The sequence below is a fragment of the Paenibacillus sp. FSL H8-0457 genome (assembly GCF_038051935.1).
Taxonomy (GTDB): Bacteria; Bacillota; Bacilli; order Paenibacillales; family Paenibacillaceae; genus Paenibacillus_AQ; species Paenibacillus_AQ lautus_A.
On the sequence record NZ_CP150293.1, the window covers coordinates 1,117,672 to 1,579,044 of the forward strand.

At 51.1% G+C, this 461,373-nt stretch carries 373 protein-coding genes, 2 pseudogenes and 2 riboswitches (2 of these 377 cut by a window edge); of the genes and pseudogenes, 285 read left to right on the plus strand and 90 right to left on the minus strand.

The window, feature by feature from the left end; translation table 11 throughout:
* The 10 genes from MHI43_RS04845 to MHI43_RS04890 all read left to right on the plus strand — a co-directional run.
* Nucleotides 1–305: the final stretch of a PIG-L family deacetylase gene (locus MHI43_RS04845; protein ID WP_009592358.1), read on the plus strand. Its footprint begins 403 nt before the window's first position; 305 of the gene's 708 nt are visible here — the last part of the coding sequence; its start codon lies beyond the left edge, outside the window; its stop codon occupies nt 303–305.
* A 516-nt stretch (nt 306–821) separates the two neighbouring features.
* Complete coding sequence (locus MHI43_RS04850; protein WP_036661925.1) at nt 822–1,436, plus strand: alpha/beta hydrolase; 615 nt, start codon at nt 822–824, stop codon at nt 1,434–1,436.
* A gap of 140 nt (nt 1,437–1,576) precedes the next feature.
* Nucleotides 1,577–2,524, plus strand: a complete 948-nt coding sequence (locus MHI43_RS04855) for a sugar ABC transporter permease (protein ID WP_036661923.1) — start codon at nt 1,577–1,579, stop codon at nt 2,522–2,524.
* Nucleotides 2,525–2,539: 15 nt separating this feature from the next.
* Entirely contained in the window at nt 2,540–3,379 is an 840-nt protein-coding gene (locus MHI43_RS04860) for a carbohydrate ABC transporter permease (protein ID WP_012819107.1), read from the plus strand.
* Between the two features lie 150 nt (nt 3,380–3,529).
* Complete coding sequence (locus MHI43_RS04865; RefSeq protein ID WP_036661921.1) at nt 3,530–4,900, plus strand: sugar ABC transporter substrate-binding protein; 1,371 nt, start codon at nt 3,530–3,532, stop codon at nt 4,898–4,900.
* 98 nt (nt 4,901–4,998) lie between these two features.
* Nucleotides 4,999–6,810 carry a histidine kinase gene (locus tag MHI43_RS04870; RefSeq protein ID WP_036661919.1) on the plus strand — a complete coding sequence of 604 codons (1,812 nt, stop codon included), beginning with the start codon at nt 4,999–5,001 and terminating at the stop codon, nt 6,808–6,810.
* Nucleotides 6,803–8,425: a helix-turn-helix domain-containing protein gene (locus tag MHI43_RS04875; protein ID WP_036661917.1), complete on the plus strand. Its 1,623-nt coding sequence runs from the start codon at nt 6,803–6,805 to the stop codon at nt 8,423–8,425. The genes MHI43_RS04870 and MHI43_RS04875 overlap by 8 nt, the downstream gene beginning before the upstream one ends.
* A 58-nt stretch (nt 8,426–8,483) precedes the next feature.
* A complete protein-coding gene (locus MHI43_RS04880) occupies nt 8,484–10,448 on the plus strand; it encodes a heparinase II/III family protein (protein WP_036661916.1) in 1,965 nt (654 codons plus the stop codon).
* Nucleotides 10,449–10,466: 18 nt separating this feature from the next.
* A complete protein-coding gene (locus MHI43_RS04885) occupies nt 10,467–11,603 on the plus strand; it encodes a glycoside hydrolase family 88 protein (protein WP_036661914.1) in 1,137 nt (378 codons plus the stop codon).
* 102 nt (nt 11,604–11,705) lie between these two features.
* Complete coding sequence (locus MHI43_RS04890; protein WP_036661912.1) at nt 11,706–13,592, plus strand: DUF2264 domain-containing protein; 1,887 nt, start codon at nt 11,706–11,708, stop codon at nt 13,590–13,592.
* 80 nt (nt 13,593–13,672) lie between these two features.
* On the opposite strand, the gene MHI43_RS04895 is transcribed toward MHI43_RS04890, so the two are convergent.
* The gene (locus MHI43_RS04895; RefSeq protein ID WP_036661911.1) at nt 13,673–14,764 is read right to left on the minus strand and encodes an NADH:flavin oxidoreductase; all 1,092 of its coding nucleotides are present in this window, start codon (nt 14,762–14,764) and stop codon (nt 13,673–13,675) included.
* A gap of 147 nt (nt 14,765–14,911) precedes the next feature.
* Here MHI43_RS04895 and MHI43_RS04900 point away from each other — a divergent pair, with 147 nt between their 5' ends.
* Both MHI43_RS04900 and ilvA read left to right on the plus strand, forming a co-directional pair.
* Nucleotides 14,912–15,814, plus strand: a complete 903-nt coding sequence (locus MHI43_RS04900; protein WP_012819115.1) for a LysR family transcriptional regulator — start codon at nt 14,912–14,914, stop codon at nt 15,812–15,814.
* Between the two features lie 147 nt (nt 15,815–15,961).
* Entirely contained in the window at nt 15,962–17,230 is a 1,269-nt protein-coding gene (gene ilvA / locus MHI43_RS04905; protein ID WP_009592278.1) for a threonine ammonia-lyase IlvA, read from the plus strand.
* Nucleotides 17,231–17,351: 121 nt separating this feature from the next.
* On the opposite strand, the gene MHI43_RS04910 is transcribed toward ilvA, so the two are convergent.
* From MHI43_RS04910 to MHI43_RS04920, 3 genes are all read right to left on the minus strand, one after another.
* Nucleotides 17,352–18,284 carry a hypothetical protein gene (locus MHI43_RS04910; protein WP_036661908.1) on the minus strand — a complete coding sequence of 311 codons (933 nt, stop codon included), beginning with the start codon at nt 18,282–18,284 and terminating at the stop codon, nt 17,352–17,354.
* 126 nt (nt 18,285–18,410) lie between these two features.
* Complete coding sequence (locus MHI43_RS04915) at nt 18,411–19,073, minus strand: DUF1129 family protein (protein ID WP_036661906.1); 663 nt, start codon at nt 19,071–19,073, stop codon at nt 18,411–18,413.
* A gap of 2 nt (nt 19,074–19,075) precedes the next feature.
* Nucleotides 19,076–19,411, minus strand: a complete 336-nt coding sequence (locus MHI43_RS04920; RefSeq protein ID WP_009592352.1) for a PadR family transcriptional regulator — start codon at nt 19,409–19,411, stop codon at nt 19,076–19,078.
* A 266-nt stretch (nt 19,412–19,677) separates the two neighbouring features.
* On the opposite strand from MHI43_RS04920, the gene MHI43_RS04925 reads away from it, so the two are divergent.
* From MHI43_RS04925 to MHI43_RS04950, 6 genes are all read left to right on the plus strand, one after another.
* Entirely contained in the window at nt 19,678–19,932 is a 255-nt protein-coding gene (locus tag MHI43_RS04925; protein ID WP_012819119.1) for a hypothetical protein, read from the plus strand.
* A 307-nt stretch (nt 19,933–20,239) separates the two neighbouring features.
* Nucleotides 20,240–21,067 (plus strand): alpha/beta fold hydrolase, encoded by an 828-nt coding sequence (locus MHI43_RS04930; RefSeq protein WP_012819120.1) that lies wholly within the window; start codon nt 20,240–20,242, stop codon nt 21,065–21,067.
* A 77-nt stretch (nt 21,068–21,144) separates the two neighbouring features.
* Nucleotides 21,145–21,921 carry a class III extradiol ring-cleavage dioxygenase gene (locus MHI43_RS04935; RefSeq protein WP_036661901.1) on the plus strand — a complete coding sequence of 259 codons (777 nt, stop codon included), beginning with the start codon at nt 21,145–21,147 and terminating at the stop codon, nt 21,919–21,921.
* Between the two features lie 276 nt (nt 21,922–22,197).
* Nucleotides 22,198–22,998 (plus strand): hypothetical protein, encoded by an 801-nt coding sequence (locus MHI43_RS04940; RefSeq protein ID WP_341283232.1) that lies wholly within the window; start codon nt 22,198–22,200, stop codon nt 22,996–22,998.
* Between the two features lie 227 nt (nt 22,999–23,225).
* A complete protein-coding gene (locus MHI43_RS04945) occupies nt 23,226–23,639 on the plus strand; it encodes a BlaI/MecI/CopY family transcriptional regulator (RefSeq protein WP_012819123.1) in 414 nt (137 codons plus the stop codon).
* Nucleotides 23,639–25,516, plus strand: a complete 1,878-nt coding sequence (locus MHI43_RS04950) for a M56 family metallopeptidase (protein WP_036661897.1) — start codon at nt 23,639–23,641, stop codon at nt 25,514–25,516. Before MHI43_RS04945 ends, MHI43_RS04950 begins: the two co-directional genes overlap by 1 nt.
* Nucleotides 25,517–26,478: 962 nt before the next feature.
* On the opposite strand, the gene MHI43_RS04955 is transcribed toward MHI43_RS04950, so the two are convergent.
* The 4 genes from MHI43_RS04955 to MHI43_RS04970 all read right to left on the minus strand — a co-directional run bounded on the left by MHI43_RS04955 (nt 26,479) and on the right by MHI43_RS04970 (nt 30,546).
* Complete coding sequence (locus tag MHI43_RS04955) at nt 26,479–27,018, minus strand: DoxX family protein (RefSeq protein ID WP_009592282.1); 540 nt, start codon at nt 27,016–27,018, stop codon at nt 26,479–26,481.
* A 1,065-nt stretch (nt 27,019–28,083) separates the two neighbouring features.
* On the minus strand, nt 28,084–28,608 hold the full coding sequence (locus tag MHI43_RS04960; protein ID WP_036661895.1) for a DoxX family protein: 525 nt from the start codon (nt 28,606–28,608) through the stop codon (nt 28,084–28,086).
* A gap of 259 nt (nt 28,609–28,867) precedes the next feature.
* Entirely contained in the window at nt 28,868–29,404 is a 537-nt protein-coding gene (locus tag MHI43_RS04965; protein WP_012819127.1) for a DoxX family protein, read from the minus strand.
* Nucleotides 29,405–29,691: 287 nt separating this feature from the next.
* Complete coding sequence (locus MHI43_RS04970; protein WP_036661893.1) at nt 29,692–30,546, minus strand: LysR family transcriptional regulator; 855 nt, start codon at nt 30,544–30,546, stop codon at nt 29,692–29,694.
* A gap of 131 nt (nt 30,547–30,677) precedes the next feature.
* Here MHI43_RS04970 and MHI43_RS04975 point away from each other — a divergent pair, with 131 nt between their 5' ends.
* The 6 genes from MHI43_RS04975 to MHI43_RS05000 all read left to right on the plus strand — a co-directional run bounded on the left by MHI43_RS04975 (nt 30,678) and on the right by MHI43_RS05000 (nt 36,632).
* On the plus strand, nt 30,678–31,667 hold the full coding sequence (locus MHI43_RS04975; protein ID WP_036661892.1) for a zinc-binding dehydrogenase: 990 nt from the start codon (nt 30,678–30,680) through the stop codon (nt 31,665–31,667).
* Nucleotides 31,668–32,065: 398 nt separating this feature from the next.
* Complete coding sequence (locus tag MHI43_RS04980; protein ID WP_036661891.1) at nt 32,066–33,145, plus strand: DUF3048 domain-containing protein; 1,080 nt, start codon at nt 32,066–32,068, stop codon at nt 33,143–33,145.
* A gap of 231 nt (nt 33,146–33,376) precedes the next feature.
* Complete coding sequence (locus MHI43_RS04985) at nt 33,377–33,991, plus strand: DUF47 domain-containing protein (protein WP_012819132.1); 615 nt, start codon at nt 33,377–33,379, stop codon at nt 33,989–33,991.
* Nucleotides 33,992–34,005: 14 nt separating this feature from the next.
* Nucleotides 34,006–34,995 carry an inorganic phosphate transporter gene (locus MHI43_RS04990; RefSeq protein ID WP_012819133.1) on the plus strand — a complete coding sequence of 330 codons (990 nt, stop codon included), beginning with the start codon at nt 34,006–34,008 and terminating at the stop codon, nt 34,993–34,995.
* 109 nt (nt 34,996–35,104) lie between these two features.
* A complete protein-coding gene (gene corA / locus MHI43_RS04995; RefSeq protein WP_036661890.1) occupies nt 35,105–36,061 on the plus strand; it encodes a magnesium/cobalt transporter CorA in 957 nt (318 codons plus the stop codon).
* 205 nt (nt 36,062–36,266) lie between these two features.
* Nucleotides 36,267–36,632, plus strand: coding sequence for a YrhK family protein (locus tag MHI43_RS05000; protein WP_036661888.1), 366 nt, complete (start codon nt 36,267–36,269; stop codon nt 36,630–36,632).
* Between the two features lie 216 nt (nt 36,633–36,848).
* On the opposite strand, the gene MHI43_RS05005 is transcribed toward MHI43_RS05000, so the two are convergent.
* Nucleotides 36,849–37,439, minus strand: coding sequence for a hypothetical protein (locus MHI43_RS05005; RefSeq protein WP_009592309.1), 591 nt, complete (start codon nt 37,437–37,439; stop codon nt 36,849–36,851).
* Between the two features lie 292 nt (nt 37,440–37,731).
* Here MHI43_RS05005 and MHI43_RS05010 point away from each other — a divergent pair, with 292 nt between their 5' ends.
* The 4 genes from MHI43_RS05010 to rlmD (MHI43_RS05025) all read left to right on the plus strand — a co-directional run bounded on the left by MHI43_RS05010 (nt 37,732) and on the right by rlmD (MHI43_RS05025) (nt 41,657).
* Nucleotides 37,732–38,022, plus strand: coding sequence for a YerC/YecD family TrpR-related protein (locus MHI43_RS05010; RefSeq protein ID WP_009592310.1), 291 nt, complete (start codon nt 37,732–37,734; stop codon nt 38,020–38,022).
* Nucleotides 38,023–38,025: 3 nt separating this feature from the next.
* Nucleotides 38,026–38,790: a CbiX/SirB N-terminal domain-containing protein gene (locus MHI43_RS05015; RefSeq protein WP_036661886.1), complete on the plus strand. Its 765-nt coding sequence runs from the start codon at nt 38,026–38,028 to the stop codon at nt 38,788–38,790.
* A gap of 18 nt (nt 38,791–38,808) precedes the next feature.
* On the plus strand, nt 38,809–39,690 hold the full coding sequence (locus tag MHI43_RS05020; protein WP_009592325.1) for a diacylglycerol kinase: 882 nt from the start codon (nt 38,809–38,811) through the stop codon (nt 39,688–39,690).
* Nucleotides 39,691–40,085: 395 nt separating this feature from the next.
* Nucleotides 40,086–41,657, plus strand: a complete 1,572-nt coding sequence (gene rlmD / locus MHI43_RS05025) for a 23S rRNA (uracil(1939)-C(5))-methyltransferase RlmD (protein WP_036661884.1) — start codon at nt 40,086–40,088, stop codon at nt 41,655–41,657.
* Between the two features lie 344 nt (nt 41,658–42,001).
* On the opposite strand, the gene MHI43_RS05030 is transcribed toward rlmD (MHI43_RS05025), so the two are convergent.
* On the minus strand, nt 42,002–42,904 hold the full coding sequence (locus MHI43_RS05030; protein WP_036661883.1) for a hypothetical protein: 903 nt from the start codon (nt 42,902–42,904) through the stop codon (nt 42,002–42,004).
* A gap of 120 nt (nt 42,905–43,024) precedes the next feature.
* Between MHI43_RS05030 and MHI43_RS05035 the strand changes: the two genes are divergently transcribed.
* The gene (locus MHI43_RS05035) at nt 43,025–43,966 is read left to right on the plus strand and encodes a zinc-binding dehydrogenase (RefSeq protein ID WP_012819141.1); all 942 of its coding nucleotides are present in this window, start codon (nt 43,025–43,027) and stop codon (nt 43,964–43,966) included.
* 457 nt (nt 43,967–44,423) lie between these two features.
* Complete coding sequence (locus MHI43_RS05040; RefSeq protein WP_012819142.1) at nt 44,424–45,440, plus strand: carbohydrate-binding protein; 1,017 nt, start codon at nt 44,424–44,426, stop codon at nt 45,438–45,440.
* 164 nt (nt 45,441–45,604) lie between these two features.
* On the opposite strand, the gene hcp is transcribed toward MHI43_RS05040, so the two are convergent.
* Nucleotides 45,605–47,248: a hydroxylamine reductase gene (gene hcp / locus MHI43_RS05045; protein ID WP_036661881.1), complete on the minus strand. Its 1,644-nt coding sequence runs from the start codon at nt 47,246–47,248 to the stop codon at nt 45,605–45,607.
* A gap of 249 nt (nt 47,249–47,497) precedes the next feature.
* Between hcp and MHI43_RS05050 the strand changes: the two genes are divergently transcribed.
* The 7 genes from MHI43_RS05050 (at nt 47,498) to MHI43_RS05080 (ending at nt 58,571) form a co-directional block, all read left to right on the plus strand.
* Nucleotides 47,498–48,520, plus strand: coding sequence for a 2-oxoacid:acceptor oxidoreductase family protein (locus tag MHI43_RS05050; RefSeq protein ID WP_036661879.1), 1,023 nt, complete (start codon nt 47,498–47,500; stop codon nt 48,518–48,520).
* A complete protein-coding gene (locus MHI43_RS05055; RefSeq protein WP_036661876.1) occupies nt 48,517–50,814 on the plus strand; it encodes a thiamine pyrophosphate-dependent enzyme in 2,298 nt (765 codons plus the stop codon). Before MHI43_RS05050 ends, MHI43_RS05055 begins: the two co-directional genes overlap by 4 nt.
* Before the next feature lie 170 nt (nt 50,815–50,984).
* Nucleotides 50,985–53,249 carry a helix-turn-helix domain-containing protein gene (locus MHI43_RS05060; protein WP_036661874.1) on the plus strand — a complete coding sequence of 755 codons (2,265 nt, stop codon included), beginning with the start codon at nt 50,985–50,987 and terminating at the stop codon, nt 53,247–53,249.
* A 224-nt stretch (nt 53,250–53,473) separates the two neighbouring features.
* Nucleotides 53,474–54,469, plus strand: coding sequence for an ABC transporter permease subunit (locus MHI43_RS05065; RefSeq protein WP_009593427.1), 996 nt, complete (start codon nt 53,474–53,476; stop codon nt 54,467–54,469).
* Between the two features lie 54 nt (nt 54,470–54,523).
* Complete coding sequence (locus MHI43_RS05070) at nt 54,524–55,423, plus strand: carbohydrate ABC transporter permease (RefSeq protein ID WP_009593409.1); 900 nt, start codon at nt 54,524–54,526, stop codon at nt 55,421–55,423.
* A 133-nt stretch (nt 55,424–55,556) separates the two neighbouring features.
* Nucleotides 55,557–57,263, plus strand: coding sequence for an ABC transporter substrate-binding protein (locus MHI43_RS05075; protein WP_036661871.1), 1,707 nt, complete (start codon nt 55,557–55,559; stop codon nt 57,261–57,263).
* A 78-nt stretch (nt 57,264–57,341) separates the two neighbouring features.
* Nucleotides 57,342–58,571, plus strand: coding sequence for an alpha-L-fucosidase (locus MHI43_RS05080; protein ID WP_036661869.1), 1,230 nt, complete (start codon nt 57,342–57,344; stop codon nt 58,569–58,571).
* A 109-nt stretch (nt 58,572–58,680) separates the two neighbouring features.
* Here MHI43_RS05080 and MHI43_RS05085 read toward each other — a convergent pair whose 3' ends face one another.
* On the minus strand, nt 58,681–58,929 hold the full coding sequence (locus tag MHI43_RS05085) for a hypothetical protein (protein WP_155989864.1): 249 nt from the start codon (nt 58,927–58,929) through the stop codon (nt 58,681–58,683).
* A gap of 104 nt (nt 58,930–59,033) precedes the next feature.
* Between MHI43_RS05085 and MHI43_RS05090 the strand changes: the two genes are divergently transcribed.
* Nucleotides 59,034–59,600, plus strand: coding sequence for a hypothetical protein (locus MHI43_RS05090; protein WP_036661864.1), 567 nt, complete (start codon nt 59,034–59,036; stop codon nt 59,598–59,600).
* Nucleotides 59,601–59,771: 171 nt separating this feature from the next.
* Here the strand turns inward: MHI43_RS05090 and MHI43_RS05095 are convergent, their stop codons facing one another.
* The 3 genes from MHI43_RS05095 to MHI43_RS05105 are packed head-to-tail and all read right to left on the minus strand — an operon-like array spanning nt 59,772 to nt 62,337.
* Nucleotides 59,772–59,957, minus strand: coding sequence for a hypothetical protein (locus MHI43_RS05095; RefSeq protein WP_036661862.1), 186 nt, complete (start codon nt 59,955–59,957; stop codon nt 59,772–59,774).
* On the minus strand, nt 59,938–61,098 hold the full coding sequence (locus MHI43_RS05100; RefSeq protein WP_036661860.1) for a hypothetical protein: 1,161 nt from the start codon (nt 61,096–61,098) through the stop codon (nt 59,938–59,940). Before MHI43_RS05100 ends, MHI43_RS05095 begins: the two co-directional genes overlap by 20 nt.
* Nucleotides 61,099–61,143: 45 nt before the next feature.
* Nucleotides 61,144–62,337 carry an MBOAT family O-acyltransferase gene (locus MHI43_RS05105; protein WP_036661858.1) on the minus strand — a complete coding sequence of 398 codons (1,194 nt, stop codon included), beginning with the start codon at nt 62,335–62,337 and terminating at the stop codon, nt 61,144–61,146.
* 541 nt (nt 62,338–62,878) lie between these two features.
* On the opposite strand from MHI43_RS05105, the gene MHI43_RS05110 reads away from it, so the two are divergent.
* Together MHI43_RS05110 and MHI43_RS05115 are read left to right on the plus strand one after the other, a co-directional pair.
* On the plus strand, nt 62,879–63,868 hold the full coding sequence (locus MHI43_RS05110; protein ID WP_036661856.1) for a tRNA-dihydrouridine synthase: 990 nt from the start codon (nt 62,879–62,881) through the stop codon (nt 63,866–63,868).
* Nucleotides 63,869–64,077: 209 nt separating this feature from the next.
* On the plus strand, nt 64,078–65,238 hold the full coding sequence (locus MHI43_RS05115; protein ID WP_036661853.1) for a cobalamin-independent methionine synthase II family protein: 1,161 nt from the start codon (nt 64,078–64,080) through the stop codon (nt 65,236–65,238).
* Between the two features lie 198 nt (nt 65,239–65,436).
* Here the strand turns inward: MHI43_RS05115 and MHI43_RS05120 are convergent, their stop codons facing one another.
* Together MHI43_RS05120 and MHI43_RS05125 are read right to left on the minus strand one after the other, a co-directional pair.
* On the minus strand, nt 65,437–66,609 hold the full coding sequence (locus MHI43_RS05120) for an MFS transporter (RefSeq protein ID WP_036661852.1): 1,173 nt from the start codon (nt 66,607–66,609) through the stop codon (nt 65,437–65,439).
* A 147-nt stretch (nt 66,610–66,756) separates the two neighbouring features.
* Nucleotides 66,757–67,044 (minus strand): annotated as a pseudogene (locus MHI43_RS05125) (nitroreductase family protein); the annotation flags it as partial.
* 190 nt (nt 67,045–67,234) lie between these two features.
* Between MHI43_RS05125 and MHI43_RS05130 the strand changes: the two are divergent.
* From MHI43_RS05130 to MHI43_RS05180, 11 genes are all read left to right on the plus strand, one after another.
* The gene (locus MHI43_RS05130) at nt 67,235–67,825 is read left to right on the plus strand and encodes a TetR/AcrR family transcriptional regulator (protein WP_012819158.1); all 591 of its coding nucleotides are present in this window, start codon (nt 67,235–67,237) and stop codon (nt 67,823–67,825) included.
* 264 nt (nt 67,826–68,089) lie between these two features.
* Nucleotides 68,090–68,899: an AAA family ATPase gene (locus MHI43_RS05135; RefSeq protein ID WP_036661848.1), complete on the plus strand. Its 810-nt coding sequence runs from the start codon at nt 68,090–68,092 to the stop codon at nt 68,897–68,899.
* 217 nt (nt 68,900–69,116) lie between these two features.
* Nucleotides 69,117–69,698, plus strand: a complete 582-nt coding sequence (locus MHI43_RS05140) for a TetR/AcrR family transcriptional regulator (RefSeq protein WP_036661847.1) — start codon at nt 69,117–69,119, stop codon at nt 69,696–69,698.
* Between the two features lie 38 nt (nt 69,699–69,736).
* Entirely contained in the window at nt 69,737–71,026 is a 1,290-nt protein-coding gene (locus tag MHI43_RS05145) for a cytosine permease (RefSeq protein ID WP_036661846.1), read from the plus strand.
* A gap of 4 nt (nt 71,027–71,030) precedes the next feature.
* On the plus strand, nt 71,031–72,146 hold the full coding sequence (locus MHI43_RS05150) for a DUF917 domain-containing protein (protein ID WP_036661845.1): 1,116 nt from the start codon (nt 71,031–71,033) through the stop codon (nt 72,144–72,146).
* Nucleotides 72,143–73,720 (plus strand): hydantoinase/oxoprolinase family protein, encoded by a 1,578-nt coding sequence (locus MHI43_RS05155; protein WP_036661843.1) that lies wholly within the window; start codon nt 72,143–72,145, stop codon nt 73,718–73,720. Before MHI43_RS05150 ends, MHI43_RS05155 begins: the two co-directional genes overlap by 4 nt.
* Nucleotides 73,721–74,207: 487 nt before the next feature.
* Nucleotides 74,208–75,386 (plus strand): DUF4317 domain-containing protein, encoded by a 1,179-nt coding sequence (locus tag MHI43_RS05160; protein ID WP_036661840.1) that lies wholly within the window; start codon nt 74,208–74,210, stop codon nt 75,384–75,386.
* A gap of 274 nt (nt 75,387–75,660) precedes the next feature.
* A complete protein-coding gene (locus MHI43_RS05165; protein ID WP_012819165.1) occupies nt 75,661–76,365 on the plus strand; it encodes an ABC transporter ATP-binding protein in 705 nt (234 codons plus the stop codon).
* Complete coding sequence (locus tag MHI43_RS05170; RefSeq protein WP_036661837.1) at nt 76,365–78,692, plus strand: FtsX-like permease family protein; 2,328 nt, start codon at nt 76,365–76,367, stop codon at nt 78,690–78,692. The genes MHI43_RS05165 and MHI43_RS05170 overlap by 1 nt, the downstream gene beginning before the upstream one ends.
* 692 nt (nt 78,693–79,384) lie before the next feature.
* Nucleotides 79,385–80,056 carry a hypothetical protein gene (locus MHI43_RS05175; protein WP_051425323.1) on the plus strand — a complete coding sequence of 224 codons (672 nt, stop codon included), beginning with the start codon at nt 79,385–79,387 and terminating at the stop codon, nt 80,054–80,056.
* A gap of 209 nt (nt 80,057–80,265) precedes the next feature.
* A complete protein-coding gene (locus MHI43_RS05180) occupies nt 80,266–81,294 on the plus strand; it encodes a Gfo/Idh/MocA family oxidoreductase (protein WP_341283233.1) in 1,029 nt (342 codons plus the stop codon).
* 658 nt (nt 81,295–81,952) lie between these two features.
* On the opposite strand, the gene MHI43_RS05185 is transcribed toward MHI43_RS05180, so the two are convergent.
* Complete coding sequence (locus MHI43_RS05185) at nt 81,953–82,489, minus strand: hypothetical protein (RefSeq protein WP_036661828.1); 537 nt, start codon at nt 82,487–82,489, stop codon at nt 81,953–81,955.
* A gap of 144 nt (nt 82,490–82,633) precedes the next feature.
* Between MHI43_RS05185 and MHI43_RS05190 the strand changes: the two genes are divergently transcribed.
* The 10 genes from MHI43_RS05190 to MHI43_RS05235 all read left to right on the plus strand — a co-directional run bounded on the left by MHI43_RS05190 (nt 82,634) and on the right by MHI43_RS05235 (nt 95,538).
* Complete coding sequence (locus MHI43_RS05190) at nt 82,634–83,485, plus strand: hypothetical protein (protein ID WP_036661825.1); 852 nt, start codon at nt 82,634–82,636, stop codon at nt 83,483–83,485.
* 29 nt (nt 83,486–83,514) lie between these two features.
* Nucleotides 83,515–83,955, plus strand: coding sequence for a hypothetical protein (locus tag MHI43_RS05195; protein WP_036661824.1), 441 nt, complete (start codon nt 83,515–83,517; stop codon nt 83,953–83,955).
* A 123-nt stretch (nt 83,956–84,078) separates the two neighbouring features.
* Nucleotides 84,079–84,831, plus strand: coding sequence for a superoxide dismutase family protein (locus MHI43_RS05200; protein ID WP_036661822.1), 753 nt, complete (start codon nt 84,079–84,081; stop codon nt 84,829–84,831).
* Between the two features lie 286 nt (nt 84,832–85,117).
* Nucleotides 85,118–86,071, plus strand: coding sequence for a sugar ABC transporter permease (locus MHI43_RS05205; RefSeq protein ID WP_012819174.1), 954 nt, complete (start codon nt 85,118–85,120; stop codon nt 86,069–86,071).
* Entirely contained in the window at nt 86,068–86,913 is an 846-nt protein-coding gene (locus MHI43_RS05210; protein ID WP_036661820.1) for a carbohydrate ABC transporter permease, read from the plus strand. Before MHI43_RS05205 ends, MHI43_RS05210 begins: the two co-directional genes overlap by 4 nt.
* A 111-nt stretch (nt 86,914–87,024) precedes the next feature.
* Complete coding sequence (locus MHI43_RS05215) at nt 87,025–88,749, plus strand: sensor histidine kinase (RefSeq protein WP_036661817.1); 1,725 nt, start codon at nt 87,025–87,027, stop codon at nt 88,747–88,749.
* A 113-nt stretch (nt 88,750–88,862) separates the two neighbouring features.
* Nucleotides 88,863–90,188 carry an extracellular solute-binding protein gene (locus tag MHI43_RS05220; protein ID WP_036661816.1) on the plus strand — a complete coding sequence of 442 codons (1,326 nt, stop codon included), beginning with the start codon at nt 88,863–88,865 and terminating at the stop codon, nt 90,186–90,188.
* A 354-nt stretch (nt 90,189–90,542) separates the two neighbouring features.
* On the plus strand, nt 90,543–92,165 hold the full coding sequence (locus MHI43_RS05225) for a response regulator transcription factor (protein WP_036661814.1): 1,623 nt from the start codon (nt 90,543–90,545) through the stop codon (nt 92,163–92,165).
* 15 nt (nt 92,166–92,180) lie between these two features.
* Nucleotides 92,181–94,262 (plus strand): alpha-glucuronidase family glycosyl hydrolase, encoded by a 2,082-nt coding sequence (locus MHI43_RS05230; protein WP_036661813.1) that lies wholly within the window; start codon nt 92,181–92,183, stop codon nt 94,260–94,262.
* A 652-nt stretch (nt 94,263–94,914) separates the two neighbouring features.
* On the plus strand, nt 94,915–95,538 hold the full coding sequence (locus tag MHI43_RS05235) for a hypothetical protein (protein ID WP_036661812.1): 624 nt from the start codon (nt 94,915–94,917) through the stop codon (nt 95,536–95,538).
* Between the two features lie 704 nt (nt 95,539–96,242).
* Here the strand turns inward: MHI43_RS05235 and MHI43_RS05240 are convergent.
* Complete coding sequence (locus MHI43_RS05240; protein WP_036661811.1) at nt 96,243–96,656, minus strand: hypothetical protein; 414 nt, start codon at nt 96,654–96,656, stop codon at nt 96,243–96,245.
* A 600-nt stretch (nt 96,657–97,256) separates the two neighbouring features.
* Between MHI43_RS05240 and MHI43_RS05245 the strand changes: the two genes are divergently transcribed.
* The 16 genes and pseudogenes from MHI43_RS05245 to MHI43_RS05320 all read left to right on the plus strand — a co-directional run bounded on the left by MHI43_RS05245 (nt 97,257) and on the right by MHI43_RS05320 (nt 126,900).
* Complete coding sequence (locus MHI43_RS05245; RefSeq protein ID WP_036661809.1) at nt 97,257–97,586, plus strand: nucleoside triphosphate pyrophosphohydrolase; 330 nt, start codon at nt 97,257–97,259, stop codon at nt 97,584–97,586.
* The gene (locus MHI43_RS05250; protein WP_036661807.1) at nt 97,567–100,014 is read left to right on the plus strand and encodes a DEAD/DEAH box helicase family protein; all 2,448 of its coding nucleotides are present in this window, start codon (nt 97,567–97,569) and stop codon (nt 100,012–100,014) included. The genes MHI43_RS05245 and MHI43_RS05250 overlap by 20 nt, the downstream gene beginning before the upstream one ends.
* Before the next feature lie 57 nt (nt 100,015–100,071).
* Nucleotides 100,072–103,224 carry a DEAD/DEAH box helicase gene (locus tag MHI43_RS05255; protein ID WP_036661806.1) on the plus strand — a complete coding sequence of 1,051 codons (3,153 nt, stop codon included), beginning with the start codon at nt 100,072–100,074 and terminating at the stop codon, nt 103,222–103,224.
* A gap of 10 nt (nt 103,225–103,234) precedes the next feature.
* On the plus strand, nt 103,235–103,636 hold the full coding sequence (gene mutT / locus MHI43_RS05260; RefSeq protein ID WP_036661805.1) for an 8-oxo-dGTP diphosphatase MutT: 402 nt from the start codon (nt 103,235–103,237) through the stop codon (nt 103,634–103,636).
* A 404-nt stretch (nt 103,637–104,040) separates the two neighbouring features.
* Nucleotides 104,041–104,514 (plus strand): hypothetical protein, encoded by a 474-nt coding sequence (locus MHI43_RS05265; protein ID WP_036661804.1) that lies wholly within the window; start codon nt 104,041–104,043, stop codon nt 104,512–104,514.
* A 146-nt stretch (nt 104,515–104,660) separates the two neighbouring features.
* Nucleotides 104,661–105,641 (plus strand): hypothetical protein, encoded by a 981-nt coding sequence (locus MHI43_RS05270; RefSeq protein ID WP_036661803.1) that lies wholly within the window; start codon nt 104,661–104,663, stop codon nt 105,639–105,641.
* A gap of 411 nt (nt 105,642–106,052) precedes the next feature.
* Entirely contained in the window at nt 106,053–109,127 is a 3,075-nt protein-coding gene (locus MHI43_RS05275) for a metallophosphoesterase (protein ID WP_036661801.1), read from the plus strand.
* A gap of 490 nt (nt 109,128–109,617) precedes the next feature.
* Nucleotides 109,618–111,330, plus strand: coding sequence for a DUF262 domain-containing protein (locus MHI43_RS05280; protein WP_036661798.1), 1,713 nt, complete (start codon nt 109,618–109,620; stop codon nt 111,328–111,330).
* A gap of 246 nt (nt 111,331–111,576) precedes the next feature.
* Complete coding sequence (locus tag MHI43_RS05285; protein WP_036661796.1) at nt 111,577–112,152, plus strand: restriction endonuclease subunit S; 576 nt, start codon at nt 111,577–111,579, stop codon at nt 112,150–112,152.
* Nucleotides 112,149–115,358, plus strand: coding sequence for an HsdR family type I site-specific deoxyribonuclease (locus MHI43_RS05290; protein ID WP_036661795.1), 3,210 nt, complete (start codon nt 112,149–112,151; stop codon nt 115,356–115,358). The genes MHI43_RS05285 and MHI43_RS05290 overlap by 4 nt, the downstream gene beginning before the upstream one ends.
* Before the next feature lie 176 nt (nt 115,359–115,534).
* Nucleotides 115,535–116,785, plus strand: a complete 1,251-nt coding sequence (locus MHI43_RS05295) for a restriction endonuclease subunit S (RefSeq protein ID WP_036661793.1) — start codon at nt 115,535–115,537, stop codon at nt 116,783–116,785.
* Nucleotides 116,786–116,800: 15 nt separating this feature from the next.
* Nucleotides 116,801–117,416: pseudogene (locus tag MHI43_RS05300) on the plus strand (Fic family protein).
* 36 nt (nt 117,417–117,452) lie between these two features.
* On the plus strand, nt 117,453–119,051 hold the full coding sequence (locus MHI43_RS05305; protein WP_036661791.1) for a type I restriction-modification system subunit M: 1,599 nt from the start codon (nt 117,453–117,455) through the stop codon (nt 119,049–119,051).
* A gap of 720 nt (nt 119,052–119,771) precedes the next feature.
* The gene (locus tag MHI43_RS05310) at nt 119,772–125,609 is read left to right on the plus strand and encodes a DUF3320 domain-containing protein (protein WP_341283234.1); all 5,838 of its coding nucleotides are present in this window, start codon (nt 119,772–119,774) and stop codon (nt 125,607–125,609) included.
* Nucleotides 125,610–125,775: 166 nt separating this feature from the next.
* A complete protein-coding gene (locus MHI43_RS05315; protein ID WP_155989862.1) occupies nt 125,776–125,946 on the plus strand; it encodes a hypothetical protein in 171 nt (56 codons plus the stop codon).
* A gap of 246 nt (nt 125,947–126,192) precedes the next feature.
* Complete coding sequence (locus tag MHI43_RS05320) at nt 126,193–126,900, plus strand: nuclease-related domain-containing protein (protein WP_036661789.1); 708 nt, start codon at nt 126,193–126,195, stop codon at nt 126,898–126,900.
* Nucleotides 126,901–127,245: 345 nt separating this feature from the next.
* Here the strand turns inward: MHI43_RS05320 and MHI43_RS05325 are convergent, their stop codons facing one another.
* Nucleotides 127,246–128,649, minus strand: coding sequence for a helix-turn-helix transcriptional regulator (locus tag MHI43_RS05325; protein WP_036661787.1), 1,404 nt, complete (start codon nt 128,647–128,649; stop codon nt 127,246–127,248).
* A 1,093-nt stretch (nt 128,650–129,742) separates the two neighbouring features.
* On the opposite strand from MHI43_RS05325, the gene MHI43_RS05330 reads away from it, so the two are divergent.
* The 6 genes from MHI43_RS05330 (at nt 129,743) to MHI43_RS05355 (ending at nt 132,833) form a co-directional block, all read left to right on the plus strand.
* Nucleotides 129,743–131,008, plus strand: a complete 1,266-nt coding sequence (locus tag MHI43_RS05330; RefSeq protein ID WP_036661784.1) for a WXG100 family type VII secretion target — start codon at nt 129,743–129,745, stop codon at nt 131,006–131,008.
* Nucleotides 131,008–131,337: a hypothetical protein gene (locus MHI43_RS05335; RefSeq protein ID WP_012819198.1), complete on the plus strand. Its 330-nt coding sequence runs from the start codon at nt 131,008–131,010 to the stop codon at nt 131,335–131,337. The genes MHI43_RS05330 and MHI43_RS05335 overlap by 1 nt, the downstream gene beginning before the upstream one ends.
* A 231-nt stretch (nt 131,338–131,568) precedes the next feature.
* Nucleotides 131,569–131,721, plus strand: a complete 153-nt coding sequence (locus MHI43_RS05340; protein ID WP_341283235.1) for a hypothetical protein — start codon at nt 131,569–131,571, stop codon at nt 131,719–131,721.
* Between the two features lie 160 nt (nt 131,722–131,881).
* The gene (locus MHI43_RS05345; protein ID WP_254778236.1) at nt 131,882–131,938 is read left to right on the plus strand and encodes a hypothetical protein; all 57 of its coding nucleotides are present in this window, start codon (nt 131,882–131,884) and stop codon (nt 131,936–131,938) included.
* A gap of 21 nt (nt 131,939–131,959) precedes the next feature.
* The gene (locus MHI43_RS05350) at nt 131,960–132,295 is read left to right on the plus strand and encodes a hypothetical protein (RefSeq protein ID WP_036661777.1); all 336 of its coding nucleotides are present in this window, start codon (nt 131,960–131,962) and stop codon (nt 132,293–132,295) included.
* 34 nt (nt 132,296–132,329) lie between these two features.
* Nucleotides 132,330–132,833 (plus strand): hypothetical protein, encoded by a 504-nt coding sequence (locus MHI43_RS05355; protein WP_036661775.1) that lies wholly within the window; start codon nt 132,330–132,332, stop codon nt 132,831–132,833.
* Between the two features lie 223 nt (nt 132,834–133,056).
* On the opposite strand, the gene MHI43_RS05360 is transcribed toward MHI43_RS05355, so the two are convergent.
* The gene (locus tag MHI43_RS05360; RefSeq protein ID WP_036661774.1) at nt 133,057–133,362 is read right to left on the minus strand and encodes a hypothetical protein; all 306 of its coding nucleotides are present in this window, start codon (nt 133,360–133,362) and stop codon (nt 133,057–133,059) included.
* Nucleotides 133,363–133,642: 280 nt separating this feature from the next.
* Between MHI43_RS05360 and MHI43_RS05365 the strand changes: the two genes are divergently transcribed.
* From MHI43_RS05365 to MHI43_RS05375, 3 genes are all read left to right on the plus strand, one after another.
* Nucleotides 133,643–133,918 carry a hypothetical protein gene (locus MHI43_RS05365; protein WP_235201729.1) on the plus strand — a complete coding sequence of 92 codons (276 nt, stop codon included), beginning with the start codon at nt 133,643–133,645 and terminating at the stop codon, nt 133,916–133,918.
* Nucleotides 133,919–134,030: 112 nt separating this feature from the next.
* Nucleotides 134,031–134,768, plus strand: a complete 738-nt coding sequence (locus MHI43_RS05370) for an SMI1/KNR4 family protein (RefSeq protein WP_036661772.1) — start codon at nt 134,031–134,033, stop codon at nt 134,766–134,768.
* Between the two features lie 432 nt (nt 134,769–135,200).
* Nucleotides 135,201–135,860 carry a hypothetical protein gene (locus MHI43_RS05375; RefSeq protein WP_036661996.1) on the plus strand — a complete coding sequence of 220 codons (660 nt, stop codon included), beginning with the start codon at nt 135,201–135,203 and terminating at the stop codon, nt 135,858–135,860.
* 86 nt (nt 135,861–135,946) lie between these two features.
* Here MHI43_RS05375 and MHI43_RS05380 read toward each other — a convergent pair whose 3' ends face one another.
* Entirely contained in the window at nt 135,947–136,816 is an 870-nt protein-coding gene (locus MHI43_RS05380; RefSeq protein ID WP_036661771.1) for an AraC family transcriptional regulator, read from the minus strand.
* Between the two features lie 244 nt (nt 136,817–137,060).
* Between MHI43_RS05380 and MHI43_RS05385 the strand changes: the two genes are divergently transcribed.
* Nucleotides 137,061–137,486: a DUF6157 family protein gene (locus MHI43_RS05385; RefSeq protein ID WP_036661769.1), complete on the plus strand. Its 426-nt coding sequence runs from the start codon at nt 137,061–137,063 to the stop codon at nt 137,484–137,486.
* A 149-nt stretch (nt 137,487–137,635) separates the two neighbouring features.
* Here the strand turns inward: MHI43_RS05385 and MHI43_RS05390 are convergent, their stop codons facing one another.
* Both MHI43_RS05390 and guaD read right to left on the minus strand, forming a co-directional pair.
* The gene (locus MHI43_RS05390; RefSeq protein WP_036661993.1) at nt 137,636–138,988 is read right to left on the minus strand and encodes a solute carrier family 23 protein; all 1,353 of its coding nucleotides are present in this window, start codon (nt 138,986–138,988) and stop codon (nt 137,636–137,638) included.
* Between the two features lie 56 nt (nt 138,989–139,044).
* Nucleotides 139,045–140,409, minus strand: a complete 1,365-nt coding sequence (guaD, locus tag MHI43_RS05395) for a guanine deaminase (RefSeq protein WP_036661767.1) — start codon at nt 140,407–140,409, stop codon at nt 139,045–139,047.
* A gap of 229 nt (nt 140,410–140,638) precedes the next feature.
* On the opposite strand from guaD, the gene MHI43_RS05400 reads away from it, so the two are divergent.
* The 12 genes from MHI43_RS05400 (at nt 140,639) to MHI43_RS05455 (ending at nt 155,016) form a co-directional block, all read left to right on the plus strand.
* Nucleotides 140,639–141,157: a DUF4241 domain-containing protein gene (locus MHI43_RS05400; protein WP_036661763.1), complete on the plus strand. Its 519-nt coding sequence runs from the start codon at nt 140,639–140,641 to the stop codon at nt 141,155–141,157.
* Between the two features lie 284 nt (nt 141,158–141,441).
* Entirely contained in the window at nt 141,442–141,633 is a 192-nt protein-coding gene (locus MHI43_RS05405; RefSeq protein WP_051425321.1) for a WXG100 family type VII secretion target, read from the plus strand.
* 34 nt (nt 141,634–141,667) lie between these two features.
* A complete protein-coding gene (locus tag MHI43_RS05410; protein ID WP_235201726.1) occupies nt 141,668–142,558 on the plus strand; it encodes a hypothetical protein in 891 nt (296 codons plus the stop codon).
* Nucleotides 142,555–143,283, plus strand: coding sequence for a hypothetical protein (locus MHI43_RS05415; protein ID WP_036661760.1), 729 nt, complete (start codon nt 142,555–142,557; stop codon nt 143,281–143,283). The genes MHI43_RS05410 and MHI43_RS05415 overlap by 4 nt, the downstream gene beginning before the upstream one ends.
* A gap of 443 nt (nt 143,284–143,726) precedes the next feature.
* A complete protein-coding gene (locus MHI43_RS05420; RefSeq protein ID WP_036661757.1) occupies nt 143,727–144,164 on the plus strand; it encodes a hypothetical protein in 438 nt (145 codons plus the stop codon).
* Nucleotides 144,165–144,674: 510 nt separating this feature from the next.
* Complete coding sequence (locus tag MHI43_RS05425) at nt 144,675–145,064, plus strand: hypothetical protein (protein ID WP_341283236.1); 390 nt, start codon at nt 144,675–144,677, stop codon at nt 145,062–145,064.
* Nucleotides 145,065–145,706: 642 nt separating this feature from the next.
* Nucleotides 145,707–149,051 (plus strand): S-layer homology domain-containing protein, encoded by a 3,345-nt coding sequence (locus MHI43_RS05430; protein ID WP_036661753.1) that lies wholly within the window; start codon nt 145,707–145,709, stop codon nt 149,049–149,051.
* A gap of 175 nt (nt 149,052–149,226) precedes the next feature.
* Complete coding sequence (locus MHI43_RS05435; protein WP_012819226.1) at nt 149,227–151,305, plus strand: ATP-binding protein; 2,079 nt, start codon at nt 149,227–149,229, stop codon at nt 151,303–151,305.
* A gap of 161 nt (nt 151,306–151,466) precedes the next feature.
* Nucleotides 151,467–152,510, plus strand: a complete 1,044-nt coding sequence (locus tag MHI43_RS05440; protein WP_012819227.1) for a WXG100 family type VII secretion target — start codon at nt 151,467–151,469, stop codon at nt 152,508–152,510.
* Nucleotides 152,511–152,918: a contact-dependent growth inhibition system immunity protein gene (locus MHI43_RS05445; RefSeq protein WP_012819228.1), complete on the plus strand. Its 408-nt coding sequence runs from the start codon at nt 152,511–152,513 to the stop codon at nt 152,916–152,918.
* Nucleotides 152,919–153,560: 642 nt separating this feature from the next.
* Nucleotides 153,561–154,418, plus strand: a complete 858-nt coding sequence (locus MHI43_RS05450) for a hypothetical protein (protein WP_036661752.1) — start codon at nt 153,561–153,563, stop codon at nt 154,416–154,418.
* A gap of 37 nt (nt 154,419–154,455) precedes the next feature.
* Nucleotides 154,456–155,016, plus strand: a complete 561-nt coding sequence (locus MHI43_RS05455) for a hypothetical protein (RefSeq protein ID WP_036661751.1) — start codon at nt 154,456–154,458, stop codon at nt 155,014–155,016.
* Nucleotides 155,017–155,107: 91 nt separating this feature from the next.
* On the opposite strand, the gene MHI43_RS05460 is transcribed toward MHI43_RS05455, so the two are convergent.
* The 5 genes from MHI43_RS05460 to MHI43_RS05480 form a co-directional block, all read right to left on the minus strand.
* Entirely contained in the window at nt 155,108–155,896 is a 789-nt protein-coding gene (locus MHI43_RS05460; RefSeq protein ID WP_036661749.1) for a response regulator, read from the minus strand.
* The gene (locus MHI43_RS05465) at nt 155,889–157,589 is read right to left on the minus strand and encodes a sensor histidine kinase (RefSeq protein WP_036661748.1); all 1,701 of its coding nucleotides are present in this window, start codon (nt 157,587–157,589) and stop codon (nt 155,889–155,891) included. Before MHI43_RS05465 ends, MHI43_RS05460 begins: the two co-directional genes overlap by 8 nt.
* Nucleotides 157,590–157,730: 141 nt before the next feature.
* Nucleotides 157,731–159,386, minus strand: coding sequence for an iron ABC transporter permease (locus tag MHI43_RS05470; RefSeq protein ID WP_009592251.1), 1,656 nt, complete (start codon nt 159,384–159,386; stop codon nt 157,731–157,733).
* Nucleotides 159,383–160,492, minus strand: a complete 1,110-nt coding sequence (locus tag MHI43_RS05475; protein ID WP_012819233.1) for an ABC transporter ATP-binding protein — start codon at nt 160,490–160,492, stop codon at nt 159,383–159,385. Before MHI43_RS05475 ends, MHI43_RS05470 begins: the two co-directional genes overlap by 4 nt.
* Nucleotides 160,493–160,514: 22 nt before the next feature.
* Nucleotides 160,515–161,537: an ABC transporter substrate-binding protein gene (locus MHI43_RS05480; protein WP_012819234.1), complete on the minus strand. Its 1,023-nt coding sequence runs from the start codon at nt 161,535–161,537 to the stop codon at nt 160,515–160,517.
* Between the two features lie 248 nt (nt 161,538–161,785).
* On the opposite strand from MHI43_RS05480, the gene MHI43_RS05485 reads away from it, so the two are divergent.
* The 5 genes from MHI43_RS05485 (at nt 161,786) to MHI43_RS05505 (ending at nt 166,917) form a co-directional block, all read left to right on the plus strand.
* Complete coding sequence (locus tag MHI43_RS05485; RefSeq protein ID WP_012819235.1) at nt 161,786–162,013, plus strand: hypothetical protein; 228 nt, start codon at nt 161,786–161,788, stop codon at nt 162,011–162,013.
* A 262-nt stretch (nt 162,014–162,275) separates the two neighbouring features.
* Nucleotides 162,276–162,650 (plus strand): BlaI/MecI/CopY family transcriptional regulator, encoded by a 375-nt coding sequence (locus tag MHI43_RS05490; protein ID WP_036661746.1) that lies wholly within the window; start codon nt 162,276–162,278, stop codon nt 162,648–162,650.
* Between the two features lie 9 nt (nt 162,651–162,659).
* The gene (locus MHI43_RS05495) at nt 162,660–164,162 is read left to right on the plus strand and encodes a M56 family metallopeptidase (RefSeq protein WP_036661745.1); all 1,503 of its coding nucleotides are present in this window, start codon (nt 162,660–162,662) and stop codon (nt 164,160–164,162) included.
* A 258-nt stretch (nt 164,163–164,420) separates the two neighbouring features.
* Nucleotides 164,421–165,296, plus strand: a complete 876-nt coding sequence (locus MHI43_RS05500; protein WP_036661743.1) for a radical SAM/SPASM domain-containing protein — start codon at nt 164,421–164,423, stop codon at nt 165,294–165,296.
* A 100-nt stretch (nt 165,297–165,396) separates the two neighbouring features.
* Nucleotides 165,397–166,917, plus strand: a complete 1,521-nt coding sequence (locus MHI43_RS05505) for a DEAD/DEAH box helicase (RefSeq protein ID WP_036661740.1) — start codon at nt 165,397–165,399, stop codon at nt 166,915–166,917.
* 183 nt (nt 166,918–167,100) lie between these two features.
* Here MHI43_RS05505 and MHI43_RS05510 read toward each other — a convergent pair.
* Together MHI43_RS05510 and MHI43_RS05515 are read right to left on the minus strand one after the other, a co-directional pair.
* A protein-coding gene (locus MHI43_RS05510) for an IS3 family transposase (RefSeq protein WP_085982516.1) occupies nt 167,101–168,245 on the minus strand; the annotation gives its coding sequence in 2 pieces (ribosomal slippage) (nt 167,101–167,972 and nt 167,972–168,245; 1,146 coding nt in all).
* Between the two features lie 146 nt (nt 168,246–168,391).
* Nucleotides 168,392–169,123 (minus strand): class I SAM-dependent methyltransferase, encoded by a 732-nt coding sequence (locus tag MHI43_RS05515; RefSeq protein ID WP_036662129.1) that lies wholly within the window; start codon nt 169,121–169,123, stop codon nt 168,392–168,394.
* Nucleotides 169,124–169,335: 212 nt separating this feature from the next.
* Between MHI43_RS05515 and MHI43_RS05520 the strand changes: the two genes are divergently transcribed.
* From MHI43_RS05520 to MHI43_RS05625, 22 genes are all read left to right on the plus strand, one after another.
* The gene (locus MHI43_RS05520; RefSeq protein ID WP_009593165.1) at nt 169,336–169,581 is read left to right on the plus strand and encodes a PepSY domain-containing protein; all 246 of its coding nucleotides are present in this window, start codon (nt 169,336–169,338) and stop codon (nt 169,579–169,581) included.
* A gap of 254 nt (nt 169,582–169,835) precedes the next feature.
* Nucleotides 169,836–170,267 carry an NUDIX domain-containing protein gene (locus MHI43_RS05525; protein ID WP_012819241.1) on the plus strand — a complete coding sequence of 144 codons (432 nt, stop codon included), beginning with the start codon at nt 169,836–169,838 and terminating at the stop codon, nt 170,265–170,267.
* A 44-nt stretch (nt 170,268–170,311) separates the two neighbouring features.
* A complete protein-coding gene (locus tag MHI43_RS05530) occupies nt 170,312–170,758 on the plus strand; it encodes an NUDIX hydrolase (RefSeq protein ID WP_036662132.1) in 447 nt (148 codons plus the stop codon).
* Between the two features lie 15 nt (nt 170,759–170,773).
* The gene (locus MHI43_RS05535) at nt 170,774–171,316 is read left to right on the plus strand and encodes a histidine phosphatase family protein (protein ID WP_036662134.1); all 543 of its coding nucleotides are present in this window, start codon (nt 170,774–170,776) and stop codon (nt 171,314–171,316) included.
* Nucleotides 171,317–171,529: 213 nt separating this feature from the next.
* Nucleotides 171,530–171,718 carry a hypothetical protein gene (locus MHI43_RS05540; protein WP_009593181.1) on the plus strand — a complete coding sequence of 63 codons (189 nt, stop codon included), beginning with the start codon at nt 171,530–171,532 and terminating at the stop codon, nt 171,716–171,718.
* Nucleotides 171,719–171,953: 235 nt separating this feature from the next.
* Complete coding sequence (locus MHI43_RS05545; protein ID WP_036662136.1) at nt 171,954–172,559, plus strand: metalloregulator ArsR/SmtB family transcription factor; 606 nt, start codon at nt 171,954–171,956, stop codon at nt 172,557–172,559.
* Nucleotides 172,559–173,485, plus strand: coding sequence for a sigma-70 family RNA polymerase sigma factor (locus MHI43_RS05550; protein ID WP_036662138.1), 927 nt, complete (start codon nt 172,559–172,561; stop codon nt 173,483–173,485). The genes MHI43_RS05545 and MHI43_RS05550 overlap by 1 nt, the downstream gene beginning before the upstream one ends.
* 82 nt (nt 173,486–173,567) lie before the next feature.
* Nucleotides 173,568–174,014, plus strand: coding sequence for a VOC family protein (locus MHI43_RS05555; RefSeq protein ID WP_036662140.1), 447 nt, complete (start codon nt 173,568–173,570; stop codon nt 174,012–174,014).
* A 236-nt stretch (nt 174,015–174,250) separates the two neighbouring features.
* A complete protein-coding gene (locus MHI43_RS05560; protein ID WP_341283237.1) occupies nt 174,251–174,496 on the plus strand; it encodes a hypothetical protein in 246 nt (81 codons plus the stop codon).
* A 66-nt stretch (nt 174,497–174,562) separates the two neighbouring features.
* On the plus strand, nt 174,563–175,351 hold the full coding sequence (locus tag MHI43_RS05565) for a prolipoprotein diacylglyceryl transferase family protein (protein WP_036662142.1): 789 nt from the start codon (nt 174,563–174,565) through the stop codon (nt 175,349–175,351).
* Between the two features lie 17 nt (nt 175,352–175,368).
* Entirely contained in the window at nt 175,369–176,784 is a 1,416-nt protein-coding gene (locus tag MHI43_RS05570) for a radical SAM protein (RefSeq protein ID WP_036662144.1), read from the plus strand.
* Between the two features lie 54 nt (nt 176,785–176,838).
* Nucleotides 176,839–177,972 (plus strand): SGNH/GDSL hydrolase family protein, encoded by a 1,134-nt coding sequence (locus tag MHI43_RS05575; protein ID WP_036662146.1) that lies wholly within the window; start codon nt 176,839–176,841, stop codon nt 177,970–177,972.
* A gap of 222 nt (nt 177,973–178,194) precedes the next feature.
* Entirely contained in the window at nt 178,195–179,253 is a 1,059-nt protein-coding gene (locus MHI43_RS05580; RefSeq protein ID WP_036662148.1) for a LacI family DNA-binding transcriptional regulator, read from the plus strand.
* A 1-nt stretch (nt 179,254) separates the two neighbouring features.
* On the plus strand, nt 179,255–181,132 hold the full coding sequence (locus tag MHI43_RS05585) for a sensor histidine kinase (protein WP_036662149.1): 1,878 nt from the start codon (nt 179,255–179,257) through the stop codon (nt 181,130–181,132).
* Complete coding sequence (locus MHI43_RS05590) at nt 181,125–182,630, plus strand: response regulator (protein WP_036662151.1); 1,506 nt, start codon at nt 181,125–181,127, stop codon at nt 182,628–182,630. Before MHI43_RS05585 ends, MHI43_RS05590 begins: the two co-directional genes overlap by 8 nt.
* 114 nt (nt 182,631–182,744) lie before the next feature.
* Complete coding sequence (locus tag MHI43_RS05595) at nt 182,745–183,629, plus strand: sugar ABC transporter permease (RefSeq protein ID WP_009593160.1); 885 nt, start codon at nt 182,745–182,747, stop codon at nt 183,627–183,629.
* On the plus strand, nt 183,626–184,456 hold the full coding sequence (locus MHI43_RS05600; protein ID WP_012819254.1) for a carbohydrate ABC transporter permease: 831 nt from the start codon (nt 183,626–183,628) through the stop codon (nt 184,454–184,456). The genes MHI43_RS05595 and MHI43_RS05600 overlap by 4 nt, the downstream gene beginning before the upstream one ends.
* A gap of 36 nt (nt 184,457–184,492) precedes the next feature.
* Nucleotides 184,493–185,449, plus strand: a complete 957-nt coding sequence (locus MHI43_RS05605) for a hypothetical protein (protein ID WP_012819255.1) — start codon at nt 184,493–184,495, stop codon at nt 185,447–185,449.
* Between the two features lie 305 nt (nt 185,450–185,754).
* Complete coding sequence (locus tag MHI43_RS05610) at nt 185,755–187,071, plus strand: extracellular solute-binding protein (protein ID WP_009593153.1); 1,317 nt, start codon at nt 185,755–185,757, stop codon at nt 187,069–187,071.
* Nucleotides 187,072–187,328: 257 nt separating this feature from the next.
* Complete coding sequence (locus MHI43_RS05615; protein WP_036662154.1) at nt 187,329–189,926, plus strand: LuxR C-terminal-related transcriptional regulator; 2,598 nt, start codon at nt 187,329–187,331, stop codon at nt 189,924–189,926.
* Between the two features lie 248 nt (nt 189,927–190,174).
* On the plus strand, nt 190,175–193,399 hold the full coding sequence (locus tag MHI43_RS05620) for an invasin domain 3-containing protein (RefSeq protein WP_036662156.1): 3,225 nt from the start codon (nt 190,175–190,177) through the stop codon (nt 193,397–193,399).
* Nucleotides 193,400–193,815: 416 nt separating this feature from the next.
* Nucleotides 193,816–194,394, plus strand: a complete 579-nt coding sequence (locus MHI43_RS05625) for an SEC-C domain-containing protein (RefSeq protein WP_036662158.1) — start codon at nt 193,816–193,818, stop codon at nt 194,392–194,394.
* A 556-nt stretch (nt 194,395–194,950) separates the two neighbouring features.
* Here the strand turns inward: MHI43_RS05625 and MHI43_RS05630 are convergent.
* Complete coding sequence (locus tag MHI43_RS05630; RefSeq protein WP_051425330.1) at nt 194,951–195,397, minus strand: hypothetical protein; 447 nt, start codon at nt 195,395–195,397, stop codon at nt 194,951–194,953.
* 323 nt (nt 195,398–195,720) lie between these two features.
* Here MHI43_RS05630 and MHI43_RS05635 point away from each other — a divergent pair, with 323 nt between their 5' ends.
* A complete protein-coding gene (locus tag MHI43_RS05635) occupies nt 195,721–195,903 on the plus strand; it encodes a hypothetical protein (protein ID WP_009593172.1) in 183 nt (60 codons plus the stop codon).
* 369 nt (nt 195,904–196,272) lie between these two features.
* Here the strand turns inward: MHI43_RS05635 and MHI43_RS05640 are convergent, their stop codons facing one another.
* From MHI43_RS05640 to MHI43_RS05650, 3 genes are read right to left on the minus strand one after another with little or no spacing between them, the layout of a single operon-like run.
* A complete protein-coding gene (locus MHI43_RS05640) occupies nt 196,273–197,145 on the minus strand; it encodes an ABC transporter ATP-binding protein (protein ID WP_036662163.1) in 873 nt (290 codons plus the stop codon).
* Between the two features lie 22 nt (nt 197,146–197,167).
* Nucleotides 197,168–198,214, minus strand: coding sequence for an iron ABC transporter permease (locus MHI43_RS05645; protein WP_012819262.1), 1,047 nt, complete (start codon nt 198,212–198,214; stop codon nt 197,168–197,170).
* Entirely contained in the window at nt 198,211–199,194 is a 984-nt protein-coding gene (locus tag MHI43_RS05650) for an iron ABC transporter permease (protein ID WP_036662166.1), read from the minus strand. The genes MHI43_RS05645 and MHI43_RS05650 overlap by 4 nt, the downstream gene beginning before the upstream one ends.
* 197 nt (nt 199,195–199,391) lie before the next feature.
* On the opposite strand from MHI43_RS05650, the gene MHI43_RS05655 reads away from it, so the two are divergent.
* The gene (locus MHI43_RS05655; RefSeq protein WP_036662168.1) at nt 199,392–200,417 is read left to right on the plus strand and encodes an iron-siderophore ABC transporter substrate-binding protein; all 1,026 of its coding nucleotides are present in this window, start codon (nt 199,392–199,394) and stop codon (nt 200,415–200,417) included.
* Nucleotides 200,418–201,486: 1,069 nt separating this feature from the next.
* On the opposite strand, the gene MHI43_RS05660 is transcribed toward MHI43_RS05655, so the two are convergent.
* The gene (locus tag MHI43_RS05660) at nt 201,487–201,987 is read right to left on the minus strand and encodes a VOC family protein (protein WP_012819265.1); all 501 of its coding nucleotides are present in this window, start codon (nt 201,985–201,987) and stop codon (nt 201,487–201,489) included.
* A 263-nt stretch (nt 201,988–202,250) separates the two neighbouring features.
* Nucleotides 202,251–202,354, plus strand: a riboswitch (TPP riboswitch).
* A 141-nt stretch (nt 202,355–202,495) separates the two neighbouring features.
* Here MHI43_RS05660 and tenA point away from each other — a divergent pair.
* The 6 genes from tenA to MHI43_RS05690 all read left to right on the plus strand — a co-directional run bounded on the left by tenA (nt 202,496) and on the right by MHI43_RS05690 (nt 210,411).
* The gene (gene tenA, locus MHI43_RS05665; RefSeq protein WP_036662170.1) at nt 202,496–203,182 is read left to right on the plus strand and encodes a thiaminase II; all 687 of its coding nucleotides are present in this window, start codon (nt 202,496–202,498) and stop codon (nt 203,180–203,182) included.
* Nucleotides 203,183–203,239: 57 nt separating this feature from the next.
* Complete coding sequence (gene thiM, locus MHI43_RS05670) at nt 203,240–204,082, plus strand: hydroxyethylthiazole kinase (protein WP_036662172.1); 843 nt, start codon at nt 203,240–203,242, stop codon at nt 204,080–204,082.
* Nucleotides 204,079–205,086, plus strand: coding sequence for a bifunctional hydroxymethylpyrimidine kinase/phosphomethylpyrimidine kinase (thiD, locus tag MHI43_RS05675; protein WP_036662175.1), 1,008 nt, complete (start codon nt 204,079–204,081; stop codon nt 205,084–205,086). The genes thiM and thiD overlap by 4 nt, the downstream gene beginning before the upstream one ends.
* Nucleotides 205,083–205,757, plus strand: coding sequence for a thiamine phosphate synthase (gene thiE, locus MHI43_RS05680; protein ID WP_036662178.1), 675 nt, complete (start codon nt 205,083–205,085; stop codon nt 205,755–205,757). The genes thiD and thiE overlap by 4 nt, the downstream gene beginning before the upstream one ends.
* A gap of 248 nt (nt 205,758–206,005) precedes the next feature.
* Nucleotides 206,006–207,958: a BglG family transcription antiterminator gene (locus MHI43_RS05685; protein ID WP_036662181.1), complete on the plus strand. Its 1,953-nt coding sequence runs from the start codon at nt 206,006–206,008 to the stop codon at nt 207,956–207,958.
* A 434-nt stretch (nt 207,959–208,392) separates the two neighbouring features.
* Nucleotides 208,393–210,411 carry a PTS fructose transporter subunit IIABC gene (locus MHI43_RS05690; protein WP_036662184.1) on the plus strand — a complete coding sequence of 673 codons (2,019 nt, stop codon included), beginning with the start codon at nt 208,393–208,395 and terminating at the stop codon, nt 210,409–210,411.
* A 131-nt stretch (nt 210,412–210,542) separates the two neighbouring features.
* On the opposite strand, the gene MHI43_RS05695 is transcribed toward MHI43_RS05690, so the two are convergent.
* Together MHI43_RS05695 and MHI43_RS05700 are read right to left on the minus strand one after the other, a co-directional pair.
* Nucleotides 210,543–211,523, minus strand: coding sequence for a BtrH N-terminal domain-containing protein (locus MHI43_RS05695; RefSeq protein ID WP_036662186.1), 981 nt, complete (start codon nt 211,521–211,523; stop codon nt 210,543–210,545).
* Nucleotides 211,507–212,079 carry a PadR family transcriptional regulator gene (locus MHI43_RS05700; protein ID WP_012819273.1) on the minus strand — a complete coding sequence of 191 codons (573 nt, stop codon included), beginning with the start codon at nt 212,077–212,079 and terminating at the stop codon, nt 211,507–211,509. Before MHI43_RS05700 ends, MHI43_RS05695 begins: the two co-directional genes overlap by 17 nt.
* A gap of 316 nt (nt 212,080–212,395) precedes the next feature.
* Between MHI43_RS05700 and msrA the strand changes: the two genes are divergently transcribed.
* The 6 genes from msrA to MHI43_RS05730 all read left to right on the plus strand — a co-directional run bounded on the left by msrA (nt 212,396) and on the right by MHI43_RS05730 (nt 217,606).
* Nucleotides 212,396–213,361, plus strand: coding sequence for a peptide-methionine (S)-S-oxide reductase MsrA (gene msrA, locus MHI43_RS05705; RefSeq protein ID WP_036662189.1), 966 nt, complete (start codon nt 212,396–212,398; stop codon nt 213,359–213,361).
* A gap of 22 nt (nt 213,362–213,383) precedes the next feature.
* Nucleotides 213,384–213,551 (plus strand): hypothetical protein, encoded by a 168-nt coding sequence (locus MHI43_RS05710; RefSeq protein ID WP_155989869.1) that lies wholly within the window; start codon nt 213,384–213,386, stop codon nt 213,549–213,551.
* A 220-nt stretch (nt 213,552–213,771) separates the two neighbouring features.
* Entirely contained in the window at nt 213,772–214,398 is a 627-nt protein-coding gene (locus tag MHI43_RS05715; protein ID WP_235201745.1) for a phosphotransferase, read from the plus strand.
* A gap of 16 nt (nt 214,399–214,414) precedes the next feature.
* Nucleotides 214,415–214,726, plus strand: a complete 312-nt coding sequence (locus MHI43_RS05720; RefSeq protein ID WP_235201747.1) for a hypothetical protein — start codon at nt 214,415–214,417, stop codon at nt 214,724–214,726.
* Nucleotides 214,727–215,032: 306 nt separating this feature from the next.
* Complete coding sequence (locus tag MHI43_RS05725) at nt 215,033–215,647, plus strand: hypothetical protein (protein WP_036662193.1); 615 nt, start codon at nt 215,033–215,035, stop codon at nt 215,645–215,647.
* A gap of 57 nt (nt 215,648–215,704) precedes the next feature.
* On the plus strand, nt 215,705–217,606 hold the full coding sequence (locus MHI43_RS05730; RefSeq protein ID WP_341283238.1) for a cyclic nucleotide-binding domain-containing protein: 1,902 nt from the start codon (nt 215,705–215,707) through the stop codon (nt 217,604–217,606).
* Nucleotides 217,607–217,668: 62 nt separating this feature from the next.
* On the opposite strand, the gene MHI43_RS05735 is transcribed toward MHI43_RS05730, so the two are convergent.
* Both MHI43_RS05735 and pyk read right to left on the minus strand, forming a co-directional pair.
* Nucleotides 217,669–218,883, minus strand: coding sequence for an L-dopachrome tautomerase-related protein (locus tag MHI43_RS05735; RefSeq protein WP_036662196.1), 1,215 nt, complete (start codon nt 218,881–218,883; stop codon nt 217,669–217,671).
* Nucleotides 218,884–219,028: 145 nt separating this feature from the next.
* Nucleotides 219,029–220,444, minus strand: a complete 1,416-nt coding sequence (gene pyk, locus MHI43_RS05740) for a pyruvate kinase (RefSeq protein ID WP_036662198.1) — start codon at nt 220,442–220,444, stop codon at nt 219,029–219,031.
* Nucleotides 220,445–220,618: 174 nt separating this feature from the next.
* On the opposite strand from pyk, the gene MHI43_RS05745 reads away from it, so the two are divergent.
* Nucleotides 220,619–221,398: an AraC family transcriptional regulator gene (locus tag MHI43_RS05745; RefSeq protein WP_036662200.1), complete on the plus strand. Its 780-nt coding sequence runs from the start codon at nt 220,619–220,621 to the stop codon at nt 221,396–221,398.
* Nucleotides 221,399–221,445: 47 nt separating this feature from the next.
* On the opposite strand, the gene MHI43_RS05750 is transcribed toward MHI43_RS05745, so the two are convergent.
* Nucleotides 221,446–222,402, minus strand: a complete 957-nt coding sequence (locus MHI43_RS05750) for an LCP family protein (protein ID WP_012819282.1) — start codon at nt 222,400–222,402, stop codon at nt 221,446–221,448.
* Nucleotides 222,403–222,586: 184 nt separating this feature from the next.
* Here MHI43_RS05750 and MHI43_RS05755 point away from each other — a divergent pair, with 184 nt between their 5' ends.
* The 3 genes from MHI43_RS05755 to MHI43_RS05765 all read left to right on the plus strand — a co-directional run bounded on the left by MHI43_RS05755 (nt 222,587) and on the right by MHI43_RS05765 (nt 223,887).
* Nucleotides 222,587–223,336 carry a MerR family transcriptional regulator gene (locus MHI43_RS05755; RefSeq protein WP_036662202.1) on the plus strand — a complete coding sequence of 250 codons (750 nt, stop codon included), beginning with the start codon at nt 222,587–222,589 and terminating at the stop codon, nt 223,334–223,336.
* 63 nt (nt 223,337–223,399) lie between these two features.
* Nucleotides 223,400–223,585 carry a hypothetical protein gene (locus tag MHI43_RS05760; protein ID WP_341283239.1) on the plus strand — a complete coding sequence of 62 codons (186 nt, stop codon included), beginning with the start codon at nt 223,400–223,402 and terminating at the stop codon, nt 223,583–223,585.
* A 92-nt stretch (nt 223,586–223,677) separates the two neighbouring features.
* Complete coding sequence (locus MHI43_RS05765; protein ID WP_012819284.1) at nt 223,678–223,887, plus strand: general stress protein; 210 nt, start codon at nt 223,678–223,680, stop codon at nt 223,885–223,887.
* Nucleotides 223,888–224,027: 140 nt separating this feature from the next.
* On the opposite strand, the gene MHI43_RS05770 is transcribed toward MHI43_RS05765, so the two are convergent.
* Nucleotides 224,028–224,366 carry a helix-turn-helix domain-containing protein gene (locus tag MHI43_RS05770; protein ID WP_009594357.1) on the minus strand — a complete coding sequence of 113 codons (339 nt, stop codon included), beginning with the start codon at nt 224,364–224,366 and terminating at the stop codon, nt 224,028–224,030.
* Between the two features lie 160 nt (nt 224,367–224,526).
* Here MHI43_RS05770 and MHI43_RS05775 point away from each other — a divergent pair, with 160 nt between their 5' ends.
* Both MHI43_RS05775 and MHI43_RS05780 read left to right on the plus strand, forming a co-directional pair.
* Nucleotides 224,527–225,465 (plus strand): aldo/keto reductase family protein, encoded by a 939-nt coding sequence (locus MHI43_RS05775; protein WP_012819285.1) that lies wholly within the window; start codon nt 224,527–224,529, stop codon nt 225,463–225,465.
* A gap of 263 nt (nt 225,466–225,728) precedes the next feature.
* Nucleotides 225,729–229,787: a tail fiber protein gene (locus MHI43_RS05780; protein WP_036662205.1), complete on the plus strand. Its 4,059-nt coding sequence runs from the start codon at nt 225,729–225,731 to the stop codon at nt 229,785–229,787.
* Between the two features lie 85 nt (nt 229,788–229,872).
* Here the strand turns inward: MHI43_RS05780 and MHI43_RS05785 are convergent, their stop codons facing one another.
* A complete protein-coding gene (locus MHI43_RS05785) occupies nt 229,873–230,847 on the minus strand; it encodes an aldo/keto reductase (protein ID WP_036662206.1) in 975 nt (324 codons plus the stop codon).
* Nucleotides 230,848–230,981: 134 nt separating this feature from the next.
* On the opposite strand from MHI43_RS05785, the gene MHI43_RS05790 reads away from it, so the two are divergent.
* From MHI43_RS05790 to MHI43_RS05815, 6 genes are all read left to right on the plus strand, one after another.
* Nucleotides 230,982–231,446: a DinB family protein gene (locus MHI43_RS05790; protein WP_012819289.1), complete on the plus strand. Its 465-nt coding sequence runs from the start codon at nt 230,982–230,984 to the stop codon at nt 231,444–231,446.
* Between the two features lie 131 nt (nt 231,447–231,577).
* Nucleotides 231,578–232,087 carry a CYTH domain-containing protein gene (locus tag MHI43_RS05795; protein WP_036662208.1) on the plus strand — a complete coding sequence of 170 codons (510 nt, stop codon included), beginning with the start codon at nt 231,578–231,580 and terminating at the stop codon, nt 232,085–232,087.
* 354 nt (nt 232,088–232,441) lie between these two features.
* Nucleotides 232,442–233,113: a PAS domain-containing protein gene (locus MHI43_RS05800; RefSeq protein ID WP_012819291.1), complete on the plus strand. Its 672-nt coding sequence runs from the start codon at nt 232,442–232,444 to the stop codon at nt 233,111–233,113.
* A 57-nt stretch (nt 233,114–233,170) separates the two neighbouring features.
* A complete protein-coding gene (locus MHI43_RS05805) occupies nt 233,171–234,343 on the plus strand; it encodes a MalY/PatB family protein (RefSeq protein ID WP_051425331.1) in 1,173 nt (390 codons plus the stop codon).
* A 148-nt stretch (nt 234,344–234,491) separates the two neighbouring features.
* On the plus strand, nt 234,492–236,006 hold the full coding sequence (gene nhaC / locus MHI43_RS05810; protein ID WP_036662210.1) for a Na+/H+ antiporter NhaC: 1,515 nt from the start codon (nt 234,492–234,494) through the stop codon (nt 236,004–236,006).
* 82 nt (nt 236,007–236,088) lie between these two features.
* Nucleotides 236,089–236,475 carry a RidA family protein gene (locus MHI43_RS05815; protein ID WP_012819294.1) on the plus strand — a complete coding sequence of 129 codons (387 nt, stop codon included), beginning with the start codon at nt 236,089–236,091 and terminating at the stop codon, nt 236,473–236,475.
* Nucleotides 236,476–236,588: 113 nt separating this feature from the next.
* On the opposite strand, the gene MHI43_RS05820 is transcribed toward MHI43_RS05815, so the two are convergent.
* Both MHI43_RS05820 and MHI43_RS05825 read right to left on the minus strand, forming a co-directional pair.
* On the minus strand, nt 236,589–237,344 hold the full coding sequence (locus MHI43_RS05820; RefSeq protein WP_036662211.1) for a YheC/YheD family protein: 756 nt from the start codon (nt 237,342–237,344) through the stop codon (nt 236,589–236,591).
* 81 nt (nt 237,345–237,425) lie between these two features.
* Complete coding sequence (locus tag MHI43_RS05825; RefSeq protein WP_012819296.1) at nt 237,426–237,818, minus strand: hypothetical protein; 393 nt, start codon at nt 237,816–237,818, stop codon at nt 237,426–237,428.
* Nucleotides 237,819–237,966: 148 nt separating this feature from the next.
* Here MHI43_RS05825 and MHI43_RS05830 point away from each other — a divergent pair, with 148 nt between their 5' ends.
* Nucleotides 237,967–238,332 (plus strand): MmcQ/YjbR family DNA-binding protein, encoded by a 366-nt coding sequence (locus MHI43_RS05830; protein WP_012819297.1) that lies wholly within the window; start codon nt 237,967–237,969, stop codon nt 238,330–238,332.
* 121 nt (nt 238,333–238,453) lie between these two features.
* Here MHI43_RS05830 and MHI43_RS05835 read toward each other — a convergent pair whose 3' ends face one another.
* On the minus strand, nt 238,454–239,728 hold the full coding sequence (locus MHI43_RS05835) for a chitinase (protein ID WP_036662212.1): 1,275 nt from the start codon (nt 239,726–239,728) through the stop codon (nt 238,454–238,456).
* A 397-nt stretch (nt 239,729–240,125) separates the two neighbouring features.
* Here MHI43_RS05835 and MHI43_RS05840 point away from each other — a divergent pair, with 397 nt between their 5' ends.
* A complete protein-coding gene (locus tag MHI43_RS05840; RefSeq protein ID WP_012819299.1) occupies nt 240,126–241,478 on the plus strand; it encodes an MATE family efflux transporter in 1,353 nt (450 codons plus the stop codon).
* Nucleotides 241,479–241,567: 89 nt separating this feature from the next.
* Here MHI43_RS05840 and MHI43_RS05845 read toward each other — a convergent pair whose 3' ends face one another.
* A complete protein-coding gene (locus tag MHI43_RS05845; RefSeq protein ID WP_341283283.1) occupies nt 241,568–244,156 on the minus strand; it encodes a LuxR C-terminal-related transcriptional regulator in 2,589 nt (862 codons plus the stop codon).
* Nucleotides 244,157–244,380: 224 nt separating this feature from the next.
* Between MHI43_RS05845 and MHI43_RS05850 the strand changes: the two genes are divergently transcribed.
* The 7 genes from MHI43_RS05850 (at nt 244,381) to MHI43_RS05880 (ending at nt 254,688) form a co-directional block, all read left to right on the plus strand.
* Nucleotides 244,381–248,223 (plus strand): S-layer homology domain-containing protein, encoded by a 3,843-nt coding sequence (locus tag MHI43_RS05850; protein ID WP_012819301.1) that lies wholly within the window; start codon nt 244,381–244,383, stop codon nt 248,221–248,223.
* Nucleotides 248,224–248,614: 391 nt separating this feature from the next.
* Complete coding sequence (locus tag MHI43_RS05855) at nt 248,615–249,652, plus strand: BMP family protein (protein WP_009594391.1); 1,038 nt, start codon at nt 248,615–248,617, stop codon at nt 249,650–249,652.
* Nucleotides 249,653–249,721: 69 nt separating this feature from the next.
* Nucleotides 249,722–251,215, plus strand: a complete 1,494-nt coding sequence (locus MHI43_RS05860) for an ABC transporter ATP-binding protein (RefSeq protein WP_036662214.1) — start codon at nt 249,722–249,724, stop codon at nt 251,213–251,215.
* The gene (locus MHI43_RS05865) at nt 251,215–252,282 is read left to right on the plus strand and encodes an ABC transporter permease (RefSeq protein WP_036662215.1); all 1,068 of its coding nucleotides are present in this window, start codon (nt 251,215–251,217) and stop codon (nt 252,280–252,282) included. The genes MHI43_RS05860 and MHI43_RS05865 overlap by 1 nt, the downstream gene beginning before the upstream one ends.
* A complete protein-coding gene (locus MHI43_RS05870; RefSeq protein WP_036662216.1) occupies nt 252,266–253,189 on the plus strand; it encodes an ABC transporter permease in 924 nt (307 codons plus the stop codon). The genes MHI43_RS05865 and MHI43_RS05870 overlap by 17 nt, the downstream gene beginning before the upstream one ends.
* 91 nt (nt 253,190–253,280) lie before the next feature.
* Entirely contained in the window at nt 253,281–253,955 is a 675-nt protein-coding gene (locus MHI43_RS05875; protein WP_012819305.1) for a sulfite oxidase-like oxidoreductase, read from the plus strand.
* Between the two features lies 1 nt (nt 253,956).
* Nucleotides 253,957–254,688 carry a nucleoside phosphorylase gene (locus MHI43_RS05880; protein WP_009594362.1) on the plus strand — a complete coding sequence of 244 codons (732 nt, stop codon included), beginning with the start codon at nt 253,957–253,959 and terminating at the stop codon, nt 254,686–254,688.
* Between the two features lie 120 nt (nt 254,689–254,808).
* On the opposite strand, the gene MHI43_RS05885 is transcribed toward MHI43_RS05880, so the two are convergent.
* Entirely contained in the window at nt 254,809–255,279 is a 471-nt protein-coding gene (locus MHI43_RS05885) for a DinB family protein (protein WP_036662217.1), read from the minus strand.
* Between the two features lie 246 nt (nt 255,280–255,525).
* On the opposite strand from MHI43_RS05885, the gene MHI43_RS05890 reads away from it, so the two are divergent.
* The 16 genes from MHI43_RS05890 (at nt 255,526) to htpG (ending at nt 276,028) form a co-directional block, all read left to right on the plus strand.
* Nucleotides 255,526–256,044, plus strand: a complete 519-nt coding sequence (locus MHI43_RS05890) for a TetR/AcrR family transcriptional regulator (protein ID WP_036662218.1) — start codon at nt 255,526–255,528, stop codon at nt 256,042–256,044.
* A gap of 122 nt (nt 256,045–256,166) precedes the next feature.
* Nucleotides 256,167–257,123 (plus strand): NAD-dependent epimerase/dehydratase family protein, encoded by a 957-nt coding sequence (locus MHI43_RS05895; protein ID WP_036662219.1) that lies wholly within the window; start codon nt 256,167–256,169, stop codon nt 257,121–257,123.
* Between the two features lie 519 nt (nt 257,124–257,642).
* The gene (locus tag MHI43_RS05900) at nt 257,643–258,110 is read left to right on the plus strand and encodes an RNA polymerase sigma factor (RefSeq protein WP_036662220.1); all 468 of its coding nucleotides are present in this window, start codon (nt 257,643–257,645) and stop codon (nt 258,108–258,110) included.
* Nucleotides 258,107–259,315, plus strand: a complete 1,209-nt coding sequence (locus tag MHI43_RS05905) for a hypothetical protein (RefSeq protein WP_036662221.1) — start codon at nt 258,107–258,109, stop codon at nt 259,313–259,315. Before MHI43_RS05900 ends, MHI43_RS05905 begins: the two co-directional genes overlap by 4 nt.
* A 20-nt stretch (nt 259,316–259,335) precedes the next feature.
* Complete coding sequence (locus MHI43_RS05910; RefSeq protein WP_009594397.1) at nt 259,336–259,533, plus strand: hypothetical protein; 198 nt, start codon at nt 259,336–259,338, stop codon at nt 259,531–259,533.
* Nucleotides 259,534–259,704: 171 nt separating this feature from the next.
* Nucleotides 259,705–260,304 (plus strand): TetR/AcrR family transcriptional regulator, encoded by a 600-nt coding sequence (locus tag MHI43_RS05915; protein WP_036662222.1) that lies wholly within the window; start codon nt 259,705–259,707, stop codon nt 260,302–260,304.
* Entirely contained in the window at nt 260,291–260,989 is a 699-nt protein-coding gene (locus MHI43_RS05920) for a DUF308 domain-containing protein (protein ID WP_235201749.1), read from the plus strand. Before MHI43_RS05915 ends, MHI43_RS05920 begins: the two co-directional genes overlap by 14 nt.
* A gap of 279 nt (nt 260,990–261,268) precedes the next feature.
* Nucleotides 261,269–262,975 (plus strand): trehalase family glycosidase, encoded by a 1,707-nt coding sequence (locus MHI43_RS05925; protein ID WP_012819314.1) that lies wholly within the window; start codon nt 261,269–261,271, stop codon nt 262,973–262,975.
* A gap of 217 nt (nt 262,976–263,192) precedes the next feature.
* Entirely contained in the window at nt 263,193–264,938 is a 1,746-nt protein-coding gene (locus MHI43_RS05930; RefSeq protein ID WP_012819315.1) for a sensor histidine kinase, read from the plus strand.
* Nucleotides 264,916–266,091 carry a response regulator gene (locus MHI43_RS05935; protein WP_049788674.1) on the plus strand — a complete coding sequence of 392 codons (1,176 nt, stop codon included), beginning with the start codon at nt 264,916–264,918 and terminating at the stop codon, nt 266,089–266,091. Before MHI43_RS05930 ends, MHI43_RS05935 begins: the two co-directional genes overlap by 23 nt.
* Before the next feature lie 141 nt (nt 266,092–266,232).
* Entirely contained in the window at nt 266,233–267,510 is a 1,278-nt protein-coding gene (locus MHI43_RS05940) for a sugar ABC transporter substrate-binding protein (RefSeq protein ID WP_036662226.1), read from the plus strand.
* Nucleotides 267,511–267,533: 23 nt separating this feature from the next.
* Nucleotides 267,534–268,547: a sugar ABC transporter permease gene (locus MHI43_RS05945; protein WP_012819318.1), complete on the plus strand. Its 1,014-nt coding sequence runs from the start codon at nt 267,534–267,536 to the stop codon at nt 268,545–268,547.
* Entirely contained in the window at nt 268,544–269,356 is an 813-nt protein-coding gene (locus MHI43_RS05950; RefSeq protein WP_012819319.1) for a carbohydrate ABC transporter permease, read from the plus strand. Before MHI43_RS05945 ends, MHI43_RS05950 begins: the two co-directional genes overlap by 4 nt.
* Nucleotides 269,357–269,503: 147 nt before the next feature.
* On the plus strand, nt 269,504–272,605 hold the full coding sequence (locus MHI43_RS05955; RefSeq protein WP_155989871.1) for a glycoside hydrolase family 2 TIM barrel-domain containing protein: 3,102 nt from the start codon (nt 269,504–269,506) through the stop codon (nt 272,603–272,605).
* Nucleotides 272,606–272,659: 54 nt separating this feature from the next.
* Nucleotides 272,660–273,901, plus strand: a complete 1,242-nt coding sequence (locus MHI43_RS05960) for an MFS transporter (RefSeq protein ID WP_036662227.1) — start codon at nt 272,660–272,662, stop codon at nt 273,899–273,901.
* A gap of 249 nt (nt 273,902–274,150) precedes the next feature.
* A complete protein-coding gene (htpG, locus tag MHI43_RS05965; protein WP_036662229.1) occupies nt 274,151–276,028 on the plus strand; it encodes a molecular chaperone HtpG in 1,878 nt (625 codons plus the stop codon).
* A gap of 119 nt (nt 276,029–276,147) precedes the next feature.
* Here htpG and MHI43_RS05970 read toward each other — a convergent pair whose 3' ends face one another.
* The 4 genes from MHI43_RS05970 to MHI43_RS05985 all read right to left on the minus strand — a co-directional run bounded on the left by MHI43_RS05970 (nt 276,148) and on the right by MHI43_RS05985 (nt 279,510).
* Complete coding sequence (locus MHI43_RS05970) at nt 276,148–276,774, minus strand: DUF3298 and DUF4163 domain-containing protein (protein ID WP_012819323.1); 627 nt, start codon at nt 276,772–276,774, stop codon at nt 276,148–276,150.
* A 239-nt stretch (nt 276,775–277,013) separates the two neighbouring features.
* A complete protein-coding gene (locus MHI43_RS05975; RefSeq protein ID WP_036662231.1) occupies nt 277,014–278,165 on the minus strand; it encodes an MFS transporter in 1,152 nt (383 codons plus the stop codon).
* A 44-nt stretch (nt 278,166–278,209) separates the two neighbouring features.
* Nucleotides 278,210–278,755, minus strand: a complete 546-nt coding sequence (locus MHI43_RS05980) for a PadR family transcriptional regulator (RefSeq protein ID WP_012819325.1) — start codon at nt 278,753–278,755, stop codon at nt 278,210–278,212.
* Nucleotides 278,756–279,126: 371 nt separating this feature from the next.
* Nucleotides 279,127–279,510, minus strand: coding sequence for a helix-turn-helix domain-containing protein (locus MHI43_RS05985; RefSeq protein ID WP_012819326.1), 384 nt, complete (start codon nt 279,508–279,510; stop codon nt 279,127–279,129).
* A gap of 248 nt (nt 279,511–279,758) precedes the next feature.
* On the opposite strand from MHI43_RS05985, the gene MHI43_RS05990 reads away from it, so the two are divergent.
* A complete protein-coding gene (locus tag MHI43_RS05990) occupies nt 279,759–280,307 on the plus strand; it encodes an NAD(P)H-dependent oxidoreductase (RefSeq protein ID WP_012819327.1) in 549 nt (182 codons plus the stop codon).
* A gap of 186 nt (nt 280,308–280,493) precedes the next feature.
* Entirely contained in the window at nt 280,494–281,021 is a 528-nt protein-coding gene (locus tag MHI43_RS05995) for a GrpB family protein (RefSeq protein ID WP_036662233.1), read from the plus strand.
* Nucleotides 281,022–281,037: 16 nt separating this feature from the next.
* On the opposite strand, the gene MHI43_RS06000 is transcribed toward MHI43_RS05995, so the two are convergent.
* Together MHI43_RS06000 and MHI43_RS06005 are read right to left on the minus strand one after the other, a co-directional pair.
* Nucleotides 281,038–282,099, minus strand: a complete 1,062-nt coding sequence (locus MHI43_RS06000) for a response regulator (RefSeq protein ID WP_012819329.1) — start codon at nt 282,097–282,099, stop codon at nt 281,038–281,040.
* The gene (locus tag MHI43_RS06005) at nt 282,077–283,945 is read right to left on the minus strand and encodes a sensor histidine kinase (protein WP_036662234.1); all 1,869 of its coding nucleotides are present in this window, start codon (nt 283,943–283,945) and stop codon (nt 282,077–282,079) included. Before MHI43_RS06005 ends, MHI43_RS06000 begins: the two co-directional genes overlap by 23 nt.
* Before the next feature lie 194 nt (nt 283,946–284,139).
* Here MHI43_RS06005 and MHI43_RS06010 point away from each other — a divergent pair, with 194 nt between their 5' ends.
* From MHI43_RS06010 to MHI43_RS06045, 8 genes are all read left to right on the plus strand, one after another.
* Entirely contained in the window at nt 284,140–285,504 is a 1,365-nt protein-coding gene (locus MHI43_RS06010) for a sugar ABC transporter substrate-binding protein (protein WP_012819331.1), read from the plus strand.
* Nucleotides 285,505–285,533: 29 nt separating this feature from the next.
* Nucleotides 285,534–286,499, plus strand: coding sequence for a sugar ABC transporter permease (locus MHI43_RS06015; RefSeq protein ID WP_012819332.1), 966 nt, complete (start codon nt 285,534–285,536; stop codon nt 286,497–286,499).
* 63 nt (nt 286,500–286,562) lie between these two features.
* A complete protein-coding gene (locus MHI43_RS06020) occupies nt 286,563–287,387 on the plus strand; it encodes a carbohydrate ABC transporter permease (RefSeq protein ID WP_009594969.1) in 825 nt (274 codons plus the stop codon).
* Nucleotides 287,388–287,442: 55 nt separating this feature from the next.
* A complete protein-coding gene (locus tag MHI43_RS06025) occupies nt 287,443–288,309 on the plus strand; it encodes a sugar phosphate isomerase/epimerase (RefSeq protein ID WP_036662236.1) in 867 nt (288 codons plus the stop codon).
* Nucleotides 288,306–289,316, plus strand: a complete 1,011-nt coding sequence (locus MHI43_RS06030; protein WP_036662237.1) for a Gfo/Idh/MocA family oxidoreductase — start codon at nt 288,306–288,308, stop codon at nt 289,314–289,316. Before MHI43_RS06025 ends, MHI43_RS06030 begins: the two co-directional genes overlap by 4 nt.
* A 54-nt stretch (nt 289,317–289,370) precedes the next feature.
* Nucleotides 289,371–290,399: a Gfo/Idh/MocA family oxidoreductase gene (locus MHI43_RS06035; protein WP_036662239.1), complete on the plus strand. Its 1,029-nt coding sequence runs from the start codon at nt 289,371–289,373 to the stop codon at nt 290,397–290,399.
* Between the two features lie 17 nt (nt 290,400–290,416).
* Nucleotides 290,417–291,208: a glucosamine-6-phosphate deaminase gene (locus MHI43_RS06040; protein ID WP_036662240.1), complete on the plus strand. Its 792-nt coding sequence runs from the start codon at nt 290,417–290,419 to the stop codon at nt 291,206–291,208.
* Complete coding sequence (locus MHI43_RS06045; RefSeq protein ID WP_036662241.1) at nt 291,201–292,364, plus strand: amidohydrolase family protein; 1,164 nt, start codon at nt 291,201–291,203, stop codon at nt 292,362–292,364. The genes MHI43_RS06040 and MHI43_RS06045 overlap by 8 nt, the downstream gene beginning before the upstream one ends.
* 130 nt (nt 292,365–292,494) lie before the next feature.
* Here MHI43_RS06045 and MHI43_RS06050 read toward each other — a convergent pair whose 3' ends face one another.
* On the minus strand, nt 292,495–293,157 hold the full coding sequence (locus tag MHI43_RS06050; protein ID WP_036662244.1) for a CatB-related O-acetyltransferase: 663 nt from the start codon (nt 293,155–293,157) through the stop codon (nt 292,495–292,497).
* A 220-nt stretch (nt 293,158–293,377) separates the two neighbouring features.
* On the minus strand, nt 293,378–294,325 hold the full coding sequence (locus tag MHI43_RS06055) for a YafY family protein (RefSeq protein ID WP_036662245.1): 948 nt from the start codon (nt 294,323–294,325) through the stop codon (nt 293,378–293,380).
* Between the two features lie 111 nt (nt 294,326–294,436).
* Here MHI43_RS06055 and MHI43_RS06060 point away from each other — a divergent pair, with 111 nt between their 5' ends.
* The 3 genes from MHI43_RS06060 to MHI43_RS06070 all read left to right on the plus strand — a co-directional run bounded on the left by MHI43_RS06060 (nt 294,437) and on the right by MHI43_RS06070 (nt 296,266).
* Nucleotides 294,437–294,925 (plus strand): DinB family protein, encoded by a 489-nt coding sequence (locus tag MHI43_RS06060; RefSeq protein ID WP_036662249.1) that lies wholly within the window; start codon nt 294,437–294,439, stop codon nt 294,923–294,925.
* Between the two features lie 37 nt (nt 294,926–294,962).
* Nucleotides 294,963–295,448, plus strand: coding sequence for a helix-hairpin-helix domain-containing protein (locus MHI43_RS06065; RefSeq protein WP_012819341.1), 486 nt, complete (start codon nt 294,963–294,965; stop codon nt 295,446–295,448).
* A gap of 146 nt (nt 295,449–295,594) precedes the next feature.
* Nucleotides 295,595–296,266, plus strand: a complete 672-nt coding sequence (locus MHI43_RS06070; RefSeq protein ID WP_012819342.1) for a DUF4097 family beta strand repeat-containing protein — start codon at nt 295,595–295,597, stop codon at nt 296,264–296,266.
* Between the two features lie 150 nt (nt 296,267–296,416).
* Here the strand turns inward: MHI43_RS06070 and MHI43_RS06075 are convergent, their stop codons facing one another.
* From MHI43_RS06075 to MHI43_RS06085, 3 genes are all read right to left on the minus strand, one after another.
* A complete protein-coding gene (locus MHI43_RS06075) occupies nt 296,417–297,868 on the minus strand; it encodes an erythromycin esterase family protein (protein ID WP_012819343.1) in 1,452 nt (483 codons plus the stop codon).
* A 128-nt stretch (nt 297,869–297,996) separates the two neighbouring features.
* Nucleotides 297,997–298,194 carry a helix-turn-helix transcriptional regulator gene (locus MHI43_RS06080; RefSeq protein WP_009594955.1) on the minus strand — a complete coding sequence of 66 codons (198 nt, stop codon included), beginning with the start codon at nt 298,192–298,194 and terminating at the stop codon, nt 297,997–297,999.
* Between the two features lie 25 nt (nt 298,195–298,219).
* A complete protein-coding gene (locus MHI43_RS06085; protein WP_012819344.1) occupies nt 298,220–298,735 on the minus strand; it encodes a DUF6773 family protein in 516 nt (171 codons plus the stop codon).
* Nucleotides 298,736–299,167: 432 nt separating this feature from the next.
* On the opposite strand from MHI43_RS06085, the gene MHI43_RS06090 reads away from it, so the two are divergent.
* Both MHI43_RS06090 and MHI43_RS06095 read left to right on the plus strand, forming a co-directional pair.
* Nucleotides 299,168–300,064 (plus strand): putative RNA methyltransferase, encoded by an 897-nt coding sequence (locus MHI43_RS06090; protein ID WP_036662260.1) that lies wholly within the window; start codon nt 299,168–299,170, stop codon nt 300,062–300,064.
* Nucleotides 300,065–300,172: 108 nt separating this feature from the next.
* Nucleotides 300,173–300,598 (plus strand): VOC family protein, encoded by a 426-nt coding sequence (locus MHI43_RS06095; RefSeq protein ID WP_036662261.1) that lies wholly within the window; start codon nt 300,173–300,175, stop codon nt 300,596–300,598.
* Nucleotides 300,599–300,683: 85 nt separating this feature from the next.
* On the opposite strand, the gene MHI43_RS06100 is transcribed toward MHI43_RS06095, so the two are convergent.
* A complete protein-coding gene (locus MHI43_RS06100) occupies nt 300,684–301,733 on the minus strand; it encodes an S-layer homology domain-containing protein (RefSeq protein WP_009594975.1) in 1,050 nt (349 codons plus the stop codon).
* Nucleotides 301,734–302,113: 380 nt separating this feature from the next.
* On the opposite strand from MHI43_RS06100, the gene MHI43_RS06105 reads away from it, so the two are divergent.
* From MHI43_RS06105 to MHI43_RS06170, 14 genes are all read left to right on the plus strand, one after another.
* Nucleotides 302,114–303,028 carry a hypothetical protein gene (locus MHI43_RS06105; protein ID WP_012819347.1) on the plus strand — a complete coding sequence of 305 codons (915 nt, stop codon included), beginning with the start codon at nt 302,114–302,116 and terminating at the stop codon, nt 303,026–303,028.
* A 223-nt stretch (nt 303,029–303,251) separates the two neighbouring features.
* Complete coding sequence (locus MHI43_RS06110; protein WP_036662263.1) at nt 303,252–304,295, plus strand: LacI family DNA-binding transcriptional regulator; 1,044 nt, start codon at nt 303,252–303,254, stop codon at nt 304,293–304,295.
* A gap of 419 nt (nt 304,296–304,714) precedes the next feature.
* Nucleotides 304,715–306,082, plus strand: a complete 1,368-nt coding sequence (locus tag MHI43_RS06115; protein ID WP_036662264.1) for an extracellular solute-binding protein — start codon at nt 304,715–304,717, stop codon at nt 306,080–306,082.
* Between the two features lie 61 nt (nt 306,083–306,143).
* Nucleotides 306,144–309,101: an extracellular solute-binding protein gene (locus MHI43_RS06120; protein WP_036662266.1), complete on the plus strand. Its 2,958-nt coding sequence runs from the start codon at nt 306,144–306,146 to the stop codon at nt 309,099–309,101.
* Nucleotides 309,102–309,113: 12 nt separating this feature from the next.
* Nucleotides 309,114–310,082, plus strand: a complete 969-nt coding sequence (locus MHI43_RS06125; RefSeq protein WP_012819350.1) for a sugar ABC transporter permease — start codon at nt 309,114–309,116, stop codon at nt 310,080–310,082.
* A 4-nt stretch (nt 310,083–310,086) separates the two neighbouring features.
* Nucleotides 310,087–310,998, plus strand: coding sequence for a carbohydrate ABC transporter permease (locus tag MHI43_RS06130; protein WP_009589726.1), 912 nt, complete (start codon nt 310,087–310,089; stop codon nt 310,996–310,998).
* A gap of 12 nt (nt 310,999–311,010) precedes the next feature.
* A complete protein-coding gene (locus tag MHI43_RS06135; RefSeq protein ID WP_036662268.1) occupies nt 311,011–312,474 on the plus strand; it encodes a gluconolactonase in 1,464 nt (487 codons plus the stop codon).
* Entirely contained in the window at nt 312,455–313,075 is a 621-nt protein-coding gene (locus tag MHI43_RS06140; RefSeq protein WP_036662270.1) for a Yip1 family protein, read from the plus strand. Before MHI43_RS06135 ends, MHI43_RS06140 begins: the two co-directional genes overlap by 20 nt.
* 14 nt (nt 313,076–313,089) lie before the next feature.
* On the plus strand, nt 313,090–315,666 hold the full coding sequence (locus MHI43_RS06145) for a DUF5696 domain-containing protein (RefSeq protein ID WP_036662273.1): 2,577 nt from the start codon (nt 313,090–313,092) through the stop codon (nt 315,664–315,666).
* Complete coding sequence (locus tag MHI43_RS06150; protein WP_036662275.1) at nt 315,663–316,562, plus strand: sugar ABC transporter permease; 900 nt, start codon at nt 315,663–315,665, stop codon at nt 316,560–316,562. The genes MHI43_RS06145 and MHI43_RS06150 overlap by 4 nt, the downstream gene beginning before the upstream one ends.
* Before the next feature lie 48 nt (nt 316,563–316,610).
* The gene (locus MHI43_RS06155; protein ID WP_036662278.1) at nt 316,611–317,606 is read left to right on the plus strand and encodes a carbohydrate ABC transporter permease; all 996 of its coding nucleotides are present in this window, start codon (nt 316,611–316,613) and stop codon (nt 317,604–317,606) included.
* A 250-nt stretch (nt 317,607–317,856) separates the two neighbouring features.
* Nucleotides 317,857–318,873: a glycosyl hydrolase gene (locus MHI43_RS06160; RefSeq protein WP_036662280.1), complete on the plus strand. Its 1,017-nt coding sequence runs from the start codon at nt 317,857–317,859 to the stop codon at nt 318,871–318,873.
* A 158-nt stretch (nt 318,874–319,031) separates the two neighbouring features.
* Nucleotides 319,032–321,590, plus strand: coding sequence for a glycoside hydrolase family 2 protein (locus MHI43_RS06165; RefSeq protein WP_036662282.1), 2,559 nt, complete (start codon nt 319,032–319,034; stop codon nt 321,588–321,590).
* A 343-nt stretch (nt 321,591–321,933) separates the two neighbouring features.
* Nucleotides 321,934–322,476, plus strand: a complete 543-nt coding sequence (locus MHI43_RS06170; protein ID WP_036662283.1) for an alpha/beta fold hydrolase — start codon at nt 321,934–321,936, stop codon at nt 322,474–322,476.
* A 376-nt stretch (nt 322,477–322,852) separates the two neighbouring features.
* Here the strand turns inward: MHI43_RS06170 and MHI43_RS06175 are convergent, their stop codons facing one another.
* From MHI43_RS06175 to MHI43_RS06185, 3 genes are all read right to left on the minus strand, one after another.
* Nucleotides 322,853–324,673, minus strand: a complete 1,821-nt coding sequence (locus MHI43_RS06175) for an ABC transporter substrate-binding protein (protein ID WP_036662285.1) — start codon at nt 324,671–324,673, stop codon at nt 322,853–322,855.
* 78 nt (nt 324,674–324,751) lie between these two features.
* The gene (locus tag MHI43_RS06180) at nt 324,752–326,260 is read right to left on the minus strand and encodes an ABC transporter permease (protein ID WP_036662289.1); all 1,509 of its coding nucleotides are present in this window, start codon (nt 326,258–326,260) and stop codon (nt 324,752–324,754) included.
* A 13-nt stretch (nt 326,261–326,273) separates the two neighbouring features.
* Nucleotides 326,274–327,716, minus strand: coding sequence for an ABC transporter permease (locus MHI43_RS06185; protein ID WP_036662292.1), 1,443 nt, complete (start codon nt 327,714–327,716; stop codon nt 326,274–326,276).
* A gap of 145 nt (nt 327,717–327,861) precedes the next feature.
* Here MHI43_RS06185 and MHI43_RS06190 point away from each other — a divergent pair, with 145 nt between their 5' ends.
* From MHI43_RS06190 to MHI43_RS06250, 13 genes are all read left to right on the plus strand, one after another.
* The gene (locus MHI43_RS06190) at nt 327,862–329,604 is read left to right on the plus strand and encodes an ABC transporter ATP-binding protein (protein ID WP_036662294.1); all 1,743 of its coding nucleotides are present in this window, start codon (nt 327,862–327,864) and stop codon (nt 329,602–329,604) included.
* Between the two features lie 211 nt (nt 329,605–329,815).
* Nucleotides 329,816–330,451 carry an SGNH/GDSL hydrolase family protein gene (locus MHI43_RS06195; RefSeq protein ID WP_009589707.1) on the plus strand — a complete coding sequence of 212 codons (636 nt, stop codon included), beginning with the start codon at nt 329,816–329,818 and terminating at the stop codon, nt 330,449–330,451.
* A gap of 320 nt (nt 330,452–330,771) precedes the next feature.
* A complete protein-coding gene (locus tag MHI43_RS06200; protein ID WP_012819362.1) occupies nt 330,772–331,893 on the plus strand; it encodes a sugar ABC transporter substrate-binding protein in 1,122 nt (373 codons plus the stop codon).
* 87 nt (nt 331,894–331,980) lie between these two features.
* Complete coding sequence (locus MHI43_RS06205; RefSeq protein WP_051425339.1) at nt 331,981–333,528, plus strand: sugar ABC transporter ATP-binding protein; 1,548 nt, start codon at nt 331,981–331,983, stop codon at nt 333,526–333,528.
* Nucleotides 333,525–334,520: an ABC transporter permease gene (locus MHI43_RS06210; RefSeq protein WP_012819364.1), complete on the plus strand. Its 996-nt coding sequence runs from the start codon at nt 333,525–333,527 to the stop codon at nt 334,518–334,520. The genes MHI43_RS06205 and MHI43_RS06210 overlap by 4 nt, the downstream gene beginning before the upstream one ends.
* Before the next feature lie 285 nt (nt 334,521–334,805).
* On the plus strand, nt 334,806–335,261 hold the full coding sequence (locus MHI43_RS06215; RefSeq protein WP_036662299.1) for a thioesterase family protein: 456 nt from the start codon (nt 334,806–334,808) through the stop codon (nt 335,259–335,261).
* A 50-nt stretch (nt 335,262–335,311) separates the two neighbouring features.
* Complete coding sequence (locus MHI43_RS06220; protein ID WP_012819366.1) at nt 335,312–336,310, plus strand: Gfo/Idh/MocA family oxidoreductase; 999 nt, start codon at nt 335,312–335,314, stop codon at nt 336,308–336,310.
* Nucleotides 336,311–336,438: 128 nt separating this feature from the next.
* Nucleotides 336,439–337,515 (plus strand): fatty acid desaturase, encoded by a 1,077-nt coding sequence (locus MHI43_RS06225; RefSeq protein WP_036662302.1) that lies wholly within the window; start codon nt 336,439–336,441, stop codon nt 337,513–337,515.
* 87 nt (nt 337,516–337,602) lie between these two features.
* Nucleotides 337,603–338,736, plus strand: coding sequence for a sensor histidine kinase (locus MHI43_RS06230; protein ID WP_012819368.1), 1,134 nt, complete (start codon nt 337,603–337,605; stop codon nt 338,734–338,736).
* Complete coding sequence (locus MHI43_RS06235) at nt 338,733–339,335, plus strand: response regulator transcription factor (protein ID WP_012819369.1); 603 nt, start codon at nt 338,733–338,735, stop codon at nt 339,333–339,335. Before MHI43_RS06230 ends, MHI43_RS06235 begins: the two co-directional genes overlap by 4 nt.
* A gap of 363 nt (nt 339,336–339,698) precedes the next feature.
* Nucleotides 339,699–340,919, plus strand: a complete 1,221-nt coding sequence (locus MHI43_RS06240) for a cation:proton antiporter (protein ID WP_009589754.1) — start codon at nt 339,699–339,701, stop codon at nt 340,917–340,919.
* An 82-nt stretch (nt 340,920–341,001) separates the two neighbouring features.
* A complete protein-coding gene (locus MHI43_RS06245) occupies nt 341,002–341,490 on the plus strand; it encodes a cation:proton antiporter regulatory subunit (protein ID WP_009589718.1) in 489 nt (162 codons plus the stop codon).
* 177 nt (nt 341,491–341,667) lie between these two features.
* Nucleotides 341,668–342,417: an SDR family oxidoreductase gene (locus tag MHI43_RS06250; protein ID WP_012819370.1), complete on the plus strand. Its 750-nt coding sequence runs from the start codon at nt 341,668–341,670 to the stop codon at nt 342,415–342,417.
* 103 nt (nt 342,418–342,520) lie between these two features.
* On the opposite strand, the gene MHI43_RS06255 is transcribed toward MHI43_RS06250, so the two are convergent.
* Nucleotides 342,521–343,267: a class I SAM-dependent methyltransferase gene (locus tag MHI43_RS06255; RefSeq protein WP_036662307.1), complete on the minus strand. Its 747-nt coding sequence runs from the start codon at nt 343,265–343,267 to the stop codon at nt 342,521–342,523.
* Between the two features lie 475 nt (nt 343,268–343,742).
* Here MHI43_RS06255 and MHI43_RS06260 point away from each other — a divergent pair, with 475 nt between their 5' ends.
* From MHI43_RS06260 to MHI43_RS06320, 13 genes are all read left to right on the plus strand, one after another.
* A complete protein-coding gene (locus MHI43_RS06260; RefSeq protein ID WP_036662310.1) occupies nt 343,743–344,927 on the plus strand; it encodes an acyltransferase in 1,185 nt (394 codons plus the stop codon).
* A gap of 153 nt (nt 344,928–345,080) precedes the next feature.
* The gene (locus tag MHI43_RS06265; protein ID WP_012819373.1) at nt 345,081–345,773 is read left to right on the plus strand and encodes a response regulator transcription factor; all 693 of its coding nucleotides are present in this window, start codon (nt 345,081–345,083) and stop codon (nt 345,771–345,773) included.
* Nucleotides 345,774–345,794: 21 nt separating this feature from the next.
* Nucleotides 345,795–347,012 (plus strand): HAMP domain-containing sensor histidine kinase, encoded by a 1,218-nt coding sequence (locus MHI43_RS06270; protein ID WP_036662313.1) that lies wholly within the window; start codon nt 345,795–345,797, stop codon nt 347,010–347,012.
* Nucleotides 347,013–347,253: 241 nt separating this feature from the next.
* A complete protein-coding gene (locus MHI43_RS06275; protein WP_036662317.1) occupies nt 347,254–347,574 on the plus strand; it encodes a hypothetical protein in 321 nt (106 codons plus the stop codon).
* 184 nt (nt 347,575–347,758) lie between these two features.
* Entirely contained in the window at nt 347,759–350,017 is a 2,259-nt protein-coding gene (locus tag MHI43_RS06280) for a PQQ-binding-like beta-propeller repeat protein (protein WP_036662320.1), read from the plus strand.
* Between the two features lie 55 nt (nt 350,018–350,072).
* Complete coding sequence (locus tag MHI43_RS06285) at nt 350,073–350,414, plus strand: hypothetical protein (RefSeq protein ID WP_012819377.1); 342 nt, start codon at nt 350,073–350,075, stop codon at nt 350,412–350,414.
* A 178-nt stretch (nt 350,415–350,592) separates the two neighbouring features.
* Nucleotides 350,593–352,551 carry a copper amine oxidase N-terminal domain-containing protein gene (locus tag MHI43_RS06290; protein WP_036662324.1) on the plus strand — a complete coding sequence of 653 codons (1,959 nt, stop codon included), beginning with the start codon at nt 350,593–350,595 and terminating at the stop codon, nt 352,549–352,551.
* Nucleotides 352,552–352,775: 224 nt separating this feature from the next.
* The gene (locus MHI43_RS06295) at nt 352,776–355,085 is read left to right on the plus strand and encodes a helix-turn-helix domain-containing protein (RefSeq protein WP_036662326.1); all 2,310 of its coding nucleotides are present in this window, start codon (nt 352,776–352,778) and stop codon (nt 355,083–355,085) included.
* 189 nt (nt 355,086–355,274) lie between these two features.
* Nucleotides 355,275–356,195 (plus strand): ABC transporter permease subunit, encoded by a 921-nt coding sequence (locus tag MHI43_RS06300; protein WP_036662329.1) that lies wholly within the window; start codon nt 355,275–355,277, stop codon nt 356,193–356,195.
* A gap of 12 nt (nt 356,196–356,207) precedes the next feature.
* Nucleotides 356,208–357,068 carry a carbohydrate ABC transporter permease gene (locus MHI43_RS06305; protein WP_036662331.1) on the plus strand — a complete coding sequence of 287 codons (861 nt, stop codon included), beginning with the start codon at nt 356,208–356,210 and terminating at the stop codon, nt 357,066–357,068.
* A 61-nt stretch (nt 357,069–357,129) separates the two neighbouring features.
* Nucleotides 357,130–358,680 carry an extracellular solute-binding protein gene (locus MHI43_RS06310; protein WP_012819382.1) on the plus strand — a complete coding sequence of 517 codons (1,551 nt, stop codon included), beginning with the start codon at nt 357,130–357,132 and terminating at the stop codon, nt 358,678–358,680.
* Between the two features lie 29 nt (nt 358,681–358,709).
* Nucleotides 358,710–359,765, plus strand: a complete 1,056-nt coding sequence (locus MHI43_RS06315; protein ID WP_036662337.1) for an amidohydrolase family protein — start codon at nt 358,710–358,712, stop codon at nt 359,763–359,765.
* A 477-nt stretch (nt 359,766–360,242) separates the two neighbouring features.
* Complete coding sequence (locus tag MHI43_RS06320) at nt 360,243–360,599, plus strand: Rieske (2Fe-2S) protein (RefSeq protein WP_036662339.1); 357 nt, start codon at nt 360,243–360,245, stop codon at nt 360,597–360,599.
* Between the two features lie 578 nt (nt 360,600–361,177).
* On the opposite strand, the gene MHI43_RS06325 is transcribed toward MHI43_RS06320, so the two are convergent.
* The 4 genes from MHI43_RS06325 to MHI43_RS06340 form a co-directional block, all read right to left on the minus strand.
* A complete protein-coding gene (locus MHI43_RS06325) occupies nt 361,178–361,726 on the minus strand; it encodes a hypothetical protein (protein WP_012819385.1) in 549 nt (182 codons plus the stop codon).
* A gap of 172 nt (nt 361,727–361,898) precedes the next feature.
* Nucleotides 361,899–362,441: a chromate transporter gene (locus tag MHI43_RS06330; protein WP_012819386.1), complete on the minus strand. Its 543-nt coding sequence runs from the start codon at nt 362,439–362,441 to the stop codon at nt 361,899–361,901.
* Entirely contained in the window at nt 362,441–363,010 is a 570-nt protein-coding gene (locus tag MHI43_RS06335) for a chromate transporter (protein WP_036662610.1), read from the minus strand. Before MHI43_RS06335 ends, MHI43_RS06330 begins: the two co-directional genes overlap by 1 nt.
* Nucleotides 363,011–363,062: 52 nt before the next feature.
* Complete coding sequence (locus tag MHI43_RS06340; protein ID WP_036662341.1) at nt 363,063–363,545, minus strand: Lrp/AsnC family transcriptional regulator; 483 nt, start codon at nt 363,543–363,545, stop codon at nt 363,063–363,065.
* Between the two features lie 501 nt (nt 363,546–364,046).
* Between MHI43_RS06340 and MHI43_RS06345 the strand changes: the two genes are divergently transcribed.
* From MHI43_RS06345 to MHI43_RS06370, 6 genes are all read left to right on the plus strand, one after another.
* Entirely contained in the window at nt 364,047–365,090 is a 1,044-nt protein-coding gene (locus tag MHI43_RS06345; protein WP_036662345.1) for a CapA family protein, read from the plus strand.
* A 473-nt stretch (nt 365,091–365,563) separates the two neighbouring features.
* Nucleotides 365,564–371,659, plus strand: a complete 6,096-nt coding sequence (locus MHI43_RS06350; RefSeq protein WP_200868612.1) for a phosphodiester glycosidase family protein — start codon at nt 365,564–365,566, stop codon at nt 371,657–371,659.
* 163 nt (nt 371,660–371,822) lie between these two features.
* Nucleotides 371,823–372,149, plus strand: coding sequence for an antibiotic biosynthesis monooxygenase (locus MHI43_RS06355; RefSeq protein ID WP_036662348.1), 327 nt, complete (start codon nt 371,823–371,825; stop codon nt 372,147–372,149).
* Between the two features lie 37 nt (nt 372,150–372,186).
* On the plus strand, nt 372,187–373,182 hold the full coding sequence (locus MHI43_RS06360; RefSeq protein WP_036662350.1) for a Gfo/Idh/MocA family oxidoreductase: 996 nt from the start codon (nt 372,187–372,189) through the stop codon (nt 373,180–373,182).
* 332 nt (nt 373,183–373,514) lie between these two features.
* A complete protein-coding gene (locus MHI43_RS06365) occupies nt 373,515–376,454 on the plus strand; it encodes a family 10 glycosylhydrolase (RefSeq protein ID WP_036662352.1) in 2,940 nt (979 codons plus the stop codon).
* A gap of 207 nt (nt 376,455–376,661) precedes the next feature.
* The gene (locus tag MHI43_RS06370; protein WP_012819394.1) at nt 376,662–377,300 is read left to right on the plus strand and encodes a TVP38/TMEM64 family protein; all 639 of its coding nucleotides are present in this window, start codon (nt 376,662–376,664) and stop codon (nt 377,298–377,300) included.
* Here MHI43_RS06370 and MHI43_RS06375 read toward each other — a convergent pair.
* Together MHI43_RS06375 and MHI43_RS06380 are read right to left on the minus strand one after the other, a co-directional pair.
* The gene (locus MHI43_RS06375; protein ID WP_012819395.1) at nt 377,295–378,974 is read right to left on the minus strand and encodes a PH domain-containing protein; all 1,680 of its coding nucleotides are present in this window, start codon (nt 378,972–378,974) and stop codon (nt 377,295–377,297) included. The genes MHI43_RS06370 and MHI43_RS06375 overlap by 6 nt on opposite strands.
* On the minus strand, nt 378,967–379,449 hold the full coding sequence (locus MHI43_RS06380; protein WP_012819396.1) for a PH domain-containing protein: 483 nt from the start codon (nt 379,447–379,449) through the stop codon (nt 378,967–378,969). Before MHI43_RS06380 ends, MHI43_RS06375 begins: the two co-directional genes overlap by 8 nt.
* Before the next feature lie 238 nt (nt 379,450–379,687).
* Here MHI43_RS06380 and MHI43_RS06385 point away from each other — a divergent pair, with 238 nt between their 5' ends.
* Together MHI43_RS06385 and MHI43_RS06390 are read left to right on the plus strand one after the other, a co-directional pair.
* Nucleotides 379,688–380,638 (plus strand): YafY family protein, encoded by a 951-nt coding sequence (locus MHI43_RS06385; protein ID WP_012819397.1) that lies wholly within the window; start codon nt 379,688–379,690, stop codon nt 380,636–380,638.
* Between the two features lie 56 nt (nt 380,639–380,694).
* Nucleotides 380,695–381,204, plus strand: coding sequence for a GyrI-like domain-containing protein (locus MHI43_RS06390; RefSeq protein WP_051425332.1), 510 nt, complete (start codon nt 380,695–380,697; stop codon nt 381,202–381,204).
* Between the two features lie 95 nt (nt 381,205–381,299).
* Here MHI43_RS06390 and MHI43_RS06395 read toward each other — a convergent pair whose 3' ends face one another.
* The 5 genes from MHI43_RS06395 to MHI43_RS06415 form a co-directional block, all read right to left on the minus strand.
* Nucleotides 381,300–381,839, minus strand: a complete 540-nt coding sequence (locus MHI43_RS06395; protein WP_036662357.1) for a GNAT family N-acetyltransferase — start codon at nt 381,837–381,839, stop codon at nt 381,300–381,302.
* A gap of 141 nt (nt 381,840–381,980) precedes the next feature.
* Nucleotides 381,981–382,805: a carbohydrate ABC transporter permease gene (locus tag MHI43_RS06400; RefSeq protein WP_036662359.1), complete on the minus strand. Its 825-nt coding sequence runs from the start codon at nt 382,803–382,805 to the stop codon at nt 381,981–381,983.
* 1 nt (nt 382,806) lies between these two features.
* A complete protein-coding gene (locus MHI43_RS06405) occupies nt 382,807–383,757 on the minus strand; it encodes a sugar ABC transporter permease (RefSeq protein WP_051425333.1) in 951 nt (316 codons plus the stop codon).
* 86 nt (nt 383,758–383,843) lie between these two features.
* Nucleotides 383,844–385,151 (minus strand): ABC transporter substrate-binding protein, encoded by a 1,308-nt coding sequence (locus tag MHI43_RS06410; protein ID WP_012819402.1) that lies wholly within the window; start codon nt 385,149–385,151, stop codon nt 383,844–383,846.
* A 204-nt stretch (nt 385,152–385,355) separates the two neighbouring features.
* Entirely contained in the window at nt 385,356–386,288 is a 933-nt protein-coding gene (locus MHI43_RS06415) for an AraC family transcriptional regulator (RefSeq protein WP_012819403.1), read from the minus strand.
* Between the two features lie 180 nt (nt 386,289–386,468).
* Between MHI43_RS06415 and MHI43_RS06420 the strand changes: the two genes are divergently transcribed.
* Nucleotides 386,469–387,662 carry an acyltransferase gene (locus tag MHI43_RS06420; RefSeq protein WP_036662614.1) on the plus strand — a complete coding sequence of 398 codons (1,194 nt, stop codon included), beginning with the start codon at nt 386,469–386,471 and terminating at the stop codon, nt 387,660–387,662.
* 129 nt (nt 387,663–387,791) lie between these two features.
* On the opposite strand, the gene MHI43_RS06425 is transcribed toward MHI43_RS06420, so the two are convergent.
* Complete coding sequence (locus tag MHI43_RS06425; RefSeq protein WP_036662361.1) at nt 387,792–390,059, minus strand: AraC family transcriptional regulator; 2,268 nt, start codon at nt 390,057–390,059, stop codon at nt 387,792–387,794.
* 363 nt (nt 390,060–390,422) lie between these two features.
* Here MHI43_RS06425 and MHI43_RS06430 point away from each other — a divergent pair, with 363 nt between their 5' ends.
* The 3 genes from MHI43_RS06430 to MHI43_RS06440 are packed head-to-tail and all read left to right on the plus strand — an operon-like array spanning nt 390,423 to nt 393,864.
* Nucleotides 390,423–391,313, plus strand: a complete 891-nt coding sequence (locus tag MHI43_RS06430; protein ID WP_254778116.1) for an ABC transporter permease subunit — start codon at nt 390,423–390,425, stop codon at nt 391,311–391,313.
* A gap of 16 nt (nt 391,314–391,329) precedes the next feature.
* Nucleotides 391,330–392,211 (plus strand): carbohydrate ABC transporter permease, encoded by an 882-nt coding sequence (locus tag MHI43_RS06435; protein ID WP_036662364.1) that lies wholly within the window; start codon nt 391,330–391,332, stop codon nt 392,209–392,211.
* 33 nt (nt 392,212–392,244) lie between these two features.
* Nucleotides 392,245–393,864 (plus strand): extracellular solute-binding protein, encoded by a 1,620-nt coding sequence (locus tag MHI43_RS06440; RefSeq protein WP_036662366.1) that lies wholly within the window; start codon nt 392,245–392,247, stop codon nt 393,862–393,864.
* Nucleotides 393,865–394,053: 189 nt separating this feature from the next.
* On the opposite strand, the gene MHI43_RS06445 is transcribed toward MHI43_RS06440, so the two are convergent.
* The 6 genes from MHI43_RS06445 to MHI43_RS06470 form a co-directional block, all read right to left on the minus strand.
* Nucleotides 394,054–394,998 carry an aldose 1-epimerase gene (locus tag MHI43_RS06445; RefSeq protein WP_268745072.1) on the minus strand — a complete coding sequence of 315 codons (945 nt, stop codon included), beginning with the start codon at nt 394,996–394,998 and terminating at the stop codon, nt 394,054–394,056.
* Nucleotides 394,999–395,041: 43 nt separating this feature from the next.
* Nucleotides 395,042–396,046: a Gfo/Idh/MocA family oxidoreductase gene (locus MHI43_RS06450; protein WP_036662374.1), complete on the minus strand. Its 1,005-nt coding sequence runs from the start codon at nt 396,044–396,046 to the stop codon at nt 395,042–395,044.
* 26 nt (nt 396,047–396,072) lie between these two features.
* Nucleotides 396,073–396,912, minus strand: a complete 840-nt coding sequence (locus MHI43_RS06455; RefSeq protein WP_081746290.1) for a carbohydrate ABC transporter permease — start codon at nt 396,910–396,912, stop codon at nt 396,073–396,075.
* Nucleotides 396,909–397,886, minus strand: coding sequence for a sugar ABC transporter permease (locus tag MHI43_RS06460; RefSeq protein WP_012819410.1), 978 nt, complete (start codon nt 397,884–397,886; stop codon nt 396,909–396,911). The genes MHI43_RS06455 and MHI43_RS06460 overlap by 4 nt, the downstream gene beginning before the upstream one ends.
* Nucleotides 397,887–397,966: 80 nt before the next feature.
* On the minus strand, nt 397,967–399,334 hold the full coding sequence (locus MHI43_RS06465; RefSeq protein ID WP_081746291.1) for a sugar ABC transporter substrate-binding protein: 1,368 nt from the start codon (nt 399,332–399,334) through the stop codon (nt 397,967–397,969).
* Nucleotides 399,335–399,691: 357 nt separating this feature from the next.
* Nucleotides 399,692–401,923 (minus strand): helix-turn-helix domain-containing protein, encoded by a 2,232-nt coding sequence (locus tag MHI43_RS06470; protein WP_012819412.1) that lies wholly within the window; start codon nt 401,921–401,923, stop codon nt 399,692–399,694.
* Between the two features lie 303 nt (nt 401,924–402,226).
* Between MHI43_RS06470 and MHI43_RS06475 the strand changes: the two genes are divergently transcribed.
* Both MHI43_RS06475 and MHI43_RS06480 read left to right on the plus strand, forming a co-directional pair.
* Nucleotides 402,227–402,436: a hypothetical protein gene (locus MHI43_RS06475; protein ID WP_036662393.1), complete on the plus strand. Its 210-nt coding sequence runs from the start codon at nt 402,227–402,229 to the stop codon at nt 402,434–402,436.
* A gap of 254 nt (nt 402,437–402,690) precedes the next feature.
* Complete coding sequence (locus MHI43_RS06480) at nt 402,691–407,781, plus strand: choice-of-anchor I family protein (protein WP_341283240.1); 5,091 nt, start codon at nt 402,691–402,693, stop codon at nt 407,779–407,781.
* A gap of 106 nt (nt 407,782–407,887) precedes the next feature.
* On the opposite strand, the gene MHI43_RS06485 is transcribed toward MHI43_RS06480, so the two are convergent.
* On the minus strand, nt 407,888–408,775 hold the full coding sequence (locus tag MHI43_RS06485) for a LysR family transcriptional regulator (protein ID WP_036662397.1): 888 nt from the start codon (nt 408,773–408,775) through the stop codon (nt 407,888–407,890).
* A 161-nt stretch (nt 408,776–408,936) separates the two neighbouring features.
* Between MHI43_RS06485 and MHI43_RS06490 the strand changes: the two genes are divergently transcribed.
* From MHI43_RS06490 to MHI43_RS06565, 16 genes are all read left to right on the plus strand, one after another.
* Nucleotides 408,937–410,535, plus strand: a complete 1,599-nt coding sequence (locus MHI43_RS06490) for an ABC transporter substrate-binding protein (protein WP_036662399.1) — start codon at nt 408,937–408,939, stop codon at nt 410,533–410,535.
* Between the two features lie 143 nt (nt 410,536–410,678).
* Nucleotides 410,679–411,629, plus strand: a complete 951-nt coding sequence (locus tag MHI43_RS06495) for an ABC transporter permease (protein WP_012819417.1) — start codon at nt 410,679–410,681, stop codon at nt 411,627–411,629.
* Between the two features lie 12 nt (nt 411,630–411,641).
* On the plus strand, nt 411,642–412,571 hold the full coding sequence (locus MHI43_RS06500) for an ABC transporter permease (protein ID WP_036662401.1): 930 nt from the start codon (nt 411,642–411,644) through the stop codon (nt 412,569–412,571).
* Nucleotides 412,568–413,596, plus strand: coding sequence for an ABC transporter ATP-binding protein (locus tag MHI43_RS06505; RefSeq protein WP_012819419.1), 1,029 nt, complete (start codon nt 412,568–412,570; stop codon nt 413,594–413,596). Before MHI43_RS06500 ends, MHI43_RS06505 begins: the two co-directional genes overlap by 4 nt.
* Nucleotides 413,565–414,572: a dipeptide ABC transporter ATP-binding protein gene (locus tag MHI43_RS06510; protein ID WP_015733817.1), complete on the plus strand. Its 1,008-nt coding sequence runs from the start codon at nt 413,565–413,567 to the stop codon at nt 414,570–414,572. Before MHI43_RS06505 ends, MHI43_RS06510 begins: the two co-directional genes overlap by 32 nt.
* A 30-nt stretch (nt 414,573–414,602) precedes the next feature.
* A complete protein-coding gene (locus MHI43_RS06515) occupies nt 414,603–415,751 on the plus strand; it encodes a M20 family metallopeptidase (protein WP_036662406.1) in 1,149 nt (382 codons plus the stop codon).
* A 17-nt stretch (nt 415,752–415,768) separates the two neighbouring features.
* Complete coding sequence (locus MHI43_RS06520) at nt 415,769–416,716, plus strand: alpha-L-glutamate ligase (protein ID WP_015733819.1); 948 nt, start codon at nt 415,769–415,771, stop codon at nt 416,714–416,716.
* 85 nt (nt 416,717–416,801) lie between these two features.
* A complete protein-coding gene (locus MHI43_RS06525; RefSeq protein ID WP_036662408.1) occupies nt 416,802–417,155 on the plus strand; it encodes a hypothetical protein in 354 nt (117 codons plus the stop codon).
* A 233-nt stretch (nt 417,156–417,388) separates the two neighbouring features.
* Nucleotides 417,389–417,555: riboswitch (FMN riboswitch) on the plus strand.
* A 142-nt stretch (nt 417,556–417,697) separates the two neighbouring features.
* On the plus strand, nt 417,698–418,669 hold the full coding sequence (locus MHI43_RS06530) for a DMT family transporter (protein WP_200868614.1): 972 nt from the start codon (nt 417,698–417,700) through the stop codon (nt 418,667–418,669).
* Between the two features lie 213 nt (nt 418,670–418,882).
* Nucleotides 418,883–419,425, plus strand: a complete 543-nt coding sequence (locus MHI43_RS06535; protein WP_036662412.1) for a sigma-70 family RNA polymerase sigma factor — start codon at nt 418,883–418,885, stop codon at nt 419,423–419,425.
* A gap of 16 nt (nt 419,426–419,441) precedes the next feature.
* Nucleotides 419,442–420,488, plus strand: coding sequence for a hypothetical protein (locus tag MHI43_RS06540; protein ID WP_341283241.1), 1,047 nt, complete (start codon nt 419,442–419,444; stop codon nt 420,486–420,488).
* 522 nt (nt 420,489–421,010) lie between these two features.
* Nucleotides 421,011–421,976, plus strand: a complete 966-nt coding sequence (locus MHI43_RS06545; RefSeq protein WP_015733824.1) for an ABC transporter permease subunit — start codon at nt 421,011–421,013, stop codon at nt 421,974–421,976.
* 13 nt (nt 421,977–421,989) lie between these two features.
* A complete protein-coding gene (locus MHI43_RS06550) occupies nt 421,990–422,862 on the plus strand; it encodes a carbohydrate ABC transporter permease (protein WP_036662416.1) in 873 nt (290 codons plus the stop codon).
* 47 nt (nt 422,863–422,909) lie between these two features.
* Complete coding sequence (locus MHI43_RS06555; RefSeq protein WP_036662417.1) at nt 422,910–424,535, plus strand: extracellular solute-binding protein; 1,626 nt, start codon at nt 422,910–422,912, stop codon at nt 424,533–424,535.
* 92 nt (nt 424,536–424,627) lie between these two features.
* The gene (locus tag MHI43_RS06560) at nt 424,628–425,428 is read left to right on the plus strand and encodes a Nif3-like dinuclear metal center hexameric protein (RefSeq protein ID WP_036662418.1); all 801 of its coding nucleotides are present in this window, start codon (nt 424,628–424,630) and stop codon (nt 425,426–425,428) included.
* A gap of 59 nt (nt 425,429–425,487) precedes the next feature.
* The gene (locus MHI43_RS06565; RefSeq protein WP_015733828.1) at nt 425,488–426,162 is read left to right on the plus strand and encodes a GntR family transcriptional regulator; all 675 of its coding nucleotides are present in this window, start codon (nt 425,488–425,490) and stop codon (nt 426,160–426,162) included.
* An 89-nt stretch (nt 426,163–426,251) separates the two neighbouring features.
* Here MHI43_RS06565 and MHI43_RS06570 read toward each other — a convergent pair whose 3' ends face one another.
* A complete protein-coding gene (locus tag MHI43_RS06570) occupies nt 426,252–427,025 on the minus strand; it encodes a sporulation protein (RefSeq protein WP_036662419.1) in 774 nt (257 codons plus the stop codon).
* 235 nt (nt 427,026–427,260) lie between these two features.
* Here MHI43_RS06570 and rlmD (MHI43_RS06575) point away from each other — a divergent pair, with 235 nt between their 5' ends.
* The 4 genes from rlmD (MHI43_RS06575) (at nt 427,261) to MHI43_RS06590 (ending at nt 430,917) form a co-directional block, all read left to right on the plus strand.
* Nucleotides 427,261–428,859: a 23S rRNA (uracil(1939)-C(5))-methyltransferase RlmD gene (rlmD, locus tag MHI43_RS06575; RefSeq protein WP_036662420.1), complete on the plus strand. Its 1,599-nt coding sequence runs from the start codon at nt 427,261–427,263 to the stop codon at nt 428,857–428,859.
* Nucleotides 428,860–429,135: 276 nt separating this feature from the next.
* Nucleotides 429,136–429,711: a 50S ribosomal protein L25 gene (locus MHI43_RS06580; RefSeq protein ID WP_036662421.1), complete on the plus strand. Its 576-nt coding sequence runs from the start codon at nt 429,136–429,138 to the stop codon at nt 429,709–429,711.
* 534 nt (nt 429,712–430,245) lie between these two features.
* Complete coding sequence (locus MHI43_RS06585; protein WP_051425334.1) at nt 430,246–430,506, plus strand: hypothetical protein; 261 nt, start codon at nt 430,246–430,248, stop codon at nt 430,504–430,506.
* Between the two features lie 24 nt (nt 430,507–430,530).
* Entirely contained in the window at nt 430,531–430,917 is a 387-nt protein-coding gene (locus MHI43_RS06590) for a DUF1801 domain-containing protein (protein ID WP_036662422.1), read from the plus strand.
* Nucleotides 430,918–430,963: 46 nt separating this feature from the next.
* On the opposite strand, the gene MHI43_RS06595 is transcribed toward MHI43_RS06590, so the two are convergent.
* Nucleotides 430,964–431,392, minus strand: a complete 429-nt coding sequence (locus tag MHI43_RS06595) for a GNAT family N-acetyltransferase (protein WP_036662423.1) — start codon at nt 431,390–431,392, stop codon at nt 430,964–430,966.
* A gap of 349 nt (nt 431,393–431,741) precedes the next feature.
* On the opposite strand from MHI43_RS06595, the gene erm reads away from it, so the two are divergent.
* From erm to MHI43_RS06625, 6 genes are all read left to right on the plus strand, one after another.
* Nucleotides 431,742–432,614 carry a 23S ribosomal RNA methyltransferase Erm gene (erm, locus tag MHI43_RS06600; protein ID WP_015733836.1) on the plus strand — a complete coding sequence of 291 codons (873 nt, stop codon included), beginning with the start codon at nt 431,742–431,744 and terminating at the stop codon, nt 432,612–432,614.
* 121 nt (nt 432,615–432,735) lie between these two features.
* Entirely contained in the window at nt 432,736–433,113 is a 378-nt protein-coding gene (locus MHI43_RS06605) for a MerR family transcriptional regulator (RefSeq protein WP_015733837.1), read from the plus strand.
* Nucleotides 433,110–433,430, plus strand: coding sequence for a thioredoxin family protein (locus MHI43_RS06610; protein WP_009595391.1), 321 nt, complete (start codon nt 433,110–433,112; stop codon nt 433,428–433,430). Before MHI43_RS06605 ends, MHI43_RS06610 begins: the two co-directional genes overlap by 4 nt.
* A 141-nt stretch (nt 433,431–433,571) precedes the next feature.
* Nucleotides 433,572–434,249, plus strand: a complete 678-nt coding sequence (locus MHI43_RS06615) for a CPBP family intramembrane glutamic endopeptidase (protein WP_036662426.1) — start codon at nt 433,572–433,574, stop codon at nt 434,247–434,249.
* A gap of 87 nt (nt 434,250–434,336) precedes the next feature.
* On the plus strand, nt 434,337–434,504 hold the full coding sequence (locus MHI43_RS06620; RefSeq protein WP_235201751.1) for a hypothetical protein: 168 nt from the start codon (nt 434,337–434,339) through the stop codon (nt 434,502–434,504).
* Between the two features lie 149 nt (nt 434,505–434,653).
* Nucleotides 434,654–436,582, plus strand: a complete 1,929-nt coding sequence (locus MHI43_RS06625) for a PAS domain S-box protein (RefSeq protein ID WP_015733839.1) — start codon at nt 434,654–434,656, stop codon at nt 436,580–436,582.
* A 57-nt stretch (nt 436,583–436,639) separates the two neighbouring features.
* Here the strand turns inward: MHI43_RS06625 and MHI43_RS06630 are convergent, their stop codons facing one another.
* From MHI43_RS06630 to MHI43_RS06645, 4 genes are all read right to left on the minus strand, one after another.
* Complete coding sequence (locus MHI43_RS06630; RefSeq protein WP_036662428.1) at nt 436,640–438,352, minus strand: cellulase family glycosylhydrolase; 1,713 nt, start codon at nt 438,350–438,352, stop codon at nt 436,640–436,642.
* A gap of 345 nt (nt 438,353–438,697) precedes the next feature.
* Nucleotides 438,698–442,177, minus strand: a complete 3,480-nt coding sequence (locus tag MHI43_RS06635) for a copper amine oxidase N-terminal domain-containing protein (protein WP_036662429.1) — start codon at nt 442,175–442,177, stop codon at nt 438,698–438,700.
* Between the two features lie 173 nt (nt 442,178–442,350).
* Entirely contained in the window at nt 442,351–443,316 is a 966-nt protein-coding gene (locus MHI43_RS06640; protein ID WP_015733842.1) for a proline dehydrogenase family protein, read from the minus strand.
* An 81-nt stretch (nt 443,317–443,397) separates the two neighbouring features.
* Nucleotides 443,398–444,216 carry an AraC family transcriptional regulator gene (locus MHI43_RS06645; RefSeq protein WP_015733843.1) on the minus strand — a complete coding sequence of 273 codons (819 nt, stop codon included), beginning with the start codon at nt 444,214–444,216 and terminating at the stop codon, nt 443,398–443,400.
* A 159-nt stretch (nt 444,217–444,375) separates the two neighbouring features.
* Here MHI43_RS06645 and MHI43_RS06650 point away from each other — a divergent pair, with 159 nt between their 5' ends.
* The 8 genes from MHI43_RS06650 (at nt 444,376) to MHI43_RS06685 (ending at nt 455,259) form a co-directional block, all read left to right on the plus strand.
* Complete coding sequence (locus tag MHI43_RS06650; RefSeq protein WP_015733844.1) at nt 444,376–444,693, plus strand: metalloregulator ArsR/SmtB family transcription factor; 318 nt, start codon at nt 444,376–444,378, stop codon at nt 444,691–444,693.
* Nucleotides 444,694–444,759: 66 nt separating this feature from the next.
* On the plus strand, nt 444,760–445,242 hold the full coding sequence (locus MHI43_RS06655) for an SRPBCC family protein (protein ID WP_015733845.1): 483 nt from the start codon (nt 444,760–444,762) through the stop codon (nt 445,240–445,242).
* Nucleotides 445,243–445,372: 130 nt separating this feature from the next.
* Nucleotides 445,373–446,380 carry a C45 family peptidase gene (locus MHI43_RS06660; RefSeq protein ID WP_015733846.1) on the plus strand — a complete coding sequence of 336 codons (1,008 nt, stop codon included), beginning with the start codon at nt 445,373–445,375 and terminating at the stop codon, nt 446,378–446,380.
* A gap of 16 nt (nt 446,381–446,396) precedes the next feature.
* A complete protein-coding gene (locus MHI43_RS06665; protein WP_235201753.1) occupies nt 446,397–446,987 on the plus strand; it encodes a hypothetical protein in 591 nt (196 codons plus the stop codon).
* Between the two features lie 371 nt (nt 446,988–447,358).
* Entirely contained in the window at nt 447,359–448,060 is a 702-nt protein-coding gene (locus tag MHI43_RS06670) for an ABC transporter ATP-binding protein (RefSeq protein WP_009591627.1), read from the plus strand.
* A gap of 13 nt (nt 448,061–448,073) precedes the next feature.
* A complete protein-coding gene (locus tag MHI43_RS06675) occupies nt 448,074–451,385 on the plus strand; it encodes an FtsX-like permease family protein (RefSeq protein WP_341283242.1) in 3,312 nt (1,103 codons plus the stop codon).
* A gap of 288 nt (nt 451,386–451,673) precedes the next feature.
* Nucleotides 451,674–453,416: an ABC transporter ATP-binding protein gene (locus MHI43_RS06680; protein WP_036662432.1), complete on the plus strand. Its 1,743-nt coding sequence runs from the start codon at nt 451,674–451,676 to the stop codon at nt 453,414–453,416.
* The gene (locus MHI43_RS06685; RefSeq protein ID WP_036662434.1) at nt 453,397–455,259 is read left to right on the plus strand and encodes an ABC transporter ATP-binding protein; all 1,863 of its coding nucleotides are present in this window, start codon (nt 453,397–453,399) and stop codon (nt 455,257–455,259) included. The genes MHI43_RS06680 and MHI43_RS06685 overlap by 20 nt, the downstream gene beginning before the upstream one ends.
* A gap of 307 nt (nt 455,260–455,566) precedes the next feature.
* Here the strand turns inward: MHI43_RS06685 and MHI43_RS06690 are convergent, their stop codons facing one another.
* Nucleotides 455,567–456,961 (minus strand): MFS transporter, encoded by a 1,395-nt coding sequence (locus MHI43_RS06690; RefSeq protein WP_036662437.1) that lies wholly within the window; start codon nt 456,959–456,961, stop codon nt 455,567–455,569.
* A 119-nt stretch (nt 456,962–457,080) separates the two neighbouring features.
* Between MHI43_RS06690 and MHI43_RS06695 the strand changes: the two genes are divergently transcribed.
* The 5 genes from MHI43_RS06695 to MHI43_RS06715 all read left to right on the plus strand — a co-directional run.
* On the plus strand, nt 457,081–457,992 hold the full coding sequence (locus tag MHI43_RS06695; RefSeq protein WP_036662439.1) for a LysR family transcriptional regulator: 912 nt from the start codon (nt 457,081–457,083) through the stop codon (nt 457,990–457,992).
* A 342-nt stretch (nt 457,993–458,334) separates the two neighbouring features.
* Nucleotides 458,335–459,111, plus strand: a complete 777-nt coding sequence (locus MHI43_RS06700; RefSeq protein WP_036662442.1) for an ABC-2 family transporter protein — start codon at nt 458,335–458,337, stop codon at nt 459,109–459,111.
* On the plus strand, nt 459,108–459,908 hold the full coding sequence (locus tag MHI43_RS06705) for an ABC-2 family transporter protein (protein WP_009591717.1): 801 nt from the start codon (nt 459,108–459,110) through the stop codon (nt 459,906–459,908). The genes MHI43_RS06700 and MHI43_RS06705 overlap by 4 nt, the downstream gene beginning before the upstream one ends.
* A gap of 15 nt (nt 459,909–459,923) precedes the next feature.
* On the plus strand, nt 459,924–460,910 hold the full coding sequence (locus MHI43_RS06710; RefSeq protein ID WP_015733855.1) for an ATP-binding cassette domain-containing protein: 987 nt from the start codon (nt 459,924–459,926) through the stop codon (nt 460,908–460,910).
* Between the two features lie 93 nt (nt 460,911–461,003).
* Nucleotides 461,004–461,373, plus strand: the 5' portion of a protein-coding gene (locus MHI43_RS06715) for a response regulator transcription factor (protein ID WP_036662445.1). It continues 305 nt past the right edge of the window; the window shows 370 of its 675 coding nt (coding positions 1–370); the start codon lies at nt 461,004–461,006; its stop codon lies off the right edge, out of view.

Here is a 461,373-nt window from a genome sequence, read left to right on the forward strand (position 1 = left end):
GCTTGAAGACGATTGAGCGCGAGCTTCCGTCCCACTATGCCCAGCATTTATACTATGCGGACAATTGGGAGGATCCGTACGATTTTCATCCCGAGGTCTTCATCGACATTCCGGACGAAGCCTATGAAACGTGGGTGAGAGCCATGAACGTGTACGCTTATGCGCGCGGGGAAACCTACGGCTTCCCGTTCATTGAATACTACAAGGCGCTCACGATCGTACGGGGAGCGCCAATGAACTTCAAGCGCGCGCAGGCCTTCGCTGTTCCGAGAGGCGCGTTGACCAAACGGTTACAATTTTTCTAAATATATGGTTTTTCATCCAATCAACTGGAATAATCGCTAACATTCTCACAAAAAAATTGTGAGAAATACCAAAACATCCACTGACATTATACCTATCTTTTGATATAATGAGTGATGTTACGGGGGAACACGTACGGAATCATATATAGAGAATACAAACAGGAGAGGAAGTCTTCCATAGTGGAGGCTTCCTCTCTTTTCGTTTCGTTCGTCAAGAATTGCGAAGAATGGGGACATAGCGTTTCCGAATGCAGCTCTGGCGGGAAGGCGAGACGGAAGGGCAGCTGTTGCATTTTTCAAAATCCATGGTATGATGTATTTAAAGAATCTTAAATTAAAGATATTTAGGCAGGTTTTAGGGCAGCCTATGATGGGGTTCCCGCCTAGTTTATGATGTGATTTTCAGGGCAGTCTTTGGTCCTATTGAGCTATTCCAGGGCATTCTAACGAACATTAATGGTGTCAAACGGATTCGAAATTGAACCATATCACCAATCGAAGGGAGACTATAAGTATATGGAACATATGCATATTTACCGCCAGGGCACCTCTCCGGAGGCACCAACCTTACTATTGCTGCACGGCACCGGGGGGAACGAGGAGGATTTGCTGCCGCTGGCCGAGATGATCTCGCCAACGTCGAATGTGCTCGGCGTCCGCGGGAACGTGCTGGAGAACGGCATGCCGAGATTTTTCCGCCGTCTGGCCGAAGGAGTGTTTGATGTAGAGGATCTCGTGAAACGCACGCACGATCTGAATGAATTTCTGAACTGGGCAGCCGCCGAGTATGATTTTGACCGCAGCCGCATCGTGGCCGTCGGGTATTCAAACGGCGCCAATATTGCCGCCAGCCTGCTGTTCCACGAAGGGGACGCGCTGCAAGGGGCCATCCTCCACCATCCGATGGTTCCGCTGCGGGATAAAACCTTGCCGGATTTGACCGGCGTTCCGGTCTTTATCGCGGCCGGCCGGCGCGATCCGATGTGCACGCCGCAGGAGAGCGAGGATCTGAACGAACTATTGAGCGGGGCAGGCGCGGACGTGAAGCTGCATTGGGAGAACGGGGGACATCAGCTCAGCCGTGCAGAGGTCGGGATGGCCGCTGCCTGGTTTAAGGAGAAGTTCCTGTAATACCGGGCATGCCAAGATCCATGATGCGTTCCCTGTCTAATCAAGTAAAAATGAAAGCGAATATGATCAAAATACCGTCAATACGTTGGCGGTATTTTTTTTATACTTAACCCATCGAATAAGAATCGAGGGGGTCCGACATGGCACAGACAATGGAGACGATGAAGAAGCCTGGCGCCCAGCCGACTCGGGAGGACAAGTCCAGGGGATCCTTGCAGCGGGGAGAGAACCTATGGGGGATCGCATTCGTAAGCCCGATGCTGATCGGCGTTATCATTTTGGTGCTGTTTCCGATATTGGCTACGCTCGTGCTGGGTTTTGCCGATTGGAATTTCGTGCAGGGCTGGGACGGCATCCAGTGGGTCGGGTTTCAGAATTTCCGCCAGCTGCTGGAGGATGACATGTTTATCAAGTCGGTACGCAACAACATCTTGTTTCTCCTGACGGTTCCGGTCTACATGATGATCTCGATGACGCTGGCCATTTTGATCGACCGGTTTGTCTATATGAAGGGCTATTTTAAAGTGGCTTACTTCATGCCCTACATATCCAACATCGTGGCAGTAGCCGTCGTATGGCAGGTACTGTTCCAGCCGTCCTACGGTCCGATCAACGAAATACTCCGGACGCTCGGGATGTCCGATCCGCCCAAGTGGATCGCGGATCCCAATTTCGCGCTGATTTCCATCATGCTGATATCGATCTGGATCTCCATCGGCTTCAATCTGATTATTTATATCGCCGGCCTGCAATCCATTCCGAAGGATCTGTACGAGGCGGCGGACATCGATGGAGCCAACGGCTGGACCAAGTTCAGGCGCATTACGCTGCCCCTGCTGTCGCCGACGTCATTTTTCCTGCTGGTAACGGGGATTATCTCCACGTTCAAGGTCTTTGATATCATTGCCGTCATGACGCAAGGGGGACCGATCGGCTCGACGACCATGATGGTGTGGTATTTGTACGATACGGCATTCGTCAACCTGAAGGTCGGTTACGCATCGTCCATTGCCGCGGTTCTGTTCGGCTTTGTCATGCTGATCACGCTGGGGCAGTGGGCCGCTCAGAAGAAGTGGGTCAACTACTAAGAGGGAGGGTGCTATATGGGGACAAGAGTCGGCGTCGACTGGCGCAAGCTTATCGTCACGATCGCGATGTTCGCGGTGAGCATTCTGTTTCTCCTTCCTTTTATCTGGATGCTGGTGACATCCTTTAAGGTGGAGCGTGACGTATTCGTATATCCGATTCAATGGATTCCGCGGGAGTGGAACGCGATTCAGAATTACAAGGAGGTATGGTTCGGGGATTATCCCTTCTATCTCTATTATTGGAACTCGATCAAGGTCAGCATACTGACCACGATCATCTCGGCCATGGTATCTGCCCTGGCAGCCTACGGCTTCTCCAAAATCCGGTTTGCCGCCGGCAATTGGCTGTTCATCATCGTGCTGGTGACCTACATGATTCCGGGCCAGGCCATCCTGATCCCGCAGTTTATTCTATACCGCAACATCGGGCTGTTCGATAACCATTTCGGGCTCATTATGCTGGGAAGCTTCAGCGTGCTCGGAACGTTCATGCTCAGGCAATTCTTCATGGGGGTGCATCAGGAATTCATCGAATCCGCCAAAATCGACGGCGCGAACCATCCGCGAATCTTCTGGTCCATTGCCCTGCCGCTGGTAAAACCCGCTGTTGCCACGTATGCGATCCTGCGGTTCATCTGGACGTGGAACGATTATCAGAATCCGCTCATCTTCCTGCGGACGGACCGGCTGTTCACGATTCCGCTGGCGATGCAGAAATTCACGTCCTTGAGCGGAGAATTCTACTCCCTGATCATGGCGGCTGCCGTGTCGGCGATATTCCCGCTGCTGATCGTTTTTATCATCGGCCAGAAGAGCGTCATCGAAGGTATTGCGCTGGGTGGGGTCAAGGGCTAAGACTCTCGGGAATGAACGGGGTAAAAATAGTTCCAACATCAGTAAAGATTGTTTTATGGTTAAGATGTAAGCGCTCTATATAATGTGGATAGTCACAGCTAGAATCGTCACGACCTTACATACCGATATCAATGGGGAGGGTTATAGACAATGATGAACAAGAAATGGTGGTCAGGCGTTCTCACGGCCGCAATGGTGATCGGCTTGCTGTCCGGCTGCGGGGGAGCGAAAGAGGATGGGGCGCAAGGTGATTCCGCGCAAGGCGGAGGCAAGACCAATCTAAGGCTGTACACGTATGGCACGGAGGAAGCCTACAATTGGAAGAAAACGATCCAAGCCTATGAAGAGGCAACGCCGGGCGTGACCATTGAGCTGGTCCAGCTCAGCGAGAAGGGGGATACGCAGGAGGCGTTCAAGAAGCTTGACCTGGAGGCGGCATCCTCGGCCCAGATGGACATTCTGATGTTCAGCGATCCGGCGGGCTATGCGCAGCGGGTGGCGCTCGGCATGGCCGAGCCGCTGGACGACTTTATCGCGAAGGACGGCTACAGCGTGGAAACCGATTATAAAGTGGATACCCGCCTCGACGGCAAGGTCTACGCGCTGCCAGGCAAGTTCAACCCTTGGTATGTGCTGCTGAACAAGGATCACCTGGAGGAAGCGGGGCTGCCGGTTCCGACGGACTGGACCTGGGACGAATATGCGGACTATGCCAAAAAATTGACCCAGGGCGAAGGAGCGTCGAAGCGCTACGGGACGTACTTCCACGGTCCGCAAGGGGGCGGATGGCTGGAATTTCTGAAGCTGATGATGGCCAATCAGCCTCAGGATACCGACTATTTGAAGGCTGACGGCTCTTCCAATCTGGATAACCCGACCTTCAGGCAGACGCTGGAGCTGCGCGTGCGGATGGAGAAGGAGGACCAATCCTCGGTGCCTTATACGGACATGATCTCCCAAAAGCTGAATTACCGGACCCAATTCTTCAATCAATCCGCGAGCATGATCACGATCGGCAGCTGGATGAACACGGAGATTGGCGGAACGGATAAAGTGCCGCTGGACTTCAATGTCGCCGTAGCCCCATTCCCGAAAAACGAGGCAGGCGATCCGACGGGACTTACGCCGGTAACCACGGATTACGTGGCGGTGGCGGCCAAGTCGAAGCATAAGGAAGAGGCCTATAAGTTTGTCCGCTGGTATACAACGGAAGGGCAGATCGTGCAGGGCAAGAACATTCCGGCCTGGCAGCAGGTGAAGACCGAGCAGGTGGAGGAGATCATCGACACCATCCTGTCGGGCACGAAGAGTCCGGATAAGGTAGACAAAAAATCGCTCGTGGACACATTGGTTGCCTCGAAGGCCTCGGCCATCGTCCCTCCGGCGCCTTATCAGGCGGAAGTGTACGAGGCGGTGAACGAGGAATACGAGAAACTGATACTGGGCAATCAGGATATTGACCAGACCATCGCGAATTCGCAGGAGCGAGTGAACAAAATTATAGAATCCAACAAAAAATGATCTGGTATAATAGACAAAAAAATCGGGACGAAACTCTTCGTCCCTTTTTTTGAATTCGCGTACATTATTCCCGTCACGCCATACCCGAGGTGGATTCTATGCCCGCACGATTGAAGAGCCTGATCCCGAGCTCCATCAGGCATAAGCTGATATTGGCTGCCGTCACCTGCATCGTGGTTCCTGCCATCGTCAGCTTGATTCTGTATAATTCGTTAACGAAGGAAGCCTTGAGGCAGCAGGCGGTATCCAACGCAAGCGATGCCCTTCAGCTGGTCCGCGGATCGGTGACGAATCTGCTCTTAAGCAAAATCAATATCGCCAACTATATCCAGATGAATTCCGGTTTGAATTCCTATTTCAAGCAGGTGGTATCCGGCAACGAAGACCCGGATCCTTATCGCAGGTTCATTGAATCCAACCGGGTGCTGGAGCATCTGGACAGCTTGACGGTCGTCGGCGAGAAAAGCTATGTCACCGTCATTCTGGAGAACGGCTCCTATTACATGAATTATTCCGTAAGCGATTACAATCCGCTCGATTACAGGCAGCGGCCTTGGTTTGGCCAGATTTCGGAGCTGCAAGGCTTGGAGTCCCTATGGACGGAGCCGGAGGCCACGATGTTCCGCTCCGACCAGATCGATCATCCGACGCAATTATCGGTGGTTCGAACGCTCCGGCTGCCGGATTCCGAAATTTACGGCTACGTGATCGTGACGTTCATGGAGGATCAGATCAGCGGGATTTTCAACTCCCTTTCGGAAGGCAACGATATGGTGCTGCTGGATGCCAAGGGAACCATCGTTTCCGGCACTCATCAGAGCCAGATCGGAACGACCTTTGCATATCACGATGACTTGGATCAAGAAAAGCCGTATTCGATCGTGCCGATGAAGGGGGAGAAGCAGCTGATGGTACACCAGGACATCCCGTTTGCCGGGTGGCGCCTGGTGCTGATGCAGCCGTACAAGGATGCGATCGTCAATATCAACTCGATTTTCAACCGCGTGTTTTGGTTCCAGATGTGCTCCTTCTTGATCTTTCTGCTGCTGCTCATTGGACTTGTCCGTGCGTTTACCAAGCCGTTAGTCAAGCTCGGTAAAGTCGCAACCGCCGTGCAGCGCGGAAATCTGGAAGTGAGGTCGCATGTTCATGGCAATGATGAGGTTGGACGGCTGGGGCATTTATTTGACGACATGCTGGACCGGTTTAAAGCCATGATCTCGGAAATATCCGAGAACCAGGCGAGAAAACGAAAAGCGGAGCTCCGAATGCTCCAAGCCCAGATCCATCCCCATTTTCTGTTCAATGTCCTGAATTCGATCCGGATGAAGGTCATGAAACGAGGCGATCCCGAAAGCGCGAAGATGATCGGCTCCCTGTCCGTGCTGCTCCGCATGACAATCAGCCGCGAAGAGGACGAGATTGCGCTACATGAAGAAATCGACCTGATCTCGCATTACGTCGCCCTGATGAACCTTCGGCAGAAGGAGGAGGTCAGGCTGGAGCTGGATATCGCGCCGGAGGCTTTCCTCTTCAAGGTGCCGCGCTTTTTTCTGCAGCCGATCGTGGAGAATGCATTAATCCATGGGCTCAACCAGCAGGCAGGGACGATTCGGATTGCAGCCGCCATGAAGGGCAGGCATCTCGTGCTGGCGGTGAAGGACGACGGCATCGGCATGGATGCTGCGATGAGGGAATCGATTGCCCGGAGAATCCAGGGCGGAACCGCCGGATCTTCGATGCAGGAGGAGGCAAGCGGAGGCAGCTTCTCCCATATCGGTCTGCAAAATGTGATGGAACGGATGAGCATGGTGTTCGGCGAGGCTTTTCAATGCCACGTCTACAGCGAGCCTGGCCAAGGAACGGTGATCGAGATGTATATACCGGAAAGAGGGAATGCGGATGTATAACGTGATGCTGGTGGACGATGATTACCCGGTCATTGAGCTGTTGTCGGAGGCCATCTCGTGGAATGAGCTGGGCTTGAATCTGATGGGAAGCTATGAGAACGGAATGAGTGCTTGGGAGGAGGCGAGATCTTCGCCCCCGGACATTCTGATTACGGATATCGGCATGCCCAAAATGAACGGGCTTGAGCTGTCCGCACGCATCAAAGAAGTGAAGGCCGATGTGCGGATCGCCATTCTGTCCTGCCACAACGAGTTCCAATATGCCCAGCAGGCCATGCGCCTGAACGTGCAGGATTATCTGCTGAAGGATACGCTCGATCCCGAGGAGCTGGCACAGCTGCTGAGGCGGTTCAAGCAGGCGATGGACGAGGAAGCCCAGAAGGGCTGGGAGCGGTCGCGGATGATCCATCTGGTGGACGAATCCAAGGAGCTGCGGAAGGAGCAGAGCCTCAAAAATTTCATACACCAGCCCCTGCTGTCCCCCGAAAAATGGCGGCATGAGCTGTCGGAGTACGGGGTGCTGAAGCCGGGTTTTCACTGCCTTCCCGTGGTCGGGCATCTGGAGGATGTCCGGGAGATCAAACACCGCTTCGCTTCCAACCAGACGCTGCATTTTGCCCTGGGCAACGTGCTGCGGGAGGTGCTGGATCAACTGAATCCGGATGCGGTGCATGTCCTATACGATGCAAAGTCTTCGCTGCTCCTGTTCGCGTATCGGCCCGGCTTGGGCAGCAACATTTACGATGAGGCCGCCGCCTGCCTGAAGGAGGTGCAGCGAACGCTCGAGCGCGTGCTGCGAATCCGCATGTCGTTCCTGATCGGCCGGGGCTGTGCCGATCCAGAAGGTTTAAAGGCAGGGCTCAATGAACTGCTGGCCAGCCGGCATCAACGATTCTATCTGGAGCCGCTTGAGATATCCAAACTGAACGGAGCGCTTGAACAGAAAAGTCTGCATGGGGATCCCGATCTCTTCGTTTATTATGACCGGGCCAGCTCGGAGCTGCGGGAATCGCTGCTCGGCAAAGAGGGCTCCGGCGCGGCGCGCGATACGGTTGATCGGTGGATCTCATGGATTCAAGGCAAGCGGTACGCACCGGAATCGGTCAAGGACTGGGTATTGAAGCTGCTGCTGGATCTGAAGCTGAGGCTTCATCTCCTGCATTCGCTGTCACCCGCCTATACGGCGGATGCGCTGCACAAAGAGATCATGGACATGGATTCCCTGAACGAGCTGAAATCCTGGCTTCACGATTATTTGGAATCAACCCTGCAGGCTATGGATCGAGGATTCGGGGGCAGCAGAAGATCGGAAGTAGCGGAGGCCTGCAAATACGTGTCTCTTCGGCTCGACCAGAGGATCACGCTGGATGACGTTGCCGGCTGCCTGCACCTGAATCCGAGCTATTTCAGCCGCATGTTCAAGAAAGAAACCGGCGTCACCTTCATCGAATACGTTACCCGGATGAAGATGGAGCGCGCCAAGGAGCTGCTGCGGCAGACAGACCGCACGGTCGGGGAAATCTGCGAAAGTCTGGCCTACGACAATGTGAGTTATTTCAGTAAGACATTCAAGGCGTATGCGGGAGTAACCCCCGTAGAGTTCCGGAACGGTTGAACGGGAGTTGAAACGGGCGTCTGAACGGGCGTCGAAATGGGGAGGAGGTTTTAGTCCGATGAACAGGATGCAGGAGCTGACAACGATTGCGAACGGGATGGCTCCCGCCGATCTGCGGATGTATTACCTAGGCGGGGACCAGAGGTCATTCTGGGAAGGCATTCAGCGAAGCGGGGATTACGAGCAGGACATATCCGAGATTCGGGAGGAAGGGGAGCGGCTGCTGTCTGTCCCGAACCCGGCGCTGACGTATGACTTATTCACCCGGTTTGCCCGGCAGGGAACGAGGCTGGATTATGAGAAGGTGTATTTCGAGCGTAGGCGCCGGCTGAATACCTTTGCCCTGCTGACACTTCTCGAGCCGGATAAGGAAGCGTACCGGATTGCTCTCCAGGAGATGATCTGGTCCATCTGCGATGAGTATACCTGGTGTTTGCCGGCGCATCTGAACGCGGAATCGCCCGGCGGCATCAAGGGGACGATTGATCTGTTCAGCGCCGAGACCGGGTTTACCCTCAGCGAAATTCGCGTGCTGCTGCGGGACTATCTGCCTTCGCTGCTGATCTCAAGAATCGAGGAGGAAGTTGAAGCGCGGTTGTTCCTCCCTTTCCTAAGCCGTGAGCACGGCTGGGAGACGGCGACACATAATTGGTCTGCCGTCTGTGCAGGTTCCATCGGCTCCGCGGCGCTGCTGCTTATGGAAAGCGGGGAATCTCTTGCGAAGGTTCTGCTGAAGACGGAGCGGTGCATGGACTATTACCTGCAGGGCTTTGGCTCCGATGGAGCCTGTCTGGAAGGGCTGGGATATTGGAATTACGGGTTCGGGTATTTCGTGTATTATGCCGATTTGCTGCGCAAGCGCACCCGAGGCGAGATGGACTGGTTCCGATCGGAGAAGGTCGGCCGCATCGCCTTGTTTCAGCAGCAGGGCTTTTTGGGAGGCAAGGCCGTCGTCAACTTCTCCGATTCGCAGCCGGAAAGCACGGTACATATCGGCTTGTCTCATTATCTGGCCGGATTGTACGAGGACTTCGAGTCTCCGCCGCAGTCTCTCCGGTCGGGTTACCGCGACGACCATTGCAGCCGCTGGGCTCCGGCTTTGCGCAACCTGATCTGGCGGAACCCCTTGCTGGCGGGAAGCGATTGGGAAGAGGCAAGTTATTATTTGCCCGATGCCCAGTGGCTGATCTCCCGCATTTCCCATGGAGGCGAGGTGTACGCGTTTGCCGCCAAGGGCGGCAGCAACGGCGAGCCGCACAATCATAATGATCTTGGGCATTTTATCCTGTACGGCGCCGGGGAAGTTTGGTGCTCGGATCTCGGCTGCGGCGAATACACGGCAGAGTATTTCGGCGAAGGACGGTATGGCTATGATTGCAACGGCTCCCAAGGCCACTCCGTGCCGATCATCGACGGCCATGTTCAGCAAGAGGGCCCGGATAGCGCCGCGGTTGTATGGGAAGCGGTGACGGGTGAAGCCGTGGATCGGCTTGCGCTTGAGCTGACCTCGGCCTACCGGGTTCCTGCGCTTCAGTCATTCACGAGGACGCTGGAGTGGAACAAGCAGGGGAACCGGCCGGAACTGACGCTGAGCGACCGGTTTACGTTCGGTTCGCCCCCGGAGAGTCTGGTGGAGCGGATCGTCACCAGGATACGGCCCGAGCTGGTACTGATCGATGGCCGGCAGGCTGTTAGGTTGCGGGCACCGGGTACTTATGAGCAAGCAGAGGCAGGAGGACCAGAAGTCGTTCAGGCCTTAGAAAAGAAGAAGGAGCCGATTGCAGCTGAAGAAGGGACCGGGGAGCAGCCTAAGGTACAGGACACAAAGCCGGATCCTGCCTTTTCCGTGGATGACAGGCCCGGCCTGCTGATCCACTATGATAACGACCTTGTGGAGCCTGAGCTGACACGCCATGTTTTCCGTGATCACTTCGGCAAGGAAGCAGCTTGGTATGCCGTGGATTTTAAAGTGAAGGCCCTTGGCTTGCATGCGAATATCGATTTCAGATTTCAATTCATATGAACAGAGGAGTGGAGAGGAATGAAAACGGAGGTCGCTTTGGATTGGTTGACGGAGGCATGGGAAAAATCGCTTGCGAAGACGCGGCGGAACGTAGCGCGGATCGGCGCGAGGTTTCCGCATGCCAGCCAGAATGGCGTCTACCAGCTGGAGCCGCCGCATTGGTGGACGGCCGGCTTCTGGCCGGGCATGCTGTGGCTTCTGTACAACGATAGCGGGGTGGCGGAGCTTAGAACAACCGCCGAGCAGTGCGAGCTCATTTTGGATGACGTACTGAACCAATATGTGCGTCTGGACCATGATCTCGGCTTCATGTGGACGCTGACCAGCATGGCTTCCTACAAGCTGACCGGCAGCGAACAGTCCAAGGTACGCGCGCTCAAGGCAGCCAACTACCTGGCTGCACGCTTCAACCTGAAGGGACAGTATATCCGAGCCTGGAATCCGTGGTCGGAAGGGGAGGATAACTCGGGCCTCGCGATCATCGATTGCGCCATGAATACGCCCCTGTTATTCCTGGCGTCGCAGATCAGCGGCGATCCCCGCTACCGGCATATGGCCGAAGCGCATATGGACACGGTGGTCCGGGACTTCGTCCGGCCGGACGGTTCCGTCTATCACATCGTACGATACGATCCGGTTACCGGTGAGCGCCTGGAAGGGATCGGCGGGCAGGGCTTTGCGCCGGAATCCGCCTGGTCCAGGGGAACGGCGTGGGCGATTTACGGCTTGACGCTTGCCTACCATCATACGGGCAAGTCGATCTACCTCGATACGGCCAAAACGGTGGCGCATTTCTTTCTGGCGAACCTGCCGGAAGACCATGTGCCGTTCTGGGATTTCCGCGCGCCGGACGATGCCCGCATCTACCGGGATTCGTCCGCCGGTGCCTGCGCCGCCAGCGGGCTGCTGCTGATGGCTGACAAGGTGGAGCCGGGACAGGCGGCCGTATACCGGACATCAGCGGTCCGGATTCTGAAATCGCTCTACTGGAATTACGGCACATGGGACAACGATGGGGAGGAAGGGCTGATACTCCATGGAACCAGCCACTATCCGGAGGGCAAGAATATCGACGTGCCCCTGATTTACGGCGACTTTTTCTTTGTGGAAGGACTGGCGCGGCTGAGAGGGAAGGGGCCGTTTTACTGGGAATAACGGAGATTGAAGCGGCGCTCTGGAAGGAAATAGTAGAAGTAAGGCAAGGAAGAGGATAAGGGAATTAGAAGAAGCATTCCGGAAATGGAGTGAGCATTTAAGATGAGCATTCAGGTTACTTGGAATTCCGAGGACGGCTTGATCCATCCGGTCGCGCGGAATCCGCTGCGAACAAGACGGGACGTGCAGGAGGCGCTCTCGCAGCTGCTGGAGCCTTTAAGCAAATGCTACAGCGAGGGCAGCGCACGCTTGATCCTAGAGCGTTCGGGCGCCGATGCCTATGCCGATATTGCGGAGATGGAGGGTTTCTCTCGCGTCTTGTGGGGGCTCGTTCCCGCCGCTGCCGGCGGCTCCCATGACGAGCTGTGGGAGCTGTGCCTGCAAGGGATACGCGCAGGGACGGATCCGGAGCATGCGGAGTACTGGGGGCAGGTTAATGACTATGATCAACGGCTGGTGGAGATGGCGGTGTTCGGATTGGCCTTTGCCCTGATTCCGGACCGCATCTGGCAGCCGCTGAGCGAGAAGGAGAAGGCCAACCTCTATCAGTGGCTCGATCAAATCAACCATCATCCTTGCTATGATTGCAATTGGCTGTTCTTCCATGTATTTGTCAACGTTGGTTTCCGCAAAGCAGGCTTACCCTACGATGCCGGACAGCTGGAGAACAATCTCCAGCGCATTGAGGAATTTTATCTGGATGCAGGCTGGTATAGCGACGGGATCGGGGGGCACTGTGATTATTACGTGCCGTATGCTTTTCATTTCTATGGCTTGATCTATGCGCAGCTGATGGGAGACGAAGATCCGGAACGCGCCGGGCGCTACAGGGAGCGGGCGGCATTGTTTGCACGCGATTTCATCCAATGGTTTGCTCCCGACGGGGCGGCCGTTCCTTACGGACGCAGCTTGACGTACCGCTTTGCGCAGTCGGCCTTCTGGTCGGCTGCGGCTTATGCCGGGCTGGACGGGTTTAGTCCGGGCCAGCTGAAAGGACTGGTCCTTAGAAATCTCAGATGGTGGTTTCAGCAGCCTATATTCGACCGGGACGGCGTGTTGACGGTGGGCTACGCTTACCCGAACCGAATCATGTCGGAGAACTATAACGCGGCTGGCTCCGTGTACTGGTCGCTGAAGACGTTCCTGATCCTGGCTTTGCCGGACGGGGATCCGTTCTGGGCGGCAGAGGAGCAGGAGCTGGCGGAGACAGGACGTATTTCGGTACAGGAGCCTGCACATCTGGTGCTTTGCCGCGAGCCGCAGACCGGCCACGTGGCTGCGTTCAATACGGGCCACCCGTCTACCAACGAGCATACGCATACTTCCGCCAAGTACGAGAAGTTCGTCTACTCTACCGCCTTTGCGTTCAGCGTGCCGAGGGCGGAATGGGGACTGGCCCAGGGAGCTTTCGATTCCATGCTTGCCCTTAGCGAAGGCGATCGGCTGTTCCGGGTCAAGCGCTTATGCGAGGAGACGCGGATTCAGGAGCATGTGCTGTACGCAAAATGGAAGCCGTGGAGAGACGTCGAGGTAAGGACCTGGATAGCGGCAGGGCTGCCATGGCATATTCGCATCCATCGGATCAGTACGGAACGAATGCTCGATGCTGCCGAGGGCGGGTTTGCTTTAGGCTTGGGATTACTGAACAGCTCCCGAACGGGAGACGGGGCAGCATCGGCTTCCGGCACCTTCGGCACGAGTGCCATCTATGGCATGCTTGGTTACGATACGGCAGAGCTCATCTATCCCCATGCCAATACCAATCTCCTGCGTCCCCGCACCGTCATTCCTACGTTGAGGGCGGCGCTCGAACCCGGAACCCATTGGCTCATCGCGGCCGTGCATGGCACCCCCAGCGCTTCCGGCACTCCCTCCATTGAGGAGCCTTCCATGGAAGACGTGAAAGAAAGGCTGGGCGTAGAGATAGGACAGCGTGAGATTAAAATTACGACGCAGACGGGGAATATCATCGTGATTCCGATGGACTAACGGGCTTGCCGTCATACGCCTTCAATATTAATTTAAACCACGAAAGCCGGGGGAATGATGACCCCCGGCTTTCGTGCGCTTCATATAAGCACCTCATCCTCCCTGATCGTGGCGATGGGCTGCAGAAATTGGTGATCAAAGGGCCGCAGCTCTGTCCCTGCCCGAGCTTTATTCACCCAATCCGGGTTGACCAAGGCGCTGGTGCCGATCGCAACGAAATGCGCATGGCCAGAAGCCAAGATTCGTTCTGCGACCGCCGGCTCGCCGAGTTTGCCGTTCGCGATGACGGGAACGCCGCCGTATGTTGCGGCAAGCTCGGCCAAGGTGGTCTCGCCCTCAGCGAAAGCGGGGGCGTAAGCTTTGTACTCCGTCGTGTGAATGTAAGATGGCGATGCCCCGCTCAATTTACCGAATATCGTTTGGGCATCCTCCACTCCCTGTGCCCACTTATGATGGAAATCGTTCACTTTGCCTTGGGAAACCCGAACGCCCACGATATAATCCGGGCCAACGGCTGCCCGAATGGCTTCCAACACCTCAACGACAATTCGAATCCGATTCTCCGTGGCCCCGCCGTATTCATCCGTTCTGCGGTTGGTGTAATCGGTTATGAATTGATCGAGCAGATAGCCGTTTGCCGCATGGATTTCAACCCCGTCGAATCCAGCAGCCTTGGCTCGGAGTGCCGCTTGCGCAAAATCTTGGATCGTTTGTTTAATCTGAGGCTGCGTTAACTCCCGAGGGGTGGCGAATTCGCCGCTTCCTCCATGATCCTCAAGCATGGCGCCCACCGGCTTCACCGCAGAAGGCGCAACCGGGACGAATCGCTCATGCTGAACCAAGGCGCCGGCGTGCATCAGCTGCGCGATGATTTTGCTCCCCTCCCGATGAACAGCTTCGATGACAGGCTTCCAGGACGCGGCCTGCTGGTCATTGGCCATGCCGGGTTGGTTGAGATAGCTCTGGCTCTGTACGGCATCCGGATAAAGGCCTTCCGTAATGATCAGACCGAACCCGCCTTTTGCGAATCTCTGATAGTATCGGATCATTCGGTGGTTAGCCAGGCCCTTCGGATCTGCGCTCGTTCTAGTCATAGGGGAGAGCACGGCCCGATTGGGCAGTTTCAAAGATCCTAATGAAGCTTCGGTTAGCAGGTTGGGATATGAATGCATGGTTTTGTCCTCCTCAATTGCTGATCAGTCTTATGGCGACCGACGCTTGTAAGTGTATGATCTGATTGTATTTCGCATGGTCTATACTGTAAAATGATAGAAATTAATATATGTATCAATAAAAATGATACCGAGAAGGTGAACTGGATGGACTTAACGGATCTGAGGATGATTGCCGCCATTGTGGAGGAAGGCAGCGTATCAGGCGCTGCCGAGAAGATGGGGTATGTGCAATCCAACGTGACGGCGCGCATACGCAAGCTGGAATCCGAGCTGGGTGTTCCTTTGTTCGATAGGCATCCCAAAGGAGTCTCGCCCACGGAGAAGGGGCTCGTTCTCTACCGATATGCCAAGCAGATTCTTGACATGGCTGAGGAAGCTGTTGCCGCCGTGAAGGAGCCGCTCTATCCAAGCGGTCCGCTTGTGATCGGCGTCGTGGAGACGATGGCGACATCGCAATCCTTTATTCAGGCCTTGTCCCACTTTCAACGAACCTATCCGGAGGTCGCGCTATCTCTCGTTAGCGGAACATCTCCACAGCATTATGAAGGCATGCTCAGCCGAAGATTAGATGGTGCGTTCATTACCGGTGATTATGATATGTCGCTGCTGGAGAGCGAGCTGGAAATCCGGGAGGAGGTGTCGCTGCTTGTTTCGTCGGAGGAATCCGAAGCAGAGGGGGCATTCGAGGCATTCGCACTAACGGGCGCTTCTTGGATCGTATTTCCTAAGGGATGTCCGTTCCGGAAGTCTAACGAAGAATGGCTTAGCAGCGAAGGGATCGCCGCAGCGAACATGATCGAAATCAGCACCTTGGAAACGATGCTCAGTTGCGTACGGGCCAAACTGGGCTGCGCGCTTCTGCCGGCATCGGCGATTCCTTGGTCCGATCCAGGATTAAGGACCTACCCCGTACCGGAAGAGTATCGCAGCGCCACGACCCGGCTGCTCCGTCGCAATGAATCATTCCGCAGCAAGGCGTTTGCCGCTTTCGCGGAATGCGTCAGAGAAGCGGGCGGTCTGAATTCCACTGGAATTCATGCCTCCTGAACTTGAAAACATCACCAGTTTGCGAAAGCTTGCCAGAAAAGGGCGGGATATTTTCATGAAAAGTGATACAATGATAGAAATACGTAAATAAGGGTAGCGGATGGATCAACGTTTACCTGGCAGCGAAGTGGGAGTGTGATCGAGAGAATGGAAGAGACGTATACGGCAAAACGGGCAGTCAGCATGGAGGACATCGTGCGCGCACACCACGTGCTTCGCGAAGTGATCGTACGCACGCCGCTGCAGCGGGATGCAGTACTGTCAGCCAAGTATGACTGCGAAGTGTATCTGAAGCGCGAGGACCTGCAGGTGGTTCGCTCCTTCAAGATCCGCGGCGCTTACAATATGATTCGCAGCTTGTCGGAGGAAGAACGCAGCAACGGCATTGTGTGCGCAAGCGCGGGCAACCACGCGCAAGGGGTGGCTTTCTCCTGCAACGCGCTGAATATCAAAGGCAAGATTTACATGCCGAGCACGACCCCGAACCAGAAGGTGAAGCAGGTGAAGCGTTTTGGCGGGGGCAGCGTCGAGGTCATTCTGACAGGGGATACCTTCGATGATGCATATGCCGAAGCGATTAAGGCATGCGACGAGTACGGCATGACCTTTATCCACCCGTTCGATGAAGCGAAGATCATCGCGGGCAACGGCACGATCGGGATGGAGGTTATGGAGGAGCTGGACGCGCCTGCCGACTATATGTTTGTCACCATCGGCGGCGGCGGTCTTGCGGCCGGCGTGGCAACCTACGTCAAAACCGTCAGCCCAACGACGCAAGTCATTGGCGTCGAACCGCTTGGCGCAGCCTCCATGATCGAGTCCAAGAAGCAGGGCGAAGTCGTCACCATGCATGAGATCGACAAATTCGTGGATGGCGCCGCCGTGAAGCGCGTCGGGCAGTTGACGTATGACATCTGCTGCGAGTTGGTGGACGACATCGTGACGGTACCGGAAGGCAAGGCGTGCACCACCATCCTGGAGCTGTATAACGAGAATGCGATCGTTGTGGAGCCGGCGGGGTCGCTGGCCGTAGCGGCGCTGGATATGAACCGGGACCGGATTCGCGGGAAAACGGTCGTCTGCATCATCAGCGGCGGCAATAACGATATCGACCGGATGCAGGAAATCAAGGAACGCTCCCTGATTTACGAAGGGCTGAAGCATTACTTCATGATCAATTTCCCGCAGCGTGCGGGTGCACTCCGCGAGTTTTTGGAAGAAGTGCTCGGTCCCGACGACGATATCGCGCGCTTCGAGTACACGAAGAAGCATAACAAGGAAGACGGACCTGCCCTGGTGGGCATCGAGCTCTTGAGGCCGGAGGATTACGGCCCGCTGGTGGAGCGGATGCAGCGCAAGGGACTGGATTACACGGAGCTGAACAAGAACATGAATCTGTTCAATCTGCTGATTTAAGAGGTACACAGACCACCATAAAAAGCCGGATTCCCCTAACGGGAACTCCGGCTTTTCTAGTTATTTCATGGTATGGCCCTCTAGCGGACCAGGGCGTCACCCGCTGTTAACTTCAGATGGCTCATTCAATCGGAACCGCCTTGGCACGGTACCGCTCCACTTCCTGGTTCAGCTTGTCTTTGTTGCTCTCCAGCACGTCGGACCAGGACTTGAGCTTTTTGAGGAGCGCGCTTTTGGAGACAGCGTCGCTGTCCTTCAGTGCTTTATCGAATGCTTGCCGCACTTCCGGGTCCAGCAGATTGTCCTCGTATTTGAACAGCGGCGTGTTGTTATAACCGTAGTATAAGCTAAGCTCGGTGAATCGAAGCTTCAGCTTCACGTCCGCAGTCCGATTGGATTTGGGGTGCGCACTGATAAAGGCCTCTTGCGTTAGTCCCCGATCGATGACCTCGCTCCATGGGATCACCAAAGCGGCATCACTGACGGCAGGCTTCTCGGATTCAACGACCATGATGTCGATATAGGCCTGAATATCCTTGTTGATATAAGGCTTGTATGGCTTCAGCGTGGTATAGTCGATGATCGGGAAGATCACGCCCTCGGTCGTATACAGCCTGTAGCCGCTGTCGCGCAGGTTGATGAGCACCTTTCGGAGCGTTTCATCCTTGGTTTTGTTAATGGTGGTATTAATCGGCTCCCCGAATTTGTACAAGTTCATCAGTTTATCCTGAATGCCGATTTCGTACACCTTGTCGGTTTTTGCCGGGAGCGCATCATTCATCGCATTCTCCAGCTTAAGCACCAGCATGGTCGCCTGATACGCGGTCACGCTGCGGATATGCTTGGTGATGTAAGACTTGGCATAAGCCACGTCGGATTCCTTTAGCAGTTTATTGGCTTTGTTGTACACGGCATTGCCGAAGGCGGTAGCTTTGCTTGAAACTGCATTTGAGCCAGCTTGGGATGCAGGTGCTGCGCTAGCGATAACGCCGGTCTGGATCGATAGAATAAGTGCAAGGATGGCAGCAATCGCGGATTTTTTCGACTTTAACATGGTTTTTCCTCCCTTACCACACATTACCCTTATCCTATCATCTTCTATAGAACATTAGTTTACAAAGAACGAAAAAATATTAAAGATTTTGTTAAGCGCCGCCCGCGAATTCATGACGAGTTTGTATTATTTGCTCGAAAAAAGAAGTTTGGTCCCTGCGATTCCGATCAGGAATATGACGAGGCTGATCCATGGCGCAACCGTCAGCACCGGCAGCAGCCGTCCCAGCCACACGCCCGCTACCAATATCACTACCGTGATGGCGACATAAATCCCGATATTGCGAGCATTCACCTTGCGTTTGTCTGCGTCCGGCTTGAAGGTGTCGTTCTTCATCCATCTCAGCAAAGCGTGGATCAGCACATAGGAACCGCCTGCGATCAGAATCAGGGTCGATATGCGTACCTGCGTCATGCGCTCGACCGGACCCCCGGCCCACATCGTGATGAACCCGACCAGAGCCTGAACGAAGAAAAACCAGGTTAAGGCCACCCACGGGATCATGAGATGGAATTGGAGGCTGCTGAGGCCTTTCATTTTTGGCAGCTGCTCGACCAGCTCCTTGCAGTAGGATTCGGGATCGCTGCCGAATACCTCCTCGGCGCTTTTGCCTTTGGCTTGCGCGTCCAGCAGGTGCTGGGCGATTTCGAGCAGCAGCTCCTCGCCTTTTTGCTCCTGCACGGAGCTGCTGCGGATATAGACCACCATGTCTTGGTAATAGCTCAGGTTGTTTGGCTTCATGGCATCCTGGAGTCGGTTGTTCTCTTTGATCATCTGTTTGGTATTCATCTTTACTGTCCTCCGCGGGTTAAAATGTGGTCCACACTATCTTTAAGCGTTCCCCAATGTTCCTTGAATTGTTGAAGAACCTGCCGGCCTTTATCGGTCAGATTGTAATATTTGCGTGGCGGTCCCCCGGCACCGGGCGCGGGCCGTAGGGTGCCTTCGATGAGCTGCTCTTTCTGCATGCGCAGCAGCAGGGGATAGATGCTGCCTTCGCTCACAAACGTTAGCCCGCTGTCTTCCAGCAGCGTGCTGAGCTCGTAACCATAAACCTCCCGATGCTCCATGAGCGAGAGGATGCAGCCTTCGAGAATGCCTTTTAGCATTTGACTTTGGGTGGTCATGAATGTGGGAATTCCTCCTTCAGGTATATTGCAATGCAAGGTAGTGAGGCGCAAAGGGCTGGGCTGCGAGTAGGCACGATAGCAGACTACCTTGTTATGCAATATATGATAGCAGACAACATGCTTGCAATGCAAGGTAGTGCTGCTGAATCTTGTCACCTTCGTGAACAAGGTATAATTCTCCGGCTCCTATTTCACAATAATAAGCATTCTGAATCTATACACAACGCCCTGATCATTCAGGGATAAGAAGGAGGAGTTCTCAGATGAGCGCTAGCTTTTTTGACGATGAATTGCACGGAGGAGACGCTGTGCCGGTACAAGGGCAGGAGGTAATCGCAAACAGCGGTGCTCTGGATGTGACACCGGCCCAGCCTGAAGGAGAATTCGTCTCCGAGCGTGAGGACCATGATCTCTCCGCCGCATCCTTATGGGAGAATGATCCGGTCGGGAAGACCTGGATGAACGATTGGAGCGGGCGCGAAGAAACTCATGCGATGTTTCGCCAGAGTTACGAGTAAGGCTGGAGGTGCGGGCGTCAGCGGGATGAACGACTTGGCAAACGGATGCTACGTTAGTCCGTAATACAGGTAGAGGGCAGAATGGCCGTTTCTTAACCGCCAGCTTTAAATAGGCTGAATCTCGCTGCATACCGCCAATTCAGCGTTCATCGCACCGTCACACCTATGCTCAGTTTGCGTTTGCCGATGCTCAATTGCGTTGACAATCCATAATCACGATGCTAAGATAAGTTTAATTAATTCATATTAATCTTATCGGAATTATTAATATTATGATTACGGCGCGTTATCGCAAGGAGGAATCGGCATGGAGCGGCAAATTACAATCCGGCATAATCAAGAGGAACTTACGGCAACCATCCATTACCCATTGAAGGAATCGGCTCACGGAAGCCGGTGCAATCGGGTCCCGCTGGTCATCATCTGCCATGGCTTTGTGGGAAGCCGGATCGGCGTGGATCGGTTGTTTGTCAAAACGGCGCGCGAGTTTGCCGAAGACGGGTACATGGTGATCCGTTTCGACTATATCGGATGCGGGGAAAGCTCGGGCAATTACGGCAGCGAAGGACTCGACTCGATGATTGCCCAGACGCGTTCCGTTCTTGATTACGGACTCAGCTGCGCGGATGTCGATCCGACGCGAATCACGCTCCTCGGACATAGCCTGGGCGGCGCCGTCGCCCTGCAGACGGCCGTTCGCGATCGCCGGGTGAAAAATCTGATTCTGTGGTCTGCGGTAGGATACCCGTTCAACGATATCGTCAAAATCACCGGTCGCGACGTGTACGACACCTCGGTTAAGTCGGGTTCCGCCGATTATTTGGGATACTCGTTTACCCCGGTCTTTTTCGATTCGCTGGCTCAGGGGCAGCCATTCCAGGAAGCGATCAAGTTTACGGGCAATGTGCTGGTCGTCCATGGTACCTCGGATGAGGTGATTCCGGTGGACTACGCTTTCCTGTTTCAAAAGGTGTTCTGGATGCGTCAGGAAGGCCGCTGCGACAAGGAGATTATTTTCCAGGCCGATCACACGTACTCTGCCGGACCTCAGCGCCAGCTGCTCCTTGAGCGGACGCGGGATTGGTTAAACGGGCAGGAGAACATTCAGCAGGAATGGCAGAACTGGATGATTTAAGGGAGTTATTTGGCATAATGGGCGATTTAACGGTACAATAGAGTTGTCCCTTGATTTTGAAGCTGGAGGTGGCATCGATGACGTTACCTGCTTTATTTATTGCCCATGGTTCGCCGATGATGGCCCTGGAGGACAACGAGTACACCCGCTTCCTTGAGCAGTTGGGGCGGGAGCTGCCTGCACCTAGAGGTATTGCGGTATTTTCTGCCCATTGGGACGATCCGGATCAACGGTTGACTGAGGACGCCGAGCATGGAACCATGCATGATTTTTACGGATTTCCGGAAGAGATGTACAAGATTACGTACCCTGCCCGAGGCAGTGCGGAGCTGGCATTTCAGATCCGTCAGCGTTTTGAGGCAAAGAATCTGCACGCCAAAGCCGTAACCGGCCGCGGATTGGACCATGGGGTATGGGTCATTCTGCGCAAAATGTACCCCGATGCGAATATCCCTGTGGTGGCTTTGTCCGTGGACTCCAAGCGCTCACCAAGCGAACAATATTCCATCGGTGCGATGCTGTCCGATTTGCGTGATGAAGGCATTCTGATTATCGGCAGCGGCGGCTTGGTGCACAATCTGCGGATGGTGCATCAGAGCGATGAGCCGGATGCATGGGCAGCTGAATTCGACGAATGGGTTGCGGAGCAGCTGTCGAATTGGGACCTGCACAATCTGTTTGCGTATGACAAAAAAGCGCCTCATACCAGCGACGCCGTACCTTCCTACGGACGGGAGCATTTTGTCCCCTTGTTCTATGCGATGGGGGCTGCGGACAACGGCCGCAAGGCAAAGCGATTGTTTCAATCTTACCAATATGGCAGTTTGAGTCTGAACTGCTGGTCATTCGAATAATGAGAAGCCGAGCTTGGATCACAAGCTCGGCTTTTGTTGTGTTTGGGCTGTTTGAGCGCGTGAAACGTGTGAAACAAAAAACACCCGCTGTGCGGGTGCCGGAGAACCAGAACGTAGCGCCATAGGTCTTATACACAAGCCCATGCAGTCTGAAATAAGATTGCATGTTTTTTTTTGCCATGATCCGCAGGCGCCTCGGCTATTTTTTGTATTCAACCAAACCCAAAAATTTTTCTGCACAAACCGTGTTGACATTATTGAACTACAATTGTAGTATTGATTTGTAACTACAGCTGTAGTTTATTAATGAAGATTATAGGAGAGGAGCATTACCGAATGAAAGCAGCAACGAAAGTAGCAATCGCGACCCTAAGCAGCATTCTATTACTGGGTTCTTCCGCAAACCTTGCGGCGGAGGCACAATCCGTCAAGAAAGCCCAAGCATCCGCTGTTAAAAAAACAGCCGCAACAGCCAAGTCTATATCTGCAGAGGAAAAAAAGTTTATCGAAAAAGAGATCCAGAGAGTAAAGGAGTTAACCCAAGAGTCGGGTGATATGTATGTTTTGTATCATAAATACCCACAGTTAAATAGCGGATTTGATATTAGCTATTGGGGAGGGGTGCATGAATTCACAACGTACGAGGACTACTTGAAAAAAGCTTCAACCCTGAAAGGATCCATTCTGCAGCAGCCTGCGAACCTGCCAAAGGGATATAAGTTCTTAACAGCGGTCATTGAAGCCCCGATCGAAGGGAAGTTCGTTGATGAAGTAAGAGCCGAAGGCAAGAAGAGCGGAAAGCCCATCTACATGAAAAAGATAGATTGGAAAGAAGCGGCAACCATCCGTCTTAAATATACGAACGGAGAAGACACGCTGGGCTTTTCCAAGTATGCGGTAGATTCGGTGGGAAGCAAGAAAAAAGGTTTCTTTAACGATAAGCTGCCGGCGCATGTTTTTCCAAAATACGTTTTTTGGAATGACGGCGGCAAATATGAATACAGTATTTCACTAACCTCATTGAATCTGTCCAGGAAACAGAAGATCGAGATTCTGAAAGCAGCGGTGAAAAAATAACATTCGCGTCAGCTATAGGTCTTGCGGACAAGCCCATACAGCTCTAGAAATAGGATGGCATGAGTTCTTTTGCAGATCAACATGCCCACAAGCGGTACAAGTATACTGCATGTAACTAAACCAAGAATATTTTCTTCACCAAACATGTTGACATTATCAAACTACAATCGTAGCATTAACATAACTACACATGTAGTTTGATTGAATTAACATTGGAGGTTTCATGCATGAATCATCAAATACCACCGATTACGGATGCAGAACTGGAAATTATGCGCGTATTGTGGGCTAATCCGGACTGCCCTTCCAGCGAGGTCGTAAAGAAAATGACGGATCTGATGGGGTGGAACCCCAATACAACTCGGACTCTCCTCAGTCGTCTGGTGCAGAAGGAAGCAGCGGGTGCGAAACTGGAAAAGGGTTCAAAGCGCACCCAACTATTTTATCCGATCATCAGCGAGCAGGAGTATCTGCAGTCTGAAACCAAATCCTTCATGAAAAAACTTTATGGGGGGGCCTTAAAGCCAATGCTGGCCAACTTTTTGCAGGATAAAAAACTGAATGCGCAAGAAATCGAGGATCTGAAGGCTTTGTTTGACGAGAACAGCAGCGACGGGGAAGCAGAAAAGAGAGAGCCCTGATGAGTCATACATTGCATGAAAATTTATTATTGTTTTTCGGCTGGGTCATTCGCGGATCGTTCATGGCCGGCATCATGATCGTCCTTGTCCTGATCCTGCAATTTCTACTAAAAAACAAGATTGAAGCCAGATGGAGATACTGGCTTTGGTTTCCTGTGGCCATTCGCTTGCTGCTCCCTTGGGCCCCGGAATCTTCGCTTAGCCTATACAATGTGTTGTCTCTGGAGGCCATCGTGCCCGGCATTCATCAACAAACTCAAGTTCCACCGCTCTGGATGGAAACGGGGAGAATAAGCGAAGCGGTGGTTCGCGCTGAGAGTTCTTTAAATCTGGAAGCAGGCGGAACTTCGGAAGTACCTGCTCCATCCCTTGAATCAGGACCCGTGCAGGAGAGCCGCTTTGGGTGGAATGGGTTCAAGCAAATAGGTTTCACCAATATATTGCTGTCGGTTTGGCTTGCGGGCGTGCTGATTTTTGCCGCGAAAACGGTCTACGACCAGCTTCGATTGAAACAAGCCCTGCGCGCGGGCCGAAAAATGGATACGCCTTATTTATCGGCAGTGTTTCACGAGACGAAACAGCAATTAGGCGTGAAACGAAAAGTTCAGTTTTTGGCCAGCGAGCGAATTCCCGGACCTGCCGTCGTCGGTTATAGTAAGCCGGCGATCGTCATTTCGCCAAGTCTGCTCATCACATTGAAACAGGAGCAGCTTCAATATATTCTTGCGCATGAGTTCGCGCATATTCAGCGGCGGGATGTGGCAGTGAACTGGTTGATGCATATCATCCTGATCATCCACTGGTTTAATCCGTTATTATGGCTAGCCGTACATAAGGCAAGGCAAGACCAGGAGATGGCTTGCGATGCATGCGTCTTGGATCGGATGAGCCCGCAGCAAAACAATGCATACGGACAAACGATCATCCATGTGTTGGAGCATTTTTCAGGATACCATCGCCAGCCGGGGCTTGCCGGCCTGTCCGCCACGCATAAACAAATGAAAAGGAGACTTAAAATGATTAAGCATTTTAACAAAAAATCCTACCGCCTGTCCATTTTGGGGCTGGGAATGATTCTCGCGCTTGGAAGCGTGACGTTGGTTAATGCAAAGGAAAGCAATGCGGGGAACGCACCGCAAAAAGCTCCAGTGCAATCGGAGAAGGATTCAAAAGCTGCTGTGAATAATGATCAGGATATGATCTATCCCGAGGGGGATATAGACCGCGAGCTTTACAAGAAAGAACTGGAACAGGCCCGGAAAAAAGCAGAAGCCGCAGCCAAGGCTCTAACTCCAGAGGAAAAGAAGTATATCGAAGATGAGACCAATCGAGTGAAGAAACTAAGTAAAGAGACTGGTGATATGTACGTTCTGTATCATAAATATAAGGATCTTAACAGCGGATTCGACCTAAGTTATTGGGGAGGAATAGAAAAATTCTCTGCTTACGAGGACTACCTGAAAAGAGCTTCCACGCTGGAAGGTTCCATCCTGGAGCAGCCTGCCAACCTGCCGGAAGGATATAAGTTTGCCAAAGCGAGAATTGAAGGTCCAACCGAAGGAAAGTTCCTTGAAGAAGTAAGGTCCGAAGGCAAGAAGAGCGGAAAACCCGTCTACGCGAAAAAGATAGACTGGAAAGAGGCGGCAACCATCCGTCTTGAATATACGAACGGGAAAGACACGCTGGCCATTTCTAAATATACGTTGGACTCAGAAGGAAGTAAGAAAAAAGGTTTCTTTGAGGATGACTTACCGGCGGATATCTATCCAAAATACGTTTTTTGGCATGAAGGCGGCTTCGAATACAGCATTTCAACCACATGGGATATGTCCAAGGAACAGAAGGTCGAAATTCTGAAAGCAGCGGTGCAGAAATAACATTTTGAGCTAGCTATTTTGCGCGATAGGCCCATGCAGTCCTGTAAATGGGATTGCATGGGTTCTTTTGTTGATCATGATTTTTCTGCAGTCCGAAAGAAGAGAATCCAAACTGGGAAAGGAATATATAATCAACTTGCTTTTCTGGATTGAAAACGGCAAGTCATTTAGCATCACAACCGCTCCGGGACATCCGTTGACGAATGAAGACCTGATCCCATTGGCTTAATTTGCGGTCAAAAAATAGAGCCCACTTTTCAATTTTGAGGAATTTAGCGGTTCGTAAATCATGATTCGAAATGCCAAAAATGCGATTGCATGAAAAAGCCTGGCTTTCCAGGCAGCGCTCTAAAGAGAGTTCGTAGGCTCCCAAGTTGTATGTCACACAGTTACGGCCTGGCCGTATCGGACCTCAGATCCGCTATTTTTGCTTTTTGCTCGCAATTGGGGGATCTATCGGACACACGATCCGTTAAATAGCGGATATCACGTAATATGAGGGCCAAATTCGGAGAATAACGGATCTCTGGTCCGTTAGCATTAAAGAAAAGGTGGTTTTGGTCAAAATAAGGTCCGCTGAGTCCGCTAAAATTGTAAGTAGTTAGTTAGTGCCGTATAAATTAACGTTCGAACGTAAGCACAACGCTCGAACGTATATTAAAGCTCAAACTTATGCTAAGGCTCGAACGTACGCCAAAGCTTAAAAGTAAGCTAAAGCTCCAGCCGTATGCCAAAGCTCAGACATATGCCAAAGCATGAGCAGCATGCCAAAGCTCAGATAAAACCCTAAGCTCAGACATATGCCAAAGCATGAGCAGCATGCCAAAACCCAAACGTATGCTAAAACACGAGGTGATATGCCGTAACTCCAACGTGCCACAACAAAAACAACCCGGCTTGATTGCTCAAGTCGGGTTGTTTAATCAATAGGTTAGTTGTTTAGGTTTCAGTTGCTTACAATGTTATGCGGTTTGTTTTTTGAAAGGTGTGTGGGTGGTGCCGTCGCCTTTCGTTGTTCTGTGCGTCATTTTGTTCCACAGGCCGCGGAGGTAAGGGAGAACCCAATGGTCTAGACCGATTTTACCGGCGTTGGCAGCAGCGACGATGATCAGCACTTCAAGCAGTAACATTTGGGCGTTGGTGCTCACCGTACCCGAGAAGAGGAACGCGGCGTTCATGACCAGACCCATCAGGGCAGCGAAGGTGGTGAAGGTACCGAGGATCAGTCCGACACCGACGAGGAACTCACCGAGCGGGATGATGAAGTTGAAGAGCTTCACGCCCGGCAGTGCCGCGTGCTCCAGGAACGCTGCCCACCAGCCTTGGACGGCGGGGTGATCGCCGGCAGCTTTGGCAATCGCGCCTTGCAGGAAGCCGCCTGCTTCGAAACCGCCCGTCAATTTACCCCAACCTGCGGTCATCCATTCATACCCGATGTAGACCCGAATGAATGTCAGTAACCACATTGCCACTTTGTTTGTTCTCAGCCAGTTGTTAAACATATAAACCACTCCTTAAAAGTATGATTTTCTTTTTTATGAAAGCTTCCTTGCCAATTCTCGGATGTTGAAGTTCTGTGATGTTGTTCTTTAGGAAGATGATCATCTCTTTCATGTCTTTATTATAAGTGAAATAAATCACAATATATGTGATTTAAATCACATTAGTGATAAAAATCATAAAAAACTTTAAATTCGTGAGTTGGCAGGGGGAGTGACAGGTGAAAGGGGTGGAGAAATAGGAGCAGTATATGTAGAGGCTTAGGAGAAAATACGGGGTGTGATGGAGATTAACCAGTATGATACGTGATGTTAGCATGGTTGTTTGGAGTATTGTAGGAGGGAAATAAGTAGTAAATAGTAAGAAATGTGCAATGAGCAGAACTGTATGTAGTGGCAGTAACCAGTATGTAATAAGTAAGGCAAAGTGTTCAAATGGCAGAAGAAATAGAATAAAGCAAAAGACATCAAACGGTAAGAAACACACGCACAACCAATATCAATCAGCAGAGCATAAGTAAGTTTTACGTATAAAGCCAGTAAGTAATAAGCAAAGCAATATGCAGTAGACGTAAACCGGTAAGTGATAAGAAAAAGCTGCATGGAGTAGGCACATATCCAGTAAATGATATGCAAAATAGGAAGTGGTAAATGCAAAATCAGCAAGCGGAGTAGTAAATCGTCAGCGAAAACTCAGCTAGCTGTTAGCAGTAAGCGTAAAAAAGCACCTAGTGCCTGGAGCGAGTAGATAATGCGTAACGCATTGGGAGATGCCATTCCCTGGACCATGAGGTTCGTCGTGAATGTATTACTAGGCAAAACCGCTTATAAAACACGGATGACCGGTACCGGTGGCCGCGGTCACCCGATGACTTATTGAAAAGGCAAGCAGAAAAAGTACGGATAGAGGAGAAACATTCAAATCTTACTGTTAGGAAGAAGAAACGAGATGGATTTAGCTATGGGACGCGAATTTAGCTGACGAGAAGCGTATGACCGGATACGATCTAACTTGAGATCACTCTGAATTACTTTTTAATTCTATTTTACTCCCGCATTCCTTATAAATCAGACTGCCTGATTCTGCAGAGGGGAGGAGTCGCTGCTGATTTTCGCTTTGCGCGTGAATTTATTCTGAAGATAAGGCATGAGCCAACGGTCGATGCCGATCTTACCGCTGTTTGCCGCTGAGAGGATAATCAGGAATTCGAGCAGCAGAAGCTGACCGTTGATGCTGATCGAACCGGAGAAGAGGAACGCCGAGTTCATCACCAGTCCCATCAGTGCCGCGAACACGGTGAACGAGCCGAGGATCAGGCCGAGCCCGACAAGGAATTCGCCCAGCGGAATGATGACGTTGAACCATTTGACCCCGGGGAGTGCGGCATGCTTGAGGAATACGGCCCACCAATCTTGAACCGCCGGATTTTCGCCGATGGATTTGGCGATGGCCCCTTGCATAAATCCGCTCGCATCGAAACCTCCCGTTAACTTGCCCCAGCCTGCCGACAACCACTTATACCCGACGTACACCCGAATGACCGTCAGCAGCCACATCGCGATTTTGCTGGATTGCAACCATTGAATAAACATCAACACCACTCCTCCAATGAATAATCATTCTCTTTTTTGTTTTCAGATTTTTGCAAATTTGAAATTCGTAAGCGCGACGGAAGCTGAAAAAACAGCAACGATCTATATAATGTCGCATCATCACAAATTATTCATATTTGCAAAAATCTGTATTTAAATACAGTATTCGCATAGACTGTGATTTGGCATAGGTTCTTGGTATGAAAAAAAGACGATGGAGAACCGAGTTCTCCATCGTCTTGCATGGATCGTTACGAAGTTAAGCGGTGCGTTTTTTTAGATGAGTCGTCGGCGCTTTTGGCTCATGATCACGGTGCGTCATTTTGTTCCACAGGCCGCGGAGGTAAGGGAGAACCCAACGGTCGAGACCGATTTTACCGGCGTTGGCAGCAGCAACGATGATCAGCACTTCAAGCAGCAGCATTTGGGCGTTGGTGCTCACGGTGCCCGAGAAGAGGAACGCGGCGTTCATGACCAGACCCATCAGGGCAGCGAAGGTGGTGAAGGTACCGAGGATCAGTCCGACACCGACGAGGAACTCACCGAGCGGGATGATGAAGTTGAAGAGCTTCACGCCCGGCAGTGCCGCGTGCTCCAGGAACGCTGCCCACCAGCCTTGGACGGCGGGGTGATCGCCGGCTGCTTTGGCAATCGCGCCTTGCAGGAATCCGCCTGCTTCGAATCCGCCCGTCAATTTGCCCCAACCTGCCGTCATCCATTCATACCCGATGTAGACCCGGATGAATGTCAGTAACCACATTGCCACTTTGTTTGTTCTCAGCCAATTGTTAAACATATAAACCACTCCTTAAATGAGTTTTAATTTTTTGGATTAACATAATTGCTTGTTTCTGATGCCGATGTTGTTTGTTCATGTTGCCTTGGGAAGTGATCACCTTCTCTATGTCTTTATTATAAGTGAAAATATTCACAATACACGTGATAAATATCACAAAGTTGTGAACATTCAATCTAATCCTCCCATTGACTAGATTAGTCAATCGTTTTCGTTTTCAGGAGTGCAGGGATTCTCTCGCTGTGGTTATTCGATCCGATGTGCCCGCTTTGAGGGTCAAACTTCAATCATTTTTGATTCTCCGGCTCCAGAAAAGCTCGAAGGGCGCTGCTTAGTGGCACGTCGCGGTGATAGATAAAATATACCACGACCTCGCGGTAGGACTCCGGCAGTGTCATGGCTGCAATGTTTTTCTCGTTGGAAAGCGAAACGGCATTGGACCTTGGGAGAAGCGCTACGCCGAGACCCGAAGCAACCCCGCCTAACACGGCCTCGAGCGAACCGAACTCTATGATTTGCGGATGTTGAACGCCAGCTTCGGCCAGGAGGCGCTCCACTCTGGATCGGTGAGTGCAGCCTGTCGACAAAATAAGCATCGGCTTCTGCAACTGCTCCTGCTGGCTTGCCGCTCCGGATTCGGAGATGAGTACCAGTTCCTCATTATACGAAGGAATCTGTTTCAGCATAGGGTGCGTCAAAGGTCCGTACACGAAAGCGCCGTCCAGTTCGCGGTCCAGCACTTGCTGCATCAGCACGCTGGAGTTGCCCGTGGTGAGGGACAGGCTGACCTCGGGGTGACGGGCATAATAGTCGGCCAGGCGTCCTGGCAGATATGCAGCGGCGGTGGATTCAATCGCACCGATTCGTAGCGGTCCCCGCGGCGTATCCTCAGCCTGCACGGATTTCTCCGCTTCATCCAGCAAATTTAAAATTTGACGCGTGTATCCAAGCAGGCGCTCGCCGGCCGGGGTCAGATCCATCCCTCGATTGCTTCGGATAAACAGGGCTGTCTGGAGCCTGTCCTCCAGCTGGCGGATCCGGCCCGTGACGTTGGAGGGAACATACTTCAGGCGTTGGGCCGCCCGCGTAATGCTGCCTTCCTCCGCTACTGCGCGGAATATCCGTAAATCTCCGCTTTCCATTAGTCTCACCATCCTGACTTCATTCTGACTGAATGCCATATTCAATACTACTCATTTTACATGCTCCGAGGCGATCTATACAATTGAACCTAACATGGCCTACACAAGCCGGAAGAAGGGGAGAGATTCATGTGAAAGCAGCCATTCATCGCGGCCGGAGCGGACTGGACGGACTTCGGGTCGGCAATATGGAATCGAAACAACCGGGCCCTGGTGAGATCCGGGTCCGTTTAAAGACGGCCGGACTCAATCACCGCGATCTGTTTCTGATGAAGGGACGTCATGCGGCGGATGCACCGCTCATTCTGGGCTCAGACGGCGCAGGCATCATTGATGCCGTAGGTGAAGGAGTGGGTTGTCTGACGGTCGGCACGGAAGTCATCATCCATCCGACGATCGGTTGGGATAACACCGAAGAGGTCCCGGTGGTGCCGCAGATCCTGGGCGGACCCACGGACGGTACGTTTGCTGAAATGGTCGTCATCCCAGCGGACAATGCCTTCAGAAAGCCAACATACCTGACATGGGAGGAAGCGGGAGTACTGCCTTTATCCGCGCTAACGGCCTACCGTGCGCTGTTTACGAGGGCGCATATCAAGCCTGGCGAGCATGTGCTTATACCAGGTATAGGAGGCGGGGTTGCAACCTACGCCATGCTCATGGCCCAGAATGCGGGGGCTGTCGTCAGCGTCACTTCCCGAAGCCAAGCCAAGCTCGAAGAAGCGCGGCGCTATTCCGTGCATAGGGCTTTTTCGAGCGGCGGGGATTGGAACGAAGAGCTGCAAGGGGAGAAGGTGGACGTGATTCTGGATAGTATCGGTCCGGCAACCTTTCCCCGATACTTGGAAGTGATCAAGCCGAATGGGCGGATCGTCAGCTTTGGGGCCAGCTCCGGCGACGCGGTCGAGGTCCCGCTGAGGGCTTTATTTTTTCCGCAGCTGTCCTGGATCGGTACGTCGATGGGGAGCCGCGAGGAGTTCGGAGAGATGCTTCGGTTCATGGAGGAGCACACCATTGCGCCCCTGATCGACCGGATGTACCCGCTGGATGAGATTCTGGATGCGTTCCGGCGGATGACGGCGGGCGAGCAGTTTGGCAATATTGGTTTGCGGATCGAATGATAGTCGGCTTCTCGTTTCCCTTCGGAAACTTCTGCGGCTAAATAAATGGATGGAAGCAGGAAGTCTCTTAGAAGGCATACGCACTGTACGTATGCCTTCTAAGAGACTTTTTTATGTCACAAACCGGGTCATTAAGAACCTCACCATGGTTTGAGTTGGAACTGCTGCCAAGGCCATGCTGTCAAGGTGATTCATTAAAGGATAGTATCTCTTCTATATACAGACAAAGCACGGATTTTGTGATTAAATGTAAATTAAAGTTGAAACGTCGGTTGGAAAATTCGGGTAAGTGGGTTGGAAATTTAGGGTAATAAGTAATGGGAGCGTTCATAGGGGGAAACAATATGTTTAGCAAAGGGTCTTTGTCTTTCCGAAAATATGCGTGGAGGACAAGCTTGTTGTCCATGGCGACAGTATTGCTGTTGTCCGGTTGCAGCGGCGGTAAACAGCAGGCGGAACCAACGCCAGCACCAGTGGTGGAAGCTCCGGTCGAGCAGCCGGTCGAAGTGCCTCAGGAGGAAACCTCTTCTCCATATAAGGCACCTCTGACGGGATTGCCGTTAGAAGCGTCACTGACGCAGCGCCCGCTGGCCGTTATGATCAATAACGCACCGGCTGCTAGGCCGCAGTCGGGTCTCAGTCAAGCGGACATGGTGTATGAAGTGCTGGCGGAGGGAGGAATCACGCGGCTGATCGGTATCTTCCAAAGCCAGAGCGACATTGAGAAGATCGGGCCGATTCGCAGCATCCGACCGTATCTGATCAATCTTGGCGAGAGCTACGGAGGCGTTCTGGTGCATGCGGGAGGAAGCCCGGAAGCCTACAGCATCATTCAGAGGCAAGGCAAGCAGGACATGGACGAAATCGGGAATGCAGGCGCCTACTTCTGGAGAGCCAAGGACCGCAAAGCGCCGCATAATCTGTATTCCAGCGACGAGAAGCTTCGTGAAGGAGCCGCTAAGCTGAATTACGGCAACGATGTGAAGGTGCCAGAGTATACGTTCTATCCGGAGGCGATCGCTGCAAGCGCCGATGGTGAAGAGGGCACTGAACCGGTTGAGGTTATTTCAGGGGAGGCTGCCGAGAAGGTAGAAATCAAATTTTTATTGGACAGCTATGTCGTGGATTATCAATATGACGGTTCCTCCAACACATACAAACGGTCGATTAACGGATCGCCGCATGTGGACCTCAACGATAACGTTCAGCTGGAGGCCGCGAATGTGATCGTGCTGGGGGCGGACCATAAGGTGCTGGATGACGTGGGCCGGCTTGCCGTGAACGTGGAAGCGGGCGGGGAAGCGATGCTGTTCCAGCGCGGGGAAGTCATTAAGGGGCAGTGGGTACGCGCTGCGGGCGATGCGATCCGTTTCGTGAAGGACGGCAAGGAAGTGCCGCTGGTTCCGGGAACGACATATTTCAACATTGTGCCCAACACGCCTTCTTTTGAAAGCCACGTGACGATCTCGAATCCTTAGATCCGGGGCAGCGGATCAAGGCTATCGTTTCGGGATAATTTGCACGCATACGGAGATGTTAATAGGCAAGGGAATCGAAGGGATATCCATGCATCTTCTGTTTTGTTAGTTCCTTACATTTTTGAGTGTTACTTTTCTATACACACCCTGCCATGGATGTGATAAGATAGTCAAGGTTGTCTATCTTTTCAGGGCGTTCGCGGCAATTTATCGAAAAAAGGGGTTAAGAGTATGAAAATGAAGAAAAAGGATATATTCTTCCAAACGCTGGAGAATATGGCCGATACGGTGGTACAAGCCGCAGACTATTTTTCGCAGCACGTTTCCAATCTTGAAGATGTGCTTGAATTTGCCAACGAAATGAAGAAGTACGAGTCGCAGTGTGATACCTACACGCATACCATCATTACTGAACTCAACAAAACATTTATTACGCCAATCGAACGCGACGACATCATGGACCTGACAACCAGCATGGACGATGTAATGGACGGATTGGAAGCGACCGCATCCCGTTTCTATATGTATCAGCTGGGCAAGCCTGACGAGTACATGGTGCAGTTTGCAGAGATTCTGCGTCAATCGGCTTATGAAATCCAGAAAGCCATTCATTTGCTCTCCCAGAAGAAACTTCTGGCGATTCGTGAATACACGATCCGCTTGAACGATCTGGAGAACCAAGGCGACGAGCTGCTGCGGATCTGTATCAAGGATCTGTTTGCCACCGTCTCTGACCCGATTCTGCTGATCAAAAAGAAAGAGATTTACGAACGTCTTGAGACGACCACGGACACCTGCGAAGACGTGGCAAATATGCTGGAATCCATCATTATGCGCAACTCGTAAGGGAGTCCTGAACAATGGATACAACGATGTTAGTATTAGTAATAGTTGTTTTTTTGGCGCTTGCATTTGACTTCATCAACGGGTTCCACGATACGGCGAATGCCATCGCAACGTCGGTATCGACCCGGGCCCTGAAGCCGCGGGTAGCCATACTGCTCGCAGCGAGCATGAACTTCGTCGGCGCGATGATGTTCACGGGCGTTGCCAAAACCATCGGCGGCAGCGTCGCGGATCCGACCAAGCTGGATAACGGGATCGAGGTTGTTATTGCAACATTGCTTGCAGCAATCATCTGGAACCTGGTTACCTGGTGGTTCGGATTGCCTTCGTCCTCTTCCCATGCCCTGATCGGGGCATTGGCCGGCGCAGTATTCGTCGGTGCGGGAAGCGACATGCTGAATTACGGCGGATTTAAGGACATCGTGCTCGCGTTGGTCCTGTCGCCAATTATCGCATTCGTGATCGGTTATCTGGTCATGCAGCTGCTCAAGGTCATCTTTGCCAAGCGCAGTCCGCATACGGTGAACAAGGGCTTCCGTACGATGCAGATCTTCACGGCAGCGCTGCAATCCTTCACGCACGGTACCAACGACGCGCAGAAGGCGATGGGTATCATTACCTTTGCTCTCGTGACGTCCGGTCAATTGCAGGAGATGGAAGTGCCCTTCTGGGTTAAAGTCTCTGCAGCAACAGCGATGGCGCTCGGTACGTCGGTAGGCGGCTGGAAGATCATCAAGACCATGGGTACGAAAATATTCAAAATCGAGCCGATCAACGGGTTCGCTGCGGACTTCTCGGCCGCTTCCGTTATCTTCTCGGCAACATTGCTTCACTTGCCGATCAGTACGACGCATGCCATTACGTCGGCAATTCTCGGCGTAGGCTCGGCGAAACGCTTCTCCGCCGTAAAATGGTCCTTGGCAGGACGCATCGTGGTAACCTGGTTTATTACGATTCCGATTACGGCCGTACTGGCAGGAGTCATCTTTAAAATTCTTTTCTAGACATGAATCATTACACATAGAGAAACGGATAGTTGTGGGGCCAATCAGGAATCGATTGGCTTTTTTTGTTTAAAAGAATCGATGGAACAGGGGAAGGGGACATCCAATCATGATACGCGTACTGGCGATTACGCCAAGCTATGAATCGGTGACCGGGCTTACGCTGGAAGAGATCCGAATGGAGGACTATGCCTGGATCTGGGCCGATTTCAGCAATCCTACGCCGGAGGAAGCGCGGAAGCTGGAGAGCTATTTTCACTTTCATCCGCTGGCGGTTGAGGATTGCCTGCACGTCCTGCAGCGGCCGAAGCTGGATTATTACGACAACATGCAGTTCTTTGTCCTGCATGCCCTTCAGCCGGATACGCTGCAGGCGGTCGAGGTGGATGTGTTCCTGGCCCCTTCGTTTGTGGTCTCCTTCCACCAGCAGGCGCTGCCGGAAATGGACGAGGCTTGGGAACGCGTGCTCTCGGCTGCCGGCAAGGGGCCGCTGGGCCAGGACGGTCCGAGCTTCACGGCGTATACGATTATGGATAAGCTGGTGGACCAGTATTTTCCCAGCCTGTTCGCCATCGAGGACGAGCTGGCCGAGCTGGAAAGCCAAGGGGAGAAGGATTCTGTCGAGGACCTGATGAATCAGGTCTTTGCGCTGCGTTCAAGGCTGCTCCGCCTGCGGCGCACGGTGGTGCCGATGCGGGATCTGCTGTACCGGATCGTGAACTCGCAGCATATGGAGCATCACGCGCATCATGCTTATTTTTCCGACATTTATGACCATCTGCTGAAGCTCGCGGACATGATCGAGGCGGACCGCGAGATGACGGCGGATCTACGGGACAGCTACATATCGGTGAATTCGAACCGGATGAATACAATCATGAAGACATTGACCGTTATCACGACGATCTTCATGCCGCTCACCCTGATCGCCGGGATCTATGGGATGAATTTCGAGAACATGCCGGAGCTGGGGTGGCATTACGGATACTTCTTCGTGCTCCTCCTCATGTTCGTGTTGGGCGGAGGCATGGTGTTGTGGTTTATGCGCAGAGGCTGGTTTAAATAAGGAGGTTCATTGCGGTAAATACTGTTAAGCCAACCGAAGCGGAGATTCCAGCCGGACCATCTGGGTCGGCCGAAGTCCTGGGTTAGTAAGTCATTTGAAGAGAAATGAGCGGGGAAGGTTGTCCCATATCAGAGGGTGAATGCTAAATAGCTGTCGTTTCTTGTTCTTCCGTAAGGGGTAAAGGCTTGCTGAGGAGGGACTGCATATGAAACTCGGGCTCAAACGACATCCCAAGAAGCGTTCATCGCGTCAACCAGACGAGCCTTTGCGTTCCCGGCTGCTGCGCCGGATGCTTCGCTTGGCTAGGAAACGAAAACGAAAGCTCGCCGTCACGAACCGTTACGAGGTAGGCATGGTCATCAGCGAGATCGCCACGGGCCTGCTGTTCATCGCAGGGAGCATCATGATGTTCTATCCCCAGATGAAACGAATCCCGACGGTGCTGTACCTGCTCGGCAGTATTACGATGCTGCTGCGTTCCGGTTTGCGCGGATCATATTGGTTCCGGTTAAAATCGCTGGAAAACGTCGAGAATAAAGAAGCCGGTCCCGAAGGGGATTGGACGCGATGATGAGGATATACAGGCCGTAAAAAAGATAGGGCTCCAGTCTGGGGGTACAGACTGGAGCCTGCGTGATGTATGAGGGTTCCGTGCATACCGCCATGGAGGGCCCTAACGTATCTGATGGACCCATCCCGACAGATCTGATACTTCGCTGATCAGAACCTGCACTGTTTGATTAAAATTGCACGGCATATAAAGGGTCGTGTGCACCGATTACATAGGTTAACGGCGCCGTCTTTTGCCGGAAGACGATTTGCGCGAGCCGGAGCGGCGTCTGCTTCCCGAGGACCGCCGTCTTCTCGGTCTGTATTCGTAGCCGTCTTCATTCTGATCCGTATAGGCAGTCGAAGACGATCCGCTACCCTTCTTCTTAAGTGCGCCTGCCAGCACGGAGAACATGGGCGCAAGCTGCTGGAAGCCCTGCATGACCTTTTGTACCTTGCCGATGTTGTTGACGATGCCGTCGATGCCGCCCATCCGGTCGATGAGGCCCTTGATGTCGCTCATATTGTTGACTCCGAGCCCGCCGAGGAGCTTGCTTAATCCACCGCCGCTGCCGCCTCCTCCGCCGAGGAGACCTGCCAGCCCGCCGCCGCCGGAATTCGTGGAGGGAGCGAGAGCCGAAGCCGAAGCCTCCAGATCCGTTACGCCGTCGGTATATGGATATAACGCAGTTTCACCGACTTCCGGATAATCGCCGTATGGCGTGATGCCAGGGTACGGTGTTGGATCCTGCGGCAGTGATTCATATGAATTGAGGGAGCGATGGTTATTCGTGGGTCGGCGATGATAATAGTGAGAATGACGCGTCATGATATCACTTTCCTTTTTGAGTTAAGATACTATACTGTATGATACGGGCGGGCGATGGGTTTAGGCGGATGTCCCGATTTTCGGGATAGGAGCGGAATCGGGCGATGGCCCAGGAAGATTTTAGCGCGTGTCTTTCGGCCGTGAATGAGAGCGTTTATGCGGGATGAGCCCCCCTAAGGGGTGGTTGTCCTGTAGTGCGTGAAATCGTTAATGCTTGAAAATACTATATCCGCTCGGGTACAATGGGAGTGCGAGTGTTATACACACAGTAACAATAGGGGATGATCATCCAGTGCAATTAAAGAAGCTAAATGATAAAAGCATCGATCAATTATTCGAAGCGATATTAACCCTGGACAGCGTGGAGGAATGTTATGTATTCTTCGACGATCTCTGTACCGTGAACGAAATCCAATCCTTGTCGCAGCGGCTGGAAGTGGCGCGCATGCTGGGCAAGGGATGCACATACAACCAGATTGAAGCAGAAACGGGAGCCAGTACCGCCACGATTTCGCGCGTGAAGCGCTGCCTGAATTACGGCAATGACGGTTACAAAATGACGCTGGAGCGTCTGGGACGTTAATTCATGACGAAGCCGGGTGTGCTGGTCATCAGTCATGGCTCACGTGAACGGAAATGGGTGTCGCTTGTGGACGAGGCCGTCCACGAACTGGCTTCCCGTATGGATATACCGGTCGTATCTTCGTACCTGGAATTGGTAGAGGGCCGTCTGATTCAGGACGGCATCACGGCCTTGGAAGACCAGGGTGTCACCGACATTGTGGTCATTCCTCTATTTGTCTCGTCCGGCAGCACACATGTCGACGAAATAGCTTATGCTATAGGAGCGAAGGCCGTTCCGGACATGGAGACGGACCTGGCGCCGTATCGGGTTCGGTCCCGGGTTCATTTCGGTACGCCGATGGACGACGATCCCGAGATTGCGGCCATGGTATGGGATAAGGTGAAAGAGCTGTCCGCGAACCCGGCGAAGGAGGTCATTCTCCTCGTCGGACACGGCAGCAGGCATGATCTGTTTCGCAGCCGCTGGGAAAAGGGTATTAACTCTTTGGCACAGCGAGTTAGCGAGGTAAGCGGAACCGGCGCGGATTATGCCTTACTCAGTCCCGGCGATGTGCGGGACAAGGTGACAGCATGGATGGAGCGCGGCTGCGATGTGATCGTAGCTCCGCTTTTTTTGAGTGAGGGGTATTTTACGGAGAAGGTAATACCCGATCGGCTCCAGGGGCTGGAATGCCGGTATTCCGGCAGGACCTTGCTTCCGCATCTGCTGCTGCCGCAGTGGATGGAGTCGCAGGCCAAACGTCTTCTTCAATCCTTGAAATCATAAGTAGGTGGCGTATCGTTAATGAGAAATGCAAGGTTAATCTATAACCCAACCTCCGGCCGGGAGGAAATGAAGCGTCGGCTTGCTGATATATTGCACCGTCTGGACAGTGCTGGCATCGAAACCTCCTGTCATGCAACGACCGGAGAGGGGGATGCGACTCGCGAAGCGGCGGATGCCGTGGAGCGCGGGTACGATCTTGTGATCGCGGCCGGCGGAGACGGTACGCTTAATGAGGTCATCAACGGGATGGCCGGCAGGGATAACCTCCCGCCGCTGGGCATATTCCCGCTGGGGACCACGAACGATTTTGCGCGGGCGCTCGGCATCTCGAAGAACTGGGAGGAGTACTGCGATCTGGTGATTCGGGGCGAGACGCGTCCGATTGACGTGGGCAAAGCGAATGATCGCTACTTCATCAATATCGCGGGCGGCGGTACGCTCACCGAGCTCACGTACGAGGTGCCAAGCAAGCTGAAGACGATGATCGGGCAGCTGGCGTATTATTTGAAGGGGATCGAGAAAATGGTCAGCCTCGCGCCGCAGGAGCTCATCATCAACGCCAGCGGTCATCCGGCGATCCATGACGAGTTCATGGTGTTCCTCATTGCGAACAGCAACTCGGTTGGCGGCTTCGACAAAATCGCGCCGGGCGCGAGCATCGACGACGGCTTGTTCGACGTCATTGCGCTGCGCAAGTGCAATCTGGCGGAGTTTGTGCGCGTGGCTACGCTAGCTCTTCGCGGCGAGCATATCAACGACAAGCGAGTCGTGCATTTCCGCACCGACTATATGGAGGTCGTCTCTCCGGGACCGGTTCAGCTGAACCTGGACGGCGAGTTCGGCGGCGTGCTGCCGGGCACGTTCCGCGTGCTGCCGCAGCATTTGCGGATTTTTGGCTGAGATGGTTGGCTGGTAGAGATGCGGAAGGCAACGGGCGCTTAAGGCGTGATGGTTGTTGCCGAAGGCTCAGCGGGGACTGATCACATTAGAGATGGGTAGGCGATTGGGGCGATGGGCCATGGAACGAGATGGAACAGGCCGAGGATCGCCGCTTAGGCTCCAGGCTCTTGTAAGTAAATGATTGGATTTGCAGGCTGAATGGATTGAATAACATACGAGGCTCCCGTATAATGATGGACGTGAGCTTGTGCGCTAAGCTCCCTTGGGGGAGCTTTTTGTTGTTTAAGCGAATGAAGGTTAACGGAAGATCATCCGTTTTGATTATGGATGGGTCTCCGGTGGGGAATATAGAGTGGTAAGGGACAAGTTGAACGGAAAGAAGTGAACAGCACATCATGAAGAAGAACCGCAAGGGAAGCGACACGCGCCGCAGCGGCAAGCCCGCGGCTTCGGCGGCCCTCCTGGACCTGCCGGTGGCCAAGAACGACGAGGTCGTGATCGATATTATAGGAATGAACCATGACGGGGAAGGGGTTGGCCGTGCGGACGGCTACACCCTGTTCGTTCAGGGTGCCCTGCCTGGCGAGAAGGCCCGGGTGAAGGTGCTCAAGACCAAGAAGCAGTATGGCTACGCCAAGCTGCTGGAGCTGGTCGATCAGAGCCCGAACCGCATCGCGGCTCCGTGCCCCATCTACGACCAATGCGGCGGATGCCAACTGCAGCACATGAATTATGCCGGGCAGCTGGAGTGGAAGCGCCAGCTGGTGGTGGACAACCTGGAGCGTATCGGGAAGCTGCGGGTGGTGCATGAGGCGGAAGATGCTGGAGCGACGCGTGCGGGCGACGAGCGGAATGGCACAGATGGTGGAGGGGACATTGAGAATTCTGAAACCAATGGGGCGAATCCTGCCGTGTCCGGCGTTGATTCAGATCAAGAGGGGATCCTCGTGCGGCCGACACTCGGTATGAGCGAGCCTTGGCGCTATCGCAACAAGTCCCAGGTGCCTATCGGCGTAACGGAAGGCGGCCTTGTCGGCGGCTTCTACGCCCGGGGCAGCCACCGGATCGTGGACATGGAGACATGCCTCATCCAGCATGAACAGAACGACGAGGTCGTTAGCCGCGTCAAAGCCATCGGCCGGAAGCTCGGTATCACCGCGTACAATGAAGAGACAGGTCAGGGCCTGCTTCGCCATGTGGTGGTTAAGATCGGTTTTGCTACCCGAGAGATGATGATTGTACTCGTCACGAACGGCGAGCGGATACCGCGCGTGAACGAGTGGATCGCTGCCATCCGTAAGGAACTCCCGGCTGTAGTGAGCATCTGCCAGAACGTGAACACACGCAAAACAAACGTTATTTTTGGAGATGTGACTCGCGTCCTGTGGGGTCGTGAGGTCATCCATGACTATATCGGCGATGTGAAGTTCGCGATTTCCGCACGTTCCTTCTACCAAGTGAATCCGGCTCAGACCGAAGTGCTCTACGGTAAGACGGTGGAGTATGCGGGATTAACTGGGGAGGAGACCGTGATCGATGCGTATTGCGGCATCGGGACGATATCCCTGTTCTTGGCCCAACATGCCAAGAAGGTGTATGGGGTCGAGATCGTGAAGGAAGCGATCGAGGATGCTCGTGCCAATGCAGAACTGAACGGTATGAAGCATGTGGAGTTTGAAGTCGGCGCGTCCGAAGACGTGATCCCGCGCTGGAAAGAGCAGGGCATCGAGGCGGACGTCATCGTGGTTGATCCACCGCGTAAGGGCTGCGATCCGCGACTCTTGGAGACGATTCTTGAGATGAAGCCGGAGCGCGTGGTATATGTGAGTTGTAATCCGTCTACGTTGGCAAGGGATTTAAGGATACTCGAAGATGGTGGGTATCGGACGGTGGAGGTTACGCCGGTGGATATGTTTCCGCATACGGTGCATGTGGAGAGCGTGGCGGTGTTGGTTTGGAAAGACTAATAGTTGAGATGTATTGGCGGACATAGCATAGAGGGGGTGAACCCCTCTCTTTTTTTTGCACATGAAGGAAAGTTGGTCATAGGAGGTTAATCTTTAATAGCGAACCGCCGTCCGTCCACGAGTCCTTCTCAAGGATTGGTGGTTGACTATCGTTGAGTTTCCCTCCTATGAAGGATATCAATTCTTGAAGTCCCGTATCCGCCAGTTCAAGAAGAATGGAAAGCCTGAACTACAGCACCGGTTTATTTCCTGACAATCAACATTTAAACTTTAAGGCTACATAGATAGGAACAAAGCAACCCAGGCATCTTTTGGACCAACTTTACTTCGTCCGAAAATGATTTCTAGGAATAAGATATTCCATGAATGGAAAATTCACAATCCGTAGGACATCCTAGGTCCTCGAAAACTTTACGCGCGGCAGCATCGACCGGCAGGAAAACCGCGATCTGCGGATATAAACGGCTGCCTGCAGAAATAGAAATCTGTCTGTAGCGAATGGGAACAAGCTCGCCGGAGCTTTCGATTCTGGCTAGTATGGTTTGCACATGATCAATTTCTTCCCCTGCATCCAGCACATTCGGATATTCGTCCACGTTATATTTCTGGAATTTATGAAACAATTTTTGATACCACGCATCGTAACGGGAAAGTATGTGTTCTCGCTTAAACGCATTTATCCCGTTTTTGGCGTGTGCTTCCCACTGCTCGAACGAAGCTTTATCGAAAGTTGAGCGGGACCGGATAGGCAAATCGGAATTAAAATGTAAATCAATCCTGTTCATTAATCCACCGTAATTACGGTCCAATGGGATATCGAACAAATGGCGAAACGGCTCGTTAACCCCCTTGATATCCTGTGTGTGTGTTACAATCATCGCAGGAAAAGGAATGCTTCTCATCGTTAGATGCGACCATTCCAATGCACGCTCCAGCGCCCGTCCCTCCAGTTCAGTCTGGATCGGAAGGTAACCGGCTGCCATTAGCAGATCGTTACGCTCGTCGGAAGTACAATCAAGATATTCTGCAATATTTATGATCGTCTGACGATCCGGTATGCGCCGGGAACGCCCAACCAGCAGATTTTTATACGATGGAAATGCCTCGTCGTTCAGCTCTTGTTGGGTAAATCGTTTTAAGTACGGGTGAGGCCGGTCGGCAAGCTCGTGCTGGCGTTTCATCCGCAACGCTTCGATCTCTCCGATTACGATTTTAAGTCTGGAATTCTCCGTAGTAGGTATATCCATCTTCTCTCCCCCTCTTTATGAAGTGTAGTTCTGCACTTGGGATAATCATTTAGTTAAATTATACTCCTCAATGAAAACGAAAGTCATCTAATGACGCATAACGAATGGAGGAGATACAATATGATTCGTGCCATAGTAGTTGATCCGCTTGCTCCGTCACATTTGGCGTTCAAGGAAGTTGAAGCACCACAGGCCCAGCCTTGGGAAGCACTCGTGCAAGTGAAAACCGTCTCTCTTAATCGCGGAGAAGTGAAAGACGTCAAGGAGCAGGAAGCATCTAGGCGCCCCGGCTGGGATTTCGCCGGAATTGTCATCGAGCCGGCCAAAAACGGTGCAGGTCCGCAGAAAGGGGCCCGGGTTGTCGGTTTGCTCCCGATGGGAGCTTGGAGCGAGCAGGTTGCTGCTCCCGTGTCGATGTTGGCCCAAATCCCGGACAAGCTCACTTTTACGGAAGCGGCTACCTTACCCGTAGCGGGCCTGACGGCGCTTTATGCACTTAGAAAAGGCGGCATGCTGCTCGGAAAGCGCATTTTCATTACAGGATCTACTGGTGGGGTTGGACTGTTCGCTCACCAGCTGGCGGCACAGTCCGGCGCATACATTGTAGGTACGGCCAGCACGGAAGAGAAGGCCGAGCTTGTTCGAGAGGCGGGAGCTGAAGAAGTTATCATTGGATATTCGGCAATTTCATCAGCCCACCAATTCGGTCCGTACGATCTGATCATCGATTCGGTAGGCGGGGATACACTGGCTGCCTTGCTGCCGCAGCTTGCGCCGCAAGGCATTTGCGTTGCTTTAGGATTTTCCTCTTCAAATATCGCGACGATCGATATGAGTAATCTGGTGACGAGAGGAGGAAGAACATTGTACAGTTTCTTTCTCGGAGACGAACTTAATCGTCAATCAGCTGCGGACGATCTGAGCTTGCTGGCCGGATTGGTCGCAGATGGGCGGTTAACGCCACGGATCGAAGTGGAGACGCCTTGGACCGAAATTGACAGCGTGGCCCGCAGTCTGATGGAACGGAAATTCTCAGGAAAAGCCGTGCTTCACTTGGGTTAATTGGTAAAAATATTTGATCATCAGCATATAACCCTGATTCTTTGCCGAAGATATAGCTAATATCGCAAATCTTTCGCACACGATTCATGTGGAGTGTTGCGCACTGTTAGTGCGTTAGGAGTAGAACGCAATTAAAGTCATCTCAAAGCCTATAAAGTCGTGTTAAAGCCTAAAGTTGTGTTACAAGCCGGGCGAAATTCAGGTATCCACTCCTGTTTTTCCTCGGTTTTTTTATTGAATCAGGGAGGAGCTTCAACTCGTCAACATAGTCTTTCTTCTGTTTAGTACGACTTTAATTGCTTTTGGGTCCCGATCTACATATATTCCTACCGTAACATCAAAAAATTGCGGAATTAATTTAGAAAATGTAAATAAAGTAAGATAATAGCACAGTAAAAATCTGTGGCATGTCTCATGGGAGCGCTACAGATAAATAAAGAAACAAGGAGGTTTGAAAATGACTAATAAAAGGTTTTCTTTTAAGCCCCTATCACTTTTGCTAGTTCTAGTAGTATTTCTATCTACATTTTGCGCAGCCTTACCGTCAGTAAACGCAGCCGCTAGAGGGACATGGGCTCCAAATACGGCATATGCAGTAAATGACACAGTAACCTATAGTGGAAGCACTTATACCTGTCTTCAGGCACATACTTCTCTCGTAGGTTGGGAACCGTCCAATGTCCCTGCTTTATGGCAGAAAGGCGGTAGCGGCGGAACTACGCCACCAACGACACCACCGACAACGAACGGAGTAACATTCTATGCAGATATAAACTATGGAGGTAAAGCAGTGACACTCGGAATAGGGAATTATACACTGTCTCAGTTGAACGCAAACGGAATTCCGAATGACTGGATGTCGTCTCTTAAGGTTCCAAGCGGTTGGACGGTTGAAGTATATGAGAATGATAATTTTGGAGGAACCAAGTGGACCTTTACTTCAGATTCTTCCTGGGTTGGCAACACGATCAATGACAAAATGTCATCGGTCAAGATTTATACGGGTTCACCACCTCCTACAGTAACAAAGCCTGCCGAGGTTCCAAGCCATATATGGACATATGTCATGAATGCGGACAATGCCTATGGGAAAGGCGGAGATTTTGCTTTATTGCTAAGTGCTGTTATCAAAAAGGAAAGCAGCTTTGGAGCAGGTTTACCAGGTAGTCCATCGGCCGGCGACGGATTGATGCAGGTAGAACCAAACACACGCAATGCGTATTTATCTCAATTCAGCTCAAAATTTGGCCGTGCGTATAATCATAGCAGTGAACAAGATCAGGTATATCTGGGCGCGTTGATTTTAAATGAGAAGATTACGAAGTTTGGAAATATCTACAACGGATTATTACACTACAACGGTGGAGATAACTGGTATCCGGGAGCTACGGATTCTTATGGCCGTCCGATTCTGGCAGATCAATATGCAGATGCAGTTTACGCTACTTATAAGGGCTATGGCGGTAAGAATTAAGGTGTTACATTGATAGGTAAATTGAAAAATAGCGAGACGTGGAAGGATTTTCTTGTTGAGTGGAAGCGGCTTATTTAATTTGAAAGGGCATGAGTTACCAAGCAGATCATTGCTTGCGTAACCCAAGCCCTTTTTTCTTTATCAGGTTTTCTTCGACTACTAAATTAGGCGCCAAGGAACATCTTCATGTCATCTTCCACATTGGTAATGCCGCCGATGCCGAAGTTTTCCACGAGGACTTTGGCAACGTTAGGCGACAGGAATGCAGGGAGCGTAGGGCCCAGATGAATATGTTTAACGCCAAGATATAGCAGGGCAAGCAGCACGATCACCGCTTTTTGCTCATACCAGGCAATGTTATAGGAAATCGGCAGATCATTAATATCCTCAAGGCCGAATACTTCCTTCAGTTTCAATGCAATCACGACGAGGGAGTAAGAATCATTGCATTGACCAGCGTCCAGGACCCGCGGAATACCGCCGATTTCGCCTAGATCCAGTTTATTGTATTTGTATTTGGCACAGCCTGCCGTTAGAATGACCGTGTCTTTTGGGAGTTCAGCCGCAAAATCGGTGTAATAGCTGCGGGATTTCATTCGTCCATCGCAGCCGGCCATGACGAAGAAACGGCGGATCGCCCCGGATTTCACGGCATCGACGACTTGATCGGCCACGTTCATCACAGCAGCATGAGCGAAACCGCCGATGATCTCACCCGTTTCAAGCTCCGTTGGAGCGGGGCATCCTTTCGCTTGCTCGATTAGTAGGGAGAAGTCTTTGGGAGCACCGTCTGTTCCTTCTGGAATATGGCGGACACTCGGAAACCCCGTGTTGCCTGTTGTATAGATACGATCCTTATAACTGTCTTTCGGCGGAACGATACAGTTGGTCGTCATTAATATCGGTCCGTTAAAGGCTGCGAATTCGCTATTCTGCTTCCACCACGCATTTCCGTAATTGCCTACAAAATGCTCATATTTCTTGAATGCCGGATAATAGTGGGCAGGCAGCATTTCACTGTGCGTGTACACGTCCACGCCGGTTCCTTCCGTCTGCTTCAGCAGCTCCTCCAAATCCTTCAGATCATGGCCGCTAATGAGAATGCCGGGCCGGTTGCTTACCCCGATATTGACCTTCGTAATTTCCGGATTTCCGTAAACCGAGGTGTTCGCTTCATCCAGCATCGCCATGGCGTTTACGCCGTATTTACCGGTTTCCATCGTCAAAGCGATCAGATCCTGCACTTCAAGGCTGTCGTCAAGCGTGACGGCAAGCGCACGGCGCATAAAACGGTTTAATTCGTGATCATCCTTCTCCAGATGCAGCGCGTGGTACGTATAAGCAGCCATCCCCTTCAAGCCGTAAGTAATTAATTCGCGCAGCGAGCGGATGTCTTCATTGCGGGTTGAAAGGACACCCACCGTACGTGCTTTTTCATCAAAAGAAGCTTCGTTATCCGCTTGCCAGACGGCAGCATCAGGGAGATTGGCGGTTCCTTCCGGAAATTGTTCGTTATAATAGGTGCGCACCTCGCCGCGGAGCTCGATCGCTTCCCGGATTCTTCCCACAAAAACCTCGCGGTCAAAGTTGGCGTTCGTAATCGTTGCAAACAAGGAGTCCATCATAAACAGCGATACGCGCTGTTCAAGCACCTCCGGCAGCCGGACATCCAGACTGAGAAAAGAGATACCTTTCAGCAGATAAATCAGCAAATCCTGCAGGTTTGCCACATCATGCGGTTTGCCGCATACGCCGACAATGGTGCAGCCTGTTCCTTTGGATGCTTCCTGACATTGAAAGCAGAACATGGACGGCTGATGCTGTAAGCTCTCTTAGGCGTTATTATTCATGATTTCTCCTCCAATTTTGTGATTATTAGTCGTAAGGTCAGTAAATGATTGCCTCGCAATTGGACTGTTGAAGACAGTATACTTCGCTCCCACAACCGACATAGTGATTGGAATCACAATTTTTTGAGTAGTGAGTTTAATCACAAACCCGGTCCGTTTCTTCTTTTAAACTGGAATTAATGACCTAAGAAGAAATGAGGAGAGAACATGTCGATTTTACCTCAAAAGAATGAACTGGGATTTTTCGAGATCCGTCTCGAATCCATCGGCGGGCTTGGCGCCAATCTGGCCGGAAAAATGCTGGCCGAAGCTGGGGTTACCGGTTCCGGACTTAACGGTTCGAATTTTTCCAGCTATGGTTCGGAGAAAAAAGGGTCGCCGGTGAAGAGCTTCGTAAGGTTCTGCGATTCCGAGGTGGAAATCCGCGATCACAGTCCCATTGAGCAGCCGCATGTCGTCGGCGTATTTCATGAAGCCTTGTATAAGACGATCGATGTCATAAGCGGATTACAGCCTGATGGAACGGTACTTGTGAATACGGCGCGAGCCCTTTCCGAAGTGGCCGTGGATCTGAACATGAAGCAGGGAACGCTGGCCGTAGTTGATGCGCTGAAAATTTCCGTTGAGGAAAAAACCAAAGTGAATACGGCCATGCTGGGGGCTTTGTTCCGGATTTGCAGCTTTCTAGACCCGGACGATATGCGGCAGGTGATCCGCACAACATTTGAGAAGAAGCTGCCCCACCTCGTGGAAGCGAATGTGCGGACCTTTGACAGAGGATATAACGAAGTCCGGTTCCTTTCCTTAGGAAATGGCTCAGCGCTTATAGACCCAATCGCTTTTGCAAGACCGCAGCCGATTCTTGGATATGACACGCAGGAGCTGGGCGGGATTCTGAACGTTACGGCGAACAGTGTCCTGAAGGATCTTAGCGGCTCTCGGCAGGGATATTTGCCAGAATACAAGATCGAGGACTGCATACACTGTGCCGCCTGCGATACGGTATGTCCGGATTTCTGCATCGTGTGGGAGAAGAAACCGGATAAGCGCGGCAACATGCAGATGTTTATGAAAGGTATCGATTATCAGTATTGCAAAGGCTGCTTGAAGTGTATCGAAGCTTGTCCGACCACCGCTTTAGCTGCCATGTTAGAAGAGCCGCATTATGCGGAGCAGCACCGTGTGCCGCAATCATTTCCCTATATAACTGCGGAGGGAGTCCGATCATGAATATGCAAATTCAAGAAACAACGGAGAACAAGCTGGCGGCCGCTCAAACGGCAGTTTTCGAATCGGGAAACGAAATGGCTGCCATGGCGGCTGCCCAAATTAATTATCACATTATGGGTTATTTTCCGATTACTCCTTCTACGGAAATCGCCCAATATCTTGACATGATGCGTACACGCGGCGAACATGACATCAAGCTCATTCCAGCTGACGGCGAACATGGATCGGCGGGGATTTGCTACGGTGCGGCCGCAGCCGGAGCACGGGTATTCAATGCTACCAGCGCAAATGGTTTCCTGTATATGATCGAACAGCTTCCTGTGCAAGCGGGCACACGTTTCCCGATGGTCATGAATTTGGTGACGCGTGCAGTCAGCGGACCGCTGGATATTCGCGGTGACCATTCGGATCTTTACTACGGCCTGAACACCGGCTGGGTGATTTTGACCGCCCGTTCACCGCAGGCCGTGTATGACATGAATATTATGGCGCTGCGAATCGCTGAACATGAAGACGTACGCCTGCCGGTCATTGTAGCTTATGACGGATTTTTTACATCGCACCAGAAACGCCGGGTACAAATATTCACGAACCGGGAAACCGTTCAGGGGTTTGTAGGGGAACAGGCGCCTGAATATCCGCATGTGCTGGACGAGAACAACCCGATCGTTGTTGGGGCTTATATGAACGGCGACGATTTGATGAACAACCACTTCCAACAGTCAAACGCCATGTACCGTGCGGGCGAGGTATTCAAGGAAGTGGCAGAGGAATACGCGGCTTTGTCCGGAAGATCCTATTCGCCGCTTGATCTGTACCGCATGGAAGACGCGGAGGTGGCTTTATTCCTCCTCAATTCGGCGGCCGAATCCTCCAAAGACGTCGTGGATCGGCTGCGGGCGAAAGGAATTAAAGCAGGCATAATCAGCCCGAATATTCTTCGGCCGTTCCCGGCAAGAGAAATCCGCGAGGCGTTGACAGGTGTCAAAGCGCTGCTGGTTGGCGAACGTGCCGATTCTTACGGCGCACATGGGGCCAATCTGACCCATGAGGTCAAAGCGGCCCTGCAGGAAATCCGTGGTCCGCAGCCTATTGTGCTGTCGCGCATATTTGGACTTGGGGGGAAAGACTATTACGCGGATGACGCGGAAGCTTTTTTTGCCTTGACGATCGAGGCCATGGAGCTCGGTTATGCCAAAGTGCCGTTTGATTATTACGGCCAAACACCAGGAGCTGAGGAGCAAAGACTGCAGCCGGTCATTGCCCCGATGAATGGAGACAGCTTTAAATCTGGACTGATCACCGTAAAGGTGGATGAAGAGACAAGTAAACTAGCCGTTAAAGTGCCGCCGATGCGGGCGCTTGCCGCGAAACCGAAACGGTTTGCTTCCGGCCACGGAGCTTGCCCAGGCTGCGGTATTTTCCCGGCGCTGGAGCTCTTTTTCAAAGGGATTGAAGGCAATGTCGTTACTTTATTCCATACCGGCTGCGCTTATATCACAACAACGGGTTATCCGTATAACTCGCATAAGCAGAGCTTCATTCATAATTTGTTCCAGAACGGACCGGCTACTTTATCCGGCACGGTAGAAGCGTTCCTTGAGAAGAAACGCCGCGGGGAAATCGAAGTTCCCGAGGATTTCACTTTTGTGATGGTGACTGGCGACGGCGGCATGGACATCGGGATGGGCTCGGCCATCGGGACGGCGCTGCGGGGCCATAATCTGATCATTCTGGAATATGATAATGAAGGCTATATGAACACCGGTGCACAGCTTTCGTACTCTACGCCATTAGGGCATATGACCAGTACGTCCGGTGTCGGCAAACAGCAGCAGGGCAAAGCGTTCCATCATAAAGATACGGTGCAAATGATGGCGGCGGCGCATATTCCGTACGTATTCACGGGGACGGAAGCATTTCCGCAGGATCTTGTGAAAAAGGCGGCGAAAGCGCAGTGGTACGCCCAGAATGTAGGTACCGTCTACGGCAAGCTGTTGATCACATGCCCGCTGAACTGGAAATCGAGCGACAAGGATGGGGAGAACATCGTCCGCGCGGCCGTGAATTCAAACTTCTTCCCACTGTATGAAGTGGAGCAGGGAGAAACGAATATTACGTACGATCCTGAAGCGAAGAAGAAACAGGTGCCGCTCAGCGAATGGCTGAAATACATGGGCAAATCAAGACATCTGCTCAAGGAAGAAAACAAAGAAATGCTTGGCGAATTTGAAAAAGAAGTGGAGCGGCGCTGGTCGATTCTGAAAGCGAAACACGAGAACCCGCTGCTATAAAATATTCAATTCAGCATACTAGGTTTACAACAACGGAGCGGGCATTGTCCCGCTTCTTTTTTTGTTTAGGTATGGGCGTATCGTTATGACTATGGAGAACTATAACCCAAAAGGCGCTTTTTAAGTTATAATAATTAAAAATTTGTGAAAAAACGGTGGGAGGGTTGATCATGCAGAGATCCTGGTACAAGCGTCTATTGCTCTCCTATATGCCTATTTTTGTCATTGTGATTACCTTTATATTTTTTGTTTTCTTCCAGTTGTTCAGCGAACAGAGCCGGCGGGAGGCGCTTAATGCCAATAAATCGCTTTCCTTGCAAGCGATGCGCATGGTGGACACGTCCCTGAAGGTGATCGACAATATGATCGTCCTCGAAAGTATCAACAGCAAGGCTTTGAATGATTTTTTTAAATCATCTTCCGTTGGCGATCCCTATATTAATATTCAAGCTGTTCAGAAGCTCAAGGAGATTATTAATTATTATCCCTTGATCGATTCGATTTATCTGGTGAGGAATTCGGACGGCTATGTGCTCAGCAATGCCACGAATGGATACGTAAGTACATATCCGGATCGTGGTTTTATCGAGCAATATCAATTATCGAAAACGCCGAAATGGACAGGCGCGAGAAATTTCGAACAATTTAAAATGAAGGGCGGCAAGCAGGTGGTCAGCCTGGTCAGAGGATCGCCTTACATGAAAAACGACTTAGGCATGATCGTTGTCAATGTGAGCACGGAATCCTTGAACAAGCTTACCGAAGAGATGCTGGATTCCAACATGAGCTTCATTCAGGTTCAGGATACCTTCGGAAATCATTTGTTCGGCACCAAAGCGGATCGTCCGCCATCCCAAGTCAATTCCCAGTATGTATCAAGCTATACGAATTGGAACTATGGAAGCGGTTTGTTGAACAACGGTTTTGTAAGCGCTATCTCTTATCTCTATAATCTTTGGTTTATCATAGGTCTTGGCATGATTGCCATCGGCTTCCTATGGATGATTTATGTTTCCAGGCGAAATTCCAAGCCAATTGAGGAGATCGCTGCCCGTTTCAGCAGCTATTCGCTTCCTGTGGTGAGCAGTGGCCGACGTAAGGGGAAGCTGGATGAATTCGCATTTATCGAATCCGCCTTTGACAACATACTGGAACAATCCAAGGAATATCAGGAGAAATACCGGGAGGATCTCCATGTCAGGACCCGGTTTATGTTCCGCCAGCTGATCGAAGGTGACTCGCCTCTATCTGTATCCGAATGGAAGTCTGAAGCGGCTCGACTGAATTTGCCGCTGCCACTGGACCGATATCGTATGCTCATCCTGGAGATTGATAAGTACGGGGATTTCTGTCGGGATTATTCCAAGACCGATCAAGATCTGCTTAAATTCACTCTGCGGACGGTCGTGGATGAGATCGCTTCGAAATGGGACTGCCGGCTGTGGTCGGAATGGACATCACCTTCCAATCTGTCCATTATTCTGTTTGAAGAACGGGATCAGGACAAGTTTGAGGAGGCCGTACTGGTTCCAATTGCGGAACAAATCCTGGCATGGACGCACCAAAACTTGAAATTTACAATTACGATGGGAATGGGTCGGTCGACAGATCAGATTGGCGATATTCCGCAATCCTATAAAGATGCGATGCAAGCCTTAAAGTATAAAATCGTGCTCGGTGAGAATCGTTTGATCCGCAGCGAGGATATTTCGAGCCATGGCATTGTCGAGGTTTATACGCATTTAGGTGAGATTCGTGCAATCATCCAGTCCTTCAGAATGCAGAAGGAGCAGTGGAGCGAGGATTACGATCAATGGTTTGAACAGCTGAAGAACAGCTTCTTGACCAATGATGAAATACTCAGCCTGATGAATTATCTGGTTTATTACACCGGCCGCGAAATGTCGGGACTCGGCAAGGAAATTTATAACAAGTGGATACAGGAGGGATTGCCGAAGCTGACGGTTAAGGTAGATAATTCCCATTCCCTGGAACAGCTGAGACAGGAAATTAAACAAGTGCTGACGGAGCATTATGAACAGATGAAGCAGATTCATAATGACAACCAATACTCCAGCATCATTAGAAACATATGCGATTTAATTGAGCGTGACTATGCGAATCCGGATCTGTCCCTTGAAATGCTGGGCGATCGGTTTCAGCTGAACGCCAAATATGTGAGCAAATTGTTTAAGGAAAATACCGGACAAAGGTTCGTTGATTTCCTTATTGATATCCGTATGAAGGAAGCGAAGCGGCTGCTGACGGAAACCGATTATTCCGTGCAGGAGATCGCAGAGCGGGTCGGATATGCCCATGCTATTTCGTTTACCCGCGTTTTCAAGAGGACGGCTGGAGTTACCCCGGGCGAATACAGGAATGGCCGGAAGGCCAAGGAACGGGGAGAAAATGATTCAGCAGTAGAAAACGGTTAAGGCGGCGATCATGGATCGCTGCCTTTTTTGATTGAGAACGAACCCGTTGTTAAGGCGTTCCGTCCGCCTGGAATGAACCCTGATTCGCTTTTTATGAGGAGGCCCAGGCGAAAATGGTTAGTCGTTTTTATTTTTGTTTCTTGTTGCCGGATGACATTGTTGTATACACTCGGTTTACATCGCAAGGACCTGAAAGTAGGAATGGACGAAAGGAGCTAACCCGCATGCCGAGACTGAACGCTAGGCTTCAAACCGAACCAAGCCTGGAACCGAAACCTCCCATAATATTGAAAGCGCTGCCAGAAGTGAAGAAAGGAAGGTCCAGAGGAAAACAAATTAAGCGTCATTGGCAGTTGTATCTCGTTCTCTTGTTACCCGTTCTTTATTTGATTATTTTCAAATACATACCGATGGCCGGTATTGTAATCGCATTCAAGAATTATAACGTCATCCAGGGAATTTGGGGCAGCGACTGGGTCGGGCTGAAATATTTTCGCCAGTTCTTCGATTCGCCGAACTTCTGGCTCTACATTAAGAATACGCTTGGCATTAGCTTCTACGGATTGATTGTAGGCTTTCCCGCACCGATCCTGCTGGCACTCGCGCTGAATGAAATCCGCAACGGCCTATTCAAGAAGACGGTACAGATGGTTTCATATGCCCCTTATTTCATATCTACGGTGATTATGGTTTCGATCATTATCGTCAACTTGACGCCAAATGTGGGGATGATCAGTAAATTTTTCGAGATGTTAGGTATGAGTAATACGAATTTTATGGGTATACCGGGCCTGTTTAAGTCCATTTACGTCTGGTCCGATGTTTGGCAATTTACAGGTTACGGAGCGATTATATACATCGCAGCACTGTCCGGCGTTAACCCGGAGCTGTACGAATCAGCCAAAGTAGATGGCGCGTCCCGCATCCAGAAGATTCTGAACATCGATATACCAAGCCTTATTCCCGTATCGGTCATTCTGCTCATTCTCAATCTGGGCAACATCATGAAACTAGGATTTGAAAAAATATACCTGATGCAAAATCCGCTTAATTTAAGCACGTCGGAAGTCATATCCACTTATGTGTACAAGGTTGGCTTGCTGGGCTCCAGCTTCAGCTTCTCAACGGCGATCGGTCTCTTCAACTCGGTCATCAATCTTATTCTGCTGGTGTCCGTCAATTACATCGCCAGAAAGCTGTCGAACAGCAGCTTGTGGTAGGCCTGTTCTACGCAGCCAGTAAACAATAGCAACTTTGGAAAGAGAGGAGACCCTATGTTCAAAAAAGCCGCTATACGTGAATCGAAAGGCGACCGCCTCTTCATGTTCTTGATCTATCTGTTCTTGACCCTGGTTCTTATTGCCGTAGCTGTACCATTAATCTACATCGTAAGCTCGTCCTTCAGCTCGCCTCAGGCGGTTACATCGGGCAAGGTTTGGCTGTTTCCCGTAGATTTTACGCTGGACGGCTACAAGGCGGTATTCAATAATCCGCAGATCGGCGTCGGCTATCTGAATTCCCTCTTTTATACCGTTGTCGGCACCCTCATCAATGTAACGCTCACGATTATGCTGGCTTATCCGCTGGCGAAGAAGTCGCTTTACGGCCGCAATTTCTTCATGGTTCTGCTGGTGATCACGATGATGTTCGAAGGAGGACTGATTCCTTATTACCTCGTCGTTAAGAATCTCCATCTGCTGGATACGCGGTGGGCCATGATATTGCCGGGGGCACTGGGGGTATTCCAGGTTATCGTCGCAAGGACGTTTTTCCAAACCACGATTCCCGATGAATTGGCGGAAGCCGCGGAGCTGGACGGATGCAGTGACATCCGGTTCATATTCAGCATTGTCCTGCCGCTGTCCAAACCCATTATTGCGGTCATGACCTTGATGTATGCAGTCGGGCATTGGAATGCTTATTTTGATGCACTGATCTTCTTAAGGAATCCTGACTTGTTCCCGCTTCAAATCATTCTCAGAAACATTCTAATTCTGAATTCGGTCGATGCTTCCATGATGGCGGATGTGAGCCAGATGCAGGCGCAGCAGGGGCTCAAGGATTTGCTGAAATACTCCTTGATCGTTGTTGCGAGCTTGCCTGTGCTTATCATATATCCTTTCGTCCAGAAACATTTTGTCAAAGGCGTCATGATCGGCTCGCTAAAGGGCTGATCATGACAGAGCAATTATGGTTTCAAGGAGGTGAGGCCGTACATTATTCAGATACGGCAAAAGCTGGTGGAGGCAAAAGCATAGGAAAGGGCCAAACGCCCGAAATACGGATGATAAACGGGGGGTATATTGGATGGAAAAGAGCATGAAGAAGAAAAACTGGCTAGGTATCATTAGCTGCCTAATGGCCGGCATGCTGCTGCTTAGTGCCTGCGGCGGAACCAATTCCGGCAATCAGTCAACTGGCAAGACGGACGACAACGGTGCTGCTAATGAAGATTTATTTAATGCCGTTGGTTCCTATCCGATCGTGAAGGAGCCGATGACCATTAAAATGTTCGCTCCGCAGCTTGCATCAATCGAAAACATGGATACCAACCTATTCACCAAATATCTTGAAGAGAAGACGAACGTCAATATCGCTTGGGACCTTGTACCGGAAAATGCTTTGAACGACCGCAAGCAGCTCATGCTGGCCGGCGGCGATTATCCTGAAGTCATTCTCCAAGGGAATTTGACCAAGGAAGAGCAAATGAAGTATGGGTCGCAGGGCGTGTTTATCCCTCTGAATGATTTGATAGACCAATATGCACCCAATATCAAGAAAGCGATGGAGGATATTCCTTACATGAAAGCCTCCATCACGACTCCGGACGGCAACATCTATGCATTGCCGCAGGTCAATGAATGCTACCATTGTGACAATGCGCTCAAAATGTGGATCAATAAAAAATGGCTCGATCAAGTGGGACTGCCTGTTCCAACGACCACTGACGAATTTTATACTGTGCTGAAAGCGTTCAAAGAGAAGGATCCGAACGGCAACGGCAAACAAGATGAAATCCCGCTGACAGGCTCGGATGAAATGTGGGCAGGCAACGTCTCCGCCTTCCTGATGAACTCGTTTATCCTTGATGATTACGTCGACAAGGGTTCGGGTACGTTCCTCCGCGTCATGGATGGCAAAGTTGATTTTACGGCAAACAAAGAAGAGTGGAAGCAAGGCCTCCTTTATCTGAATCAATTGTACAAAGAGGGATTAATTGATCCCGCAGCCTTTACCCAGAATGCCGATGCGGTTCAGCAAATGGCCAACCGGGAACCGGACAATATTATGGGTACGTTATCAACTGCTTTAATTAGTTATGCTTACAGCATGGATGATAAGGCGCCGCGTCATAAAGATTATGTTGCCCTGCCGCCGCTGAAAGGCCCGAATGGTGTGCAGCAGACGCTGAATTTTGCGGGAATCGGTGTCTCACAATTTGCGATTACGAATAAAGCGACGAAAGAGCAGCAGATTGCCGCCATCCGGTTAGCGGATTATCTGTATACGGAAGAAGCGATCGTGTTGCAGGAACATGGCCCTGAAGGCAAAGGGTGGCGGAAAGCTGAATCCGGAGAAAAGGGTATGGATGGAAAGCAGGCTAAATATACGGCTATTCCTATCCCCGATAAAAAGCCGACGCATAATGACGGTTGGGAGCAGATCGGTCCATCACTGAGAACCTACGCTTATCGTGCGTCCTGGACAGCTCCTCAGGATCCGCTCGCTCCCGATGGATACGGTACCCGTCTGAATAAAGTCTCCGAGGAATATGAACCGTATCAATCCAAGGAGCAATATCCATCGGGATTGTTCATCGCACTTGAAGATGCCGAGCTCGTAGCTCAGATCAAGACAACGCTTGTCGACTACGTGAAATCCAATATGGCCCAGTTTATTACAGGCTCCAAAGATATTAACAAAGAATGGGATGCATATGTGAAAGGGCTGGATGGCATGCAGCTGAACCAGTACCTGGAAATCTATCAAAAGGCATTGGATGCCGGAAAATAATGCTAAATCGGTTCCCTGCGCACGGGTTTCCCTTTCGCAGGGGATCATCATTTTCATAGAAAGCAGGTGTATGATTCAATGAATGAACTTGCAAAGCCATCTCCGCAGCAGCTGGCATGGCAGGATATGGAGCTGGGTATGTTCTGCCATTTCGGTATGAACACGTTTTGCGATCAGGAGTGGGGAGACGGAACGGATTCGCCGGAGATCTTCAATCCAGAGCAGTTGGATGCCCGGCAGTGGGCCAGGACCGCAAAACGCGCAGGCTTTAAGTATCTGGTATTGACCGCAAAGCATCATGACGGGTTCTGTCTGTGGCCGACGAAAACGACCGATTACTCTGTGAAGTCCAGCCCATGGAGGGGCGGCAAAGGAGATGTCGTCCGTGAAGTTGCCGATGCCTGCAGAGAGGAAGGGCTCCAGTTCGGGTTGTATCTGTCCCCCTGGGATCGGCATGAACCTTGCTATCCCGATAAAGAGGCTTATGACGATTTTTACGCGGAGCAATTAACGGAGCTTCTGACCGGGTATGGACCCCTGGTCGAAGTATGGTTCGACGGAGCCGGTTCCCAAGGCAGGGAATACGATTGGAACAGAATCATCGGTCTGGTAGATCAATATCAGCCGGATGCAATGGTCTTTAATATGGGGCGCCCAACGATCCGCTGGGTAGGAAATGAAGACGGCGTTGCGCCTTATCCCTGCTGGAATACGGCCACCACAGCGAGGGAGAGCATGTTCACCAGTGACATGATGACCTGGATGGAAGGAACCCCGGCCTGGGTACCGGCCGAATGCGATGTTCCGATACGCAAGCTTCACTGGTTCTGGCATCCTGACGATGAAGCAAGCTTAAGAAGCCTGGAGGACGTGCTGGATATTTATTACCGTTCGGTCGGCCATGGCGCTACGCTGCTCTTGAATATATCCCCGGACAACCGCGGGCTGCTGCCTGAAGTGGATGTGGAGCGTGTCATTGAATTCGGAGATGAAATCCGCCGCAGATTCGGGCAGCCGGTTGGCCAAACGAGTGGAGAAGGAACCGAGCTGCTGCTGAAGCTGGAGTATATTCAGCCAGTCAATCACGTCATCATCATGGAAGACATTGCCCATGGGGAGCGTGTGCGTGAATACGTGCTCGAAGCATACAGCCAAGGCGAATGGAAAGAGCTTGTACGCAGAAGTGCGATCGGGCATAAAAAAATCGACCGGTTCGATACCATCGAAACCGATCAATTGCGGGTTCGTATTCTTTCCAGCGTGGAGCAGCCCTTGATCCGCAATTTAGCTGCATATCACGTGGAATGAAATTAGTAAAACCAAGAACAGACTGCCACGGCAGTCTGTTCTTGGTATTTGGTACTTTGTCTATATTTCTTAAGTGGAGCTTAGAAAATACGGCCTGGGTATCTTGAGTTTACGCGCTAATCACGTTACCGCAATAGTCGCATTTCTTCTCATCGTTAGCATGCACGATGATCCTGGCTCCGCAGCTCGGGCATTCCATGGATCTAGATCCGCGCCCCCGATCCTCGCTTTCGTCTTCATATTCCACATCATCGTATTCGTCAACATATTCTTCATCGTAATCATCATCATATGCTTCATGATACCCTTCGGGCTCAAGTTCGAGGATGCCATTTTGGATTCGACCGATTCCATTCAATAGGTGGGACATGTTATGGGTTGTTTTTTGGCAGGGGTTTATTCATACTGAATAAGATGTGCAGATTGATCCCGCCCTCAGGGTTTGAAAACATAGGAGGAACCATGTCCTGGAGCAAATTGAAGCAACAGCTGGAGAGCTTTCTCAGTCCTGCATTAGCCGGAAGGGTTGAATATCGCGCAACCGGTTATCGTTATTTACCTGATAAAGCAGGGCTTTGTTATATTTCGGTTGATAAAAAGAACGTACTCCATATGAGTGATAAAACCAGCTCCATAAGGTGGTATCAGACGGAGCTGGAAATTAAGAATGATCCCCATATCCAAATTCCGATCAGCGACGATGAATTGGAAGCCGTCAGAAAGGAAACCAAAGGGACCGTTCCCGAGGATCGTCTCAACGTCATTGCAAGAAATAGAAAAATATCGGTCCTCGCAAAGGAGCTTTTGTCAGCACAGGCTGCATTAAGTAAATCCAATTTTGTTGCTACAGCGAATAAGTTCTTATCTACTTCTATAGAAGAAAGCATGGAGAGCGATGATATCTTATTGAATATTCTAGCTTTGGTAGACAGACGGGTTGGCAAAAAGCGGATTGTAAACATGGCAGACAGGATGAAGCTAAAGCATCCGATTGTGCAATATTTTTATGAACTGCGGCGCCGTGCGTGATGAGCATAAATAATTTTCGTTAAAAGAATTTTCAAGAGCAGATCAAGTAGGGTGGTTGGGGAACGAGAATGGGGATGCGCGTCAATCGCGTCTTCGTTCTAATCGTTACGATGAATTGCAAAACGGCATGCAGGACAGGAAGTCAGTCATTGCACGCCGCTTTCATGTACATTAGAAGTTCATATAAATAAATTCCTGCGTTTCTCCGGAAAAGAACAAAATACCAAGTACGATGGCGATCAGGACGATGGCTCCGCCAAGTGCCACTCCCACCATGATCAGTGCCCTTCCGACATGATGAGTGAGGCTGCGGGCTTTCGTTTCGGCCGATGTGGTGCTATGGGGCTGTAATTTCATAATCTTTCATCCTCATATACAAGATTTCGCCAAACATGTTATTCCCTTTGTCGATTAGATGGGCCGAGTCGCGATAATATTCATGCGGGATTGTATTGTTCTCCTCTTGATTAAATTCGATATAGGGGTATCCTCTAGACTCTACCAGCTGCTGATAAGCGCCCATCGCTTCGGTATATTCGCTCCAACTGAAAAGCTTCTTGTTGGCAATATGCTCTTTATCCAGCGGAGCCGAATAGAACACGGCTTTCTTATGATGCTCCTGCAGCAGTTCAAGCGTTTTTTCAATCATGAACAACCCGAAGCTGTGATCTTGATCAAAAGGCTTACTCCACCGATAAAGCTCCGCATAGTGCTTGTCGATGCCTTCCTGTTGAGCGTCATTCATTTTGTCATAAGGGGTAAACATCGGCGTATAGCTTTCTTCTATCCCTTTTCTTTCATTTTCGTTCTTTTGGACTTCCTGGCGGATTTTCTCCATCGGCGTACGAGTCATGAACAGACGGTAGCTGATCGCATCGCGATCATGATAGAGAGTCCACTTATTCAGGAAATGGGACGTCACCCAATTGTGGGCGTTGCTTGGGAGCGATTCGCGGTTTTTGTCCGGGAAATCAACCAGCCAGCTGCGCGGGATGGGTTGACCCAGCTTCTCCACCAGCGACGGATAGACGACAACGTCCGGCTCATTATCCGAGACAACGACGATCCCATAATTGATCTCATAGACGACAAAATCAATCTCGTCAATCATCGAGGCGAGCAGGGCGTAAGTCTCCGTAAATCTTCCGCCGGAAATCCCCAGGTTGATCACGCGACTGTCTTTCAAATGAGCCTGAAGGACACCGGCCGAGGTGTTCTCCCCCTTTTTTACGGTCGTGCCGAAGACCGTGGAGGGCCCGAACATGCCGATCACCTTTGTGCCGTCATTCGGATGCTCCTTCAAGTATTCGACCCATAACGGCGTAAAGACAATGGCATCGTATGTCGGAACGCGAAGCTCTTTTTCCGCATGCGTCACGACTTCTTGTCTCATTTGATCGACCACTTGATCGGCTTCAATGCTCAAGCCAAGCAATCCGACCAAGGCAAAGGAGATCAGCATGACGGACACGGTTTTATTAAAAACTAATTTACGCAATATATCTTACACTTCCATTTCCATCCATATTAGGGAATCGGCAACTTATCGCATACCAAGCAGCCGGAGCATTAAATCCCATCCGTCTGCGATCGGCAATATGAAAAATACGCGGCTGATCGTTACACCGAAGAACGTGATCAACATCGCGACAGTGACCGTTACCGGCTTCAGCCATTTCGGAACAGGCTTTAATGCAGGCTTTAGCTGCTTCATATAATAGCGATGAATGCACAGCATCACGCCATGGAACATGCCCCAAATGACGAAATTCCAGGCGGCTCCGTGCCAGAGGCCGGAGACAGTCATCGTCGCCATCAGATTGAAATAGACCCGGGGAGCAGGAACACGACTTCCCCCGAGGGGAAAATACACATAGCGGGTCAGCCATGAACCGAGCGAAATGTGCCAACGGTTCCAGAACTCGGCTATGCTGCGTGCCAAATAAGGGAAGCGGAAGTTCTCCGGGATGACAATGCCGAACAAGCGAGCTGTCCCGATGGCAATGTCTGAATAGCCAGAAAAATCAAAATAGATGACGAACGTATAGGCGACAAGCGAAATCCAGAGTCTGGCGGTATCTGCCTCAGCTATGCCGGACGCCGAGTAGACGGGCTGCGCCAGCATATCAATGGATCCGGCGAGGACGAGCTTTTTGAAAAGGCCGCACCCGATTCGGGCGACTCCGATCAGCATGTGGTCCAAGTGAAATTTCGATGTTAGCTGCGGATGAAACATCTGAAATTGCTTAATTGGGCCCGCCACCATCGACGGGAAGAAGAAAATGAACGACAACAGACCTTCCGGCCGATGCTCCGGCAGCGTTCCGCGTTTGCGTTCAACCAAGTAATGAATCAGCTCGAACGTAAAGTAGGAAATGCCGAGCGGGAGCACAATCTGCTCTGCCTTAGGCAAGAAGGGCTGATGAACAAAAGCAAATAACTCATTTAACGTATCCAGCATCATGTTGGTGTACTTGAAATAACCAAGCACGAGAATGGCGGTAAGGATACCAGCGGGATAAATCCATCGCTTTCTCCATTTCGCCGCGGCTTTCGCGACAACAATGGCAATGACAACTTCCGCAAGCAACAGGAACAGGTAAGCACCTGCATAATTGTAGTAAAATGCGACGCCTGAGGCAAAGAGCACCCAGGGTCTGAGACGATGCGGCATGAGGTGATACGTGACGACAGCCACGAACACGAACAGCCAATAAAACCAATCCGTATACATCATAATTTTCCGTATCCACCATCCGAGTTGCCAAAAATACTTATCTCTGAAAGCACTTATCCATATTACAGTATCCATCAGTTGAAACGTATGGGAATTTTATGAATATATTTATTTTTAAGTGGTTATCGAATCCAAAAACCGATTCAAGTTCATGCCCCTTAGAGGAAGCACATAGAATAGACGATCATCATTCTACCAAAGTTGCAACTGGCTGTTCTAAAGCATCATGGAGGGGGAGCGGGCATGGCAATCGAACCCTAATAATCAGTGCGGGACGACTTTTTAGTTCGTTGCCAACGGAACCGGACGAAATTAAAGCCCTTTCTTCTAGCGATCGCCCTCCTTTTTTCGAATCTATGGGGAGTATGCTCCTCTCTGGATTATGATATATTCATTGAGGTGTCTACGATCTAACATAAACTGCCGTTTGATTAAGCTGATTAAACATGCTATAAGTGAAGAAAAAGTAAGAACATCAACAGGTTGTATTTACTATTTCGGGATAAAGATTTGTCCTGGTATGTATAGAGGAGTATTGGATATGACAGATAATTTTTGGCGTGATTTACCGCGGCCTTTCTTTATACTGGCGCCCATGGAAGATGTGACGGATGTTGTGTTTCGCCATGTCGTAAGTGAAGCCGCCAGACCGGATGTGTTTTTTACGGAGTTTGCGAATACAGAGAGCTATTGTCACCCGGATGGGAACCACAGTGTGCGCGGACGTTTGACTTTTACAGAGGATGAACAACCGATGGTAGCCCATATCTGGGGAGATAAGCCGGAATTCTTTCGTCAGATGAGTATCGGCATGGCGAAAGAAGGATTTAAAGGCATCGATATTAATATGGGGTGCCCTGTAGCGAATGTAGCCGAGAATGGGAAGGGAAGCGGGCTGATCTGCCGTCCCGACATTGCAGCGGACATTATACAGGCCGCCAAAGCCGGGGGATTGCCCGTCAGTGTAAAAACAAGGCTCGGTTTCACTGCCGTAGACGAATGGCGCGACTGGTTGACCCATATTTTGAAGCAAGACATTGTAAATCTGTCCATTCATCTGCGGACAAGAGAGGAAATGAGCAAAGTCGATGCGCATTGGGAACTGATTCCGGAGATTAAGAAGCTTCGTGATGAGGTGGCGCCCGATACACTGCTAACCATTAACGGGGATATTCCTGACCGTCAGACCGGTCTGAAGCTCGCTGAACAATACGGTGTGGATGGCATTATGATTGGGCGCGGGATTTTTCATAATCCATTTGCTTTCGAGAAGGAGCCGAGGGATCATAGCAGTGAAGAATTGCTTGATCTGCTGCGGCTGCATCTGGATCTCCATGATCAATATTCGGCACAGATGCGGCGTTCCTTCAGCGCCCTTGTCCGCTTCTTCAAAATTTATGTCCGTGGATTCCGAGGGGCAAGTGAACTCCGAAATAACTTAATGAACGCAAAGTCAACAAGTGAAGTTCGTGCGCTGCTCGATGAGTTTGGAAGCAAGCATTCTGATGAGGCAGATGAACGAGGAAATTAAATGGACAGGCTGGAGAACACCAGCGCTTCAGGAGAACAAATAACACTTTTGGAAAACATGGCCGACTTGGCTGTGTTTTTTCTTTTGGACAATCTCAGCCCGTCATTCTTGCTATAGCTTTTAGCTATAACTAGTTATGAGATTTTGGTATGCCTTATAACTCTGCTCGTCGTGATATGATATCGCTATACAACGAGGGGGTTATGTACATGACTGATAAGTTCCAGATCGTAGGAAGTTTGTTGCGGCCCGAAGAGCTGCTGAAATATAAAACGCAAATTGAACATCGTGATGATATCCAGTATCCGTTCTATGAAAACTTCGAAGGGTATGCCGAGTGCGAGACCGAGGCGATCAAACAGGTCGTGAAAAAGGAAATCGAGCATAACCTGTCGGTTGTTACGGACGGCGAATTCTCCAAATCGATGTGGCATTTGGATTTTGTATGGGGCTTTGATGGGGTCGAGCGTTATATCGCGGATCACGGTTACTTTTTCCGGGATGTGGACGGAACTTCGAAATATGAAACACGCAAAGATATCGGCCTGCGCATTACTGGCAAACTGAGCGGAAAGAATCATCACTTCATTAAGTTGTTCAAACAGCTGCAAGATACGGCAGGCGATCAGCAAACGAAGCTTTGCGTACCGTCACCTTCCCATATCTATGGTGAACTTTCCTGGTCGGATAACATTGGCGGCACGGATGCGGTTTATCAGAACAAACAGGAGCTCAAAGCGGGCCTTGTGAGCGCGTATAAGGAATTTGTGGCGGAATTCGCTGCGGCAGGCGGCAAAATCCTGCAGTTCGATGATTGCTTGTGGGAGCTGTTTGCAGATGACAACCCGAACTCTCCGTTTACAGGGGAGCATATTAATCAAGCGGAAGTTCAGGGTCTCGCCACCGAATTTATTGATATAAACAATACAGTCATTGATTTCGGTCATAGCCTCGGCTTGAAAATGTGGACACACAACTGCCGCGGGAACTATGATTCCCGTAACATGGGCGGTGGATCTTATGCGAAAATCGCCAACCTGTTCCTGAAGCAGTTGAAATATGATCGCTTCTTCCTGGAGTGGGATGATGATCGTGCGGGTTCGATTGAAGCACTGGAGGTTTTCAAGGACAGACCGGAAACGGAGATTGTTCTGGGCTTGCTGTCTTCCAAAACCAATACGCTGGATGATGAAGCACGCGTCATCCGTCTGCTTGACGAAGCATCCAAAATCATTGATAAGGATCGTCTGCTGCTCTCGCACCAATGCGGCTTTGCATCCTGCGATGGCGGGAACGAGCTAAGCGAAGCCGAGCAATGGGCAAAAATCGATCAGGGTCAACAGATTGCCAAGCAATACTGGGGTAGCTAGACAATAAAACGAGATTTAAATATGAACGGCGACCTTTTCCTGGAGTTCAATCAGGGGAGAGGTCGCCGTGTTTTTTTGGATGGTCCCTAGTTGTTCAATGTGATCAAACGATCAATTCTGGTCTTTGCATGAGTCATACCTCCAAGATCAACTTAGTGAGCAGAGTCCTTTATCAAATATTCCATGTTTAGCATACCGTTAATCCGCTGTCTGCACCGCCGAATGCCGTGATGCCATGCTGGACAATACAAACACGGCAATGATGGCGATGAGAACGCCGAATACCCCGAACCAGGTAATGGATGCCAAAGAAACACGGTTAACGATCAGCCCGCCGATTCCTGCGCCGACAGCCATGGCAAACTGCATCATGGAACTGTTCAAGCTCAGCATGATGCCCGAGGATTCAGGAACAAGCTTGACCAGGTTAAATTGCTGCGCTGGAGCGGATGACCAGGCGGCAAAAGACCAGAGGATCAAAATGGCGAATACGGCAATGACCGACTGTCCGACTAAGGATAGCAATATCAACGAAATGACGTGAAGCACCATCCCTGAAACGAGCGTAAATATAATGCCCCGTTTATCCGCGCTGTAGCCGCCGACTTTCGAGCCAATCAAACTGGCAATGCCGAACACGAACAGAGCTGCGCTAATCAATGATTCATTTAAATGAGTCACCTCTAGCAGAAAAGGGGAGATGTAAGTATAGGCAAGGGAATATCCGCCCAACCAGAAAAAAGTAATCGCTAAAGCAACCAAAACCTGAGGTTTCTTTAACAAAGCAAATTGTTTGATCAAAGGGACAGGCTTGTCGCCCTGCATACGTGGAAAAACCGCAGCAATGACGAGCATGGCGATGACCCCGACAATTGCGATGGCCAGAAATACCGCTTTCCAGCCAAAAGCCGAGGCTACCATTCTGCCGAGTGGGACGCCGATGATGAGCGATGCGGTAATGCCCATGGTGACGTTGGCGATGGCGCTGGCTTGCTTGCCTGGCGGAGCGATTTTGGCGGCGATACTGAGCGCGTTAACGGTGACTACCCCGGCGCCTAACGCCGTAATGATTCTAGCGGCAATGAAGAGACCGAAGCCGGTCAATATAAATGTCAGCAGATTTGCGATAATAAAGAGGCCCAGCGAATAAAGTAGAAGCTTACGCCGGTCCATTTTGGCCGTCAGCGCCATTAAAATAGGCGTGCCGACCGCATAGGCAAGGGAATAAACCGTAATGAGCTGGCCTGCTGCCGCAACGCTTGTTCCCATCGTCTCTGCGATCCGGTCCAATATCCCGGAAATGATGTAATTGGATGTTCCAACTAAAAAGCTGACCAAGGCTAGAACGTAAACTTTCCATGTGCTCTTCATAATTCACTCTCCTGATGTGTTTAAATAACGATGTTTTTAAAAATATCGAAATAAAAATATAAATCAAAATTTATGCTTATATCAGCATATACTCATATATAGGTTAATTGTGATCATCAAATCAAAGAAGCCCGCCAATTTATATCACTCCAAATCTCCGAGTACCGCAATGACAGCCGAAGCCTCGACCACTTGCTGTTGATTGGATGCGATCGGAAGCAGCTTCTGCTTCAGCTCCGGCGAGTCGATAACGAGAAACCGCCACGGCTGCAGGTTAGCGGCTGAAGGGGCCAGCGTGGCTTGCCGCAATATTCCGGTCAATTCCTCCCGCGAAATCTTGATCTAGGGATCATAGCTACGAACCGACCGACGTTCTCGAATAACATCAAAAAAAAGTTGGTGCTCCATCGTTAGTGACGGTTGTGAAACCGACATGGTTCTCTCCTCCTTTTGGAAAAGCGGTATTCTGCATTTTGTTTCAATACAACATTAGTTGTTTGAACAACATCTGTTGTATTTATATGTTATGATAACAACAGAATGGTGCGCAATCATCAAAAACCATAAACCGTTGTATAGACAACACCATTTCTATAATGTCGTTTTATTAGGGGAGATCTTAACCATGGCAATTAAAAAGAATGAAGCTGATCCTCGAGTGATACGTACACGGCGACTGCTTCAAGACGCTTTTGCTTCATTAATTCAAGATAAGGACTTTGAATCGATAACCGTTAAGGATATTGCAGAGCGGGCTACTGTTAACAGAGCGACTTTTTATGCGCACTTTGTAGATAAATTCGAAATTCTAGAGGCCAGACTAATGGAATCCTTTATGACAATCATAAATCGTAGAATAAGCGGTCACGAAGTATTAAATGAAGAAACCATCCAGAGTATTTTTCTGGGTGTATGCGATTTTCACAAAGATCTAAGCACTATGTGCAAAAGAAGGTATACATCGCTTGGAGCTGTATTCGAAATTCAAATAAAGGAAAAAATTCAAACGATACTTCTTTCCTTTATAGACAAAGACAAGATGCTGTCGAGTCCAAACGCGCAATTCTTAATAAATACAGCTACTAACATGTTAAGTTGGGGGATGTATGGGGCGGCTTACGCTTGGAATAATGAGGGGCGTCTAATAAGTGCGGAATCATTCGTTAAACAGACTATGCCCTTAGTGATGAACGGAGCTAAAGAATTGCTGGGATAGGTCCTGTCGCTATTGCTCTATCCTGCGGAAGAAACAAGATGCAATGCGGACAATTTGCGAATCCTTATTCAGGAGCGAGGCTTGTACCGACCGTTTAAGAGCGTACCGGAATCATGAGTTTGAGGCGATTCGTCTGACGGCACTGGATATTTGGACCGTTCTTGAATAGAAAGGCTGTTTGGGTCGGATGGTTGCATCCATAGAATGGCCAGGTATGAATATCAAACTTGAATCATTTCATTTTCCGAGAGGGGAGCAAGGGCAATGCTATATTTAAGTAACTTCAAACTCTCTTCTACCATTTCCGGCAACCCGAATATCTATCCCGATCATGTGTTCAGGCACATGGCAGGGGAAGTTCTGCTGTTTGATCGAATCACGGTATTATACGGCAGTAACGGCTCCGGCAAGTCCACCTTGCTGAATCTGATCGCCAACAAATTGGGAATCGCGGGCGCTGAGCGAATGACAAGCTATGGTCACAACGCTTACGCGCAGCGGTTTATCGAGGAAAGCAGCTATCAACTCGGGCATGATGATCAGGAGCGTCCCCTATATAAGCTTCCCGACGGGAGCCGGTACATCAAGTCAGAGGATCTGTTGTATGAAATCAAGAAAATACAGCAGGAAAGCGTGCTTCGCGAAGGGCTGCTGCATGAGCAGCTCGTTCAGGGAAAGAGCAAGGCCGAGGTAGAAGAGCTGGAGCAGTCGTATGAGTTCAAGAAGAAGATGGACATTATTCAATTCGCTCAGGAGAAGTATTCGAACGGGGAAAGCTCGATGCAGTTTTTTGAGGAATATTTGCTTCCCGGGAAACTGTATTTATTGGATGAACCGGAAACGTCGCTTTCTCCGGCAAATCAAATTAAGCTGGCCGAGCAAATGAACGATTTGGCGCGTTATTTCGACAGTCAGTTTATTATTGCTACGCATTCCCCTTTTGTCCTGGGTACGCTTCATGCAAAGATCTACAATCTCGATGCCAAGATTTTGCAAACGGCAGAATGGTTTGAGCTGGACAATGTCCAATTCTTTTATCGATTTTTCCATAAACACCAGAGGTTGTTTGAATGAATAGGGTTGAGTTTCCGGAAGAGGTATCCTTCGAGTAAGGATATCTCTTTTTTGGTATGGGGATTTTATCCACTTTAGTACATTGTCCTGCTTGAATGTTGAACGTATAAGGATGCGAAGGCAAATGGCCAGACTGAGTATAACTGATTGATTTTTATGCAAAAAGTTGTATAATCTACTTAATTAACGTTAATTAAATGGCGAAAAGGGGATGAACATGACCAGATCGAAGCTGAAAGAGGCTGCGCTTAGGTTATTCGGACAGAAGGGCTACGACGGAACGGCATTATCGGAAATCGCGAAGGAGGTTGGCGTCAAAACACCAGCAATCTACGCCTTTTTCGAGAGCAAGGAAGATCTGTTCATGACGGTCTTCGAAGAATCGATGAGCGCCTATAACGAATATATCCAAGCGATGGCAGAAACCAGCAAAGGAATGAGCACGGAGAAAAAATTGCACGCGCTGCTGCTTCGCCAATACGATTTCCACCGGGACAAGCAGGAGCTTGCCGTATTTGCCTTCCGGTACTTGGTTTTCCCGCCGGATTTCCTAATGGATCGGATGCAGGAGGCGTTTGGGCGTTTCGATACGCTATTGAGCAGCATTATCGGCGAGATCATGCAGGAAGGCCTGGATCGCGGCGAATTAGCCATCGTCCCGATGGAGACGCTGGTGGATTCGTACCTCACCTTGATGGACGGGCTGGGCATGCAATATTACTACTATAAATCGCCGGAGCTGTTCGAACGGAAACTGAAACATGCCTTTGAGATGTTCTGGAGATCCGTCGAAGCTTAGGCAATCAACAAGATGGTACAGAAAGCAGAGGGTGGAACATGAGCAACGATACGAAAATAGAAGATTACGAACGGGAGCCCGTACCCCAGCATTTGCGGAAATCATGGCTCTCGATGGCATTCGTCTGGATTGCGATCGGCATTGACCTGTCCGCGATGTTTCTGGGTGCGCAGCTCGGCGCGGGCATGAGCATCGGCGACTCGCTTACGGCGGTCATCGTCGGTTCAGCCATATTGGGCATGATCGGGGCTGTCTGCGCATATGTGGGAGCCAAAACGGGCCTGTCGACGGCCATGATCAGCCGGTTTCTGTTTGGGAACCAAGGGGCGCTCATCGTCTCGGTCATTCTCGGCATTTCATCGCTGGGCTGGTTCGGCGTTCAGGTCGGCTTCTTCGCCTCCAACTTCCAGACGGCGTTAAGCGAGCTATGGGGTTGGCATTGGTCGCTCTGGGTACTGTCGATCATTGGCGGGCTTCTCATGATGTCCACGGCGATCTGGGGCTACAGGGCGATTGAAAAATTAAGCGTCTGGTCGGTACCGCTGCTCGTCGTGTTTATCATTATCGCGCTGGTGATGGCGCTTAACGGGGAAGGCGGAAGCACCGTCTGGGCACCGTTCGAGGGCGAGGCTGTGCCGATGGGGACGGCGATTTCGCTGGTTATCGGTATCTTTATCCTTGGAACGGCGCTGTCCCCTGACATCGCGCGCTGGGCCAAAACGCCAAAGCATGCCGTTACCGCAGCGTTTATCGGTTTCTTTGTCGGCAACAGCTTCATGACCATCATTGCGATTTTCCTGTCGCGTACGATGGATTCCGACGATCTGACGGGCATTCTTCTTACGCTCGGACTTGGTATTCCGGCGATCATCGTGCTGACGCTAGCACAATGGACGACCAATACGAACAATTTATATTCCGCGGGGCTGGGCTTCTCCGTTGTTTTCAAACGGGTGCCTAAATCCGTGATCACGATTATTGCAGGATTCATTGCGACGGCACTTGCTTGCTTTGGCATTTATGACCGGTTCATGACGTTCCTGACGTACATTACGATGCTTGTCGCACCGCTAGGCGGCATTTATACGGCTGAGTATTTGTTGGTGAATAAAAATAGATTCTCGTTTGACGGACTGGACAGCAATCGGGGCTGGATTCCCCGCTCCATCGTCGTATGGGTCATCGCCACGTTCTTCGGGTTCATGACAACGATGGCCCCGGATGGGCTCGGATGGTTCCAGGTGACGCAGGTTCCGGCGCTGGACAGCTTCTTGATGGCATTTATCGTACAAGCAATCATAGGCAAATGGGTAGTAAAGAAGGGATGAAAGCATGAACAAGGCAACCAGATTAACCACATTGGATGAACAAGCCATTGAATATATCGCGATCGGAGCTGCGGTGCTTGGCACGGGCGGAGGTGGAGATCCTCATGTCGGAAAATTGATGGCCATGGAGGCGATCCGCAAGTTTGGCCCGGTTCGAATCGCCCAACTCGAAGAGCTGGACGATGAAGGACTTATCGTGCCGGTATCGATGATCGGAGCACCGACGGTGATGCTGGAGAAAATCCCTTCGGCTGAACAGCTGACCAAACCGCTTGACCTGATGGAAAAAGAGCTCGGCCGCAAGGTGGATGCCGTTATGCCGATCGAGGTCGGCGGTGGCAACTCGCTCGTTCCGGTCATTGCGGCGGCACAGCGGGGAATTCCGCTCGTCGATGCCGATGCGATGGGGCGTGCGTTTCCCGAATCGCAGATGGTGACGTTCCATCTGGAAGGCATCCCGTGCAGCCCCGTGGCGATGGCGGACGAACGCGGCAACAGTGCGCTGATGCATACGATTGACGGCGTGTGGGAAGAACGGATGGCGCGTGCGCTGACGGTGGAGATGGGTGGTTCTGCCTCCATTTGCGATTATCCGGTATCCGGCGCGCAGGCGAAGCAGAGCGCGATCGGCGGGACGCTGACGCTCGCCTATGAGATCGGGCGGACGCTGTTCGAAGCGAAGCAGCAGAAGCTGAATCCTGTGCGCGAATTGCTCGCGAAGCTGAATGGCCATGCCTTGTTCCATGGCAAGGCCGTGGATATCCGTCGCCGCATGGACGGCGGCTTTACGCGCGGCGAAGCCGTATTCGAAGGTACCGGCGAGAACAAGGGAACAACGATGCGGCTGTTTTTCCAGAATGAGTTCCTGCTCGCCACCGTTGACGATCAACCGCTCGCCATTACGCCTGATCTGATTACGCTGTTGGATCAGGATACGGGCATGCCGGTGACGACGGAGAACTTGAAGTATGGTGCCCGGGTGACGGCAGCAGGTTTGCCGTGCGATGACAAATGGCGCACGCCAAAAGGCATCGAGACGGCCGGCCCGAGATACTTCGGTTATGACTTTGATTATGTGCCGATCGAGACGCTGGCTTCGAAAGGAGGTGCGGCGAAATGACCGAGGTTACAACGGCTAACGCAAACCGGATTTACCGCATCGGCATTGATGTGGGGGGGACGAATACGGACGCCGCCCTGCTGGATTCCGACTTGCGCTGCGTGCACAAGGTGAAGGTCCACACGACTGCCGACGTCAACGAAGGCATTGTGGAGGCCGTTCGCCGGCTGCTGCACGAAAGCGGCGTGAATGGAGCAGAAATTCGCTATGCGATGCTCGGTACCACGCATTGCACCAATGCCATCGTGGAGCGCAAGCATCTTGGCCGGGTCGGCCTGATTCGCATCGGCGCTCCGGCAACGACGGCGGTTCCGCCGCTGGCCGGCTGGGACGAATCGCTGCGCGCGGCAGTTGGGCCGCATAGCTATGTCGCCTCTGGCGGTTATGAGTATGACGGCCGCAAGATCGCCAATCTGGATGAAGAGGAGATCGCCGAGCTGTGCCGCCGGATGAGCGGAGAAGTTGATGCCGTGGCGGTATGCGGGGTATTTGCTCCTGTGAATCGTGAGCAAGAGAAGCGTGTTGGAGAAATTGTGCGTGAAGTGCTGGGTTCGGACATGCCGGTTACCTACTCCAGCGAGATCGGCAGCATCGGATTGCTGGAGCGGGAGAATGCCTCCGTGCTGAATGCGGCGCTGCTGCAAGTCATTGCGGGCGTAGTGCGCGGATTTCAGGAAGCGCTGAACGGCTTCGGCATCCATGCCCAGCTGTACATTTGCCAGAATGACGGCACGTTAATGAAGAGCGAATATGCGCTCCGCTACCCGATTCTGACGATTGCGTGCGGACCGACGAATTCGATTCGGGGCGCTGCGCACTTGTCCGGGCTAAGTGACGCGCTGGTCGTTGACATCGGCGGCACGACGACGGATATCGGCGTGCTCGTGCAAGGCTTTCCGCGCCAGTCGTCGGCAGCGGTGGATATCGGCGGCATTCGCACGAATTTTCGGATGCCGGACATTTTGTCCATTGGCCTCGGCGGCGGCACGATCGTCCGGCTGGACGATGCAGGCGGCGTGACGGTTGGCCCGGACAGCGTGGGCTACAAGCTGACGACACGGGCCCGCATCTTTGGCGGAGATACGCTGACGACAACGGACGTAGCCGTGAAGATGGGCCGGGCCGCATGGCCGGGCACAAACGCGGATGCCGTGGACGAAGCTGTATGCGGCAAAGTGGATGCCGTCATGCAGCAGATTCTGGAGGATGCCATTGACCGGATGAAAACGAGTGCCGACCCGGTCGATGTCATTCTGGTCGGCGGCGGCAGTCTGTTGGTGCCGGATACGCTGGCAGGGGCGAGCCGTATCATCCGCCCGGACAATTATGATGCGGCTAATGCAATCGGCGCAGCGCTGGGAGAGGTTAGCGGCGAGTCGGAGCGGATCTATTCGCTGGACGACTGGAGCTATGACGACGTCATCCGCGATGCGAAGGAAAGCGCCATGAACGAGGCAACGGCAGCTGGCGCGAAACCGGAGACCATACAAATCGTGTCCGTCGAGGACATTCCGATTGCGTATTTGCCGGGCAATGCGCTGCTCGTGAAAGTGAAAGCTGCGGGTAAGCTATAACGCGCTCAAGGTATTAGCCTCGCTCGGCAGCTTTGCGGCCAATTGAGAAGTGTGTTCATAGCCAGTGAGCATTCGTATATCGGTGCTAGGCGGCAACGGCGTGCGAACAGCGTAACATGAAATGGTGATACGGAACGAATCCCGTATCACCATTTTTTTATTCCGAAAGCATGACTCCCCTGATGAACTTCGCGCAAGAAAAGCAGGGAACCACCCTTAGAGGCGATAATCAACCGGCTTGTCTTCCTTTTTGATATTTTCCATGATGATGTGGGTCCGAGATAAGGAAAATACACACGGTGAAGTCAGATGTTTTTTCAAGGAATATCCTCGACTCAGTTATTTAAATATGCCACAATAAAGGATCAGGGCCACAGGGGAATGGACCCTAGGCACGACAATGCAAGCCAAGATCACTTACCAATTTGCGTTCCAATAATTTATACTAATTAAGCCAGATTATATTGAAGGAGCTGCCGAATCGGATATGAACAAAAAAGAAGTCGCCAATATACGCAAGCAATTTAAGCTGGATCACGATTTAATGAATATTTACGATATTCTCAATGTCTATATTACGAAGGAAACGAATGAAATCTATCATTGGGAGCGCCTGCCGTTCGAGCTGGTGGATCGGGAGAAGCAAGAGTTATACATGGGGAATTTCAAAAAACTGCTGACCGGCGAGCTGGATCAAAAATTGTTCGAATTGAGGTTTCAGGAAGCAGCGGAGGAACCGGCGCAGGTCATGCTTCACCAAGCGCTCGTGTCGGGTGATCCGGAAGAATGGCAGGACTTGATGCTGATGCTGGTGGATCGAATGCTGAAGGATGCCCAATATGAGCGGGATATGGTGGTCACGTTCGTTCGGGGACAGTATTATTTGCCGACCAAGGCGAGAAACGATGAAGCGGAAGAGAGCGAGAAGAACGAGGTGTTCGCCCATCCGTTTATTTTATGCAGCATGAATTCTACGGAGAAACAACGGAAGACGCTCTTGTTCGATTATGTGGAGCGGGAGTTCAAGTACAATGTCATTGTAGATCCGATTATCAAGTTAAGTGCGCCAGAGCAAGGATTCCTGTACCCTAGCGTGACGGACAATTATTCCGATGTGAATCGTATTTTGTATTGTACGGGAAAATCGAATTTTCCGGATCCGCATTTTGTCGAGCAGGTCTTGAACGGAGAAAGATCCGTGACGGCACTTGAAGAGCGAGCGATCTTCGAGGATATCGTCAAGGAAGTGGCCGGCGAACAGCTCGATTCAGCCACCATTGCCCAGGTGTACGAGGAAATCAACCGCGTGATCGAAATTAACGAAGAGACGAAGGAGGAAGAACCTCCGAAGCTGGATTATAAAGATCTGGAGCGCGTACTGAACGCAAGCGGCGTAGAGGACGTGACAACCGAGAAGGTGGAGCGGGCATTCGAAACCATCGTAGACAACAAGAACTATGAGATGAAAGCAACCAGCGTCATGCCGAAGTATACTACCAAATCCATTAAGATCGAAACCAAGGTAGCTACGATCTCGGTGAGCCCGCAGGATTTAAGGTATGTTAAACAGGTGAATTTCCAAGGTAAACGCTGCATCATGATTGAAGTCGACGAAGATGTCGCGATTGAAGGGTTTACGCTGGCTTCAGAGACGCTTTTAAGTTAAATCAGTTCCATTTCAGACAAGATCAGGTATCGTACGCAGGAACAGACCGCTATCCACAGTTGGATGGCGGTCTTTTTGTTTTTCTTGCCCACTTTGGAAAATTGCGTCCGGAGTCAGTAATCGCATTCCCTTTGCCCGTCGCTAAAGCGAAATCCTTCCTGAGGCTGATGATGGAATACATCGCGTGTCGGGTGTCTCTTGTACCGTAAGGTGTAATGATGAGATTAAACGCATCAAGGCCAACTGAAAAATCCAATACGGGGAGATGTACGAAGTGACAACGCTAATCGAATTTAAAAACGTAACCAAGGCCTATCCAATCGGCGAAGTGACGATTCAAGCCCTTGCGGGCGTTGATTTCTCCATTTTAGAGGGGGAATTCGTCGTGATCCTAGGGGCCAGCGGGGCAGGGAAAAGCACGATTTTGAACATTCTCGGCGGGATGGATACGGCTACCTCGGGACAAGTGTTTGTTGGAGATCAAGAGATTACGGGATGGAGCGAGAAGAGATTAACCGAATACCGCGGCGAGCAGGTTGGCTTCGTATTTCAATTCTATAACCTGATTCCGAATTTGAATGCGCTGGAGAACGTGGAATTTGCGACAGAGGTATGTAAGCACCATTTGGATGCCCGTGATATTTTACATAAGGTTGGACTAACGGATCGTTTGAAGAACTTCCCTTCCCAGCTCTCTGGCGGCGAACAGCAAAGAGTTGCGATCGCAAGAGCGGTTGCCAAGAATCCCGCGCTTCTCCTCTGCGACGAACCCACCGGAGCTTTGGATTATGTGACAGGGAAATCGGTCTTAAAGCTGCTTCAAGATTTAAACCAGGAAACGAAGACATGCGTAGTGCTGGTCACCCATAACTCGGCCATCGCGCCGATGGCGGATAAAGTGATCCGCGTCAAGAGCGGGAAGATCGAGAGCATCACGATCAATGAGCACAAACAAAGCGTTGAAGGGATCGAGTGGTGATGAAGATTTTAGCGTTAAAATTGTTAAGGGACATGAAACAGTCGGTAGGACAATTCATAGCCATTGTTTTGGTAATCGCGGTGGGAGCTTTTTTCTACACGGGGCTGGTCACCTTGAGCGACAATCTTAGCGGCTATACGAAGGGGTATTTTCAAGAACATAATCTAAGCGACTTGAACGTCTATTACAGTCAAATTTCCGCAGAGGATGTGGCGGATTTACGGAGCATTGATGGCATTCAAAATATTGAAGGGCGTTATACCGTCCAGGCCGAACGGGCTTTTGAAGATGATAAAGCTACTTTAACGGTGCATTCGATCCCCGTACCGAATGAAATCAACACGTCCAGGATGATGGAGGGCAGGATGCCAGCCGGGCCGAATGAGATCCTGTTGGACTCCCACTATGCCGAGGCGCATCATTACCGTATCGGTGATTCCATCCGCATTCGTGTGAATGACAAGGATATGACGTTCACGATCAGCGGCTTGATTGAGAATGTGGAGCATGCCAAGAAGAACGAAACCCAGGACCATCAAGCTTATGGAATCGCTTATATCCCCGAAGAGACCATTCCTGAAATCGCTGGCGGCATGTTCTACAATGAGATCCTGATTGATGCCAAGGACGGTTACGACATTGATCAGTTAGGCCAGGCCATTGAAGCACATTCCCAGTCACTCCCTTATATAAGCCAGGTTAGCAAAGAACGGACCTTCAACTATTCCCAGACCCAGCAAACGATTCATAATAATAAGCTGATGAGCAGGGTGATCCCGATCGTACTTTTTTTGATTGAAGCGGTGATCCTGTTTCTGATCATGTCAAGGATTATCGATTCCCAGCGAAATCAAGTGGGCATTATGAAGGCATTAGGGGTGAAAAAAAGAAGCATCATGCTGCATTACATGGGTTACCCCGTGCTGGCTGGCGTCATCGGCTCCATCCTGGGCTATGCCATCGCCGCCGCCCTGTTCATTCCACTCATAACAACGTCGATTGGAAGATCCTACTCTCTACCTGACCTAACGTTCTCCCTTTCGTTCTTTACGCTCCTACCTCCAATGATTTGCTCCAGTGCGTTTGGCATGCTGTCCTGCTATTTCAGCGGCAGAGCGATCTTGCAAGAACGTGCTGCGCAGGCGATGCGTCCGAAACCGCCCAAGAAGATGAAAAGACTGCTCATCGAGAACATTCCAGGGATGTGGAGTCGGCTGTCCTACAGCAACAAGATTATTCTAAGAAATATCTTCTTAAATAAACAAAAAGCATTCGCGAGCTCCGTTGGCGTTGTGGTCAGTACGGTTTTGTTGATCACGGCTTTCGGCACGCAGACGGCCCTGCTCAAGGTAGCTGGCCAGATCGAAGAGGTAAATACGTATGATTTACGAGTCGATTATGCGATCGGATCGTTCCCGGATAGGGCAGCACTGCCCTCCGGCATTGTAGACCATTATGGGTTGTCCACCTACCCTGTGGAACTCATCCAAGGGGAAAACAAAGAAAATGCTACGCTCGTGGTAACGGAGCAGGATAATGAGCTGATTCGTTTTTATGATGAACAAGGCAATCGGCTATCGTTAGAAGATCATGGGGTGCTGGTACCGAAATCATACGCGGATCAGTATCAAATTGCTGAAGGGGATGCGATCCAGCTTCAATTCACCGCACCGGTGTATAATCAAACCATCGTCGATATGAAGGTTCTGGATATCTCCACACAATACTCGAATCCGTCGTTCTACAGCACACCGGGCTATATGAAGAGCTTGGGTATCGACTACGATCCATCCTCGCTGTTAGTTAACGTCCATAGCGCTGCCGATCTGGCGGGCGTTCGCAGCTTCTTCGAACAGGACCCGCAGGTGGAGGCCATTACGGACAAGGATGAACTGAAGAAATCAGCGCAGTATATGCTGAAGCAAAACAGCTTTATTTTCATCATGTTTATCATCTGTGCCGTTATTCTGTCCTTCGGCGCCATCTACACGATCTCTTCCATCAACATTTATGAAAGGAACCGTGAGCTTGCCACCCTGAAGGTATTAGGCTATCCCAAACGTAAAATCAACCGGCTGATCTTCTCTGAGAACATGCTGTTAACCGCTTTTGCGGTCATTGTTGCTCTGCCGATCAGCGGTTATGTTTATTCGATTATCATCCAGGCGCTGTCGAGTACGCATCAGCAAATTCCGGATCAATTAAACCTTGTGATTATGCTGGCATCGGTTGTGCTGGCATTCTTCCTGACCCTTCTCTCCAACCTTATGCTGCGGAAGAAAGTGACGCGGATTCATATGATCGAGTCGTTGAAAGGTGTGGAGTGATTTGGATGCCCGCAAGTACCGAGTACTCCATGCCGCTAAAATATCGGTTGTTAGATATAAAATGAGGGTATTGTGAGTGACACCATGACATAAGAAAGCGCCACGCCTTTTTCATGAGACGTGGCGCTTTTATAAATCTAGGGGCGATGCGTTGACATCCCTAATAATCATCGTTTTAGTAGAAATAACTACTTTTGGTGTAGTCGCATGTCTACCCGCAAAGAGAACTTAAGGGGATTAACAATCAACTACACTCATTTGCACACCAGCTGCGGTTAGCCTTTGGACATTAAAATGAGCCCGTTGAATATTTTCCCTTCTATTTGTAATGGGGTTTGTACTGTGGTTTAGAGAAGGGGGACATTTTAGTGGCCAAGCAAAAATTTCGATTATAAAAAAGACTTTCGGATCCTAAAATGTCCTCGATGGGTAGCCTAGCCTCCTATCCGATTTGATTCAATGCAGATTGGTGAGCTTCATTCATAGCCGGCTATTTCAATAAAATAATAAATAGAGACACCAAACGTACCTCTTGTAATTGGTGTTATCAATAATGAATGGATAATATTGAAGAATATAGGAGATACATAATGGACTACTCGTCAATAGCAAAGGAACCGCGTATCTTATCCAGAAGAATTAACATATAACATGTCTGGTAATTACGTCTAAACGAGAGGTGATTCATATTTATGGTGTTTAGCAGTAATAACTCTAAAAAAAACCAAAAGGGTTTGTTTATCGGTATAATCGTTGTTGGTTTATCAACAATCATTGCTTGTAGTCCTAAAGAAATAAAAGAAACAGAGTTAATAACTGATTATAATCGGCATTTGATTGGAAAAGAAACAAGTGGCGATTATATGATATATCGAAACGGGGTTTATATTGATTCTAATGGAGTCGAGTACTCACCAGAGGAATTAAAGAATAGAACACGAAATGGTCTTCCTGAGAACCGGATTATCACAAAGATAATGGAAGAAAATTTTATGCCTCCCTCTATTTTTGAGTTAGAAACAAAAGAAAAAAACGGAGTATATATTTCCCCTGAGATAATTACTGTAAATGGTTCATTAAACGTCTTAACAGATACTAATGGATCGGGGTGGGAACTAAAAGCGGGTGACTCTGTAGAATATGAATTTGAAAAGTATAAATCGGAGGTGGTCGAAAATCAAAATATATTAATTGGTTACGTTAAAGACGGCGTTCTATATCCATCGCAAAAATTCGATCAATTAAAGGGGAATTACAATTTAACTATTGAGGAATCAGGGCAATATTACTTTTACATAATAAATGCAAGTTCTGATACGATTGCCTTGAAAGAGGGAACTTTAAGGCTGACAAAAAATAACTGATTTTTTTATTATTGATTCTACTCTTTTAATTTTAAGGGCATTTTACTACCAGCATAGAAAGAAAGTGCCCTGTGCTTTGAATCCAAAGGAATAACGGAACAGTACCGTTTTGTACATCCAAGTGTACGGGCTGCAGTCCCTTGATCTATAATAGGGGACATGCATGCAATGGCAAAATTCAATCGCGAATGGAATAGGAGAACAGAATGATGAAACAAAAAATGGCCGTCATCGGCTTAGGGCATATGGGCCGGCATATGATTCACCGCTTACTGCCTCAATATACGGAGAAGATCGAAGTGGTCGCCATTTGCGACAGTGATGAATCCAGTTTGCATCGTGAAGCTGCGGAAGCTGGGATTCGCCCAAGGCTGTACACCGACTATCGCCAGCTGCTGGATGAGGTGACGCTTGACCTGGTGTATATCGCGGTTCCGCCGTCCCTGCATTATGACGTGGCCCGGATCGCATTTGAAAAAGGCGTCCACGTCTTCTGCGAGAAGCCGCTGGCCAATAGCTTGACCGAAGCCCGGAGTCTGGTGGAGCTGGCCGAGAAGGCCGATGTGCTCCATGCGGTTCATTTCTCGCTTCCGCTCGATCCGGCCGTTCTGAAGCTGCAGGGATTGCTTGAGGATCAGGCGATCGGCCGGATCCAAAGCATGGATCTGTACCTGGAGTTTCCGCAGTGGCCGAGGGCCTGGCAGCAGAATCCTTGGATCACTTCAAGGCAGCAGGGTGGATATCTGCTGGAGGTCGGCATTCACTGGATCCAGATGATCCAGCAGGTGTTCGGGCCGATTACGCATGTAAAGAGCGAGATCGAGTTTCCGCCGGATTCGAATCAGTCCGAAAGTCGTGTCCAGGCCGTACTCAGATTACATCATGATATCGAGATTCGCCTGTCGGGAACCGACCAACGGGAAGGGGAGGAGCGTGTCTCCCTAGTAGTGCACGGTGAGGAAGGAACCTTGTCATTGGAGAACTGGTGCAATCTGTACCGAAGCAGCAAGAATACCGATCTGCAGCCCGTACCTGTGGACGACGTCGTCAGCCCGCTGCCGATCCTGAAGCAAATCGTTCAGATTCTAAACGGAGAGTCCGGTTTCATCTATGATTTCTATGACGGGTATAACGCGCAGGTTGTTTTGGAAGCCCTGCGTAAGCCGGGTAAGGGCTTTACGGATGTAAGACCTCAATTGATGGAGGACCAAACGGAAGGGTTTATTGTAACGACCTGATGGGTGAATTGTTCTGTCATAACAAGGACGCCATCTTAGATGGCGTCCCTCTGGTGAGGCTGTTCAATGCGATAGCGAGTTTGTGTTTCGGTACCTTGAAGCAGGTTCATGACGAGGTTTCCGCATAGGGTGCATGTGGAAATTATAGCGAGTTGGTAAGAAAGTAATACAGGTTGAAATCACATCGCGTTGAGGTGATCCATGGTGTTCGTGCAACTTAGCAGTTTCATCACGCTCGGCCTGTAGAGGATGACATAACCCTCTTGGCTCCTTTGCAGGCTGGGCCTTATCCCAAGGGGCGTGATGGAATGAAAAGCAAAGGCAACAATCGTACTCGTTCGTATTACCGTCATCATCGACGGAGAGTGATCCAGCGTAAGAGCAGGCTTGCTAAACAGCTTGGTTGGCATGCCAAGTTTACAGGTGAGTTTGCTAAGGGGAAGATTCATTGCTCTTGCAAATATTGCAGGGTGAAATCGAGAGAAATCGGATGGCCTAAATCTGATCTTGTAAAACTTGCACGTATGAATGAGTTTAGTAGTTTGGAGTAGAGTGTTAGGTTGAATGTGGGAAAGGCCGTAGATGGTAATGTCTACGGTCTTTATTTTGCTCAACGATGTTCAATAAAAAAACGGCAGGGTATACCCTGCCGCTTGCTCTACTCAAGATCTTCTAGAATGTATGTGAAAACATCGTCTACAAGCTTCACGATACTGCGTATTTCCTTATCGAATGTCGAGCTCGTGATTGTTCCTTTATTATAAGAGTCGACGTTCAGCTTGACTCCGGAAGTTTTGGCTAAAGAAATTTCTTTAACTTGTCCATTGAGTTCTTTTTTCGTTTCCGCTGTTTCCTTATTGCAGACTTTCTTTGCTTCACTAAGACTTTTCTTAGCCTTATCAAGTGTTGCCTTCATCTGACTCAGTTCCGTCTTGCTGGCTTTGGACTTCTTAAGGTTGTTGTACTTGGATGTCAGCTGCTTGGATTGATTCGTGAGGGTGGTTACATCGGAGCACACAGGAGCTTTATATGTCCGAATAGCAGACTTAACCTCCTTTAACCTCTTGTTGTAATCCTCAAAGTAGATCTTATTAACCTCGGAGATCGACATTTTGATGGAGGGTGGGGCGGCATATGCCTGTGACGGGAGAATTAAGATAGCGAACATCAACAAAAGGGCTAAAGTCTTCTTCATTTATGTATGAACACCTCTCTATAAGTAGTAACATTATCATACCTTAATTTGGGTCTAATCAATAGATAGAGAAAAGGATATTCACAGGCTCCCACAGAATACATGAAGCTGCAAACATTTTTTGAGATTTGAAGGGGATTTGAAATGAAGACGAAATTAATCATGGTTGAGGGCCTGCCGGGGTTCGGCAAGTCAACGACGTCCCGTATGATTCATGCCATTCTTTCCGAGCACAACATCGAGTCCCGGCTGGTGATGGAGGGGGATACCAACCACCCGGCGGATTATGAGGGAACCGCGTGTCTGACGGAAGAGGAATTCGGGCAGTTGCTGGAAGTCGCAGGCCCTTTTAAAGAAATATGGATCGAACGGGCTGTCAAAAAAGGCAGCTGGAATCTCTTGCCCTACCAGAAGCTGAAGAACGAATATGGCGCTTCTTTTCCGGATGATCTATATCATTCGTTGGCTAAGAAGGATATTTACGAGCTCCCGCTGGACCTCAACCGGTGGCTCATCACCGATCGGTGGGAGGCATTTGCCGAGCAGGCGCTGCATGAGCCTACCGTCACGATTTTTGAGTGCTGTTTCATTCAGAATCCGGTGACCGTCGGCATGGTGAAGCATGATGCGCCGGAAGATCAAGTGACGGACTACGTGCTGGGGCTGGAAAAAGCGGTCCTTTCGCTAAATCCCCTCCTGTTCTACATTGAGCAGAACGACCTGGAATACGCATTCCGCAAGGCCGCCCGGGAACGCCCGGAGGCATGGTCCACAGGGTTTGCCCATTACTACACTGGACAGGGGTACGGCAAACATCACGGCCTGGAAGGCGTCGAAGGGACTCTGCAAGTATTGGAGGCCCGGCGCGAGTTGGAGCACAGGATCTTGGACAAGCTCGGACTGAACAAGGAGTTAATCAATAACTCCCTTTATGACCAAGAGACGTTCAGAACCATGCTAATGGACAAGCTGAAGCGGCATGGAATCATCCCATAATATTTTCATAGATAAGGAAGGATTGTTTAATGAAGCGATTACTCATGATCATGATGCTCTACATAACGGCTCTATTGGTAGGCTGCGAGAAGGAACCCGGTTGGGAGACGATGCAGCTTCTGGACGAACAGGTTGCCGAAATCCGGATTTCAGCGTTCGAGACATGGGACGAGATGAATGGGGATACACTGTTGTCCTTTAAGGAAGCGAAAGATGTAAGAGCGTTTGAGGAAGCGATCCGTACCGCCCGCAAGCAGCCGGATGATGCCAAACGAACGGACCCGGATTACGATGTGATGGTCGTCTATGCCCAGCAATCTCCGATCCATGCCGTCAAGCTGTGGTTAGGGGAAGAGGGTCAGGAAAGTGTATTCAGCTATGGGTTCAAAGATTGGGGAGAAGATGTATATGTGGTTTCCGCCAAACATACAGATCGGATGAGAGAACTCATTTTGCCAGAGGGGCGTTAAAGCCGTCATCGGAGCCCCTCTCTGACCAACGCCGAATGCCTCATATCCCATAAAATAACGATTTGGATGTATAAAATCAGAGGATTGGGAGATGAATGATATCATCATTCAGGAGGCGATGAAGTGAAAAAGTTGACCAACAAGTTAAAATATATGGCTGGAGCGTTTCTTGCCGGAGCCCTGCTGATTATAGGGATTATGTTCGCTGCTGCGAATCCCGAAGGCACCTTAGATACGATTCAACACACGATGTCTAAAATAAGCCATTTCGTTAACGGCAAGGACAACGCCACCGCTGACGGTCCATTTGCGGAACAAGAGACGGCGACCTCTGATCCTAAGATTCCTACCGACAGCAGCGATGCGCCAGCTCGCATGGTTTCAGATCCGGTTAACCAACCCGTGTACTGGGGCGAGGCTTCCAGGAAAGAATCCCTGGGGCAGCCTGTAGTCAAGCTGTACAATGCGGCGGGCGAGCCAGTTGGCTCTGCTACCTTGGAGCAGATCAATGACGGGGTGAAGGTGAAGATTACCGCATCCGGCCTCACTCCAGGCAAGCATGGGTTCCATGTGCATGAGAATGCCATTCAGGGAACGGATTTTAAATCTGCCGGAGGGCATTTTAATCCGACCCACAAGCATCATGGCCTGGAGAATCCGCAAGGAAGCCATGTCGGCGACATGCCGAACCTGGTCGTGGGCGCGGACGGCACCGCGGAAGCGGAGACGATCATTCAGCATGGCACGCTGGAAAAGAACCAGCCGAACTCGGTGCTGGGACGCTCGTTGATCATACATGCCGGCGAGGATGACAATGTCACCGACCCGGCGGGCAATTCCGGCGATCGCGTGGCGGGCGGGAATATACCGGAGTAATCTGGCAAGTTGATAGTACATCCGTTTGCAGCATATGAAATTCAGTGAAAAACGCATCTCCACGGGGAGGTGCGTTTTTTTGTTAAATTATGCTAGTTCAAGTGCACCTGGAGAATTAACCCCGCAGGATAAAATTGAATTACTCGCTTCGACGCGGTGGGGTTCTTGGTCGTATTCATTTCTGATGACACATTCTGAAAATATTGAATGATTTTGAACAATTGTCTCATGTAGTTCCCGGCGGCTCTCCTTCTATACTTAAGGTACTGAAAAGGAGAGTGAATTCATGGAACGAGCAACATCTTTAGCATCCGAAATACCTGTTCGCAAAAAGCCATTTCGCAAGCGCTGGGACTCTCCCCTTGCAGGTTATCTGTTTATTTCCCCTTGGCTGATCGGATTTCTGGCGTTGACAGCCTATCCGATGCTGTTGTCCCTGTACTATTCCTTCACAAATTACACCCTCATGAAGCCGATCGAGTGGGTCGGCTTAGACAATTACGAGCGCATCATTACGGCGGACGACAAATTTGCCCAATCACTCAAGCTCACGTTTTATTATGTACTCGCCTCGGTGCCGCTGAAGCTAATTGCCGCGCTGATGGTTGCTCTCCTGCTAAAAAAGGCCGTGCGCGGGATATCCGTCTATCGAACGGCCATTTATTTCCCTTCCTTGATCGGGGCGAGCATCGCGGTTTCCCTGCTATGGAAAAATATTTTCGGCGTGGACGGCTTCTTCAACCAAGTGCTTGGATTCTTCGGAATTCCCGGAACGGGCTGGGTCACGAACCCGGATACCGCATTATGGTCTCTCATTGGCTTGTCGGTATGGCAATTCGGTTCATCGATGGTGATTTTCCTCGCAGGCCTGAAGCAGATTCCGAATGATCTATATGAAGCCTCCGCGGTGGATGGCGCGGGCAAGCTAAAGCAATTTTTCAAAATCACGCTTCCGATGCTGTCACCCACGTTATTTTTCAATCTCATTATGGGGGTCATTAACTCCTTCCAGATGTTTACGCCTGCTTACGTCATCACCGGCGGCGGGCCGATGAACTCTACCTATGTCTATGCGTTATACCTGTATGAACGGGCATTCAGCCGCTATCAGCTGGGTTATTCCTCTTCCTTGGCCTGGATCATGCTGATCTTGATTGTGGCTGCCGCCGTGATCATTAACCTGACTTCGAAATACTGGGTATTCTACGAATCCGAGAGTCAAGGAGGGAAAGGAAAATGACCAGACGCAAATGGAACCCCGTGATCCGCCATTCGGTCCTCATTATGTTCAGCTTGATTATGGTTTATCCGGTCATTTGGTGGATTGGCGCCTCACTGAAAACGAACCAGGAGCTCAGTTCCCCGTCCATCTTCCCGTCCGTGCCGCAGTGGTCCAATTACATCAACGGATGGAATTCCGTTCCGGGGTTCACCTTTACCGACTTCTATTTGAATACCTTCTATTTAATTACTGCGGTGATCATTGTAACGGTGATTTCCTGTACGCTGGTTGCCTTCGGATTTGCAAGACTGGACTTTCCGCTTCGAGGCTTCTGGTTTTCTCTGCTCATGCTCACCCTGATGCTGCCGGGCCAAGTGCTCATCATTCCGCAGTATGCGATGTTCCACCAATTTGGTTGGGTCAACACCTACCTGCCGTTTATCGTGCCACATGCATTAGCGGGAGGGGCGGGAGGAACCTTCTTCGTCTTCCTGCTCGTTCAATTCATACGCGGGATCCCGCGGGAGCTGGATGAATCGGCCAAGATCGACGGATGCAGCTGGTTCGGGATTTATTGGAGAATTGTGATGCCCTTGATGAAGCCTTCCATCGTAACGGTAATCATCTTCTGCTTCTTATGGAACTGGGATGATTTCCTTGGTCATCTCCTGTACATTAATTCCGTCGACAAATACACGGTAGGCTTGGCTTTGCGGATGATTAACGATTCACAAGGAGGCGCGGAATGGGGACAATTGCTCGCAATGTCGCTCGTATCCATTCTGCCGGCTACATTGCTGTTTATATTTGCCCAGAAATATTTTGTAGAGGGTGTGGCTACCACAGGACTAAAAGGGTAGTAGCTAGCCCTACCGTTATATTATAAAATGAGGAAACATTGAGGCAGCGGTACGCCGCACAGCTTCAATGTTTTTTTCTGATAGGAATGTAAAGCATGGAGGATGAGAATTATGATCAATCCCTTCAAAAAATACCGGATCGATTCCCTGTTTATTATTTGCTTTGCAGGGCTGATCACGATTGTGCTGGCGATCACGGTATGGACCAGTTATGTCATGACTTCGCGAGAATTGGCCGAAAACACGTCGTATTATCAAAAAAGACTGCTTGAGGAGCTGAACAACGAAATTACGGGCCGCCTGACGTCGATCGAGCAGATATCGCTGACCACGTCCAGGGACAATGATTTACTTACGTTTCTGTCGGGAAAAGAAGATGAGTTCAACCACTACAGGAGGTCCAAGGGTATACAGGAAGCGCTGGCTCATCTCACCTATTCGATTCCGCAAATTCAGGCCATCGATTTATATATGGAACAGCCGGAGTGGGGGGATCGGCAGAGCTATATTCAGTTCCATGGATTAACGGAGGCTGCGACAAAGCCATGGTATCCTTTGCTGCAGAACAATGACTTCTCCTGGTCAGAGGAGCATGATTTAACGACCTATAATGGGAACGTGCCTGTGCTCAGCTTTTCCCGCAAGGTGTACAACAACTCCCGGTACTTGGGTATTCTTGTCGTGCATGTGAAAGCGGATTGGATCCGCGGGATTCTCGAAGGATACTCTAAAGATTCGAACCGGATGCTGCTGGATCTGAACGGCAGGGAGCTGCTGAGCGTCGGGAAATCAATGAGGGATGCCGGATTACAGGAGCAGGATTTGCGGTTCACGGACCAATCCGGTGTGTCACGGCTGCATACACAGCCGCATGGCGTCGAGTCTCTGGTCGTCTATTCCAAAGTCGCCGACTCCAACTGGATGCTGGTTGAGATTACCCCTTGGGAGAGAATTACGTCAGGCAGCGTCAAGCTGGCTGGAGCCATTATTACCATCGGCATCGGAGCCCTATTGCTGGCTTTCTTGTTAACGCTCTGGTTAAGCAGGCAATTGTTGAAGCCGATCGCCCAGTTAGTGAGAGCGATGAAGAATTACGATGTTGGAGGGAAGCAAGCGGAGCTGGCCGGCGATTACACGAATGAATTCGGCATTCTGTTTGCAGGGTTTCGCAGACTGAATGAGAGAATCCAGGCATTGTACGCATCCCTTGCGCAGCGTTACGAGCAGCAGCGCAAGGCGGAAATCGAAGCGCTACAAGCCAATATTAACCCACATTTTCTATATAACACCTTGGACCAGCTGAACTGGATGGCGATTGCGGAGGGACAGGAGAAGATGAGCCGCATTCTGGAGCTGATGGGCCGCATGTTCCGCATCGGGTTATCGCATGGAGAAAGCTTTATTACGATTGAAGAAGAGCTGACTCACGTCGCATGCTATTTGGAAATCCAGCAGATCCGGTGGGAAGACGGTCTGGAATACGAGGTGCATGCCTCCCAGGAAATCCGCAACTTATTCATTCCCAAAATGACGCTCCAGCCTTTCGTCGAAAATTCAATCATACACGGATTTAATTCAAGGCAAAACGGCCGAATTCAGATTAAGGCAGAGGAAGAGGGCAGCCGGGTCCGAATGACGATTATCGATGACGGGAGCGGGCTTGCTCCTCTGAGCAAAGGGAACCATCGCCGCAAAGGAGGTTACGGGATCCGGAATGTGAGAGAGCGGTTCTCGGCGTTCTTCAACGATGATTATGAGATCCTCGTTAAAGATGGAGAGAATGGAGGAGTGGTTGTATCGATCGCCTTTCCAAGGCTTGAGGAAGCACAGCGGTAAAGCATAATCAGACGATTTTATAATAAATTGTGCATCTCTCTTATACTCCAGTCATCTCTGAATTGATAGGATACATATTGACCACAATATATTGTTTTTAGGGGGAAGTCGGCATGAACAAATGGAAGCGATTGCAGATTGTCGCGTTATGGATGGTGTTCTCCTTGCTGGTGGCGGCATGCGGCGGTAACGGAAGCACCAACTCAAGCACGGGAAGCACAACCTCAACCAAGAACAATACACAGGCCGAAAGCGGTTCGGCGGCGGAAAATGTCAAGCTTCGGATTATGTGGTGGGGTTCGCAGCCGCGTCACGAAGCTACACTGAAGGCATTGGAGACCTATACGCAGAAAAATCCGCACGTTACCTTCGAGCCCGAATATTCCGGGATGGACGGTTACCTGGATAAACTCTCCACGCAAGCAGCGGCGCATAACGAGCCGGATATTTTCCAAATGGACCCGGGCTGGGTTTCGGACTGGACATCCCGCAACCAGCTCGAAGAGCTCGACACCAAGGTTAAACTGGATGAATTGACGCCGAGCCTGCTGCCAATCGGGCAGAGAGACGGCAAGCAATACGGCGTGCCGCTGGGATCGGTTGCTTTTGGGATGATCTACGACAAGGCGGCTCTTGAGAAGCTGGGCGCGACGATGCCGAATGACGGCTGGACATGGGATGATTTCTTCGCATTGGCGGAAGAGGTAAAGCCTAAACTGGCGGAAGGCCAATATTTCACGCTGGATTATGCCGGCAACTACTTTATGTTCAGCGCTTATCACTATGCCAAGGGCAAAGGTACCTTGATTACGGAAGACGGCAAATTCAATATTGATGAAGCGACTTTCCTGGAATGGACCAAGAAGTTTGAACAGCTGCGCAAGGACGGACTTATACCTCCAGCCGATTTGAACGCATCCGACAAGGAAATGGATCCGACGGCAGACCTGCTGGTCAACGGCAAAATCTTATTCCGCTACTCCTTCTCCAATAACTACACCACATGGGACAGCATGAAGGAAGGGGCGTACGATCTGGTTACGATGCCGCGGGCCGAGGAAGCGGGAGGCTGGCTGAAGCCGTCCATGTACTTCAGTCTTTCGCCTAATTCCAAGCACAAGGAAGAAGCGGCAAAGTTCATCGACTGGTTCATCAATGATCCGGAGGCAGGGGCTATCCTTGGAACTGCTCGAGGCGTGCCTGCCAATGCCAAGATCGCCGAGTCGCTCATTCCGAATCTTCCGGAGGGCGAAAAGGTCGGGATGAAGCTGATTGACGCAACGACGCCGGACGGACAGATATTTACGACAGGGCCGGAAGGCTGGGTGAACTTCATCGATAAAGACTTCCCGCTTGTCCGGGATGAGCTGAGCTTCGGCAGAACAACACCGGAGAAGGCCTATGAATCGTTGAAGAAGGCCGCGCAGGAATATGAATAGATCATATAAAATGAGATGAGAACTAGATGGATGCTAGCAAGGGAGTAAAATGATTCGGTAAAAGCTTTCTGAAAGAAAGCTGCATCGAAAGCTGCATCGGAAGCCTAAACCCAGGGGGCGCCTTTGTGACCGGATTTTTACCACTTAATATAAAATCCAAAAATCCGGGAGCAACAGCGATCGTAGGAACATTTTACGTACTTGCCCCCGCATCCAAATCATTATTTCAGCTTTATTGTTCCGGTCTACTCCCGGTTTACGTCATGCCTGAGCGGTTTCATAGCCTATCGGGCATGGCGTATTACCGTTAGGGTGAAGCATTGCCTTTTTGCAAATAAGAAGGAGGATCTTCAGATGTGGAAGATAGGAATCGTTGATGACGACCGCGCCGTGCTACAGGGAATCCGAAAAGCCATCCCTTGGGATGAACTGAATGCAGAGTGGGCGGGAGAAGCCTTGAACGGGGAAGAAGGGCTTGAAATGATTGAATCGGCCAGCCCCGACATCGTGATTACCGATTTATATATGCCTGTCATGAATGGTCTGGATATGATCGAGCAGCTGCGGAAGAACACCGGCTATTCAGGAAAAGTGATCATTCTGAGCGGTTACTCGGACTTCGAGTATGCCCGTCAAGCCTTGCGCCTGAACGTGAGCGATTACTTATCCAAGCCGATCAGCCTTCCGACGCTGAAGTCTGTTTTAAATGAAGCCATATCCGATTTGGAGGAGCAGGAAGAGCTGCGCATGAAGCAGGATGAACTGCTCCAGAAGCTGCAGCTTTACGAGCCCTTCGTGGAGAAGGAGTGGGTCAAATCGGCCGCAGCGGGTGCACTGCAACATTCAGGTCTCCAAACGGAAATCCCGGAGCCTTATCGGTATTGGTCCGATTTCGATCATACGGTCATTGGCATCGAGCTGATTTCCGATCAACGGGCAGCTAATCTAAGCTTGCCGGACTGGAGCCTCCTTCGATTTGCAATCAGCAATATGGTGTGCGAAATTACGCAGGCGGCATTCCCCCGCTTCGACCATACGGATCTCCACACCAACCGCTCCGTGGTCATTATTCATCATGATCGAACGGGGTCTGTCGAGCGAGTGCGGCAGCAGCTGGAACAGCTGGGTGTCCGATTAATCGACTGTGTGCAGAACTACTTGAAGCTGAAGCTCCGAATCGGCATCGGGGATCGCAAGAGCAATATAAGGGAAATCGGTATCTCGACAGAAGAAGCCTTTCGTGCGATCGATGTGAATACGCAGCCGGCGGTTCCGGAGTATGAGCTGTATTTCTACTGTGCACAGGAGCCGGGCAATGCGGAGGCCAAGTCTCCCGTTCGTCCTGTTAAGCTTTACCTGGAGCTGGCCGGTTCGATTCGAACCTCGCAAGAACATCAGGCACAAACGATCATCAGGGACTATATGAAGCGATTGGAACAGCAAGGGGGCATCACCAAACCATACGTCAGTATGCTGGCAGGGGAGCTATGGGGAATTATCGCCTTTGCTTTCTATGAGACGGGGACCATCGTTGACGATTTCTTCCCGAATGATAGCATTACGCGCGAAATGGCGAAGCTACAGCGTCCATCCGAGCTTGCGGAATGGCTGATCACCAAGATCGGGCTCGTGTTCGGCAGCCGCGAATGGGGCGGGAACGGAAAGCATCGCCAGGCTGTCGACTTTATGATCGAGTACATTCACGAGCACTATGCCGAAGATCTCACACTTGGGGGACTGGCGGATAAGGTATATATTTCGAGAAACTACTTGTCGATGATTTTTAAGAATATGACGGGGGAAACGTTCAACAATTATCTGACCAGAGTGCGGGTCGAGAAGGCCCGTGAGCTGCTGATGGAGAAAAATGCATTGGTGTACCAAGTGGCAGAACAGGTCGGATATAAAAACATTCCGTATTTCAGCACGGTATTTAAGAAATTCACGGGCATGAACCCGACGGAGCTCGTGAAATGATCATGAGGAGGCATTATGAATAGCAGTTATGATCCGGCATGGTTGCAGGTTGATGGGAGCTCGCTGAAGCATGCTGTGGCAATAAAGCCGCTGGAAAGCTATTTGGGCAAGATCGTGACCGCGCAGGCGGTTTCTTCGCAAGTATTTCGTACAGCGATTCAGGAGTTGACCACGGGCATTGCTCTGCTGACAGGTAAACAGCCCTTCATTAGTGAAGAGATGGAAGCCGGCCCCTGCTTGGTCGCAGGGACGCTGGGGAGCATCGAAGGGAAGTTGCTTGACGGCTCGCCGGAAGCCGAGGAAGCCGGACGTGTGGGAGATGAAGGTTACATCATACGCCGCGTCGTAAGAGAAGACCAAGATTTCATATTCATTGCAGGAGGATCGGATAGGGGACTTCTGTACGGGGTTTTTCATTTTATGCGTCTGCTGCAGACGGGCCAAGCGAACGAAGCGCTTGATCTGATCGAACATCCGAAGTACCGGCTTCGCATGGTGAATCAGTGGGACAATATGGACGGAACCATTGAGCGCGGATATGCGGGCCGATCGATATTTTATAAGGACCATACCATCGCTTCGGATCTGACTCGTGTCCGGGCGTACGCCAGAATGCTGGCCTCTGTCGGGATTAACGGAATCACGATCAATAATGTGAATGTGCATCAGACCGAGACGAAGCTGATCACGCCGCAATTGCTACCGGATGTGGCACGCGTAGCGGATGTGTTCCGCGATTACGGCATCGTCCTCTATCTCAGCGTGAACTTTGCTGCACCGATCGAGCTGGGGGATATGTCCACGGCTGACCCGTTAGAACCGGCCGTTCAGAATTGGTGGAAGCAGAAAGCGGCCGATATTTACCGGTACATTCCTGACTTTGGCGGATTTCTGGTCAAGGCCGACTCGGAGAACCGTCCCGGCCCGTTTACCTATGGACGCCATCATGCGGATGGAGCCAATATGCTGGCAGAAGCGCTGGAGCCTTACGGCGGACTCGTCTTATGGAGATGCTTCGTGTACGATTGCCATCAGGATTGGCGGGATCGCCAGACGGACCGCGCCCGCGCCGCATATGATCATTTCAAGCCGCTGGACGGCAAATTCAAGGACAATGTGATCCTGCAGATCAAGAACGGTCCGATGGACTTTCAGGTCAGAGAGCCGGTATCGCCATTGTTTGGAGCGATGGAGCGAACGAATCAGCTGCTGGAATTCCAGATTACGCAGGAGTATACGGGACAGCAAAGGCATGTATGCTATTTGATTCCGCAATGGAAAGAGGTGCTCGAATTCGATACGCTCTGCCAAGGGGAGGGCAGCAAGGTAAAAGATATTGTAGCCGGACAAGTGTATCCTTATCAGTACAGCGGCATAACAGCCGTGTCCAATATTGGGGATGACCTCAACTGGACCGGTCACTACCTTGCCCAGTCCAATCTTTACGGCTATGGCCGCTTGCTGTGGAATCCGGAGCTGACGGCGGAGGAGATCGGCGAGGAATGGACCCGGATGACCTTTGGACCCGATCCGGATGTGACGAGGACCGTGATGGATATTCTGATGGAATCGTGGCCGGCTTACGAGAATTATACCTCCCCGCTTGGCGTGGGCTGGATGGTCGTGCCGCATGTTCACTACGGTCCTGACGTGGACGGTTACGAATACTCCAAATGGGGAACGTATCATTTCGCGGACCGCGACGGGATCGGCGTTGACAGGACGCAGGCGACGGGAACGGGGTACGCCGGCCAATATATTGGCGCCAATGCGTCGATGTATGAGCGATTGGAGACTTGCCCGGATGAATTGCTGCTATTTATCCACCATGTTCCGTATACCCATGTTTTAAAGTCCGGCAAGACGGTCATTCAGCATATTTATGACACTCATTTTGCAGGAGTCGAGCAGGTAGAACAGTGGCTCGCACGCTGGGATGCCTTGGAGCATAAGCTTGATCGGCAGCGCTTCCTGCATGTTAAACAGCGCTTGCTGAAACAACTGGAGAGTGCAAAGGAATGGCGCGATGTTATCAATACGTATTTTTATCGAAAATCGGGGATAGCAGATGAGCATCATCGCGTGATCTATTCGTAGGGGGAAGGGCCTTGAATTTCAACCTGGGTTGGAATTCGGGGTCTTTTTTGTTGGGGGTGTAGAACATATATTATGAACCAAGCTGTGCTTCCGTCGTATATCATGTTTCAGGGGGAAATAGTAGACTTTGTTCGAGCGACTCTTTGAAATGATATCGGTGGCGGTTTGGAATTGCAACCGGCCGAGCAGCTCCGCAAGGATCCGGAAGGGATACTAGGAAGGTAGCCACGCCAAGAGCCATCGCCGCTGGAACGGCAAGACTCTCGGACAAAAAGCTGTGGTCGAACCCCACGAACGCAAAGTAATGAACTAAACGGAACCCTCTGTCAGGCGACCTACCGTACACGATGGGTTTTCGCTTGCTTAACTTCCGCCTAATCCATCGATAAAGCTTCAAATGACGACGGTCGGCGTCCGGAGTATGACCATTCAGGATTTAATTCTGGAGACTCTAGAAACGGTGGGTATATACCTGCACTTCATACTGATTGGCCGTGATCATCCACGGACGCCCATCCACATATGACTCAAGGTTCGGTCTATAGGGTAAACGATACATTAATGGAATAATATTAAAGTATTTTCTTTTATTTGCTAATTCATTGTGTTATATTTGGATTGTAATTTAAAACTAAATTAGGAGGAAATGTTAATGAAAAGATTGACTGCTCTATTTCTCTCTATGTGCTTATTGGTTGTTTTTTCTGTTCCACTTGCTGCTGATAACAACGAAGAAATTACACCTCCTCAAAATGAAAGAGTTATTAGTGTCTTAGAGGAAAACAACATTGATTTCCAAATAGTAGATGGTGTGCTAAAATTAGTTGAGACATCACCTGAAGCTTTAGCCAAGGCTAATGAGTCGCTTGTTTCCGAATTTAGTATTGCTGCTTCATACCCGACTGCTTGGACACATATGGCACTATATGATATAAAATCAGATTCGAAATTCAGAGCAGCAAGTAGAACGGCTTTAGCGGCAGCCGTAGCTGAATGGGCGAAAAATAAATTCATACCAGATCCATGGAAAATTAGTGTTGCCGCTGCGGCTGGATTTGGAATCTATTATTTTGTGAATGCTGAACAAGAAACTTTATATTTTTACATTAAATACTCTTACAGAGAATTAGGCCCTGGATTCTTTGATCATAACGGCACTTTCATCGGAGATTATGAACTAAAAAAAGAAATAAGGGTTACAAAGAATTCTAACTATACTGGCGGTAGCCTTGAATTAGATATTCGAAAAAGCTCTGTCATCGAACCTTGGTACTGAAATGAGTTGATTTAACATTGGGATATTTTATTACTTTCATAATTAACTTTATACTAGCTTACTTTATTTACAATGAATCCAGCTATGTTAAGCCCTTGATACATTCTATTCTTATAACAATATTGATTTTTTTAGTGGATTTATTTAGGAGTATCAAAAAAAAGAAGAATAGCACACACAATAGGTAAACCGGGTGTCGCCGCTCACCTCCGCTGTCGGAGGATGGGCGGCAATTTCTTATGTACGGACTTACTTTGTATTATGTACACACTGGCGATGATTAAGGTGGGCAGTTTCCGTAACCTGGCATGTCTTCTGGCCATAAACTCCGGCGGCGGCCGATGTAACCGGTAGGGGCCCTAAAGCTGCAGCTGGTCCGAGTAGCTCCGCGAATCCGGATGAGGTACCAAGAGGAAGACTCCATGAAGAATGCGCCCGTCGAGCAGCCGAGGTCATATATCGGCTCCCTTTCATAAATGGAGAACTTTTCAAATTAATGAGCTGCCCGTTGAAGCGTGAAACAAACAAGTTTCATGAATACAAGTCCAACATTTCTCTGATCGTATTATGTATCTCTAGCCGAAAGTGTGCAGGTTCTAGCACCTCAATCAGTGTGCTCTGACTCAATAACCACATTTTGATCTCCTGCTCGAGGACAGATTCAAAGTAAAAAAAGCCGCTAATTAGCGGCTTCATTAACGTGTTTATCTTAATACGGGAGCTTTGTCCCAATCCAATTTAAATTCAGAACCAAACTTTCTTATAGATTCTATATCAGCCGTAAGCTTGAAGTCTTGATCAGCCTCCCTAAAAAACAAATTATATATTCCATTCGAATTGCTTTCTTCCCAACTTAATTCGTAAAGATGTTTTTCGAAAGACATAAATAATCCATCTAATTTAATTCCATGGAGTGTTTCTATAGGAAATTCCGAAGTTACTGCAATGTAATTTCTAATGGTTATATTTGTCCAACCAAAATCTAAGTCATAGATTAACCTATTAGAATTAAAGAACTTAAAGTTGATCTGGCAACCTTCGTCTTCACCTGGTATCCGGGATATGAAACTAAACTCTACCCGAGTCCCCTCGTCAAAGTTGTCGTTAAGTACTGCCATATCTTGATCTCCTTTATGTTAATTAACATTGGCATTCTGTGCCCCTGTTTGGATATCGTAATATTTCTCGCTTGCATTCATGCCTGATGATTTACCTACAAGTAAGTTATCACTCATTGTTGTAGTAATTCCATCGACAATGGCCTCTGCAATAGCATGGGCCTTGTAGCCACGTTCCTAGTCGTAGTGGAAACAACAACCGCTGTTCCTCTTTGAGCAAGTTGTGACATTATAAATCTGAGAATATGCCTCAATATTAGCCCTCTTAATGTATTGGGATTGAAAGTCGGCCGACTGAATCTCTTAATTGTAGTTTTATTACATAATTTATTTAATTAGGTTTTTTATCACAAATTAATTACTTGCATATTATTTGGTGGCTTGATCTTAACATGCTGCGACATATGCGTTTAAACCTTTCGGTACCGAATGATTGCTGTATAAGCTGGTTTACAAGTGCATGACTAATCCGACGTTGATGAGGATTGGACTAATATTCTGTTCTAGGTTCTATACTTCGTTTAACGCCAGCAAGCTTCTTCGAACTTTTGTTATGATACAATAGGATTACATAATTAACCATGTAAAGGATGAGAATCTATGCCAGTTTACAATAAGCTAGTTCGGGATCTGATTCCCCAAGGGATTGAAGCTACAGGCAAAGAATTTCGCACACGGATCTTGGATGAGGAAGAGTATAAGAAGGAATTGATCATAAAGCTTAAAGAAGAGTCGGAGGAATACTTTGCTGCTGAAAGTTCAAAGGAGTCATTGGAAGAGCTTGCAGATATGCTTGAGGTTATCCGGGCGTTGGCGGTCGTACATGGAGCAACATGGGAAGAGCTTGAAGCCTTGAGAGAGAAGAAGGCGGAAGCTCGGGGCGGATTCCAGGAACGGGTGTATCTAATTGATGTCGACGACAACGCTTAATGTCAAGCTGATTACGGAAAACTTAGCAGACGATTTAATCACCGGAATGCAGAATGCTTCCGGAATCTATATTATGACTTCCTTCGTCATGCAGTCAGGGGTGCGTTTATTGGCGCCACATTTAAAAGGTGCGATCGAACGGGGTGCTGAAGTAAAGGTTCTCGCTGGGGATTATTTATTCGTTACGCAGCCTGAAGGTTTGCAGGCATTACGTAATATCGATCCCCGGTTGGAGGCAAGATTATGGCGCAGTATGGGAACTTCCTTTCACCCTAAAGCCTATTTGTTTGACTACGAAAATGGTGAAGGGCTCCTTATCGTCGGTTCCTCTAACTTTTCCATGTCTGCCATGAGAATGGGGATGGAGTGGAACCTGGCTATGAATGCAAAGGCCGAGCCATATACGTTCCAAGTCGCGCTTGAAAAGTTTATGCAAAACTTTTATCACGATTCTACGCTGCCGCTCAATTACAACACCATTTCTCTGTATGAGGAAGAATATCGGACGTACCACCGTAAAAATCCAGAGTTTATTCGAATGATAACCGAGATGGAGGAGAATGAGTACCGAACCGAAGACGCTAGCGACCCTATTGAGGATAAGGCCTCTGAAGACGAACAAGTGTCTATTCATCCACGTTTTGCTCAGATTGATGCTCTTGATGCTCTAGAGAGAACGTTAGAAGAAGAATATGACAAAGCTATGGTCGTCATGGCTACCGGACTCGGAAAAACCTATCTAGCAGGCTTTTTTGCACAGCGTTTTCAACGCGTACTGTTCATTGCGCATCGAGAAGAAATTCTCCATCAAGCCAAACGGTCATTCCAGCGCATCATGCCGGACAAAACTTTCGGTATCTATAACGGTGTCAAAAAAGAAGGGAACGCGGATTGTGTGTTTGCTTCTATCTACACGCTCGGGATGAAGAAGCATCGTGAATCGTTCGCACCGGACGGATTTGATCTTATCGTGGTGGACGAATTCCATCATGCAGCTGCAAACTCATACCAATCGGTTATCCAGTATTTTAAGCCGAAGTTTTTACTTGGCATCACGGCAACACCAGACCGAATGGATGGGAAGGATGTGTATGCCCTTTGTGATGGCAACGTCGCCTACCAGATTCATTTCATTGAAGCCATCCGTCGTGGCTGGTTGTCCCCGTTCCATTACTATGGGGTCTATGACGATACAGATTATTCATCCATCCAGTGGCTAGGAACGCATTATGATGACGAGCAGTTGACTGCAGCACAGTTGAGAGAGTCGCTGGCTGACAAGATCTACGATGCCTGGAATGAGCATAAGCAAACACGGACGATTGGCTTTTGCTCATCGATCAAACAAGCGGATTTTTTGGCGGGCTATTTTCAAGACAAAGGGGTAGCTGCAGTCAGCCTTCATTCGGGAGCCATAGGAACCACGAGGGGAGAGGCAATAGACCGTCTAGATAGAGGCGATTTAGAAGTCATATTTACGGTAGATTTGTTCAATGAAGGAGTAGATATTCCTAGTGTGGATACCCTGCTTTTTGTCCGACCGACCGAATCCTTAACCGTATTTACACAGCAAGTTGGCCGGGGACTGCGGTTAACGGAGCAAAAGACGCACTGCACAATCATTGACCTCATCGGTAATTATCGTAATGCAGACGTGAAGCTTCGATTATTCGCAAATGACGGTGAAGGGAAGAAAACGGCAAAGGAACCGATCATCCCGACGGTGCCCGATGGATGCGAACTCCACTTGGAGACGTCTGTTATTAATCTGCTGGACGAATTAAGCCGTAAGAAACTACCACATCGCGAGCGTCTGCACCGTTCTTTCCTGGATCTCAAGAATGAGCTCGGTCGAATCCCTACATATTTGGAGCTTCACCTGCATGGGAGCTCGAACAGCTGGGAATATCGGAATGAATTCGGTTCTTATATTGGATTTCTCCTCTGGTCCGAATGCTTAACGAAGGAAGAAGAGGAGATTTATTATCAATATGAGGCTTGGATACGTGATGTCGAGAAGACCACTATGACCAAGAGTTATAAAATGATAGTTCTCCTTTATATGCTCGAGCGAGGGCCAGAACACTGGGCAGAATCGGTTATTCCTCAGGAAGTAGCGCCATTCTTTCACAGATACCTAACGGAAAAGGAATATCGGAGAAGAATCGATTTCTCCGATAAGGATTCGAAGCGACTCTGGGAATACAATGAGACCGGAGTTAGCCAGCTCATCGAGCGGATGCCAATGACAAAATGGGGATCGGCTAAAGGAAGCATGACCCGCTTCGAAGATGGGATGTATAGTCTAAGATTCGAACCTGCCCCTGAACATCGATCCATTTTGCACCGGTGGACAAAAGAAATCTGCCTATATAGGCTGCATCATCATTTTGAACGTAAAGAGCAGAAGCAGGAACCCCTTCAGTGATGAGGGGGTTTTCAAATATTAAATCGCTTGCTCAAACAATTAAGGAGTTGCTGCTATATGAAACAGGGCCTTTATGAGCAGATTATAAATAATCTTACTAGAAGACAGTTATTGACTTTGGATAGTTCCTTATACGAAATTGGGATTGAGCCATTAGATCCGGAGGAAGCGCGCAAGGTACTCTCTAATTACTTAGGCACCGTGATTCGTAGAGCTTTGAAAATCATTCGGGAAAGTAGCAATGATGATGAGGCTCTCCTTTTACAGGTACGTGCCTGTAATGAAATTATTGCCACTCTGCGTAACACTCTGGACAATGAAGAATTAAGGGAGTGGCAGCTTGATGAACAGGGTGAGGTTTTAACCTATGTCTATTCCAAACTAAATCATATTCGAGGCATCAGGGAGTCTGAGGTTCATCGTCCTACAACCCCCTTGTCTCAAAGCTCATTGTTTACGGGTTCCCATTCGGAACCTAATATGATGAGTGAGCTTAAAGCAGAGATTATTACTTCGGATCAGGTTGATCTGTTGGTATCTTTTATTAAATGGAGTGGGCTACGCTTCCTAATGGAGCAGTTAGAGGAGTTCACGGCAAATGGTGGCCGTTTACGGGTCATAACAACGACCTACATGGAAGCAACGGATTACAAGGCTGTGACAGAATTAAGTAAACTCCCGAACACAGAAATCAAAATCTCGTACGATACAGAGCGAACACGGTTACATGCGAAGGCATATCTGTTTAAAAGAGACACTGGATTTACTACAGCTTACGTCGGGTCTTCTAATCTTTCAAATCCTGCTCTTACGAGTGGCTTAGAATGGAACTTAAAGGTTACGGAGAAGGATTCTTATGACGTCCTACGGAAAATAGAGGCAACCTTTGAGAGTTATTGGAACGATCGTGAATTTAAAAGTTTTTCCTTTGCGGATCAGGAGCATCAATTGCTTCTCCAGCAGGCACTGGACAAAAAGAAAGAACATGAGCGAAATCAGTTAACCTTCCCATTTACCCTTACGCCTTACGATTACCAGAAGGAAATCCTTGAGAAGCTCGAGGCTCAGAGAGTGATATATGGAAGAACGAGAAATCTACTAGTAGCGGCTACGGGTGTAGGAAAAACGGTTGTTTCCGCTTTCGACTACAAACGGTTTGCCGACCGGAATCAAAAGGCGAGATTACTCTTCGTGGCCCATCGTGAGGAAATTCTCAAGCAAAGCCTGGACACCTTCCGGTTTATACTGAAAGACCTGAATTTTGGAGAACTTCACGTAGGGAGTAACCAGGCCGATTCGATTGATCATCTATTTATTAGTATTCAGAGCTTCAATACTTTAAAACTTACTGAAAAAACGACTCGGGATTTTTATGATTACATCATCGTTGATGAGTTTCATCATGCCGCGGCGCCCTCTTATCAAACGTTATTGGCATATTATCAGCCACAAATTTTATTAGGTTTGACAGCTACGCCTGAGCGAATGGATGGGAAAGATATTTTGCACCACTTTAATGATACAATTGCAGCAGAGATTCGCCTAACAGATGCAATTGATCGAAAACTGCTCTCTCCCTTTCATTACTTCGGTGTGACGGATAGTGTCGATTTGTCTCAGGTCAAGTGGTCAAGGCGAGGATACGATCTAAATGAGCTTGAAAATTTATACTCCCATAATAAAATTCGGGCAAGCCAAGTTATAAACAGTCTAAAGAAATATATAACCGATTTGGATGAAGTGAAGGGCCTCGGTTTTTGCGTGAGTGTTGCTCATGCACTTTACATGGCTAAAGTTTTCAATGAGTCGGGGATAGCCGCGATTGCCTTGCATGGAAAGTCAAGTAACGATGAGCGGAGCTCAGCAAAGAGAAGATTAGTGTCAGGGGAAATCAAAGTGATCTTCGTTGTAGACCTTTATAATGAAGGGGTAGATATACCGGAGATTAACACGGTTTTATTCCTTCGTCCCACAGAGAGCTTGACCGTATTCTTACAACAGCTTGGCCGTGGACTTCGTTTGGCAGAAGGAAAAGAATGTTTAACGGTTCTTGATTTTATTGGGCAAGCCCATAAAGAATATAATTTCCAGGAGAAGTTTAGGGCTTTGCTTGGTAAAACAAAGCATTCTATACAGCATTATGTCGAGAATGGTTTCTCGAGCCTGCCACGCGGAAGTTTTATTCAGCTTGAGAAGCAAGCTCAGGAATACATCCTGAGAAATATTAAGCAAGCCACAATCAATAAGAGAAGCCTTATCGAGAAGCTAAAACACTTTACAGAAGATACTGGATTAAGCCTGACACTAGATCATTTTACTCGATATCACGGAATGAGTCTTTACGAGTTTTACGGTGGACGTAACGGGAAACGGACATTCCGAGGATTGATGGCTGAGGCGGGTTTGATCGAATCATTCGAATTCGAGAATATGGAGTATCTGACAAAACGTATTCCAGCTTTATTAAGCATAAACTCCCGGAGACTTCTAAGTTTTTTAATCGACTATCTTGAGGATCCTGGGAAATCCGCACGTACAGAAGAAGAACGACTGATGTTAAATATGTTTTACTATACCTTCTACCGATCAGAACCGAAGAAACAAGGGTTCCAGGGCATTAACCAGGCTGTTCAGTCTATTGTTTCCTGTAAAGAGTTCAGGGATGAGATCATTGAGATATTAAAGCATAATTACGCACATATTAACTTTGTCGATAAAAAGAATGAGTTTCCTTTCGTATGTGCATTAGATTTACATTGCACATATTCGACGGACCAAATTTTGGCGGCTTTTGGTTTTTGGAATGAAGAGAAGGCACCAGCCTTTCGCGAGGGTGTTAAATATTTAGAGGATAAGAAAACGGATATTTTCTTTATTACGCTAAATAAATCCGACAAGGACTTTTCTCCTTCTACTTTGTATGAAGATTACGCCATAAATGAACGGCTGTTTCACTGGCAAACACAAAGTCGTATTTCGGAAGAAACGAATACGGCTAAGCGATATATCCATCATAGACAGACGGGGAACAGAATTGCATTATTTGTCCGTGAATACAAAGAGGAGAATAACTATACTTCGCCTTTTGTTTTCTTAGGGGAAGCCGAGTATGTGAGGCATGAAGGCAATAAACCAATGAGTATTGTGTGGAGGTTGAAAGAAGAGATGCCTCCGGAATTAGTACCGGCAGCAAATAAAGCTATTGGATAGGGGGGAGTCGATGCTCTCGGTAGCAGCGGCCATCATTGAAAATGAAGTCGGCCAAATCTTAATAGCCAGACGTAAGATGGGAAAGGCGCAAGAAGGCTTATGGGAATTCCCCGGTGGCAAAATCGAGCATAATGAATCGGTTGAAGATTGTTTAAAGAGAGAACTGCAAGAAGAAATGAATATTCAAATTCAACCGTATGAGTCGTATGGTGAACATGACCATTATTATGGATCGACACATATTCGCTTGTATGCCCATAAGGCTAAATTTGTAAGTGGAGTAATCATGTTAGTTGATCATGACGAGTATATGTGGGTATATCCAACAGAGCTTGGAGAGTATGAATTTGCTCCGGCTGATGTTAAATTCGTAGAGATGTTAATAGGATATTCAGCAGAGTCCATGGATTAATCCATGGGCTTTTTAATTTCAAGAAGCCGGGGATGGTCGTGCAGCTTATTAAAGATCCGGGCAATCCGTATGACGAGGAGGCAATTCATTCGGTGATTCCTCCGCTTGGAAAGATCGGTTACGTAGCGCATAGCACGCATTCGGTGCCGGAGTGATGGTCGGATCTATGATTCATTGAACACCAAGTTTACGGAGTGATCCGGTTTATTATGAAGGATTTGGCCATTGTTGAGCTTATGGAAGGAATAGCATCACTCGATATATTCCCCCAAACAGAACATCAATCTTTTCCCTGGAAGTGAGAAAAATTGGCGTATTTTGTTTTTTTGTTGCGGATTTAGGAAGGGGACAACGGAAAATTTGGCGAATGTAGGTATATAGAATTATAAGTGGGGGGGGTTGGCATGGACCTAATAGATCGATTGTATCAGAAAATAAAAGAAGATCCGCTGTCCTCTAAGATGCTGATTGTTGCATCCTATTCGCAAGGCCATCAATCGCTAGAGCAAATTGCGAACGTTTCGGCTCTGTTTTTAATGTGGAAGTTGAGACACTTCAGGGCATGTGTGCATGCCAATACGGCATTCGAGCTGTCGTGTCGAAAGATTCGTTTTCTTAAGGCCAAGCAAGTGTTCTGGGTGGTTCGACAGCTGATGCTGAATCAGGCCGAAGCAGACCCGTGTAGTTATATTACGCAAAAGTCAATGGTAAACGCTGGGGTGGTCCGTAAAGTTCATCAGTCGCTCGTTGAATTGCGAATAGCTGGGGTTCGGTCCGGAGAAATACATGAACGAGAAGAGGCTTGTATTTCCAACAATTGCTTGACCATTATGCAAAAGTTAATTGCAGGGATTGGGCGGTATGTAGTGCTGAGCTAACCCTTATATCAAGTTCATTTGCACGGTCGTAGATTACGGGTGACGCTTCGGCATGAAACGCAACATCTTTACTAAGCGTTGAACTTTAACAAAATACTAGTAGTGAAGAAGGCTTGATTTTTAAAATCAGGTACTGGAGGGTTTATATGTACTTCATTCAAGGTGCTAGGGCTGAGAAGATTGAATCTGTGACGTTTATGGAACTAGGTATGGTGGAGAGTGATTTGGAGGAAATCTTGAGGAACAGTGTCTTTATGTTATGCGATGAAGAAGAATCTATGCTCATCGTAGGGAGACAAGTTAAAAATGAAAAGAACGGCAGAAGCGACTTAACTGCTATCGACAACAATGGCAACATAGTATTGATTGAGATCAAAAGGGATCGTAGAGATATAGGGAATCGAAAGGAAGCCTTTGAATTCCAGGCTATTCGTTACGCTGCCAGTTATGCAACTATTAAGTCCACAGATGAGCTAGTTAAAAAGGTTTATGCCCCATATATTGAAAAGTATCCAAATGAATTCGAAACAAGCGAATTAACTTCATATGAAATTGGTATCAGAAAGTTAAATGAGTTTTTAGAAAGAAACGGAGCAGTGAATGCTTTTAATAATAGGCAACGGATCATATTAGTAGCCTCAGAGTTCGATGATCAAACACTTTCCGCAGTTGCCTGGTTGAATAGCAACAACGTAGATATCAGTTGTTTTAGATTAGTTCCCTATAAAATTAATGGTGACGTTTATATTAACGCAGAGAAGCTACTTCCTGTTGCGGATTATGATGACTACTATATTAATTTTTTGGAAAAGTCATTAACCCCCGTCTACAAAAGCAAGAAGGATGTTACCAGAAGAAACCTACCTAAGATCGATGCTATGCTCAGCTGGGGAGTAGTAAGAGAGGGAGATATTATCGTTGCTAAAGGGAAAGGGGACGAGGCAATCCTTTTGTCGAGTGGAAATGTCAAAGTAAACGGGAAGGAAGTATCCATGCAAACCTGGTTAAAGGAGATTTATGGGTGGTCAAGCGTTCAAACTTATGTCTTTGCTGTACATAAAGAAAGTGGTAAAACGTTGTCACAGATACGAGAGGAATATATGTTAGAGGCGGAAAATGAACATTAATAGAAGTAGGTTGGTTTATACTAAACTTATTAATGGTATGTCTAACATTGAAGAAGATTTTAGCCGTGTTAAGGCATAATCTGTTGCTGGCTGCAGCTCCCTGATGAATGGAAGCCGGAGAGGTCAAGGGCTCTTTTCAATTCGATCCTCTGTCGAAGTTCCGATTGGTGAAGTCGAGTAAACGCTAGCTGAAGGTCGTTATATTCTTGCAGTCAATCCAAGGAAACCTGATGATATCGGGAATGCTGTATAAACTGATAATTATTATCCATTCCGCATGCGCATAGATAATAAAGTACCTCGCTGGTCCAATCTTCCCTCATTGAGGGCTAGATAAATGATTTGCTATTCTACAAAGATTTACTTTCAATGTTTTTATTATCAATCCAAAATTATAGAGGTGGTCAGTGTATGATAGTAGGTTTGTTGCAACTAAGTGATATACATATAGAAGCTCAAAACAATAGTATTCTTAGTAAGCACGATAAAATTCCATGGGCTTTACAAGAGTATATATATCAGTTGGACCATCTTTTTATCATTATTACAGGTGACAGCGCATTTTCAGGAAGAGAGATAGAATATCTTCAAGTTATGCAAATGATAGATAACATAAAAAAAGATATACTTTCAATAAAAAGGATAGAGCTCTCTATTTTAATTATTCCCGGCAATCATGATTGTTTCTTACCAGAGCTACCTGTTCGAAGTATTCTTATAAAAAATATTCAATCAGGAATGAGTAGTATTACTAAGGATGAAATTAGTATTCTTACTGATCCACAAAAAGAATTTTTTGAATATCTTAAATGTTATGAGGAAACATCAGCTTTAATTTTTGATGAACTACTATTAAAAACATATTCCTTTGAATTAAACGGTAAAAAAATTGTATTTAACTGTTTTAATTCTTCATGGATATCAGAAAGGAAAGAGACACCAGGCACCTTGTACTTTCCGGTAGAGAGATATACAGAACATTTGTCTAAAGTTGAAGGAGATTTAATAATTTCTGCTATCCATCATCCGAACAATTGGTATATACCAGAGAATGGACGAGCACTTAGGAGTGTATTAGAGAAATATTCTGATCTTATTCTTACTGGCCATGAGCATGTTGCAACTGCAAAGAAAATTGAAAATTTTGATGGGGAGAGAGTGCAGTATATCGAAGGGGGGGTTCTGCAGGAAACTGGTGTAGAACATATAAGTAATTTTAATTTTATTTTGTTCGATTTAGAAGAAGAATTGCAAAAGATTACCCGATTTACTTGGAACGAGGATTACTACTCTAATAGTTACGCCTCTGGCTGGATGAATTATTACCATGCCAATTCAGCCCGTAGTACTCATTTCATATTGTCAGATAATTATCAAGCAAAATTAGATGACCCAGAAATTAATCTTAAGCATCCTCGGAAAGCCAAAGTAATACTAGGTGATATTTACATATACCCGGACGCTAAAATAGTTATATCTGATGAGAAAACAAGTAAATTTGAGCAAATTATAAATCTAGAAAAAATAACATTAGATTGTAAACTTAATGTGATTGTTTTTGGTTCAGAGAGGTCAGGTAAAACATCTTTATGCAAAATGATATATTCCCATTTTTATAACAAGGGATATGTTCCGGTCTATATAAATGCGGTCGATATTAAAGCTAGATCTCTTGAGGACTTTAATAAAACAGTATATAAAAATTTCTCAATACAATACTCAAAAGAAATGATTGAACGATATAAGCAATTAGACCATAAAAAGAAAATTCTTATCATTGATGATATGGAGAAATTCAAACAGCCAAGTGAAGTTATGTCAAGGCTTTTAAAGCAAATTAAAGAAGTATATCCGAATCTCATCATAACTGGCAGCGAAATGTTGAAATTTTCAAATATAATTGAAATTAGCGAAGAAAAGAATGAAGTTTTTGAGCAATTTGAAAAGTATGAAATTCTCCAGTTTGGTCATTATCAAAGGTCCAAATTGATTGATAAGTGGAATAATATCGGTAATAGTGCCCTCTCTGAAGTTGATTTGCTGGAAAAAAACGATAGGATTACTGCTGACATAAATACTGTAATAGGTAATAATTTTGTCCCGTCGTTTCCTTTCTTTTTATTGATTATTATACAAACAGCAGAAAGTGATATCCCACATTCATATAAGGACTCTGCATATGGTTATTATTATGAACTTCTTATAACACAATCTTTTATTAATATTGACATTCAACCTAAAGAACTTGACGCATATTATACCTATATTTCAGAATTAGCATATTACGTTTATAAAAACGAAGTCTACGAAATTTCAGACACTGAGTTATGGAGATTTAACAATTACCTATGCCAGAAATATGATCTAGATCATGAGTATGAAAGAACCGTAACAAGGCTTGTTGACTCATCTATACTTGAAAAGTTAGGTGATTATTATCGTTTCAAACTCAATTATATTTATTATTATTTTGTAGCAAAATATCTCTCTTCTAGAATTACTAACCCTGATATAAGGGCAATAATTAAGGACATGTGTCTACATCTTCATATTGAAGAAAATGCCAATATTATCATGTTTTTGACTCATCTATCAAAAGATCCATATATCCTTGATAGTTTATATGAAAAGGCACTGGAAATATTTGATGAGTTCACGCCTACAAAATTAGAAGACGATATTGGTTCACTAAACACATTGGTTAGTGAAATCCCTAAACTTGTTTATCGTAACATTGAAGTGAAGAAGCATCGTGAAGAGAGGCTAATTGCAAAGGATGAGGCGGACCTAGGCAGACGTGAATCAGCAATTACTAGTCATTATCCCCGCAGAAAAAATAAAGATTCAGTAATGGATGTTGTAACTAAACTGAATGTAGCTTTTAAAACAATCGAATTGTTAGGACAGATTTTGAAAAATTATTATGGTTCAATCGAAGCGGAGCAAAAGTATATTCTTACTGAAGAAGTTTATATGATTGGGTTAAGAACACTTAATTCATTTTTATCACTAATTACCGATAATGTAGAAAATGTAGCGATTAATTTACAGAAAATAATTGAAAAACAAGAAACTAATGAAAGTCACCATGACTCGAAATTAGCTGGTAAATTACTTTTCAATATTTGCTGTGTCCTCTCATATCAGATATTCATCAAAATAGCAGAGTCAGTTGGTTCAAAAAATATGAGAAATACCTTCAGTCAGATTACAGAAAATAATAAATTCACATCAATTAGATTAATTGAAATTGCTATAAAACTTGATCAATTACGTTCTCTACCCTATCCAGATATAAAATTACTGAAGGAAGATGTAGAAAAAAACGTAATGGCTCTAAGTATTTTGAAATTGTTAGTAATTAATCATCTCTATATGTATGATACCAATCGAATAGATAAACAGAGAATATGCGATTTACTAGGTATACCAATAGATAAACAGATTACTATAGACTTGACTTCTAGTCGAAAAAAAGACAGATGAATAGTCTGTCTTTTGTATACTAAAATGCTTATTCCTTAGTGTAATAAAAGGAATAATTAAAAGCTTAGAAAGTGGTTTTGAATGGCGAAGTATCAAATATTTGTGGATGGAGGATTCTCGGCGCAATACATCTAAGGCTGATGTCATCGACGAAGAATATTGACCGAACGGAACAAGGAAGTTTGCTAAGGCCAAGAAGATCTGTGCTTATTGTTATTGCAGACAAAGACGAGAGAAAAACTTAGATGTCTTGAAGAGTCTAATTGGTTTTGGAGTAGGTTGCATATAATCGAGTAGGGCCGTAGCTGCTTTAAAGTTTACGGCCTTGTATGGGGGCCAGTACTGTAGAGAAGTTGTTCAAGCAATTGAAAGAGAAGCAAAAAGAAAATAGAAATATTTGAAGAAGTTATGACAAACTTCGAATCGTGTGTGATTTGTAAGCACGAGATACATACAAGTAAGCAGATATGTTAAACGGGGGGATTTTGCAATGGATGCAGGAAAACGTACAATCAACGAAATTTTCAACGGAAGCCGAATACTTGAGATTCCGTTCTTTCAACGTGCCTATGTATGGGGGGAAACCCAGTGGGAACGTCTGCTCGAAGACGTTGAGAACGTAAGCCGGACACGAACACCGTACTTTATGGGGTCGGTGATATTGAAGCAACAACTTACAGACACATCAAGCACAGTTGGGGATGTTCGTACTGTAATCGACGGTCAGCAGAGGCTCACAACGTTGAGTATTCTGCTTAAAGTGCTGTGCCTTAAGAACAACAGCTTAAAGAAGTTCGACAAACGTTTTCGACTTGATGATGAAAGCAATGTCCTAAAACACAATCACAACGATATTGAGGCGTATAACACGATTATGGATTTGAATAGTATTCAGACAACTAACCGTAAAGACAACATCTCCCTTGCGTATCAATACTTTGCGGACAACCTAGACCCGAGCAAGATAGATTTCGATATAGTATGCCATGCTATTTTGTTTGTCGGCATTGATCTTGCTTCTGATGAAGATGAGCAGCAGATTTTTGATACTATCAACTCGCTCGGGGTTCGTCTGACTACAGCTGAACTATTGAAGAATTACTTCTTTGGCCGAAACGATATTGCGGAATACGAGAAGTATTGGCTTAATGTTTTTGAGAAAGACGATGAAACTAAGGAATATTGGGATAGAGAGGTTACAACCGGTAGGCTGAAGAGGACATTTACCGATCTGTTTTTCTTCTCATTTCTCCAAATAAAAATACAAGACCCCACGTTTAAAGTTAATACTGATGACAAATTGGCGTTCTCGAAAGTAGATAAACTGTTCGATTCCTATAAACGTTTCATTAAGGAATACTGCGGAGGTGACAAGCTTTCTGTTCTTGAGGAAATCCGTGAATATGCCGCTGTCTTCAAAAAAGCGATTAACGCAGATATTATTGATAATGAACTATCATCAGCAGCGGGAATCGAACGTCTCAATGCAATTATCTTCGCTTTGGACACCGCCACTCTAATTCCTTATGTTTTGTTCGTTGAACGTAACGTGCCTAATATAACAGTGCGGAACGATCTGTATAGTTACCTAGAATCATATATAATGCGACGACTAGTAACGAGGGAGACTACGAAAAATTATAACCAGCTATTCTCTGATCGCTTAATACTGAATCGCGTATTCTCAAAAGATGAGTTTATTAGCTACCTTAGTAGTCAGGATGACAAAATTAACCGTATGCCTACCGACGATAATATCAAGACGGCCTTCAACGAGTCGTTGTTGACGAACAAGTATGCGGCAGGAGTTCTTTACTTAATAGAATCTAAAATCCGTGATCGCCGCCGCCACTCCACACAGTTGCTCGGCATCAGCAAATATAGCCTTGAGCATATAATGCCTAAGAAATGGCGTAATAACTGGTTTTTTACAGGGGATAAAGCGGCCGCAGACTTCCGTGACAGAAAATTACTCACGCTTGGGAATCTTACGATTATCACTCAAGCATTGAACGCCTCCATCCGTGACTCTGACTGGGCGACAAAGAAAAACGGTAAGGGTGATAAAGGCGGACTAAGAAAATACGCGGAAGGAATCGAAACATTCTCAACCTATCTTAACGAAGATGCTTGGGATGAAAATGCAATTCAGGATCGAGCAACTTACCTAGCGAATAAAGCACTTGAAACTTGGGGCATCTAGATTCAGCTTAGGCATGGGTAGGGAAAGGGAGATCAGTCCTAGCGAAGGTTGTATGTCGTTTTAGTCAAAATAAAGTTGTTTGCTCTTTACTGGGCAGACAACTTTTTTGGTTAGAATTGAGCACAACCTCCCATACGTAAAATGTAATTTGTAAAAATTAAAAAAAATAAATATTGCCATTTCAATATCAATCAGATAGAATGGAAACATCAAGAAAAAATTAATTTAAGAAAGGCACGAATTCATATGAATAAATTAAAGGATATGGTAGAGTTTGTAAGTGGTTCGCCACAATTTAGAATTATAGAAACATCTGATATTTCGGCTCCACAGTATACCTATTATGGACAATCCGATCTTGAAGCAGATTTGGTTGATATGGATTCTAATGGTAGTGACGGCAAACAAGTGCGAACTTTTGATAAGGTCAATACACTATGTCATGGTGATGTTGTTTTCAGTCTGATATCGGGAAAGTCAGCTATCGTTGGTGTGAAGCATCGGGGGTATCTCTACACACAAAACTACGTCAAGTTAGTGGCTAGTAACAAGGTTGATTCAAAATATCTTGCCTACTTGCTTAATGAAGATCCATTCATCAAGAAACAGTTTCAAATGGGATTGCAAGGTTCTCAAGTTCTAAAATATACGCTGAAACAAGTGAAAGAACTTGAGTTACCCGACTTGCCACCAATAGACAAACAGCGGATGATCGGTGATATTTATTTCTACCAACTGAGACTAGAAGCGTTAAAAAAAAGAGCGGCAAATTTGGAAATTTACATATTATTAGAAAAGCTTAGGGAGGCAATCCATAAATGACAGAGAATCAATTTGAAACGGAGTTAATTCAATACCTTACAAGTGGCACCATTACGAAACAAGAACATCTTGAAGGAATAGGCAACCTTGTTGCCAAAGAATCAAATGTTGATTACATAGTAAAAACTAAACTATGGAAATATGAACCACATATTAAAACGACAGAACAGCTCTGGGATAATTTCAAGGCTATCCTGGAACAACACAATCAGAACACGCTTGAACATCCTCTAAGTGTTGTGGAATTCAATCAAGTGAAGAAGATCATCTCGGATATTAAGACCCCTTATGAAGCAGGGCAGTTCTTGTATGGTTTAAATGGGGTGTCGCAAATCGAGATAGATTTAGACGATGGCCGTCATGTATTCCTTACTGTTTTTGATCAAAAACAAATAGGAGCGGGAGATACCGTTTATCAAGTGGTCAATCAAATTGAACGTCCAGCAGTGATCACAGGGAAACTCAATCGCCGGTTTGACACGACGCTTCTAATTAACGGTCTGCCAATCATTCAGATTGAGGAAAAGAGTGACACGCGTGATGTCAATGAAGCTCTCAATCAAATGAAACAATATGCGGATGAAAATCAGTACCGTGACATTTTCTCGACATTGCAAATTCTGGTGGCCATCACACCAAACAATGTGAAGTACATGGCAAATACCACCCCAGATAAATTTAATAAGGACTTCGCGTTTAACTGGCAGCGCAAGAGTGACAATACCATCGTACGCAGTTGGAAGGAATTTGCGGATTCCATGCTTTCGATTCCCATGGCGCATCAAATGGCTACCAACTACATGATATTGGACGGAACAAAGAACAAACAAACCTTGAAAGTAATGCGTCCTTATCAGGTGTACGCGACACAAAATGTGATCGAGAGATTAAAACGTGCTGATTTTGAATTCGGGATAAATAAAATCGGCTATATATGGCATACAACCGGATCAGGTAAGACGATTACAAGTTTCAAGACGGCCTGGCTTGCAAGCCGTATGCCGAAAGTAGATAAGGTTGTCTTTGTGGTGGATCGAATTGCCTTAACCAAGCAAACGAATGAGAATTATAGAGCCTATGACCCGGATGCGTCAGAAGAAACATTTGGCAGTGTTCAAGACACCAATAACACAACCGATTTGAGTCGTAAGTTGAAAAGTAAAGACAACGGCATCATTGTGACGTCCGTTCAAAAACTGGATACGTTAGTGAAACGTAAATCTTTTCAAGCTCCAGACAAGAATATCGTGTTTATCGTGGATGAAGCACATCGTTCTACAGGCGGCGACTCCTTCAAAAATATCCAGAATGCCTTTAAGAGATCGGCCTGGGTTGGTTATTCCGGAACGCCAATGTTTGATGAGACAACGACCGGGCTTCGAACAGAAGATATTTTTGGCCCGTTATTACACGCATATACCATTCGTGAGGCGATTGCGGACCGGAATGTTTTAGGCTTCAAGGTTGATTTTGAAACAACGATTGACGAAAAACAGATGAAGGAAGTATATCTTCCTGCGTTTTACCGTGAACGTTATCCAAAATGGACGGATGAGCAAATTCAACAGAAAATCAACCATCTCTCCCAGGAAGATATGGATGATGCCGTTGAACCCAGCTTCTACGATGAGAATCCGGATCATGTCAAACTGGTCGTGGAGGATATTTTCAAACATTGGCGCAACCGTTCTAATGAAGGTAAATATAATGCTTTGTTTACGACGCACGTGGGCGGTGGGAAAGCAAGCACGCCCATGGCGATGATGTATTTTAAGGAGTTTCAACGTGTTAATGAAGAAAATAAAAAGAACGGCGGACAGACTCTAAAAGTTGCCGTGACGTTCAGTCAAAATTCATCGAATAATGATAGCATGCTTGCTACAAATCAAGGTTTGTATGAGGCCATCCAAGCTTATAATGCTGAATTTGGTACAGCTTTCGGGATGGATGATGTTTCTGGCTATACGCAAGATGTGACTTCACGTTTAAATAAATCTGCCACAGATGGTAAATTCCTCGATTTGGTGATCGTGGTAGATCAATTATTAACAGGATTTGATGCGCCTGAGCTGAACACGCTTTATGTGGATCGAACCTTAAAAGGTGCCGGGTTAATCCAGGCTTATTCACGAACGAACCGGATTGCGGATATGCAAGAGAAACCTTGGGGGCGTGTAGTCAATTACCGCTGGCCGGCGCACAACGAGAAGTTGATGAACAAGGCGCTCGCGGTATATGCCAATAAAAATTCAGCTATTTTGTCTGATGACGAACAACGCGATTCTAATGAAAAAGACGGGATCATTGCCAAACCGTTTGAAGATGTGTTTAACGAAGTGAAGCAAATTGTTGAAAAATTAAGCAGCATGACGATGGAGTTTCAACAGCTACCGCCTTCTGAGAAACACAAGGATGATATGCTTGATTTGCTTCGTGAATACAACAGAGGCATGGCCAAATTAAAGCAATATGATCCTGAAGAAGTGGATGGCGAAAAAGTTGGATTTAACTATGACGATCCAGATGAGTTGCTAGAGAAGTTAGGGATGACTTCCGAGCAAGAAGTGATGTTGACCACCGTCTTAATCAATGAACTTAAGTCTCATATTGCTAAAGAGAAGAAGATTCCTCTTTATCAAATCGAACTGCGGATGACTCACGTGAAGGATGTTAAAGTGGACTATGATTATCTTACGGAACTCGTAGAACAATTACTGAATCAGGTTCACGAAGGTAAGAAGGAAGAAGCTAATGAAACGCAGGAGAAAATCAACCAATTTGCGAATAGCTTGGATGATCGCAGTTATGCTACCAAAATTATGAATGCAGCTGATGCTATTATCAAAGGTCACTTCCCACCTGCAGGCTCTGACTTCAAGTATCCTGTAAAGCTAACTGACAGTGAACAGATCATCCAGCAAGCGAACAATGTTAGCCTGGAGCGATTGTTCCTTGACTTCCGTGTGAAGTGGGGAATCACCGAGATTATCACAAGTGCCGGGATGCGTGAATTGTTCAGTCGCCATCGTTACGGTGAGAAAGATTTGGATGATACCGGTCAAATCCGTGACATCATCGCTCAAGCAAGTTCTAATTACACGACACTTGCGCTTGACAAAGGAGTTCAATCTTTGCCTAAAATGAAATATCGAAACGGTTTACGTGATGCAATTTACAAACTGGCGGATGAATTGGCTGAGAGGTAATCGGAGCGAAATCGATTAGTGAAAGAATGACATCAATAGATTATAGTGGAATTATGATTGTTTCTAAGTTTGGGAAATAACATTCAACCATGAAAAAGTGGTTAGTGCAGAATAGCACATACCACAGAGAATACAGGAAAAAGGTTTTAAATTAAGGATATTCAAGGAGAGCAAAAATGAGCGGAGATAAAGTTAATGTACCCAAAATAAGGTTCCCGGAGTTCACGGATGCTTGGGGACAGCATAAGTTGGGGGAATTATACACAGAGAGGAAAGAACGAGGACACGATTCATTACCTATCCTTTCTGTTTCCATACACAATGGCGTTTCAAACGAAGAATTAGACAGTGATACTTTAGGGAAAAATGTGCGCAGAAGCGAAGATAAGTCTCTATATAAACATGTATATTTCGGTGATCTTGTTTTTAACATGATGCGTGCGTGGCAAGGGGCGATCGGAGTCGTAAAGTCAGAAGGGATGGTAAGCCCTGCATATATTACTGCTATTCCTAGTTCACAACTTTACCCTTCATTTATGGATTACTGTTTACGACGAGATGAGGCGATTAATCAGATAGACAATCTCTCTTACGGAGTTACTGACTTCAGAAAAAGACTATATTGGGATTCGTTTATTAACGTTTTATGTCGCATACCTTCAGTGCCTGAGCAGGAGATGATTACGGCCTTTTTCACCAACCTCGACCACCTCATCACCCTTCATCAGCGTAAGCTAAATAACGTGAAAAACATGAAGGCTGGATTGCTTAAAAAAATGTTTCCGAAAGAAGGCGAAGATTTTCCTGAAGTTCGCTTCCCTGGATTTACTGACGCTTGGGAACAGCGTAAGTTAGTTGATAATGTAGAAGAAGTGTTAGATTATCGCGGAAAAAGCCCTACTAAATTTGGAATGGAATGGGGTAACGAAGGATATTTAGTTCTCTCTGCATTGAATATTAAAGATGGTTATATTGATAAGTCTGTTGAAGCTAAATATGGTGACCAAGAACTTTTTGAGAAATGGATGGGAGAACGTAGGTTAGATAAAGGTGACGTACTTTTTACTACTGAAGCACCACTTGGAAACGTTGCACAAGTACCAGATGATGAGGGATATATCCTTAATCAACGTGCAGTTGCATTTAAGACTAACAGTAGAAAAACAAACAATGATTTCTTTGCTCAACTATTGAGAAGTCCTCTTGTTCAAAATAGTTTAAATTCAAATGCCTCAGGTGGAACTGCAAAGGGAATCGGTATGAAAGAGTTTGCTAAATTAACTGCCTATGTCCCAACTCATGTTGAAGAACAAACTATAATAGGAACTTTTTTTAAGCATCTCGACCGCCTCATCACCCTTCATCAGCGTAAGCTGGAACACCTGCAGCAACAGAAGAAGTCATTACTTCAACAAATGTTTGTTTGATAGGAGGATTAAGTCATGGCTTTAGAAAACAAGCTAGGGATTAACGATTCTTCGGAACTTGCTCGTGTGGAGGAAAAAGTCAGCAAGCAAAAAGCGCTTGAAATGTTTGAAACGGGTTTGTTAGATACATTTAAGGTCGGAACATTTAAGTCTTTATCCGAAATTCACAAGCATCTGTTCGAAGACATTTATGACTTCGCCGGAAAAGTGCGTGATGTGAATATCACAAAGGGTGGGTTTTCGATTCGTACCCGTTATGTACCTTGAAGCTGCACTTGATAATATCGCAAAAATGCTGCAATCCACCTTTGACGAAATCATAGAAAAATATATTGAGATGAATGTGGCTCACCCCTTCAGAGAAGGTAATGGAAGAAGCATGCGGATATGGCTTGATACGATATTAAAAAAGGAACTGAGGCAAGTTGTCGATTGGAGTAAGGTCGAAAAAGAAGATTATATGCTTGCCATGGAAAGAAGTGTTAAGGACGTTGAAATCAAGCTGCTTCTTAAAGCAGCGCTTACAGATAAGATTAATGACCGTGAAGTTTATATGAAGGGCATCGACGCAAGCTATCTTTATGAGGGGTACAACGTATATAAAACGGAAAACCTCAAAAACGAGCAGTAAATGCGGCGATTGTATATCTAGGAGGACAACAACATTATGAGCAATAAACTACAAACCATTACAACAAAACTGTGGGCGATGGCAAACGAGCTTCGTGGAAGCATGGATGCTGCAGAATACAAGAATTACATTTTAGCCTTTATGTTCTATCGTTATCTGTCCGAGCATCAGGAACGATATTTAGTTGAAAATAATATTCTTGATGTTGCCGAAGGCGAATCGATCAACCAGGCCTATTTAGAGCAAGCGAAGGGCGACGATTTGAAGGACTACCTGGAGGATATCTCCTCAAGTTTGGGTTATGCCATTGCACCGCTTGATACATGGGCATCCTTAGTTGACAAAATTAATAACAGTATGGTGATCCCAAGTGATTATCAAACGATGTTTGACAACTTCAATAAGAACGCCGAATTAAACAAAGAAGCCGTGAATGATTTTCGTGGTGTGTTTAACGACATCAACCTTGGAGACTCTCGTCTTGGTTCTTCTACAAATGAACGTGCGAAATCACTGAACCGGATCGTAAAGCTGGTTGATGGTATTGATTACAAAGGTGAAGATGGCCAAGATATTCTTGGCGCGATCTATGAATATCTGATTGGTCAATTTGCAGCAAGTGCAGGTAAAAAAGGTGGAGAGTTCTACACACCTCATGAAGTTTCTAAAATTCTGGCTAGAATCGTCACGGATGGTGTGGAAGAATCGGACAAGACTTTTGCAGTGTATGACCCGACTTGTGGATCTGGATCCTTGCTGTTAACCGTTCAAGGGGAGCTGCCTGGTGGAGATAAGCCAGGGGCGATTAAATTCTTTGGTCAAGAAAAGAATACGACAACCTACAACTTGGCTCGCATGAACCTGATGATGCATGGCGTTTCATTTAACAACATGACGCTGTCTAATGCGGACACGCTTGAAGGCGATTGGCCTGACGGACCGGATGAAAAGGGAATCGACCGCCCGCGCTCTTTTGACGCTGTGGTTGCGAATCCCCCTTATTCTGCGCATTGGGACAATAGCGAAACAAAATTGAAAGACCCGCGTTTTAGTGAATACGGTAAACTCGCTCCTAAAACCAAGGCGGATTATGCTTTCATTTTACACAGCTTGTATCATCTAAATGATACGGGAACCATGGCGATTGTATTACCGCACGGTGTCTTGTTCCGTGGTGCAGCAGAAGGCGTGATTCGCCAAACCATTATTGAGAAGAACTACCTTGATACCGTTATAGGGTTGCCTGCCAACTTGTTTTACGGCGTAAGTATCCCGACTACGATTCTGGTATTCAAGAAAAATCGTAAAACAAAAGACATCTTGTTTATCGATGCAAGCAAAGAATTTGAAAAAGGCAAGAATCAGAATAAACTTACGGATAACAACATCAATAAAATCATTGAAACTTACCGGAATCGTGTAGATGTTGATAAATACGCTCATGTGGCATCGCTTGAGGAAATCAAAGAAAATGAGTTCAACTTAAATATACCTCGCTACGTAGATACGTCTGCCGAAGAGCAAACCATCGATCTTGATGAAGTGATTAAGCAATTAGAGCAAGACAAACAAGAAATTGCTGATCTTGAGGCTAAGATCAATGAACAGTTGAGAATCTTGGGTGTTAATGTGTAAGAGTTGACGAAAAAGGGTCAAGGATATTAGGTTGGAGGAAATATAGAGAGGAAAGAACGATGATACGATTCGTTACAGCTCCTCTCCATTTCTATCCATCATGGTGTTTCCAACGAATTAGACAGTGATACTTTAGGGAAAAAAGTCGCAGAGGCGAGGATGAGTCTCTATATAAACATGTTTATTTCGGTGATCTATTTCTTAACATGACCAAGGAGCATTCGGAGTCATAAAGTCAGAAGGGATGGAAAGGCATAAGAACTTGTACCGATAAAACAAAAAGCCGCTAAATTAGCGACTATCTATATGAGGCCAGTTCTTGTCTCTGTCTATCGCCATTCACGAAGGCTTATAATCTGCAATTGAATTTAACTTACTGATATTAACTATTCGCATCGATTGTTGCTTTAATAACCACTTCAATAATCAACTGCAATATCAGCCAATAGCTTTTTTGCATTAGATTGACTCGCTTAGATTTTTTGAAAAAACATCACCAATAAATAGGCAGGGATACAAATAAACTTCCAGCGTTCTAAAGATGATTCGTCTTTTACGAATCATCTTTTATTTTCTCGTGTTTTCATGTCGAATAAAGCAGATACACCCATTATTTAGTGTTATTATAGAACTAATTGGCAATCGGTGTAGGTCTATAGAACTGAGAAACAAGAATTATAGGAGGATGTGGAAGTGGAGAGCAGAATATCATGCGAATGGTTGTACAGCGAAACCGTGAACTACGCTATGCAGCAGAACCATGTTCCTGTTATGAAGAGCATCATCTTAACGAATACAACGGGAGAAGAAATCAAAGGAATCACGGTGAAGCTAGAATCTGAGCCGCAATTTGCATATGAATGGAAGAAGGATTTTGACATGCTTCCAGCAGGGCAATCCTTGGACATGGGTGCGATTGATTTACATATGTCGACCTCATTTTTGGGGGATTTGTCGGAACGCATATCAGGTACATTGTCGTTGACGGTATGGCAGAATGACACCGAGTTGTTCAAGCAACGCGGCTCAATTTCCGTCCTTGCCTTTGATGAATGGAGTGGGCTTGCCGTATTGCCTGAGATGACCGCTGCTTTTGTCACGCCGAATCATCATCAAGTGGCCGAGATCGTACGGGAAGCGGGCACCATTCTGGAGCAATGGTCGGGAAGCCCTTCGTTTACAGCTTATCAGAGTAAGGATCCCAACCGGGTACGTATGCAGGCCGCTGCGATCTACTCGGCTTTGCAGAATCGCGAGATTTCCTACTGCGTAGCTCCTCCTAGTTTTGAGTTGATCGGTCAGCGTATTCGTCTTCCTGAGACCATCTTCACGCATGGCCTGGGGAATTGTCTGGATCTTTCCATGCTATATGCTGATTGTATGGAGGCGGTGGGTCTACATCCCCTGATCATTTTTACGAAAGGGCATGCGTTTGCCGGAGTCTGGCTTGTAGAGGAGACGTTCTCGGAGACGGTTCAAGATGATATATCGTTATTAACAAAAAGGCTCGCAACGGGAATAAATGAAATCTGCGTGGTGGAGTCTACGGCTATGGTGAAGGGCGATCGTATTCCATTTGATCAAGCGGCTATGCTTGCCGAGGAGCATCTGAGAGATCCCGATTCATTCGATGGCTTGGTCGATATTCGAAGAGCACGCGCAGCAGCCATACGACCGTTACCACTGCGTACGAAGGCGACAAATGGATGGGTCATTGAGGAGACTCGTGAGACGAAGATCCATGAAAGTGCTGCTCCGGAACTTCTGGAAGTGCTGGAAAAACCATTGGAAGTTGATTCGTTGCAGCCTACAACGCGTCAAAAGCAATGGGAGCGTAAGCTGCTAGATTTGACGCTTCGTAATTCACTGCTCAATTTTCGCTTAACCAAGTCGAGCATTCCGGTCATTTCTGCTCAGTTGGGAGATTTAGAAGATGCGCTGGCTGACGGCGATGAATTTCAACTGTTGGCAAGGCCCAGTGACTGGGAGGATAACGGGCGAAACGCCAGCTTGTATCAAAATGTGAATGCCAATCACCCACTCGTTAAATTGTTGCAGGAAGAATTCGTCCGGAGACGACTGAGAGCCGATTTGAATGCTCAGGACTTAGAGAAAAGAATTGTACATATTTATCGGTCTGCCCGAACTTCATTGGAGGAGAATGGGGCTAACACGCTTTTTCTTGCTTTGGGTCTCTTGAAATGGTATGAATCACCGGTTAGCGAACTTCCTCGATATGCGCCGATTGTGCTGATTCCTGTAGATATTTTGCGAAAATCTTCACGACAAGGATATGTCATTCGGGCGAGGGATGAAGAACCGCAGATTAATATTACACTGCTGGAGATGCTCAGGCAGGATTTCGGTATCGGCATTGATGGCCTGGATCCGCTTCCGAGGGATGAGAAAGGCATTGCCTTGAAACAGATCTTTAACGTTATTCGACATGCATTAATTCAAGTATCCCGCTTTGACATCGAGGAAACGGCTAATCTCGGATTGTTTTCTTTCGGGCAATTTGTAATGTGGAATGACATTCGCACGAGAGCTGATCAATTGGCCGAGAATCAGGTGGTGGCAAGCCTTATTCAGGGGCAATTACAGCTACAGGAATCTGTGGACATCAAGCACGAACCGCTCGATGAAGAGCATCCGGCTCATTCGTTGATTCCGGTCAGTGCGGATTCTTCACAATTGTCGGCCATTCGCGCGGCGCTTAAGGGGCAAAGCTTTGTGCTGCACGGCCCTCCAGGAACCGGGAAGTCCCAGACCATTACGAATATGATTGCTAGTGCTTTGGCCAATGGGAAAAGAGTGCTGTTCGTAGCAGAGAAGATGGCAGCACTGTCCGTTGTTCAGCGAAGATTAGAACAAATCGGTTTGGGTCCTTTTTGCCTGGAACTTCACTCCAACAAAAGCACAAAGCGAGCAGTCCTTGACCAATTAAGCAATGCGATTGATGTGCAACGGATTCAGTCTGGCGAGTCGTGGAAAAGACAAGCAGATCGTTTGTTCCAATTGAGAAAGACGTTAAACGGTTATGTAAAAGCCCTTCATCGAAAACATGCTTTTGGCTTATCTTTATTTGAAGCGATATCGGAGTATGAGAGGGCGGGTGAAGCACCGGATGTCGTTACATTCAACGACGCAGCGATTGAAGGACTGAACCCGGATACCTTGGTTGCATGGAATGACATGGTTGCTCAATTAATCGCAGCCGGGGCTGCCCTTGGCAATCCGGGCACGCACCCTTGGGCGGACTCTAAGGTTACATCCTATACACAGGAGCTGAAGGCAAACGCAGAAGTATTAATAAAGAGCTACATCGTAGAGCTTAAGGAACGTCAGAAAGCGATGAATGAAGCGCTAAAGCATTTCAAGCTTGGAGCTCTTCCGATGACTCAAGACAAAATCTCCATATTTGCACAGTTGTGTGAGCTGGCTAGCCGTGTACCGGATATTAAACCTGCCCTCATGCAAGAGATCAATCTCGAAGAATCGGTTGAAAGGCTAAAGGCCGCAGCACTTCAGGGCAAACGACGAGACCAGATTAGAGATAAGGTTGCCAAATTATTCACTTCAGAGGCTCATCGATTAGATGCCCAAATGATGTTATCTACTTGGGATAGCTTGGAGCTAAAATGGTTCCTTCCGAAATGGGCTGGTCAGAATCGCATTTTAAATATGCTGAAGAAAATGACGGTTTCCGGTCAAGGGATAGCCAAGCAGGATGTCCGATCTCACTTGCTGGATATCATTTCCCTGCAGGAAGAGGAACAGAAGTTAAGTCGAGCAAGGGACGAATCCGCTCCATTCCTTGGTTCCCTGCTGATCTGGGATGACGAAGGCAAGTGGGACGACATCATGGAGACTTGCGAGTGGCTGAATCGATTGCATGCAGCGTTAACGGCTTGGTGTGAAAATACTACCGATGCCCATCACGCAAGAACACAGATTGCGGAATTTATGGTTGATCTTCGTGGGAATGCTGCGCTGAACCAATCGATACAGTCTGTACTCCGTAGTCATGAACAAGTGAAGAAGCAGGAAAAGGAGCTCCGCGATCTGTTGCAGATTGACTTTGAGCGCATGGCACATCAGTCTCAGGATTTGGACTGGCACGATGATCTCCTGGAAAAAGCAAATGGATGGATATCTCATTTAGATGTATTGAGAGATTGGTGTACGTGGCGAAGAGTGCGATCGCAGGCGGAGGAGCAAGGACTTCTCCCACTTGTCATTCCATACGAAGAAGGGCGTCTATCTAATGACCAGTTGAAGGACGCTTTTGAACGTGGACTCTATAAAAAAATAGCGAATTACATCATTGCGCGTGATGAGCAATTCGTGTCATTCTCCGGCAATGTATTTGAAGAGACCCTCCTTCGCTTCAAAGAAGCCGACGAGGAATATACGAGACTAACCCAACAAGAAATTGTGGCGAGGCTTTCTTCGAGAGTGCCTCAAATGACGCAGGAAGCATCGCAAAGCTCGGAAGCCGGCATTCTTCAGCGGGCGATTCGCAGCGGCGGGAGAAATATGTCGATTCGCAAACTGTTTGAACAGATTCCGAATTTGCTACCACGATTAGTGCCCTGTATGTTGATGAGTCCGATTTCTGTAGCACAGTACCTCGATCCTGAACGATCCCCATTCGATATGGTGATATTTGACGAAGCCTCTCAGGTGCCTACGGCACAAGCGGTTGGGGCATTGGCACGGGGACAACAGTCTGTTATCGTAGGTGATCCGAAACAGCTGCCACCAACGAGCTTCTTTTCGAAGAGCCGTCAGGAGACGGAGGAAGAGGAACCGGCGCTGCAAGACATGGAGAGCATATTGGATGATTGTTTGGCGCTTGGAATGCCGGAGCGACATCTGACCTGGCATTATCGTAGTCGGCATGAAAGCCTGATCGCTTTCAGTAACGCTCATTACTACGAAAATAAGTTAATGACCTTCCCATCTCCGGATGAACCCGTTTCAAGTGTGAAATGGTGCCCTGTCGAAGGATATTATGATCGGGGACGTACGAAACAGAATCGAGCGGAGGGTGAGGCTGTCGTTGCTGAGATTGTTCGCCGCATTAAGGATCCGGTCTTGCGCCAACAGAGCTTGGGTGTCGTCACGTTTAGCTCCATTCAGCAAACCTTGATTGAGGATATGCTTGAAGAAGTACTGAAGCAAGAACCGGAAGTGGAAATGCTGATGATGCAAATGCCGGAACCACTATTCATCAAAAACCTTGAGAATGTTCAAGGGGATGAACGTGACGTTATTTTGTTCTCAGTAGGATATGGGCCTGATGCAAACGGTAAGGTAAGCCTGAATTTTGGCCCGTTAAACCGGGAGGGAGGTTGGAGACGGTTAAATGTTGCCGTATCAAGAGCTAGGTACGAAATGCTGGTCTTCTCAACACTGCACGCCCATCACCTGAATGCGAGCAGGATCAGCAGCGAAGGTGTACTAGGCTTAAAAGCGTTCCTTGAGTATGCGGAAAAAGGAAAACGGATCCTGCCTGCAAGCGAGGCATCGTCTCAAGCGATTCAGGTTTCGCATGTTCACCGAAGTCTGGCCGATGAATTGAAAAAGCGCGGATACCAAGCAGATCTATATGTCGGGGCATCGGGATATCGCATTGATTTAGCGGTATTGGACCCTGAGTCCGATCATTATGCATTAGGGATTCTCCTTGACGGACCGATGTATCAAAATGCAGAATCTGCCCGGGATCGAAATATTTTGCGGGAGGAAGTGCTTAAGCAGCTTGGCTGGAATTTGTTGAGGGTGTGGAGTCCGGATTGGTGGGACAATAGAGAAGGCGTAATGAGCCGTATTGTGGAAGCTGTTAAGCGAGGAAGAGAGGTCAAGAAGTTACGGGTTCAGTCCCAAGCAGAAGTAGCAGTGACTCATGAACAAGTGACATTTGAACGCTCACAGAATCCTCCGGTAAGCAAGGATCATCATGTTCAACCTGTACAGCTTCAGAAACCGAAAGAGATGCAGCCTTACCATGTCTGCGTTTTGGATGCTGTTTCTTTAGGGGCGGATTGGTTCCATTCCCCAGAATCGACGGAGCTCCTTTTGGTTCAAATCCGAAAGGTCATTCAAGAAGAGGGACCTATTAGCCGGAGTTTACTTACAAAACGCATTTTACAGGCATGGGGAATTACCAGACTTGGGGCACGATTGGATCAGAGGTTTACAGAGTTGTTGATGAAGATACAACCTGCACATACGGAAGTGAATGGAATGGCCTTCTTCTGGCCAGAGGGAATAAAACCATCCGAGTATGGCATTTACAGGGTAGCCACAGATGACGCTCAGCGGCGAATGGCCGAGGATTTACCGCCGGAAGAAGTAGCGGTTGCCGTGAAATCCATTCTGTCTTCTCAAATTAGTCTTCCTTATGATGAGTTAACGAAACAAGTGGTTAAGGCGCTCGGATACGCTAGATCCGGCAGTGCTCTGGAGAAGACGATTAAATCGGGGATTCAAAGAGCTATTGAGCTTGGCTTTGCTTATGAAGATGAAAACCAGCGGGTGGTTGTGAAGTAATTAAACCAAGTTACTCTCAATGCTAGCATAAGGCTAATCAAAGGCTGCTCAATGAGCAGTCTTTTTTTATGCCGATTTTGGGTTCCGAACTTACGTTTGCTGGCATTCCCATCACCACTATTCTTTAAACTATGGATAAATGAGGAATTAGTGATGGAGGAATCCCATGAAACCAAGAAACCGTGCAATGCATTTGGAGATTAAACAAGTCATTGAGAAGTTAGGTTTAACGAGTGATAAAGTCTCAGAGTTTTATGATGAAATGAAGGAGAAGTATAGGGAAGAGGAGCAAAAATCTGATGAAAGCTGCGATTCCGATACACATAAAGAGGATTAAACAAATAAAGATTTGGTTGTTCGTAATAGGTCATTAGCAATGGTGGTGATGTTAAAGAATAATCAGCAATGGTTCTATAGAAGGGATTCATAGATTTCTGCCGAATGAATGTATAAGTTGACGAGGATCGTCGATTGATGTTGTGAAAACGATAAAGAGGAGTTTGAAAATGTAAAAATCGGCCATGCTAGTGCGTATCGCTTGAAGGAATTTATTCTCCACATCATATAAGAACGGAGCTCCAATATGCTAAAGAAATTAATGTCGATATTCAAATCAGATACTTCATATAAAAAGCCTTCCCAACCCAGTAAAACCAAAACATCCAGCAGCAAACCTAAGCCTAAAGTTCAGCCAACCCGAATCGGAGAGCTGGGAGAGCATAAGATTAACATTCAGCTAGATCAGCTCCCTAAAGGGTGTAAATACGTAAGTGATTTAATGGTGGCAAATCCGAAGTCCCGTACCAGGTATTCGCAGATCGACCATGTGGTCGTTACCCCGCAAGGACTCTTTGTGATTGAGACAAAAAACTATAACGGAGAAATAAAGGGGACCAGAGACAATAAGTCTTGGACAGTGAGCAACCGGTTTAAAATGTACAACCCGTTTATGCAGAATTACGGTCATATTCAAGCGATTAAAAGCTTGCTTCCCGACTATCAAGAGGGTCGATATATATCACTCGTTTCCTTTACGATGCGTTGCCGATTTAGTGTGGACCCAGAATTGAGAAAAATCCAATCAGATGAGCTCATCGTGTACGATGTTGAACTATCCGAATATATTCAGCGTAAAATGAACCGAATTCAAGCCGAAAAGACGGTACCCGATTTAACAGAGTCGGATATTCAGAAGATCTATCAAACTTTGAAAGAAGCCAACTTCACTGATCCGAAGATCCGGGCTGAGCATGTGGATAAGGCGGGGAGTGTGGGGAAGGCGGAAAAATAGTCAATAAAAAATTGCCGCTGGACCACTTAAGGAAGTGGTCCAGCGGCAATTTTAATGGAGGAGGTTATACTTAAAAGTAGACAACGAACTTAGTAAACGAATTGCATAAACACCTTATCCACATATTTATAATACTCGAATAATCCTTGAGATCCATAGAGGTCATCTTGTATGAGCTATTCCGTGCGAGTCGCTTTGCCGAAGGCGGTGAGTAAGCGAGCACTTTTAACTAATCACCAGCCACCCTCACCATGGCTGTTTGTGGTAGACATCGGGATGGTAGGAATAGGCTTTGATGGATCGGTTATATTTAGGCTACCCGGTAATACCAAAGTTCCAGTGAAGCTAAGGATGAGTGAAAACACCACTAACTTTTTTTTCATTTTGATAATAAACCTCCTTCATTATGGCGGCGTATTTTTGGAGATCTGAATAACTTAACTTATGTCGGATATGCTCAATCGTCGTGCAGCATCTCACGATGTTAGCTGTACTATTAATTTTATATGAGATTTCCAAACTCTCCAATATATATTTCGATCCTTTTTGAATGTTATCCTTCCATATGTAATACTTTCCGAGATCGGTAAGAAAATTGGCAAAACGGTCATCTATTATATATTCTGTATAACTTCCGACTCCTCCCCCGCGTTTGAGATGGTTTAAGATCAATTTTTCGAATTTATCGAGATATTGATCGATTTCAAAATGATACATATTAGCAGCCTGAATGATTTTAAACAAAGCTTTTAGTATTTCGTTTTCACGGGAGGAGAGATAATCGATATACGGTTCTAGCACATCTGTATTACCTTTCATTAGTTCATATAAATAACGGTTTCCTTTAGCCCATTCCCGAAATTGTTCTTTGGTTATTTCGGCAGCTTCATCTGATTCTTTAACCCAGCTTTGATCCTCGTAACAGGATACATAATAAAGTGCTTGATCATAGTCATCGTTTTCAGCTGCTATCGAACCTAACAGCAAATCAGAGTACAAAATATAGCCGAACAAAGGCTTGGCTGGTCGTTTAAGTCTACTGCTAGGTCTGGCTTGTTTATGTTTTTGAGAATATAGTACTCTGGAGATACGTCCCATCTCCTGAATATAGTATTTCGCCTTATTCCATTTACGTAAAGATAATAACGTGTTAGCTAAATCTTTTAGTGCATCTAATTGTACTGCATCAGGGAGCCGTTTGACATAGTTTTCAAACTGTATTGTGCAGCCCAGGTTATGTTCCTGATCCGAGTTTAAGGAGCAAGTAAATATTCTGTATTGACACATACCCAATCGCTCGGCATGTTGGTATTTTTCACTTTCGGCAACTTTTTTGTAAATGATCAGGGCCGCTTCTCGATTTCCCTTATGGTATAGTGCTTCTGCGGTATCAAAGAGCAAAGATGAATACGTTAAATTATCCATCATCATTCCAACAAGCTGATCTAAGCATTTGAGTTTATTTAGTTCGGCACAGCGCATGATAAATGGGCCAAGTCGTCTCCAATTGGGGGATGACTGAATCATGTATTCATACGCATATAAGGAATAAAAATATCCCTCTTCCAAATTCATAGCTTCAGTAACTAAATCAAGGTTGGAGACGGAAAGGGGCTGTTGCCCTTTGATGAATCGGCTCAGTGTTCCTGAATTAATCCTTGATTTATTTGCAAACGAGGAAATGCTGAGGTTTTCCTTCTTCAGGTATCGTAATAGTTCCGTACTTATCGTTGTGTCTGTCGGTAACAAAGATATCCCCCTCCAGATTCATATTCCATATTCAGGAAAATGACGTATATAAGTAATTTAATGTATAAATACACCATTGGTCAATAACTTTATTGGGACTTGATTTAGAACTGCTTCTGTTAGTGTTGCTACACGTAACTTTGAAGGATAGGAAAGAAGGTTTAATGCAGCACTTTTTTACGATCTTGCTGCCCTATATGACTCTAATCTATTAACAGGCGTTGATAAGGAGCCTAGTTGGGAAACGATGCAGTTTCTAGACGAACAGGTGGATGAAATATGGATTTCAGCTTTCGAGACATGGGGCGAGATGAATGGAGATACACTGGGCTTTTAATGTTTTTAATTTACTATTTGCTTGTTTATATTTGTTTAGTAAAACGTTAGGGAATGGATTTTATAGATGGATTGTCCATGATAGTTAAATATTGCTGGTGTGGATATTAATGAAAGTAACGCTAAAAACAAACATTACTTTTTATTTTTTACCAATGCTATCTTGTGTGTGAAAAACAGAAGGTGGGCTAGCTGGTAAAGTGATAGGATCGTGGTTTCGTAATCGCGTGTCCTTATTTCTTAAACCTCTCATTGAGGGGATCATTCAACCTAAAGTTGTTGTAACATTGGGGGAAAAGGCTACCAAGTCATTATTACATGAGTATGGTTATAAAGGTGTAAACTTTAAGAAATTGGTTGAAAGGGATTCACCGAACATCGTCGGTAGGAATACAGCAGTATTTCCGTTGTTCCATTGATACCTAGGGACAAGTTATTTTTTTCTAAACAGATATTCAGTGCAAGCAAGCAGGGCGAGAATAATAAAGGATAAATTAATCCATCTATTCCCACCGCTTTTTACAGTATGTCATGTTCCGTGACTCCCTTCATCCTACATCTTCTATAATAGTGATCATATTATTGAAAATCCCGCTCGTAATAAAGTCCCGTATCTAACTGAGAAAAAGATCCTAGTTTTAAGTGACATAGCAAGGCCTCGAGAACCTTTTCCATATAATTCAAGTAGAGTAAAATATTTAAGTTAGCTATGATCGGAGATCGGGTTCAATTCCGAAAGCAAGATGGAGAGGTTGTTATGAGTAGAATTTTGGTCACACCGGAGATGTTGCTGCACGTTGCACAGCAATGCTCCAGGACGCATGAACAGCTGGAAGCGATGATACACATGCTGAATCAGAACATCCATATGCTGGAGTCTGGGTGGGAAGGTACGACGAGATCCCGTTTTTACGCGGATTTTCAGCAGGCGCATCGAGAGATGACACTGACCACGGAGCATATCCAGCGGACAAGCCTGGAGCTGAGAGGGATTGCCCAACGATTTAAGTCAGCAGATGAGCGGGTACAACCGATTCAAGTTGCTGGGCATGTGCTGGGAGCATTCCCTATGATGAGGGGACCCGCAGGCCATAGTGCCGTAGAGGATGCCGGGAGAAAAGCGGAGGAAGCCTGGAATTCGGTGCAACAGGAAGCCGGGAAGGCATGGGACACAGTGAAGCAAGAAGCAGGGGAACTATGGGAGGGCGTAAAGATCGGAGCTGCCCAGTTCGGGAACTCGTTAAAGGATACGGCGATATCCTTGTACGAAGATCCGCTTGGAACCGGGCAAGAGATGCTCTATAATGCAACCATCGGGACGGTCGAGGATATTTGGGACACAGCTGTATGGGCTGGCCGAATGGTTTTTAGTAACGAATATCGTGAAAAAATCGTGGCAGACACCATGAATGAAGTCGATTCAGCAGGCGGCTGGTCCAATTACTTGGGTCAACAGTCGGCTATGATCCTTGGAGGCGCTATTCTCAACCGTGCTGGAATTAGGGGGAGAGGCCCGCTGAATAATAAGCATGATGATCTTGGTGGCGGAAATGGTGGCGCTAGTGGTGACGGTAGGAAGTCGGGGGATGAGGGTGCCGGTAATGTTAAACCGGTAAAAGAAGTAGAAATTGTTGATAAGAATGGAAGACCAATCGGTGAGTTAGACGAAATCGATTTGAAGAACGGTGTTTTTTATGAAGATAAAACAGCTAAAGGATTAAATATAGTAAATCCTAAGACAGGGTTACCTGCCCAAACTCCTCAGCAGTTTGCTGATAAGCAAATACTAGATAAGACTAGAAAAAGGATAGTTAACCTGGAAGAAGCTATTGCAACTAGACCGACAAAAAATGGTACACCGGATGTACCTTCACTAGACCAAATCCAAAATATCCGTAAGTTCGTCTTTAGATTGGACGGAGATACACCTGAACTAAGGCAGGCAGTCGAGAACAGCCTAAATCAACTAAGAAAAGAATTTCCTGACCACACATTTGAAGCAATATTTGGAGGGAAAGATTAATGTCTATTGCAGCTATGATATTAAACTCAGAAAACGAGTTCGAGGAAAAATTTTATATTCCTGTAGCATCAGAAGCTTTTTTCGAAGAATGTTGGATACCTGCTATTGAAGAACTGAACTTAGAATGGATTAATGTTTTTTCCGTTGGATTAGATATGGAGAAGGAAGACTTGCCTTTTGTGATGAAGGAGCTATCCCAGATAAAGGAGTGGGCAAAAACAAATTTACCCAGCGAAAAACAAGATAAGATAATTGAAAGAATTGAATTACTTGAAGCTGAACTTCCTATCGCTTTTCGAAGAGAAGGGGCAGTAGTGTTTATTGGCTAGGTTTCAATAAGTACTGGTGGGGCTACCCAGTGCCGAATAAAACATTATACCTATGTTTGGCTAACCTACCAGGGGTTGATTAGTGGCTATTAAACAGCCGTGCCTATTTCGGAAATATTCTGCCCGCCGTGCACCACGCATCGCCCGTTAATCGGCCGGGAGATAACGAAGCCAAGCAAATTCATCTTTCATGCAAGAGAGGATCGTTCCGTTGAGCTTCTAAAAGAGCGAATGAGCAGTGAAGGATGGAGCTATGTCCAGCAAGAAGGCTCTAATTATTTTTTTGAAAAGGGAAATGGAGAAACGATTGTTACCGTGCAACAATGGAATCATAAATATATCATTTATCAGGTTAAAGATAACGTCATCAATATAGCGGACTAGTAAGCAATTAGGTTGTACATTTTAATGAACAGACCCCTATCATTGTTATTTGAAAATGGTGGGGGTTTGTTTAATTAATTCTTTATCAACTTTAAATAAGGCTGCATCATAACGTTTATAGAGGCGAATGAGTCACGGAAGTATATAGACTCATAGAGGGATGATACACTATGGAAAAGATGGTGCTCATATAGTACCAGCTAAACCATCAGAATAAAAAATAAGAAAGAGGATGTCTATGGAAGCAGATTCTTTATTTAAAACATTAAGAGAGTATGAAGGTGTAGAAATCATATTAGAGTGGGACAGTGGATTAAGAATTGTAGGCAAAACAGACACATTTTTTGAGACAGATAATGGATTAGATGATGATGATCCCGAGTACGCAGAATATTATGCAACTGCATTTCAAGTAAATCAAATTTTATCCTATCCTTCTATTAACGAAGGTAGTGTATATAATTGGTTGAAAGAAGGAAAAAGTTCATTGGTTGAGATTTCTCTCTATGAAGATCCACCAAGTTCAGTAAATTTAATCGACGGAAAGAAAGTATGGGAAAGGGGAAATTTATAATTAGTATTCGGGAAGGCGAAAGGGGGCAAGCGGATTGAGAAAAAGAACTAAGAATATTCTGATTTCTTTCTCTGTAATAACATTGATTATCTTTTCTATACTTTTGATTAATCAAAACATCAAAAACGATAGAGATTTAAAAATGAAACTGGAATCTATAATAGGTAATTCCGTATTTTGGAATTTTTATCATAATCTTGGCAACTTTCAAGATTTGGATGGTAAAAGCATTCAGGAGATAAATAATCGGCTATATCGTGTAGAGGGCTATTCTAAAGTTATAGATTCGGGAGTATCGACAGAGTTATTAGTTCCTATTGCCAATAAAATGAATACAAAAATTAGCGCAATATCTTCTAACTATAATGAAACAGAGGAAATAACTGAAGCTGATCAGGAAGTATTCAATCAAATGGTCCAAGATTCAAGAAAGATCTCTGAGCTGATTACAGAAATTTATTATCAAAATAACATTCATCAAGAAGGGAAAATCAAACTTAAAATTACGAACTATGAAGAGTTAACGAAATTTAAATAATTTAAATGACAACTAAGATGGAACAACGTAGCGTGTAGATAGGGGTCGTTATCCGATTACGGGCGACCTACTTCTTTTGTGGTTCAATTCTAGGTCAATCGTTTAAGCAAAAAAAGGACACCAAGTCCTAAGCAGACCTCGTGCCCTCGAAGAGTTGCATACTGGAATTTTTACCGAACAATGCCCGACGCTCACCACTCCTCACAGCTTACCTCAAACAGCTTCACTTCAACGTCCTCACATCTACCGTATTGGATAGGACATCCACTTCATTCGGAATAATCCCTTTCTCAAACATATAATCAGCTACCGCTTGCCAGCGTTGGCGGACGGTGTCATCAATCGGGTCAAACGGGTATAAAGAGCCTTCCAGCTGCTGACGCGCAACAGGTTCGGAGACGCCTTGGATGTCCTGAATTAATTGGACGGTGTGATCGACGTCTTTGGATAGAAGCGCGGACTCTTCATTCAAGCTTTCGAACACTTCATGGACGAGCTCAGGATGCTCCTTCAGGAAGCCGTTTCGCAAAGAGGTTATGTTAAAATATGGTGTAATGCAAATTCTCTCTTACGGAAAATACGTACTTGAGTTTAAGATGATATGTAGGAGTATTTTATATGAACATGTTGTATCTTCTTCTTGTTACGTTGCTCATAACTTCCTGTTCGCCAAGAAACCCGGATCGAATAGAAGAATCCGGCTCGTTGGAGATGGTAAATATCTATTTGTATCGTAACGATACCCATCGCGTTCAACCCGAACTGATCAATGTTCAAAGTGACCCTGATTTGCTTAGGAATGCCGCACAATGGCACAGAGTGGGGAACCCGAACAACTGCCTAAAATTCAAGAAATTAAACAAATGTATGTCTTTCAGTTTCAATTTCGCAACGGAGATACGATCCAAGATGTCTATTATATGTACGTTACTGATACGAGTAATGAGCAGTACATGAAGGAATTTGAACGGAGTCTTAAAAAAGATACGGACAAATTTGATGCTTCAGAAAAAGAACGGATATTAAATTTAGTAGGACTTGAAGGCTGGAAAAAGGTTTCAGCATCAGACTTATTCAATTCATGATTGTTAGATTGAATAAATTAGATTGTATTTGTTGCGAAGCGTATCAATATTCTCTAGAAGAACTCGCAGAAGCTTGTTGAACGATATACGTTGAGGAGGTTGACCCAACTAAATGAAAGCAACAATCGAAGGACTTCTCCGCGTATTAGGAGAGCATCACAAGGAGGCCCACGGCATTCAGGAGGCAGACATTCAAGCAAAGGAACAGAGCCTGGGTTTCCCGTTGCCGACGGTGCTGCGGGAATATTATAAAATTTTGGGACGATCCCCATATATCACGCAAGGGTGCAATAACCAATTTGAACCGCTCCCTCTGCAGGATGTGTTCATTCCGGATGAAACGTTTTTCACGACAGACAAGGCATTTTTGGTCTTCTATCAAGTAGAGGAATCCGTGATCTATTGCGGGATCCGCCTACAGGAACTGGAGATGGAGGATCCCCCGGTTTACCTGTGCGCGTGGAACTTACCCGACTGGCAGCTGGAAAATCGATCGCTTCAACGTTTTCTCGCTGGCAAGGGACTCGTTCAGCTGGGCGTTGAGGATCGGCTGCCGTATTGGGCTATATTCGATGAGAGCATGTGGAGCTTGTCCGACTACCGCAGATGCATGCGTCTGGATGAAACAGAACATGAGATAAATGAGGGATCAGAGCTGAACGCATGGAAAATCTATCTGAAGGACGATGTGCTGATCGTGTTTGAACTTGACGTATCCGAAGAGGAGACGGATGAACTGTTGGCTGTATACCTGGCGTCCTTTCAGAGAGCGAGCATGGAGAATTTGTTGAACGAGATGAGTAAGGCAACTGACTTGCCTTCATTTCGAACGAATCTGTCAGCGCAGTGATGGGTTCAGGTGGACGTAGGAAGTGGAGGGATGGCGTAAACCATTTGCATATTATTGAAGTAAGATTCTCGTTTGCACAGCCTCGAACGCTGACTTCTGAAAAAGATTTTGAGGCAACTAATGGCTGTTCTTGAAGAATGCCTATCATTAGCGCTTCCCGGTCCTTTGGGGAAATATATTATAAATTCGTTTGCATCTCGAGAGAGGTGCTTTTTTCGTTTTCAGATCCTTACGATCTCTTCACCAATTACAGCAAGATTTGAAAAGTAAGGGCAGGCTATATTTGTTAAGTTATATTCGACAAACATAATAAGGAAGGGGCCGTAGCGAAAAAATTCAAAATAACCTCAATGTTGGTTGGAGTCAAAACCTGTCATGTCGAGAAAAGACTTGGCGATCATGTTATTAATACCTAGAAGTGGAGGAATCATCGTGAATATAGAGCACAATAAAGAGGGAAGTAAATCAATAATAACACCACATGTTCTCAAACGGTGGTCAGGATTTATGGCAGTAATAGCAGGGATTCTATATATCGTCATTCAGTTTATCCACCCGACAGATGATATTTCTTCTGTGCACACAAACTTTTGGGTAGTGGTTGCATGCCTGACTATAGCTATGTCGCTCTTTAACCTGATCGGAATTACGGGATTCTATATAAGCCAAGCGAAAGAAGCGGGGTGGCTTGGCTTGGTCGGTTTCCTTTTGTTCAATCTGTTCTGGTTAATGTCAATCATTTTTAGTTTCATCGAAGCATTCGTTTTGCCGTTGTTGACAAGTGATGCTGAGAAGTTTGTAGAAGGAATGGTTGGGCTCTTTGGAGGAACGGTTAGCGAGGTTCATCTGGGGATCTTCCCAATATTAGCACCGCTCGCGGGAGTATTGTATATGCTAGGAGGTCTGCTGCTAGGCATCGCCACATTACGTGCCAGAGTCTTCCCTCGCCCAGCAGCAATTCTGCTGGCCTTCGCTTCTGTAGTGACCATTGCTGCTGCAATAATCCCCCATCCGTTTGATCGGGCATTGGCGATACCTATGGGATTAGCTCTTATATGGATGGGATATGCTGTTTGGTCGGAACGCAAGTAAGCATCGAATTAGAGATGTCTTTCGATCTTCCCTAATTGAATGAAATAAATAGTTCCTCTGACGGTTTGGCTCCTCGGTGCAACACATTAAATTTCCAGATCGTCAGGGAGTTTCTTGATTGGTGCATAGATATGGTAGGTTGAATCCAGATTGTGGACGTCATTAAAAACCTGGATAAGCTCAATATCCGATTGATCAGACTCTTGCTTGGAAATCTTTAAGAATCTTGCATAGTCTGTTTTGAGCACTTCTCCAATATCAAGCAAGTCGCCAAAATAGTTGAACCTCGCACAAAAAATAGTCGGTACATCAACCGTGAAATAAAAGGGTTTATGAATTTGAATGTCACTTGGGATTCCGAACAGAACTTTGAACCGGGTTGAATTGGGTTGACAGTTTGAATAAATGACAAAACAAGAACCATTTATGTTGTCATCAATATGATTCAACAGCATTTTGGAATGAGAGTGAATCTTCTTCTTGTAATCATCAGTGGCTAGGTCTACTTCAAAGGCAATCCCGCTTATTCGGGTCTCTTTGAACTCTGTCAGTGTGAAATCCGTGACGACATCACCATTCATATTTTTAAATGGTCTTTTAACCACAGTAGGTATTGGAGTCGGAGAGATTTTATTGAACCCTGCTCTTAGCGAACTTGGAGCTACGCCGTAATGTTGTTTGAATGACCGGGTGAATGAGGCTTGCGTACCAAAGGCTAACTGATAAGCAATATCGGTTAGCGACAAGTTGTTGTTATAAATGAGTGGTAAAGCGGCATTCAATCTTCTAGATAGGATGTACTGATTTAACGAACAGCTCATCATGGCAGAGAAAAGCCTATGAAAATAATATTTAGACATATTGAAAGTAAGAGCAACGGATGACACGGATAAAGGCTGTTCTAAATTCTCCTCGATATGAATCAATGCTTGTTCTATTATCCTATGATGGTTCATACTAACTCCCTCCGTCACCGCTCTAATTTTTTGTGCTAAGTATACCACACGCGTTATACCGCTTAGAAGGCAATTCGCAATCCGCGAATTGTTAAACAAAGGCTCCTCATTATTTGTATAGAATTAGGGGGGGAAAACGGTCAGAATGACTGACCGATTCTGTCAGGGATAAGGGGTTATAATTGGTTATAAATAAGACGATGTGTTATGAGCGGTGCTATATATTGGATTAGGAGGAACGAAAATGGATTGGAATTACTATGATACGTTTATTACCGTTGCCGCAGATTGCCCCGTTGAGACTGGAACGAAGCCGCCAGACAAGAAAGACGGAAAAACCAAGCCGGGCATCGAGTTTGAGTTAATCACGAATCATCCGTATGGCTATACCCAGGAGGAGCTCTTGTACGAAGTGCATATCCGGCACAAAAATATTCCGGAGGCAGAGTTAGCCGAGAGAGGGAACCAGATTCGAGACGAGTTTTATATGAAGCCGCAACCATGCTTGAGAGCATCGATGCTCCCGAAGAAATACGGGTGGGGTATTCATTTCAATGCAAAGGGGCAAATCGCGATCGTTCCGGTGGAATCCCCTGATTATCGGCGCTTCGTGGAAGGAGCCTATGGGAATGTGAAGCTGTTAGCCGCGATGAGAAACAAAAGGAGATGAGTGCAATCACAGGTTCAGTAAACACATGTTTGATTTGATCAGTGTCCCCCATATACAAAAAACCACCCCCAAAGCCTACGACAAACGTAGTCTCTCTAGGGGCAGCTCCGTAAACCTTACATATAACTCCAATTGCCTCGCTCTACAACCTACTTCGCACTCGGCAGCAATTTATTCAACAAGATCGCTGCAAGCGAAGCAGCCAGAATCGGCGAGCCCAGCAAATACTGCACGAACGTAGGCAGCGTGTACAAGAAGTCTTTAGGAATGAGCACTAACGCCAACGTCAAAATCATCGGGATGGCGATAATGTACATTTCTTTTTCTCCGATCTTTTCGTTCTTCATGACCTGGATCCCGTTAATCGAGATGATGCCGCAGACGATGGCGAATACGCCGCCGATGACCGCGGTTGGGATCGAGGAGATCAGCGCGGCCAATTTGCCGGAGCAACCGAAGAGGACAAACCATCCGCCTACCGCCAGGAAGACTCGACGACTGGCCACACCCGTGATGGAGATGATGCCTGCATTCGTGGAATAGCCGGTAACCGGCGTGGAGCCGAGCCCCGAAGCAATCAGGCAGCTAATCCCTTCACCAACAACCCCACGGTTAATGTTCTTATCCGTTAACGGTTTATCAATGACATTGCTGATGGCAAACCATGTCCCCGTCGTTTCTGCCAGCAGGACGAGATAAATAATGATCATGGTGATGATCGCCGAGAAGTCGAAGGAGAAGCCAAAATCCTTAAACGGAATCTGCGGCATGCTGAACCACTTGGCGTTTGCGACAGCGCTGAAATCCAGCACACCCATAAAGTTGGCCGAGATACACCCGATAATTAATGCGACCATCACAGACGTAACGCGGAATATCGCGCCTCTCGTGCGGAACAAAGAACCCAGGATCACGAACAGAATAAGCGCAGCCGCTGAGATCAGAGCCAGCAGCACGTTCTGATTGATGGTAGCGTCCGTGGCGCCATAGATATTGTCTCGGATGGCAACCGGCAATAACGACAGACCGACGATGAAGATGATCGTGCCCCCGACAATAGGCGGGATGAAGGAAGTAACGATTTTATTGAAGATTCCTGTATACCCCAAAATAATCACGAGGATCGCGCCAATTAAACTCGCGCCCAGCACGGAACTCCAACCCATCTCTCCGCCGCCGCTGGCGGCATAAATGGCGACAATCGCGCCGAGTGGAACATAGGAAGGACCCTGCGCCATCGGCAGCTTCATACAGAAATACGTTTGTACGATCGTGGCAAGCCCGGCCGCAATAAACGTGGATTGAATCAATGCGCTGGACTGATTGGGCGCTAAGCCGATTAGCATGGCAATCAGGAAAGGGACAACATAGACATCCATCGCGACGACATGCTGTAAACCGAGAATGGCGGATTTTCCGAAAGATATTTTGCCGTCGGGCGGAACCGTTAAATGCTGTGTTTTTGTTTGCGTGTCATTTAGCTCTTCTGCTTGTGTTTTCACTCCGTTGGACACCTCGAATGTTAGGATGAATTGCGTTTTGAACAACCTCTATTCTCTTAACGCGTATGAACCTTTTCCCCTTGCACCCACACCTCGCGGATATGCTCAGGCCGTGCCAGATACATGATTTTCTGAAAAATATCTTGTATGTCTTCAAACTCGTCAAAAATCGGCAGCTTCGCGGATGGAAGTCTCGTATCGATCACCTGCACATCCCATGCGTAGTTTTCTTGAATGCGACCGATCGGCAGGCTCAAACTTTCACCGCCCCCGGCCGTAGCCAGATAGAATGCCTCATGGACCGTAATCCTCGACTCGGGTACGCCGCGAGCTTCCGCAGGAAGGGAGGTGTTCACGCCATCTTCCAGCATTCTCGAGGACATTACGGCTTGTCTTATATTATCGAAGAGACTGGGTGAGAAGCCGCCGGATAGATCCGAGCCTAAACCGATTTCGACATTTTTGGCATGGAAGCGGGCAACCGGGATGACGCTATTGGCGAAATACGCGTTGGATATCGGGCAGTGCGCGATCGCGGTGCCGGTGTCAGCGAACAATTCGGCATCCTGATCATCAAGGAAATTACAATGAGCCATGACCGATTTATCGCGCAGCAGGCCAAAATCATGCAGGGCAAACGCATCATTTTTCTGGAAACGATCTTTTACATACCCGTGCGCCCAATCGCTTTCGCTGCAGTGGGACTGCACATACGTGTCGTATTTGGCTGCCAGCTCGCCTAGACCCTTCAGCCCCTCATCCGTACAGCTTGGAATGAAGCGTGGGGTGACGACGGGATACACGCCTTGTTTTGTGGTTTTGGCGAGTTCCTGTACAGCGATAATAAATTCCTCCGTATCCGCCAGTGCCGTGGATGTGTCCGCATCGCGGTAGTAATCCGGATTCTGCTCGGGGTCGTCCATGACGACCTTTCCGACAAGTCCGCGCTGGCCCTTGCTCGCACAGATTTGGGCTAACAACAAACTGGCTTCTTTATGCACCGTGGCAAAATAAAGGGCTGTCGTTGTTCCGTTGGCCAGCAGGGTGCTTACCACATCGTCGTAAACCTTTTGCGCAAACTCCAGATCGGAGAATTTGGATTCCAGCGGGAACGTATAGGTATTCAGCCAATCATAGAGTGGAATGTCCAATGCGGTTCCGGATTGAGCCCATTGCGGGGCGTGAACATGCAAATCGACAAAGCCAGGCAGGAAATACTGCCCTTCCTCTAGTCGGTGAAAGCTGTCCGTGCCTTGATACGTATCCAGCAAGGATTGATAGTCGGCATCTTCCGGTGCCACGACTCGCTCAATCATGCCGTCCGTGTTGACGCAGTAAAGATAGTCTCTCAATACTTGAATTTCTTTGGGGGATTTGCTTGAAAAAGAAGTCCCTTGAAATAATAACATATATTTACTCATTTTTACCGCCTTAATGTTCGTTTTTTGGAGCGCTTTTGTCATTATAGTCCGTTAAAAAAGAGATGTCCATAGTTTAAAGACGAATAGATGGGAGTGGGTAAAATCGGGTGACTGCTATGTTTGAGGAGAAGTCGTTGTGGAATCATGAGGGGCTAGGTTGAAAATGGAGTCTGATTATTTGTACGTGTTAAAATAGAACCATCATACGCTGTTATTGGAGGTATCTTCATTGAACATTCAACTGGGCCATTTTGAAGTGAATTCCGGACAATTGGTTGTGGCCGATCCTTGTTATGAATTGGATACGAACATTATTATCATGGGCGTGTTGGAAGCCGTATTAAATGGAACGTGGGTAGGGGAAGTGGAGAAGGTGGAGATCCCGGACTGGGGCGAAGCCAACGCCAAGCTGACGGCTTACCATCACTCGGTAGCAGAACAAGGGGCATTCCTGGAGTGGATCAAGTGTCCTTTTGTGGCTGGAGTGGATAGCGGGCAGGCGGGGATTTTTGATATTCAAAAGTACCGAATTCCGGATGCGAATTCAGCATCGGATAGCTCCGACACCACGGATACGGAATGGTATTATGCCTGCTGCGACATCACCGAGAGCGGGGAAGAAGCGGGTGTCCTGGATGGGGGCGTCGTATCTCGTACCGGCATCGGTGATGGTGCATACGGCGTGTATAAGGCCGTGAATGAGCAGGATCAGGTGGTTGGCGTGAAAATTGTGTTTATTAAGAAGTAGTCGAGCGCTAACGGAAAAATGAATAAGAGCAAGTATAAACAGTCATAGAAGGTAACCCTTTTATGGCTGTTTTATTAGGGATACACCATGATGCCAACCAAGCCTGTCACTATACTAGAGAGAATAGAGGCATATTGGGGCTTCTGTACCATATGGAAGCATGAAGGCTTCGCTTCATCCAACTGGCATACTCCAATACTTTCAATATGAAGGACTCTGGAACCATTTCCATATCCTAGAAGATGGATACAATAAGGTCCAATGAAACGTTGGAGAGGATGCGAATGCCTAGAATACTTGTCCCGCCCGAGGTACTGATGCGGGTATCGGAGGAAGCCGCCAGGGCAGCGGAAGAACTGGAAACGACCAAGAATCGGCTGGACCAGCAGATTACGTATATGATGTCATCGTGGGAAGGAACGACCCGATCGCGGTTTTTCGAAGATTTTCAGCGTGCCCATGGCGAATTGAAATAAAACGATTGAGCATCTACGGATCATCGGCCAGGAATTGAAGGCCATTGCTTACCGGTTCATCTCAGCGGATATGCGTGAAGATATCATGATTGCGGCATCGGCAGCGAGCGCTGCGAACGAGCCCAAAACGTTCTGGGACCATGCGGGGGACTTCTGGCAGGGGCTGCAGACCGGGGCGAAATCCGTAGCAAATTCGGTAAAGGATACGGCTACATCCTTGGTGGAAGACCCGCTTGGCACTGCCAAGGACATGGCCTATAATGCAACTATCGGGACGGCGGAAGAGATCATCGACACGGCGGTTTGGGGAGGCAAAATGATCTTTGATGCCGATACCCGGGAGAAATTTGCGGCAGACGTCGAGGCGTCGGGTGGCGCGTCCAATTATATGGGGCAGCAGGCTGCCATGATCCTGGCCGGCTTGGCCACACGCCGGATCGGCGTGAAGACCCACCCGCACCTGAAGCATGATTCGGGTGGGGATGGGGGGAAGGTTGAGGGGGCGGGGAATGGCGGTATACCAAAAGGTTTTGAAAAACTTGCAAAATCAGCAAATGATATTAGCAAGAAAGCCAAAGAAGGAAAAATTAAATACGCAAGTAACTATCATGGCCGACTCGGAAAAGAAAAGGAGTTAGAAATACTATCTAATCCTGATGCGGTTTATGTAGCAGGTAATAATTCACAGAACTATATCTATAGGAAGGGAGGAAATGTGGTAATAGTAGAAAGCAAAGGGAGTTCCAAAGGAAATACAATTACCAGTTATGGACCGGATGGAGCAAGAGGAGAAAGTGGTGCTGCAATTTTTGGTGGTAAAGCCACAGAACCAGGAATGCCCGTCACAAATGAGGCAATTGTAAATGGAACCATCCCAACTCCTGGTGGAGGGACTTTGCCCCCTGCTAATCAAATATTACCATGAAAAATATGAAAATTAATATTGATGTTAAACAGTCTTTAAGTAATACAGAGGTTAGATGGTACCTGACGAGTCAAATTGTATGGATTGGTAAGGAGAAGAATTACAATGAAATTGAAGAACTAAAAAATACAAGCTATGGTAGCTTTAATTGGTTGTGGTCTGATGCGGATACTATATTATTTAATGAGGAGGACTTGGATTTTAGAGGAGCAGTAATAAATTTAAATGAGCCGATAGCAGTAAAAAAAGGTGGAATGGATATAAACTTGGTTGAAGAGAAGGTTGGGAACATCAAAATAAGTGAGAAGAGGAATTTTAATTGTAAGTTATCGGATTTTGCCGAGTACTATTTTGAAGATGATATATTACTGTCATATTCAGATAAATGGAACGGAACAAGCCAATCCATTGAAATAAAATTGACCTCAGACTTTTCGGTTGTTCTACAGAATAATGAGATGTTGGGGATTGTAATATATAATGCTAGTAAACATCTACTACCAGATGGCATGCACCAAGTAGTTGAAAATGAAGCTGTTAACGCAGACTTATGTATAAAACTTTGCAATTTTTTTGAATTGCTTGAGAAAATGGACGATGATTTGGCTGAGGAATCGGAATTGAAAAATGCTTTTATGGAAATTTACGAACAAGCATTGCCTTATGATGAACCGAATTATATTGCTCTAAGAGACACTATAATAAATGTAGTAGACTATATGTGAGCTTGAAAAAACGATTACCCCTTGGTAAAGTTTGGTTGGCTGTCCAGTACTGAATGAACCGCTTTACTTCATCACTATCAAAATTTACGCAATAGACTTACATAAAACAGGTTAATGATGTGACCTGTTTTTTTTATTTTCGCTTTTCTTGCGCCGCAAAATGGTTAGGAATAAGTCTTTTTGCACGTGCAATCTATGGGAGTGTATTTTATCTTGTTTGATCCATGTGGGGGGAATTTTAAAAAATTTTGACCGCTTCCTGCTCCATACCTGAGTAGAGTAGAAGTTAAGCAAGTCAACCCAAAATGGAAATGGACAATGGATTCGGAAGGGAACTTTCATAAAGAGAATGTCCTAAGAGAAAACAGTCCTCATTATGATGAGTCAATTGCTAATGATACGCATATTCCCTTTACTCCATAATATTGAATGAGGTGAAATAATTGAATATAGAAGAACTAAAGGCAACACTCTCTGGATCGACCACCGAGGAAAAAACAGAGATATTAAGCCACTTTTGTGATATTTTCGAATCCTATAACAATTCAATTGAAAATTTCAATGATATAGTTACAGTATTACTCCATTTCGGTATTAAAGAAGAGAGTTTAGATATGAAGGAAGAAATATTTAGTACAGTACTATCCGCAGCAACTTATAAAAACATTGAGGGGACAAATTTCGATATTTTAGCTGACAATCTTGAACGTCTGCCTGAGGAGTGTCTCCATTCCGCATTGACGATACTAAGCTTTACTTTCAAAAAGGAGTATTTACCCTATCTAACCAAGTATTTAGCACATAAAAACAGTAGCATCAGAGCAGGTGCAATAAATGCGATTAATGAAATCGAAGGTTACTGGTCTAAAAGGCAAAATTAGAGTAACTTATATATTTGCTTCTTAGCAAGGAAATCTATTGTGACCATTAATCCAACAGTAACAAATGTTTTTTGATGTTTAAAATGGAGTTTGGGGATAGAAAAATGGATACGCTTGATAAACTTCCAAAGGCTTACTCCAACTTAAAAATGTGCAAGGAACAATCTTTCTTACGTGTATTACATGAAACAATCTAACATATGGATTAGAGTACGCGATTAGGGGTGACCGCACATGTTTGCTATTTCTTTTAAAGCATATGATAATTTTGATGATATTAAACAAATGTCAGCTTAACAATTTGACCAGAAAAAACAAGATATTGAAGGGATCATTGAACTAAATTTTAACGGCAATAAATACGGGTTATTCTTTGATGATTGTCCTTTTGGCGAGGAAAGGCTTGTTCGATGATTTGTTGACTTATTAACGATAGCCAAAAAAATAAAAGAGCATAATTACGTTGCGTATCGAATTCCGGATAGTGCAAACCTATGGCTTGAATTTATTTTGCATGAAAAAGAGCTGAGTGTGAGCCTGGTAGAGGATGTTGATCGAGAATCAATAATAGATCTATTTATTGATAAACCATACAAGGAATTTAAATATTCACAGTGGAACGGAAGTATAATCAGAACAGTTTCTTTTGTGGAGGAAGTAATAATAAATGCAAACAAGTTGTTGAATTTTATATCGGTGTTGAATCCTCAACTATTAAATAGCGAGAATATTCAACTATTAAAAAATAAAGTGAGTGAGCTAATATTTTTCAAGAGTGAACAATATATTTTAGAGGCGAAAGTAAACGGGGTGCCAAAACAAGTGCATGATGGTGGAGATGGTCGTACGTATGATCAAATGATAGATGATGCCATTTATAATGTAATTATTCTAGGTTAAAAGAGAGGGTCTTCGTCATGAAAAACTCATCCAGAACTACATATTTGAGAAGACGGCTTATATCGGACGTTGTTTATTTGGTGCTTTGTATTTTAGGGATAATTCTAGTTGCGAATACTAGACATTACTGGCTTACATTAGTCCCTATATTAGCATTAGTTCTTGGAATATTCATAATAAGATATCATCTAAAAGAATAGAAAGATAAATCTGATAATGGATGATTTAACGAGCCTTTTAGAGGCTCTTTTTTTTCATGCTGGAGTCCGACAAAAGCTTTTGTTTTAGGGTAATTCGACCTGTGCAAGGATGGAGTGAAACCGGCTCACACCATACAGGAGATCTATACCGTCGCGAATCCAGAGAAGTTAAGCAGCCTCTAGGACGATTTCCGTTTTTAACACGGTATATTATTTGATGAATTCCGTATAAGCAAAAATAGCCGAGCGAAAACTCAGGGCCGTTCCCTGTATTCGCTCGGTTTTTCGTTATGACAGTCTCTCTATGAACTTGAAACAAAATTGAGACAGTCTCTGTTCCATTGTTATATTACACTTAATTGAAGATGTTGAAATTTATCAGATCACGTCGTGTTTCTATGACTCATCGATGATTGTACTGATGCAAAGGAGAAACCTGTTTATGAAAAAAATGTCCATTATGCTGGCAGTAACGCTCATTTTTTCGATGGTGCTTGCTCCCTTGGCTTCCGCTCAGCCGGTGGTCCGGGCTGGTAACAACTCGGTTCCGGTTGAAGCGGACGGTTGGGTGTGGGTCGGGACCGCAGAAGAACTGGCTTATATCAATCGGAATCAAGCGTCTTACCTGGATCGGAATATCCGATTGACCGGCGACATCGATATGACCGGATACGATTGGGTGCCCATAGCCGATGAAGCGACCGTCTTCAGCGGTATTTTTGACGGAAGGGGGCACTGGATTGAAGGTCTCACCATCGAGGGAGGGTCTCGGCAGTATGTCGGTTTTTTCGGCCGCGTATCGGGGACCATCCGTAACCTGGGCATTTCAGCTCAAGTCAACGGCGGCAGCTATGCCGGCGGATTGGTGGGCCATCTGTTGGGCGGTAGCATCATCAACTCGCATTCGCAGGGCTCTATTGCGAGCGGGAATATTACTGGTTACGGAGGCGTGAGCGTAGCAGGCGGCTTGGCCGGGGCGGCCAATGGCGATTCGACCATTCTTCGCTCATCTTCATCTACTGCCGTAAAGAGCGGCGATGCTTCTAATCAGTATGCCGGAGGGCTTGTCGGTTCCCAAGGTGCAGGCTCCATTAGTGACTCTTATGCCACAGGAACGGTGACCAATTCGGGTGGCGATCACTTTTTCTTTGGGGGCGGATTGGCCGGACAAATGATATACGGAACGATCACCAATAGTTATTCTTCAACTGCAATCATGCAATCCGGAAGCGTCACCTATTACACGGTGGGCGGTTTTATCGGAATCGTGACGTATTCATCCATCGACGCCTCATATTACAATAACACAGCATCGGGCCAAACCATTGGCGTGGGGGTTGGGGATATCATAGTCTCACCTCATCTCACGGGCCTTACGACCAACGAAATGAGGGAAGCATCCAATTACCAAGGCTGGGATTTCACCGATATCTGGACCGTCGATGCCGGTATTAATGGCGGATATCCTTATTTTCGTCCGGACATTTTGTCAACCGATTTACCGCGGGCGGACAAGGACACCCCTTATTCCTTGGTCCTTGAAGCTTTCGACGGCGCAAGGGGGGGCTTGACTTGGAACGCCTCCGGACTTCCTGACGGCCTAGCGTTGACGGATCACGGCATGCTCAAAGGCAGACCTACGGTGAGCGGTACGTTCCCGGTTACAGTTTCTGTGACCGATGCGGGCCAGAACACCGTTAGCGCAGTCTTAACTCTGTATGTGGATGAACCGGCACCGGACATCGACGGGCTTGCTATTCGTCCAGGCAGCGCGAACGGTTCGACGAGCGTGACGGCGGTTCCGGGTAATTCGGGGCATACGTTTGCTTATTTGCTCGGGCCAGATGCCGGTGAGCGTCCCCTATTGGGAGATGCTCTGCCTGGCGAAGCAGCCTTGTATTCGTTAGGTACGGACATTGTGGATCCAATCCCGGGTCAATATCTCCAGGTATTTGAACTGGATGCACAGCAGCGCATCCAAGCGTGGAGCGTTATCCAAGTGGAAGCGAGCCATATTCGTAACACAATCCCCGTTACGGGGGTGAGTCTGGATCAGACGACTCTGACCCTTACGGCAGGAGGTGCTTCACAGAAGCTGACATCCGTCCTTTTGCCGGCGAATGCGACGAATCAGGCGGTATCCTGGAGTTCCAGCGATTCAAGCGTCGCCCAGGTGGATCAGAGCGGTGAGGTGACGCCGGTCGCTGAAGGTACGGCGGTCGTTACGGTGACGACAATCGACGGCGGGTTCACGGCCACCGCAGCAGTGACGGTACATCCGGCTCCAACGGATACGGGGACGGTGACCGGCGCAGTCTACGGTACAGGGAATACACCGCTGGCCGGTGCAGCGGTATCGGTGGGCGGAATGAAGGATATGACCGACGCCGAGGGGAGATTTGCGCTGAATAACGTAGCGGCAGGCCGCCATGAACTCACAGTGACAGCAGCGACGTATAACGATTATGCGACAACCGTAAATGTCTTAGCTGGGGAGACGGTCGACGTAGGGCGCATCGATCTGAGAGCTGCCTATACCCCAGAACCGGAATCCCCATCCTATAGCTGGGTTCCGGTTCCTGCCCCTTCCCCTGCGCCGGACCCAAGAAAGATCGTAACGATCAACGGCAAACAAGTTCGGGTAACCGCCAAAAAAGAGCAGGAGCATGACGGGCGCACCGTTCTGAGACTGATACCGGACTCCGATCTGGTTCGGTCATGGGCCGCTGGCGGGGAGGATATCGTCATCGACATCGACAATGAGGATCCGGTGGTGAAGGTCGATCTTCCGGCTGAAGCGCTGCAGGTTCTCCTTGCGGCGAAGCCGAATGCAGCCATTCGGATTGGGGTGAACGGGGCAAGCTACAGCGTTCCGCTGCACGTGCTAAGCGACCTCCCGAACCGAGCGACCGTAACGGTTGTCATTGCGAGAATGACGGATTCTGCAAGCCGTGAGCTGGAAGAGGAATTGACCCGTCAAGGTTATGACATGCTGGCTAGGCCGACGATTTTTGAGCTATACAGCGACGGCAATGTAAAAATCGAAGCGGAAGGTACGTATTTGGAGCGCACATTCTTAATGGACGGTGCGACAGAACCCGACCATTCCACCGTCGTGCGGGTGGATGGCGCAGGGAAGCCGCGCTTCGTCCCTTCCGTTTTTGAAGGAGAGACAGCGACTTTTTATGACGTTTATAACGGCGTGTTCACCGCGGTTCGCTCCAACCGAACCTTCGGGGATATCCAGGGACATTGGGCGCAAAGCGACATCGAGCGGATGGCGAACAAGCTGATCGTGAACGGATCGGCTGACGGCACGTTTGATCCTAACCGTACGGTGACCCGCGCCGAGTTCGTCGCGATGCTCGTGCGTGCGCTCGGACTGGCCGAGAAACCGCAGCTAGCTTCCTATTCGGACGTGGGGCCGAACGAAGTTTGGTATGCCGGTGCGATAGGGGCCGCATCCGCGGCTGGTTTGATTGAAGGCTACGCCGACGGTTCGTTCCGACCGGACGCTGTGGTCACGAGAGAGCAGGTGGCGGTGATGCTGGGCAGAGCCATCCGATATGCCGGTGAGCTTCCGTCGCAGGATGCCTCTGCGTTGGAACGCTTCTCGGACCATGCCCAGGTATCCGAGTGGGCCAAGAGATCGGCTGCCGACCTGTTGGCCGCGGGCATGATCGAAGGGGTCGGGAAGGCTGCGTTCGCTCCGCAGGCGTTTGCCACGCGCGCCCAAAGCACCGTTCTCTTAAACCGAATGCTGCTCTACTTGAATTTCATGAACTGATTGCAGCCGAATAGCTGGCGCGCACATTCCAACCGAGAATGTGCGCGTTTTTTTGCGTTTATTCCGTAAGGGAGCCTATTCGTAGACTCGTAACATAGTATAGTATAAAAAAATAGCAGGTTTACTAGTTGTAAGATTCAACGGGCGAAAAGCGGATGGAGTGAGGATGTAACGAATGGAGAAGATTGCAAAACATCGCATCATCGGTTTGGATCGGGAAATGATGAGTTTCACGGATTGGCTGGCGGATCCCCGGGCGCAGACATCCATTTTTTCAATATCTGGAATTGGCGGCATTGGCAAAACAACGCTGCTGCTGCAAATGGCCCGAATGGCAAGGCAGTCCTCCGTGCGTTCCCTTTGGCTGGACGGGCAAGGAGGCTTAACGACGTCGGGCGCTTTTTTGGCGAGTCTGGAGATGAGTCTTGCAACGGAATACGGCAGAACCAGGGCTCCGGAATCCGCGCTGCTGCCATACATCGTTAACGAGCTTCAGCTGCAGCGTACCGTGTTGTTCATAGACAATGGCGAGGAGATCGAAAAGCTGGAAGGGTGGCTGTTCTCCAGCTTTCTTCCTGAGTTGAAGTCCGCCCGCGTGTTGATCGTATGTGCCTCGCGCAATGGACTGCCGCTCAAGTGGCAGACGAATCCGGAATGGAAGTCCCAAATCCAAAGGTTCCCTTTGCGGCTGTTTACGCGAGAAGAGGTCTACGATTATTTAGAAGGCAGCGGCTTGTCTGCGGAATGGCAAAGGGCTATTGCCGAGAAGACGGAAGGCCATCCGTTGTCGCTTGCCTTGACCGTGGATATGCTGCTTTCCGAGTCTGTGGCGCAGTGGGATGTATGGCGAGAGGTTCCGGCTGTATTGAGCGCCGAATTTTTACGGGAAGCGGCTTCTCCTGGCGTGTACCGCGGGCTGACGGTTTTATCGCTTCTGCCTGCAGCCGACGAGAACATGCTGAACCGGATGTTGGATACACCCTTGGAAGGGACGGACTATTACCATCTGAGGGCACTTTCGTTCGTACGGAATACGGCGGATGGGATAACGCTGCACCAGGTCGTTGCTCGGATGTTACGGGATGACTTTGCGCGCAGAAACCCCGCACAATTCGAAGCGGTTCGCCATCAGGCGTTCGTTCTGCTGGCGGAACGATTCCATTCGGTCGATCAACGGATGCAGATGCGTCTGAGCGCCCACATCTTGGAGCTGTACCGCGAATTTTTGCCCTCGGCCCATGCATATGCCAATTTCTCGTCAAGCCTGAAACCAGGCGAACAGAAGCCGTTCCGGCAGGAGGATATGCCGTATTTGCAGCGTTTTTTGAAGGCGTCTATTCGGGGTTCCGACTGGCAGTCTGAACTGGTCGACTCTGCCGATTACCCGATTTTGCTGGAGGAGATTGCAGCTCATTTTCCTGAGGGAATCTTTATCGTGCGGGACGAAAAAGGGATGCCGCTGGCGTTTTGCGCAGGCGTATGGCTGCATGCCTTAAGTATGCCCTTGTTGGAACGATATGCGCCTGGGTGCAGGGGGATGCTGGGAGAGGAGGCTTCCTCGCTGCATCGGCTTCCTCCGGAGGCGGCCGATACGATATTTGTGCTGTTATCTGCGGTAAATGCCGAACAGTCCCTGTATCGTCCCGAAGAGCTGGGAGCTTTGCTGATGCAGCAATGGCTGGTTCGCATGACCGGTGGTCTGCGGGGGATTTTGGCGGCGGGGGATCCGCAGTTGAATTCCTTATTGTCGATCCTGGGATTCAAAGCGTGCGGGAAAGCGACGGGATATGCGGGCATCGAATTGACGACATGGGAGCTAGATTTTAGGCAAACGAGCTTTGATCAGTGGATTCAGCGGATCATCCGGCAAACGGAGACAGCAGCAGGACAACCGGCATATCAGCGGGAGGATGAGTATCCCCTGGCTATTGATAGAAGCGTAATGAAGCAAATGCTGGAACGGCTGTTCGACCCGGACAAGCTGGAGGAACTCCCTGTAATTCGGCGTTTGGGTTTAGACGGGATGCAGGTGAGGGACATCATTCAAGGGATTCTGGCCGACGGACGTCCGATGGAACCTTTGACGCTGTTGGAGAAGGAAATTCTCATCGCAAGTTATCTGCGCAAGGACCGGAACAAAAGCCAGCTCGCAGCATCCTTCCATATGAGCAGAGCCACCTTTTACCGCCATATGCGTTTGGCCGAAAAACATCTGGCTTTTGTGCTAAGCGATTTGATGAGGTCCGGATTCTGAGCACGCATATACTGGGGCTTCTGTACCATATGAGAGCATGAAGGCTTGGCTCCATCCAACTGGCATACTCCCATGCCTTCAATATGAAGGACTCTGGAACCTTTTCCATATCCTAGAAGATAGATACAATAAGGTCCAATGAAACGTTGGAGAGGATGCAAATGCCTAGAATACTTGTCCCGCCCGAGGTACTGATTCGGGTATCGGAGGAAGCAGCCAGGGCAGCGGAAGAACTGGAAACGACCAAGAATCGGCTGGACCAGCAGATTACGTATATGATGTCTTCGTGGGAAGGAACGACACGTTCGAGGTTTTTCGAAGATTTTCAGCGTGCTCATGGCGAAATGAATAAAACGATTGAGCATTTACGGATCATCGGCCAGGAATTGAAGGCCATTGCTTTCCGGTTCATCTCAGCGGATATGCGTGAAGATATCATGATTGCGGCATCGGCAGCGGGCGCTGCGAACGAGCCCAAAACGTTCTGGGACCATGCGGGGGACTTCTGGCAGGGGCTGCAGACCGGGGCGAAATCCGTGGCAAATTCGGTAAAGGATACGGCTACATCCTTGGTGGAAGACCCGCTTGGCACTGCCAAGGACATGGCCTATAATGCAACTATCGGGACGGCGGAAGAGATCATCGACACGGCGGTTTGGGGAGGCAAAATGATTTTTGATGCCGATACCCGGGAGAAATTTGCCTCAGACATCGAGGATTCGGGCGGCGCGTCCAATTATATGGGGCAGCAGGCTGCCATGATCCTGGCTGGCTTGGCCACCCGCCGGATCGGCGTGAAGACCCACCCGCACCTGAAGCATGATTCGGGTGGGGATGGGGGGAAGGTTGAGGGGACACCGAAGGCTCCTATTGTGGAAGAGCTATCAAGGGCTCAAAATAGAAACCTTGAAACTTTAGATAACATAGTTGATAAGCATCTTACTGAAATGGACTTTTCGGGAACCTTAAGAGATTTGCAAGGGAATCCTGTTCCCAAAAGAGACGGAGGGTATTGGAACCATCTTCAGGAAATGCAAGATTCTTATAAGGGTCTTAGTAAAATAAAACGCGGGCTTGAAGGGTCTTTACAAAACCCGAATTTATCAGACTCCACTAGAAAAACACTGCAAGATGCTTTAAACAAAGCAAACTTAAATCTGAGAAAAATTGAGGATTTATTTGAACCGTTTGGAGGATTGAAATAAATGAGTCAAACCATTAAAGAGATTTATTCATTGAATCAAAACAATCAGAATGCTGAACCTGAGTATGCATTGGATACATGGTATGCTAGACTAATTAATAAAACAGCGGACGAGATTGATTTGGAAGATGTATCGAGGATGTTAACTCAGAATGTATTTATTGACCTTGGCATAAAAAAAGCGATGGAAATCTTATCGGAGGATCCGATTGCTGGCGTATTTTATGATGGTCAATTGCTGGAGTTACTTAGTGCTGTCGATTTAGATGACTTTAAAGATTTGTCCCAGCTTAAACTTCTTCTACAGAAGATTAATAACAATCTTTCTAATTTAGATTGGAGTAGTGAAGAGGATCAGATAGAGTTCAATGAGTTGTTAACCAATTTTTTGAATAAGATTAATCTGTAATAAAACTTGAGAAATACGTGAAAGTTCAAAAAGCTTATTCCAACTTGACGATGAGTTAGGAATAAGCTTTTTTTTTGTAAGTTAGTAAAAATGATAACACATTCTTTATTTTAATCTGATCAATTTGGTAATCGTCGTGATAATCCCGAAATGGATGACAACACAGGCAACATTTTTACCAAGTGAAAATCCAAGACTGCTCCCTGTATCGTTCATTTTTTTGTTTTGGTAGACTTTCTTGAAGTTGAAAAAGATTGTAAGGTAACTAGATTGAAGCCCTGAAAAAAGGAGACAAGATACATATTTGGTTCTATTTTATCTCGGAAGTTGCCTCGAGTTATCAGGGGTAAAGGAAATAGTTGAGCGCTTATTTGAGAATGAACAGGTCTCCCCCAAAAAAGACGTGACATGGAAATGACCGCACGGCGATCCTTCCCATCACGTCTTTTTGCGTGGACTATCCTTTATTAGGCAGCTGATAGAGCTGTGCCTGGTCCTCGAAGAGTAACCGATGCAAAACATGAGAAGTTTTATGCTTGCTGTCGATGCCAATTAAGAACTGCGTTTGTGCCGATAAAAAGAGGAAAAAACATCATATATTCGAATATACTCTAGAAACCATAAGAAGAGAGGGATACGCTGATGAATATGCAGACGCTAGCAGAGAAAACGAGTGCCGGCGTGTTTAACGATATCCTACAACGTGACTTTTCGCAGGACATGATTTCGGAATTGGAACAGATGAACGCAGTCCAATTGGAAAACAAATTGAAAGACATATTAGCAGTACCAATAGATATATCCAAGGAGAGAGTATTCGAATATCTTCAACTGTATTATTCAGCATCCTGGCAGAATCTCTTCACGGAGCTGAATGTGCCCCGTGCTTTAAGTCTTTTGGAAGTCGGTGCAGGCGATGTCATTTACATTCCCAAGGCATTAGACGCCTATTCTCATGAAGCGGGGTCATACGTGACGGCCAACCTCAATAGGGACCTGACACGAAATTTCCAGGAGAAAACGAAAGGAATGGACGTCAGCATACGGGTTGTCGAGGACGATGCCGCCAATATCGGTTTATATTATCCGGAGTCCTCTTTTGACGTTGTCGCTTATCACCACGCTATTAACGATATCATCCAGACCATTATTGCTGAACGTGAGGGCATTGATACAGTAAATCAAGATTGGTGGACGATCGAACCTCTCATGCTGCAAGCGGTGATGGATTATCACCGCAAAGGTACGCTAAAAGATGCAGCGTATCAGGCGTTTATCCAAATCATAGACACAAGCTGTAAGCAGTTAAAAAGCGGAGGATACATGATATTCGATAACATTACCTATGCCGGATATGATGAAATGGGTTATTCCTCCGAATTTCACAACGACTATATACAACTGGCTAGAAGTTGGATCAGCGAAGCGAATCTAGGTCTGGAAGAGATCGAAGTCGATTCGTATGATAAACAATGGTGGATGATATGGAGAAAAGTATGAGCTCCTTATCGAAGTCATTGTCAGGAGGGATTTAGTAGTGAGTAAGCCGGTTATGCAGGTCGCTCTGGTCGTCGGACCGGATTGCGATATGGAGAGCCAAGCCGTAAGGGCGGCTCTGGAGTATTTCGGGGTGCGCGTCTTTACATACTGGATCGGGAGGCCGAATGATCTGATCTCCGTCTTGTCAGGCGATGATCTATATGAAGGCACCGATATGATGTTGTTGAACTTTCACGGGGATGAGGGCAGCATGATCATGCCGGAGCTTGGCGAAGAGGTATACGATGAGGATGAGCCGAGGGGCGGCTTCGGGCCAAGCGAGATTATGCGATATGCGAGGCTGGACGGGAAGACGGTCATCGCGAACGGCTGCTCGCTGGGGGATCCAGCCCTGGCCGACGCTTTCCTGGATCGGGGCTGCAGGATGTATATCGGGCCGGATGACTATCCGGACGGCAACGATGCGCTGATGTTCGTTCTCCGGCTGTTCTATGAGATCGTTCAGCAAGGACGGGACGTGAGGGAAGCCTTTGCGCAAGCGGTGGCGATGAGTAGTGAGCTATCCATGTACCGGCTGTATGAACGACAGGAATCATAGATAAAGATTCTACACCCCTGCTCATGCCTAGCAGGGGTGTGTGTGCAAATATAAGTACGATAGAGTACCTCTAGTAACTAGATTCCCCGTTCTATCCATTCTTCTCCTCGAAATATTCCTGATACTGGCTCGGCGTGACGTGGGCGTACTTCTTGAAGATGCTGATAAAATACTTGTAATCACTGAATCCGATATCCTGCGCGATGGTATAGACCTTGTTGTCGCCTGACTTCAGTAACTCGATCGATTTCTGGATACGGTAACGGTTAAGAAATTCATTGAAGGTATAGCTTGTCTCTGCCTTGAATTTCTGGTTCAGGTAATAAGCGCTTAAGCCGAGCTCTTCCACGAGGTCATGAATGCTGATCTTCTTGGCATAGTTCTCCTGAACATAGGCGATCATTTTGGACACGTATTTCGAGGTTTTGGTTTCCTTCTCCAGAAATTTGCTGTTCAAAATCTCTTCTTTTTCCTGCGGATGATTCGAAATTACTTCATATTTGCGGATTAAATCCACTTTGGCTTTGGCTGATTCGAGTGCCGCTACCAGCTGATCATCCTCTAAGGGCTTCACCAGGAATTCGGTGACCCCTAGCTGAAGTGCCTGCTGCGCCAGGTGGAATTCATTATAACCGGAGATAATGATGCTGCTGAAGGTATGCTGCCGCAGTCCTTCCCGAATCATCGAGATGCCGTCCATAATCGGCATGGTGATGTCGGTTATGACGATATCCGGCTTCAGCTCGCAGATCTTCTCGTAGCCGTCCTGTCCGTTCAGTCCTTCTTCAATGACGATGCAATCGTATTGAACCCAATCGATGCTGAACCGGATGCCCCGGCGAATCATTTCCTCATCTTCGACCAGCAGTACTTTAAACATGATATTCACTCCATTCGTAAGGAATCGTAAGGACGACACAGGTGCCTTTTCCTGGGGTGCTGTCAATCTGGATGCCGGACGCTTCGCCATATAGAAGCACCAAACGGCGATGAACGTTGTACAGCCCGATATGCTGCGTCGTGTTTGTCTGGCTTTGCAGTATCTGGTTCACTTCCTGCAGTCTCTCTTTACTCATGCCTTGCCCGTTGTCGCGAACCTCGAGAATGAGCTTGCCGGCGGAGGTGTAGATGTTAATCTCGATCAGCACATCACTTTGATTCTCATACCCATATTTGATAGCGTTTTCGATAATCGGCTGCAGCAGAAGCTTGGGGACGTATACATCCAGCGTTTCCTCCGCAACGGTAATCCGATAGTCCAGCCGGTCATTGAACCGGATTTGCTGCAGCTTCAGGTAATCCTGGACATAATTCATGTCATTCTTCAACTGGACGCTGCGGTCATGTCCGATGCTGTAACGAAGCAAACGGGATAGGATCAGCACGATCTCCTGGGCTTGATTCGCGTCAATCTTAATGGCATAGCGCAGCGTTTCGAGCACATTAAAAATAAAATGCGGATGGAACTGCGATTGCAGCTGCTTCACCTCGATAATCGTGCGGAGCTCCGACAGCTCTTTATTTTTCTCGATCAATTCCTTCAGCCGATCCAGCATCACGTTGTACTCATTGCCGAGTATTTGAAACTCGTCATTCGTCTGAATGTCGACATAACCGTTAAAGTTCCCTTCGCGCAGCTGGGCCAAAGCGTGTATGAGTTTATCGATCGATTCGGAATTGCGCGCCGACATTTTGTTCGCCAGGAACTGGATCAAGACCCATAGCAGCAGGCTGGCTGCAAGAACAAAGAAAGAAACTGTATAATAGGTGTATTGCTCCGATTTGTAGGAATTCAGCGTAATGACTTGAATCGGCGTGCCAGGAATTCGTTTGGAATATTTGTAGTACTTGCCCCCGTTCAGCAGAACATGTCCCTTGTTATCGACCTTTGGGTTGAATTTATTAAGCACGCCTTTGGTCACATTGCTTGTCGTGGCAATAATGGTGTTGTGTTCATCGGTGATCAGGGCGATTTCATTATTCTGCTCGAAAATCACCTTCTGAATGTCCGATTCGTACAGTTGATAGATGATATAACCTATCGTCTGCTGGTCCTTCACGATGGCTTTGCCGAACGTGTAGCTCGTATCGCGGTCATGCGAATAGCGGAAGCTGTTCATTTCGGTTAGCGTGTCGCCGGGCCGCTGTTCAATCCGGTGAATGAGATTGCCGAAGGCAAAGTTGGAATACAGCGAATCCGCCGGGGCGGAACTGGCGAGGAAGACGCCATCCGTATTGACGATATGAAAAATACTCTTGATCTTCTGCCGGTTGTTGAAATCATAGAACTCGGAATATACTTGTTCGCTGCCCAGATGGGAGCTTACATAGTTGATTACGGTTGGAGATTCGGCCATCCGCTGAATCTCCTCCTCATACTGCCGATATACGCCGGATATGGACTGGCTGATGGACTGGGCGGCTTCGGTCGTTTTTTGGGTTAAGTTCAAACGGCCGTTCATAATCGTGAACGCCAAGAACAATACGATTAAGATGGAGAAGGGGATCATCGCATAGACGCGAAACAAATGACGGGTGGATTCCTTGAAATTACGATAAGGTGTTGGTTTCATGCTGCCCTCCATCTGCGATAAGAACCTCGATCCTATTATACCGACTCGCGGTTAACCGCAGATAATCCAAATACATCCAAGCGGCCCTTCATGCTGCAGGCGCCGGCTTGGATGTAGGTCTACGATATGATGACATTACATTTACATGGAAACTTCCTTTTGTCCGGATAGCTTCAGGAAGACGAGCAGCGACACGACCGTAATGACGGTAAGAATCGTGGAGAGTGCTGCCGCCACGCCGTAGTTTCCGCGAATGACCTCGGTATAGATGGCGACCGTGACGGTCTTGGTTTTGCCTGTATACAGAATGATCGAAGTGCTTAATTCGGTAATGATGGTAATCCAGCTCAGGATCGCGCCGGAGACGACGCCTGCCAGCATCATCGGAAGCGTAATCCTGAAGAACGTCTTCATCTGGGAAGCGCCCAGGCTGATCGCCGCTTCTTCGATCCCGTCGTTAATCTGATGCAGGATGGCTGCGCTGGATCGTATCGTATAGGGCAGGCGCCGGATGACAAACGAAATGATCATAATGACGGCCGTCCCGCTTAACGCCAGCGGTTTATTGTTGAACGTGATCAATAGGGCGATCCCCAGTATGGAGCCAGGAACGATATACGGGAACATGGTGAAGATATCCAGCGTATTCGTCAATGCATTCTTTCTTCGAACGGTTACGTAAGCAATCAGTATCGCTAACAGAATGATGACGACCAGCGACACGATAGCCAGGAAGAACGTGTTCAGAATGACGCCGCCAATATTACTGAAGGCATCACGGTAGCTTTGGAGCGAGAACCCTTCCACGAAAATTCTGCCGTTGGATTTCAGGAACGAAGTATAGATGACATAGAGCTGCGGCAGCAGCGCGATTAACGTATACAGATAGATAACCGCATGAGCCGCGATATTGCCGATGCCCTTCTTCTTCTTGGCTTCGATCGGATGCAGTGCGCTCATCGTAAAGGATTTGCGATTGGCTACGAATTTTTGCAGCAGGAATATCGTGGTGGCGAACAGAACGACAATGACGCTAATCGCCGCCGCAAAGCCGTCATCGCCGCCGACCTCACTGATGAACTCGTTAAAGATCAGCACGGGCACGGTCTTATATCCCTCGCCGATCAGCATCGGCGTACCAAAATCGGCAAGCGCGCGCATGAAGACGAGCAGGCCGCCCGCCAGCAAGGTAGGCGTAATGAGCGGAAGGAGCACTTTGCGCATTTTGGCTAAGCCTGTATAGCCCATGCTCTCGGCAGCTTCCATCAGCGATTGGTCCATATTCTTAAGTGCGCCTGATACATACATGAAAATCAGAGGGACCATCTGCAAGGTCAAGACGACTAAGATCCCCGTAAATCCATAGATATCCGGCATCGTGATGCCGAATGTGCTGCTGACGAATTTCGTAATGACGCCGCTTCTTCCGAGCAGCAGGATCCAGGAGTAAGCGCCAATGAACGGAGCCGACATCGACGAGATCAGAATCAGTACGCGAATGGCCGAGCTGCCCTTTATCTTCACCGTCGCCATGATGTAGGCTAGTGGCGTTGCAATAATGGCCGCAAGCAAGGTTACGCTGACGGTCACCTTAACGCTGTTGAACAGGGCATTCAAATAGTAGGGCTTACTGAAAAACTTCGTGAAATAGGCAAGGGAAAAATCGCCTGTCGTGCCATTGTACACACTCTTGAACAGCATCGTAAACAATGGCAGGGCCAGAAACAGAATATAGAACACAAAGATCAGTAACGAAATGTTGGTCCAGACATCAAATCGTTTGCGAGTCTCTCTCATAGCCGGGCGCCCCTTGTATAGTTCAGTTCGCCGGATGCATCATAGACATTAATTTTATCTTTTTTCACCTTGAGATAGATGTCTTGACCCGGCTCGAGGATCTGTGACGTTTTCGATTCCTGCGTGATCTCCACGCGTTGACCGGATGCCAAATCCACAAAATAATGGGTGTTCTGCCCCAAAAATACGCTGTGTACGATCGTTGCTTTCATGCCGGTCTGGTCCTCGGTCAGTATGAACTCTTCCGGCCGAACCGAGATTTGAACGTTTAGCGTATCAGCCTTGGCATCTAACTTCGGCACCTCGATGTTCGTCATCTCTTCCGAATAGCCGGAGCCGAATTGCAGGGCATAGCTGCCTCCGGATTTCGTTATATTGCCATCAAGAATGTTGGTCCGACCGATAAAGGTTGCAACGAATACGTTTGCAGGACGCTGGTAAATCTCCTGCGGCGTTCCCAGATGCTGAATCACCCCGGATTTCATGACCGCGATGCGGTCGGAAACCGCCATGGCTTCCTCCTGATCATGCGTGACGTAGACGGTGGTAATTCCGACTTCCCGCTGAATGTCTTTAATCGCGTTACGCATGTCGACCCGAAGCTTGGCATCCAGATTGGACAGAGGCTCATCCATCAGCAGGACGTCCGGCCGGATGACGATGGCTCTGGCTAGCGCAACGCGCTGCTGCTGGCCGCCGGACAGGTTCTTTGGCATGCGGTCTTTATAGGGCTCGATCTGAACGACCTTAAGGATGTCATCAACCTTGGCGTTAATCTCTGCCTTCGATAATTTCCGATTCTCCAGCCCGAACGCGATGTTTCCTTTGACGGTTAGGTGAGGGAAGATCGCATAGCTCTGAAAAACCATCCCGATATTCCGCTTGCCCGGTTCCACCTGGTTAATGACGCGCTCGTTAAAATGTATGGTTCCGCCTTCAATGCTGTTGAAGCCGGCAATCATGCGCAGCAGTGTCGTCTTGCCGCACCCGGAGGGCCCGAGAAGGGTGAAGAATTCACCCTTCTTGATCTCCAGGGACAGCTCGGGAATGACGGTTGTGTCGCCGTATTTTTTGATTAAGTCTTGAATGGTTATGGTTACGCTCATGGTTGTCACCTGATTCTATAGTTTATTTAACGCTAGTGAACAAATCGACATAACGCTCAACGATCTCGGATTTATGCGCGCTGACATAGTCCGTGTCTTCATCGATCATGTGGATCTCTTCATAAGGCTTCATGTGGTCGCCAAGCTTGGTATCCTGGCGAAGCGGGCGGTTCGTTAATTGCGTGCCGAACGCATCCTGCGCTTCTTGGGACAGGATGAAGTCGATGAATTTCTTGGCGTTGTCCATATGCGGCGCATCTTTGATGATGGCGGATCCCGCATCCAGGAATACGGCGCCTTCTTTCGGATACACGATTTCTACCGGTGCGCCGTTCTTTACATAAGTGCTGGAAGGGTCTTCGTAAGTAAGGCCGACTACGTATTCTCCGTCCGCCACGCTTTTGTGAACGGCGCCGGAACCGCTGGCGATTTTGCCGTCCAGGTTCTCGATCAGTTGACCGACGTAATTCCAGCCCTGCTCACTCTCATAATCGCCGCCCATGGCTTTCAGCATGTTCGTTAACTGTGCGAAAGCGGAGCTGGAGCTTGCCGGGTCGGCGGAAGCAATTTTCCCTTTAAGCTGCGGGTTCAGCAAATCCGCATAACCTTCGATTTTGATATCGCCGATCAGGTTTTTGTTCACGAGCAGCACGCTGCCATCCGAGATATAAGGGGTAGCGAAGCCCGACGTATTGCGGTGTCCTTCCATTAAATTCTTGTCTTCAGGCGATACGTAAGGCTCGTATAAAGCTTCGTTTTCGCGGAAGCCGGCCATGGAACCGCCGAACATCACGTCAGCGTATGGGTTCTGCTTCTCGGACTGTAAGCGCTTAATAATTTCTCCGGTGCCAGCCGTTACAAGCTCAACCGTGATACCGGTCTGCTTCTCGAACATCGGAATGATGGTTTTGATGATCTCCTCGCTGTTCGGACTGTAGATCACGAGCTTATTCGACGAACCCGAATCGGACTCGCTGCTTGCACAACCGCTCAGCGCTCCTATAATGAGCACGCAGGTTAACAGTAAAATCGACAGCTTTTTCATGAATAATCCCCCTTGAGCAAATGTTCGTTTCGTAATTGCACGTTCATTGTAGCAAGCTTGGTACCGTTTACATAATCCCATAATCCGCAAACATCGTCTAAAATTCGCAACCTATTTTCGATTAGAAAGGAATCCGAACCGGCATATTTTAAAGAATTCTTTTAGATCCGTTAGGGCAAGATATGGTTTGGAACAACGTCCGGCAAGATGGAGCTGTTCCTGTCACAAATTTCGAAGGAGTGAGATGGATGGCTAATAAAAACGATCGTAATCATAAGGCTGATGCTGACCGCGACACGACCAACATGGGCGTTGACGCTGGAGAAGCTATCGGAACCGCGGGCGGCGGCGTCGTAGGTGCTGCTGTAGGTTCCATACTGGGTCCGATCGGCACGATTGCCGGTGGTATCGCAGGCGCAGCATTGGGTAACAAAGCTGGCGAGGCTGCAGAAAATGACGACAACGATTCAAAATAAACGGCGTTAAACTACCATCTGCACGAGTAAAAATAAGGGGGCCTGGTGAATCCGGTGCGCCTTTAATTATTTGTAGCTGTATGGTTGGGCAAAGAACCGCGCTCCTGCGCGGTTCTTTCATTTTACATATAAGTTCTATGCAGCAGTAAACTTCATTTCCCTTCGCTTGACATACCACTACGTGATGTAGTAGGTTATAGTTACTACATCGTGTAGTAATTAGTTCGTTATGGACGCATAACGACGTAAAGAGGTGTTCACCGTGAACCAGGTTCAAAAATTATCGGATACTGAAATGGAGCTTATGGAGGTGATTTGGGAGTGTACGCCGCCTGTCACATCCACCGAATTGCTCGCACTGTTCGCCCAGAGAGGAAGAGAATGGAAGGCACAGACCATTTCCACCTTCCTGTCGCGTTTGGTGGACAAAGGGGCTCTTACGGCTGCGAGGGATGGACGGACCAATAAATATACGCCGCGCATTTCGCCTGAAGATTATAAGCTGATGGAAGCGCAGCACGTCCTGGATGGATTATATCAAGGCTCGGTTAAAAACCTAATTTCGGCTTTGTATGACGGCGAAAAGCTTTCAGATGAAGATATTGCAGAGCTGAAGCAATGGTTCTCGCAAAAGTAGGGGGTGCTTATGAATACTATTCTTGAATTGCTGTTAACCCTTACCGTTGCTGGAAGTGCTGTTGTAGCCTGCATTCTTGTACTGAGGATCGTATTCGTCAATACCTTTCCTACAAAGTGGCGCTATGGAATTGGCAAAATGGCAGTAGTCTTTTATCTTTTACCCGTCGTCCTGGGTATTCGGTGGATCTCACCGCTTTTTACATTTAGTGCAACAGCAACCGTTCCCATTGTGAACGAGTTGCCTTCGACTGTGCAACATGCGATGCCCGGTCCATATTCAGGGACTGGTTTGGAGCCGCTTATTCCGGCAAAGACCATTTCAGTAAACGTAGCCCTGCCCCTTATTGTCTTATGGGCAATCGGCGCTATAGCTTTTGTTGCATGGCAGATGTATTGTTATCGCAGATTTTTAAAGAAACTAGAACATTCGCGTGTCACCGTTCCGATAAGCAGCGAAGCAGCGAAACAGCTTTCCTTCATCAAGGAAGCCCTCGGTGTGAAAAGCAGCGTCGGGCTTGCCCACAGCTTCATCATTCGGAGCCCTGTTCTTGTCGGCCTATGGAAACCTACCATTTATCTCCCTATAGAGAATACCGTTAACATGGACATGGTAATCCGTCATGAGTTGATCCATCTGAAACGGAAAGATTTATGGGTCAAAGCGTTCACGCTCGGAGCAAGCGCCCTACATTGGTTTAACCCTTTGGTGCATATTCTTCGCAAGGACCTTCATGTATGGAGCGAGTTGTCTTGCGATGAAGAAGTCGTAAAAGAGATGTCCTATGCCGAGCGGAAACGCTATGGGGAGACGATTTTAAGCGTCATGGCAGGGTCAAGGAATTTACCCGTGCAATTTATTGCCTCCTTATCCGGTGACGGCAAACAATTGAAAAGGAGATTAATGATGATGCTGAATGTAAAGAAACAAAAAAAGAAAACAATGTATCTCACGTTAACAGCGGTGTTTTTGGTTGCTGTAATTAGCACATCAGCAGCGGCATGGGCTTCTAGCAATACGCCTAAAGTCATTGAAAAAGAGGCTGGTCATGCAGAAGCTCAACCAACAGAAGCGGCCCCTAGAGCGGTACCTTCTGAAGTCGTAGTTGAGAATAAAGGAAACCATGTTGTAGATTATCCCAAAGAAGCTCGTCCTGAAGCTGCCGCTGAGAATGAAGAAAACGAGGTTGTAGCTTATCCAGAAGAAGCTCGTCTTGTTGCTGTCGCTGAAGGAAGCAATGTCGTGGATTATCCAACAGAGGCTCGTCCTGCAGCTGTAGTTGAGAAAGAAGGAAGCGATGTTGTGGATTATCCAACAGAAGCTCGTCCTGTGGCTGAAGTTAAGAATGAAGGAAGCAATGTTATAGCTCCTCCAACGGAAGCTGCCCCTTCGGAGATGGTCGTTGAGAGTGAAGGAAACCAGGTTGTAGCTCCTCCAGCAGAAGCTCGTCCTGTCGATCAGGGTTATAAGTCTCATCCAAACGAGACCCCCCGACTACTTCCATTACGATAAGATCACGACGCTTGAAGAACTTGCTGAGTGTGATTGATGCTGATAAGTGATGCATTCAAACATAAACGATGAACGTTAATTAGAGCAAAAACGAAAGAAGAGGATTCTCCCTCTTCTTTCGCTTTATATGGAATGGCCTCAGATCGCATTTATAGCTGTAGCTGTAAATGCCAGCCTATGGTACGATGTGAAGGATTGGCAAGCGAGCAAGCTGGCAAATCGTCATACGATCATAGACATGGGATTGGGGATAACATCTTGAAGCAGTTTAAGAAAGTTTACATAGAAATCACGAGCATTTGTAATTTGGCCTGCACGTTCTGTCCGCCGACGGAGCGCAAGGCCAACTTCATTAAAGTGGAGGACTTTGCGAGAAGATTGGATGAGATCAAGCCGCACACGAGTTACATTTATCTGCATGTGAAGGGAGAGCCGCTGCTTCATCCGAAGATCGACGAGCTGCTGGATATCAGCCATGAGAAGGGGTTCAAGGTCAACATCACGACCAACGGCACGTTGATCGCGAAGAACCGGCATAAGCTGCTGGGCAAGCCGGCGTTGAGACAGATGAACTTCTCGCTCCACAGCTTTAATGGACATGTCGGCTCCACGGACCGTGAAGGATATTTGCGGGACATCCTCTCTTTTGTGCGGGATGCGGAGGAGCATAAGGTCATCTTCTCCTTCCGTTTGTGGAATTTGACGCAGGACAACCAAACGAACCTGGAGAAGAGCCGAAACCGCCAGACGCTTGAAATTTTAGAGCAGGAATTCAATTTGGACTACCGCATCGAGGAAAAGGTTGAACCCGGCGGTGGCGTAAGGGTAGCCGAACGCGTCTACCTGAACCAGGATTATGAGTTCCAGTGGCCGAGCTTGTCGGCCCCGGAGGATGACGGCAAGGGCTTCTGCCACGCGCTGCGGAGTCAGGCGGCCATTCTTGTAGACGGGACGGTCGTGCCTTGCTGTCTGGACGGGGAAGGGGTCATCAACTTGGGTAACCTTCATCAGAAGTCCTTCTCGGACATCGTGGATGGGGAGCGGGCGAACAACCTCGTGGACGGATTTTCGCGCCGGGAAGCGGTTGAGGAATTATGCAGAAAATGCGGATATCGGCAGCGGTTTGGGGCTTAAAGGGGAGGCGGAGGAAAATTCCGCTTCTTTTTTTATGCCGATCTGTGGTATCGTTATATGTTATGACGTAAATATAGATATTCACCATAAAGGAGATCCCATGACATTTGAAGATTTAAATATATCCCCTGTCATTCTCAAGGCTTTGGCCAAGGAGAATTACAAAGCGCCGACGCCGATTCAGGCTCAGGCGATCCCGGCTGTGCTGGCCGGCAGAGATTTGCTGGGCTGCGCCCAGACCGGAACGGGGAAGACCGCCGCTTTTTCGGTGCCGATGATCCAGCTGTTGAATCAGCAACCCCCTAAACCGGGCATGGGGCGCCGCATTCGCGCATTGGTGTTGTCGCCGACCCGGGAGCTTGCCCTGCAAATTTCGGATAACGTCAAAGCTTACAGCCAGTTCACCAAGCTGCGTTCGACGGCCATTGTTGGCGGCGTTTCGCAGAAGACGCAGGAGCGGGCGCTTCAGCAAGGAGCGGACATCCTGATTGCGACCCCAGGCAGGCTGCTGGACCTCATGAATCAGAAGCACGTCGATTTGCAGCATGTGGAGATTTTGGTGCTGGATGAGGCCGACCGGATGCTGGATATGGGCTTCATCCATGACGTGAAGCGAATCATCGCCAAAATGCCGAGCAAAAAACAAACGCTGTTCTTCTCGGCCACGATGCCTGCGGAAATCACCCAGCTTGTCCAAACCTTGCTGCACAATCCCGTAAAAGTCGAGATCACGCCGGTCTCCTCTACGGCCGAACGGATCGAGCAATCGGTGTACCTGCTGGAAACCGGGAATAAGCAGCAGCAATTGAATGAGCTGATGAAGGACCCTTCCATCGTGTCGGCATTGGTCTTTACCCGTACGAAGCGGGGAGCCGACCGGGTTGCGCGCGGACTGAACAAGGTGAATATTACGGCTCAGGCCATTCACGGCGACAAATCGCAAACCAGCCGCCAGACGGCGCTCAACAATTTCAAAAGCGGGGCGACCCGCGTCCTGGTGGCAACGGATATTGCCGCGCGCGGGATCGACATCGACGAGCTGTCGCATGTCATTAACTTCAACCTCCCGAACATTCCGGAAACGTATGTGCACCGGATTGGGCGCACGGGGCGCGCGGGACTGAGCGGGACGGCGATATCGTTCTGCGAAGTGGACGAGGTTCCTTTTCTTCGGGATATCGAGAAGCTAATCGGAAAGTCCATTCCGGAAGTGAAGGACCATGCCTTTCCGATGTCCGGGGCGTTAAGAGCCGCCAAGGTGGACCCGACGCCAAAATCCGGCTCGTCCAAGCCCGGCAAAGGCAAGTCAGCTGCATCGAGACCTGCTAAACCGAAGGCGGATGCGGCCCGCAAACCAAAGGCCGACGCGGCACGTAACCCGAAGACGGGTGCACCCCGCCAATCAAGACAAGACGCGGGAAATAAGCCGAAGACGGACGCCGCCCGCCAATCCAAGACGAACTCGGCGCGTAAGCCCATGACGGAAGCCGTCACGAATCCATATTCAGAGATGGCACGCAAGCTGAGTTCGGAAGCAGCTTCGAAACCTAACAACGGCCAGGCCCGGAAACGCAAGTCCGGCGGATTCAACAAGGGAAGCAGAGCCGGCAGACCTTCATAAGTGGAAGCGGCGATTGGGGGATGACTTCTTATCATGGCCAACAGCCATTCATGCATGCCCTAAACCACGCACCATGCGCATGAATTATGCAGCCGTTTCCGACGAACCCATTAAACATAAAAAGCACCCTTTTCCAGGGACTGACCCCCGTTTGTGAGACAGGGATCAAAACACCTTGCAAGTTTAAGCAGCCAGTTGCCGGAAATGAAGCGGCGACTGGTTGTTTAGTTTTGTTTGAATGCGAATTGAGTTATAGTAAGTAATGTAGTCTCGAACGGTCTGCTCGACGATGGCTGTCGTCGTACAGGTTAAACCTTCGAGATAGAACGTTTCAGACTTTAGCGTGGAATGAAACGATTCAATGGGGGCATTATCAGCGGGCGTACCCTTGCGGGACATGCTCATGGTAATGCCTTTTCCCTTCACAGCTTCTTGATAGGCCTGAGATGTGAAGACGCTGCCCTGGTCGCTATGGAGCATAGTGCCTGGCAGAGTGGGCAGCTGACCCAGCGTGTCCAGGACAAACCCGGTGTCTTGCTTGTCAGAAATACTGTACGCCACAATCTCTCCGTTAAACAAGTCCAAGATACTCGACAGGTATAACGTTTTTCCGCCAAACGGCAAATACGTAATATCTGTAACGAGTTTTTGCATGGGGGCATCGGCTGCAAACTGGCGCTTTAACAAGTGCTCTGCGATATAAGCTGGCTGCCCAGTAGGTTTGCGTTTCTTCACTTTGACACGACATTGGAGCCCCTCGCGCTGCATAATCCGCTGCACGCGTTTATGGTTTATCTTACGCTCCATCCGAAGCAGAGCCGTGATCTTCCGGTATCCATAACGAAATTTATGCTGACTACAGAGTTCTCGAATCGTCTCTACCATGTGATCTTTACATGGGTTCTTGTAGGCGTTCTTCCAGCGATAGTAGGTGGAGCGAGAAAGCCCGATCCATGCACACGCTTGAGTTACACTGATTTCTCCTCGAACAGACTCCACCCACTCCACTACAGCCTTTGGCGACACCTCCTTTGCATTTCCACGAACTTTTTTAGCAGATCTAATTGTTGCTTCAGAAACCGATTTTCCGCCTGTACCTTCTCGAGTTCTGACGTATATTCAGGGCCTTTACCGTAGCTGTATTGTTTACCGACAGGTTGCTCCAACCGGTTCCATTGGCCGCTGCGATACCATCTCATCCAGGTCTCCACTTGTGTCTTATTTCGTATGTTCAGTTGGTCCATGACTTCTTTCACTGGAATGCCATCCAACCTCATTTCAATAGCTTTCTTTTTCACTTCTACTGGATAGCTGACTCTTGTTGCCAACGCAAAAACACCTCCAAAGTTGTCCCCATATCTTACGACATGGTTGCATTCTCTTGAAGGTGTTTTTTAATTTGTCTCACGTTATGGGGTCAGTCCCCCACTTGTGAAGTGGAAGGGTGCTTTTTTTTCTTGATGCCGCTAGTGAGCTACTCGCTCTTTCTCCCCGCAAGAAACAGAAACAACGGAATTCTGCGCCGGCGCTCATAGGTTTCCTCGTTGACAAAATACTCTCGCACAGGATGGGACTCTCTCAAGTGCTCCACGATAAAGCCGGCTTCCTGCATCGCCCGGAAGTAATCCTCGACGGTTCGATGGTACTTATGAACGGTGCCGCCGAGCCATTGCTGCTCCCGGTAGCCTTGGATGAAGTAGTTGTCCACCACCCAATTCGTTCTGGTGCCGGACGGCTGCAGCGTGGAGGTAATGACGGGATGCTCGACGGAGAAGATGAACCTTCCGCCTGGCTTCAAGGTCTGGTGAACGCTTCGAAAGATACCCCCGATATCCTGCAGATAGTGAAGGGCAAGCCTGGAGAGCACTACATCATAGGTGTCGCGCGAATACGCGTAATCCTCCATCCTCATGTGTTGAACGGTCCCGTTCTTGTAATCGGCCAGGCTGCTCGAAGCGGCTTCCACCATGTTGCGGGAGCCCTCGATTCCGGCATAGGAGGCACACCCTTGTTGAAGCAGTTCCACGCCGAAGCCGGCATCCCCGCATCCCAGGTCCAATACATGAAGGCTCGCGATATCCCCCAGCAGCTGCCGGATGACGGGCTTCTCCAACGTATCGTTGGCATTCTCCTGCCACTGCCGCCGTTCCATGTATTTCTCGAAATTCTTGTCGTTGTCGTAAAAATCGGATCCGTGATAGCTCATAAGTCCCTCCTTCGAATATCAGGCTGCATCCATCTTGATGTACTGTACCATAACGAAGATATGAGATGAATCAATAAGGCAAAAAAATCTTATCTCAGGAAATCCATGATGATGCAAACATGAAACGGCGGCCAAGGTTGAATCGCACCAACCCTGGGACCCCTTCATATGGTACATGAGCCGACTTTTTTATTTGAAAGGGGATATTTCCGATGTACGGCAATTACTATCACGTACCGGGGCGGGTAACCAGGCAGAGAATTTCCATGCAGCAGGCCCAAGAAATTGCGCTGGCCCGCGTGCCGGGCCAAATCGTTCATGTCGATATGGAGCTGGAGCATGGCGTGCTGGTCTACGAAATTTTTATTATGACTTCCGACAACAGGCTGTTCGAAGTGGAGGTCCTCGCGAAATCGGGAAGGATCTTGAAGGTGGAGGAAGAAGACGACGAGGATTAAGGTCTTCAGGCTGAAGAACAAAGCAACCGGGCGAGACGAGGAGAAGCACATCGTTTCGCTCGGTTTTTTAACTGGAGCGTGCTTTTAGTTTCGGTGGCTCCGCCACGTCCGGACAGCGGATAGAGCTAGGCATGGTATTATTCCTCCTTATAGATTCAATGCTGGAACCTATTTTAAGGTCTCCTGTAAGGTGAGAGTCAGTGGTATGATCATATAAAGCAAGATAGAAGAGGTTTATGGAGGGGAGAAAGCTCATGTACATCGTCAATGTGGAAGGTGCCGTGCATAAGGACGGGCAGTGGCTGATGATAACACGCAGCTTGAAGGAAGAGAACGCCGGCGGAACGCTTTCGTTCGTGGGAGGCAAGGTCGACAAGGAAGGCAGCACGCTGGATATTCTGGAGCGCACGGTGAAGCGGGAGCTTTACGAAGAAGTCGGGGTTGAGGTGAAGGAAAACGTTACATATGTCTACAGCTCTTCGTTTGTAACGGGCGATGGCCGTCCCGTCATCAATATGGTGTTCTTGTGCGAGTATAATGGAGGAACGCCGTATTGCAAAAGCCCGGACGAGGTCGATTCGGTGCAGTGGATGACGCTGTCGGAAATTAGGGATCATCCCCAGACACCGCCGTGGACGATGGAGAGCGTGCGGCGGGCGGAGGAGGCGCGAAGGAGGTTCAAATAAGCATGGTTTTCGAAAAGCAAAATCCTAAGAAACGGGGTTAGGGTATGAGCAGCCTATTGCAGGTTCGAGTCACCGGAATTTTGATCGAAGACGAACGGATTCTGCTGGTCAAACAGAGCGTTTCATCGGAACGCGGCTGGTCGCTTCCGGGAGGAAGGGTAGAGCAAGGGGAAACACTGGAGGAAGCCATGATTCGGGAAATGGAAGAGGAGACCGGGCTTGTTACAAAAGTGACGAAGCTTCTGTATTTATGCGATAAGCCGGATTCATCGCCATCCCTCTTGCATATTACGTTTTTGCTGGAACGCTTGGAGGGGGAAATCCGCCTCCCGACGAATGAGTTCGATCTCAATCCTATCGGCGATGTGGTCATGGTCCCGATCGCAGATTTAGCAAACCACGGGTTTACCGAGAAGTTTATGACGATCGTTCAGCGCGGATTTCCGGAGTCCGGAAGCTATCAAGGGCTCAAGCGCAATATTGGATTATAGGGAGGTGCCGATCCTATGAAAAAAATATACATCGTACGCCATTGCCAAGCGGAGGGACAAGCGGCGGATGCTCCGTTAACCGAGCAGGGGCTTCAGCAATCGCTTGAACTTGCTGAATTTCTGCACGACAAAGGGATTGACCGTATTGTTTCAAGTTCTTATCGCAGAGCTCACGACACCGTTACACCTTTGGCTGATCGCATAGGCGTGGCCGTTGTGCTGGATGCGAGGTTGACCGAGCGAATACTGTCGGGTCGAAATGCTCCTGAATGGCGGGAGATGCTGCGCAGATCCTATGAGGATCTGGACTTGTGCTTTGAAGGCGGAGAATCAAGTCGTACAGCCATGCATCGTGCGGTAAGCGTAGTCCATGAGGTCCTGCAGAGTTCAAGCCGAAATGCCGTTATGGTATCCCATGGCAATCTGATCTCGCTTCTGCTGAAGCATTACGATAATCAGATCGGCTTCAACGAGTGGGAGGCTTTCTCCAATCCCGACGTGTATAAGCTCAGCTTCCGTTCAGATGTACCGGAGATCCAGCGGATATGGAATTCATAGCCACGAAAGAAGGCGTATGTAAAAAAGACTTCATAAGCATTTATTCCCTATATTTGGCGACGGCCCGTCCCCTATAATGGAGTTGCACGGATATCCGGCTTGTCCATCCTAAGGATTGAGATTCGCATAACAAAGAATAATCGCGGCGGAGGCAAGCGGCGTGCATGGGTTCGACATACCATTGGAGATTATGAAATAAAGGGGATATGAACCATGGCCAAAACAAAACGGGGCCGCGCACTATGGAACATGCCATCGCGCGGCCGCGGCACATGCCCGGTATGCAGCACGTCGCGCATCAAACTTCTCTACGTCGCCAACAAATCGGACGGCACGGCACTGAAGGTATGCAAACGATGCCAGAATGCCGATCAGTCCAGAGTGGACGCAGCGGTAGTGTAAGAAGCGGCTTAGCTAATATCTAGGTCGACAGCAACAGAGCAACCGTGTTCCGTACGTGGAGCCGCAACATCCGAAAAACCCGTTCCTTCATGAAGAAGGGCGGGTTTTTTATGGTGCCAGGGCCTTCATTCTCCATGAGGAGGTTTACTTTGTAATTCGGATGGTTTAACATCTGATTTAACAAACTATAAATTAGATGAATGTTAAATTTATATAAGGAGTTGAGTCGATAACCGTGCAGTTGGATAAAGTGGTCAGTTATCACAAGGCGCTCGCAGACCCGACCCGAATCAAAATGCTCATCCTGCTTGCGGAAGGCGAAATGAACGGCCAGCTTCTAGCCGAGAAGATCGGCGTCACGCCGGCTACGATTACGCACCACGCGGCGAAGCTGCGGGAAGCGAGCCTCATCAACGAACGCAGGGACAAGAACACGATCTTTTTTTCGCTGAACGATTACTTTATTAAGAACAGTGCGACAGCGACGGAGAATCTGATTTACCAAAGAGTCCGGTCCGAGGGCGTAACGGAAAGCTTGCAGGAAGAAGAACGGCGGATGAGGGATTCCGTAATCAAGAACTTCTTCACCTCCGACGGGAAGCTGAAGAGCATCCCTGCCCAGCTAAAGAAGAAACTCATCGTGCTTACGCATATGGTATCCCGGTTGGAGAAGGGACAGAAGTACAGCGAGAAGGAAATGAACGAGTTTATCAAAGAGTATCATGAAGACTTTGCGACGATCCGGAGGGAGTTTATCATGCATCACTTCATGTTCCGGGACAATGGGGTGTATGAGCTCAATCCGGAGAAGATGTGGGCACGGTGGGAGGATCTGTCCTAATGAAAGAACATTCGCCGCTAACCCATCAACGGATCGAGGATGCCAAAGCGGGGGATTTTGATGCCTACCGGATGATCGTCAACGAGTATTCCAACGCCCTGTTATCCGTTGCGTACAGCGTGCTGGGAGATTTCCACGAGGCACAGGATGCGGTGCAGGAAGCATTTCTGAAGTGCTATCGCAACCTGCATACGCTGAACGATCCAGCGAAACTGGGCAGCTGGCTGTATGCGATAACGCGCCGGACCAGCCTCGATTTTGCCAAACGAAGCAAGCGGGCTCTCCCCCTGCACGAAACGACTCCAGCATCGGACGATATCACGCCATGGCTGGAACAATATGTGATCCATGATTCCGTCTGGGGAGCCTTGCAGGGATTGGAGGAGAAGAGTAAATCCGTTGTCGTGCTGCACTACTTAAGCGAGTGGTCCATGAAAGAGATCGGACAGTTCCTTAACATGTCGGTATCTGCGGTTGAAAGCCGAATACGACGTGCCAGAGAAGTTTTGAAACAGCATCTAGCCCGTGACTTCGAGCATTATTTCCTTACTCATCGTTTGGGGAGGGATTTCGAGCAGCAGGTCTCGGAACATGTCCTTAAGCGAGCCGGTCATTTCTATATTCCAGTCACGGATAAGGGGCAGGCCACCGCCTGGTTTATCCTGCATTTTCATCTAGGAACCAGCAGGCACGGCAATCCGGTGCTGGAATCCGGACAGGAATTGTATTTGCTCGAGTGTCAGCACCACGCCCCGGCGAGCATGCCTGTACTCACGTTCGAAGCAGCGAGCGTTGGGGAGTTAGAGCAGCGGCTGCATCAACATGGGATTGGAATCGAGCCGATCCGGGAAGATGCTTTATTCGGCAAATTGCTGGTATTCTATGATCCCGACGGCAATAAGTATCATGCAATTGAACCGAATTGATAAAAAAATGGCTCTCCGTGACGGAATCGGTCCGGTTCCATCGTCTATATATTGAAACCACATTGAACAAGAGGTGAATCGAATGACGACAGACAACCAATTAAACGAAGCACCCAAGCTCCAATCCGTGAACAAGCCGTTGCTAAAGAAGGTTCATTGCAATTATCTCCCGGTAAGGGATCTTCCGCAGGCGGTAAAATGGTACACTGAGCTATTTGGCCTTACGGTGAGAAAATGCGACGATACGGGAGCCATCTTGATCTTAGGGGACGGACAGTGGTTATTCCTGCTGGAAACACTGGATAACCGAACAGCCAACTTCATAACCAACCAATGGGAAGGGGAGAATTATGAGATGTTCTCGTTAACCTTCGAGGTCGAGAATATTACGGAACTGCATAAGCGGCTGCGGGAAAATGGAGCACAGGTCGAGCCGCTGGTAGATCACGGTTCCTGCGGATTGCAGTTCAAATTCAAGGATCCCGACGGCAACAAGTTTAATGTTTGGCAGGATGCACCCACGAGCTGACCCATCGAACCACAAGAATGGAAAGGCGAGCGCTGGCTTGAATGAGTCAGAGGGCTTGCCTTTTTGTATTTTCGCGATTCCGATTGGAAACGGCGGCATCTTATGACGTCTTATGAATGTTCACCCCAGGGCCATCTGTCGTTATAGGTGGTGGTCTAATTCTCTGTTTACGTTTACAATGGGAAATATTAGGGCTAAATCCCAAGTGAGGTGATTGGATGGAAGTTTACCGCTGCATGAACCATCCCGAAAGGCCGGCCGTCGCTCAGTGCACGCGCTGCGGAAAGCCGGTGTGCGACGAATGCCATAATCCGGAGACAGGCCGCTGCCGCTACCGATGCGGCGAAATGAACCCTGCTCCCGGCATGCCCGGACGGTCCAAGAACATTTGGGTGACCGTGATTGTCTCCATACTGGCCATCCTGGGCGGGCTTGCGCTGCTGCTGCTCGCGATTTGCGGAACGATCCTGTTTTCCTATTAAAGAACGCGTTTCGAACTCGAACATGGTCTTATTTTCAACTCAAGTTTTCATTCAAGGAGTGGGCGGATGGAATTTCCTGTTTATGTGTACCTGGGCTCCTGGCGGATTCATCCGCATGTGTTATTTGAATCGCTGGCCTACTTTATCGGCTTTCGGGTGTATTTATGGACCCGCCGGCCGAGCGGCATGACAAAGCTGATGAGCCTGCAGCTTCTGGCCGGCATCATCGCCGGGGCTGCCATTGGGGCCAAGCTGCTGTACTGGTTTGAGGATCCGGCGGCCACTTGGGAACAGCTGCGCCAATTCCATCTCCTCTGGGGTGGCAAGACGATTGTCGGCGGTCTTCTCGGCGGATTGATCGGCGTCGAGCTGACAAAACGCTGGGTGGGCTGGAAGCATTCCACGGGCGATGATTTTGTGTACCCTCTGATGCTGGGCCTGGCCCTTGGGCGAATCGGCTGTTTTCTGACCGGCCTCGACGACCACACCTATGGCACGCCGACAACCTGGTTCACGGGCGTGGATTTCGGCGACGGGATCTATCGCCACCCGACTCAGCTGTATGAGATCCTCTTCCTGATCGTGCTGGCCCTGCTGCTGATGCCGCTGTACCGTCAAAGCCGCGGCAGATCGACTCGCGAGGGCTATGTGTCCGGGCGGATGTTCCAGTGGTTCATGGCCGGGTATCTGCTGTTCCGCCTGGCGATCGAATGGATCAAGCCGACGCCGCATCCTTACCTGGGATTGAACAATATCCAGCTGGCCTGCATCGCGGGCCTCATCTATTACGCATGGCTGATCGGCGGCAGAAACCGGCTTCGCCGCTACACGCCGGGTTCCCGTCTTCCAAGCTGACCAAAGGAGTTTTGATTATGCCAAAAAACCGGCCTTATCTGTATCATGAACTGACGAACAGCATATGCACCACCTGTTATCGCAAAGTGGAAGCCAAGATCATCGAGGAGAACGGCATGGTGTATATGCTCAAAAGATGCCTCGTGCACGGTCCGGAAAAAGTGCTGATCGCAACCGAGGCCGAGTATTACCATCAGACGCGAAAGTTCATCAAGCCGTCCGAAATGCCGCTCGTCTGGAATACGCCGATCCGTTACGGCTGCCCTTACGACTGCGGACTGTGTCCGGACCATGAGCAGCACAGCTGCCTCACGCTGCTGGAGATTACGGATCACTGCAATCTGCAGTGCCCGATCTGCTTCGCCGAATCGTCGCCGCACCGCACCTCCTACCGGTCGCTGGCACAGATCGAATTCATGCTCGACCGGATCGTGGAGAACGAGGGGGAGCCCGACATCGTGCAGATCAGCGGCGGCGAGCCGACGACGCACCCGGATTTCTTCGACATCCTGGATATGTGCAAAAGCCGTCCCATCAAGCATATCATGGTGAACACGAACGGCATTCGCATCGCCCAGGACCGCGATTTTGCGCGGAGGCTGGCCGAATATATGCCCGGCTTCGAGATTTACCTGCAGTTCGACAGCTTTGAGGAACATGTGCTGAAGGAGCTGAGAGGGGCCGACTTGCGGCGCATCCGCCGGCAGGCCATCGAGCACCTGAATGAATTCAACATCTCCACGACGCTGGTCGTCACGCTGAAGAAAGGGCTCAACGACGGCGAAATCGGCGACATCATTCAGTACGGGCTTCAGCAAAAGGCGGTGCGCGGCGTCACCATTCAGCCGATTCAGGCGGCGGGACGGCTGGAGGGGTATGATCCGGCAACCGATCGCCTGACCGTAAGCGAAGTCCGGCGGATGATCATCGACCAGTCCGAGGTGTTTACGGACGCGGACATTCTGCCGGTGCCCTGCCACCCGGATTGCCTCGCCATGGGTTATGCGTTGAAGCTGGGCGGGGAAGTGCTCCCGCTGACGCGGATGATCGACCCGGAAATCCTGCTTGAAGGCGACAGCAACACGATTGTATTCGAACAGGACCCGGTCATCCGGGGCAAGATGTTTGAGCTGCTGTCGACGGGCCACTCGCCGCAATCCTCGGCGCTTTCCCTGAAGAGCCTGCTCTGCTGCCTGCCGCTGGCCGCCGTGCCGGAGCAGATTACGTACGACAACGTCTTCCGGGTCATTATCATGCAGTTCCTGGATGCCCATAACTTCGATGTCCGGTCCGTCAAGAAATCCTGCGTGCATATCGTGCATCCCGACGGGCGGATGATCCCGTTCGACACCTATAACATGTTTTACCGGGATGACAAGGAAGAGCTGCTGAAGGAACTGAAGGAAGAGGTTGCCACCGCATGGGACAGATAAGCCGTTCTATGGCAATGTACTTCAATTCGAGCTTACATAGGGAGGCGATACATTGTGCAGGACAATAGCCCTGAACCTGAGAAGGTGTCTCCATTTCAATTGGATCAGAACATGAAGATCGATCACGCCGAAGCGGACGAATGGTTATGGTATTCCCCATTGGAAGAGCCATTCCGAGTATCCGGCTTTGCCTGGTTCGACACCGAACGCATCTATCGCAGGCTGCCTGCCGTACCTGAGGTCCCCGTCCGACCGGAGGTGGATACGCTTGCGAACTGCACATCGGGCGGTCAAATCCGCTTCCGAACGGATTCGCGGAACGTATCCGTCCGCGTGCGGTTGACGGCAGGATCCGGCATGTACCATATGCCCCCCACCGGGGAGTGCGGAGTGGATGCGTATATCGGCGGCCCGGGCGAGTGGAAACATGCAGGAACCGCCCGTTTCCAGCCAGGTCAGGCAGAGTATGAGAGCAGCCTTTTCACTGTCGGAGACCGCAAAGCACGCTCGTTCCTGCTCAACATGCCCTTATACCAGGGCGTTGAGGAGATATGGATCGGAATGGAGCCGGGAGCCGAGGTCCTTGCGCCGGAGCCCTATGATTCCAGCTCGAGAGTGGTCATATACGGAACCTCCATCACGCAAGGCGGATGCGCGTCGCGGCCCGGCATGTCGTATACGAATATCTTAAGCCGCAGGCTCCATCTGGAGTTTATCAACCTGGGCTTTTCGGGGAACGGCAAGGGAGAGCCGGAGCTTGCCGAACTGGCCGCCCAAATCTCGGAGCCGGCCTGTCTCGTGATTGATTATGAGGCGAATTGCGGAGGGACCGAAGCTTATCGTCAGACCTTGCCGCGGTATATCGAGACCTACCGGAAATTCCATCCGGAGGTTCCCATCATCCTGGTATCCCGCATCCCTCATGGAGCCGAGTCGTTCATGCCGGAGTTTCGCGAAGGACGGCTTGAACGGAAAAAGTTTCAGATGGAGCTCATTCGGGAACTGACGGAGGCCGGAGACCATAACCTAACGTTTGTGGACGGATCGGATTGGTTAGGCGACGATCCCGGGGAAACGACAGTTGACGGGGTTCATCCGACGGACCTCGGCTTCAAGCTGATGGCGGACCGGCTTGAGCCTGTGCTAAAGCAAGTGATCGGCGATATGGCTCCAGCAGCAAGGCGATAGAACCGTTAACAGGGTAGACACTTAGCGTGCAAACAGCGTAACGAAACGCGTAATGAAACATTCATAAGCTAGAATCGTGAGAGAGCCCGTTCCAGGTTGGAACGGGCTTTTGTCTGCGCCGTCGCTGCATTCAAAAGTTTTAATTGTTTACCTAATAAATGAAATGTTATGATAACAATTAACTAATAACTTATCGATTACCTTAAAGGATGTGTACAGGTTATGGCAGGAAAAGTCACGATGCAGCAAATTGCCGATCATCTCGGCCTTTCGAAGTTCGCTGTTTCTAAAGCGCTTTCAGGTAAATCCGGCGTCAGTCTCGAGACCCGGGAGAAAATCGTGAACCTCGCGACCCAGCTCGGTTATTTTGCCAATAAGTCGCCGAAGGCCGGAAGCAAGAAGAACGAAGCCAATGCCGACGGCAGCCAAGCCGCTAAGGAGACCGTCATCGTGCTTGTGCCGAATGTCCGCTACCAAACGCGGGATTCCCTGTATTGGGGACGGATTATCGACGGCATCACGAATGAGCTTGAGGCAAGGGACACGGGGATGGTCATCGTGACCGATCAGTTCAAGGACAGCTTCGCGAATTTGATTAATCCGAGCGGGGTGAGAGGCATCATCGGCGTCGGATTCATCTCTTCGCAGCTGCTGCTCGAAATCCGCAGCCTGGATATTCCCTTTGTCTTGATCGATCATGAGGATCCGCTGATACCGTCGGATGCCCTGTTCATGAACAATGTGGAGTGCATGAGACGGGTGACCAATTACTTGATCGGCTGCGGGCATCGAACCCTTCAGTTCGTAGGGAACGTCCGGTTCTCGCGCAGCTTCGCCGATCGTTATCAAGGCTATCGCTCCGTCCTCGTCGAGCAGGGGATCCCGCTGGATCAGAACGAGGAGCTACTTAGCTTTGAAGGAGATAACCGCTCCGAGATGACGGAGGCTCTTGAGACGATACTAAGCCGGATGGAGGAGCTGCCTACCGCCTTTGTGTGCGCGAACGACTCCATTGCCATCTGTATCATGACGGTGCTCGGCAAGCTGGGCGCCAAGGTGCCGGCAGACTGCTCGGTTACCGGCTTTGACAATATTGAGGATGCCGCTTATGCGGCTCCGTCACTGAGCACCATCCACGTCAACAAGGAGGCGTTCGGACGCAGGGCGGTGGAGATGCTGGCGAGACGGGTGGAGCAGCCGGACAGCCCGCTGGAAAAAATACTGCTGGCCGGCGACTTCATCCTCCGCGAATCCACCGCTTATGCAAAGAAGGTCGACTGACGTGAACCTGCGCGGCTACATTACCCGTCTATGGAAGGAGCGGCCGGCCGGACGCTTGGACCGCAAGCTGTTTGTGGTCTTTCTGTTTCTGATTATCCTGCCGATCGGACTCATCACGTATTTTGCGGCAGAGCGTTATACGGCCACCATCGAGAACAATACGGTCGCCTACGTGTCCCAGCTGTCGAGTAAAATGATGGGCAAGCTGGATGATTACGTGACCGATATGATGAAAATATCGATCATTCCTTCGTACCTTAATGAAATTCAGTCCGGGCTCGAGATGTCCAACCGGCATTACCAGGCGGAAGGGAAGCCGAAGGAACCGGCAAGCTTGAACGAGAGCGAGCTGAAGCTCCAGATTACGCGCAAGGTCGAGCGGAGCATTTATTTCATGAACAACATCAAAGAAGGCACAAGCAACGTATACCTGTTCGACCTTTTCGGCAACCCGTATTACGTGGTCAAAAGCGGAGGCAACCGTTCGAATCTGCAGCAGTACTATGACAACTGGCGCAAGCTGGCCACGGCGGCCGGCGGCCGGCCCGTGCTGGTCAGCACGCAGGAGATCGCCGTGTCCGCCGGCAGCAAGCAGTATATGTTCACGGTCGTCCGCGACATCATCGATAAATCGTACCATTCCATCGGCACCATTGTGGTGGATGCCAACATCCGCGTGATCGAGAACATCGTCACCGACCTGGAGGAGACGACGCACGGCACCACCTTCATCCTGGATGACAACGGGACTGTGATCTATGACAGCGAGAAGAAATATTTGTCCCGCAGCATGACCGACAATGCGGCGCTTGCCCAGGCCACCGGCAACGAAGGAAGCTTTCGCCATAAGGTCGACGGGGAGGAGCAGCTTGTCGTTTACCGGAAATCCGAGCAGACCGGCTGGCTGATCCTGATTACGGTGCCGGAGCGGCAGCTGATGCAGGATGCGCTCAAGACCCGCAAGATAACGATCGCGGCGGCTGTCGGCGTTACCAGCTTTGCCCTCATCATTTCATTGATTCTGATCTATGCGCTGACAAGGCCGCTGCGGTCCATCGTCCATCTGATGAAGCAGGTGCAGACCGGCAAGCTGGATGTGGTGTTCCCGGTCCGAAGGCGGGACGAAGCCTCGTTGATCGGGGTCTCGTTCAACCGGATGATGGCACGCATCAAACAGCTCATCGACGATATTTACGCGATCGAGAAGCGGAAGAAGGAGGCGGAGCTGGAGCGTCTTCAGCACCAGATCAATCCGCATTTTATTTACAATACGCTGGAAACGATCCGGATGACGGCCGTCCTTCACAACGATCAGGAGGTGGGGGACATGGTTCAGCTGTTAGGGCAGCAGCTTCGTTACAGCATTCATGCCGGCAGCGAGGTCGTGGTCGTGAAGCGCGAGTGGGAGCATGTCAAAGCCTACATCGAGCTGCTGAATTACCGGTACGGCGAGCGGTTCGTGCTGACGCTGCCGGATGATCCGGGGGCTGATTCCATTCGGGTGATGAAGCTGCTGTTTCAGCCGATCATCGAGAACGCCGTCAATCACGGCTTCGACGAGAACAAATCCGTGCTGCATCTGACCATTACCTATGCCATGGATGGCATGAACCACGTGTTTACCGTTACGGATGACGGGCTGGGCATGTCGGCAGAAGCGCTTGCGAGGCTGCGCAGCATGCTGGATCAGGCGCAGCCCCCAGGAACGGACGGCCGGGGAGTCGGGCTGCGAAACGTGCACGAGCGGCTGCAGCTCCGATACGGAAGACCCTACGGCCTTACCGTAGACAGCGAGGAAGGACGAGGAACTGCCGTCCGGATTACCTTTCCCGCGGAACATGTAGAAGAACCGAGAACAGGAGGACTTGCAAATGCTTAACATCGCCGTGGTGGATGACGAGGAACGGATCAGGCTGGGTCTTGGCAAGCTGATACGGGACGCAGGCGAGCAATATCGGGTCGTGGGGACGTTTGCAAGCGGCCAGGAGCTGCTGGATCAATGGCATGAGCTCCAGCCCGACCTGGTCATTACCGATATCAAAATGCCGCAAATGAACGGGCTCCAGCTGATGGCGAATATCAAGCAGATGGCCAGCCGCACCAAATTCGCCGTGCTCAGCGGTTATAACGATTTCGAATATGCCCGAACCGCCATGCGGCAGGGAGCGCTGGAATATTTGCTTAAGCCGGTCAACATGAAAGAGCTGCTCCGCATGCTGGAGAACGTCGACGAGCTGGTGAAGGGCGAGCAGAACGAGCGCAAGCTGGAGTCGGACGATCTGGTCAGCTTCCTGTTAGGCACGGATCAGCGAACCATGCCGGAGCATCTGTTCGAAGAAGTCTGCGACCGGCTGGATCAGCAGGCGCTGTTCCACGGACATTACGCGGTGCTCCTGCTTCGCACGTTCCCGGAGATCGCGGAAGAGAAGCTGCTGGCGTGGACGTCGGTTTGGAGGACGGAGCGGAGAATCATCGGCTGCGAAGGAGGAAGGCAGGCGATCTTGGCGTCCATCGCAGAGTCGGGCCATGCGGATATGGCGAGAGAATGGGCGGCCATGCTGCTGCAGCAGCTTCCTGCGGGCACTTCGGCGAAGCTGGGCATCAGCGGCGTGTTCAGCGGGAGCCGCTGGCTCCCGCAAGCCTATAGGGAAGCCGCGAACGTCCTGGAGCAGGCTTGGTACAGCGATGAACGGCGCAACTGCGGAGGCGAAGGCATAGCGGCGGTTCACCGGGAAGAGCGCTACCGGCTTGTACGTTCCTTGGATAAACAGCTGCTTCCGGCGCTGCGTGCAGGCGAGTATGCACGCTTGCCGGCGGCGATGGGCATCTGGCTGGAAGAGACGGCTTCCCTGCGGCCCGGCTGGACCGAATTGAGAGAAGCTTGCCTTACCCTGGAGTCGCATGTGGCGGAAGAGATGAAGCAGCGCGGCATTGACGCAGGGGATGCAGATTGGAACCTGGAGCCGGGGGACAGCGAGAATTGGCGTTCGTTCGCGGGCCGGCTGAAGCGCGCTGTGGAGGCTGCTGCGGGGCTTCTGGATCAAGGGAAGAGCGAGCATCGGGCTGTCGAGACGATCAAGGCCTATATTCAGCAGCATTACACCGAGGAGCTGGAGCTTCAGCACCTCGCCGACCTGGTCTATCTGACTCCGAGCTACTTGAGCAAGCTGTTCAAGACCGAAACGGGCGAGACGATTACGGACTATTGCATCGCCGTGCGAATCGAGCATGCCAAGCGGCTGCTGAAGGAGGATCACGGGCTCAAGACGTATATGGTCGGCGAACGCGTGGGCTACCCGGACCCGGCTTATTTCAATAAAGTGTTCAAAAAAATGACCGGAAAAACGCCAAAGGAGTACCGCGATTTTGTTAGGTGACTGTTATCTAAACTGAGGACAATAAAAGCAAACAAAGTCTATTATTTTTCGGGGCGCTGTCTTTTATAATGATTGAAAACGGTACCATTTCATCCAGAAAGCGAGGAAGGGAACGTGTTCAATTTCAGTTATAAAACGCAGCGCTATCTTATTCTGTTCGGTTTCCTTGCCATTCCCGTGCTCCTGTCACTGACCTTCTCTTATTATCCGGCGCTCTCGCTGTTGTATTACAGCTTGACGGACTGGTCGGGTCTCGGCTGGGATATGAACTTTATCGGCTTTGACAATTACGTCGAGATTTTTACGAAGCCCGAAGTGTTCAGCTCACTCAAGAACAATCTGTATTATCTGATCGGGGGTCTCATCCAGGTCGTCTTTGCCCTCTATTTTGCCGTTATTCTGACGGGCAAGCTGAAGGGGAGAAACGGCTTCCGGGTCGCCTTGTTCCTGCCGTACGTGCTGCACAGCGTGGCTACGGTGATCATGTTCAAGAACGTGTACCACATGGAATACGGATCGCTGAATACGCTGCTCGGCGCGCTGGGACTCGAATCCTGGCAGCAGAGCTGGCTGGGCGATAAAGGGATCGTGAATTTTGCGCTGGCCTTCATCTCGATGTGGAAGTACATGGGGCTGAACATGGTCATCTTTATCGGGGCGCTGCAGTCGATACCGGGCGACCTGTACGAGGCAGCATCCATCGACGGGGCATCGGGCTGGCAGAAGTTCCGTTACATCACCTTGCCTAGCATCCGGGGCGTGCTGGAGCTGATGCTGATCCTCACCTTGACGGGCGCGCTCGAAGCGTTCGATATTCCGTTTGTGATGCTGCTCGGGGCGAACGATACGTCGACCTTCGTCATCAAGACGGTGGATACGGCATTCAAGTATCAGAACTTCGGACTGGCCTCGGCGATGGCGGTCGTGCTGCTGATCATCGTGCTGCTGTTCATTGTCATCCAGCGGAAGCTGCTGTTCAGGGAGGAGAAGCAATCATGAAAAGGGAAGGCTCGATCGGCTTTAGGATTTTCAATTATTTCACGTTGGTTGTCGCCTTGTTCGTGGTGTTCTTCCCGATTTACTCGATCTTCGTGGGGGCGTTCAAGACCCAGGTGGAGTATTATCAATCCGGCCTCAGCTTGCCTGACAATTTCTTTAACTTCGAGAACTTCAAGCGGGTGATCGACATCGGGGATTTGGGGCTCGGATTTCGCAATATCCTGATCGTATTGGTCATTTCGGTGGTCGGCAACATCCTGTTCGGTACCATGGTCGCTTATGCGGTCGGACGGTTCGAATTCAAGATGAAAAAAGCGATCATGGGCATGTACCTGGTCGCTCAGGTCATTCCGATGGTCACGACGCAGGTGGCTACCTTCAGCGTCATCCAGAGCCTGGGGGCCTACAACACGATGTTTGCGCCGATTCTGCTGTACTTGGGAGCCGACGTGCTCCAGATCGTCATCTATCTGCAATTCGTGAACAGCATCCCGCGGGATCTGGATGAGAGCGCCATGCTGGAAGGGGCGTCCCTGTTCAAAATCTACCGTTCCATCATCTTCCCGCTGCTTGCGCCGGCTACGGCGACCCTGGTCATACTGAAAAGCATTTCGATTTACAACGATTTTTACACGCCTTACCTGTATATGCCGAGCCAAGACCTGAAGGTGGTATCCACCGCGATTTATTCCTTCATCGGTCCGAACGCGGCGCAGCTGAACGTGATCTCGGCAGGCATTCTCATTATTTTCATTCCGACGGTCGTGCTGTTCTTGTTCATGCAGCGGTACATTTTTGCGGGGGTTACGAACGGAGCGGTCAAATAACGAACACTAGACGATGAAGAAGAGGAGACTCGATATATGAACTCGACAAACACGTGGACGGAAAAAGTATGCGGCATGACCTGGGGGTGGACCGGCGTACGGGGTTCCTGGACGGGACCCGAGGCGGAATTCTCCATGGAACGCATGGCGGACATGGACGTGAATTGGGTGGCCATCGCGCTGTCGGCCGTGCAGGCAACGCCGCAGTCGACGGAAATCCCGTTCCGGGAGGAACCGACGGTGACGGACGATGAGGTGCGATGGGCTATCCGCAAGGCGAAGAGCCTGGGCCTCAAGGTGTGCTTGAAGCCGGTCGTGAACGTCGCGAACGGAACGTGGAGGGCCCATATTAACTTCTTCGACGAGGAGGTTCCGGGTGAACCGAGCTGGGCGGAATGGTTCCGCTCCTATGGGGAGTTCATTCGCCATTATGCCGAAATCGCGGAGGAAGAGCGATGCGAGATGCTGTGCGTGGGCTGCGAGATGGTGCAGGCCGACAAGCGGGACGCGGAGTGGCGGGCCCTGATTGCAGATGTACGAAACGTCTACGGCGGGCTGGTGACGTATAATTGCGATAAATATCAAGAGGAGCGCGTGGGCTGGTGGGATGCGGTAGACATCATCTCCTCCAGCGGCTATTATCCGATCGACCAGTGGGAGGAGCAATTGGATCGGATCGAAGGCACGGTCCGCCGATGGAACAAGCCGTTCTTCTTCATGGAAGCCGGCTGTCCGAGCCGCGAGGGCTCCGCGGCCCGCCCGAACGATTGGTCGCTGCCCGGCGGCCCGTCGGAGGAGGAGCAGCGGCAGTATTATGAAGCGATGTTCGCTGCTTGCGCCAAGCGGGAGTGGATGCAGGGGTACATGCTGTGGGATTGGCCGGCGCGGCTGTATGGCGTGGAGGAAGCGTCCCTGAACGATGATTATTGCATGTACGGCAAGTTGGCCGAGGAGACGGTGAAGACATTTTATGCGGCCGGCATCCGGGTTTAATGCTGGATCGGACGGGCGTACCGGCTCGGTGCGCAAGGTAGCTGAACATAAACATAGGGTTAACATCGCACCGCACGTTGTTAGGACGTACGGTGCGATTTTTGCTGTCGGCCGCCGAGAAGCAGGTTATATCGAGCCTAACAAGAAAATGATATGTTAGCATAATTTATGACAATAAAAACAAAAACAATTCATTTGTTTTGAACTTGTTAGCGATTATCATTTAAAATGTAAGCGATATCAGTAAGCGCTTCATGAAGATGCGAAGAAACGCAAGTACATTCAACGTACAGGGGGAAGACGAAATGAAAAAAAGATTTACGATGGCATTGCTTCTGCTCTTAACCGTATCATCCATTTTGGCCGCCTGCGGAGGAAATAAAACGAATAACGCAGGCACCGAGGCACCGCCGAGCGGCAACGCCGGCAGCGAGCCGACCGAGGCATCCGGCGAAGCGGAGCTGGGCGGCAAGCTGAAGGTGCTGACGCACCGCACCGACCTGGTAAACGATGGCACGCTGGACAAATACGTGGAAGCCTTCAAAGCGAAATATCCGAAGGCGGAGATTGAATTTGAAGGCTTGACCAACTATGCGACGGACATTCAGGTCCGTCTGACCACGGGCGAGGCCGGCGACGTGCTGATGATTCCGACTGGCCTTGCCACCTCGGAGTACGGCAAGTACTTTGAGCCATTGCCGGATACGATGTTCGAGGACGTTTATTTTGCGGACAATACCCTCTTCGAAGGGAAACGCTATGGAATCTCCACCGGCGTCAATACGCAAGGCATTGTATACAACAAGAAGGCGTTCCAGGCTGCAGGCGTCGACAAAGTGCCGACCACGCTGGATGAGCTGTACGCAGCCGCAGAGAAGCTGAAAGCGGCGGACATCATTCCGCTGTACATGAACTTCGGAGCCCAATGGACGATGGGTAACTGGGCGGATAACTCCGCATGGTACGTGAACGGGGATCCGCAGTTCGCCTCGAAGCAGGTCGCCGAGGAAGCGCCGTTCCAGGTGGATAATGCTTGGGGCATCCTTGCGAATATCGGACGCACCTTCGTGCAAAAGGAATGGGTAGAGAAAGACTTGTACACAAACAACTGGGAGATTTCGAAAGGCGAAATGGCTTCCGGCAAAGCCGCGATGTACTTCCTGGGCAACTGGGTGATTCCGCAGGTGATCGGCGCCGGCGCGGCTTCGGAGGACATTGGCTTCTTCCCGCTCCCGTACGATAATAGCGGCAAGTACAACGCGCCGCTCGGTTCGGATTACTTCATCGCCGTCAGCAAAGACAGCAAGAACAAAGAGCTTGCTACCGCGTGGGTCGATTTCTTCGTGAAGGAATCCGGCTACGTGGAAGATTCCGGCTTCATGCCGATCATCAAATCGGCGGAGTCCTCCATCTCGCAGCTCGCCGAATTCCAATCGTTCAATCCGACGCTGATCGAGAGCGAAGCGACCGATCCGAAGTTTAACGAGATCGCGAATAAGGCGCAGATTGGCATCGGTACCGGCGATTACGTACAGGAATATATCGTGGCCGACGATCTGCAGGCTGCATTTGACAAGCTGAACGCGAAGTGGAAGGAAGCCAAAACCGCACTGGGCTATTAATTCGAGAATCAACGGGTTAATGTCGAGATGCAGCTCTAAGCGGCCTTACTCTGGATGATCCAGAGTAAGGCCGCTTTTTGCGTATGCTGATCGGTTGTACAACAGCTTCACCACAGTATGTATGCCAGCAGGTATTGTTTAGATCCTTTGAGAGGGTAATCCTATTAATTTCCGGGGAAACGCCGGACTTTGAGGATTAACCTGGAAAGATACTTAAGAGTATTTTATAGTAACAGTAAGACTTGGAGGTGACTCACATGGGAGAAGGGACTGTTATTCTAAGAACTAAATTGCAGCCGCCAGCATTACGGGATTCATGGATCAGCCGTTCTGTATGGGATGTGAGGGAGAATCAGGGCAGCGGGTATCGGATCATCACGATTGTAGCCCCTGCCGGCAGCGGAAAGACCACCGCATTGGTCCAGTATATGCACCATGAAGGGCAGCACAGACTGGCATCTTGGTTAACTTTGGATGAGCAGGATAACGATTTGCGGAGATTTTGGCGCTATATGATCCATTCACTCTTGCCCTACTTACCTTCCGGGATCGAAAATCGGCTGCTGCCCCTGCTGGTTCCTTATTCAGGTCAAGTGATTTATTCTTTCTTGGATCAATTTATTATGGAGATGCATGGCATCTCTCTGTCTATAAACGTGGTACTGGACGATTATCATTCGATTACCCATCAGGAAATTCATGAAAGTCTGAATTATTGGATCGAACATTTGCCGGATTCTGTCAGGGTGTTCATCGCTTCGCGCGCGGAGCTGCCCCTCGAGGGGATGGGGAGATGGCTGTTAAGCGGAAGATTGCAGCGGATAGGAGCGCAGGAGCTAGCATTCAACGAGGAGGATGCGGGCTCTCTGTGCCAACATACACTGGGGCGTTCCCTCGCCCCTGAGAAGCTGAATAGCTTGGTTCGACGTACAGAAGGATGGGCAGCCGGACTCCAATTAGCACTTATTGCACAGCGGCAGAACGAAGCTGCTGGCATACCGGGCTCTGATGCTTTTAGCCAAAGTAACAGGCAGTTGAGTGATTACTTGAGTCATGAAGTCATGCGCGGGCTGGACAAGCCTTTACGGCAGTTTTTGCTGGAAACCTCGGTTATGAGGCGATTTCACGCGGACATATGCGCTGCCGTCACCGAGCTGCCCCAATGTGATGGCATGCTGGAGGTGCTAAAAGCCAAAGGGCTATTTCTGATTCCCTTGGATCACCAAGAACGGTGGCATCGTTATCATCATGTGTTTGGCGATTTCTTGAGCAGCTTATTAAAGCAGCAGAACCCCGAGCGATGGATTGAGCTTAACCGGAGAGCAAGCCAGGTATATGCTCGCGAAGGATGGCATGAGGAAGCGATCGATTACGCCTTGTTGGCGGAGGATTACGAGATGGCAGCCGCTCTGGTGGATCAGCATATGATGGAGCTGATCAAGAAGGGAGAATTCGACCTTCTTCAGCTGTGGCTTAACAGGTTTCCCGAAGGAATACGTTTGCCGGACAGATTGCTGTTTGTGAAGATCTTTGTATATTCTCTTCTAGGGAAGCGTGACCAAGCACGGGATTTGCTTGAACGATTGGAAGCAGGTTTGTATGGACTGCCAATAATGGAGCGGCAGCTAGAATGGCTGAGCGGGCTTTTTTTTGTAAAAGCCAATCTTGCTTTTAATTCCAGACAATTTGATGAATGGTTCCAGTTTGCTCAGACGATTGAACATCGACTGCCGGAGGATCCCATATTCTTTAATTTCAATTATAATAACCGGGAACCTTTTGTGCGCAATACACCGTTCGGGCTTCAAGGCGTTCTTACGAATACCACGGCACAGGTAGGCACACAAATTGTCTCGATTCTGGAACGCCATGGCTGGGAGGATTCCTTGATGTGTCAATATGTCATGCAAGCCATGGCAGAAGGCTTTTATGAGAAGAATGAGCTGGATGCATGCGTATTCTGGCTGGATCGGCTTTTAGAAGGAAGACGATACAAAGACGTTCCAGGCTTGTTCATTCCGATCCGACTGACTATGGCTAAGCTTAAACGGAAGGAAGGAAACCACCATTCGGCAAGGGCGATCGTGCAGGATGCGTTGAATATCATGGAAGCAAGAGAAGATATATTATGGTGCAGTGCCTTGCGGGCTTTTTTGGTAGAGATCGATCTTAGAGACGGAGAGTTGTCCCAGGCAGAGGCTGGCTTTCAGGAGCTAAACCTTTCGTCGATGCAGCGGATAAGCCTTGAGTATTCATTGGAAATCATGACCTGGGCGCGACTGCTCATTCATCAGCAGAGAGCCGATCAAGCGCAGGCTATGCTTGCGGCCCTCCGGATTCAAGCCGAAGAAGCTGGAAGCATTAATATTACCGCATCTGTCATCGTCCTGCAGGCCTACGCGGAATACACTCGCGGAAACGTAAAGGTAGCTACCTTGTTTCTTCAAGAGGCGCTCTCGCTTGTCATGCCGTATCGATATAAACGCACATTTATGGATGAAGGGAATTGGGTGTATCAACTACTGCAGGAGCTGAATACTAACGGTGATGCTATGAAGACAGCTCCATTGAAGGATTATATGGCTGAACTGATGGAAGAGATGAGACAGGAGAAACTGGCAAGCCTGGATCTTCTGGATCATTTCGGTACATATGGGCTAACACCCCAAGAAACAACAGTGCTGGCCCTGCTTCACCGGGGAGATACCAACCAGTCCATCGCCGATGAACTAGGACTCACGGTGGGGACCGTGAAGGTGTACTTGAACCGGATATACAGTAAGTTAGGTGTCAGCTCAAGAGTACAGGCGGTACTGAAGACCTTCTCGGGATCTGAAATGGAACGTTCGAAATAGAGGAGCATTTATTTCATTGTACGTACTTCTCCTTGGGTACACGATGTGTGGGTCGGGGCATGGGTGGATGGCTGTCGATCATATGTATTACTTCATAATGTTTATGCACCATAGCCGTGGATCAGGGGATGAGCCGCGGTTTTTTCTCGTTTGTCCCCCTTTGTTAACTTTGGATAATAGGCAATGGTCCCGGGGTTTTGTATACTTTTGTCGCATTCATACGAAATCCATAGAAGGGAGTCGACGCATTGCAACGTAAAATATGGCACATATGTCTCATCGTACTCTTGCTGGCAAGCCAGATGGGTACCACAGGGCATGCGGATACGGGAAAGGCAGGCTTACCCGGAGAGACTAACATCGTTTCGATATCCTCAAAAGGGTACCATACGTTAGCCTTGCTGGATAATGGAACGGTTTTGTCCTGGGGATCGAATATGGTAGGACAGCTGGGGAATGGGAAACAAGGTTCGAATTTCAGCACCAGCTTTGCGCAGCCAGTTTATGAGAAGGTGAACGGTGAACTTAAAGTTCTTGCGAACATTGTAGCAGTCGAGGCATCACTACAATACTCGCTTGCTCTATCCGCTGACGGAACTGTATACGGCTGGGGTTTAAATGCAAGTAATGAATTGGGGCGGCCGTTCGAGGGAACCTATTATTATCCAACGGCAATTCCGATTGCAGGCCTGCCTCCGATTGAACAGATTTCTGCCGGAGTTACGCATGCTGCCGCTTTGGCGAAAGACGGAACCGTGTGGGCTTGGGGAGATAATCAGTCGGGTGCAGTGGGTAACGGGAACAATGGCCCGCTGGAGTATGTCGAAAGACCGGTTCAGGTGAAGAAGAACGCTTCCGAATTTCTAACAGGAATTAAGCAGATTCATGCAGGGAATTGGTTTACCATGGCCGTAACGGAGAATGGGGAGTTGCTGGGCTGGGGGTATAACGGAACTTATCAGCTGGGAGACCTCACGACAAATAGTCGTTCATATCCCGTCCATGCGCTGGATAAGAACAAGAATCCTCTGAATGGAATCAAGAAGGTATCTACCGGTAATGATTATACCTTGGCCTTAAAAGAGGACGGAACCTTATTAAGCTGGGGGGTCAACGGTTATGGGCAGCTAGGCTCTGACACACTCCAGGGGACTTATTCAAATTATCCCAAGCCTGTATTGGACAAAGCATCTGGAGATGCTTTCGGCCATGTTGTTGATATATCGGCAGGGATTGCACACGTCGCAGCGATTCGCGAAGACGGCAGTGTGTGGACCTGGGGCGGCAATACCATTTGGGGTTCAGGGGACATTACAGGACAGCTTGGCCGTGGAGATGATCGGTTGGAGGAGCGGCCAGGACGAGTCACCAGGCTGCCGGGTAATGCTAAAGTATTGCAAGCCGAGACCGGCGGTCATCATACGGTAATCATGCTGGATAACGGCACACTCTGGAGCATGGGGAGTAATAGAGAAAAACAGCTCGGAGGCGGCTATAAAATGGACAGCGCTATAGAGCCTAACCAACTGTCACTCAGTCATTATGACAAAGCTTACTGGCCTAAACAAGGCATCGGACCGGTTATGGGGCAGCCATACCGGTTGACACTTCAGCTGGCCGGCCATGAAGGACAGCCAGTCAGCTTCGGTACGGACGTCGTGGATATGCAAGCTGTAGGGGCGACGATAGTAGGGCCTGTAAGTTACGTAGGAGAAGGGCGTTATGCGGCTGATATGCTGGCAGACTCTCCAGGGCCTGTTCAGGTAACGGCCAGGATCAATGGCCTGGAGGTTCCAGCAGCGCAAATTGTTGTACTCTCCGGAGAGCCTCACCCTGCCCAGTCAGAGCTGACAGCAACGCCTTCCATGTCAGTCGTTGGCAGTGCCGATCCGGTCGTATTGAGATTGCAGATAAGGGATGCTGACGGAAATGAGCTGAACCGAAGCGGCGGTAAGGCGGCATTCACCAGCTCGCTTGGAACGGTCAGTGAACCGGTAGAAACCTCTTATGGCGTTTATGAAGCCGAGCTTCGATCCGATACAGCAGGTATAGCTAATATTGGTGTGACTTTGGATGGCAAGCCTTTTGACGTGTCAGCCAAAGTATCGTTTAGAGCCGGGACTCCCAACAGAGCTTATTCCACATTAACGGCGAACCCGAAAATCGTGGTGGCAGATGGCAAGCAATCCACAGAGATCAAGCTTCACATCAAAGATGTCCATGGCAACGATCTGGATGATTATCTTGGCCCTATTGAGTTAATTTCTTCTTTGGGGCAGATGACGACGGTGACAGAGTCGACCTATGGCGTCTATGAGAGCACCTTGGTATCTAATCAGCCGGGGATCGCCACAATCAGTGCATCGTCACTTGAAGGTCTGCTGCTCGCGGATCCCATTACGGTTGAGTTCGAGTTATTCATCCAAGGCATATCCTTCAACAAGCAGCAATACGAACTGGAGAGAGGCAGCTCGCTGCAAGCCAGTCTTATCGCAGCGGATGAACATGGCAATTCGAGAAACATTACATCGAATAGCAAGTTAACGATAGAGGACGAGACGATTGCGACAATCAGTCCTGAGGGGCTGATTACAGGAAAAGGGAAAGGACAGACCGTTCTAAACGCCGTTTATGGCACGCATTCCACTAGTGCCGTAATCAAGGTTACGGATAAGGATGTTGACCCGGGTCCTGCTCCGAATCCCGATCCTGGATCAGGGTCGAATCCGGGTACGGTCACTGAACCCGAGTCAAACTCGGGCTCTGGTTCCAATCCCATTCCGACTCCTGGAACCGACAAGAAACCGGACTCTGAGTCAGGGAAAGGGGACAAACCAGCGGTGCCTCCGGCAATCGAAGATCAGGATCCGGTGCCTGGGAGTGGGGATGACGGAGAAAGAATAGAGACTGTAAAGTTCTCTGACGTGAAAGGACATTGGGCTGAGGATGCTATCATGAAAGCAGTTAAAGCAGCTAAGATTAGCGGGTACCCAGATAAAACCTTCCGGCCCAATTCCTATATTACGCGTGCCGAGTTTGTCGTTCTGCTGAATCGTTGGTTTGGGCCGTTCGCTTCTGTCGAGGCCGACAGATCCGACACAAGTGAATATTGGCCTAATTGGTCTAAGGATGCCATTTCGGATGCTATGCAAGCAGGCATCTTGAAGGGCTATAAGGATGGCACTATACGTCCGAATCAATCGGTTACCAGAGGAGAGCTTGCCGTGATGCTGCAGCGTGCCATGAAGCTTGCAGGAGTCCCGCTCCCTGTGGAAGGAAACAGCAGCCTGTCTGCTTACAATGACCATGCCCTGGTGCCAGCCTGGTCAAGGGAAGCCATGATGGAACTGTCTGCCCGTGGATTGATCCAAGGTGACAGCCAGTCTAATCTGAGGCCAGGGAATCCGGCAACTCGGGCCGAGACAGTGGTCCTGCTCACTCGCCTGGAAGCGATATTAGAGCAAGGAAATTAATCGGATTTCACCGAGTATGGGCAAGCAGCCGCCTCTCTATAACGTATAGGGAGGCGGTTATTTCATTATCGCCAACAGGGGGCATCTATCGGAAACAGGTTACTGTAGATCAGATTCTATTTATGGAATCTTTACCAAAAATGGCACAAGTCTATTATAGGTTCTAACAAATTTGTTACATCCTACTTGCGTTATGACGATATTATAGAATAATATGAAAGGGCGCGGCTTTCATAGAGGGAACCCGCGCTTTTTTGCTATCTGGCTTGCCTCGGCACCTTCTTATCGGAAGCCCCCCCTGTAAGAGAGTGTAACGACGCGAAAGGCCGTCAACCTTAAGGATCTGTAGGCTTGAGGTGCGCATTTTCATATTTTCCATGTATAATAGAAGAAATCATTCAAATAGGAGCTAGGAAATGAAAAAGCTAGGAAGAAACGATCTATGTCACTGCGGAAGCGGGAAAAAGTACAAAAGATGTTGTCTTGAAAGAGATGAACGCACGGTATACGGTAAAGTCATCCAGTTCCCTGGTGCGAAAGCAGCAGAGCCTAAGCTACAAGTCGATCAGTTGCGACAGATGATCAACGACAAGCTGGGGTGGATGGATTGGATCGCCGATGAGCATCGCGAGCTTGCAGAGTCTGTGTTTCCTCAGATCTGCCGGGATTACGAACTGCAGGATGAGCAGCAGCTGTTTCAAGTGTTCAGCCTCCTGATGGTCTGGAACAGCTTCTCCAGAGAAGCCAATCCGAAGTACCGCAAACAGGGTGGATATGCAAGTGCGATCGAATATATAGTAACTTCATCGCTTAACATTCCAACAACGAAGTCCGATATCGCGAAGAAACACGAGGTTTCGGTAGCCACGCTGACTCGCAACAGCGGCCAGATTCAAGATTTCATGGATGGCGTAGCGGCATCCGCAGACGACTCGTTCGCCGAGGATGAGGAATCCGCTGGCGAAGAGGATAAGGACTTGTCCTTGGGACGTTAATTGCCAAAGAGCCAAAAGTGAAAGATCCATAGCAATAGTACAAGCATTTGCGCATTCGGTTTCATAGCTTGACCGCTCCCACAAGGGGGGCGGTCATTTTGCGTTGAAGGACCCAATCAAATTCCAAAGTTGTTTATACAAGTTAAGCCTATATGGTTTATGTAGGCCTTTGTGATCCAAATCTAAATGTCGAACGAGTAGGCCGGCAGAGTACGTCAAGGGGGTCACCACATCCCTGCCGAAGATATCATGCACCGGCATCATTCTTCTATGCAAAATCTTCTCTAATACATGAGCCTGGTTGATCATTTGCTTGTGATAGATAATGGCGCACTGAGTGGAGAAATTGTGCTGGAGGCAGAATTCGGGGTAATTAAGCATAGGGAATTTAATTTGCCGAATTAGGTTTTACCTATCGTTAATCAGCTGAAGCCTTGGAAAATTAATTCTAAAAAATTGTACTAAATAAAACTTTACACTCAAGCCGCTCCACTCAAGTGGAGCGGATATTTGCATTAATCTATAAACTGGCGTTTTCGAAAGACTGCTTTCCGTACTAGGCAGAGGCTCTGCGTGACTTCGTCAGCAGCCAGCCCAAAGCAATGCCGTACAGCAGATGACCGGCCAGCCAGAATAGAAGGGCAGCAGGGTCGGATAATTCCGGGGTACGGTCAGACAAGACGGTGGTCGGATATAGGAGAAGTCCTACGGCCAAACAGGCCAATGAAACCCAGGACAAGATTCGCCCGCGGGACCAATTCTTCTGCTTCAAAAAGATGGCTAGAGCGATGCTCAGCAGGACAGAGATGACGAGATGCAGCGCAAACTCGACAAGTTCGGAGAGCTTGAGTTCCTTCAAGAGAGGCACGTAATCGACGTTCAGGAGCAGCGTATAGACCTCCAGCGAGGTGACGTGCTCGATGATCTTGAGGAACAGCCCGAGAAGAATGCCCGCCGCGATGCCTGCCCAGACCGGCCCGTTCAGCTTCCATGTACTCCGCATGAGCGACGCCCCCTTTTTTCGTTTATTGTATAATACCTGTCGTTCCGATGCGAAACGAACATTCTCGCTGTACAACATTGGAACGAATGAAGCGAGTACGATGACAGGCGGATAAAAGTGAATCTTGATTGCCAGTTTTTTTCTAAGCCCTTGAAGGTGAGGAGAATCAGGCTCTTCTTCGGCGAAGTCAGCAAGTCGTTGACACTGCCGGGCCTCAGCTATGCAGGAGCTACCATGCTTAGGGTGTAACCAATCCTTGTTGAGAAATTGTATAGTTCGTTCTTATATCCTAGTTCTATAGACTTATACAGCAGGGGGATAGGATGACAGACGAGTACTTTGACGAAATGCGCAAGTTCGGTCACGAGGATGAGATGAGGTATCGTATGTTGATGCGAGGGGTAAAGAAACTGCTGGAACAACGGAAGCGTGAAAAGTCCAAGCTGTTCGGAGGACTTCCGCTTCGACAGAAGCATAAAACCCCGCGTGCAGGCAAATGGTCATAAGCGGTCGGTAACCGAGTGGTTAGCGGAACAGCATGTGTACAAGTGGTGCAATGGAAGACGAAACCTATGTATTTAGCGTTTATTACAAATATAAAAGGCTGCCCCGACGTTTTTGGGGCGGCCTTCTTTGTGCCTCTACAGGCCTTGATATGTCTCTGTAGGCCTTGATATGTCTCTACATACCTTGATGAGTCTCTGCGGGCCTGATGTGTCTCTGTAGGTCTTGATGTGTCTCTGTAGGCCTTGATATGTCTCTTTTGTTTCTCGACATAGATCCAACAGATACAACAGATTCAAAGGTCCAAATAATTAAAAAAGCCGGCTTTCCCGCATAAAGCGAAAACGAAGCCGGCTGTATGTTTGTATATGCTAGACCGTTGCCAGTTCAGGGGCGGGCGTCGGAGTTGTTGTTGGTTGATTCGGTTCTGCCGTATTCGGCTGGACAGCCGAAGGTCGGCGTTTGCCCTTCCCGCGCGGAACGCACATCGGAGTCCCGTACAGCGGGTCCGGAATAATTTCGCATGGGAGCTGGAATACGGTCTGCATCAAGTCGGAATTGATGATATCTCCCGGTTTGCCCTCAGCCTTGATGCTCCCGTCGCGGATGGCCACGATATGGTCGGCATAACGGCAGGCCAGATTGATATCATGCAGCACCATGACGATGGTCCGCTGTTCTTTGGCGTTTAAGTCGTACAGCAGATCCAGCACTTCGATCTGGTGCGTTAAATCCAGATAGGTGGTCGGTTCGTCCAGCAGAATGAGCGGCGTTTCCTGCGCCAGCGTCATCGCAATCCAGGCCCGCTGCCGCTGGCCGCCTGACAGCGAGTCAACTGTACGATCAGCCAGCTCGGTCAGTCCCGTGGATTCCAGAGCTGCTGTGACCGCTTCTTCATCTTCCCGCGACCATTGGCGCAGCCAGCTCTGGTAAGGATAGCGCCCTTGCTTCACCAGCTGCATGACCGTCAGCCCTTCCGGAGCCGTTGGTCCTTGAGGCAAAATGGCGAGCTTCCGCGCCACGTCCTTGGTGGACAGGCTTGCGATGTCGGCCCCGTTTAGTACTACCGAGCCGCGCTGCGGCTTCAGCAGCCTGGCCATGGAGCGCAGCAAAGTGGATTTGCCGCAGCCGTTGCTGCCGATAAACACGGTGATTTTACCTATAGGCACGGTTAAATCCAGATTTTCGAATATAAAGTCTCCCCCGTAAGACAGACCCAATCCCTTTGCTTCCAGCGTATTCATGACGCTTTAGCTCCTTTCGGTTCTAGAATCGATTGCGATTACGATACAGCAGGTAGAGGAAGAACGGCGCGCCGATCGCGGCGGTGAATACGCCTGCCGGCACGTCGCGCGGCAGAAAGGCCGTCCGTGCCACCAGGTCCGCGACAAGCAGCAGAATCGCACCGATCAGCGCGCTGACCGGAAGCACGCTTCCGAAGTTGGGCCCCACGAGCCTGCGGGCCATATGCGGTGCCATTAATCCGATAAAAGCAATGGCGCCGCCGATCGAGATGGCCGCCCCGGCCAGAGCAACGCTGAGTCCGATCAGAATCAGCCTTTGCTTCTGAACCTGCGCGCCCGTGCTGCTGGCCACGTCGTCTCCCAGGGCCTGAATATTCACATTTCTGGCTTGCAGCCAGGTTAGCGGAAGAAGAACGGCGACCCAAGGAAGCAAGGTCATGACGTCCTTATCCCAGGACATGCCGTAAATACTGCCCGCCATGAAGGTAAGCGAACGGTCCGCCAGCTGCAGCGGTCCGGAGATGATCAGCATATAGGAGATCGATTTGATCGCGGCCGATACCCCGATTCCGATCAAGACGAGGCGCAGCGGCGATACGCCATTTTTCCAGGCAAGGACATACAGCAGTCCGGTAATAAAAAAAGCGCCGAGAATGGCGAAGAGCGGCATCCAATGGATGGATACGGCGCCCGTAAATATGAAGATGAAGAGAACCGCCCCCAGCGATGCTCCCTCCGTAATGCCGATGACATCCGGAGAAGCAAGCGGGTTGCGGATGACGCCTTGCAGAATAGCCCCCGCCACCGCGAGAGCCGCGCCGATCAGCACAGCAATGATAATACGGGGCAGCCTTAGCTGCATGACGATGACCTGCTCCATCGGGGGAGCGTCACCGAATAACGCTTTGACGACATGCAGCGGCGAAACAAACTGGCTGCCGGTTCCCGTGCTGATAATCATGGTGGCAATGCAAAGCACAGATAGGATCAGACACACCCATAGGGTTCTTCGCTCCAGCATAAACGAGACTTTGGCGTTCCGGGAACGGAATATGCGGTGTTTACTCATTGTGCTCGCCTTCCTTTCCTGGCTATGTACACGAAGAACGGCACCCCGATGATTGCAGTCATCACGCCGACAGGGACTTCCTTCGGCATGGCAATGTATCTGGAGCCGAAATCGGCCGTCACCAGCAGGAGTGCGCCAAACACCGCACTGTAAGGTAGTATCCACCGATAATCATTTCCTATTAAATACCGAACGATATGAGGGATGATGATCCCTACGAATGCGATGGGTCCCGCCGCCGCTACGGAGCCGCCAGCCAGCAGGATGACGGCTGCAGCAGCTAACAGTTTGATGAGTGCGGTTTTTTGCCCGAGGCTCTGAGCGATGTCGTCTCCCATGGAGAGGGCGTTCAGATGCCGTCCCAGCAGCAGCGCAGCCAGCATGCCAACGGCCATGTACGGCCATACGGCGGTTAGCTGGTTCAAATCGCGTCCGGCTACCGAACCGACCAGCCATACCAGCACCTGATCAAACATTTTGCCGTCGGAGAGCATTAATCCTTGGGTCAGGGAGTGGAAGAAAGCGGCCATGGAAGCTCCTGCCAAGGTGATTTTGACCGGCGTCATGCCGTCCCTGCCGATGCTGCCGAGGAAGAATACGATACCGCCGCTGACGGCAGCTCCGATTAACGCGACCCAGGTAAGGGACTGGAGTCCGCCAATGCCCAGCCAGCCCGATGCCAGAATAATGAAGAAAGCCGCGCCGGAGTTCACGCCCAGCGTGCTCGGCGATGCAATCGGATTGCGCGTGATGACCTGCATGAGCGCACCCGCAACCGCAAGGCATGCCCCCACGGCGACGGCAATGAGCGCTCGAGGAAGCCTTGCCGTGAGAATGATCAGATGTTCGTTGCTTCCGTTAAAGTGAGTGAACGATTCCCATACCTGATGAAGAGGGATGTTCGTTACTCCGAATGCGATGCTGCCCATGACGGCAGCGGCCAGCGCCAATAGCGATATCAATAGTCCGAATACGCGCATATATGCTCACTTTCTTAAGTCCATGAATAATTAAGTTCATATGAATTTTAGGTGAAGGGACGTTATCTGTCAATGAGCTTGATAATCATTCTCACAAATATATTGATATTTTTCACGAAACCCTTTATAGTTTTGAATCAGTGATTGATAATGGTTTTCAAATAGAGCGATATGACACAAGGGGGATTTAGATAGGAATGGGAACAGGAATGGCAAAGAAACGGGCAAGAGGCCTCAAGTTTAGCTTGCTGGCTCTGATCATGATCGTGATTCTTGCGGGGTGCGGAGCAAGCCCGGCGCAAGAAGGGACAAGCAACGCGGGCGGCGACACGACGAATACAGCAGAGGGCAACAGCGGCGCTGCTGCCGGCGGCGAATCGTATGAAGTTACGCATGCCATGGGGACGGAAACGATCAAAGGAACGCCTCAAAAGGTCGTCGTCCTCACGAACGAAGGAACCGAGGCGCTTCTGGCCTTGGGCGTGAAGCCAGTAGGTGCCGTTAGATCCTGGACGGGCGATCCATGGTATCCGCATATTAAAGACCAGATGGAAGGCGTTACCGTTGTCGGGGAAGAGAGCCAGCCGAACATCGAGCTGATCGCCGGTCTGCAGCCTGACCTAATCATCGGCAACAAGATGCGTCAGGAGAAAGTATACGAGCAATTGAAGGCGATCGCGCCGACTGTTTTTGCCGAGGATCTTCGCGGCGAGTGGCAGAACAATTTTGAATTGTATGCCAAGGCGCTGAACAAAGTGTCGGAAGGCGAAGAACTTTTGGCTGCCTACGACAAGCGGATCCAGGAGTTTAAAGAGAAGGCCGGCAGCAAGCTTGACGAAACCGTCTCCGTTGTTCGTTTCATGGCAGGCAAGACCCGGGTGTACCACACCAATACGTTCTCGGGCGTTATTTTCGATAAAATCGGCATCGCCCGCAACGACATGACCAAGAACGCCAAGGACGATTTCGTGGACGAGATCACGAAGGAACGTCTGCCTGAGGTGGAAGCCGACAGACTGTTCTACTTCACTTATGAGACAGGGGACGGCGGCGCCAACCAGACCGAGCAGGAATGGATCAACGATCCGCTGTGGAAGAACCTGAACGTTGTGAAGAACGGTCAAGCCCACAAAGTGGATGACGCGATCTGGAATACGGCGGGTGGCATCCTGGCGGCCAACCTGATGATCGACCAGCTGCAGGAGTTTTACGGCATTCAGTAAGGAATGAAGACGGATGCTGAAGGCTAGTATCATCATATAGCGGAAGATGCTAGGAACAAGTTAAAAAAGGAGGCATCCCTCAAGATCTGAGATCTTGCGAGGGTGCCTCCTTTTTTAGCATCGCGCGTCGGTAACATCGCGCGTCGGTAACATCGCGCGTCGGTAACATCGCACGTCGCCGGCATCGCAACGTCGCCAGTACCGCAACATCGAAGTACCGCCGGTATGCAGCTGCATGTCACATTGCTCGCCAGTACAGCTTAACCAACTCCGGGCATCATGCCGCTAACCATGACCTGTTAACGGACACCAGATCCCTTATTTCCCTGATTAATCCCCGATTCTCAGATCTAACGGACACAGGATCCCCTATTACCTCAATAAGGAGCCTATTTGCGATCAGATTCTATGATTAACGTATCTGGTGTCCGTTAGCCATCAAAAATTACGCCTATTCAGCTAAATAACGTATCCTCAGTCCGCTTGTCCTTGAGCGGTCGCCCCAAGACCAGTAGTCGCACAAGACCAGTAGTGTAGTGCACAAGACCAGTAATAGCACCAAGACCAGTAGTAGCATCAATACCGTAGTCGCACAAGACCAGTAATAGCACCGACCAGCCAGTCACCAAGGTACTCGTTAACGGACACCAGATCCCTTATTTCCCTAATTAACCCTCGATTCTTGGATCTAACGGACGGACACAGGATACCGATCCCCTATTACCTCAATAAGGAGCCTATTTGCCATCATACTCTACAAATTACGTATCTGGTGTCCGTTAGCCATCAAAAATTACGCCTATTCAGCTAAATAACGTATCCTCAGTCCGTTTGTCCTCGAGCGGTCGCCCCAAGACCAGTAGTCGCACAAGACCAGTAGTAGCACCAAGACCAGTAATAGCACCTACTATATACTACTTTGTGTCCCCCAGGTTTCTACCTCTAATCCATAGCTGCTTTAAGTTATGCTGTTCTAAGTTGTTTTGGTCGGCAGCCATCCATGCATACCCTTGGGACACCGAATCCACCCATGTCCTCCCTGTGATAACGCTCGCTTCACGGTAACTTTTTACGACATCTTCACCACGATCTCCGCCCCTGCAACATAGGTCATCGCTTGGATGTATTCCGGGTCTTGGGCACGCTGTTCCATTTCCACCGGAGTGAGGTCCTCCATTCGTGTCTGTACCCACCATAAGTTGCCGAACGGGTCCCGTACCCGTCCCACCCGATCGCCGAAGAACAAGGTCGTTGGCTCCGTCACCGAGACCGCTCCTGCGGCCAGCGCTTGCCGATACACGTCATCGCAATCCTCAACATACAAACGGAGGTATGCCGGGCTATCCGGCCATTCCGGCTTTGCATCAAACATCATGACGACGGCATCTCCGATTCGGACCTCGGCATGGCCGATGACACCATCGCCAACATAGACGCGGGCAAGCTCTTCGGCTCGGAATGCTTGTTTGAGGAAATCGATCAGCGCTGCGGAGTTTCTTGAGATGATCCACGGCGTCACGGAGGTGTAGCCATCCGGAATGGGTTTAACCGCTTTCGGTTGGTTCGTCATAAATACGCTCGCTCCTTTAAACTTCATTTATTTGAATTGCGCTTATGCACTCATTATGCGGGGGCATATATGACAGCCGAGCGTCAGTGTTTCCGGTATGAGTTTGGGGTAGCCTGCGTTTTTATCTTGCGAAAAGACAGCCGCCACCGTACATCGTCACAATCACGCGGTCGGAGGAAGGTTCGAGCTTGAGGTTCCGTCCACAAACTGTTAACGTTTGACACCACCCCCAAACCTATGTACAGTATTAGACAAAAGAATAGGAAGTCCACTAGGGGAGCCGTTGGCGGCTGAGACAAGAGCGTATCTTGGACCCTTTGAACCTGATCTAGTTCGTACTAGCGTAGGAAAGTGGAGCCTTCGAATATGAGGTCTCGGTGCGTTTTTTTGGCGCACCCGGGCTTGTTGACGAAGCCGCTCCAGTTTTCGGGGCGGCTTTTTAGCGTTGTCTGAAAAGTCGTGTCTTACGGACTTCCTGCTCTTCAATATGTTGGAGGTGGGGACAAACATGAGTTTCACGCAAGCGCTCCGTCAGCAGGCGGGAGGCATTTTTCAAGCAATCTTCGATCATCCCTTCGTAAAAGGCATTGCCGAGGGGAATCTGGAGCGGGAGCAGCTGATTCACTATGTGAAGCAGGATTTTGAGTATTTGAATGCCTACATGCGGATTTACGGAATAGCCATATCCAAATCGACCAGCCGGGAAGAGATCGCGGCCTTTAACGAACAGATTTCATTCATCCTGCACAGCGAGGTGCACCCGCATCAGAATTTTTGCGCAGCCGCCGGGGTGACCTATGAAGAGCTGCAGGGATATCCGCTGGCTCCGTCCGCGCATCATTACATCCGTCATATGCTGACGGTGGCGCATGAGGGTAGTTTGGGCGAGATTATGGCCGTGCTGCTGCCGTGCCCATGGACGTACCTGGAGATTGGCCGCAAGCTGTTGAATGAGGTGAAGCCGGATGCCTCCCATCCGTTTTACGACTGGATTTCTTTTTACGGAAACCGGGGGGAAGACGCAACAGCCAAGTTCTGCGACCGTGTCGATGCATGGGCGGAGGGTACGACGGCAGCCGAGCGGGAACGGATGAGGGAGCATTTTATGCTGAGCAGCCAGCTGGAGTATCTGTTCTGGGACATGGCTTATAAGCAGGAGGAGTGGCCGGTGCAGCTGGAGGCTGCCGTGCTGTAAAGAGCGATGTTCACAAGCACATGGAATTCCATTATAGCGAAGAGAGGCTGATATAAAATGCGTTCATGGGAAAAAGAGGTTTCGGCGCTTTTAACGAAGGTACAGCAGACGAGCCCCCTCGTTCACAATATGACGAACGTGGTGGTTACGAATTTTACGGCTAACGGCTTGTACGCGCTGGGCGCGTCGCCGGTGATGGCTTACGCGCCGGAGGAAGTGGCGGATATGGCCGCCATCGCGGGCGCGCTCGTATTGAACATCGGCACGCTGAACCGCGAGCTGGTGGATGCGATGATGATCGCGGGACAATCGGCGAATGCCCATGGCGTGCCGGTGCTGCTGGACCCGGTCGGCGCGGGAGCGACCCGTTTGCGGACGGAGTCGGCGCTGCGGATCCTAAGCGAGGTGAAGGTTTCGCTCGTGCGCGGAAATGCGGCTGAAGTCGCTTACCTTATCGGGGAGGTCCGCGAGATCAAGGGCGTAGACGCAGGCAATAGCGCAGGCGGCAATCATGCCGAGCTGGCCGTGCGGGCTGCGCGCGAGTTAGGCACGATCGTGGCCATTACCGGTGAAGAGGACGTGATTACCGATGGAACGGAAGTGCGCATCATTACCGGAGGGGATGCGCTGCTTACGAAGGTGACTGGCGCAGGCTGCCTGCTGACCTCGGTGCTGGGAGCCTTTGCCGCGGTGGAAGCGAACCTGCTGCTTGCAGGTACGGCGGGTCTGGCCTTCTATGGGGCCGCGGCGGCGAAAGCTGCGGAGCGAACGGCAGATCTGGGACCGGGAAGCTTCCAGATAACCTTCCTGGACGAGCTGGCGAAGCTTCATCCAGGATCGCTGGAAGGGTATGCCGCTGTGTTGGAAGCGGGAGCGGCGGCGGCTGGAGGCACGCGATGAGCGAGGCTAGCATACCCCGTGCCCTGACGATTGCCGGGTCTGACAGCGGTGGCGGCGCCGGCATTCAGGCCGATCTGAAAACCTTCCAGGAACTCGGCGTGTACGGCATGTCGGCGATTACCGCGATCACGGTGCAGAATACCTTGGGGGTTCACGGCGTATATCCGCTGCCGCCCGAAGCAACTGCGGAGCAGATTGAAGCGGTTGGCTCAGACCTCGGGGTAGATGCATTGAAGACGGGCATGCTGTTCAATGCCGAGATCATTCGGCTGGTTGCTGACCGGATTCGGGCATTCGGCTGGGGGAAGGTCGTTGTCGATCCCGTGATGATCGCCAAGGGCGGAGCGGAGCTGCTGCAAAGCGAAGCGGTGCAGGCTTTAAGAGAAGATTTGCTGCCGCTGGCGTTGATTGTCACCCCCAATATACCGGAGGCCGAAGCATTGGCGGGGATGCGAATCCGCACGATGAACGATCGCAAAGAAGCGGCGAGACGTATTCATGGTCTGGGGCCCAGGATCGTAGTGATCAAAGGCGGTCATGACGAGGGAATGCTAGGCAGCGGTGAAGATGCGGATCACAAAAGAGACAGGGGAACAGCTATAGCGGCGGGTATGCAGCAGGAAGAGATGCCTCAGTTCGAAAGGACGCACGGTCAAACGAGAACTGCCATGCCTGCTGGGGAGTATAGGGGGGGGCGTCCGCTCTTTTCCAACGATGACGGTAATCCGGAAAGTCCTCCGGTCATCGACATCGTTTATGATGGTACGGCCTTCACAGAATTATATGGCAAACGAATTGATACCGTTCATACACATGGGACCGGCTGTACTTTCTCTGCGGCCATTACGGCAGGTCTGGCCCAAGGCTTGAGTGCATTCGATGCGATTCAGAGCGGGCGCTTATTCATTCAAGCGGCCATTGAGGACGGCTTAAACCTGGGGCAGGGACAGGGCCCGACCAATCATTGGGCATACAATCGCCGCCGTCAGGCGGTGCTGCGATGACGGGCAGAGTGGCACCCGAGATCATGAGACGGCATCTGCGGATGTACCTCGTGCTTGGCAGCGTGAACTGCAGCGTCGAGCCAAGCTTGGTCGTGCAGGAAGCACTGGCTGGAGGCGCAACCATGTTCCAGTTTCGTGAGAAGGGGCAAGGAGCACTCGCCGGGGAGGCGATGATTCGGCTGGCTCGCCGGATTCAGGATCAGTGCCGCCAAGCGGGCGTGCCCTTCATCGTCAATGACGATGTGGAGCTGGCACTGAAGCTGAACGCCGACGGCGTGCACGTCGGCCAGGACGACGAATCCGCGGCTTCCGTCCGCGAGCGGATCGGCAACCGGATTCTCGGCGTTTCCGCCCACACGGTGGAGGAAGCGAGGCGCGCGATTCTCCACGGCGCCGACTATCTTGGCATCGGGCCGATCTATCCGACCCACTCGAAGGATGATGCCAAAACTGCGCAAGGCCCAGCAATTTTCCATGAGCTTCGCGAAGCTGGAATCCACCTGCCGATCGTTGGGATTGGCGGGATTACCGTGGAGCGCGTGGAGGAAGTGATTGGAGCGGGTGCGGATGGCGTCGCGGTGATATCCGCCGTGACGGAAGCGGAGTCGGCGCGGGAAGTTGTGGAGGCTTTTATAGGTAAGATACGATGTACGACCGAAAGAATTTCTTAAGATGTAAGAGGGATTATAATCGGATCATGAAACAAGGGTGCCGACTTCTTCGGCACCCTTGTTTTGTTTACGTCAGATTTTAGAATACTGTATATGCTGAGCTTTTCCGTCAACATGCCATTTCTTTTGATCCACTCGTGTAACCTCCCAGATCAGTTTGCCATAGAGACCCGGATATGATATACGTAGGACAATGTACCCGCTCTACGATGAGTGAGCACTCCCATTAAGTTGAATAGGGGATCGGAATGAATAATAGGCAAAAAGAGATTTTTCGCAATTTGTTAATGGAACCGAACCGGCTGTGGCTCGTTCAGGATCTGGCGGATCAGACCGAGTGCTCGGAGAAGACGATCCGAAACGATCTGAAGGTGATTGAAGAATATATAGCTAAGCACTCCAGCGGCCATCTGGTGAAAAGGCCGGGACTTGGCGTCTATCTGGAGATCGGGGAAGCGGATCTGGCTGATTTATTCCACCGCTTGTATTCCAACGAGAGTACCGCCGAGGATGAATCCGATGAGGAACGGGTGCTGCACCTGGCATATCGGCTCTTGATGAACGCGAAGCCCGTAACCCTGCAGAACCTGGCTTCACCGTTTTACGTGAACAAGGCGATTATCCGTCGGGATATGGAAAAGATTGAGGGCTGGCTGCGGAGCTTTGATCTGAGCTTAATGACGAAGCAGCGAGTAGGCTTCATGATTGAGGGCTCGGAGAAGAACAAACGGATGGCGCTGGCGCGGTTGAACCAATTGATCAACCGTCCGGAATTGACGGGACAGATGATGCGTAACCAGTATGAACCGCACGAGATCGCAACCGTATACCATGAGTTGAAGGCGTTGCAAAAGCGGCATCAGCTTCGCTTCACCGATGAAGCCTTTGAAAGCCTGATGCTGCATATACTGCTTATGGTCAAACGGACCAAGCTGGGACAGCCGATTTCGCTCTCTGCGCAGGACATAGCCTTTTTGGAGAACAAAGCGGAATTTGCATGGGCGATAGACTTTTTGAAGCAACTGCAAAAACTGTTCGCCGTCCCTTTTTCCAAGGAAGAAACCGCTTATCTAACCCTGCACCTGCTTGGCGGGAAGTTCCGATACACGCAGGAGGATGGAAGTGCCCGGCGGGGCGATCTGGCAGACAGCCACCCTCTGCTGCCACAGTTGGTTGAGCAACTGATTCGGCGGATGTCGGAGCTGAATATGATCCCTTTTTCCAAGGACCCGGTTTTATTGAACGGGTTGAAAGTGCATTTGTACACGACCATGAACCGTCTTCTTTATGGTCTGGCTGTGTCCAATCCGATGCTGGCCGAGATCAAAAAGATGTATCCCTATATGTTCGATCGCGTCATCATGGCACTGGAAGAGGTGGGGGGAGCGCTCCAACTGAACTTTCCCGAAGAGGAGGCCGCGTATTTGACTTTGCATTTTCAGGCGTCTGTAGAACGGCTTCACCAGAACGAAAGCCACCCTCAGAAGGTCATAATCGTGTGTCATATGGGCGTTGGGATGTCCCAATTGCTTCTCGCGAAGGTGGAACGGAGATTCCCGTCCGTGCATGTAGAGACAACGATGTCCAAAGCGGAAGTTGAGGATTATCTGGCAGCTCATGAGGTGGACCTTGTCATTACGACCGTTGATTTGCCGGAGTTAAAAACACCTCATATCCTCGTTTCCCCTCTGCTCGAGGCCAGTGACGAGCGGAAACTGGAGCAAGCGATCCGAGGGCTTGATGAGCCGGACAGCAGGGCGGCTGAGGAATCGGTCTTTTTGAAATATACGACACCTTTTCTCATCTTTCCTCAGCAGGAGATCGAGCGTCCAGAACAGTTGATCTCCAAGTTTGCGCAGATGCTGGTGGACAAAGGATATGTCCAGGCAGGATATACGGAAAGTGTGCTGGATCGTGAGAATATGTCTGCTACGACGATTGGAGGAGGCATTGCCATCCCTCATGGCAGCTCGGAGCGGGTTAAACAGTCCTGCATCGTTGTTGTTACTTTGAAGCAGCCGATAACCTGGGGAACCGAGATGGTAGAGCTTGTGTTCTTACTTGCTATCAAGCATGATGAGCGGAAAGAGATGCGGCAGCTGTTCAGGGAATTGTCACGGATCAGTGAGCAGCCGGCATTGGTCAGTGCGTTGTCTAAGGAGACGGACGCGATGCGATTGCTGAATACGTTAAAAGGGTAAAATTAGTAGTAGAGGTTGTTCAAAAAGTCCGCTTTTGATCACGAAGCGAATCAGGAAGCAGCTCGGCATCGAATCTTGAATCAGCCGGGCCTTCCGGTGCTCACGTACCCAAAACGTACGCTCCGCTCCTGACGTCCCTAGCTTCATCCAACCTTCTCGGTGCTGAAAATCGACCTTTTTGAACACGCACTATTTGAAACTGTGATGGTGAAGCAGGACGGTATACGTCCTGCTTTTTACATTTTTTTGGGGTCCCCGCAAAGTATGTATTTCGAACAAGCATGACAGGCTCCACTTTGTGGGGATATTTGTTTGTTTGCGAAATAAACCTGTTTTTCCGGAAGTTCCGGTAAAAAGTTCATCCGATAACAGCGTTTTCAGCGTGTACACTATAAATGTAAGCGGGAACATGACAGCGAAGGAGAATGACGAACATGAAAATATTAGCGATTACTTCATGTCCTAACGGAATTGCACATACGTATATGGCCGCTGAGAATCTGCAGAAGGCAGGCGCGAAGCTTGGCGTTGAGATGAAAGTGGAGACCCAAGGCTCCATTGGCGTGGAGAATCAATTCACGGAGCAGGATATCCGCGAAGCCGATGGCATTATTATCGCAGCGGATAAGACGGTGGTGAAGGACCGGTTTGTAGGTAAAAAACTGCTTGTCGTTGGGGTGCAGGATGGTATCCGTCGTCCAGAAGAGCTGATCCAACGGATGATGAAAGGGGATGTACCCGTCTATCAGGCACAGTCCAAGTCGGCTGAAGCTATGACAGGAGAGAATAAACCCAAACAAAATCCGATCTATCGTCACTTGATGAACGGTGTATCCTATATGGTGCCGTTTATCGTGATCGGTGGGCTGCTTATCGCAATCGCCCTGACGATGGGCGGCGTGAAAACGCCGGGTGGCCTGGTGATACCGGAAGATTCGATCTGGAAAACGATTGAAAGTATCGGCGCGGCTGCGTTTACCTTCATGGTTCCGATCCTTGCCGGATTTATCGCCATGAGTATTGCGGACAGGCCGGGTCTTGCACCAGGTATGGTCGGCGGGTTCATTGCTGCGAACGGCAGCTTTTATGGAAGTGAAGCAGGAGCTGGATTCATCGGGGGGATTATTGCCGGTTTCCTGGCGGGTTATGTCGCACTTGCTATTAAAAGGATCAAGGTTCCTCGGTCGCTGCAGCCGATTATGCCCATTATCGTTATCCCGGTACTGGCTTCGCTAGTTGTAGGGTTAATCTTCGTCTTTGTGATTGGCGCTCCGGTTGCGGATCTGTTTGAAGCGTTAACCGTCTGGCTTGCGGGAATGCAGGGTACTAGTTCGATTCTGCTCGCGCTTATTCTGGGCGCGATGATTTCTTTTGACATGGGTGGTCCCGTGAATAAGGTTGCGTTCCTGTTCGGCTCGGCCATGATCGGTGAAGGAAACTATGAAATTATGGGCCAAATTGCCGTTGCCATCTGTGTTCCTCCGATTGCCATGGGACTGGCGGCCATGATGAACAAAAGGAAGTTTACGCCTGCGGAACGTGAAGCTGGAAAAGCAACATTTACGATGGGATTGTTCGGTATTACCGAAGGAGCGATTCCATTCGCGGCGCAAGATCCTCTACGCGTCATTCCGAGTATTATGGTCGGTTCCATGACGGGTTCGGTGATTGCCATGCTGGGCAGTGTCGGTGACAGCGTAGCCCATGGCGGTCCGATTGTAGCCGTGCTCGGTGCCGTGGATCATGTGTTGATGTTCTTCATAGCGGTCATGGTCGGTGCAGCCGTATCGGTTATCATGGTGAGCCTGCTCAAGAAAGATGTTGCAGCTGTGACTCCGGCAGTTGTTGGAGAAGGAGCAGAAGCGATAGAGGATCCTGCCGGAGCAGGTGAATCGTCGACAGTAGACGCGGCTGCACCCATAGCTGCGGACTCAGCTGAAGTGGATTCAACCGTGATCAATAGTGCTACAGCAACGGAAGTTTCTGCTATCCGCGTTGAGAAATTGACGGATATTGTGACACCGGATCTCATTAACCTGAATCTGGTCGGAACAACACAGGATGCGGTCATCGACGAAATGATCGGTGTATTGGAACGGAATGGGGCGATCAGAGCGGACGGAGATTTTAAACAGGCCATATTAGCCCGGGAACAAGAAAGCTCCACCGGCATCGGCATGAATATTGCGATTCCTCACGGTAAATCGGATGCTGTCCTGAAACCAAGCGTGGTTTTTGGTATCCAGCAGGATGGCGTCGACTGGAAGAGTCTGGACGGGAGTGAAGCCAAACTGATCTTTATGATTGCCGTGCCGCGTAATAGTAAACAGAATGCGCATTTGAAAGTGCTGCAAATGTTGTCACGAAAGCTGATGGACGATGATTTCAGGGAAGCGCTCTTGGCGGTGACAACCAAGGAAGAGGCCTATCGATTGCTCGATCAGGTGCATTAATTCAAGACGCTGAGTGAATTCACCTAGACCAGCCCCGCACAGAAATGAGCGGGGCTGGTTTTGTACGTTTCTCGGCTTGCTTTCGCAAAATCCACGGATTTGCTTGTCAGCCGGCGCCATGTCAATCGTCTTCACAGCAATAACTTCATGGCTGCGCGTTCTTTATCTGCAATCTCGAGCAAGAGGTCGGACGCCTGCTGTAGCTCCTGGGTGTTACCTGATCTTCCCGCACGGTCGATCGATGCGGAGACACTGGTCCACATTGGCGCGATCTCCGTAAACAAAAGGTAGGCTTGTTGGATTCTCGAGTCTTCCAACCGATCGGCGCATTCCTTCAAGTAATCCCGATACAGATTCCGAAACAAAGCACCGCCGGTTCCCGCACGCTCCATCAGCAATGCGGTCAGACATAAATCATGTTCGAAATGGTTGCTGCGGGAAGGCCACTTCAGAATCTCTTTGCTCATTTTTACAATGCCTTTATTCCCGATATTGCGAATGGGCGGGTTCAAATAGTCATGCGCATTCTTGGTCAAGGATGCGCGTAATGCGGGAACGAGCGGCGGTAAGGCGTCGATTGGCTCGAGCGTAAAAGAGCGATTTCGGGAACTCATGGCTCCCTTTGCGTTTCTGGCTGCGGCCAAGCTTGTCAAACGTGTCTTCACCAGACCGCCCTGTTGTCTGGTATCTGCCATGTAGGCATATTCGTCATCCACGCCGTATAGGACTGCATAGTGACCGGCAAAGTGCACTTTGTTCGTGAAATAATCCAAGTAATAGGAATCCAATTTCAGCCCAACCGGGATTCCGCGTTCGATGCAGCTCCGTACGTTCCGCCACGCTTTGTCGACGGACGACGTTTCTTGAACATTAACGGTCAAACCCAGCCTGTCGGCGAGGTTGGCCGTCAATTTATCCACTTTCACCCTTCCTCCGATAAACGGAAAATCCATTCCCTTCGAGTCCCAATAAATGAATCCGAGCCCTTGTCCGAGCCCGAACAGCATCGGCTCCGATAGCCGGACTCCCGCATGTTGCATTAAATTGCCCATGGTGGTCGTTTCGCAATGGTCGCCTTGGTAAGGAACAAAACCTTCAATGTTTGTGGTCATCTTCCCTGGTCTCCTTCGACAATTCGTTAATTAGACTGGCAACGAACGCCTGCTCACTCTCCATTAGGCTGATCGGATGCAAGAACAGCGCTCTTACGTTCAGCGGCAATCGAACACCGCCCTGGGATTCGAATTTTAGCTTTATGCCTTCTGAAGCCTCCCGAAGAAAATCCAACCGTTTCCGCAAGGCAGCTATGGCCATGTCGTTCCCGATAAGAGGCAAAGCGGCCAAACCGAGATCGAAGCGGTTGTCGCGCTCCCGTGCTGACGAAAGACTGTCAAGGACTTCATCTTTCAGCTTGACCATACCGGCTTCGGTGAGGACAAACCGGGTCGGCACGGGTCCCTTACCGGATTTTTCGTCGGATTCCTCGGATGCTATCCATCCTTTATCGCTCAGTTTCCTCAGTCCTACGTAGATCGAAGTCGTGCCGATGTTCGCCCATTCCCGATAGCCTCGTTGATCGACTAGCTTCTTGATATCGTACCCCGAAGCTTGACGACATTCTGCGATCATTTGCAGCAACATGAATTCGACGTTTGAAATAGGGTGCATGAAGGACCCCCTTGTCTTTAATATTTCACATATGGAATATAACACTAGTGAAATAAAAGATCAATCACGGGATTCATGACAGGCTCGTATGGCCAGCCAGGAGACGGTTGGTTTTTTATGTCGCATGTCGAGTTCAAGGTCAGTGCTCCCGAAGAACGCCTAAGCGGGTTGCTTTCTCATTCCTGACTCGATCTTGGAGGAGAAGTCATCGATTACACACCAATTAAACGTTATGAAACTTGCTGCGATTGCGTCCTCAAGGCTACACTAATATCATCATGAAACAGACAACGACGGATGAAAGGAGCGGATAGCCTTGAAGCATGGAAGCGGCAAGACCTCATTGGCGACATTTGCCGGCGGTTGTTTCTGGTGCATGGTGAAGCCGTTTGACGAGCTGCCCGGCATCCTTTCTCTGGTTTCCGGCTACACGGGCGGCCATACGGAGAATCCGACCTACGAAGAAGTAGGAACGGAAACGACGGGGCATTACGAAGCCGTGCAAATCCGGTTTAATCCGGATGTGTTTCCGTACTCACGGCTGCTGGACATCTATTGGCGCTTGATTGATCCAACGGATGCGGAAGGCCAGTTCATGGACCGCGGGGCGTCTTACCGGTCGGCGATTTTCGTGCATGACGAAGCGCAGCGCGAGCATGCGGAAGCCTCCAAGCGCAGCCTGCAGCTTAGTGGCCGGTTCAAGGGGAAGATCGTGACGCCGATCCTGCCGGCGGGTCCCTTTTATCCCGCGGAGGATGTCCATCAGAACTACTATAATACCCACCGGTATGACTATAATCGGTATTATGAGGGTTCCGGCCGGGATTCTTTTGCGAAGCGGCATTGGAGCCGCAAAGAGGATCAGGATAAGCTGCGCAGGCGTCTTACCGCGATCCAATACGCGGTGACGCAAGAAGGCTTGGACGAGCCTGCCTACGATAATCCGTATTGGAATCACGCAAGCCGGGGAATTTACGCGGACGTGGTGAACGGCGACCCTCTATTCAGTTCGACCGATCAATATGATGCGGGTACGGGATTGCCGGCTTTTAGGAAGCCGCTGCACGAAGGATTTATCAGCAAAAAGGGGGATCTCCGCGGCGGCAAGGTACGCACCGCGCTCTACAGCAGGCTGTCCGGCTCTTACCTGGGACATCTGTATCATGACGGGCCTCAGCCGGGCGGCCTGCATTATCAGGTAAACTCCGCGGCGCTGCGTTTTATACCGGAGGAAGTGCTGGTCCGGGAAGGCTACGGTGAATTCGCCGGGCTGTTTGAGTAGGGAACGGATGGAGGCCCATCTTATGATAATCAAACTGCTGTACCTTGTAGTGAATTTGTTTTTTCTGGCAGGGATACTGCTCTCCCCGTATAGCACAGCTTCCAAAGTGTTGTTGTATATCGTCATGAGCCTGATTCTGGCGTTCGCATTCAAAAGATTATCTAATGAAGAAGGCGGGGGAGAAGGATAGTGCCGTAAACTTCACCTATACCCGTTCTCTCCCACCCGCATGGCTGGCGCCTCCGTTAGAATAGGATTGGGCAAGACCAATTCTTGCGTCCATGTGCGGAAAGGGGTGACGTTGTTGAATACGATTCATATTCACAATGGGATACAGATGAGAGGGCTTGTTACTTAGGATAAGTCGAGGTTTAAGTCCTCTCACGCTGTAGCGGGAGGAAAAAGAGCAAATGATGAAGTTAACGACGATGGTTCGCGGACTTGCTGGTGACAAGGCGGCCCGCGAGCTGATCCGCAACTGGGAGTTTGACGAGGGAACGCTGAAGTTTTGGCGGGCCAGCTCCAACTTCGTGTATATGTTTAACCGCGATGGAGAGCGTTATTTCCTCCGGTTTAATTTTGAGGAAGAAAATACGGCCCAGCAGCTGGCGGCCGAGCTGGAATTCATGCAGTATTTGCTTAAGCACGAGTACCCTTGCGTCGTGCCGATTTCTTCCGTGAACGGGAAATGGATCGAGACGATTCAGGTACCGGAGGGGCAGTATCACGGCGTCGTGTTCAGCGCCGCCGGAGGGATTGCATTCCATGGCACTCCCTCCGCGTCCCAGTGCAGGGACTGGGGGAAATCGCTCGCAAGGCTGCATACGCTGTCCAGCCGATATGAACCTGGAGCCGTGAGGCGAAGAAGCGTGGAGGACATCCTGCGTTTGATCGATCAGGTGCTGCGGCGGCATCCCGGGGAGCAGGATGCTATGGATGAGCTTCATCGGATCAGTCTATGGCTGCAGTTCCTGCCCGCGTCGAGACAGACGTACGGCTTGATCCACTATGACTTCATGCTGGATAACATCTTTTAAGGAACGTTCATTTCACGTGATCGATTTCGACGATGCCATGTACCATTGGTATGCGGCGGATATCGTCACGGCTCTTGCCGATGCCGAGTCGGAGCATGACAAGCAGGCATTTCTGAAAGGGTATCGCTCGATCCGAAGCCTGGATCACGAGCTGGAGGCAGAGTTTTCAAGATTTCAAAGATTCAGCCGTTTGTATCGTTTTGCCAGCGTGCTGCGTTCCCTGGAGGACAGCGAGTTGGCCGATGTCCCCTCTTGGTATGAGGGGCTTCGCACGAAGCTGCTGCGCGATTGCGAGCAGGATAGACAGGGGTTCAGGGAACCGTGGTAACCGCACGAGCCATGACGCGCAGCTTGGATGCTGGCTGCTAGCAACCGGACGGCTTTAGTGGGCTAATCGAACCAGGAAAACCACATCGGGCACGGTGTGGTTTTTTGTCGTGGCTTCAAGGCGGCATCAGCCGAAATCATCCCCATGGATGGCATTGGGCAAGCAGCGAGCGGACGGAAGCGAAAAAAATACCTTCAATTTTATATAAATTGTCGAGAAATGGTAAATATTGCTTTGTTCGCCGTTCAGGCATTTGCTATGATTTTCGTACTAGGCACAAAGAATTAGAGGAATGGAGTTGAAACGATGAATCGAAAAATGATTTTATCCACGGCCGCGTCTCTTCTGGTCGGGGTAGTGGCAGGCACGGGCATCATGATGAACGACCAGGCTTACCAGTCGGTCAAGCAGGCCGTAGGAGGAAGCGCAACGAACAATGCCATTGGCGGGATCGGCAACGTCGCACAGATCGATCTGTCCAGCATGGATCTTGAGAGCGCATTGATGGTCGTGCAGCAGCAGCGGACACAGATGCTGGATGCGCAGCTTAACAACCAGATTCAGGACGTGCAGAAGCGGAACGAGGAAATCGCCAAGAAGAACGACGCCATGGCAGGCATTAACAGCGCCTTGACCGGAGAAGCGGTGGACGGCAAATATTCGATACCGGACGATCTTGCCGGCAAGCTGGCAGCGGAAGGCATCGCAGATGCATCCAAGAAGGAGTATACCGCCGAAGAGCTCAATCAAGCCACGGAGAAGCTGAAGGGATCGATCGACAGTCTATCGAACTCCCAGCAAATGGACATGCTTCGCCTGCAGTCGATGACCAACAAGCGCAATGAAGCCTTTGACGTCATGACGAATTTTATTAAGAAAATGGAAGAATCACGCAGCAGCATCATCGGAAATATGCGATAATAGAGTCGTACATAATGAATAGAGAGGAATCTGCCGTCGGGCGGATTCTTTTCGTCTATGGAGAGAATGCAGATGACGACGAAGGCGATGGAGTTTTTGCGTAATCATACGCTGTTTCGCGGGGTGCCGCTGCATGAATTGGAAGGTGCCGTCCAGTCCATGCATGAGGAGCTGTTTCATGACGGGGATCCGTTGATCGTAGAGGGAAGCTACGGCAATTCCTGTTATTTCATCATGAGCGGGCAGGTTCAGATCGTTTCGAGGAATCTGATCGGCCACACGGTGACGCTGGACGTTCTGGGCGAAGGCGCATTGATCGGGGAGGTCTCCCTGTTTCTTGAGGAAAAAAGGACTTCGGGTGCCCAGGCGATCGGCGAGGTAACGGCATTGCGGCTGGAGCAGAACGCGTTCAGCCGGCTTGCCGCGGCAAGCCCGATGTTTCACGAGAGCCTGTCGTTCTCGGCCCGAATCCGCACAATGCATGCGATGCTGAGCAAGGCGACGATCTGGGCCGCGATTCCGAACGCGGAGCTGCGCGGTCTTGCCGAGGTCACGGTCAGGCGGAAAGTATACAAAGGGGACGTCATTGTCGCGGAAGGCACCATGGCGGACCGTTTCTATATGATTGCCGAAGGACGGTTCGAAGTGCGCAGCGGACGCCGGAAGAAGGCGGTCTATAAGCCCGGGGATTATTTCGGCGAGATGGACCTGCTCAGCGGCGAAGCCCATACGGGCACGGTGACGGCGCTTGAGAACGGCGAGCTGATGGTGATGGGACGGGATGAGTTTCATTTTGTCCTGCAGCAGTACGAACCGGTCAGGCGGCAATTTCATGAGGTGCTGCGGATTCGAAGACCCGAGCTTCTCAATGAAGAGGTATCGGCGAAGCTGCAATTCACGGAGGCGGAGACGGAGCAGGCGCCGGAAGCTGAAGTCGAGGCTGCCGCGACCCTGGAAGCCGTCATTCCGGCCCCTCCCAAAAAAGATCGCTGGATGGATGTGCTGCTGGCGCTTGGCGGCATATTCGTTGCGTTCACGGGGCTAGCCATTTGGCTGAAACAGCCGGTTTGGATATATGCCGCATTGATATCCGGCGGATTCGTTGGACCGGTTTCGTTCGTTGCTTATATGCGCAGCTCCCAGCTGCTCGGATTCAAGCCCATTCGGCTGGCAGCCGTATTCGCGGCTTCCGGCATCATCGCCGTGCCGGTTGCGTGGGTGCTGGAACGATTCTGGTCCGTCGGCAGCGGCCTGGAGACAACGACCATCGAGCATGTGCAAGCAGCGCTTCTGATCGGCGTTATCGAAGAAATGGCCAAGCTGCTCGTATGCTTTTTCTTTCTCCGCGGCCGCAAGCAGCGTTTCCTGATGGATGCCGTAGTATTCGGAGCTGCGGCAGGCATGGGCTTTGCCGCGGTTGAGAGCATTCTGTACGGCTTCATGTATCTGCAGCAGCATGCGACTTCGGGGATGCTGGCTGTGCTGTGGGTCCGGGCGCTGCTGTCCCCGTTCGGACACGGCACCTGGACGGCCATTGCCGCAGCCGGACTGTGGTATGGCCTGGGGAGATCCGCCAAACGGGGCTCGACCGCGCATCGGCTCCTGAGGATGGCTGCCCTGCTGCTGATCAGCATTCTGCTGCATGCGGCTTGGGACTATCCTTATGCGGCGGGCTTGTGGAAAATGGTCGGCATGGTCATGGTCGGGGGCATCGGTATTGCGCTGCTCTTTTCGCTCATTCGTCAAGGCACGAAGGAGGAAAGGGCGATGCATCGGGCCGTCAATCCCGCCCAGCAGCTAGAGGAACGGCTCCGACAAGCGGTCGGAGCCGATTCGAAGCGCAGCGGTTCCGAAGGACCGGGCACCGCCCCGCCGTCTTTAACCTGCGAGGGTTGCGGCACCGTGTCGCCTGCAGGGACGCGCTACTGCGGCCGCTGCGGTCAAGCATTGCAGTTATAATACGAAAAGGGTTAGGCAGAGGGCTTGATAGCCCGAACTGCCTAACCCTTTTTTCATAACCGTCAACCATATAAATACGACTTCACATCCCGGCCGATGTAGGCTCTCCATATAATCAGATTGTAAGGATCGTCCCAGTCAATGTTCTGCGGCTCCCCGAACATGCGGTGCAGGCGGTTGTTGTTGAAGATGATCGAGCCGCGCTGATCGAAAGCCACCCCGTCCACCCACAGCATTCGGTCATCGGACAGCAGCTTGTGAAATGAGCGCGTGCAGGGCGAATAATAACCGATGCCTTTGCCTTCCAGCATGGTGTAGAAGACATGGCCTTGATTGTCGGCATACATGCCGTCGGTCGTCGTTCCTTTGCTCCCCAGAGCTATAACGGAATTTCGAATGAGCGGATCGGGGGTATCGAAATTACGCAGCAGCCCCGTATCGATCGCATACAGATTGCGTCCGGTTACCTGGCAGTAGAAGAGCGTTTCGCGATCCGCCGCCAGGGCGATGCCGTCCGCGCCGATCCGGACCGGCTTGTTGCGGTAAACCGGCTCCGAATCGATCTCGAACCGGAACCTTGGCACGTCCTGCGTGCTGTAATGGCTGTCCAGGACCCGGCGGAATCTCTTCGTTCTCATATTGTAGACGATGATGCCGCCGTATACCTCGTGATCGGGCCAGCCGGAGCCCGAATCGGTGATATAGGCGTAACCGTTCCGGTTATCCACCACGATATCGTTAAGGAACGATGTCCGAGGCGGTGCAATATCATCCGGGATGACGATGGAGTCGATCAGGCGGTTTGCGCTCAGGTCCCAGATGACCAGCTTTTGCGAACCTTCGGGTGAGGTATTATACGCGATTTTTCCTTGATCCAGAATCCACATCCGGTTATGTTCATCGATCTCGTAACCCAGGACGGATTGCAGCGCTCGCACATCTCCCGGCGTATTCCACTCCCAGCTTGGAAAAGCATTCAGCACCGGCTTGCCGTTCACCATCACGATGGTGTTGAGCGTGGCGGGAACTCCTTCCGCCCAGCGCGGAACCGAAACATAGAAACGCCCCTGTCGGTCCACTTTGACGCCTGCAGGCATGCAGTGCTTCCAGTATTGATGCAGCTCGAACCGCTGCTTCATCGCAACATTCGGAAAGTTCCAGTCCAAGCGGTTCCAGTGGAACAGCATTTGGTAAGGACTTGTTGGGTGATGAGCTTTCCTTGCATGGGGAAGGGCAGTCTGCTGCTGCATCCCCATAGGATGATAAGGTATATACATTCTGGCAAGACCTCCGGTAACGTGTTCGGTTCACCCGAAACGGGCAGCGCCTTCCTTACGAGCTTATTCCTCTGAGTTCGTTATATGCCCAGAAGGTCGGATTGGCGCTGCTTAAATCATCGGAGAGGTCTTGTTGTGTTTTTCGTTACACTTGGAGAACCTTAATCAGATTCGTGTTGCCGGATTGACCGATCGGCACGCCGGCAGACAATACGATAATGTCGCCTTTTTCGATGTAGCCTGTCTTGATGGCGTTGCGGGTCGCGGACTCGAACATTTCGTCCGTTGTGGTAACCTTGTCGCCTTTTACTGGGATGACACCGGAGAGCAGGCAGATTTTGGCCAGCACTTCTTCATGCTGCGTGACGGCGATGATCGGTGCTTCCGGACGATATTTCGAAATCATCCGCGCCGTAAATCCGCTCTCCGTTGACGTAATGATGGCTTTGGCATTCAGCACGAGGGAAGAGCTGACCGCGCCTTGGCTGATGACCTCGGTAATATCGGCTACTTGTTGTCTGGATTTGAAAGCGAACTGGTCCTTATAATCGATCATGGTCTCGGCACGGCGGGCGACTGCCGCCATCGTACGCACGGATTCCACCGGATATTTGCCGGCGGCGGATTCTCCGGACAGCATGACCACGTCTGCGCCCTGGATCACGGCGTTAGCCACGTCGCTCACCTCGGAGCGGGTAGGGCGGGGATTGACCTGCATCGATTCCAGCATATGCGTTGCCACGATAACCGGCTTGCCTGCCAGATTGCATTTATCGATCATTTCTTTCTGCATCATCGGCACTTCTTCGATTGGCACTTCTACGCCAAGGTCGCCGCGGGCAACCATGATTCCGTCGGAGGCTTCAATGATGTCGTCCAGGTTCTCCATGCCCTCTCCGTTTTCGATCTTGGAGATGATCTGCACATGCTCCGCGCCGCGTTCCTTCAGGATGCTGCGGATTTCGCGGATGTTGTCGCCATGGCGCACGAAAGATGCGGCAATGATCTCGATGTTGTTCTCCAGTCCGAAGCCGATATGCATGACATCACGCTCGGTGACGCCAGGCAGCGTCGTTTTGATGCCAGGCAGGTTGACGCCTTTGCGCGGTTTGAGCACGCCGCCGCTGACGATTTTGCAAAGAATGTCCGGTCCGTCGACGCGAATGACGTTCAGGTCGACAAGGCCGTCATCGATCAAGATGCGGTCTCCCGGTTTCACGACTAGATTCAGCTCGGCATAATTGACCGAGATGCGCTGGGCGTCTCCCAGAGTTTCTTCGGTCGTCAGGATCAGTTCCTCACCGGGTTTCAGAAGGCAGGAAGCCTCTTTCAGCTTGCCGATCCGGACTTCGGGACCTTTAATGTCCATCATGATCGGGACATACGTGTTTAATTCGGATGCGGCCTGGCGAACATTCCGAATCCGGGCCACGTGATCCTCCGGCTCGCCATGTGCCATATTCAATCGGGCGACCGTCATCCCCTCCTGAATCATATTTTTCAACAGCTCGATGGAATCGCATGCCGGCCCCATCGTACAGATGATTTTTGTCTTAAGCATGGTTGGTTGTTCCTCCTTTGTATTTGCACCCTGCGGCATTTTGCAGCACTCGGGCTTCTAGAAATGTAAAGCTCATGAACTACCCTAATGATCACATTGTAGCCTGTCTTGTCGAATCATGATATGAACTATAGTACAATGAATGGATTATAGTAACGCAAATGAGGTGGGATTATGGTCACTCCGGTTGAAGTTCGGCAAATTAGCGGCGTCGATTGGTATGAGGAAGCAGACCATGGGAATAGCGCATGGCGGCTAACCGTGGCGACTTATGGAAAATGCGTATATTGGGTGAATGGAGATAAGCAGATTATGGAGAAGGGGGAACTGCTGCTTATTCCGGCCGGCGTTCCGTATTACGGCAAAAGCATCCCTACCGTGACGCACACGCAAATGGTCGTTCAATGGACGGGAGAGCCGCCCACGGCTTTATCGGCGCTTGAACGGGAAGAAGCGTTGAAGCATAAACCGGGCTGTTACGAATTGATCCACGAACGTTTGAAGGCGATCCACCAGCAGTGGCGGGAGCGCCCCTCTTATTATGCGATGATGATAGAAGCATTATTGACAGAAGTGTTGATTTATATCAGCCGAGAGCTGGATCGGGGCGTTATCACGCCTGAGAAGCACTTGCATGCGGAACGGATGAAATCTTACATTGAGCGGCATTACCGGGAGAGAATAACGAAAGAGGAGCTCGGCGATGCCATCGGCAAAACGCCCAATTACGCTGCGGCGCTCTTCAAGAGCGTCACGGGACAGACGATCAGCCAGTACGTGCACGCCCAGCGGATGAAACGGGCAGCCTATCTGTTGACGGAATCGCAGCTGACGGTACAGGAGATTGCGGTATTTCTCGGCTATCAGGACCTCTCCTACTTCTACAGAATCTATAAGCGGTTCACAGGCAGCGCTCCGTCGGAGCTGCTGCATGAGCGTCCGCGGACGGTCTAGCCGAAAAAAAAAGAGGGCATACGCCCTCTTTCGTTTGCTTGCTGGCTTTATTCAGCGGCATCGCTTTCGAACAATTCCTTTACGTACTGCCGCAATTTGTTTTTATCCACGCCGAGCACCTGGGCCCGTCCGACCTTCTCGTTAGTCAACAGCGAGAACGGCGGGATCTGCTGCTGATCGACTTTGTCCAGGTTCACGTCAAACCCGAGCGCCATCAGCTTCAGCATTTCCTTCGGGCTTAAGTCCGTCTCGATATAAGGCGCGATCGAATCCAGGATGCCGGGCAGCTTGATGAGCGAGTTCGTGGTCTGCATTTTCTTGGCGACTTCCGTCATGAGAATCCGTTGTCTTTCGGTACGGGCAAAGTCGGACCTCGCATCGTGCCGGAACCGGACATACTGCAGCGCCATTTTGCCGTCGAGATGCTGCAGCCCTTGTTTTAAATCGATGTCGTACATGTGCTTGTCGGCTTTGCTTGTGTAATACATGTCTTTCTCTACTTCAATGTCGACTCCGCCGATGGCGTCGACCAGGGCAATGAATCCGACAAAATCGGTGTAAACATATTTATGTATGGGCAGGTCCAACAAATCGCTGATGGTCTGTCTGGTCAGCTCGATGCCGCCGTAAGCAAAAGCCGAATTCAGCCTTCCTTTGCCATGACCGGGGATGTCCACGTAGGTGTCCCGCAAAATTGAGAACAAATGGGCGCTTTTCGTAACGGGATCGATGGAGGCCACCAGCATGGTATCGGATCTTCCGGCATCGTCTCCCCGGGAGTCTCCTCCGATCAGAAGAATATTGACGCGTTCTTTGCCCTCCCACTTCGGAATTTCAATGACCTCTTCCTGTGCGGCCCCCGTGCTGCCCGTTGGCTTCACCGGATTCGAAGCGGTCGAGATTTGGTTTGAGAATTGTATGATAGCGTAGGTATAGTACGAGATAATCCCCAAGATTCCAACGGATAATAAGAGCATGGCGTATTTGAACCATTTCCTTTTCATCGTTTCCTATAACATCCTTTCTGTTGAACTGAGTGCATAATGGACCATTCTAGCAAATTAATGAGCAAAAATCATATTTTCTTGAGAAAAGCGATTCCGGAGATTCGAAGGATCCGGGATCCATGATCATGTTGACTCTCCTCCAAGGGGAGGCCTTAGACTGTAGATCGAAGGAGGGAACAGCATGCTGTACACGGTAAAAGAGGTTTCGGAACTGTCCGGGGTAACCATCAAGACGCTGCATCATTATCACAAAATCGGACTGCTGCAGCCTGCCGAGATCAGCGATGCAGGGTATCGCTTGTACGGCGCGGCGGAACTGGAGCTCTTGCAGCAAATCCGGTTCTACAGGGAGATGGATTTTCCGTTGGAGCAAATTAAAGAGCTGATGGAGGAAACGCCGGATCGGCTCTCCATTCTCACGGAGCAGGAGAAGCTGCTTCTTGCCCGGTGGAATCGGCTGGAGCGCGTTCTGCAGACGTTGAGGCAGTCCATAGAATACGTTGGGGAGGGAAGACGCATGGAGCCGGAAGAAATGTTCAAAGGTTTTGATAGCGAAGAAGAGTGGAAGGATGCCTTGGCTGAGCAGAATCAACATTTGAAGGAGCGGTACGAGGTGGATTTGCTTGACGGTGCACCGATGGATGTTCCCAATATGAACGAGCAAGCGAAGGAAGCGGCAGACTTCATGGCTGGCATGGCCAATGCTTTGAAAACGGGAATCAGGCACGATGATGAGCGTGTTCAAGATGCGATCCACGAGCATTTGCGATTTATGAACGAGCATGGCCACGCTTTTACCGCCGCCGATTTTGCCGGGCAAACGAAGTTTTTCCTGCACGATGAATTCCATCTTCGGATGCTGGAAGAGCAGCAGACGGGGCTGGCTTATTATCTGCATGCGGCTGCAAAGGCGTATGCGAATCTGACGTAAATCCTATGATGAAGCCGCGCGAGCCGCGGCTTTTGTCATTTCTGACGCATACATGGATTCCGCATGAACCAGCCGGTACGGTTTCAGCGGCGAGGAGAGCCGCGAATGGCGCTGGGCGAGCTGCCCGCTGCCAGACGGTACCGGCAATTTCGAATACGTGGCGAATCCGGCGGCTTATGGCGACGTTCCCGTATTAAATCCTCCCGCCAAACCAGCACTCTACGCTGGGAACAGGTCCCTATGTGGTGAGCGAAGGAATCGAAAAGTAATGTTTAATTTTTTTCCGAAGGGTTAAATAGATGACGTAGCAGCAACAAAAAACAACTTAGGAGTGATGAACAATGGCTAACAACAACGGCAACAAAATGAGCAGAGAAGAAGCCGGACGCAAAGGCGGCGAAGCAACGGCCAAGAATCACGACAAGGAGTTTTACCAAGAAATCGGCCGTAAGGGCGGAGAGGCCACATCGGATTCCCACGATAAGGAGTTCTACGAGGAAATCGGCCGCAAAGGCGGAGAATCCCGCGGCAATCAAAACAATAACGATTAAATGAAATCTACAATCTAAAAATAGCAAGCTTTTAACAAAGCAGCGGCGGTTCCCGTTGAACGGAATCCGCCGCTGCTTTTTTTGAGCTGATCCCCCGGGCCCGGCTTGTTAGTCGGAAGGGGATCCTGGTTATCTTGAATTTAAGTCCACCGTGCTGCCCACAGCTTCATTTCCTTGCAGATGACATGCAGGTCCATGCCCTTCGGCGTTAGGGTGTATTCCACCGTAACCGGAACGGTAGGGAATACTTCGCGCTCCAGCACGCCCTGTTCTTCCAAGTGGCGAAGCGTCGTGGTCAGTGCCCGCGGGCTGACATTCGGGATTTGCCGCTGCAGCTCGCCAAATCGTTTCGTGCCTCCAAAGAGCTCCCGAATGACGAGAAAAGCCCACTTTCCCCCTAGGACCAGCAACGTTTTTTCGATATTGCATTCGATATGTTCGGGAGTTTTCGGTATGTAACTGCTCGCTTTATTTCCCATAACCATAGGCTCCTTCCGGTATTCTATTAACTATACTCCAGTATATCAGCTATCCTTCCTATAATATAGTGAAGAACATTTCACTTCTTCCGTGGGAATAGGAACTACTTTAGAATAGTTCATGTAGCATCCAAGTTAATCTATTGAAGGAGGATTTGCCATGAAATACAGAAGATTAGGACGCACAGGTCTCAAGGTCAGTGAGGTCAGCTTGGGAAGCTGGCTTACATACGGAGGTTACGTTGAACGCGAGAATGCGGTTAACGCGATTAAAACGGCTTATGATCTGGGCATTAACTTCTTTGATACGGCGAATGTTTACGAGAAGGGCGCAGCCGAAGTATTGGTAGGCGAAACCTTGAAAGCGTATCCGCGCGAATCGTACGTGCTGGCCACGAAGGCCTTCTGGCCGATGGGCGACGGCCCGAACGATCGGGGTTTGTCCCGCAAGCATATCATGGAGCAGGCGCATGCCAGCTTGAAGCGTCTTGGCCATGATTACGTGGATATTTTCTACTGCCACCGCCATGATCCGGAAACGCCGCTGGACGAGACGCTTCGCGCGATCGACGACCTTGTTCGCCAGGGCAAGGTGCTCTATGTCGGCGTCAGCGAGTGGCAGGCATCGCAAATTGCGGAGGCATTGACGGTAGCGGATCGTTTCCTCCTCGACCGCATCGTGGTCAATCAACCCATCTACAATATGTTTGAACGTTATATTGAAAAGGAAATCATTCCGCTCAGCGAGCGCTCCGGCATTGGGCAGGTCGTATTCTCCCCGTTGGCACAAGGCCTGCTGACAGGGAAATATACCTCTGCCTCCGATATTCCGGCTGACAGCCGAGCTGCGAAGCTGGAATGGATGCGCAAAGGCATTACCGAGGAGAAAATCGCGAAGGTTCGCGAGCTGGAGAAGATTGCGGCAGAGCTTGACGTGTCCGTGGGCAATCTGGCGCTTGCGTGGATTCTGCGTCAGCCGAACGTAGCCAGCGCACTGGTCGGCGCAAGTCGTCCGGAGCAGGTAACCGAGAATGCGAAGGCATCCGGTATCGAACTTAACGAAGATGTTCAGACTCGCATCGAGGAGATTCTGAAATAGGAATCGAATGCACCCTATCTCAGTGATCTGGGAGACAAGAGAAACCCGGGGACAACATAATAGATTGGTTTAATAAGGTGGCTTCTGACTTGGTTCAGGGCCATCTTTTTTTGCATACTCCTGATCAGGAAGTTTTCTTCACTCAGCTTGGCGGATGTTTAGATGCTTGAAAAATACCGATTGTCCTTTAATACTCTCTAGTAATATTATAATATTGATTAGTATTATAATAGGATAAATGCATTAGGGGGAGAAGTTGCAATATGCAAAAACGAAGGCAGATGGCATCCGCGAAATGGTTGAAGGTGATGTTGTCCATTCTAATAGGTTTGGAGGTTGTACTGGGTGTGTTCGCATCTCCGAAGACGGTTAAGGCTAATCTTCCAGACGCTCAATATCTGGGGGAGATCCGTCTATTTCCTTACCGGGATGGTCCCGAAGGGTGGATATACTGTGCAGGGCAGGTGTTAACGATAAATCAGGAAAATTCGCCTTTGTTTACTCTACTGGGCAGCAACTTTGGCGGGGATGGCACAAGGACGTTTGCATTGCCTGATTTACGGGAGGAAGAACCGGTACCGGGCATGGGATACTATATCGCGGCTGAGGGATTATTTCCGAGAGGCAGTGGATTGACCTCCAATACGATGCTGGGAGAGCTTCGGCTCTTTCCCTACTATATGGAGATGAATGATAACTGGGTCGCGGCTGACGGGACCGCTTTAAGCAATTCTGACCCTCTGTACGGCATCTACGGCACTGCATTCGGCCAAGACTGGCAGGGCAGCTTTAAATTGCCGGAGATTGACCCTGTGCAGCCCAAGATCCGGTATTTCGCCGCCAAGTCCGGGATCCAACCCAGTACGGCTGGTGCCGTATACATGGGCGAGACACGTCAGTTTCCTCTGGATATCCCTGCCCTCGCTTCCTTTAAGGCGGACGGTAAACTGCTGAATGTTGCCTCGAACATGGCGCTGTACGGCTTAATCGGCAACGCTTTCGGGGGATCGCCGGATCAAACGTTTGCGATTCCCGATCTTGGAGTCGATCCGCTGACAACGTATTATGTATTCCAAACGGGAATCGTTCCTGTCTTGCAGCAGGTTCAGCCCGTTAGCGTGCCGGATCAATACACGACGGCGGAGTCCACCGTATTAAGCGTTCCTGCACCGGGTGTTCTGAAAAATGATTCCGATGTCATGATCGCCAACATCGTGGATCTGCCTGCTCATGGAAAGATAACATTTCATAAGAATGGCTCCTTTACCTATACGCCGGATGCCGATTTTGTTGGCACAGATTCTTTTACATATATCGCTAGCAATAATAACAAGAGCGGCAGCGTAACCAGCGTTACCATCCACGTGGCAGAGCCTGAACCCCGGATAAGTGGTGTAACCGATGGAGGAATTTATAATCACGAAGTGACGCCTGTTTATACCCATGGCACGGGAACGCTGGACGGGCAGCCCTTTGCCAGCGGTACGACCATCCGCAAGGATGGCCAGTATAGACTGGTCGTCGAGTCGCCTCGCGGAAAAACGGTCAAGGCCGATTTTGAGATCGACCAAACCGCGCCTCTGGTTTCAGGCGTGGCAGATGGAGGCCAATACGATCGGGAGCTGCAAATCTTCTTCAATGAAGGGAGCGCAACGCTCAATCAGCAAGCGTTTCAAAGCGGAGACAGGGTTAACACGGAAGGGGAATTCGATCTCGTCGTAACCGACCGTGCAGGGAATAAGTCTGAGGTTCAATTCTCGATCTATTTCCCTAAAACCGTGACGTTCGACAGCAACGGGGGTTCTCCCGTGGCAGATGAGGTCGTCCCTTATCATACAACAGCAACGAAGCCCGTTGATCCGGTAAAACCCGGTTATGCCTTCGGAGGGTGGTATATGGATCGAATCTTTCAGCTTCCATTTGATTTTAAGACACCCATTCTGGCTAACCTGACGCTGTATGCCAAATGGAATGATGCGGATGCGCCTGTCGTGGTCGATCGGGCTCCTCTGCATCTGGCGGATGACGTGCCGATCGGGACGAAACTTGAATTCACGTTCGATGAACCCGTAACCGCAAGCAGCGGCAAATACATATCGATTATGAGAGCGGCGGACCATCAAAAGATCGAGTCGATCGACGTAACCGATAGCTCCCGCGTCAGCGTGATCGACGAGAAGGTTGCGGTAAGTCTGACGCGACAGCTGTCGTATCTTACGCGTTATTACATCCAAATAGAGGATGGCGCATTTCAGGATACAGCAGGCAACCTCTATGCAGGCATGAAGGGCCCTGGAGATTGGAACTTTACAACGGAGGCTGGGCCTGTCGCAGCACCGTTAGCACCTGCAAATTTGACGGCTACTGCAGGAGATGGTGAGGTGACCTTACTGTGGTCCACCGTCACGGGTGCGACTTATTACGATATTTATTCCGGGACGGAGTCCGGCGTATACGGGAGCTCACCGATCGCAACGGTTACGGGTTCGACGTATTCGGCAGGGAATTTACTGAACGGAACGACTTATTATTTTGCGGTGAAAGCCGGTAACGTCGGGGGTTCCAGCGCATTTTCGGAAGAGGTGAGCGCAAGACCGGCCGGTGCCGAGATACCCGTTCCGGGCGATGCGGATTTAAGCGGATTAGCATTATCGCATGGAACGCTTGCTCCGGCATTCAACCCTGCTGTCACCAGCTACATTAGCCATGTTGGAAACCGTATAACGGAGATCCGCATAACGCCGAGCGTTTCCGATCCTCAGGCAACGGTGACGATAAACGGTAAGGCTGTCTCCGCCGGACAGGCATCAGATTCGATCAGCCTAGCGGTAGGAAGCAACACCATTCATCTTATGGTTACGGCTCAGAACGGAGCTGCGAAAACTTACACGGTGGATGTGACCAGAGAGGCAGCCGCTTCTCCTGAACCTGAACCTGAACCCGGAAATCCTTCCAATCCGGGGACGCCGGGGGGCGGATCAGGATCTTCGGAAGGTCAAGGACCTGCCGTAAGCGGGAGTTCTCAAGCAGGTCAAGGGGCAGGCTCAGGGAAGAGCCCGACAGGCAGCAGCCACGTCACGTCGTATTTCAATGATGTATTGCAGACCGGCTTGATATTATCGGAGATAACGAAAGAGAATGGACAGACCGTGCTGACCGTCAAGATGAACGGAGACAGGCTCCAATCGCTGCTGGCACAGGAGAAGAACAGCCGACCGATCGTCCGGCTGCGCGCCACGGAGGGGCTTGATCAAGCCGTGGTGGTTCTGGATGGCAAGTCAGCCAAAGCGCTTGAAGCAAGCGGAGCGATGATTGCATTCGAGACCTTGGCAGGCAGCGTCCGTATTCCGGTTCAAGCCATTTCCGAACAGATCGGCAGTCTTGCCGGAACGAAGGAAGGCACGATTCAACTTGGGCTAGCCGATGGCAACGCCGCGATCAGCGCAAAGCTGAAGCAGGTCGGGAACGGGAAGTATTTTGGTGAACATTATGGCTCCATAGACGTTAGCGTCGCAGCCTATGATCAAGGAAAACGGCTGAGCGGAAATACCTATTCCTCTTATGTGGAGCTGGAAGTTCCCGTGGCAGAGGGGTCAGCTGCCATCGTGACAACGGCCGTCCTGCTGGATGATCAAGGGAAGGTTCATCACGCACCAACCCGGCTGGTTACGAGGGAAGGCCGTACTTACGCCATAATAAAAGGTTTATACAGCGGGACGTATGCTTTAATCAGCCACGACGAAGAATTATCGGATATGAAAGGCCATTGGGCCGAGGCGGCGGTGAACGAGATGGCGTCACGCCTTCTCGTTGGCGGCAGAGGCGCCGCCGGATTCCATCCGAATGAACCGGTAACCCGTGCGGAATTCGTCACCATGATGGTACGCTCGCTCGGTTTAACGGAGCAAAGCAATACAAGCACGTTTCAAGATGTAACTTCCCGGGATTGGTATGTGGGGGCCGTATCGGCGGCAAGCGGAAGCGGACTCATACACGGTTATGCCGACGGGACCTTTTTGCCGAATGGCTTGATCTCCAGACAGGAGGCGATGGTTATTTTCGCAAGAGCGTTAAAGTTCGCTGAGGTTTCCCCAATGGTAGAGGCCATGGATTCGGAGGCTGTGCTGGCTGCTTTCCAAGACCGTGCCGAATTGGCAAGCTGGGCGAAGGCGGCTGCAGCCGAAGTGGTTCACGGCGGACTCATGAGCGGTTACGATACCAAGCTGAGACCTCGGAGTGATATGACCAGGGCGGAAACGGCAACGATTCTTCTACGGATGCTATCAGCCTCGGGGATGATCGGAGATATGCCGTCTAAATAGTGGTTTTCGAGTATAGAAGAAAAAGAGCTGCACCGAAGGACCGTTGGTCCCGGAGCAGCTCTTTGTATTAGCGGAACATCGCAGCTTACCCCAGCCGATACGTCGCAAACGGCTTGGCATGAACAAAGCCGTCGCTGATTTCATCCAGGCTCGAACGCAGGGACTCGTCCAGCTTAATCTCGAGGCTTTTCAGGTTATCGTCCAGCTGTTCGGTCTTCGTAGCCCCGACGATGACGGTCGAGACGGCAGGGCGGTCCATCAGCCAGGCAATGGACAGTGCGCTGGGAGAATGGCCGTGCTCTGCTGCGAGCTGGCTGACTTGTTGACCGAGCTTCAAATTGTGCTCTTCGAGGAAGCGATTGAAGTTCGGGTCCGTTTCCGCGCGGGAGCCGGCAGGCTTGCTTGCGCCCTGACCGTATTTGCCGGTGAGAATGCCGCCGGCCAGCGGGAAATACGGAATGATGCCAACGCCCTGATCGAGACAGAGGGGGACAAGCTCCAGCTCCGGCGTACGGTCTGCCAGGGAATAACTCGTTTGGGTCGATACATAACGGGCATATCCGCGCAATTCGCTGATTCCGAGCGCCTTCATGATTTCCCAAGCGGCATAGTTGGAGGCGCCGATATATCTGACCTTGCCCAATGTTACCATGTCGTCCAGCGTGCGCAGGGTCTCCTCAAGGGGAGTGTCCGGATCAAACGTATGGATCTGATATAGGTCTACATAGTCGGTCTTCAGCCGCTTCAAGCTGTTCTCCAGCTCTTGCTGCAGATGATAGCGGGAGGAGCCCCGTTCGTTCGGTCCTTGGCCGTTCACGAGTCCGGCTTTCGTGGCTAATACGACGTTATGACGTTTGCCCGCCAGCGCCTCACCGATGATGCGCTCGGATTCCGATCCGGCGTAAATATTGGCGGTATCGATGAAATTGATGCCACGGTCCAGCGCGTGATCCAGGATCCGGGTGGATGTTTCTTGATCGGCTCTTTTGCCAAAAGCGTTCGTGCCGAGCCCCAGCTCTGAAACCTTGAGGCCGCTGCTGCCAAGACGGCGATAATTCATGCTTGATCCCACTCCTTTATGTATAGATTTCCTATAGTATAAACATGATCCAAGAGGCGCTTCAAATGGAAAGTTGCGATAGGCAAAATAGTACGATAGGATAGTTACGTACGAATTGGAAGGGGGATTATGATATGAATGAAGCGATTTTCAACCAATTGGATTTTGCCAGAGGAGCAACCTTGAAATCGGTGGAACACGTAACGGAACAGGAAGCGGATATCATCCCGGAAGGATTCGCGAATAGCATTCGCTGGAATCTCGGGCACATCTACACCGTAACCGAGCAGTTCGCTTTTGCGACCGCGGGCGAGCAGCCGCGTCTTCCGGAAGGATTCGAAGCATGGTTTGCAACCGGAACCAAGCCGGCCGATTGGACGTCGAAGCCGCCTGCGCTGTCCGAGCTGGCAGAGCTTTTGCAGGAGCAAACCGCCCGAATCCGCGAAACCTTCTCGAATCGCCTGGACCAGGCCTCTGCCCACCCGCTGACGATCGGTCCCGTGACGTTCCAAACCGTCGGCGAGTTTCTTACGTTCAGCTTGTACCACGAAGGCATGCACACGCAGGTGATCAAGGCTTATAAAAAATTGATAAAGTAATGCTTGAACTCGAAGCGATAGAAGTATGTCCCAGCGTATACCTTCTATCGTTTTTTTATTTGTCGCTGGGGCAGCGGGTCCTTATAATGGAATCAGCAGAATGGGAATGACGAATGGAGGACATCACACTCATGGCGATTGAAATCGAACGCAAATACCTGCTGGAGGCTTACCCTGATGAGTTGATTCAGGAAGGAATCATCGTGGTCGAGAAGGAGCAGTTCATCGAGCAGACGTATTTGGCATTGGATGGGGACCAGGAGCTGCGGGTCCGCAAAATAACGGATCTGACATCGGGTCTGCTCGAATTCACCCATACGTTCAAAAAAGGGTGGGGAATTGCCCGGGAAGAAGTTGAATATGCGATTTCCAAAGGTCTCTACGATCAGATAGTCAAGGCGCATGGGGCAATTCCGTTGACCAAGAGACGGGAAACTGCCCGATGGGGCAGCACGCTCATCGAAATCGACGATTATGCGCAGATAAGCTTGCTTGTGCTGGAAGTCGAATTTCCTTCGCTGGAAGCCGCTGACGGCTTTGTGCCGCCGGCTTGGTTCGGACAAGATATCAGCACGGACAAACAATACAGCAACAAGAAGGTATGGCGGGATCTGCAGCTTCAAGCAGGCAGGGAAGCCTGAGCGGAATAAGGCTCGAATAAGGCTCGAATAGGGCGGCAGGCGCTTGGGACAAGCGCGGTCAGTTCAGATGCGACGAACAACGCCCTCACCATACGGTTAGAACAAAGGCTCTTGCGGCAGGTTCGCAAGAGCCTTTTTCTATGGCATGCAGCAAACAGAGCCCGCAGCTATCGAGATACACCTTCGCCGGATGCCTGCTTATTCGAGCATTCGGACAGTCATCGACTTTTTTTGACAAGAATATTGTAAACGGTTTATTATTATAATATAATATTATCATGATAATTAATTATTATTCTTCAATGGACGATATCCATAAAAATGATGGCGTATCAGAGAAGGGAGAGGCTCTTTATGAATGAAAACCAGCAGCTGCTTGAAAGCTATTTTCCGATCGCTTCTTTTATCGCGGCGATCATCGGACCTCAATGCGAGGTGGTCGTGCACGATATCAGCGATCCGGAACGCTCTATCATCTTTATCGAGAACGGCCATATTAGCGGACGCCGGGTCGGCGATGCCTCCACCGACCTCGTGTTGAAGATTTTGAAGGCGGAGGCCTACCGCGAAGAGCAGTTCATCGCGAACTACAAAGCTTCCGGCGCTCGGGGGCAAACCTTCCGATCGTCTACGTACTTTATTAAGAACGGAAGCGGCGAGCTGGTCGGACTTATGTGCTTGAACATCGACATCACGCATATGGAGGTTGCGGCTGATTGGATCAACAGCATTTTGCGGGGAGGTTCGCTTACGCCGCCGGCCGCCCTGGATGCGCCCAAGGACGACAAGCCTTCTACCGAATACCTGCAGGGGAACGTGGACGATTTGCTTCAGCACATCATCCAGACCGTCCTAGGCAAAATCAGCATTCCGGCGGACCGTTTATCTTCGAACGAGAAGATCGAGATTGTGAAGGAATTGAACGAGCAGGGCGTATTCCTGCTGAAGGGCGGGGTTTCCAAGGTTGCCGCTGCTTTATCCATATCGGAGCCTACCGTGTATCGTTATTTACAGAAGCTGAAATAAGCGGCCGTTTATCCTGTTAAACATGCATTGCATCCTGAGACAATGGAAGGTGACATCATGACATATAACTTTGACAAGGTCGTCAGCCGGTTTGGAACGAACAGCGCCAAATGGGACGGCATGGCGCAGAGCATGGGGAACGACACGATCGCTCTCTCCGTAGCGGATATGGATCTGCCGGCACCGCCCATGGTGGTGGATAAGGTAGCAGAGGCTGCACGTCACGGCATTTACGGATATACCGATCCGTTTCCGCCTTACTTCGAAGCGGTCCGTGCCTGGCTCGATAAGGCCTACGACTGGCAGGTCGAGCCCGAATGGATCGTATTTTGTCCGCGCATTGTGCAGGCTGTTTCGGTCATTATTCAGAAATTCACGGAAGCCGGCGACAGGATTCTTGTCCACACGCCTGTTTATCAGCCTGTTGCGAAAGCGGTTACGCTAAACGGCCGGATATTGGTTGAAAGTCCGCTTGTGCTTGCGGACGGGCGATACGAGATCGATTTTGACGATATGGAACGACGGATGCAGGAAGGGATCAAGATGGTCCTGCTCATATCCCCCCACAATCCGGTGGGCCGCGTATGGACGAGGGAGGAGCTTGAACGCATGGCGGAGCTTTGCATTCGGTATGACGCACTGATTGTGTCCGATGACATCCATGCCGATTTCATTCATGAAGGTCACGAGCATACCGTCATCGCCAAGCTGTCCGAAGAGGTTGCGAACCGTTCCATAATCTGCACGTCGCCGGGCAAAACCTTTAACCTGGCGAGTCTCGAAATCGCCAACATCATCATTCCCAATGCTGCGCTGCGGGAGCAGTTTCAACAAGGTTTGCTGCAGGCGGGGATTCATAATCCCACATTCTTCGCCGTGCCCGCGCTGGAAATTGCGTATACTTCGTGCGATGAATGGCTGACGGCGCTGCGCGCTTATATCAAAGACAATATTGCTTATGCTCAAAGCTTCATTGCCGATTATATGCCTGAGCTGAACGTCATCGATCCTGAAGGGACGTACCTGCTATGGATCGACTGTAAGGCAGTGAGCTGTCATGAAAAGGATCTGGTGGAGTGGATCCAGGAAAAGGCGCGCGTCAGCGTCAGCTTCGGCTCATCCTTCGGTCCCGGCGGTGAAGGCTATATCAGGGTCAACGTGGCTGCGCCGCGCCCTGTGTTGCAGGAAGGCCTGAAGCGGCTTGCCGCGGCTTATCCGCTGCAGCGTTAACAATCAAAGTCTAAGAGATCAGAAGGAATAAACTTCAAAGGCTTACCAACCTTATCACGCAGGAAAAACTTCCGCTATATGCGGTATGTCTTCTACAGAAGGTTACGTCGATAGACGTTTTCTTATTTACATCCAGGGGGAATTCATAATGGCTAAGCCAACAGAGGAACGAATGATTAAGCAGCCGACCATGTTTCTGGCGCTGCTTCCGATTTTCACCATGGTAATCTTGCTGTGCCTTGGTTACGTATTGTTCGAGCTGCCGCCCGAGCCGCTGATTATTGTATCCGCCATCGTCGCAGGTTTGATCGCGATTAAGCTGGGATACAGCTACAACGATATATTGGAATCCATTTCGCAGAAAATAGCGAAAACCATGCCCGCCATCCTCATCCTGATTGTGGTCGGATTTATGATCGGCGCGTGGATGGTCGGCGGAACCATCCCGATGATGATTTACTACGGCCTGAAAATCATCGATCCGCAGTTTTTGCTGATCACCGCTTTTCTCGTTACGTCCGTGGTCTCCGTATGTACGGGCACTTCCTGGGGATCCGCGGGTACGATCGGGGTCGCCTTCATGGGCGTTGGCGCCGGAATGGACGCCAATCTCGCGGCTGTGGCCGGCGCGGTTGTAGCAGGGGCTTACTTCGGGGACAAGCTTTCGCCGCTTTCGGATACAACCAACATCGCGGCCTTGTCGACCGGCGTTAACCTGTATGAGCATATCGGCCATTTGCTGTACACGACGCTGCCGTCCTTCTTCGTGGCGGGGATCGTCTACGTGGTCACGGGTTTGAACACGCATGTGTCCAGTACAGGAGTTCCCGAGAAGGTAACCGACATCATGAACACCTTGGCAACGATATACGACTGGAACCTGCTCCTGATCCTGCCTGTGCTGATTGTGCTGTACGGCTCGATCACCAAGAAACCTACGATTCCCGTCATGCTGCTGTCGTCGATCGTGGCGATGGCGAACGGCATGATCTTTCACGGCTTCACGCTGCATGACGTGGTAACCTCGGTTGTCAGCGGATTCGATATCGCGATGGTTCATGTCAGCGGATTTGATCCGAATACCGTCATTGCGGACATACCTCGCCTTATTAATCGGGGCGGCATGAGTTCCATGATGGGAACCTTGCTTATCTGTTTCAGCGCAATCACATTCGCCGGCACGATATCGCTGACCAAGTCGCTGGAGCTGATCGTGGACAGGCTCTTGAAGCATGTGCGTTCCACAGGCTCTTTGATCCTGGCGACGATTGCAACGGGGCTAACCATGATCGGCGTAACCAGCAACGGACAAGTCTCCATCCTGATGCCGGGCGAGATGCTCCGCGAGGCTTACATCCGCCGCGGTCTGCATCCGAAGAATCTGGGACGGACGGTGGAGGATTCCGCCGCCATTACCGAACCGATTCTGCCATGGACGGCAGCCGGTGCTTATATGGCCGGAACGCTTGGCGTAGCAACGCTATCCTATTTGCCTTGGGCGGTGCTGTGCTGGACAGGCATTATTTTTGCAACGATTTGGGGCTTTACCGGGTTCGGCATTGCCAAACTTACGCCTGAGCAGCAAAAGGAAATGCTGAAGGAATACGATGATCCGCATCACGGAAGCCGAAAAGACGCTGCAGAAGCTGCATCGGCCCATTAATACAGATGATGATGTTTTGGAAGATGGTAACCAACCATAAATATAAATGCGTAATACTATGCGCTACAGAGGAGAGAACACCATGACGCAACAAGAAAGAAAAACCATCGCAACCCAGCAGGCTCCAGGAGCAATCGGTCCTTATTCCCAAGCCGTGCAATACGGAAATCTGCTGTTTACCTCCGGCCAGCTCGGCATGGATGCGTCGGGGCATTTCGCGCCGACGGTAGAAGAGCAGGCGAAGCGCTCCCTGCTCAACGTGAAAGCGATCCTGGAGGCTGCCGGCTTCGGCATGGAGCACATCGTCAAGACGACCGTGTTCCTGAAGGACATGAACGATTTCCAAGCGGTCAACGAGGTGTACGCTTCTTTCTTTGCAGAACCGTATCCGGCACGGAGCGCCGTAGAGGTAGCCCGATTGCCGAAGGATGGCTTGGTTGAGATTGAAGTGGTAGCCAGCAAGCCGTAATAATAAGCGCTCTTCCAGGTATCTTGATAATAAGTTTTTAAAATGAGATTACAGCCAAAAACGGCCGGGCATGATGCCCGGCCGTTTGGTTTAAGCGGCTGAAGTATCCTCGTTTATTTCGTACGCCCATAATGCTTACCGTAAGACAGCACTCTATGGTAGAGGCTGCGGTCCTTTAGATTTTTGAGCGGATAAATTTGCGGTCTGGTGTTGACCTCGAGAATCCACGGTCTGCCTTTGGAATCGACAGCCACGTCCAGGCCAAGTTCCTTGAATCCTTTATAATGGCGGTCAAAGTTTTTGCCTACGGCAACGCCGAGTCCCTTGAGTTCAGACTCGAGCTGCTGGATGAAGGCCGAGTCGAAATTGGCGCCGCTCATCGTTTTCTTGAACGTGCCGATGGAGCCGCCTTGATTATAATTGGTGGCAACTTTGCTCGGGTTGCCGACCTTCGTGAACAGGGCGGTGCCGACCCAGGCGCCCTCTCGGGTTTTCTGGACCATCACCCGGATATCGAAAGGCTTGCCATTGCTTTTGGCCAAGCGAATTCCTTTTTGCAGCAGATAAGGTCTGCTCCCTGCAAAGCGATTCAGGTCGCGGTACAGCTGAGATGAGCTCGAGTACGACGTTTTCGTCGTGTTCAGCTGGCTTTGGTAGCCTCCGCCGGTTTTGCGGATCCGGATAATGTTATTGCCGCCAGAGCCATCCGTAGGTTTGAAGAAAACCGTGGTGTAGTCCGCCAGCATAGCATTCAGGTTTTTTTTGCTGAACGGCAGCGTGTGGGGCACGTACTGCCTGAAGTAAGCATCTTCGTTCAACCATTTCGTTTTCTTCCACTTGCTTTTGATGGTACTGCTTTTATAGCTCATAGTTAAGAGGCTCACCTCTCTTTTTTTGTTCAGCATATGCCGATAAAGTAGAGCAAGCCTCCACGATGGCCTTGAGCCAAGCTATGTGCTCGAAAACAATTTTTTATCGAAAAACAATAAGGTGATAAATAAAACTGCTGCAACTAGCAAAATCGACGCTGGAATGATAAAGGCCAGCAGGGTTGCCGTATTCTGCATTTGGTAATACATCAGCATGCCCAGCGGCATGATCCCGCCCCCGAGCAAACTCGTCCAGAAGTGCATCGCGGCGGTTCTTTTCATGCTGAGCTTGTCCCGAAAGACGTAGTAGAACATGCCATAGGCAAACAAGGTCAGCCAGCCTACCACCAGGATATGGGCGTGGCCTGCAACCATGCTGTAGCTGCTTCTGCCTGCCATGTCCGCTCCGATCAATGCGCCGATGAGCATATAAATGGCCGCGATGCGCATCAGCCATTTGCTGTATTTCAACATGGATAAATTCCCCCCTTGCATCTTGAATCAGTCCCAATATACAAGAGTTGTATGAACGGAGCATGAACAACATATCAAACGGAATTGAACAGGGAAACATCATCTACTATAATCAAATAGATCTGATCTTGAAGGAGAGAATTTCCAGGTGCGAAGCCCACTCATTGCTTATTGTCTTTCGAAGAAAGCCGCAGCCGAGGATTATCCGTTCGGACCGCTTCCGATCGTCATGAAGGTCGGCGGCAAAATGTTTGCCCTGATTACCACCACGGCAGGGGAGAAGGTCAGCCATATTTCCCTGAAATGCGATCCGGTCATCGCGGAGAATTTGCGCGAGCAGCATGACGCCGTGCAGCCCGGATACCATCTCAATAAGAAGCACTGGAACACGGTGACCGTCGATGGCTCCCTAACGGAAGCAGACCTGCACGATATGATCGACCATTCCTACGATTTGGTGCTGAAGAGTTTGCCGAAAGCGCAGCGTGTTGCCATCTCCCAGCGACTGGTATGAAGGCTGCTCCAAAACATAATCGCCCTATGGCAGCGTGGTGGCTGCAAGCCATCCATCCGCCAAGGGCGATTTTGCATGATCCATCAAACGTGATGGATCCGAGCTTCAGGCGGGTTCCGCATCAGAACGGTTTCATCCCTAATGTATCGACCTTCTCTCCGGTAATATCGACGCCCATACGGCCCGTGATATCGCGGTAATGCCCGGCGCGCCGCTGCACGGGACTGCCCTCGGTTTCCCCGAGGTTCGCTTCCAGGCCGTTCAAGACCATCACCGTTGTGCCGAAGCCGGGACTGCCCAGTCCCCTGAACTTCTCGAGCGGGGAAGGCTTCCATCTGCCGACCATCACGTCATGGGCGGAAGGTTTCGGGTCCTGCGGCGTCATCCAGAAGAGGATGGCGGTCATGTAGCCGATCTTGCCGTCGGCGGCAACGATCTCGGGATGGTCCAGCAGCACGCTTTTATCCCCATAGATAATGGAGCTGAAGAGTCCGTAGTTGAAGTTCCAGCTGAGCATGATCGGTCCCCGCCCATAATAGCGCTTGTCCGGCGATCCGGGATACAGCTCTGCGCTTGCCGGATCAACGAAGGTATCCATGTTGACCCCTGTCCGGCCGGCGATGTTTTCGTTCCAGAACAATCCCCAGCGAAGCGGACCGCCGGGAGCGGCAGCCCAGCCCCCGCCGGTTTCGTGGGAGAGATTGGCCAGGAAGGCGGCCAGTTCGCGCTTGCGGTCCTTCTTGAACCCTTCCTTGAGAAAGGTGCCGCCGTCAATGATAACGGTTTCAATCGCTTGGTTAAGGTTCTCGGCCGAATGGAAATCCGCCGAACGCACGACGAGTGTTTCGACCCGGGCATCTTTGTCCAATCGGTAAATCTCTTGGGCGGAAGGGGCTCCTTGCCGCGTGCGGATCTTGATCTTCAGATTGGACACCTCGGCCACCGCGTGAATCAGGTTGTCGTAAGAGAAATAGTCCGTCTGATCGGCTTTATAGTATTCTTTGCCCTTGGCGACGTTAAACCATGCGGCCGAACCTAGCCTGTAAGGAAATAAAGCCTCGAAGTCTTCCTCCGACAGCAGCGCTTTAACCGCTTCGATCGACTTTTCCGGCGTGTAATCCGGATCAAGGCCGTCCCAGTGCCGGTCGATCTCCTTGCGGCTGATCAAACGGTGCTCCCCAATCGCCAGGGAATCGGCTGGATTCCCCGTGAATTGTGGGAAAGCCGTGGTGTCGGTCGGGATGCTGGACGGCGTTTTCATTGGCGATGCCTCGGCTTGGGGCGCCTCATCGGCAGCAAGGGCTTGAAGCGGGGTCATAAGGAGGGCAGCGCTGAGGGCTGCAATCATGCTGCGCTGAACCATGTTGCGGGATAACGGATATTTCCACACGGTCATACACATTCTCCTCTATATCGTTGGGATGGAATTACATTGCCATCATATATACGGCATGTCCTTTTGTACATAGTCAGGAAATCCCACGGCATAACGCAAATTAAGCATGTTACATGACCTTTAGGGCGATCAAGCGGGGAGAGATGAGACAAGGGGCAGGGGATTTGCTGCGGAATCCTCCAGGATGCCGTCGAAGTTCGATAACCGGCTTTCGTAATGTAGTGCAACCAGACGACTAGTTTTTTACCGTAAAACATTATAATGTTATTATGTTTTTGATTCTATGAATCTACTATACGGCAGGAAGGATGTTTCAACTTCATTTGGTTCTGTTCATTTGCATAATTTCGTATATATTAGAGATTCATCATCTTATAGTCGAAGAAGGTTAGCTGACATGAGTTTATTTGTTCGGGAAAAAGGATTCTACAAAAGTTTTTTCTGGCTGACGCTTGTGATCGGGATGCAGAACCTGATATCGGTCGGCGTGAATTTGTCGGACAACGTCATGCTGGGAGGATACAGCGAATCGGCGCTGTCGGGCGTCGCGCTGGCGAACCAGATCCAATTCCTGCTGCACATGCTGGTTCTGGGCGTATGCGAAGGCTTGGTCATCATGTCGTCCAGATTCTGGGGAGCCAAGGATTTAGGCTTGATCAAAAAAGCGGCAAGCATCGGCATGCGCATGGCCATCCTTCTCAGCATCGTGTTATGGGTCATCGTGTTCTTTTTCCCGCACGAGGTATTGTCCTTGTTTACCAAGGAAGAGAATGTCATAGCTGCCGGCGTGGAATATTTGCGCATCATCTGCTTTTCTTATATCTTCTTTGCCGTCACCAGCTCCTTGCTGGCTTCCTTAAGAAGCGTGGAAACGGTGAAAATCGGCTTCGTGGTATCGCTGTCCACCTTGGTTATCAACATCTGCTTGAACTACATCCTGATCTACGGGTATATGGGCTTTCCGGAGCTGGGCGTGTCCGGATCGGCTATCGCTACCCTGACGGCGAGGATTATTGAATGCGTGATCGTCATCGTGTATGTTAAGCGGTTCGATCGCAAGATCCTGTTAAAGTTGCAGGATTTCCTGAAGTTCGATATGGAGCTCTTCAAGCAGTACATTCGCGTAGGCTCCCCGATTCTGATGTCCAATACGATATGGGGGCTTGCCATGGCGGCACAAACCGCCATCCTGGGGCATATGGGGGAATCCGCGATCGCCGCCAACAGCATTGCCACAACGATTTTCCAGATGGTGACGGTCATCGTGTACGCTTCCGCCAGCGCAACGGCCGTGCTGATCGGGAAGACCATCGGCGAGGGCATGATGGATAAAATCATATCGTATGCCAAAACGTTGCAGATTCTGTATATCCTGCTCGGTTTATTGACGGGGGCCGTGCTGTTTGTGATCAAGGATTTCGTGCTGGGCTTCTATTCGATATCCGATGAGGCCAAAACGCTTGCCCTGCATTTCATGACGGTGCTGTCGATCACCGTGGTCGGAACGGCCTACCAGATGCCGGCTTTAACGGGCATCGTGCGGAGCGGCGGAGACACCCGCTTTGTGCTGTACAACGATTTGATATTTATGTGGCTGATCGTGCTGCCCTCATCCGCCTTATGCGCTTTTGTGTTCCATTTATCGCCGCTTGCCGTGTTCATCTGCCTGAAATCGGATCAAATTCTGAAGTGTTTTGTGGCGATCGTGAAGGTGAACCGGTTCAAATGGATCCGATCCTTCAGCTCATGATGGTGCGGACGGGTATGATAAGGTAAATCCATAGCGTAAAAAAAACCTCGGGAACGCGTGTCCCGGGGTTCTTTTGTAGGGTTATCCAATTAATCCTCCAGCAGGTTCAGCGACTGGGCTTTAACCAGAGCCTGCGTGCGTGTCGTCACGCCGAGCTTACCGTACAGTCTGGACAAATACACCCGGATCGTTCCTTCAGACAGGCCGAGTGCTGCGGCCATCTGTTTATTCGCGGCGCCCTGGCGAATCAGATGCAGCAAATTCATTTCGTTCCGATTCAGCCGTTCGGGAAGAGTTTGCTGGGGTGTCTCGGCGGAAGAAATATCCGCTTCGGAATAACCCGGGAAACGCTTCACGAGCGTGCGTGCATATTCAAGCGTCCGAAGCTCCTCCAGGCTTAAGCCGTCTTCCTGTCCGAGTCGGCTCGAATACAGCTGCAGCAGCTGGCACATGTCCTCCCCTTCGTCGAGGAAGGTGCGGACATAACCGTTCTGTGCCCCGACACGCAAGGCTTCGCCAAGAAGATGAAGCGACTGCTGCCGCTGGCCGCGCTGATGTTCCAGCAGCGCCTGCAGGCTTGTGATTTCAATGATGCTGGATCGCTGCTGTTCGCGCTCCGCCTGAGGTTTCAACAGCTCCAGGAGGCGCAGCGCCTCGGTTTCCCTGCGCTGTCTGCCTAACATGCGGACCAACGCCAGGTATTCCGTTTCCCGGCTATAGGCGGGCTTGTCCTTGACGGAAACGGGGAGCTCGGCCACTTCCTTCCGTGCTTCGGCTATGCGCCCTTCCCGGATATAGATCAAGCTTCTGACGGCCTTTAACGGGGCGAGCCAAAGGCTCGATTTCCTGGCAAGCGCAGCGGAGCACGCTTCATCCAAAGCATAATGGGCTAGATGGAATTTGCCCTCGGCAGCGAACAGCCTGGCTTCGGTGATATGCAGCGGCACGAACAGCCCCATCGTTTCTTTGGCGGGCGGCGCATTACGGATCTGCACCAGCAGCTGCCGGCTTTCCGCCAGCCGGTTCCATTCATAATATCCCTCGCACAAGGATTGTTTAACATATAAGTTCATGAGCGAATGCGCCCACCCGTGGGATTCCAGCACACCGGTAAACAGATGCGCGATTCTTTCCGTATCGGCGGAGAGAGTTCCCTTCATGCCGAGCGAGGTACGCCTGACATAAGGCTCCCGCCGATTGTAATCGAACTGGTAGTACATCGGATTGTCGGGCATCAGGTTGTCGAGGATGCCTTCGCTGAAGGCGAACCATTTGCCGAAGTCACCGTTCAGAAAAACAAGATTGGACCGCACGAACAGGATGGAACTCATAAGCTGCTCCCTTCGTTCCGATGATTCTAGCGCAGCGCAGGCTTCCTCAATAAGGATCAGCATGCGCTCGGAACGTTCGAGATCTCCTGTAAGTACCAAGACAAAAGCATGCGCCAGCGACATTTCGGGTGTCATCGGATAGCTGGGGTGGATGCGGTCAAACCATTTCAGCAAGGTGGCAATCTCTCCAAGTTCGAGCACGGATTGCATATGCTGCTCGAGCAAGTTCACGGCATGCCCGAAGTCCTGCGCTGCCAACATATGGTCAATCGCTTCATCCATGGAGCCGACGGAGGCATAATACTGCCCGGCGAGCCGATGGCGCTTGGTATATTCCCCGTCAAACTCGCGCTGTAGCAGGTCGAGCAGAAACTGCGAGAATAAATGATGATAACGAAAGAAGGTTTGGTGTTCGTCCAGCGGAACCAGAAACAGATTCAGCTTCTGCAGCTCCTCCAGCATCGGACGGCTGTCGCTGAGATCCGTTACGGCATCGCAAACCTGCGGATGCAGCTCTGAAAGGACGGCGGTCTGGAGCAAAAAGGAGAACACGTCGGGTGACAGCTTGCTTACGACTTCCTGAAACAGATATTTGGATACGAGGAGCGGATTCCCCTTCATATCATCCACGAATCCTTCCAGTCCGCTGCCGGTTCGCATGGTAATCACGGCAAGCTGGAGCCCGGTAACCCAGCCTTCCGTTTGGTTCCGTAACGTATCGAGCTCCATCGAGGTCAGATTGGAATGGCCACCGTTTGACGCATGGCGGAACAAACGCTCCGTCTCCTCATAGGTAAATTCCAACTGCTTCATGCCGATAAGATGGACCTCATGGTTTACCACGCCCTTGATCGTGGGGAATGGAAGCTCGGTCCGGGACGAGATGAGAAGATGAATATGTTCGGGGAGGTAGTCGATCAAGTAGGAAATCCCTCCATGGATGGTTGAAGAGTGAATACTGTGCAGGTCCTCAAGAATGAGATTGAGGGGCTCGGAATCCTCGTATAATTCACTGATCAGCGTATCCAGAAAGGTTTCGATCGAGGCGCTTGGCAGCAGCTGCGTATGGTGCATGAGACGAGCTCCTTGCGCCTCGGGAAGAATCGAGGCCAGCGAGGCCGCCACGTATCTCCAAAAGCGGACGGGATCGTTATCCCGTTCGTCCAGCGAAACCCAGGCGCTTCGTTCGTCGGTCTCATGAGCCCATTGGGCGAGCAGCGTCGACTTGCCGTATCCGGCAGGCGCGATGATGGTTGTCAGCTGACCCTTATGGCCTGCTGCCATATCCTGCAGCAGCCGGTCCCGGCGAATCAGATGCTCCTTCAGACCGGGAAGGCTTATTTTCATTTTCAAAATGGGTGAGTCGGTCAGTAGTTTCATAGGATACCCTCGCAATATACGAAACGTTATTTTACGGAAATTGAGTCGCGATAACTAGATTATATGAAAAAAAAGATGAAAAGTTAACGTTTGTCAATCGTTTCCCTCCCATAAATTTGATAGCATCCTTGGTGCCGCGGTCCTAACCAGGCCGCAGCTATCATTACGCTGATGAAACGAAGGAGGAGATTATGCTAAGGCGTTCAGGAAAAATCCTGCTGTGTGCGGCTTTGCTGCTGCTGCAGCTGGATGGGTTATTGGGATATCGCCAAGCCTTTGCGGCTGCGGCCGTTGCACCAAAGATTGTAGCCGGGTACTATCATACCGCTTCGCTCGTAAGCAGCGGTGAAGTTTACTCATGGGGATACGGAGACAGGGGGCAACTGGGTGACGGCACCTGGAATACCCGGACGACTCCGGTCATGGCGAAGAATTTGAACCATGTCATTGACATTCACTCCGGCGTCCGCAGTTCGATGGCGCTAAGGCAGGATGGAACGGTATGGACCTGGGGGGCAAACGAGAACGGACAGTTAGGGATTGGAACGATAACGAATGTGAACGCGCCCGCGCAAGTTCCGGGTCTGAGCGGGATCAAGGCAATATCGGGCGGATTGGCCTATCACGGCATGGCGCTTTCAGAGAACGGCACCGTTTGGACTTGGGGGAAGAATGACAACGGCGAGCTGGGAAATGGAACGACGATACAACAAAACTCCCCGGTTCTGGTGGCCGGTCTAAGCGATGTGACGGCGATTGCGGCTGGAGGATACTACAGTCTTGCCTTAAAATCGGACGGCACCGTATGGGCCTGGGGCGTGAACGGAAGCGGGGAGCTTGGAGACGGGACAACGACGGACCGGCACGTTCCGGTACAGGTTGCCGGGCTGACGGACGTCATGGCGATCGCCGCCGGCGGTTCCCATAGTTTGGCCATTAAACAAGACGGCACCGTGTGGGCATGGGGAAACAATACGTACGGTACGCTTGGCGACGGTACGAGAACGCACCGGACGAGACCCGTGCAGGTTCGAAACCTGCAGCATATCGTTGCCGTTGCGGGTGGAGGTTATCACAGCCTTGCAGTGGACCGGGCAGGAAACGTATGGAGCTGGGGAGATAACAGTCAACAGCAGCTGGGCCTAAACTCGAATGCTTCCAGCCTCATTCCGGTCCCTGTGCCGGGGATCGAGCATGTACGCGAAATTTCCGCCGGCGGCTTTCATAGCGTGGCCATGAAAAAGGATGGGACCGTCTGGGGATGGGGCTATAACTCCGGAGGACAGATCGGAGACGGGACGTACAACAATACGAGGGGAATACCTACCCTGACCAAAGCCGTGCTGGATACGACGTCTCCGGATACGGGCAGCGGTAGCCTGAATCCGCACAGCATCACGTCAGACTCCGTTGCATTGGAATGGCCGAAAGCCTCGGACAATATGACGGAGCAGCACGAATTGCAGTATTTGTTATATTCGTCCGGCAGCCCGAATATCGGGGACGTCAGCCAAATGGAGAGGAACGGGAAGCCCCTCGAAAACTACGCGGCGGATCACACCGGGATGGTGGTGAACGGGCTTGCCGCAGGAACGGATCATTATTTTAACGTCATGGTCAAAGATGCCGTAGGCAGGAAAAGCGCATACCGCATGCTGAAGGTGACAACCCTATGGCCGCAAATCTACTCGTTAACCTATGACGGCAACGGACACACCGCAGGGAATGTTCCGGTAAGCAGCGGTTTGTTTGCCAGAGGCGACGAAGCGGTCGTGGCGGGCAATACGGGGCAGCTGGGCAAGGATGGACATGTCTTCGACGGCTGGAATACGGAGGCCGACGGAAGCGGAATCGATTATCCTGCCGGTGGCAAGCTTATATTCGGTACGCAGGACGTCACGCTGTATGCCCAATGGAAGGCGATCCAGGCACCGACCGAGCTTAAGGCCGTATCTTACACGCCATCCCACCAGTCTGTCGGCGTGGAAAAAGATGTAACCTTGCAGGTTGTCTTTAATGAAGAAGTGACGGCGATGTCCGGTAAATCGATTGCGATTAGGCTGGCCTCGGATCATCGCGTCGTCGAGACCGTCGATGCAGGGAGCGTCACGATTCTCGGGAACGCGGCGAGCATAGATCCGCTGAATGATTTTGATGCGGGAGCAGCCTATTACGTCGAGATCGAGCCGGGTGCTTTTATCGGTAACCATTCGGGTACCGGCTTTGCCGGCATTCAGGGGGCGGATGCTTGGAGCTTTACGGTCAGGGAACATGAGGCTCCGGCCTACGACACTGATTTGCAAGCATTGGCGCTGCGATCGTCGAGCGGAGAAGTAGCGCTGAGCCCTGTGTTCGCCAGAGATCACTATGATTACAAAGCGCAGATCGCCAGCGATACGGACCGCCTCACGATAACGGCACAGGTATATGATGCGAGGTCGTCGGTAACGGCCAGCGTGTACGGCGAGGCCGGAAATTTGGTATGGGGGCCGATGGCTCTCCTCTCCGGCCAGGAGAGCCCGTCCTTCCCCGTCGCCGTAGGCAGCCAGGCCATCGAGGTCGTGGTGACGGCGCCTGACGGCCAGCACATGAAATACAGAACGACGGTAATTAGAGCTTCATCCGGAGGCGGTGGCGGAACGCCTGAAGAACCGGAAGGTTCGTCGCCAGGAGGTTCCGGCCAAGGATCGGCTATACCGGGCCCATCAGGCAATGCCGCACCTTCGAATAGAGTAGACGTCAAAGTTACGATAAACGATGAATCTCAGGAAGGGATGGTTACAGGTTTGTTCCATGAGGCCAATGGACATACCGTCGTATCGATGAAATTGGATACGGCTAAGCTGGAAGCCCGTTTAGAGACAGTGGACTACAATCCGGTAATCGTCATCGCGTTGGCACGGCCCGCGGATCAGGTCTCCCTGGAAACCAGCGGAGCTGCTCTTGACCTGCTTAACGCCAAGCAGGGCGCCATTGAAATCCGATCGGCGCTTGGTCATTTCCACGTTCCAGCGGCCGTGATGGCATCATCGCGCTGGAGGGCGCCAGGAAGCATGGACTTGCCGGCCGCGGATCAAATTTCGGTAACCCTGACGATGGCTGCCAGCGACGCTGCCAAGGTAGAGGCCGTTAAGAAGGCCGCATTGCAATCCGGCATTACGCTTATCGGCTTGCCTATCGAGTTTGATATCACGGCTAAAGCTCAGGACACGGCACTGCAGTTAGATCCATTCCCGCAATATATGAAGCAGCGAATCATTTGGCCGCAGGGAATGCCGGGCCGCATGACAACGGCTGTCTTGCTGGATCGGAACGGCAGCTTCCACCCGATCCCGACGCGCTTCGAGCTGAAGGAGGACGGAAGCAGCGAGGCGATTCTGCATTCCTTATCAGCAGGTACGATTGCTTTTATATCTTATCAAGTGCGAGTTGCTGATGTATCGTTCCACTGGTCCAAGGATGCGGTGAACGATCTTGCTTCGCGGATGATTCTGAACGGAACCGGACTTGCCGAAGGTGGGACAGACACAAATGCGAATCAGCCCGGGGCGATTCATTACGCGCCGAATGTCCAAGTGAGCCGTGCCGAGTTTGCCGCCATGATCGTGAGGGCGCTCGGTTTGGATGAGGTGAAGGACGGAGTTCCTGCTTTCCGGGATGTCGACGCAGAGGACTGGCATAACGGCGTCATAACGCAAGCTGTGCAGTATGGGCTTCTTCAGGGGTATGAGGACGGCCAATTCAGGCCGGCCCAAGGCATTACGCGTCAAGAGGCCATAGCGGTTATGGCGAGAGTGATGGAGCTGGCGGGAATAACGAGCGCAGTGAATGAGATGGAAGCGGCAGCCATCCTCTCCCCTTACCAGGACCGTGAAGACCTGTCCGACTGGGCCACACCGGCTGCGGCCGCCCTTGTGAAGCAAGGAATTGTCCTGGGGTCGGGCGCAGGGCTTAAGCCGCTCCAGAAGTTATCCCGCGGCGAAGCAGCGGTCATGCTGCAGCGATTATTGAAAGGTTCAGAGCTGATCGATTGAATCGGCGGTGGAAGCAGGCTGGAGTCGAAGAATTCAACATTTCGTATGTTGCTTCATCTAAATAGAAATCATGCAGAGCGAGGATGCCGAACGGCATCCTTTTTTATATAGATAGAGAGAATCCAGGTTTGCGTGATGCCAGGAATTTGAAAATAATGCGTTTTCATCCCGGATCCATGCCGGAAGCGTTTGATCAAATGTTGGCAATTCCCGAACATTATCGACATTTTGACAAGGTAATGTTCTGTGATATACGCAGTTTTCCACCAAATTTTTGCTAAAAAACACATTAAACTACATAAAACGCTAAAATTTTTGTTTTGACATCTGCTTGTCTATACCATAGGATAATAGTATAAAAAGTGCTCACTTAGGAGGATAAGGTCAGGAAATGAAAAAGACATGGTCAATTCTATTAACACTCGTATTATCCGTTGGATTGCTTGCAGGTTGCGGCAACGATGATAAGTCTACTGACAGTGGTGCAGCTAATGGCGGTTCCGAAGGATCTCAAGATAAGAAACGCATTGCACTAGTTCTTCCTGAGAAGATCGGCGTGAATCCATTCTTTGCCTTGATGGACGAAGGATTGCAAAAGGCTGCTGCCGATTTCAACGTTGAAGTCAAAACGATTGAATCGACAGACCCTGCTTCGATCGAGCAGAACCTCCGCACGGCGGTTGCCGAGAAGTATGATCTGATCATCACATCCACCTTCCAGATGGAGGATGCATTGAAGAAGGTTGCACCGGAGAATCCGGACGTGCCGTTTGCGATTATTGACACGGTCGTGGATTTGCCGAACGTCCGCAGCGTCGGATTCCGCGAGCATGAGGCTGCTTATCTTCTGGGGGCGGCTGCAGGATTGGCAACGAAAACGAACAAGGTCGGCAACGTTGTGGCCAACGACATTCCGATTATGCATAAATATATGACCGGCTTTGAGGAAGGCGCGAAATCGGTCAATCCGAACATCGAAATTTTCGTTAACTTCGTAGGCGGATTCGACGATCCGGCAAAAGCGAAGGAGCTTGCGCTTCTGCAGAACTCCAAGGGCGCGGATTTCGTAGCCGGCATGTCCGCCGTTGGCGATCTGGGCGTGTTCGAAGCAGCGAAAGAGAAGGGCTTCTACACTTCCGGACAAGATACGGACAATACCGAGCCTGAGCATGTGGTGCTTGCGCAGTTGAAAGGTACCGACGCTGTCGTATACGAAACGGTGAAGGATTTTGCAGAGGGCAACTATACTTTCGATATTCGTGACTACGGCCTGAAAGAAGGCGCCGTAGGTCTCACTTACGTTACGCATGAGAGTAAAACGCCGCTTAACCCATTCATTGGACAAGACATCGTGGATCAGCTTAAGGTGATTTCCGACGATATCATCGCCGGAAAGATTAAAGTAACGAACGCATTGGAACAAAATTAGTTCTTACCTGGACCGGCTGCACATGGGCAGTCGGTCTTTCATTCAGAAACGAAAGGAAGGCATGACTCGATGCTACTCCAGATGGACAATATTACGAAGAAGTATGGCGAGTTCAGCGCAAACCGCGGCATTGATTTTTCGCTGCGCGCGGGTGAGGTTCATGCGATAGTCGGGGAAAACGGTGCAGGCAAAACGACGCTGATGCGGATATTGTACGGGATGGAGCAGCCAACCTCGGGTACGATTCGGCTGAATGGCAAGGAAGTTTCGTTTGCAAGCCCGCTTGACGCGATTCAAGGCGGAATCGGCATGGTGCATCAGCACTTCATGCTGTTTCCTACGTTTACGATCGCCGAGAATATCGTGATCGGCAATGAGCCGGGCTCAGGTGCCGGGTTTGACCGCAAGCAAGCCGTGAAGATCGTTGAAGGACTCTGCGAAAAATATGGCATGAAGGTGGACCCGCGCGCCACCGTAAGCAGCAGCGCCCCCGGCGTGCAGCAGCGGGTTGAAATATTGAAGGTGCTGTATCAGGGAGCCGAAATCATCATTCTGGATGAGCCGACGGGCGTGCTGACGCCGCTCGAGGTGCAGGAGCTCCTGGATGCCATTAAACAGCTCTCCAAACAGGGAAAAAGCTTTATCCTGATTAGTCATAAGCTGAACGAGGTCCTTGACGTGGCCGATCGCATTACGGTGCTCCGTGACGGTGCCGTCACGGGCGTGGTGGAGAAGGGGAACACCGATGCCCACCAGCTCTCCCGTCTCATGGTCGGCCGCGAGCTGATGGAACTGGACCGCAAGCCGATCACGCCGGGCGAGAAGGTGCTGGAAGTATCGGACGTCTCGATCCGCGGAACGAAAGGCAAGCCGGTTCTGGACGGCGTAAACCTGGAAGTACGGGCCGGCGAGGTTGTCGGGATTGCCGGTATTTCAGGCAACGGGCAATCCGAGCTGCTTCAAGTGATCTCGGGCCTGGCTCAGCCGGACAGCGGCCGGATTGCCGTGTCGGGCAAGGACGTAACCGGCATGTCGACAAGAGAAATACGGGAGCACGGGTTAGCCCATATTCCGGAGGATCGCTACGTATGGGGTGCCAATAGAACGGCTACCGTGATGGATACCGGGCTTATGGGGCACCAACGTCGCTTGCAGCAGGGCGGCTTCCTCAAACTCAAGGACATTCGTTCGCTTGTATCCGGATGGGTTCAGAAATTCTCCATCAAGACGGGCTCTCTGGAGACCAGCACGCAGTATTTGTCCGGCGGCAATCTGCAGAAGCTGATCGTGGCACGGGAACTGGAGCAGGGAACTCCGTTCCTGATCGCGGCGGAACCGACGCGCGGCGTCGATATCGGTGCCATGGAGACGATTCATGGCGAACTGCTCAAGCGGCGCGAAGAGGGCACGGGTATTTTGCTGGTATCGTCGGAATTAACGGAAATCTTGAAGCTGTCCGACCGTGTTCTGATCATGTATGAAGGCCGGATCGCGGGCGAACTGTCGGCGAAGGAAGCGACAGAAGAGAAATTGGGACTGCTGATGGCGGGAGGAACTCTGTAATGAACAAATGGACTAAATTTACGCTTCCGCTGCTTCAGCCGATTGCCGCAATCATCGTGGGGCTGCTTGCCGGAGCCATCGCGATCATGATTGCCGGCGGCGATATCCTGCAGACCTACGCGGAGATGTGGAAGGGTGCCTTCGGCGGGATGTATTTCTTTACGAATACGCTGTCCCGCGCGACCCCGATCATTCTGATCGGTCTGGGTGCGGCGTTTGCCTTCCGTGCAGGCTTCTTTAACCTTGGCGCGGAAGGACAAATGGTGTTTGGCGCGCTTTCCGCCGCGTTGGTCGGATTGTATATGCCGGGTCCGGGCTGGCTGGTGTGCGTCGTTGCGATTCTTGCCGGCGTTGTCGCAGGGGGATTATGGTCGGTAATGGCCGGATATTTTGATGCCCGGTTCCGGGTGAACCTGCTGATCTCCACGCTGCTTCTGAACTATGTGGCCGTATTGTTTGCGGGTTATCTGGTCGCCTATCCGCTGAAGGATCGCTCGGGTTCGGCCGCGATGGCGCAATCCGAAATGCTCGATAACAGCGTCTGGCTGCCGAAGCTGATCTCCGGCATGCCGCTGCATGTCGGCTTTGTGCTCGCGGTGCTGGCCGCGTTGATTATATTCGTCTTGTTGAAGCGCTCCGTGATCGGCTACGAAGTACGGATGCTAGGCGGCAATCCGCTGTTTGCCCTGTTCGGCGGGGTTAAGCGCGGACCGATGATGCTTGGCGCGATGTTCTTCAGCGGCGGCTTGGCCGGACTTGGCGGGGCCGTTGAAATTCTGGGCTCCCAGTATCGTTATATCGATGGTGCGTTATCTACGGCCGACTATGCCTGGACGGGCATCATGGCTGCCTTGTTGGCAGGGTCGCATCCGATCGGCACGCTGATTGCATCGATTTTCTTGGCCGCGCTTCAGACGGGCGGCATGGGCGTGGAACGGAATACGGAAGTGCCACTTGAGGTAGGAGCGATCATCCAAGCCGTGCTGATTCTGTTTATCTCCGCCCGATTCACATACAGCTTCCTGAAGCGCAGAAAGGGGAACAAATCCGATGGAACAGCTGTTTGACCTTGCTTTAATCAACTCGGCCCTCCGCGTGCTCACTCCGATCCTGCTTGCGGCTCTCGGCGGTGCCCTGTGTTCGCGCGTCGGATTGTTCAACGTCGGTTTGGAAGGCTTTATGCTGCTGGGGGCTTTCTCAGCCGTGGTGGGGAACCACTTTTTCGGCAACGTGTTTTACGCGATTTTGTTCGCGATTGCGATCGTGTCGGTCTTTTCCTTTATCTTTGCTTACCTCAGCATTAATCTGCAGGCCAACGTCATCGTGGTCGGTATCGCGATGAATGCGCTGGCGGCAGGATTGACCACATTCAGCTTGCGGGCTATTTTTGATGTGAAAGGTGCTTTTTATGATAATACGATGGTCGGGCTGCCGAAATGGAACATTCCGATTATCGAGGATATTCCGGTGATCGGTCCCATTTTGGCGGGCCTGACGCCGCTTGTGTATCTGTCGTTTTTGATTGCGGGCCTCATGTGGTATTATTTCTATCGCACGAAGAACGGCTTCCGTTTTCTGGCTGCCGGCGAGAATCCGCTCGCTGCCAAAAGCGTGGGCATTCGTGTAAGACGGTATCAGTATGGAGCCGTACTCGCGAGCGGCGTGTTATGTGCGCTTGCAGGCGCGCAGCTGTCGCTTGGACAGGTGACGATGTTTACGGAAGGCATGACGGCCGGCCGCGGCTTTATCGCGCTCGTCGCCACGATGCTGGGCCAATCGGGTCCGCTTGGGGTGACGGCGGCAAGCCTGCTGTTCGGCTTTATGGATGCACTCAGCATCCGGTTCCAGGGGCTGGCGCTGCCTACGCATTTTACGCAGATGCTGCCTTATGTCGTAACGATTCTGGCGATGTTCTTCTTTAAGGATAAAAGCTTCCAGCAGGACGCGCTGAAGCAGGGATCCAGCTCCAGATAAGCGCGTAGTCCGCTACGCGACAACCTGTAAATGAAGTCATCCCGTCGATAAGCGGATACGAAAGCGATCAAGCGTAAAGGAGATGAACTTGGTGCATAAAAAAGCAGAACGTTTGAAGAAAATGAAGCCGGTGGCGGTGGGCAACCTGACCGAAGAGCAGCGGGCCAAGCTGCCGCCGGGGCAGACGCTGACCGAGAAGTTCCCGATTTTGCATGAAGGGGAGGTTCCCCATTACGACATGTCGGAATGGACCCTCAGGGTTTTCGGCGAAGTGGAAGAGGAACGGACCTTTACGTATGAAGATATTTTGGCGCTGCCAACGGTAACCGTGAACACCGACATTCACTGCGTTACGCGCTGGTCCAAGTTCGATACGGTATGGGAGGGCATCCTGTTCCGGGATTTCCTGGCGGGCTTGAAAATCAAGCCGGATGCCAAATACGTCATGTTTCATGCCGATCCCGATTATGACACGAATGTGCCGATCGAGGATTTGCTCCGTGACGATGTGCTGCTGGCCTATCGTTTCAACGGCGAGCCGCTGACGGACAAGCACGGCTGGCCGCTGCGCACGGTCGTGCCGCACCGCTATTTCTGGAAGAGCGCCAAATGGCTGCGCGGCATCGAGTTTATGAAGGAAGACCGCCCGGGCTTCTGGGAACGCAACGGCTTCCACAACGAAGCGGACCCGTTCAAGGAAGAGCGGTTTAGCGGCGAGGCGCTGGATATACCCGAAGACGAATGGACACGTAAGGAGTTTGACTAATATGTTGATGCCTATTTTGCAAGTGAACTCAGAGGATATACCTGAATTTGTGATCGTCTGCGGCGATCCGAAACGCGCGGAGACGATATCCCGTAAGCTCGAAAATGCGCGCGAGCTGGCGTTCAGCCGCGAGTACCGCACTTTCGTGGGGACGTATGAAGGCGTTGAACTGGCGGTAACCAGCCATGGCGTCGGCTGCCCGGGAGCGGCCGTTTGCTTCGAGGAGCTGATCCGCGCGGGGGCGAAGACCTTGATTCGCGTGGGCACCGCCGGGTCTTATCGGGCGGACACCCCTGCGGGGAGCCTTGTGGTCAGCACCGCGGCGATCCGTACGGACGGTCTGACGAAGCAGCTGGTACCGGACGGTTTTCCGGCGGTTGCGGACAGCCAGGTGGCGGAGGCGTTGTACGAATCCGCGCTCGCGATCGGCGAAGGCGTTGTGCGCAAGGGCATAACCGTCACGCTGGACGTGTTCTTTAACGGAGTCGAGGAAGTGCCGCACCAGAAATATAAAGCGGCGGGCGCGCTCGGCGTCGAGATGGAAATTGCGGCGCTGTACGTCGTTGCGGCGATCCGCGGCGTTCGCGCCGGCGCGATTGTGGCCATGGACGGCTTTGCCGACGCCGACCTTGCGGCCGAGTACGATCCGAACACAAACGTGGTTGCCGACGCGGTGGAGCGCGAGATTAACACCGCTTTGCAGGCCGTGGTGAAGCTGGCGAAGCAAGGCTAACCAGGGATAGAAGAAAGCCGGATTTACCTCAGCATAAGCTGCAGGAAATCCGGCTTTCTATTTTGAGTAAGAGGTAATTCCTTTGATAACTTAAAGCGGCAATCCAGCCGTGTCTTGTTTCTACTGCTTTGCCGGCTGAAGCGTGAAGAAGGGAACCTTCTCGATTCCGACTGCCCGCACGTAAGTAAACAACTGCCCTTTATGGTGGATTTCATGGTCGACCATATTGTTTAACCACACTTTGCCGGGCGCTGTGAACCCATTGAAGTCCAGCGGCTGCTCAAGCTGGCTGTCGGACAATTCGGCAAAAAGGGTCGTAGTCGATTCGGTCGACGCTTGCACGATATTTCGAATGTCATCGATGGTCTCGAATTGGGTGGAAATCGAGGGTGGAGTAAACGAGCCATTTTGGATGGAACGCAGGAACATATCCGAGGCTGCCGCAATATGAACAGCTAATCCGCCCAAGGTATAGGCATGATCCCACGGTTTATAATCCAAATGCTCGCTCTGTACGTCCTGCAGCAGCTGAAGCAAGACCGTACGGTGTCTATGCCATCGTTCGAATTGCTGTTGACCTTCATGACTCATGGTTGATCCTCCTTGATCGATTACAGGATAAAGTCTTGGAATAGGCTCCCGTCTTATTTGCGGTTCATAAACACAATTCGATAAGAAATAGCGGATTCCTCCCCTATGCTCAAGCTATCCCAGGTGTTGAATTCAATAATTTTGGAAGAAAACAGTTGCAAAAGGAAAATGGACCGTATATACTGAGTTCAATTAGCGATTGGTCAATCAATAATAAATTAAAACGAGTGAGAGGAGGTTGGTTGAATGGCTAGAGCTTCAACTTCTGCGAATCGGCGAAATGAAATCGTGGCAGCAGCAATCGAAGTGTTTGCAGAGATCGGATACTATCGCGCGACCACGGCTCAGGTTGCCGAACGGGCAGCGATATCCCAGCCTTACGTCTATCGGTTCTTTACCAAGGAATCGCTGCTCGTGGAATCGCTGACGGTCTCCTGGAAGCGCATCGTGCAGGCATTTCAGGGGGTCATCGATTCCGCTGCTCCGGAGGAACTGGAGACGGGCCTGATCCGGGCGTACGAAGGGATCGTGCAATCCCATCGCAGCGAAATCTTGCTGCAGATGCAGGCGCAGACGATCCAGGAAGCGCCCATCCGCGAAGCGATGCAGCAGGGAATGAACGAGGTGAAGGACCTGGTCCAGAATGCTTTCGTGAAAGCGGGATTCGAGGATGCCGACAAGAAAACCTCCGATTTTCTGGCCCGGGGGATGCTGTGCAATGTAGCCATGGCGATGGATATGCCGAATATGATGCCCAAAAGATAAGGCGCGCGTCGATGTGCCGCACCGCGTACTGCATCAGGTTGTGCGCGGTGGAGAAAGGGCATTTCTTTTTTAATCAATTGTGATTGATCAATCAATTATTTTAATGTGAGGAGAGATTAACGATGAAAAAAGCGATTGTTTTGGGTGCAACAGGCGGCGTAGGGGCCCCATTGACGGCGGAACTGGTGAAGCGCGGAATTCAAACGGTAGCCTTCGGCCGTTCCGTTAAGAAGCTGAATGAGCTGGCTGAGCGGTTGGACTATTCTCCTCTGCTTACGCTGGAAACGGGAGATGCCTTTAAACCGGAGGATATCCGAAGAGCCGCGGAAGGGGCCGATGTTATTTTTCACAGTGCGAACATGCCTTACCACGAGATGGAATCCAGGCTGCTGCCGCTGGGTGAATCGGTCATGACGGCTGCGGAGAAGCTGGGGACCAGGGTTGTGGTGGTAGATGGAATTTATCCGTATGGCAGACGCTTAATGGAAAAGGCAACGGAGGATCACCCCAAAAAACCGCATACCCGTAAGGGCAAAATAAGATTGGCCTACGAGCAGCTGATCTTCTCGTCGCGCTGGCATAAAGCAAACCCTCTTATCGTAAGACTGCCCGACTACTATGGCCCTTCTGCGCAGGCATCCTATTTATCCGTCACGATGGAAGCCATTGCTGCCGGGAAGCCAACCGCCTTCATCGGCAACATGAGCGTTCCCCGAGAATACGTCTATTTGCCGGATGCCGCCCGCATGATCGTAGAGATTGCCGAGAGAGAGGAGTCCTACGGGCAGAACTGGCATATCCCCGGACCGGGCGTGATTTCAGGCCATGAGCTGGTGCGGATTGCGCAGCAGGCTGCCGGAAAGCGCAAGGCGGTAATGCCGCTCGGACGAATCGGGCTCTCCCTGATCGGGTTATTCAATCCGGTGATGAAAGAGGTGGTTGAGATGCTGTATTTGACCGAGGAGCCTTTGGTGCTGAGCGGCGAGAAATACGAGCGCCTGATCGGTCCGATTCAATGGACGCCTCATGAGCAGGCGATTGCGGCGACTATGAGGAGTTTAATGAAAAAACGCGCATGAGCAGCGGAAGCCATAAAGAGTGGCGCAGCAGCGATATCATGATATGCGAAGGGATTATTTTTTGGATATTAGTAATTGATCAATCAATAATAAGTCGAGGGTTTCTCTCTCGAGTTGTTGTCTCCTCGAAGGAGGTGAATCCAATATGGCTAAACTTCAGCTCAAGTTTATGGACGGTTTCTTTGCGGCTGTTATGCTGGTGTGCATGCTTAGCTGGTGGGATTAAGGCATCAGGGAAGAGGAGTTGTTAGCGGCTGAATGAAAATAGAAGGAGGATGCAAGCATGAAGGAAGAGATGCGTTCGATATGGTTTTCCAGGCACTCGCTCTTGCTGGGCGCAGTAGCCGTACTGCTGGTGCTGTTCTCCATGTGGGATTAATGTTCGTTAACACGCTGACCGCGAAGACGGTCGGCGTGTTTTTGATTGGTTGAAAAATAATTTTGAGAATATCCATCAGTTTCTTTTTCCCAAACGTTATATTAACAGAAAAGACAAAACGAAAAGTGAGAGGTTGGCTAATGCAAGTATGTGATCTCTATGAAAACCTGAAGGACGATGTCCAGCGTTATGCCAGATCCATCGCCAAGCATGCTTACGAAGCGGATGATCTGGTCCAGGATGCCTTTATGAAAGCCATCAAGGAGCCGAACCTGGCAGCGCTGCCCCTTCACAAGCAAAAGGCCTGGTTCTTCAGAGTCGTCAAAAATCGCATGATCGATATTAGCCGCCGGGAGAAGCGGCTCGTATCGTGGGAGGATGATCTGGTCTTCGCCGAGCTCCCCGTTTCAAGCCGCAATATAGAAATGACGGAATGGCTCGCCCGTTTGCCGCAATCGCAGAGCGATATCGTGTTTAAGCGCTTTTGGCTCGGGATGTCCAGCCAGGAAATCGGCGACCAGCTGGGTATGCCGGCAGCCACGGTTCGTTACAAATTGCAAACCGCCATCAAAAAATTGAGAAAACTATGGGAGGAAGATATGAAATGAGCAGAATCATCGAGAATGTAGGGATGTTGGATCTTACGCAGGCAACGGAGGAAACCGTAACAAGCATCGAACGGATCGGAAACGTAGGTCTCGTAATATACCGAGCAGAGACGGCACACCTCCTCACGCTGTTGAAAAACACAGGCAATATCGGCAAGACGATTGAAATCCCCGAGGGACACCGTTATTACAGCGGCACGCTGCGGCTGAACGAGGAATATTTTCAGCTCTTGGAGCAGCCGGACCGCGTATTCGTTAACGGCACGGTCATCATCGATAAAGGAGTATCCCTTGAAGCATTCCAGAGCGGCACGCTGCACCTGGTGGTTAACGGCGAGGTCTATGCTCCACGGCATCTGGCCGCTGCCGTTACCTCTGCATTCCTCAAAGTGGGAGGCGCCAGCGCGGAGATTCACGCTTACGAATACGAACCCCGGTTCGAGACCGGGAAAGTGCAGTTGAACAATGCATATCTGGCTTCCAGCAGCGAGCCTATGGAGCTGGTCTTGAACGGCATGGTTCATCTGGATAAGGAGCTGGATATGGAGCAGTTTTCGGCCCGGATTGAAAAGATCCAAGTCAACGGCAAGGCGATTATCCATGAACATCAATCCCCTTATTTCTACGATAAATTGAAAAAGATTAACGGCTTGGTCGAGGTGATCCCGGCAGGATTCGAGTATGTAACCAAACCGTTACGGCTAAACGCAAGAAGCGTGCGTCGATTTAAAGGCCATAAGCTCTACACGAATAAGCCGCTCATTCTCGAGGCGGACGTGACCCGGGACGCCTTCAGCCAGGCCGTGTCGGAGATACAGTCCACTTCGTTCATCATTTGCGGCGAAGAGATCGAAGATCTGGTCTGGGAGCGCTGCCCCAACCTGAATACGGAAATCGTAAGTTATGAGCGGCTGTTTGTGTTCATCAGCGGCGAGGAGACCTGGTCGAGGGATCAGCTTGCGGCTTTGGGCCACCCGGCGAGCTTCATTGTTGACGGGACGCTGACCTTTGACGATGACGTCACCGAGGAAGATATTAAGGCTTCGATGTCCTCCCTGGATCTCTTCGGCGAAGTCGTTGTAGGGGAAAAAAGAATTAAAGGCATTTTGTACCCTTACCTTCGAGCAAACAATGGAAGTATTATAGTGAAGGGGACGGAAGAAGAGCTTGCAGGTATTGGTAATGTCGGAATGTTGTCGCTATAAAAAGAAATGAGGAATGAAACATGAATATCAATAATGAAGATATTGCCAAACAGCATGTTCGCGATCTCCGTCAGGAACTGGAACGATGCCGGATGGCAACGAAATTGCGCTCGAAACGCAATGCAGCGGCCCACGCCGCAAAGACCGCACGCACGGTCGAAGGAAAGTGGAAGGCGCTGCTTGAAACCATCATCATGATGGGAAGAAGAATGCTTTAATCGGTTGAGCCGGTTAAGCTACAAATCCTAATTCTTATGAATCGTCGATGCGATAAGCATCGGCGATTTTTAGTTTTTTTTGCCTACCGGTAGTTAAAAAACATTGACATCCTTCGTCATCCATCTTAAAATTCTACCTATCGGTAGGTAAAAAAGGGGGCGGGTGACAGCGTGAAAAAGAAGGATTTAACCTCGCAGCAAATCGTCGAGGCTGCCATCGGATTGTTTGCGACACATGGCATCGAGAAGACCAGCCTGGCGATGATTGCCGGCGAAGTGGGCATTACGAAACCGTCGATTTACTATCACTTTGCGTCCAAGGATGAACTGGTGGAGCGGATCTTTGAATACATGTTCAGCGATTATCATTTCGATCATTATTTCTCCCTGACCGGGCTAAATGAGTTTAACTTTGCAGAGCAGCTGTACCAGGGCGGGCTGCGCATGTTTCCCGAGGAGGAAGAAGCCTTCGTGCCGGTGATGCGCCTATTGAACGAGTTCATGCTGACCGCAAACCGGAATGCCAATTACGGCCAGCGGGTAGCTGCTATGCAGCAATCGTTCCTGGACGGCTTTCGGGAATTCATGAAGCTGGGGGTCGACTTCGGGCTCGTCGATCGTCAGCATGCGGATTCCAAGGCCTATGTTCTGGCTCTGGTCATCGATAATATCACGAGTTATATCCTGATGGAGATTCCACTGGACTATCAAGCGGTCTGGAAAGAAGCGGTGAACAGCGTTCTCAGGAAAGGAGCGGATGCCATTGAATAACGAGAGGGAATACAGTGATCTCGGATTATCATGGGCAGACCGGATGCTGGTATGGGCGGTGCCGCCTTTATTAGGCGCGGTGGTCGGCTGGTTTCTGCCTGCGATTGCGGATTGGGCCACGGGCCTGGCTTGGGTTCCATTTCAAGGACCCTTGGAGTTGATCGCATCGATCCAGGGCCCATGGGTTGTTATCGTAACCGCTGTTGTGGGACTGCTTGCTGGTACGGTGCTCTCTCACTTAGCCATTAAAGAAAGCCTTGCGGTTCGCCTGTCGGACAAGGAGATTACACTCCGCGTTCATGAAGCTGAACAAACCTTTACGAGAGAAGAAGTTTCCGCTGCCTTTATGGACGGCAAGCAGCTGGTCCTCCTGGGCAAGGAAGGGGAGGAGCTCTATCGCGAGAAACCCGAAGCCAAGCGGGAAACGGTGGCCGAAGCCTTCAAGCGGCACGGTTACTCCTGGAAAGACCGCGATCCGTTCGCCGATCATTACGTCAGATGGGTTGCCGATTCGCCGGAACTGACGCCTAGCATGAACGCGCTCTTCCTGGCACGGGAGAAGGCCATCGAGAACGAGGATCGAGAGGACGCGGCTGATCTGCGCGGTGAACTATCGAAGCTGGGCATTACCGTGCGCGATGACGGAAAAAGACAATATTGGCGTCAGCACGGGCAGAAGCCATAACAGGCATAGCAATCATGAGGGCTGACTGGTCCGATAAACGGACGATCCCGGACGGAGATTGAATCCGTTCCCTCCGACCGGGATGACCGTCATCGGCTGCGGTCACCCCAGACATTCGCCCGCACATTTGTATCCCCTCATATCGAACAAAATGACACCTCCCTCGCTAAAGCAAGCGTGCCCCGAACAATATCCCTCTATCGGCAAGACATCCGTCAGTCCTCTCCTTCCTTGGGAAGTTTTACAATGAAAGCGATACCTCAGCGAAGGAGATGTCCTATGAATTTTGATCTGAATATCGTACCTTTCAGCCGAAGAGAGTCCTTCTTGGCGATATCCCTCCTGCCAGCGGCCAAGGATCGCAGACAAGGTCTTTACCTGCGAACCGTCCGCGGAGGGGATGACAAGTTTGGCGAGGCGTTTCTGATAGAACTGCTAAACCGGCAGAACGAGCCGGTTCCGTTTGAACCTATTGCATCACCCGACAACATCAGGCTAACGGCATCCGATTCGTTAGGCCATGCGGATATTTGCATATCGGACTCCCGGACCGTGCGATTCCGCTCGGAAGGCTGCGGCATCCGGCTTACCTTTTTCCCCGCCGCGTATGATTACGCCTATGAGACCCATCCGGACAGCTGGGAGGTGAACAGCTTCACGCATGGCTGCCGCTTCATGCTGACCCGGCTTGCGGGCCAGATGGGCATGGAGGTTGAATGGAACGAGATCAAGAGCTCGCGGGTGACCGCCGATTTCTTCGTGGATCCTGCACACAATGTGGCCGAATTTGCGGTCGAAGAGTTCATGACCGTCTTGAAGCCGCGCGGCGAATGGGAGTCCTTCGACGATGCGGTTGTAAGCGCTCGCGAGGATTACGCCAGATGGCTGAACAGCACCCTTGCCGTTTCTGAGCAGTGGCAGGAAGCAAGGGAGCTCGCCGCCTATATTACCTGGTCCTGCGTGGTTCCCGCCGAAGGCTGCCTGACCCGCCCGGCCATGTATATGTCCAAGAATTGGATGACCAACATCTGGAGCTGGGATAACTGCTTTAACGCGATGGCTCTCGTGCGGCATCAGCCGGAGCTGGCTTGGGACCAGCTCATGATCTTTTTTGACCGGCAGGATGAGAGCGGCCTGATCCCGGACTTCGTGAACGATAAATACGAGCTTTGGAATTGCAACAAACCGCCGATTCACGGCTGGACGCTGGCCTGGATGATGCGTCGGACGGATTACATCAAGGAGGCCCAGCTGCGCGAGGTCTATGGCCCTCTAGCGAAATGGACGCAGTGGTGGTTCACGCACCGGGATCATGACGGCGACGGCATTCCCCAGTATAACCACGGCAACGACTCGGGCTGGGACAACAGCACGGCGTTCAATAACGGCATTCCCGTCGAGAGTCCCGACCTTGCCGCTTATCTGATTATCCAGATGGAGACGCTGGCCGAAATCGCGGGTTTGCTGGGCCTGTCGGAGGAGTCGGCCGGATGGAGACGGAGAGCGGACGATACGCTGGACCGCATGATTCGGCACTTCTGGAAGGACGGCCGGTTTACGGCCTGCCGTTCGGGAACGCATGAGCCGTCCGAAGGGGACAGCCTGCTGCTGTTCGTTCCTATCCTGCTGGGTAAACGCCTTCCCGAGTATATCCGCACGGCTCTGCTGGAAGGGCTTCGGGATGAAAGCCGATTTCTGACGAGCAACGGCTGGGCGACCGAAAGCGTAAGCAGCCCATACTATAAGCCGGACGGATATTGGCGCGGACCGATCTGGGCTCCTTCCACGATGCTGCTGGTCGAAGGGGTGGCGGCGGCCGGCGATAAGGAGCTGGCCATGGAGATTGCGCAGCGGTACTGCCGAATGGTCAGTCTCAGCGGCATGGCCGAGAATTTTGATGCCCTGACCGGAGCCGGGCTGCGCGATCGGGCGTTCACCTGGACCTCCAGCGTATTTTTGATTTTGGGACATGAATACACGTTATAACTGTCACGGAATGACACTTCTTCCCGGGCTTTTGACCTTGCGGAGGAGGTGCTTTTTCCGTTTCCTCTCATTTTCCAGTTGCCGCCTAATTACAAGCCCTTTGTTCAGGTTTATAATGAAAGCGGTATCACGGGATCTCGTAAGCAGTACAGCCGCATGGCGAACGATCGGATGGATGTTCACGATACGATTCGATACGACAATGGGGAGAGTAATCATGAATTTTCAGGGAATCAAAGACCGAGCCGGACGGATGTTCACCGGCACCTATCACAGTATAAGAACCAAGTTGCTTACCTGTTTTTTAGTCGTCACCTTGATTCCGCTGTTCTCGCTTGGCGGACTTTCCTATGTGCAATCCGCTAAAGTGATTAACTCCCAGTTCGGCAAATACGGCGATAATGCCGTAGCGCAGCTGGAGCAGCAGACCAGTTCGGCTTTGGGGCGGATGAAGCAGACGGCGGAGACGATTTATTCCTACCTGCTGGACCCGAGCCATTCGGGAATCGGGAACGGGACGCCGTCCACCTATGGCGACATCATGGAGAAGAACGATTTCGAATCGTTGTTGAAGTCCCTGCGGACGCAGCTGACAGCCGGAATCTACATCATAACGAGCTCCGGTTATTACTATGGGGAGAACAACCTGGACGTGAACAAACTCGGCAATATCCCGGCGTGGAACGCCAGGCCGAAAGCCTATGCCGGCACCTATTGGCTGGGCTTCTATCCGCAGGATCATTCCATTAATAACAGCGATAGCGACAACGTGCCTGTCCTAGGATTGGCGGTGCCGATCCATCACCCGGACAAGGCTCAGAACGGCAGCGTCATCCTGATCGAGGAGAACGCCGAGGAGCTGCTGCGAAGTTATGCCAAGTTCGAGGCCGACACGCATGCCCACCTGCTTATTACATCGCCGGACGGCACGGTCGTGTATGAGACGGACGCTCCGTATACGCCCCATGACAGCGATGTGGCCTGGACCCGGACGATTGACGCCAACCAATGGACCATGGAAGCCAGAATTCCCGCCAAGGCGTTCTATCAATCCTCGGACGTGATCCGGGCGAACACGATGGTTGTTGCCATCGTCTCCTGCCTGCTCGCTTTTGGCATCGCCTATCTGTTCTCCTCCCGGTTCACTTCGCGGATCCGGACCTTGAAGGACTCGATGCAGAAGGTAAGCTTCGGCAAGCTGGATACCCGTACGCCGATCGAGGGGAGGGATGAGCTGGGCAGCCTCGACATGAGTTTTAACCGGATGGTAACGGGCGTGCAGACCCTGATTGGCGAGGTGGAGCAGAGCGAGCGGCTGAAAAAAGAGGCCGAGCTGCGCGCATTCCATTATCAGATCAACCCCCATCTGCTGTTCAACACCCTGAATTCCATCCAGTGGAAGGCCCGGCTGCAAGGCGCGGAGGACATTCGCCAGATGCTGTACCATTTGACGATGGTGCTGGAGGGAAATCTGGATATTTCCCAGGAGCTCGTTACCCTAAACAGGGAGCTGCGCATGATCGGCCACTTCCTGAAGATTCAGGAAATCCGGTACGGCGAAGTATTTCGTTATCGCCTGGATTGCGATGATTCGCTTCTGCCGTATTTGATTCCGCGGATGACGCTTCAGCCGCTGTTCGAGAATATATTTTTCCATGCCTTTACGGACGGGCAGGGAGAGATCCATGTCAAGGTCGAGGAGGATCATGACGAGCTTGTGCTCACACTCCGCGATAACGGAGCCGGCATCAGGGAGGACAAACTGGCGCGGTTGTTTTCGCCGGAGACGAAGCGGAAGGGCCGCGGCGGGCTTGGCGTGCGGAACGCCGACCAGAAATTCAAGCTGCATTTCGGTCCGCTCTACGGACTGAAGGTGCATTCGGTTAAGGGAGAAGGAACAACGATCATCATACGCTGGCCGAAAAGGGAGGAGTCTTTCTATGATGAATACAGGGAACATTAAAGTGATGATTGCCGACGACGAAAGCATTGTGCGCAAGGGACTCCGCTCCACGGTGCCCTGGGAACGGTTCGGGATGGAAGTTGTGGCGGACAGCCCCAACGGCCAGGCAGCTTGGGAGGCTTTTCTGGAGTTTCGGCCGCAGGTCGTCATTACGGATATCGTCATGCCGGAGATGGATGGGATCGAGCTCTCCCGGAAGGTGAAGGAGGCTGCGCCGGAAACCCGGATCATTCTGCTCAGCTGCCACCGGGATTTCGAATATGCCCAGGAAGGGATGCGGCTTGGCGCGTCCGGATATCTGCTGAAAACCGCCTTCGAGGACGAAGAGCTCGAAGCGATGCTGGGTAAATTTCAACGCGAGCTGTCTGATGCGCCGGCCAACGTGTACGGGCTGGAAGAACAGGTTTCCGCCCATTTGTTTGCTTGGCTTAACGGGCACAGCGACCGTTTCCCCGGCGAACTCCGGGAGCTTTGCAGCCGCGCCGGGCTGGGAGAGGGCAAGCGCATTTCGCTGTATCTGATCAAAACGGCGGGCTGCAGCGGCAGTTGGGAGCACCTGCTGAAGGAGCAGGGCTCCGAGGAGCCGGGATTGCGCAGCAGCAAGCGGGTCCCGTACGGCGCGGACAGCTGCTATTGGGCCGTGCCGGATGAACATAAGGAAGCGGCGGACGGGCTGCTGGTGGAGATCAAGAGCCGATGCGGGAAGCTTGCCTGGAATTGGAGGGGAGGCCTTCAGGACTCGGAGGATGTGCAGAAAGCCTTTCAATCCTTGCACAAGGAAGCCGAGCTGGAGCGGGTGTACGGTCTGAGCGGAGAGCAGTGGCCGGAGCCGATCCTGCAGGCGGTTCATCTGCTGCACGAACATCCCGCGGACGAGTGGTCGGCAGCGGAGCTGGCCCAGCAGGTGGGGCTGAGCCGCAGCCATTTTTCGATCCTGTTCAAGAAAACGGTCGGCGACAGCTTCATCGCGTTCCAATATAAGCGCAAGCTCCGCCTTGCTTACGGCCTGCTGCGCGAAACCTCCTTAACGATGCAGGAGATCGCCGAGAAGACGGGACTCGGAGACAGCAAATATTTCAGCAAATGGTTCAAGCGCTGCACGGGTCAGACGCCAAGCCAATACCGTGCCGAACAAAAAGGGGAATCATCGTAAACAAATGAACACCCGCGGGCTAAAGTTCGAACAAAAATACGATCATCTGCGAATCAGCGCACGTTTTGAACCGCTTTCATCCGAGTTATGATGAAAGCGGTTCAATTCATATCAACTCAATACTTTAGGGGAGCTGACAATATGAAAAAGAGAATGTCATGGATCGCAATGGTTTCGGTTATGACGTTAATGGCATCGCTGCTGGCCGCATGCGGCGGCAGCGGCGGGACCGGCAGCGCGAAGCAGCCGGACGGAAGCTCATCGGAGGCGGCAACGACGCTTCGTTTCGCGACATGGGATACGGGAGATGCGCTGAAGATCGAGCAGGAGATCGCCAAGAAGTTCGAAGAGTCGCATCCCGGCACGAAGGTGCAGGTCGAGGCCTATGCCGACGGATTCGATCAGAAGCTGGCCGCCGGATTCGGCGCAGCCAATCCGCCGGACGTGATGTACATGTGGGATTTTCCGACGTATCACCAGTCCTTGGAGCCGTTGGACGGTTACGCGTCCAAGGACGAGGATTTGAACATCGATGATTTTTACCAGGGATTGTTCAACTACGGCAAGATCGACGATCAGCTGTACGGAATCCCGGCGGGCTTTACGACCCGGGTGGTGTACTACAACAAGAAGATGTTCGACGATGCGGGCATTGCTTACCCGAGCGATGGATGGACATGGGCGGAATTCCAGGAAATCGCCCAGAAGCTGACGGATAAATCGAAGAAGCAGTACGGCTTCGGCGTACGGGCCGAGAACGATACGTATGACCTTCAAGGGTTCGTATGGAGCAACGGCGGATCCTTCATCTCGGAGGACGGCACAACGATCGAAGGCTACATGAACAGCAAGGAAACGGCGGAAGCCATTCAGATGCTGGGCGATATGCTCAAGAACGGCTCGGCGGTCCTGACCGGAGGCAAAGGGCAGCAGAGCGGGGAGGATATTTTCAAAGCGGGCAAGATTGCCATGTGGGAGAGCGGCATCTGGCCGCTGGAATCCTTCAGGGAAGCCGGAATCGATGTGGGCACGGTGGAGATGCCGGCCTTCGAGGGCAAGCCAGTGAAGGGCGTATTGGCCGAATCCGCATTATCCATAGCGAAGGATTCCAAGAACAAGGATCTGGCGTGGGAGTTCATCAAGTTCTACGTATCGGATGAAGCGATCAAAATGCGCGTGGCCGACCTTCCGGTCCGGGTCAGCGTGGTCAACGAGCTGAAGAAGGACCAGGATCCGCTCTACAAGCCGTATTACACGATGCTGGAGCGCTCGGACAATACGCCGGCCTTTCTGCTGAATCCAAAATGGAACGAAGTGAACCGCCAGCTGTCGGCAGCCGTGGAATCCGTCATGTTCGGCAGCGATGCGCAGGAGGTTCTGAACCAAGCGGTGAAGGATAGCGAACGCTATTTGAAATAAACGAAGAAAGAAGGTTCGCGAATATGGCCCAAACGCAAGTGCCTTACCCACAACAGCAGACAGCGGCCCCGAAGCGACTTGGACCAAAACGTTGGGGTGGGGCCGTGCCCTACCTCTTCATTTTTCCATGGATATTCGGATTCCTGGTTTTCACGCTTGGCCCGCTGCTGTTCTCCCTCGTCATTTCGTTTTTTGATTGGCCGATCGTAGGCCAAGTGACCTTTGTCGGCATCGACAACTATGTGGAGATGTTCTCGAACGATCCGCTGTTCTGGAAATCGCTGCTGGTTACGCTGAAATTCGCGGCTTTGTTCGTGCCGTTGAACATCATCGTGGCTTTGGGGCTTGCCATGCTGCTGAATCAGAAGGTAAAAGGAAGCGCGTTCTTCCGCACCGCCTTCTACCTGCCGTCGGTCATTTCCGGCGTGGCCCTCGCCATGATCTGGTCCTGGGTATACAGCGGGGATTACGGGATCCTGAACTATTTCTTATCGCTGGTCGGCATCGAAGGGCCGGACTGGCTGAACGATACGAAGTGGTCCCTGGTCGCCATGGTCATTGCAAGCCTATGGGGACAGGGCTCGATGATGCTTATTTTTCTGGCGGGTCTCAAGGGAATTCCGAAGGACCTGTATGAGTCGGCCTCGATGGACGGGGCGGGCAAGATTCGGCAGTTCTTCAATGTGACCATTCCGATGATCACGCCGACGCTGCTGTTCAACCTGATTACGTCCATCATTGCCGCGTTCCAGCAGCTGACGCTGGCGCTTCTGCTCACGGGCGGGGGCCCGCTGAAGTCGACGTTTTTCTATGCGATGTACATGTACGAGAATGCGTTCAAATACTTCAAGATGGGGTACTCCGCAGCCAACGCCTGGTTCATGTTCCTGATCGTGCTGACGCTGACGTTCCTCGTGTTCAAGTCTTCGGAGGCCTGGGTGTTCTATGAGGGCGAGATGAAGACAAAGAAGGAGAAGGCGAAGCCGAAGCGTGCCAAGCAAGGGGTTCAAGCCAGCAGGGAGGGAGGTTCTGTATGAAAAAGGTGATCACGTACGCACTGCTCATTCTGTGCTCGCTGCTGTTCATTGCTCCGCTCTTCTGGGCCGTCACGACGGCGCTGAAGTCGCAGCAGGAGCTGTATCTGTTTCCTCCGAAATGGTTTCCATCCGTGTGGAGGTTCAGCAATTTCGCGGAGGCCTGGAGCATTCAGCCCTTTAACCTGTTTTTGAAAAATACGCTGATTGTGACGCTGCTGTCGACGCTCGGGCAGCTCGTCTCGTGCACGCTGGTAGCTTACGGGTTTGCCCGGTTTCAATTCAAGGGGCGGGACGCGCTGTTTCTGATCGTGCTTGCCACCATGATGATTCCTTGGGAAGTGACCATGATTCCGCAGTATATGGAGTTCAATTACCTGGGCTGGATCAATACGCTCAAACCGCTCATCGTTCCGTCCTGGTTTGGCTCCGCTTATTTCATTTTTCTGCTGCGCCAGTTCATCATGACCTTGCCGAAGGAGCTGGATGAAGCGGCAACGATTGACGGGGCGGGCAAAATGACGGTTCTGCTGCGGATCATCGTGCCGCTGATGGGTCCGTCGCTCATCCTGGTGGCCGTGTTCCATATGATGAGCTGCTGGAACGATTACCTGGGCCCGCTCATCTTCCTGAACGACCAGACGAAATATACGCTGACGCTGGGGTTATCCCAATTCAAGGGCATGCACGGCGTCGACATGCAATCCATTATGGCCATCACCTGTCTGATCTCGATTCCGCCGCTGGCCGTCTTTTTCTTCGCGCAGCGTTATATCGTTGGCGGCATCGCCACAACGGGGATCAAGGGGTAAACGGTGCTGGCGATAAGAGGCATCCACAATGGATATGGAGCTTGAAGCAGCATCAGAACATAGAAGTGCGTGTTCAAAAAGTCATGGAAAGATGGCTTTTTGAACGACCTCTAGAAGCTTAGACCGCTTGGGAAAGGATGGAGAGACATGATGAAAGACCATCGTATCGGCCGCGACTGGGATGACCTGAGCGTGCTGGAACGAAATCGGGCAAAAAGCCGGGCCTATTTCATTCCGTTCGCGGATGCGGACGGAGCGCTCAGTTATGACAGAGGCAGCTCGGCCTGGTACCAATCGCTGAATGGGGTGTGGAAATTCCACTATGCCGAGGAGCCTGAGAGCGCTCCGGAAGCATTTTATGGGGAGGATTATGATGTATCGGCCTGGGATGACCTCCCGGTTCCGGGACACTGGCAGCTGCAGGGCTACGGGCATCCGCATTACACGGACCTGTACTATCCGTTCCCCGTGGACCCGCCGCATGTGCCAAATGCGAATCCGACCGGCAGCTATGTCCGCGAGTTCGAGCTTCCGCAGCATTGGGACGGCAGAAAAATTTGCGTCAAATTCGACGGGGTGGACAGCGCGTTCCATGTGTGGCTGAACGGGTCGTTTATCGGCTACAGCCAGGGGAGCCGGCTGACTTCGGAATTCGATCTGACGCCTTATGTGAAGCCCGGCGTAAACAAGATGTCCGTCCGGGTATACCAATGGTCCGATGGAAGCTATCTGGAAGACCAGGACATGTGGTGGATGAGCGGCATTTTCCGGGACGTATACCTGATCGCGGAGCCATCGGCTCTTCGCGTCAACGACTTCCGCGTAACGACCGAGCTGGATGCAGAGTATCGGAACGCGAAGCTGCAGGTGCGATTAGAGCTGGAAGGCACGGAGCGCGGCTCCGTCCAGTTGCGGCTGTTGAATGGTGCTGGAGCGGAGATGGGGTCAACCGGCAAAGACGTCGGACACTCTTCCGTGGAAAATTTCGAGATCGAGGTGGCGGGCCCGGATTTATGGAGTGCCGAGTCACCGGCGCTGTACCATCTGGTGATCACCCTGCTGGATAATCAGGGGGAGACGCTGGAGACGGTGGCGCAGCGCGTCGGGTTCCGCTCCATCGAAGTAAAGGACGGACAGCTCCTCGTTAATGGCAGGGCGATCCTGCTGAAAGGCGTCAACCGCCATGACCATCATCCGGATACGGGCCGAACCGTCACCCTGTCCACGATGCTGGAGGACATCCGGTTGATGAAGCAGCACAACATCAATGCCGTGCGGACGGCGCATTATCCGAATGACCCCCGATTCTACGAGCTGTGCGACGTGTACGGGCTGTACGTCATGGAAGAAACGGATTTGGAGACCCACGGCTTCGAGCCGCTCGGCAACATTTCCCGTTTAAGCGACGATCCGGATTGGAAGGAAGCGTACGTGGACCGCGTCCGCCGGATGGTGGAGCGGGATAAGAACCATCCGTCCGTGCTGTTCTGGTCCCTCGGCAACGAATCCGGCTTCGGCTGCAATTTCCGAGCAATGGCGGAGTGGTGCCGGGAGCATGATCCGACGAGGCTGATCCATTACGAGGAGGACCGCGAAGCCGAGGTGTGCGACGTGGTGAGCACCATGTATTCCTCCGTCGAGAAGATGGAGGGCTTCGGCAAAATGGCCGATCATCCCAAGCCGCATATTCTGTGCGAATTCGCGCACGCGATGGGCAACGGGCCCGGCGGACTGCGCCCCTACTTCGATGCCTTTGAAGCGCATCCCCGGCTTGCGGGCGGCTTCGTCTGGGAATGGATCGATCACGGGCTGAGCAGAAGGACACCCGATGGCCGGATGGATTATGCGTACGGCGGCGATTATGGCGATGTGCCGAACAACAGCAATTTCGTCATCGATGGTTTGGTCCGTCCGGACCGGACGCCTTCACCCGGACTTCTGGAATACAAAAAGGTCATTGAGCCTGTCCGCATGTCGATGCGAAGACACGGTGTGCTTCATATCATGAACCGCTATGATTTCATTTCGCTGGATCATTTGCAGGCCCATTACCGGGTGCTGTCCGATGGAAAGCTTGTCCACAGCGAAGCGCTGGACCTTCCCCGCATCGAAGCAGGCACAAGCGCGGAGCTAAGCCTCCTGAAGGCCTTGGAGCAAGCGACAATAGGCGTGAATCCGTTTGCCGAGCTGTGGCTGGAGGTATCCCTCTCGCTGGCCGCGGACTGCCGCTGGGCGGAACGGGGACATGAAGTGGCATGGTCCCAGTTTCTGCTGCGGGAATCGTCGAAGCCCGAATTCGAGCCGACGGCTGCCTTACAGCGGGGAGCTTTGCAGATTAGCGAGGAGAAGCATGGCCTGCACGTTGGGAATGGAAGCTCTCAGCTGTCCCTCAGCGCCCTTCATGCCGGCTTCGAAACCTTGTCCATGCATGGCAAAAGAATTGCACTTGGCGGACCGGCGCTGAATTTCTGGCGTCCGCCGATCGATAACGACATGTACGTGCTTCCGGATTGGCGCAAGGCCCATCTGGACCGGCTCTCCGAGCGGGTCGATCATTTCGAATGGAAGCGATTGGACCGGGAATGTGTTGAGGTAAAGCGAGTTTCCCGCATCGCTCCGCCGGTATACGACTGGGGCTTCCGCTGCGAAACGACATATACGATCACTTCCAGCGGCCTGATCATCATAGACGTGAAGGGTGAGCCGATCGGCACGCCGCCCGGCATGCTGCCCAAAATCGGATTGCAAATGCAAGTCGCGGGCGACATGGAACATGTCCGGTGGTACGGCAGAGGACCTGGGGAAAGCTACCCGGACAGCCTGGAAGCGGGACGGTTCGGGGAATACCGCAGCACCGTGGACGGATTGTTTACGCCCTATATCTATCCGCAGGAAAACGGGAACCGCTCGGATGTCCGCTGGGTCTCGCTGGCGGATGGTGCGGGGTTGGGGCTTCTTGCCGTAGGCGACCTCTCCCTTAATTTCAGTGCGAGCCGCTACACCGATCAGGACGTGGAGTCTGCCGCGCATGCCAGCGATCTGGTTCCGCAGCGTTTCATTACGCTGAATCTGGATTACCGGCAGAACGGGCTTGGCAGCAACAGCTGCGGTCCGGCACAGGCTCCCGAGCACTCGATCAAGCCGGAGCCGTTCTCGTTCCGCATGCTGTTGAAGCCTTACGCTGCCGAGGATACCGATCCTGTAAGGCTGAGCCGGCGGATGCGCTCGGAAGCGGGATTATACGAGTAACCCGGTGATGTTCATCTCATATCGTTACCGGATTTTCTGGAGAAGGGGAATAACATGTCCTTTTACATCAAAGACCTGCTGCAGCTGTCTACGGGGGTGCGCCGGTTCCTGATAAGCGAGGCCTTCTACGGCATCGGGATCGGCCTCTATACACTCGTCCTGAATCTGCATCTGCTCTTCCGGGGGCTAAGGGAAGACGAGATCGGCGCGTTGGTGTCGACGGGCATTCTGATTATGGGCGTGCTCGCCATTCCGGTATCCCTGCTCGCCAACCGGACAGGAAGAAAAAAACTGCTGGTTACCGGCGTATTCTTTATCGCCGCAGGCAATGTGCTGTTTGCCGTCAGCGATGATTTGCTGTGGTTCTATGCCGCTCAAGTCATGGTGTCTGCCGGGTTGACGCTGGTGGAGACAACGGAGATCCAGCTTCTCTTCCATTATTGCCGGTCCCGTAAAGAGGAAGCCCGTGCATTCTCCCTGATGTTTGCCGTCTTTACGGCTTTTACGGGACTCGGAACGCTCGCGGCCGGATATATCTCGAAGGGGTTCGAAGGAAGCAGGGGCTATGAAGTGTCGCTTCTGCTGACCGGGCTGGTGCTAGTGCTTCACGGCATCATCCGGGCGTTCTGGCTGCCTGTCGAGCACAAGGCTTTGGAAGAGGCAGCGGCGGCAGCTTCGCCTTCAAGAGGATGGTCCAGGTTAATGGGACCTCTATCCTCCGGAACCTTGTGGCTGTTCGCCGTGTTTACGGCGCTGCTCGGCGGCTGCATCGCGATGACCGGCTCCTTCCTGAACGTCATCGTGAAGTTCCGCCTGGATTGGATGGACGACCAGGTATCCCTGATTCTGGCCATCGGCGCGATCCTGCTGTTTATATGCTCATTGATGACGCCGTACGTCATGGAGCGGTTCGGATATAACACGGCCATCATCTCGGTATTTATCGTTAATATTTTGCTGTTTTCCGCGCTGTACATGATACTCCCCGTTTGGCTGTTCGTCGGGCTGTTCCTGCTGCGGGGCGGTGGCGTGACCATGCTGTCCAATCTGCTGGACAGTCTGCTGATGTCGGCCTTTAATGAGAAGGAGCGAAATTTGTACGCCGGCATGCGGTCGGTATTCCGGAGTTTAGGCTCGTCCGGGGCAACCTTTGTCGCCGGACTGATCCTGGCCCGGCAGGATTATCGGCTCCCCTTCCTGGCCACGGCCGGAGCGCTGCTTCTATGCGGCTTGTATTACGCATGGTGGATTCGTCCGGTTTTATCCAAGAGAATAAATAGCAGCATCGAGCCATGAATGTGGAGGGCTGTCTAAAAAGGGGATTCCTTTTTAGACAGCCCTTTCGGCGCTTGCTGCCCGTTCTCCAGGGATTCATCCGAAATCTTCTGCATCGCCGATCAAAGGTTGCTGCCGCGTTTGAGTCATGAAAGTCTCCAAACATATTGACATCAAAAATTGGTACATGTTTAAATAGAAGAAGTGTTAGCACTCTGTTGTAAAGAGTGCTAAAAGAAACCTCGTTCAGATTGGAAAGGAGATTTTTTCATGGCGAAAAAACAGTTTAAAGCTGAATCCAAACGGCTGCTCGAGATGATGATCAACTCCATCTATACGCAGCGCGAGATATTCCTGCGCGAGCTGATTTCGAATGCCAGCGACGCAATCGACAAGATTTATTATAAAGCGCTGACCGACGACAGCCTGACCTTTAATAAAGAGGATTACTACGTTAAGATTACCGCGGATAAAGCCAACCGCACGCTGACCATTGCCGATACGGGGATCGGGATGACCAAGGAAGACCTTGAGAACAACCTCGGCGTCATCGCGAAGAGCGGTTCCCTTGCATTCAAGAGCGAGAATGAAGCGAAGGACGGACACAATATCATCGGTCAATTCGGCGTGGGCTTCTACTCCGCCTTCATGGTGGCCGACGTCGTTACCGTGACGAGCCGTGCCCTGGGCAGCGACGAGGCATATAAATGGGAATCCGAAGGCGCGGACGGGTATACCATTACGCCTGCCGAGAAGGATTCCGTCGGAACCGAGATCGTGCTGAAGATCAAGGAGAACACGGAAGACGATCAGTATGACGAGTATTTGGAAGAATACCGCCTAAGAGCGATCATTAAGAAGTACTCCGATTTTATCCGTTATCCGATCAAAATGGACGTGAAAACGCAGCGTCCGAAGGCAGATGCCGAGAACGAGTTCGAGGAAGTTCAGGAAGAGCAGACCATCAACAGCATGGTGCCGATCTGGCGCAAGAACAAAGGCGAGCTGACGGACGAGGATTACGTCAACTTCTATAACGAGAAGCGTTACGGTTTCGATAAACCGCTCAAACATATTCACGTCAAAGCGGATGGTGCCGTGGTATATAACGCGATTCTGTTCATTCCAGAGAATACGCCGTTCGATTATTACACCAAGGAATACGAAAAAGGGCTTGAGCTCTATTCCAACGGCGTTCTGATCATGGACAAATGCGGAGACCTCCTGCCGGACTACTTCAGCTTCGTGAAAGGGATGGTCGATTCGGAGGATCTGTCGCTGAACATTTCCCGGGAGATGCTGCAGCATGACCGCCAGCTGACGCTGATCGCGAAGAACATCAAGAACAAAGTGAAAAGCGCGCTGCAGGGCATGATGAAGGACGAGCGGGAGAATTACGAGAAATTCTTCGCATCCTTCGGCCGAGGCCTGAAATTCGGCGTTTACAACGATTACGGCATGAACAAGGAAGATCTTCAGGACCTGCTGTTGTTCACGTCCTCCAAGGAGAAGAAGCTGGTTTCGCTGGATGAGTACGTGTCAAGAATGCCGGAGGATCAGAAGTATATCTATTATGCTTCCGGCGACTCCATCGACCGGATCGAGAAGCTCCCGCAGACCGAAATGGTGCTGGACAAGGGCTATGAAATCCTGTACTTTACCGACGATGTCGACGAGTTTGCGATCAAGATGCTCATGAAATACAAGGAGAAGGAATTCAAATCGGTATCCAGCGGGGATCTCGGCATCGATTCCGAGGCCGACAAACAGGAGAATGAAGCCGAGGAGAGCGACAACAAGGAGCTCTTTGAAGCCATGGGCAGCCTCTTGGCCGGCAAGGTGAAGTCCGTCAAAGCCTCCAAACGACTGAAATCCCATCCGGTATGCCTGTCCACGGAGGGCGATGTCTCGATCGAAATGGAGAAAATCCTGAAGGCGATGCCGAACGGGCAGGATATCCAAGCCGACAAGGTGCTGGAGATCAACACGAACCATGAGGTGTTCCAGTCCCTGAAGGCGCTGCAAGCGGATCAGGATAAGCTGAAGCTCTACACGAATCTGCTGTACAATCAGGCGCTGCTGATCGAAGGCTTGCCGATTGCCGATCCGGTGGAATTCACGAACGATATTTGCAAAATCATGGTGTAAACCGTAGTAGCAAAACTCATGCGATGATAACTAACAAACCCGATGCTTTGGCGTAAGGCGCCAGGGAATCGGGTTTGTTTTTTTTTTTGCTGCATATCGCCTGAATGCGCTGCTGCTTCCTACGCCACGTCCGCGGCAAGATCCGATAACAATCCGTTCTCGGGCGCCAAGCCCAAGAGGTCGTATACCGATATGGGGAACATCGGAAAGCCGACATAGTATGGCGTGATGGCATACAGCGGATAGAAGATGACCAGCGACTTATCGGCCAGATAGAAGTCTTGATTCGGCGAAACGGTAACCGGAACGTTCTCCAGCACGGGAATGCCGCGTTCCTTGATCTGACGGTTCACTTCGGCGGCCAAGACGGCTTGATAGCCGGAGCCCGGGCGGAACAGATCGGATAAGGCATAGGATTGTCCGGTGGCCGTGGAGAAGGTCAGTCCTTTTGTCACCGTATACCCGTGCGCCATATGCTCGGAGTAGGTGTAGTTGGTCAGCACAAGGCTAAGAATGCCGCGCTCGTTCGTTTTAATCTCAAAGTTGCCCGTCGTTTGCGGGTTGGTGCCGGTCTGAACCTGCTGCTGTTCACGCTGCATATCCTGGATTTGAAGAATAATGGCCCGGTTGATGGCTTCTTCTGCTCCAGGATTCATGAGGCCGTATACCTGCGGATAATGAATCACGAGACCGGGTGCCGTATGCGTGAGAGTATGGATGCTCACCGGCGGTACATATTGCGCCATGCGTACCATCGCTCCAATCTAACATCAGATAGGTTAGCCTATTCGGAAGCGGGCTCGGAGGTTACCAAGCCGGAGGGGGCGGAAGTTCGGACTTCCGAGGCTGGCGGGTTTAGAGGGACGGCAGCTCGGTCAACCCGGCAGAACGGCTTCGGTCAGGCAGAGTGCTCCACTGCGACAGAACGCTCCGATACGACGCGGCGGTCCAAGTCCGCGGGCGTTTGCTTGAGAATGGGTAGCCTTCACTCCTTCTCTGCAGCGACAGACGTAAGCAGACTTCTTACAAAGACCGCAAATATGACCAAGGATACGACAACAGACACTGCCGTAACCGTAAACAGATAGGCATAGCCGATACGCTCGGAGACCAGGCCCAACAGGATAGCGCCAAGTCCGATGCCGAGATCGAATGCCGTCATGAACGAGGCGTTGGCTGCGCCTCTCCGGTTCTCGGGCGCAATGCGCAGGGTGGCTGCTTGAAGGGCGGGCTGGGCCGAACCGAAACCGATGCCGTACAGAATGGCGGCGGTAATCAGTCCGGGCAATCCGCTCGATTGGCTTAAGACGATCAGGGCACCGGCCGTTATGACAAGGGACGGAATGATGACGGCCGCTTCGCCGAAACGGTCCGACAGCTTCCCGGCAAAGGGCCTGATCAAGGTAAGAGCGACGGCGTACACCAGGAAAAAGGTTCCCGGATTGACCCGGATGGACTCGGCAAACAGCGGGAGAAAGGTCGTAATTCCACCGTAGGCAACCGCCAGGAAAAAGATGGCGGCCGTGACTGGCAGAACGGATTTCTCGACCAGCTGAATTCGCCCTGCCGAAGGTTTGGCTTGGTAAGGGGCTCTGGTCATGTAGGCCAGTATGAAGGCAATCAGGGAGAGCCCGGTAGCGACCAGAAACAACGTCCGAAACGAATACCCGCTCACGATATAAGTACCTAGCATCGGGCCGATGGCCATCGCTACCGTCATCGCCATACCGTACCAGCCCATGCCTTCCCCGCGGCGGGAGATCGGGATTAAATCCGTGATGACCGTCCCGATGGAGGTTGTCGAGAAAGCCCAACTCGCGCCGTGCAAAATCCGCAGCGCAAGCAGAAGCAGGATGCTGCCGACCCAATCGTAGAGGTACATCGAAAGAACAAAGAAGATAAGACCCCAAACGTAAAAAGCTCTTCTGCCGTACCGGTCCACCAATCCCCCGACCATGGGGCGAAAGACCACCGCCGTCAGCGTAAATGCGCCGGCCGCCAAGCCCACCTGGGTCTCGGAGCCGCCCAGATGCTTGATATACAGCGGAAGCGTGGGCAGCAGCAGATAGAAGCCCGTAAACAGAAACAGCATTCCGACCGTCATCTGAATAAACGGCTTCGTCCATAAACGTTCCATCCAGTAATCCCCTCCATGATATCAAATGCGACAACGCTTGAAGGCTAGTCCTCTTCGGACTTAACAGCCGCTATTTCTTTCTTGATCCACTCGATATTCGTCATCCCCATCTGCTTTCGGTGATCCAGCACCCTCAGCAATTGTAATCGCTGTTTCTCCGGTTCGGGTTTATAGAACGCGATCTCCGCTTCAAAATCCGTCACATGCTTCAGGTTGGTCTCCAGATAAATCAAATACTGCTGCAGGCAGTCGAGTCGAACCCTTTTCGGAACATACCGGAAATAGACCATTTTGAAATGGAACATCTGCTCCGTATCCATATTGTATTCCAGTGGTTTCTCCATGAGCTCGAAAAACTTCCGCCGGCCGGAATCGGTAATCCCGTAGATTTTTCGGGGGCGTTTGCCTCCGCCGGACCCGTCCAGACTGAGATGGATCCACTCGTGATCCACCATCCGGGAGAGCAGGGGATACAACGTTCCGGAACTGATCTGGCGGTAAGGCCCGCCTGCATTTTTTAGAATCTCTTGAAGCATGTAACCGTGTTTGTCCCCGGTCATTAATTCGCCCAGAACAAAAATTTCATACATACAGACCGCCTCCAATGATATGTCGATTCGATATAAATATATATCGTATCGACGCAAAAAAGCAATACGTGGAAGTGAATTTCCGTGATTCATTTTCAAGCTGCGGTCCACCCGCTTGCCCCTTATTCATTCAGACATGTGACAGGTGAAGATAAGCAGAGAGCGGTTTGAAATGTTTTTTCGATACACGAAAAAAGGTAAGGGAGTATTTGTGGGTTAAAAGGGAGTTTTATGATGAAACGCACTATACGAAATACCCGCCTGCAGAGGAGCAGCCGGTGAAGCCGATCCCAAGAGGAACGGCTTGAAGAATGCGAAGAGATCGATATTTCGAGCAATCCCCGGCCCCTTGTTCCGGCTTGCTATTTTCGTTACAGTCCGCCTGCATTTTTTCCTGGGCTCTCATCAGACTGTTCGTTGACCTTGTTGACATATTCCTGATGCTGAAATCCCCAGGTGCACATGTCGGTGAGTACGCTGTCCAAGCTCTTCCCGTGCTCCGAGACGGAATACTCCACCTTGGGCGGGATCTCCTGATATACCTTGCGTACGACCAGCCCATCCTGTTCCAGTTCACGGAGCTGATTTGTCAGCATGCCTTGGGTCACGCCCGGAAGCAGACGCCGAAGCTCCCCGAACCGTTTGGTTCCGTCCTGCAGCAGAATGAACAGAATCAGCGGTTTCCACTTGCCTCCGATTAATTGCAGCGTGGTCAGGATGCCGTCGGTGTTAGGCCGTTGATCGTTTGTTCTCATATTCTCATCTCCCGCTTGGAAGTGTGTGATCGATCTTGTTTCTTGGATGATAGTAATGTAGCACAGGATTCCGTTTAAACCCAGTACTATTCTTATTCGTACTTAGTACGTTTTATCGTACTATGCATGGGATGATTAGGTACGCCAGAGCGGACTAAGTACAGAAAAAGAGCGTACTTTTCAACGAAACCGATCCGAAACATAATGGGGGTGTCAAACAAATCAACTGAGACAGGAGAGACCTGAGTATGAAAACCATGGTGATTGTGGCTCATCCGAATTTAGACAACTCGCGAGCGAATCGGATGCTGATGGAGCACGACGGGCTGTATGCGAATGGAAATGTAGATGTCCGGGATCTTTACAAGGAGTACCCGGATTGGACTATCGATATCGAGCGCGAGCAGCAGCTCCTTCTTCAATACGATCGGGTGGTGTTCCAATTCCCGTTTTACTGGTACAGCTGCCCGCCTCTGCTGAAGAAATGGATGGATGACGTGCTGACCTTCGGTTGGGCGTTCGGGCCGGAAGGCAACAATCTGAAGGGCAAGGAATTCATGCTGGCCACGACGGTGGCAGGATTGGAGCAAGGGTATCAGGCAGGTGGGGACAATTGGTACACCGCGAGTGAGCTGCTGCGGCCGATTCAAGCCACGTTGAAGCGGTGCAAGGTCCATTATCTGCCTGCCTTCGTGACCTATAACGTAGAACGGGTAAGCGATGAAACACTTCGGGCGGAGGCCGGGAGGTATGCGCGGCAGGTTCTAGCACCTGCCGTCGTGGAAAGTCGATATTAAGGCATGCTTGACCATAAAGCATAGCACACTGGCTCTTGTCGATTAAAACCATATAGGGCATGATGGAGTCATACTGATTACGTGAGCGTGGCCTGAAGCTGTACCCTACGCCCTTTTACGGGCCCGCTACTTTTGGCTTGAGGAGCTTCACCAGCACGTACGTACCAATTCGAAGGAGGTTCCTTCATGACCATTGACGAAGCCATTCACTTGGAGCCCTATGACAAGCAGTGGGCGGATCGGTTTAACGACGAACATCGGCTCTTGATCGGGGAGATCGGTCCTTATACGGCTGCGATCGAACATTTCGGAAGCACGTCCGTACCGGGCATGACGGCCAAACCCATCGTCGATATACTGGTGGGCGTGGAGAACACCCGGCATACGGATGAAATCCTTCCCAAACTGGCTGCTATGGGTTACGAGAACTTGGGCGAATCCGGGATCACCGCCCGCATTTACCTCCGCAAAAGAGGAGAGCTCGCCTATAACGTTCATATCGTGTCGTACCGTGGCGACATCTGGAACCATAACATCATAATTCGGGATTACCTCCGGGCTCATGCCGTGGAAGCCGAGCGTTACAGCGAGATCAAGCGGCGGATCGTTTCGCAAGGAGCCCGGACCCTGCTTCGATACTCCGATGAGAAGAATGCGTTCGTTGAGCAGCTTCTTGCCAGAGCAAAGGAGTGGAAGAACGGGAGAACAAGCTAATCAACACCCGCCTGCTTTATCCTCCATTCATGGCCTTGCACTGCTTTCGGTACGCCGAAGGGGTGAGGCCATGAAATTTTTTGAACGTCTTGCTGAAATGGACATAGTCCGAAAAGCCGACGCGGTAGGCTGCTTCCTGAGCGGAAAGCTCAGATTCCGCAAGCAATTCCCTCGCTTTTTCCATGCGAACCTGCACCAGGTATTTCACGAAGTTCATATTGGTTTCGCTTTTGAAGGTACGGCTTAAATACGTCACCGACATCCCCACCGAATCGGCTACCTCCTGCAAGGACAAATCCTCCATCGCATAGTTTTCTTCAATGAATCGTTTGGCTTTTTGGATATTATGGCGGGATCCCAGATTTCTGGAGCCTTTAATCAAAGCCAGCATTTCCTTGACCTTATCCTCTGTTTGGCGGCGGCAGGCAAGGGGATCATCCTGCGCCCACTGCTCCTCACCGGTGTCCATGTTCAGCATCAACCCGCGTTCTTCAAGCGCAGACAGCAGTTCCGATATCAGCATATGGGCGTACCGTGACAGGCTGACCTCTTTCGGTCCCATCGTCTCAAAAAGGGCCATGATCTCATGGGTTTGTTCCAAGGCCTCCCGCTCCTCGGCAGACCACAGCAGCTCGGCGAGCCTGGCTTTATGGCGCTGCTGCGCAAGCGTCCATTTCGTCTGGCGGGAGAATCGCGCTTTCCGCTCATCCAGCTCCCTGCAGGCACGTTCCAGCGTTGCATGGAACTGCGCCGGGTCGATGGGCTTCAGCAGGAAATCCGATACGCCATAACGCATGGCCTGACGCGCGAATTCGAAGTTGTCGTGGCCCGACAGGATAATGAAATGCATCTGTGCATGGGATTCACGGACACGGCGAATAAATTCCAGCCCATCCATTTCAGGCATGCAAATATCGGTCACGATGATGTCCGGCCGGCTGTTCTCCAGCATTTCCAAGGCTTCAACCCCGTCCTCGGCTTCGCCGGCAACCTCAATCCGAAGACCCGACCTCTCGACAAGCTTTCGCAAACTCAAATGAATGGCGTATTCGTCATCAATCATCATGATCCGGTACATGATGTCCCTCCTCGCTAGTCTTATATGGCAGTCTGATTTCAAATATCGTGCCTTCCGAGGGCACGGATTCCACAAGGTACAGCCCATACTCGTCCCCGAAGGTAAGCTGGAGCCTATGATGGACGTTTAAGAGGCCGATGCCGCTGGTGGTTTCGTCCCCTTCGTTTCGCAGGGTGCCACCTTCCGGCTTCTTGCCGGATTGCAGGATTCGCCTGATCTGCCGCAGCGTTTGCGCCGTCATGCCCACCCCTTTGTCCCGGATCACGATCGCATAATAACCCGCCTCCGCGCGTGAGCTTATTCCGAGGTAGGAAGGCTTTTTGCCCCGGTATCCGTGGATGAACACATTCTCCACGATCGGCTGCAGCGTCAGCCTGACGGCGTTCACGCGATCCAGATCCCGTTCGTTCACGTCCATATCGATTCGGAGCTTGCGGAACCGGGCGCTTTGAAGATCCAGATAATACTGGACATGCGTCATTTCCTCCCGGAGCGGCACAACGGATCCGGCATGGCCGATATTGTAGCGGAACATATGGGCCAGCGCCCGCGTCATGCGACTGATTTCCATATGATCGTCCGCGATGGCATATGAATTAATAATCTCCAGCGAATTGTACAAAAAATGCGGGTTGATATGGGACTGCATGGAGCGGAGCTCGGATTCCTTCTGCTTGATTATGAGCTCCCGCTCCTTCAGCTGGGAATCCTGGACCTCCCGGATCAACCGCTTCAGCTCTCCCGTCATGCTGTAGAAGCTTTGAAACACGGCCGTCATTTCATTGTTGCGGAACCGGTTCATATGGGTGGGAAGAACGAAATCGCCCCGCTCGACGCGGGCCATCAACTTCTGCAGCATGGAGAGCGGCCTTGTCAAGGACAAGGAAAAACCGCCAACAAGCGCTAATGCTATGATCAAGAGCATCGACGCGGCCGCAAGCGAGTAGTTCCGCTGGGTGATTAAATCGCCGATGAGATTGTTCAGCGGCAGATCGGCGACAACCGTCCAGCCGGTGATCTGCGATCGTTCATGGAGGACCATCTTCTCGGTGCCCGATACCGCGTCTTGATGCCGGAAGAAGGAGGAGTCCCGGTTCTGAATACGCGATAACAGCCCGGGCTCGACTTCGGCCCCGATCTGTTTCGGATTCGGATGGTAGATCATATGCCCGTCGCCGCCCATAATCCAGACGTCAAAGCCGCCCAGCGAATCGTTGGAGCAGATGGCGCCAATCTGCTTCAGATTGAGGTCGACGATCAATAAGCCTTTATAGAGAAAGGATGAATTGTCATAGAGCTTCCGGGCGACGGTGAGGGAAGGCGTGTTTCCTACCCGGCTGAGGCCGATGATCTGAAAATCGTTGTATTGGTCCAGCTGCGCTTGAAAGGAGCGGTTGCGTTTGCGGATTTCGCTCATATCGAGCAGTCCCGGCGCGCTTTCGTAATCGGTAATTTGCCGCTTGTTCTCGGCGACGAGCGAGATCCCGATGATATCCGATCTCCCGTAGATCATCTGGGCGAACAAGTCGTCCTCCACTTTTTTGGCAAGCTGAAAATAGGCATACGGAGTGAGCTCCGTGGTCGAGAGAAATTGCTGGATCTGCGGGTTATGGATAAAGGGATAGGTGGAATTCTCCAGATTGGATATGTAAGAATCCAGCGAGACGTTGGTTTGCTCGATGATACGTTTGTTGGCGCCTGCGGCAAACTGTTCAATCGCTTCGGTAGACGACTGGTACCAGAAGCTGCCGAGCAGAAAGAAGGGGAGGCCAATGAATAGGATGATCAGCACGAACAATCGTTGGTTAATGGTCAGATTACCGATGGAAACGCCTTGGATGTTCATCGCTCTTCCGCCTTCCTGGCTTTGAAGTAAGGAATGTAAGGAACATTGTAGCAAAAAAACACAAGTTGTAAATAAAAAACCATGATGCCGCGGCAAGAAATCACAAGTGGGATAAGAAAGTACATGGGCGCTGACGGTCGTTATCAACTACAATCTCATTAATCCATTTCAACATTAATAGGGGGCGACGATTAGTGAAAAAGAGAAAAGGGTTCTACAGCTGGGTAACGGCCTTATTGCTGATATCCATCATTGTAAGCGGATGCGGCAATGCCGGCGATGGTAAGACCGGCACCGCATCTCCCGGCACCGGAGGCGGCGGGGAAGATAAGAAGGTAGAAATCCTGCTCGGATATTATTCGAGCGACAGCTCCGATGCGAAGATGAAGGAGCTGATCGAGCAGTTCGAGGAAAAGCATCCGAACATTACGGTGAAGACGCAGAGCGCGCCTTACGGGCAGTTCTATCAGAAGCTGGATACGCAGATCGCGGCCGGCCAGGCGCCGGACGTATGGCTGTCCGACGGCGTCTACGTCATGAAATATGCCCAGCGCGGTGCAGCCAAGGATCTGACCGATTGGATTGCCAAGGATCTGAAAGCCGACGAGTACTACGGTCTCGATTTCAACAAGGACGCGGACGGACGTTATTGGGGCGTGCCGCAGGGCATTCAGGTCGGCGTGCTGTTTTACAACAAGGATTTGTTCGATAAAGCAGGCGTAGCGTATCCTACGGACGAATGGACCTGGGAAGACCTGAAAGCGTCGGCAGCCAAGCTGACGGTGGACGCCGGCGGAAAAACAGCCGAGGACAGCGGATTTGACGCAGCCAGCGTGAATCAGTTCGGGCTTACGTTCTTCAGCATTACCGAGGGCTGGTTCTCTGTGATGAAATCTTACGGCGGCGGTGCCCTTGACGAGAAGGCAGAGAACTCGATCATCAATTCCCCGGAGAACAAGCAGGCGTTCGAATGGATGGTCGACGGCATGCAGCGCGGCATTATTACCGATCCGGTCGACCTGAAGAGCTTCCAGAGCAATACCGCCGTGTTCCCAAGCGGATCGGCCGCCATGCGGATCGGCATTTATGCCCGGGTGCAGGCAGCGAATGAAGCCGGCCTGAATTACGACGTGACGCTGCTGCCGAAGGGACCTGACGGCAAGCGGGTGTCCCCGGTCATCGCCAACTCGTGGGTGATTAACCAGAAGTCGAGCGACGAGAAGGCGCAAGCTGCCTGGGAGTGGATTAAATACTGGGCTACGGAAGACGATGTGCAGAAGCAGTGGACGGAGCTTGGCGAAGCCGTGCCCGTGAAAAAATCCGTAGCGGAATCCGAAGTGTTCCTCAAGGCGGGAGAGCAGCCGGCTAACCGCCAGGCCTTCCTGGACAGTCTGGAATTCGCCCAAACGCTCGACAACAACGCGGTATGGGAAGAATGGGTGGGCAAATTCAACGAAAATGCGGAGCGAGCCTTCTTGGGCGATGCAACCGTCGATCAGGCGTTAAGCGAAGCGGACGCAGCCGTTCAGGCGGTCCTCGATGATTTTTATAAAAAATAAATCAAGGGTAGAAGAAAGGCGGGAGTGAAATGGACAATACGCTAAACGACAATGCAGCACTCAAAGCCGATCCGATGCCGCATGGAAAGCCCGCCCGAAAACGGAAATGGGATCATGAGGGGAGATGGGGGCTGCTTATGGCCTCCCCTTATCTTCTCCACTTTATCATTTTTGTGGCGGGTCCCCTCGCCGCATCCCTGTACTTCAGCTTTTCCGATTACGATATGCTGAATCCGCCCGAGTGGAGCGGATTGGATAATTTCCGGCGCATGGCCGAGGATTCGATGTTCTGGCGTTCCTTGTGGAATACCCTGTATTTTGCGGTTCTGTTCGTGCCGCTCCAGACCTTTCTCGCGCTCGTGCTGGCTGTCGCGTTAAACCAGCGATTGAAAGGGCTTAAATGGTTTCGGATGGCCCATTTCATCCCGGTGATCTCCTCATGGACCGTCATCCTGTACGTCGCCGACGCCGTATTCAATCCTCGCTTCGGCTTAGCCAATACGCTGCTTGCCAAGCTGGGGCTGGAAGGGCAAGGCTGGCTGCAGGATCCGAAGCTGGCCATCCCGCTGCTTGTCTTCATTGCGGTTTGGAAAGGGATCGGTTATATCATGGTCATTTATCTGGCGGGGCTTCAGAGCGTTCCCGGCGATTTGTATGAAGCCGCGGAAATCGACGGCGCAGGAGCCCTGCGCAAATTCCGGTACATTACGGTTCCATTGATCTCGCCGACCACCTTCCTGGTTGTCATCATGAGCACGATCTCTACCTTCCAGGCATTCGAACAGATCTACGTGCTGACCGGCAGGGGCGACATCAGCTCGGCGGGAGGCCCGAATAACTCGAGCCTGGTCATGATGCTGTATTTATATCGCGAAGGGTTCACGTTTATGAGGATGGGCTATGCTTCCGCCATTGCCTGGGTGCTGTTCATGATCCTGTTCCTGCTGACGCTCATACAGCTTCGCGCTCAAAAGAAATGGGTGCATTATGACTGATCCGGCGTTCAAGATGGAACTACTGCAAATGCGGAACTGCACCTGAGGAAGGAGGAGCCTCAAATGAGAAGAAGACTGCTGGGAAAAAGTATCGGATACGTGCTGATCGGGATCAGCTCGCTCATCATGATCGTGCCGTTTCTGTCGGCGCTTATGAATTCATTGAAAACTTACAGGGAATATACAACGGTTCCGCCCCGCTGGATTCCCGAAGTATTCCAATGGTCCAATTACGCCCAGGTGTTCCAGCTTGGGAATATTGGCGGCTACACGCTAAACAGCATCTTCGTGGCCGCGTTGTCCGTCATCGGCGCACTAATCTCTTGCTCGATGGTCGGCTATGCGTTCGCGAGGCTGCGCTTTCCGCTGAAAGGCGCGCTGTTCGTGATGGTGCTGGGGACGATGATGATTCCGGCGGTGGTCATCATCATCCCGCATTTCATCATTTTTAACAAACTGAACATGCTGGATACGCTCACGCCGCTGTGGATCATTGAATGGCTGGCTCAACCGTTTGGCATTTTCCTCATGAGGCAAGCTTTTATGAATATACCTAAAGAGTATGAGGAAGCGGCCAAGATGGAGGGCTGCAATCCGTTCCAGATTTATCTGCGGATCTTCATTCCGATGGCCAGGCCCACGCTGGCAACGCTGGCGATCTTTACGTTCATGGGCAAGTGGAACGAGATTCTGACGCCTGTCATTTATTTGACCTCGAACGAGAAGTATACGCTGCCGATCGGCATACTCTCCTTGTCCGGACAGTGGACCGGCAATGAACAGCTCATGATTGCGGCGGCCTTGGTCAGTCTCGTTCCGATCCTGCTGGTATTCCTGTTTGCCGAGAAATATTTTGTGCAGAACCATAATATGGCCGGGATTAAATAACGGCGTATTCAGCGCTTGAGAAGGCGAAAATGCAGACGAAAGGATGAAAGACGAGATGAAAATAGCGGCATTCAGCGGGTCACTCATCGATTACAGCATCCATGAAGCGATGTCGATCGCGGCCGAACTCGGTTTTGACGGCATCGAAATCGCCTGCCGCGAACCGCATTTGAGCCCGGAGACATCGCTTCCGCGGGTTCGCGAAATGAAGGCACTTGCGGATGGGCGCGGTTTGGAGATCCCGGCATTGGCGGGTTACATGGGGAATTTCTCGACAAGCGGGGATGCCGAATGTACCGGAGCCTATGATCAGTTCATGGGCCTGCTTGAACGCGCGGTGATGTTGGAGGCGGGCATGATCCGGATCTTTCAGGGAGGGCCGAATGCCTTCCTGGCGGAGGATTATCATTATGCCAAGGCGGCTTTCTGGATTCGGAAATGCGCGGAGGAAGCCCGTGCTGCGGGAAAACGGATCGTCCTGGAGATTCACAACCAGAGCCTGGTGGAGACGACAGACAGCGCACTGCGGCTCTTGGAATTGATCGGCGATGATCAGGTTGGCCTGATTCATGATGCAGGAAATATGTACATCACGGACACGGAATTTGGGGAAGAGTCGGTCCGGCAGCTTGGAAGCCGTTTGTTCCATGTGCACATCAAGGATGAACGGCGGATCGGGCAAGGGGGCGCCCCGGGAACGTTCAAGAATTTGACCCGTCACGGGGAAGAGTTCTTCCTGCAATGCCGCCTTGGCGAAGGAGAAGTGGATCACGGCGGGCTGCTTAGGGAATTACGGGAACAGCGGTACGCGGGTTGGCTTACGCTGGAATGCGCAGCTCCCTATCCGCCGAAGGAACGGCTCGCTTATGATCTGCTCGTCATTAAGGAGTGGCTGCAGGCTGTGGAGGTGTCGACCGGATGACGGGAAACGCACGGAAATTTGGAATCATCGGCTGCCAGCATGCCCACATCGGCATGTTTATCGAGGAGATGCTGGCTCTGGGCTACGAATGCGCAGGAGTGTACGAACCGGACAATCAGACGTTAGCCCGCACCCTCGCCGACCGGTACGGCCTGGAGCTGACGGGGGATCGGGAGTCGATGCTGGCAGACGAAGGCGTAGGAATCATTGGCTGCGCGGCCATCAACGATGAGAAAATGGATGTCATGGAGCTGTGCGAGCTGCACGGCAAGCCGGTCATGATCGATAAGCCTGCCGTAACGGATCGGGCCGGACTCATCCGGCTGCGCGGCTTGTTGGATCGAGGAAGAATCGAGGTAGGCATGATGCTGACCGAACGTTTCCGTCCTTCTATCCATACCGTCCACGGGATGATTCGAGCGGGTGAATTGGGGGACATCATCCATATCTCGATGCGTAAACCGCATCGGCTGAATCCGGAAACCCGTCCGGCCTGGCATTTTGACAGAGGGCAGTCCGGCGGCATCATCAACGATCTCTTCGTGCATGACTTCGACCTGTTAAGGTGGCTGACGGGCCGGGAAGTGGAGACGTCATCCGGTTATCTGGCGAAGCATATTCTGCCTGAATACCCGACCTTTTACGATGCCGCCGGCGTGCAGGTATTCATGGCTGGCGGGATCACGGCACAGCTATACGCGGACTGGCACACGCCCGCCGGCAGCTGGACTTGGGGAGACGGCCGGATATTCATTACGGGGACGCGCGGCATTGCCGAAATTCGGCTGGAAGGAGATCCCTTGCTGTCCAACGATGAGGTAGCGCTTGTGATCACCGATCAGGAGCTGCGTTCTTTGCCTTTAACGGCTCCGGCGTTCTCCCTCTCGCAGGATTTTCTGAATCGGGTGGCGGGAGAAGCGGGCCTGATCACGCATGACGATATTTACAAAGCCTCGGAGGCTACGGTGATGGCCGATGAGGGAGCACGGATCCTGATTAGGGAATAGGAGAAAGCACGGGCTTCGATGCAAACAGAACGGGTATGAGGGGGCGTAGGGAACATGACGAAGGAAAAGCTGCCGGTTCGATTCGGGATCATCGGCTGCGGAATTATTGCGGATATCCATGCCAAAGGCATCATGAACACGGAGGAAGCCGTGCTTGCCGCCGTGTTCGATACGAAACGGGAATCGGCGGTCAAGCTGACTGAAACGTATGGAGGAGATGTCTGCGACACATTGGAGGAGCTGCTGGCGCGCGAGGATGTGGAAGTGGTCTGCATTTGCACGCCAAGCGGCATGCATGCAGAGCAAACGGCGATGGTTGCCCGGGCGGGCAAGCATGTGCTGGTGGAAAAGCCGATGGCGATCAAGCTTGACGATATCGAGCGCATGATCGAGGTATGTGCGGAGAGCGGGGTGCTGCTCGCCACCGTCTTTCCGAGGCGCATGTCCCCGCAAGCCCGATATGCCCGCCAGGTCATTCAGGAAGGGCGCCTCGGGAAGCTCAGTTTATGCTCGGCGTATGTCATGCTCTACCGCGATCAAGCCTATTATGACAGTGCAGGCTGGCGCGGGACCTGGGCGATGGACGGCGGCGGGGCGATGATGAATCAGGGAATACACACGGTGGATATGCTGCAATGGCTCGTTGGACCTGTTGCATCCTTGTCTGCCAAAGCCAAAGCCGTGCTGCGCAATATCGAAGTCGAAGATACCGTGATCGCAGCCCTTGAATTTGCGAGCGGCGCGCTTGGCGTCATGGAGATCACGACGACAGCCTGCGACGGGAAAGGGCAGCGGCTGGTCATTCATGGCGAGAAGGGCGCGCTGGTCATCGAAGAAGATACGATCGTATCTCTTGAAATCGATGGCGAACAAGTTCAGCTGCCTGAATTCGATGCGTTCAAAGTTATACCTGACGGCCACCGCCTGCAAATTCAAGATATGGCGCTTGCCGTTCGCGAAGGCCGCGAGCCTATCGTCACCGGGGAGGACGGCCGGCATTCCCTGGAGATCATTCTCGGTACCTACGAGGCTTCCAGGCAGCGCAAGGAAATTCAATTGTTGACCGGAACGCCGGCGTTGTAAGGGATGGAGGTGACTTTATGAGGACTGAGCGAAACATCGAACCTGTACTTGAAAAAGCTCAAGATCAACTGAAGGTCCGCGTTTATGACCAGCGCGAAGCGATGGGGAAAGCGGCGGCTGCCGATATCCGCGAGGCCATGCGGCGCCTGCTGGCCGAGAAAGAGCGCATTCGCATCGTCTTTGCGGCCGCCCCGTCCCAGAATGAGTGCCTGGCCGCGCTGGTTCAAGCGGAAGGACTGGACTGGAGCCGGGTAACCGCATTTCATATGGATGAATACATCGGCCTCCCCCCGTCGGCCCCGCAGCGGTTCGGGAACTTTTTATCCCGGCGGCTGTTTGATCGGGTATCTCCGGGAGAGGTGCATCTGATCGACGGTTTGAATGATCCTGAAGCAGAGTGCGATAGATACAGCCGACTGGTCGCCGCCGCCCCGATCGATATGGTGGTCCTGGGCATTGGCGAGAACGGGCATATCGCCTTCAACGATCCGCCTGTTGCCGATTTTACCGACCCTTTATGGGTGAAGCGGGTCGAGCTGGACGAGGCTTGCCGGCTTCAGCAGGTGAATGACGGCTGTTTTGCGAGCTTGGAGGAGGTTCCGGCATACGCGCTTACGCTCACCGTTCCGGCGTTGATGTCGGGTGCCCATCTGTTCTGCGTCGTGCCGGGGGCAAGCAAGCGGGCAGCGGTGCAGCGGACGCTGCAAGGCGAGATTAGCGAGGCTTGTCCTGCCAGCATTCTTCGGCGGCATCCGGATTGCACGCTTTATGTTGACCTGGAGTCGTACGGGGAAATTCGGAATGGATAGCCACGATCGGATTCGGGCAGGCCGCCATTATGCAACAGGCGAGCCAATGGAGCTGGCATGGAACCCTGAAGGCCGGATCGAGCGAGTCCTTCCACGCGGCGGGGACGAAGAGATATGGGTTGCTCCCGGATTGATCGATCTTCAGATTAACGGCGGTTACGGATATGACTTCAATTCGCTGCCGCTTACAACGGATACGGTCATCCAGGCAACCCGGCGGTTATGGGAGAAGGGGCTAACCCTGTTCTACCCCACCGTCATTACCAACGGAGACGAAGAAATCGAACAGCTGCTGCGGGTTATCGACGCGGCTTGCCTGGAGGATGAAGCGGTCGGTTCGTCCATAGGCGGGATTCATTTGGAGGGCCCCTTTCTTTCTCCGGAGGAGGGGCCAAGGGGAGCCCATGATTCCCGGTACATCAAGGCGCCGGACTGGGCATTGTTTACGAGATGGCAGGCGGCATCGGGGAACCGGATTCGGATCGTCACCCTATCGCCGGAGTGGCCGGAAGCCGCGGGTTTTATCCGGGCGTGCGCCGAATCGGGAGTCGTTGTATCGATCGGGCACACCGCTGCCACACCTGAGCAAATTCGGGAAGCCGTGGATGCTGGAGCGACGATGTCCACCCATCTGGGCAATGGCGCGCATCTAACGCTGCCGCGGCATCCGAATTATATATGGGAACAGCTTGCCCAAGATCAGCTGTGGGCAGGCATGATCGCGGACGGGTACCATCTGCCGGATTCGGTCATCAAGGTGATGCTCCGCGCCAAGCAATCCAAAGCGGTGCTGGTCAGCGATGCCGTCTATTTAAGCGGAATGCCGCCAGGCGAATACGAGACCCACATCGGCGGTCATGTCGTCGTGACTCCCGAAGGCCGACTGCATCTCGCCCGCAAGCCCGAGCTGCTGGCCGGCTCGGCCATGATGCTTGCCGATGCGGTTTGGCGGCTGGCTCGGTCGGGGCTGTGCGCGTTTTCCGAAGCATGGGACATGGCTTCGGTGCTGCCCGCCCAGGCCATGGGGCAAGGGGAACGCCATGGGCTGATGAGAGGAGCCCAGGCCGACTTCGTGCTTCTGGAGAAGCGCGAGGAGGTCTTTCGCATCCTGGAGACCGTCAAGGGAGGGCGTTCGGTTTACCGGGCGGATCGATAGATGTTGAAACATAAACAGGATGTTATGAATTTGAACGATGATCACAAGTTTGAGGCCAAGACAACGAATATCCCTTCTTGAATTCAAGAAGGGATATTCGCATTCCTATTTATAGTGAGGCATCTGAAATTTAAACGCAGGGTTTTATTTCTTTTTGATAATAGTCATATAATCGTTGGACGGAAGAACTGGACAAGATATGTGCTGCTCGTTCAATTTGCTCGCGTTCCCAATCGTACCATCGCATTTCCATTAACTTTTCGATGTCTTCGTCCGCAAAGCGTTTCTTTATCTCTTTGGCAGGGTTACCGCCTACGATACTGTAGGGCGGGACATCTCTAGTAACAACCGAACCAGCCGCAACAATGGCGCCTTCGCCAATGGTCACGCCTGGCATAATCATGGCATTCATTCCAATCCAAGCATCGCTTTCGATGACGGTATCGCCTTTTGGCGCGTAAGAAGCTTCAATCTGATCGACAAACGGGTATACGGTTACCCATTCAGGATGATGGTTGTGATTTCCACCCATTAAAATAATGACGCCGCTTGCGATGCATACGTAATTTCCGATAATCAATTTATCGATATTCCAACCATAGTCTTCAATGGGGTTAAACAACCTTTTGGATTTTGCATCCCCCCATAGATACCTAACGCAGCCATCTTCAAAATCATGATGATCGTAATAACCGGAATAGTATGAGTATTCTCCTACGCTTATCATCGGGTTTGTGACGATATCCTTCAGATACTTAATTTCGGACCAGTGTTCAAATCGATGTTGTTTCATTCAATTTCCTCGCTTCTAAGTAGAATAGATCATTTTTACTTAGAAGCTGAATACAGTAGCTACATTCTTAAACCTGATCAAACGACGAACCATCGTCCTCATCCTTTTCCTAATTGTTGATGAAATTGTAGCAAGGCGTGTTCTTTTCGTCAAACGTACGCGGGTGCAAGATTCCGATAAAATAATCCATACTCTTAGCCCAAAGGAGTGTCAGCTGCCTCTAACCATACTTCGCCATCATCTCCGCGAGCATCCCCTTGATGCGAACCACCAACTCCTGCGGCGCCTTCACGGTGGCTTCATTCCCTAATCCGATAAAAAATTTAGCAAAATACAAAAGTTCGCTGGCAGGGACGTTCTGATCAAGCCGGCCGCTTCCATCCGGCCGCTTAGCAATATGGGGGACAGGACATAACTCAGATTCGCAGCGCTGAACGCCTTCCCGGCTCAAATCCACGACCATCCGGACATAGACCGATTTCTCCGTCCCGTATTCCCTCCAGTTCCCCAGATGGATGTGCCGGTGATCCCGCGGCTCGATGCCGGTTGCATCCTCAGCCACGGACTGCATGCGGTCGCAGCGGAACAGGCGGAAATCATCGCGCAGAAAACAATAAGCGGGACAATACCAGAAGCCGTTGCTTGCATAGATGCCCACGGGCTGGATGCTTCGCGCGGCATAGCCGTCCCTGCTCTCGTATAACACCGTAACGACCCGCTGGTCGACGGCGGCATCCAGCAGAGCCCCGAGAGATTCAGCCTTCTGCTGTCTGGTATGCGTCAGAAAATCCACGCGGTTCTTCATCTGGTCAATCCGGTCGCGCACATCCCCGGGCATGTAATAATAAAATTTCTGAAGTGCGGTAGAGGACTCGGCTTCAAAGGGAAGAAATAGATAGTGACGCAGGGCGTGGCTGGCAAAAAACATCGCGACGGCTTCTTCCTCGCTGAAGGCGATCGGCGGAAGAACCCGTTCTTTCAGCACCTGGTAGCCGCCGTGCGGTCCTACCTCGGAATAGAGGGGGACTCCCAGTTCGCTAAGCTCCTGCAGGTCCCGCAAAATCGTGCGAGACGATACGCCGAATTGATCGGCCAGTTCTCTTACGGTAAATTTTCGCATTCGGTTAACGGTCATCATCAGTTCGATGAGACGTTTGGATTTGGACATAGGATCAGCTCCGAATGGTGGGATGACTATGACAATAGTTGTCACTATTATACGCTATACTTGCCGTAGAACCCAGAGCCCCCACATAACTAATAAATGGAGTGATGAAACGTGAGTCAATTGCATGAAATGAAGCAGCTGTTGTTCGAGGAGCTCGAGCTTATCGTTCGTACCAGTTCGAATCTGATCGGCAAAATTTCAGAAGCGCATTGGGATTACAGGCCTGCCCATAATATGAGATCGCTTCAGGAACTCGTGCATCATCTGGTTTCGGTGCCTGCGACGGACCTGTTGATTCTGCAAGAGAAGAGCGAAGCGGAGATCCGGGAACTGGAGGCAAGCATCGCCGCTGACGGCACGGACAAGGACAAGCTGATCTCTTGGATGACAAAGGGACTTGCCGATGTAAAATCCTATATGAATGAGCTGACAGATGAAGAATTTATGCAGAAGACAACGAGACCCTTCTATTTGGAGCACGGTTCAACCCAAGCCAAGTGGCTGATTGAAATCGTCACGCATGCCCAGCATCACCGGGCGCAAATGTTCAATTACCTGAAAGCCCAAGGCTATGAAGTAAATATGTTCGATTTATATTAAACGTCAGGTATGCAGAGTGAGAACAGGGGTGAGAAGGATGCAGCGGCATGTACCGAGAAAATCGCCGAAGCTGCCGTTAACTGGCGAGGAGTTGGCGAAGCTGCGGTCAAACAAAATGAAGCTTATCGATATTGCGCAAATGGATATCGAGTTATTGTCCGGCGTGCTTGGTGTTTCGGATAGCCGCGCCCAATATATCCGGGGACTGGCACAGTTTCAGACGGTTCCTTCGATCGGACCGAAAGTGGCTGAACGCGTAGTCCAGTTGGGGTATTACGCATTGGAAGATATCAAGGATGAAGACGCTGCCTCTTTAACGGACCGGATGGAAGCGAGCAGCGGTTTCTGGGTGGATCCTTGCGTGGAGGATGCGTTTCGCTGCATCGTACATCATGCCAATCATCCGGGGAGCGGGAAGAGCTGGCATGACTTTACCGAAGTGCGTAAGCAATTCAGGGAGCAGCACGGATACCCTCCAACCCGTCCAACTTTATCGTGGTACGACAACGATGGACAACCGTAGGGGCCCTACCTTGACCTAGCAGGAGGCACTGCCACATGGCGGTGTCTTTTTTCCTGTTGTTTACCAAACTTGAAAAAACGCTTGAAAGCGACGCTGCGTCATCCTGTACAATGACTTCAAAGTAGAAAAGGGGTGGAGGTAAAGCAATGAAACGATATGCACCAGCTGCAATCCTATGGATCCTCGGCATGTTCTTGCTCAGCGCATGCGGTCCGAGGGGCGAAGAAGAGGAGCTCCAACGCGTAACGCTTGATGAGGTTGAAGTGCTGGAGATCGACCATGGCAGCACGACCTTGTTCGTGGAGACAGCGGATGTGGAAGCATTGGAGGTTTCGCTGCTCCGAAGCGGCAGTTCCGCAGGAGCCGTTGTCGATCAAAAAGATAATCGGGTGAGGATTTCTTTAGATAACGATATCACTCGGATGTTGAATATCGGCCGGATGCCGCAGCTTCGCGTAAAAATTCCTGCGGATTATGCAGGGAAGGTCGAAATTGACGGTTCTTCCGGCAAGGTAACGGGAACCGGCTTGCAGAATCACAGCCTTCAGGTGAAGGGTAAAAGCGGGAATATCTCCCTTGCGTTCGCCCGTTTGAACAACAATGTGGATGTATCGGCGACAAGCGGAAACGTGAACATACAGCTCGATGAAGAGGCGCCTGATGCGACATGGGTGCTGCAGTCCCGGAGCGGACGGAGGTCCATTGCCGTTCCGATCCAGGACAGGAACGAGAGCAACCGGAAGACGGAAGGGCGCACCGGTGACGGGGAGTTTGAGGTGAAGCTCAAAACCTCCTCGGGGAACATCTCGATAAAATAACCATGCGGAACTGAGCGTAAGAAAAAAGCATCCCCGATTAGTCCTTTCCAAGAGTTCATTGCTTCCGGACTCTTGGAGCAGACCATCAGAGGATGCTTGTCATCTCAACCTATGAAAGATTCTTATATGACAACAAGGAATGAAAGCACCTTATTCTTCAACAGGCACAGAAGCCTTGGATGAAGCGGAGGATCTCATATATTGGGGCGGGTTTACGTCATCGATCAGCAGAATACCGTCGTACTGGTCGCGGGCGATTAAGCTTTCCGGAATCATGCCCCAGCTATAGGCAAAACGCGGCTCGAACATCCACGAGTTGCCTGCCTCGCGTTTTTGGTAACGCAGGTCAACGAAGGTATACGGCGAGCCTGCGGCCGAGAGGATCGATTCCATGGAGCCCGGCTCTGCCGGCAGAACGTCATGCACATTCCCCATATTATCCGCGGTTTGGCCGCTGGCCGGATACAGGCCAAGCACGTAACTGTATTTTTTCATTTCATCCGAGAGTTTCTCTCCCATTAAAGTCACCGGATATGGCGTACCCATCACCTCGGTTTGAGCTTTGCGGATGTGGTCGTTATGTCCCCACACGATGAATTTTTCCGTCGGGTATACTTCGGTTGCCAGCCACATGAGATTGTCATGCATCGCCTGGTCCCGCCATTCCATCGATTCCAGGAACGGGACATAATCCCCGCTTTCCATGCCAAGCGTTGATTGAATGGAGAGCTCCACGTATTCCCGGGCTACCCGAATCCGGTCGTTCAGGGTCCGCTCGAGCAGCATGGACAGTTTGGGGTTATCCGGGTACAGCCGTTTCAGATGAGCTTCGTTTGCCTCCGTCTTTAAGGATTCCAGAGCATCCTTGTACACTTGAATCAGCTGATGTTTCTCTTTGCGGTAAGCGTCTAGATCCATACCAAGAGAGTAGTCGGACAGTTTCTTCTCAGCTTCCGATAGACGCTTAGCCATGGCCTGATCCTGCAGCCATTGTCCGTCCAACAGCGGATGCTGCAGCTGCATGTCAAAACCGGTCAGCACGAGCGGCTGCTTGCTCTGTTGTGCTGTTTTAATGTAGTCGAACAACGGCATAATTTCCTTGGACCACCAGACGCCGAAGATGGAATCCTTCATCGTTTGTTCCGCGCTCCGCTGCCCGGCCCTGCCGTAAGCCAAGGAGCTGTTGCCAAGTCCGCTCTCAAAAGCCAGAACGTTGTACCCCATCTCCTGATGCAGGAACTGAATCAAGCGGGTCTTCGCCAGGTTGAACTCGCCAACCCCGTGGGAGCTCTCCCCTAGAAACACGAAACGTTTGTCATGCAGCAAGGGCTTCAGCATAGCCAGATCCTTATACTGGTTAGTGCCGTTGGCTGTGTTGGCCGGGTGAATCGTATCCAGTCGATATACATGGTCTTTGGCCCAATTCTCCCACTCGGCAATTTTTTCATCCGACGTCCGAGCAGTCTTAACCTCCGTAACCTGGCCTTGGATGGGATCGGCGGCAGAAGCATATGTTTTTCCTTCAGGGATGAAGGTTGTCCCCAATAGGGAAGCGGTGAGCAGAAACACGGTGAATGCTTTTCTGGCTTTATGTAATGGCATGATAGATTAGGTCACTCCTTATTATGATGATTGGTTATTAGTTCTTGCCTTGAAGCGTTGGCATCACCTCCTTAACCTGGTCGCAATTACTGTCTGGCGGCGTTAGTGAATTGAAATGCAGCCCTGCCCTAGTCTTCTTCCCAGAACAGATCGTTCAGCGTACGCGATAATGCCTTGCATATGGCAACGCACAGGCTGAGGGACGGATTATATTTCCCCAGCTCGATCAGGCCGATGGTCTGCCTGGAGACACCGACGATCTGGGCCAGTTCTTCCTGCGATAAATCCTTTTCGACGCGGGCCATCTTCAATTTGATGTTTTTCATGCGGCAGTCCCCCTAATATCCCTTTCTACGAGTCGAATGGATCGTTCTGCGACATTTTCTGGCTTACCTTGTTGGCGCCGTAGTGGATCAACCAATTCCCCCCGACAAAGAGCGGGATGTAGATGATCAGTGAGACGAGGAAAACGCTAAAGAAATATTTGAGCTCGGTCGCGCTGTTGTCATTGCCAAACAGAACCGCGCTGCGGATACCGAAAAAAAGAGCAAGTGCGACACCGATAACAAGCCCCCATATCGCCGTACGCATGCTGAACGAAATTTTGCTCCGCTGGTCATGGACCTCCACTTCATCCGAGTAAATCCCCAGCGCCACGCTGCGTATCCCGAAATATAAGCTTCCTCCCAGCATGATCAGCATTTCCAGCCAGACGGGTTCCGTTCGCGGCAGCACAAAAGATTTGATGATGACGGAAATGCTGCAAATGACCATGATCAAGGTATACACCTCTTTATATAACTTGTTCTTTAAATTGACGATACGCTCATCCTCAACCGAGTTTTTCTTAAACCAATTCAAGCTCATCATTCCTTCCTTTGGTTAGAGATACGTTCCTGAGATTTTCTGGATACATGAATTGTAATAGTATTTACGTCTTTTTGCAATATATATATGTCATTTTGAATTTAATATTTGTCTTTTAAGGTTAGGAGGTGGATAAAAGAGTCTCAAACACTCATCCTAGTCTATAGGAGGAACTTATTCTTGATATATTTTGCTGAACCGGACGCTTGCAGAGGTTTACATTCTATGCTCGCGTGTTAGAATTGAATTAGGGCATCTTTCTTGCCCGAATTGATGTCGGGAGCGTGTTTTTTCATGATCCATTTCATTCGTTTACGCTAATGTGAGGTACAGATCCAAGTAGGCTCGGCCCTTTTTTTTGACAACTGCGGCTTGAGTTTATTTATCTGTGCCTTTTTCATTGCGTTCAATCGAATGAAAGGGTGATTTGCTGTGTCCAACAACGAAAAATGGTTAAAAAAAGCACAAAAACTTTCGATACACGAGAAGATGTTTCAATGCCCGATCTGCGGCGGTGCCATGAAGGTAGAACGCATGGCCAGCCTGGAATGCGAGAACAGGCATTGCTATGATATATCCAGACAGGGATACGTAAACCTGCTGAACCATTCATCCAAAACCAAATATGATAAGGCTTTGTTTGAGGCCCGAAACACGATCAGCGGCAGCGGCTTCTTCGGCCCCATGGTAGAAGCGGTAACGAATCGCCTGATCCAGGAGCTGAAGTCCCGGGAATCCGTGAAGCCTGTAAAGCTGCTTGATGCAGGCTGCGGGGAGGGCTCCCATCTATCCGCCATCGGACATAAGCTTCGGGAGCACCCTTTGGTGCCGGATGTTCTCGGCGTAGGCATGGATATTGCCAAAGAGGGCATCGTTATGGCCGCCAAGACATCCCCTGACTCTATATGGTGCGTGGCCGATTTGTCCCGGAGCCCGTTTGCCGACCAACAGTTCGATTACATCCTGAACATTCTGTCCCCGTCCAATTATTCGGAGTTCAGGCGGCTGCTTGCGAGTGGCGGATCATTGGTGAAGGTAATCCCGGACAGCCTGTATTTGCAGGAGCTTAGAACCTTGTTCTATACGGGCACAGGCAAGGAGAATTACTCCAATGACAGCACAATAGAGCTGTTCAGCCGTCACTTTGAGCAAATCGAAGCCGAGCGGGTGCAGTATCGAGTCGTCCTGGATAACGATCAGATGAAACAGTTGATTCGCATGACGCCGTTATCCTGGAGCGCTTCGCCCGAGGCCATCGGACAAATGCTGGATGAAGCGATGGAGGTCACGGCGGACTTCAAGATCCTGTATGGATGGAATGAGGAATAACCATAACGGTCCTTCAGCCGAAAATGCCTCATATTTTGCTAAAGTGATCCTGTTGGGAGATAATAGGAGTAGCGTTGTAAATATAAAAATAAGGTGGTTGACGATCATATGGCACTTCGAATGAATCCATATCTCGTGATGGACGGGAATGCTAAGGAAGCTATTCAATTCTATGAGAAGGCGTTGGATGCCCAGGTCGTCATGGTTCAGACCTTCGGCGAGATGCCGGCGAACCCTGATTTTCCGCTGCCGGATAGCGCGAGGGATCGCATTTCCCACGCTTTGCTGAAGGTAGGAGAGACGGATTTGATGTTCTCCGATACGTTTCCCGGTCAACCGGTTCAATCCAGCAATCAGGTTCAGATCTGTATCATGACCGATCAGGCCGAACAGGCTAAGCGGATATATGAAGCGCTGCGGGAGGGCGGTCAAGTGGTTATGCCCCTTCAGGAGACGTTCTGGAGCCCGGCGTACGGCATCGTGGCTGACAAATTCGGCGTGAACTGGAATATCTCCACGGAAGCGGAAGCGTAGAAGCTGATATATAAATGAACAAAAAGCCCTGACGATTTGCCGTCAGGGCTTTTTGTTCGGTTGCAGCGCAGTCGAGTTTCCTGAATTATGCCCGAGATCCGTCCCACCACTTATAGTAGATATGGACATGCCCGGCGGGGCTTGCCACGAGCGGATCGATAACGAGTGTTTTGCCGCTCACCTTCAACTCGATCACCTTCTTGTTCTTCTCCGCGGAGTCTATTTTCGCGAGGAAGGCGGAATCGACCTGGAAGCCATACAGCTGGAGGAGCTCGATCAGCATGCCGCGCTGGGTTTTATCGGCGGCATTGGAAAGCGCGATTCCGCTGAACTGCATAATCTGCGGCTCGAATTGAACGGACACGGCGTAATCCGTCTCACCGGTTTGCTTCGTGCTGGTCATCACGATTTTATTCGATCCGTCGTCATAAATGCGGTAGCCGCTGTACTTCGGAAATACCTTCTGGCGGATCACGAGGTACATCTCGTCCCGGTAAACGTCCCAAGGGGTTGGCAGCTTCGGCAGCATGGCCTCCGCGCTTGGCGCGGTAGGGCGGTCGTACAGGTTCGACATTCCGCGATCGGTCAGGTTTTTGATCAGCTGAAGCACTTCGGCCCGCGTGATGGTGCCGCTGCCTACATAGCCTTCAATCGTATTTTCACCTTTGATCCGGCCCTGCGCGTACTTTTTCCCCAGAACGTATTGAATGGCCTGATTCCCGCCGTAGTTCACGCCGTCGGCGCTGGATATCAGCTCGGCCACATGGGCCCGCGTTATGTATTGGCTGCGCTTGGTTTTGTCAGCGAATCCGTGTACAGGATAGTTCTTGAAGTGCAGAAAATGATAATATTTATCCGACCATAGTTCGGTCAAATAGTTCTCCTGCAGGTCCTTGCCCGTAATGCCGACAACCAGCATGCGGATGAATTCGGCCTCGGTCACATTCTGGTTAGGCATGAACATTCCGTTCGCATAGCCGTTGACAATCCCCTTGTCGACGCCCCATTCGATGGTCGTTTTTGCCCAGTGGTTATCAATATCCCGAAAAGTAACCCCGGCAAAAGCGCTGCCAGCTCCTACGAACAAAGAGACAGCCAGGAGTATAGGCGCACATAGTGTCCTGAACTTCAACATCTGCAATCCTCCATCTATAATTTGCTAAAATACTACAAAATACATTGTATAGGCCTATTTTTCGGGCGGTCAAGCATCAGAAAGCGGTTCCGAACAAAGATGGGCTGTTATAACTAGCTAACTAACTTTAGCGATACTAAGGGACTACAGGACCAAGGAAGTGCATAAATCTTCTGTTTTTGATGTGGGATATACGAAGGGAAGACATGTTTTTCATGAAGCATCCAGGGAGTGAGACACGCTGCCGTGCGAAAATATCCGGAGGTTCCAGAAATCGGTTCTAGTCTAAAAGTTAGGGGTTCGGAGTTCCTATTGGAAGATGCCTTGCCATTAGGTAAAATATCCCTTGTTTACTATCTACAGAAGAGAGGCGAAAATCGATGAGATTGATGCGAAAATCGTTATTAACCTTATGCAGCCTTTTGCTTGCCGTCTCGGTTTTGGTGCCGCTAACAACGGTTCATGCAGCGGATCAGAAATGGATCAATCAAGTATGGAGCGAGTATAAATCCTATAACAAGAAGACGGTAAATGCGTATAACAATTACCAGAAACAAGTAGACAAGAAATATAAGGCGTTTTATAATGCCAGCCATGCCTCCCTGGACCAGCTCGAGAAAAAAGTGCTGGAGGATCAAAAGCAGTGGGACGAGAAGCTTCGAGCCGATTTGGAGCAGCTGAAGCTGAAGTATGAGGGAAACCGCGACGTAAAGGATAAGCTGGCACAATATGAACGGTTCATCAATCCAAGTTATTTAAACGGTCCGATGTGGAAGTATGCGAATGCCGCTAACCGCAATTATTTGAACAGTACCCTATGGAAACTAAGCAAAGAAATGAACGAGGATTATTTGAACAGCTGGATGTGGACATACAAGAAGACGATCACCCCGAGCTATTTGAACAGTTCCGCATGGAAATTCAGCAAAACGGTCAGTGAAAGCTATTTGAACAGCCCGATGTGGAAGCTCCGTAACGGATCCAGTACGTCGTACCTGAACAGTCCGATGTGGAAGTACAAACAAGGGAAAATCAGCAAAGCAACAGCTAAGAGCCAATACGGCAAGCTGTTTAAGGAACAGACTACCGCGATCTCCAAAGGCAATGCTGCAAGAAAATCCGAAATAACGAAAATGGCAAGCGGTACGCAGAAGAAGATAGACGAGCTATATAAGGAAACGGTGGTTATACTTGAGGCACGTCGCGAGGAGGCGTTGAAGAGCATCTCCGACCTGCGGATCGAAATTGCCGGAGAAGGCTTGAAATGGGAAGCGCTGCTCGTGGAGAAACCGTAATTATCTATATTTCTAAGCCTACAAGAAAAGAGCTGCCCCAGATGGTCCGAACATGACCATAGGGGCAGCTTTTGATTTTTGTAAAAATGAAAACAAGAAAATGCAGGATATTCTTTGACTTTAACGATTGTTTCACATAATATTATGTCAGTAACCTAACAAAAACTAACATAAATAACACGGAAGCTGAACGACAAATTCGCACTTAAGTAGGTTGATAACGATGAAAACGAAAGTGACGATTCAGGAAATCGCCGATTTCACGGGCGTGTCTAAATTTGCGGTATCCCGGGCCTTGTCGGGGAAATCCGGTGTCAGCCCGCAGACCAGGGACATGATTCTGAAGGCCGCCGGACAGCTTGGGTATTTCAAGGATCAGCCGGGCCAAGCAGCGGGAAGAAACCAGCAGCTCCAGGAGCCGGAGAACCGAAAATGGGCGGGGGCGGTACTGGTCCTGTTCCCGAATGTCCGATATCAGAATCGCGAATCGCTCTATTGGGGGCCGGTTTTTGACGGAATATCGACCCGTCTTAATCAGAAAGGGCTCGACATCCTGACGCTGACGGAGCCTTCGAATGACCACATGTTCTCCCTCCTGAATCCCCAGGGCATTCTCGGGATCGTAACGGTGGGAGCCGTATCCACGCAGAATTTAATGGATATCAAGAAGCTGAACATTCCCGTGGTCATGGTAGACCACATGGACCCCGCGTTCCAATCGGACACGGTATTCACCGACAATATGCACAGCATGAAACAAATCATGACCAAACTGATCAGCAAAGGATATAAAAAATATCAGTTCATCGGCAACATCGAAGATGCCCAGAGCTTTTACGAGCGCTGGATCGGTTTCTCGTCCGCGCTGGCCGATTACAAAATCGAGCATCGGCAGCTGCCTTCTCTGATCAGCCCGGAGATAGAGAACATACACGAAACGTTAGGCAAGGCTCTTGCCGGAAACGAGCTTCCGGAAGTGTTCGTTTGCGCTAATGATATCACCGCCATGTTTGCCATGGAGGCGCTCGGTAATCAGGGTATCGACGTTCCGGGTCACGTACAGGTGACCGGGTTCGATAATACGTACGACAGCCTGCCGATTATGGCAACGGTGAACATTGACAAGGAATTGCTGGGGATGCGTGCCGTCGATCAATTGCTCTGGCGGATCGTGAACCCGGATTCCAATTATGAGCGTCTCCTTATTCAAGCCGATGTCATTGTTAGGGAATTGAATAACGCTGCGCGGGATACGGACGAACCATAAGCTGTGCATGTAATGTTAAGTTAGCCCCGATGTCTTAAAGACATCGGGCCTTTTTGTATTCATAACAAACAAATAACAAATATGCGGATTTTATGATAGTCAATCAAGATAGAATAACAGTAATTTCAGTTGATATATAGGGATTTATAGCGAATAAGGCCGATTTTTGCTGAAGTTAAATGTAAACGCTGTCGCTAATTATTTAGGTTATTTATAAAATAATATTTAGGTTCATTGTTATTATTATCATAAAATATATTGACGTAATTACGATCCTGGTGTTATATTTTTTGGCAAACAGGGATAACAGATTGGGGGCGGGGAACAACAGGATTGCCGGGAATGAAGCATCCAACATCATCTTGGGGGTACTTGCATGACGTTAACAGGGCGTTAAACAAATAGGGGAGGTTTTTAGCGTGAGAAAAATGAAAGGGCTTTCTTTATTGCTTATCTGTTTGTTATTTTTGATAACCGCCTGCAGCGGCGGAGGGGCCAAGCAGGCGGAGGCGCCGCCGGCGACCCCGGCTCCCAGCACGGAGACCGCGGCAGAGACTCCTAAAGAAGAACCCGCCGAACCTGAAGCAGAACCTGTTGATCTGGGCGGCCGCGTGATTAAGGTAGCCGCTTGGTGGGACCTGAAGCCGGCAGGCACAACGGCCGGAGAGAAGGCACGCCTGGAGAAGATCGCCGAAATCGAGAAGAAATACAATTGCAAAATCGAATTCGTCAACGTTCCCTTTGAGGAGTATATGAATAAATTCACGACAAGCGTGCTGGCAGGCGAGCCGTTCGCCGATATCGTGCAGCTGGAGTACAAGTCGGCATTGCCGGCGATTATAAAGGGACAGATCCTGCCGATCAGCGAATTTACCACGGACAAAAACAACATCAATAACGATGCGGATCTGCAGACGAAATATCCATCCATTGGCGGAGGGGAATACGGCTTCGATAATCCGACCTCCATCGGGCTCGGACTTCATTACAACCGCGATCTGTTTAAGAAGAACGGGCTTCCGGATCTTCAGGAGCTGTATGCCAAGGGAGAATGGAACTGGGATAAATTCATGGAGATCGCCAAACAGGCAACCAAAGATACGAATAACGACGGGAAAACGGACGTATGGGGCTTCTCCGGCTGGGCCATTGATGCGGTTAAGCATTTCACCGCCGCTAACGGGGGCAAAATCGTAGACGATTCCAACGGCAAAGAAGGCTTGTCCGATCCGAAGACATTGGAAGCAGCCGAATTCGTGAACCGCCTCTACAACGTGGAGAAGGTTGTGAAAGTCAAGAGCGGCAACAAAACGAATTGGGAAGAAAGCAACACTTTTAAAGACGGCGACGTAGCCATGTTTACGGCGGCAGAATGGATGCTGGGCGACATTACGTTCGAGGTTGGCGTGGTACCGATTCCTGCCGGTCCGCAGGGCTCGGCAGACACAACGTATGCCAATACCGCCGCGTCCGCGAAGTTCATTGCCAAAGGCGTAAAAGATCCGGCTATCGTCTACCAAATTTACGAGGAGACGTTCGATATACCGCCGACCGAGGAATACCCGGGACAGGATTACCTGGAGAGCATCTATACCAATCAGGAAGACATCGACATGATTCGTGAGCATATTGCCGGAACCGGCGTCATCACGGTGGACGAAGCCTACACGGATTATCCTACGAACGCTTTCATAGAGGATATCATCGTGAACAATCAATCGGTAACCGCTACGGCCGAGAAATATAAACAACAGGCGCAGGCTGCTGTCGATAAAATGGGCAAATAAGATGGACGGGGGCGTTAAGGCGCAAGGCCGCGCCCCCTTCTCCTGAACAGGGGGATGAACATTGACACTTCAAACGCAGCTAAAAAAATGGATGACCCGGTTATTGGTTCTTGCGGCAATCTTGGCCGCTTTGACGGTGTTCTTTAATAGAGGGGGAAATGAGTCCGGAGCCGGTGGGAGACCGGAAGGCGGAGGGACGGAGCTTACATTGGAACGTCCCCCATCGCTGGTCAAACTCGGCATGCAGCCGGGGAAAAGCATTTCCTATACCGAGTATTTGTCGGAACATGACGGAAAGGGTCGGCCGGATCGTGAAATCACGATTCCTGCGGCGGATTACAGCCGTGCCGAGGGCGGGGAATTCCGAAGACTGGAAGCCTATGAGGGCCAACCCGGAACCTCGCTGTTTACGGGGGAGAAGGGTGAGGTGGAATGGAAGGTTCATGTAGAGGAGGAGGGATTGTACAATCTGTCCCTGCTCTATTATCCGGTGGAAGGAAAGAGTTCCTCCATTGAGCGTTCCATTCGCATCGACGGGGAGGTCCCCTTTCAGGAGGCCGCCTATTTGCAATTCGACCGGATATGGGACAACACCAAGGACGGCATCGATCAGGATAACCAGGGCAATGACCTGAGGCCGAAACAAATCGAACGTCCCGCTTGGACTAGGTCAGTGCTGCAGGATGCGGATGGTTACATCACGGAGCCGCTTCTTTTTTACTTTGAGGAGGGGGAGCATACCCTATCCTTGACGGCAGCGCGGGAACCGATGGTTATCGGGGAACTCAAGCTGTTCCAGCAGGAGAGCCCGCCGACGTATGCCGAGCTGTACCGGCAGTATGAGGCTGAAGGGATTCGAAGAAATGAAGGCACCTTGCTGGCGATTCAGGGAGAGGACGCAGTCGCCAAATCCTCGCCGACCCTGTATCCGCTAAGCGAGCGTTCGAGTCCGAGCGTCAGCCCTTACAGCGCGTCGAAGGTCCGAATCAACACCATCGGCGGCTTCAACTGGCGGCTGCCCGGACAGTGGATCGAATGGGAGCTGGACGTCCCGGAGAGCGGGCTCTATAAGATAGCATTCAAATCGCAGCAAAATTTTGTAAGGGGCATATACTCGACGAGAAAGCTGACGATCGACGGGAAGGTTCCGTTTGAAGAAATGAACCACGTCGCTTTCCGCTTTAAGAACGGATATCGCATGGACGTGCTTGGGGGCGATGAACCTTATCTGTTCCGGTTGGAGCAAGGTAAGCATGTGTTACGCCTCGAGGCGAGTCTGGGTGAATTCGCTCCCCTCATTCATGAGGTGGAGGACAGTCTGCTAAACCTGAATGCCATGTACCGCAAAATATTGATGATCACCGGCACGAATCCGGATGAATTCCGGGATTACCGTGTAGAGCAGCGGATACCGGAGCTGCTGGAAGTTTTCCGGTACGAAAGCGGCAGACTGAAGGCGGTCGCGGCCAGATTGGTTGAGCTGTCGGGTCAATCCGGCGACCAGGAGGCACTGCTGAAGACCATGGCGCTTCAGCTGGATGAGATGATCGAGAAGCCGGATACGATTCCGCGCAGGCTGGAGGCCTACAAGACGAATACCGGCGGACTCGGAACATGGCTGCAGCAGGCACGGGAGCAGCCGCTGGAGATCGATGCCCTCTATGTTGCATCAGCCGATGCCAAGCTGCCGATGAGCGGACTGGGGGCGGCCGATAAGGTGAAGCATGAGGCGTCGACGTTCTTCAGCTCCTTCTTCATTGATTACAACAATATCGGTAACGTCACGGATGAGAAGAATCAGCGTTCAATCACCGTATGGATCGGCAGCGGCCGTGATCAGGCCAATACCATCAAGGCGATGATCGACGAGACCTTTACGCCGGAGACCGGCATCAACGTGAATCTGAAGCTGGTGAACATGGGGACGCTGCTCCCCGCCACTTTGTCGGGACAGGGACCTGAGGTCGCGATGCAGATCGGCAATGACCTCCCGGTGAACTTTGCCATGCGGAATGCCGCAGCGGACCTGACGCAATTCCCTGACTTCGAATCGGTGGCTGCCAGATTCCGGGACAGCGCCTTGGTGCCATACCGATACCGCAGCGGCGTATATGCGCTGCCGGAGACGCAAACCTTCAACATGATGTTCTACCGGAAGGACGTGCTGGAGGAGCTGGGTCTTGAAGTTCCGAAGACTTGGGACGATGTGGCCAGCCTGCTTGCCGTATTGAACAAAAATCATATGCAATTCGGTCTTCCCGTCGTGGCGCAGGCACCGGATCAGTGGACCACGCTGCCGCCGAATTCGATGTATGCGGCGCTCCTGATGCAATCCGGCGGGCATTTCTACCGAAACAACGACCGGGAGTCGGATCTGGACTCCAAGATCGGGCTGGAAGCATTTAAACAGTGGACGGAGTATTACACCGACTACAAGCTGGAGCGGGAATACGATTTTGCGAACCGGTTCCGTACCGGACAGATGCCGATCGGCATCTCCGATTACACCACCTATAACCAGCTGTCCGTGTTCGCGCCGGAAATCCGCGGCGTATGGGGTTTCGCCCCCGTGCCTGGAACCGTTCAGGCGGACGGCACGATTGACCGCACCGTACCGAGCGGCGGCAGCGCCGTGCTGATGCTGGACGATGCAAAGGACAAGGATGCGGCTTGGGAATTCTTGAAATGGTGGACCAGCGATGCGACACAGACGGATTTCGGCCGTGAAATGGAAGGGTTGATGGGCGCGGCCGCCCGCTATCCGACCGCCAACATCAAGGCGCTGGACAGTCTGCCATGGCCGGTAGCCGACTATGAGAATTTGAAATCCCAATTTGAATGGGTTCAGGGAATACCCGAGGTGCCGGGCGGCTATTCGACGGGCAGGCATTTGTTCAATGCCTTCTATCGTGCGGTCATCAGCGGCATCGAGCCGCGGGAGGCCTTGATGGATTCGGTGCAGTATATTCACGACGAAATCCGGACCAAGCAAGCAGAATTCGGCGAGCTGCAGGAATAGGGGGAGTCCAAATTGCATAATGCCAGCCTTCAGGATCCTGAGGTTACGATGTCTGCCGCTATCCGCCCCGTCAAGCCGCAATCCTGGTGGAAGCGGAAGCTGGCGGAGATGAAGGCCAGCAAGCATTCCTATATATTGCTTGCGCCTTATATGATCCTGTTTACGCTGTTTACCGTTTTTCCGGTCGTCATTTCGATGATTCTCAGCTTTACGTATTTCAATATGCTGGAGTTTCCGCGGTTTGTCGGCTGGGATAATTATACGCGCCTGTTCCTGGAGGACGATATCTTTCTGGTCGCGCTGAAGAACACGCTGCTCTTTGCCGCCATAACAGGACCCATCAGTTATTTGGCCTGCTTCCTGTTTGCCTGGGTCATCAATGAGCTGGGTCCGCGGCTGCGGGCGTTCATGACCCTGATCTTCTATGCGCCTTCGATCTCGGGGAACATTTACTTCATCTGGCTGATGATCTTCTCGGGTGATCGCTACGGCATAGCGAACGGCATGCTGATTAAGCTGGGCCTCATCTTGGAGCCGATCCAATGGCTGAAAACCGAAGCGTTGATCATGCCGATTATCATTTTGGTCCAGCTGTGGCTCAGCCTCGGAACCGGCTTCCTGGCCTTCATCGCCGGACTACAAACCGTAGATAAAACGCTCTACGAAGCGGGTGCCGTGGACGGAGTCCGCAACCGCTGGCAGGAGCTGTGGTTCATAACGCTGCCTTCGATGCGGCCGCAGCTTATGTTCGGCGCGGTCATCCAGCTTACGACATCGTTTGCCGTGGCCGACGTATCGATTGCGCTGGCCGGTTTCCCGAGCGTGAACTACGCGGCGGAAACCATCGTCACGCATCTCATCGATTTCGGCACGACGCGCTTCGAGATGGGTTTTGCGTCGGCGATTGCGACCGTGCTGTTCATCCTGATGGTGGGAACCAACCTGATCGTCCAAAAATTGCTGCGCAAGGTAGGTGAGTAGACGCGTGAGGGTTACATACGAACTTCCGAAAAAACGGGACGGCCGCCTGCTGAACGTCAGGCTTAAAGCTCGCAGCAAACGGGTAAACCGCTCGTTCATGGGCACCTTCTCCCTGTTTGCGCTGCTGGCGGTGTTCGGCGCTTTCATGGCGCTGCCCCTGGTGTACGCCATCAACAACGCGTTCAAGCCGTTGGACGAGATTTTCCTGTTTCCGCCGACGCTGTTTGTCCGCAATCCCACATGGAATAACTTTTCCGATCTGATCAATCTGCTCGGCCAGTCCTGGGTGCCGTTCTCGCGGTATATCTTCAATACGGTCTTCATAACCGGTGTCGGCATTGTCGGACATGTGATCTTTGCATCCGCCGCGGCTTACCCGCTGGCCAAACACAAGTTTCCGGGCAAGGTATTCCTGTTCCAGGTCGTCGTGCTCTCGCTGATGTTCACGCCGGTCGTTACGGCGACGCCGAATTATATGATCCTGTCGTGGCTGGGGCTCATCGACACCTACTGGGCCGTCATTATACCGGCTTTCGGCTATTCGCTAGGGTTATATCTAATGAAGCAGTTCATGGAACAGATACCGGATGCCTTGCTGGAAGCGGCCAAAATCGACGGAGCCAGCGAATACCGGATCTTCTGGTCCATCGTGATGCCGAACGTGAAGCCGGCATGGCTCACGCTGATCATTTTGCTGTTCCAGATCCTGTGGGGAACCGACGGCAACGGCTTTATTTACAGCGAGCAGCTCAAGACCCTGCACTATGCATCCAATCAGATCATTCTGGGCGGTATTTCCCGGGCCGGCGCAGGCGCGGCCGTGGCAGTCATCCTGATGAGCGTGCCGATTGTGCTCTTTCTGTTCTCGCAGAGCCGGATCATCGAGACGATGGCGACCTCCGGGATGAAGGATTAGGGAGGGGATCAGATGTCAGCAAAAAAATGGTTGCTAACGCTCGCGGCGGCCTCCCTGCTGCTCCCCGGCCTAATGCCGGGGAGCGTCTCCGCCAGTGCTCCGTACGAGAGCTATATCTACAACTATTGGGAGGAAACGGTTGCCGTGCCTGCCGCTTATTTGCCGGAACGCGCCGTTACGGGGAAGGAGCTGGGCATTGGAGATTTCTTGGATCCGAGCGATATGCATGTGTCGGAAGCCGGAAACATCTACGTGCTGGACAGCGGGAACAAACGGATCGTCGTCCTGGACGATGCGTGGAACGTGATCCGGGTCATTGATTCTTTCATGAACGAAGGGAAAGAGGACGGTTTTGCAAATCCTGCCGGCATCTTCATTGACGGGGATGAGCAGATCTATGTTGCGGATACGGATCATCAGCGGGTTGTCGTGTTGACGGCGGAAGGGGCGCTTGTCCGCATCATGGAGCAGCCGGAGTCGGATGTGCTGCCACAAGGCTTTCAATTCATTCCCCTGAAAGTGGCGGTGGATGAGGCCAAACGGGTATTCGTCGTCGCCCGCGGCGTTTACGAAGGCATTATGCAGTTCGAGGAGGAGGGTACCTTTCTCGGCTACGTCGGAACGATTAAGGTAAAGCGCGATTATGGCGATTATTTCTGGAGATTGGTATCGACGAGCGCGCAGAAAGCCCAGATGAGACTGTTCATCCCGACCGAGTTCTCCAATCTGGATATGGACGGCAAGGGGTTCGTCTATGCCACGAATATTGACGTCGGATCCAGGGAACCGTTGAAACGCCTCAATCCCTCGGGAGAGGATGTGCTAAAGCGCTTCGGCTACTTTCCGGTTGCGGGAGATATTTATTATCGAAGAACGGTAGGGCCATCCAAATTCGTTGATATTAAGGTGCTCGGCGACGGGATGTACAGCGCGCTGGACTCTACCCAAGGACGCGTCTTCACCTATGATGAGACCGGAAACCTGTTGTATGTCTACGGCGGCATCGGGAATCAGCTGGGCCTATTGAAGACGCCGGCGGCGATTGAACGGCTTGGAGACCGCCAGCTTGTGCTGGACCGGGGAAAGGCAAGCATCGTCATGTTCGAGCCGACCGAGTTCGGGAAGCAGGTTAACCTTGCCGTCCGCCACCATTACCGGGGAGAAGACGCGGAGGCGGAAAGGTATTGGGAACGCGTGCTTCAGCTCAATGCGAATTATGACATCGCGTATATCGGCATCGGGAAAGCGAAGCTCATGAAGGGGGAGAACAAGGAAGCCCTTCAATATTTTGAGCTGGGCATGGACCGCAAGAACTATTCCGTGGCGTATAAACGATATCGCAGGGAGGTCATGAAGGAGCATTTCGGCACCTTTTTATCGGCAGGGACCGGGGGCCTGCTGCTCTACGCGGTCTATAGAACGGTAAGATATCGAAAGCAAAGGAGGGCAGGAAAGCATGAAGCAGGACTATCTTAAATTCCCCCTTCATTTGATCGTTCACCCCTTCGACGGATATTGGGACCTGAAGTACGAAAACCGGGGACGGCTCGGGGTGGCTTATCTCGTATTGGCGCTCGTGGTCATTGCCACGATTCTGCAGCGGCAGTATGCGGGATTTCTGGTCAACTACAATGATCCGCGGACGCTGAGCAGCATCGACGAACTGATATTTATCGTCCTCCCGTTCTTCCTGTGGTGCGTCTCCAACTGGTCGGTCACCACGCTCATGGGCGGGGAAGGGAAGTTTAAGGAGATCGTGATGGCCAGCGCATATGCCCTCATTCCGATGGTTCTGATCTATCCGCCCATGACGCTGGCGAGCCGGTTCATGGTCCAGGAAGAGACCGTGTTCTATTATCTGCTAACGACGGTAGCAGCGATCTGGTTTATCGGGCTGCTCTTTGTCGGCACGATGACGGTCCACCAATACTCGGCCGGCAAAACGGTCGTCACGATGTTACTGAGCCTGATCGTCATGGGCATTATCGTGTTTCTGGGCACGCTCGTCCTGAGCATGCTGCAGCAGATTTACACGTTCGTTGTCAACGTTTACCGAGAGATCATTTTCAGGCAATAAGGAGGCCGTAGGCCGTGAAAAAAAGAAAATGGCTGTACACGGTGCTTGCTTGTACCGTTATAACGTGCATGGCTGCGGGCTTTCTGATCTACGCGAACCGGGGAGCGCCGGCGGTCGACGTCGCTGCGTACAGTACTGCGGCGACCGAGACGGCGCAGGGCAGGGAGCTCTCCGCCCTGAACGATTTGACGGGGGGCGTGCCCGGCATGGATCTGGTAGCGGAAACGGAGGCGCTTGCGCTGTACTATCATCCGGACACGACCGAAGTCGCGGTACGGGATAAGCGGAGCGATACGGTATGGTACAGCAATCCGCCTGACCGGATGGAGGACGGAATGGCTTCGCCTTTTGAGAAGGAAGTGCTGTCATCGCAATTGACGCTGACGTTCCGGGACGGGATCGGCACGCTTGAGACGTATCCGAATTATACGTGGAGCGTGATGAACGGGAACTATACGGCGGAAGGCTTGGACAACGGCGTTCGCGTCACGTATACGCTGGGAGATGTCTCGCTCGGGATCGACGCCTTGCCGAAATACATCTCGCAGGACCGGCTGCAGGAGAAGGTGGTCAGCAAGCTGGATGCGTCATTGGCCAGATACGTGCAGGCCCGGTATTACCCCATGAAGGATAACCCTGCGATGCTGGAGCGCCTGGACGACCAGATCAAGAAAGAGCTGGTGCTGAAAAAAATGCTGGGCGCTTTCGAGCAGGCGGGTTACACCGCGGAGGATCTTGCCTATGATAACGAAACGGGCGGAGGAGCCGCCGCAAGCGCCTCTTCGAAGCCGCAGTTCAAGATTCCGCTCGAATACCGGCTGGAAGAGGATTCGCTTGTCGTTACGATACCGCTTGACCAGGTAACGGAAAGCGAGAGTCACCGCCTGCGCAGCGTGGAGCTGCTTCGCTATTTCGGCGCGGCGGGAACGAAGGCCGAGGGTTATATGCTGGTGCCGGACGGCAGCGGCAGCCTGATCCACCTGAATAACGGCAAAGTGAAGGAAGAACAGTACGTGCAGCGTCTATACGGCACCGATCCGAATAATAACAGCAGCAGCCGCGGACAGGTGGCCGAGCAGGCGCGGATGCCCGTGTTCGGCATGAAGAACGGGGACGGCGGCTGGTTTGCCGTGATTGAAGAAGGCGACGCCATCGCGAGCGTGTCCGCCGATATCGGCGGGAAGCAGAATTCGTACAATCATGTATTCAGCAGCTTTGCCGTGCGCGGCGAGGATATGCTGGAGCTTTACACCGGAAGTACGGTGCAGGAAATCCAGCTGTTGAATGACAAGCTGTACAACGGGAAGCTGTCCGTCAAATACCGTTTCCTGTCCGGTGAAGAGGCCAGCTACTCCGGCATGGCCCGCTTGTATCAGGAAACGCTTGCGAAGGAAAACAAGCTGGTTCCCCTGAAAGAAGCGGAGGGGATTCCATTCTATCTCGATATGCTGGGAAGCGTGGATAAACGGAGATCTTTTCTGGGCGTACCGTATGATGCCGTCGTCTCGATGACCACCTTCGAGCAGGCAGGCGAGATCGCCGCTCTTCTGAACGGCGAGGGCATCGCCAATCTCCGAATGCGTTACCTCGGCTGGTTTGGCAAAGGCGTCCATCACAAAACCCCGGTGAAGGTAAAGACGGACAGCGTTGTCGGAAACGCCGCCGGGCTGAAGGCGCTGTCCAAGCAATTGCAGGACGCCGGCGGCGGGCTTTATCCCGATGTTGCCTTACAGCGTGTCTACCATGACGATGGGGCGTTTACGCCGTCATCCGATGCCTCACGTTTCGTGACCAGGGAAACGGCAGCGCTGCATCCGTATGACCGGAACACGAACCGGATGAACTCGTATTACGGCACGTACAACCTGATGTCGCCGGCGAAGCTTCCCTATTTCGTGGACCGATTCACAAGGCAATATGAACGGTTTGGCATGGGGGCCGTGTCATTGCGGGACCTGGGCGATGTCCTGAGCTCCGATTACCGGGTGCAGCGGGTGGTTTTCCGAGAAACCGCGAAGTTTATCGTGACCGATCAGCTGAAGGCGCTGCACGAGGCATACCCGGATACGATGGTTTCCGGTGCTAATGCTTACAGCTGGCCATATGCGGGCCACGTGCTCGATGTCCCGACGTCGAGCAGCGGATTCGGGCTGACGGATGAAGCCGTGCCGTTTTATCAAATGGTCATTCACGGCTACCTGGATTATGCGGGAGCGGCGGTCAATAACCTGGATGAACAACATTTGCGCAAAGGGCTCCTGCAGTCGCTGGAATTGGGATCGGCTCCGCATTTCCTATGGTCTTATGAACAAAGCTCAAAGCTGAAGTATACGCGTTTCGATGACATGTACTCCACGCATTACAAGGATTGGTTCCAAGAAGCGGTTTCCTTGTACCAAGAGTTGAACGAGGTGCTGGCGCCGCTCCGGACACAGCGGATGGTGGAGCATAAGCGGCATGAAGGCGGCGTGGTGGAAGTAAGGTACGAGAACGGCGCCTCGATTCTGATCAATTATACCGATCAAGCGGTTGAGGTTAACGGGGTCCTGGTGGAACCGCAAAATTACGCTGTAGGTGGTGACCGGGCATGAAAATGAGATTGTCACTGACTCAGAAAAGATCCATACTCGGAATCCTCTTCATCGCGCCATGGTTGATCGGCTTTATCTTTTTGTTTGCCGGGCCTCTGTTTCAGTCCATATTGTTCAGCTTCAGTAAATTGAACATCTCTCCCACAGGCTATGAGCTGGAGCCGGTAGGTTGGGGCAATTTCAACACCGCGCTGTTCGTGGACGCGAACTTCAACCGGATCCTGACGGAATCGATACTGGGCATGGTGGTGGACGTTCCGCTGATCTTGTTTTTCAGTCTGTTCTCGGCCGTTCTGCTGAATCAGAAATTCCGGGGGAGAGCCCTTGCGAGAGCGATCTTCTTCCTGCCGGTCATTCTGGCGTCAGGCGCGATTTCAGCAGCGGAAACCTCGGGTCTGATCAACCTGGTCGGAAACGCGACGGTGGCGGAGGAGCTCGGGCAAGCCTCCGGGCAATTCAATGTGCTATCGATGGTGCGCATCTTATCCGAGGCCGGATTTCCCATTACCGTAACCGAGTATATTATCGGGGCGGTCATGAGGATCTACGATATTATCAGCAGCTCGGGCGTGCAGATTCTGATCTTCCTTGCCGCCCTGCAGGCCGTCCCGGGCTCGATGTACGAGGTCGCGAAGATTGAAGGGGCGACCGCTTATGAATCGTTCTGGAAAATCACCTTTCCGATGGTGAGCCCGCTCATCCTGACGAACATGATTTATACCATCATCGATTCGTTCGCGGACAGCACCGTGACCCGAACGATTTATGAGACGGCCTTCAAAACGCAGAATTTCGGGCTCAGTGCCGCGATGGCGTGGCTGTATACCATCGTTATCAGCTTGCTGCTGGTGTTGATGGGAATCATCGTCTCAAGGAAAACCTTTTATCAAAACTAATGGCAAAGAGATTCCTGACTGACGGGTGCAGGAAAAAAGGAGGTCCTTATGGCATCGATTCGGGATCGCTCGGACGAAACGGCTCAGGAACGAATGAACCGGTTCAAGAACAAGGCGCTGCCGATACTGTGGGCAGTGTTCCGCTATCTGCTGATCATCGGCATCACATTCATCATCATCTATCCGATCATCACCAAATTCTCCGTCGCGTTCAAAGACAAACAGGATATTTATAACCCGACGATTTACATGATTCCGGTGCATTTCACATTGGATAATTTCAAGCTCGTGCTCGACCTGCTGGATTATTGGCCGCTGCTGCTGAACACGATGATTTACGTATTCATCACGATGCTGCTGACCACGATGTCGACGGCGCTTGCCGGGTATGGCTTTGCCCGGTTCACCTTTCCAGGAAGCAATCTGCTGTTCGGCCTGGTCGTGCTGACGATCTTGATTCCGATGAGCACGCTGATGGTGCCGATGTATTTGCATTTTCGCAGCTTTGATATTCTGGGGCTGGTTCACATGTTTACCGGAAAAGAAGGTGTTAATCTGCTGAACAGCTACTGGCCCTCGATCATTACTTCGGCTACGGCCACCGGGCTTAAGGCCGGACTGTTCATTTATATCTTCCGTCAATTTTTCCGGGGGCTCCCGAAGGAGATTGAGGAAGCGGCGTTGATTGACGGTGCAGGCGGGATTAAGACGTTTTTTGCGATCATGCTGCCCAATGCGATTCCGCCGCTCATTACGGTGACCCTGTTCTCGTTCGTCTGGCAGTATAACGACACCTTCTATACCTCGCTCTTTATGAGCGAGCAGTCGCTGATGCCGCTGAAGATCGCTTCCCTGCCCGCGGACGCGAACCAGTTTCTCCCGGCGCTGATGGGACTCGGTTCATCGGCCAAAGCCGATCCGAACTATGTGGCCCTCGTGGTGGATACGGGAATTTTACTGGCCATCCTGCCGCTGATCGGACTGTATCTGTTCGTGCAGCGCCATTTTGTGGAGAGCGTGGAGCGTACCGGTGTTGTCGGGTAGTGGCTGCTGCAGGACAGGTGGTTATGTCGCAGGATAGATATCGTGTTACAGGATAGACGTTATGTTGCAGGATGGATGCCATGATGCAGGAGAGATGCCGTGTCGCAGGATAAGTGCGGTACGTGAGACAGGTTTTGTGCTTGTCTGATGGGTATGCCGCAGGAATCGGGCTGTGCCATTTGTATGACGGATGAAGGAAATCTGTAGGATCTTTCATCCATACGGCAATTACAGGACAGGAGTGAATCGCATGACAAAAGCAAGCAGCACCCGCTTTGAGGTCCAGCCGAACCTGATCAACCCGGCCGCTTCCGATCAAGCCAAACGGTTAATGGGGTATTTGTGCAGCATCTACGGCAAACGGATGCTGACAGGGCAGCAGATTGGCGTTGTATCCACGCCGGAGTTCGAGATGATCCACGAGGTCACGGGAAAATACCCTGCCGTCGGCGGATTCGATTTCATGAATTACTCGCCTTCACGGGTGGAGCGCGGAGCCGAGTGTCAGGACACGGATCTGGCGATAAAGTGGTGGAATCGCGGCGGGATCGTGACCTTCTGCTGGCACTGGAACGCCCCGAAGGATTTGGTGGATTTGCCGCCGGATCGGACCTGGGGCAGAGGCTTTTATACCAATGCGACAACCTTTGATATCGCACGGGCGATGGCGGAGCCATCATCGGAAGAGTACGGCCTTATCATCCGGGATATCGATGCGATCGCTGCCGAGCTCAAGCGTCTGCAGGATGCCGGCATCCCGGTGCTGTGGAGACCGCTTCACGAGGCATCGGGCGGATGGTTCTGGTGGGGGGCCAAAGGCCCTGAGCCTTGCATCGCGCTTTGGAAGCTGATGTACGAGCGCATGACGCATCACCACGAATTGAACAACCTGATCTGGGTATGGAACGGGCAGCACAAGGATTGGTATCCGGGCGATTCCTACGTCGATATCATCGGAGAGGACATTTACCCGCCTGCCCGGGATTACGGTTCGCAATCCGAGCTGTTCCGCACGGCTTTATCGTATACGGATACGGCAAAAATCATTGCGCTGACCGAGAACGGCGTCATTCCCGACCCCGATCTCATGCTGGAGGACGGATGCCCGTGGGCATGGAATTGCACGTGGTATGGAAACTTCGTGTTCACAGAAGAAGGAAATAAACGGAGGTATTCAGAAGAGTATACGGATGAGCAGCAGCTGATCCGCACCTATCATCATCCGTTCACGGTCACGCTGGATGAACTTCCGGATCTGAAAGGCTGACGGCTTGATCTGTAAGGCATGCCAGTTGTAGGCCGCTGCCGCTCGCCGGGAAGCTGATCGTAGATTAGAAAACGAGCTGATGCTCGGACAGTCACGTCTGAATGAAGTATGACCCGAACCGCATCAAAATCAATATATAGAGATGGAGAGAGACTATCATGAATTTTAACGTTATGACTTTAAATCAATGGAAATTCAAAGCGTGCGACGAATCCGAGTGGCTGCCGGCCCAGGTGCCGGGCTGCGTTCATACCGACCTGCTGAAGAATGGCATCATCCCCGATCCCTTCTACGGGACGAATGAGCATGACCTGCAGTGGATCGATAAGAAGGATTGGGAATATGAGACGTCGTTTGATGTGGATTCGAATCTGAACGCCCAATCCCGCATCGAACTCGTATTCGACGGATTGGATACCTACGCGGATGTGTACGTGAACGGGGCCAAGGTGCTTTCCGCCGATAATATGTTTCGTTCATGGCGAATCGATGTGAAATCGCAGCTCAAGGATTCGGGAAATGTGATTAAGATCCGCTTCCGTTCCCCTATTCAGGAGGATTTGCCGAAGCTTGAGAAGCTCGGATATCCGCTGCCTGCTTCGAATGACCAGTCCGAGGTTGGCGGGATGGGCGAGCAGAAAGTGAGTATTTTTGCCCGGAAAGCGCCCTATCATTACGGCTGGGATTGGGGACCGCGTTTCGTGACCAGCGGGATCTGGCGGGAAGCCAGGATCGAGGCTTGGTCTGAAGTCAGGCTGGATGATGTGTTTATTCGCCAGGATGAGGTTACGGCAGAATTGGCCAGGGTCACGGCCGTTGCCACCATTGCGGCGGAGCATGCTTGGCAAGGCGTGTTTCGGGTAAGTGCGGGCGGCCAGACATGGGAACAGGATGTTCGGCTGGAAGAAGGCCGTCATTCGGTTGAATTGAGCCTTGAACTTGCCGAGCCGAAGCTGTGGTGGTGCCGCGGCTTGGGCGAGGCTCATCTGTATTCGTTCCATGCCGAGCTGGCGGAAGCGGAGCGGACCGTATCGGAGAAAAAGGTTCGATCCGGCCTGCGCAGCGTCAAGCTGGTACGGGAACAGGATAGCCGCGGCACGTCCTTTTACATCGAGCTCAACGGCACGCCTGTGTTTGCTAAGGGAGCGAACCATATTCCGAACGACAGCTTCATAACGGAAGTGACGGCGGAACGCTACCGCCATGAAATTGCGTCCGCAGCGGAATCGAACATGAATATGCTGCGCGTATGGGGCGGCGGTATTTATGAAGAGGATGTCTTTTACGATCTGTGTGATGAATACGGGCTCATGGTATGGCAGGATTTCATGTTTGCTTGCAGCATGTATCCGGGCGACGAGGCATTTCTGGAGAACGTGCGGCTGGAAGCGGAGGAGAACCTGGTCCGTCTGCGGAATCATCCGAGTATCGTGCTCTGGTGCGGCAACAACGAGATTGATTCCGCTTGGGCGCACTATGAAGAGAAGGGCGGCTGGGGCTGGAAGCAGGACTATACTGAGGAGCTCCGCGAGAAGATCTGGAGCGACTACGAAAAGGTGTTCCATGAAATTCTTCCTGAGGTCGTAACCGATTATGCGCCGGGAGCGGAGTATTGGCCTTCCTCCCCGCTGGTATCGCTCAGCCATGACAAGGAGCAGCATGCCAATCCGTCCACAACGAGCGGAGATATCCATTACTGGGGCGTATGGCATAACACGGAGCCGTTTGACAACTACAACGTTTACGTCGGCCGATTTATGAGCGAATACGGGTTCCAGTCCTTCCCGGAACCGAAAACGGTGCGGACATATGCAGAAGATCGCGATATGGAGCTGGAGTCGAAGGTCATGCTGGCTCATCAGAAGAACGGTGCCGGCAACCGCTTGATCAAGAGTTACATGGATCAATATTATAACGAGCCGAAGGATTTCGAGGCTTTCCTGTACATGAGCCAGATCCAGCAGGCCGAAGCGATGAAGACGGCGATCGAAGCCCACCGCCGCAACAAGCCCTATTGCATGGGCACGCTGTATTGGCAGATGAACGACTGCTGGCCGGTCGCTTCGTGGGCAGGCATGGATTATCTCGGCAGATGGAAGGCGCTGCAGTATGTGGCCAAGCGCTGCTTCCGGGATGTCAGTCTCTCGATCGAATCCAAGGAACAAGAGATTCGGGTTCATCTCGTATCCGATATTTCAGAAGCGGTCCAGGGCACGCTGAAGGTTCAGTTATTCGATTTTAACGGAAAAGAGCTCTATGGATCCGAGCAGCCGATCCGTGCGGAAGAGCAAGCGTCGCTCGTCGTATTCCGGGCTGCGGCCGATGAGCTGCTCCACGGACATGATCCATCCGAGGTTGTGCTCCTGGCGCAATGGCTTCAGGATGGAGACGTGATTGACAGCAAAACATTCTATTTCGTGAACGACAAGCATCTTCGTCTGCACAGCCCGACCATCAGCGTAAAAGAAGTCGAGGGAAGCGACGGCGCGACGTTCGTGCTGGAGAGCAACGTGCTTGCCCGCCACGTATGGCTGTCCGCCGAAGCGGAAGGCTTCTACAGCGATAACTTCTTTGACCTGATTCCGGGCATCCCGGTGACCGTATCCTTCAGCCGCCGAGATAACGGAGAGCAGGCATTTGTAACAGATAAGCCGGGCCGGGCCGAGGTTCGGTCCATGGCCGATTGCATCGACCCGGCGATGGTGCAGACCGTGTAATTCATCCTGCAATCATTCGCTAAAAAGAGCCGCCCCTACAACCGATTCCGGTGCAGGGGCGGCTTTGTTTGTCTTTAATGGAGCCATGAATTTGATGCTGAAACGGCAAACCATTTCTTTGTTGGCGTCATCATAAGCGGGGGATCCCGGGGTTCGACACCTTGAACTCGACATACCTTTATATGGTAAAGGGTATGCCAAGGGTTTCTGATACAGGTCGGATGGGGTCAGATGTCAGCAAACGAAAAGAAGTCCGGCATGCTGCTATCGGTTATTCTAGGTTGGTACACATCCTGTTGGACATGCTCATACCCATTAACAAAGCTCGGGAAGGAGACGAATCATGAAAAAACAAGTTTTGTTCATCCATAGTGCCGGCCCGCAAGGCAACCGCCAAGGAAGCAGCGGCTTGATCGACCATTTACAAGAACAGCTCGGTGAAGCTTATCATGTCTTATCTCCCGGCATGCCGGATCCGGATTACGCTCTGTGGAAAGCGCAGATTGTCAATGAAATCAAGGCATTGGATGGGGAGGTGCTGCTGGTAGGTCATTCCCTCGGCGGTTCCATTCTGTTGAAACACCTCTCGGAAGAAGACGGGCAGCTAACCGTCTCTGGATTGTTTTTGATTGCCGCCCCTTATTGGGGCAAAGACGACGATTGGCAAAACGAAGAATATGCATTGTCCGATTCATTTGTTTCCAAGCTGCCGCAACTCCCGAACCTCTTCCTATACCACAGCCGGCACGACCCGGTGGTGCCTTTTGCACATGCTCAGCACTACGCGAAGCAGCTTCCCGAGGCCGTCACCCGGGTATACGAGGGTGACGATCACTACTTCCGCGAGGGCTTGCCCGAGCTTGTAGACGATATCAAGCGGATATAAAAAAGGGACGACATTTGCTGCGCGTGGCTAATCATCGGTCCTTTTGATCTTTAAAAAGCAACTTCGAATATGCTTCCAAAGTCAGCCCGTCCATGCCAGACTTCAGCGGAGAAGGCGGAATGATTCTGGAGAAGCGAAGCGGGCTCCTTTGCCACCGGATTTCTACATTTAGAAAATCCATTCATGGAAATCTGGGGGCAACAGAGATCGGAAGAATCATCCGCATGCGGAGCGATGCAAATAACCAGAGCGATGCAGAAGAATTTCTCACTCCCATTGCGATGCTATGGGAGCCACCCAGAAGTAAAGCGGCCGTCCATATAAATCTCGCATAAAAAAGACGACATCAGCTTTTCGCTAATGTCGTCCTCTTTTTTTACTTGCTCGCTTTGTATGCGCTCAAGAATTCCTTCACCTTCGCCGGATCGGCTACCAGCTCGTTGCCCGTTTTGACGATCGGGCTGACGGTGGAGTAGGCTTTGATTTTGTTGTTGTTGTAGTAGGCCAGGATTTCATCCTGGTTGATCGAGTAAAGCACCGCTCTTCTCAGATCGTCGCTTGTGGCCACATCACGGTTCTTCGTATTGAACAGCAGGTAGGATACGGCGTTGCTTTCGATCGTTTGCAGCTTCAGCTTGCCGTCGCCTTTCACTACGTCGTATTTTGTTTCCGGAACGCCGTAGTACAGGTGGATTTCGCCGCTGCGCAGTGCGGAGAGCGTGCTGTCCGCATCTTTGATAAAGCGTACTTTCACTTGCTCGATTTTCGGTTCGTGCTCCGTGCCCTTCATGTAGCCAGGGTTTTTGAAGAAGGTGGCTTCATAGTCATTCTTGGAAGACAGGATATACGGACCGCTCGCATACAGCGTGTTGTTGTATTTATCGCCTTCAGTTACGGTGTTCTGGTCGCCGTAAGGGATGTCTTTGTTCACGTCGAATTTCTCAACGTCATACGTATTGATGGATTCAACTTGCTTCTTCGATACGATACCGGCCGATTGGTGAGCCAGGTAGTTCAATACTTGCGGGAACGGCTCGGTTGTCGTCAATTTGATGACTTGGTATTTGCCGTCTTTCGTGCTTGCTTGATTCTTGTCGCCCACGAGGGAAGCGATCTTGGTATCCAAGCCGGCTTCCAGTGCTTCCTTGACGCTTTCGCTGCCGCCGGAAACCTTGGTGTTTTCCAGTACGCTCAGGTCGGTTACGGCTTCAACGGTGTTGATGTGCTCGTGAAGCGTGTAGGTACGATGATCAGGCACCGAATTTTTGTCTTTCGCTCTGTTCATGGAGAAGATGACATCGTCCGCGCCTACGCGTTCGCCGGAATCTTCCGCTTTTTTGTTCGTGATTTTTGCAAAGTTAATGTCGTCTCTAAGAATGAAGTAGTACTCCGAGTTGCCTTCGCCGATGGCATGGTTATAAGACAGCGAGCCTTCGGACGTGATCTTGTCATCGTCGGTCAGGTTGATCAGACGTACGTTCATGTTGGTGTTGATGATGTTAATGGAACCGTCGTTGCCCTTGATCGGGTCAAGCGAAGTCAGTTCAGAGATCGATTGGGACAGAATCAGCGGCTGCGTCGCACGCTTGGATTGGTCTTTGAAATCGACGGCTTCCCAAGGCAGGGAACGGGATTTCGAAAGACGAACGGAATTCTCGTCCAGCACATCCTTGTTGAACGCTTGGCTCTTCAGGGAGATGTACAATGGAGCAATGTAAGCTTTGTCCGTTACCAGACGCTGTTCCAGCTGCTTGTAAGTCTCAACGGCGTCTTCCGGCGTTTGCGTGGCCGCTTGGTCGATCAGCTTGTCCACTTCCTCGTCGGACATGATGCTGTAGTCGCCGCCAGTTTTGAACAGGGAACGAACGGCATAGTCAGGGTTACCCGTTACGGTTGTCCAGCTGGACAGCGCGATGTCGTAATTGCCGGCATCCTGCTGTGCCTTGAAGCTGCCGTAGTCCGGCTGCAGATTCAGCTTCACGTTGAAGCCGTTCTTGGTGAGCTGGTCGCGAATGATGTTGACATCGGATTCGTTAGAGCTCATGCCAAGCAATTCAATATTAACAGCGGATGTGTCTGTAGCTGTATCCGCTGGTTCTTGCTGATTTTGCTGTGCATCATCTTTGGTTGTTACGTTGCATCCGGCCAGTACGATGACTAGCGAGAGGAACAATAACAGCAAGGAACTCTTTTTCATTGGTGATACCCTCCTGAGTTGTATATATATAAAATATTTTTTGAAACCAACGTTAGTGTGCCCAGGGCACGAAAAGCTTTAATCTAGCTTCGGATCGAGCGCATCCCGCAGTCCGTCGCCCAGAAAGTTGAAGGACAGGACAAGCGCGATGATGGCCAGACCCGGATAAATCGCCAGGTAGGAATGCGTCTCAAGGTACGTGCTTCCGATCTTCAGGATATTCCCCCATTCCGGGATATGCGGCTCGACGCCGAGACCCAGATAACTCAAGCTGCTCGTCGAGATGACGGCTGCACCAATGGTTAACGTCGATTTGACGATCATGGGCGCGAGCGAGTTGGGAACGATATGCTTGAAAATGATCGAAAAATTGCTCGAGCCGAAAGCTCTGGCCGCATCGACGTACTCAAAGGTGGAGACCAGGAGCACATTCGCCCTCATGGTTCTTGCATAAGTCGGTATAGCTCCTACGCTGAGCGCCAGAATGAGGTTGACGGTATTGGCTCCGAATGCGGCAATGATCGCAATGGCGAGCAGGATGCCCGGAATGGCGTACAGCACGTCCAGCAATCGCATGATGATGTTGTCGGTATGGCGGCCATAGTAGCCTGAGACGGCACCGAGAATGCCGCCGATGACAACCGGAATCGCCGTAGAAGCGAATCCGACGATCAGCGAGATGCGGGCCCCGAATACGATCCGGGAGAACAAATCCCGGCCGAAGTTATCCGTACCGAAGGGGTACGCCAGGCTTGGCGGCTGCAGGATGGCGCTGTAGTTGTTATCGATCGCAATGCTGTAATCGAAGGTAAACAGACTGGTCACCGACAGGCAGAACAGGAAAATCACGAAGAACAGTCCGGACATGGCCGTCGAATTGGCAGTAAGCTTTACCCATACGTCGCCCCAGCGGGTCATCGCGGGATTGCCGTTCTTGCGGATCTTCGCAAGCAGGTTGATGCCGAGCACCAGAGCAAAAATATTGCCCGTTGCCGCAGTCAGAATGATCGGAAAAGCAAGCCAGGTCAATGCCGGATGCGCATAATCCGATTTTACGTACCTGGCAACGAGGATAAGCGCGATCAGCTGAACGACGGCTATAACCAGAAGCACGGCCATGGCCGGCAGGAACGTATTCGAGACGTAAGGCTTGAACAGATTCAGCGCCGATATCGCGATGGCAAACAGCTGGGTTAGCAGCATGTAAACGGCAATCGTATATTCGGGAGGCTTCTGTTTTTTGATTAGATTGAAACCGAACGTGACGGTAAACAGATTCCCCGTAACGATGCTCAGCAGCTGAACGTAACCCAGGATCCTGGTCAAGCGCCGGATTTCTCCGTCCCTTTGAAGATCCCTTCGGATCAGCAGCGTAATGATGATCTGTATGATCGTAAACAGTGCATATGCCGCAAAGGCGGCGAACACCCACGGTTTGATGGTTCCCCCAGTGAAATCAAAGCTGTTCAGAAGCAGGATCACCGTTAAGGTCAGAGAGATAACCCATGTGAAGCTGGCTTGACTGTACTCGTGTGAGGATTTCAGCTGGTGTTTGGTTTCTGGTTTGGAAAGAAGCTTCTTAATCATGAGTACACCTGCTTTAGTATTGTTTCATCTTGGACCTGATCCGTGGATCGAAGAATGCGTACAAGATATCGATGATGACGTTCACCAGCGATATGGTGATGGCGGTGTAAACCACGCCGCCCATGATGGCCGGGATGTCAGGGATAAATTGTTTATCCACGATGTAGCTGCCGATACCGCTGATGTTGAATACCTTCTCCGTAACGGCGGAACCGCCGAGCATCCCGCCGAACTGAAGTCCGATGACGGTAATGATCGGAATGATGGCATTGCGGACAGCATGCTTCATCAGAATGGTGCGCTTGCCCAGCCCCTTTGCTCTGGCTGTGATCATATAATCTTCATTAATGACTTCCAGCGTGGAGGAGCGCGTCATTCGGGCCACCGAAGCGGTAAGTCCCGTCCCGAGTACGATCACCGGCATGATCATGGACAGCCAGTTCTCCGGATTGAAGGTGGCGGGCAGCCACTGCAGCTTGATCGAGAAATTTAGGATGAAGATCAGTCCCTGCCAGAAGTTCGGAATGGACAGCCCGATCAGCGCTATGAACATAAACGTATAGTCAAAGAACGAATTCGGTCTCGTGGCCGAGATAATCCCGATCGGCAATGCGATCGCAATCGCGATGATCAACGAAATGACCGTAAGCGTCAGCGTGATCGGAAACTTTCTGGCGATGCTGGAGGTAATCTCTTCGTTGCCCGAAAAGGATTTGCCGAGATCGAAGTAGGCGATTCCTTTAATGTTGTTCCACAGCTGCGTCAGATAGCCCTGATCGAGTCCGTGCATTTTGTTGAAAGCCGCGATCTGTTCCGGCGTTGCCGTCTCGCCCAATATGTTGGCCGCGGGGTTGAACGGCGACAAGTGAAGAATCGTAAAGACGAGCACCGCTACGCCAAAGATAACGAATACCGTCATCACGAGTCTCTCCAAAATATATTTCAGATAGGGATTGCTGTACAAAAAAATAAGGATGTACATCAGCAGGCCCGGAATAAGTGATATAATGAAGAACAACGGGTTCTCGATAAGAGAACCGAACGTATCGGCCAGAGTCAGCCGTTTGCGATTGTTCAGCTTCAGGTCCTTGGCGGTCCGATCCTTGAGGACTTCACGGAACCTTGCCTCTGCGATCTTGTCGACTTCCTGTCGGAGCTGAGTCTCGCTGATTTTTTGCTTGAAAAACTCATGCTTGCGTTTCTGCTGCTCCATCATCTCGGAGCGAAGGGCCTCCAGATATCCGGCGGCCAGCATCTCGCTGCGTATGCGGTTCTCAGCCGCCGCGTAGTCATCCTTCTTTCTCTGGACCAAATAAAATAGGAAGACCACGAGATTCACGGGCGCTCCCAATAATAATAGTAAGTATCTATAAGAAGGATTCAGAAGGATCTTACTGTATGTGCTGCTTATCGAACTTATGAGTCTGTTTGGTCTTGCTGCTTCTGTCCCCCTCATAAGGTGCCTTTCCTCCTTGTTTCAAATTGCATTATTCCGAGTGATATAGTATATTTTATTTTAGCCTATTTTAAAAGTCAATAGATTATAAGAGTTGTAGAGTATATTACTTTAATGACATAAGCATAATGGCAGGTGAGCAGAGTTGGAACCGATATTGCAGGTTAAAAATTTGAGCGTGGCCTTTCAATCCCGTGATTCAGAATTTCACGCGGTGCGTGGGGTCAGCTTTGAGGTGAAGAAAGGGGAGACTCTCGGTATCGTCGGAGAATCCGGGAGCGGCAAAAGCGTCACGGCACGCTCGATCATGCGGCTGCTGCCTTCCCCGCCTTCTTATATGAAGGATGGAGAGATCCTGTTCCTTGGCCAGAACCTGGCCGAGAAAACCGAGAAGGAGATGGAGAGCATCCGGGGACGCGATATCGGGATGATTTTTCAAGACCCGATGACCTCGCTGAATCCGACCATCCGCATCGGGGAACAAATATCGGAAAGTCTGGTCAAACACCAGAAGCTGTCCAAGCAGGAAGCGAAGCAGCAGGCGCTTGACATGCTCAAGCTGGTCGGCATCCCGAACAGCGAAGCGCGGTATAATCAATACCCGCACGAGTTCTCGGGCGGCATGCGGCAGCGGGTGATGATCGCCATCGCCCTGGCGTGCCGACCTGCGCTGCTGATTGCGGACGAGCCGACGACGGCGCTTGACGTAACGATTCAGGCCCAAATCCTCAATCTGATGAAAAATATGCAGGAGCACTTCGGTTCCTCCATTATATTGATCACGCACGATCTCGGCGTTGTGGCGGGCATGTGCGACCGCGTGGCCGTGATGAAAGACGGTGTGATCGTGGAGACGGGAACGACGGAGGAGATCTTCGAGAATCCTCAGCATCCCTATACCTTGAAGCTGTTAAACGCGCTACCGCGCCTCGACGAGAAGAAGAAAGCGAAGCCGGCGCCGATCATCGTGCCAAGCACGGATTACAAAGGACCGCTGTTAGAGGTGAAATCCCTGAAGCAGTATTTTGATATGGGCAAAGGGAATGTGCTTAAAGCGGTGAATGATATCAGCTTTCATATTCAGGCGGGGGAGACCCTCGGGGTCGTCGGCGAATCCGGCAGCGGAAAATCAACGACGGGACGGGCCATCCTTCGACTTCATCAGCCGACGGGCGGAGAAGTGCTGTATCAGGGGATGTCCGTGAATCGCCTCTCCCCTTCGGAAATGAAGGCCATGCGGCGCCATATGCAGATGATCTTCCAGGATCCGTATGCTTCGCTGAATCCCAGATTGAAGGTCGTGGACATTATCGGCGAAGCGCTGGATGTCCATAAGTTAACCGGCAGCAAGCAGGAGCGGAAGAAGCGGGTCGAGGAGCTGCTGGATATGGTCGGACTGGATCCGGCTTATGCGACGCGCTACCCGCACGAGTTCTCCGGCGGCCAGCGCCAGCGGATCGGGATTGCGCGGGCGCTGGCGGTCGAGCCGAAATTCATCGTGTGCGATGAGCCGCTCTCCGCGCTCGACGTGTCGATCCAATCGCAGATCGTGAAGCTGCTGGAGGAGTTGCAGCACCGTCTGGGCTTGACCTATCTGTTCATTGCGCACGACCTGTCGATGGTGAAGCATATCAGCGACCGCGTTGCCGTTATGTATATGGGCAAGATCGTCGAACTTGCGGAAAGCGAGGAGCTCTACTCCAATCCGCAGCATGATTATACGAAGTCCTTGCTTGCGGCGATTCCGGTGCCCGATCCGAAGATCGAATCCAAGAAGAAACGGGTCCTGCTGGAAGAACGCACCGGAGAGGATAAATATAATCTGGAGCATTCCGAGCTTGTGGAAGTATCGGAAGGCCACTGGGTGGCCATGCCGACCGGAGCCTAATCGAATAGAACAAACCTGTCCCGACCGGAGTCGGGGCAGGTTTTTTTTATCCAAAAAAATCGATGCGAATCGACGATTTGCAGGGTTCATAAAAAGGAATTGAGCCCTGCACGGCAAATATTTAAATGTTAGGAAGCGTTCTCACTACACATGAGCCTACGAATTTCCAAGTGTACGCACAATAGCAACATACCGATGAGGAGGAAGTGGAATGAATCGTTTGCAGCAAGGGGATGTCGTATTATTTCAAGGGGACAGCATTACGGATTGCGGTCGCGACCGCAACTTTTCCGGCAGCTTGGGGAACGGCTACCCGCTATTGATCGACTCGTTGTTCGGCATGAAATTTCCTGAGTTGAACGTTACCTTTTTGAATAGAGGGATCAGCGGAAACCGGGTCGTTGACTTGAATAACAGATGGCAGGAGGATTGCCTGGACCTGAAGCCGGACTGGGTATCCATCTATATCGGAATCAATGACACTTGGCGCCGATATGATAGCGGGGACCCGACAAGCACCGAGGATTATAAAGCCGGGTACCGCAAATTGATCGAACGGACGAAAGAAGCGCTGGACGCCAAGCTGATTCTGGTTGAACCGTTCGTGCTGCCTCATCCGGAGGATCGGAGAGCTTGGCGCGAGGATCTGGATCCGAAAATCACGGCGGTCCGCGAATTGGCGGTGGAATACGGAGCCCTCCTGGTGCCGCTGGACGGATTGTTCGCTGCGGCGTCGGTGCGTCGCGAAGCTGCCTTCTGGGCGCCGGACGGCGTGCATCCGTCACCGGCCGGACACGGCCTGATCGCGAAGGCCTGGCTCGAAACGATGGGCGTTTCTTTGGGCTAACGCTTAACGGTTGGTCTTAGAGCTGAAGCTGGAAGCAACAAACGCTGGATGCACGGGATCCGTGCTCCTAATGGAAAGAGCTCGGGCGCGAATATCGTGCCCGAGCTCTTTTTTAAATGAGAATGGCAATAGGTATGAAATATGGGTTCATAGCTGCCGATACAATTAGAAATGTTAGAAATCACTTTCATTTTTTTTGCGTATGTGGTGTAATGCATTAAAGCGAAAAAATAATGGTTGACGCCTCCTTTTAAATCCTATAGGATTACTTGTATTAATTAATATTCGTCTTTTTTACGGAAAACAGGGGGAGAGAGAACATGAAAGCCATGAAACATGTAAGGAAATTATCGGCGCTGGCGCTGGCGTTTGTGATCGTATTGACCGGATGTGCCGAATCGGGCAGCGGCGGCGGCAGCGCGTCGGGCAATCTGGCGGACAAGGTCGAGAACCTGCCGGCAGGCATTGCCGAGAAGGATCCGGTGAAATTGATGGTCGTTCGGAAAATCGGAGGCGATGACCACACGGCTCAATTTTTGGCTGGGGCGAAGCAGGAAGGCGAGGCTCTCGGGTTTAAGGTGGATACCTTCTCGGCGAATGGAGACTCCGCTAAATTCCATGACGCGATCGCACAAGCCATTGACAGCGACTACGATGGATTTATCATATCGCATGGCGACGATCCTGCATCGGTTCAGGACGTGAAGAAGATTACCGAAAAGGGAATTCCAGTCGTCACCTTCGACTCTTTGCCGGAGATCGGTGACATTGCAGGGGTAACCCAGACATCGCAGGATGACGAGCAGCTCGCAAAGCTGGCGTTGGACAAGCTGATTGAAGAGCAAGGGCCGGAGGCCAACATCGTTTACCTCTGGGTAGACGGATTCCCGCCGATGGTGCGTCGTAATGCCGTATACCAGGAAACGCTGAAGAACAACCCGGGCATCAAGGAAGTGGAGCGTTTCGGCGTAGCGAGTGACCAGACTTCCTTGGAAACGCAAAATGCGGTATCCGCTATCCTGACGAAATATCCGAAGGGCGAAATCGATGCAATCTTCGCAACCTGGGATGCATTCGCCATCGGCGCGGCCAGAGCGCTGGAGGAAGCGGGACGCAGCGAGGTTAAGATTTACGGCATCGACGTATCCAACGCGGACCTGGAGCTGATCCAGAAACCGGACAGCCCTTGGGTGGCTACCGCAGCCGTAGATCCGAAGATGATCGGCGCCATCAACGTTCGTTTGCTGGCTAAGAAGATTGCAGGCGAGGAAACGCCTGCTACGTATAATCTGGAGCCTGTATTGATCGAGCGCTCTGGCCTCGAGGGTGCTACCGAAGCGGTCAACATGGTTAATTTGGCCGATATTATCCCGAGCTGGGGAACAAGCACGGAATTCGAAGAGGACTGGATGAAGGCATTGAAAGAAGCAGGCGGCAAATAAACAGCAATATTCATACAGGCGCTCTTGTCGGTCATCGATAGGGGCGCCCTATCCTATTTGAAGGGAAGAATACACTTGCGAAGCGTGATGGAGCCAACAACTGCCAGCTCGACCGACAATTCGGGAGCGGCACCCTTACTTCAAATGAAGCACATATCGATCTCTTTTCCAGGCGTTAAGGCGTTGACCGATGTTGATTTTCAGACGACTGCGGGGACGGCTCATGCGTTGATCGGTGCGAATGGCGCGGGAAAGTCTACCTTAATGAAGATTCTATCGGGAGCGTATACCCATTACGAGGGCGAGATCTGGATCGACGGAAGCAGGGCGGACATCCGTTCACCGAAGGAAGCAAAGGACCTGGGCATTCAGATCGTCTATCAAGAGGTGGATACCGCGCTCATTCCGAACCTGACGGTCGGCGAGAACATCATGCTCGACCGGACGGTTCACGATATGGGCAAACGGCACTTGATCCGTTGGAAGGAGCTCCATCGGGAAGCCGAATCGATTCTTGCGCGGATGAATATCCGGGTCCCGGTCAAAAAGCTGATTTCGGAGCTGACGCTGGCGGAGAAGCAGATGGTGCTGATCGCCAGAGCCGTTTCCAAACAGTGCCGCATTCTGGTGCTGGACGAGCCGACCGCGCCGCTCAGCCATAGCGAGACGGAGCAGCTGTTCAAGCTGGTGCGCAAGCTGAAGCAGGACGGAGTCGGCATTATTTTCATATCTCACCGGCTGCCGGAGCTGTACGAAATCTGCGATGACATTACGATCATGCGGGACGGTTTGCTGGTGAAGAGCGACCGCATCGCGAATATCGATCAGCCGAAAGTGGTGGAATACATGCTGGGCTCCAAGATGGACCAGCAGTTTCCCCACATCGAGCGAGACATCGGTCCTGCGCGGTTAGAGGTAAAAGGCATGTACGACCCGGGCAAAATCAACGGCGTTAATCTGAGCCTCCGCCAAGGGGAGATCGTCGGTTTGGCAGGCCTTGTCGGGGCCGGGAAAACCGAGCTGTGCCGGGCGGTATTCGGGGCTTCCGGCACGTCAACCGGCGAGATGAGACTGGATGGAAAAAAGCTGCGCATCCGCTCGCCGCATGATGCCGTGCGGAACGGCATTGCGCTCGTACCCGAGGAGCGCCGCCGGGAAGGCGTGTTCGTGGAAGAGCCGGTGTCCGTCAATTTAACGGCCGCGGTGCTGTCCCAATTTTCCAAATGGGGTTCCTGGCTAAGCTTTGGCAGGGAGAAACAGGCGGCGAGAGAGATGATCGAGTCGCTCGGGATCAAAACTCCAAGCGAGAGAGCGCGGGTGAGAAACCTGTCCGGGGGCAACCAGCAGAAGGTGGCGATCGGCAAATGGCTGCTGGCCGATGCGGACGTGTATATTTTCGATGAGCCGACCAAGGGCGTTGACGTTGGCGCGAAGCGGGATATTTTCAAGCTGGTGGCCGAGCTGGCCAAGCGGGGGAAATGCGTGCTGTACGCTACAAGCGAGCTGTCGGAAATCGTGGGCATCACCGACCGGGTGTATGTAATGTATGACGGCCGCATCACGAAGGAGCTGACAACGCGGTCAACGAATGAAGAGGAATTATTGCTTTACTGCACAGGAGGCGGGTTGACATGAATACAGCAAGACCTGTTAAGGAGAAGCCGGCGGCTAGCTTCGCATTCGATTTTCTGTATAAATACGGCACGTTGATTACGGTATTCGTACTTATTCTCGTATTCGGGACCGTTGCCGACAACTTTTTGAATACAAGCAACATTATTAACATTCTCCGTTCGATCTCGATCGTGACGATCATTGCCGTTGGACTGACCGTATCGCTCGCCGTTGGCGGCTTTGACCTGTCCGTCGGCTCGACGGCCTCCCTGGCAAACGCGCTGGTCATATCCATGTTCGTCTGGCACGGGCAAAACATCGGCATCGGCATCGGCCTCACACTGCTGTTCTGCCTGGCCGTCGGGCTGATCAACGCGTTTCTGGTCATCAATTTCAAGATCGACGACATGCTGATGACCCTGGCGACGATGTTTATCTTCCAGGGCGTTGCCCTGACGTATACCCGGGGGGCTACCATCTCCCAGAATATGATCATGCCGAGCGGGGACTTTGCGACCGGTAAAATTCCGGCGCTGTTCGAGAAGATCGGGCAGGTGCCATGGATCATTATCATTATGGTTCTCGTGGTCCTCGTGGTCCATCTGTTCCTGACCTATACGAAACACGGACGGTACATGTACATGATCGGGGGCAACCGCGAAGCGGCGGCTTTATCCGGGATCCCGGTGAGTAAATACCGTCTGATCGCTTATCTGGTCTCCGCATTGTTTGCCGCCATCGGTGGCATTATCCTCGGGGCTCGCGTCATGACGGCCGAGGTCAACTCCGGCGGGCCCTATCTTATGGATGCCGTTGCCGCGACTTTCATCGGATACTCCGTATTTGGAGCCGGCAAGCCGAACGCGCTCGGGACCTTTGTCGGCGCTGTGTTGATCGGTATATTGCAAAACGGTCTGATCATGCTGTCCGTGCCGTATTATGCGATGGATATCGTCAAGGGCTCGGTGCTGGCGCTCGCGCTGGCCCTAACCTACTATAAGAAGAGACATTGATGGCGAATCGGCACGTGCTATGACCCAGCTAGTTCCATTCATACTATCGAGACCATCCCTCCCGTGATCCTGATCGGGGGCGGATGGTTTTTTTCATGGTTTGTTTCTATAGGTGGCAACCTATGGGAGGAAAATGAATTCAAGCCATATTCCAAGGGCGTCAGGGATAATATCCATCATTTGGTTATTTAGTTGACGGACGCAGCGGGTATTCATTATCCTTGTATAAGACTGGTTTAGCATTGTACATACATTTCCCTCTTATAAAGAGAAAGGGGACTCATCATGAAAAAAACAACCTTCATACAACCGGATCCCAAGTCCTGGCTGGACACGTTTCACTTTGAAATTCCGATAAAGATTAGGTACTGCGAAACGGATATGCTGGGTCATGTCAATAACGTCAGTTATTTCATGTATTTTGAGCAGGGACGCATTGAATATTTCGAGAATCTGGGATTGACCGACGAGCTGTTCGGCGATCAAAAGGTGTCGGTTGTTGCGGATCTGGAGTGCCAGTATTTGGCGCAAATGTATCTGAAGGACCCGCTTAGGCTTCATGTGCGGGTGGCTGAGATCGGACGCTCCTCCATGGACATTCAATATGCGATCGTAGTGGACGGCGCCTTGAAGGCAGCCGGCCGCGGAACCATCGTGCTCATCGAGACCGCTTCAGGCAAGAGCACGCCGATTCCGGATTCGGCACGCGAACGAATTTCGGCTTTTGAAGGATGGATGTAAGCCAACGACAAAGATCAATCAGGATAAACCATGAAGGGAAGGGATAAGGGATGAACATCCGTTTTGCCATTATCGGCACAAACTGGATCACCGAGAGGTTTCTCCAGTCGGCACTGGAGACGGAAGAATTTATTCTAGCTGCCGTATACTCCCGTACGGAAGAGAAAGGCAGGGCTTTTGCGGCTAAGTACGCGGATCCCAAGGTCTACACGGATCTTGAGGCAATGGTGCAGGATGACGAAATTGATGCGGTATACATTGCGAGTCCGAATTCCTATCACGTGGACCAGGCAATATTATGCATGAACCACGGGAAACACGTCCTCTGTGAGAAGCCGATGGCTTCCAACGCGGTCGAAGTGGCCGCCATGATCGAAGCCGCGAAGAACAATGACGTTCTGTTGATGGAGGCATTGAAGTCGACGCTGATGCCGAACTTCAAGACCGTCCGGGACAACTTGTACAAGCTGGGCCCGATACGGCGTTATTTTGCAAGTTATTGCCAATACTCCTCCCGTTATGACGCGTTCAAGCAGGGGACAGTACTGAATGCGTTCAACCCTGAATATTCCAACGGCTCTCTAATGGACCTGGGGATTTATTGCCTGTACCCGATGGTGACCCTGTTCGGAAAACCGGACACGGTGAAGGCTTCCGGCTACATGCTGTCTTCCGGGGTTGACGGCGAAGGCAGTCTGCTGTTGTCCTATCCCGAGATGGATGCCGTCATCATGCATTCCAAAATCAGCGATTCCCTTGCCCCTACCGAAATTCAGGGCGAGAACGGCACGATGATCATCGACAAAATCAATCAGCCGTACGATGTGAAGATCCGCTACAGAGACGGCACCATCGAGAACGTGACCCAGCTGCAAACGCATGAATCGATGTATTACGAAGCCCGGGAATTTATCGATTTGATCCGGTGCGGCGAACGGGAAAGTTCAATCAACACCCATGCCAACTCGCTCATTACGGCCGAAATTATGCAGGAAGCCAGAAGCCAGATCGGACTGCGGTTCCCGGCGGATTCCCGCACTGATATATGATATTTGTCATACTCCCGAAATGACGTTTATGACTACGACGCGCATGACATTCTAACTATACTTAAATTAGACAAGTGCGTGATAGCTTGATAACGTCCTTGCGCTTCATTTCGAGGAGGAAGACAACTATGGCTAAACCCGATAACAAATTGTCCAGCTTGAAAAAGAATGTTGCCCCTTATGAAGAAATTGACACAAAGGCGAGTATAGGTCAGCTTTTCAATACACTGGTTCCCTTGATACTGCTATGGTATGCAGCCTATTTAAGCTTATCCGTATCGTACTGGCTAACCATTCCCATAGCCGTGGTTGCTTCGGGTTTTGTTGTCCGGACGTTTATCATATTCCATGACTGCTGTCACGGATCTTTCTTCAAGAGCCGCAAGGCTAACAAAATTCTCGGCACGATTACGGGCGTGCTTACGCTGTGCCCTTACGAGCAATGGAAGAACACCCACGCGATCCATCACGCGACGAGCAGCAATCTCGATAAGCGGGGAATCGGCGATATGTGGGTATTAACCGTTGAAGAGTATGGGGCAGCTTCCTTTTGGCAGCGTCTGTACTACCGGGTGTACCGTAACCCGATCGTGATGTTCGGTCTGGGTCCCATCGCCATATTTCTGATCTCCTACCGTTTCAACCGCAAAGGCGCGAGACGCAAGGAGAAGATAAGTAACTATACAACGAATATTTTGATTGTCGCTTTGTATGCATTGCTGTGCTGGGTGATCGGTTGGCAGGCATTTCTGCTCGTTCAAGCTCCGATCTTCATGGTTTCCGGGATGCTTGGCATTTGGTTGTTCTACGTGCAGCATCAATTCGAGGAAACGTATTACGAGCATGATGAAGAGTGGAGTTATATCAATGCAGCCGTAGAAGGCAGCTCTTATTACAAACTTCCGAAGGTTCTGCAATGGATCACCGGCAACATCGGCTTCCATCATGTTCACCATTTAAGCCCGAAGGTGCCTAACTATAACCTGGAGAAGGCGCATGAAGCCGCTCCTCCGCTGCAGAAGGCAACCACGATTACGCTGAAGACCAGTTTGAAGTCCATTCGTTTCCGTCTGTGGGATGAAGAGAAAAAGGTGTTTGTCACCTTTAAGGAAGCGCGTCGGTCGCTTCGTAAACCGCAGGAATCCGCACTGGCGAAGGCGGAGAAGAACCTGGCGAGCCCAAGACCCAGGGTCCAGCGCGAATAGATTCCTGAGTCATGATGCTATAATGGATCACGGATTCGCTAAGGCTAGTAAATGAATTAAGCTTGAACCGACAGAAGGTGGGACTCCATGCAGAAATGGTATCAGATCTTTCATAAAAGCACGGGACTGAGCCCTTACGTATGGGTTGTCTTCTACATCCTTCCGTTCTATTTCATCTTCCGGTCGACCTCGACCTATCAGATCGTGATCGGCGTTCTGATGATCGTGATGTTCTTCGCTTTCTATGTGCTGTCATTTCTGTCCAAAGGCTGGCTCGTCTATTTCTGGACGAGTCTGCAAATTTTAATATCGGTTACGATGTCCGTGGTATTCGGATATATCTATTTTTCGCTGTTCCTGGCATTCTTCATCGGGAACATCAAGAATAAGGCCGGGTTTATCACGCTGTACTCCATCCACTTGGTTACGACCATTATTACGGTGAATTATGGATTGTTAACGCGGAATCCGTTCTTCATCACGCAGCTGCCATTCGTGCTTGTGAGTGTGGTAGGGGTCATTCTGCTGCCCGTGACAAACTATAACCGGAATAAGAACGATCAGCTGCAGGGCCAGCTGGAGGATGCCAACAAACGGATTTCGGAGTTGGTGAAGCTGGAGGAACGCCAGCGCATTGCCCGGGATTTGCATGATACGCTGGGGCAAAAGCTGTCTCTTATCGGCCTCAAAAGCGATTTGGCCGGCAAGTTGATGAAGCAGGATATGGAAAGGGCCCAAGCCGAGATCAACGATGTCCGTCAGACGGCCCGAACCGCACTGAAGGAAGTGCGCGAGATGGTGACGCGGATGCGGGGGACCCGGCTTGCGGATGAAATCTTCCGTATTCGGCAAATCTTGAAGGCGGCGCAGATCGAGTTGACCTTTGAGGGTACGTTGGAGCCGGAGAATCTGTCGTTAATGAATGAAAATGTGATCAGCATGTGCCTGAAAGAGGCAGTGAATAACATCGTGAAGCATAGCAATGCCACGGCCTGCTCCATTGTGATCGAATCCACGGAAACGGATCTGATTGCCAGGGTGAAGGACAATGGAACCGGGTTCGTGACGGACGCGAAAAACCGCGGCAACGGGCTGCGGGGAATGAGAGAGCGGCTTGAATTCGTGAACGGAAGCATGGAGTTTGCTTCAGGCGAGGGGACTACGCTTGTCCTTCGAGTCCCTAATGTGCTCAGAATGCCGGATAAGGAGGCGGGAATATGATCCGAATCGTCATTGCCGAAGATCAGCGGCTGCTGCTTGGAGCCTTGGCCTCACTGCTGGATCTGGAAGAGGATATGCAGGTGGTCGGGACGGCGGGCAACGGCAAGGATGCCGTACAGCTTGTCAAACTTCATATGCCGGATATCTGCATCATGGATATTGAGATGCCGATCATGAACGGGCTTGAAGCCGCCGAGGAGATCAAGGGTTATGGCTGCAAGGTGATGATCCTGACGACCTTTGCCCGGCCCGGGTATTTCGAGCGTGCCGTGAAAGCGGGCGCCAACGCTTACCTGCTAAAGGACAGCCCGAGCGAGGAGCTGGCTGCGTCCATTCGCAGCATTATGGCAGGCAGGCGTATCTACGCCTCCGAGCTGGTGGATGAAGCGTATTCCGGTGAAGAGAATCCGCTGACGGAGCGGGAAAAGGAAGTGCTGGGCCTCATCGCGGACGGCAAGAATACGAAGGAAATTGCCAATCAGCTGTTTATAACCACGGGAACCGTGCGTAATTACATTTCCGTTATTCTTGATAAGCTTGGCGTCAGCAACCGGATCGAAGCGATCACGCGTTTCAAGGAAAAAGGCTGGTTTAAATAGTGCAAAGAAGAGCAAAACCCCGCGGTTGCAGCCGCGGGGCTTTTTTTCGTGCGCATAAGAAAAACGAAAACCAGGAAGAAGGTGAACATGCCGCTTAAAATAATGGATTTTTTTACCTGGTATTGTATGCAATAAAGTGTATATTTATTCATTTGATGAAGCTTGAATGCGATTGTGGATAGATTTTATATTTTTTGGAAACAATGAAATCGCTAATAAAAATAAGCCTGTTTTTAAATGACGCCATTTCCTGCATAAAAGGCAATCAAGCAAATATATTGCAGTTCCTTTGTAAATGTATGCATTTTTATGTATAATAGTAATGATTGCCAGAAGTCAAATTTGAGGAGGAGGAGGTCTTCTATGGACCATATGATGTTTGAGGTTGGAACTGCTCTGATTCTGGTTGCTATAGCCTCCGTAATTGCTGGAAAGCTCAAGTTCTCGATCATACCGTTCTTGATTGTGCTCGGGATGCTTGTCGGTCCGCATGCACCAACGATAGGGATTCTTGACTTTAAGTTCATTGAGAGCCAGGGGATCATCGATTTTCTGGGACAGATCGGTATTCTATTCCTGCTCTTTTACCTTGGTCTTGAATTTTCGGTTCAAAAATTGATCAAGTCCGGACGAAACATTGTGGTAGGCGGAACCGTATATGTAGTATTGAACTTCGTGCTGGGTGTGGCTTACGGTTTCGTGATCAATATGCCTCTGTACGAGACGCTGATCATTGCAGGGATGCTGTCGGTTTCCTCCAGCGCCATCGTCGCTAAGGTGCTTGTGGATCTGCGGCGCACGGGGAATGCGGAGACGGAACTCATACTCGGCATGATTTTGTTCGATGATATTTTCCTTGCCGTGTTCTTATCGATTATGTCGGGACTGCTGTTAGGCGGGGCTACATCGATAGGGGCAACGATCCTCTCGGTTTGCATTTCCATAGGTTACATGCTGTTGTTCTTTGTTATTGCGAGAAAAGGTCCACCCATACTTAACAAATTGCTGAATATTACGTCCAGCGAGATTTTCATTATCGTAGTGTTCTCGTCGATGTTCTTTATTGCCGGGTTTTCGGAGACGCTGCACGTAGCCGAAGCGATCGGCGCGCTGCTGTTCGGACTGGCTTTATCGGAGACGGATCATAGCGAACGGATCGAGCAACTGGTCATACCTTTCCGTGATTTCTTTGGAGCGATCTTCTTCTTCAGCTTCGGTCTCGGCATCGATCCGACCACGCTGGGGAATGCGCTATGGCTGGCTCTTGGCGCCGTGGTACTGACCATAATCGGCAACCTGGTCGCAGGCATGATAGCGGGGCGCAAGGCCGGACTATCGCATAAATCGTCGCTTAACATCGGATTGACTATTATGGCGCGCGGGGAGTTCACGATTATCGTTGCGAATCTGGGACTTGCAGGCGGACTGTCCGCGATGCTGAAACCATTCTCGGCACTCTATGTCCTGATTCTCGCGATTCTTGGGCCCTTATTGGCCAAGGAGTCGAAGCGCGTGTACCGTGGAATGAATAAAATATTCAAATGGAGCGATCCAGTGGAGAAAGTGAAAAAAAGGAATGCATAGGGAAGCCCGGGATGATTTACTTTCTTCCAACTAATCTATATAATCTAGAGATTGAATTAACCCCAGAACGGAGGATTTACACATGAGTATTATTCGCGAATCTGATCTGCCGGGTATCGGGAAGAAGTTCCTTATTCAGGCGAGATCAGGGGATAAGCTGGTTGTTGTTATTCATGACGATGGCCGTAGAGAGTTGTACCACTTTGAAGATGACGATCCTGAGGAGACCATCTCCCAGATTACATTAGAGGATGACGAGGCAAGACAAATCGCAGGCATTATCGGCGGCATGACGTATAAACCGAAAGCGCTGGAGACCATCGAAGTGACGCTCGAAGATTTGATCATCGAATGGGCGCGAATCGAGCCGCATTACAAATGCGTGGGACAATCCATTGCAGGGCTTCAGGTTCGTCAACGTACTGGCGCTAATGTATTAGCGATTGTGAACAAGAAAGAGCAGAAAATCAATCCGGGTCCGGACGACATCCTGACAGCAGGATCGACGCTGGTGCTTGCGGGCGAGCGCAAGCAGATCAAGCAGCTGAAAGAACTGCTGGTCAACGGCTAATAACGAATAGCTTCACAGGTCTTTAGTTGATCCTGTCGTAACACGTAAGCAGCAAGCTCCTCCATGGGTGAGGGGCTTGCTTTTTTTTGCATGGATCCTTTAAATTTGAAATTTTTCGCGAAATGATCTATCTTTGATAGTGAGGCTATCATTTTCGAGAAAGAGGGCGTATACAGCATGAAATTGAAAGACAAAGTAGCTATAATTACGGGCGGTGCCGGCGGAATCGGCAGCGGCATGGCTCTGGCCATGGCCAAGGAAGGCGCCAAGGTCGTCATCGTGGACGTGAATGAGGATAAGGGTCGCGAAACGGAGAAAGCGCTGAGGGCATATAGCGATTCGATGTTTATTAACGGCGATATTACGAATAAAGCCTCGATTAAAGGAATCGTGGATGACGTTGTGAACACCTACGGCAGACTGGATATTCTCGTTAACAACGCGCATGTGTCCAAGCAGGTACCCATTGTGGAAACAACCGATGAAGTGATGGCATTGTCGTTCAATACCGGATTCTATCCGACGTTTTATTTCATGCAGGAATGTTATCCTCATCTGAAAGCAGCCAAGGGCAAGGTGATCAATTTTGCATCCGGTGCGGGACTGTCCGGCATGGTGAACCAGGCCTCCTACGCCGCAGCGAAAGAAGCGATCCGGGGGCTGTCACGCGTGGCTGCCAACGAGTGGGGAGCGGACGGCATCAATGTCAATCTGATCAGTCCGATCGCGCTGACGCCGGGCGTAGAGCAGTGGAAGCAGGCATTTCCGGAAGCGTATCAAGAAATGGTCGATAAGATTCCGCTCAAAAAAATGGGCGATCCCGAGCAGGATATCGGACGCGTGGCCGTGTTCTTGGCTAGCTCCGATTCCGATTACATGACCGGCCAAACGCTGATGGTGGACGGCGGTTCCATCATGCTGAGATAATATACGATGCCGATTTCTAAAAAAAAGCGCCAAGGGCTGTGCCCCTTGTGCGCTTTTTCTGTTTAATAGCCGTAGACTGCGGGTTATAACCAGGGAGGACCGGCTATTTCCGTGCCACGATCATAAACCGTGCGGAATTCGTCCGGATTCCGCGATCTGTGCGATGCTCTTCGATGAATTGCTGCAGGATGCGGAAATCCGATTCCTCCTGTCCGAATCCGGGAATGATGGGCGTGTGCTTGAGCAGGAAGATAAGATCCTCCTCACGCTCATAGTACTCGACGGCATCATATTCAGCGCATTGGATATTGCGAAACCCTGCTAGCTGAAGTTCCCTCTTGTATTCCTCCATTAAAGCGCCGTCTTCGCGGGAGGATTGTCCTCTGCCGAAGGCTTGGGCCAGATTAGCTTTATCGCATTCGCGAACCTGCTGCGTTAGAAACACGCCATCATCGGTTAATACCCTGGCAACCTCCGAAGCACGGAAAGGGGAGTGCCGGCATGAAATCAAATCGAAAAACGCCTCCGGGAATTGAAGCACCCCTGCATCCATCTGGACAAAGCGTACGTTGGAAGCCGCAGCCTTCCGTTTATTACTCCGGGCAGTCTCTATCATCGCATGGGAAAGATCGATTCCAATCAGCAATGCCGCCTTCGAGGCGATGGACAACAAGTTCTCTCCGCCTCCCGTGCCGATATCCAGCAGAACGTCGGATGATGTGCACCGCTTGCTCACCTCATCGTAAAAATTCCACTCCACGTCTTCCGAGATCCATCTGACCTTGCTGAAATCCCAGCCGTTTAAGGCTCCTACGATATCATAAAATGACTTGTATTCCTGTGATTTCATATATATGGTTCACCTTTTCAATTGAGATAAAATGGGATGCTGAAAACAGATCGTCTCTTATTCGTTCGCTCAGTTACTGTGATTCTGGCTGGGCCCGGTCCAGTATGATAGACCGGGCCTAGCTACTTCGAACGGCAAGGATCCTAATCAGCATCCAATTCACCCCAATTCTGAAAGAATATTTTTAAGAGATAAGAAAGTGTAAGCTTCAGAGGTTTGCCATCCTTATCTCGCAAGAAAAACTTCCGCTATACGCGGTCTGTCTTCTGAGAAAGTACGTCGATAGATGTTTTTCTTATTGTAAGAGCAAGGATATTTTGGGATCAAGTAGAATTTTATTAGGAGCAAGAACCAGAATCTTAAGCAATTGTTAAGAATTTGGAAGTAAGACGTTAAGAAATGTCTACTATACTGATTGAATTCGTTTCGGTTAGGAACGAGAAAAATTCGGACTTTGAAATGAGAGGGTACTGCCATGAACAAAATGAATTCTCTGCCAAGGGAGCGTCTTCCCGAGCTGCAATTGGTCCGCGCATTCGCCATTATCGGCGTGCTGTCCGTTCACTCGACATCGTATGCCGTATCGGCCATGACGGACTCCAAATACTTTTTCATCTACAATTTTATGAACATCTTCATGAAATACGGAACGCCGACGTTTATATTTTTGAGCAGCCTGGTACTCTTCTACAATTATTATGACCGCCCTACGACCAAGAAGCTGATCGGCGGATTCTACAAGAAAAGATTGCTGTACATCATCATCCCGTATACACTCTTTTCCGTGTTTTACTTCGGGCTGCTGCACTATCTGCATTATCAAGGCAGGCCGTTTGGCGAGACGATGGAGAGTTTTATTCAAAAGCTGTTGACCGGCAAAGCGTATACGCATCTGTACTTCGTGTTTATCAGCATTCAGTTTTATGTGCTGTTTCCGCTGGTGCTGTGGTTGTTCAAGAAGATGCCGCAGCTTGCAAAATGGGCGATTCCGATTGGACTGGTGTTCCAGTGGACGTTTATACTGATGAATAAGTATTATTGGCAGGTGCCGAATAAGGGAAGCTGGGCCTTGTCCTATATAGCTTACTTCATGCTGGGCGCTTTTATCGGCATCTATTATCCGAAACTCAAGGCCTGGCTTGTGATCAGCCGTTCCAACGCACAGCCTTACCGCATCGCGGCTTGGACGATGCTGTGGATCGCATGGGCAGCTGCCGGTCTCGGCCATGTGTACATTTATTACAACAACCGTCTTCACGGAACCGGATATAATTCAACGCTGTACGAGCTGCTGTGGAATATGCATACTTACTTTGGGGCGCTTGTCCTGCTCCAGTTCGCCATTCTGTTCTACCGGGCCGGGGTACGCGGATGGACGCCCGCGCTGGAGAGACTGGGGGCCGTATCCTTCGGGATTTATCTCATTCATCCGTTCTTTCTGCTCGTCTACCGTCAATTCCCGTTAACCACGGGGAACTCGATCCTGACCCATCTGTGGTATGCAGGCGGTTTTGCGGCAGCCTTAGGCTGTTCATGGATCGTCGTGGAATTGACGGTTCGCTATATACCGGGCTCATGGGTGATTTTCGGTAATATTCCGAAGGCGAAGAGATCGGGTAAACCAACCGATACGCCGGCTGTGCCGCTTTCCGGTTCCTAGCCTGTTTCGCAAGAATAGGACGTATACCCGACGAGGCATGGCCATGGCGAAAGGAAACCAAAACAGCAGCATCGCCCGGCCTGACAACATCCATGGAGCAAGAGAACGTAAAAGGCGTTATGCTGACTGCCGCTTTATGATCAAGGAGGAGCCATGTCTGGAGTTACGATACTGATGGTTGACGATGAAACCGAAATTTTGAAATTGATGGAGATTTACGTCAGGAATGAGGGCTATACGCTGCTCACCGCATCTCATGGCCTGGAAGCGCTGGAGATTCTAAAAAACCATAAAGTGGATTTAATCATTCTCGATGTCATGATGCCGCAGATGGATGGCATCCAGGCATGCATGAAGATTCGGGAGGAGAACAACACGCCCATTATCATGCTGTCCGCCAAGAGCCAGGAGATTGACAAGATCGCCGGACTCAGCATCGGCGCGGATGATTACGTGACCAAACCGTTCAGTCCGCTGGAACTGGTCGCAAGGATCAAATCGCAGCTCCGCCGGTACAAACAGCTGAACAATCAATCGGTGCGGGACGAGAACGAAATCCAGATCGATGAGCTGATCCTCAATGTCGCGTCCCACCGGGTAACGGTGGCCGGCAGGGAGATTAAGCTGACGCCGCGCGAATTCTCCCTGCTGCATACGCTGGCCATCAACCGCGGACTCGTGCTGAGCATGGACAAGATTTATACCGAGGTATGGAACGAGCCGTTCATGGAATCGAAGAACACGGTCATGGTCCATATTCGCAAGCTGCGCGAGAAAATCGAGAAGGATCCGCAGCAGCCGGAATACATTAAGACGGTATGGGGGATCGGTTACAAAATAGAGTAAACTTAACCAGAGGTGACTGACTTGAAAGGATTGAAGCTTCATAGCATCCGCCTGAAGATGCTGCTTATGCTGCTGGCCAGCATCGGCATCGCGGCCGCCCTGCTTATCATACTCTATGCGTTAAGCACGCTGGTGCTCTCCATTCCGGCCATCAACCCGCCGCTTGCCTGGATCGTCAATAACCTCGGTTCGAAGCCGGTTATGTTGTTCACGGGCATCATTCTTTTTTTGGCAAGCTATTATATGGGCACGAGGTGGTTTGCCCTGGATCTGCGGAAGGTAGAGACCGGTCTTCAGGACATCACGGCCGGACGATTCGATTCCAGAATCGAGCTCGACACCCGGGACGAAGTAGGCGCCGTCGCTGCCGGCATTAACCGCATGACCGAGCAGCTGAACGCGTACCTGGAGGAAATCACGCATGGCCTCCGCGAGATTGCCAAGGGGAATTTCGATACCGAGATTCCTGTTCGTTCAGGCAGCCAGCTGGGCGAGGTCGCCGAGAGCATCAACCAGATGAGCAGGCAGCTTCACCAATCCATTCTGGAGGAGCGCCATGCGGAGAAAACGAAGAATGATCTGATCACGGGGGTATCCCATGATCTCCGGACGCCGCTGACATCGATACTGGGGTTTCTGGAGGTTATCGAGGAAGACCGGTACCAGGATGAAGTAGAGCTGCGGTATTACGTGAATATCGCTTATGAGAAAGCGCAGAATCTGAAGAAGCTGATCGATGACCTGTTCGAATACACGAGGATCAATAACGGGCTTCCGCTGGATATTAGGGAGATCGATATGGCTCAGTTCATGAGACAGCTGATCGAGGAATTCGTGCCGTCCTTGGAGAAAGCCGGGATGGAATGCAAGCTTGCGGCGGAGGAAGGCCTCGTTATTCGGGCAGACGGCGCCCAGCTTGTCCGGGCTTACGAGAATCTGATATCCAATGCGATCCGGTACGGAGAGTCGGGACACAGGATCGACATCGCCGTCCGCAACGTTGGCGGTCAGGTGAGCATCAGCTTCACCAACTACGGCGATCCGATTCCCGAGCGGGATTTGCCTTTCATCTTCGATCGCTTCTACCGCGTGGAGGCTTCCCGTTCGAAGCAGACCGGGGGCACCGGTCTGGGACTGGCGATCACGAAGAGCATCGTGGAGGTTCAGGGCGGCGAAATCCGGGTTCGGAGCGACCGGCAGCGGACGACCTTTGAAACCCGCTTTCCCCAAGTCGTATAACAGCAGTTCGCTTGCCGCACGGTGGTCGTTCTGCATTGCGAAGCAATTGAGGCAGCCCAAGCGAACGCTCCCTTCGAGGGAGCGTTTTTATATGATCCTGAGAAGGGCTCCCCGATCGCTGCTGCAAGGACCCTATGGAATTGTTCAGTTTTATTTAAGCATTCGTTAAGAACTTGCCCCGCTGATTGATAAGATATGTTCCTTATACTTTCCTTCAGAACGTACATAAGGAGGAAGTCGGATGGAATCCTTGGATTATTCGAAACGGAACGCTAGGCTCGTGGTGGCGTGGCAGATTATGATTGTGATGGTTGGTGTCATTTTATTATCGGGATGCGCAGAGTTCAGTGCATTCCGTGCTAATATGCAGATGGAGGAGCGATCCATCGGCGGGGCGGCATCAGGAAGCAATCGAGACTCGTCTATTGCCCCCGCATCCTTTATCGGTCAAGTATGGGAGGAATTATCGGACGGCGTGTCTGATCGCGCCAGAATCATGACAGGCAGGCAAACGCAGAGCCGCAGCGTACCTGATTCAGCCTGGCGAATGAATGTCCGATGATGCTGAAGAGAGCGAGCCTGCGTCGGATCAGCCGCGGAAGCATCACAACAGGAATAGCCCGTTCATACACGCGTTAGAAAGAGCTCCTTTTCTGAAAGGGAGCTTTTTTGTTTTGATTTTGGAACATATTGTCTTATAATAGCGTTTACAATATATATGCTTGTATGGGAGAGGATGGTTTCTTGTGAGTACACGCGTTTCGATCCGTAAGCGACTATTCATCGGAATAACGGCAGCCGCCTGCATTTCACTCGTCGGACTTCCGGCTCAGCAGACGCAGGAGGGCACTCGTCCCGTATTCGCCGATGCTGCCGGAACCGGGGGCTTTACATCCGGTCAACGCGTCACGCTTCAGCAGAGGGCTGCTTTTTTCCCTAATGCGCTTAGCAAGAACAGCCATCTGAGGAATCTCAAGGCCAGCTATTACGGGGCCGATGGAGAATCGCTCCGGCTTCACTCCGTGAAGGGGGAAATGGCATTAATCAAGTCCGATTCCCGTGGGGACCTGTGGCTCCCGACATGGTATGTTTCCAAGGAAGCTGCCAAAGTGAACGATATTTCCCCGCTCTCGCTTCAACTGCGCAGCAGCGGCAGCATATACCTGGCTCCCGGAAGCGCGGTGAAATGGCCGGTATCCCAGACGGGAACGTCCCTCATCGCCGTAGCCCAGTGGAAGGACTGGTACGGCGTTATGGTCGCTCCCTCCAAGTGGAAGGAAGATTACAGGATCTATCGTCCGGCGATGATGTGGGTACAAGGGAAGGACACGACAGCCAAGAAGGCGATGCCTGAAGCGCTTCTCGGTGGCAGTTCAGAAGTATCGACGGATGTGGTGCGCAACTTGACGGAGTTTCTTTTTAAGAAGGGGACCCCTTCTTCGTACGTGAAAAAGCTGCTCGGCGAACCGCAGGCGAGGGAGACATCGCGGAATCAGGAATCGAGCTCCAATAAACCGATGAAACTCGGGGAGACCTGGAGATATGAGCAGCGGGATGCCCATTATACCGTGACGTTCTCCCCATCCGGAAAGCTGACGTCCAGCGAGTGGGTGATCCCTTCGGCGGGATCCTTCGAGCGGAGTTACAATCCTGGCGATGATTACGAGTTTACCTATCGTTTGGACGTCCTGCCGCTGCGCAAGACCATAACAGCCGATCCCGATTGGCGAAATCAGGGTAATCTGAATTTCACCTTCCTGCTGGAGGCCAACGAGGATGTCCTGCTCCTCAAGGGAGATGACGGCGGGTTCAGCGGGATGCACGATAACTCTTCCTTGTACGCAATCGACCGGGGCACCGGCAAGAAGCTGTGGCAGGAGGATGCCGGGTTCGGCTGGTATACGGCCATTACAGATCGGGAGCGGCAGCATGTCACGATGTACTCGGCATATAATCCGGAGGTTAAGGATTATGTGGCCCGCGTGCGGCATATCCGGTTGTCGGATGGCAACGTGTTATGGGAGGTTAAGCCCAAGAACGAATTCGGTTTGACGATGACGGCTGCGGCTGATGCGATCGTACTGGTTGAAGCTTTGAACATGAACGAAACCAAAAGCGTGATGAGCGTCCTGGATCAGGATACCGGTAAGCTGCGTTGGAAAAAGACCTTGTCCGGCGAACACCGCTTGTTGAATGCAGGAACAGACGATCCGTACGTGCTCATCGAGCAGAACGGACAGCTTACCGCTTACGATCCGGTCACCGGCAAAGCGTCATGGAATGTGAAGGTCGGCAAGAGGGTGATGGACGATCCGTCCCGAGATCCGTATTTTACCGGAGGTTATCGTTACGATCCGACTGCGCCAACGGATATGACAACACGATGGATGCTGCTTGGCAAGGAATGGGTTCTGCTCAATACGGAAACCGGCGAGCGCGAAGACACGTATCCGGCACTTGAGATGGAAAGGTTCGAGGTGCTGAATGAGCGGTATCTGCTGGTGCAGCGTGCGCTTGGCGGGGAGTATTTCAGCGGGGCCGCCGCTTACGAAAGCGTACTATATGACCGCCTTGAAGATAAGGAACTATGGACAATAAAAGGGAAGGCCACCCGTGGCGTCATCGAGGGAGCGCGAGTCTATCTTGCCTTGAACGGCATTCCGGCTGCGGTAGATATAGAGAACGGCAGCATCCTATGGAAGATGGAGACCACGTCCAAAGCGGGTGACGATCTGTCCCATCTGGTTGGCAGCAGCTACGGAATCCTGGATTCGTACCTGCTGATAAGTTTGGGAAGCGATCTTGTGGTGTTGCATAAGGAAGACGGCAGAAGCTTGGGCAGATTGCATGACGTGATCACCGGCAACGTCGATTTGCGAGAGGCCTATGCCAAAAACGGCGCGCTGAACGTAACGGATCAGGAAGTGCTCGTCGGCACGGTCAACGGAGCTTTTATTCGTTATGATGCCCGAGCGTTAAAGGAACGCTTGGATGAGCTGTTATAGCTTTTATTGATAGATGACAAAGACCGTAGGGAGACGTCCGAAAGGAGGAAGACTTATGGGCAAGAGGCTTAAGATAGCAGGGATTCCGATCATCAGCCTATTGTTGATCCTATGTTTGGGCTGCGGCAGCAAGCAGTCGGCCAGTTATGCGTCTCTGGTAAAATACGATGACCAAGAGTATATCGGAAAAGGCACTGAGGGTGCCGAGGCTTTTGCGGAGGCGGATTTGACCTTGGCGGGCACGATCCAGAAGCGGCTCGAACCGGATCAATATCCGGATACGCATTTATCGTCGAACGAGCTGCCCGAAGGCACGGAAATCTATGTAGTCGATGAACATACGTTGGTGGCATTGCAGGAAGGCCGAAGGTTCAAGGTGTTTGAGCGCATGGAATAAATGCAGGTGAATGACAAGCGTCCCTGGTGTCTGGAAACAGATGCTGGGGGCGTTTTTTGGTCTTATGTTATCTTGCGAATTTTGATATTGTTTCGTTTCTATCGAGTGGTATAATATTCCTGGTTCAAATTAACTAGATTTGAAAGACTTACATTCTGATAAGAGATGAGGTTCATTCATGTTCAAGAAAATGTTGGTTCTGCTATTGGCGGTTTGCGTGATGGTTCCCAGCGTGGCCGGTGCAGCATATGGCGAGTCGGGCAAGGCAAGCGCCAAGATTGCAATGCTGCTGCCCGATGGCACGCCCTTGATGGAGGACGGCACGGTCTGGATTACGTACAGCCGTCTTCCCATCAACCGAATCCCGATTCCGATGGGCGGAGATCTGAAGTTCATCGCGGGCTCCAGCGGATACGGATTCGGCGTCAATAATACGGGCGGATTGGTCATGTGGGGGGAATCGGGATATCAGTCCGTAGCGGGTGCGAATCATGTGAAACAGGTTGGACAAGGTTACTGGTTGACTTCTGACGGCATCGTCCATCGCATGGTTGATTCCAAGCCGCAGACTGTAAAGGGGTTTGAGGGAATGTCCGTTTTTGACGAGAACAACGGGATTATTGGTGGCGTTACCCAGTCGGGGACGGTCTTATACCATAATCGTGCCTATACGCCGGAACCTGTGGTTCTGGGTCAAGCAGCGGACGTGGGCGCGATCCGCAAAATCAAGGTCGCCGGAGACTATGCCGCTATTTTGTACAATGACGGAAGACTCGTGCTGTTCAGTACGCTTCGTATCAATGGCAGCACGACTTACCTGTCCCAAAACTTGATTAGCGACGGGGCTGATATTTCTTTCGGTAAAGAACAGAAACTGATTTTCGTCAAAAAGGACGGAACGGTGTGGAATGCCAGATTGGATGTATTCTCGCAAACATTTGAAATGAGCCCGTTGAAGGGAATCAGCGGAGTACAAGAGATTGTAGGAATTGAAGGCTCCAAGAGCTTTTTCGCCCGGTTATCGGATGGGACTTGGACCGAGTATGATCATGGACAATTATATGATGTGACGGTTCCGAGCATTACGGGCGTTACGCTAAAGGTAGCGAACAGCAAGCCGAAGGTGGGAAGCTCCATCACGCCAACGGTTGAGTTTCAGTACAGCAGCGGAGAGAAGCACAAGATTCCGGCGAATATGATCGCTTTGTCCGTAGACAAGCCCCATTTGGTCAAAGCAGCGGATAAAGGCACATACAAAATCATGGGCGTAGGCGAAGCCACGCTGACGGTGGAGGCCGCGGGCAAGAAGCAGTCCGTGAAAATCGTTTCAGGACTTGGCAAGCCGCTGGAGAACGCCAAGCAGGAAAAGGGGATTACTTACCTGCCGTTGAAGCCGGTATTCCAAGCCGTGGGAGGCTCGGTCCAATATCAGGCTGCTTCCAAGACCTTCGACATTACCGTAGGAGAAACCAAGCTTTCCGTTAAGGCAGGAAGCAAGCAGGCGAAGATCAACGGCAAAACCGTGAACATGAAAGGCGCTCCGATCCAGAATAAAGGGGAGACGCTCGTATCTGCGGATCTGCTGACCGCAGCACTGGGTGCAAAACTGAAATGGGATGCATCCAAACAGCAAATGACCGTGACGCTGGGCGCGGCACAATTCGTCGTAAAGGGCGAGCCGAAGAAAGCCACGACCAGCGGCAACACCGGAAACGCCGGGAAAAGCAAAATGTCATCGGTTCCTGCGACCGGAAGCATGGCTGGTTGGAGGCTGCTAAAAGGCCATGAATATGAAAAATCCTTGCGCATTTATTACCAATACAAGAATGGCATCCTGTCGACCAAAACGGAAGATATCCGCAAAGTGGATTTGAATAAAAAAGTGACTTGGACGGATGATTACGGCCGCAAGCATACCAATACCGTCCGTGAAATCTACTCCCTGTTCACCCTTTCGAATGAATACACCTCAGAATGGCTCCACAAAAAGTTCGGAAAGCTTTATGAGGACTGGCTGCTTAGCTCTTTGGTAGATGCCGCTCGGATTGTTGAGCAGTATTTGCAGGAGACCGGCCAGATGCCGAGTTATGCACCCCATGTCACCCTGACGCCGGATGCGGTATTCGAATACGAGTAAGCGAATGTGAGCAAGCAAAAAAGATATTCTCGTTTCGGAAAAGGGCCAGGAGATTCCTGGCCCTTTTTGCTATGGAAGCAATCCTTTCTCGTGGACGAATACCATCCCACTGCAAGCTCCATCCATCTCCCTTATGCGGCGAATATTATAACTTACATCAAAATATAGTAAACGTAAATGCAAGCCCTGTTACTTGCAATTTTAATTACAAAGGGGGGACATTCATGAAGCGAAGGATACCGCCTGACCGATTGTCTGAGCCGGGGGCGGCCGATACTCCGCCTCCCAGAAGGCACACCCTGTTTTGGAGAATGTTCGCGAACTATTTTCTCCTTATTCTCATCCCCGTCATTGTTGCTTCGGTTCTTGCTCAGGTGCTTGTCGTTCGCATTATCGAAAAGGATGCCGAGCGTTTTAACCAAGTGGTGATGAACCGGTTCTCCGAGCAGACGGATGCCGAGCTTCAATCGCTAAAGACAAGCATGATTAATATCCTGAGCACATCCAGATTACGGAGCGTGCTGCTTGCTCCCATGTCTTCGTCCCCGGAAAGCCAGCTCCTTCCGGAGCTGCTTCATTCCCTGCGGGAGCAGCTGCAACAGCTGGAATCGGATGAATTGGTCGAGAAAGCTTATTATTATTTTGTCCATCAGGATTTAATGATCGATGCCGAAACCTATACGAACAAAGCGTATTATTTCCGTTCCCGCTATCCCTTGGATCTGAACCGCCGCCACCAGCTGGAAGCCGAATTATCCGGCAAGAAAATGATGGATTTCATGGATTCCCCCGCTTCCGTGACGGCTTCCATGAGTTACCCGTTCAATACCGCCGCCCCTGAAGTTTACCTCCTGGTCGAAGTGAAGCGAGACAAGCTTGAGGAGCGGATTCATATTCCGGAGAGCTGGGTCACGGGCACGGCCATTGTGGATGATACCGCCCAAGTGATCGCCATGACCGGTTTGACCGAGCAGGACCGGCTCGCCCTGCAGCAGCGAATACGCGCGGATGGTTTCGCTTCGCAATTTACGATATCGGACAAGGTGGGGCTGTCCTTCATGGCGTCCGGCTTCAACGAGTCCTGGCATTATATCAGCATGGTTGATCTGGGCACATTGATGAAGCCGGTCCATATTACCCGCTTAATCTGCTGGTTGTTCCTCCTGTTCTTCCTCGTTGTCGGCGCGCTCGCCTCGTATTATTTAAGCCGGCGCTTGTACCGGCCGATTCGGGAGATCAAGGATGGCTTGAAGCTGCACCATGCTCCGAATGAAGAGGGCCGTTACGAAGGCAACGAGTTTGACGTCATTAAACGCTACTCCCAGTTCATCATGACCGAGAATAAAGAGCTGTACCAGATGGTGAACGGGATGCTGCCGATCGTGCAGGAGCAGTTTTTCACGAAAATCCTGCTGGGGCAATACCGGGATGCCTTATCGATTGAGTACTACGCCAAGGAGATTGAGTTTGCTTACAGCCATAAGGCGGCAAGAACCGTCCTGTGTATCTCTTTTCACTATGACCGGTCGTTCTATGATTCGACTTCGGAATCCGCGAAGATCTTTTTGCTGACGGAGTTGAAGGACAAGATCCACCGGCTGGCGCCCGGCATGGTCTGGATCTGCCAGACAAGGCCGGATTTGATGGCTTGCGTCATCCAGCATGATCACATCACGGAGGGTTATCCGGAACGAACAGCGGAGCAGATCAGGCACGTGTTTCTGGAATACGGTGTCTATTATAAAGCGACGATCGGGATCGGCAGAACCGTTCATGCCATCGAAGAGCTGCATCAGTCCTATGAGCATGCGCTGGCCATGCTGAATTACCGGGGACTGCATTCCACGGTGGAGATTTGCGGCAGTCCGCCTTCAAGGGAACTCCAGCAATGGGATTCTTTCCTGTCCGTGCAGGAGGTCCAGCGTATCCACAACCAATGCAAAACCCGGGAGTATGACAAGCTGCTCCATTCCGTGCTGGATCTGCTGGAGGAAGGAAAGCGCAAGGATGCCGCAGCCGTACAGATGAAATATCTGCTCGCCGATGTGCTCAACACTTGGATTCGGGCAGTGGAGTCGGAACGCAATGAATTGAACGTTCCCTATTATTCCGGTCTGTTCGAGCGAATGAATCGCTGCATGACATGGGACGAGCTGACGCAATGCTTCCAGGACATTCATGGCTTTCTGTTCCGGAAACCGGCCTCCAGCAGCCGCAGCCAACAATTTATGGAGATTCTGGAGTACATTCACGAGCACTACGATCAAGAGCTGTCGATCGAGCATTTTGCCGGCATGATGAATATGTCCATCGGGCATTTCAGTCGAACCTTCAAGGAGGAGGTCGGCGAGAAGTACGTGGAATATATCGCGAAGTACCGGCTGATGAAGGCGAAGCAATTCTTGCTTGAAACCGATTTGAAAATAGACGAGATCGCCGAAAAGGTGGGGTATTGGGGGAGGAATTCCTTGATTCGGGCTTTCCGCCGATATGAAGGCATTACGCCTGCCAAATACCGGAGTTCCCATCAATAGGAAAGAAGAGACTGCATTATTTTCTGAAGTCTCTTTTTTTGCATGGAACAGGTCGAAAGCCTTGCGGCGCAGGCATAACAAAACATGCGTCTCAAGGAAAAGATGCGTGCTTTACGCGAAGGAGTACAGCTCGTATAGTGGGGACAACAACAAACGAATGTAAATGCTTTCAATCGGAGGTGGGGATTATTGGCGCAGCTATCACGGATCGGCTACGTTCTGAAAAAGCATAAAGCGTTGTACTTGCTGATGCTGCCCGGCATCTTGTACTACTTGATATTCAAGTACGCGCCGATGTACGGCATCATCATTGCCTTCCAGGACTATTCGATCGGCCGGGGCATTTTGGGAAGCAAATTTGCGGGACTAAAGCATTTCATTGAATTTTTCTATGTCACCCCCGATGCATGGAAGCTGATTCGCAACACGATCATGCTGAATGTGTACGATCTGCTGTTTCATTTTCCGGCGCCGATCATTCTGGCGATCCTGTTCCATGAGCTGAAGAGCAAATGGTTCAAACGGTTTGTGCAAAACATCAGCTACATGCCGCATTTCCTGTCGACCGTCGTGATCGCGGGCATTCTCGTCACCTTCCTGTCTCCGACCACGGGCGTGGTGAACCATCTGCTCGTCAAGCTGTTCGGCATCGAGCCGATCATGTTTCTCGGCATGCCGGAGTGGTTCCGGACGGTGTACGTGGGCTCCGAAATATGGCAGAAGGTCGGGTGGGGGACCATTCTCTACCTGGCTGCGATTGCCGGCATTGATCCGACGCTGTACGAGGCGGCCAAGATGGATGGGGCCAACCGGTGGCAGCAGGTCCGGCATATTACGTTCATCGGCATGGTGCCTGTCATGATTATTCTGTTCGTGCTGTCGCTCGGCAATTTCATGGAAGCCAGCTTCGAAAAAATCCTCTTGATTTACAACACGATGAATTACGAAACCGCGGATGTCATTAATACCTTTGTGTACCGGCGGGGCATCCTGGATGCCGATTTCAGCTTTGCGACCGCGGTAGGCCTGTTCCAGTCGGCGATTGGCTTCATTCTGGTCGTTGCGGCCAATCGGGTCGTACGCAAACATTCGGAGACCAGCCTGTGGTAAGGGAGGTGCGCGATGAAAAAGCAGGAAAGCTTCGCTTCGAAGCTGTTTGACGTATTCAATATATTGTTCATGATTGTGCTGATCATGGTAATGGCCTACCCGATGGTGTACGTATTCTCGGCTTCCATCAGCAACAATGCCATGGTCGCGAGCGGCGCGGTGCTGCTATGGCCGAAAAAGATTACGCTGATCGCTTACGAACAGCTCATCTATAACCCCGATCTCTGGGTGAGTTACTGGAATACGATCCGGTACACGTTCCTGCATACGTTGCTGACGTTGATTGCAACCTCGGCGATGGCGTATCCGCTGGCGAAGCGATGGCTGCCCGGCCGAAGAGTGATTCTGCTCATGGCAGCGTTCACGCTTCTCTTCAGCGGGGGCATGATTCCAACCTTCCTGATCGTTCAGAAGCTGGGGATGCTGGACACGATCTGGGCGATCGTCCTTCCGTCGCTGATCAGCACATGGTACTTGTTCATTATGCGGACATTTTTCGAGGCGCTGCCGGAGGAGCTTGAGGACGCGGCTGCCATCGACGGATGCGGATCCATGCAGATTCTGGTGCGGATCGTGCTGCCGCTGTCCGTGCCGGTGATGGTCACGATCGGCCTGTTCACGGCGGTGAATCAATGGAATTCCTTCTTCAGCGCTTTGATCTATTTGAATGACCGGGAGATGTACCCGCTGCAAATCATGATGCGCAACATCCTGATCGCCGGCACGAACGTGCAGGGCGAAGGCGACCTGACACATCTGGAAACGCTGAAATACGCCATGATCATGATTGGGACGCTGCCGATCCTGTGCGTCTATCCGTTTATCCAAAAATATTTTGTACAGGGCACGATGATTGGGGGCATTAAGGGGTAGTCATGGATTTAACGGGAATCCATTTCTATACGATGTGATGATAAAAAAAGGAGGTTATGGAATGCGGCGAAAGGGGTTCAGAACTGCGCTTGCCATGATTCTGCTCTGCGCGATGCTGGTTACGGGCTGCACCGGCGGAGGCAAGGACGATTCGGGGACGTTAAGCCCTGACAAACCGGTTACTTTTTCATGGCTCGTATACGACCGGGTGGAGGGCAAGGTTCGGGATGACTGGGAGATTTTCAAAGAGATCGAGGCCAAGACGGGCGTCAAAGTGAAGTTCCAGATCGTCAGCCAGGAAGGGCTTGAGGAGAAAAGGCAGATCATGATTGCCACGAATACCGCCACGGATTTTATTCAGGTGCCGACGCAGGACGGCCGGGAGCATGGGCCGGAGAAGGTGTTCCTGAATCTCAATGATTATTTGGACCGGGCACCGAATCTGAAAGCCTTCTACGAGAAATATCCTGAAGCCAAGGCGCTGGCAACGGGCACGGACGGAGGCTTGTATACCGTGCCTGTCCTGGAAGGGGATGCGGAAGGCAAGGGCTTCAACTTTATCTGGTATGCCCGCAAGGACATTATGGATCAGCACGGGATACAGGCGCCGACCACCGTGGATGAATTTTATCAATATCTGAAAACGTTGAAAGAAAAAGTGCCGGACTCCTACCCGCTCATATCGAACGCGATCGTAGGCGATACGGGGCTGTATACGACCTTCGGGCGTATCTTTACCGGCATCAGCGGTTTTTACAACCTGGATCCAACCACGGATCAATACGCATTCGCGCCGTATCATGAGAATTATCAGGATATGCTGGTGTACCTGAATAAACTGTATGCGGAAAAATTGCTGGATCCGGAATTCTCGCTGCTGACGCAAGCGCAGTGGGAGGAGCGCATCCTAACGGGTAAATCCTTGGTGACGTTTTTCTGGAAGGCCGATCTGGAATCCTTGGTTGCCAAGGCGAGGGGGGCTGGTACGGCAGAGTATGAGCTGGATGCGATTCCTTCCTTTGCCGCCGAGGGGATCAAGAACTATCAGTTCTCCCGTCCGGTCGTCGGCACCGTCGGCCGAGCGATATCGGCCAAAGTGAAGGATAAGGAGCGCGCCGTCCAATTCCTCGATTATTTGGTCAGCGAAGAGGGAACGAATTATCTGTCCTTAGGAATCGAAGGCAAAACGTATACGATGGAGGACGGCAAAGCGGTATATAACAAGGAGTTCGGCGAATCTCCGTTTAATGCGCTCCGCAAGGATTGGGGCGTATGGTATGACCTGATCACGCTGAATAACGCCAAGTCGCGGGAAGTGTGGGAGCGCGGGTTAAGCGAGAAGAGCAAGGATATCAATGCAAGGTATGAGCAGTATATCGTCCCTGCACCGAAGCAGATCGTCAAGACGGAAGAGGAGCTGGAGCTCGAGAAATCGAAGCTGAACAATCTGAATAAATTCCTTGAACAGAAGGTAACGGAGTTCGTAACCGGCAAAACGCCGATCAACGATTCCACGTATCAGCAATTCATCGATCAAGCGAAGAAACTCGGCTCCGACGAACTTCTTGCCATGTATAACACCGCATATACGCGCACATACGGCGGCAAGTAATTCTTAATGGAGATGGGGGGAATCAGGCAATGGACGATACCAAAATCATCGATGTCGACGTTCATAACGAGCAGGACGACAGGGCGCTGCTGCCATATCTGCAGGAGCCTTGGCGCTCCCGGGTAGCGGCATCCGGCATCGGGTATGCAGGCTCAGGGTATTACTCGCCGATCGGCGTGATGAAAAAAGACTCGATCCCTCCGGGGGGAGGCAAGGCCGGCTCCGATCCCGATTATATGATCAAGCAGCTGATCGAAGGCTACAATCTGGACTATGCCGTGTTGACGGGTGTCGTTTACAACATTTCCTCGACGCATGATCCGGATTATGCGGCGGCGATATGCTCGGCTTATAACGATTATCTGATCGCCGAGTGGCTCGGCAAGCATAAAGCTTTTAAGGGAGCCATGGCGGTAGCCACCCAGGACCCGCTGCTGGCGGCGCGCGAGATCGATAGGATCGGCGGCCATCCGGATATCGTGGAGGTGATGATCTCCAGTGCGGCGAGGTCGCCGCTGGGTCAGCGCCACTATCACCCGATCTACGAAGCGGCAGCGCGCAATGGCCTTCCGGTCGCGATCCATCCGGGAGCGGAAGGCGGTGGGAGCTCGACGGCTCCCACCGCGGCCGGCTACCCGACCCGGTACATCGAATGGCACACCTGTCTCTCCCAGATGTTCATGGCACATCTGGTGAGCATGGTATGCGAGGGCGTATTCGTGAAGTATCCGAACCTCAAGGTCGTTCTGGTTGAAGGCGGAGTGGCCTGGCTGCCGGGCCTGATGTGGCGGCTGGACAAAAATTACAAGGCGCTGCGAGCAACCGTGCCCTGGCTGACGAGAATGCCGAGCGAGTACATCCGGGATCACTGCTACTTATCGACGCAGCCGATCGAGGAGCCGGATAATCCGCAGCATCTCATCGATCTCTTCAATATGATCGATGCTGAGAACATGCTGCTCTATTCCAGCGATTATCCGCATTGGGACTTCGACTCGCCGGGCCATGTCCTGCGGGGCCTGAAACCGGAAGCGCGGCGGAAGATTTTTTATGAGAATGCGAAACAGCTGTACCGGCTGGATTGAGGGATTGGATGAGGTCTGGGGGGCGGATGGAAGTGGGTTTGGACTAATGGAAAGCATACTCATGGACGAATCAGGTTTGCATGGTCGAGGGTGGCTTGGAAGGTCGAAGCAGGCATGCATGTTCGAGGTTGGCTTGCATGGTCGAAGCAGGCTTGCATAACTGAAGCTGGTCAACGATGAATGTACAACTAAATGGATTAACTCTGTGTATGAGTAACTTCCATAGCTCGACGATTTGGCTACTATTTGAATGGAACAAAGCAAAGTTGAAGTGATTATTTGGACTAATAAATACTAGGTGTGGACTGGGCAGATGCCGTAACTCGATTTTACCGGAAGTCATGGGAATTTGACCGGGATCAACTAAGATCCTCTGGATGAATCGCACCAGTGGAAGATAAACTCATTCAATAAACTGGGCACGGGGGAAAATCATTAGATCCAACTAACAGGGGTTGAAGTTAAGGAGGTGCATGCATGGCGGTACATTACGTGCTGTCGGAGGAAGACGTTTCAGAGGGTGAGCACAAAATCGTCAACATCGAGGGACGCGAAATCGGCATCTATCGGGTCAACGGCGAGTACCATGCGATACTCAACTACTGCCCGCATCAAGGAGCGCCGATCTGTGCAGGCCTGGTCTCCGGTACGACGCTGCCCTCGGAGGTGTACGATTACGAATACGGCCGGGCAGGCGAGATCGTCCGATGTCCCTGGCATGGCTGGGAGTTCGACCTGCAGACCGGCAAGTCGCTGTTCAGCGATCGGATTCGGGTGAAGAAATACAAGGTGGAGATTCATGAGGGCAAGATTGGGGTGGTGATGGGGAGGTAGCAGGCGGGAGTTGAAGGGATTTAATTAATGGGGCTGCAGGTATTATTACTAGCCATGGGCACTCAGGTTACTTGTGTCAGCTTTTAACGGACCCTAGATCCGTTATTTAAGTTCAAAACTCGATTTTTTACAATGTACCGGACTCCAGATCCGCTATTGTGCGAATTACGGGTGCTAATACCAATAAAAACAGCAAATAAGGTCCTCTGTGTCCGCTAAAGCTACCAAAAGGGCTATTTTGTACAAAATAAGGTATTCTGAGTCCGTTAGAATGTCCTAACGACCATTGAGCAAGGGGACTTCGAGACATCTTGAATGATATGGCGATTGTATTTTTGGAAGTCCGGTTCACAGGTGATTTTCTGCTCATTGCTCTGTTGGTCTAAGCGGGGCTATAGGTATGGTGCGTAGTCCGGTGCATGTTTGAATGGCTCTCGATTGAAAAAAGAGCGAGTATGGATGGGAATGAGTCCCTCACACTCGCTCTTTTAGTCATGACGATTTTAGCGAACGGGTTATTGTTGTCCGAAACAAGGTTACGTTAGCATAATGGGTGCTCCTCTTAAGAATGAAATACACTAATGTTCAACCGGCTTCATTGATCTGGCGACTTCAATCATTTGCTCTCTTGTCAACACGACGCTGCTCATTTCAATAAAAGTATCACCTTGAATCCATTTCAGAAAACCGCCATTCTGTTCTTTATCCGCCCAAGGTTCAAATCGCGCTTCGATATCATCCCACGTGACCGGTTCGCCCCTTGAATCGAATGTAAATGTGCGCTCTTGTTGTCTGGTTGAACTGGTGTTGTTCTTCAGATCGATGCTTGTAATGGACTGGGTAGTCTTGTAACCGTGCGCCTTATGTTGTTCGACTCCCAATAAATAAATATCTCCAGACATGTCAAAGTAACTAAACCTGGTAAAGGTAATTTTTTTCTCGCCGGGTTTAAACGGATAAGGCACTGGGATGTCAAGTTTCCAATCGGTCTTCGGCAGTTGAGGGGCATAAATAACAAAATCAGTGTCTTTACTGAGCTGGTGCAAGGCTTGATCATCAGCAAACACCGACTGCGGTAATCCGAATAAAAGCATGGCACACATTAGGGCTAATACGAACTTCTTCATCTTTTTTATTCCCTCCTGGCTGGAATGTTTATCCTAGTTTTACCATGCGAAACCTATTTATCCTTATGAAATATGGTTTGCTGAAATAGGAAAAAGGACTACGGTCATTCGTAGCCTTCTTGATAATTTTTTATTGATAATGCAGCTTATTTACTGATAATTGAATACCCCCTCACACCACCTGCGACAGCACCAACCCCCCGTAAGCGAACGCGGCCAGGATCACCAAGGCCGGATGGATCTTGCGGATGTTCATGGCCCAGAAGGCGACGGCGGCGATGCCGAGGGATTGCAGGAGGCCGATGGAGATGACGGAGCTTTTGCCGATCTGCCAGGTCAGGGTCAGCATCATGATCGCGATGACCGGCTGGACCAGCAGGGTCATGCCTTTGACCACGGGCGATGTGCGGTATTTTTGCAGTAGATTCAGCAGCCAGATGAGCGCCACCGCGGAAGGGATGACCGTCGCCGCGAGGGCGAGCGTCATGCCCATCCAGCCGGATACGCCGTACCCGACAAAAGCGGCGATTTTGGTGGCGATCGGCCCGGGAAGCGCGTTGCCAAGCGCAAGCATGTTGGAGAATTCCGGGTCGGTCAGCCAGCCGTGATTCGTGACGATTTCCTTATACATGAGCGGGATCGAAGCAGGGCCGCCGCCATAACCGAGCACGTTGGAAACAAAAAAGCTGACCAGCAGCTGAAGCCATTCTTCCATCAGGCGGACCCCTCCTTATCCCGTCTTTGTTTTTTGAGTTTGGCTACGGTTCTAAAATGCACGGTGCCATAGGCAAGGAACAGCATAATGACGAGGGCCGGATGGATCTGGATGCTTTCCAGCAGGAGAAACGACACCACAAAAAATCCGATCCCGGCGTAAATGCCAAGTCCCTTCACGGCCTTCTCGCCGAATTCGTAAGCCATCGTGCCCAGCATCACCGCAATGACCGGCGTAACGCCGGCAATCATACCGGCCACTATCTTGGAGTTGCTGAGGAACGTCACCGCCGACAGCAGCGCGATCATCGCGATGCAGGTCGGGAGGATATGCGCAAAAACCGCGACCACCGCGCCTAGCACTCCTTTTTCACGGTAACCGAGATAGGCGGCCATCTTCGTGGCGATTGGACCCGGAAGTGCGTTGGCGAGCGCGAGCACCTCTCCGAATTCATCGTCGCTGAGCCAGCCGTAACGAACGACGGCCTCATGCCGGATCAGCGGAATGACGGAGGGACCGCCGCCATAGCCGAGTATGCCGGTTCGGAACATGCCGAACGTTAATTCCATGTATGGATTGTTATTTTTATCATCCAAGGGTAGGAGTCCTTTCTGTCGAAAATCAGAGTCTGATGCCCATTCGGCTTTTATAGCGCTTGATTAGAATCTGCGTGTCCACGCTGGTTATGCCCGGAAGCGGGTAAAGCTTCTCGTTTAAAAACATTTCCATTTCCTTATGATCGGCAAACAAGCCGTGCATATGCAGTTTGCTGGGACCGGTCATATGATACAGGCTGGTGACATACGGCTCGTTCTCCAGTGTGTCCGCCACCTGCTGCAAATATTTGGGCTCAACCTCCACATTGAAAAAAGCGGACACCGAAATCCCCACTTTCTCCGGATTAATGACGGCCGCGAAGCGCTCAATGACGCCGTCATCGATCAGGGCATTGACCCTGGCCTGTACCGCTACGCGGGACAATCCAATCTCCTTGGCCAAATCCGTGTACGAGATTCGCCCGTTCTTGCCGAGGATCGCAATGATTTTGCGGTCCGTATCATCAATCTGGAGAGACGCGTTCTCACCGGAAGAATGAATATTCATGGGCTGCAGCTCCTTTAGTTTTACTTATATGTAAGGCTTACCTCATGTAATTATTACAAAACGTAATTAAAATTGGGATTATACTTACGATACGTTTAAATATATAAGTTCTTTACATTGTTTTCAATATGATTTGCAAAATTTGAAACTTTTTCTCCGCATTTCAAGTCTAAGACTATGGATAGAACAAGATAGATTTGAATGATTTGGATGTTGACATGCCTCAATGGAGAAGGCGGAATGATTCTGGAGAAGCGAAGCGGTCCCCTTTGACCCTGGATTTTCTCCACTTGTAATCCGTTTGAAAATAATCTTGGGGCAACAGGGATCGGAAGAATAATCCGCATGCGTAGTGCTGAAAGGGCTACTGGTTAGAAACCGTTACATAATTCTATTAAATGGTTCCTTTTATATAATTACCCTTTTATATCAATTTATGATAGGATAAACGAGGTGAATAACTAGCTTCTCAGGATTTTTATTTGGAAAGGCGGCATGGATATGAAAAGATTATTTTGCCTCATTCTGGTTATCGTTATGCTGATCCCGGCCAGCATCGTTTCGGCAGCAGGGACAACCGCTCAAGCCAACAAGTCGAAGAACAAACCGATAAATCTTGTTTTTGCAGGTGACATTCTATTAGACGGATACGTGGGGAGCCAGATTGATAGATTCGGTAACCAATATCCTTTTAAGAAGGTAGCCCCCATCTTGAAAAAGGCGGATATGGCGTTTGCCAACCTGGAGACGCCGGTCTCCATTCGCGGCAAGGCTGCGGATAAAACCTTTGCTTTTCGTTCGAAGCCGGACACGCTCAAGGGCCTGGTATACGCGGGAATCGACGGCGTCACGCTGGCGAACAACCACATTCTGGACTATGGCCAGCAGGCCATGCTGGACACGATCACCCATCTGAAGCGCCAGAAGATCGGGTATACGGGTGCCGGGCGAAATATAGACGAGGCCTTCGAGCCTTACGTGCAGAACATTAACGGGAAGAAAGTCGCGGTGCTGGGCGTCAGCCGGGTGCTGTCGGGCAATTCCTGGATTGCGGGCAAGAACCACCCGGGTGCTGCCTCCGCCTACACGATGGAGCCTATGCTGACCCATATTAAGAAGTCGGCCAAAACCAACGATTATACGATCGTATACATCCATTGGAACCAGGAATTCGCCGACTATCCGGAAGAATATGCGCGCACGATGGCCAAGAAGATGATTGACGCCGGGGCCGACATCATTATCGGATCGCACAGCCATACGTTGATGGGCATCGAATATTACAAGAACAAGCCGATTTATTATTCGCTTGGCAACTTCGTGTTCAACCGCTCGACTCGGGGCGGGGACAAAACCCTGCTGTCGATGATGGTGCATGTTGAGATTCAGGGCTCCAAGATCACGAGCCGAATTACGCCGGTAAAGATACTTCAAGGCCAGCCGAATCTGATGGACAAGAAGTACAACAAAGAGATCATCGCGAAACTGAACAAACTCTCCTACAATGCAAAAATCGATGCCAACGGCAACGTCAGCAAAAAATAACACGGAATCTTAAAGACAACTGCGGCTGTAAGCTGCGGTTGTTTTTTTGTGCGCTTTTTGGAAGCTCACCGTAAAAATAAGTCGGAAACTGGCGGCTAGGCGTTTGTTTACATTCCCCGCATTTCGACAAAAGCTGTGCTTACGCCACCCATCCGGAAATTCCTGCCGAAAAAATAAAATAAAATTTTACAAAATGTATTGTAATTTAAAATAAAATTTCAATATGATGAAGGGAAGAAGACGGGTTATTTTCGTTCGTCGGAAGCGGTAAATACGAATCGGCAGCATACTTTTTACAGCCCTTCCAGCTAATGACTAAATGTAAAGCCGATACCGGCAGAGTTAACCCGGTCTTAACACAGATTGGAGGTGGAATTAACAAGCGAGCGCTATACTCCCGAGTAGGTCTTTCGTTCATGAGCGGACTTACAACCGAGAGGAACCAGAGTCCAAGCATAGAGAAGGAGGAATTCATGTACATGTTAAGGAGCAAAAAGAGAATATCATCGCTGCTCAGCGGTGTGATGTTTCTATCGCTGCTGTTTCCCGCAGGACAAGCTGCTGCAGCCGACACAGCGGCCGCCGCTGCATCGGTCATTGATATGCGGCAGATGGAGATCGGGCCGGGGGCTACATACACGTGGGCGAATATGCAAAAAGGCAGCGGCGAGCAGAAGGTCCATATGGTGGAATTTGATCCATCGCAAGGAAATCTGGAGCTTCAGCCGGGTCTCACCGATGGCAAGGTATACGGCATGCAGGGAGTCAGTAAAATGGCGTCGGATGCCGATAAGGCAGGCAATCGCGTCATCGCGGCGGTGAACGGAGATTTCTACGATATGTCCACCGGAATTCCGCTCGGATTGTTCATGGGGGACGGAGAACTGTTGACGGATCCGCCCAGCGGCCGGAACGCCTTTGGCATTAAACAGGACGGAACGAGCCTCTACGGCAGTCCGAAATTAACGAAAAATGTGACGATAGGCGGAACGGTCAGCAGCCTGTCCTCTATCAACCGTCTAAGAGGGACGGACGCACTTGTGCTTTATACCGAAAAATTCAATGCCACCACGATGACCAATAATCTGGGAGACGAAGTGATTCTGGATATCGTGAGCGGCAGGGTCGCCAGCGGGGAGACCTTGACGATGAAGGTGGTCTCTGTTGTTAAGGATCAGGGGAATTCGTCGATCGGCCAAGGTCAAGTGGTATTGTCAGCTTCGGGCTCGCAGCGGAGCAAGCTTGCCGGGCTGAAGGCAGGGGATGAAGTGACGGCGGGTTTTCAGCTGGATAACGAGTGGCAGGATGTCACGATGGCGATTGGCGGTACCGTGATGCTGGTCAAGGATGGGGTCGTGCAGCAGCATACCGATCCGGCTGTACACCCCAGAACGGTGGTGGGAACGAAAGCGGACGGCTCCGTCGTGCTGTTCGAGGTTGATGGCCGCCAGCCGGGGTTCAGTGAAGGGCTTAACTACATCGAGCTTGGCGAAATGCTGCAGGAGCTTGGCGTGGTTAACGCACTGAATCTGGACGGAGGCGGTTCGGCTACCTTCGTCGCCCGCCTGCCGGGAGAAACGGAGCGCAAGGTGCTCAACTCGCCTTCTGACGGCGGGGAACGCAAGACGGCCAACGGCATTTTGCTGGTGAACAAAGCACCTGAAGGAGCGGCGAATAAACTTGTCGTGGCCCCCACGCTGGAAAGAGTTCTGACAGGTTCATCCGCTACCTTCAAAACGGCGGCCGTGGACCAGAATCTGCATCCCGCGAAAATGACGGAGGCCGCGGTTTGGGGCGTTGACCCAGCCTATGGGACGATCGACGCCAGCGGGACGTTTACGGCAGGCAACCAACCTGGATTGACCGAGGTATCCGTACAATCCGGTAATCTGATAGGGAAAGCCGCATTGGAAGTCGTCGATGAGCTGACTGAGCTCAAGTTCTCCGACGCCGTGAAGACCTTCTCCTCCGGCTCGACCGAGACGCTCAAGGTCACGGCGCTTCGCAACGGTCAAGTGGTACAGGCCGATAATAGCCGTTTGGAGTGGCGTACCGAAGGCGACATCGGGACGATTGACGCAAACGGAACGTTTACCGCTACGGACAAGCAGGACGTCAGCGGCAAAATCTTCGTGAAGTACGGTCAAATCGAGACCTCAATCGAAGTGAACGTCGGTCTTCCACCGGTCATGCTCGAAGATTTCGAGAACGGCCTTAGCCGTTATAAACCAAGCGCCGGTGCGCAGTTCAAGTCGACCAAGGTATCCATTGAAACCGATGAGACCTATATTCGTTCCGGGAATGGCGCCTTGAAGCTGGAGTACGATTTTACCGGAATGACCGGTACCTCCGGTGCTTATCTGCAGACGAACGGCACCGCGGACAATATCGAAATTCCGGGCTATCCGGAGAAAATCAGCATGTGGGTCTACGGAGACGGCAACGCGCACTGGCTCCGTGCCCAAATTCGTGACAGCAAGGGTGCGATCCCGCTCGATTTCACCGATCAGACGGTAGGCGTCGATTTCAAGGGATGGAAGTATCTCGAAGCGTCCGTGCCCAAAGGAAGAACCCTTCCGCTGGTGATGGACATGCCGGTTCGATATATGGAAACACAGGCCGCGAAAAAAGACGCCGGAGCCATCTACGTGGACGAAATTCGCGCATTGTACGGTCCGGCCAACGACGATATCGACCCGCCGGTTCTGAAGAAATTCTCGCCGGCCGACGGTGCGGAGATTACAGAGAACACGCCGACCATTACCGTGTATGCCGAGGATGCCGGCTATGATCCTGTCGCACACCCGGGAACGACGCTGATCGATCCGGACAAAATCCGATTCTATCTGGATGGCAGTCTGGTGCAGCATACCCTGTATCCGCCGGAAGGAAGAATCCATTACACGCCGAGCGTTCCGCTCGCCGATGGCGTTCATCAAGCAAAAGTCACCGTCCGTGATCTGTCGGGCAACCAAACGACCGAGGAATGGAACTTCACCGTAAATACCGGTTCAGCCAAGGTGGTGTACGATACGCCGGAAACGGTCTATGTTGGCGGCAGTTACACGCTGGATATCGGCGGTGTGAAGACATCCCAAATTCGCAGCGGCCATGTCGATTTCCAATTCGATCCCACCAAAGTGGAGAATTTGGAGCTCATACCGGGGGACAAGCTGAGTGCATCCCAGGTTAGCGCAAGCATCGACGGTACAACAGGAAAGGTGAGGGTGACCTGGAAGGACATCCATACCGCATCCCTGCAGAATACGGATTGGATCGGCCAAATCCGGTATGACGTGAAAAAGAACGCAACCGGCAGCAGCATCATAGCGCTCACGTCCGGGGCGGTATCCTTCACCGATACGGGCAATACCGAATTTTCGTTCTATGGTCTTCCGATCGAATCGCAGATCGCAACGCATTATGCGCTGAGCTGGAATGAGGAAGGAATCGTAGAGGGATACGAAACGGTGTTCGAAGTTGCCGATGCCCAAGGGCAGCCTGTTGAAGGCGTACAGATCATGGCAGACTCGGCAGCGGTGGGAACAACGGATGCGGCGGGTATCCTGAAGACCGGGGCGCTGACGTCCCAGGTCAAGACGTATACCGTGCAGGCCGTCAAAGGCAATCAATACAGTCCGGCATTGGAGTTCAAGGTTTCGCCACTGGCCGGAAGCCCTACTCCTTTCAACATCAGCGTGGGCATGGGAGAAGATCCGGCCACGTCGAGGATGCTGAACTGGCACACGGACCCGGCGACGGAGGGGACCGTCGTGGAACTAGCGAAGCAATCCGAATTCACGGATTTCGATGCGCCGAACGTCCAGAAGTTCAATGGTGCCAGCGAGCTGTACCATACCTTGGACCTCGGCACGGTACGCGTCCATAAAGCAACGGCGGCCGGCCTTGACCCAGGGACAGAGTATGTGTACCGTGTCGGTGACGGCCAAGGCCATTACAGTGCCCAAGGCTCGTTTAAAACAACGGAGCTCGCGGGAGACACAACGAAATTCCTGTATTTTGCGGATTCCCAGGCATCCACCGCCAAAGAGTTCGAGCTGTGGGGGAATACGATCGACAAGGCCGCAGCCGAGCATCCGGACGCCGAATTCATGGTCCATGCCGGGGATATGGTGGACAAAGGCTTCCTGGAGGAGCAGTGGAACTATTGGTTTGATGAAGCCCAGAAGCATTTCCTGAATACGACGTTGGTGTCGGCCATCGGCAACCATGAAGTGATGGGGACGAAGGAAAACGGAGACTTCCTGGCTCACTTTAACCAGCCGGGCAATGGCTTGGACAGCCTGAAAGGAACCAACTTCTCTTTTGATTACAAGGACGTTCATTTCATTATGCTGAACAGCGAGTATCAGCTGAAGGATCAGAAGAAGTGGCTTCAGCAGGATCTGGCTAATAATGATAAGAAATGGACTGTCGCGATGTTCCATCGCGGTCCATACGGCAGCATCTACGATTCCGCCGAGGTACGGAGCCTATGGGCGCCGGTGCTGGAGGAATCCGGCGTTGATCTCGTGTTAAACGGACATGATCATATTTATATTCGTTCCTACCCGATGATGAACAACCAGATTGCCGCGGACGGGAAGGGCACGACTTACGTCGTGGCGGGATCGTCAGGTCCTAAATTCTACTCCCACACGGAGCGGGGCTGGCATGAGGTGGTCGACGAAGAGAAGACTCAAATGTATGCCTCCGTGGAAGTGAAGGGAGACGAGCTTCATTTTGTAACCCAAACGGTTGGCGGACGCGTCGTGGACGAGTTTACACTGACGAAATCGGATACGAAGCCGGAGCCGCAGTGGATTGAAGTAACTCCAAACCAGCTGACGCTAGCTGTAGGCGAGAGCCAAAAGTTACTGGCTGATGTGAAGCCGAGCGGTGCGGAACGAACCGTTGTATGGTCCGTCTACCATTCCGAACCGTCGGATGACGTCATCAGCGTATCCACAGACGGCATCGTGACGGCTCAAGGGCTGGGCAATGCCGTCGTCAGAGCGACCAGCACGGCGGCACCGGACGTTTATACAGACGTGAGTATTACGGTAGACCGAATCCCGAACGGCAGCATCGAATCGATACTCTTAAGCGGCAAATCCGAGCTGAAGGTCGGGGATACCGATAAGACGGTAACCGAGGCGGTTTATACCGACGGCAGCCATATCCGTTTAATCGAAGGCATAACCTATGCGAGCAGTAAGCCGGACGTAGCTTCCATTGATGAACAGGGCTCGGTACGGGCTTTGGCAGAAGGGGCAACCGTTATTTCGGCAACCTATGAAGGGTTTAAGTCGGAATATGATTTGAAGGTGATCACCCGTGGTGGAGGGAATCCCGATCCGGGACCGGAGCCGCCGGTAGACCCGCCCGTGCAGCCGCCGGTAACACCACCGGTTACGCCTCCAGTAACGCCGCCCGTGACACCGCCGTCATCAGGCAGCATCACCTTATCCGCCAACGAGCTTGCAGCTAAACTGTCGAATGGGCAAGTGACCTTGTCGGTAGATGGAAACTTTACGGATATCACGCTGCCAGGGAATGCAGCAGACATCCTCAAAGGTGGTTCGATCCACCTTGAAGCGAAGAATTTGTCCCTAACGATCCCGGCCGAAGTGCTTCGCCAGCTGGGCGCCCTTGCAGATGCCGGCCAGCTTGAGAAGGGCACGATAAAACTGAGTGCCGCCACATTAACGGAGGCCGAGATGAAGCAGCGGATCGCGCAAGCTGCCCGCGTCTCCGGCGCTAAGCTGACAGCAGCCGGAGCCATGCTGGAGTTCGAGCTTAAATTGACGACAGCGGATGGCAAAGTCTACAGCTTAACCGAATTCGATCATCCGATCATGCTGGAACTGCCGGTATCTTCAGATGCTCATGGCAAAAGAATTTCCATGTACTATGTATCCGGCAGCGGAGAGCTGGAGTATATAGGCGGTGTAAACAAAGACGGCCGCATGGCCGCGGAAATCCGCCATTTCAGCGCTTACGGTTTGCTGGATTACGAGAAAACCTTTGCGGATGTGCCATCCTCGTTCTGGGCAGCGGAGGTGATCGGAGATTTGGCCGCGAAGCAGCTCATCGAAGGCGTCAGCGCGGACCGCTTCGCACCGGCGCAGCAAGTGACCCGGGCCGAGTTTGCCGCGATGCTGGTTCGTCTGCTGGATCTTAAGGCAGAAGGACCTGCGCCGTTCGCCGATGTAGCTTCAGGCAAATGGTACGCCGAGGCCGTGTCGGCGGCCGCCCAGTCCGGCATCGTGAACGGAACGGCCAAAGACCGTTTTGCACCGGACGCCCCGATCAAACGCCAGGAAATGGCGGCGATGCTGGTGCGCGCTTATGCCCACGCGATGAAACAACAGCAGGAGAACATCAGCGCGGGAAGCGGATTTGCCGATCTCGCCGAGTCTCCGGACTGGGTTCGCGAAGCGGTAGAAACCGCGCATGCCCTCGGATTTGTTCAGGGCCATGCGCCGAGCCGTTTTGCACCGGAAGGTTTGACCACGCGTGCGGAAAGCGCGCAGGTCATCCATAATCTGTTGAATAAGCTGAAGTAAAGCTTAGGCGAATACCGCCTCTCTCCACTGTAGAACTTCACAGAGGAGAGAGGCTTTTTTTAGGTTAAAGTATGGCGGAAGTTCCGATATAATGATATACAAGGTCAATGAACGAACGTAAGCCGAAGTTACACCTATTGAGTAACCGGAAAGGGGGAAGAGGATGACGGAATACGCGAATACGCCGAAGCCGCCTTATTATGCTTGCATTTTTGTGTCCAAACGAACGGAGGGCGACCGGGGTTACGGAGCGATGTCCGATAAAATGGCGGAGCTCGCTGCGCAGCAGCCCGGCTATCTGGGGGTGGAATCCGCTCGGGACGAGGGTCTCAGGATCACGGTTTCGTATTGGGACTCCCTGGAGTCCATACGTTTATGGAAGGAGAACGCGGCTCATCAGGTAGCCCAGGAACGGGGTAAGAACGAGTGGTATGAAAGCTTTGGCTTGCGAATTTGCAAGGTGGAGCGGGACAGCTTCTATAAGCTTTAGGCAAGGCCAGATCATGGAGAGGAAGAGGAGGAGTTTTATGGTGCAGAATCCGGGCAAGGTCAAATGGGGAATTATGGGGACGGGCTGGATTGCGGAGCAGTTTGCAGCCGATTTGGCATATGTGGACAACGCTCAGTTTCTGGCGGTCGGTTCCCGTACGGCCAGCAGTGCAGGCGAGTTTGCGTCGAAATACGATATACCGCGGGCGTATGGCAGCTACGAGGAGCTCGTGTCGGATCCTGATGTCGACGTTGTGTACATAGCGACTCCGCATCCGATGCACAGGGACCATGCGCTGATGTGTCTCCAAGCAGGCAAATCCGTTCTGTGCGAAAAGCCCTTTACGATCAACGGGGATGAGCTGGAGGAGTTAGTCGAATCAGCACGGGAGCATAAGCTGTTCCTGATGGAGGCCATGTGGACGCGTTTCCTTTCGCCGATCCGGCAGGTGCGCGAATGGCTGAAGGACGGTCTGATCGGCGACGTCCGGCTGGTGAAGGCCGATTTCGGTTTCCGGAGCGGCTGGAATCCGCAGGGCCGTTTGCTGAATTTGGAGCTCGGCGGGGGCGCGCTGCTGGATGCGGGCATTTATCCGGTGTCGTTTGCGGCCATGATCTTTGGAGCCGAGCCCGAGAAGATTTGGAGCACCGCGCATATCGGCGAGACGGGCGTAGATGAGCAGTTCTCCGTTATTCTATCCTATGAATCGGGCAAGACGGCATCGTTAAACGGGGCGATCCGGCTGGGATTGACGAATGAAGCTTATATTTATGGCACCAACGGGCATATCCACATTCCGTCCTTCTTGAACGCGACATCCGCTGCGCTTCATGTCGATGGCGAGGAACCGGTGGTTGTGACGGATGACCGACAAGAGAAGGGGTATAGCTTCGAGGCTTACGAAGTGGGACGTTGCCTGCTGGAAGGGCGGCTCGAGAGCGATGTGATGCCGCTGGACGAATCGCTTGCGATTATGAGGCTGCTGGATCAGATCCGGGGGCAGTGGGGATTGAAGTATCCTTCGGAAGGTTAAGCCGTGACGCTTATGATCGGGTTTCTTGATTATACGAAATAAAAGAATGGTTTGAAGTAGCCAATACGGGCTTTGCCCGTATTGGCTTTTTTTGGTCATTGTACGTCATGATGACTAAAATTCCTGCCGGAGATTTAAAATTATATTTTACAAAAACTATTGAAATTTGAAATAAAATTTCAATATGATAGTGATAGAGATGAACGTGTGTGCAACAGCATGACGTCATCTACTTCAGTCGCATGATCGGAGGTGAGCGGCAGCCGATTTCGCTGGAAATCGGGCTTCGGTTCGGATAGCAAGCACTCATACCATAGGGAGTGAATTGATGAATGATAACCAAAAGGCGTGTCTATCGAAGCAGTAAGTCCATCCTGTCCATGACGTTGGCATTCGCCGTGATGCTCAGCTCGGCCGTGTCTGTTTGGGGCGGTTCCGTTGAAACGAACGCAAGCGCAGGACAGCCGGAAGCTGTGGTGCTGGAGGATTTTGAATCGGTAACGAATTTATTTGCGTCTTCCGCAAGGGGGAAGGCCCAGCTGGATTTGGCGGGGAGGCCGGAGCCGATTTATTACGGACATCATGCTGCAGCTTTAAGCTATGATTTTGTGGGCAGCGAATCCGGCACCTCGGCGGCTTATCTCAATTTCAGAGACCCGGATGGATCAACAGGCAGGAGCGTTCCCGGATCACCGAAGGCACTCGGCTTGTGGGTTTACGGCGACGGCGGCAACCACTGGCTCCGTGCACAGCTCCAGGATTCTTCCGGCGGCAAGCATACCGTTGATTTTACAGCCACCTCCGGTCTTAACTGGAAGGGCTGGAAATACGTCAAATTAAACATTCCTTCTACCATTCAGGCTCCTCTCAAAGTGAATCAAATCTACGTAGCCGAATTAAAAGACACGAATAAAAACAAAGGTGCCTTATACTTCGACAGGCTCTCCGCCTTCTATACGGCTTCTCCGGTTTATGGGCTCGACATCGGCGGACTGACGCCTATGGGCGTCGGTGAAACGGTCAAACCGCAAGTTTATGCAACCTATGAAGGACAGTCGGAACCAACGTTACTGACATCCGGCGTGAAACTGACCAGCAGCGACGAATCCGTTGCCACCGTGACGGGCGCTACATACGACACCATTGAAGCATTGGCACCGGGAACGGTGACCATCACGGCCGAGTACGGCGATGCGCCAAAAGCCCAGCTGGAGCTGCATGTGGCGGCGGATGCCCCGGCTCCCCATGAATTGCTGTTGTCCGGACCGCTTCATATGGAGACGAGCGTCACCGGTACAATGAGAAGCAGCGTGGTTTACTCCGTCTACGGAAACCAAACGGATCCGGTGTGGATGACCGAAGGCATTAGCTATACAAGCGATCAGCCTGGCGTTGTATCGGTCGATCAAGCGGGTCGACTGACCGCGGTTTCCGAAGGGACGGCTGCCATTACGGCGTCGTACCGGGGAGCATCCGCCCATCATACCATTACCGTGACGGATCCGGTTCCTGTTTTGCAAAGCATTCAACTTCAAGGACTTACGTCTGTGACGGTTGGAGATTCTTTTGAAACGGTGGTATCCGCCACGTACTCATGGATGGCTGAACCGCTAACCCTAGAGGAAGGCGTTACGTTTACCAGCAGCAACCCGGACGTCGCTTCGGTTTCTGATAAAGGGGTGGTGAGCGGTTTGAAGGTAGGCTCCGCTAGAATAACAGCCGCGTTCCAAGGAAAGACCGATTCGCTCTATATCACCGTGAATGAAGCTTCCCGGCATCCGAAAAGCGAGATGCGGGCGGCATGGATCGCCACCGTCGATAATATCGACTGGCCGGCTAAAGGGGTTACCGATCCGGAGCAGCAGAAGCAGCAATTCATTCAGCTGCTCGATCAACTGGAGGATGCCGGAATGAACGCGGTCATCATGCAGATCAAACCGACGGCGGATGCTTTTTACCCGTCCCAATACGGACCTTGGTCCGAGTGGCTGACAGGTGAACAAGGCAAGGATCCGGGTTACGATCCGCTGGCATTCCTGCTCGAGGAAGTGCATAAGCGAAACATGGAGTTCCACGCCTGGTTCAATCCGTATCGCATCAGCCTGCAGGGAGACATCAACAAGCTGGTAGCGGATCACCCGGCCAGGCAGCATCCCGACTGGGTCGAGGAATACGGCGGCAAGCTGTATTTCAATCCAGGGGTGCCGGAGGCGCAGCAGTTCATCATTGACGGCATCATGGAGGTCGTTCGGAATTACGATATCGACGCCGTGCATTTTGACGATTATTTCTACCCGTATCCCGTAACGGGCGTGGATTTCCCGGATACGGATACATTTAATCAGTACAAGGGCTCCTTTACGAACAAGAGCGATTGGAGAAGAAATAACGTCAATACCTTCATTCAAAACGTGAAGGAAGCCATCAAGGCAGAGAAGAGCTACGTGAAATTCGGCATCAGCCCGTTTGGTATTTGGAAAAACAAATCCAGCGATCCGGCCGGCTCCGAAACGACGGGACTTGAGAGTTATCATGCGATTTACGCGGATTCGAAGAAATGGGTCGAAGAAGAGTGGATCGACTATATCACGCCGCAGATTTATTGGAACATCGGGTACTCCGCAGCGGCTTACGATAAGCTGATCGATTGGTGGAGCGGGATCGTGTCCGGCAAGAACGTTCATCTATACAGCGGACAAGCCGTATATAAAATCGGGTCGAATGCCGACTGGTCCAACCCCGACGAAATGCCGAACCAGATCCAATACAATCGAAACTTCGAGGAAGTTCGGGGCAGCATGTATTTCAGCTCCAAATGGTTTAAGGACAACGCGCTTGGATTTACCGACAGACTGAAGAACGATCTGTACCGATACCCGGCGCTCATCCCGGCCATGCCTTGGATCGAATCGGAGGCACCGGCTGCGACCAAGAAGCCAAAGGCCGACCAAGTACAGGAAGGCGTGAAGCTCAGCTGGTCTTCGTCTGACGACGAGACGTATTACGCGGTTTATCGCTTTAACGGTCGGGAAACCGGCAGCGTTCAGGAACCGGCGAATTTAATAGGGACTTTCAGGAAAAACGCCGGAATGACGCAATTCTTTGTTGATCGTACCGTTGTGAAGGGACAAACCTATACGTATGTGGTGACGGCTGTCGATCGTTTGCATAACGAGAGTGCCCCAAGCAAACCGGTCACGGTGAAAGTGAAACATAGTGGCAAGCCTGGAAAGCCCCCAGTAAATCCACCGGGGAAACCGAGCAAGCCGTGAGCTTACATGCGCCCGTAGATTATAACCCATACCGGTTCACGGCGGGTTTGCTTCTCTAGCAAGATGTCGCTTTAGAGAACGGACTGGCCTGTATCAAAAAAAAAGGGACATCCTTAGGCATTATGCCTAAGGATGTCCCTTTTGCTGCTTGTTCCAATCGACATGCTCCATGGTACAATAGAGGCATTATGTCTTGGAGTGTGGTGCATGGTCAAAAAATTAGGAATGGCACTTGTCTACGTTGCCGTTGGTGGTCTTATTTACTATAAAGGCGAGTTCATATTGGCATGGATTCGCTCGACAGACAGCATCATGCTGATCATGCTCGTCGCTGTCGCCATGGCTTTGTTCCCGGTGATCCCTTATCCCGTTGTCGGCGGCGTAATCGGGGCGGCCCTAGGTCCGGTTATCGGCGGGATGGTTACTTGGGTCGGCTCCACAGCTGCTTCCATCCTGATGTTCATGTTCATCCGCTACGGTTATCAGGAATGGGGCAACCGGGCGCTTCACCGTTACAACAGCCTGGGAAAAGTGACCACGATGTTTGAACGGAACGCCTTTTTGACCATCCTGTTTACCCGGTTGATCCCGTTTATTCCTTCCATCGTCATCAATGTGTACGCAGCGCTCAGCAAGGTAACGTTCGTATCGTACAGCTTGGCGTCCGCATTGGGCAAAATTCCCGCCATGCTGCTGTTCTCGATGGTAGGAGACAATTTGATGTCCAATCCTTCCCATATCCTAATAACCATAGGCGTATATGGCGTATTTCTTGCCGTAACCCTTCTGGTTTACCGCTTGTCGGGCTTTGGCCGTTCGGGAAGAACGGAGGCCAAACGCTTATAGGCGTTCGATCGATGAGGTGGGACCGCTTCGCTCCGGAGGTGCTAAGGTCTCGCCTTTTTTCTGTTGGAACCATGCCCGTACGGCCTCGATCTCTTGCTGTTCCATTCCGCTTAAACTCTCGTTGATTTCGCTGAATATCATCTTCACTTGAAGGGAGAGAAGCCCCTTTCTACGCTGCCTACGGGTACCGCTGACCTCCATGGCAATGATCTGCGGCCGGCGTATGTACCTGGTGGACATTGCTATGAAGCGGCTGCGGATCGTAAGCTGTTTACCCGTGACGTTCAGTCCGGAATCCCGGTGCGACAGAAGCCCCCAGGCGAACGAGAGCGGAAGCAGCAAGAGCGATAATAAACCGAGCCTGTCAAAATACCAAATGCATGCGGCGCTGACCGCTGCGGCAAAAGCCAGCTTCCAGCGGACGTACATCCATCTGGCGCGGGGCGGCGGCGAAGCCGAAATGGCCTGAGCGCTGAATTGAGGCGTAACCCGCTTCAGCAGCGCCGGGATATCCCCGGTCTTCAGCAGAGGATGCAGCATGAAATGTTTTTCGGACTCTGACGTAAGCACATGAACCTTGACTTCGGCGTAACCGAACCATCGCCGGAATACGCCTTCCTTTACGGTTATTGCCAATACGCGTTCCGGGGAGAAGAGCAGTCTTTTTCTCTCCAGCAGACCGCAGCTGACCGAGATTTGTTTCCCGAAACGCTCGACGGTAAATCCGGCATATTTGATCGTGTAGAGCACGGCCGAGAGCAGCCAGGACACGATGAGCGCCAATGCCGCGATGCTGATCCAGCTGCCGGGCAGCAGCTTTCCTGCCGATTGAAACAGCGATTGGTACATCCGATCCGGCAGCAGGTCATCGGCAAAAGACACGATACCGCCCACAAAGGCTAAAGCCAATGACAGGTTGGGCGAAGAGAGCGCGGCGATGAGCAGACGGCCCGAGGATAGCTGGAGCAGCGTGCTGCGTTCTTCCTCGGCCGGGATGGGACGGCTTGCCTTCTCTCTGCCGGCGGCGGTGGATTCGGAATCCATCAACAGAACGCTCTCGAAGTCCCGGTTATGATACGACGGGTGGTGAACGGATTCATAAGCCTCCGGGGTCCCCGGAGAAGGAACGGACGGTCTCTCCGTCTCTGAGGAAAGGCTCTGACCGGATCGGCCGGAGTTTTCCGCAGCTGGGTGAACGTCGCGATCCGCCTGCCTGGTTTGGGTTTGCTCGCGCAGCCAGCGCTGCAGCCGTTCGCCTTCGCTATTGGTGACGGCCGGAAGGATGCCGCCGCCGCCTTCCTTTTTGCCCGGCGTTTCGATGCGGACCTGGGTAAGCCCCAATAAACGCTGCAGCAAGGGCTGCTCCATATTCATGGAATGGATGCGGCCTGTATAAATGGACAATTCCTCCCGGAACAGCACGCCGCGGCGGATGAGGATTTTGTCTTCTTCCAGCGTATAGACGAAGCGTTTCCACTTCAGATAACCGTACAGGAGCAGAAGGGAGACCAGGATGACGATGGCGGCGGACAGCCAATACCAAGGGATGTCGCGCAGCGATTTTCCGTTAAGGAATTTGATGGATACCAGGGCTGCGATCGGAATGAGCGATTTTACGCTGTCTGCGAGCGGAAACAGGATGAACAGCCGGTGCAGCCTTGTCGGTTCATTCATCGTGATCCACCACTTTGGCCAGCTCGCCGATCTGTTTCTTTAGTTCCTCCGCTTCTTCCAGCTTGAGCGCTTGAATGACATGGGTCGTTGCAGCCGTGACCACCTTGACCTTGGCTAACCCGTATTTGCGAAGGAGCGGCCCCCGTTCCAGCTCGACATGCTGGACCCGCGTCATGGGAACGAGGGTGTCGCTGAGCCAGATCCAGCCGGAGCGAAGCTCCAACTCTTCCTCGCTGACTTTAAAGCCGAATTGTTTGTAAGTGAAAGAGGGCACGGCCCAAGTAAACCATGCTCCGAGAACCAAGAGTCCGATGGTGATCCACCCGGGAATGAGGGTCCATCCGAGTATAGCCGCGATGATCAGATAAGCTGCTGCAGCGAGCATAATAATTCCGTCCGTGATGAAGCCCGTTATGCGGGAGATCGTGACGGAGTCCGGGTGGCACTTGCGCATGGCGTCAAGCCGATGGTCCATATGTAGGTTCCTCCTTGATGTTAAAGATTCGATCATTCCTTACCTATATGTATGTCTACGTTGCTTGGGAAAACTGCGTTTCATTCCGCCCCTATTTGCTTGCCGTGCTTATCATTGTAGCATAACAGATTAACGACCATCTGAACCCGACCTAACGGTTGCATGAACACATCCCGATTCTGTTAAGCTTGAGTTAAGAAAGCTGATGAAATGATCGAGAACGAAAGGATGGCTGATCATGAAAATAGACCGGCTGTTAGCCATAACCGTCCTGCTTCTTAACCGTGGGAGACTGAGCGCCAAAGAGCTGGCGGATCGGTTCGAGGTATCCAGCAAGACGATATACCGAGATATGGATACGCTGTGCCAAGCCGGCATTCCGATTGTTGCCCACCAGGGGATTACCGGCGGATTTGAGATCATGGAGCATTATATGATCGATAAGTACTGGCTGTCCGCCGAGGAGATGAGCACCTTGGTTACAGCCGTTAAGGGGCTGAGCAGCGCACTGGAGGATCCGCAGATGGGCATGCTGCTGGAGAAGATCAAAGCGCTGCTGCGCAGGGTAGAGCAGGGACTTGGCGATGAATATCGGAAGGAGCCCGTAGTCATGGACTTTCAGCCTTGGGGACAGCGTCAGGGACTGAAACCCGCCGTGGGCTTGCTCAAACAAGCCATTCATGACAAGCGCAGGGTGCAGATGGAATATATCGATGCGGAAGGCAGCGCGGAGCGAAGAACCATTGAACCGGCATCCTTGTTTCTGAAGGGCAATGTTTGGTATGTGCAGGCCTTTTGCCTGGAGCGGGAAGATTTTCGCCTCTTCCGGTTGTCGCGCATGCAGGATATCAAGATGCTGAGCGAAGCGTATGAGCCAAGGCCATGGCCCGGCAAGGAACGTTTGGAATGGGACTCCTCCTGGTCCAATGCTCGGGAGCAGGAGACCGTGCTGCTATTCGAGGCTGCCGCGCGTCAGCGGGTGGCGGATATGTTTCCGCCGGAACAAGTGACCGTCAACCCGGACGGATCTTTGCGCGTTCATGTGTTATACAAGCTGGACGATTGGTTTTACGGCATGATTCTGAGCTTCGGGGATCAAGTGCTGGTTGAGCTTCCGGGCGAAGCAGCCGAGGAAGTGAAGCGAAGGGCGAAACGGATGCTGCTGCGTTACGATAACCCGGACAGATAGATGTCCACGTTACCTCTTTAGAATAGAGATATATTTATCTCAAGGAGGAAACAACTATGAGTCATAGTCAACAGCAGAATCAAAGTGAACGATGGATCGAAACTAGACCCGCCATGTCCATTCAGGGCGTCGGCGTCCGAACGACAAACGAAGCGGAGGCAGGACCGCAAGGCAAAATACCGCAGTTATGGGATCGGTATTTCCAAAGCGGCTTGCAGGCACGATTATCTGATAAGGATCAAGCCATCTATGCGTTGTACACGCAATACGAAAGCGACGCATCCGGGTCGTACACCTTAATAATCGGCAACAGGATAAATGAAGACGTGGCTGCCGAAACCTCCAGTGAACTTCAGCAAGCCTCCGTCCCTGCATCCAGGTACTTGGTATTCCGGACAAGACGTGGCCCCTTAATGGAGATCGTGCCTGAGGTATGGCATGAAATTTGGAGCTACTTCGACCAAGCGGCGGAAAAAAGAACCTATACGGGCGATTACGAACGCTATGACATGCAGCAGTTTGATCCTGCGAATACTGTGGTGGACGTATATATCGCAATTGAATAGCCGCGAAGCATCGGAAGACCGGTTCGGGTGCCTGGAGCTGATAAGACGATCCAACGGAATATGATCCGATCCGGGCCAACCGATGGTTATCAACATCAAATAGAGGGTGTCTCAAAAGATCCTGGATCTTGCGAGATGCCCTTCTTGCTGTTTGAAGATGCCCCGCGCTTTTTGACCATCGTCATGAAGGAGGTGCCGCCCTTATCGAACGATGCAGCCTCCGAGAAGCCAAGCTTGGCATACAGGCGAATGGCTCGTTCGTTGAATCGGGCCACGGTCAGCCGAAACGATTCGCGTTGGTGAAGTTCTCCCATGGATGCCAGCACGCAGGAGAGGAACTTGTGTCCCAAGCCTTTTCCCGTCAGCTCCGGTTTCATGCCGAGTCCGATATCGAGCAGATCCTCATCGTATGCCCCTAACGGGATCGCCATCGGTATTTGGGCAGATGGGCCGGTGCAGCAAAAACCGATCAATTGCTCCTCAGCGCCCAGAATGGCGTAATACGAGCATTCCAGAAGCTCTTTTCGAAACTCCTCATCCTGTCCGCTGTCGTAGAAGTCATAGGGAGGCTCATAGTTCCATGACATGATTTGATCGGCAAACGCCTCCGTCATGGCTGTGATGTGATAAGGCATTGTTCTCATCCTTTTTGTCTATTGAATGTTTCTTCATAGTTGTTTATTTCTGCCCGATCAGCACAAAAACCTCCTCTTTCTTATCACAGCAGGCCAGATTGGCCTAACCGTCATGGAAGAGAAGGTTTTTCATCCAACCCTTTATTTAAACCCGGTCAACGCCGATCCCGACTTCATGAAATACTTCTGTCCGAAGAAATAGATCAGGATCATGGGAATCGCCATGATGGTGGATGCCGCCATCAGTTTCTCCCACTGCGCCCCGTGGTCCTGCTGAAAGCTTTGCAGGCCGACGGTGATGGTCCATTTGGCCGAATCGTTCAGATAGATGAGCGGTCCCATGAAATCCACGTACGACCATACAAAAGAGAATAAAGCAACGGTGGCCAGTGCCGGCTTCAGGATCGGCATAATGATCTTGATATAGATCCGCAGCTCCGAAGCCCCGTCGATCTTTGCTGCCTCGGACAATTCGGTCGGCACGCCAAGCAGAAACTGCCGAAGCAAAAAGATGAAGAACGGCGCCCCGAAGAATGCGCCGATGGTAAGCGGCATGATCGTATTGACCCAGCCGAGCTTGGTGAAGATGATGTACTGCGGAATCATCTGCACTTGAGCCGGCAGAATCATGGTTGCCACGACGATGGTAAAGATGATGTTCCGGCCCCTCCAGGGGATGCGGGAAATCGAGTAGGCTACCAGCGGTGCAGAGAATAGCTGGCCGATGATATTCACCATACAAATCAGAAACGTGTTCATCATGTAGCGGGTAAACGGAATGGCAGAAAGCGCCTCTTTATAATTGGACCACTGGAACGTCTCGGGGAAAATGCTCGGCGGGAACTCGAGTATCTCCTCCGGCGTTTTCAGCGAGGTCATCACCAGCCATACAAATGGAAACAGGAAGATCACAGCGAATAGAAGAAGGACCGCATGCGGCAAGATAACCCGCAACCTGACAGCCATGTTACTCACCTCCGTAATAGACCCAGCGGCCCGACGTTTTTAACAGGATGAACGTAATCAGCAGCACGATGATGAACAGAATCCAGGCGAGCGCCGAGGCATAACCCATCTTCAGAAAGACAAAGGCTTCTTGGTACAAATTGACCGCATAGAACAGCAGCGATTGCTCCGGCCCGCCCAATGAGCCGCTTCCATCCACCTTGCCGCCAGCCAAAATATACGATTCCGTAAAGATTTGGAAGGCGCCGATCAACCCCATGATGAGCTGAAAAAGAATGATGGGGGACAGGGCAGGGACCGTAATCTTCCAGAAGCGGTACCACCAGTTCGCTCCGTCCACCTGAGCCGCTTCATAATATTGCCTTGGCACGCCCTGGAGGGCGGCCAGGAAGATTAAAGCGCCGGCACCCAAGCCCCACAGGCTCATCAGGATAAGGGACGGCTTCGTATAACGGGGATCCAGCAGCCACGCCGGGTCTGTTAAACCCAGGGTGCGAAGTGCCATGTTAACCAAACCGAAGTCGGGGTTCAGCATCCATGTCCACAATAGAGCGCTTGCAACGATCGGTATGACGGACGGAAGGTAGAAGATGGTGCGGTAATAATTGATCCCCTTCACTTTGAAGTTGAGCATCACGGCAATCAATAGTGAGACGGCCAGCGTGATCGGCACGGATATGAACGCCATGAAAAAAGTGTTACCGAGCGACTTATAGAAGCGGTCATCCGCGAGGATTTGCTCGTAATTCTGCAGCCCCACCCACTGGGGAGGGCTGAATAAATCGTATTCGGTCAGACTCAGATAGAGCGAACCGAAGAACGGATAGACGGTAAAAGCCAGAAACCCGATGATCCAAGGAGAGGCGAACGCCAGGCCAAGATACACATAATGACGCTCCTTCCTGGACCAGCCTGACACGGGCTTTCGTTGATTTGCTGTGGAGACTCTCATCTTCGCGATTCTCCTTCCGCTTTAAGTATTTAGTAACGCAGCCCTGCCCAAACCAACGCTGCATTGGACAGAGCCTGCTTGGTTCGTCATTTCACCAGCGGCTGAATCTTGGCCTTCACCTTCTCCAAGCCTTCCTCCATGCTGACGGTGCCTCGGAGAATAGCGTCATATTGCGCGCTGAACTCCGTCATGTACTCGTTCGCGTAGGAAGAAGCCGGGAAGGACTTCAGGTTTTCGCTCCCCGAATAGTCGAGGAATTCCTTAAACCCTGGCACATTCTCGTAGAGCGGGTTGGAGAAGGCCGAATTTCGCGTCGGGAGATTCCCGAGGGCAGCCGTAAACTCGGCCATTTGCTCCGGCTCGGTCATCCATTTGATGAATTTCCAGGAAGCGTCCGGGTTTTTGACGCCTTTCGGAATATAGAATACGCTGGTCGTCACATTCCCCGAGTTTTTGAGTTCCGGGTTGCTTTCATCATAAGGAATGGGAGCTATGCCATAATTCAAATCAGGCGAGTATTGCTTGATGAAGGTGGGCAGCCATTCTCCGTCAATCGTCATCGCATATTTGCCCGAGAAGAACGGATTCTGTGCCGACATGTATTGGCCGAGCCCGGAGGAGAATCGGTCCAGATTATCGGAACCGTATTGATCCCAGATCTCCTTCGAGAGCTTGATGGCCGATTGGATCCCCGGATGATCAGGCGTCACCTTTTGCGCTGCTTCATCATAAAACGATCCGTTAAAGGCATAACTGAACGTATACGCATCCATGCCCGGCCACAATCCGAGCCGCTGGAGGCGGCCTCCATCCTCGACGACGCTCAGCTTCTTGATATACTCTTTCAAATCGCTTATCGTTTCCGGCGGACCGTCATAACCGGCTTCCTGCAAAATATCCTTGTTGTAGAACAGCATGGACACGTGCATGGCCGTCGGGATTGCATACGTCTTGCCTTCATGCTGGGAAGTGCTTAGGGCAGCCGGCACGAAGTCCTTAAGATCGACGCCGTCCTTCGCTATATAATCATCCAGCGGCATCATGGCGCCACGGAGTCCCCACGGCACGACATTTTGTCCGAATTGGGATGCGATGTCCGGAGGATTGCCCCCGGTGATCGCGGTAAGCTGTTTCTGGTAATCGCTTTGGGATAAGCCCTTCACTTGAATGTCGGGATTGGCGCTGTTCCACTTGGCAATCAACGCTTCCAACGCCTCCGCTTCGGGTCCGGTCCATCCGTACCAGAAGTCGAGCGTTACGGCATCCTGGGCAGGCGGATTATCGGATGGTTTGTCACCAGCATCACTGCCCGCTTGGGGCGCATTACCGCCCGAGCATCCTGTTACGATAGAGAACAATAGAATAAGGCTCCAGATCCAAGATTTCTTCTTCATTCCTCTTCCTCCCCTTGAGCAATCGTGTACAATCGTGCAACGTCATTCATCAAAGTTCTATCAATTCCCTCCCCAACACAGTTGACTAAACAACCGGCCCTGATCCAGTTATTTGTAAGAATTATGGATATCGTAGCATGTAAAAAAATCATTTCATTTCACTATCGTGTTCAAAAATAGGATTATCGTATGGCATTGAATATTCTATTTCATCGCTTGTTTACGAAAGTCGGTGGGAGAGATGCCCGTATACTTTTTGAAGATTCTGCAGAAATAGGAGAGTTCGTTAAATCCGGTGGAATAGCACACATCCGTTACGGATAATTCCGGCTGCTTCAGCATCATCATGGCCTGCAGAATCCGCAGGTCGGTGAGATAACGGTTGAATGTTTTGCCTGTCCATTCTTTGAAGAGGATGCAGAACGTGGACCTTGATAAATTCGATAGGCTGCATAGATCATTCAAATTCATATCTTCCTGGTAGTGGTTATGGATGTGATCAACGACTCTTGTCATGATTTCCCGGTATTTCTCCGATTTCTCGAATCCTTCACGCAGCAGCTCGCCGTTAACCTGCCGTGCCAGAATCGAGAGAAGCACAAGCAGCTTGGCTTTGAGCGAGATTTGAAAAAAAGGGGTGCGTCTCTCGTATTCGATCAGCATATCCTTCAGGACATTTCGGACCGTTACGTCGGTCACGCTGTCCAGCGTGATTTGGGATTGGGCGTTCATTTCCTTGCGCAGAAAGTATTCCAGAAAGGCCACATCGAAAAAGGCATGGTCTGTCGGCTGTTCCTGAAATCTCTCGTTCACGAAGGAGGGCATGAATTCGCATCCGTAAATTTCGATGTCCTCATCGGGTGAAATGCTTACGCTGTGCAGGGTAAACGGAGGAATAACAAAAATATCGCCTTTGCGTATCTCGTATACCTGTTGTTGGACGGTGTGCAGGAAAGCGCCTTTTGCCACATACCATATCTGAAAATAATCATGGCAATGCGTCCATAGGCTCTGCTGATAGGTCAATTTATACATTTTGCATGGAAGACCTTCCAACATCTCCATCTTTGAGTTAAAATAAACGACACCTGATCCCGTTAGTTCTTCAATATCGACCTGACTCCAATAAATACTCAAATTTTTTCCCTCCCCTATGATTTTTCTTAGTTTAAGAAAACGCTTTCATTTTAGGTGGCAGCCATTTTCTTAAACATGATTATCCCTAAAACATCCGGATCGTGTACAGAATTCCTCTTCCTCCCTAAGAAATATAGGTTACATTATCAGCCTATTTCATAGGGGAACGTGGGGTTGTTTATGAAAATCGTATATTTGGACGGCTTGAGAGGGCTTGCCGCCTTGATCGTGGTGGTATCTCATTTTTTTCAAGTGTTTGCACCGTCGGTTTTTGAGGGGAGGGAGGAGATCGAGCATTTCGCTTTTGAGGGGATTGCCGCGCGAACGCCGTTCAATCTGCTGTTTAACGGCAACTTCTCCGTCTGCCTGTTTTTTGTGCTCAGCGGATACGTGCTCAGCTATCGTTTTTTTGGAACAGGGGACAGGTTCATCGTTTATTCTTCCGCCATCCGCCGCTATTTTCGTCTGGCCGTGCCGGCTTTGGCATCCGTTTTCCTTGCATATCTGATCCTCGTATGGGATCTCGGGGCTTATGACAATATACGCGGGATGACGTTATCTTCGATGCCCGATCCGTTTGCCGCGGACGCCAATCTGCTGGTTATGCTGAAGGAAAGCTTGTTCCATACCTTTTTTACTTATGGCTCGCAGTACAATCCCGTGCTATGGACGATGACGTACGAGCTGTTTGGTTCGTTCATGATCTTCGTTTTTCTGATTGTTTGCGGCCGCCATCGGATTCGTTATGCCGTGTATGCAATCCTCATCTGTTTATTCATCGATTCCTACTATTTGGGATTCGTCCTGGGAATGCTGTTAAGCGATGTAAAGAACAGCGGAAGGGAGCGGCCGGCATTTATCCATCGGTCCTGGATCCAGCTCCTGCTGCTCTGCGCCGGTATTTACCTAGGCTCCTATCCTTATGTCGCACCGCAAGGAACGGTATATTCGATCCTCCAGTGGAGAACTGCCGATTTTGATTTCTTTGTGTTTTATCATGTAATCGGATCATTCCTGGTCCTGACGGCGCTGCTGCATTCAAGCCGAATGCAGTCGATATTCAGCCATCGTTTTTTTGCTTATTTGGGTAAAATCTCGTTCTCGCTGTACCTCGTTCACTTTACGGTGATTTGCTCGTTCGGAAGCTATGTCTTTCTGCAACTCAGCCCGTTTCTGGGTTATGGTCCCCGCGTGCTGCTTACCACGATTCTCACGTTTGCGGTTATCGCCGCGGTGGCCCATTGGTTTTACCGGCTCGTGGATGCCCGGATTCTGCTCGGGTTATCCAGGTGGAACAAAGCGTTATTCGCGTCTGGGAAGCTGAGAGGACGCAAGGGCCAAATACAGACGGAACAGACCATAAAGGCCGACTAGATACAGATTCGGTAACCTCCATCTTCTGAGCGAACAATGAAACGCAAAAAAACCTTCTCTTCGGGGATACCGGCCGGGCATACGCCCGGTCCATGCCGAGAAAGAGAAGGTTTTCTTTTTGTTTTTTCTTCAGGATCCGCTCGCATGGGTTTGCAACACATGCTGCCTGCGGTATGCGCCCGGCGTCATGCCGACGGCCTTCTTGAAGGTTCGGTTGAAGGAGGTGATGTTGAGATAGCCGACGCGCTGGCTGATCTCATTGACGGTCAGGTCGGTGCACGCCAGCAGCTCCTTCGCTTTGTTCATGCGGATGCCGAGGAGGTGATCGCTGAAGTTGAGACCGGTCTTCTCCTTGATATAAACGGAGAGGTAGGCGCTCGACAGGTTCAGTTTGGCTGACAGATAGTCCAGGGACAGATCATCGGCATACTGGTTATGGACAATGTTCATGAACATGGCGATAAGCGGCTCTTCCCCGGTATCCTTTTTCTTGCGGATGAGGGCACAGGAGGCTTCGACGAGCTGACGGAATACCCCACGGTAATCAGATAAACAATGGCATTCCGCCAATCTTGCGCTCCACTGCTTCAAGGATTGGAAGGAGGTTTTGTCAATCTGGGCCATCTCCATATAACTTAGAATTTTGGAAGCCACGGAATCGGCGAAGAAACGGAATTGCGCGATGCCGGCCTCCTTGCGCTGCATGGCTTCAAGCGCTTGGTCGATGATCTGCAGGGAGCGGCCATGGCTGCCGGATTGCAGCGCATCGAGCAGTCCTTTTTCCTGCGGCGGACTCAGGTTGACGGTGGTAGGGAGTACCCGCTGCATGGTTACGATCTGTGATTCCTCGAGCAGCGGAGCCTGGGCAGTCAATCCTTTGACCTGATGGTAGGCTTGATTGAATTCGGACGAATCGCTTACCTGGGAGCTGACCGCAATCGTGACCAGGAACAATTCCTTCTCCTCGTTCAGCATATCCTTGATCTCCAGCAGCAATTCCTCCAGGCGGGCCGCTTCCTCCCGTTTGAAGATGGAGACGATCTCGTTCTTCTCGATCTGGAACGTATGGGAGCCCGGATAGCGTTCGGCCGTGATCAGATGAATATGCTCCAGCATATGGCGGACGGCCTGATCGGTTTGGAGGGGAAGCTCATAGACCGGATTCATCCGGAACCGGATATGGTACAGAACCACGATGAAGCTTCCGTCATCCGACAGGAAATCCTCCCATTCGCTGATATCGGTATTGATGCTCTTCAACTGACTGATATAAGAGTAACTGGTCAGGACGGACTTGTGTTTGTTCATGCGGTCCCGAATCTCTTCCTTCTCCCGGAACAGCTCCTGAATGCGGTTCTGGATCAGGTCGTATTCCGTGACGCTGCCGGTTTCCGGCATCGCCGAGCTGCTGGCTCTGTTCAGCACGGTCGTCAGGATCTGCTTCACCGGCTTATGCAGCCGCCGGCTGAGGAAATAGGATGCAGCCAGCGCTACCCCGAGCGATAGGCAGAAAATAAGCAGCAAACCGCCGGTTAACCGGCTCAGCTGGGAAGAGACATGGCTATAAGGTACGGCCGAGACATAGGTCAATCCGTCGGATCCGGCTTCCGCAAAATAGTAGGTTCCATCCTTTAGCACGGCTTTTTGACCGGCCTCGAACGGCGGCAGCTGATCCTGGTCCATGGAGCCCAGCGTGTACAGCACTTGGCCTTCGGCATTCAGAATGGCAAGCGCGCGATCGTTCGACTCGCCGAAGAAGGACTGGGCGGCCTTATCGATATCGATGAGGGCAATGACCTCATATGGACTGTCCGGCTGCTTGTAAACAAAAGGCATCAGCGTTTTCTCGGACAAATCGTTGTTGATTCGATAGGTTGACGCAGGGAGGAGCTTGAAGGATTCCGGATCGCCCGTATAACCGTTCCAGAACGAATAAGGGTACATCGGACTCGTATAGGAACGATTGAACATATAGGCAGCATCGCCGCTCCCGGATTTGCTGAGCACAAAATCAAACTCGCGAAGATAAATCAGGGTGTCCTCCAGAAAGAACAGCGGGTTATAGATATCGCTCCGCATCTGCATCATCACATCTCGTGCCTTCAAGTAATTGACTTCGTTTCCGGCATGGTGGCGAAGCTGATTATTGAAGCCAATTAATTCGGACTGGTTATATATATCGAACATTAATACCTGCAGCCTGCTGAATTGGTTGTTGAACCGTTCTGCCGTATCGTGAACCGACCGTTGGCTGTTATCGATGATTTCTTTTTGCAGGCTGGTCTTGAAGAGCTGGAAGATAACCGCATAGAACAATCCGAATAACACGATGATGGCCAGAAAGCTCAGAAAAATTTTAAAGAATACACTGTGGCTTTTATGCCGGATCCAATTCACAGTCTTCCCCCCTTTGTATTTTTCTGACGTTCCAGGTTTCATAACATTATATAGGACAAGTATTAAGGAATGTGCCCGAATCGTGTTAATCTTTCGTAAAAATGGGATAGTCAATATTTTAGATTTTAAGCATTGCTTTAGGAAAACGCGGCTTCCGCCCTTCCATCCAATGAAAGGCAAGACATCATTAAAATGGTCAATACCCCTCATGCTTTCGGGTCGTTTATGATGCAGACGTGGACCTTGGAACACAAAGGAGACGCATAGACGAAAGAGAGGGGATTGCCGATTTTGCAACGTCAGCTAAGCAACGTGGAAGCGCATTCAAAAATTCAAAGGAAAAGTGTCTGGCGAAGAACCATGATGCAGATGCGCAGAAACTGGCAGCTTTACGCTTTATTTGCACCGGTTCTGTTGTACTTCATTGTATTTCATTATGTACCCATGTATGGCGTCCAGATTGCATTCAAGGATTTTATGGCCAACAAAGGGATCATGGATAGCCCATGGGTGGGCTTCAAGCATTTTGAACGCTTTTTTGACAGCTTTTATTTCTGGCGCATTATTAAAAATACGATGGGTATCGGGTTATATGAGCTGGCGGTCGGATTTCCGATTCCGATCATTCTGGCCCTAATGATTAATGAAGCCAGATCGGGCCGGTTCCGCCGATTCGTACAAACGGTAACTTATGCACCTCATTTCTTGTCCACGGTCGTTGTTGTCGGAATGATCATGATGTTCCTGTCGCCGGTAAGCGGCCTCGTCAATTTGATTATCACCTCCTTCGGCGGAGAGCCGATTGCATTCATGACGGAGCCCTCCTGGTTCAAGAGCATTTATGTGTGGTCCGGCGTGTGGCAGGGCATGGGCTGGAGCTCCATCATCTATTTGGCGGCACTCGCCGGGATTGACCCGCAGCTGCATGAGGCGGCCAAGGTGGATGGTGCAGGCTGGCTTCGGCGAATCTGGCATATCAATCTGCCAGGGATCGCGCCCACGATGACGATTCTGCTCATTCTGAACATCGGTTCCGTTCTTGGCGTCGGCTTCGAGAAGATCTTCCTGATGCAAAATTCGCTTAATATGGAAGCGTCCGACGTCATCGCCACGAACGTATACCGGAGCGGTATACTGGGTGCCCAGTACAGCTTCTCGGCTGCGGTCGGCCTGTTTAACTCCATCGTCAACTTTATCATGCTGATTACCGTAAACCGGATTGCCCGAAAAGTCAGCGAGAACAGCCTATGGTAAGGAGGAATGATGGCATATGCCGCAAAGCCGCAGTGAACGAATAGCCGGAGTATTTATTTACATTATACTATCATTTATTACGCTCCTTGTGCTCTATCCTTTATTTTTTGTTCTGATTGCTTCCATCAGCGCCCCGGAAACGGTGATGCGGGGGGAAGTATGGTTATGGCCGAAGGAATTGTCGTTTGTCGGTTACGAACGATTATTTGCCAATTCGGATCTCATGCGGGGATTCATGAACACGCTGCTGTATACGACGACGGGAACGGCCTTGAATGTATTAATGACGATCGCGGCTGCTTATCCGTTATCCAGAGCCGATTTTAACGGACGCGGCATTTTTACGGCGATTATCGTATTCACCATGTTCTTCAGCGGGGGAATGATCCCGAATTACTTGCTGGTGAAGGAACTGGGGATGCTGGATACGATTTGGGCCATTATTATCCCTTCGGCGGTATCCGTATGGAACATCATTATTATGCGGACCTTCTTCCAGAGCTCCATTCCGAAGGAGATGCAGGAGGCGGCGTTTATCGATGGAGCTTCCAACATGCGGGTGCTATGGCGCATCGTCCTGCCGTTATCCGGTCCGATTCTGGCCGTGATGGTGCTGTTCTATGCCGTGGGCCACTGGAATTCGTATTTCAGCGCGCTGATCTACTTGTCAGACCGTACGAATTATCCGATGCAGCTGTTCCTGCGCGAAATTCTGGTTCAGGGGCAAATGCAGGAGATGGTGGATATCAGCGACGATTCACTGGCACGCAGCCTGATGGATGCGGAAGCGATCAAATATGCGGCGGTCATCGTGACGAATCTGCCGATGCTGCTGCTGTATCCGTTCCTGCAAAAGTATTTTGTGAAGGGTGTTATGATTGGTGCAATTAAAGGTTGATTACGGACAATCGATGAGGGGGAAATGAAATTTATGGTGATGAAAAAATGGACTTCGCTTACTTTGGCTGCCATTCTGGCCGCCGGATTGCTGGCTGGTTGTGGAAGCAAGAGCGGGGAAGGCGCAGCCGATAAGGGCGAAACGCCGCAGGCTAATTTTAACGAGACCGGAATGCCGATTGTGAACGAGCCTCTCGACCTTACGTTTTTCACAGGGAAGTCGCCAACGAACGGAAGCAAATTCGAGGAAACCCTTGTATGGAAAACCTACCAAGAAATGTCGAATGTAAATGTGACCTGGAACCTCATTCCATTCGATACGCTGACCGAGAAGCGGAACCTGGCGCTTGCAGGCGGGGATTATCCGGACGTATTCTATTCCGCAAGGGTCAGCTCCGCCGAATTGACCCGCTATGGAGAGCAAGGAGTATTTATACCGCTGAACGATCTGATCGATCAATATGCTCCGAATTTCAAAAAGCTGATGGAGCAGTACCCGGATATTCGGAAAGGATTGACGATGCCGGACGGCAACATCTATTCCCTGCCTTCTTTCTATGATCCTGAACTGCTCTCCATGTTGATCGGCACCCCGATATGGATTAATCAGGAATGGCTCGATCAGCTCGGGATGAAAGAACCGCAAACGACCGAAGAATTCTATGCCTATTTGAAGGCGGTCAAGGAAACCGATCTGAACGGTAACGGACAGCATGACGAGATTCCATTCTCTTCCACAGGCATTACCGGGATCATCGATCATTTGAAAGGCTCTTGGGGACTTGGCACGAGCGGACTTGGCCATAAATTGGTGGATGTCGATCCGGACACTGGGAAATTGCGCTTTACCAAGGCCTTGCCGGAGTACAAGGAAATGCTTCAATTCGTCAACAAGCTGCACCAGGAAGGGCTGCTCGATAAAGAGATCTTCACGATTGAAGGCGGCGCGTTGAATGCGAAAGGGCAGGAGGGCCTGCTCGGTGCCACGATCGTGCCGAATCCGGAGATGGTCATGGGACGCAAAGAATACATCGGGCTCGGGGCGCTTAAGGGACCGCACGGTGACCAGCTCTATTCCCACGTCAAAGTGCCGATGGTTCACGTGGGTGCATTTGCGATTACCGATAAGAACCCGAATCCGGAAGCAACGATCCGCTGGATGGATTATTTCTACGGGGACGAGGGAGCGCAATTCTATTTTATGGGTAAAGAAGGCGAGACTTACACGAAGAATGCGGACGGTCAGCTGGAATATGTAAAAGAGATTACGGAGAATCCTAACGGATTAACGCAGGATCAGGCATTGGCCAAGAATTTCACTTGGCTCGGGGGCAGCTATCCGGGCTTTGTGCGGGAGAAATGGTTCAAAGCTTCGGAGACGCGTCCTAACGCAATGGCCGCTGCCGAAAAAGCAGAGCCGTATGCGGTGAAGGAGATCCTGTACAACTTTAACTTTACATTAGAGGAAACGGACGTCATGACCTCGATCGGTAAAGATATCGAGGATTACGTGAAGGAAATGGAAGCCAAATTCGTGAACGGCTCGGCCTCGTTCAGCCAATGGGAAGAGTATGTGAACACGCTGAACAAGATGGGATTGGACCGCTACATGGAAGTTTATCAGGCCGCATATGAGCGCTATCAAGCGGAGTAAACGAAAAATATGTAAATCCAGGGCGCGATTCGGGGAGTTTCCCGAATCGCGTTTAATTATTCAATTAGTGAAATATGCCAAAAGGGGTGATAAGGTATTAGCAAGCGTATAACAAACTGGGAAAGCGGCCCGCTCAAGGAAACATCCTTGGTAGCGGACCGCTTTTGTCATGGTTGAAGTCGATGAGAATCAGAGTTCTTCCACATGGATGGTACAGAACAGCAGGGCGGTCCTCCCGGGCCCCAGCACCTGCATGCCGGTGATTTCCGGATCCATCCCCAGGTTGAAGGCATTGGTAGCGCAAGTATAAGGCTCGGGACATAGATAACCGCTCGCCCCATCGCCATTGTGCAGCACCCAATGCTTGAAGGCGTCATCCGCGCGGTATGTAACCTGGAGGCCAGCCGCCGGATCGGTTAATACGGCTTCGTTACGGTCTTCCGGCATGGCAAGGAACAGATCATCGAGCGGAAACTGGCTGACGGAAATGCCGTCCCGCAAGCTTCTGCTGCGAAAGTCATGCGCGAGCTCCCCGGTCGGCAGCACCCGGTCGTTAAGAACCCATCGTTTCCCGACAGGCGCCCGCAGCGTGCAGCGCTCTTGACCTTCCGCATTTCCGAAAGGAAAGCGGAAGGTGGTATGATACCCCAGTCCCCATGGAAAAGAGTGTTTGCTTTTGTTGCGGATTTCCGCCGTCTGCCTGAACGAAGCGCCGTCAATGCTCATGCGCAGAAGGATCGTGAACTCATGCGGAAATTGCGACATGACCGTTGGACGGCCTCTTGAGGAGAACACGGTTTCGATCACGGCCCGATTCCCCTTGGTCCAGCAGCGTCCGACTTCCCATGCTTCGTCATGAACAAGTCCGTGCGCATGATTGTGATGCTGCGGCTCATTGATGCGGAATTGATAGGGGCGGCCTTCAAAGGTAAAGCTGCCGTTCTCGATCCGGTTGGGCGGAAATAAGACAGGCATGCCGTATAAGAAGGGTGTCCGCTCATATTCCGTCATGGAAGGCGGCGTGCGCAGCAATTCGGTGTCCGATGGTTTCCAGCGCAGCGAGATGACTCTGCTCCCCCATCCCGGAACCACCGTCATGGATAAGCGATCATTTTCGGCCCTCACTGCAGGCATGTCAAGAAAAGTGCATGATTCAACCGCTGGGCATGCCTCCATGTCACACCTGCTCAACCTGTCCGCTTAAGACGGAGCGATGGATGGCATGTACCAGCTTGGTATTCAGCAGGCCGGCAGCTGCGCCCGATTCGGGCATCGTATCCAGGCGGATATGATCGACAAAGGAATGGAGCATATAATGGGGCGCCGCGGTATATTGGCCGTTGATGGGCGTGCCGAGCGTATGGACATGACTGTAGACGCTGCCGCCCTTACGGACCATTTGATCGGATAAGTCGACATACAATGCCCCGTCCTCGCCGATGATCTCGACTTTGAAGTCATAGATCAGCGGCATCGATTCGGGCAGCACCCAGCTGGTCGTGAATGTTGCATGCGTGCCATCGTCGAAGGATACGATCGTTTGCATGGAATCGTAGGTGTCGATCCCCATCCCGGCCAATTTCTTCTTCGTCCCTACCGCGTAGACGCTGACCGGCAGAACCCCGCTCTTCAGCCATAAGGCAATATCCGTCGCATGCGGGAATAGGAACCAGCCCGGCGTGGATTCCCCGGCCCATTTCAGCATTTTGGTAGGCACGTAGATGGTGTCATTCAAGCGGGTGTTGATGGTCAGAATATGGCCAATGTCCCCATTCCGGACGGCTTCCTTAACCGCAACGAAAGGAGAATTCCAGCGATTCTCGAATGCGACGAGGCATTTGATGCCCGCTTTCTCTACCGCGGCGTACATTTCCTCGGCCTCCTCTACGGAGGTGGAGAAGGGTTTTTCGACCATGATATGGATGCCTTGCTTAGCCGCGAGCATAACGGGCTTTTTATGCAGGAAATCCGGCGTGGCAATCACGATGGCATCCAAAGCCTCGCTTTCGAGCATATCCTCAACTTGCAAATAGCCGGGAACCCCGTATTTCTCTATGCTCGCGTTCAGGGTAGTTTCATAAGCGTCGCTGACCGCGGCCAGCGACGCATAAGGATTTTGGCTGAGGGTATCGGCGAACATGCTGCCGCGAATCCCCATGCCTACGATTCCGAATTTGATCATTGTAACCCCTCCTTGAATGGTTAGCTTTATTTAACGGCTCCGGCGGTCATTCCGCTGACCAGATGCTTTTGCAGCAGCCAGAACGCAATCACGATCGGAAGCGTGGTTATGACGGAGCCCGCCATGAGGTAATCCCAGTTGACGACATACTGTCCCTGAAAGCTGGCGATGCCGACCGACAGCGTCCATTTGTCGTAATCGCTGATGAACGTCTGGGCAAACATAAACTCGTTCCAGCTGGTTAAGAAAGAGAAGATGCCGGTTACCACGAGTCCGGGAAGCGTGAGCGGGAGCAAAATCCGGATAAAGGTTGTGAAGCGGTTGGCACCGTCAACGCTCGCAGCTTCATCGATGGACTGGGATACGCTGTCGAAGTAGCCCTTCAGCATCCAGGTACAGAACGGTACCGCAAAAGTGGTATAGGCAATGACGAGACCCAGATGGGAGTTCAGCAGATCGTAATCCTTCATGATCAGGTACAGCGGAATAATGAGCAGCGAGCCGGGGAGCATCTGCGTCAACAAGATGATATATCCGAGCGACATCCGTCCCCGGAAACCGAACCGGGACATCGCATAGCCGCCAAATGCGGAGATGATAAGAGAGAATACCGTCGTTAGCAGCGAGACAAACGCCGTATTGCCGAACCATTTCATAAAGTTGGCGCTGTCGTCCGCATGGGGATTCAGCATGCCCTTGTACCCCTCCCAATGAAGCTCTTTAGGAAGATACGTCAGCGGCGTACTGTAGATTTCGGCCTGAGGCTTCAACGAAGTCAGGATCATCCATAGGAAAGGGGATACGGCAAACAACGAAATGAGAACGGCGCATGCATATACGATGATTTTGCTGATCCCTTTGCTCATGACATCTCACCTGCCTTCGTTGCTTTCATGTACATCACGGTGAATACGATGGAGATGGCCAGCAGGATCATCCCCGCAGCGGAAGCCAAACCGAAGTCAAACGATTTGAACCCTGCCCTGTAGATAAAAATGGTCAGTATTTCGGTTACCCGGCTCGGTCCGCCCCCGGTGAGGACGTAGACGATGCCGAAATCCTTGATGGTCCAGATGATCAGCAGCAGGAAGACGATGACGGATACGGGCTTTAACATCGGGAAGGTAATGCTGAGAAACTGGCGCCATTTCGAGGCACCGTCGATTTCCGCCGCTTCGTACAAGCTTTTGGATATGCTCTGCAGACCGGCGAGCAGCATGATGGCGGCGAACGGGAAGCCCTTCCATACATTGACGAACATGGCTGCCCAGAGCGCGGTGTCGGCTTCGCCGAGGAAAGCGACCGGATTGGAAAACAGGTTGAGCTTCAGCAGGAGATCGTTGATCACGCCGAATTGGTAATCATACATCAGAATAAATACGAGACAAGCAACGACTTCAGGGACGGCCCATGGGATGATCACCAGCGCTCTTACGAGCCCTCGGCCCTTAAAGGGAATGTTCAGCAGGACGGCCGTACCGATTCCCAGCAGGAAACGCAGAACCACCGTCACGATAATGTATAGAAAGGTAATGCCCAACGATTTCAGGAAATGCCCCGACTGGATGGCGGCTGCATAGTTGTCCAAGCCTACGAAGGGATTGCCTTCGGCAATCGGCTTCGCAACCTTCCAGTACTGCACGCTCATGAGCGCCGATTTCAAAATCGGATAGAGGAGTACAAGAGCAACGGTAATGGCCAGCGGTGCAATAAATAAATAGGCGGCTGTATTTTTTTTGAAATGCCGTTTTTCCTCCAGCCATAATCGCTTGGCCTTCGAAGCTCTCTTCAACGGCAAGGGAGTTTGCCTGCTTGTCACATCCGTTCGCGTTGGATTCATTCCCCCACCTCCTTATGATGTAAGTGCTACCCGGCAGTGGAGCCGGGCAGCTTCAATCGTTTGATGTATTCGAATGCCTCTTAATGCATCGTGTCTTTCATCTGCTCAGCCGCGCTATCCAGCGCCGTCTTGGCGTCTTTCATGCCGACGAACATCTCCTGCGCGGCATTGATCAGAATTTGGGACAGGGAGCCGAGTTCAGGGATGGGCGGGTCCATCACGGCCGGGGCGTATACATTCTCCTGGAAATCGAAGAATTGGGCAGCCAGCGGATTCTCCGTTTTGTATTCTTCGGATTCGGCGTATTCCTTGCTGCTCGGGATCATGCCGGAACCGGCAATAATTTGCTGCGCTTCCCGGGAGGTCATCCATTCAAGGAACTCCCAAGCTTCGTCAGGATGCTTGCTGTCTTTGGAAATCATCGACACGATCGGATAATTGTGCGGGTTCGGTTTATAGGTTTGGCCTTCGTATACGACGGAAGGCTGCGGCATGAGCCCCAGGTCGTTCATTAAAGCTTCATCGCGTTCTTTGGTCATGCCGATAAACCAGGGACCATCCATCATCATGCCGGCCTGGCCGTTCCAGAACATCTCGCGGCTGACCTTCTTGTCGCGGGTTCCCGGAGGCGTGGCCTGCGGGTTCTTGATCAAATCCTGCCACCACTCCGCTGCCCAAACGTTTGGTGCGGAATTGACGTTAATCCGGTCGGCCTCGTAAGGGCCAGCTTCGCCGTCCGGGAAGTAAATGCCTCCCGATACGGGACGAGCGAGCAGCCGGTACCATTCCGAGGCGATAAAGGGATGGGTGCCGATGACGCTGGAGAACCCGTATTGTCCGTCTTTAACACCGCCAAGCTGTATGGCGGCTTCTTTGAAATCATCCATCGTTTGAATGGAGGCCGGATCGATTCCGGCGGCTTCAAACATCGATTTGCTGTAGAAAATGCCGGTTGATCCCCATGCGTAATTGGATAAGGCATAATAAGAGCCGTCCACCTTGCTCAGTTCCTGTCCGACAAGCTTGTCCTCAAGTCCGCTCGCTTGAATCTTCTCGTCGAGATTCACGAAGGTGCCCCCGCTCTGCAGCGCATTATAAGTGGCGATATTCTCCGGGTATACCTGAACGATGTCGCCCTGCGTACCTGCCAGAATCTCGGTGGTCAGTTTATCCCAGTAATTCTCGTAGTCTGTTCCATGAACTTTGATGGTGACGTTTGGGTGGGTTTCATTGTATTTGGCAATGAGTGCATCGATTGCCTTCTTATGAGGTTCTTCGGCGTATACCGACGTCTCGAACGAGATCGTAATTGGATCGCCGTCGGACGGGGCGTTGCTTGCGGAGGCCGGTTCCTTGCCACCCGAGCAGGCGCTTAATACGGTTGATAACGTAACGGCTGCAGCGATCAGCGCCGTCCATCCCTTTTTCTTTCTGTTTCTGTCTACCATTGCTAGTTCATCCCCTTCTGGTTTTTTGGTTATGGTGGAAAGCGCGGTGAGGCGCCGTTCCTTGCCCTTAATAAAAACACCTGCTGCCAGGCCAGACAACAAACACTTTTCACTTAACAAACCGAAAGGCGAATCTAGTGTTAGTGTAAACGTTACCGCGATGGCAATTTAAATAACACTGGAAAATGTATGTAATATAAATCACAAAAAACTTTTCTCTACCCGGAACTATTTTCTACTTTGCGCCCGATGGGAATGGCTGCGCGGGCAGGAGCCACTACGGATAAACGGGAAAAGGCCGAGGGACCATATTATGTCCTTCTCGACCTTCGTTTGATGTTTAGGTTCTGCGCCGTTTTATTTGCCTTTGCGGTAATCCATCGGGGGGACGCCGGTAATTTTTTTGAAAGTCCTGGCAAATGAAATCGGGCTGCTGTAACCGACCCTCTCCGTAATTTCCTGTACAGACAATGCGCTTTCCGTGAGGAGCCGTTTCGCTTCCTGAATTCGTAAATCAATCAAAAAGTCCACGAATTTCAAGCCGTACTCTTCCTTGAACAATCTGCTCAAATATTTGCCGCTGATCCCGAACTTGTCCTGCAGGTAATCAAGGGATAGTTCCGCCTTCGTATAATGCTTTTCAATATAAGCCTTAACCTCTTGGACGAGGTTTCCCTGGCTTCGCAGATTCCGCTGCGTATCCAGCCGTTCGGCAAATTGCTCCAGAAGCTGAAGCACCATCTGCGTCCAATCCTCCGGCAGGTCGATTTCTTTTTGAACCCGGTCCAGTGCCGGCATCGTTTCTGTTTTCCAGAGCAGGTAGTATTCGTCGTTCATTCCGGAAGCCGTTTTGTTCAGATGGTAGGTCAGGTAGTGCAGCACGCTGCTTGCGCCCCGGCGCGATATGCCTTCTTCCAGCATGTTCTGAAAGAGCGCCTGCATATCCGTCTTCCACTTGGCTTCTTGGAGTCGGAAGGCGTCAACGATCCGGTCAACCTTTTGAAAATAATGAAAACTATGATCCTTCGATAAGGGATCGGACGAATAAGGAATGATCATGGCACTTCGATTGACGGGCTTCGTTTGCAGGGCATCCAATGCCTCATGGTATGAATCATGCAGATTGTCCGGATGCTCGACCGGCTCCCCGAGGCCGACGGATAAGGTGAACGATAAGGCATCGGCAAATCGGCGCTGGCATTCTTCCGCGAAGGAGAGTGCCTCGAATGCCAGCTTCTCCGCTTCTGGCGATATGACCAGAATGCAAGCAAGCTGGTGCAAGGATACCCAGAGCAGCTTCACCTCGCAGGCATGATCCGACGCCGCTTCCAGGATGATGGTTTCGATGGCTTTTTGCTGAGTGCCATGCTGCATCTGACCGTAATTTGCGCTCCACTCGGAACGGTGATCCACTTCCAGGACAAAAACCAGCTGCTTGCCAAACAGCACGGGCAGGCCATGCTTGGCCGATTCCTTCTCCCATTCCTTCAAATCGAAGGAACGCGTCCCTTCCAGCAACTCATACACGAAAAAATTTTGCTGAGCCTTCAAATCCTCCTCGAACTGAAGCTGGAACCTTGCGTTCTGATCAATCATGTTTTGCAATTTAGAATTGATGAACGTAAATTCGTTTTTATGGATTTCCTCCGGGGCGTCCTCCTTGGAGGATAGCTGCTGCAGCTGGTTGACCAGGCGCTGAATGGGCCTGTAATTTTGCAGCGTCACGTAGACGATCCAGGCGACCGAAACGGCACAGAGAAGCAAACCGGCAATAAACCAAATGTTCGATAGGCTGATGATGAAATTGAAGGTATCTGCTCCTTGAACGCTGCTAACGATGCGCCAGCCCGTATAGTCGGAATTCGCTTCCGACTGAAGGGCGCCGTTGCTGGTTCCGCTCCTGCTGACGGAAGTCTCCGATTTTGCCATATCGAACACGCTGTTCCCTTGTGTATCATATAGGCTTAGTATGCGGGAAGACGGGTCGTGCATTTGAAGAAGCATTCCCTGCAGGGCGTCAGCGCTTACATTAACGACGATTAACCCATGATGCTTGGAGAAGATGGAAACGCTGCGCGTCAATGAGACGACGGGGACCCCTTTGTCGGACGGAAGCTCCTTATACAGCCTGGTATCCGACCAATGGCTGTTGGGTGCTTCCAGCTTGGAGCGGATGAAGGCGTTATCGGCATATTGATCCAAGGAATAGCTTGTGCTTTCATTGAGGACTTGATTATGATCCGCTTGAACCATGTAAATGGAATGAATCAGAGGATTGGTCATTTTTAAATCGCGCAATAGATTCATCACGTCCACCTGAAGGGGCAGATCCTTTTCCGTGCTTCTGGAGAAAAAGGAGATGACCTTTCGATTGCGCAGCATCTCAAGCGAAATTTTCTGATCCAGGGAAGACAACGACGTATCGATCATCAGCATCGCTTGCTGGGTTACGAAAGCATTGGAACGCTCGGCATCCTTTCGGTTGCTTTCGCTCAATGATTGAAAAAAGACGAAAAATAAAAAGGCGGGGACGATCAGAAAAGCAGGGATATACAGCATAAGCATCCGCGTAAACCAGTTACGATTCATGTTGGTTCCTCTTTCCTAGGCAAACATAAAGGATATGCACACGTTATGGCCTTCGAATAGTCATGAATAGATCTTCGGCTGTTATTCTTGTGAAGTGTTTGTGTTACAAATAGCAATTCTTTATGTTAGTTTATCAGACATCATGTCGATTTGACTACAATATTGTCGGAAATGTGACAAAGAAACATGATGTATGGTGGATTTTTCCATTAAACATGGTAAAATTCAAGAAACGGTTCAACCGAAGACTTGCGTTGTATATCCGACATGCTAATCGATAGAAAATGGAGGAGGACGCAGCCAATGGAGCCAAAGACAACTTTCAGCGATATTCCCAAAGGATTCGCGGCGTGGTTTTTTAAGCAGAGGCGCAGATATACGTCAAACAAGAAGATCGAATGGATGGTTGAGCGGCTGTTCCAAGGTCTTCTTATCGTTTGGGGGATCATTCTCATTCGGTGGTTCATCCTGATCACGATTGCAACATTGCGGCATTTCGGGGTTTTTGATTGAAGAGGTGAGATGATCCGAGGCTGACGCATGTTATAAGCAGACCGAAATACATATGGAAGAAAAGAATAAGGAAGCCGCCAGCTCGAATGCAGCTGCTGCTCTGGGAAGCCCGACTTTGGAGGTCGAGGCTTTTTTTGCTGCTTGGAGCCATTTTACATAAACCGCGACTGATATTGAGCATCCGTTAACACTTCCTCCTTACACTTGAATGTAAATAAGGTAGAAGAGGGGATATGGAGTTGAAGCATAAAAGCATGAAAGTAGTCTCGCTGTTGATGGCAGCGGAAATCACGATGGCCTCTCTATTTTCGGGGGGCAGCGTGTATGCTGGCGGGGGGCAGGAATTGCTCCAGACCGCCAGCATGGAGACGACATCACAAGATGCAGCTATAGCTGCCGTGGATTTGGGCATTACCGATATGATCTTTCCGGATGCATATGCGGATGAGCCGTATGCGGTCACCGTAGAGGTATATGGTGGACAAGCGCCGTATGCGTTCTCCGCGACAGGTTTACCGGCAGGCTTGACCCTTGCGTCCGATACGGGAGCCATTTCAGGTACGCCTGCGGCTGGCCAAGAGGGCGAGCATACGGTTGAGGTAACGGTACAGGATAGTGCAGCCTTACCTGCTACGGCCCAGTCGGTTGTGAAATTGCAAATATTGGGCAAGCGTCCCGCACCTGTGGCCGACAAGCTGGCCATGAAGATGATCGGACATTATTCCGTAGGTACTTCCAACAAGGATGGCGGCGTAGCGGAGATTGTAAAATACAACAAAGATAACGGGAAGCTCTATTTGGTTAACGGATCGACCCAGCCGGCCAGTCTCGAAATCGTGTCTCTAGGCGCCGATGGCAGCTTGGTTAAGGACAAGCAGATCCATGTAGAAGATTTGGCGAACACGGGCGGTTTCCTGTATGGAGACTTGACCAGCGTGGATATCAACACCAAGACGAAGCAGGTCGTGGTTGCCGTTCAGGAGCAGGATCATACGAAAGCCGGCAAGGTCCTGGTGCTCGACTATGACGGCGGCTTGATCGGATCCTATGAAACCGGCGTTCAGCCGGATATGGTCAAGTACACGTCCGATGGCCGTTATATCCTGACGGCGGATGAAGGCGAGCCCCGCACGGAGACCGCACCGGATCCGGAAGGAAGCATCACGATTATCGATACTTTGGCTGGCGAAGTAAGCCATTTGAAGTTCGATGACCCGTCGATCATTGACGATCGGGTGCATATTCGCGGGAATGTAGAAGCGGACGGCCAAATTCGCAGCACCGGAACGAAAAACGATGCCGTCCATGATCTGGAGCCCGAATACATCGCATTGTCGGAGGACGAGCTGACAGCGTACGTGGCCCTGCAGGAAAACAATGCGATAGCCGTGGTCGATATCGCCTCGAAGCGGGTTCAATCGGTCCGGGGACTCGGATATAAGGATTTCAATCAACCGGAAAATCAGCTCGACCTCCTGAAGGATGGACAAATCAAGTTTGAGAATGTTCCTTTTTACGGCATGTATATGCCGGACGGAATTGCGACCTACAGCGTGAACGGGCAGCAGTATATTCTGTCCGCGAACGAAGGGGACGCTACCGGCTGGGATGACCGAAGCAATGAAAGCGACATCGGCAAAATGAAATCCAATCTGGATCCATCGTCGCCGGCAGCCCAATTCCTGGCTGGCAAAGGGACAACCTATGACAAGGTTGAAGTTGCGAGCGATATGGGCAATGAAGGGCTGTATCTGTACGGGGGGCGTTCCTTCTCCATCTGGAATGCGGCGGATTTGTCCCAGACATACGACAGCGGCAGTGATTTTGAGAAGATTACGGCGGAGCGCTTGCCGAATCATTTCAATGCAAGCAATGACAAAACCGATCTGGACAGCCGCAGCGCCAAGAAAGGCCCGGAGCCGGAATATGTTGCCGTGGGCAAGGTCGGACAGAAGACGCTGGCTTTTGTCGGACTGGAGCGCATTGGCGGCGTCATGACCTATGACGTAACGGATCCGGCCGCGCCGGCGTTCCTGAACTACTTCAACTCGCGGGATTTCAACGGAGGCATCCAATCGGATTCCGGACCGGAGGGACTGGACTTTATTCCGGCTTCGGACAGCAAAACAGGACGCCCGCTGCTGCTGGTTGCGAATGAAGTTAGCGGAACGGTGGTGCTGCTGGAGCTTCAGGTGACCAAAATTACGGTGGATAAGCCATCGCTCACGTTGAAAACGGGCGGGTCCCCGGAACCGTTGCAAGCAAGCGTTGAGCCCGTTCAGGGCGGATCGGCCGAGCTGGCTTGGCGTTCCTCCGACGAAACGGTAGCCGCCGTGGACCAAAACGGCCTGGTTACGCCGGTATCCGCAGGAGAAGCCGTGATCACCGTCCTGAGCAAGGATGGCTACGGTTCGGCGGAAGTATCGGTTAACGTAACGGACGGTTCGCCGGATGGAGAACCGTGGAAGTTAACGGTGATGCATACCAACGATACCCATGCGCATCTGGCGGAAGTGGCCAGACGGGCTACGCTGGTTCAGGAGATCCGCAGCGAAGGCGGAAACAGCCTGCTGCTGGATGCTGGGGACGTCTTTTCCGGCGATCTGTATTTCACCAAATGGTTTGGGCTGGCTGATCTGGCCTTCATGAACTATATGGGGTATGACGCGATGACGTTCGGTAACCATGAATTCGATCAAGGCACCAAGACGCTTGCGGATTTCGTGAGCAAGGCGCATTTCCCGCTCGTCAGCGCGAACGTGGATCTTAGCCGCGACGCTAACATTTCACATTTGATTAACAAGCCGGCGGTTATCGATACCGATCAGCCCAAGACGACGGCAAATAGCGGGGTATACCCATACGTGATACTGCTGGTTGACGGCCAGAAGGTCGGGGTGTTCGGCTTAACGACCGAAGATACCGCGGAAACCTCCAGCCCGGGTAAAGACGTGGTCTTCCGTGACGCGGTGAACTCGGCTCAGGCTACCGTTGAGGCGATGGAGAAGGAGGGGCTGGACAAGATCATCGCCCTGTCCCATCTAGGGTACGCCAAAGATCTGGCGCTGGCCGAAGCCGTCGAAGGCATCGACCTCATCGTCGGAGGTCATACCCATACGACGCTAAACGCGCCGGAAGTGGTGACGGACAGTCAGCATCATACCCCTACCGTCATCGTTCAAGCGAATGAATGGGGCAAGTTCCTCGGCCGGGTAGATCTGCAGTTTGATAAAAACGGCGTTGTTCTCGTGGGAGACGGCGAACTTGGCGGGAAGCTGATTCCGGTAGACAACACGGTCCAGGAAGACACGCAAGCGAAGGATATGCTGGCTCCTTACAAAGCGGAATTGGAAGAACTGATGAAGCAGGTTATCGGCATTGCCGGAGTCGAGCTTGACGGCAAACGCGAGAATGTCCGCTCCAAGGAGACGAACCTGGGCAATCTGATTGCCGACGGCATGCTGGCTAAAGCCAAAGAGCTGAAAAACGCCGATATTGCCCTCACGAATGGCGGAGGCATCCGCGCCGCGATTGATGAAGGCGATATTACGATGGGCGAGCTGCGTACGGTGATGCCTTTCGGAAATACGCTGTTTGTTATGGACGTCACCGGACAGCAGCTGAAAGACGGGCTGGAAAACGGAATAAGCGCTGCCAAACTGGCGGATCTGCCAGGGAAGTTCCCGCAAATCGCCGGGATGAAATTCAAGTGGGATCCTAGCGCACCGGCAGGAGATAAAGTGTTCGACGTACAGATCATGAAAGACGGAAGCTACAAACCTCTGGTATTGACCGAAACGTACCGGATGGCAACGAACAGTTTTGTAGCCAAGGGCGGAGATGGATACAAATCCTTTGCCGATGCGATTGCCGAAGGGAAATACAACGAGGATCTGGGTTACCCGGATTATGAAATTTTCATGGAATATGTGAACAAGCTGGGCGGTAAGGTGTCGCCGAAGGTCGAGGGCCGAATTACGGAGCAGAAGAAGCCGGCAAATCCTGGCGACGGCTCTTCTCCTGGATCGGGATCAGGCGGTTCGGGAGGCGGTTCGGTAACGCTGCCGACAACGCAGCCTAATCCTCCTTCCACGGGCGGTAATACCTCCGAGCCGAACGTGATGACAGGCAATAGTTTGAATATTAGCGCCGCTGCGGGCGGAACGATGGACCGCATTACGGTAAAGGAAGAGGCGTGGAAAAAGGCCTTGACCGAATTATCCGCGAACGGGCAGCAGGAACTGATTATTCGGGCTCCTGAACTGAACCGTGCCGCGGAGCTGTCCCTTCCGGCAGCAGGCCTGAAGCAGGCCATGGAACGGAATCCGAAGGCAACCCTGGTGCTGGAGACCGCACTTGGAGCCTTCCGTCTTCCGATAACGGCTCTGCCTCTGGATGAGGCTCTGGAGACGGCACAAGGGTCCGGCGGCATCGAGGTGAAGGTGTCGGTGGCTCCGGCAGCAGGCAAGGTAGCGGACGCTATGACAAGCAAGGCCTCTTCCATGGGCGCCTCGTTGGCAGCGAATGGAGGACTGCGGTTCGGCGCAGCGGTTGGAGCGCCTGGCGCAGAACAGGAACTGAAGGATTTCGGGAAGCGCGTCATCAGCCGTATCATGCCGCTGCCGGCAGGGATGAATCCGGATTCGCTTGCTGCCGTCATTTATGACGAAGCGGCGGGGACTTTCCGGTTTGTACCGGCCGTAAGGACGACATGGAACGGTAAAGCGGCGATCGAAGTCAAGCATGCCGGAAACGGCGTTTATGCGCTGCTGCAATACAAGAAGGCGTTTGCGGATCTTGACGGCCACTGGGCGCAATCGGAAATCGAATCCATGGCTTCCAAGCTGCTCGTGAACGGAGTCAACGCGGACTCCTATGCACCGGGCAAGGCGATCACGCGAGCTGAATTTACGGCCATGCTCGTCCGTGCGATGGGGCTCAGCCCGGTCATCGAGAGCGGTGCATTCAAGGATGTTCAGGATCATTCCGCGTATGCCGGCGAGATTGGCGCAGCCTCGCGCTACGGCTTGATCGAGGGCGGCAACGGCGGTGCCTTCTCGCCGAATGCCAGCATGACCCGAGCGGAGATGGCTGTAATGATCACCCGGGCCATGGAGGCGGTGAATCCGGCAGATCTATCGAATCAGGGTGCGAATGCCGCTGCCGGATTCAAGGATCAGGCATCCATCCCGGCATGGGCGGCTGCCCATGTGGCCAGTCTTACTAAGCAAGGCATCGTACAGGGTGACAACCATGGCAATTTCGGAGCACTCGATTCGGTTACCCGCGCGCAAGCGGCGCTGATTCTGAACCGTGCTCTGGTCCAACTGAAATTCGTCGACTAGAATGAATTGAAGTCATCAACCGACAAGACCGTCCTTAAGGTTCTCCAGGAGCCTTGGGACGGTCTTTTTTATAGGTTTGACTATAAAAGCACGCTGCTATATGAAATTAAGCATAAGAGCTGCCGGAAGACAGCAAGGAGATTAAATAGTTGAGTGGCGCGGTAATATGTTTGTTTTTGGATAAGAGAATCTGCGAATAGAAGGGCTGTATGGGTCCTTGTTTGATCGAAAAGCCCGAAAGTGAATTGTGCTGCAACTGTTCGGCCGCTGCAATCCTCGGAATCATGGCAATTCCCATCCCATAGATTACACATTGCTTGATCCCCTCAATGCTTCCCATTTCCGATACCGTTTCATAAGTCACGCCATTGTCGTTCATGGACCTCTCCAACGCTTCCCTGTAAGTACACCCTTTTTCCGTGAAAATAAACGAGCTGTTGTGCAACTCATGAATCGATACATCGTTTCTTCCGCTTAATGGGTGATCCTTCGGGCATATGAATACGAAATCCTCGTGCCGGATCGGCAAGGAACGCAGATCAGGTGCCGTGATGGGCGTGTTCAGAACGATGGCTAGATCGATTTCCCCGTTCTTCAGCTTACTGATATTTTTATCGTCTGATGTCGGGAAGAAGGTTACGTTGAGCTTGGGATATTTTTTACGGAACATTTGGAAGTAGGGCGGCAGCAGGAAAGCGGCGAGAGTCTCCGTCGTCCCGATCGTTACGTCCACAACCGCATCAGGGATAAACAGATTCTCCGCTCCAAGGTAGCCATCTACGATTTTGTCCGCATAACCCAGTAGTCGAAGTCCTTGCTCCGTAAGCTTGAGCTTGTTGCTGTGTCGCTCAAACAGCTTGGTTCCAAAATGGTTCTCGAGCTTCTTGATTTGAACGCTGACGGTGGGCTGGGCATAGTTCAGCTGTTCAGCAGCCTTGGTCAGGCTTTGGCAGCGGGCGGCTTCCCGGAAGGTGATGAAATACTGGATGTCCATATTATTCCTCCGCACGTTGAGATATTAATAATCGTAATAGACTCTATTACGTTCCTTAGAGATGAGTCCCGGTTAGCTTATGATATATTATTATATAATTCCAAGCGGAATACTAGTGTTTATACAAAAAATTATCGTTCATCAAGGAGTGGAGTCGAGGTATGAGATCAATAAACAGATGGATCGGCAAGGGACTGCTGATCGGTTTCATTGCTGTACTTGCCGCTTGCGGCAGTAGTCCGGAATCGGGCAACGGGCCGGCGGCAGACCCTGGATCAGAACCGGCAAATCCGGTATCGGGCGGTACGCTGAATGTGGCGTATCCCGCAAATCCGGCAACGCTGGACCCCCATTTAACGACCAACCAGGCGACAAGGGACGTGTCGCGAAACATTTACGAGCAGCTGCTCACACTCAACAAAAACTATGAAGTCGTGCCTCAGTTAGCTGAATCGCTCGATATCAGCGATGATGGCAAAACCTACACGTTCCATCTGCGTCAAGGGGTTCCTTTTCACAATGGCAAGGAGATGAAGGCTGAGGATGTGGTGGCTTCCATGGACAAGTGGCTGTCGACGTCGACGCAGGGACAAGCCAATCTGCAAGGTGCGAAGTTCAAGGAGGTGGACCCCTATACCGTTGAACTGACGCTGGAGCGCCCCTCATTAGTAGGTTCGTACATTCTGGCTGACACGGCACCGTTCCCGGGAATTATGCCGAAGGAGGTCATTGAATCGGCTGCTGCGGAGGGCATCAAGGAGTATATTGGGACAGGTCCTTACAAGCTGGAGGAGTGGAAGACCGACCAATACGTGCATTTGACGAAGTTTGCGGATTATGCAGCGCAAGCGCAAGAATCCAGCGGACTTAGCGGGAAGAAAAATGCCTATTTGGACGAAATCTATTTTCGTTACGTGACCGATGAATCGACGCGCGTAGCTGGAATCATGACAGGTGAGTACGATGTCGCCTTCGGCATTCCTTTCGATAATGCCAACCAGATCGACGCAACTGACGGGGTTAGCAATTACTTCAGTGAGGGTGGAATCGTAACCTACGTATTTAATAAAAAAGCCGGTCCATTCGCGGATCAGAAGTTAAGGCAGGCGTTCAATACTGCGCTGAGCTATGACGAAGCTCTTACAGCCGCCTACAGTGACAATCGCTTCTTTGAACTCGATTCCTCCCTGGCCTTGACCTCCCAAACCGATTGGTACAGTCAGGCCGGCTTGGATCGATACAATGTGAACGACCTAGAAAAAGCCAAGCAGCTTGTGGCCGAGTCCGGTTATAACGGCGAAAAGGTCGTAATCCTGACGACGCGCGACTATCCGGAGCAGTACAATCTGGCCGTTGTTGCGCAGGATGTTCTGAAATCCATCGGTGTGAATGCGGAACTGGACGTATACGATTGGCCGACCGTGCAGGAACGTCGTACAGATGAGAACAATTTCGACCTGTTTGCTATGACGTTTGCAACGCGTGCGACTATTCACCAGTATCCATTCCTTGAATCCAGTGCCAATTATCCGGGATGGTCCAACAGCCCTGAGCTGGACGATTTACTGGCTCAAATTCAGGCAGCTCCTTCCATTGAAGAGGCTAAACCATTGGTGGATCAGCTGAATGAAGTCAATTGGGACTACCTGCCGATTATTAAGCTGGGGAATATACAGAATCTGATTGCAGTCCGCGATAACGTGAAAGGATTCGAGGATTTGATCGGTCCCATCCTGTGGAATGTAACGCTTGAAAAATAAATGTACGGCGGTCTGGGGCTGATGAAGCATCACGGAATCGCCATCATCGTTCATGCGGGTTTGGATGCGAGGGCGGTCTGCTCCTTCTGAGACAGGCCGCTTACTTGTATGAGGGAAGTTCTCGACACTGAAGGAGTGCCATCATGACCAAGTATATTGTTCAGCGAATATTGTCACTGATCCCCATATTGTTAGTTGTGGCCGTTGTCGTATTTATGCTGATCCATCTGACGCCAGGTGATCCGGCAAGCGTGATCCTAGGGGATGAGGCCAGTGAAGAAGCCGTTGCTCAGCTGAGAGCCCAGCTTGGGCTGGATCTCCCGTTATATCAGCAGTTCATATCCTGGTTCGGGGGTGTGGTAACAGGAGATCTGGGTGAGTCCATTTTCATGGATATGAGCGTTGCTGAGGCGTTCTTTAGCAGAGTTCCTCCTACGCTGTCACTTGCCATTCTGGCTCAGATTTTCGCCGTGATCATTGCGCTGTTTCTGGGTATTATTGCCGCCCGCAAAAGAGGCACGCTGGCAGACCAAGCCGTCATGGGGTTCTCGCTGCTCGGCATTTCGGTACCCAGCTTTCTGCTCGGGTTATTCCTGATCCTGTTCTTTGCCGTAAAGCTGCAATGGCTGCCCGTAGCGGGATATCAACCGCTGAGCAGCGGGCTATGGAACCATCTTCGTTATTTGCTGCTCCCCGCGATTGCCCTGGGTGCGATGCAGGCTGCATTAATTGCGAGAATGACGCGCTCATCGATAATTGAGGTGCTCAGCGAGCAGTACATTAAAACCGCAAGGGCAAAGGGACTTAAAGAGAGAATCGTCGTCTATAAACATGCGCTTAAAAATGCGTTCATTCCGATTCTTACCGTAATTGGGGAGACGTTCGGCACCTTGATTACCGGGGCCTCGGTTATTGAAACGGTATTCAACGTTCCCGGCATCGGGCAGCTTATTATCCGTTCCATCGAACGCCGGGATTTCGCCGTCATTCAAGGCAGTATCCTGCTCATCACTGTAACGTACGTGCTGCTGAATTTGCTAATAGATTTGCTGTACGGTCTCCTTGATCCCCGAGTCAAGTTGAATCGTCGATAGGAAGGAGTGAAGATGATGTCTGAAGTGAAGCTTGCCGCTTCAGCGGCTACGCCGAAGCCGGGAGCGCTGAAGTGGCGGCGTTATATATCAAGCCCACTCCTGATGACGGGCACCGTTTTGGTGGCCTTGGTGTCATTAGCCGCGCTTCTTGCACCGTGGATTGCTTCCCATGATCCCTATGCGCTGGAGGCGATGAATCGGCTAAAGGCCCCGAGTGCAGAGCATATTTTCGGAACGGACAATTTTGGCCGGGATGTGTTCTCCCGGGTACTGTATGGCATGCGTGTATCTTTGCTGGTAGGAGCCGCAGTCACGCTGATCGCTGGATTGATTGGTCTCGTTGTGGGTTTGCTGTCTGCTTATTACGTCCTATGCGATCATATTCTGATGCGAATATGCGACGGACTCTATGCGTTCCCGTCCATTCTGCTGGCCATTTCGATTGTAGCGATCATGGGGCCGCGGACGAGTAATGTCATCATTGCGCTGTCCATCGTGTATATTCCATCCATTGCGCGCATCGTGAGGTCGGCTGCGCTGGTCATCAAGGAGAAGACGTATATTGAGGGACTGCGTGCACAAGGTGCAGGTCCTGTCCGGATTATTGCTCTGCATATTTTACCGAATGTGTTGTCCCCGTTAATCATACAGGCCTCCTTTATCTTCGCGGTATCCATCTTGACGGAAGCGTCCTTGAGTTTCCTAGGGGCAGGCATTCCTGCACCGGCTCCCAGTCTTGGAAACCTGCTGTTGGATGGGAAGAACGTGATCTTTAACGCCTGGTGGATGACGGTTTTTCCCGGAATTTGTATCATACTGATGATCCTGGGCTTGAATCTGATGGGAGACGGTCTGCGCGATCTTCTAGATCCGAAGATGAAGAAAAAACATGCATTTCGCAAAAAACAGACGCAAGGCATCGATAGGAGTGAACTTAAGTGAGCCAAACTCCTTTATTGGAAGTGAAGAACTTGATCACTACCTTCGCGACAGATGACGGTACGGTCAATGCCGTGGATGGGGTGTCATTTCAAGTTTACCCGGAGGAAACGGTAGGCATTGTCGGGGAATCCGGATGCGGAAAGAGTGTGACGGCAGAATCGATTCTGCGTTTATTCGATGAGACGACAACCCGATATGACGGAGAGATTCGGTTCGCGGGCCAGGATCTGCTTCAACTGAGCGAAGAGAAGATGCGGACTGTGCGCGGTAATGATATCTCGATCATCTTTCAGGACCCGATGTCCTCTCTGAATCCGGTGTATACGATTGGCGACCAGATTATTGAAGCGATAACCCTGCATCAGAAGGTATCGTCCCGGCAGGCCCGCGATCGGGCAGTGGAATTGCTTCGGCTGACCGGAATTTCCGATCCGCAGAAGCGTTTCCGTGCTTATCCCCACGAACTGTCCGGAGGCATGCGCCAGCGGGTGATGATTGCGTTAGCCTTGTCCTGTGAGCCGAGGCTTCTGATTGCAGATGAGCCGACCACAGCGCTGGATGTCACGATTCAAGCTCAGATTCTGGAGCTGATGAACGAGTTGAAGGCCAGGCTTCGGATGGGTATTATGCTCATCACCCATGATCTGTCGGTCGTGGCACAGATGTGTTCGCGGGTGATCGTGATGTATTTGGGAGAGGTTATCGAAGAGACCGATGTGGTGACGCTGTTTGATCATCCGCTTCACCCCTACACCATGGGACTGCTGCAATCGGTGCCAAACATGGAAGGGCAGCGTAAAGAGAAGCTGTATGAGATTAAGGGCTCGGTTCCGGCGATGCAGGATGTGGCGCATTGCTGCCGGTTTGCCCCAAGATGTCCGTTTGCCACGGATGTATGCAGATCAGAGCCGCCCATACTGGAAGAAGCAGCAGATGGACATCGGGTCCGCTGCTGGCATTACAAGGAAATTGCAGAAAGCAGAGGTGAAGGAGATGTCTTCAGTTACATCGGTTACGAAGCATGAGCCTCTGCTGGAGGTTAAACATTTAACGAAATATTTTGCGTTGAAGTCCGGCTCCTCGTGGAGGAAGCAGCAGGTGAAAGCGGTGGAGGATGTATCCTTCGTCATCCATGAAGGAGAAACCTACGGTCTGGTCGGAGAGTCCGGCAGCGGGAAGAGCACAACCGGCAGAACGATTATGCGATTGACCGATCCCTCCGCCGGAGAGGCGTTTTTTGACAATCAGGACATTTTTTCTTTACGATCCAAGGCGCTGCAGAATTTTCGCCGAGAAGTCCAGATGATCTTTCAGGATCCGAACTCTTCACTGGATCCGAAGAAAAGAATCGGTTACAGCGTAGCCGAGCCGATGATCATTCATGGACAAGGAACGAAGGCGGAGCGCCAGGAGCGTGTGCTGGAGCTCATGAGCCGAGTTGGATTTGCCTCGCATCATCTGGACAGGTTCCCGCATGAATTCTCCGGAGGCCAGCGGCAGCGAATCGGCATAGCCAAGGCACTCGCATTGAGTCCGAAGCTGGTGGTATGCGATGAACCGGTATCCGCGCTCGATGTGTCCATCCAATCGCAAATACTGAACCTGCTGGTGGAGCTTCAGTCGGAATTTCAACTGTCGTACCTCTTTATTGCGCACGATCTAAGCGTTGTGAGGCATATCGCGGACCGGATTGGCGTGATGTATTTGGGACATCTGGTGGAACAGGCACCTACAGACGAGCTGTTTGCGCATCCGCTGCATCCGTATACGCAGTTTCTCCTCTCCGCGATTCCGGCACCTCATCCGAAGACAAAGCGGGAGCGGATTATTCTCCAAGGGGATATTCCGTCCCCGTTGAATCCGCCTTCCGGCTGTGTATTTCATACCCGGTGTCCGTATGTGTTGGATGTCTGCAGACAAGTCAAACCCGCCAATCGGGAAACATCGACAGGGCATACGGTTCAATGCCATTTGTTCGAGGAATCCGCAAGCGGGAGTTAACGATATCGAAAGGGAAAGGGGATTGATGGCGTGACTACAGCAGACTGGAAACAGAAAGAGGCGGAAATGTTAAAAGAAATTGAGGAGATCGTGAACATCGAGAGCGGCACGTTCTTGAAATCAGGCGTGGATCTCGTAGCGTCCAGAATGGGGCGTCTGTATGTGGAGGCCGGGTTCCAGGTCACTGTACAGGCTCAGACAGAGCGAGGGAATAATCTGCTCATCACCCATCCGGAGGCCGCTAATCCGGAAATATTGATTATTGCGCATATGGATACGGTGTTTCCGGAGGGGACGGTGGCGGAGCGTCCATTCTCCAGGGATGGGAAGCGTGCTTATGGGCCGGGTGTATTCGATATGAAGGCGAGCCAGGTTACGACGCTGTATGCGATCAAGCATCTTATTGAGTCGGGCAGCAACAGCTACAAGAACCTTCGCATTATCCTCAATTCGGATGAGGAGGTCGGCTCCGTTCATTCGCGGGCGCTGATCGAAGAACAGGCCAAACTCAGCAAATACGCCCTGATTGTCGAGCCGAGCGACGAGGACGGAACGCTGGTTACGGGACGAAGAGGCGGCGGCAAATATTATTTGACGGTAAAAGGGGTAGCTGCCCATTCCGGAGCTGAACCCGAGAAAGGACGGAGCGCCATTGGCGAGCTTGCTCATAAAATCATCAAGCTTCACGCTTTGAGTGATCCAGCGGTTGGGATAAACGTCAATGTTGGCGTAATCAGCGGGGGAACTTCAAGCAATACGATCGCTCCCCATGCGAATGCTTTCATTGATGTAAGAATGAGCACGAAGGAGCAGGCGGATGAGCTGGATCGAAAAATCCGCGAGATTTGCTCCACGGTCGATATCGAGGGGACATCGCTCGAACTTACGGGTGGCATAACCCGGCCGCCGATGATCAAGAATGAGGCTTCGGAATGGCTGCTCCGCATCGTGCAGGAGGAAGCGCGTGAGCTGGGCGAGGATATCGGCGATAAAAGCGTGGGTTCCGGTTCCGATGCCAATATCACTTCGGCGGTAGGCATTGCTACCATCGATGCACTCGGACCGCGCGGCGGGAATGCCCACAGCCAAGATGAATACTTGAATATCGATACATTGGTGCCGCGTACCCGGCTGCTCGCTAATGTCATTGAGCGATTGAGCCGTGGACAGCAAGGATAAGGGAGGATGATGGGAACATGACAAAAGCATACATTATACATGAGAACGAGAGCTGGATCGTGCCGCTCCGTCAAGCGTTGGAAGAGCAGGGGGTTCCGCATGAGTTCTGGCATCTGCACGAGGGAACGCTCGATTTGGGCCAGCTGCCACCGACAGGCGTCTTTTATAACCGGATGAGTGCCTCCTCCCATTCCCGGAACCATCGGTATGCGGCGGAATATACGTCTAACGTGCTGGCATGGCTGGAGCATAACGGGCGTACGGTACTGAATAACAGCCGGGCCCTGGAACTGGAAATCAACAAAATCAAGCAGTACCTGGAGCTGCAAAAATTCGGCATCGAGACCCCGGCTACGGTGGCCGCAGTAGGGAAGGAAGCAGTCATTCAAGCGGCGAGGGAATTTCCTTACCGCTCCTTTATTACGAAACATAACCGTGCCGGCAAAGGGCTTGGCGTCTACTTGTTTGATAGTTTAGAGAGCCTGGAGACCTATGTAAACGGACCGGGCTTCGAGGAATCGGTAGATGGCGTAACCTTAATCCAGCAATACATCAAGAACGAGGATCAGTATATTACCCGCTGCGAATTCATCGACGGCAAATTCTATTATGCGGTTCGGGTAGACACTTCCGAAGGATTCCAATTGTGTCCGGCCGATGCTTGCCAGATTAGCGACCAATTCTGTCCTGTCGGCGAGGAAGCGGTTATACGGCCGAAGTTCGAAGTCATTAACGGATTCGACAGCCCGCTCATTGCCAAGTACGAGGCGTTTCTGCAGCAGAATGGCATCAGCTTTGCGGGAATTGAATTTATTACCGATTCGGCTGGCAAGACCTATACGTATGACGTGAACACCAATACGAACTACAATCCCGATGCCGAAGCGCTTGCGGATGTATCAGGTATGAAAGAGATCGCCAGAACGCTCTCGGAGTATTTGAAGCGGGAGCTTGTGCTGCGGTGAACGGTTAACGCTAACCTGAGTTAAGGAGAAGTGCCCAGTTTCCGATAATATCAGTGAATGAATAAGCTGATAAGGATGTGGCCTTATGCGTATCGAATTCGACTATATGAACTGGAACACTGCTAAGTGGAAGAAAGTCGAACCTGCCCAAGGAAGGTTTGAAGAGATACTCCAGAAGAGCAAGAAGGAGGAGAGCCAAGGGAAGCTTGTGACGATAAGGGAAGGCAGATATTTGCGTCAGTATATCGTTCGGCCTGATGGCAGCAAAATATTGTTGAGTGAGTCGAAACAACCTGAGGAGACAGTTGTGGAAAGTGCTTCACAGCTGTTATCTAAGCCTCATTGGGGGGGAATGAGCCTCAATACCAAGGAAGCGCTAGATTTGCTGAATCTCCAGGCAGGAGCGGCTGTTGTCAAACCTAGAACGTATTCGGGATAAGAACAAGAGATGGTAAAATATCATACTGGTAACAAATTGATACTTGCTGTATAATTCTCAGTAAGTATTGGATGAACGTGAGATTTTTCATTGTATTCAAGTCTAATTTCGTTTATTTTGAAAATAGATGTATTTACATGAAAGGATTCATGTTATAATTTCAATATAACAACTAAGTTTATAGGAATTATCGGTTAATCAGTTTGATGGCACGACCAAAATAAAACATGAATATGGATCTTCGGGGTAAGGTGAAATTCCTGACCGGCGGTGATGGTTCGTTCCTTCGCGAACGAACCCAAGCCCGCGACTCGCTGCGTTCTGTATCCAACATGAATGCAGCGACTGACTTGGTGCAATTCCAAGGCCGACGGTAAAGTCCGGATGGGAGAAGATCAAAGATGAGTTTGCCGTGAATGTGAATATTCCATTCGACGCAGGCTTATTTGATCAGCCCCCGTATACGTCGGCCATGCCGATGACGGGGGCTTTCTGCTAGTAAGACCTCCGTATTCAAGACAGGAGAGGGCAAGATGAGTAATATGAATACCGGGATCAAGGTGAAACCTTATGGTTCCGACACACAGGCAAGTCGACGTTTTAAAGGAGGGTTCTGGCTCGTTGTTTTGGGGGCCGCCCTGTGGGGCGTTGACCCGTTATTTCGGGTCATCCTGCTCAAGAATCTGACTTCGGCTCAGATCGTTTTGCTCGAACATATCATTATTTCCCTGATTGCAATCCCTGTATTGTGGAAGAACCGGGAGGAACTAAAAGGCCTTGGCTGGAATCATGTCGGCGCGCTGCTGTTTATATCCTGGGGCGGATCGGCACTGGCAACCGTATTGTTCACAATGGGACTGTCGAGCGGCAATCTGAATGCCGTCCTGCTGCTGCAGAAGCTGCAGCCGCTGTTTGCCATCATTCTGGCCAGCCTGCTTCTGAAAGAGAAGCTCCCGCGCCATTTCGGGCTCCTGCTTATCATCGCCTTGGCAGGTACGTATTTGCTCACCTTCGGCTTAACCCTGCCGATCGGCCATTGGAACGAGTTTGTTCAAGTCGGCAGCCTCCTGTCCTTAGGCGCAGCAGCCTTATGGGGCGGCTCAACGGTCATGGGACGCTTGATGGTAGGCAAACTGAAATACGAGACGGTAACCTCGCTGCGGTTTGTGCTTGCCCTGCCGCTCTTGACCGTCTTGACATGGAGCGAGGGGGCAGCCTGGAATATGCCCGCATGGAATACGGGAGCTTTTGCCTTGGTGTCGCTCAACCTGATCGGGCAGGCACTGCTGCCGGGTCTCCTGAGCCTGCTGGTTTATTATAAAGGGTTAACCACGACCAAAGCCTCTGTGGCAACACTCGCGGAACTGAGTTTTCCCATGGTGGGCGTGCTGATCAACTGGATTGTGTTCCAGCAAATCGTGACAGGGCCTCAGCTCCTTGGATTCCTGCTGATCTGGATCGTGCTGTTCATCATATCGAGACAGCAATCCGAGGCTTCTCCGCAATTGCAATAAAATCATACGTTTGTAGATAAAGCCGATCCCGATGGGGTCGGCTTTTTTGCCGTTATCCCAAGCAAAGCTACTCCAATCCGTTTGCTTGGCGAAAGGATTATTTTTTCAAAAGATGTGTAGGGTTTCCGGAATTAAAGGTGTCTTATATAGTAGCACGGGATTTGTGGCTTGGTTCTACCAACAGAGATGATTATATAAGAGGGGGAGGATCCCATGGAGGATCAGACATTGCTGGATGGGCTAGCGAGGAAAGATCCGCGATGTTTTGAAACATTGGTTGACCGCTATTCACGCTACATAGCCGCGGTGGTCGCTAAGGTGGCAGGAGGGCGGTTTAATTCCTTCGATGTGGAGGAAATCACCGGGGACGTGCTGGTCAAGCTGTGGACAGACGGGACAAAAATCATGCTGCGCGGAGATAGTCTCAAGCCTTATCTGGCCATAGCCGCGCGAAATCATACCTTGAATGCATTGCGAAAAAGGCAGCGGGTCATTGAATCCGAATTGGAAGATGACGCCGTTTCTTGTCCCTCTGCGGAGGCACTGGCTATTCTGCGGCAGGAGAAGGAAACGATAAGCGGCATGGTACAGGGGATGGGCGAACCGGATCGCGAAATATTCATCCGCAGGTACTTTTATTTAGAGAAAGTCCGCGATATTGCTAGCAGGCTGAATATGCAGGAGAAAGCCGTCACCGCCCGGATCCGCCGGGCAAGGGACAAACTGCGCATACATTATGAAACCGAGAATCCGTAGGATTTCTATAAAGACCGTGTCTATAGGAGTGAAGCTTCAAATCGATGGCGAAAGGGGATGGATGCAAGTGAAGCGGCGAATTGTAGATATCATGGCCAATATCGACAATCAGGAGCTGGACAATCTCCTCCTTACGGAGGAAGAAGAACGCGAGTTAACGCAGCAGATCAGTATGGAACGGATCAAGAGCCGAGCGATGAACCGTATTCAAGAGGAGGAAACGATGGTGTTTAAAAACAGGAAAGTGAAAAAATACAAAGCCAGTATCGTTATCGCTGCCGCGATGATTATGATACTTAGCACGACCGCTTTTGCGAGCCAATACATGGATAGCTTGAAGCAGTTCTTCGGTCAATCCGCGTCCATTGCGGAAGACGAACGGTCACCTATACAAGGGACGGATACAGCGTCCGGGGTAACCATGAATGTTGAAGAAGGGGTTTATGTCGGCAACAGCGGTTATTTGGTGGTCAGTTTCATGAAAGAGGACGGCATGCCATTCCCCGAGGGTGCTTCGATACCCCTACTTGAACTGAAAACGGAGCAGAGTGTGAATTATATGGTGGGGCAGCAGCTTCTTGACGACAACAAAAAGCTTGTCGGCGTGTTTGAGATGGATGCGATGAATGACCTCGAGGGACTGAAGGCACGGATCACAGCCGATCGAATCATGTCAGCGGACAACGCCCAAGCCGTTGAAGGCCCTTGGAATGTGCAATTCACCATTTCTCCGGGCAAGCAAAGAGAACAGAGTTTGAATCTGGCAATTGATGAGGGTAAGGAAGCACTGTCTCTCCACACCATTAGTGTTTCATCCATCGGTGTAGCCATCGAAGGCAAGCGTACCGACGGTGAGCTGGATAAACTGCCGGACTATACGCCGGAGGTTAAGGTCATCGCCGCGGACGGATCGGAATTGAAGCTTCACGCCAGCTCGACAAGCACCACAAAGAGCGGATTTCAGTGGCTGTATAATCTGGACAGCAAGAATAACCTCGTATTTCTGGGGGATATGGACATCAAAAGCGTCAGCATTGACGGCAACGTGACGGAGCTGAAATAAATATAAAGCCGGCATGGGGAAACCATAAAGGGGCAGAAGCGAAGGCTTCTGCCCCTTATCCATGATGAATACCTCGGGCAGCAATGGAACCCGAAAACCGTGAAGCAGCAGGCCATAGCCTGAATGCTCACGGTTTTTTTGCAGCTTGGGATCTGAATTTTATACATGAGAAAAAAATGTATTGAAATTGAAGAAAACGTCCATTACAATGAAACCAACTACCATACTAGTTATACTAGTGTACAAAATTACGACTCTCTACATAAGTGGAAGCAGCAGCGGAATTTTTTGAATCTAACGCTCAAGGTGAGGGGGTCTATTCTTTAAGCCAAATATGTAAGCGCTTAATTGTGGAAGGGGGCTGAAAAAAAGGGTGGCGGACATCCTGCTAAACGCTGAATAGCAGCAAACGGTATACGATTTCTTACTGAAGGTTGAATGGAGATGGATGATGAAACATGGGCTTAGTCCATGAATGAAGAAGTATGAGGAACGGCCTTACGGATTGGAGTGAAGAACGTAATGGAGCCAAAAGTTGCAAATCATTCCTTGCCTGCCGCGAAAGCGGCTAAGAAGCCAGCCAAGCTTAAAACCATCGCTGCGTTGATCCGGAAGGATTGGCAGCTGTATTCTTTATTGGTTCTACCGATTATGTATCTGCTCATTTTTAAATACGGACCGATGATCGGCAACGTGATTGCCTTCAGGCGGTTTATGCCGGGGGGCAGCATCTACGGGGAAAAGTGGGTAGGACTGCACTATTTCAACATGTTTATCCATGACCCGGCGTTCTGGAACGTGTTCAAGAACACCCTGCTGCTCGGTGCGCTGTCCCTGCTCTTTACGTTCCCGGTACCCATCATCTTCGCGCTGCTGCTGAATGAGGTGAAGAGCAAGCGATTCAAGAAATTCGTCCAGACGGCTTCGTATCTCCCGCATTTTCTGTCCATCGTCATCGTTGCCGGTATGATTCTGCAATTGACGTCGGTCAACGGCTCCATTAACTCGCTCGTGGAGTTCTTTAACGGGGAACGAATCAATTTCATGCAGCGGGCCGAGTGGTTTCGGGCGATCTATATCTCGTCTGAAATCTGGCAGGGCATGGGCTGGGGCGCGATCCTGTATCTGGCCGCCTTAACGACGATTGACGAATCCCTGTACGAGGCGGCGAGGATCGACGGGGCCAACCGCTGGAAGCAAACGCTGTTTGTCACGATTCCGGGCATCCTGCCGACGATTGTGACGCTGCTGATCCTGAACATGGGGGCATTCCTGGCGGTAGGGTTCGAGAAAATATTGCTGCTCTACAATCCGGTCATTTATGAGACGGCGGACGTGATATCGACATACCTGTACCGGGTCGGTCTCGTATCGAACAACTTCAGTTACGCGACGGCCATCGGACTGTTCGAATCCGTGATCGGGCTTATATTGGTCTTCTCCGTGAATGCGATCTCGCGAAGACTGACGGATCGAAGCTTATGGTAAGGAGGGAGCGCATATGAAGGAGTCAAGATCCTATAAGGTGTTCAAAGTGTGCAATGCCATCGTTCTGCTGTTCGTTGTCTTCATCACGCTGTACCCCTTCCTGAACGTGGTCGCTCAATCCTTCAGCGGCGAGTCGTACATCAACTCAGGGAAGGTGAATCTAATTCCGAGGGGCTTCAATCTCGATACCTACAAAACCGTGACCAAAGACGCCATGTTCTGGACGAATTACAAAAATACGGTCGTTTACAGCGTGGTCGGCACCGCCATTTCCATGTTTTTAACAACGATTTTTGCTTACGCCCTGTCCAAAAAAAGGCTGGTCGGCCGAAAGTTCCTGACGATGTTTGCCGTGTTTACGATGTTCTTCAACGGGGGGCTGATCCCGAACTATGTGCTCATTAACAGCCTGGGCTTCAGCAACTCCATCTGGGCCATCGTGATCCCGGGAGCCATCAGCATCTATAACATGCTCATCATGAAGTCCTTTTTTGAAAATATGCCGGAGGAACTGGAGGAAGCTGCGGCCATTGACGGACTGAATACGTACGGCATGCTGTTCCGGATCGTGCTGCCCTTAAGCAAAGCGGTCATCGCGACCATGGTCCTCTTCTATGCCGTCGGGCACTGGAACTCCTGGTTTCCGGCCTTCCTGTATCTGGACCAGAAGGAGCTCTTCCCGGTCACCATCTATTTGCGGAACATGATTGCGGGCGCGACGGGCGTTACTTCCACTGGCGCTACCTCGGCCGATAACCTGACGCAGATCTCCGCCAATATCAAATCGGTGACCATGGTACTGACCATTTTGCCGATATTGACGATTTACCCGTTTGTTCAGCGATATTTCGTGACCGGCATCATGCTGGGCTCCGTCAAGCAATAGGACCATCCGTAAGGACAATTTGTTGATATCATGGGGGGAATGGGAAAATGAAAAAGAGTCGTCGATCGTTTGCAGGCAAAGCTTTATTGCTCTCGTTAATCGTTGTGATACTGGCGGCGTGTACCGACAAGACAGGCGGCAAAGAGGCCGAAATTCAGGATAAAGGCGCCATGGAAACCTACGCCGTAGGCGAAACGTTCAAGGCGACGGAGCCGTTTGAGCTGTCCATCCTCTACAGCGACCAGCCGGCGTATCCTTATAAGCAGGACTGGATGCTTTTTGCTAAACTCAAAGAAATGACAAACGTGACCTTGAAGCCGACAATCGTGCCGATGAGCGATTACAGCCAAAAGCGCAGTCTGCTGATCAGCTCCGGCGACGCGCCGCTGGTCATTCCGAAGACTTACCCCGGGGAGGAATCCGCGTTCGTGGCTTCCGGCGCGATTCTGCCGATCAGCGATTATATCGACCTGATGCCGAACTTCAAGGACAAGATCGAGAAGTGGGACATGGACAGCGAGCTGGAAGGGCTTCGCCAGGAGGACAAAAAATATTATGTGCTCCCGGGCCTCCATGAAGCGGTGTGGCCGGACTACACCCTGATCGTGCGCACGGATATTTTCGAGAAGCATAACATCGCGATTCCTACCACCTGGGATGAGCTGTATACGGCCATGAAGCAGCTGAAGGAGGAATATCCGGACGTTACGCCATTCTCCGACCGCTTTAAATTCAACAGTACGCTGAATATCGCCGCTACCGGCTTCGGCACCAAAGGCGGATGGGGCTACGGCAGCGGGCTGACGTATAGGGAAGAGCAGGATGAGTTTGTATACACGGCGGCTACGGACGAATACAAGGAAATGCTGACCTACTTCCACAAGCTGGTGGACGAAGGGCTGCTGGACAAAGAGAGCTTTACCCAGGATGACGATCAGGCCGTGCAAAAATTCGTGACCGGCAAATCCTTCATCATCAACGGCAACTCCCAGACCGTGGTCCAGCACCGCACCGATATGGACAAAACGCTGGGCGAAGGCAAGTATGCCATCAGCAAAATCACGGTTCCCGGGGGCCCTGCAGGCCAGCTGATGTCCGGCAGCCGACTCGAGAACGGGGTCATGATCTCATCCAAAGTGAAGGAGAGCGAGCATTTCAAAGCCATTCTGCAGTTTATCGACTGGCTCTATTACAGCGACGAAGGACAGGAATTCGCGAAGTGGGGCGTCGAAGGCGTAACGTATACGAAGGAAGGCGGCGTACGCAAGCTGATGGACGACATCAACTACAACGGACTGAATCCGAAGGGCACGAAGGATCTGCGGATCGAGCACGGCTTCTCGGGCGGCGTGTTTGCATACGGAGGCACGACCGAGCTGCTGCAATCCATGTTCAGCGAGGAAGAGCAGCAGTTCCAGAAGAGCATGAGCGAAACAAAAACGGTTGTGAAGCCGGAGCCGCCGATTCCATACTCGGTAGAAGAGCGCGAGCGAGTGACGCTTTTGAGCACGCCGCTGAAGGACTACACGGATCAGAACACGCTGAAGTTCATTCTAGGCGACCGCGATCTCGCCGAGTACGACAAGTTCGTGCAAGAGCTGAATAGCCAGGGCGTGGGGCAATACCTGGAGATTGCGAATAAAACGTATAAAAAATATAAAGAGCAACAATAACCAACGGATCGACAGGCTGCCGTTTCTTGATGGAAGGGCAGCCTGTTTTTCGGTTCGGCCGTTTGCGTTGTTCCCAAGGAGGGCATTCCAGATTGCGAGTCACCGTTCAAGACATCATCAACCGCTTAACAGAGCCCGCAGGATTTCTTGAATCCAAGGTGGACAGGGTTACGGCAGGAAGCGCCGAAGCGGTGGTCCACGGCATTGCCGTCACGTTTGCGGCATCGTATTCGGTTCTGCAGAGAGCGGTCGAAGTTGGGGCCAACCTTGTCATTACCCATGAAGGGGCGTTTTACAGCCATCAGGAGGAGGGATATGAGGGGGTGGAGGCGAGTCCTGTCTTTCAGGATAAACTCCGCTTGATGGAGTCCGGGGATCTGACGATTTACCGGTTCCATGATGCGCCTCACCGATACGTTCCCGATATCATGACGCAAGGACTGGTTCAGGCGCTGGATTGGGAAGTTTATGTCGATAAGCATCTTAAGGCAGCGGCCATTGTCACGCTGCCGGAAGAGATGAGCCTGCCGGATATTGCGGAGCATGTAAAAAGAAAGCTGAATCTTCCTTACCTTCGTTATGTCGGTAATCGAAGCAGCATATGCTCCAGAATCGGCATAACCGTGGGCTATCGCGGCGGCGGCGCGCAAGCCATTCCCCTCTGCCTGAAGGAGTCGCTGGATCTTCTCATCGCAGGGGAAGGTCCGGAATGGGAGACGCCTGAATACATGGGCGATGCGGCGGCGCAGGGCAGGGGCCCGTCCCTGCTTCTGCTTGGCCATGCTGCCAGCGAGGAGCCCGGCATGGCCTGCGTGGCCGATAGGCTGCGGGAGTTTTTTCCGGGGATTCCTATACATTATATACCGTCCGGGCCTTTGATTCGGGTAATATAGAGGGAAGGGTAACTTTAAGCAAAGAGAACATAGAGCATTTAAGAAAGAGGTAGCGATATATGTCAACAGAGCAAAAGATTAAAGGCTCTACCAGAGAGTATTCTTATCAGCTATTGAAGGATCGGATATTTCATCTGGAGCTGGAGCCGGGTACGAAAATCTCGGAAAAAGAAATTGCGGATGAATTGAACGTCAGCCGGACACCGGTCCGGGAAGCGTTCATGAAGCTTGCGGAGGAAGAGCTGTTGGACATCATTCCGCAAAGCGGGACGATCGTATCCCGTATTAATCTTCGGCATGTTGAGGAAGGCCGATTTATCAGGGAGAAGATCGAGAAGGAAATCGTGGCGCTCGCCTGCGGTTCTTTTCCCGAAGAGTTCCGTTTCCGCCTGGAAACCAATATTGCGCTGCAGGACGTGTGCGCGGGCAACCATAACTTCTATAAGCTGTTTGAGCTGGACGAGGAGTTCCACCAAATTCTGTTTGAGGGGACGGGCAAAGAACGGACCTGGAAGATGCTGCAGCAATTGAACATTCATTTTAACCGTCTGCGGCTGCTTCGCCTGTCCAAGGACTCCAACTGGGAGAATATCATCTCGCAGCATAAAGAAATGTATCAGCTGATCGTCAATCGGCAAGCGGAGCAAGCCATGAACGTGATGGAGCGTCATCTGCGCCTCGTCGTTGTGGAGCAGGATATTTTGCGAGAGAAGTATCCGCATTATTTCATCTAAGGGATCGATATACATTCATCATTCAAAAATAATGGCCCGCAGGAGAGTCGCCTTGGAATCTAGCGACCTGCCTTGCGGGCCATTTTTCATTAAATCGATCTGCGGATGACACGGTCCAGAATTTGGGCCACGTGGGATGGCCCCTGGGCCAGATCCTGCTTGTCGAGGGTTACCCAGGAGTGCTGTTCATCCATATCGAGCGAACGCTGGAGCCAGCCTGAAACGCCTCTGCCTCTCCGGTCGACTTCGACTAGGATTGAAATCCCCTCCTGCTCCGGATAGAGAATCAATTCAAGCTCTTTGATATGACCGGCATAGGAGGAGCCGGGATAAAATTCAATTTCCTGCACGAATGGAACACCCTGGCCGAGCCGCGGATGATATTCGCATGTTGCTATTTTGAAGCTGAAGCCAAGCGCTTCGACGGCATCGAACACAATGGATGCGTCCTCGTTCGGTTCGACGTCGATGAAATCGCGGTCCTTCGGATCGATGGCATTATCGATATCGAGTCCGGTGTGGATCCATACCGGCTGGCGCGAAATGGTGAGCGGCGTTTCCAGCGGCAGAGGAAAGGCGAATGGAATTTCCTGCTGATCTCCAGGCTTCAACGTGAGGCGGCTTGAGACGTTGACTTTTGCAATGGTATAGGATTCTATGTATTTCTTGTCGTCGCTTTCCCTGGTATATTCCGTCATCAGTTTCAAATAGATGCGGTCGACCGTCTGCTCTACGTTGCCTCCCTTAATGTGAATGATTCCGCGTACTTCTTCACCCGGATAATAGGAGGATTTTTCGAGGTGCGCATCGATCTGGGCGGCTCCAATTCCTACACTGGCTAGCATTTTGTTAAAAAACGACATAAAAGATACCTCCATAAGAGAATGTATGATAATGGAATTATACGCTGGAGGATCGTCTCTGGTTTCCATATCGAAAAAATATTTTTTTTGGGTTTTTTGCGGAGTCAAGATGTTGGCGCCAATGAAGCGAAAGAATCCCCGTATGACACCGGGAAAAAGTACATGGCTCGTTCGCATTCGCGGGTCCGGCATGGTATATTGGACACGATACCATTAAGGATGGAGCAATCAAGGCATGAGTGAACAACGGCGTTCCGGACAAGGAACCAACAACAGCAAATCAGCGGCATACGGGAAGAAGCCGGGTGAGCGGACTGCGGCGAACAAAGCAGGGGTAAAGCCGACTTTTCAACGTGACCGTATGAAGAACAGCAATTCGTCGTCGGCATCCCCGCATGCGAAGGGGAGACGAGCGGATCAATATAAGCAAGGGGTACGCGGACCGAAGCCGTCATCCGGACGCGAGCATGCGGATGAGCTGCAGGCCGGGGACGTGATTGTCGTTACGATCAAACGCCTCGGCATTAACGGCGAGGGAGTGGGTTACTACCGCCGCAAGGCGGTGTTTATCGATGGAGCGATCACGAATGAGGTGGTCAAAGCCGAGGTGAGGGAGGTTCAACCTAGATTTATCAAGGCGCAGCTGCTGGAAGTGGAGAAGCGTTCGCCTCACCGGATAGAGCCCCCTTGCCCGGTATTCGGCATCTGCGGCGGATGCCAAATTCAGCATATTTCCTATGAGGGACAGCTGCAGGCGAAGACGGATATCGTGCGCGAAGCGTTCAGCCGCTACGCGGGATTGGACGATGTCAAGTTTAAGCCGATTCTCGGGATGGAGCATCCATGGGACTACCGGAACAAAGCCCAGCTGCAGCTGAAACGGAAGGGCCATGAAGTGATCGCAGGGCTCTATGAAGCGGACAGCCATACGATTGTGGATATCAGCGGCTGCCCGATTCAGCATCCGAAGGTCAATGAAGCGGTGGAGAAGGTCAAATCCGTACTCGAGGAATTGCGGATACCGCTTTATAAGGAGAATGGTGCCAAGGATGGCGTACGGACGATCGTAGTCCGTCACGGCTTCCAATCCGGGGAAGTGCAGGTGACGCTGATCACGGCTGGAAGCAAGCTGCCAAGGCAGGACGATCTCGTTCGTATGCTGCGCCTTACCATTCCGGAGGTAAGCGGAATTTCGCTCAATATCAATCCGAAGAAAACCTCGCTCATCTTCGGAGACCGGACAATCTCGCTATGGGGCGCCGAGAGCATGCAGGAATCGCTGAGCGACCTGCAATTCTCGCTGTCGCCGAGAGCGTTCTTCCAGCTGAATCCGCAGCAGACCGTCAAGCTGTACGAGTCGGTCCGGGCGGCAGCGGGGCTGACCGGGAAGGAAACCGTCATCGACGCCTACTGCGGCACCGGCACGATCGGTCTGTGGCTTGCGCCGTATGCCAAGGAGGTGCGCGGGATCGAGACGATCCCTGAAGCCGTCGAGGACGCCAAGGCGAATGCGCAGCGGAACGGAAGGGCTAACGCCAGCTTCCACGTCGGCCAAGCCGAAGAGCTGCTGCCGCGCTGGGTCAAGGAGGGCATGAAGCCGGACGTCATCATTGCCGACCCGCCGCGCACCGGCCTGGACCCGCGCTTCCTGGAAACGGTGCTCCGCACCAAGCCGAAGCGGTTTGTATACGTATCCTGCAACCCTTCGACCTTGGCCAAAGATTGCAAGGTGCTTCTGGACGGCGGCTACGAGCTTGAATGGGCGCAGCCGGTCGATATGTTCCCGCAAACCAGCCATGTGGAGGCAGTCCTATTGATGAAGCTGAAATCATAGAAGCCATATGATGGCTTCATGTAAGCGAGTTTCCATTTTCGCTTTGGTCGACAACGCCCCCTTTCTATGATATGGTAGCAAGTAATTAGGCATTTCGTTCCCATGGAACGAGGTGCCTTCTCGCATATATAAAAGGTTTTTACATTAAATGTCTATCTGGAGGTGATGCAATGGTGCTCCTGATTTCCCCGCTACGGGGGGAGAAATCCGTAGTTCATAACGGACGATCGATGGAGAGTGCACCCAAATAACGATAATCTGAGGAGTGTTGTTGAGATGAGAGTAAATTTACGAGCAGAAGCGCGCGCTGCGATGAACAAAACCGGACTGAAGCAGCTTCGTCTTTCGGGACGAATTCCAGCGGTTGTATTTGGCACAGGGGAAAACAATATGATGATTCAACTGTCCGCCAAAGAGTTCGGCAAATGGGCACGGAACGGCAAAGGAGGGATCCTTGAGCTTCATTTTGAAGATCGGGAGCCGATTCCGGTTTTGCTGGAGTCCGTTCAGCGTGATCCGGTAACTCGTGAATACATTCATGTCGACTTTTTACGTATCAATATAAATGAAGTTGTGCGGACGAGAGTGAATCTCGATTACATCGGCACCGCAAAAGGAGCCAAATCGGGAGGAGTCGTCCAAATCCAAAGCACGTTCATTGAGATCGAGTCCTTCCCGGACCAAATTCCTGCCACGATTCCCGTTGAAATCAGCAGACTAGAGATCGGGAATTCGCTGCATGTCGGGGATCTCAAGCTGCCCGATGGTGTCGTGCCGATTTCTTCGGCCAACGAGCTGCTTGTATCGGTGGTAACGCCGAAAGTCCAGTCGGAACAACCGGAGGCTATGTAGCTTCTGCTGCCGGCAATTGCTTCCCGAATATCGGGAAGCAATTGCCGTTTTTTTTCGTTAAAGCCCTTGATCGGAATCCGCGCTGGCAGAGGAAAGCTCTTTACCCGTCAATTTCTTCCATAATTCCCCTGGGAAGTAGGTAGAAAGACCCCTGACCTTTTTCAAGGCGGAACCCTATAATGGAATTGCGGGAAGTCGGACATCGGAATCCCGGTTAAGCGCGAATTGATCAGGAGCTTGCCCTAAGGAGGACACGATGGATATAACCCAGGATTTCATAGATGAACGATTCAAAGCTTATGTGCTCGAAACCTATTGCGGGAACCGTGAACGGATTCAGGCGGGCGATGTAGAACATATTATATCACTGCAGCTTTCAAATCATGGATACTCAAGCCTAAAGGGGATCGAACATTTCACGTCGCTGGAAGAGCTGGATTGCTCGTCCAATAGCCTGACGGAGCTAGATCTCAGCAAGAATAATGGAAGGAGACGGAGCTCTCCGTCAGCACGGAGGCCTCTGCCAAAGCGGATATGAACCAGCTGTCCCCGGTCATCCGGAATGCCTGGGCGAATTTTGGGGAGCTGAATGATCGAGCGCTGGATCTGATTGCCGGGATGCATCCCGACGAAGACGTGAACGAGTTGGTTCTATCCGAGCTTGCCTTCGACAAGGACGGCACGTTTCGGCTAGGGTATGATGCAGGCGATACGCCTGCCGGACAACTATACATATACGTCCTGTTTAACGACAAGCTTGAAATGAACGGGGATCTCGGTTATGAAACGTATTAACCTGCGAAAGGGCTGTTATATCTGATGAATGACAAAATCGTATACGGGTCGATCGACGAATACATTTCGAGCTGTGCACCGGAGGTCCAGGAAATTCTGCAGAAATTAAGGCGTGTGATACAGGAAACAGCCCCGCATGCCAAGGAAAAAATCAGCTACCAGATGCCAACCTTCGACCTCCACGGGAACCTCGTGCATTTTGCGGCATTCAAGAAACATATCGGCTTTTACCCCGCGCCCAGCGGGATCGAGGCTTTCCAGGATGAGCTGAAGGAATATCATACGTCCAAGGGAACCTTGCAATTTCCGATCGATCAGCCGCTGCCTTATGACCTGATACGCCGAATCGTCCAATATCGGGTTCAGCAAAACCTGGAGAAGGCAGAAAGTAAAGCGAAAAAGAAGAGGTAGGCGAAGTGCTCGGGAGGGGAAGGCAGCCTTGCTGCCTTCTTTTATCTTATAGATTTTTCTTCATATAGTAGTGCGTATGCCGCCCGGCGTTCTCGATTTTGCCATACACTTCGTAACCCTGCTTGAGGTAAAAATCCAAGGCTTGAAAGCTCAGCGTATCCAATTTAACGAACTCGCATTGCTTCTCCTTCGCGATGTTTTCGGCCTTGTTTAACAGTTTGGCGCCGTACCCCGATTGACGGAAGGGTTCATCCACGAACAAATAGTGGATCTCCAGCCAGTTCCAGCATATTTCCCCAACGACTCCGCCCAAAATCTGACCGTCCTCCTTCCTTAACAACAAGTTGATTTCCTGGTAACGGCCTTTTAAATCGTCAGGGAAATGCTTCAGATTATACGCAATCATTTGGTTTCTTACGTAATGTTTGTCCACGCTATCGGTTTCGTTTGATTCATTCGTGAAATAGATATTCATATCGTTATACTCCTTCTGGTATGCCGGATGCGAGGTGTTTGCAGGATTCGAATACGGGTTATGCTAGCTCTCCTCCTCAACATACCATATGTATTGCATGTACCGGCGGTAAAAAATCCTTTTAACAGAAAGTACCCGTGAGCCAGCGGGGGAGCTATGTTATACTGTCAGTGTTATTTTATCCGTTTCATCTAAGGAGGATTGTTCTGACATGTGCTGCATCGCATTCATACGTATTCGTTAATGAGGGTACAGAACATCTACATCCATCCATTTTCATGTAAAAATGCGAAGGATTATTTGTGCTGTGCCTTTTTCATTACTATACGAATGAATGAGGTGCTTTTTTGTGTCCAAATATCATAAAAACCATCGTGAAAAGCTGAAGAAACCGTCCAACTTTTCCGCGCAGCATCTGTTAATCAGCAAAAGGCTGATTCATGATATGATCGACTTGGCCCGGATTCGCTCCACCGATACTGTTCTTGATATCGGCGCGGGTACAGGGGCGTTAACCCTTCCTCTTGCAGAGAAAGCAGGACACGTGCTTGCGATCGAGACGGATCCGGCATTTGTGGATAAACTGCTGGGCAAGATGAAGGATAGCAGCAACATTCGCGTCAAGCAGTCGGATTTTCTGGAAATCCCGCTGCCGAGAAATCCATTTGCCGTCGTGGCCAATATTCCGTATTCCATCACTACGCCGATCATGGGGAAGCTTTTGGAGTGCCCCGGCCTCCCTCTGCAGCGGGCCGTACTGCTTGTGGAGATGGGGGCAGCCAAACGTTTTACGGCCGTTCCCATTCAAGATCCGCGAATTCTCAGCTGGAGGATGCAGTACGACATTCGGCTCGTGCGGACCGTTTCGCCCCGTCATTTTGCGCCGCCTCCCCAAGTGGATTCAGCCATTCTGACCATTCATCGGAGGAAGAAGCCGCTCATTGCCGCATCGCATCAGCCCAAGTTTACGGCGCTGGCCGCCTATGGGCTGCGGGATGCCCGGCTGCCGTTATTTGCGGCTCTATCGGGCGTGTTTACGCCTCCCCAGATGGCGAAGCTCGTTAAAGTGCTTAGAGTGGACCGAGAGCTCCCCATCGGTCGGCTGAACGAAGAACAGTGGGGGACCGTTTTTCATACGATGCTCCAGCATGTGCCGGCGAATCGCTGGCCGAAGCTTCGCAAGGGCGCCGGTAGCAAGTCCAAGAAAAGAAAGCGACTTTGAAGCGTTAGCCAACACTTCGAATCTTCGCTTTTTGAAAAAAAATGGCGAAATCCTCTTGACCCTGACACTAGTGTCAGGGTTTACAATGAAATCGAATCGTTCGTCCAGGAGGTGTGAAAGCATGAAAATCGGAGAACTCGCGGCCCGTACCGGCGTCAGCATTCGTTCGCTACGGTACTACGAGCAGCAAGGATTGCTGACGCCGGTCCGAAACGAGAACGGTTATCGGGAATATTCAATGCTTGCGGAAGAGCAGGTGCGTACCATCCAGTTATATCTAAACCTTGGATTGACCACCGAGCAGATCGCCGGTTTCCTGCATTGCGTCCTGAAAAACAAAGAGGCGTTTTGTGCGGAGGTGTTCCCGATTTTTCGTCAAAAAATCGCAGAGATCGAAGCGCAGATTCACCAGCTGAATCATATCAAGATGAATCTGGAGGAACGCATGCAATCGATTCTGGATGAACGGGAATCGGAGGAAGCGGAGGAATGCAAATGAGTTTACCACGATTAGACGCAGGGAGCTTTCAAAGCTCGATCAACCAGAACGGGGTCACGCTTGTTGAATTCGGAGCCGCATGGTGTCCGCCCTGCAAAGTGCTGCTTCCCATTCTGGAAGAGCTGAGCCGGGAGGAGGCGGGTCGCCTGGACATCTATCAGGTGGATTGTGACGAATCCCCCGAGCTTGCCGCCCAATTCGGCATCATGTCCATGCCGACGGTGATTGTGTTTCATAACGGAGAACCGGCAGATAAACTGATAGGGCTCCGGCCGAAGAGTGTATACCAAGCGGCGCTGGGCCGTTATGTATCATAAAATGAATGAATAGCGAAAACGCCTCTGATATGGTGATGTCAGGGGCGTTTTCTTTTGGAGTAGAGGGCATTACGCCCGGCGTATCGAACTCTAATATATAGAAGATGAAGGGATGTAACCTGTTTAAAGGAGATACTTTCAATGAGATCAAGAAGGAAAATCGTTTCTCTTATGGTCATCATCGTATTTAGCTGTCTAGCCATGAGCTTGGTCGACGCGGTGATCCGTCCGGATTACGCCGTCAAATCCGCCATCAAAATCATCCTCTTTCTGACACTGCCGATTGGCTACGCCATCATGTCCGGCGGGGTTCCGTTTCGCAGGCTGTTCGCATTCGAGAGAAGGGGTCTCCTGATGTCCTTGCTGCTGGGACTCGGCGTATTCGCCTTCATACTCGGCGCCTATTTTGGGCTGGGGCCTTTATTCGACTTTACCCAGGTGACAGGGGCACTGGAGGATAATATGGGTGTCAATGCAGGCAATTTCGTATTGGTCGCCCTTTACATATCCATCGTGAATTCATTGCTGGAAGAGTTCTTTTTCCGCGGATTTGCTTTTTTCACGCTGAAGGAGCAGGTCGGGCGGAGGTTTGCATATGTATTCAGTGCCGGGGCTTTTGCCGTGTATCATGTTGCGATGATGTCCAGCTGGTTCTCGGTAGGACTGTTCCTCTTGTTAATCGCGGGACTGGTTGTGGCGGGACTGTTGTTTAACTGGCTGAATGAGCGAAACGGCAATATTTACGCGTCCTGGATGGTGCATATGTTTGCCAATTTTGCGATCAATGCGATCGGTTTGATGCTGTTCGGGATGATTTGAGTGTAGGGCGTCGGGCTCCCGGGATAGCCTTGTAAAATGACGGATTGACCCTCACATGATGTGATGCTTTAAAATGCGGATAAACCGATGAAAAAGGAGCTGCTGCGCCCGGGCCGGGTTCAGACCGATATGGGAGGAGCAGACGCTCCGTTAACCGTTGCCGAAGGGGCCGATACGGCGGTATGGCTGGCGACGATGGAAGTTGATGGACCCAGCGGGAGTTTTTTTCGTGAACGGCAACGAATCGCTTGGTAATGCGGAACATAGTTCAGCTAACAAGGGATTAAATCTATCATATGGTATACCGATGACTCTACTAATGATTAGCAATATAAAATTACTCTGAAAAAACTCCTATTTTGAAGACGCTGATGTATAATAAGCGGTATCAGGAGGTGCAGAGTATGAGTGATATCAACATTTTCGGCCATCAAGCTCTGTTTGAACATGTCTACAAAAGTGCTCCAATTGGCATTGCCCTGGTTACGATAGAAGGAAGCTGGATCAGCGTAAATCCTGCGGCGTGCAAAATGTTTGGCTACACGGACGAAGAATTGATGGCACAGCCGGCAACCGATTATATTTATTCTGAATGCATTAACAATAAAGACAAGCTTTTACGGTCCCTGGATGAGGCGTCCTCAACCATTGCGGTGGAGAAACAACTCGTACATAAGGACGGCAATGTCATCTGGGCGTCGATACATGTTTCTCTGGTTCGCGACGATCAGGATCAAACTCCCTTATTCTTCATTTCGCAAATTGTTGATATTACCGACAGCAAGGTAGCCGAGCAGAAGCTCCAGGAGAGCATTGAGCGATACACCTCGCTGAAGAAGTATAACCATGATGCGATTATTTCTTTCAATCTGGAAGGCAGGATTATTAACGGGAACCAGATGGCGGAGCAGCTGACGGGTTTTAAGATTCCGGAGTTAATCGGAACTAAAATCTCGAATTTGATCGGCGAACGCAATCTCGCCCGAGTGCTCTCTTCTGCGGCCGATTATGTTGCCGCCGAGAAGGGGATTAACTGCATCCATCACAAGGACGGGCATCAGGTTGAAGTGCTCGCGACGCTTGCTCCCATTGTCATTCATGGCAAAAATGTGGGCTTCTACATTATAGCCAAGGATATGACGGAGCAGAAAAGGCTTATCATCGAGAAGGAAGCAGCCGAGAAGACGAATAAAGCCAAAAGCGAGTTTCTGGCGATGATGAGCCATGAGATCCGTACGCCGATGAACGGCGTAATCGGAATGACGGATTTGATACTGGAAACCGAGCTGGATGAGGAGCAGCGGGAGTACGTGCAGATCATCAAGAAGAGCGGGACAACCCTGCTGAACATCATAAATGATATTTTGGATTTCTCGAAGATCGAATCGGGCAGAACGGAGCTGGTGGAGGAAACATTCAGCTTAAGAACGGCCCTGTCCGAGACATTGAATATGATTCTTCCGAAGGCGCTGGACAAAAATATTGAGGTGACCACCTCTGTAGCGTCCGACGTGCCGAATCAAGTCTATGGGGATGTGACGAAGCTGCGGCAGGTATTAATGAACCTGCTCAGCAATGCCATTAAATTTACGCCGAACGGTGCCGTTTCGATCTCGGTTCAGTGTGTCAGGGACCAAGCTAACTCGAAGCTCATACAATTCTCCGTTACGGATACGGGCATAGGGGTGCCAAGCGAGAAGATTGCGCAGCTGTTCGAACCCTTCTATCAGGTGGATCATTATATGACACGGCAGGTGGAAGGAACGGGACTCGGGCTGGCCATATGCAAAAAACTCGTTCAGTTGATGGGCGGGGATATCTGGTATGAGCGAAATCCGAATCAGCAGGGGTCCGTCTTTACGTTTACGGTCGATTTTTCGTTTAATGCAAACGCGGGCAACATGCCGGAGGCCGGGACGGTTCACGAGAATCACTCCGACGGCAGCGATCTGAAAATTTTGATTGCTGAGGATAATGAGGTGAACCAATTAGTCCTCAAGAAGATGATTGAGAAGCTGGGGTACAATTCGACTACCGTTCTCAATGGGCTTGAGGCGGTAGAGGCCTTTAAGCGATATCCGTATGACATGGTGTTCATGGATATACAGATGCCCTTCATGGATGGCATGGAAGCGGTCCAGCTCATTAAGGAATCGGCCCCGCCCGATCATCAACCTTATATCGTGGCCGTGACGGCCCATGCGATCAAGGGGGATCGCGAGAAATATTTAGGAATGGGCATGGATGAGTATGTCAGCAAGCCTGTCAGCTTGAATGTCATCTCGGCCATTATCGATAGGTTTCTGGCTGAACGAAATATTGCGCAAGCCTAAATAGACAAAAGCTCAAGTGATTTCACTTGAGCTTTTGTTATTCCCATGCAGCATAACCTAAGAGGTGCTGCCGGTCACGCCGCTGCCGTTCTTCGTTAGGTTGTAGATAATGACCTCGCCGCTCCAGAAATGAAACTTGAGGATGACTTCTCCGTCTCTGACCTCGTTAAAAAAGACAGGTTTAAGCTTGATTTCATGGCTTGCGTAGGATGGGGAAAACGTGTATTCAAATTCCTTGAAGGAGGTCCAGTCCTGCGGCCCTGCATTGCCTCCCGATGCGTAAACAGCCTCCATCGTGGCCAGCTGATCCCCGTTAAACGTCGCGGGAATGCTGAACGAATCAGTGGTTCCCTGCGTGCTGCGCAGCACAGGCGTATCATGATAAACAACCCTGAAGTTCCAGTCCGCGCCTCGGTTGAACTTGGCCGTCAGTACGGCATTCACTCCGAATTGTCCGGATGAAGTCAGCCTGGACAGCAGGCTGGATGTAAACGTAATCTCATTTCCGTTTAGGGTATAATCCTGCCCGGCGACTAACCGCTGTCCGTTTGAGCGGATTTCGGCCAATGCGTTGCCGTTCAAGTTCAATGGGATGCTGTGATCCTGGACAGCCGCTCCTTTTTTCACAAAAATCAGATCGGTATCAGCCGTGGAAGAACGTCCGCTCCAACCAGCCTTCATGATATTGTACAGCTCCGGATCGGACCAGGTGAAGGCGGTTCGCTTAAAGTGCTGGCCATTGTCCCATAACATATGGGTAATGTTCTTCTGTTTGAGATAATGGGTCAGATATTCGAAGAACTTCAGTTTCTCGCCCTGCTCAATGACCCCTGTGCTTTGATCGAAGCCAAGCAGCCCGTATTCGCCAAGGATAACGGGAATCCCTCTAGCGATAAAGGTGTCATATACATGGTTGAACGTCTGATCGATATCGTTTCGGGTATCCGTCTCAAAACGGGTATACCCCGCGATGTTCACGCTGAACGGCCAAAATCCATAATAATGGACGGTGGCGATGAGATTGGCATCATTCAGCTTGGTCATGGTGTTGTACAGCTCGTTCATTCTAGCTTGAGTCGGGGATGCCTCAAGGGTAGAGAGCACAAGCGGCCGGGTTGCATTGCGTGCTCCAGATCCGCGGACGATCCGATGGAACGACGTTTGAAGCTCATCCAGCATCTGAAAGGCTTTGGACTCGTCGGTGGTCCCGCCATCCGAGAAGCGGGGTTCGTTGACGCTTTCAAACATCAGCTTGTTCGAATGGGTGCGGAAGCGCTGGGCAACTTGAGTCCATACGGCGTTGTACTTGGCAACGACCTCGTTGCGGTTGTTCTCCATATGGCTGATCCACAGCCACGAATCGTGATGGACGTTGATCATGACGTACAGATCGGCGTCCAGCGCCCAATCGACAACCTCCTCGACCCGGTCCATGTAAGAGGCGTCGATGGCATAACTCGGTGCGCTGCCGATGTGATGGCTCCAGGTTACCGGAATGCGGATGCTCTTATATCCCTGTGCCGCAATTTGGTCGATCAGCGCTTTGGTGATGCGCGGATTTCCCCATGCCGTCTCGTCAGCTCCCACGGCATCCAGCGAATTACCCAGGTTCCAGCCGGGCTGCATATCATTGACGTAGGCTTGGAGATTTTTCTTTGGATGCTTTGGATGTTCGTGTTTCGCTGCGGATGCGTATGAAGGGAACAATGAGATGACCAGAGAAACGATGAGAGCCAAGGAACAGATGGATTTCTTATTGAGGTTTATCATTAGCATCTCCTTTGTTTTGAAGTTGTGAAGCGGTATTTTCACTAGATTCATTCAATAACCGTTATCCGTTGTTGAGGACCTAGCTGCAACATTGGCTATTAAGGTTAGGATTCACCTCCAAATGATATTTTTGAAAGCGCTTTCTAATAATAAATTATCATATTTTTCCATGGGGAAGTACCCGGATAATTCATCTTAAAATCATGTGGAAATTAGTTATGAGATGCAAGGAGTTCTGAAAATGGGGGCTTGATGGAAGAAGCGGATAAAAAAAGAGCCGTACCTCATCGTCTTAGTGATGAGGGAACGGCTCTCATGTTAAAGCTTATTTTGATGCACCTTGGATTAAGGCGTTTTCTTTAATACAACAAGCGTTTTGGACGCTTCGGATAGAGGCGTTGCGGATTGTGCGCTCGAAGCAAGTTTCTTATCCTGGGATTGCACGGACAGGACATAAACGGCGTACTTCGCATTGTCTTTAATGTCTTTACCCAGGGCATCCTTAGCAGGGATATCGATGAGGGTCGAGACATCTTTGCCATCCGGTTTTATTGTTGCATTCTTATCTTCTTTGGCAGCGGCGTCCGTTGCTGCTTTAAGATTGAAGGTCTTGATGTTGTCTTCCTCTACAAACAACAGGCGGTAAGCCGTAATGCCTCGCTCATCGATCGCCCTCTTGAAATCGACTTGAAGCTTCCCGTTTGCATCCAGCTTGGCTGTGACACCCGTTGTTTGGAGCGGGTTCGGGATTTCGAATTCTTTGGACATGTCAGAGATGCTGTTCTTAGTTGACACGGTGCCATCAGCAACGGCAAGAATATAAACTCTGTACTTGACTCCAGCCACGACAGCTGCGCCGGTTACATCCGATAATCCTGCAGAAAGCTTCTGTTCAATTCTGACGGTAGATGGAGCAACCGTCGTATATAATTGTCCGTTGGTGATTTTGTTCGCATCATCCAATCCGAAACTTTTGCTCGATGGTACGATCAGAATTCGGTATTCTCCCACAGTACCGGAAGAAGGATTGAATTTAACCATAATATCACTGCTGTTCCCGTTGGTGCTTACAATCCCGGCATACACATCCGAAGGAACCGTGACGGCCGTACCCGTAAGCTTGATAGGCGCCGATGGTGCCGACAGGGCATTGCTTATGGAGCCATTATTGCTTACGGACAGTACGAATACTTGATAATCCACCGAATTGCGAATCGGCTGACCTTCGACGTCTCTTGTTTCAGGTCTCAGAGCTTTACTGAAATCGGTACCGACCGTTACACTATCATAGTTGTCATTACCTACATTGTTAGCTTGAGCTACAGTAAAGCTGCCAGCATTGGCTTGCTTTACGACCATGATTCGGTATTCTTTGATGTTGGCTTCATTTGGGGCTTTGGTGAATGATACTTTCAAGTCGCTTGCGTTATTATTGTCTCCCACATCCGCTGCCGTAACGTTCGTTACTGCCGCTACCTGGGTCACGCCTTGAATCGTAACCGCACTAGAGACCGACGAAAGCGCGTTGCTGTAATTCGAATAGCTGTTGCCTACAGACAAGACATACACGCGGTAGCTTTGACCTCTTTGAATGAGGTCTCCATCGCTATCCTTGGTCGTGTTAGCCAAATCCCGAGTGATGGTACCGCCGGTTTTGTTAACCAACGTGTAATACCCGTTGCTGTAAGCTTGCGACACGTTCAGGCTTTTGTTTGACTTTACGACGATCACCCGGTAATGGTCGATGTAGCTTTCGCCATAAGCAGGACTGAAGGTGACTCTCAGGTCGCTTCCGTTTCCGTTATTGCCGTTTAGCGTCAGGGACGGCGTGGAAACAGGGTTAACGTTCTGATTGGCGTTCCCAAGCGTAATGGAAGCATAGTCAGATAATGCATTGTTACTGGTCGAATATCCTACGGACAGGACATAAACGCGATAGCTGACCCCGTTGCGAATCAGTTCTCCGTCAATATCGCGGCTGCCTGAATTCAGCACTTGCGACATGTAGTTGCTGCTGCTGTTGTTCTTGCTGATTTGCGTATAATAATAGCTGCTTAAATTGTTTGCCCTGTAAAGATCAAAATAACTATTCGATGATTTGACAACGAAGACCTGGTAATGGCTAATATTCGATTGATCGGACGGGCGATAGAATGACACCTGCATGTCGCGACCGTCATTGTAGTTGTTCACGTCGGTGACGGACAGGCTGGTAACCGCGCCCACATTGTAGCTGGAACTCAAAATGATGGAGCTCGATGGAGCGGACAGTACGTTGTTATTGGCGTTATTGTTGTCCACCGCCATGACGAATACGCGATAGTACACGCCGTTGCGAATCGTTGCTCCATCCACGTCTCTGGCGCCCGATGACAGCGTCAGGTTCGTGATGTTATTGCCGGTTTTGTTGACATGGGTATAGTAGTTGTAGCTGGAAGCCGTGTTGGCTCTGCTTAGGTTGAAGCTGCTATAACTGCTGTCCTTTACGACAAACACGCGATAAGAATGAATGCTGGATTCGTTGGATACCTTGTTGAAGCTTACGCGCAGATCGCGGCCATCACCGGCATCGCCGATATCCGTTACCTGCGTGATGAAAGGAACCGTTGTATTCCCCGTGCTGAGGGTGATGCTGGCCGAACCGGAGGAGAGGTTGCTTGCAAGCACGCTCTCGTTGCTGCTGACAGACTGAACGAATACGGTGTAAGCGACTCCGCTGCGAATGAGCTCGCCTGAAGTATCGCGGGCGGAAGAGCTCAGCGTCGTGGTCAGCGTTGTGTTCGTCGTGCTAGTTTTGCTTACCGTTGAGTAATTTTGGCTGGATACAGACTTGGCTGCCGCCAGATTGAAGTTAGCTGCATCCTTCGTTTTTACGACATACACGCGGTAGTTGCTTACATTGCTCTCGTTTTGGGCACGCGTAAAGCTGACCTGAAGATCACGGCCATCGCCGTAGTCGCTCACATCGCTCGCTTTTACGTTGGTTGCTCCGTTCACCGAATTGGTGTTAGTCAGCGTCAACGACGGGGAAGCCGAGGAAAGGGCATACGTGCCGCCAGTTTTGCTGACTGCCAATACATAAGCTTTATAAGCTTGATTATCGCGGATAAGGTCACCGTCCACATCCTTTGAGCCGGATGTAAGGGTCAGCGTCGGATCCGAGCCGGACGGATATACCGTGGCGTAAGCAGCGGAGGATACTCGCTGTGCCTCGGTTTGGTTCAATGTCTTGGACTGCTTCACAATCATGACGCGGTAATGCGAGATTAAAGATTCAGTCGACGATTTGGAGAAGCTGACCTGCAGATCGCGGCCGTCTCCGGCATTGCCGATGTCCCGAAGAGTCACATAATTCACCGGCACGATGCCAGTAGTATTTCCACCGCCGCCGGAATTGTTCGTCGTGGTGACGGTAACGGTTTTCGTTTTGGAATTCCAGCCGATTTTTTGGCCAAGGGCTTCGCTTACGAAGCGGACCGGCACCATGGTGTTGCCTTTTAAGTTCTTCGCCGGTACATCCAGCGCTACCGTCTTGTTATTGATGGTGGCCGTCTTGGAGTTGATTTTTAGGATGACGGTTGTGCCATCCTTGACCGCCGTGACGGTTTTCGTCTTTTGATTCCATTTGACCGATGCGTCCAAGGCTTCGAAGATGGATCGCATCGGAAGCATGACGCGCCCCTGGATCATGACAGGTGCTTGAGGCGTATACAGCTTGACGCCATCAATCAAGACGCTGATGTTCACTGCCGCCTGGGCCTGCGATTGGAATGTCATGGGAATTAACAGTATAGCTGCTAGCAAGGCAGTCCATATTCTTTTCACACGCTCAACCTCCTGAATTCGCTTTGTTATTATTTTCCTCTACAATATGACGCATTCGTTCATAATAAAGTTTCAACTATTACATCGGCATTCCGAAAATATTTTTTAGTACCAGATCATAAATAAGGGAAGAAACAGCAAATATTTGCTGTTTCTTCCCTCGTTATTGTTGATCAATATTGGGTAATGGGTTCGGTGCCGCCTGCGATCGACCGGGTCACCGCGTCATAGATATTCGGCGGGTACTCGGCGATTCGGTGGCACAAGTACAGGAACCACTCCTCGCCGTATGTCAGGTAGATTCGGACGGGGAAGCCGTCGTCTTTCAGTTGCTTGGCAAAGTCCGTTCGTATGCCATACAGCATTTCAATTTCGACGGCTGCGCCGCGATACACTTCGTTGCGGGTCATATGCCGCAGGATACGTTCATCATGAGTGGCGACCGATACCGGCCTGCCTGCCTGAACACATAAATCCACCAATTGAATATGCCTAGAGGTAAGCGTCTCGGAACGAGGAATATAGTGCCCCTCTTGTTCCTGATAGGCGCCTTTTACGATGCGGATCGTGCCGGAACCGTAGGTAAGAATTTGTTCGAGATCTTCCAGGCTTCGGGGTAGCTGGGCTTGCAGCGTGATGCCGACATTCGCGAACCGGGCCGATATTTTGCGATGCAGCGCAAGGATGGCATCCGTTTTGGCAGACTCCTCCATGCTGATGACCAGCTCCAAACCGGCTTCCTCCGCTTGGCAGGCAAGCCCTTCAAGATGCCGATAAGCCAAATCCCCGTCTACCGATAATCCGATATGGGACAGGTCGAGCGAAATACGGGTGCCCGGCCGGCCATTCGAGCAGGCTTCGATTAAACGGGAGAACTCCAGGAAAGCCTGTGTACATTCGGCTTCGGTCAGGGTGTTCTCCCCGATATATTCCAGCGAAGTCCGATAACCTCGGGCATCCAGTGCATCCCGGCAGAACAAACCTCGCTCCAGCACGTCTCCCGCGACAAAACGCTCGGCTGCACGCAGCAGGATCGGATACCATTCGGCCGATTGCCGGACGTATTGTTTGAGCTGCAGGTTACGGGCAACTGACTTCAGAGCGTCGGCAAAATCCCGTTCAGATAAAGAATCGTTCAAGTTAAACACCTCGCAACATTGGGATCTTCATAATTCTATCAGCGTCTGCGCGAGGCGGTATTGTATAAAATTGCGGTTAGTTTAAGATGACGCTGCTTTCGCATACCGAAGAGGCGTTGTCCCAACGCACCCGGCAAAAGCTCTCGTGAAATGGCTCTGATCGTAAAACCCGGACTCGGCAGCAACGTCGGCGATGGTCTTCCCCTGTAACAGCTGCTCTTTCGCATAATTGATGCGCAATAAATTTTGGTAGGCATGCGGAGCAAGATGATAGGTTTCCGTAAACATCCGAATGAGGTGGAATTTGCTGATCCCGGATATGTCCTGCAGGGTATCGAGTGTAATGCGATCTTTATAATGATGATCCAAATACTTCTTCGCTCGCAGCATAGCCGGGGATTCAGGCACATTGCCGCCAGGCACCGAGGCGCTTTCCTCCTGAAGCAGGCCCGTTTCCCGCATTAATGCCATCAGCATGGATTCAATCTCCAATGGAGTGGCTTTTTGCTGAAGCCCTGTTCTGCAGGAATGAACCAGATTTCGGCAGCGATCGTTTTGATATTTCGGCAGCAGGATGGGCATATCGGATTGGGAGGGATGATAGCGGGCAGGCGCAGGGTCGAGCCACCGGGGATGGATAAAAATCATCGTATATTTCCAGTCGGCGGGATTCTCGGGGTGGCAAGCATGAGGGAGCAGCGGCGGAAAATGCACAATATGTCCCTGAGCAGCCTCATACCGTTTCCCGGCAGACCATATGCGGGTAGCCCCTTGCTCAATGAGACCAATGGAGATTTCTTCGTGAAAATGCTTTTTGTAGGCCAGATGATCCCAAGCATCGCATTGTTTGATTTCCAAAAACGGCAGATCAGGGTCGCGCAAAAATATAATATCGGGCATTTTCGTCACTCCTCTTTTTGACTGGGGCATTCCCGTATTACCGTGTTAAAACCGGACATCAATAGCTACATTATAAAGAAGTCGTTATGTTTGTTCAAAGACGGCGTGAGCCTATTATATAACTTTACGGAAATATAACTGTATAGTAATATAATAAACATGTTGAACGATAACCTTTTTGAAGTATTGGCAGAGCCGAACCGCAGGACGATATTGGACTACCTGCGCGTGAAAGAGTGTACGGTGGGGGAGATTGTAGATCTCATGCAGCTCAGCCAACCCGGCGTGTCCAAACATCTGCGCATTTTGCGGGATGCAGGCCTTGTCTCGCTGCGGAAAGAAGCACAGAGGCATGTGTACAGCCTGAATGCCAAGCCTCTGGAGGAGATCCACGACTGGCTGGAGCCCTATCGGCAGTTCTGGACGAACAAGCTGGATGATCTGGAGAGGCTGCTGGATGAGGATGAAGCTCCGTAATCATCCTAAGGCCGCCAGATTGGATGAACCATTTTTGAATCAAACATTCCATGAGGAGGATGAGTGATGCTGGCTGTTGTACGGCAAGACGAGTTCGGAACGACCGTCCGATTTGAACGCCGCCTGAAGCATTCGGTTGAGAAGGTGTGGTCCTATCTGACGGATAATGACAAGCTGAAGCAGTGGTTTTCGGAGCTGAAGGTGGAGGATTTGCGCCAAGGCGGAAGAATTACCTTTGACATGCAGGACGGAACGTTCGAAGAGTTTGAGATTACGGACTATCGGGAGTTATCGGTACTGGAGTATACGTGGGGAGAGGACCGGGTGCGTTTTGAGCTGCATCCCGAGGCCGAAGGCTGCCGTCTGGTGTTGATCGAGACGATAACGAACATCACGGATCATACGCCGAAGGATATTGCCGGTTGGGACGTATGCCTGGACGTCATTGAGGCACTGCTGGATGGCAGGACGCTTGAATCGCGCAAAGACGCCTGGTCCGAAAAATACGAGCAATACGTTCACGTATTTGAACAATTGCCCCGAGCATAAATTTTGCTCCTTCCCAGCATGCAAACATGCGGGGTTGGAGCTTTTTTTATTGGAAGGAGATTGAATTCCATCTATAATCGGATGAGGGATATATTCCCATATGGACTACCGTCTGGGTGGAGGGATCAAAATGCCGGATTACAAGGTAAACATCTTGCAGCTTAGAGAAGATAACTATTATAACGGGCTTAAGCTGGGCCGCAGCCTGCGAAATCAGCCCATATTGAAAGCTTTCGAAGCGGCCACCAAACCGGAGATCGACACGGAACAGCTGAAGAGCATCTATAATGAGTTTGCCCCGCAGCTGCTAACGGAGCTTGAAGGACTGTCGGAAGGTTTGGAAATGTCCTTTCCCAAAACCGCGGCGCTTCTGGGCGGATACGACGTCCCGAAAATCGCGGCCATGGGCTGCTCGGCGATGATCACGGCTTCGTATTACGTAAGAAATTACGATTTTACGCCTGCGTTTTACGATGGTTATTTTACTGTGGCTCAAGCCGATCAAGGCCTGGCAACCGCGGGCTATAATTTGCAGGCCATAGGCAGGCATGACGGGGTGAATGAGCAAGGGCTTGCCGCCGGGCTGCATTTTGTCAGCTTTGACGGATACCGGACGGGACTGTCGCCTTGGGTCGGCGTTCGGATGATACTGGAATCGTGCGGCACGGCAGAAGAAGCGTCTTATATGCTGCGCCATATTCCCCATGCGGCTTGTTATAACTTTTCAATAGGAGATGCACGGGGCAACATGGCCGTTGTCGAGGCAAGCCCGGACCAAGTGATTCCCCGTATGGGCGGGGAGGCGGCAATCGCCTGCGTTAACCATTATGAGGCGTTGACGGGCAAAAACAGGCCTGCCATCGAGCATTCCCTGCGGCGTAAACGTTACCTCGACAGCCTGGATGCGGAACGGTTAACCCAAACCGAGGCTTTCGGTTTGTTTAAGGATCCAAAGTCCCCGTTGTTTTTTACGGATTACGACGATTTGTTCGGAACGCTGCATACCTTTTCGTACGCCTTCGAAAATGGAAGGGTCATGACCTCGCTTGCTCAGGGCGGCGTGCTTGATTTTTCGTTCAGGGAGTGGATCCGGGGACAAGATATCCCCGAAGCGGCGTTGACGGGACATATCGATTGATATGAGGACGGACAGGGTGTTTAAAGCTCGGGCAGCAGGATTGCGCTTGGGTGCAATCGCGGCGATGTTAGTCCTCCTGTTGCTTTGTGCCGGAAAAGCCGATGAGGATATGACGCTTCAGAACGAGATCAACATTCCTTTTTTATATCGATTGCTAATGTCGTATGCCCCGGATTCATATACAGTAGAAAGCCAATACGGCAAACCGGATATCGTAAGAAAAGAACGGGACTATACGTATGAAATTCACGAAATGGCGGATGGCAGCAAGCTGGTTTCGTTCTTTTATCCCCGAGGCGGACATCTCACGGATCAATGGCGGCTTAGCCGACTCCCGGAGTGGAGCGAGTTTGAAGTTTTGGTTCCAGGGGAAGCCCTTGCTCAAGAAGTCAAACGGATCGATCCCTATTTTAAGCTCATGACCGACGCGACCCATGAGACGGGAACCAGCGAGCATCGTCTTCGGGATACCGGCTTGGCCACGATTCAATACAAGCACGCAGGGGGCAGATGGATCGTGGATTCGATCGGGTACACGGCACAGGACCCTTCCGGTTTCGTAACGAAGCTTCGTGCGGAGGACCGGGCGATCTTCTGGAAATCATAGGATGTTTATGGTGCAGCGCTTCTTCCGGGTGAAGGAGCGTTTTTTTTGTGCCGTTCGTGCATGCCGAATCTGGAACATTCTGTGACTTAGCCGTCTGGGGCGGTTCAGCGTTTTCTTTGGCGGATTTGTTTATGCTACACTGGTTTTAAGGATGGATTCACGGATCAGGACAAGCGAAACAAGTGAATCTAACAACGAAGAACGCACAAATACAATAGCCGGCTGCACAGGTTTAGGCAGACGCCGCAATACGTATCCGTATAGACATTGACCATCCTGCAACTGAAGCGCCTATAGACCGCTTGGGTTACCTAAGATTCTACATAACGTTCCAGGCCGAAACGGCAACGATGAGTTGGGAGTGGAGTGACATGGCTTTTGTGAGCATTAAGGATGGATATAAGCGCTATCGGATGGGCGAGACCACCATTGTAGCCAACGACGGAATCAACCTGGAGATCGAAAAGGGCGAGTTCGCGATTATCGTCGGTCCCAGCGGCGCAGGAAAATCCACGGTGCTGAACATATTGGGCGGCATGGACACCGCCGATGAGGGACAAGTGCTGGTGGATGGAACGGACATAGCCAAGTTTAACAGCAAGGAGCTGACGGGATATCGGCGCAATGACGTCGGATTTGTGTTCCAATTTTACAACCTGGTTCCCAATCTGACGACAAAAGAAAACGTGGAATTAGCCTCGCAGATTTCGCCCCGAGCTCTGGATGCCGAACAAGTGCTGCGGGATGTCGGCCTGGAGCAGCGCCTGAACAATTTTCCGGCACAGCTGTCCGGCGGCGAACAGCAGCGGGTGGCGATTGCCAGGGCGCTTGCCAAGCAGCCGAAGCTGCTTCTCTGCGATGAACCCACGGGTGCGCTTGATTACCATACCGGGAAGCAGGTGCTCAAGCTGCTCCAGGATACCTGCCGCCACACGGGAACGACCGTTATCGTCATTACGCATAATTCTGCCCTGGCACCGATGGCCGATCGCATCATCGAGATCAACAATGCCAAGGTTCGGAAGACGGTGGTAAATCCGAATCCCGTTTCCGTAGACAGCATTGAGTGGTAGGGAGACATAGATGATGAAGAAGAAAGCGTTATGGACTGATATTTTCCGGGAAATATCGCGTACAAAGGCACGGTTTCTGTCCATTTTTGCGATTATTATGCTCGGCGTCGGCTTTTTCGCGGGGATCAAGGCCACCGGGCCGGATATGCTGGATACGGCGGATCACTACTATATGGATTTAAAACTGATGGACCTTAAGGTTCAATCGACCTTGGGTCTCGAACCAAGCGATATTGAAAAGCTGAAACGGGTTGTCGGCGTGGATGCGGTTCAACCGGGCTACGGCGCGGACGTATTTCTCGGCGACAGCGGGCGGATCGCGAAGGTGCTCTCCTATGACCCAGGAAATAATCTGAATCAATATGTGCTTACAGAGGGGCGAATGCCAGAGGCAGCAGGCGAAATCGTCATCGATGCAGGAGAGAGAGGAAACGAATTTAAACTGGGGGATCAGGTCACCTTTACCAATCCGGATCAGGAAGTGGATTTGGGGGAAACGTTTGATCACCTGACGTATACAGTCGTTGGAAGAGCGAAAAGCCCGCTGTTCATAAGCAGCATGAGCCGGGGAACGAGCGGCATCGGCAAAGGGACGGCGGATGTATTTGCCGTTATTCCGGAGAAGGATTTTAAACTGCCTGTTTATACGGAAGTCTATATGACCTTTCAAGACACGGCGGAACCTGCTCCTTATACAGCCGAGTATGACGAGAAAATCAGCCGACACAAAGAAGCGGTTGAACTGGCGCTGGAGGCCATGCCGCAGGAGCGGCTGGCGGAAATCCGTGCAGAAGGGCAGAAGAAGCTGGACGAGGCGACGGACAAAATCGAGGATGCCAAGAGGCAACTTGCCGATGCGGAGCAGGAGTTAACGAATGCCAGGCTCAAGCTGAATGAAGGCGAGCAAGCGTACCGCGATGGGGTGAACAAGCTTCAGGCCGAGCTGGCTCAGGGGCAGGCTAAACTGGATGCGGCGGAACAAGAACTTTCGCAAGGCAGAGCGGAACTGAAACGCAATCGGCAGAAGCTGGAACAGGGCCGGAATCAGCTCAAGACGGGTCAGAGCCAATTGGACCAACAAAAGACGGAGCTTGCGCCAAAGCTGGCACAAGGACAGCAATTGGCCAAGGCGCTGCAGCAAATCTCCGGCTTGGACCCGGAGGTCATCCCGGACGAGCAGAGGCAAGAGCTGCTCTCGGCAGCTCAGTCAGCCGATCCGAAACTAGCGGTCGCCGCCGCCGGCTTCATGGACGGCGCATTGGACGGCGCTGCTTTGCGACAGGCGGCTTCCGCGTTCCAGCGTGGCCTGGACGAGGCTTCGCTGCAGCTGGATCAGGCTCAGCAGAAGCTGGATGCAAGCGAAGCAGAGCTAAAGGACGGGCAGGCTAAGCTTCGGGAAGCCGAGCGTCAGCTCGCGCAGGGAGAGGCAACGTTCAAGCAAGGAACGGAAGAGCTTGCAGCCGCCAGACGGGAGGGGGAAGCCAAGCTCGCGAATGCGAAAGCGGAACTTGCTCAAGGACAGGCGGACTACCGGGAAGGTCAGGAGAAATTCCAAGAGGAAAAAGCAAAGGCTATGCGGGAGATCGCCGACGGCGAGAAGGAAGTGGCTGAGGGTCGGAAGGAGCTGGATCAGCTTGAGCTTCCCAAGGTCTATGTCATGGACCGCAGCGTCAACCCGGGATATACGGAGTACAGCGATAACGCGGACCGCTTATCTTCCATTGCCACCGCGTTCCCGGTATTCTTTTTCCTGATTGCGGCCCTCGTCAGCCTGACGACGATGACCCGGATGGTTGAGGAGCAGCGGCTGCAGATCGGAACCCTGAAAGCCCTCGGTTACAGCAACCGGGACGTGATGAAAAAGTTTCTGGTCTATTCGACGCTGGCGAGCGTTGCCGCATCGGCTGCCGGACTGGCCGTCGGCTTTACCCTGTTTCCCGCCATCATCTATGATGCTTACGGCGCTTTATATAATCTGCCCGATGTAAGAACCAGCTTCTATCTCAGCTATAGCGTCGTCTCGGTTGTCGTGGCTGTACTCTGCACCACCATGACGGCTTATGTGGCCGTGCGGGTGGAGCTTCGAAGCAACGCCTCGGTCTTGATGCGTCCCAGGGCGCCCAAGAACGGATCCCGCATATGGCTGGAGCGAGTGCCTTGGGTGTGGAACCGGCTCGGCTTTATTGGAAAAGTAACCGCGCGAAATCTCTTCCGCTATAAGCAGCGGATGTTCATGACGGTCTGCGGCGTGGCCGGGTGCACGGCCCTCATTCTGACCGGTTTCGGTCTTAAGGACTCCATCGGGGATATCGCGCCGATGCAATACGGCAAAATCATGCAGCACCAGGCGACCGTGGTATTCCAAGAAGATAACGGCGAGAGCGGCGGGCTGGAGGATTATAACAAGCGCCTAGCGGGAGTTCCGGAGATTACGGGAATCCTGAACGTGACCCAGGAGGCGATGACCGCGGCGGCCCCCGGCGTGAACGGCCAGGATGTGAATTTGTTCGTGCCGCAATCGCCGGAGAAGATCGAATCGTTTATCGTGTTGAAGCCCCGCGAGCAGGGGCAGACGCTGTCGCTTACGGATGACGGCGCGATCATTACCGAGAAGCTGGCCAAGCTGTTCGATCTCGGCATTGGCAGCACATTCACGGTTCAGAACAGCGATAATGAACCCTTTGAAATACGCGTGGCGGGGATCACGGAGAACTATGCCTTGCACTACGTGTACATGACGCCGAAGTACTACGAAGACATTTTTGACGCAGCGCCCGAAGCGAACAGCCAGCTGCTGACTTATGACCGTAACGATCCGGAGTGGGAGGATCGGCTCGGGGAATCGTTAACCGCAAGCGAACGGGTCGCCATGGTGAGTTTCACGAGCGGCGTGAGCGACGCCTTCAGCGATACGATGGACAGCATGAACGTCGTGGTGGTCGTCCTGATTGTGTCCGCTGCGGCCCTCGCATTTGTCGTGCTGTACAATCTGACGAATATCAACGTATCCGAACGGATACGCGAGCTGTCTACGATCAAGGTGCTTGGCTTCTATGACAAGGAAGTAACCATGTACATTTATCGGGAAAACATGATCCTGACCGTGCTCGGGATCATAGCGGGCAATCTGGCAGGCATATTCCTGCATCGGTTCGTGCTCCTGACCGCAGAAGTGGATGCGATGATGTTCAGTCCCACCATCCATGAAATCAGTTACGGCTACGCGGCGCTGCTGACGCTGCTGTTCTCGGCCATCGTCATGGCTTCCATGCATTACAAGCTGAAACGGATCGACATGATCGAAGCGCTGAAGTCCGTGGAATAGACATATATTTCGGCAAGAGAGCCATATTCGCGGGAGACGAACCTTGTGAACGGGCTCTCTTTTTCGATGCCTGTTTATCCTGGTTTTAAATGTTGCGCGCCATGCGTGAAGTGTTAATGGAATGCGATTTCCCGCGATAATTTTCATCCGCCGGCAAGATCTAGGAGAAAATATATTATAATAGACATATCCAGCCAATGTACGAACTAATATTGCTACTACATGAAGACCTGTGGGTAAATGATGTAAGAAATAGGATAAGGGTCTTCGACATTCGGAGGAATGCATATGGGAATTGTCTTCTCGATCTTGAAAAAGTACCGCGTTGCAGCGATTGCGGCACTTGCCATGATGCTGATCGAGCTCACCGTCGAGCTGATTCAGCCGCTGCTTATCTCCAAAATCATCGACGACGGCATACAGAAGCAGGACATGTCCGTCGTATGGATGTGGGGAGCCGTTTTGACTGGAAGCGCTATTATAGCCTTCATCGCCGGGATATCCAGCTCTTTTTTTGCTGCGCATACGAGTCAGGGGCTCGGTTATGATCTTCGCGATCAATTGTATGACAAGGTGCAGTCGTTCTCTTATTCGATATTTAACCGGTTCGCCACCTCATCGTTGATTACCAGGCTTACGGGTGACGTCACCCAAATTCAGGACACGGTGTTCATGGGCCTGCGGTTCATGACGCGCGTCCCGCTGGTGGTGCTCGGCAGCATTATCATGGCACTGGTAGTGAATGTGAAGCTGGGCTTGCTGCTTGTGCTGACCGTGCCCGTATTGTTTATTTTCATCGCTTGGATCATGAAGCGGGCTGCCGATGCGTTCCGCAGCGTCCAGCAGCGGCTGGATGCGGTGAACGGCGTCATCCAGGAGAATCTGACCGGGATTCGCTTGATCCGCGTATTCGTGCGCATGGGTCATGAGATTGAGCGCTTTGCTCGTACTTCCGGCAAGCTGATGAGCACCACCGTCTCGACCTTGCGATTAACGGAGACAACGATGCCGTTTATTCTCCTCGTCATGAACGCCGGGATCATGGCGGTCCTGTGGTTCGGCCGCAAAGATATTGCGTCCGGCAGTGCCAGCGTCGGCGAGGTGGTCGCCGTCGTCAACTATTCCCTGCGCTGCATCGGCGCCATGTCAGCCCTGTCTTGGGTCGTCGTTGCCTTTTCCCGCGGACGGGCTTCCGCCCAGCGTGCGCAGGAGGTGCTGGGCACGGAGGATACGGCGGCAGGCGCAAACAAGGACCAAGCCGGAAAAGTGGATATTCAGGGGGGCGTCAAATTCGAGCAAGTGAGCTTCAGTTATCCGGGCAGCGACATCGACGTCCTGACGGATATATCCTTTGAAGCGAAGCCTGGTGAACGCATCGCCATCATGGGAGCCACGGGTTCCGGCAAATCCTCGCTGGTCCAGCTGATTCCGCGGCTTTACGAGGAAGAGAAGGGGACCGTGCTCGTAGACGGCGTGGACGCCGCGTCGATCGATGAGGTGAACCTGCGCAGCAGCATCGGCTATGTGCCGCAGGAAGTGCTGCTCTTCTCCGGGACGGTGCGGGAGAATATTGCTTGGGGACGCGAGGATGCAACGATGGAAGAAATTCAGGAGGCGGCTAGCCGCGCTCAGATTCATGAGACCATTGAGCATCTGCCTAACGGGTATGACACGATGCTGGGCCAGCGCGGGGTCAATTTGTCCGGCGGACAGAAGCAGCGCCTGTCGATTGCGCGGGCGCTCGTGCGAAAGCCCGCCATCCTCATTCTGGACGACAGCACCAGCGCTCTTGACGTCCGAACGGAAGGCGCCCTGCTGGATGCCCTCAAGGATTTATCCTGCACGACGTTTTTGATTACGCAGAAGATCAGCTCGACCACTTCGGCGGATTTGATTTTGCTGCTGGATGACGGGCGTTTGATCGGAAAAGGGAATCATGACGCTTTGATGAAAAGCTCCGCTCTGTATCGACGCATCTATGAATCCCAGTATGGAGAGGAGGCGCAGCATCATGCTCAAGGCATTCACTGAACCGTTTCGTCACCCAAAACCGAAGCTGGATCTTGACAAGAACAAGGATGGCGGCAGCCGTGGCGGCAAGCCGAAAGCCAAGGCGAAAAACTGGTCGGGCACCCTCTCCAGGATATGGACTTATCTTGCCCGGCGCAAAGGGAAACTGGCGCTCGTGCTGCTGATGGTGATGTTCAGCTCGGGCTTGGCGCTGCTGGGTCCCTATCTGCTCGGCGTCGGGGTGGACAAATTTCTGGATGATGTAAGAAATCCCGACAGCTCCATCGATTCCGCCTGGCTGTACTTTCTGGTTGGCCTGGCCGTCGTATATGTCCTTCAGGCTTTAACCACCTGGCTGCACAATGTCTGGATGATCGGTATCGCTCAAGAAACCGTGTACCGTATGCGAATGGATCTGTTCACGCACCTGCACCGGCTGCCGATTCCGTTCTACGGCAAGCGCCAGCAGGGCGAAATCATGAGCCGTCTGACGAATGACATCGAGAACGTGAGCTCGACGCTCAACAGCTCGGCCATTCAAATCTTCTCGAGCGTGCTGACTTTAATCGGCACGTTAACCGTCATGTTATGGCTTAGCCCGCTGCTTACGCTGCTGACGTTCCTGGTCGTGCCCCTGATGATGATGGGGATGCGCTGGATTACCCGCCGGACCGGACCGCTGTTTAAAGAGCGTCAGCGCAATCTGGGGGATCTGAACGGTTACATTGAAGAAACGCTGTCCGGGCAGCGAATCATCAAGGCTTTTTCCCAGGAGGAACGGGTGGTCCGCGAATTCGATGATCGCAATCAACGAATTCGTCTATCGGGCTTCTGGGCGCAGAGCATATCGGGCTTCATTCCGAAGCTGATGAACGGGCTCAACAATTTGAGCTTTGCGATCGTGGCGGGCATTGGAGGCATTCTGGCGATTCAGGGGCATATTACGATCGGCGTCATCATTATATTCGAAAGTTATGCACGGCAGTTTACGAGACCGCTGAACGATCTGGCGAACCAATGGAATACGCTGCTGTCCGCCATTGCGGGTGCGGAACGCGTATTCGAAGTGCTGGACGAAGAGGTTGAAGCGAAGGATGAAGGAGCTGCCGTCACGCTGAAGAGCGTAGAGGGGGCGGTCAAGTTTGACAACGTCTCGTTCTCTTACGATAAAGACGGGGACACCTTGGAAGGCATCAGCTTTGAAGCGAAACCCGGCGAGATGATTGCGCTGGTCGGTCCGACCGGTGCGGGAAAAACCACCTTGATCCAGCTTCTCTCCAGGTTTTACGATCCGAACAGCGGAAGCATTACCCTGGACGGCCGGGACATTTCTTCGATCCGCAGGGAAAGCCTGCGTTCGCAGATGGCTTTCGTGCTTCAGGACTCGTTCCTGTTTCAGGGCACCATCCGTGAGAATATCCGTTTCGGCCGGCTGGATGCGACCGATGAAGAAGTGGAGGAAGCCGCAAAATTGGCTAACGCCCACTCGTTCATCGTGCGTATGAAGGACGGTTACGACAAAATGCTCAAGCCTGACGGCAGCGGCATCAGCCAAGGGCAGAAGCAGCTGCTTGCGATCGCAAGGGCGATTCTGGCCAACCCCTCCATGCTGGTGCTGGATGAAGCGACAAGCAGCATCGATACCGTAACGGAGATCAAAATCCAGGAAGGGCTGCAGCGATTGATGAAGGGCAGGACGAGCTTCGTGATAGCCCATCGTCTGAATACCATCCGTTCCGCCGACCGCATCCTGGTGCTGAAAGACGGACGCCTGCTGGAGCAGGGCTCCCATGATGAGCTGCTGAAGCAGGGAGGGTTCTACAGCGACTTATATCATGGACAGCTGAAGCGCGCCGCCATGTAATCTTAGAGTGGCACCAAGAGGAAGAAGCGCATGTCCTTCTCTGCCCGCAGCCGCGTTTGGACGTATAAGGGTTACCAGGTATAGGCAGGTACCATAGTATCCATAGCATCGTCATCGCATTTAACAAATTAGAGGCATCAGGACATCATCAAAACCACCGGAGCGGCTTACAGCCAAGCGTTGCTCCGGTGGCTTTTTGTGTCGGCATGCGCGGATTCAGATCTGCGCAGCCTGAATGCGAGCCCCGGTTCATTGCCGGATGGGCAGGCATGTTTTCATCAAACGACCCCGCATTGGTTGCCGTTCCTTATTTGGATCCGGTGGTTTGAACCTGCAGCTTATGCTGTGCCGTTCTGCCAAATTGCAGCATAAACAGCAGAAGGATTCCTGCTTGCAACGCCACCAAGACGATATAGATGTTGCTGTAGGTCGAAGCTCCCTGTACCATGTTCAGCGGGTTCCAGCGGGTGCCGGCGCCAAGGTCGACGGCTTTGCCGTAAACCCCGGTGGCAATCGCGCCGGACAGGAAGTTAAGCAGGGAGAACAGTCCCATGCCGACGCCGGTTTGCTCTTTGGGCAGCGATAAGGAAATCGTCTTGGAGAGCGAGATTTGCATAAACATGATACCGACATTGCCGAAGATCAGGAACAGTGCAATCAGGAGCGGCGATACGCCAGCAAAGGTGGACAACAGGGCAAAGCACAGCAGCAGCAGGATGGAAGCCGCATAGAATAAATAGCGGGTTCCCTTGGTATCCGCAAGCTTGCCGCCTCTTCCGCCCAGCATGGCCGTGACGACGGCTCCGGGTACCATGACAAATCCGATCCATCCCGGTGCCAGACCGTTCAGATCCGAGAGCAGCTGCGGAGTAAGAAAAGGCAGCGCATAGCCGACGCTCATGATGAACATGCCGAGGACAAGTCCGACCGTGTAGCTTTGGTTGCGGAATAAACGGGGCTGGACAAAAGGCGCTTTAGCCGAACGAATGCGGAGAAGGAACGCAAGGAACAGGATCAGGCTGCCTAAACCGAATATCCAGCCGCCTTGGGTCACCGCCAGGAGCAGCAGCGCGACCGTTCCGGCCAGAAGGCCGCCGCCGAGCCAATCGATCCGTGCGCCCTGGCCCTGTTCATTGCCCAGATATTTGCGATAAAGAGGGAGGGTGACCAGGATGAGCAGCGGAATGAAAAAGAGCCATCTCCAATGGAACGTGCTAACGACCAAAGCGGAAACCACCGGCCCGATCGCGTTGCCGATGGCGAGCCCGGTCGCCGTTATGCCGAGTGCGCGGCCCCGGTTTTCCGCAGGGAAGTAACGGACAGGAATGATCATGGCGATTGCCGGAATGACGGCTGCCCCCGCTGCCTGAAGGATTCGTCCCAGCAGCACCATCCAGTAGGCCTGTGCGGCCAAGCCTGTGATGGAACCGACAAAGAAGAGAAGCAATCCGAAGGTGACCAGATTTTTGAGTTTATAGGTGTCGGCCAATTTTCCGTACAGGACGGAGCCTATGGCATAGATGAGCATGTAAATCGACGATACCCAGCTGACCTGGGCGAAGGAAAGCTGGAATTCCTGGCTGATTTCAGGAAGCACGATATTAAACATGGTTGCGCTCATCGACGAGAGAATCATCGTAAACGCCAGAATGCGTATTAATTTTTCAGCCGACGGCTGTTGCGGTTGTTGATGCTCGTTCATGTGATTTCCCCCTTTCCTTTGGTTACGATTTATTCTACAATCGATAGTTAATAAATAAAAATATATATTATGACATGCATTCATATACTCAAGGGTATCAATAAAGGAGGAAGAATCTCATGGAACTGCTTCAGCTGCATTATTTTCAGACGGTGGCCCGAATGGAGCACATGACCAAGGCCGCGAAGGAACTTCGCATTGCCCAGCCTGCGCTCAGCAAGACGATTGCCCGCTTGGAGGAAGATTTGGGCGTGCCTCTGTTTGATCGGCAGAGCCGGCAAATCAAGCTCAATTCATTCGGGAAGGCTTTTCTGAAAAGCGTCGATACGGCGTTATCGGTCCTAGAGGAAGGCAGGAGGGAAGTGTCCGATTTGGCAGGCATGGAGCGGGGGAGCATCCGCATAGCAACGACGGCATTGCCCCGGCTGTCCAAAGCCCTGGGCGCTTTCCGCGCGCGATATCCTGACGTGAATTTTCGCATCATTCAGATTCCGCCCGACTCCACGATGGAGATGGTGCAGATGCTGGAAAACGGAGAAGTCGATCTGTGCTTTACCGCGGCGGCCCTGGACGAAGACCACATTCGGGAGATTCCGGTCCTCCATGCGGAGGTGTTCCTGGCGGTGCCTCACGGCCATCGATTGGCGGGACGGTCCCGCATTTCCCTTCAGGAGGTGGCGGGGGAGGCCTTCATCGAGTACAAGGCAGGCCATCCGTTTCGTAAAATGAACGAAGAGTTTTGCCGATTGGCCGGGATCAGCCGGGAAGTCGTATGTGAAGTCGATGAGCCGGCAGCATTGTCCAGCCTCGTATCGGCCGGGCTTGGAGCCGCATTTGTACCCGGATGCAAAGGGGACGACATGCCCCCGTACGCGATGGTGCGCATTGAGAAGCCTTCCTGCTACCGCACCTTTACCATAGCCTGGCTGGAGCGGCGTTACTTGTCCAAGGCCGCAACGGAGTTCCAGTCATTCCTGGTAGACTATTTCCGCGAGTTTCAGGAGCCGATGAAGCATAAAGACGTGATCTGACAAATCACGTCTTTTTTCTGTCCCGGCCGCCTCCCTTCTACATAAGGCGAGAATCCCCTTCATACCGTTTTATAGACCAAAGAACAGGGAGAAGTAGATGGCCACGCCCGTTGGTTACTCTTCATGACAATGAGGAGGTCTTCGCACACCCATGACGTTTGTTCTCAACCGGCTTAGGGAGAAGAAGGCTTCTTTTTTTTCGGCCCGATATTCACCCGCTGTTCCTTGCGAAAAAATCCTTGCCTGAAATGGAACGTTCTGGTATGCTATTGTCCTTCTCTCATTTTCGCCTTGTCTGAAGTGGATGGGTCCGCCATCTAAAATGCTTATCGGAGGTGCTTCATGCTTTATTTCACATTGGCTTCCAAAGCCTATGCCCGCAATTTGCAGTACCGCGGCGCCCACATGGTGCACAATGTCGCCAGTGCGATGTTCGGCTTCATGTATGCCTGTATCTGGCTCGGTCTCGGCGCCGATTACGCGCTCGGAGATTACGGAACGCAGGGAATGGTCGGTTACATCGCCTTTACGCAAGCCGCGCTCTGGGTTTCCAGTTTCGTCACGAATGGCCTCGGCATTCCCCAAGCCGTGCGAACCGGCCATATTTCCCTGGATTTGATGCGTCCCGTTCATTTGTTCAGTCATTTGATGGCCAAGGAATGGGGTCAAATCGCCTACCAATTCGTTTACAAATCCATCCCGATTTACCTGGTGTATTATTTTGCCTTCTCACTGCAGCTGCCCGGAAAAGCAGTCACCTTCCTCTACGTTGCCATTGCGCTCGCAGGCGCCGCCTACTTATCGATTTGCATCAACTATCTCATCGGCGCATCGGCATTATGGACAACGGAATCGTCTTGGTTGTATTGGGGCAACCACGCGATGATCAATCTCCTAGCCGGTTTCTTCATTCCCATCGAATGGCTGCCGGGCTGGCTTCAAGCGATTGCCTGGTGGTCGCCGTATCCGTATCTGCTCTATGTGCCGACCCGGATCTATCTGGGCTTCGATGACGTTTCCCATCTGTGGGGCACGTTGTCATGGTGCGTGCTGCTGACGCTGGCAAGCCTGCTGGCTACCGGCTTCCTAAGGCGGAAAGTGGAGGTGCAGGGAGGATGACCGCGAGATCCTGGCTATCCCTGTATGCGCTGCTGATCCGAACGAGCATCAAAAGCCGCATGCAGTACAAATTCAATTTCATCCTGGCTTCGTTTCTTGCCGCATTGATCCAAATTTCCGAGTTTCTCATGGTCGCCATCGTCCTCTACAAGTTCGGAGCCATTCAGGGCTGGTCCATGCATGAAATCGGGTATTTGTTTGCCGTCATGACGCTGTCGAAGACGCTCTACCGGACGCTTGCGGATGAAGTGCATCATCTTGAGAGATATCTGGTCAACGGGGAGCTTGACCAGCTGCTGACCCGTCCCATGCCGGTGCTGCTGGCGCTCATGCCGCAGAAATTCCGGATCATGCTGGGCGAAGTGCTGCAGGGCGGATTTCTGCTCTGGTGGTCGCTGCATGGCATGATGGCAGCAGGTCAGGTGGGATGGAGCGCGGTGCCGCAATCGCTGTACATTATCGTTACGGGTGCCGTCATCCTGTTCTCGATCGGCCTGGCGACCGCAACCTTCGGTTTTTGGACGACCCGGATCACCGAGCTTCAGAACCTGACGGAGGATGCGGCCCGGACGGCGGCCCAGTATCCGCTCACGTTGTATCCCAAATGGATGTCGTCGATCCTGCTGATCGTGGTCCCGGTCGGTTTGGTCAATTATGTCCCGTCGCTATACATACTTCGGGGCGAGCTCGGAGCCTGGGTGCTGCCTGCGTTGGCTGGAGCGGCCCTGTTATGTCTCATCTTAAGTCTGAAATTCTGGCAGTTTGGTTTGACGAAATATCAAAGTACAGGGAGCTAAAGGAGGAATGCGTCCATGATTGAAGTGAGCAACATACGCAAGGAGTTCAAAACGCCGGTCGTGAAGGAGGGGCGCTTCTCCGGTCTGCGAACCCTGTTTACGAGAGAATACCGGACGAAGGAAGCCGTGAAGGGGATCAGCTTTCAAGTAGAGCCGGGGGAATTCGTCGGTTACATCGGTCCGAACGGCGCCGGCAAATCCACAACGATCAAAATGCTGACCGGCATTCTCCACCCGACCTCGGGCAGCGTATCGATCGGAGGTTTGAATCCGCACAAGGAACGGCGCAGCGTCGTGAACAATCTGGGCGTCGTATTCGGTCAGCGCAGCCAGCTGTGGTGGGACTTGCCGGTGAAGGATTCCTACGATATTTTGGCGAAAATGTACAGCGTGGATCAGAAGGATAAGGAGCGCAGACTCGGACAGTTTGCAGAACTTCTGGATTTACGGGCGTTCTGGGAAACGCCTGTGCGCAAGCTGTCGCTCGGGCAGCGCATGCGCGCCGACCTCGCGGCCGCGATGCTGCATGATCCGGACGTGCTGTTCCTGGATGAGCCGACGATCGGCCTGGACGTGAACGCCAAGCGGAACATCCGCCATTTTCTCAAGCTGGTCAACGAGCAATTCGGCAAGACCATCCTGCTCACGACGCATGACATGGATGATATCGAACAGCTCTGCAATCGCGTAATGGTCATTAACAACGGCGAGCTTTCCTATGATGGAACGGTGAAGTCCCTGCGCGAGACGATCGGGCTGCCTACGGTCATCACCGTGACCTTCCGCGGACCTTTTGTTATCCCTGAGCAGTTTCAGGGGGAAGGCAATCTTTCCGTCCCGATCCGCGTGACAGGTTCTCTGGATAACACCGTCACGATTGAGGTGAACCGCCGCGAGATGAACACGCTTGATATTTTTAAAGAGCTGGGCCGCTGGGGCGAGCTGGACGATATCGATATGGAAGATCCCGATTTTGAAGACGTGATTCATAAGGTATACTGACAAAATCAGGAGAGGGCTTCAAATAGGAGCCCTCGTTTCACTCCAATATGCTAAACTACCAGTATATCCCTCATAAGGAGTCAAACATAGACGATGAGATTTACTATTCTATACATAGAAGACGATAAGGAGATCGGCGCTTGGTCCAAAGATTTTTTAATCGAACTTGGCTATAAAGTGATCTGGAGGACTTCAGGCCATGATGCTATGGAATATTTTGAAACGTGCAGCCTGGTCATACTGGACATCATGATCCCAGGATTGGATGGCTATACGATTGGACAGCGGTTCAAGCAGCGCCGTCCGGATGTACCGATCTTAATGCTGACTGCCAGAACGTCAATGGAGGATAAACTGCAAGGGCTATCCTTTGCCGACGATTACATGACCAAGCCGTTTCATCCCGACGAACTGGCTGCGCGCATTCAGGTGCTGTTAAGACGTTCTGGTTCAATGGCTTCGG

What these genes read in the sequence shown, in the direction of transcription:
- MHI43_RS05710 (WP_155989869.1), top strand. Translation starts at nt 213,384, where the DNA reads ATGATAATCAAACTGCTGTACCTTGTAGTGAATTTGTTTTTTCTGGCA.
- MHI43_RS06595 (WP_036662423.1), bottom strand. Translation starts at nt 431,392, where the DNA reads ATGAATATCTATTTCACGAATGAATCAAACGAAACCGATAGCGTGGAC.
- MHI43_RS05945 (WP_012819318.1), top strand. Translation starts at nt 267,534, where the DNA reads ATGGCCCAAACGCAAGTGCCTTACCCACAACAGCAGACAGCGGCCCCG.
- MHI43_RS04915 (WP_036661906.1), bottom strand. Translation starts at nt 19,073, where the DNA reads ATGAATACCAAACAGATGATCAAAGAGAACAACCGACTCCAGGATGCC.
- MHI43_RS05755 (WP_036662202.1), top strand. Translation starts at nt 222,587, where the DNA reads ATGCTGTACACGGTAAAAGAGGTTTCGGAACTGTCCGGGGTAACCATC.
- MHI43_RS05650 (WP_036662166.1), bottom strand. Translation starts at nt 199,194, where the DNA reads ATGCGCGTATTCGGACTATTGATATCGCTATTGGCGCTGGCCGCTGCC.
- MHI43_RS05725 (WP_036662193.1), top strand. Translation starts at nt 215,033, where the DNA reads ATGAATCGAAAAATGATTTTATCCACGGCCGCGTCTCTTCTGGTCGGG.
- MHI43_RS05845 (WP_341283283.1), bottom strand. Translation starts at nt 244,156, where the DNA reads ATGAAAATAAGCCTTCCCGGTCTGAAGGAGCATCTGATTCGCCGGGAC.
- MHI43_RS05255 (WP_036661806.1), top strand. Translation starts at nt 100,072, where the DNA reads ATGAAACAGGGCCTTTATGAGCAGATTATAAATAATCTTACTAGAAGA.
- MHI43_RS04900 (WP_012819115.1), top strand. Translation starts at nt 14,912, where the DNA reads ATGGACTTAACGGATCTGAGGATGATTGCCGCCATTGTGGAGGAAGGC.
- MHI43_RS05855 (WP_009594391.1), top strand. Translation starts at nt 248,615, where the DNA reads ATGAAAAAGACATGGTCAATTCTATTAACACTCGTATTATCCGTTGGA.
- MHI43_RS06480 (WP_341283240.1), top strand. Translation starts at nt 402,691, where the DNA reads ATGAAAGTAGTCTCGCTGTTGATGGCAGCGGAAATCACGATGGCCTCT.
- MHI43_RS06205 (WP_051425339.1), top strand. Translation starts at nt 331,981, where the DNA reads ATGGAGCCAACAACTGCCAGCTCGACCGACAATTCGGGAGCGGCACCC.
- MHI43_RS06390 (WP_051425332.1), top strand. Translation starts at nt 380,695, where the DNA reads ATGAGTCATAGTCAACAGCAGAATCAAAGTGAACGATGGATCGAAACT.
- MHI43_RS06410 (WP_012819402.1), bottom strand. Translation starts at nt 385,151, where the DNA reads ATGAAGAAGAAATCTTGGATCTGGAGCCTTATTCTATTGTTCTCTATC.
- MHI43_RS06620 (WP_235201751.1), top strand. Translation starts at nt 434,337, where the DNA reads ATGAAAAAGGAGCTGCTGCGCCCGGGCCGGGTTCAGACCGATATGGGA.
- MHI43_RS05035 (WP_012819141.1), top strand. Translation starts at nt 43,025, where the DNA reads ATGATTCGTGCCATAGTAGTTGATCCGCTTGCTCCGTCACATTTGGCG.
- MHI43_RS04930 (WP_012819120.1), top strand. Translation starts at nt 20,240, where the DNA reads ATGGAGCGGCAAATTACAATCCGGCATAATCAAGAGGAACTTACGGCA.
- MHI43_RS05095 (WP_036661862.1), bottom strand. Translation starts at nt 59,957, where the DNA reads ATGAAATTACAGCCCCATAGCACCACATCGGCCGAAACGAAAGCCCGC.
- MHI43_RS06185 (WP_036662292.1), bottom strand. Translation starts at nt 327,716, where the DNA reads ATGAGGGGGACAGAAGCAGCAAGACCAAACAGACTCATAAGTTCGATA.
- MHI43_RS05930 (WP_012819315.1), top strand. Translation starts at nt 263,193, where the DNA reads ATGAATTTTCAGGGAATCAAAGACCGAGCCGGACGGATGTTCACCGGC.
- MHI43_RS05850 (WP_012819301.1), top strand. Translation starts at nt 244,381, where the DNA reads ATGCTAAGGCGTTCAGGAAAAATCCTGCTGTGTGCGGCTTTGCTGCTG.
- MHI43_RS05520 (WP_009593165.1), top strand. Translation starts at nt 169,336, where the DNA reads ATGTACGGCAATTACTATCACGTACCGGGGCGGGTAACCAGGCAGAGA.
- MHI43_RS04990 (WP_012819133.1), top strand. Translation starts at nt 34,006, where the DNA reads ATGGATACAACGATGTTAGTATTAGTAATAGTTGTTTTTTTGGCGCTT.
- MHI43_RS06445 (WP_268745072.1), bottom strand. Translation starts at nt 394,998, where the DNA reads ATGCCTGCAGTGAGGGCCGAAAATGATCGCTTATCCATGACGGTGGTT.
- MHI43_RS05335 (WP_012819198.1), top strand. Translation starts at nt 131,008, where the DNA reads ATGTCTATTGCAGCTATGATATTAAACTCAGAAAACGAGTTCGAGGAA.
- MHI43_RS05905 (WP_036662221.1), top strand. Translation starts at nt 258,107, where the DNA reads ATGAGCAGAATCATCGAGAATGTAGGGATGTTGGATCTTACGCAGGCA.
- MHI43_RS04985 (WP_012819132.1), top strand. Translation starts at nt 33,377, where the DNA reads ATGAAAATGAAGAAAAAGGATATATTCTTCCAAACGCTGGAGAATATG.
- MHI43_RS05445 (WP_012819228.1), top strand. Translation starts at nt 152,511, where the DNA reads ATGAGTCAAACCATTAAAGAGATTTATTCATTGAATCAAAACAATCAG.
- MHI43_RS05950 (WP_012819319.1), top strand. Translation starts at nt 268,544, where the DNA reads ATGAAAAAGGTGATCACGTACGCACTGCTCATTCTGTGCTCGCTGCTG.
- MHI43_RS06710 (WP_015733855.1), top strand. Translation starts at nt 459,924, where the DNA reads ATGATTGAAGTGAGCAACATACGCAAGGAGTTCAAAACGCCGGTCGTG.
- MHI43_RS05040 (WP_012819142.1), top strand. Translation starts at nt 44,424, where the DNA reads ATGACTAATAAAAGGTTTTCTTTTAAGCCCCTATCACTTTTGCTAGTT.
- MHI43_RS06265 (WP_012819373.1), top strand. Translation starts at nt 345,081, where the DNA reads ATGTCTGGAGTTACGATACTGATGGTTGACGATGAAACCGAAATTTTG.
- MHI43_RS05820 (WP_036662211.1), bottom strand. Translation starts at nt 237,344, where the DNA reads ATGAGCTATAAAAGCAGTACCATCAAAAGCAAGTGGAAGAAAACGAAA.
- MHI43_RS05505 (WP_036661740.1), top strand. Translation starts at nt 165,397, where the DNA reads ATGACATTTGAAGATTTAAATATATCCCCTGTCATTCTCAAGGCTTTG.
- MHI43_RS05170 (WP_036661837.1), top strand. Translation starts at nt 76,365, where the DNA reads ATGAAGATTTTAGCGTTAAAATTGTTAAGGGACATGAAACAGTCGGTA.
- MHI43_RS05900 (WP_036662220.1), top strand. Translation starts at nt 257,643, where the DNA reads ATGCAAGTATGTGATCTCTATGAAAACCTGAAGGACGATGTCCAGCGT.
- MHI43_RS05265 (WP_036661804.1), top strand. Translation starts at nt 104,041, where the DNA reads ATGGACCTAATAGATCGATTGTATCAGAAAATAAAAGAAGATCCGCTG.
- MHI43_RS06525 (WP_036662408.1), top strand. Translation starts at nt 416,802, where the DNA reads ATGCGTATCGAATTCGACTATATGAACTGGAACACTGCTAAGTGGAAG.
- MHI43_RS06350 (WP_200868612.1), top strand. Translation starts at nt 365,564, where the DNA reads ATGTACATGTTAAGGAGCAAAAAGAGAATATCATCGCTGCTCAGCGGT.
- MHI43_RS05690 (WP_036662184.1), top strand. Translation starts at nt 208,393, where the DNA reads ATGAAAATATTAGCGATTACTTCATGTCCTAACGGAATTGCACATACG.
- MHI43_RS05120 (WP_036661852.1), bottom strand. Translation starts at nt 66,609, where the DNA reads ATGAAGAGCACATGGAAAGTTTACGTTCTAGCCTTGGTCAGCTTTTTA.
- MHI43_RS05825 (WP_012819296.1), bottom strand. Translation starts at nt 237,818, where the DNA reads ATGTTGAAATACAGCAAATGGCTGATGCGCATCGCGGCCATTTATATG.
- MHI43_RS06155 (WP_036662278.1), top strand. Translation starts at nt 316,611, where the DNA reads ATGGCATCGATTCGGGATCGCTCGGACGAAACGGCTCAGGAACGAATG.
- MHI43_RS05765 (WP_012819284.1), top strand. Translation starts at nt 223,678, where the DNA reads ATGGCTAACAACAACGGCAACAAAATGAGCAGAGAAGAAGCCGGACGC.
- MHI43_RS06580 (WP_036662421.1), top strand. Translation starts at nt 429,136, where the DNA reads ATGAGAGTAAATTTACGAGCAGAAGCGCGCGCTGCGATGAACAAAACC.
- MHI43_RS06035 (WP_036662239.1), top strand. Translation starts at nt 289,371, where the DNA reads ATGACGAAGGAAAAGCTGCCGGTTCGATTCGGGATCATCGGCTGCGGA.
- MHI43_RS05070 (WP_009593409.1), top strand. Translation starts at nt 54,524, where the DNA reads ATGTTCAAAAAAGCCGCTATACGTGAATCGAAAGGCGACCGCCTCTTC.
- MHI43_RS06530 (WP_200868614.1), top strand. Translation starts at nt 417,698, where the DNA reads ATGAATACCGGGATCAAGGTGAAACCTTATGGTTCCGACACACAGGCA.
- MHI43_RS06260 (WP_036662310.1), top strand. Translation starts at nt 343,743, where the DNA reads ATGAACAAAATGAATTCTCTGCCAAGGGAGCGTCTTCCCGAGCTGCAA.
- MHI43_RS04850 (WP_036661925.1), top strand. Translation starts at nt 822, where the DNA reads ATGGAACATATGCATATTTACCGCCAGGGCACCTCTCCGGAGGCACCA.
- MHI43_RS06345 (WP_036662345.1), top strand. Translation starts at nt 364,047, where the DNA reads ATGAAAAGATTATTTTGCCTCATTCTGGTTATCGTTATGCTGATCCCG.
- htpG (WP_036662229.1), top strand. Translation starts at nt 274,151, where the DNA reads ATGGCGAAAAAACAGTTTAAAGCTGAATCCAAACGGCTGCTCGAGATG.
- MHI43_RS05895 (WP_036662219.1), top strand. Translation starts at nt 256,167, where the DNA reads ATGAAAAAAGCGATTGTTTTGGGTGCAACAGGCGGCGTAGGGGCCCCA.
- MHI43_RS06405 (WP_051425333.1), bottom strand. Translation starts at nt 383,757, where the DNA reads ATGAGAGTCTCCACAGCAAATCAACGAAAGCCCGTGTCAGGCTGGTCC.
- MHI43_RS05270 (WP_036661803.1), top strand. Translation starts at nt 104,661, where the DNA reads ATGTACTTCATTCAAGGTGCTAGGGCTGAGAAGATTGAATCTGTGACG.
- MHI43_RS05795 (WP_036662208.1), top strand. Translation starts at nt 231,578, where the DNA reads ATGGCGATTGAAATCGAACGCAAATACCTGCTGGAGGCTTACCCTGAT.
- MHI43_RS06315 (WP_036662337.1), top strand. Translation starts at nt 358,710, where the DNA reads ATGGACGATACCAAAATCATCGATGTCGACGTTCATAACGAGCAGGAC.
- MHI43_RS05150 (WP_036661845.1), top strand. Translation starts at nt 71,031, where the DNA reads ATGAACAAGGCAACCAGATTAACCACATTGGATGAACAAGCCATTGAA.
- MHI43_RS05555 (WP_036662140.1), top strand. Translation starts at nt 173,568, where the DNA reads ATGACGACAGACAACCAATTAAACGAAGCACCCAAGCTCCAATCCGTG.
- MHI43_RS06475 (WP_036662393.1), top strand. Translation starts at nt 402,227, where the DNA reads ATGGAGCCAAAGACAACTTTCAGCGATATTCCCAAAGGATTCGCGGCG.
- MHI43_RS06535 (WP_036662412.1), top strand. Translation starts at nt 418,883, where the DNA reads ATGGAGGATCAGACATTGCTGGATGGGCTAGCGAGGAAAGATCCGCGA.
- MHI43_RS05380 (WP_036661771.1), bottom strand. Translation starts at nt 136,816, where the DNA reads ATGAACCATCATAGGATAATAGAACAAGCATTGATTCATATCGAGGAG.
- MHI43_RS05770 (WP_009594357.1), bottom strand. Translation starts at nt 224,366, where the DNA reads ATGGGAAATAAAGCGAGCAGTTACATACCGAAAACTCCCGAACATATC.
- MHI43_RS05220 (WP_036661816.1), top strand. Translation starts at nt 88,863, where the DNA reads ATGAACAAATGGAAGCGATTGCAGATTGTCGCGTTATGGATGGTGTTC.
- MHI43_RS06330 (WP_012819386.1), bottom strand. Translation starts at nt 362,441, where the DNA reads ATGGAAGAATGGCTTCAGCTGCTGGTCAGCTTTTTTGTTTCCAACGTG.
- MHI43_RS04920 (WP_009592352.1), bottom strand. Translation starts at nt 19,411, where the DNA reads ATGACCACCCAAAGTCAAATGCTAAAAGGCATTCTCGAAGGCTGCATC.
- MHI43_RS05110 (WP_036661856.1), top strand. Translation starts at nt 62,879, where the DNA reads ATGACAGATAATTTTTGGCGTGATTTACCGCGGCCTTTCTTTATACTG.
- MHI43_RS06570 (WP_036662419.1), bottom strand. Translation starts at nt 427,025, where the DNA reads ATGTCGTTTTTTAACAAAATGCTAGCCAGTGTAGGAATTGGAGCCGCC.
- MHI43_RS06420 (WP_036662614.1), top strand. Translation starts at nt 386,469, where the DNA reads ATGAAAATCGTATATTTGGACGGCTTGAGAGGGCTTGCCGCCTTGATC.
- MHI43_RS06005 (WP_036662234.1), bottom strand. Translation starts at nt 283,945, where the DNA reads ATGAACATCCAAGGCGTTTCCATCGGTAATCTGACCATTAACCAACGA.
- MHI43_RS06305 (WP_036662331.1), top strand. Translation starts at nt 356,208, where the DNA reads ATGAAAAAGCAGGAAAGCTTCGCTTCGAAGCTGTTTGACGTATTCAAT.
- MHI43_RS05015 (WP_036661886.1), top strand. Translation starts at nt 38,026, where the DNA reads ATGACGAAGCCGGGTGTGCTGGTCATCAGTCATGGCTCACGTGAACGG.
- MHI43_RS06395 (WP_036662357.1), bottom strand. Translation starts at nt 381,839, where the DNA reads ATGCCTTATCACATCACAGCCATGACGGAGGCGTTTGCCGATCAAATC.
- MHI43_RS05625 (WP_036662158.1), top strand. Translation starts at nt 193,816, where the DNA reads ATGAAAAAGCTAGGAAGAAACGATCTATGTCACTGCGGAAGCGGGAAA.
- MHI43_RS06095 (WP_036662261.1), top strand. Translation starts at nt 300,173, where the DNA reads ATGGCACTTCGAATGAATCCATATCTCGTGATGGACGGGAATGCTAAG.
- MHI43_RS06485 (WP_036662397.1), bottom strand. Translation starts at nt 408,775, where the DNA reads ATGGACATCCAGTATTTCATCACCTTCCGGGAAGCCGCCCGCTGCCAA.
- MHI43_RS05245 (WP_036661809.1), top strand. Translation starts at nt 97,257, where the DNA reads ATGCCAGTTTACAATAAGCTAGTTCGGGATCTGATTCCCCAAGGGATT.
- MHI43_RS05370 (WP_036661772.1), top strand. Translation starts at nt 134,031, where the DNA reads ATGAAAGCAACAATCGAAGGACTTCTCCGCGTATTAGGAGAGCATCAC.
- MHI43_RS05635 (WP_009593172.1), top strand. Translation starts at nt 195,721, where the DNA reads ATGACAGACGAGTACTTTGACGAAATGCGCAAGTTCGGTCACGAGGAT.
- MHI43_RS06630 (WP_036662428.1), bottom strand. Translation starts at nt 438,352, where the DNA reads ATGATAAACCTCAATAAGAAATCCATCTGTTCCTTGGCTCTCATCGTT.
- MHI43_RS04870 (WP_036661919.1), top strand. Translation starts at nt 4,999, where the DNA reads ATGCCCGCACGATTGAAGAGCCTGATCCCGAGCTCCATCAGGCATAAG.
- MHI43_RS05475 (WP_012819233.1), bottom strand. Translation starts at nt 160,492, where the DNA reads ATGAGCGTAACCATAACCATTCAAGACTTAATCAAAAAATACGGCGAC.
- MHI43_RS06510 (WP_015733817.1), top strand. Translation starts at nt 413,565, where the DNA reads ATGTCTTCAGTTACATCGGTTACGAAGCATGAGCCTCTGCTGGAGGTT.
- MHI43_RS05030 (WP_036661883.1), bottom strand. Translation starts at nt 42,904, where the DNA reads ATGGATATACCTACTACGGAGAATTCCAGACTTAAAATCGTAATCGGA.
- MHI43_RS06340 (WP_036662341.1), bottom strand. Translation starts at nt 363,545, where the DNA reads ATGAATATTCATTCTTCCGGTGAGAACGCGTCTCTCCAGATTGATGAT.
- mutT (WP_036661805.1), top strand. Translation starts at nt 103,235, where the DNA reads ATGCTCTCGGTAGCAGCGGCCATCATTGAAAATGAAGTCGGCCAAATC.
- MHI43_RS05955 (WP_155989871.1), top strand. Translation starts at nt 269,504, where the DNA reads ATGATGAAAGACCATCGTATCGGCCGCGACTGGGATGACCTGAGCGTG.
- MHI43_RS06490 (WP_036662399.1), top strand. Translation starts at nt 408,937, where the DNA reads ATGAGATCAATAAACAGATGGATCGGCAAGGGACTGCTGATCGGTTTC.
- MHI43_RS05840 (WP_012819299.1), top strand. Translation starts at nt 240,126, where the DNA reads ATGAGTTTATTTGTTCGGGAAAAAGGATTCTACAAAAGTTTTTTCTGG.
- MHI43_RS05985 (WP_012819326.1), bottom strand. Translation starts at nt 279,510, where the DNA reads ATGAGAACAAACGATCAACGGCCTAACACCGACGGCATCCTGACCACG.
- MHI43_RS06285 (WP_012819377.1), top strand. Translation starts at nt 350,073, where the DNA reads ATGGGCAAGAGGCTTAAGATAGCAGGGATTCCGATCATCAGCCTATTG.
- MHI43_RS06400 (WP_036662359.1), bottom strand. Translation starts at nt 382,805, where the DNA reads ATGGCTGTCAGGTTGCGGGTTATCTTGCCGCATGCGGTCCTTCTTCTA.
- MHI43_RS06690 (WP_036662437.1), bottom strand. Translation starts at nt 456,961, where the DNA reads ATGAACGAGCATCAACAACCGCAACAGCCGTCGGCTGAAAAATTAATA.
- MHI43_RS06380 (WP_012819396.1), bottom strand. Translation starts at nt 379,449, where the DNA reads ATGGACCATCGGCTTGACGCCATGCGCAAGTGCCACCCGGACTCCGTC.
- MHI43_RS05285 (WP_036661796.1), top strand. Translation starts at nt 111,577, where the DNA reads ATGAATAAATTAAAGGATATGGTAGAGTTTGTAAGTGGTTCGCCACAA.
- MHI43_RS06545 (WP_015733824.1), top strand. Translation starts at nt 421,011, where the DNA reads ATGGAGCCAAAAGTTGCAAATCATTCCTTGCCTGCCGCGAAAGCGGCT.
- MHI43_RS05280 (WP_036661798.1), top strand. Translation starts at nt 109,618, where the DNA reads ATGGATGCAGGAAAACGTACAATCAACGAAATTTTCAACGGAAGCCGA.
- MHI43_RS05065 (WP_009593427.1), top strand. Translation starts at nt 53,474, where the DNA reads ATGCCGAGACTGAACGCTAGGCTTCAAACCGAACCAAGCCTGGAACCG.
- MHI43_RS06700 (WP_036662442.1), top strand. Translation starts at nt 458,335, where the DNA reads ATGCTTTATTTCACATTGGCTTCCAAAGCCTATGCCCGCAATTTGCAG.
- MHI43_RS04950 (WP_036661897.1), top strand. Translation starts at nt 23,639, where the DNA reads ATGAGTCATACATTGCATGAAAATTTATTATTGTTTTTCGGCTGGGTC.
- MHI43_RS06465 (WP_081746291.1), bottom strand. Translation starts at nt 399,334, where the DNA reads ATGGTAGACAGAAACAGAAAGAAAAAGGGATGGACGGCGCTGATCGCT.
- MHI43_RS05105 (WP_036661858.1), bottom strand. Translation starts at nt 62,337, where the DNA reads ATGATGTATACGGATTGGTTTTATTGGCTGTTCGTGTTCGTGGCTGTC.
- MHI43_RS06025 (WP_036662236.1), top strand. Translation starts at nt 287,443, where the DNA reads ATGAAAATAGCGGCATTCAGCGGGTCACTCATCGATTACAGCATCCAT.
- MHI43_RS06440 (WP_036662366.1), top strand. Translation starts at nt 392,245, where the DNA reads ATGGTGATGAAAAAATGGACTTCGCTTACTTTGGCTGCCATTCTGGCC.
- MHI43_RS06660 (WP_015733846.1), top strand. Translation starts at nt 445,373, where the DNA reads ATGCCGGATTACAAGGTAAACATCTTGCAGCTTAGAGAAGATAACTAT.
- MHI43_RS05365 (WP_235201729.1), top strand. Translation starts at nt 133,643, where the DNA reads ATGGCACAGAGTGGGGAACCCGAACAACTGCCTAAAATTCAAGAAATT.
- MHI43_RS05535 (WP_036662134.1), top strand. Translation starts at nt 170,774, where the DNA reads ATGAAAAAAATATACATCGTACGCCATTGCCAAGCGGAGGGACAAGCG.
- MHI43_RS06495 (WP_012819417.1), top strand. Translation starts at nt 410,679, where the DNA reads ATGACCAAGTATATTGTTCAGCGAATATTGTCACTGATCCCCATATTG.
- MHI43_RS05190 (WP_036661825.1), top strand. Translation starts at nt 82,634, where the DNA reads ATGAAGACGAAATTAATCATGGTTGAGGGCCTGCCGGGGTTCGGCAAG.
- MHI43_RS04970 (WP_036661893.1), bottom strand. Translation starts at nt 30,546, where the DNA reads ATGGAAAGCGGAGATTTACGGATATTCCGCGCAGTAGCGGAGGAAGGC.
- MHI43_RS05480 (WP_012819234.1), bottom strand. Translation starts at nt 161,537, where the DNA reads ATGAAAAAGCTGTCGATTTTACTGTTAACCTGCGTGCTCATTATAGGA.
- MHI43_RS05055 (WP_036661876.1), top strand. Translation starts at nt 48,517, where the DNA reads ATGAATATGCAAATTCAAGAAACAACGGAGAACAAGCTGGCGGCCGCT.
- MHI43_RS05450 (WP_036661752.1), top strand. Translation starts at nt 153,561, where the DNA reads ATGAATATGCAGACGCTAGCAGAGAAAACGAGTGCCGGCGTGTTTAAC.
- MHI43_RS05870 (WP_036662216.1), top strand. Translation starts at nt 252,266, where the DNA reads ATGGAACAGCTGTTTGACCTTGCTTTAATCAACTCGGCCCTCCGCGTG.
- MHI43_RS05995 (WP_036662233.1), top strand. Translation starts at nt 280,494, where the DNA reads ATGACCATTGACGAAGCCATTCACTTGGAGCCCTATGACAAGCAGTGG.
- hcp (WP_036661881.1), bottom strand. Translation starts at nt 47,248, where the DNA reads ATGTTCTGCTTTCAATGTCAGGAAGCATCCAAAGGAACAGGCTGCACC.
- MHI43_RS06435 (WP_036662364.1), top strand. Translation starts at nt 391,330, where the DNA reads ATGCCGCAAAGCCGCAGTGAACGAATAGCCGGAGTATTTATTTACATT.
- MHI43_RS06030 (WP_036662237.1), top strand. Translation starts at nt 288,306, where the DNA reads ATGACGGGAAACGCACGGAAATTTGGAATCATCGGCTGCCAGCATGCC.
- MHI43_RS05760 (WP_341283239.1), top strand. Translation starts at nt 223,400, where the DNA reads ATGAACCAGCCGGTACGGTTTCAGCGGCGAGGAGAGCCGCGAATGGCG.
- MHI43_RS06245 (WP_009589718.1), top strand. Translation starts at nt 341,002, where the DNA reads ATGAGTATTATTCGCGAATCTGATCTGCCGGGTATCGGGAAGAAGTTC.
- MHI43_RS06610 (WP_009595391.1), top strand. Translation starts at nt 433,110, where the DNA reads ATGAGTTTACCACGATTAGACGCAGGGAGCTTTCAAAGCTCGATCAAC.
- MHI43_RS06230 (WP_012819368.1), top strand. Translation starts at nt 337,603, where the DNA reads ATGCAGAAATGGTATCAGATCTTTCATAAAAGCACGGGACTGAGCCCT.
- MHI43_RS06135 (WP_036662268.1), top strand. Translation starts at nt 311,011, where the DNA reads ATGTCAGCAAAAAAATGGTTGCTAACGCTCGCGGCGGCCTCCCTGCTG.
- MHI43_RS05005 (WP_009592309.1), bottom strand. Translation starts at nt 37,439, where the DNA reads ATGACGCGTCATTCTCACTATTATCATCGCCGACCCACGAATAACCAT.
- MHI43_RS05330 (WP_036661784.1), top strand. Translation starts at nt 129,743, where the DNA reads ATGAGTAGAATTTTGGTCACACCGGAGATGTTGCTGCACGTTGCACAG.
- MHI43_RS06685 (WP_036662434.1), top strand. Translation starts at nt 453,397, where the DNA reads ATGCTCAAGGCATTCACTGAACCGTTTCGTCACCCAAAACCGAAGCTG.
- MHI43_RS05315 (WP_155989862.1), top strand. Translation starts at nt 125,776, where the DNA reads ATGAAACCAAGAAACCGTGCAATGCATTTGGAGATTAAACAAGTCATT.
- MHI43_RS05155 (WP_036661843.1), top strand. Translation starts at nt 72,143, where the DNA reads ATGACCGAGGTTACAACGGCTAACGCAAACCGGATTTACCGCATCGGC.
- MHI43_RS05885 (WP_036662217.1), bottom strand. Translation starts at nt 255,279, where the DNA reads ATGAGTCATGAAGGTCAACAGCAATTCGAACGATGGCATAGACACCGT.
- MHI43_RS05565 (WP_036662142.1), top strand. Translation starts at nt 174,563, where the DNA reads ATGGAATTTCCTGTTTATGTGTACCTGGGCTCCTGGCGGATTCATCCG.
- MHI43_RS05730 (WP_341283238.1), top strand. Translation starts at nt 215,705, where the DNA reads ATGGAGAGAATGCAGATGACGACGAAGGCGATGGAGTTTTTGCGTAAT.
- MHI43_RS05980 (WP_012819325.1), bottom strand. Translation starts at nt 278,755, where the DNA reads ATGTATGAAATTTTTGTTCTGGGCGAATTAATGACCGGGGACAAACAC.
- corA (WP_036661890.1), top strand. Translation starts at nt 35,105, where the DNA reads ATGATACGCGTACTGGCGATTACGCCAAGCTATGAATCGGTGACCGGG.
- MHI43_RS06295 (WP_036662326.1), top strand. Translation starts at nt 352,776, where the DNA reads ATGAAGCGAAGGATACCGCCTGACCGATTGTCTGAGCCGGGGGCGGCC.
- thiE (WP_036662178.1), top strand. Translation starts at nt 205,083, where the DNA reads ATGACGGGCAGAGTGGCACCCGAGATCATGAGACGGCATCTGCGGATG.
- MHI43_RS06215 (WP_036662299.1), top strand. Translation starts at nt 334,806, where the DNA reads ATGAAAAAAACAACCTTCATACAACCGGATCCCAAGTCCTGGCTGGAC.
- MHI43_RS05785 (WP_036662206.1), bottom strand. Translation starts at nt 230,847, where the DNA reads ATGAATTATCGCCGTCTTGGCAGCAGCGGCCTCAAGGTTTCAGAGCTG.
- MHI43_RS04955 (WP_009592282.1), bottom strand. Translation starts at nt 27,018, where the DNA reads ATGTTTAACAACTGGCTGAGAACAAACAAAGTGGCAATGTGGTTACTG.
- MHI43_RS05630 (WP_051425330.1), bottom strand. Translation starts at nt 195,397, where the DNA reads ATGCGGAGTACATGGAAGCTGAACGGGCCGGTCTGGGCAGGCATCGCG.
- MHI43_RS06430 (WP_254778116.1), top strand. Translation starts at nt 390,423, where the DNA reads ATGCAGATGCGCAGAAACTGGCAGCTTTACGCTTTATTTGCACCGGTT.
- MHI43_RS06460 (WP_012819410.1), bottom strand. Translation starts at nt 397,886, where the DNA reads ATGAATCCAACGCGAACGGATGTGACAAGCAGGCAAACTCCCTTGCCG.
- MHI43_RS06675 (WP_341283242.1), top strand. Translation starts at nt 448,074, where the DNA reads ATGAAGAAGAAAGCGTTATGGACTGATATTTTCCGGGAAATATCGCGT.
- MHI43_RS05800 (WP_012819291.1), top strand. Translation starts at nt 232,442, where the DNA reads ATGAATGAAAACCAGCAGCTGCTTGAAAGCTATTTTCCGATCGCTTCT.
- MHI43_RS05350 (WP_036661777.1), top strand. Translation starts at nt 131,960, where the DNA reads ATGGAAGCAGATTCTTTATTTAAAACATTAAGAGAGTATGAAGGTGTA.
- MHI43_RS06705 (WP_009591717.1), top strand. Translation starts at nt 459,108, where the DNA reads ATGACCGCGAGATCCTGGCTATCCCTGTATGCGCTGCTGATCCGAACG.
- MHI43_RS05250 (WP_036661807.1), top strand. Translation starts at nt 97,567, where the DNA reads ATGTCGACGACAACGCTTAATGTCAAGCTGATTACGGAAAACTTAGCA.
- MHI43_RS05435 (WP_012819226.1), top strand. Translation starts at nt 149,227, where the DNA reads ATGGAGAAGATTGCAAAACATCGCATCATCGGTTTGGATCGGGAAATG.
- MHI43_RS04925 (WP_012819119.1), top strand. Translation starts at nt 19,678, where the DNA reads ATGAGCGCTAGCTTTTTTGACGATGAATTGCACGGAGGAGACGCTGTG.
- MHI43_RS05660 (WP_012819265.1), bottom strand. Translation starts at nt 201,987, where the DNA reads ATGACGAACCAACCGAAAGCGGTTAAACCCATTCCGGATGGCTACACC.
- MHI43_RS05700 (WP_012819273.1), bottom strand. Translation starts at nt 212,079, where the DNA reads ATGCACCCTATTTCAAACGTCGAATTCATGTTGCTGCAAATGATCGCA.
- MHI43_RS05305 (WP_036661791.1), top strand. Translation starts at nt 117,453, where the DNA reads ATGAGCAATAAACTACAAACCATTACAACAAAACTGTGGGCGATGGCA.
- MHI43_RS06550 (WP_036662416.1), top strand. Translation starts at nt 421,990, where the DNA reads ATGAAGGAGTCAAGATCCTATAAGGTGTTCAAAGTGTGCAATGCCATC.
- MHI43_RS05750 (WP_012819282.1), bottom strand. Translation starts at nt 222,402, where the DNA reads ATGAAAAGGAAATGGTTCAAATACGCCATGCTCTTATTATCCGTTGGA.
- MHI43_RS05290 (WP_036661795.1), top strand. Translation starts at nt 112,149, where the DNA reads ATGACAGAGAATCAATTTGAAACGGAGTTAATTCAATACCTTACAAGT.
- MHI43_RS06045 (WP_036662241.1), top strand. Translation starts at nt 291,201, where the DNA reads ATGGATAGCCACGATCGGATTCGGGCAGGCCGCCATTATGCAACAGGC.
- MHI43_RS05210 (WP_036661820.1), top strand. Translation starts at nt 86,068, where the DNA reads ATGACCAGACGCAAATGGAACCCCGTGATCCGCCATTCGGTCCTCATT.
- MHI43_RS06320 (WP_036662339.1), top strand. Translation starts at nt 360,243, where the DNA reads ATGGCGGTACATTACGTGCTGTCGGAGGAAGACGTTTCAGAGGGTGAG.
- MHI43_RS05115 (WP_036661853.1), top strand. Translation starts at nt 64,078, where the DNA reads ATGACTGATAAGTTCCAGATCGTAGGAAGTTTGTTGCGGCCCGAAGAG.
- MHI43_RS06040 (WP_036662240.1), top strand. Translation starts at nt 290,417, where the DNA reads ATGAGGACTGAGCGAAACATCGAACCTGTACTTGAAAAAGCTCAAGAT.
- MHI43_RS06180 (WP_036662289.1), bottom strand. Translation starts at nt 326,260, where the DNA reads ATGATTAAGAAGCTTCTTTCCAAACCAGAAACCAAACACCAGCTGAAA.
- MHI43_RS06015 (WP_012819332.1), top strand. Translation starts at nt 285,534, where the DNA reads ATGGACAATACGCTAAACGACAATGCAGCACTCAAAGCCGATCCGATG.
- MHI43_RS05645 (WP_012819262.1), bottom strand. Translation starts at nt 198,214, where the DNA reads ATGAGTAAACACCGCATATTCCGTTCCCGGAACGCCAAAGTCTCGTTT.
- MHI43_RS05160 (WP_036661840.1), top strand. Translation starts at nt 74,208, where the DNA reads ATGAACAAAAAAGAAGTCGCCAATATACGCAAGCAATTTAAGCTGGAT.
- MHI43_RS04965 (WP_012819127.1), bottom strand. Translation starts at nt 29,404, where the DNA reads ATGTTTAACAATTGGCTGAGAACAAACAAAGTGGCAATGTGGTTACTG.
- MHI43_RS06070 (WP_012819342.1), top strand. Translation starts at nt 295,595, where the DNA reads ATGAAACGATATGCACCAGCTGCAATCCTATGGATCCTCGGCATGTTC.
- MHI43_RS05225 (WP_036661814.1), top strand. Translation starts at nt 90,543, where the DNA reads ATGTGGAAGATAGGAATCGTTGATGACGACCGCGCCGTGCTACAGGGA.
- MHI43_RS06220 (WP_012819366.1), top strand. Translation starts at nt 335,312, where the DNA reads ATGAACATCCGTTTTGCCATTATCGGCACAAACTGGATCACCGAGAGG.
- MHI43_RS05570 (WP_036662144.1), top strand. Translation starts at nt 175,369, where the DNA reads ATGCCAAAAAACCGGCCTTATCTGTATCATGAACTGACGAACAGCATA.
- MHI43_RS06075 (WP_012819343.1), bottom strand. Translation starts at nt 297,868, where the DNA reads ATGCCATTACATAAAGCCAGAAAAGCATTCACCGTGTTTCTGCTCACC.
- MHI43_RS06170 (WP_036662283.1), top strand. Translation starts at nt 321,934, where the DNA reads ATGAAAAAACAAGTTTTGTTCATCCATAGTGCCGGCCCGCAAGGCAAC.
- MHI43_RS06615 (WP_036662426.1), top strand. Translation starts at nt 433,572, where the DNA reads ATGAGATCAAGAAGGAAAATCGTTTCTCTTATGGTCATCATCGTATTT.
- MHI43_RS06325 (WP_012819385.1), bottom strand. Translation starts at nt 361,726, where the DNA reads ATGAAGAAGTTCGTATTAGCCCTAATGTGTGCCATGCTTTTATTCGGA.
- MHI43_RS05655 (WP_036662168.1), top strand. Translation starts at nt 199,392, where the DNA reads ATGGGAACAGGAATGGCAAAGAAACGGGCAAGAGGCCTCAAGTTTAGC.
- MHI43_RS05540 (WP_009593181.1), top strand. Translation starts at nt 171,530, where the DNA reads ATGGCCAAAACAAAACGGGGCCGCGCACTATGGAACATGCCATCGCGC.
- MHI43_RS05180 (WP_341283233.1), top strand. Translation starts at nt 80,266, where the DNA reads ATGAAACAAAAAATGGCCGTCATCGGCTTAGGGCATATGGGCCGGCAT.
- MHI43_RS05835 (WP_036662212.1), bottom strand. Translation starts at nt 239,728, where the DNA reads ATGACCGTGTGGAAATATCCGTTATCCCGCAACATGGTTCAGCGCAGC.
- MHI43_RS06195 (WP_009589707.1), top strand. Translation starts at nt 329,816, where the DNA reads ATGAATCGTTTGCAGCAAGGGGATGTCGTATTATTTCAAGGGGACAGC.
- MHI43_RS05430 (WP_036661753.1), top strand. Translation starts at nt 145,707, where the DNA reads ATGAAAAAAATGTCCATTATGCTGGCAGTAACGCTCATTTTTTCGATG.
- MHI43_RS06605 (WP_015733837.1), top strand. Translation starts at nt 432,736, where the DNA reads ATGAAAATCGGAGAACTCGCGGCCCGTACCGGCGTCAGCATTCGTTCG.
- MHI43_RS06210 (WP_012819364.1), top strand. Translation starts at nt 333,525, where the DNA reads ATGAATACAGCAAGACCTGTTAAGGAGAAGCCGGCGGCTAGCTTCGCA.
- MHI43_RS06290 (WP_036662324.1), top strand. Translation starts at nt 350,593, where the DNA reads ATGTTCAAGAAAATGTTGGTTCTGCTATTGGCGGTTTGCGTGATGGTT.
- tenA (WP_036662170.1), top strand. Translation starts at nt 202,496, where the DNA reads ATGAGTTTCACGCAAGCGCTCCGTCAGCAGGCGGGAGGCATTTTTCAA.
- MHI43_RS05485 (WP_012819235.1), top strand. Translation starts at nt 161,786, where the DNA reads ATGGCTAATAAAAACGATCGTAATCATAAGGCTGATGCTGACCGCGAC.
- MHI43_RS04860 (WP_012819107.1), top strand. Translation starts at nt 2,540, where the DNA reads ATGGGGACAAGAGTCGGCGTCGACTGGCGCAAGCTTATCGTCACGATC.
- thiM (WP_036662172.1), top strand. Translation starts at nt 203,240, where the DNA reads ATGCGTTCATGGGAAAAAGAGGTTTCGGCGCTTTTAACGAAGGTACAG.
- MHI43_RS06225 (WP_036662302.1), top strand. Translation starts at nt 336,439, where the DNA reads ATGGCTAAACCCGATAACAAATTGTCCAGCTTGAAAAAGAATGTTGCC.
- MHI43_RS04865 (WP_036661921.1), top strand. Translation starts at nt 3,530, where the DNA reads ATGATGAACAAGAAATGGTGGTCAGGCGTTCTCACGGCCGCAATGGTG.
- MHI43_RS06565 (WP_015733828.1), top strand. Translation starts at nt 425,488, where the DNA reads ATGTCAACAGAGCAAAAGATTAAAGGCTCTACCAGAGAGTATTCTTAT.
- MHI43_RS05790 (WP_012819289.1), top strand. Translation starts at nt 230,982, where the DNA reads ATGAATGAAGCGATTTTCAACCAATTGGATTTTGCCAGAGGAGCAACC.
- MHI43_RS05235 (WP_036661812.1), top strand. Translation starts at nt 94,915, where the DNA reads ATGAAAAGATTGACTGCTCTATTTCTCTCTATGTGCTTATTGGTTGTT.
- MHI43_RS05080 (WP_036661869.1), top strand. Translation starts at nt 57,342, where the DNA reads ATGAATGAACTTGCAAAGCCATCTCCGCAGCAGCTGGCATGGCAGGAT.
- MHI43_RS05775 (WP_012819285.1), top strand. Translation starts at nt 224,527, where the DNA reads ATGAAATACAGAAGATTAGGACGCACAGGTCTCAAGGTCAGTGAGGTC.
- MHI43_RS06100 (WP_009594975.1), bottom strand. Translation starts at nt 301,733, where the DNA reads ATGTTGAAGTTCAGGACACTATGTGCGCCTATACTCCTGGCTGTCTCT.
- MHI43_RS05735 (WP_036662196.1), bottom strand. Translation starts at nt 218,883, where the DNA reads ATGTATATACCTTATCATCCTATGGGGATGCAGCAGCAGACTGCCCTT.
- MHI43_RS06680 (WP_036662432.1), top strand. Translation starts at nt 451,674, where the DNA reads ATGGGAATTGTCTTCTCGATCTTGAAAAAGTACCGCGTTGCAGCGATT.
- MHI43_RS05185 (WP_036661828.1), bottom strand. Translation starts at nt 82,489, where the DNA reads ATGAAGAAGACTTTAGCCCTTTTGTTGATGTTCGCTATCTTAATTCTC.
- MHI43_RS06065 (WP_012819341.1), top strand. Translation starts at nt 294,963, where the DNA reads ATGCAGCGGCATGTACCGAGAAAATCGCCGAAGCTGCCGTTAACTGGC.
- MHI43_RS04855 (WP_036661923.1), top strand. Translation starts at nt 1,577, where the DNA reads ATGGCACAGACAATGGAGACGATGAAGAAGCCTGGCGCCCAGCCGACT.
- MHI43_RS05470 (WP_009592251.1), bottom strand. Translation starts at nt 159,386, where the DNA reads ATGAGAGAGACTCGCAAACGATTTGATGTCTGGACCAACATTTCGTTA.
- MHI43_RS06650 (WP_015733844.1), top strand. Translation starts at nt 444,376, where the DNA reads ATGTTGAACGATAACCTTTTTGAAGTATTGGCAGAGCCGAACCGCAGG.
- MHI43_RS06080 (WP_009594955.1), bottom strand. Translation starts at nt 298,194, where the DNA reads ATGAAAAACATCAAATTGAAGATGGCCCGCGTCGAAAAGGATTTATCG.
- MHI43_RS06310 (WP_012819382.1), top strand. Translation starts at nt 357,130, where the DNA reads ATGCGGCGAAAGGGGTTCAGAACTGCGCTTGCCATGATTCTGCTCTGC.
- MHI43_RS05580 (WP_036662148.1), top strand. Translation starts at nt 178,195, where the DNA reads ATGGCAGGAAAAGTCACGATGCAGCAAATTGCCGATCATCTCGGCCTT.
- MHI43_RS06055 (WP_036662245.1), bottom strand. Translation starts at nt 294,325, where the DNA reads ATGTCCAAATCCAAACGTCTCATCGAACTGATGATGACCGTTAACCGA.
- MHI43_RS05075 (WP_036661871.1), top strand. Translation starts at nt 55,557, where the DNA reads ATGGAAAAGAGCATGAAGAAGAAAAACTGGCTAGGTATCATTAGCTGC.
- MHI43_RS06455 (WP_081746290.1), bottom strand. Translation starts at nt 396,912, where the DNA reads ATGAGCAAAGGGATCAGCAAAATCATCGTATATGCATGCGCCGTTCTC.
- MHI43_RS04895 (WP_036661911.1), bottom strand. Translation starts at nt 14,764, where the DNA reads ATGCATTCATATCCCAACCTGCTAACCGAAGCTTCATTAGGATCTTTG.
- MHI43_RS06255 (WP_036662307.1), bottom strand. Translation starts at nt 343,267, where the DNA reads ATGAAATCACAGGAATACAAGTCATTTTATGATATCGTAGGAGCCTTA.
- MHI43_RS05780 (WP_036662205.1), top strand. Translation starts at nt 225,729, where the DNA reads ATGCAAAAACGAAGGCAGATGGCATCCGCGAAATGGTTGAAGGTGATG.
- MHI43_RS06150 (WP_036662275.1), top strand. Translation starts at nt 315,663, where the DNA reads ATGAAAATGAGATTGTCACTGACTCAGAAAAGATCCATACTCGGAATC.
- MHI43_RS05140 (WP_036661847.1), top strand. Translation starts at nt 69,117, where the DNA reads ATGACCAGATCGAAGCTGAAAGAGGCTGCGCTTAGGTTATTCGGACAG.
- MHI43_RS05340 (WP_341283235.1), top strand. Translation starts at nt 131,569, where the DNA reads ATGAGCAGTGAAGGATGGAGCTATGTCCAGCAAGAAGGCTCTAATTAT.
- MHI43_RS05560 (WP_341283237.1), top strand. Translation starts at nt 174,251, where the DNA reads ATGAACCATCCCGAAAGGCCGGCCGTCGCTCAGTGCACGCGCTGCGGA.
- MHI43_RS05215 (WP_036661817.1), top strand. Translation starts at nt 87,025, where the DNA reads ATGATCAATCCCTTCAAAAAATACCGGATCGATTCCCTGTTTATTATT.
- MHI43_RS06165 (WP_036662282.1), top strand. Translation starts at nt 319,032, where the DNA reads ATGAATTTTAACGTTATGACTTTAAATCAATGGAAATTCAAAGCGTGC.
- MHI43_RS04890 (WP_036661912.1), top strand. Translation starts at nt 11,706, where the DNA reads ATGAGCATTCAGGTTACTTGGAATTCCGAGGACGGCTTGATCCATCCG.
- MHI43_RS06235 (WP_012819369.1), top strand. Translation starts at nt 338,733, where the DNA reads ATGATCCGAATCGTCATTGCCGAAGATCAGCGGCTGCTGCTTGGAGCC.
- MHI43_RS06000 (WP_012819329.1), bottom strand. Translation starts at nt 282,099, where the DNA reads ATGTACCGGATCATGATGATTGATGACGAATACGCCATTCATTTGAGT.
- MHI43_RS05590 (WP_036662151.1), top strand. Translation starts at nt 181,125, where the DNA reads ATGCTTAACATCGCCGTGGTGGATGACGAGGAACGGATCAGGCTGGGT.
- MHI43_RS06105 (WP_012819347.1), top strand. Translation starts at nt 302,114, where the DNA reads ATGAGATTGATGCGAAAATCGTTATTAACCTTATGCAGCCTTTTGCTT.
- MHI43_RS05550 (WP_036662138.1), top strand. Translation starts at nt 172,559, where the DNA reads ATGAAAGAACATTCGCCGCTAACCCATCAACGGATCGAGGATGCCAAA.
- MHI43_RS06655 (WP_015733845.1), top strand. Translation starts at nt 444,760, where the DNA reads ATGCTGGCTGTTGTACGGCAAGACGAGTTCGGAACGACCGTCCGATTT.
- MHI43_RS05145 (WP_036661846.1), top strand. Translation starts at nt 69,737, where the DNA reads ATGAGCAACGATACGAAAATAGAAGATTACGAACGGGAGCCCGTACCC.
- MHI43_RS05050 (WP_036661879.1), top strand. Translation starts at nt 47,498, where the DNA reads ATGTCGATTTTACCTCAAAAGAATGAACTGGGATTTTTCGAGATCCGT.
- MHI43_RS05715 (WP_235201745.1), top strand. Translation starts at nt 213,772, where the DNA reads ATGATGAAGTTAACGACGATGGTTCGCGGACTTGCTGGTGACAAGGCG.
- thiD (WP_036662175.1), top strand. Translation starts at nt 204,079, where the DNA reads ATGAGCGAGGCTAGCATACCCCGTGCCCTGACGATTGCCGGGTCTGAC.
- pyk (WP_036662198.1), bottom strand. Translation starts at nt 220,444, where the DNA reads ATGCTTAAGACAAAAATCATCTGTACGATGGGGCCGGCATGCGATTCC.
- MHI43_RS04945 (WP_012819123.1), top strand. Translation starts at nt 23,226, where the DNA reads ATGAATCATCAAATACCACCGATTACGGATGCAGAACTGGAAATTATG.
- MHI43_RS05970 (WP_012819323.1), bottom strand. Translation starts at nt 276,774, where the DNA reads ATGGCGCAATATGTACCGCCGGTGAGCATCCATACTCTCACGCATACG.
- MHI43_RS06275 (WP_036662317.1), top strand. Translation starts at nt 347,254, where the DNA reads ATGGAATCCTTGGATTATTCGAAACGGAACGCTAGGCTCGTGGTGGCG.
- MHI43_RS05865 (WP_036662215.1), top strand. Translation starts at nt 251,215, where the DNA reads ATGAACAAATGGACTAAATTTACGCTTCCGCTGCTTCAGCCGATTGCC.
- MHI43_RS05060 (WP_036661874.1), top strand. Translation starts at nt 50,985, where the DNA reads ATGCAGAGATCCTGGTACAAGCGTCTATTGCTCTCCTATATGCCTATT.
- MHI43_RS05615 (WP_036662154.1), top strand. Translation starts at nt 187,329, where the DNA reads ATGGGAGAAGGGACTGTTATTCTAAGAACTAAATTGCAGCCGCCAGCA.
- MHI43_RS05605 (WP_012819255.1), top strand. Translation starts at nt 184,493, where the DNA reads ATGAACTCGACAAACACGTGGACGGAAAAAGTATGCGGCATGACCTGG.
- MHI43_RS05495 (WP_036661745.1), top strand. Translation starts at nt 162,660, where the DNA reads ATGAATACTATTCTTGAATTGCTGTTAACCCTTACCGTTGCTGGAAGT.
- MHI43_RS06695 (WP_036662439.1), top strand. Translation starts at nt 457,081, where the DNA reads ATGGAACTGCTTCAGCTGCATTATTTTCAGACGGTGGCCCGAATGGAG.
- nhaC (WP_036662210.1), top strand. Translation starts at nt 234,492, where the DNA reads ATGGCTAAGCCAACAGAGGAACGAATGATTAAGCAGCCGACCATGTTT.
- MHI43_RS05175 (WP_051425323.1), top strand. Translation starts at nt 79,385, where the DNA reads ATGGTGTTTAGCAGTAATAACTCTAAAAAAAACCAAAAGGGTTTGTTT.
- MHI43_RS06050 (WP_036662244.1), bottom strand. Translation starts at nt 293,157, where the DNA reads ATGAAACAACATCGATTTGAACACTGGTCCGAAATTAAGTATCTGAAG.
- MHI43_RS04880 (WP_036661916.1), top strand. Translation starts at nt 8,484, where the DNA reads ATGAACAGGATGCAGGAGCTGACAACGATTGCGAACGGGATGGCTCCC.
- MHI43_RS05600 (WP_012819254.1), top strand. Translation starts at nt 183,626, where the DNA reads ATGAAAAGGGAAGGCTCGATCGGCTTTAGGATTTTCAATTATTTCACG.
- MHI43_RS05990 (WP_012819327.1), top strand. Translation starts at nt 279,759, where the DNA reads ATGAAAACCATGGTGATTGTGGCTCATCCGAATTTAGACAACTCGCGA.
- MHI43_RS05925 (WP_012819314.1), top strand. Translation starts at nt 261,269, where the DNA reads ATGAATTTTGATCTGAATATCGTACCTTTCAGCCGAAGAGAGTCCTTC.
- MHI43_RS05020 (WP_009592325.1), top strand. Translation starts at nt 38,809, where the DNA reads ATGAGAAATGCAAGGTTAATCTATAACCCAACCTCCGGCCGGGAGGAA.
- MHI43_RS05205 (WP_012819174.1), top strand. Translation starts at nt 85,118, where the DNA reads ATGGAACGAGCAACATCTTTAGCATCCGAAATACCTGTTCGCAAAAAG.
- MHI43_RS05920 (WP_235201749.1), top strand. Translation starts at nt 260,291, where the DNA reads ATGCCATTGAATAACGAGAGGGAATACAGTGATCTCGGATTATCATGG.
- MHI43_RS05460 (WP_036661749.1), bottom strand. Translation starts at nt 155,896, where the DNA reads ATGTTTAAAGTACTGCTGGTCGAAGATGAGGAAATGATTCGCCGGGGC.
- MHI43_RS05890 (WP_036662218.1), top strand. Translation starts at nt 255,526, where the DNA reads ATGGCTAGAGCTTCAACTTCTGCGAATCGGCGAAATGAAATCGTGGCA.
- MHI43_RS05515 (WP_036662129.1), bottom strand. Translation starts at nt 169,123, where the DNA reads ATGAGCTATCACGGATCCGATTTTTACGACAACGACAAGAATTTCGAG.
- MHI43_RS06140 (WP_036662270.1), top strand. Translation starts at nt 312,455, where the DNA reads ATGAAGCAGGACTATCTTAAATTCCCCCTTCATTTGATCGTTCACCCC.
- MHI43_RS05525 (WP_012819241.1), top strand. Translation starts at nt 169,836, where the DNA reads ATGTACATCGTCAATGTGGAAGGTGCCGTGCATAAGGACGGGCAGTGG.
- MHI43_RS05805 (WP_051425331.1), top strand. Translation starts at nt 233,171, where the DNA reads ATGACATATAACTTTGACAAGGTCGTCAGCCGGTTTGGAACGAACAGC.
- MHI43_RS06555 (WP_036662417.1), top strand. Translation starts at nt 422,910, where the DNA reads ATGAAAAAGAGTCGTCGATCGTTTGCAGGCAAAGCTTTATTGCTCTCG.
- MHI43_RS05815 (WP_012819294.1), top strand. Translation starts at nt 236,089, where the DNA reads ATGACGCAACAAGAAAGAAAAACCATCGCAACCCAGCAGGCTCCAGGA.
- MHI43_RS05465 (WP_036661748.1), bottom strand. Translation starts at nt 157,589, where the DNA reads ATGAAACCAACACCTTATCGTAATTTCAAGGAATCCACCCGTCATTTG.
- MHI43_RS05000 (WP_036661888.1), top strand. Translation starts at nt 36,267, where the DNA reads ATGAAACTCGGGCTCAAACGACATCCCAAGAAGCGTTCATCGCGTCAA.
- MHI43_RS06365 (WP_036662352.1), top strand. Translation starts at nt 373,515, where the DNA reads ATGATAACCAAAAGGCGTGTCTATCGAAGCAGTAAGTCCATCCTGTCC.
- MHI43_RS06385 (WP_012819397.1), top strand. Translation starts at nt 379,688, where the DNA reads ATGAAAATAGACCGGCTGTTAGCCATAACCGTCCTGCTTCTTAACCGT.
- MHI43_RS05960 (WP_036662227.1), top strand. Translation starts at nt 272,660, where the DNA reads ATGTCCTTTTACATCAAAGACCTGCTGCAGCTGTCTACGGGGGTGCGC.
- MHI43_RS05880 (WP_009594362.1), top strand. Translation starts at nt 253,957, where the DNA reads ATGTTGATGCCTATTTTGCAAGTGAACTCAGAGGATATACCTGAATTT.
- MHI43_RS06360 (WP_036662350.1), top strand. Translation starts at nt 372,187, where the DNA reads ATGGTGCAGAATCCGGGCAAGGTCAAATGGGGAATTATGGGGACGGGC.
- MHI43_RS06450 (WP_036662374.1), bottom strand. Translation starts at nt 396,046, where the DNA reads ATGATCAAATTCGGAATCGTAGGCATGGGGATTCGCGGCAGCATGTTC.
- MHI43_RS05940 (WP_036662226.1), top strand. Translation starts at nt 266,233, where the DNA reads ATGAAAAAGAGAATGTCATGGATCGCAATGGTTTCGGTTATGACGTTA.
- MHI43_RS05090 (WP_036661864.1), top strand. Translation starts at nt 59,034, where the DNA reads ATGTCCTGGAGCAAATTGAAGCAACAGCTGGAGAGCTTTCTCAGTCCT.
- MHI43_RS06590 (WP_036662422.1), top strand. Translation starts at nt 430,531, where the DNA reads ATGAATGACAAAATCGTATACGGGTCGATCGACGAATACATTTCGAGC.
- MHI43_RS05320 (WP_036661789.1), top strand. Translation starts at nt 126,193, where the DNA reads ATGCTAAAGAAATTAATGTCGATATTCAAATCAGATACTTCATATAAA.
- MHI43_RS06160 (WP_036662280.1), top strand. Translation starts at nt 317,857, where the DNA reads ATGACAAAAGCAAGCAGCACCCGCTTTGAGGTCCAGCCGAACCTGATC.
- MHI43_RS06020 (WP_009594969.1), top strand. Translation starts at nt 286,563, where the DNA reads ATGAGAAGAAGACTGCTGGGAAAAAGTATCGGATACGTGCTGATCGGG.
- MHI43_RS05135 (WP_036661848.1), top strand. Translation starts at nt 68,090, where the DNA reads ATGCTATATTTAAGTAACTTCAAACTCTCTTCTACCATTTCCGGCAAC.
- guaD (WP_036661767.1), bottom strand. Translation starts at nt 140,409, where the DNA reads ATGAGTAAATATATGTTATTATTTCAAGGGACTTCTTTTTCAAGCAAA.
- MHI43_RS06370 (WP_012819394.1), top strand. Translation starts at nt 376,662, where the DNA reads ATGGTCAAAAAATTAGGAATGGCACTTGTCTACGTTGCCGTTGGTGGT.
- MHI43_RS06670 (WP_009591627.1), top strand. Translation starts at nt 447,359, where the DNA reads ATGGCTTTTGTGAGCATTAAGGATGGATATAAGCGCTATCGGATGGGC.
- MHI43_RS04885 (WP_036661914.1), top strand. Translation starts at nt 10,467, where the DNA reads ATGAAAACGGAGGTCGCTTTGGATTGGTTGACGGAGGCATGGGAAAAA.
- MHI43_RS06335 (WP_036662610.1), bottom strand. Translation starts at nt 363,010, where the DNA reads ATGGAATTAACGTTCGGCATGTTCCGAACCGGCATACTCGGCTATGGC.
- MHI43_RS04960 (WP_036661895.1), bottom strand. Translation starts at nt 28,608, where the DNA reads ATGTTTATTCAATGGTTGCAATCCAGCAAAATCGCGATGTGGCTGCTG.
- MHI43_RS05295 (WP_036661793.1), top strand. Translation starts at nt 115,535, where the DNA reads ATGAGCGGAGATAAAGTTAATGTACCCAAAATAAGGTTCCCGGAGTTC.
- MHI43_RS06355 (WP_036662348.1), top strand. Translation starts at nt 371,823, where the DNA reads ATGACGGAATACGCGAATACGCCGAAGCCGCCTTATTATGCTTGCATT.
- MHI43_RS05385 (WP_036661769.1), top strand. Translation starts at nt 137,061, where the DNA reads ATGGATTGGAATTACTATGATACGTTTATTACCGTTGCCGCAGATTGC.
- MHI43_RS06585 (WP_051425334.1), top strand. Translation starts at nt 430,246, where the DNA reads ATGAACCAGCTGTCCCCGGTCATCCGGAATGCCTGGGCGAATTTTGGG.
- MHI43_RS05415 (WP_036661760.1), top strand. Translation starts at nt 142,555, where the DNA reads ATGAAAAATATGAAAATTAATATTGATGTTAAACAGTCTTTAAGTAAT.
- rlmD (WP_036662420.1), top strand. Translation starts at nt 427,261, where the DNA reads ATGAGTGAACAACGGCGTTCCGGACAAGGAACCAACAACAGCAAATCA.
- MHI43_RS05860 (WP_036662214.1), top strand. Translation starts at nt 249,722, where the DNA reads ATGCTACTCCAGATGGACAATATTACGAAGAAGTATGGCGAGTTCAGC.
- MHI43_RS05195 (WP_036661824.1), top strand. Translation starts at nt 83,515, where the DNA reads ATGAAGCGATTACTCATGATCATGATGCTCTACATAACGGCTCTATTG.
- MHI43_RS06240 (WP_009589754.1), top strand. Translation starts at nt 339,699, where the DNA reads ATGGACCATATGATGTTTGAGGTTGGAACTGCTCTGATTCTGGTTGCT.
- MHI43_RS05745 (WP_036662200.1), top strand. Translation starts at nt 220,619, where the DNA reads ATGGTCACTCCGGTTGAAGTTCGGCAAATTAGCGGCGTCGATTGGTAT.
- MHI43_RS04875 (WP_036661917.1), top strand. Translation starts at nt 6,803, where the DNA reads ATGTATAACGTGATGCTGGTGGACGATGATTACCCGGTCATTGAGCTG.
- MHI43_RS05910 (WP_009594397.1), top strand. Translation starts at nt 259,336, where the DNA reads ATGAATATCAATAATGAAGATATTGCCAAACAGCATGTTCGCGATCTC.
- MHI43_RS06500 (WP_036662401.1), top strand. Translation starts at nt 411,642, where the DNA reads ATGATGTCTGAAGTGAAGCTTGCCGCTTCAGCGGCTACGCCGAAGCCG.
- MHI43_RS06085 (WP_012819344.1), bottom strand. Translation starts at nt 298,735, where the DNA reads ATGAGCTTGAATTGGTTTAAGAAAAACTCGGTTGAGGATGAGCGTATC.
- MHI43_RS05230 (WP_036661813.1), top strand. Translation starts at nt 92,181, where the DNA reads ATGAATAGCAGTTATGATCCGGCATGGTTGCAGGTTGATGGGAGCTCG.
- ilvA (WP_009592278.1), top strand. Translation starts at nt 15,962, where the DNA reads ATGGAAGAGACGTATACGGCAAAACGGGCAGTCAGCATGGAGGACATC.
- MHI43_RS06110 (WP_036662263.1), top strand. Translation starts at nt 303,252, where the DNA reads ATGAAAACGAAAGTGACGATTCAGGAAATCGCCGATTTCACGGGCGTG.
- MHI43_RS05405 (WP_051425321.1), top strand. Translation starts at nt 141,442, where the DNA reads ATGCCTAGAATACTTGTCCCGCCCGAGGTACTGATGCGGGTATCGGAG.
- MHI43_RS06250 (WP_012819370.1), top strand. Translation starts at nt 341,668, where the DNA reads ATGAAATTGAAAGACAAAGTAGCTATAATTACGGGCGGTGCCGGCGGA.
- MHI43_RS06200 (WP_012819362.1), top strand. Translation starts at nt 330,772, where the DNA reads ATGAAAGCCATGAAACATGTAAGGAAATTATCGGCGCTGGCGCTGGCG.
- MHI43_RS05130 (WP_012819158.1), top strand. Translation starts at nt 67,235, where the DNA reads ATGGCAATTAAAAAGAATGAAGCTGATCCTCGAGTGATACGTACACGG.
- MHI43_RS06645 (WP_015733843.1), bottom strand. Translation starts at nt 444,216, where the DNA reads ATGCCCGATATTATATTTTTGCGCGACCCTGATCTGCCGTTTTTGGAA.
- MHI43_RS05640 (WP_036662163.1), bottom strand. Translation starts at nt 197,145, where the DNA reads ATGAATACGCTGGAAGCAAAGGGATTGGGTCTGTCTTACGGGGGAGAC.
- MHI43_RS05695 (WP_036662186.1), bottom strand. Translation starts at nt 211,523, where the DNA reads ATGACCACAAACATTGAAGGTTTTGTTCCTTACCAAGGCGACCATTGC.
- MHI43_RS05275 (WP_036661801.1), top strand. Translation starts at nt 106,053, where the DNA reads ATGATAGTAGGTTTGTTGCAACTAAGTGATATACATATAGAAGCTCAA.
- MHI43_RS06625 (WP_015733839.1), top strand. Translation starts at nt 434,654, where the DNA reads ATGAGTGATATCAACATTTTCGGCCATCAAGCTCTGTTTGAACATGTC.
- MHI43_RS05975 (WP_036662231.1), bottom strand. Translation starts at nt 278,165, where the DNA reads ATGGAACGTTTATGGACGAAGCCGTTTATTCAGATGACGGTCGGAATG.
- MHI43_RS06375 (WP_012819395.1), bottom strand. Translation starts at nt 378,974, where the DNA reads ATGAATGAACCGACAAGGCTGCACCGGCTGTTCATCCTGTTTCCGCTC.
- MHI43_RS05610 (WP_009593153.1), top strand. Translation starts at nt 185,755, where the DNA reads ATGAAAAAAAGATTTACGATGGCATTGCTTCTGCTCTTAACCGTATCA.
- MHI43_RS05440 (WP_012819227.1), top strand. Translation starts at nt 151,467, where the DNA reads ATGCCTAGAATACTTGTCCCGCCCGAGGTACTGATTCGGGTATCGGAG.
- MHI43_RS05530 (WP_036662132.1), top strand. Translation starts at nt 170,312, where the DNA reads ATGAGCAGCCTATTGCAGGTTCGAGTCACCGGAATTTTGATCGAAGAC.
- rlmD (WP_036661884.1), top strand. Translation starts at nt 40,086, where the DNA reads ATGAAGAAGAACCGCAAGGGAAGCGACACGCGCCGCAGCGGCAAGCCC.
- MHI43_RS05240 (WP_036661811.1), bottom strand. Translation starts at nt 96,656, where the DNA reads ATGGCAGTACTTAACGACAACTTTGACGAGGGGACTCGGGTAGAGTTT.
- MHI43_RS06175 (WP_036662285.1), bottom strand. Translation starts at nt 324,673, where the DNA reads ATGAAAAAGAGTTCCTTGCTGTTATTGTTCCTCTCGCTAGTCATCGTA.
- MHI43_RS04910 (WP_036661908.1), bottom strand. Translation starts at nt 18,284, where the DNA reads ATGTTAAAGTCGAAAAAATCCGCGATTGCTGCCATCCTTGCACTTATT.
- MHI43_RS04935 (WP_036661901.1), top strand. Translation starts at nt 21,145, where the DNA reads ATGACGTTACCTGCTTTATTTATTGCCCATGGTTCGCCGATGATGGCC.
- MHI43_RS06470 (WP_012819412.1), bottom strand. Translation starts at nt 401,923, where the DNA reads ATGAATCGTAACTGGTTTACGCGGATGCTTATGCTGTATATCCCTGCT.
- MHI43_RS06520 (WP_015733819.1), top strand. Translation starts at nt 415,769, where the DNA reads ATGACAAAAGCATACATTATACATGAGAACGAGAGCTGGATCGTGCCG.
- MHI43_RS05685 (WP_036662181.1), top strand. Translation starts at nt 206,006, where the DNA reads ATGAATAATAGGCAAAAAGAGATTTTTCGCAATTTGTTAATGGAACCG.
- MHI43_RS05935 (WP_049788674.1), top strand. Translation starts at nt 264,916, where the DNA reads ATGATGAATACAGGGAACATTAAAGTGATGATTGCCGACGACGAAAGC.